Source organism: Arthrobacter sp. LAR12-1-1.1, from assembly GCF_040676555.1.
Lineage (GTDB): Bacteria > Actinomycetota > Actinomycetes > Actinomycetales > Micrococcaceae > Arthrobacter.
In genome coordinates this window covers 171522-631022 of record NZ_JBEGIG010000001.1, presented here as the reverse complement: position 1 = coordinate 631022, position 459501 = coordinate 171522, and the positions used below count along the sequence as shown (strand labels likewise).

The window sequence follows — 459501 nt, the reverse complement described above, 5'->3', positions numbered from 1 at the left end:
GCTGCCTGATGCGGCGCACCGCAGCGTGCTCTGGGACCGGTGCCTCGGACGGACGATCGGCCGGTCAGCGGACATTGACCTCGTCTTCCTGGGGCAGGCCTTCGAACTGGCCGGCGGGGCGATCCGGTCCGCGGCCGTCACCGGCGCGTACCTGGCAGCCGACGACGGCGGGACGGTGACCATGGCGCATCTGGTCACCGCCGTGCAACGCGAATACCGCAAGCTGGGGCGGCTAACGCTGGAGAGCGAGTTCGGCCCGTATTGGGGGCTGCTTTCCACTGCGAAGAGATCCGGCGCCTAAGGTCGCACCGCTGCCCTTTCGGGCAGGAGCGCCTGCCCTTTCCGGCGCCGTGGCGGCGCTTGCGGGCCGTCCTTGCCGGGCGCATCGTCGGTGTAGGTCTGATGAAAGGGGTGCGCCATGCACAGCCACGACCATGACCAGTCCGACGTCGACGTCCCGGGGGCCAAGCCGGCGCGGGCGGAAGCAGCGGAGCCTGCGGTGCTGTATCGGGCGGCGGCCGCCGCCCGGACCGACGTCGTCGGGTCCCGCGGCTTACTGGCGCTTCAGCGCGCCGTCGGCAACAGCGGTGTGCGCGGCCTCGCGGAGGAGGAAGGGTCACCTGTGCTCGACGTCGTCTCGTCCGGAGCCGGTCAGCCGTTGGAGGAGCCCGTGCGCGCTGACATGGAGGGCCGCCTGGGCCACAACTTCTCCGACGTCCGCGTCCATACAGGGGAGGCCGCCCACAATTCCGCGGCATCGGTGAACGCCCACGCCTACACGGTGGGTTCCAATATCGTGTTCCAGCGGGACAATTACGATCCCGGCTCCGACGCCGGCCGTACGATGATCGCCCACGAACTGACACATGTGGTCCAGCAGCGGAGCGGCCCGGTGGACGGGACCGCCACGGGAACCGGGGTGCGCGTGAGTGATCCGTCCGACAGGTTTGAACGTGAGGCGGCCGCTACAGCCGAGCGGGCCATGTCAGCACCCGTCCCGGCCGCTCCGGCGGCACAGCGCTTCGCGGCGGGCGCCGCCGTCGTCCAGCGCGATGCTGACCAGGACACAGCCCAAGGGAGCTTTGCCGAAGGCGCCGCGCTACAGCGAGAGGAATCATTGCAGCGAGAAGAGGAAGAGGAGGAGACCGCCCAAGGGTCCTTCGTTGACGGGCGGGCCGTGCAGCGCGACGAGGCGGAAGAGGAAGAGCCGGGCTGATCCCGGCGGGAGCGGTCCATGACGACGACCTTTCACGGCGGACCCGGCAAGGTTCCGGCGCAACGCGTTGGGCCCACAGTCGCGCGCCAGGCCACCGGTACGGCGAGAACCGAGGCTACTCAGGCGCTCGCCGACGGCCGCGAAAGGGTCGGCAGGCCAGCAAGCGCCGCCGTCGGGCCATACGCCGTGCTGGCGCTCCAGCGACTGGCCGGCAACGCCGCTGTCGGTGCGCTCATGGCGGCAAAGCTGAAATCCCCCGGGGAGCAGGCAGCCACAGAGATCGACGCAGCCCTGAAGGAGATCCGAAGGGACGAGCCCGCGATCGCCACAGTAGAGAAGGGGCTTAAGGCCGCAAAAGCGGCAGGCGTACCTGTTGAACTTGAGGGCCCCAAGCCTTCGGCTTCAGCGCTCGCGGTAACGAAGACGGGCTTCGGCCCCGGGTCTGTTCCCGCCAAGAAACCGGTGCCGCCACCCAAGCCGATCCCTGCGGTCAGCCCGCTCGGGAAAGCTGCAGCCGCTAAGGTGGGCGGACCGGGGAAGGGCTCGGCCGGAGGAAAGGCGCCCCCTTCAGGGGGAGGGGCCGCACCGGCCATCTTGGCGCCCGTTGCACTGCCTGCCGACAAGCTTTTCCAGCCTCCCGTGGCACCGGTCCCTGTCCGCCCTGAGGAAGATCCGGCCTTCACTCAGGTCACGGGCAGCATCAAGGGCTTCGCGGGGGCTAAGAAGGCCCACCCTCCGGCCGCGTCCAAGGCCAAGGAGGCCCAAGGGGCCGCGCTGCCGCCGACCGACGACGTCGCAGGGCAGGCCAAGGCGGCCAAAGTCGATGCCATGGACGCCCAGCAGCCCGGTACCTTCGACAAACAGGCATTCATCGCAGCGGTCAAGGCGGCGATTGAGGCGAAGTCGCCCAAGACCCTTGAGGAAGCTGACGAATACAAGAAGTCCGGCAAAGCCGGTGAGGCGAAGGGGCAAGTCAAGGGCCTGGTCGGCCAGGGCAAAGCCGGGCAGTCCAAGGACATCGAGGCGGCCACTGCGGCCCCTCCGGATCAGTCCAAGGCTGTTCCGAAGCCTGTCACCCCGATGGCCCAGGAGCAGCCGGGCCAGGCCGTGCCCATCCCGGCCGCGGGGGCGGTGCCCAAGCCGGCACCGGCAGAGCAGCTCAACCTCGCCGCCGGCCCGCACCAGGCAAACCAGGAGATGGCCGACGCCGAGGTCAGCGAGCAGCAACTGGCGCAGTCGAACGAGCCTGAATTCCAGCAAGGCCTCGCCGACAAGAAGGCCGCAGCCGAGCATGCCCAGGCCGCGCCAGCAGAGTTCCGCCAGCAGGAACAGCAGGTCCTCCAACAGGGCAAGGCGGAGGCCGGTGCGCAGACCGCGGCGGGCGTTACTGGAATGCAAACTGCCAAGGCGACGGCCCTGGCGAACCTGATGGCCGATAAAGGCAAGACTAAGTCGAAGGACGAGTCGAAGCGCGCAGAGATCACGGCCAAGATCCAGGGCATCTTCGCGGCCACCGAAGCCGACGTGAAGAAGACCCTCGACGGGATCGATCCCAAGGTGGACGCTGCCTTCGAGAAGGGTGAGGCCGGGGCCCGTTCGGCGTTCGAGGCCTACGTCGAGGCGAAGATGTCTGCGTACAAGAAGGACCGGTACGGCGGCTGGCTCGGCGGGTACCGCTGGCTCCGGGACAAGATCGCCGGCATGCCGCCGAAGGTCAACGAGTTTTACGAGGCCGGCCGGGAGTTGTACCTCACGAAGATGAACGCAGTGATCTCCAACGTGGCGGACATCGTCGGCAACGACCTGACTGCGGCCAAGCAGCGGATCGCCAGGGGCAAGTCTGAGATCGCTGCCTACGTCAAGAGCCTCCCTGCCAACCTGCAGAAGCTCGGGTCCGAGGCGACGAAGGAAATCGGCGACAAGTTCGAGGCGCTTGAGAGCGACGTTAATGCCAAGCAGGAGTCGGTGGTTGATGCATTGGCGACCAAGTACGTCGAGGCGCGAAAGGGGCTTGACGAGCGGATCGAGACCCTGCAAGCAGAGAACAAGGGCTTGGTAGACAAGGCGATCGGCGCGATCAAGGCGATCATCAACACCATCCGTGAGCTCGCCGGGATGCTCAAGAACGTGCTCTCACGCGCGGCCGGCGTCGTCGGGGACATCATCAAGAATCCGGTGGCCTTCCTGGGCAACCTGATCGAGGGCGTGAAGGGCGGCATCCTCAAGTTCAAGGACAACATCCTTGGCCACCTCAAGAAGGGCCTGATGGGCTGGCTGTTCGGCGCACTTGCCGAGGGGGGCGTCGAGCTTCCGGACACCTTCGACATCAAAGGCATCATCAAGCTGCTCGCCTCGATCTTTGGGCTGACGTGGACCAACATCCGCAACCGAATCGTCAAGCAGATCGGCGAGCCGGCGATGGCCGCCGTGGAGAAGGGCGTGGAGATCTTCCAGGTCATCGCCAGCCAGGGCGTCGCGGGCCTGTGGCAGATGCTCCTGGAGAAACTCGGCAACATCAAGGACATGATCCTGGATCAGGTGAAGGACTTCGTGATCACGAAGATCATCACCGCCGGCATCACGTGGCTGATCGGTCTGCTGAACCCTGCCGCGGCCTTCATCAAGGCCTGCAAACTGATCTACGACGTCGTGATGTTCTTCGTGAGCAACGCCGAACGGATCATGAAGTTCGTCAACACCATCATCGACTCGGTCGCCGACATCGTGCGCGGCAACGTTAGCAGCGTGGTGAACAAGATCGAAGATGTCCTGGGCCAGATGGTCCCGATCCTCATCGGCTTCCTCGCCAGTGTGATCGGCCTCGGCGGCATCGGCCAGAAGATCCGCCAGATCATCGAGACGCTGCAGAAGCCGGTGAACAAGGCCCTCGACTTCGTGATCAAGGCCGGCCTCAAGCTCGCTGGACCGATCATCCGCGGGATCAAGGGCTTCGCCGGGAAGGTGAAGGCTGGGGCGAAGAAGCTCGGCCAGAAGGCGCTCGCGAAGGTCCGCGGAGGTGACGATACGCCGGAGGGTAAGCAGAAACGGCTGGCCAAAGCCATGGCCGCCGGGGAATCCGCGCTCCGTCGATTCGCTGGCCGGAAGGTCGCCGAACGCCTCTTGATGCCTCTCTTGTCCGCAATCAAGCTCAGGTATGGCCTGACTGAGCTCAAGCCGATCAAACAGGGAACGCGGTGGGCCATATCGGGTGCGATTAACCCAACTTCGGTCCGACTCACAGACGTAATTGCCTACATGGACGAGTCGGTTGCGGCCGCAGAATTTGCCCGAACGGCGGCCGAGGTGGAACGTCAGTTCTTCGCGACGGGCTTGGAGGGATCATCGGCGTTGGCAGTGCGGGGGCCGCACGAACAGGCGTATGCGGGTTCAGTTGCGAGGCGCGGGGCCCCTGCCATGGGAGCGACAACTCACGCCCCAGCGCCAGTCGAAGGCGTTTCAAGTGCGGAACAGATCGCGGCGAGACGAGGTGCCTTGGAGGCCCACCGCCAGTCCGGCTCGAGCAATGTCCCTCGATTCGCCATTGCGACGTCCTCCTCGGAGGGCGGGCAGTTGACGGAGATGCTGAATCCGAATCGAAGCCAACCGCACAACGTAAAGCTCAACGAAGTTGGCGCGTACGGAACGCCGTCGGCGACGGCTGCCACGGGCGATGTCATGGGAGTGGTCAGGACCCTCCGGGAGAACGGGATGTCCGACGCTCAGATCAGCCGTGTTATGCAGTTGATTTCCCGAGAAGGTCGCACGCCAACAGCAGCGATGTTGGCAGCACATGGGTTCCGCGGCGATCCGAACGAACCGGTGCGAACAGGTCGGGCTTCTCTGCCACCCGCCGCAGCTCTTCGGGCAGTGACTCAACTAACGCACGTGATCGAGCCCCTTCGATTCTTGGACCGAGGGTTTGGACTGGTGCAGCAACCTGTCGCAACCACAACGGCAATGTCACATACCTTGGTTCAATCCGGCGCCGCGAATCTAGGGGAGGTGATGGCGAGTGGATCGGCGCTGGGGCCGGCAACCCATCTTCCGCTCGGAGAGTCGGGACGGCTGAAGTCAGAGTCGATCGCACGCAGCCAAGTGAGAGTCACAATGCTCGTCGAACAGGTGAGGCAACGTTGGTCCGCCTGGGTCCTCCAGACTCAGACACACATCGTAGGCGAGTTGCGGGCGAAGGGCATCGTGAATGCACATCTTGTTCCCACCAAGGAATCGATGCTCAAGTTGTTGCGCCACTTCTACGGCCAGGCACGCAGAGGCCCTTAGAGTCTGCCTCGACCGTCCTAGTAGTGGAATCATTCCAGTGCGCGGCCCTCGATCCCGCTGTCAGTTGCGTAGAAGGCGGGCGCCACCCTGTGATCAGTAAACACGAGGACGGCACAACCGTCAGTGTCTGATCGGCACGAATAGCTTCCGCACTAGGCATACAGCCGGACGTATCGGCTCCCTCAACTCCGGATCAGGCTGGGACCCAACGTCGGGGTCTTCGAGAATGCAACATGCCGAGTGCTTCGTCGTCCGGATCGGGGCCGAGGGCAAGAGATGAAATCAGAGCACGGCAAGCCATCGTCCTTGCTACCAACCGAGCGGCCCCGAATCTGCCCCTTCGTGCACTCCACCCTTCCCATGAGCGCATCCAGATAGCCGTACCGCCGCACACGCCTCCGCGGGACCCTTGAACCACGTTTTGGGTTCACTGAGGAGACAAAATGCCGAACTATCTTTCGCCAGGTGTGTATGTAAACGAGGTCGGAGCGGGCACTCGTCCAATCGAGGGAGTAGGCACGGCAGTCGCTGCATTCGTCGGGCTTGCCGCCAAGGGTCCGGACAATGAACCAACCCTAGTGTCCAACTGGACCCAGTTCTCCGACACCTTTGGGGACTTCGTCCCAGGCTCGTACCTTGCCCATGCCGTCTACGGCTACTTCCTCAACGGCGGAGGGAATTGCTACGTGGTGCGCATCGGCGCCGACGGAGCGCGGGAGGACAAACCGAAGCAACAGCCAAAGGCAGTGACGGCGTCCCCGACGGCCGAATTCGCCGGATACCGCGTGACCGCCAAGTCCACGGCAGCCAACCCCAAGCCTGTAACGGTCGAAATTGCCGACCCAGGGGGTGAAAATCCGTCCGAGGACCAGTTCAAGATCGTCATAACGGTGGAGGGCAAGCCGCCCGAGGTCTGGGACAACGTCACCACCAAACGTGGCAACAATAACGTCGCCACCAAGATCAGCGCCGAATCGAAGATCGTCACCATTGAGGAGATTGCCACAGGCGGTGCCCTCGTCAAACCGGACAAGGGGACCATCCAGCTGGTCGCACCGGAGCCTGAGCCTGAACCGCCAACAACTGACAAGCTGAACGTGGACGACTACGTCGGCGATGCCGCCGACCGCACCGGATTCAGCGGCCTCGAGGCCGTCGACGAAGTGACCATGGTGGCCGTGCCGGACCTCCTGGCCGCCTACGAGCAAGGCGCCATCGATCTGGAAACCGTCAAAGCCGTGCAGCTCGCCGCCATTGCCCACTGCGAGCTGATGGGGGACCGCATCGCCATCATCGACCCGCCGCCCAACCTCAACGCCCAGCAGATCAAGAACTGGCGCATGGACGGCGGCGGCTATGACTCCAAGTTCGCGGCACTCTACTGGCCGTGGGTGAAGGCGTTCGACCCCAGCACCGGAACGAACCGGTTCATTCCGCCGTCGGGCCACATGGCCGGCGTCTGGGCCCGCAACGATGACACCCGCGGCGTCCACAAGGCGCCCGCGAACGAGGTGATCCGCGGCGTCACCAGCCTGCAGACCCAGATCACCAAGACGGAACAGGAACTGCTGAACCCCATCGGCGTCAACTGCATCCGCACTTTTCCTGGCCGCGGCATCCGCGTCTGGGGAGCACGCACCATGTCCAGCGACGCCGAATGGCGGTACCTGAACGTCCGCCGCCTCTTCAACTACCTGGAGGAGTCCATCCTGCAGGGCACCCAATGGGCAGTCTTCGAGCCGAACGACCCTGCCCTGTGGGCGCGCATCCGCCGCACCATCAGCGCCTTCCTGACCAACGAATGGCGCAAGGGCGCCCTCTTCGGGCTCACACCCGAACAGGCGTTCTTCGTCAAGTGCGACGAAGAGACCAACCCGGCCGAGGGCATCGACGCTGGACAGGTGGTCTGCCAGATAGGCGTGGCCCCGGTCAAGCCGGCCGAGTTCGTCATTTTCCAGCTGTCCCAGTTCTCCGGCGGCACCAGCCTCGTGAGCGAGTAATCCCAGTTCAAAAGGAGCAAGACCATGGCCCTCGGCGATTTTGACAACTCATCAGCGAACGGATTCACCGTCACGATTGACGGCATCGAAGTGCCGAGGGTGATCGAGGTGAGCGGCCTCAAGACCGAGGTCGACAAGATCGAACTGAAGCAGCAGACGAAGGACGGCAAATACGTCGTCCGCCAGCTCATCGGCCGGCCGAAAGCGGGCGAGCTGACGGTCACCAGGGGACTGACCGAAAGCAAAACCGTGACCGACTGGCTCAAGAAAGTCATGGAGGGCGACGTCGCCGGGGCTCGCAAGACTGCCGCCGTCTCACTCCTGGACTACAAAGGGGAGACGCTGAAAACCTATAACTTCGTCAACTGCTGGGTGAAGAGCGTCGAACTGAATTCCCTGAAGGCTGGCGCCACGGAGCAGGCCACAGAGAAGTTCGTCATCTGCTACGACGAATCCACTATCTCGTGATGCAGCGGACACATGGTGCGGTGGTGATGCCGGACCCGGAGGCCGATGCCCCCGGCGTCCCGGCTGACAGGAGGCCGGACAAGGGACGTCAGCCGCTCCGTACCGAGTTCAGCTTCGAGCTTCCCCGCGGCTACGTGGACCAGGACGGGACCGTCCACAAATCCGGCGTCATGCGGCTGGCGACCGCACGGGACGAACTGCTGCCGCTCTATGACGCCCGCGTCCAGGAGAATGCGGCGTATACGACCGTGGTCCTTCTGGGCAGGGTGATCACCTCCCTGGGCACGCTGGGGGCTGTGACCTCTGCCGTCGTGGAAAACATGTTCGCCTCCGACGTCGCATTCCTTCAGGACTTCTATCGGCGGATCAATGCCGAGGGCCATACCCGGATCGCTGTTACGTGCCCGGAATGCTCCCACCGTTTTACCGCCGACCTCGCCGGTGGCCGCCTGGGGGAATCATGACGTACACGCCGGACCGGATCTACGAGGAGGTGTCGTACGTGGCCTATCACTTCCACTGGCCCCTGGATGACATTCTGGATCTGGAACACGGCCAACGGCTTCGCTATGTCCGGGAGATAGCGGCAATCAACACGCGCCTGACCCAGGAACGGTGAACCATGCGGTGGCCTTGGCAACGGGAGCGGCCCGAGCCCCCGCCCGGCCAGGAACCGCGCGAAGCGGCAGCACCCGCGGCTGCTGAGCCCCGGATTGCGCCCGCCGGCTGGGCTTTCCTGCCGCCGCTGCAGCGCAGTGCCGGCAGCATTCAGCTGACGTCGGACCCGGACCATTTCACCGGCTCCCTCGCCTCATGGGGCGATCCGTCCTTCACCGGACCCATGACCCACCTGGTCAGCACACAGGCGCCGGCAGGCGTTATCGACGTCGACGGCGGCGGTCCCGATCCGGGCTCCGGCGGCTACACTGCGCCCTCAGTGGAGATGACACTGTTGCCGCCTCCGGCGCCACACGTCCGGCCGGTGCCGGGCAGGCTTGGCGGCATGCCGACGATCCAGCGCGCCGGGACCGACGGCGGCACACAGGGCGGCAACCAGCTGGGCGGCGATTGGCAGGATGGCGGTTGGCCGGACGGCGACCCCCAGGCCAGTGGAACCCTGGATGGCCTTTCCCTTACCGCGGCGGCACCGGACGCCTTTCCTGTGCTGCATGTCGATGCGGCGCCACTGCAGTCTCCGGGTTCATCCCCGGGCCCATCGGTGTCCGCACCGGTTTCGCGCGGGGAGCCCTCCGGCCCGTCCCGCACCAGGTCCACCGACGGCAGCACCTCTGACGGAAGTGCGACGTACGTTCCACTGCCGTCGGCACCGGCTGTGCAGCGGGCTTCGACCCCGGCGGACTCTTCGCCGTCATTCCGGCAAGCGCCTCACCCGCCAAGGCTGGGGCTCGGCATGCCACTGTCGTTTTCGGAGCTGGCCGCGACACCGGAGTTTTGCCCCGGGACCGCTCCCGATGTCTTCCCCGATTCTCGTCCCGGTTCCTTCCCCTTGCCGGTCCAGCGGACGTCAACCCCCGAAACCGCTGGTGCGCCCGTGGTTCCACCGGCGGCTGACGCCAGCATTCGGGGCGCCAGTGCTCCTGACGCCGTTGACGCGACCCTTCCGGGTAATGGAGGAGGAACGGCCCCCGGACCCGCGACCACGTCCGCAGTACCTTCAGATCCGCCGAGCCTCGATTCCACCGGGGCGCCGGACCCCGGGATTGGCGAGCCAGCCCCGTGGGCTGACGCCGGGACAACAACAGCGACTGTCTCCCCGCCGGCGGACGATGCCCCGGCTCCGGACGACGGGTCCGCGCCGCCGCTCTCGGCCACTGGGTCTGCCGGAGCAATTGACCGGGCAGGGGACAGTCATCCCGGTGCGAATGATCCGGCACCCCGCACCACTGAAGGAAACCCGGCAAGCATGCCGGTCGTCTCCCGTTCCGGGCACGCCGTCGACCTCCTGTCCAATGTCACTGACGCCGGTCACGGTTCGGATTCCCTGGAGACTTTCGGCGCGGTGTCTTTCCCGGCTCTGTCTTCCCCAGCGGTGTCCTCCTCCGCGGTGCGTGAAGCAGCCCGGCCTGTGAACGGGCCTCCCGAGCCCGCCCTGACAATTCATCCCGACATACCGCGGGTCGATGAGCGGCCCGCAGCCGCCCCGCTTCCACTTGTACTTGGTCCTGCCACGGGCCAACAGGCCATGCCAGCCGGCAGCCCCTCAGTTCAACGCAGTCTCTCGGACGATTCCCCAGCCGAAACGGCCCCGCACGCGGAGGAACTGACCGCGGAGGAACTGGCCGCCCCCGCCGCCACCCTTGCTCCGGTCCAGGGTCAGAGCGCGGAATGGTCCTCCGACGAGCCACGAGCCAGCGGCCAAACCGGAGCCGTGAAACCGACAACTGACCCGTCATCCTCTCCGCATGGCTCCCTCGGGATCCAGCGCACCGCCAAGCCGGCAGCCGAGCTGCAGACCCGGGCAATCCCCACCTCAGTCGGACCGGTTGTCCTACGGATTGTCCCCGCTGCCGGCCCGGGACCGGCCACGGATACCTGGCAACGGCTGACTGCCCTGCCCGTAGCGGCGCCCGCGCCGCGCGCCCAGGCTCGGGCCTTGACGCTGCCAGCGGCAACTAGGCCAGCACACTCACCGGCGAACACTGCCTGGCCCGATGAGGGCCAACAGGGTGTCGCCGCCGCGGCAACGGCATTCGCTCCAACGGCCGACATGCCATCTGAATCCGACAATGGCCTCGGCATCGAGGGGGACTCCGGCCCCCGGACGGAATCTGGCTTTCTGGCCGATGCTGCCCCCGGCGCAGAACCGGACGCCCCACCCGGACTGAGCGCCGCCGTCGGAAGAGTCATTCAGCGGACGATTTCAGTGGAGCGATATTCAGCAGAGGGAACGCGCCCATTGGACGCGGCAGCAACCGGCTTCCCGGCCGGGTCGGCGCCTCCGACGCAAGTGCTCACCGTCCCGCCTACGCCACCACATGGCGGAGAACAGCCGGCCCGCCTGCAACGCTTGAGCGCCTCCGCGGGCCCGGTTCCCGGAACCGTCGGTTCGACGCCGGAACGTACGGCGACATTGGGATATTTTTCGAACACATCGTTCACGGCGATCCCGACGGGCCCGGGAGCCCACGCGGCCTTCGAATCCGGATCGGACAGGCCACAAGATGCAATCCTGAGTCTCGCCTCTCCGTCGCCGCAGCGGGACGAGGGCGGTGAAGCCGTTCAGCGGGAGACCGGGCTCCCGGGGAGTGATTCTGCGGCGGCTGCGCCGGTCGTTCCGGCACGGGCCGCCAGCGGGCCGGGGGAGGCCGATGGCGGCGTAGCGGTCCAGGGCGGCACGGACGCCGGTCCGGCCGGATCGGCGGAGCAAGGACCGGCAGTGAGGGGAGCAACGGCGTCGGGCATCCCGGCCGGGGCGACGCCTGAACAGCTTGAGGATCTCGCCAAGCGGCTTGCCGGACCGCTGATCCGGCGCATCAAGGCCGAAATGCTGCTGGACCGCGAGCGCCGCGGTCTGCGGACAGACACGAACTGAGGAAGATCATGTTGGAGGATGTGGATACGGCGGTCAGCGTCCGCTACACCGTGGCACTGGACAATCTGGATCTCGGAACGTTCACCACGTGCGAAGGACTGGGCTGTGAGGTAGTGATCGAGTCCCGGGAGGAAGGCGGAAACAACTCCTTCATCTGGCAATTGCCCACGCGGCTCAAATATCCCAACATCACATTGAGCCGGCCGCTCGGACGGGACACCGAAAAGATTGCCAAATGGTTCGCGGACATGGCCTCCGGCTACACCCGGTGCACGGGAATCATCGAGGCGATGACCGGCAATGGCCGGAAGATCGCCGGCTGGGAGCTTTACGACGTCGTCCCCGTGCGGTGGAAGGGCCCGTCGCTGAACCCGGACCAGCCGAAGGTCGTCATGGAGACGCTGGAGATCGCCCACCATGGCTTTGTTTCAAAGACGCGCTAGCCGAAGGAGCCAGACATGACCACGAGTGCGGTAGCGGGCAGGGCGCCAAGTACCGCTGCCGCTCCTGCAGCCGTTGCCAGCGCAGGCGGCCCTGCAGGCGCCGGCGGAGAGGCGGCACTAAAGCTCTCCCACGCGTACCTGGAACTGTTCGAACCGTCAAAGGACGGCTCGCTGGACAAGGCCGGACCCCAGCTGGGGAGGATTGAATTTCAGTTCAACCCGAAGGAGCTGACGCTGGGCAAGGCGGCCTCCTGGACCCGGCAGACCGCCAAGGGCAACAAGAAAGCGGGGCCGCCGCAGTACAACGGGCCGATGCCCTCCAAGCTCTCCTTGGAGATGTTTTTTGACGCGTCCGCGAAGCAGGACGACGCCGTGGTCAAGCGGGTGGAAAAGTTGTTTTCCTGCTGCACTCCCACCCCGGCGTCCCTGAAGCAGAACAAGGGGTCACCGCCGTGGGTGCTGTTCCGCTGGGGGCAGCTGACGGGGTCGCTGTCCTATATCGCCAGCGTGCAAGTCAAATACACCCTCTTCACGGCTGCAGGGGTTCCCGTGCGCGCCACTTGCACCGTGGCGCTTGAAGAGATAGCGGGTGATCCGCCAAAGCAGAACCCGACGTCCGGCGGCCTGGTGCCGCGACGAGTGCATGTCCTGATTGAGGGTGAGACTCTCGCCGGCATCGCCTACAACGAATACGGAAACGCATCTCTATGGCGGGCGGTTGCGGCAGCCAACCGCATTGATGATCCGATGCGGCTGCGGTCCGGCACCTCTGTGCTGCTGCCCGCCGTGAATGAGCTGCCGTCCGTGGCACTGCGGGATGGCCCGGCCGAGGGACGGGAGGTGATCCGTGGCGCACGGTGAAGAATTCAGCAACATGCTGCTGGTGGAAGTCGCCGGGCAGCCGCTTCCCCCGGATATTGCCGCACGTCTGGTTTCGGGCTACGTCGACGACAGCAGTAACGTTCCGGACCTGTTCCTGCTCCGCTTCAGTGATGAGTACTCCACAGTGCTGGACAAGGCAGGGATCAGCATCGGGGCGCCCGTCAAGCTGCTCGTCCAACAAAGCGGCCCCGGAGGCCCGGTGCCCCTGCTCTCCGGTGAGGTCACTGCCCTCGAAACGGAAATGGACCACGACGGCCTGTACACAATCGTCCGAGGCCTGGACCATTCCCACCGGCTGTTCCGGGGACGCCGCGTTGAGGCCTACCTGCAGAGCACCGCCGCGGACATCGTCCGCAAGGTGGCCCAGCGCGCCGGAATCAAGGCGGGCACGATCGACGCCAAAGGCCCCGTGCTGCAGCATGTGGCACAGGACGGCATCAGCGACTGGGACTTCCTGCACAGGCTGGCCGTCGAGTCTGGTGTGGTCCTTTCCGTGTCCGGCGGCGCGATGCACTTCACCGCGTCGACGGATGCGGCAACAGCCCCGCCGGATGCCGGCGGGGCGAGGAACGAGCCCCTGGTGCTCCAACGGGGAGTGAACCTTGTGTCCCTGCGGGGCACGGTCACCTCCGCCGACCAGGTCCCCGATGTGGAGGTCAGGGGCTGGGACGTTGCTGCGAAACGGGCCATCGTTTCCGTCGCCCCGGCAACGACCCGCAGCGCCAAGCTCCCCGAGGTGACCCCGGTTGCCCTCGCCAAGAAGTTCGATAGCCCGCGGTACGTGGCTCCGGCTACAGCGTTCGAGCAGGCGGCACAGTGCGACGCCACCGCAGCGGCCCTCGCCTCCCGACTGAGCGGCGCGTTCGCTGAACTGGAAGGTGTGGCCCGCGGAAACCCCCAGCTGCGGGCCGGTGCTGCAGTCACCCTGAATGGGGCCGGGAAGCCCTTCGACGGGAGCTACACGCTGAGCTCCTCCCGGCACGATTTCAGCCCCGACACCGGATACCTCACGACGTTCGCCGTGAGCCATGAGTCCGAGCGTTCCCTCTACGGAGTCGCGGCCGGTGGGAACGGCAGGGCTGCAGTTCCCGGCGTCGTCAACGCCGTGGTGACCGCCGCGAAGGACCCGGAGAACCAAGGCCGGGTCAAGGTGAAGTTTCCGGTCCTCTCCGACACCTACGAGAGTTGGTGGGCGCGCACCGTCCAGGCGGGGGCCGGCGCCTCGCGCGGCGCCGTCGTCCTCCCTGAGGTCGGCGACGAGGTCCTTGTTGCCTTCGGCCACGGGAGCTTCCAGCAGCCGTTTGTCCTGGGTGGCCTGTTCAATGGCAAGGACAAGCCGGACAAACCTTGGGCGGACCATGTGGGTTCCACTGACGGCGCCGTCCAACGGCGCGCATTTGTCTCCCGCACGGGGATGCTGGTGGAGTTCCTGGAATCGCCCGACGGCGAACAGCTCACCGTGAGCACCAACGGCGGCAAGCAAAAGGTCTCGCTCGTGCAGAAACCTGACGCTGGGATCCAAATCCTGTCCGAGGGCCCCGTGACCATCACGGCCAGGAAGGATGTCTCGGTCACTACGTCCACGGGAGATGTGGTCATCAAGGGCAAGAACGTGACCGTGGAAGCGACTTCGGGCCTGGACCTGAAGGGAGCGTCGGTGAAGATCACGGGCAGCGGGTCGGCCGAAGTGAAGGCCCCGAGCGTCAAGGTGGCTGGCGACGCGACGGCCGAGCTGTCCGGCGGTGCCACGACCACGGTCAAGGGCGGCCTGGTCCGCATCAACTGAACCCCAACGCAACAGACAAGTCCGCTGGGGGAATAGGAGGCAGCAAGGTGGGACAGGAATTCATTGGTGCCGGCTGGGCCTTCCCGCTGCGCACCGACCGGACCGGCAGCATCGCGCTCGTTCATGACCAGCGCGAGATCGAGGAGAGCATCCACCTCATCCTGGCGACCTCTCCGGGCGAGCGGCCGATGCGCCCGGAATTCGGCTGCGCGATCCATGATTATGTTTTTGCACCGGCAGACGCGGCAACAGCCGGCGACATCGCCTACGCGATCCGGGTGGCGCTGGACCGCTGGGAACCCAGGATCGACGTCGAGAAGGTGCTGGTCCATTTTGACGGGGCCGACGACGGAGTGCTGCTGATCGATGTGCAGTACACCGTCCGGGGAACCAACGACCCCCGGAACCTTGTCTTTCCCTTCTACGTCATTCCGCGCACCGGTCAGGAGGCTGCTTCCTAATGCTCCCGTCACCCAACCTTGATGACCGCCGGTTCCAGGACCTTGTGGATGACGCCAAACGCATGGTCGCGCAGTATTGTCCGGAGTGGACCGACCACAATGTCTCCGATCCCGGCGTCACCCTGATCGAAACATTCGCGTTTATGGTGGATCAACTCTTCTACCGGCTCAACCGCGTACCTGACCGCCTCTACATCGCATTTCTGGAACTGCTCGGTGTCACGCTGCATCCGCCGACCGCCGCCTCCGTTGAGCTCCTGATGTGGTTGTCAGCACCGCAGCCGGACACTGTCGTCATTCCGCAGGGAACAGAGGTGTCGACCCGGCGCACCGAAGAGGACGAGGCGGTGGTCTTCACGACGACAAGGGACCTGACCGTGCCGCCCAGACGGCTGGGCCACGTCATGACGCAGGGCCGCGGGGGAGTTCCTGTGCCCCATTCCGAGGCTTTGCACGGGGACGGGGACTTCGCCTGCTTCGGTACGCCACCGCTGCCGGGGGACGTGCTGCTACTCGGCTTGAACGATCAGGCGCCTTCCTGTGCGGTGGCCCTGCGGTTCGCGTGCGAGGTCCGGGGTGTGGGCGTAAACCCCCGCAACCCGCCGCTTGTCTGGGAGGCCTGGGATGGCGCCGACTGGGCATCATGCGAGCTGGACAGCGACGGGACCGGCGGGCTCAACCGGCCCGGCGACGTGATCATCCATGTGCCACACACGCACACGGCCTCACTGATGGGGGGAGTCCGAGCGGGCTGGCTGCGATGCCGCGTGGTGGACCCGAAGGACGGCTACCCGCCCTACAGCGCTTCCCCCACTGTGCGTTTCGTGAACGCTTTCACTATCGGCGGGTCTGTTCCGGGCGTCCATGCAGAGACGATTGCCGGTGAGGTTATCGGGATGTCCGAAGGTGTTCCGGGACAGTCGTTTGAATTGGGGCGTCACCCCGTAGTTCCCGGCGGCGAGCCGTTCGTGGTGGAGATCGCCTCCGGTTCCGGCTGGGATACCTGGACCGAGGTGGACTCGTTCGCAGGATGCGGTCCTGAGGACCGGGTCGTTGCCTTCGACCGCACGGCCGGCCTCGTCCATTTCCCCCCTGCTGTGCGCGAGCCCGACGGCTCGCTGCGCCATTACGGTGCCGTCCCGCCTGCCGGTAGCCCCGTAAGGGTTCCGCTGTACCGCACGGGCGGGGGACCCACGGGTAACGTTGCTGCCCGGGCACTGTCAGTGCTTCGGTCCAGCATTCCCTTTGTCAACAGCGTCGAGAACCGCCGTGCCGCCCACGGCGGAGTGGCTCCGGAAACCATCGAACAGGCCAAGCTCCGTGGGGCCCTTGCATTGCGGACCCGCGACCGGGCCATCACAGCCGAAGACTACGAGCAACTGGCGAAGCGCGCCGCCCCGGACATTGCCAGGGTCCGGTGCATCCCGGCCAACGGTCCTGACGAGGCTGGCGGAGTCAGGGTGCTGGTGGTTCCGGCGGCTGTCCCGGACAAAGATCAGAGGCTGACATTCGAGGATTTGGTGCCGGACGAAGAGACGCTCTCTGTGGTCGCATCGTATCTGGACGCACGCCGTCCGGTGGGCACAAGGGTCGTGGTAGAACCGCCCTACTACCGTGGGGTGACCGTCGTCGCCCAACTCACAACGCGGCCCAGAGTGTCGCGCGAGGCGCTGAAGCGCAACGCGCTCCGGGCGCTCTACGAGTATTTTGATCCAATCCGGGGCGGTCCGGACGGAGAAGGATGGCCGTTCGGCCGTCCCGTGCAGGCAGGCGAAGTCCATGCGGTGCTTCAACGGCTGGCCGGAACCGAAATCGTCGACGAAGTGCTGGTGTTCGCGGCCGACCCCATCACGGGCCAGCGTGGTGAGCCACAGCAACGCGTTGAACTGGAACGGAATGCGTTGGTGTTCTCCTTTGACCATCGTGTTCGGGTGACGGAAGGGGTCTGAGATGCGGGGCATGGTAGAGGGTCTGCCCAGCGCGGTGCCGCTGGCCGCCGGGCTGCCGGCCGTGCTGCAGGAAGACGCCTTCCTCCAACGGTTCCTGCTCGCCTTCGACGACGCCCTGGCCCCGGTATTCACGACGCTGGACGGCCTCGACTCCTACCTCAATCCCAGCTTGGCCCCTGAAGACTTCCTGAATTGGCTGGCCGACTGGGTGGGCGTACGCCTGGACGAGTCATGGTCCACGGCACGGCGCCGCGACGTTGTGGCGCACGCCGCAGCGATCCACCGCCGCCGAGGCACCGTCCCGGGGGTCGCCGACGCTGTCAGGCTCGCCGTCGGAGGTGTGGTGGACGTCGAAGTTGAAGACAGCGGTGGCACCACCTGGTCCTCGACGCCGGGCACGGAATTGCCGGGCAGGCCCGCCGCGATGCTGCACATACGGGTCTACGCTGCTGCCCGGGAGGACGTGAATATCCGGCGACTGGAGGGCATTGTCAATGCCGTGAAACCGGCGCATGTTCCCCATACCCTGGAGATAGTGCCCGCAGTTGCCCCCTACGCTGACGATTCCTGAGGAGCCCGCGGTGCTGATCTGTGGAGACTGCAGCGCCCGCAACAATGACGGCGAGCGATTCTGCAGCAATTGCGGAGCCTACCTTGTCTGGCAGCGGACGCCCGCCGAGGCGGAGGAACGACGCCCGATGCCGACAGGCTCGAGCACAAACCTGGATCCAGACGTGACGACGGCACAGCTTCCGATAGTTCCCGGACCGTCGGACACCCGGCACGCTGCATCACCGGTTACTGCGTCCAGGGACCTGCGGAACTCCGTCCCGTCCGGCGGAGCGAAGTCGGGGGCGCACGTGGCGGGCAACGCCCGTGTGGGTGCTCCCGAGAGCATCGGCGGCACGGCGACAGGGGATGCCGCGACACATGGCGCCGGACTGCAAGAGCGCCAACCCGGAAAGGAGGGAGACCACGCTCCATACAAGGCCACACCACAGGCACCGCACGACGAACCTCCGCAGTTTCCGGGCGGCCTCATCTGCCGCCGGTGCGGGGCGGGCAACAAGCCGGACGTGCACTTCTGCCGACAATGCGGGGCCGGTCTCGAGGAAACAGCGCCTGCACCGCCCCTTCCGCCGTGGTGGCAGCAGATCCTGGGCCGCACGAAGCCTCCCGCGCTGCCAGCAGGAACCCGGCCCAGATGGCGGATACAGCGCCGCTTCCCCGTGGGTGCCGTGTCCCTCCTCACGGTGTTGGGACTATTTTGCGGCGTCGCCTACCTTGGCCGGGGCGTGATTGCCGCAGCCATGACGCGCGTGGTGGACGAAATCTCGGAGGAAAAAATTACTGTCCAGGATAAAGATGCGTCGAGCTCCAAACCGGGACGCGGTGCGGACCTGGCCTTCGACGGCTCTGAACGCTCGTGGGCGTCGAGGGGCCCCGCGCAGGCCGGCGTCGACTACCTCAAGGCCGGTTTCGGCCCCCCGTTTCGCTTGACGTACGTAGTCATTTTCTGTGCTGCGTCCGGTGTGGATCAGGACCCCGGCAAGGAACAGAAGCCGGTCAAGGCCGAGATCGTCGCCGTTCGCGGCGATGGAGCTCGAGCGTCCCTCACTGTTGACCTCAGCGGCTGCGAGTCAGGTCCCAAGAACTTTTACTTTGGGGCGGACCAGACCTCGACCGTGATGCTTAGGATCCTGGATTCGGCAGGTCCGACGGACGGACCCGTGTCCGTCGAGGAAGTCCAGTTCTTCGGCCGGCGGTGACTTCTGTGCTGGTACGTGCAGATTCCGCCGGCACGCCCAGAGAATTCAAAATGAGGTCGTATCGCCGTTGCGCGCGTTCCGCCGCAGCCGGATCCCCGAGGCGCCGGAAGGTCTCGACCAGGGTCCGCCATGATTCGTCCCGCCACGGATCGATTTCAACACTCCGGGTGGCGGCCGCGGCGGCATCGGCCGGGTTGCCCAGATGGAGCTCCAAGCCCGCCAGCGACGCCGCAGCCTCGGCGGCCCGCAGGCGGTACCGTTCGCGGGTGGCGCTCACCCACTCCGCGGGGCCATCTTCCGGGAGCACCTCACCGGTGTACAGCTGGACGGCACGGCGGAGCCCTTCAGCGGCGGCAGCGTTGTCTCCCGCTGACCGTGCCAGCGATGCATCATGGATTGTCCGGTCGAAGTCCGCGAGGTCGAACACCGATCCTTTACCGAGCACCAAGGCGTAGGCCTCGCCCTGCCGAATGAGGAGGTGCTGGGCCTCGGCTTGTCCCTCAGGCTGGAGTGCACCCCGCAAACTGGACACACTCACCTGTAACGCATGCTGTGCCGCGGCAGTGTCCAAGTCTGCCCACAGGATGCCCGCAAGCCGTTCGCGGTGAACCGGGCGGCCGGCGTTCAGAGAAAGAATCCGGAGCACCGTCCGTGCCTGGGGCCGCACCCTGGACAAGTTCACGCCAACTCCGTCACTGAGGAGCGCAAATCCGCCGAAACAACCTATCTGCAGGGCCGGCAGGGCTGAGCAGTCCGCTACCTCAACTGCAGGAACGCCGACGTCCCGGTCCGCGAGTTCCGCACGGCCGGCCGCCGGCCCCGGATTGGGCAGGGCGAACCGCGCCGCGAGCGCCGGCGGCGCAGGCAACATCCACGTCCACGGGCGGCACACCAATCCGGCCGACCTGCCGGTCTCGCGTGCCACATTCATCAGTTCGTCGTAGTGCTCCGGCCACTGCGCCGCCACGGCCGCGTAAGCGACCGCCAGCGCGCCGGGAACACCCGCCGCCCGGGCAAATGCCTCCGCGGAACGCGACTCCTCGGCGGCTCCCGGCAGATCCATCGTGGCACTAACGAGGGCCTGCGCCGACTGCGCCCAGGCTTCCAGGGCCCCAGCATCGAGACCTCGGAAACGCCCGGCCAGCGCGTCGAACGCCCGGGTATCCGGGCGTCCCGCCCGCCACTGCATCAGGGCTGCAGAAGCGGCCACCAATGCCGCACCCCACTCGTCACCCCTCTGCTCACAGCTGTCAATGATCGACCGGACGGCGTCCTGAGAACTTGAGGATCCCGGCAGACCGGCTTGGACACCCTGCGCGACGCGGGCAAGCCAGGTGAAACCGCGGCGTTGGGCCTGCCGCTGGACGGCGTCCAGCTCGGCGGCAGGGCCGCTAAGGTCCGCATCAGTGGATTCCGGCCCAAAAACTGCCAGCGCAAGCTGGGCAGCAAGTGCGGCCACCGGTTCGTCGTCGAGCAGTCCGGCACACCGCCGCAGCGGTGGAAGGGCAGAGCATTGATCACCGGCCAGAAGGCAGGCCAGCCCCTTGGCAAGAAATTCCTGGGGCCGGCGGGCGTCGCCCATCGATCGGGCCACGCCGCCAGGATTCCCTCGAGTCGCGTCCCGCAAGCCGCGCGCCGGGCCGGGGCCCGTGGTGGGCGCGCCTCCGGCCCACGATGCGGCCATCAGCTGAAGCTTCCGGGCCAGCGCAAGCCACTCGGGAACGCTGGTCAACGCAGGGACCTGCGCGGCGGTTCTGTAGGCGGCCGCCATGCAGCCGTCGTCGACGAGCCGCCGTGACGTGGCCACCGCAAACGCGGCATCATCTCGCACGGCAGGCCGTGGAACCAGGGCTGCCCATTCGCAAGTGCCAGGCTGTACAGCGGTGCTTCGCGCCCTGTGCAGAAGGCTCCCCACCTTGGCCCAGTCCTGGCCTTCTGCCAGCACCCGCAGTGCCGCGCCGACGTCGCCCTCCTGTTCCAGGATTTTCGCTGTGCGCTCACGCGTACTTTGCGGCAAGCTGTGCTCTGACTCGATCAACGCTGCAACGAAGTATTGACGAAGCACCTCGGGGGCCCGCACCTTTGCACCGCCGTCCTCGCTCGAGATGACACCGAGCTGCTCCAGGCGCCGCAGCAGTTGCCGGCTGTCACGGCGTTCAAGGAGCGCGTCGCAGCGGGACGGAGTGAGTACGTCGAACAGGCAAGTCTGGCGAAGCAGCAGTTCCATGTCCTCCGACACCCCGGCAAGGAAATGGTGTGTCAGGTAGCTCGTGACGTACTGCGGCGCCGGGCCGAGGGACTCGGCCGCTCGCCTTCGTTCGACTTCGGAACGGTTCTTGGTTGCCAGGTGAAAGAGGTGCAACGCAGCGGCCCAGCCATCGGTCCTCTGCACCAGGTTCAGCGTCCCCGCCGAACTCAGGGGCTGTTTGTACATATTCCGGAAAAGTTGGTCCACTTCATTGGCGCGAAAGCGCAAGTCATCACCGGAAACCGTCACGGCAGCGGGGAGCTCGGACCTGGCCAGATTGAACGGTGGCGGGCGGCGGCTGCCCACGAGGAAATGAACCTGTGGTGAGTTCAGTGCGAGTAGCCGCTCAAGTTCCGACTCCGCGGAAGTATGCGCCAGCGCATGCAGGTCATCGACGACGAAGACGAGCGGCTTTTCAAGCCGGCCGGCCAAGAGCTCCAACTCGGCGAAGGACCGGGGGGATTCCTCGTCTGCAGCCATGGCGAGCGCGGCGGCGAATCGGGTGAGCATCCGGCCCGGCTTCGCGTCACGCGGACTCGGCCGGAACCATGCCACCGTGGAGGAGCGATGCGCCGCCCATTGCGCCAGGAGAGTCGTTTTGCCCGTTCCGGGAGGAGCGATCACGAGTCCAAGCCGTGCGCTTGTGGCGCCCTCAATGCACGGGATCAGGCGGGGGCGCAGAAGGCCTTTGACGTCCGGGCCCTTCAGGCAATATCCATGCTGTGTGGCTGCCATACCGTCCTGCTTCCCCCGGAAGGATTGCGTCCCAGCGTGTCTTATAGTCTAGGGCTCATGCGTCCATCGAATCGAGCATCCGGCGGCTTTCCCCGACAAATCGACAGTCCATCCGGGCTGCTGACGAGTCCCGGGGGTCGACGTGCATGAGTGAATCTGCGGGTTCTTCTAATTACGCAGCGAGGGCCGCGGCCACTGGAATCCGGGGGGCGAGCATAGCGTCATAGCCGTCATCATCGCGACGTGGAGGCCAAACCCACCCGGGTGGCCGGTGGCGACTGTCGAATGGCACGGAACGCCGTGTACAGCGTTGCCGCCAGCAGCAGCGCAGCCATCGTTCAGCGCAGGGCGTCGTCCGCAATCATGGCCGGCTGTTCATGGCGGCACGCTCACAACTGCTCGTCGTGATGGATCCGTTCGCCGAGTTCCCGCAAAGGCTCCCCGCTGCCGCTCCACTGCCGGGCGATGAACTCTGCAGCGATGGACACGGCCGTTTCCTCCGGCGTGCGGGCGCCGAGATCAAGGCCCACGGGACTGTGGAGCCTGGACAATTCTGCCTCGCTCAGTCCTGTCTCGCGCAGCCGTGCCATCCTGTCCTCGTGCGTGCGCCTGGATCCCATAGCGCCGATAAACGCGACGGGGCTGCCGCGCAGGGCCACCACCAGGACAGGGATATCGAACTTCGGATCGTGGGTCAGGACGCACAGCACGGCCCGGGAATCCAGCAGTCCTTGGGCGAACTGGTCGCTCAAATACCGGTGTGGCCACGCGTTGACCACCTCGGCGGCGTCGGGGAACCTCGCTGGCGTGGCGAAAACGGACCGCGCATCACAGACGGTTACCCGGTACCCCAGGAAAGCGCCCAGCCGGGCCAGCGCCGCGGCGAAGTCAATGGCGCCGAAGACGATCATGCGTGGCGGCGGCGCGTAGCTGGCGAAGAAGACGCGCATGCCGGTGTCGAGCCGCTCGCCGTCAACCCCGTAGTTCAGGATGCCCGTCCGGCCGGCGGCGAGAAGGCCCTGGGTGTCGTCGCCGACGGCGCGGTTGGTCCGGTCAGAGCCCAAGTCGCCTTCCCATCCTTCTGGCCTGACGATCAGGTGCCGCCCCACGCGGTCGGCATCCGGGTGTTCGATGACCGTGGCGACCCCCACGCGGCGCCCGGCGGTAATGTCCTGCGCGACGGCGTCGAGCTCGGCAAAGCGGCGCTGGGAGACAGGTTCAACAAAAATGTCGATGATGCCACCGCAGGTCAGGCCCACGGCGTAGGCGTCGTCGTCGCTGATCCCGTAGCGCACCAGGGCCGGCTCGCCGTCGTCCTTGACCTGGGTGGCCAGTTCGTACACGGCACCCTCCACGCAGCCGCCGGAGACGGAGCCCACGGCCTGGCCGTCGGCCGTCACCAGCATGGCGGCCCCGGGGAGCCGTGGCGCCGATTTGAAAGTGCTCACGACGGTGGCCAAGCCTGCTGTGGCACCCCTTCGCCAGTCGGGCAACATGGCCGCCAGGACATCGCGCATCGCCGCTCCTCAGAGCCTGCCGCAGAGCCGGAGCAGCCGGAACGCTGAACGCCGGCCGGCCCAGTAGGCGACGCACGCCACGACCGCGACAACGCCGAGGACTTTCACCGGGCTGGACAGCTGCTCCGCCGCCATTCCCCTGGCCAGGCTCAGCGCATCCAGGCTGCCGCCCGGCGCGGCCGACGCCGGGACTGGTACCGGGACAGCGGCCGGGGCAGGCTCGGGTGCGGCCGACGCCGGGACCGGCTCCGCGGGTGCTTCGGGGACCGGCGGTAGGCCCTCTGCGAGCATGGCCTGCAGGTTGTTCGCGAAGAGGGTCATCATCTGCTCCGTGACGCTCCCGATTACGCCTTTGCCCATGGCCGCGGCCTTGCCGGACAGCGCGAGATCTGCGCTGACGGACCCCCGTGTGGCCGAGCCGTCTTCGGCCAGCGTGAGGGTGACGGTGGCCTCGGCGGTGCCCTGTCCGCGGGTCTCCTGGGCTTTGCCGCCAAGGACGGCGCGGCGTGCCGAGGCGTTTCTTTCAATGACGTTCAGCAGGCCCTTGTATTGCATCGTCACCGGGCCGAGCTTTACCGTCATGCCCACCTGATACGCCTCATCCGAGAGCTTGTTCAGGATCTTGGCCCCGGGAAGGCAACCGGCCACCCTTTCAAAGTCCATCAGTGTGTCCCACACCTGGCTTATCGGTGCGACCACCGAGAACGTGCTGTTAATTTGCATGAGCTGGTTCCTTGCCTTTCGCTTGTCCGTGCCGGTGGCCTGGTTGCGGGGCGTTACCCCGAATTGCGGCCGCCAGCTCTGCCAAAGCCCGGTAGCTGTGGCCGCTGACGAATGCGTCGCAGTAGGGCAGAGCTGCTGCCATCCCGCCGACGAGGGGCTGGTACTGGGGCGCCGCCTTGCGCGGATTTACCCAGATGATCCTGTGGGCAAGCCGGCGCAGGCGGGCCATCTGCGCCGCGACCTGTTCCGGATCCTCGTAGGCCCAGCCGTCCGAAAACACCACCACCACGGCGCCGCGCGCCAGTCCGCGGCGGCCGTGCTCGTCGACGAAACGCCGGAGGCACTCGGCGATCCGGGTTCCGCTGGCCCAGTCGGGCGCGGAGACGGCGGCGCGGGCCAGGGCCTGGTCCGGATCGCGCAGGGCCAGTTGCCGCGTAAGCCTGGTCAGCCTCGTGGAGAAGACAAAAGCTTCGGCCCCGGCCCCGGTCACAGCACCCTGCAGCAGGGATACAAAGACGCGGGCGTACGGTTCCATCGATCCGGAAACATCGCACAGCAGCACCAGTTTGCGGCGCTGCTCACGGCGGCGGGCATAGAGCAACAGTGGAGCGTCTGTACCGGAGCGACGGGCAGCACGCACTGTCGCCCGGACGTCCAGGCTCGCTGTGCTGTGTGCCGACGTGCGCGTGCGGCGGCTCAGGCGCGGCGGTGTCGCCAGCTGCAGCGCCGCGGCCAGCCGCCGCACCTCGTGTACTTCATCGGCAGAAAGCTCGGCAAAGGAGGTCTCATGGAGGTGTTCGTCCGCGGAAACCATGGCAAGGACGGCCTCCCTGTCGGCGCGGCGGTCCTCCGCGGAGCTGTCCCGGCCGGGGGAGGCCACGCGCGGATCCTGGTCCTTGCCGGCGGCCGTGCCCGCCTCCCGGGTGCCTGCTGACGCGGGCCTGGTCCGCGGCTCCGCTGCGGGCGGTGCCGGCACTGCCGGGCGGGCCGCCCGGCCCGGTTGTGCGGTGCCGGCATTCGGGCGGAACACGGCTGCGAAGACGGCATCAAACAGGGGCACCTGTTCGCGCGCGGATACGAGCACCACGCGGCAGGTCCAGTAGAGCTGCTCAAGCTGGGTCGGTGGGATCAGGTGGAGCGCCTCGGCCAGCCGTGCCGCCCGGTCCGGCGACGTGGCAAGACCGGCCCTCCGGATTGCCGTAACGAACGCGGCGGACAAGGCTGCTGCCTCGACCCGTGGCGGCGGTGCGGGGGTGGGGTTGTTGTCCTCAGCCATCGGTGCCGTCCACAAGCCAGGCCGCGCCGCGGGAGCCGACGAGTTCAAGGTCATCGCGGTTCTTGACGATTGAGCCCCACGTTTGCTCGGTGATTCCGGGGTCGATCCGTTCCACGCCGAGCACGGCCAGGGCCGAGACCCAGTCGATTGCCTCGGATATCCCCGGGGGTTTGGCGAGGTCCAGCATCCGCAGCCGGGTTATGACGGCCGCTGCCTGGAGCGCCAACGGGCCGCTGCTGGCGGGAACCCGGCGGCGCACGATCTCGGCGATCCGGGCCGGTCCGGGGTAGTCGATCCAGTGGTACAGGCAGCGGCGGGTCAAGGCGTCATGAAGGTCCCGCGTCCGGTTGGAAGTGAGGATCACGATGGGGGGATGGGTGGCGCGGATTGTGCCGAGCTCCGGGATGGTGACGGCGGATTCCGCCAGCAGTTCAAACGTGAAGGCCTCGAATTCGGCGTCGGCGCGGTCGATCTCGTCCAGAAGCAGCACGGCGGGCCGCGGGCCGGGATGTTCCAGCGCCTGCAGCAGCGGCCGCCGCAAAAGGTACTGGGGGGCGAAGAGGTCCGTTTCCGTGACCTCGGTGTCGCGGACTTCGGCCAGCCGGATGCCGAGGAGCTGGCGTTGATGGTTCCATTCGTACAGGGCCTCGCCGGCGTCGATCCCCTCGTAGCATTGCAGCCGGTACAGCGGCGTGTCGAGGAGTTCGGCCAACGCCTTCGCGGCCTCCGTTTTCCCGACTCCCGCCTCGCCTTCGAGCAGGATGGGCTGCGGCAGGCGGACGGCCAGGAACAGGGCCGTTGCGAGTCCGACGTCGGCCAGGTAGTTGGTGCGGTCCAGCGCGGCCATCAGCGACGCCACATCCGGGACCCGGCGCCGCACGTCCTCCTCCGCGCCGGCCCGCGCCGCCGTCGTCATACGGCCCCCTGCAGGCTGTCAAGGACGCGCCTGTAGTCTTCCTCGGTGTCCACGTCCAGCGGGACGGGACCGGGCGTGCGGACCTCGATGACGTCGTCCGTGCGCTGTTCGAGGAGCTTCCAGACTGCCTTGTCCCCGTGCAGGGCAGCCAGGTCCGGCAGCAGGCGCCGGGCAAACGCCAGCGGGTGGCCCACGCCGTCGTCGTAGCGGCACACCGCGATGCCGGGCGAACCGGCACCGGCACCGGCACGGCCAGCACCGGCACGGCCAGCACCGGCAGAGCCAGGACTGGCGGCGGCGGCGGAAGGGGCGGCGGAACCCGTTTGCTCGAGGGCGCCGAGCACGGCCCGGACGCTCGCGGCCCGGACACCGGGCTGATCGCCGAGCAGCAGGACCACGGCGTCAGTGTCCGGATGCAGGGCCGCGAGCGCGGAGGCGATGGAGGACGCGCACCCTTCGCCGAAGTCCGGGTTGAGCACCACATCGCAGCCGCTGGTGTCGACGGTTCGCTCTATCTCGGCCGCCGCGCCGCCCAGGGCCAGCACCGTCTGGCTGAAGGAACAGTCCCGGGCAGTTTCCAGGACGGCATCGAGCAGGACTCCGCTGCCGTAGGGCAGCAGCTGTTTGGGCCGGCCCAGGCGCCGGGAGGCACCCGCGGCCAGGATGATTCCCGCGGACCGGCGTCCGGGGCACCCGGCTGTCAGCAGCGGTTCAGGTCGTGAGGGCATAGCGCTCCGGATCTTTGCGGAAGGCGGCCCGGCAGCCGGGCGAGCAGAAGTAGACGGTCATCCCGTTGTGTACCAGGTGCAGCGACGACTCGAGGGCTGGGACGGACATGCCGCACACCGGGTCGACCGCGCTCGTCGGCCCTGACTCCGTGGGCGCCTCCATGCCTGTGGGCGCGGCCGCAGCGGCCGCCGCGAGGGGCGGGGCAGCGCGCCGCGCCTTGGACCGTTCCCCGACCAGCTGGGCCAGGATTGAAAGCGCGATCTCCCCGGGGGTCCGGGCGCCGAGCTGCAGCCCGGCCGGCGTGAAAACCCGCCGCCGCAGGGCGTCGTCGACGTCGAGGGATTCCAGGACGGCGGCGCCGCGGGTTTCGCTGGCCACGAGGGCCACGTAAGGGACACCCGCGCGCAGGGCCGCCTCCAGCGCACCCTCCTCGGCTCTTCCGTGGGAGGCGACGATCAATGCCGCATCATCGCGGCGGGGATCGGCGGATTCGCCATCCGTGAGTTCGACTTCGAGGCCGACGCCGGAGCCGAGCGTCGCCAGGGCCTGCGCCACCGGCGTCGTGCCCACCACCAGGACCCGGGGCGCCGGAATCCGCGGCTGGAGGAAGATCTCGATCGCCCCGCCGCTGAGGCAGGGGTTGGAGACCTCGACGGCGCCTTCCTCCGCGGTGCGGGACGGTTCCCCGGGCAGCACCCGCAACAGGAGCGGTTCCTGGGAGGCCAGAACCTGCAGGCTGTACTCGCGCACCGATGCCTCCACACAGTTCCCGCCCACAAAGCCCTGGATCTCTCCGGTGGGCAGCACCAGGGCCGTGTCCCCGGCGTGGGCGCTCGTGGGACGCTGGGCGCGGACCACCGTGGCGTGGACGAACGGCTCGCGGCGGCTGGCGAGTTCATCGGCCCTGGCAGCCAGGGATCCTGCGGAGCCGGCCATCAGATCGGCGGCCTGGCCCGGCCCTGCATGGCGGCCCAGACGCGGGCCGGGGTGCAGGGCATGTCCACATGGGTGACGCCGAACGGCGCCAGGGCGTCGACGACGGCGTTGACGATCGCCGGCGGGGAGCCGACTGTGGCGGACTCGCCGATGCCCTTCGCCCCGATCGGGTGGTGCGGGGACGGGGTGACGGTGAACCCGGTTTCCCAGTCCGGCACCTCCATGGCCGTGGGGATCAGGTAGTCCATGAAGGACCCGGCGAGGCAGTTGCCGGCCTCGTCGAACTCGATGATCTCCATCAGGGCCATGCCGACACCGTCCGTCAGTCCGCCGTGCACCTGGCCTTCGATGATCATCGGGTTGATCCTGGTGCCGCAGTCATCCACCGCGATGAACCGCCGCACCTTGACCTGCCCCGTGCCGGGGTCGATGTCCACGACGCAGATGTAGGCGCCGAACGGAAAGGTGAGGTTCGGCGGGTCGTAGGTCACCTCGGCGTCGAGGTTCCCGTCCACTCCCTCGGGCAAGGCAACGGTGCCGTGGGCGCCCATGGCGATCTCGGCGATGGTCTTGCCGACGCTCGGGTCGCCCTTGACGAACCAGCGTCCCTTTTCCCACTCGAGGTCCTCGGGGCGGGTCTCGAGCATGGCCCCGGCGATCAGTTTCGCCTTCTCGCGCACCTTCCGGGCGACGAGGGCCACGGCGCCGCCGCTGACCGGCGTCGAACGGCTGCCGTACGTGCCCAATCCGAACGGGGTCTGGTCCGTGTCCCCGTGCACCACCTCGATGTCCTCCGGCGGGATGCCGAGTTCCTCGGCCACGATCTGGGCGAACGTGGTCTCGTGGCCCTGGCCCTGGCTCTGCACCGAGATGCGCACCACGGCCTTGCCGGTGGGGTGCACGCGCAGCTCGGCGCCGTCGGCCATGCCGAGGCCCACAATGTCGAAGTGCTTCCGGGGGCCGGCTCCCACGACTTCCGTGAAGAAGGACACCCCGACGCCCATGAGTTCGCCGCGCTCGCGCTTTTCGGCCTGTTCGCGGCGGAGGTCCTCGTACCCGGCGAGCTGCATCGAGAGCCGCATGGCAGCCTCGTAGTTGCCCGAGTCGTAGACCCAGCCGGTCTTGTTGGCATAAGGGAACTGCTCCGGCTTGATGAAGTTCTTGAGCCGCAGCTCGGCGGGGTCCATGTTCAGCTTGCGGGCCAGGACGTCCACCATCCGCTCCACCAGATAGACGGCCTCGGTGACGCGGAACGAGCAAGCGTAGGCGACGCCGCCGGGCGCCTTGTTGGTGTAGACGCCAGTGACGGAGCAGTGGGCAGCCATCAGGTCGTAGCTGCCGGTGAAGATGGAGAAGAATCCGGCCGGGTTCTTGGTGGGCTGGGCGGTGGCGTTGAACGCGCCGTGGTCGGCCAGCACGTGGGTGCGCAGGGCCAGGATCTTGCCGTCCTTGGTCGCCGCGATTTCGCCCTGCATGATGTAGTCCCGGGCGAACGAGGTCGACATCAGGTTCTCCGAACGGTCCTCCACCCATTTGACCGGGCGGCCGGAGACGATCGAGCCGACGACGGCGAGGATATAACCGGGGTAGATCCCGACCTTGTTGCCGAAGCCGCCGCCGATATCGGGGGAGACAATCCTGATCTTGTGTTCGGGGATGCCGGCGACGATCGCGAACAAGGTCCGGTGCGCGTGCGGGGCCTGCGTGGTCTCGTAGAGCGTCAGCTTGCCGTTGACGGCGTCGAAGTCGGCGACGGCACCGCACGTCTCCATCGGCGCGGGGTGGACGCGCGGGTACACCACCTCCTGGCTGACCACCACATCGGCGGAGGCGAACACCGCATCGGTTTCGGCTTTGTCGCCCATCTCCCAGTCGAAGATCCGATTGTCCGTCCGGCCCTCGATCTCGTCGCGGATCACCGGCGCGTCCGGGTCGAGCGCCTTGCGGGCGTCCACCAGCGGCGGCAGCACATCGTATTCGACGTCGATCAGCTCCAGGGCGTCCCGGGCGGCGTAGCGGTCCTCTGCCACGACGAACGCGACTTCCTGGCCCTGGAACCGGACTTTGTCGGTCACCAGCACGGCCTGGACATCCGCGGAGAGCGTCGGTGCCCATGCGAGCTTCAGGCCCAGGAGGTCCTTGCCGGTGATGACTGCAACGACTTTCGGGTGTGCCAGGGCATTGGTGGTGTCGATGGACACGAGCCGGGCGTGCGCCACCGGAGCCCGCAGGATGGCCCCGTGCAGCATACCCGGCAGCACGATGTCATCCAGGTAGTGGCCCTTGCCGCGCACGAAGCGCGGGTCTTCCTTCCGCTGGATCCGGCCGTAGCCGATCGGGCGGTCCTCGTCGCCGGCGGCCGGGTTCGACGGCCGGTCATGGATGACGGTCATGCCTTCACCTCCGTGGCTGTGTTCGCTGTCTCTGCGGCGACATCCGGGACGGCAGTGTCCGTGCCATCCAGGACTTCGTCGGCGGCCGCTGCGTCCTCCACTCCAGTGCCGGCAGGATGGGCGGCGGCCCACTGCACCGAGCGGACGATCGTTGCGTAGCCCGTGCACCGGCAGATCTGCCCGGAAATGGCCCGCCGGATCTCGGCGTCGTCCGGGTGCGGATTCTTATCAAGGAGCGCGCGGGCCGTGAGCATCATCCCCGGGGTGCAGAAGCCGCACTGCAGCCCGTGCTCCTCCATGAAGCCCTGCTGGACGGGGTCGAGGGTGCCGCCGGTGGCCAGTCCCTCCACGGTGCGGATGTCGTGCCCCGCGGCCATGGCGGCCAGGACGGTGCAGGACTTCACGGGCTGACCGTCCATCAGGACCACACACGTCCCGCAGTTGCTCGTGTCGCATCCCCAGTGCGTACCGGTGAGGCCCAGGACCTCGCGGATGTAGTGGACCAGGAGCACCCGGGGTTCAATCTCGCTCGTGACGTCGGTGCCGTTAACGGTCATGCTGATCTGCATCGGTTTCAGCCTTCCTGCATCTGGGCGGCGCGGGCACAGGCCCGCCGCAGTACCCGCCGGGTGAGCTCATCGGCGAGATGCCGTTTGTAGTCGACCGGGCCGCGCTGGTCCGCTACCGGATCGCAGGCCGCCGCTGCCAGCCTGCCGGCCTCGGCGAACAGCTCCTCGTCCGGATGCCTGCCGCGGAGCGCCGCGGCGGCCTCGGCCAGCGGGTGGTCAAGGCCCAGCGCAGTGAGTCCGACGGCGGCGTCGTCGACGGTCCCGTCCGCGGCGAGGGTGACTGCGGCGCCGGCGGCACCGACTGCCCAGTCGCCGACCCGGCGTTCGACCTTTTCATAGGCGCTGCCCGAGCGGGGGCGGATGCCGAACCTGAGTTCGCAGAGCAGCTCATCCTGTCCGACCGCGGTTTCATAAGGTCCGCGGTGGAACTCGGACATGGACAGGATGCGCTCGCCGCGTGGCCCGCGGATCACTGCCTCGGCGGCCAGGACGTCACAAACGGTGGAGAGGTCCTCGGCGGGGTCGGCCTGGCAGAGGGAGCCGCCGATCGTGCCGCGGTTGCGCACCACGGGGTCGGCGATCACCAATTCGGCGTCCCGCACAATGGGGAACAGCGCGGCGACCTCGTCCGACTCCAGCAAGGTGGTGTGGCGCGTCATGGCGCCCACCCTTAGCTTGTTGCCGTCACGGAGGATGAAATCCAGCTCGTAGAGGTCATTGATGTCGATCAGCCATTCGGGCCGGGAAAGGCGAAGCTTCATCATCGGCAGGAGGCTGTGGCCGCCGGCCACCACCCGGGAATCGGGGCCGTACCGGGCGAGAAGTTCCAGGGCGTTGTCCACGGTGGTGGCGCGCACGTAGTCAAATGGAGCCGGAATCTGCATAGTCCCTACCTCACTCCGAATGGCCGGCGGCATGGTGCAGCGGCTGCTTAGCGCCGGATTGAGGTCAGTCTTGCCCCGGCCTGAGTGGGCTGTCAATATCGTCATAAGCGAAAGGTTATGAAGCCGTGGCGATGACATTGGGACAGTTGCGGACGTTCGCCCTGGTGGCCAAGCTGGGCTCTCTTCACGCCGCAGCAGTCCACCTCGGAGTCAGCGAACCGGCCGTTTCGACGGCGCTTGCCGCACTCAGGCAGGATCTGGGCGACCCGCTCTTCGTGCGCGCCCACGGCGGGATTGCGCTGACTCCCGGCGGCCGGGCCCTCGCCGAACACGCCCAGGACATCGTGGGACTGGCGGATCAGGCCCGGTGGGAGGTGGCGCATGCCCAGACCGAGACCGGACGCCTGAATATCGTGGCGACGGCGCCCTTTGCCGAACACGCGGCCGGGCGCCTGCTGGACCTTTTCACCCGCCGGGTTCCCGGCGCCTCCGTCGACGTGGTGGTGGAGGAGGCCGAGGACATTGCCTCGCTGATGCGCGAACGCGTCTATGACATCGCCTTGGGAGCCCGGCCCGCCGTCCGCAACGGCGGCCTTCCCAACGGTACTGGCGACGTCGGCATCGACTCCGCCCCGTTCCTGCGGTACCAGCGGATTGTTGTGGCGGCCGCCGGGCATCCGCTCGCCGCCCTCCACGGGCCGGTAGCGCTGGCTGAACTGCTGCGCAGGCCCTGGTTTGCCGGTCCCGCCGGCGTCCAGGCGGCCAGCGAGGAGGGCCGCTGGCTGGCGTCCCAGGCAGTGGCGCCGGAGATCGTCCGGTTGAGCAGCGAGACAGAGGCGCTCGCCGCCGTCAGGGCGGGCGAGGGAACCATGCTGGCGCTGGGCCATATTGTGCGGGCTGAAATTCGCAGCGGCGCCCTGGTCCGCGTGCCGGTGGCCGGAACGCCAGTCTCCGGACTTTGGTGGGCCAGTACCCTGGACCGCCGCCGGGCCACCACCATGGCGCGGACCCTGCAAAGGTTTGCCGGCACCGCCGACGCCACCGCGGCCATGGTCGCTCCCGGCGGTTCGCGGGGGCTGGAGAGGCGGGGGTCCAAGTTCCACGTGGCGCTCTGGAGCTGAGGCGCCTGCCGCTGTGTCGCGTTGCACAACGCCCGGGCGGGTGCTACCCCTTGAGGGGTTAGACGATCCATTCACCCTGCGAGAAGGAGTAGCAATGACGTTGTCCCGAGACGAAGACAGCTCGCTGCGGCATTGGAGCAGCCGGCTGATTCAGGCGCTGCAGATCCTTGACCTGGAAGTCGACCACGAAAAGATCGTCCAGGTCGCGGACGAATCCGTTAAAGCCGTCGGGCCGCATGCGGACGCCATCAGCGCGTTCATTGTGGGCTACGCGGCCGGTACCGCGTCCACCAACGGCCGCAAGGGCACGCAGGAGGCCGTGCACGCCGCGTCGAACAAAGTCATTGAGCTCTGCGAGCACGGCGAGTCCGGCGGCCCGGACGAGGAAGGCTGGGCCAAGAGGGCCCAGTAAGGCAGTAGCGCAGTAGCGCAGTAGCGCAGTAGCTGAGTCGCGCAGTAACTGAGTAAACGGAGTGGCGCCCGCGCCGGCAGCACGGGACATGCTCCACGGTGGGGCTCAGGGACGGGCATGCTGGTGTCATGTCCAGTCGCCGGGGCCGGGGTGGGGCAGGTCCCGTGGCCCCGGCCCCGGCCCCGGCGACTGGCGGGTGCCTTGCGGCGTGTGCCTAGGGTGAGGCCGCCCCGGCAGGGACTGTTGCCGCGCCGTCGGGCGTCTGGTCCAGGCTCGGCTCGAGCCGGATAATGACCGCCTTCGAGACCGGCGTGTTGCTGCCCTCGGCCGTGTGGTTCAGCGGCACCAGCACGTTGGCCTCGGGGTAGTAGGCGGCCGCGCAGCCGCGTGCCGTGGGATACGACACCACGCGGAACTTGCGCACTATGCGTTCCTCGCCGTCGTCGTGCACGCCGCGGATGTCCACGTACTGCCCGTCCGCAAGGCCGAGTTCGGCGATGTCGTCAGGGTTCACGAACACCACATGGCGGCCCTTCTTGATACCCCGGTAGCGGTCGTTGTGCGAGTAGATGGTGGTGTTGAACTGGTCGTGGGAGCGCATACTCTGCAGGATCAGGGTTCCCCCCGGCCGCTGGACCAGCTCGAGATCATTGGCAGTCAGCACGGCCTTGCCGGTGGGCGTGGGGAAGGTGCGGGAGTCACGGGGACCGTGGGCGAGGACAAATCCGCCTTCCTGCCGGATCCGTTCGTTGTAGTCCTTGCAGCCGCCCACCACCCGCGAAATGTGATCGCGGATGAGGTCGTAGTTCTTCTCAAACCCGTCCCAGTCGGCCTTGATCTTCTCGCCCACCAGGAGCTTGCCCAGCCGGCTCACGATGGCCGGCTCCGAGAGCAGATGATGGGACACCGGCTCGACGCTGCCCCAGGACGGGTGCACCGCGCAGACAGTGTCCTCCACCGAAACGAACTGGGGACCGGATTCCTGGATGTCGATCTCGGTCCGCCCCATCGTGGGGAGGATCAGCGCCTCGCGGCCCGTCACAGTGTGCGAGCGGTTCAGCTTGGTCGAGATCTGGACTGTCATCTCCGTGTTTTCCATGGCAGCCACGGCGGCATTCGTGTCCGAGATGGCACCCACAAGGTTGCCGCCCAGGGCGACGAAAACCTTGATCTCGCCCGCGCGCATCTTGTTGATGGTCTCGACGGAGTCCGTGCCGTGTTCGCGGGGCGGCTCGAAGTCGAACTCCTTGCCGAGGGCTTCCATAAAGGACTGCGGCATCTGCTCCCAGATGCCCATGGTGCGGTCGCCCTGCACATTGCTGTGCCCGCGGATGGGGGAGGCGCCGGCGCCCGGCTTGCCGATGTTGCCGCGCAGCAGCAGGAGGTTGATGATCTCCTTGATGGTGGCGACAGCCTTCTTCTGCTGCGTAATGCCCATGGCCCAGGTGATGATGACCTTCTCGGCCTTGAGGTAGCGGGCGGCGAGCTCATCGATGTCCTCGCTGCGCAGGCCCGTGGCTTCGAGCACCGTGCGCTCATCCAGCCGGGCCAAGTGCTCCTTAAGCTCCTCGAGTCCCTCGCAGTGTTCGGCCAGGAAGGCGTGGTCCAGAACCGTGCCGGGGTTCTTGGCCTCGGCCTCGAGCACGCGCTTGGACACGGCCTGCAGCAGTGCCATGTCGCCGCCGATCCGGATCTGAAGGAACTGGTCCGCGATCTGCGTGCCGTGGCCGATCACGCCCTTGACCTCCTGCGGGTTCTTATAGCGGCGCAGGCCGGCCTCGGGAAGGGGATTGACGGCCACGATCTCACCGCCGCGGTTCTTGCACGCCTCGAGTTCGGTCATCATCCGGGGGTGGTTGGTACCCGGGTTCTGGCCCATGACGATGATCAGGTCGGCTTGGGCGTAGTCGTCGAAGCTGACGGTCGCCTTGCCGATCCCGATGGTCTGGCCCATTGCCCAGCCCGAAGATTCATGGCACATATTGGAGCAGTCCGGCAGGTTGTTGGTGCCATAGCCGCGGACCATCAGCTGGTAGAGGAAGGCGGCCTCGTTGGACGTCCTGCCGCTCGTGTAGAACGCCGCCTGGTCGGGGGAGTCCAGCCCCTTGAGCTTGTCGGTCACAAGCCGGAGCGCCTCATCCCAGCTGACCGCCTTGTAGTGGTCCTCGCCGGCGGGCTTGTATACCGGTTCCGTGAGCCGGCCCTGCATGCCAAGCCAGTACTCGGACCGGCCGCGCAGTTCGCTGACGGAATTCTGGGCCCAGAAAGTTTCGGGAACCACCACCGGGGTCGCCTCCCAAGTCACCGCCTTGGCCCCGTTCTCGCAGAACTCGAACGCCTTGCGGTGGTGCGGGTCCGGCCACGCGCAGCTCGGGCAGTCGAAGCCTTCCTTCTGGTTCATGGCCATGACGGTCTTACGGGTCCGGTTCAGCCCCATCTGCTCGATGGCCGGCTTCATGGAGTGGTACACGCCCGGGACACCGGCGGCCCAGCTCTTCGGCCCGTCCCCGACTACGAGATCCTGCTCCGACGGTTCCTCGATGTGAGGAGTCTTGCGAGTCACGTGAACTTCCCTTCCTCAACCACCGTCCGGAGGGGGCGGCGTGCTGATCTGCCACTATGCACCATACCTTCAGGCCTATCAGCTTGATCGGAGCGCCGCAAGCAATTGGCCGGGGCCCTGTCCCGAGTGCCGCCCGGCACCGTGCGCACCCCTTATACCACCGCCGTCTTGGCGCGTGCTGGGGACCTGCTGTGCGCCAGCCTCAGGTAGCAGAGGCCAAATATTCGGGTCCTGCAGGGGTAGCCGTTACCCGGCTGTTATTCGCCGACAGCACGCCCGCGCAGTAGTTCCCGCGTAGGCTACGTTGCCGCCGTCGACCTCGGGGCGAGTAGCCCAAAGCGTCGGTGCGCGTATTTCAAACCCGCGATCCCGGTGGCCGGAGGCCCCGAAAAACGCCGGACCGTGGTCCGGATCCTAAGTTACCCACCCGTCCCAGTTTTCCCCAAGGAATCACCAAGCACTGTTGCACCATCACTCACTCTAAGAGGCAGGTGTGCAATGAATTTGTTCGCATGCAGGAAGGTTGGCGGCCAAAGACGTGTCTTTAGCCGGTCAACCCGGGCAGTAGCGGCAGGGACAGCGATGACCCTGCTCAGTTTTGTCGGACTCACCGCAACGGCGCCTGGCGCCAGCGCCGTGCAGGCGCCGGTCGGCGCAGGCTTCACCATCACCCCGTCCGATCTGGCCTTTATTCTCAAGCAAATCACGATCGCCGAGGCCCACGTCGCCAACACGACGTCGGCAACCGGCCCGTGCGGTGCCCTGATTGGCACCGGCCCCAACCAAATCCCCAGCCCTCTCGTCTCCCAGGGCCTGCGGACAGTGGACGGCTCGTGCAACAACCTCCAGCCAGGCCAGGAAACGTTCGGCGCTGCTGACCAGACGTTCCCGCGCCTGGCCACGCCCGTGTTCAAGGCCGCCGAGGCTGTACCCCCTGGCTTCGGCCCGGCAGGCTCGACGAGCTACGCGCAGAAGAAGGGCAACGTTTTCGACTCCGAGCCCCGCACCATCAGCAATCTGATTGTGGACCAGACCTCCACCAACCCCGCCGCCGTCGCAGCGGCCGGCAACCCGGTCAGGACGCAGGGGAATACGGGCGTCGTGCCGTGCACGACGGATCCCCAGCCTAACGCCACACCTCCGGTCATTGAAGTTCCTGCGGGCTGCGTGCCGTCGCATCAGACCCTGTTCATCCCGAACGTCACCACGGACGTCGGGCTTTCCCCGCCCTACAACTCGCTTTTCACGCTGTTCGGGCAGTTTTTCGACCACGGCGTAGACCAGACGGTCAAGTCCGGCGGCACTGTCTTCGTTCCGCTGAAGGCCGATGATCCGCTCATCGCCGGCCCGGACCACATCCTCGGCAACGCCGACGACCTGGCCCCGCAGCTGCGGTTCATGGTGCTGACCCGGGGCCAGAACCAGCCCGGTCCGGACGGTGTCACAGGCGACAACCCCGCCACCGCTGCCGACGAGAGTGCTGACGATATCCAGAATGCGACCAACACGGACTCGCCCTGGGTTGACCAGTCCCAGACCTACACGTCCCACTCATCCCACCAAGTGTTCCTGCGGGAGTACATCAACAACGCCGCCGGCAGGCCGGTCTCCACTGGCAAGCTGCTCGGTGGCGCAGCCGGCCCGACGGCGAACGGCATGGCCACGTGGGCCACGACCAAGTCCCAGGCGGCGATCTTCCTCGGTCTCAAGCTCGAGGACAAGGACGTCACCAACATCCCGATGATCGCAGCGGACGCGTATGGCAAGTTCATCCCCGGACCCCTGCGCGGGCTGCCGCAGTACGTCACCCAGACCGGCCTCGTAGAGGGAAACACGGTCACGCCCGTGCCGGTGCCGGCAAACGTGCGGTACTTCGACACGCCGTTCCTGACGGACATCGCGCACAACGCCGACCCGTCACCGCGGGACGCTGACAACAACCCGGCCACGCCTCCCGTAGCGCCCACCCCGGACGCTGACAACACGGCCTCGGCAGATTTTGCCAACCAGCCGGCCGGGACCTACGACGACGAGATGCTCAATGCGCACTTCATCGCCGGTGACGGGCGGGTCAACGAGAACATCGGTCTCACCACCATCCACCAGATCTTCCACTCTGAGCACGACCGTCTCGTCGGCAATATCAAGACCGTGCTGACGAACGATACTTCCGCCAGCGGCACGGCGGCTCTGGCCCAATGGCAGTTGGCGGCCGGTGCAGACGGCTGGAACGGTGAGCGCCTCTTCCAGGCGGCACGGTTCATCACCGAAATGGAATACCAGCACCTGGTCTTCGAGGAATTCGCCCGCAAGATCCAGCCTGCGATCAACCCCTTCGAGCCGTTTGCGTTCACTCAGACGGAGCTCAACCCGGCCATCAAGGCCGAGTTTGCCCACGCCGTGTACCGCTTCGGTCACTCCATGCTCACCGAGACGATCTCGCGCAGGAACGAGGACCGCCCCGGTCCGGACAACCAGTTCGGCACCTCCGATGACATCTTGGGGAGTCAGAACGACATCTCCTTGCTCAACGGGTTCCTCAACCCTCCGGAGTACACCAATGGCGGCCCTGCCGGTTCGCTCACCTCCGAGGAGGCTGCGGGCAGCGTCATCATGGGTATGTCGGATCAGGTCGGCAACGAGCTCGATGAGTTCGTGACCGACACGCTTCGCAACAACCTGCTGGGCCTGCCACTGGACCTGCCGACGATCAACATGACGCGGGCCCGGTCCGAGGGTATCCCGCGGCTGAACCAGCTTCGCCGGGAGATCTTCAACTCGACGAACGACGCCCAGTTGAAGCCCTACACCAACTGGATCGACTTCGGGGAGGGCCTCAAGCACCCTGAGTCGCTGACCAACTTCGTGGCTGCCTACGGTCAGCACCCGTCCATCACCGGCGCAACGACGCTGGCGGGCAAGCGCGAGGCTGCACGGTTGATCGTCAACCCCAACCCCATTGCTGGCGATGTCGCCCCTGCTGACGCCGCGGCGTTCATGAACAGCACGGACGCCTGGGCCAACAACGGCACCCAGTCGATCACCGGCCTCGACAACGTCGACCTCTGGGTCGGCGGACTCGCGGAGCAAACGGTTGTGTTCGGTGGCCTGCTGGGCAGCACCTTCAACTACGTGTTCGAGAACCAGCTGACCGAGCTGCAGAACGGCGACCGCCTCTACTACCTGGCCCGCACCCCGGGCATGAACCTGAGGACGCAGCTCGAAGGCAACTCGTTCTCCGAACTGATGATGCGCAACACGAACGTTCGCAGTTTGAAGGCCGATGCATTCGCCACGGCGGACTGCAAGTTCGAGCTGAAGAACCTTGCCGGCACCGCTGCCGGCTTTGCGTCCTTCGGAAACACCGTAGCGGACGACCTGCAGTCGGAGTGCAGCGAGCCGGCTTTGCTGATCCGCATGTCCGACGGCACCATCAAGTACCGTGCGCGGAACACCGTCGATCCCTCCGGGATCAACGGCCAGAGCGTCTACAACGGCACTGCCGGCGTGGACCGCATCTTCGGTGGTAACGACAGCGACACCTTCTGGGGTGGACTCGGCAACGACATCATCGAAGGTGGTGACGGAGCCGACGTCGCGCTCGGTGGTGAAGGCAACGACATCATCACCGACCTTGCCGGCGACGATGTCTTGAAGGGCGGTCCCGGTAACGACGCAATCGACACCGGACCGGGCCTGGACATCATCATGGGCGGTGATGGCAAGGACTTCACGAACGGTGGTGCCAACGCCAACGAGACCTTCGGTGGTGAGGGTGACGACTTCATCATGCTCGGTCAAAGCCTTGACGCCGCCTTCGGCGACAGCGGCAATGACTGGGAAGAGGGTGGTGATCAGCCGGACCTCATGCAAGGGGACAGCGGCAACCTGTTCTTCCTGGACGACTCCCAAAAGCCCGGACACGACATCCTGATCGGACAGGGCGGTGACGACGACTACGACATGGAAGGCGGCGATGACGTCGGTGTCGCAGGTCCGGGCATCGAGAAGGTCGCTGGCGCTTCAGGTTATGACTGGGAAATCGGCGTCGGTGATCCACAGCCGCAGGACCTTGACTTGGCTCTCCCGATCCCGCCGCTGGATATCCTCCAGGTCGGCGTCAGGGACAAGTTCAACGAGGTCGAGGCGTTGTCCGGCGCGGAACTCAACGACACCATCCGTGGTGACAGCGTGGTTCCCAGTGCCGTGGGTGGCGCCGGGTTCATCGGGTGCGACGTGCTGGACCAGGCGGGCCTTGACCGTATTGCCGGTCTTGACGCGCTGGTACCGGCGTTGAACACCCCGTTGGCTACCGTCGTGGCCCAGTCGGCATCGGGCGACTGCCCGCTTCTGAGCGGCGCGAACGTCTGGGGCGATGGCAACATCCTCCTTGGCGGCGGCGGCAGCGACCTGATCGAGGGACGTGGCGGAGACGACATCATCGACGGTGACGCCTACTTCAACGTCCGCCTGAGCGTCAGGACGAACGCAGCTGACCCGTCGACGGAAATCGGCAGTGCAGCGGTGACCGGATCCGGCCAAAGCGCCATGGCCAGCCGGTATCTTCGTGACGGCGCCGGTGCGCTTACCGGACCGACACTTCAGGAAGCCGTCTTTGCCGGCACCGTCGACCCCGGAAACATCGTGGCCGTCCGTGAGATCCTGACCGGCTCCGGCGGATCCGACAGGGCCGTCTTCACCGGCCCGCAGGCCGACTACACCGTCACGACCACCCCTGCCGGCGCCACCCTGGGCTCGGCAGGCTCGACCACGACGGTGGTGGACAACGTCGGCGCCGATGGCACGGACACTGTCCGCAACATCGAACTCCTGCAGTTCTCCGACACCGTTGCGCCCAACGCTCCGGTCATCGGCACGGCAACCGCCGCCGCCGGCCAGGCCACGGTCAACTGGACGGCACCGACCGTCGGCACGGCCAGCGCCTTCTCCGTGAAGGTGCTCGACGTGACGACGAATCCGGCCGGCGTCCAGGTCGGTGCCCTGCGCACCGCCCCGGCAGGCGCCACCAGCCTGGTGGTGACCGGCCTGACCAACGGATCGCAGTACAGGTTCCAGGTTCTGGCCAACAGCGCCCTCGGTGACAGCCCGTTCTCGGCGCTGTCCAACACGGTGAGCCCGACGGCTACCACCGCACCGGGAGCGCCGACCATCGGGACGGCCACGGCCGGGAACGCTTCGGCGTCCGTGACCTGGACCCCGGGGTCCACCGGCGGATCCCCCATCACGGGTTACAGAGTGAGGGCCTTCGCCGGAACTGCCTTGATAAGTACGACGGTCACCGGAAACGTCGGAAACGTCGTCGTCACCGGCCTCACCAATGGGACGGCGTACACGTTCGACGTCGCCGCCGTCAACGTGGCCGGTACGGGCGGATTCTCGGCCCGCACGGCAGCGGTGACACCACGGACGGAATTCGTGGCTCCCACCGTGACAGCGCGGACACCGGCATCCGGTGCCCTCTCCGTCAGCCAGACGGCGAACCTGACGGCAACGTTCAGCGAGGCGGTGACGGGAGTCAGCGGAACCACGTTCCAGCTGCGGCTCGGCACCACGGTGATCCCCACCGTCGTGTCTTACAACACGCTCACCCGGGTTGCGACTCTGAACCCGGTCGGCACGCTGTTGGCGGACCGCGTGTACACGGTGAACCTCGTGGGGATCCGTGACCTCGCGGGCAACACGATGGCGACCAGCACGTGGTCGTTCACCACGGGCCCCAACCCGACCATCACCGCCACGACTCCCGTCGCGGGAGCCACAGGGGTGCTGCGCAACAGCAACGTGACCGCCACGTTCAGTGAGGTCATTACCGGCTTCGCAGTTGCCGGCAAGGTCCGGATTGAACGGGTCTCCACCGGGGCGGCGGTCGCTTCGGCGATCACGTTCAACAGCACCACCAGGGTGCTGACGATCAACCCCGGAACCAGCCTCCTCGCGAACACCCAGTACCGGGTCACCGTCACCGGTGGCACCACTGGCGTCCGCGACCTGGCCGGTAACCCGATGACAACCCGTATCTGGACGTTCACCACGGGCGCAGGGCTGTAACAGCAAGCAGCACTGCAACAGCACGACGAGATCGCCGGCTGGCGGACCCACAGCGGCCCGCCAGCCGGCTTCCTCAATTCTTCGAAATTCACTTTTCGACACTGTATTCAGCTCTATTGCCCACTTGGAGGGGCCATGACTACACGACGAGAGATCTTCAAACTGGGCGCTGTCGGCGCCCTCGGCCTTGCCGGGTTCAAAGGCGGCGACGACGACATTCCCACTACTGGTCCGAGCACACCGCTCCTCACCGCCAGCCAACTTGCGCCTCAGAACAAGCCTGTTCCCTACGCGGGCGTCTTTCGCCGCCCGCCCGAGCTCGTCCCCTTCGCGACGGGCTTCGACGGCGGCGACCCGGCCCGGCCGTTCGCCCGGTACGCCCTCACCCAGAAGCTCGGCCAGGCCCAGCTCGTGCCCGGGCTGAACACCACCGTGGCCGGCTACAACGGCATCTTTCCAGGCCCCACCATCCGGGCCATCCAGGGCACCCGGATCGAGGTGCGGATCCGCAACGCCCTGCCGGCCGCCGGGCTCGTGCAGCCCGCCCGCTTTGATACAGTCACCCACCTGCACGGCTCGGCGTCGCTGCCCCAATATGACGGGTACGCCAACGACATCACCATCCCCGGGAACGTGAAGAACTACCGTTACCCCAACTTTCAGCCGGCCCGGACGCTCTGGTACCACGACCACAAGCACCACATCACGGCCCAGAACGTGTACTCAGGACTCGCCGGCTTCTATCCGCTCTCTGACAAGTTCGAGCGTGCCCAGCTGCCGCAGGGCGAGTTCGACGTGCCCCTGATGATCTCGGACGCCATGTTCAATGCCGACGGTTCCCTCGCCTACAACGACAACGACCAGAAGGGCCTGTGGGGGGACATCATCCTGGTCAACGGCGTGCCCTGGCCCACCATGAAGGTCAAGCCGCGGATCTACCGCTTCCGGGTGCTCGATGCGTCCATCTCGCGCTCCTACCGGCCCACGCTCTCCACCGGTGACCCCGTCTACGTGGTTGGCACCGACGGCGGCATGACGCCGAAAGTGCAGGCCGTCAAATCCTGGCGGCAGGGCACGGCGGAACGCTACGGGTGCTGATCGACTTCCGTAAATACCGGACCGGGCAGCTGATCGAACTGCGCAACCTCAGCAACAAAAACAACATCGACTTCGCCAACACGAACAAAATCATGCGATTCCAGGTGGTGGCGGACTCCGGGTCGGGGGCCGGCTCCATTTCCAGCATCCCGGCCACCCTGGACGACGGCGGGGCCGTCAACGCGTCTCTGGGCGCCATTCCCACCATGAGCCTGACGCCGGCGATGGTCAAAGCCAAACGCGAGCTGAAATTTTTCCGGGATCACGGACAATGGACCGTCAACGGCGTCACCTGGGCCGACGTGGAGAAGTCCGGGTTCACCAAGCTGTTCGGCAATCCCCAGCCGTTCGACGTCGAGCAATGGACCATCATCAATGCGTCCGGCGGCTGGTTCCATCCGGTGCACATCCACCTCATTGACGCCAAAATCATCGGGAGGAACACCAACGGCGGCCAGCCGTTCGCCTGGGAAAAGGGCCCCAAGGACGTCTTCTACGCCGGCGAGAACGAGTCCATCACAGCGCTCATGCAATTCGACCCAGGCGCGAACGGAGGTGGCCGTTACATGATCCACTGCCACAACCTGGTCCACGAGGACCACGACATGATGGTGCAGTTCTCCGTGGGCGATCTGAGGACCAACGACCCCGTCACCACGGATCCGCCAGTCCTGGACACTACTCCTCTGGACGCGTTCCAGCCGGTGTACCGGCCCGGATTCCCGGCGGGGACCTGACGTGCGGCGCCTGGGCCAACTGGGGGCCGCGACCCTGCTCGTGCTGGCGCTGAGCGCCTGTACCGGCGGAACGCCGTCACCGGCACCTTCCTCTCCGACCGCCTTGGCCGTGCAGAGCGCCGCGCCTGTCTCGCTGGAGACCGGGACAGACGTAGGCAACGGCCGCCCGGCCGTGAGCCACGACGGGCTGATGGTGCGGCGGCGCGCCGTCATTGCCGTCCACCCCGCCGCAGGCGCCGAGCCGGGCCCGCCACGCGTACGGCTCGAGCAGACAGCGGCTGCGAGCGGCATCGTCCTATCCGACATCCCCCCGAACGTGCTCGAACCAGCGATCCTGGAGCACCTCGCGCCGGAACTGATCCTGGTGCTTCCGGCCGGAAGCACGGGCGAGGACGCGGAGAAGCTGGCCGAACTCGCCTTCGGCCCGGAGGGCACTTACCCGGGAGTGGAGCATGTCCACGTCACCTCAGTCCTGGTCCACGACCTCCAGTTCAGCGTCGCTGCCACCGATCCGGCAGCCCTGGCGGCTTCCATCGCCGAGGAAGGCATTCTCACGGACGCGCTCGGGAACTACGGCACCACCTTGGACAGCGGAGCCCTGAAGGTCACCTATACGGGACCTCTGCTCAGCGACTTGCTGGTGGAATCCGTGCGGATCGGCATGGCCCGCGGCGCCGGCGTCGAGCCCGCGGACGTGGCGCTGGCTCCCCGTTCGGCCACGGGCGAGGGAGTGGACATGTCCCTCGAGCCGGAACCGGCACCCGAGCCTGAGCCGTCTCCGGGGACGCACTCGCACGACGCCGCCCACGAGGACGCCGGCAGCCACGACACAACAACAACGACGCCGGGCACTGAGGAGACCGGGCACTGACCGCACCAGTGGCCGGCCGGAGCAAGGGGAACGCTACCGGCCGGCCACAAGTGTGTCCCGGATCTCGCGGCGCAGGACCTTACCGATCAGCGAACGCGGCAACTCGTCCACCACTGCAACGCGGCGCGGGACCTTGTACGCGGCAAGGGTCTCCCGCGCGAACGCCAGCAGCGCCTCCGGGTCGATGCCGGCCCCCGCGGATGCCACGACGGCGGCCACCACGTCTTCGCCGCCGCCCGGGCGGGGAAGTCCCACCACGCACACGTCCCTGACACCAGGGTATTCGGACAGGACGTCTTCGACCTCCGTGGGGGAGACGTTGAAGCCGCCCGTGATGATGAGTTCCTTGATCCGGTCCCGAACGGTCACGAAATCATCCTTGTCCACCGAGACAATGTCACCCGTGCGGAACCAGCCGCCTTCCAGCAGTGCTTCCTCTGTCTCCTTTGGCCGGTTCCAGTAGCCGGCAAAAACCTGCGGACCCCGGATCAGGAGCTCGCCCTCCGCGCCTGGGGGACGGTCCAGGAGAACGTTCCGCGGGTCCACTACGCGAATGTCGGTCAGCGGAAACGGTACCCCCACAGTTCCCGGTTTCCGGCTGGGCCCGAACGGGTTGCCCAGGGCGATTGGCGAGGTTTCCGTCAGCCCGTAGCCCTCGATCAGGTAGCCCCCGGTCGCCTTTTCCCACGTCTCCACGGTCGCCGTCGGCAGGTTCATCGCCCCCGAGATTGAAAACCGGATGCTGTCCAGCGCGATACCGCGCTCGGCGGCTGCTGCGGCGATCCGGTCGTAGATCGGCGGCACCGCGGGCAGGAACGTGGCGGGCGATTTCTTGTGCGCCTTCAGCACAAGGTCGACGTCGAACTTGGGGAACAGCACCAGCCTCGCACCGATGCTCAGGGCAAACGTCATGCACAGCGTCAGCCCGTAGGCGTGGAACATGGGCAGCACCGCGTACACGGTTTCCCGGCCGTCCTTGAGCCCGGGCACCCAGGCGCGGCCCTGCGCGGCATTGGCCTGCAGATTGGCATGGGTCAGCATGGCGCCTTTGGGCCGGCCCGTAGTGCCGCTGGTGTATTGGATGACAGCCAGGTCACCGGCGGCCGGGCGCGGATACCTCTTCTTCAGCCCGCCGGCGGCAAGGAGCTCTTTCCACGCCAGCACGGTCCGCGGTGCCGGCTGCGCCTTTGGCCGGGGCGGGTGCTTGCCGGCTGCCAAGGCGGCCCGGGCAGCGCGGGCTGCCGGCACGGGGAGCCGCAGCGCCATCCGCTGCAGCAACGGCATCGCCGGAATCAGTTCAACGGAGACGATGCTTTGCAGCCCGACGTCGGCCGGCAGCTGACGGACCTTGTCAACGGCCTTGTCCCAGACGATGGCGACGGTGGCGCCGTGGTCCTCGAACTGATGGCGAAGCTCGCGGTCTGTATATAAGGGATTGTGTTCGACGACGACGGCGCCCAGGCGCAGCGCCGCGTGGAACGCGATGATGTGCTGCGGGCAGTTCGGCAGGACGAGCGCCACCCGGTCACCGGCCCGGACGCCTAGCGCCTTCAGGCCCGAGGCCGCCCTGCTGATGGAAGCGCCAAGTTCGCGGTAACTGGTGCGCGCGCCGAAGAATTCCAGCGCGGTCTTGTTGCCGTAGCGCCGGACGGACGAGTCCATGAGGTCGACAAGGGACCCTTCGGGGAGCTTGAGATCGGCGGGAACTCCGGGGCTGTAGTGGCGGGTCCACGGGCGTTCGGGACGCAGGGGCCCCGCGGATCTGGTGCTCATGGTTTGTCCTTGCCACTGGGCTGCGCCGGGTTGCCGGCTCCAGGCCCGGCAGGGCCCGTCAAGAAATCCTACCGGGGCGGCCCGCACGGATCCGCCTCACGGGAGCACCGCAGTGGCGGTAGGCGGTGCGTGCCCGGAGGTGACTTTTGGCCCTTGGCACCCGGCAGGCCCGGGCGGAGGCTGGGGCGTACACCGCGAGCCGCAGGTCCGCGCATTTCACTGGGCCGGGCAATGCAAAGATCTACGGGGTAGAGGTCCACGGGAGCGCCATGAAACACCAGCAGCCGAGCCTGAAGTTCCTGGGTGCCACCGACACAGTCACCGGTTCCCGCTACCTGATCGACGCCGGCGGCAGGCGCGTGCTGGTGGACTGCGGGCTCTTCCAGGGCTACAAGCGCAGCCGCGAGCGCAACCGGGCGCCGTTCCCGGTGCCGCCCCGGTCCATTGATGCAGTGGTGCTGACACATGCGCACCTGGACCACACGGGCTACGTCCCGGCCCTGGTCAGGGACGGGTTCGGCGGCCCCGTCTACGCCACCGACGGCACCACAGATCTCTGCAAACTCCTCCTGCCCGACAGCGGCCACCTGCAGGAGGAGGAAGCCCGCTATGCCTCACAGCGGGGATCGTCCGCGCATGAACCTGCGCTGCCGCTCTACACGGCCGCCGACGCCGTCAGGTCCCTCAACAGTTTCAAGGTGTGCGGGTTTGACGATCCCCTTGACCTCGGCGGGGGCGTGGAAGTGACGCTCGTACCTGCCGGGCATATCCTCGGGGCGGCCCAGGTCCACGTCCGGCTCGGCTCGCATTCCGCGCACTTCACCGGGGACCTGGGCCGCGCCGATGACCCGTTCATGTACCCGCCCCGGCCGCTCGGCGAAACGGGCGTCCTGGTGACCGAGTCCACGTACGGCAACCGGAAACACTCCACCGAGGATCCGGAGAAGCAACTGGGGGAGATCATCAACCGTGTCGCGAAACGCGGCGGGGTCATCATGTTCGCCGCGTTCGCCGTCGGCCGGGCGGAAACGCTCATGCTGTACCTGTCCCGGCTCCTCCGAAATGACGCGATTCCGCCCATCCCGGTATACCTGAACAGCCCCATGGCGATCGATGCCTCGGAAATGTACCAGCGTCATCCCGAAGAACACCGGCTCAAGCCGGAGGAATACAGGCAAATGTACAAGCTGGCCAAGCTCACCCGCACGGTGGACGAGTCCAAGCTGCTGAACCTGCGCGGGGGACCCATGATCATCATTTCGGCCAGCGGCATGCTGACCGGCGGACGGATCCTGCACCACGTCGCGGCCTACGGCCCCGATCCGAAAAACGCCATCATCCTCAGCGGCTACCAGGCCGGCGGGACCCGGGGGGCCACCTTGTCCGCCGGCGAACGCGAGCTGCGCATCTACGGGGAAGACATCAAGGTGCGGGCGGAAGTCATCCAGATGGAAAGCCTGTCCGCGCATGCCGACGCCGACGGCATCATCGCGTGGATGAAAGCGGCAGCAAAGGAGCCCCGCATGACCTACATCACGCACGGTGACCCTGACGCGTCCGATGCCCTGCGCAGCCGGATCAAACGCGAACTCGGCTGGCGGGCCCGGGTGCCCGAGCACTTGGAGACGATCGACATCGAGGAACCGCGATGAACTCCAACGGTGTCACCCGGACCACCGTGCTGAAGGAGATCCACGATCTCGCCCGGCCGCTGAAAACCGATCGCGATCTCAACGGCCTCGTACGGCGCGCAGCCGGCTGCCGCTTCGTGGCCATCGGCGAAGCGTCGCACGGCACGCACGAGTTCTATACCTGGCGCGACACCCTCAGCAGGCGGCTCATCACGGAGGAAGGCTACAACTGGATAGGGGTGGAAGGAGACTGGCCCGACTGCTGGCGCATCAACCGCTGGGTCCGCGGCCAGGAGGGGAAGGACCAGGGCGTCCACGCACTGCTGGCCGGCTTCGAACGCTGGCCGACCTGGATGTGGGCCAACGAGGAAGTCGCGGCGTTCCTGGACTGGCTGCGCGGCTGGAACGCAGGCCGGCCCCTGGATAAGCGGGTCGGCTTCTACGGCCTGGATGTCTACTCGCTCTGGGATTCGCTGCGCGAAATCATCGGCTGGCTGCAGGAGAACGTTCCCGACGCCGTGCCCGCGGCCGAGCGCGCCTGGCAGTGCTTCCTGCCCCACCACGAGGACCCGCACCAGTACGCCTGGAGCACGCGGCTGGTGCCGCAGTCCTGCGAGCCCGACGTCGTGGCCCTCCTGACCGAGGTCAGGAACCGGGTCTTCAGCCCTGGCCCCCATGAGGAGGACGCCTTCGACGCCGTCCAGAACGCCGAAGTCGCGGCAAACGCGGAGCACTACTACCGCATCATGGTCCGCGGCGACCGGCAGTCCTGGAACGTCCGCGACCACCACATGGCGGACACCATCGACCGGGTCAGCAGGCACCTCGGGCCGGCGTCGAAGGGCCTGATCTGGGAACACAACACACACATCGGGGATGCCCGCGCCACCGACATGGCGCAGGACGGCCTGGTCAACGTCGGGCAGCTGCTGCGCGAACGCCACGCGGGCGAAGGGGTGCTGCTGGTCGGCTTCGCAGCCCACCGCGGCTCCGTGATCGCCTCCGACGGGTGGGGCCGCCCCGAGCGCATCCTTACAGTGCCGGAAGCCCGTCCGGGCAGCCACGAAGACTTCCTGCATCAGGCCCTCGGGGTGCCGTCAGTGCTGGAGTTCGGCGACGACCGGAGCGGGCCGTGGCTTTCGACACGGCTCGGGCACCGGGCTATCGGCGTCGTCTACCACCCGGAAAGGGAAGCCGGAAACTATGTCCCGACCAGGATGGGGGAGCGCTACGATGCCCTCATCTGGCTTGAACACACCGCCGCACTGCGTCCGGTGCACCATGAGGGACCGCCCCGGGAACCGGAGTTCGAGACCGAGCCCACCGGATTCTAGGCAGGTGTGGATTCCGGCGGCAGTCCGTCGGGCCCAATAGCGTCTGGACGGACGCTGCCCAGGCTGTCCCTTTCAGGAGGCATGCGGTGACGGCGCCGGCCCGTCTCGTACCGGATCATCACGACGGCGGCGGGGATGTACCAGAGCAGCGGCACGAGACGCAGCGCCGTCGTCGCGGGCCCCAGCGGGGACAACGGCCCCTCCACCGGGATCAGGGACAGCGTCGAGACGAACGATGACAGGCCCGCCACGGCCGCTATCCAGCCAAGCCAGCGCGGGAAGGCCTGCAGCCGCAGGGACAACACTGCGATCGCCAGGAACATGACACCCGCCGGCAGGTTAGCGAGGTTCAGGGTGACGAGGCAGAGGTCGGCCACCGCCGAGGCCACTTCGGGAGGAATCCGGGACTGCGAGGGCAGCGTCAGAGTCAGCTGGGCGGCCTGTCCGAGGATGTTCATTCCCGCGGCCAGGACTCCGGCGGCGAAGGCGAGCCCGGACAGCGTGCCCGGCGCCTTCTCGGTGCGCAACAGATGCGCCCGGACATACGCCAGAAACCAGAGCAGCACGGCTGAACTGAAGACGAAAAGCATGCTTTGCGCGAGGATCAGGGTCCGGTTCTCAAGGAGGAAATCAGGGTAGCCCGGGTCCGCGGCATCCGGCCATGGGCCCGAAAGCGCGCCTTCGAGCAAACCTCCGGCCACGCCCAGGGCGGCGGACAGAAGGCCGCTGAGAGCCCCTGCCAGCCGGAGCCCTCCGGCGTCGGCGGCCGTATTCCCGGGCTGTGACGGGCTGTCCATGGCGGTTCCTCAGGATGTTCGGGGCTCCGGTGCGACGCTACGCGCGCCCAAGGATGGCAAGTGAGGGGCTTAAGGCCCTAAGTCGGCTTTTGGCAGGCGGAGCACACTGAAGTGTCAGGGGACTTGTCGGCTTATGCGGTGCCTAACCATCACTTCACTTCAGAAGAGCAGGATTCAGGATGAGCAATGCAATCGTCGTCGGCTTCAACGGCTCTGCGGGCAGCGAAGCCGCACTGACCTGGGCTCTTGAACGGGCCGCCCGGAACAAGCTGCCCGTCATCGTCGTCCACGCGGTGGACGACCGCTGGATGTCGCCGGATTTCCAATACCACGAGATCATCCGGGATGCGGGGATGGACCTGCTTCAACAAGCCCGGGCAAGCGCCAGCGTGCAGGCCCCGGACGTCGAGGTGGACATCCAGCTTCGTCATGGCAGCGGAGGCTCGGTGCTGCGGGAGGTGTCCAAGGAGGCAGCCATCGTGGTGGTCGGAGGACACGACAAGCGTTGGCTGGACGGCGGTCCCATAACTGACCGTGCCCTGCAGGTTGTCTCCGCCTCGGAATGCCCGGTAGCGGTCATACCCGCCAAGCCGGCAGCCGGGGCCAAGGGCGTGGTGGTCGGTGTGGACGGTTCGGAGGAGTCGCTGCAGGCCGTCGCCTTCGCGGCCAAGGAAGCGGACCTGGGCGGAGACGAGCTCACCGTGGTCCTCGCCTTCAAGAAGCCGGCCCGGTGGGTCGAGAAACAGCTACCCTCCAGCGGCCTCGCCGAGAGCATGGTCGAAGAGGACCGGATAGTGCTCGCCGAATCGGTCGCGGGCCTCGGCGACAAGTATCCGGACATGACGGTTCGGCAGCGCCTGGAAACGAACACCGAACCGGCAAAGGCCCTTGTGGATATCGCCGCCGCAGCCAGGCTGCTGGTGATCGGGAGCCGCGGACGCGGCGGGTTCTCCCGGACGGTGCTCGGCTCCACGGCGCATGCCGTCCTGCTGCAGTTGCCGTGCCCCACCATCGTCACGCGGGTGCACCGGGTCAAGCACGGGGAGTGACGCCCCGCAGGGCATCCGCTGTTCAGGACCGGCCCGGGACTGGCAGGAAGCCCGGGTCCGAGGAGGGGGCTTTTCGCCGCCGCCAACGGATGGGAGGATGATCCAGTGGACCCCTTCTTCAATTTTGTCACCCACTTTTGGTGGCTCGTCTTTCCCCTGAGCGGGCTGGCCGGCGGGTGGGCGCGGTCCTGGTCTAAAGCCGCTGAACGCCGGCACCGCCGCCGGGTGGAGCTCTACACGCTCAAGAACCAGGCGGCGCAGGCAGAGCAGGCCAGCCAGGCCGATGTGCTGGGCCTCATGAAGGCGCACGACGCCGTCAACAGGCGCTGGCTGGACTACGAACTCGACGTGGGGAAGCTGATCGATTTTCCGGTCATGACGGATGTCCGCGAGCCCCTCACCGTGGCGTTCCTGCGGGCCAAGCGTGAGGCCGACGGGCTGCGGCCCGCCGCCCCCGGCGACGTCAGAACCGCCGCACGGCTTTCGGAGTACCGGGCGGCCGTGACCAGTTTTGAGCTCGCATTCGACGTGGCCGAACGGGAAGCCAAGCGGATCAGGGACAGCAAGTTCACCGGGCCGGAACGCCAGCGGCTGGAGACTGCCCGGAAGCTCCTGCGGATCGCCTCAGACGCGGCCGCGACTCCCGCCGAGCGCCAGACGGCGTACAGGCGCGCCCGCCACGAACTCGACGGGCTCATCGTGCTGCCGGAGGCCACGCTCGCCGCGCTTGAGGACAGGATAGCTTCGATGCTCGACGCCGGCCCGGCGCCGGACGTCCGCCGGACCGTCTAGCGGGCCGCCGCGGGCCGGGCGTATTCCGCCAAGCCCGCTGTGAGGCGCATCGCACCGCCACCATGAATGCCGCCTATCGGACCGGCGGCCGGAATTTAGGGTCTTCTGGCACGTTTTGCCCGGCCGTATTTCCCACGTACCATCGATAAGGTTTCAAGCTGCTTAAGTGACCACTGCGAGTCCATCGGGATAGACACCGTATGTGAGTGGTGGGCACGCGGCACCGGGGATGTGGAACTGCTGACCATGGACACTGCAGATTGGGCAACAGGTGGAAATCACCGTAATGGTGGCGCTAGTGATATCGCTGGCGCTGTTCTTCGACTTCACCAACGGATTTCATGACACCGCAAACGCCATGGCTACCCCCATCGCGACCGGTGCCATCAAACCGAAAACAGCAGTCGCCCTCGCGGCGGTGCTGAACCTTGTGGGAGCGTTCCTCTCCACGGAAGTCGCCAAGACAGTCTCGGGCGGCATCATCAAGGAAGGCGCGGACGGTGTCCAGATCACCCCGGACATTATCTTCGCCGGGCTGATGGGCGCCATCCTCTGGAACATGATCACCTGGCTCAAAGGCCTGCCGTCCAGTTCCTCGCACGCGCTCTTCGGTGGCCTGATCGGGGCTGCGATCGCGGGCATCGGCATCCATTCGATCAACTTCGAGTCGCTCCTGCAGAAGGTCATTCTTCCCGCGATTTTTGCGCCTATCATCGCAGGCGCTGTGGCGTACCTGTGCACGAGGCTGGCCTACGCGCTCACCTCCCGGCATGACCCGGAAACCGGGGACAAACTGACGCAGAAGCGCGGCGGATTCCGGACCGGTCAAATCTTCACGTCCAGCCTCGTGGCGCTGGCCCACGGTACCAACGATGCCCAGAAGACGATGGGCATCATCACGCTGGTCCTGATCTCGGCCGGGACCCAGCCCGCCGGCTCCGGGCCACAGCTCTGGGTCATCGCCTGCTGTGCCTTCGCCATCGCGATCGGCACCTACTCCGGCGGCTGGCGGATCATCCGCACCATGGGTTCCGGCCTCACCGAGGTGAAGCCTGCCCAGGGCTTCGCCGCGGAGTCCAGCACGGCCAGTGCCATCCTGGCCTCGTCGCACTTGGGCTTCGCCCTGTCCACCACGCAGGTGGCCTCCGGCTCAGTCATCGGCTCCGGGATGGGACGCCGTGGCACCACCGTGCGGTGGGGAACTGCAGGCCGGATTGCGATCGGCTGGCTATTTACGCTCCCCGCAGCCGGAATCGTGGGCGCACTGACTGCCATGCTGGTGCAGACCGGGGTCATTGGAGTGATCATGGCGGCAGTCGCCGGCACCGCCGCCGTGGCTTATATGTTCGTGCATTCGCGGAAATCCCATGTTGGGCACCACAATGCAGTCCAGATCGAGGAAGTCGGCCAGGCCGTGCAATTCCGTAAGAAGAAGTCCGCCGCCAGGGCGATCAAGGACTCCGCCGCCGCGATCAAGAACGGGGGCGCCAAGCGATGAAATGGTTGGAACTGCTCAGCGTGGCCGGTGCCACACTTATAGCTGCCATGACAGTCGTCGTCCTCTACGCCCTGGGTGTCCGGCTCACGGCCATCGCGGGCGACATCCGGAACTCGCCGGCGTCGTGGACCCGACCGCTCGCGTACGCCTGCTTCGCCGTGTGCGGCGCTGCCGTCCTCTTCGGGCTCTACCTGATCGTCCCTTACTTCCACAAGTAAGCCGCCGCCGCACTCGGTACGGCTGCCGCGTGCAGTTCGGTTGGACGTGCGTCAGGGGATGGGAACCGGGCACCGCATTGGCTAGGCTGGGGCCATGGTGAGCTTCCAGTACTTCGTGGCCTCCTCACTCGACGGGTATATCGCCACTGACAAGGACAATCTGGCCTGGCTGCTTCAGTTCGACGGATTTGAAGGCGGACAGGACAGCTATGACGCGTTCATGGCCGACGTCGGCTGCATCGTCATGGGCGGCGAGACCTACGCCTGGCTTCGGGAACACGAACCGGACACCTGGCCCTATCCGGGCACGCCCTGCTGGGTCTTCACCCACCACGAACACACCGCCCCGAAGGGCGCCAATGTGACGTTCGTGCGCGGGGCCGTTGGCGAGTTCGTGGACGACCTGAAGGACGAGGCCGGCGGCCGGAACATCTGGGTTGTGGGCGGAGGCGTCCTGGCAGCGCAGTTCGCGGACGCCGGGCTGCTGGACGAACTGATTCTCTCGGTCATTCCCGTGGTTCTGGGCAGCGGCAAGCCGTTGCTGCCCATGGCAGGTCCGACGCCGCCGCTGGAGTTGACATCTTCCCGCACCTTGGGCCGGGGCATCGTGGAGCTGCGGTACCGCTTCCAGGCCCGGGCGTAGCCGGATCCGGCACCCCAGCGGTGCGGTCTCCTAGCGCGCGATATCGCGGATAAGGTTTGTGATCCGGGCGGTGGAGAGCCGCCGGCCGTGCTCGTCGGTCATCACGATCTCGTGGGTGGCGAGGGTCCTTCCGAGGTGGATGGCCGTGCAGGTGCCGGTGACGGTGCCCTCGGCGATCGCCCGGTGGTGCGTCGCCCCGACCTCGATTCCCAGCGCCTGCCGGTTGGGACCGGCGTGCATGCCCGCGGCGAACGAACCGAGGGTTTCGGCCAGGACCACGTGGGCCCCACCGTGCAGGATGCCGGCCACCTGCGTGTTTCCCTCCACCGGCATGGTGGCCACGGTGCGCTCCGGACTCATTTCAAGGAAGCGGATCCCCATCTTCACCACGAGGGCTCCGACGCCGTACTGGCCCAGCCAATCGTGCATCTCTTCGGGAACCCCGGCCGCCGCGAGCTCGGCCGCGTAGGGGCCGGGCGTGAAATTGTCCATCATGGGAACTAGGCTGGCACCTGTGAGCGAAACTACCAAACCGGCCCTTGCCCCCCATTCGGCAGCCCCCCATTCGGCAGCCCCCCTTTCTGCAGACACCGCAGCAGACCTCCTCCCGGCACCTGAGCCAGAATCAGCGCTTGCGGGCAAGCCCGCCGGAAAATCCACCCGGGCCGCGGGGTCGGTTTCCGCCACCGAGGCCCCCGTGATTCCCATCACGGACCAGCCGCGACTACTTGTGCTCGATGGTCACTCCATGGCGTTCCGGGCGTTCTTCGCCCTGCCCGCGGACAAGTTCTCCACCGCCACGGGCCAGCACACGAACGCCGTCCACGGCTTCACATCCATGCTGATCAACCTGATCAAGGAGCAAAAGCCCACCCACGTGGCCGTGGCCTTCGACGTCTCCGACGACACGACCCACCGCAAGGCCGAGTACAGCGAGTACAAGGGCGGCCGCAATGAGACCCCGCGGGAAATGAGCGGCCAGATCGACCTCATCGACAAGGTCATGGGTGCGTGGGGCATCAAGACCATCAAGATGCCCGGCTGGGAAGCTGACGACATCCTGGCCACTCTCGCCGCCATGGGGGAAAAGGCGGGTTACGAGGTGCTGCTGGTCTCAGGCGACCGCGATGCCTTTCAGCTCATCACAGACAACGTGTTCGTGCTGTACCCCAGGAAAGGCGTCAGCGACATTCCCCGGATGGACGCGGACGCGATCCACGAGAAGTATTTCGTCAGCCCCGCCCAGTATTCGGACCTCGCCGCCCTGGTGGGGGAGACCGCGGACAACCTCCCGGGCGTTCCTGGCGTCGGCCCCAAAACGGCAGCCAAATGGATCAACCTCTACGGCGGCCTTGAGGGCGTCCTGGAGAACCTCGACGCGATCGGCGGGAAGGTGGGCGATGCCCTCCGCGAATATGTCGAGGACGTCAAGCGCAACCGTCGGCTCAACAGGCTTCACACCGATCTCGACCTGCCCGTCACGCTGGACGAGCTCGCGGACCCGCGGCCGGACCAGGCCGCCCTCGAGGAACTCTTCGACGCCCTCGAATTCAAGACCATCCGCACCCGGCTCTTTGCCCTCTACGGCAGTGAAGTTACCGAAGCCGAGAGGGAAAGCCTCGACATCCCGGACTTCGTGATCCCGTCGGACGCGGCCGAGCTCGGCGCCTTCCTCGCGGCCGGTGCCGGCAAGCGCTCCGCAGTGGCCGTCGATGTTGTGCCCGGCCGGATCGGCGAGGACGCCGCCGCGGTGGCAATCGTCCGCGACGGCGCCGCCGTTTACATCGACCTGGCCAGCCAGGACGCTGCTGCCGAAAACGTCCTGGCCGCGTGGCTGCGTGATGCCGAATCGCCGAAGGTGGTGCATGGGTTCAAGGCTGCCCTGAAGGCACTGACCGCCCGCGGTTTGGAACTGGAGGGAGTGGTGGATGACACCTCCATCTCCGGCTACCTCATCCAGCCCGACCGCCGCAGCTATGAGCTCGCGGAGCTGGCGCAGCATCACCTCAACATTGCGGTTTCCACCGAGGCCGCCAAGGAGGGCCAGCTTGAGCTGGCGTTCGACGGCGACGACGCAGCCGCCGCCGGTGCACTGGTCCACGTGGCCGCCGTCGTCCAGGCCCTGAGCCGCTTCTTCGAATCCGAACTGAAAGAACGCAAAGCCCAGGACCTGCTGACCACCCTTGAACTGCCCGTCAGCCGCGTGCTCGCCGACATGGAACTCGCGGGAATCGCCATCGATATGCCGCGCATGGACGAGCAGCTGTCGGACCTGGCCAAGGTGATCGACAACGCCCAGGAGCTGGCCTTCGCCGCGATCGGCCACGAGGTCAACCTTGGGTCGCCGAAGCAGCTCCAGACCGTGCTGTTCGACGAACTCCAGTTGCCGAAAACCAAGAAAATCAAGTCCGGCTACACCACCGACGCCGCGTCGCTCAAGAACCTGCTGGAAAAGACCGGGCACGAATTCCTGGTCCAGCTGATGGCGCACCGCGAGTCCTCGAAGCTGCGCCAGATGCTGGAGTCGCTGAAGAAGTCCGTCACGGAAGACGGCCGGATCCACACCACCTACGCGCAGAACGTCGCAGCCACGGGCCGGATCTCCTCCAATAACCCCAACCTGCAGAACATCCCCATCCGCAGCGAGGAAGGCCGGCGCGTCCGCGGCATCTTTGTGGTCAGCGACGGCTATGAGTGCCTGCTTTCCGCGGATTACTCGCAGATCGAAATGCGCATCATGGCCCACCTCTCGGGGGACGCAGGCCTGATCCAGGCGTACAAGGATGGCGAAGACCTGCACCGGTTCGTGGGCTCCAACATCTTCCATGTGCCCACAGACCAGGTGACCAGTGCCATGCGTTCCAAGGTCAAGGCGATGTCCTATGGCCTCGCGTACGGCCTGACCTCGTTCGGCCTGTCCAAGCAGCTGGAGATCTCCGTTGACGAGGCGCGGACCCTCATGAAGGACTACTTCGACCGGTTCGGTGCCGTCCGCGACTACCTCCGCGGCGTGGTGGACCAGGCCCGGATCGACGGTTACACGGCCACCATCGAGGGGCGCCGGCGTTACCTCCCGGACCTCACCAGCACCGACCGCCAGCTGCGCGAGAACGCGGAGCGCATCGCGCTGAACTCTCCAATTCAGGGATCGGCGGCTGACATCATCAAGCGCGCCATGCTGGGCGTGCATGCCGAACTGGCGGCGCAGGGCCTGAAATCGCGCATGCTGCTGCAGGTCCATGATGAACTGGTCCTCGAAGTCGCCGCGGGCGAGCGCGAAGCCGTCGAGAAGCTCGTGACCGAGCAAATGGGCTCGGCCGCGGACCTCAGCGTTCCGCTGGACGTCCAGATCGGCATCGGTTCCAGCTGGTACGAGGCCGGGCACTAACGGTTTACCGGTTCCGGCAGGTTTTGTTCCGGCGTTGCCGGGGCCCGAGATTCTCAGGGGGAGAAGCACATGGCAGATAAGTACGAGCTCAGGCGGTTCCGCGCGGTCGCGAAAGACTCGGCGGACTACGCGCAGGGCACCGCCTGGCTGCGGGGAGTCGGGATCGGCTTCTATGACGAGCCGCGCAAAGAGGACTTCATGGACAAAATCATGGCCATGTATCTCGTGGACAACCGTGAGATGACCGGCGTCTACCAGGCCGACGGCGTCGCGGCCCACTCGCTGGCGCCCGACGTCCCGGTGGCGACTTTCGCGACCCTGCGCAAGGACCTGAACATCGGCTACGGCCGGCAGCTGGAAGCCCACCTCGTCACGGCCGTCACGGTGCGCGGGACCCACCGCCGGCAGGGACTGCTCCGGCGGATGATGACCGAGGACCTCGCCGCGGCGAAGGCGGACGGCGTCGCACTGGCGGCACTGACTGCCTCGGAGGCCTCGATCTACGGCCGGTTCGGCTACGGTGTGGCCACCTTCGAACGCAGCGTGAAGGTCGACACCGGACCGCGCTTCCGCCTGCACCATGTGCCTGTCGGCTCCGTGGAGATCGCCGACCGCAAGGTCCTGCTGGAACTGGCCCCCGAAGTTTTCGGCCGGGTCCACGGTGCCATGCCCGGATCGATCTCGCGGCAGGAGGCGTACCGGCTGCGGTCCGCGGGCATGCTCGGCCGCGACGGCAGCGAGGACGAGGCCATCCGGTGCGCCCTGCACTACGACGCCGCGGGTACCGTGGACGGGTACGTCGCCTACAAATTCGCCGGGTGGGACACCAAGCCGTACACCATGGAGATCGTGGACCTCGTCGCGGCGACTGACGCCGCGTACCTGGAACTGTGGCAGTTCCTGGGCAGCATCGACCTCGTGGACCGGATCAGCTGGCAGGATGCGCCGGTGGACGACCCCCTGACCTGGGCGCTGGAGGACCCGCGCTGCGTCGAGTCCTCTGACCACCGGGACATGCTGTGGCTGCGTATCCTGGACCCGGCCCGGGTGCTGGGGGCCCGGCGCTACTCGGCCGATGGGACCCTGGTCCTCGCCGTCCGCGACAGTCTCGGCTTCGCGGCCGGCACGTTCGCCCTCACAGTCAGCGGGGGAGAGGCCACAGTGACGTCGGCCCCGGAGGCTGAGCCGGACCTGACGCTGGATGTCGCGGATCTCGGCTCCATTTATCTGGGCGCCGTCTGTCCCGTGACCCTGAAAGCCGCCGGCCGGATCGCCGAGCACGCGGCCGGGGCGGCGCTGACAGCGCGGCTCATGTTCGCCGTCGAACGCTCACCGCACTGCCTCACGCACTTCTAGGCCGCCGGCCCGGTTCCGGCTGCGCCGGCGGCGGCACTGCAGGTGGGACTGACCGCGGCCTGAGAACTGCACTGAGGACTGCACGGACGGCTGCGGCGGTCGGGGCGCGAGCGGTCCCGCGCGCTTTGACCCGCGTTCGCGTAAACGACTAGACTAAACGGGCGTGCACTACGTGCGCGCATCTACAATCCACAAAATCAGGATGACCCGGCGGATCACATGTTGAGAAGCCGTGTTCTTGGCCTGCATTCCATAATGCCGGCGAAGCGGTTTGCCTGACCGACTAACTATCCACAACGGAGCCCCTACTACATGACCATCACCTCCACCGAGAAGCCCGGTACCCCCGTAGTCGCCATTAACGACATCGGTACCGCTGAGGACTTCCTCGCAGCTGTCGACGCCACCATCAAGTACTTCAACGACGGAGACCTCGTCGAAGGTACCGTCGTCAAGGTCGACCGCGACGAAGTCCTGCTCGACATCGGTTACAAGACCGAAGGTGTCATTCCCTCCCGCGAGCTTTCCATCAAGCACGACGTTGACCCCGGAGACGTCGTCTCCGTTGGCGATCAGGTCGAAGCCCTGGTGCTCACCAAGGAAGACAAAGAAGGCCGCCTGATCCTCTCCAAGAAGCGTGCTCAGTACGAGCGTGCCTGGGGCGACATCGAGAAGGTCAAGGAAGAAGACGGTGTTGTCACCGGTACCGTCATCGAGGTTGTCAAGGGTGGTCTTATCCTCGACATCGGTCTGCGCGGCTTCCTGCCCGCATCCCTCGTCGAGATGCGCCGTGTGCGCGACCTCGCTCCGTACATCGGTCAGCAGATCGAAGCCAAGATCATCGAGCTGGACAAGAACCGCAACAACGTTGTTCTTTCCCGCCGTGCATGGCTCGAGCAGACCCAGTCCGAGGTCCGCTCCACGTTCCTCAACAAGCTGGAAAAGGGCCAGGTTCGTCCCGGCGTCGTTTCCTCCATCGTCAACTTCGGTGCCTTCGTGGACCTGGGCGGCGTAGACGGCCTGGTTCACGTTTCCGAGCTGTCCTGGAAGCACATCGACCACCCGTCCGAGGTTGTCGAAGTTGGCCAGGAAGTCACCGTCGAGGTTCTCGAGGTCGACCTGGACCGCGAGCGCGTCTCCCTGTCGCTCAAGGCTACGCAGGAAGATCCGTGGCAGACCTTCGCCCGCACCCACGCCCTCGGCCAGGTTGTTCCGGGTAAGGTCACCAAGCTGGTTCCGTTCGGCGCGTTCGTTCGCGTTGAAGACGGCATCGAAGGCCTGGTCCACATCTCCGAGCTCGCCGTGCGCCACGTTGAGCTGGCCGAGCAGGTTGTCTCCGTTGGTGACGAGCTGTTCGTCAAGGTCATCGACATCGACCTCGAGCGCCGCCGCATCTCGCTCTCCCTCAAGCAGGCCAACGAGGGCGTCGACGCCGACAGCACCGAATTCGATCCGGCACTCTACGGCATGGCCGCCGAGTACGACGAAGAGGGCAACTACAAGTACCCGGAGGGCTTCGACCCGGAGTCCAACGAGTGGCTTGAAGGCTACGAGAACCAGCGCGCAGCCTGGGAGCAGCAGTACGCTGACGCCCAGACCCGCTGGGAAGCACACAAGAAGCAGGTTGCCCAGCACGCTGCCGACGACGCTGCAGCTGCAACGTCCGGCGAGAGCGACTCCGGCACCACCAGCTACTCCTCCGAGCCGGCTGCAACCGAGACCGGTGCAGGCACGCTTGCTTCGGACGAGGCTCTTGCCGCTCTGCGCGAGAAGCTGACCGGCAACTAATTGCCCGTGTTCCTCATGGAGTCCGCTCCCTGAGGCCAGGCAGTTTGTGGCTTGAAGCCGCACCGTCACGGTGCGGTAGCTAAGAAGTACAGGAAAGGTGGCCGTCCCCTCGGGGGCGGCCACCTTTCTTTGTGCCCCGGGTCTTTGTGCCCCGGGTCTTTGTGCCCCGGGGGGACATGCCCATTTTTGGGGCCCGCCCGTGGGCATGTATGGATTATGCCCAGTCCTGGCCCCGAGCGCGGGACACGTTCCGTGTTGGGAGGCCCGCGCCATGCCCCGCGGCCGCCCGCACCACCGGACATGCCCATTTTTGAAACCCGCGCTCGGGGGACATGCCCATTTTTGGGGCCCGCCCGTGGGCATGTATGGATTATGCCCAGTCCTGGCCCCGAGCGCGGGACATGTCCCGTGCTGGGAGGCCCGCGCCATGCCCTGTCACCGGACATGCCCATCCGTGGCCTTGGCCCCTGGACTTCCAGGTAAGAGGCGTATTCTTCGTTTGGGCCCAGACGGACCGTCTAAGGATCGCCCGACGGAGGGCGTGTCCATTGCTGGGTGCGTTGGATGGGCCTAGGGGGATTGGGCGCATTGCTCAAGCCCACCGGAGGGCATGTCCAGTCCTGATGCGAAGTGGGTTGGCTGCGGAAGGGCATGTCCAGTGGCGGGAGCGGAGTCCGGCCCCGGACGCGAGTGGCGTCAGTGCAGCGGGATCTTGCCTCTGACGGGCACCGTCTCTGTCTCCGAGGCAGCGCCGGTCTCGAGTTCGGCGCCCGCGGATTTCAGCAATGCGAGGGCACCCACGTTTCCTGCCGTCGTCTCGGCCACCAGGACGGCTGCGCCGGCCGACGGGGCGCGGGCCTTCACCTGGCGGAGCGCCTCGCGGCCCACCCCCCGGCCGCGGAAGCTCCGGGCGAGCCAGATTCCGGTTTCCAGCGCCCAACCGCCAGCCCCGGCATCAGCATCACCACCGCCAGCCCCGCCATCGCCAGCCCCGGCATCGCCAGCCCCAGCCCCGCCATCAGCAGCCTCAGTAGGCCCCGTGTCGGTCCGCCTGAGCCGGATGGACCCTGCCAGTTGCCCGTCGCAGCTGATGGCCCAGCTCTTCTGCCCCGCGGGACCGTCCAGGCCGGCGGCGGAGGCGCGGTGGAATTCGCGGAACCAGCTGATCCGATCGGTGTTCCAGCCGGCGGCCGTCCCCAGCGGCGGGGTGACCTCGTCGGCGTCGGCGTCCCGGAGCGCAAGTTCCAGGAGCTGTGCGAGCACGGCCTCGCTGACGTCAAGAAGCGCGACCGCGGGCACGGGCTCAGCTGATGGGGACATCGATCCACTCCGTTTCTCCGGGCAACAGCGATGCGCTGCCGGCTGACATGGCGGCCACGCGGTCCGCGGCCCGGGCCAGCTCTTCCGGATCATCCGGGAGCGCCAGCCTCAGAACAGTAGTCTGCGCCTCGTAACGGGTGTCAGCCATGACATACCCCGCGGCGCGCAGATCGTTCTCGAGCCGCCCGGCCACGGCGTGCTGCACTGGCACCGAGCAGATTCGCAGCCGGCGGCGCCGCACGAGGGGCGCGAGCTCCAGCGCCCCGGACACAGATTCCGAATAGGCACGCACCAGGCCGCCGGCGCCCAGGAGAATTCCGCCGAAATAGCGCACCACGATCGCGGCGACGTCGCTGAGATCGGCGACGCCGGGCGCGGTCTCCCGCTTCAGCAGCGCCTCAAGCATGGGGAGGCCCGCCGTGCCGGACGGCTCGCCGTCGTCGTTGGACCTCTGCACGTCCCGGTCGGGGCCGAGCACGAAGGCGAAGCAGTGATGCCGGGCGTCATGGAATTCCCGGCGCAGGCGGCCCAGGGCGGCCCGGGCGGCGTCCTCGTCCGCCGTTCGGGCCAGGACGGTGATGAACCGGGACCGCTTGACCTCGATTTCGTGGCGGAATTCGGTCCCCGCGGCGAGGGTGGTGTAGAGGGCCGTCCTGCTCTCGGGGGTTTCCGCCGCATCTGCCACCGGTTCAGTTTAGTCTGGTGAGGTGTTGAAGATCGGGTTGACCGGCGGGATCGCTTCGGGGAAGTCAATGGTTGCGTCGCGCCTGCGCGAACTGGGAGCAGTGCTTGTCGACGCCGACGCGCTGGCCAGGGAGGTCGTGGAACCAGGAACGCCAGGGCTGGCGAGGGTGGTCGAGGCCTTCGGTGCCGCCATCCTGACGTCGGACGGCCGGCTGGACCGGGCCCGGCTCGGTGCCATGGTCTTCGGCGACCCTGAGCGCCTGGCCGTGCTCAACGGGATCATCCACCCCTTGGTGCGGGAGGGCGCCGCAGCGATTGTTGCCGCCGCCCCGGCCGGCGCCGTCGTGGTCCAGGACATCCCGCTGCTGGTCGAAACCGGACAAGGGAAGAACTTCCACCTGGTGGTCGTGGTGGATGCCCCGGATGGCGTCCGGATCCAACGCATGACCGAACACCGCAACATGAGCGTCGAGAAGGCGCACGCCCGCATGAGCGCCCAGGCGAGCCGCGAGAACAGGCTGGCGGCGGCGGACGTCGTGCTCGAGAACGCGGGCACCCCGGAACAACTCCGGCGCGCCGTGGACGCGCTGTGGGAGGAGCGGCTGACGCCGTTCGCGCTGAACCTCAAGGAACAGCGGATTGCACCGCGGACGGAAGGGCCGGTCCTCTCCACCGCCGATCCGGCCTGGGCGGCCCAGGCCGGCCGGCTGATTGCCCGTTTGCACGCCGCGGTTCCGCAGGACGTCCTGGCCGTGGACCACATCGGGTCCACGGCCGTCCCGGACCTTGACGCCAAAGATGTGATCGACCTCCAGCTGAGCGTCCGCGACCTCGACGCCGCGGACCGGATCGCTCCGCTGCTGGCCGACGCGGGATTCCCGCGCTGGCCCGGCATCATTGCCGACAACCCCAAGCCCACTCACCCGGACCCCGCCGACTGGGGCAAGCGGCTGCACGGCAACGCCGATCCAGGCCGGCCGGTGAATCTTCACCTCCGCGCGGCAGGTTCCCCGGGCTGGCGGTATGCCCTGTGCTTCCGCGACTGGCTCCGCGCCGATCCCGAGGCCCGGGCGGACTATGTCGCGGAAAAGAAGCGGGTGGCCGGGCTGCATGAGACAGACAAGTCCACCGCCGGCTATGCCGCCGATAAAGAGGGCTGGTTCACCGACTACGCTGCGCCCCGGATGGAAGCGTGGGTGCGGCGCACGGGATGGCAGGCGCCGTCGTACTCTGACGCTGAGCGGGCGGACGACGGCGGTGCGGACGACGGCGCTAGCGGCACCGTCAGCGGCGCCGCCGCCCCTGCCTCAGGCTCCGCCAGCGCGGTCGGCCCAGGAACTGCCCAAAGCTGAATCAGGACATCCTGTCGCAGCCCGGCGGTAGATTAGGTACATGAGTCTTGCCCAGGAAATCAACCGCGTCGTGGCGCCCTTCGAGGTCATCAGCGAGTTCCAGCCGGCGGGTGACCAGCCGGCCGCCATCGCCGAACTGACCGAGCGCATCAAGAACGGCGAAAAAGACGTCGTGCTGCTCGGCGCCACCGGCACCGGCAAGAGCGCGACGACGGCCTGGCTGATCGAGCAGGTCCAGCGCCCCACCCTGGTGATGGTGCAGAACAAGACCCTCGCCGCGCAGCTGGCCAACGAATTCCGGGAACTGCTGCCGAACAACGCGGTGGAGTACTTCGTCTCCTACTACGACTACTACCAGCCCGAGGCCTACGTCGCCCAGACGGACACCTTCATCGAGAAGGACTCCTCCGTCAACGAGGAAGTCGAACGGCTCCGGCACTCCGCCACCAACGCGCTGCTGACCCGCCGCGACGTGATTGTGGTGGCCACCGTCTCCTGCATCTACGGCCTGGGCACCCCGGAAGAATACATCGCCGGCATGGTGACCCTCCGCAGGGGAGCGGAGATGAACCGCGACGACCTGCTCCGGAAGTTCGTTTCCATGCAGTACACCCGCAACGACATGGACTTCCACCGCGGCACGTTCCGTGTGCGCGGCGACACCGTGGAAATCATCCCGATGTACGAGGAGCTGGCGATCCGGATCGAGTTCTTCGGGGACGAGATCGAGAACATCCAGACCCTTCACCCGTTGACCGGCGAAGTGCTCCGGGACGAGACCGAAATGTACGTCTTCCCCGCCTCGCACTACGTCGCCGGTCCGGAACGGATGGGCCGGGCGATCAAGAGAATCGAAGACGAACTGGCCGAGCGTCTCGCGGTGCTGGAAAGCCAGAACAAGCTGGTCGAGGCCCAACGGCTCCGGATGCGCACCACCTATGACCTGGAAATGATGCAGCAGATGGGGTTCTGCAACGGCATCGAGAACTATTCCTCGCACATTGACGGCCGTGCCCGCGGGACCGCGCCGCACTGCCTCATCGACTACTTCCCGGACGATTTCCTCCTGGTGATCGATGAATCCCACGTCACCGTCCCGCAGATCGGCGCCATGTACGAGGGCGACATGTCCCGCAAACGGAACCTCGTGGACCACGGCTTCAGGCTGCCCTCGGCGATGGACAACCGCCCGCTCAAGTGGGACGAGTTCCAGGACCGCGTGGGCCAGACCGTCTACCTCTCCGCCACCCCGGGCAAATACGAGCTCGGCAAGTCCGACGGCTCCGTCCAGCAGATCATCCGCCCCACCGGCCTGATCGACCCGGAGGTCGTCGTCAAGCCCACGAAGGGGCAGATCGATGACCTGCTGGGCGAAATCCGGACCCGTACCGCGAAGAACGAGCGGGTCCTGGTCACCACCTTGACCAAGCGGATGGCCGAGGACCTCACGGACTACCTGCTGGGCCATGGTGTAAAGGTCGAATATCTGCACTCCGACGTCGACACCCTGCGCCGCGTCGAACTCCTGCGCGAACTGCGGATGGGTGTCTTCGACGTCCTCGTCGGCATCAACCTGCTCCGCGAAGGCCTCGACCTCCCGGAGGTGTCGCTGGTCAGCATCCTGGACGCGGACAAGGAAGGCTTCCTGCGCTCCTCGACGTCCCTGATCCAGACCATCGGGCGAGCCGCCCGCAACGTGTCCGGCCAGGTGCACATGTACGCGGACCGGATCACCGACTCGATGGCCCACGCCATCGACGAGACGAACCGCCGCCGCGCCATCCAGGTTGCCTACAACACGGAGAAGGGGATCGATCCCCAGCCGCTGCGGAAGAAGATCGCGGACATCACCGACCAGCTGGCCAAGGAAGATGCCGACACCCGCGAGCTGCTGGCCGCGGCCGGCAAGAACCGAGGCAAGGGCAAGGGCGCCGCGCACATCCGCGCGGACGGGCTCGCGGCCGCACCGGCGGAGGACCTCGTTGGCCTGATCGAGCAGCTGACCGAACAGATGCACGCCGCAGCCGGGGAGCTGCAGTTCGAACTCGCCGCCCGGCTCCGCGACGAGGTGGGGGAATTGAAGAAGGAGCTGCGTCAAATGCAATCCGCGGGGCACGCCTAGGGTAAACTCGGACAAACGTAGGGGAGTATCCCAAGCGCTACGATCGTCAACACGCACGGCTACGATGCCGCGCCGGGCGTAGCGGGCAGCCAGGCAGCGTCATGCGCCAGCGGTCGGAGAGACTTACACCGCTGAGCTGTACCCTACGAAAGGTATTTCCCCGTGCCCGAGCTTCCCCTGTGGTTTGAGATCGGCTCGTTTGTCGCCCTCGGCGTCATCCTTGCCATCGACCTGCTGATGGTCCTCAAACGCCCGCATGAGCCGTCCATGAAAGAAGCCGGGTTGTGGGTTGCGTTCTACGTGGCCCTGGCCCTGGTCTTCGCCGGCGCCATGTTCGCCTTCACCGGCCCGGAATTCGGCGGCCAGTTCATCGCCGGCTGGGTGACGGAATACAGCCTGAGCATCGACAACCTGTTCGTCTTCATCATCATCATGGCGCGCTTCTCGGTACCGCGAAAATACCAGCAGGAAGTGCTCATGGTGGGCATCATCATCGCCCTCATCCTCCGCGGCATATTCATCATGCTCGGCGCGATCGTGATCGAGCAGTTCAGCTGGGTCTTCTATATCTTCGGTGCCTTCCTGCTCTGGACCGCCTGGAAGCAGGCGCAGGACGAGGGCGAGGACGAGGAAGACAAGGAAAACCCGCTGATCGCCCGGATCCGCAGGGTCCTGCCGATGTCCGAGAAGTTCGACGGCGGCAAGCTCCGCACCGTTGTCGATGGCAAGAAGGTCTTCACCCCGATGCTGATCGTCTTTGTGACCATCGGCATGACGGACCTGCTCTTCGCCGTCGACTCCATTCCGGCCATCTTCGGCCTCACCCAGAGCGCCTTCATCGTCTTCACCGCGAACATTTTCGCCCTGATGGGGCTGCGCCAGCTGTACTTCCTGCTCGGCGGCCTGATGAACCGGCTCATTTACCTCAAGCACGCGCTCTCCGTGATCCTGGCGTTCATCGGCGTCAAGCTGGTCCTGCACGCCATGCACGTCAACGAGCTGCCCTTCATCAACGGCGGCCAGCACATTGAATGGGCACCGGAGATCCCCACGTACGTCTCGCTCGGAGTGATCATCGGAACCATCGTCATCGCGGTGGTCGCCAGCCTGGTCAGCTCCAAGGCGTCCAAGTCGAAGCTGGACGCCCGGCTGGAAGAGGACTCCCGCAAGAGCCTGAGCGACGTCGACTAGCTCCGCACCGCCGGTTTACCGGCAGCGGGCAGCAGAACGGCGCTGGACCCTCACAGGTCCGGCGCCGTTCTTATTTGGGTTTGCGCCGGCGGGCCATCAGTGGAGCCGGTGCCAGGTCAGCGGCGGGCGGAACGGGCCATTCCCAGCAGGCGCCCGAAGATCGCCTCGCCGTCGTCCGCGATGCCGTCGTGGTGGAACTCGTCGGACTCCCACACCTGCAGGCCCCGGACGGCGGCTGCTGTTTCCAGGGAGAGCTCACGGTCCACGTAGATGTCGTCGGTGTAGACGGCCGCGGCGACGGGCACGGAATTCAGCGCCAGCCTCTCCGGATCATAGAGCGGCGCCCAGTCGTCCTTTTCGGCGAGGAGCCGGGCCACGTCCTGCAGCGGGCGCAGGGCCGGGTCCTGCTCGAAGTACCACGGGTACACCATTTCCCCGGTCAGGAGCGGCTCACCGGCGTCGGGGCGGAACTCCGGGAATTCCTCCAGCACGCGCCAGGCGGCCCAGCTGGTGGCCCCGGCCTGGCCGTATATGGACTCGTGCATCAGCGCGTACAAGGGGTTGGCGGCCCTTGAGACGATTCCCCGGACCTGTTCCAGGAAGGCGTCCGAGAGGCGGTCGCCGTCGGGTGTGGCCACGAAGGCGTCTTCGAGGAGGTGGTGCAGCGCGTCCACCCGGGTATTGCCGCCCAGGAACGAGCCCACCATCTGGAACCGTTCCACGGTGAGCCGGCCGCCGTCGGGCAGGAACTCCTCCGTGTCCCGGAGGTGCCAGGCGATCCGGGTGATCGTGGCCCGGTCCTCGGGGTACCAGTCAAAGTATTCGGCGTTCCGGGCCGCGACCCGCTGAAATGTAGCCCTGTACACCCGGTCCGCGGAACCGCCCAGCGGGGCCAGTCCGCCCGTCACGAGCACCTCGCGCAGACCTTCGGGCGCGAAGGAAAGGTAGCTGAGTGCGCAGAAACCGCCGTAGCTCTGGCCGTAGATGGTCCAGGGGGCGGAGCCGAGGGCCGCCCGGATGGCCTCGGCGTCGGCGACGATCGAGTCGGCGCGGAAGTGCGTCAGGTAGCGGGCCTGGTCCGCGTCGGTGCCGCGCAGCGGAAGTGTGTTGCGGTCCACGGCCGAGGACAGGCCGGTGCCGCGCTGGTCCAGCATGAGGATCCGGAAGTCCCTCGCGGCGGCCTTGCTCCAGCCGCCCAGGGACGGGAACCGGTTGCCGCGCCCGCCGGGACCGCCCTGCAGGAAGAGCAGCCAGGGGAGCTCGGCGGCGTCTTCCTCGCTGTGTTCCGTGGACACGTACTCGCGGGCGAACACCGAGATGGTCTCGCCGCGCCGTCCCGCCTCGCTGAAGTGGTCCAGGGGGACTTGGAAGTAGTGTTCAGTGGTCCGCATTCCACGGAAGGTGTGGCGTGCCCGGACGCTGTGCCGGACGGTAGATGCAGACTCCAGGAGAGAGGCTCCCATGAGCCCCGTCAGCGGAAGATCAGCCACGGGTGGCCGCCCCGCGGGAGTCGGCGGGGGAACCGGCGAGGGCGCCTGCACCAGGATCTGCCCCGGTAAGTGTGCCGGAAACTAGGCGGGGGGCGCCGAAAGCCGCCAGCGCATCTCCGGTGAGGCGGAAGGTGGACCATTCCTCCATCGGTGCGGCGCCAAGCTTCTTGTAGAAGTTGATGGAGGGCTCGTTCCAGTCCAGCACGCTCCATTCGACGCGCGCGTAGCCGCGGTCGACGGCGGTCGCGGCCAGGTGCTGCAGGAGTGCTTTGCCGTGGCCCTCGCCGCGGGCCTCCGGCCTGACGTAGAGGTCCTCCAGGTAGATCCCGTGGACGCCTTCCCACGTGGAGTAGTTCAGGAACCAGAGGGCGAAGCCACGCACCTCGCCGGACGCGTTCTCCGCCATGGTGGCGAAGACCCTCGGATTTTCGCCGAAGAGGACCTCGGTGAGCAGCTCGGGGGTATTCCGGACGGCGTCCGGTTCCTTCTCGTAGAGGGCGAGGTCGTGGATCATCTGCAGGATGGCAGGGACGTCATGCGGTGCGGCAGGGCGGATTACACTCATTATTCGAGTTTACCCGCGGCGCGCACCGTCCCCGGGCCGGCGCCCGCCGGCGCCGTGTGCCGGTCCGCGGTCCCGGGCCGGCGCCGCCGGCTAGAGCCGGTTGACGTCCGTGACGCGGACGACGGCGGTCCCGGACTCATCCGAAGCCGCCAGATCCACCTCGGCGGAGATGCCCCAGTCGTGGTGGCGTGCCGGGTCATCGAAGATCTGCCGGACCTTCCACGCGCCGGGTTCCTCGGTGATGATCAGCAGCCCGGGGCCGCGGGCGTCCGGGCCGGTGCCGATGTCGTTGTGTTCGTCGAAATAGTCATCCAGGGCATCCTCCCAGCGCTCCGCGTCCCAGCCGGAACCGGCGTCGAGCTCGCCCAAGGCGGTGGCGGCCTCATCGGCGAACAGCTCCACGCGGCGGAACATCTCGTTGCGCACCATCACCCGGAAGGCCCGGATGTTGGAGGTCAGCGACGGCGGCGGGGGCGGGGGAGCGTCGTGCGGTGTGGGCGCAGCGCCGGACGTCAGTTCTTCCCATTCGTCGAGCAGGCTGGAGTCCACCTGGCGGACCAGTTCGCCCAGCCAGGCGATGAGGTCCTCGAGGTCCTCCCGGAGCGCATCCTGCGGGACGGTCTGGCGGAGCGCCTTGAAGCCGTCGGCGAGGTAGCGCAGCACGATCCCCTCCGAGCGGGCCAGGCCGTAGAACTGGACGAATTCGCCGAAGTTCATGGCGCGCTCGTACATGTCCCGGACCACGGACTTGGGCGCGAGCTCAAAGTCGCCGACCCAGGGCGCGGCCTTGCGGTAGACATCGAAGGCCTCGCCGAGGATCTCCGCGAGCGGCTGCGGGTAGGTGACCTCCTCGAGCATCGCCATCCTCTGGTCGTACTCGATGCCGTCGGCCTTCATCGCCGCGATGGCTTCGCCACGCGCCTTCTTCTGCTGTGCCGTCAGGATCTGGCGCGGCTTCTCCAGGGTCGCCTCGATCACGGACACAACGTCCAGGGCGTACGACGGCGACTCCGGGTCCAGCAGCTCCAGCGCGGCGAGGGCGAAGGGAGACAGAGGCTGGTTGAGGGCAAAGTTGGCCTGCAGGTGGACCGTGAGCCGGACCGTGCGGCCGTCCGCACCCTGCTCTTCCGGCGGGATCCGCTCCACGACGCCGGCAGCGAGCAGTTCGCGGTAGATTCCCAGTGCCTTCTTCATGAGCCGCAGCTGCGCCGGGCGGGTCTCGTGGTTTTCGGTGAGCAGGCGGCGGGCGGCCTGGAACGGGTCGCCGGGGCGTTCCATGAGGTTCATCAGCATCGCGTGCGTCACGGTGAAACTCGACGTGAGGGGATCCGGAACAGACTCGACCAGCCGCTTGTAGGTCGGTTCACCCCAGGACACGAAACCCTCCGGGGGCTTCTTCTTGACTACCTGGCGCAGCTTCTTCTGGTCGTCGCCGAACTTGGCCGTGGCCTTGGCCATCGCCTTCACGTTCTCGGTCACGTGCTCCGGGGCCTGGACCACCACGGTTCCGGCAGTGTCATAGCCGGCGCGTCCGGCGCGCCCCGCGATCTGGTGGAATTCGCGGGAGTTCAACAGCCGGGTGCGGACGCCGTCGTACTTGCTCAGGGCCGTGAGCAGCACGGTGCGGATGGGCACGTTGATGCCCACCCCGAGGGTATCCGTGCCGCAGATGACCTTCAGCAGCCCGGCCTGGGCAAGCTGTTCGACCAGCCGGCGGTACTTCGGAAGCATGCCGGCGTGGTGGACGCCGATGCCGTGCCGGACCAGCCGGTTGAGGGTCTTGCCGAAGCCCGCGGCGAAGCGGAACCCGGCGATGAGCTCGGCAATCTTGTCTTTTTCCTCGCGGGTGCAGACGTTGATGCTCATCAGGTTCTGGGCCCGGTCAATCGCTTCGACCTGGCTGAAGTGGACCACGTAGACCGGGACCTGCTTGGTGGCGAGCAGCTCCTCAAGGGTCTCGTGGACCGGGGTCTGCTCGAAGTAGTAGTGCAGCGGAATGGGACGTTCCGCGGAACTGACGGTCGTCGTCGCTCGTCCCGTCAGTTCGCGGAGGCCGTCCTCGAAACGGCTGACGTCGCCGAGGGTCGCCGACATCAGCAGGAACTGCGCCTGGGGCAGTTCGAGCAGCGGCACCTGCCACGCCCAGCCGCGCTGCGGGTCCGAGTAGAAGTGGAACTCGTCCATGATGACGGCGCCAAGTTGGGCCGCCGCACCTTCACGCAGGGCGATGTTGGCCAGAATTTCGGCAGTGCAGCAGATGATCGGGGCGTCCTGGTTGACGCCGGAGTCGCCGGTGATCATACCCACGTTGTCGGCCCCGAAGATCTCGCAGAGGGCGAAGAACTTCTCCGAAACAAGGGCCTTGATCGGGGCGGTGTAGTAGCTGCGCTGCCCGCGGGCCATGGCCTGGAAATGCGCGGCGATGGCCACAAGGGATTTCCCGGATCCGGTCGGCGTGGCCAGGATGACGTTGGAGCCGGCGGCCAGCTCCATGACGGCCTCGTCCTGGGCGGTGTAGAGGGCAAGGCCGCGGGTCTCGGTCCACTCGACGAACCGGGTGTAGAGCTCGTCCGGGTCCAGGGCCGTCCTGCCGGGGACTCGGGCGGCCGGGGTGGGGAGCTGATCAACGAGTTTCATTGCTGTCCAGCTTAGTGCCCGCGCAGTGCCCGCGGCACCGGCGCGGGCCCTGCGCCGCACGCAGCGAATAAGTGCCTCCTTGGCTGGCCCAAGGGGCGGGGCTAGGCTTCGGTTAGGACGACTTTGCCGGGAACTGGAGGCGCCATGAAGTGGGATCCCGAGAAATATGTGCAGTTCGGGGATTACCGGGACAGGCCATTTTTTGACCTGACGGGGCGGATTCATGCCGAAGCCCCGCGGCACGTCGTGGACCTCGGCTGCGGTCCCGGCAACCTGACCGCGACGCTCGCGGACCGGTGGCCGGGCGCCCAGGTGGTGGGCCTGGATTCTTCGCCGGAAATGCTGGCCACCTCAAAGGACTACGCAGCCGCGGCAGCCAATCTTTCCTACGAGCTGTCCGACATCGCACACTGGCTGCCGTCCGGAGACACCGATGTGGTGGTCACCAACGCCGCCCTGCAGTGGGTGCCCGGCCACCGGAAAATGCTGCCCGAGTGGCTCGATGCCCTCAAACCTGGCGCCTGGTTCGCGCTTCAGGTGCCGGGGAACTTCAACGCCCCGTCCCACACCCTGATGCGGGAACTCGCCGAGTCCCCGGCCTGGGCGGGGCGGCTCGCCGGGGTTCTGCGCCACGAGGACGTGGTGGGGGAGGCCGCGGAATACCTGGAGATCATGCTCGACGCCGGTTGCGCCGCCGACGCCTGGGAGACCACCTATCTTCAGCTGCTCCCGGGCGCCCACCCTGTTTTGGAGTGGGTCCGCGGCACTGGACTCAGGCCGGTCCTCGCGGCCCTCCCCGAGGACGAGGCCAGGGAGTTCGAGGCCGAATATTCGGCGCGGCTGGACGACGCGTATCCCGCGGGCCGGCACGGGACCGTTTTCCCGTTCCGCCGCACCTTTGCGGTGGCGCAAAAAACCGGGTGAGCGGGCGTGTCTGCCGGATGACACGAAGCACTCCGGAATGGGGCTTACAATGACGTGGCGGTATGGGGGCGGCCGTTAGGCTGATTCCATACCGGGCCCTGGGCTAGTAATGGAGGTTCGGTGCTTATAGGCCTGATGTCGCGGCTGCTGTCCGCGCATAAGGGGAGCGTGCTGGCCATCGTTGTGCTGCAGCTCGTGCAAGCCACTGCCAACCTGCTCCTGCCCACCCTGAACGCCGCGATCATCGACGACGGCATCATCGGCGGGGACAAAGGGGAAATCCTCTATCTCGGCAGCTGGATGGCCGGAATCGCCGCCGTTCAGGTGGTCACGGCCATCGCGGCCGGGTATCTGGGCGCCGTCGTCGCCATGGAGATTGGCCGGCAGCTGCGTCAGGAACTCTTCGCGAAAGTGCAGTCCTTCTCCTCCCAGGAGGTCAGCGCGTTCGGTGCGCCCAGCCTCGTCACCCGGGCCACCAACGACGTCGCCCAGATCCAAAACCTCGCCATCTTGATTTTCATCATGCTGATTGCGGCCCCCGCGATCTTCATCGGCGGCATCGTGCTGGCCGTGCACCAGGACGTTGTGCTGTCCTGGATCGTGGTCGTGGTGATCCCGGTCCTCACGGTGATCATGACCGTGATCGTGCGCCGCTTGATTCCCCTGTACCGCCAGGGCCAGGGGCTCCTGGACCGGATCGGCCGGGTGCTGCGTGAGCAGATCATCGGCGCGAATGTCATCCGCGGCTTCGTCCGGCAGGACCACGAAATCCGCCGCTTCGATGAAGCCAATAAGGACCTCACCCGGAACAACCTGCAGTCCGCCCTCCTGGTCGCCGCGATGATGCCGATGATCATGTTCGTGGTCAACCTGTCTTCCGTGTTCGTGGTGTGGTTTGGCGGCCACCGGATCGACTCCGGCGAAATGCGGCTGGGGGCGCTAACGGCGTTCATCGCCTACATCCTGCAGATCCTGATTGCCATCATGATGGCAATGTACGTGTTCATGACCGCCCCCAGGGCGGCGGCGTGCGCGGAGCGGATCCGCGAAGTCCTGGACACGGAACCGGCCATCGCGGATCCGGCCACTTCCGCCGGCACCGCCCCTCCCGGCAAGACGTCCCCCACCGGGACCGCCATTGCCGGCACCGTCCTTGCCGGCAAGACGGCGCACACCGGCAGCACCGTCGAATTCCGGAACGTGTCCTTCGCCTATCCCGGCGCCGAAGCGCCTGTGCTGGACGGCGTCTCGTTCACCGCCCGGACCGGGACCACGACGGCGATCATCGGCGCGACCGGCAGCGGTAAGACGACGCTCCTGAACCTGCTTCCCCGCTTCCTCGACACGACCGCCGGCGGGATCAGCATTGGCGGGCATAACGTGCGGGCCATGCCGCTGGACGTCCTGCGGGACCTCATCGCAATGGTCCCGCAGCAGTCCTATCTCTTCACGGGCACGGTCGCGGAAAACCTCCGGTTCGGCTCAGCCGCCGCGGACGAGCCCGAATTGTGGCAGGCGCTCGAGGCCGCCCAGGCCGCCGACTTTGTCCGGGCCCTGCCGCTAGGACTCGAAGCGCCCGTGAGCCAGGGCGGCACCAACTTCTCCGGCGGCGAACGGCAGCGCCTGTGCATCGCGCGGGCACTGCTCAAGAATGCCCCCGTCTATTTGTTCGACGACAGCTTCTCGGCCCTGGACTACGGGACCGACGTCAGGCTCCGCGCGGCCATCGAGCCCCTGCTGCGCTCGGCAACCGTGCTGATCGTGGCCGAACGGGTGTCAACAATCGTGGACGCCGGACTGATCCTCGTGCTGGAGGACGGCCGCGTCGTCGCGCAGGGTACGCACAGCGAACTCATGGAGTCCTCGCCCAGCTACCAGGAAATTGCCGATTCCCAGCTGGTGCTGGAGGAAACCCCGTGAGCCGCGGGCGGGCACATCGCGCCGGGACCACTGCGGGGCCCGGCGTCCCGGAGCGCATCAAATGGCAGATCGCCGGCCGGCTGCTTGGCCTGCTCCTGCCGCTGAAATGGCGTATGGCCGGTGTCATCGCCGCCACCTGTGCGTTCGTGACACTCAATGTGGCGGCTCCGAAGGTCCTGGGCGACGCCACCGACGTCGTCGTCGCGGGCTTCATGGGCGGCTCCCTCGACGAGCAAGAGTTGGCCGAGCGGCTGCTGGCGGTTTCCGCCATGTATGTTGGGGCTTCGCTGTTCAGCTGGATCCAGGGCAGTCTGGCCGCCACAGCTGTGCAGCGCCTCAGCTACGGGCTCCGCGGTTCCGTGGAACAAAAACTCCACGTGCTGCCGTCCAGCCATTTCGAGGAGCAGCGCCGCGGCGACGTGCTCAGCCGCGCGACGAACGACGTCGACAATATCTCCCAGGCCCTCAACCAGCTCCTGAACCAGCTGATCATGTCCCTCCTCATGCTCTCCGCCGCACTCGCCATGATGCTGTGGCTCTCGCCGCTGCTGGCACTGATCGCTGTCCTGTCGGTGCCGGTGTCCACGGCCATCACGGTGCTCGTGGCCCGGCACTCCCAGGCGCATTTCAAGGAGCAGTGGAGCAGTACTGGGGCACTGCACGCCCAACTCGAAGAGTTCTTCACCGGCCACGAAGTGGTCAAGGCTTTCGGCCGGCAGGAGGCATCGGCGGTGAGCTTCCGGGAGTACAACGACAAGCTCACACGATCGAGCACCCGCGCCCAGTATTTGTCCGGCATCGTGCAGCCGCTGTTGATGTTTGTCGCCAACCTCAACTACATTGCGGTGGCTGTTGTGGGGGCGCTCCAGGTTACCGCGGGGGCGATGACCATCGGAGGCATCCAGGCTTTCTTCCAGTTCTCCCGCCTCTTCAGCCAGCCCGTGGGCCAGATCGGCGGAATGCTGACTCTCATGCAGTCCTGCCTGGCCTCGGCGGAGCGCGTGTTTGAGCTGCTGGACGCTCCGGAGATCCCGCCGGACAGTGCGGTGCCTGCCGTTTCGGCCAATGGCGCCGGCAAGCTTCATCGCGGCGGCTCCCCGCGAAAACTCCACGTCCCGCGCAAAGCCTCCAACGGACGCAAGTCCCGCGCCCCGGGCACGTCCCAGGCCCCACTGAATTGGGGCGCGGTGGCGGGCCGGGTGACGTTCGAGGACGTCAGCTTCAGTTACAGCCCCGGCACCCCAGTGGTGAAGGACCTCTCTTTCACGGTGGAGCCGGGACAGACCGTGGCAATCGTGGGACACACCGGGGCCGGCAAGACCACCGTGGTAAACCTCCTGATGCGCTTCTATGAACTCGACTCCGGGCGGATCCTGGTGGACTCGACCGACATCGCCACCATCCCGCGCGACGAGCTGCGGAGCGCCTTCGGCACCGTTCTGCAGGATGCGTGGCTGTTCACGGGCAGCATCCGGGAGAACATCGAATACGGCCGGCCCGGTGCCACCGACGCCGAGATCGTGGCCGCTGCCCGCGCCAGCCACGTGGACCAGTTCGTCAGGTCCCTTCCGGCCGGCTACGCCACGATGCTCGGCAACGACGGCGACTCCCTGAGCCGCGGCCAGCGCCAGCTAGTCTCGATCGCGCGGGCGCAGGTCGCGGGGCGCAGCATCCTGGTGCTGGACGAGGCGACGAGTTCGGTTGACAGCCGTACCGAGGTGCAGATCCGGCATGCCATGGAGCGGCTGCGGCAAGGTCACACGAGCTTCGTGATCGCGCACCGTTTGTCCACGGTCCGGGACGCTGATCTAATTCTCGTCATGGACCACGGACGAATCGTTGAACACGGGACGCATCAGCAGCTGATGGCCAGGCGCGGGCTCTACAAGGATTTGTACGAGGCACAGTTCGCCGGTCGCGAACAGGTCCCGGCCGTCCGGGAGGCGGAACAGTGAGCTCCACGGACACCGCGGGGGAGCGTTTCCCCGGTTCGTGGCGGACCAACCCTGCCAGCTCCGTGCCGCTCTTCGAACAGCTCCGGCTGTACGTCATTGAACGCGCAGACAACGGCACGCTCGCACCGGGCACGAGGCTTCCGGCCGTGCGGAGCCTCGCCGGCGAACTGGGTGTGGCACCCCACACTGTGGCGCGGGCGTACAAGGAACTCGAGGCTGCCGGCGTCGTGGTGACGCGGGGCCGGAACGGCACCGTTGTCTGTGCCCGCGATGCCGCCTGGAGCTCGCTGTCCGCCGCCGCCGCCGAGTTCGCCGCGGCCGCCAAGGCCCAGGGCGCGAGTTTCGCCGAGGCCGTGCAGTTGCTCGCCGCCGCTTACGACCGCCAGTAGCACATCCGGCGCTGCCCCTGGTGCGCAGAATAGTTTTTCGAAGAAGTTTTCGATTAGCATTAGATTCGTGCCTAAAGCCGTAGCTGAAGATCCAGCCGTTGAAGTCCAGTCCGCCATCGAACCGCTGGCAGCCCGGGATGCCGCCCCGTCCCGCCCCGTGATGAAACGTCCGGACATGACGCGCCTGGTCGTTAAGGGCGCCCGCGAGCACAACCTGCGCAACGTGGACCTGGACCTGCCCCGCGATGCCATGATCGTGTTCACCGGCCTGTCCGGCTCCGGCAAGTCCTCCCTGGCGTTCGACACCATCTTCGCCGAGGGCCAGCGCCGCTACGTCGAATCGCTCTCCGCCTATGCCCGGCAGTTCCTGGGCCAGGTGGACAAGCCCGACGTCGACTTCATCGAGGGCCTCTCGCCGGCGGTGTCCATCGACCAGAAGTCCACGAGCAAGAACCCGCGCTCCACCGTGGGCACCATCACCGAGATCTACGACTACATGCGCCTGCTCTGGGCCCGTGTGGGCCGGCCGCATTGCCCCGTCTGCGGGGAGCCTGTGACCAAGCAGACCCCGCAGCAGATCGTGGACCAGCTGCTCGAGCTCCCGGACGGCACGCGCTTCCAGGTGCTGGCACCCGTGGTCCGCGGCCGCAAGGGCGAGTTCGTCGACCTCTTCAAGGAACTCACCGCCAAGGGCTACTCGCGGGCCCGTGTGGACGGCGAGCTCGTCCACCTGAGCGATCCGCCGAAGCTGGGCAAGCAGTTCAAGCACACCATTGAAGTGGTGGTTGACCGCCTCGTGGTCAAGGAAGGCATCAGCCAGCGCCTGACCGACTCCGTCGAAACCGCCCTCGGGCTGGCGGAGGGCCGCATCCTGGCCGAATTCGTCGACCTCGAAGCGGACGACCCCGAGCGGATCAGGGCCTTCTCCGAACACCTTGCCTGCCCCAACGAGCACCCCCTGGCGATCGACGAGATCGAGCCCCGCTCCTTCTCGTTCAACAACCCGTTCGGCGCCTGCAGCGCGTGCAGCGGCATCGGCACCAAGCTCGAAGTCGACGAGGAACTCCTCATCCCCAACACGGAGCTCTCGCTCTCCGAGGGGGCCATCGCGCCGTGGTCTCTGGGCACCGCCACCACGGAGTACTGGAACCGGCTGCTGGCCGGCCTCGCGGACGAGCTCGGCTTCTCCATGACGACGGCGTGGGAGAAGCTCGACACCGACGTCCGGCAGACGGTCCTGCACGGCAAGGACCACAAAGTGGTGGTGCAATACCGCAACCGCTTCGGCCGGGAACGCAAGTACAGCACCGGCTTTGAGGGCGTGGTGCAGTACGTCCACCGCAAGCATGGTGAGACCGATTCGGACTCTGCGCGCGACCGCTACGAGGAGTACATGCGCCAGGTCCCGTGCCCGGCCTGCAACGGCGCACGGTTGAATCCTGCGTCCCTCTCGGTGCTGATCAACGGCAAGTCAATCGCCGAGGTCGCCGCACTGCCCATGCGTGAATGTGCAGGCTTCCTTGACAACCTCGTCCTCACCGGCCGCGAAGCCCAGATCGCCCACCAGGTCCTCAAGGAAATCCAGGCACGGCTGACCTTCCTCCTCGACGTCGGACTGGAGTACCTGAACCTGGAACGGCCCTCCGGCACCCTGTCCGGCGGCGAGGCCCAGCGCATCCGGCTGGCCACCCAGATCGGCTCCGGCCTCGTGGGCGTGCTCTACGTCCTTGACGAGCCCTCGATCGGCCTGCACCAGCGGGACAACCGCCGCCTGATCGAAACCCTCACCCGGCTCCGGGATCTCGGCAACACCCTGATCGTGGTGGAGCATGACGAGGACACCATCCAAGAGGCCGACTGGGTGGTGGACATCGGACCGGGCGCCGGCGAGCACGGCGGCATGGTGGTCCACTCCGGCTCCTACCAGGCGCTGCTGGAAAACACGGATTCGCTCACCGGCGACTACCTCTCGGGCCGGAAGAAAATCGAGATCCCCAAAAAGCGGCGCAAATACGACAAGAAGCGCGAGCTCAAGGTGGTCGGGGCCAAGGAGAACAACCTCCTCAACATCGATGCCAGCTTCCCGCTGGGCCTCTTCACCGCCGTCACCGGCGTCAGCGGCTCGGGCAAGTCCACCCTGGTCAACGAGATCCTCTACAAAGTGCTTGCCAACAAGCTCAACGGCGCCAAGCAAGTGGCCGGCCGGCACAAGTCCGTCCAGGGCCTCGAGCACCTGGACAAAGTGGTGCACGTCGACCAGAGCCCCATCGGACGCACCCCGCGCTCGAACCCGGCCACCTACACCGGCGTGTTCGACCACATCCGGAAGCTCTTCGCCGAGACCACCGAGGCCAAGGTCCGCGGCTACCTGCCGGGCCGGTTCTCCTTCAACGTCAAGGGCGGCCGCTGCGAGGCCTGCTCCGGCGACGGCACCCTGAAGATCGAGATGAACTTCCTGCCGGACGTCTACGTCCCCTGCGAGGTCTGCCACGGCGCACGGTACAACCGCGAAACCCTGGAGGTCCACTACAAGGGCAAGACCATCGCGGACGTGCTGAACATGCCCATCGAGGAGGGGGCCGAATTCTTCGCGGCCTTCTCACCGATCGCGCGGCACCTCAACACGCTCGTCGACGTCGGCCTTGGCTACGTCCGGCTGGGCCAGCCTGCCACCACGCTCTCCGGCGGTGAGGCCCAGCGCGTGAAGCTCGCGGCCGAGCTCCAGAAACGCTCAAACGGCCGCAGCGTCTATGTCCTGGACGAACCCACCACAGGCCTGCACTTCGAGGACATCCGCAAGCTCCTCATGGTGCTGCAGGGCCTCGTGGAGAAGGGCAACACCGTGATCACGATCGAGCACAACCTCGATGTCATCAAGAGCGCGGACTGGATCGTGGACCTTGGCCCCGACGGCGGTTCGGGCGGCGGCCGGGTGATCGCCTCCGGCACGCCGGAGCAGGTGGCCAAATCGAGCGAAAGCCACACGGCCGCCTTCCTCGCCGAGCTTCTGGCCTGACCATCTGCCGCCGGGGACACGCGCGGGCGGGCGGGGCGGCAAGGACATACTGTCGCCGCACGTGTCCCCGCCCGCACGGGAATGCATTCACCTGATGCAATCGGCTGATGTATCGCCTGACGTATTCCTGAAGGAGTATGCGAATTTCTGGCATCCGCACACTCGTGAGAAACTAAGCCGGTGACGCATACAACAGTGCCCGTAATCTTCGACCTTGACGGCACTCTTGTCGATCCAGCCGGAGGGATTACGGACGGAATCGCCGCGGCCCTCACCGAGCTTGGCCTGCCGGTTCCGGGCAAGTCCCGGATGGACGCCATGATCGGACCCAAGCTGAGCCATTCCCTCACCGAAATCGCCGGGGTTCCGGCCGCGCTGCTCGAAGACGCAATCCGCATCTATCGCGCGCACTACGTTTCCACCGGAATCGCGCAGAGCCGGCTGTACCCGGGGATCCGGGAACTGCTCGAGGACTTTGTGGCCGCGGGCCGCCCCATCGCCGTCGCCACCCAGAAGCCCGAAGGGCTTGCCCGCACCGTCCTGGCGCACCACGGCATCGCCGGGCTCTTCCACAGCATCCGGGGCTCCGCTGCCGACGAGGCCGCCGCCGGCCCGGGATCGGCCTCTGTCCCCGAAGAGACCGTCCCCGAAGGCAAGGCCGGGATTGTCGCTGCCGCGCTCTCGGACCTGGCGGTGGCCGGCCCTACGGCGGCGGGCCGTGCCGTGATGGTGGGGGACCGGGCGCAGGACGTGGCCGGGGCCGCTGCGAACGGACTGGACTGCATCGGCGTAGGCTGGGGTTTTGCGCCCGACGGCGAACTGCACACGGCTGGTGCCATCGAGATCGTGCACAACACCACGGCGCTTCACGCGACGATCAACAGACTCTCCGAACGCCCGGGGATCACAGCCCTGAACGAGGTGCACACCGATGGCAATGTTTGACGCAATCCGCTGGACCACCCGCGGGCTCATATCCTCCACGTGCCGCCCCACGGTTATTGGTCTGGAAAACGTGCCCAAGGACGGACCGTTCATCGTGGCCCCGAACCATCTCTCCTTCCTGGACAGCGTGATCGTCCAGGCCCTGATGCCTCGGCCCGTGGCGTTCTTCGCGAAGGCGGAATACTTCACCACCGGCGGCGTCAAGGGCAAGGTCATGAAGTCCTTCTTCGAGGCTGTGGGCTCCATTCCGGTGGAACGCGGCGAGCAGGCGGCGAGCGTGCAGGCACTGAAGACGCTGCTGGACATCCTCGACTCCGGCAAGGGCGTGGGCATCTATCCCGAAGGGACGCGCTCCCGCGACGGGATCCTGTACCGCGGCCGCACCGGCGTCGGCTGGCTGGCCCTCACCACGGGCGCGCCGGTGGTCCCGGTGGGCCTGATCGGCACTGAACACCTGCAGCCCGCGGACAGCAAGTCCGTCAAACCGCAGCACTTCACCATGAAGGTGGGCGAGCCGCTGTACTTCGACAAGACCGGCCCGGACCACTCCCTGCCGGCCCGCCGCCAGGTCACGGACCGCATCATGGACGCAATCGCGGACCTGAGCGGCCAGGAACGCTCCACGAGCTACAACCAGAGCAAGTCGGCCGAATAGCGCACGCCATCCTGCTCTCCGCAGGGCAGGTGCCTCGGCACCGCCGGCGGCTCAGTAGACTGGATGTGTGGCAGATCCAGCGAGTTACCGACCCCAGACGGGTGAAATTCCGACCAATCCGGGCGTGTACCGCTTCCGCGATCCGCACGGCCGGGTCATCTACGTCGGAAAGGCCAAGAACCTCCGTTCCCGGCTGAATACGTACTTCGCCAACCCCGCCGGGCTCATGCCTAAGACCTACGCGATGGTGCATACGGCCAGCAGCGTCGAATGGACCGTAGTGGGCAGCGAGCTCGAGTCGCTGCAGCTGGAATACACCTGGATCAAGGAATTCACGCCCCGCTTCAACGTGATGTTCCGGGACGACAAAACCTACCCGTACCTGGCCGTCACGATGGGGGAGAAGTACCCGCGCGTCCAGGTGCTGCGCGGCGACCGTCGCAAGGGGACCCGGTATTTCGGCCCGTACACCGCCGGGGCGATCCGGGACACCATGGACACCCTGCTGCGCGTGTTCCCGGTACGGAGCTGCAGTCCCGGGGTGCTGAAGCGCGCCGAAGCCAGCGGCCGGCCCTGCCTGCTCGGCTACATCGACAAATGTTCCGCGCCCTGCGTCGGCCGGATCTCCGCCGAGGACCACCGCGCTCTTGCCGAGGACTTCTGTACCTTCATGGGCGGCGAAGCCAAGCCGTTCGTCAACCGGCTGGAACGGGAGATGGCCGCGGCAGTTGCCGAGCTCGACTACGAACGCGCGGCCCGGCTCCGGGACGACATCGTGGCGCTGAAGAAGGTCTTCGAACGCAACGCCGTTGTCCTCGCCGAGGGCACGGACGCCGACGTCTTCGCCCTGCACGAAGACGAGCTCGAAGCCGCCGTCCAGGTCTTCCACGTCCGCGGCGGCCGGATCCGCGGCCAGCGCGGCTGGGTCGTGGAAAAAGTCGAGGACTCCACCACCCCGGAACTGGTCGAACACCTGCTCCAGCAGGTCTACGGCGAGGAAGCCGGGCTGCAGGGCAGGTTGCCCCGCGAGGTCCTGGTGCCCACCGAACCCAGCAACGCCACGGAGCTCACGCAATGGCTCAGCGGCCTGCGCGGGGCCCGGGTGGACGTCCGGGTGCCCCAACGCGGAGACAAGGCCGCGCTCATGTCCACGGTCCGTGAAAACGCCGAGCACGCGCTCAAGCTCCACAAGTCCCGGCGCGCCGGCGACCTTACCATGCGCTCCCAGGCCCTTCAGGAGATCCAGGAAGCCCTCGAGCTTCCCGTGGCGCTGCTGCGGATCGAGTGCTTCGACATCTCGCACGTCCAGGGCACCAACGTGGTCGGCTCCATGGTGGTGGTGGAGGACGGCCTGCCGAAGAAGTCCGAGTACCGGAAGTTCGCCGTAACCGGAGCCGCCGCCACCGACGACACGGCGGCCATGCATGACGTGCTCACCCGCCGGTTCCGGCACTATCTGCAGGAGAAATCCGAGCAGGCAGCGGCCGCGGCCAAACCGGCGCACCAGGCCGCGCTGGACGCGGCAACCGCCGCGGCGGTCGCTGACTCCACGACGCCGGCGCCGCGGAGCAAGTTCGCTTACCCGCCCAACCTCGTCGTCGTCGACGGCGGCAAACCGCAGGTCAACGCCGCCGCCCGGGCGCTGGCGGAGCTGGGGATCGAGGACGTGTATGTGGTCGGCCTGGCCAAACGGCTCGAAGAAGTGTGGCTGCCGGAGAGCGACTTCCCGGTGATCCTGCCGCGCGCCTCCGCCGGCCTGTACCTGCTGCAGCGGATCCGCGACGAGGCCCACCGCTTCGCCATCACCTTCCACCGGCAAAAACGCGGCAAGGCCATGACAGTTTCCGCGCTGGACAGCGTGCCCGGGCTGGGTGAGTCCAAACGCAAGGCCCTCCTGGCCGAATTCGGCTCCGTGAAGGGCATCAAGGCTGCGACGCAGGAAGAACTCACCGGCGCCAAGGGGATCGGTCCGTCCCTGGCCGCCGCAATCGTCCGGCACTTCAATGCCGACGGCGGCGAGGAGGCCGCCACGGTTCCTGCCGTCAACATGACCACCGGTGAAATCCTCGACGCTTAGCTAGCGCCGCCAAACTTAGCTAGGGTAAAGACTTGGGTAACGCCATGGCCGCGGCATCACCGCGGCCATGGGCGCGAACCTGATCGGAACAGCAAATCGCACAGGCAGAGATGGGGCTTCACTGATGGCAGAGTCGACGGCAGGATCCGAGACGGATGCGGACGGCATGACGCCCGTTAAACCCGTCGAGGCGGAACTGCTCGTAGTGACCGGAATGTCGGGAGCCGGCCGGAGCACCGCCTCGGACGCCCTTGAGGACCATGGCTGGTACGTCGTGGAAAACCTGCCGCCGCAGATGCTCGGCACGCTCGCCGAGCTCGTGTCGCGGACACCGCATTCGATGTCCAAGCTCGCCGTCGTGATGGACGTCCGGAGCAAGGAACTCTTCGTCGACATGCGCGCGGCCCTCCGCGCCCTGGAAGCCACCGGCGTGAGCTTCCGCGTGCTGTTCCTCGACGCCAGCGACGACGTCCTGGTGCGCCGCTTCGAGCAGGGCCGCAGGCCCCACCCGCTTCAGGGCGGCGGCCGGATCCTCGACGGCATCGCGGCCGAACGCGAGCTTGTCCGTGACCTGAAGGACACCGCCGACATCGTCCTGGACACGTCCTCGCTCAACGTCCACGGTCTCGCCACCGCCATCACGGAACTTTTCAGCGAGACCGGGCCGGTGGCGCTGCGGCTGAACGTCATGAGCTTTGGCTTCAAGTACGGGCTGCCGGTGGATGCCAACTTCGTGGCCGATGCCCGCTTCATCCCCAACCCGCACTGGGTGCCGCAGTTGCGCCCGCACACCGGGCTGGACCAGGACGTCAGCGACTACGTGCTGGAGGCGCAGGGCGTCAGCGAATTCGTGGAACGCTATGTCCTGGCCCTCGAACCGGTCCTGGACGGGTACCGGCGGGAGAACAAGCACTACGCCACCATCGCCGTGGGCTGCACCGGCGGCAAACACCGCTCCGTGGCGGTTGCCGTCGAGCTTTCACGGCGGCTGGCGCAATATCCGCGCGTCACCGTGACCACGACGCACCGGGACCTGGGCCGCGAGTAATGGCGCTGCTGACCGGCCCGCTGCCCCTTGTCCCGCCCGCCAGCGCGGCATTCGCCAGCCAGCAGGACAAAGGCCCCTCCGTCGTCGCGCTCGGCGGCGGCCACGGCCTCTCCGCCTCGCTGTCTGCCCTGCGCCTGCTGACCTCCGAGCTCACCGCGATCGTCACAGTCGCGGACGACGGCGGATCCTCCGGCCGGCTCCGTGAAGAGTACGGCGTCCTGCCGCCGGGCGACCTCCGCATGGCCCTGTCCGCGCTGTGCGACGACACCGACTGGGGCCGGACGTGGCGCGATGTCATGCAGCACCGTTTCGCCCCCGGCAAGGGCCGCGGCGGGTCCCTCGATGAGCACGCCATGGGCAACCTCCTGATCGTCACGCTCTGGGAGCTCCTGGGCGACACCGTTGCCGGCCTCAAGTGGGCCGGTGCCCTGCTCGGCGCCCGCGGCGAGGTCCTGCCGATGTCCAGCATCCCGCTGACCATCGAGGGCCAGGTCAGGGTCACCGCCCCGGACGGCACCACGGCACTGCAGACCCTCACCGGGCAGGCCAAGTGCGCGGTGGCAGGGAACCTGCAGCATGTCAGGCTGCTGCCCGAGAACGCTCCCGCATGCATGGAGGCACTGACGGCGATCGAGCTGGCCGACTGGGTGATCCTCGGGCCGGGCTCCTGGTACACGTCCGTACTGCCGCACCTGCTGCTGCCCGAAATGCGTGAGGCCCTCTGTAACACGGCCGCCCGCCGCTGCCTGACGATGAACCTCGCCACGGACACCAAAGAGACCGCCGGCATGACCGCCGCCGACCACCTCCGGGTGCTGCGCGAGTACGCGCCGGAGTTCACGATCGACGTCATCCTGGCCGACCCGGCATCGGTCCAGGACCTGCCCGACTTCGAGGCGGCGGCAGGAATGCTCGGTGCCGAGGTGGTCTTGGGTAAAGTGGGGGCGTCTGGTCGCCGTCCGGTCCACGATCCGTTGCGGCTGGCGACGGCGTACCACGATATTTTCGGGAACAGTTAGGAAAGGTGCCATGGCACTGACAGCATCAGTCAAGGAAGAACTTTCCCGTCTGGATATAAAGAAGTCCTCGGTCCGCAAGGCCGAGGTATCGGCCATGCTCCGCTTCGCCGGCGGGCTGCACATCATCTCGGGCCGGATTGTGATCGAGGCCGAAGTCGACCTCGCCTCGACCGCCCGGCGGCTGCGCGCGGCAATCGCCGAGGTATACGGCCACCAGAGCGAGATCATCGTCGTCTCGGGCGGCGGCCTGCGCCGCGGCAGCCGCTACGTGGTGCGCGTGGTGCGCGACGGTGAGGCCCTGGCCCGCCAGACCGGACTCCTGGACGCCCGCGGGCGCCCCGTGCGGGGCCTTCCGTCCGTAGTGGTGAACGGCTCCGCCGCGGACGCGGAGGCTGTCTGGCGCGGCGCCTTCCTGGCGCACGGCTCACTGACCGAGCCCGGCCGCTCCTCGGCCATGGAAGTCACGTGCCCCGGCCCCGAATCGGCACTGGCCCTCGTCGGCGCCGCCCGCCGCCTCGGCATCCAGGCCAAGGCCCGCGAGGTCAGGGGAGTGGACCGTGTGGTGATCCGCGACGGCGACACGATCGCCGCGCTGCTGACCCGCATGGGCGCCCACGATGCGCTCATGGTCTGGGAGGAACGCCGCATGCGCAAGGAAGTCCGCGCCACGGCCAACCGGCTCGCCAACTTCGACGACGCCAACCTGCGCCGTTCAGCGCAGGCCGCCGTCGCCGCGGGTGCCCGCGTGGACCGCGCCCTCGAAATCCTGGGTGACGACGTCCCGGACCACCTCAAGTACGCCGGTGAGCTGCGGGTCGCGCACAAGCAGGCCAGCCTGGATGAGCTTGGCCGCCTGGCCGACCCAATCATGACCAAGGACGCCATTGCCGGCCGGATCCGCCGGCTTTTGGCCATGGCGGACAAGCGGGCCCAGGATCTCGGCATCCCGGGCACGGAAGCCAATGTGACGCCGGAAATGCTCGACGACTAGCCCGCCCCTAGAATCAACAGCAGGAAAATACCGGGAATGGAAATACCCGGGAACCGCGGCGGGTTGTTGCCGTTGGATCCCACCGCAAATCTTCCGGATGCCCCGCATCCGGATGCACAATCCGAGAGTTACCAAACCGGACAACCCGTCCACGACATTGGAGGATTTTGTGACCGAGTACGTACTGCCAGAGCTCGACTATGACTACGCAGCGCTGGAACCGCACATCTCCGCGAAGATCATGGAGCTGCACCACAGCAAGCACCACGCCGCCTATGTGACCGGCGCCAACAACGCCCTCGCCCAGCTGGCCGAGGCGCGCGAAAAGGGCGACTTCGCCAACATCAACCGCCTCTCCAAGGACCTCGCGTTCCACACCGGCGGCCACATCAACCACTCCGTCTTCTGGAAGAACCTCTCCCCGGACGGTGGCGACAAGCCCGAGGGTGAGCTCGCTGCGGCCATCGACGACGCCTTCGGCTCGTTCGACGCGTTCCGTGCCCAGTTCAGCGCAGCGGCGCTGGGCCTGCAGGGCTCCGGCTGGGGCTTCCTGGCGTACGAGCCCATCGGCGGCAACCTCGTGATCGAGCAGCTCTACGATCAGCAGGGCAACGTCGCACTCGGCACCACCCCGCTGCTGATGCTGGACATGTGGGAGCACGCCTTCTACCTGGACTACGTCAACGTCAAGGCCGACTACGTCAAGGCCTTCTGGAACATCGTGAACTGGGCCGACGTCGCCAAGCGCTTCGACGCCGCCCGCAAGAACGCGACGGGTCTCATTACCCTGTAAGGGGTGACGGGATCGACTTCCGTTTGTAACAAACCTCACATTACGGGCCGTTCGGCCCGAAATGTGGACGGACTGCCCCTGCACTTGCGGGGGCAGTCCCGGTTAAACGTAAGATGGATCACGGAAGGCGGTTAGCCTTCAGCAATGTGGCTGGTCGCCCTCCGATCTGGTAATTATCTCTGCCCAATGGCGTGCGGGATCTGTTAGTTGGCTTGAACGCCTTCTCAACTAGTCGTGCTCGCAAGAGCACCAAGGAGACTGAAAACGTGACGACCCGTATTGGCATCAACGGCTTTGGCCGTATCGGCCGCAACTACTTCCGCGCCGCCCTCGCACAGGGCGCAGATCTTGAGATCGTTGCGGTCAACGACCTCACCAGCCCGGAAGCCCTCGCTCACCTCTTCAAGTACGACTCCGTGGGCGGCCGGCTGGCCGAAACCATTGAGGTCAAGGACGGCAACATCGTCGTCGACGGCAACATCATCAAGGTCCTTGCCGAACGCGATCCCGCGAAGCTGCCCTGGGGCGAGCTCGGCGTCGACATCGTCATCGAGTCCACCGGTTTCTTCACGAAGGCCGCCGATGCGCAGAAGCACATCGACGCCGGCGCCAAGAAGGTCCTGATCTCCGCCCCCGCGTCGGATGAGGACATCACGATCGTGATGGGCGTCAACGACGGCCTGTACGACAGCGCCACGCACCACATCATCTCCAACGCCTCCTGCACCACCAATTGCCTCGGCCCGCTGGCCAAGGTCATCAACGACGCCTTCGGCATCGAGCGTGGCCTGATGACCACCATCCACGCCTACACTGCCGACCAGAACCTGCAGGACGGCCCGCACAAGGACCTCCGCCGCGCCCGCGCCGCTGCCATCAACATGGTGCCCACCTCCACCGGTGCCGCCAAGGCAATCGGACTGGTCCTGCCGGAGCTCAAGGGCAAGCTCGACGGCTACGCCATCCGCGTGCCCGTCCCCACCGGCTCCGCCACGGACCTGACCGTCACGGTGTCCCGCGAGACCACCGTCGCTGAAGTCAACGCCGCCCTCAAGGCAGCATCCGAGACCGACGAGCTCAGGGGCCTGCTGACCTACACCGACGAGCCGATCGTCTCCTCGGACATCGTTGGTGACCCGGCGTCGTCCATCTTCGATTCGGGCCTGACCAAGGTGATCGGCGACCAGGTCAAGGTTGTGTCCTGGTATGACAATGAATGGGGCTACTCCAACCGCCTCGTGGACCTCACGGAGCTTGTCGCGTCCAAGCTGGGCTAGGGTAAGACTCATGACATTCCACACCCTCAACGAACTGATCGCTGATGGTGTCCGCGGGCGGTACGTTCTGGTCAGAAGTGACCTGAACGTGCCGCTCGACGGCTCTACAGTGACTGACGACGGCCGCATCAAGGCCTCCCTGCCAGTGCTGGCGAAGCTCACGGACGCCGGTGCCCGAGTGCTGGTCACAGCACACCTGGGCCGCCCCAAGGGCGCCCCGGAGGAGAAGTACTCACTCAAGCCCGCAGCCACGCGGCTGGCCGAGCTTGCCGGGTTCAAGGTCGCACTCGCCGGCGACACTGTCGGCGGGTCGGCCAAGGAGCTATCCGCCGCGCTGCAGGACGGCGAAGCGCTGGTCCTGGAGAACGTGCGCTTCGACGCGCGCGAGACCTCCAAGGCTGACGCCGAACGCGGAGCCTTCGCCGACGAGCTGGTCGCCCTCACCGGTGACAACGGCGCCTTCGTCGATGATGCCTTCGGTGCCGTGCACCGCAAGCACGCCAGCGTGTACGACGTCGCCACGCGGCTGCCGTCCTACCAGGGCGACCTCGTCCGCACGGAGGTCGAGGTGCTGCGCAAGCTCACCACCGACACCCAGCGGCCCTACGTCGTGGTCCTCGGCGGCTCCAAGGTCTCCGACAAGCTCGCTGTCATCGACAACCTCCTCGGCAAGGCTGACACGATCCTGGTGGGCGGCGGCATGCTGTTCACCTTCCTCGCCGCCGCGGGCCACAAGGTCGCGGCCAGCCTGCTCGAAGAGGACCAGATCCCGGTCGTGCAGGACTACCTGAAGCGGGCCGCGGACGCCGGTACCGAGTTCGTCGTGCCCACTGATGTTGTGGTGGCGGCCAAGTTCGCCGCCGACGCCGAGCACGAGACCGTCGCAGCCGACGCCATCGAGTCGAGCAGCTTCGGAGCCCAGGGCATCGGGCTGGACATCGGGCCGGTATCGGCAGCGGCTTTCGCGGAACGGATCAAGGGCGCCAAGACGGTGTTCTGGAACGGTCCCATGGGCGTGTTCGAATTCGCGGCCTTCGCCGGCGGCACCCGGGCCATCGCCCAGGCGCTGACCGAGACGGACGCGTTCACGGTAGTTGGCGGCGGCGACTCCGCGGCGGCGGTCCGGACCCTCGGCTTCGCCGATGACCAGTTCGGCCACATTTCCACCGGCGGCGGCGCAAGCCTGGAGTACCTTGAAGGCAAGGAACTCCCCGGACTGAGCGTCCTGGACCGTTAGAAGCGCACTGACCGCTAGAAGCACTGACCGCTAGAAGCAGCGGCGGCCGCCTGGCGACCTGACAGCGCCGGCCGCCAGCCCATCAAGCCGGCAGGGTGCCCTCCGCAAGGAACCGGGCACCCTGCCGGCTGCTCTCATACAACAAGCACTCTTGGAGATCACGTGACCACGTCAACCAACGGTAAATTCGACCGCAAGCCCTTCATCGCCGGCAACTGGAAGATGAACATGGACCACGTCCAGGGCATCACCCTCCTGCAGAAACTTGCGTGGACCCTGTCCGACGCCAAGCACGACTACAGCCGGGTGGAGGTCGCCGTCTTCCCGCCGTTCACGGATCTCCGCGGTGTCCAGACCCTTGTCCAGGGCGACGAGCTCGCCGTCGTCTACGGCGGCCAGGACCTCTCCCAGTTCGACTCCGGCGCTTACACGGGCGATATTTCCGGGCAGTTCCTGGCCAAGCTCGGCTGCAGTTACGCACTGGTCGGCCACAGCGAACGCCGCACCATCCACAACGAGTCCGACACCGTGCTCAACGCCAAGACCAAAGCCGCCTTCCGGCACGGCATCACCCCCGTCCTGTGTGTCGGCGAAGGCCTCGAGATCCGGCAGGCCGGCACCCATGTGGACCACACGCTCGCCCAGCTCCGCGCCGGCGTCGAAGGACTCACTCCGGAACAGGCTGCCGAGCTCGTTGTCGCCTACGAGCCCGTCTGGGCCATCGGCACCGGCGAAGTTGCCGGCCCGGAGGACGCTCAGGAAATGTGCGCAGCCATCCGTGCCGAACTGTCCACCCTCTTCGGAGCCGACGTTGCCGCCAAGACCCGGCTGCTCTACGGCGGCTCGGTCAAGGCCAACAACGCGGCCTCGATCCTGAAGGAACGCGACGTCGACGGCTTGCTGGTCGGCGGTGCCAGCCTGGACGCTGCCGAGTTTGCTAATATTGTCAGGTTCGAGAGTCACCTGTTGACGGATTAGTCCGGACACAGCCTGACCCCCGTAATCCAATTCTTCTGAAAGGCCGTCGTGGACGTTCTTCATGTCATTCTGCAGGTTCTCCTGGGCATCACCAGCCTCCTGCTGACGTTGCTCATCTTGCTCCATAAGGGACGCGGAGGCGGCCTGTCCGACATGTTCGGCGGCGGAATGAGTTCGGGCCTGAGCTCCTCCGGGGTCGCCGAACGCAACCTCAACCGGTTCACGGTCGTCCTGGGCATCACCTGGGGGGTCGTGATCATCGCCCTCGGCCTGCTCATGCGGTTCAGCACGGGCGCCGATTCCTAGGACGCCCGTCCGAAAACTTCATATGGGGTCCTTATGGCCCTCCCGGCATCGGGAACTCTCGATCTACACTGTGGCTGTCTTGCACACTTCCACCAGCTAAGTAGCAAGGAGTTCCCGATGCTGCATTCCGCTTCCGGATTCAAGGGAATCCGTGTAGGCGCCACGGAGGGGGCATCTCCCCGCCATGAGCCACTCAACGGGGCCGGCGTACGCCAGCCCCGTATTCGTGTCTCCTTCCGGTGCGCCAAGGGCCATGAAACCGCGCTTGTGTTCGCGCAACTGCCGGAGGAACAGATCCCCGGAGTCTGGGACTGCCGGCGCTGCGGCGGGACCGCAACCCGCGACGAAACAAAGTTTGCCCTGGAGGAAGCGCCCACCGAGGGCTTCAAGACGCACCTGGAATACGTTAAAGAGCGGCGCTCCAGCCAGGACGCCGAAGACGTGCTGGCCGGAGCGCTGGAACGGCTGCGCTCAGGACGGGCCCTTCCGGACGAGCTGCTCCGGGACCCGTGAGGCCGCGTTTTCGTCAATCAGCCACAGGGTTTCCCGGCGGCCGCGCGGCCCCGCCGCAGGAACCTGCACGGGATTGGCGCCGGCCAGCGCCAGTCCCACGGCGCCGGCCTTGTCGTCGCCGGCCACCACCATCCACACCTCTGATGCCGTATTGATCGCCGGCAACGTCAGCGACACCCGGGCCGGCGGCGGTTTGGGCGAGTTGTGGACGCCCACGACAGTCAGTTCCTTCTCCCGGATGCCGGCCTGCTCAGGGAAAAGCGACGCGACGTGCGCGTCCGGCCCGACGCCGAGGAGGACAATGTCCAGGCGTGGGAGCCGCGCCGGAAGTTCCGGCCTGTCGTCTGACATGTCCGCGGCGTGTTCAGCGGCTGCCGCCTCAGCGAGGCGGCGCGCGTAGTCCGCGGCCGCTTCATCCGGGCTGTCGAAGTCATCGGTGGAACCAGGCACATGGACGCGCGCCGGATCAACGCTGATATGGGACAGGAGGGCCTCCTGCGCCTGCCGGGCGTTGCGCTCGGCGTCGTCGGCCGCGACGAAGCGCTCGTCACCCCACCAGAAGTTCACCTTGGACCAGTCGACGGCCGGCGCCGCCGGTGATTCGGCCACGGCCTTCAGCGAGCCGATGCCCATTGTGCCCCCGGTAAGCACCACCGTGGCTTCGCCGTGCCGGTCCTGGATATCCACGAGCTTGGTGATCAGGCGGGCTGCGATCGCAGCCATCAGGACGGACGAGTCAGGATGGATGCTTACTCTCGGGTCAGCGCTCACTGGGACGGACACTCCTTAGATTGGTACGTGGCAGTCCCATAGTAATCACTTCGCCGAAGACTTCGTCCGGGTCCAGGCGGCGGAGCTCTTCGGCGAGGCAGTCTTTGAGGCTGCGCCGCGGCAGGGAGATCCGCTGCGCGGGCTGGCCGGGCTGGGTCAGTTCCGCGATGGTGAGTCCGGGCCGGAAGAGCTGGATGTCGCCGCCGGGCCGGGTCAGCCGGACGCGGCGGATGCCGGTTCCGGCCGGGTCGGCCACGATCGTGACGGGAACGTCCAGGGCCAGAGTCAGCCAGGCCGCGAGCAGCACGGTGCTGGGGGAGTCCGAGGCGCCCTCGACGGCGACGGCCGTGACCGGCGAGTCGTCCGCCTGGTCCAGAACCGCGGCCAGCTGGATGCGCCAGTTGGTCAGGCGGGTCCAGGCGAGGTCCGTGTCGCCGGCCTTGTAGGTGCGGCGGATGTTCTCCAGCGCCGCGACGGGATCCGCTTCGTTGGCCGAGTCGGTGATCCGGCGGTGCGCGATGCCCCCGATCGAGGTCTGGCAGGCATTCCTGGGCGCGCCGTGCGGCCACCAGGCCACGATCGGGGCGTCCGGGAGCAGCAGGGCCGCGACAAGGGATTCGCTTTCCTCGGCGAGTTCGCCGTAGCCGCGCAGCAGGATGACCTCGGAGGCCCCGGCGTCGCCGCCGACGCGGATCTGAGCGTCGAGCCGGGTCGGGGCCGAGGCACCGGCGTCGGCGAGGACGATGATCCGGCACGGGTGTTCCCGGCTGGCCTCGTTGGCGGCCTCGATGGCCTCTTCCTCGAGCCCGGAGCGGGTGACGACCACAAGGGTCAGCACCCGGCCCAGGGCGATCACGCCGCCCTGCTCGCGCAGGGCCATGATCTTCTTGGAGATCTTGGAGGTGGTGGTATCGGGAAGATCTACGATCATGGCCTTCTCCAGGTTCGTCCGTCGCGGGCAAGGAGCTCATCGGCCGAGGCGGGGCCCCAGCTGCCGGGAGCGTAGGGCTGGGGCTGTTCGTCCAGGCCGGCCCAGTAGTCCTCGAACGGGTCCAGGATCTTCCAGGACAGCTCGACTTCCTGGTGCCGGGGGAACAGCGGCGGTTCGCCCAGCAGCACGTCCAGGATGAGCCGTTCGTAGGCTTCGGGGCTGGACTCGGTGAAGGAGTGCCCGTAGCCGAAGTCCATGGTGACGTCGCGGACCTCCATCTGGGTGCCCGGGACCTTGGACCCGAACCGGATCGTGGCGCCCTCGTCGGGCTGGACCCGGATCACCACGGCGTTCTGGCCGAAGTCGTCCTCGCTGTGGTCGCGGAAGAGCAGGTTCGGTGCGCGCTTGAACACGACGGCGATTTCCGTCACCCGGCGGCCCAGCCGCTTGCCGGCACGCAGGTAGAACGGCACGCCGGACCAGCGCCGGGTATTGATGTCCACCCGGATCGCGGCAAACGTCTCGGTCTTGGAATCGGCCGGGATGCCGTCTTCCTCCAGGTACCCGAGGACTTCCTCGCCGCCCTGCCAGCCGCCGGTGAACTGGCCGCGGGCGGAGTGGGTGGAGAGGTCGTGGGGGAGCCTGACGGCGGCCAGGACCTTTTCCTTCTCGGCCCGCAGGTCATCGGCGTTGAAGGAGATCGGCTCTTCCATGGCCGTCAGGGCCAACAGCTGGAGCAGGTGGTTCTGGATGACGTCGCGGGCCGCGCCCACGCCGTCGTAGTAGCCTGCCCGGCCGCCGGTGCCGATGTCCTCGGCCATGGTGATCTGGACGTGGTCAACATAGTTGCCGTTCCAGAGCGGCTCGAACAGCTGGTTCGCGAAGCGCAGCGCAAGGATGTTCTGCACCGTCTCCTTGCCCAGGTAGTGATCGATCCGGAAGACCGCGTCCGGCGGGAACACCGACTCGACGATGTCGTTGAGCTGGCGGGCCGATGCGAGGTCGTGTCCGAACGGTTTTTCGATCACGACGCGGCGCCAGTTGTCGCCCGCGGCCTGGGCCAGTCCGTGCTTGGAGAGCTGGCGGCAGACCTGCTCGAAGGCCTTCGGCGGGATCGAGAGGTAGAACGCGTGGTTGCCCCGGGTCCCGCGCTGCTCGTCGAGCTCATCGATCGTGTCGGAGAGCCGCTTGAACGCGTCGTCGTCGTCGAACTCGCCCTGCACGAAGCGGATGCCCTCGGAGAGCTGCTTCCAGACCGTCTCATCGAACGGGGTGCGGGCGTAGGCCTTGACGGACTCCTTGACCTCCGCGGCGAAGTCCTCGTTCTCCCACTCCCGGCGGGCAAAGCCCACCAGGGCGAAGCTCGGCGGCAGCAGCCCGCGGTTGGCGAGGTCATACACAGCCGGCATCAGCTTCTTGCGGGCGAGGTCCCCGGTCACCCCGAACAGGACCAGCGATGCCGGCCCGGCAATACGGTTCAGACGGCGGTCACGGGGGTCCCGGAGCGGATTGCGCCCCCGGCCGGCCGTGTTCCTGCCGCCGTTGTAGGTTTCTGGCATGGTTGCGTGAGTGCCTTAGCTTTCAGTGGGGGATGCTGCCCGGCCGGCAAGGGAGGTGACGAGCTCCTGGAGCTGCTTCACACCCGCAGAGCGGTCGGTCAGGTGCAGCCGGAGGACCGGGCGGCCGTGCTCGGAGAGGACCTGGGCATCGCCTGCGGCCTGCGCCGAGATCAGCTCGCCGAACGTAAAGGGCCGGTCCGGGATGGCGAGGTCCGTCGCGGAAGCGGCCGTGACCTGCAGGAAGACGCCGATCGCGGGTCCGCCCTTGTGGAACTGGCCGGTGGAGTGCAGGAACCGCGGGCCCCAGCCGAACGTGACAGGGCGCCCGCTGACAGCAGCCAGTTCGTCCCGGACACCTTCGAGGCTGGCGTAAGCGAGCCGGTCGAAATAAGCCTGGACGCTGAGGTAGCTGTCCGGGCCGAGTTCGGCCAGCAGGGCGCTGACGGCTTCTTCCGCGGTGGCGGCGTCGGCGACCCACTCACCGCCACGGACCTCGATGGCGCCGTCGGTGAAGTTCGCCGGCGTCGGCTCGGGCTGCGCGTCCAGCAGGCCGCGCGCGGCGATCTTGGCTGCCTCGACGTCGGGCTGGTCGAACGGGTTGATGCCCAGCAGGCGGCCGGCCACGGCGGTGGCGAACTCCCACACCATCATCTGGGTGGGCAGGCCACCGGCAATGGCGACCTCGTTCTCGCCAAGCTGCACGTCGGCTTCCGCCGCGACGAGCCGGACGACGAGGACATCGGCAGCGCCGAGGGTGGCTTCCGGGGAGGCAGGACCGGCGACGACCGGCAACACGCCGGTGCCAAGCTTGCCGGTGGATTCGGCGATGAGCTGTTCGGCCCAGTCGGCGAAGCCCACGATCCCGGACCCGTCCTCCGCGATGACGATCTTGTTGCGCAGCGGGTTGGTGCCGCCCAGGGCGGTGCCCAGGGCGAGACCGATGTTGTCCTCCGAGTCCTCATTGAGGATCTCGGCGGCTTCTTCCGCTTCATCCAGGAAAGCCTGGATGTCCACTCCGGCCAGCCCGCAGGGGACCAGCCCGAAGGCCGTCAGGGCCGAGAAACGGCCACCGACGTTGGGATCGGCGTTGAAGACGGCGCGGTAGCCGGCCTCCCTGGAAGCCTTGTCCAGCGGCGAACCCGGGTCGGTGACGATGACGATGCGGCTCTTCGCGTCGACGCCGGCATCCGTGAACGCCTGCTCGAAGATCCGGCGCTGGGAATCAGTTTCCACGGTGGAGCCGGACTTGGACGAGACGACGATGGCCGTTTCGGCCAGACGGTCCGCCAATGCGGCACTGACCTGTTCGGGGTCGGTGCTGTCAAGAACAGTCAGCTCGACGCCAGCGGTGCCCGCGATGACTTCAGGCGCCAGCGAGGAGCCGCCCATGCCGCAGAGGACGATCCGCGTAACGCCCTCGGCCTTCAGCGCATCGCGGAGTTCCAGAATGTCGCTGACCAGTGGCTGGGAGACGGCAGCCGCCTCGACCCAGCCCAACCGGACAGCGGATTCCTGCTCTGCGTCCGGACCCCACAGGGTGTGGTCCTTCGCGAAGATCCGGGTGGCGATGCGGTCCTCCAGCAGTGCCGGAAGGTGCTGCTCATGTGCCTGGCGGGCTGCGCCGGTGGCGTCGTAGCTGAGTGTGCTCATGATGGGTTAGGAAGCCTTCCGTGCAGAGGCCAGGGCGCCTTCGACGTCACCCAGCAGTTCCTTCCAGCTGGCCACGAACTTGTCCAGGCCTTCTGATTCGAGCAGGGCGACGACGTCGTTGTACGAAATCCCGAGCGCGTCGAGGGAGTTCAGTGTGGCGTTGGCGTCGTCGTAGCCGCGGGTGACGGTGTCGCCCGTGACGGTGCCGTGGTCGAACGTGGCGTCGAGGGTCTTCTCCGGCATGGTGTTCACCACGCCGGGGGCGACAAGTTCCGTGACGTACAGGGTGTCCGGGTAAGCCGGGTCCTTCACACCGGTGGAGGCCCAGAGCGGGCGCTGCGGCAGGGCGCCGGCCTCGGCCAGGAGGGCCCAGCGTTCGGTGGAGAAGAGCTCTTCGTAGACCTGGTAGGCCAGGCGGGCGTTGGCCAGGCCGGCCTTGCCCTTGAGTGCCTTGGCTTCGTCGGTGCCGATGGCGTTGAGGCGCTTGTCGATTTCGGCATCGACGCGGGAGACGAAGAAGGACGCGACCGAGTGGATCTTGGACAGGTCGTGGCCGTTGTCCTTGGCCTGCTCGAGGCCGGACTGGAAGGCGTTGATCACGGCGCGGTAGCGTTCCAGCGAGAAGATCAGGGTCACGTTGACGCTGATGCCCTCGGCCAGGGTGGCCGTGATGGCCTCGAGGCCTTCGAGGGTTGCCGGGATCTTGATCAGGACGTTGTCCTTGTTGACCTTCTTGTAGAGGTGCTTCGCTTCGGCGATGGTGCCGGCGGTGTCCCAGGCCAGGCGGGGGTCCACCTCGATGGAGACGCGGCCGTCGACACCCTTGGAAGCCGCGGCGACGGGGGCGAACAGGTCGCAGGCGTCGGCCACGTCGGTGGTGGTGATTTCGAAGACGGTCTCTTCAACGGTGGCGCCGGCGGCGGCCTGTGCGGCGATGACGGCGTCGTAGTCGTGGCCGGTGGTGATGGCGGCGTGGAAGATGGACGGGTTGGTGGTGACGCCAACGACGTTCTTCTCTTCGATGAGCTTGCGCAGCGTGCCGGTCTTCAGGCGGCCGCGGGAGAGGTCATCGAGCCAGATCGAGACGCCGGCGTCGGAGAGCTGCTGTGTGGGGGTAGTCATTTCATAACTCCTGGAAATCATGGGTTCCGGGGACACAGGTCCCCCGGAACCGTGGGGTTGGATCAGTTTGTGAGGCCGGCCAGGGATTCCTTGGCGGCGGCAGCGACTGCTTCTGCCGTAATGCCGAATTCCTGGAAGAGGCGCTTGTAGTCAGCGGACGCGCCGAAGTGCTCGAGGGAGATGGAACGGCCGGCGTCGCCGACGAATTCCTTCCAGCCCAGTGCCAGTCCGGCCTCGACGGAGACGCGCGCCTTCACGGCAGGGGGCAGCACGGCGTCGCGGTAGGCGGCGTCCTGCTTGTTGAACCACTCCACGCAGGGCATCGACACCACACGGGTGGGGATGCCCTCGGCCTGCAGGGTTTCGCGGGCGTTGACGGCCAGCTGGACCTCGGAGCCGGTGCCGATCAGGATGACCTGGGCTTCGACGGTGTTGCCGTCCTTGGATGCCTCGGCCAGGACGTAACCGCCCTTTTCGACACCGGCGGTGGAGCCGAAGGTGTCGCCGTCGGCCTGGCCCGTGCCGCGGGCGTACGTGGGGATGTTCTGCCGGGTCAGGACGATCCCGGCGGGGTTTTCGTGGTTTTCCAGCATGGCCTTCCAGGCCGCGGCGACCTCGTTCGCGTCACCGGGGCGGACGACGTCCAGGCCCGGGATGGCCCGCAGGGAGGCGAGCTGCTCGACGGGCTGGTGCGTAGGGCCGTCCTCGCCCAGGCCGATCGAGTCGTGCGTCCAGACATACAGCGACGGCACGCCCATGAGGGCGCCGAGCCGGATCGCGGGGCGCTGGTAGTCGGAGAAGATCAGGAACGTGCCGGAGAACGCCCGGGTCCGCCCGTGCAGGGAGATGCCGTTCACGATCGACGCGGCGGCGTGCTCGCGGATGCCGAAGTGCAGGACCCGGCCGTAGGGGTTGCCCTTCCAGGCCGCGGTGGACCGGGACGCCGGGATGAACGAGGGCGAGCCTTCGATCGTGGTGTTGTTCGACTCGGCGAGGTCGGCGGAGCCGCCCCAGAGTTCGGGCATGACCGGGCCGATCGCGTTCAGGACCTTACCGGATGCGGCGCGGGTGGAGACGTCCTTGCCTGCTTCGAAGACCGGCAGTGCGGCCTCGAACTCGCCCGGGAGCTTCTTGGCTTCGACGCGTTCCAGCAGGGCCGCGGCCTCGGGATTGCCGGCCTGCCACGCCTCGAACGAGGCCTGCCAGTCGGTGCGGGCGGCGGCACCGCGGTCCTGAACGGCCCGGGCGTGGGCCAGGACGTCCTCGTCGACCTGGAAGGCGCGTTCCGGGTCGAAGCCCAGGACCTTCTTCAGGGCGGCGACTTCCTCCGCACCCAGGGCCGAGCCGTGGATCTTGCCGGTGTTCTGCTTCTTCGGCGCCGGGTATCCGATGATGGTCCGCAGCGAGATGATGGAGGGCTTGCCGGTTTCGGCCTTCGCGGCGAGCAGCGCGGCGTGCAGCTCCTGCACGTCCTCGACGTATTCGCCGGTCCGGGTCCAGTCGACCCGCTGGGTGTGCCAGCCGTAGGCCTCGTAGCGGGCCAGGACGTCCTCGGTGAACGCCACATCGGTGTCGTCCTCGATCGAGATGTGGTTCTCGTCGTAAATCACCACGAGGTTGCCGAGTTCCTGGTGTCCGGCGAGCGAGGACGCCTCGGAGGTCACGCCTTCCTGCAGGTCGCCGTCGGAGGCGATCACCCAGATGGTGTGGTCGAACGGGGACTCGCCGGCGGGAGCGTCGGCGTCGAGCAACCCGCGCATGCGGCGCTGGGAATATGCGAAGCCGACCGCCGAGGCCAGGCCCTGGCCCAGCGGGCCGGTGGTGATCTCCACACCCTTGGTGTGCTTGTATTCCGGGTGGCCGGGGGTCAGCGAGCCCCAGGTCCGCAGCGCCTCCAGGTCCTTCAGTTCCAGCCCGTAGCCCGAGAGGAACAGCTGGATGTAGAGGGTCAGGGACGTGTGCCCGGGGGACAGGACGAACCGGTCACGGCCCAGCCAGTCGGGGTTTGCCGGGTCATGGCGCATCAGCTTCTGGAACAACAAGTACGCGGCCGGTGCCAGACTCATTGCCGTCCCCGGGTGGCCGTTTCCGACTTTCTCCACCGCATCTGCGGCCAGCACCCGGACCGTGTCCACCGCACGCTGGTCCAAGGTAGTCCATGACAGTTCTTGCTCTTCCAAATGTGACACGAAAACCGGGCCCCTCTCTGTGCTGACGGCCGGCGGTACGCACTATTTCCCGCCCCGGGCACAGTTCGGTGCCCGCTGCGGTACGTACCAGCCGTTCACCATCGAAACGTTGATCTATCATTCAGACGCAGATGCAGAGCCGCCTGTACCGGCAATTGCCTGTATGCGTGCCCGTGTGCGCTGATCTAAAGACAGCCTAGTCCCATTCCACTTTGTGGTCAGCGTATATCTCACCAATTGGACGGGATTTCGCTTATATGAATCACCGTCCGCCGTTGCGCCGGTGAGCAAGCGTTAACACGCCGGAATCATGGGCGCTGTTCGACGGCCCGGATGCCCGGAGCTCCACGGTATGATGGGTGGTGGCCTTCGACTGGGGCAAAGATACGGGCGTGCGCCGAGCACGGAGCCCGATCTGCAGCCAAACGAGTTGCGAAATCCACCCGGGGCTGCCCAGCCAGACAGAACTGCACAGCCAGACAGAACAGAGTGACTGCCACCGTGAGCACAACTAATACGCCGCTGAACGCCTCCCCGGCCTCGGGACGAATGGGCTTCGGCCGCAAAGCCAAGGCCTACCTGGCGCTCACGAAACCCCGCGTCATCGAGCTCCTCCTCGTCAGCACGCTGCCCACCATGATCTATGCCGAACGTGGCTTCCCGTCGATCGGCCTGATCCTGGCGACGCTTGTGGGCGGGGCATTTGCGGCGGGCTCCGCAGGTGCCTTCAACTGTTACATCGACCGCGACATTGACAAGCTCATGCACCGCACGGAGAACCGGCCGCTGGTCACCGGTGAGGTCACCCCTCGCGAAGCACTCATCTTCTCCTGGCTGCTGGGCGCGGCGGCGATCGCGATCCTCTGGTTCGGGGCCAACCCGCTCTCCGCGTGGCTGGGACTCGGCGCCATCGTCTTCTACGTCGTGATCTACACCATGATCCTCAAACGTCGCACGGCCCAGAACATTGTCTGGGGCGGCGCCGCCGGGTGCTTTCCGGTCCTGATTGCCTGGGCCGCTGTCACCAACACCGTCGAGTGGCCCGCCGTCGTGCTGTTCATGGTGATCTTCCTCTGGACCCCGCCGCACTACTGGCCGCTGTCGATGCGCTACGGCGAGGACTACCGCAACGCCAACGTGCCCATGCTGGGCGCAATCGCCGGTGCAAAGGTGGTCTCGGTGCAGGTGGTCCTCTACGCGTGGGCCATGGTGGCGTGTTCGCTGCTGATGATCCCGGCCGGCGGCGCCGGCTGGGTCTACACGGTGACCGCCGTCGCGGCCGGTGGCTGGTTCCTGTACGAGTCGCACGCACTGTACAACCGCGCCCAGTCGGGCGACATCTCCAACAAGGGAGCGATGAAGGTCTTCCACGGCTCCATCAGCTACCTGACGCTGCTCTTCATTGCCCTGGCCGTCGACCCGTTTGTCGGCTCGGCCGTCATGGGCGGCTGAGGCCTCCCCGTCCGTCTGGCCGACGCTCCCTCACCAGTGGTGGGGGAGCGTCAGCCGTATCCGGGCATAGTCCCTACGGCCAGGGGATATCCATACGAACCGACCAGTCAACACCTTACGAAGTAACACAGAACAGCCACGACCCGACGAATCAACGCCGGACAGGCAGCGCAACCTCAGGGGGAGCCAGTGATCAACCGCAGCGATGTACTCCAGGCAGAGAGCCGCATCAGCGGCTACGTTCGGCGCACGCCTTTGCTTCGCGGCGGTACCGCCGCCGCTCCTCTCTGGTTCAAATGCGAGTTCCTGCAGCACACCGGCGTTTTCAAGGCCCGGGGCGCCTTCAACCGGCTCCTCGCTGCCCGGGAGCGCGGGGAACTCAACCCCGGCGTCGGGGTGGTGGCGGCGTCGGGCGGTAACGCGGGCCTCGCGAACGCCTATGCCGCGGCGGCACTCGGTGTTCCGGCGACAGTGTTCGTTCCGGAGAACGCCCCGCGCGTGAAGGTGGAGCGCCTTCTCGCGTACAACGCGACGGTCCGGCAGGTCGGCGCCGAGTACGCGGAAGCCTTCGCCGCCGCCACGGAATACGTGGAAGAAAGCGGTGCCCTGTTCTGCCATGCGTACGACCAGCTCGAAATCGCGGCCGGCGCAGGCACGGTCGCCGAAGAGATCCTCCAGGACGAGCCCGGCATCGACACGATCCTCGTCGCCGTCGGCGGCGGCGGACTGTATGCAGGAGTCGCGGCAGCGGCCGAGGGCCGGGCGCGCGTCGTCGCGGTTGAACCCTTCAACATCCCCACGCTGCACGCCGCCCTATCCGCCGGCCACCCGGTCGATGTGTCCGTTTCCGGAGTCGCCGCGGATTCCCTGGGTGCCCGGCGGGTGGGCGAGATCGCCTTCAGCATCGCGTCGCGTGTCCCTCCGACCTCCGTGCTGGTGGACGACGCCGCCATTGTCGCCGCCCGGTCCCAGCTTTGGAGCGACTACCGGATCCCCGCCGAATACGGCGCGGCGGCGGCGCTTGCTGCGCTCACGTCAGGGGCGTACACGCCCGGCGAAGGCGAACGCGTGGCAGTGATCGTCTGCGGCGCGAACACCGATCCTTGCACGCTGGAGAGCTCTCCCGGCGCCGGCGCCGCGGCTGCGCTGCGTACCGGCTGAACCGGCGAGCGAATTAACGCGTGAGCGGCGCCGTGCCGTTGCAGGCCGGCCAGGGCTGCGAACCTGCCTAGTCCGCGGATGTCACTCTGCCCTGTCCGGGTGCTGTCTGGGCGCAGTCTGCCCGGAAACGGCGGCGCTGCCGGCCTTCTGCTGGTCCTGCTGGTTCCGCTGGTCCCGAGCAACGTAATGCCGGTCGAAGCGATCCCGCGCGATCCGTCCCAGCCTTTCGACTGTGTGCCAGCTGATGACCGCGATGAGCAGGGTCAACGCGATGGCCGACACCGCAACGAGCGGCGGCAGATCGGCTGTCGAGCCGCCATTGAGCCACAGAATGACGACGTAGTTCCACAGGTACGCGGCGTAGGACACGGTGCCCAGCATCTGCACCGGGCGCGTCCACTTCGGCATCGCTGCCGTGCGGGAGGCGGCCAGGGCGACCAGGACGGCTGAGGCAGCCATGGCCAGCGGGCCGCCAAGGAAGATGAAAGCCGGTGTTTCGTTTGCCTTGGGGAAGAAGATCAGTCCGGCCAGGACGGCGGCGGAACCGCAGAGAGCCGCACGCCTGAAGCCGTGGCCGGTGAACCAGCTGAACACGTGGACCCTGTACAGCCGCAGGGCCGAACCGACGATCAGCCCCAGGCCCCACGTTGTGGGCAGCGCGTAGACCAGTGAGTGGAGTTGCGGCGCCAGGGTCGCCATGGCCAGCACACTCGCCGCCATGAAGAACAGGGCGACGGCGGCGGAGAAGCCAATCAGCCGGCCCTGGCGGTTGCGTCGCAGGGCGAGCACGAGCAGCGCGGGCCAGATCAGGTAGAACTGTTCTTCCACCGCCAGCGTCCAGAGTGGTCCGATCGCCATGCTCACGTCGAACGGCAGGGGCAGGTCTTTGAGATAGCCAAGCCCGGCGATGACGGTGTACCCCACGATTCCCTTTGACCGGTCCCCAAGGACGTCGGTGGCCAGTTCGACGATCGCGTACACGCCCAGGAAGGAGATCAGTGCCGGCACCAGCCGGAAGGCCCTGTGCGCATAGAAGCGGCCGTAGCGAATTTTTCGGTGCCGTTCGATATCCCGGACCAGCACGTTGGTGATCAAGTACCCGCTCAGCACGAAGAAGGCAATGACACCAACGATGCCGGCGCCTTGAAATATGCCCGGCCAGGAATGTCCCAGCAGGACGGCCCCAACGGCTGCCCCGCGGAGCACGTCCAGGCCGTCAAGCCGTGGGCGAGGTGCGGTTTGCTGGGCTGCCCTTGCGGGTCTTTCGCCGAATAGTGACGTCACATATCCTCCAGTGCCTCTATCTGGCCAGTTCCGATTCCAGTTGCATCAAGGCAAAACCGAGCCGTCCTACTTTCCATGAATGCGAGTGCGGGCGCAGTCCTGCGCCGTATCCAAGTATCCCCGACTTCGCTGGACAAAACCTGACCCCGGCCCTCCCGGCCGCCAACCCGGCCCGGCTGCCACGCAGTCCGCGGACCGGCGATCGGCTGCATTTCCAGGCCAACGGGGCTGGGGGATACATGGCCCAGTATTCCGAAAGTTGCCCCCACCCGACAAGTGACCGGTCATTAACCAGCACTCGAATATTGGCAGAAAGTGGTCTTTCGGGGATCAGAGGTTGTGGGCCAGCAGTTCGAGCCCGATCACCAGAAGGCTCAGCACAACCTCGGCGAACATGATGGCGACCTTGTGGCGCAGCGGGATCTCGAGGCGCCGGATCGCGAGGAATCCGACGATGGCCAGCGAGACAACGAGAACGACCACCGCCCACCCGAGCGCAACAGCCGTCGTCCACAGCCCGAAACCGGCCGCCGCCAGCAGAATCAGCGGAGTCACCAGGACGCCGAGGCCGTCCGCGCTGACGGCGATCATATGGTGCAGTTCTTCGCCGGTGGGGAGCTTCGAATGTACGGTCAGGTGGCTGAGGAGATCGGCGACGAAAATCCCCAGCAGGGAACCGATCACCACGATGCTGAGGGTCGCCGCCGCGGCTGCGGGCGTGGTCTCGTCCGCGTGACCCCGAAGCGCCAACACCACAGCCAGGCTCGTGAAGATGATGTAGACGCGCTCTTTGAGGCTCGCCGCGCGCTGGCGGGCTGAGGGTGAAGGGGGCACGGTCGGTTCTGTCGCTTGCATCTGGGAAGGCCTTCCGGTCAGCGTCACGGGAGCGAACAAAAAAGAGCCCACTGCCGCGACGATCCATGTCCATGCCATCTCATAGTCCACCCGGAAATCCCGTCAGGGCCAGCCCCCGGGAGGTGAATGCTGTTGGGATCTTCGATGCCGCAGCGCCCGGACCGCCGCGCAGACAGCAAACGCGGAGTCACTTACGGCCCATCCATAGGTTCCGGACGGGCGGTAAGTAGCCCCGCGTTGCTTAGTTGCGTCGTGTTCTGCGTCGTGTTAGTCCACCGGGCTGTAGCGGGCGAGGTCCGCGGCGTTGGTGGCCGCGCTCATCAGCAGCGCCGCCGCCAGCATGTGCGCGCCGACGAGGAGCGCCGGGATGCCGTTGTAGTACTGCGTGAAGCCGATGACGGCCTGCAGCACCGTGACGCCCAGGAGCATGAACACCGCGGAGCGGAACGGCCCCTGGATCCGCCCTCGGACCACAAGGAACACCGCGAACAGCGCGCCGGCGGTCACCAGGTAGGCGGGCACTGCGTGGATGTGCGCGAAGAGGTCCCAGTCGAGATTATTTCGCGGGGCGTTCGCGTCGCCGGCGTGCGGGCCCGCTCCGGTCACCACCACACCGAGGCAGACGGCGACGGCGGAGAGAAGCGCGACGGCGGTCATCACCGGGCGCGCCGCGCCCGGCAGGGCGGGAAGCTGCACGGTCCTGGCCTGGCCGGTTCGGCCGTAGGCCCGGTTCACCAACAGGGTCGCGAGGACCACGAGCGCCATGGAAACGAGGAAATGCAGGCCCACGACCCACGGGTTGAGCCCGGTCAGCACCGTGATGCCGCCGATGACGGCCTGGGCCGGGATGCTGGCGAGCAGGCCGAGGGCCAGCAGGAAGAGGTCGCGGCGCTCCTTGCGGAGGTTCCACAGGTAGACGAGCATCATCACCGCGATGGCCGCCAGCGCGAACGTCAGGAGCCGGTTGCCGAATTCAATGATTCCGTGGAACCCCATTTCCGGGGTGGTCGCCAGGGAGGCCTCCGTGCAGCGCGGCCAGGTGGGGCAGCCGAGGCCCGAGGCGGTCAGCCGTACGGCTCCGCCGGTCACCACCAGCACGATCTGGCCGATGAGGGACAACACAGCCAGCCGCCTGACCGTCTTGTCCACGCTGACGGGCAGCCGGGAGGTGATTCCGGAGACGATCCGGGGAGTTCGTGACGCCGTGCTCACAGTTTTCTCAATTCCACTTGAACCAACGGGTTGCTGCGCCGCCGGCGATCGCCGTCCAGAGCAGCAGGACAAGCACGGAAGCACCATTGACGGTGCCGTACAGGAAAGCATCCCTCAGCGCCTGGCCCAGCGCGCCGGAGGGGAGGAAGTGCACCACGGCCTGCGCCAGCGCAGGGAGCCGTTCGGCCGGGATGACGATCCCGCCCAGGGCGCCGAGGAGGATCCAGAGGAGGTTGGTGATGGCCAGGGTTGCCTCCGGCCGGACCGTCCCGGCGACCAGGAGCCCGAGTGCCGTGAAGGCAGCGGCTCCGAGGACCAGGATGGCCAACCCGGGCAGCCAGCCCGCGGGGTTGGGCTGCCAGCCGAGCAGGAGGGCCACCGCCGTCACGACAAGTACCTGCAGGAACAGCACGGCCAGGACGGCCAGGACCTTCCCCGCAATCAGTCCCGTGCGGCCCAGGGGAGTGGTGGAAAGAAAGCGCAGGACGCCGTAGCGGCGGTCGAAGCCAGTGGAGATGCCCTGCCCCGTGAAGGCAGTGGACATGGCGCATAGGGCCAGGATGCCGGGCACGGCAACGTTGATGCGGCTCGAACCGAGTCCGTCCAGCAATGGCGTCACGGTTAGGCCGACCATGGCCAGCAGCGGCAGCACGATCGCGAGGATCAGCTGCTCGCCGTTCCTGAGCATGGTGATGGTTTCGTATTTCCCCTGCAGCAGGATGCGGCGCAGCAAGGAAGCCGGGGCGCTGCCATGGACCGTCTGGGGCGCGCTGCCGCGTCGTGCGCTCTCCAGCGGGGCGCCACCTGTTACGCGGGTCATCGGATCTCCCTTCCGGAGATGTCCAGGAAGACGTCCTCGAGGCTGCGGGCTTCAAGGCTCAGGGAGCTGGGCATGATCCCGCGCACGGCCCACCATGCGGTGATCGCGGCGAGGTCGGCGGGTGTCAGGGCGCCGGTTGCGGCGTAGCTGCCTGCCCGCGCCTCGGTGATGTCGACGCCGTCGGGCAGCACGCCGGTGAAGTCCAGGCCGGGCTCGGTTTCGAACAGCAGGGTGCGGATGTGCTGGGATGCGTCGCCGGCGGGCAGCTGGTGCCGCAGGAGCTCGGCGACCGTTCCTTCGGCGACGTTGCGGCCGGCGTCGATGATGTAAACATAGTCCGCGAGGCGCTGGGCGTCGTCCATCAGGTGCGTCGTGAGGATGATGCCCATGCCGCTGTTGCGCAGTTCGGAGATCAGGTCGAAGACCATTTGTCGGGACTGCGGGTCCAGGCCCGCGCTCGGCTCGTCGAGGAACAGAACCTCCGGATTGCCGACCAGGGCCGCGGCCAGGGCGAGGCGCTGCTTCTGCCCACCGGACAGGCGCCGCACATTGGTGCGGCTGAACGAGTCAATCCCCAGCCGTCCGATCAGCTCATCTACCGGCCACGGGTCCTGGTACATGCCGGCAATGTGCCGCAGCAGGGGGATGGGCCGGGCTGACGGTGGCAGGCCGCCGTCCTGCAGCATGACCCCCACGCGTGCGCGAAGCCCGGCGCCGGCCGAATCCGGGTCCTGGCCCAGTAGGCTGATGGCGCCGGCAGTACGCTTTTGCAGCCCCTGGGCGCATTCAATGGTGGTGGTTTTGCCGGCGCCGTTGGCGCCGAGCAGGGCCGTGACCTGGCCGCGTTCGGCAATGAGGGAAAGGCCGCTGACCACGCGCAGCATCTTGCCGTCGAGGGTGGGCAGTGGACCAACATCCTTGACAAGCCCGTTGATTGTCAGAACGGGGGATTCGGGAGATCGCACCACAGCATTCTACGCGATGTAGTACGTCGTCTCCCCGGAGGGGCAGGGCCCGCAGGCAAGCCATGCCTTACTGGAATGCCGGAGTAAATTACGACATGATTGTGTTGTGTATTCCATGAGTTCCTCTGCGTCCGCAGCCCCGACCGGGCGCGGCACCGCGCGCGTCGGGTCCGCCCGGGCACACGTGGCGGCTGTTCCCGACGTCGTTCCCGCCGCCGGCAGCCACACCCACGACGCTGAAGAGCGCACGCGTGACCGTGTCCTGAACGCGGTGCTGGAGCATGGACCCATCAGCGCAGCCGAACTCGGCGACCTCCTGGGCTTCACCCCGGCTGCCGTGCGCCGCCACCTCGACCACCTCGCGCGCAGCGGAGTGATTGAGGTCAAGCGCGTTGCCCGCGCCGGTGCCGGCGCCGGACGGCCCGCCCGCCGCTACGTCCTGAGCTCCCAGGGCCAGTCGACCCTGGGCAACGACTATCTCGACATCGCCTCCGTCGCGCTGCGCCGCCTGGAAGAGGCGGCCGGTCCCGAGGCGGTGCGGCAGTTCGCCGTCGAGCGGTTCGCCGACATGGAGCGCCGCTACGCACCCGAGATCGAGCAGGCCGGACCGGACATCACGGCCCGCGCCCAGGCTCTCTCCGAGGCGCTGAGCCGCGACGGTTTCGTGGCCTCGGCGCAGTCGCTCGAAGCCAAGGCGCCGCTTCCGGCCGCGCTCTCCAGCGTTCAGCTCTGCCAGGGGCACTGCCCCATCCAGCACCTGGCGGCCCAGTTCCCCGTGTTCTGCGACGTGGAGACCGAAGTGTTCGCCCGGCTGGTCGGCGTCGATGTGCGCCGGCTCTCCACCCTGGCGCGCGGCGGGCACGTTTGCACCACCCACATACCTACGGGCCGTCCGGCCGCCGTCAGGACTTCCAGTCCCGCAGCCCCGGTCAACCCGGACGAAGTATCCAACCATCTCCAAGAAAGGCCGTGATGACGGACCAACTATCAGAGAAGAAGGTTGCTGGCTCTACTGTGATTTCGGAGATTCTGGAAAAGAATCCCGAGCTCCACGGAATCGGCACCTATGAATACGGCTGGGCCGACAAGAACGACGTCGGGGCCAACGCCCGCCGCGGCATCGATGAAGACGTTGTCCGCGACATTTCGGCCAAGAAGAACGAGCCAGAGTGGATGCTGGACCTCCGCCTCAAGGGCCTGAAGTACTTCGACCGCAAGCCCATGCCCACCTGGGGCGCGGACCTGTCCGGCATCGACTTCGACAACATCAAGTACTTCGTGCGCTCCACCGAGAAGCAGGCCGCAACCTGGGAAGACCTCCCCGAGGACATCCGGAACACGTACGAGAAGCTGGGCATCCCGGAAGCCGAGCGCAGCCGCCTCGTCTCCGGCGTCGCCGCCCAGTACGAGTCTGAGGTTGTCTACCACCAGATCCGCGAGGACCTGGAACAGCAGGGCGTCATCTTCCTGGACACAGACACCGCGCTGCGCGAACACCCGGAGATCTTCCAGGAGTACTTCGGCACCATCATCCCGGTGGGCGACAACAAGTTCGCCTCGCTGAACACGGCCGTCTGGTCCGGCGGATCCTTCGTGTACGTGCCCAAGGGCGTCCACGTGGACATCCCGCTGCAGGCCTACTTCCGCATCAACACGGAAAACATGGGCCAGTTCGAGCGCACGCTGATCATCGCGGACGAGGACTCCTACGTCCACTACATCGAAGGCTGCACCGCGCCGATCTACACCTCGGACTCGCTGCACTCCGCCGTCGTGGAAATCATCGTGAAGAAGGGCGCCCGCGTCCGCTACACGACCATCCAGAACTGGTCCACGAACGTGTACAACCTGGTGACCAAGCGCGCCATCTGCGAAGAGGGCGCCACGATGGAGTGGATCGATGGCAACATCGGCTCCAAGGTCACCATGAAGTACCCGGCCGTCTACCTCGTGGGCGAAGGCGCCAAGGGCGAAACCCTGTCCATCGCGTTCGCTGGCGAAGGCCAGCACCAGGACACCGGCTCCAAGATGGTCCACATCGCGCCCAACACCAAGAGCTCGATCATCTCCAAGTCCGTGGCCCGCGGCGGCGGCCGCGCTGCCTACCGCGGCCTGGTCCAGGTCCGCGAAGGCGCCAAGCACTCGGCCAACACGGTCCGCTGTGACGCCCTCCTGGTGGACACCATCAGCCGCTCGGACACCTACCCGTACATCGACATCCGCGAGGACGACGTCACCATGGGCCACGAGGCCACGGTCTCGCGCGTCAGCGAAGAGCAGCTGTTCTACCTGATGTCCCGCGGCATGCGCGAAGACGAGGCCATGGCGATGATCGTCCGCGGCTTCATCGAGCCGATTGCCCGCGAACTGCCGATGGAATACGCCCTCGAGCTAAACCGACTGATTGAACTGCAGATGGAAGGATCGGTCGGTTAATGACTGACATCACTACTGAAAAGGCCCGCATCGGCGCGCCCTCAGCCCAGCCGTTCATCAACGGTTTCACCGAGGAAGGCGAAAGCCTTTCACCCCTGAACGCAGCGGAGTCCAAAGCGCCGCTGGCCGGCGAAGCCGTCAAGCGCCACTCGCACGGCGGCGGTGTCGGCATTCCGGACAGCTCACGCGCCGGCCGCCTGACCTCCTACAAGCTGGCGGATTTCAAGCCGCTGACCGGCATGGAAGAAGACTGGCGGTTCACCCCGCTCAAGCGCCTCCGCGGCCTGCACACCGAGGTCCTGGGCGGTGCCGCGCCGGCCGTGAGCATCACCGCTCCGGACAGCGTCAGGGTTGAGACCGTCGGCCGCGACGACCGCCGGATCGGCTCCGCCGCCATCCCCGAGGACCGCGTCTCCGCGAACGCCTGGGAGAACTTCGCCGAGGCCACCGTCATCACCGTCCCGTCCGAGGTCCAGGTGGACGGCGAGGTCAGCGTCCTGCTGACCGGGCAGGGCACCGAGGCTTCCGCACAGCACATCGTGATCGTCGCGGAAAAGTTCTCCAAGTCGGTCGTCGTCCTGGACCACCAGGGCACCGCCGTCGTCTCGGAAAACGTCGAAATCCTCGTTGAGGACGGCGCGCAGCTGACCGTCATCTCGCTCCAGGAATGGAACGACGACGCCGTGCACGCCTCCTCCCAGCAGGTCAAGCTCGGCCGCGACGCCAAATTCAAGCACATTGTTGTCAGCCTCGGCGGCGACCTCGTGCGCGTCACGCCCTCGGCCCGCTTCACCGCCCCGGGCGCCGAAGTGGAACTGTTTGGCCTGTACTTCGCCGACGCCGGCCAGCACCTCGAGCAGCGCCTGTTCGTGGACCACGCCGTGGCCAACTGCAAGTCCAACGTCCTGTACAAGGGCGCCCTGCAGGGCCGTAACGCGCACACCGTGTGGGTGGGTGACGTTTTGATCCGCAAGGAAGCAGAAGGCACCGACACCTACGAGGCCAACCGCAACCTGGTCCTGACCGACGGTGCCCGCGCCGATTCCGTGCCGAACCTTGAGATCGAAACCGGCCTGATCGCCGGCGCCGGACACGCCAGCGCCACCGGACGGTTTGACGACCAGCACCTGTTCTACCTGATGGCCCGTGGCATCCCTGAAGACGTGGCCCGCCGCCTGGTGGTCCGCGGGTTCCTGAACGAGATCATCCAGAAGATCAACGTTCCGGCCATCGAAGAGCGCCTCACGGAAGCCGTCGAGCGCGAACTCGCGGCAACGAACCACTAGTGCGCAGCACTAGAGAACACGGAACACATCAATGACTGAACAGCCAAAGGGCGAGCTAGTCTGCAACGCCAGCGAGATCCAACTCAAGCAGGCGCTGCGGATCCTGATCGACGACTACCCCGTAGCGATCGTGAAGGACTCGATGGGGGAGATCCACGCGATCGGCGACACCTGCTCGCACGCGGACATCTCTCTCTCCGAAGGAGAGGTTGAAGGCTGCAAGATCGAGTGCTGGGGCCACGGTTCCCAGTTCGACCTGCGCACCGGCGAGCCGCTCCAGCTGCCAGCCTATGATCCTGTTCCCGTGTTTGCCGTGACCGTCCTGGATGACGAGGTCTACGTGGACTTCACCAACGTCCTGAACGGCGCCGAGGCTCCAAACTTCAGCTAGCTGCCTGCAGCCTGCAACTCGCACAAGAAAACTTATCGCCAAGAAAACGCACAGTGCCGGAGGGCACGGTGCAGAGGAGAACAAGACATATGTCGACTCTTGAGATCAAGGACCTGCACGTCAGCATTGACACCGAGCAGGGCACCAAGGAAATCCTGAAGGGCGTCAGCCTGACCATCAGGACCGGCGAGACGCATGCCATCATGGGCCCGAACGGTTCCGGCAAGTCCACGCTGGCGTCCACCATCGCCGGGCACCCGCGTTACAACGTCACCTCCGGCACCATCACGCTCGACGGTGAGGACGTCCTCGCGATGACCGTTGACGAGCGCGCCCGCGCCGGCCTGTTCCTTGCCATGCAGTACCCGGTGGAGGTCCCGGGCGTCAGCATGACCAACTTCCTGCGCACCGCCAAGACCGCGATCGACGGCGAAGCGCCCAAGCTGCGCACCTGGACCAAGGACGTCAAAGAGGCCATGGCGCAGCTGCGCATCGACGCCGACTTCACCCAGCGCAACGTCAACGAAGGCTTCTCCGGCGGCGAGAAGAAGCGCGTCGAGATCCTCCAGCTGGAGCTCTTCAAGCCGAAGTTCGCCATCCTCGACGAGACCGACTCCGGCCTCGACGTCGACGCGCTGAAGGTTGTCTCCGAGGGCGTCAACCGCGCCCACGGCGAAGGCAACATGGGCACCCTGCTCATCACGCACTACACCCGGATCCTGCGCTACATCAAGCCGGACTTCGTGCACGTGTTCGTCGATGGCCAGGTTGTGGAAGAGGGCGGCCCGGAGCTCGCCGACCGCCTCGAAGACGAAGGCTACGACCGCTACGCCACCGGCGCAGGGGCGGCCACCATCGCTGCCGCCTCGGCTGCAGCCCAGGCGTAGTTAGGACTCCGCGATGACCGAACTCAATGTGGCCCGCACGGGCCTCGAGGATGTCGAAGAGGCGCTCAAGGATGTGATCGACCCGGAACTCGGGGTCAACATCGTTGATCTGGGCCTGCTGTACGGTCTGAAGTACTCAGACGACGACGGCGCCCTGCTGATCGACATGACGCTCACCACCGCCGCCTGCCCGCTCACCGATGTCATCGAGGAGCAGGTCGGCAAGGCCCTGGACGGGGTCGTCGATGAATGGCGGCTCAACTGGGTGTGGATGCCGCCATGGGGTCCGGAACGGATCACCGAGGACGGCCGCGACCAGATGCGCGCCCTGGGCTTCAACATCTAGGTCCCCACCGCCTCCCTAGCCTCGCTTCGCTCGGCCAGGGAACCCTCGGCGGCGGAGGCCCCTAATTACGACGACGGCGGCCCCACCTCACCGAGGCGGGGCCGCCGTCGTCGTCCTATCCGGCGTTCCCTGATGGCCGTTCCCTTATCGCCCCGGCGGTGGTCTGATAAAGACAACCAATCCACAGGGCCACAGGCTTTGGACCGGGCACACTGTCGAACAGGAGGCACACCGGAATGGATGCCACCCCACCACCACGGCCGTCCGGTGCGGGCGGGGACTTTGTGGTTGTTGAGGACAGCGGCGAGTTCTCCTACTACCGCTCCCGGGATGCCCTCCTGGCCGACTTCGAATATGTCGGCGAGGCTCCGTGCATCATTGACCGCAGCGCCACCACGTACCGGCTCGAGCTGGACCAGAACCGCCACCTGCGCATGGGGCCGCCCCTGGGATCCGTGGAATTCCATTGGCTTCGCCAGGCCCTGGCCGATGCCCGCGACGTTCATCCGGAGGGGCACCGGCTGCAACGCGCCGATACGGCCGGGCTCGCCGGGCTCGTCGCCGGACTGTTCGAGACTCTGCAGCTGGAACGCGGAACGGATGCTGAGCTGGGGCTTTGGAGCCTGGACATCGACGGGCTAGCGACGCGGCGCAACGCACTGGCCGACGTCGACCGCCTCCTGGCCGGGAACGACCGGCTGGAGGCAGTCCTGGTGACCGATCCGTTCGGGCACGAGTACCGCCCGGTTTGGCACCCGAAGCACCGGCACCTGGGCCACGCCGGATTCCTTAGCTACGTCGAAGTCCCGATCCGGCGCCGGCCGCGGCGCGGATGAGGCCCCGGCGGGTGGGGACGGGGCTTTGGTACTACAGGGGTGGGACTACGGGGTTGCCACCGCAAACGTGTCGCACTTGTTGATGTCCCCGGTGGTGTAGCCCTGGTAGAACCACTTCTGCCGCTGGGCGCTTGACCCGTGGGTCCATGCCTCGGGTGAAACGCGGCCCGTGGCGGCCTTCTGGATGCGGTCGTCGCCCACGGCCGAGGCAGCCGACAGGGCATCCCGGATGTCCTGGTCCGTGAAGGGTTCGAGGTAGGGCTGGCCGGTCTTGGGGTCCGGCTGCGTCGTCGCGTAGTGGGCCCACAGCCCCGCGTAGCAGTCGGCCTGCAGCTCAACCCGGACCCCCCCGGAGCCGGGGCCCTGGGGATCCTGCTGAGCACGGTCGAGGTCTCCGAGCACGTTCTGGATGTGGTGGCCGAATTCGTGGGCCACCACATACTCCTGGGCCAGCGGCCCGCCGGACGAGCCGAACCGGTCCACGAGCTCCTGGAAGAACCCGGGGTCGAAGTACGCCGTCGTGTCGACGGGGCAGTAGAACGGTCCTACGTCAGAAGTGGCGGCGCCACAGCCCGTATTGGTTCCGCCGGTGAAGATTACGGCGTCGGGCCGCGGGTATTTCGTGTTGTACTGGGCCAGATAGGCCGGCCAGAAGGCGTTCAGGCTGTTGACCGTGCCGGTAATCCTGCAGTCGAGGCGGGCGTCGGCGTCGGCGCCGGTCTGGCAGGCGGGGGCAGAGCCTTGGCTCTGTGACTGGGGGTCCTGGACGGTGCCGGCCAGGCCCTCGAGAAGCTGGGGATTGATGCCGAAGAGGGCTGCCAGCAGCAGGATGATGCCGCCGCCGATCCCGCCGCCAATCATAGGGCCGCGGCCCATTCCGCGGCGATCCTGGACCTGTGACGGATCCAGCGGGGCGTTGTCGTTAAAGCTCATGGAGTCACAATATCCCGCACAGGCCGCTGGGGCGTCCGGCAACAGTAAAGTTGGTTCGATGCCTTTTCTCGACAGACTCCAGCGCTGGGCCGACGACCGTCCCGACGAAACAGCCGTCGTCGTGGCCGGAGGGCACCTCAGCTGGTCCGGTCTGCGGGACCAGGCAGCGGCGCTGGTGCAAACGGCGCCTGCCATCACCGTGCTCTCCGAACAAAATTCAACCCGCTTCGCCGTAGCGTTCGCGGCGGCCGTCGCTGGTCAGCGGCAGTGCGCCGTGTTGGACCCCGCCTGGCCGCAGCAACTGCAGGACGGCATCACCGCCCGCATCTCCGGGATGGAAACGGGGCTTCCGGATCCGGGCCGTGGGGATCCCGGCCGTGCGGATCCGGGCTCGGCGCTGCCGGCGTGGCAGGGGACTGGGCTGGGCACTGGGCTTGTTGACGGGCCGGCAGACACCTCGTTCCTGATCGGCCTGACCTCCGGCACCACCTCGGTGCCCAAGGCGTTCACCCGCTCGCGGCGGTCCTGGCAGGAGTCCTTCGAGGCCTCCATTGAATTCTTCGGGTTGACGCAGGACGACAAAACTCTGGCCCCCGGCCCGCTCGCGGCAAGCCTGAACCTCTATGCCCTCGCCGAATGCCTGTACGCCGGCGCGGAGTTCCACAGCCTGGACCATTTCGACGTCGGCGCCGCCCACGCTGCCGTCAGCCACGACGGCATCACCCGCCTGGTCCTGGTGCCCACCATGCTCCGGCTGCTCAGCGAACGCGGCCTGGCCGGCGGGGTCGATGCCTCCGGCGTCCGCAGCATCATCTGCGCCGGTTCCAAGCTGGACGCCCGGACACTGGAAGCGGCCCGTCGCTGGGCACCCAACGCCACCATTTTCGAATACTACGGCGCGTCCGAACTCAGCTTCGTCTCGGGCGCCGGGCTGCGTCCGGGTGACCCCGCTGAGCCGGGCGGGACCGGCATTGGGAAGCCGTTTCCCGGCGTCGACATCCGCATCCTGAACGATCGCGGCACCGAACTCCCCGACGGCAGCGATGGCAACATCTGCGTCCGCAGCGGCATGGTCAGCAACGGCTACCTGTGGGGTGACGACGGCCAGGCGCTGCGCTGTTTCGACGGCTGGTACACCGTGGGCGACCAGGGGTACCTCTCCGGCGGGACCCTGCACATGCTGGGCCGTCGCTCCGACATGATCATCACCGCCGCCACTAACGTCTACCCGCACGAGGTCGAGATGGCGCTGGCCTCCGTCCCCGGCGTCGCGGCGGCCGTGGCAGCAGGCATGACCGATGATCTTCGCGGCCAGCGCGTCGTGGCCGGCGTGGTGCCCTCGCACGGGGCGGTCACCGCCATGCAGCTGAGGTCCGGGATCGACGACGTGCTGGCACGGAACAAGCGCCCCCTGGAGTACTTCGCGCTGACGGAGCTGCCCCTGACGGACCGGGGCAAGATCAGCCGGCAGCTGCTGCTCGACTGGATAGCCCGGAACGATCCCAGGATCCGGCGCCTTGGCTGAGCCGCGCGCGGGCACGGGGCCGGCTCCGCTCGGGCTGCCCTTCCCCGGACCGTCATTGCCCCGGCGGCTGCCGGAGGACCGGCAGCCGGTGATCATCGCCGCGCGCCGTACGCCGCTCTGCCGGGCCAACGGGGCCCTGAAGAAGCTGCGCGCCCACGAACTCCTGGCTCCGGTGCTCCGCAGCCTGCTCGCCGATGCCGGCGCCGGCACCGCCCCGGAGTCCGTGACCGACGTCGTGATCGGCAACGCCGTGGGCGGCGGCGGAAACGTGGCCCGACTCGCCGCGCTGGAGGCCGGCCTGCCCGTCACCGTCCCCGGCGTCACGGTGGACCGGCAATGCGGCTCCGGTCTGGACGCGATCGTCCTGGCCTCCCGGCTGGTCGCGGCGGGCGGCGGCGGCCTGTACCTTGCAGGCGGTGTGGAGAGCATCAGCACGGCTCCGCTCCGGGCCCACCGCAACGACGATGGCAGCCCGGACTATTACAGCCGGGCCCAGTTCGCGCCACTGAGCCTCGGTGATCCCGACATGGGCGTCGCGGCCGAGAACGTCGCCGCCCGCTTCGGCATCAGCCGGGAACGCCAGGACGCCTTCGCGCTCCGCAGCCACCACCGTGCCCTGGCCGCCGCCGCTGCCGGAAAGTTCGGCGGCGAGATCGTGCCCCTCGCTGCGGGCCCCGGGGCGGCCGCTGAAGCCGACGACGGTCCACGGCCCAGTCTTGGCCCGGCCCTGATGGCCCGATTCCCGCCCGTGTTTGCCAGCGCCGGCACGGTGACGGCCGGGAACTCGTGCTTCGACGCCGACGGCGCGGCCGGCGTGGTCATTACGTCCATGGAACGTGCCCGTCAGCTGGGCGCCGCGGACGGGTTGCTGGTGCTGGGAACCGACACCGCCGGGGTGGCGCCGCAGCTCCTGGGCATCGGCGCGGCCGCAGCAGCCGAACGGCTCCTCGCGGCACACGGCCTGACGGCCGCCGACCTGGGCCTCGTGGAGTTCAATGAGGCCTTCGCCGCCCAGACGCTCGCCTGCTTTGACCAATTGGGCATCGACCCGGAACAGGCCAACCTCGACGGCGGGGCGCTGGCTCTCGGTCACGCCTATGGAGCCTCGGGTGCGGTGCTGGTCACCCGGCTGCTGGCACAGGCGCGCAGGTCCGCGGAGCCGGGCCAGCTGGCCCTGGCGATGATCAGCATCGCCGGCGGCATGGGCACGGCCGCGCTGCTGGGGTACTCGCGCCTCACCTGATCCTCCAGGGGACATGCCCATTCTTCGCCGCGCACGGTGGACATATGGGCCACATGTCCACTGGCTGCGGGCAGGGGAGGGCATGCCCATCTGCTGGGTGCGGGCATGCCCTGCCGTGGCACCGGAGTAGGGACATGTCCGTGCCTTGTTCTGGGGACGGGACATGCCCGTTCTTGGGCGCGAGGAGCGGGCATGGCGGCCCTGTGTCCACTGGCTGCGGCCACGGGAGGGCATGTCCATTGGCCAACCCCGCGGGGCAGCCACTCCGCGGGCAACCTGATTGGGAGATGCCCATTCTTGGGTGCATGGAGCGGGCATGGCGGCCCTATGTCCATTGGCTGCGGCCAAGGGAGGGCATGTCCACTGACCAACTGCACAGGGGAGCCGGGCCGCGCGAGGGCACCCGAGGGGCTATTCCTCCGGGTCCTCCGGCTCACCCAGTCCACGGGCAGCGAGGGCTTCCCCGGTCTGCCGGGCGAAGGCCACAGTACTGATAAAGACGGGCAGCACAAGAGCCCTCGGGTTGCGTTCGAGCCCGCGGGCCCGGGCGGAGTCGCGCACGTCCATGTAGGCCCCGGCAACGAACGGGATGCTGCGGAGCATGATGGCAATGGTCAGGGCGAAGCGTTCCGGGTCCGCACCGAAGCGGCGGAACGGCCGGGCCAGGGACGCCACGCCGTCAAGGAGCGCCTGCACCGGGGTGGTGGCGGTCAGGATTGAAGCCGCGACAACGCAGATCAGGACGTTCAGTACGATCCGCGCGGCGGTCGGTGCGCCCAGCTGCCACCACTGGAAGAGACCGATCGCCACGAGTACCGGAAGGACCGGGCGCACCGCGCGAAACAGCCGGGCCGGACCCGCCCCGCTGAGCAGGAACAGCCCGCACAGCAGCGCCAGCACGGCGGCCGACACGGCCCAGTCGGCGATCAGGAACGACGCCATTCCGCACCCAACGACCAGCAGGAACTTCAGCCACAGCGGCGCCCGGTGGATCAGCGACGAACCCGGCGCATACGCGGCCAGGAGGAATCCGTGGCTGCTCACGCCTGCTCCAGCCGGGCCTGCTCCGGCACGGCCCGCTCAAGCCCGCCGCCCGCCAGCCCGCCGGCCGCAGGCCCCCCGGCCATTCCGCGGCCAGCTGCAGGCAGGCCCGCAGCACTCAGGGCACGGTAGTGCGCGACGGCGGCCGCCGGGTCGCCGTCGAACACCACCTTCCCGTCGTCCACCACCAGGACGCGGTCCATGTCCCGGGCGAGCTCGAGGTCGTGGGTGGACAGAATCACCTGCTGGCGGAGTCCGTCCAGCGTGCGTCGCAGGAGTTCGCGGTTGCGGAGATCCAGCAATGTGGACGGCTCGTCGAGGACCAGCACCTCAGGATCGACGGCCAGGACCGCGGCGAGCGCCAGGAGCTGGCGTTCGCCGCCGGAGAGTTCGTAGATGCTCTGGTCCGCCAGCGGCAGCAGGCCGAACCGTTCCAGGACTGACTCCGTGTGGGCCCGGCGCTCTGTGGCGTTGCGGAACGATCGCCGCAGGGACAATTCCACATCCTCGCGGCCGGTGGGCATGACGAGCTGGGACAGCGGATCCGTGAAGACAAAGCCCACACGCCGTCGGACCTCCCGGACCGCGCGGACGGTATCGGCGCCGTCAACCCGCACAGTGCCCTCGCTGGGTGCCACGAGCCCGTTGAGGAGCCGCAGGAGGGTGGACTTGCCCGAGCCGTTGGCCCCGATAACGCCGATCCGCCGTTCCGTAAGGTCCAGCGAAAGTTCCTGGAGCAGCGTCTTGGGTGCGGGGCGGCCGTCAACCGACACCCGCACCGTCACGCGGTCCAGGACAATGATGCTCACGGGCGGGTGTCAGCCGTCCGGACTCGGCGGAGCAGCAGATCCGGGAAGGCCTTGTGCAGGGCCAAGGCGATGCTGACGGCCAGGACGTTCTTGATGATGTCGCCGGGATAGAACGCAAGATCGGCAAGGAAGGCTTTGGAGAAGTCAAGCTTGGCGTTGACCATCATGCCCAGGATGCCCAGGCCGTGGATGAAGACGATGCTGCTCACCATGGCGGCCGCGAACAGGAGGATGCCACGCAGTTTGCCGGTGCGGTTGGCGGTGCGGGCCAGCACGACGACGGCCAGCCAGCCTACCGCTGTGGCGGCCAGCAGGAACCCGATGATGTAGCCGGCGGAGGGGCCGGCGAGGACGCCCAGCCCGCTGCGGCCGCCGCTGAAGATCGGCAGGCCCGCGAAGCCCAGGAGCAGGTAGAGGCCGACGGCGGCGAAGGCGCGGGCCGGGCCGAGGGCCAGCCCCGTGAGCATGACGGCGAGGGTCTGCAGCGTGATGGGCACGCCGAGCCCGCCCACGGGAATGGCGGCGATCAGCGCCGAACCCGCCACAAGGGCGGCGAAGACGGCGATGAGCCCAAGGTCGGTGGCATTCCAGCGGCTCCGGCGGCGCGGGGTCCTGGCTGTGGCGGGATGGTCGGTTTGCGTCATGGCGTTCCTGTCGGATGCTGCTGCGGATATCGGACTTGTGATATCGACTGTACGGTCGCGGCGGGGCGGGTTTTTTGTAGGCGCCCCACTAAGGGGCGGCCCGGAAGCTGGAGGGCGTCGCCAATGAACCCGGCCAGCCGCCTGCATCCGCATCGCGCCGGCGGCTGGCCGCTGCCATGTGGGCCCATGTCAGGGAGAAGGGGCCGTGCCGGTAGACTTGTACAGGCCGTGCTCTCGCACCGCCCTGCCCCGGCCCCGCCCAGACTCCACCCGTTGTGCCGCGGCGTTCCCTGTTGTGAAAGGCCTTAGCTGCATTGATTACCGTCCAGGATCTCGAACTGCGCGCCGGCGCCCGCCTCCTCATGGACCAGGTGAGCTTCCGGATCGACAAGGGAGACAAGATCGGCCTGGTCGGCCGTAACGGTGCAGGCAAGACAACGCTGACCCGGGTCCTCGCGGGCGAGGGCCTGCCCGCCGCGGGCAAGGTAACCCGCACCGGCGAAATCGGCTACCTGCCGCAGGATCCGCGCACGCCGGACATGGAGCAGCTCGCCCGGGACCGTATCCTGTCCGTCCGCGGCCTGGACATTGCCGTGAGCAAGCTCCGTCTGGCCCACGAAGAAATGGCCAGCGAGGACGCCGCGGTCCAGCGCAAGGCGATGAACCGCTATGACCGGCTGGAATCAGAGTTCCTGGCCGCCGGCGGCTATGCGGCCGAAGCCGAGGCGGCAGCAATCTGCTCGAACCTTGCCCTGCCGGACCGGCTGCTGAACCAGCCGCTCAAGACCCTGTCCGGCGGACAGCGGCGCCGTGTGGAGCTTGCGCGCATCCTGTACTCGGATGCCGAAACCATGCTCCTGGATGAGCCCACCAACCACCTCGACGCCGATTCCATCTCCTGGCTCCGTGAGTTCCTCAAGAACCACCAGGGCGGGCTGATTGTGATCAGCCACGACACCGAACTGCTCGAAGCGACTGTCAACAAGGTCTTCCTGCTGGATCCCAACCGCGCCCAGATCGACTTCTACAACATGGACTGGAAGCGCTACCTGACCCAGCGCGAAACGGACGAGCGCGCCCGCAAGCGTGAGCGCGCCAACGCGGAGAAGAAGGCCCAGGTCCTGATCGACCAGGCCAACAAGATGCGCGCCAAGGCCACCAAGGCCGTCGCCGCGCAGAACATGGCCAAGCGTGCCGAGCGTCTGCTGGGCGGCCTCGAGGCCGTGCGCGCGACCGACCGCGTGGCAGCCCTGCGCTTCCCCGATCCGTCACCCTGCGGCAAGACCCCGCTCACCGCGGATGGCCTCAGCAAGTCCTACGGCTCGCTGGAGATCTTCACCGACGTCGACCTCGCGATCGACCGCGGCTCCAAGGTGGTCATCCTGGGCCTCAACGGCGCCGGCAAGACCACCTTGCTGCGCATGCTCGCCGGCGTCGACAAGCCGGACACCGGCGAAGTCGTTGCGGGCCACGGCCTGAAAGTGGGCTACTACGCCCAGGAGCACGAGACGCTCGACGTGGACCGCACGGTCCTGCAGAACATGCGCTCGTCCGCCCCGGACATGAACGACGCGGAAGTACGCAACATTCTGGGCTCGTTCCTGTTCTCCGGTGACGACGTCGACAAGCCCGCCGGTGTGCTTTCCGGCGGCGAGAAGACCCGACTGGCGCTGGCCACCATTGTGGCCTCAAGTGCGAACGTGCTGCTCCTCGACGAACCCACCAACAACCTCGACCCTGCCAGCCGCGCCGAGATCCTCGGGGCCCTGAGTAACTACACCGGCGCCGTGGTCCTCGTGAGCCACGATGAGGGCGCCGTCGAGGCGCTCAACCCGGAGCGCGTGGTCCTGCTGCCCGACGGCATCGAGGACCACTGGAACGAAGACTACCTGGACCTGATCACGCTGGCGTAGGGCGCGGGGCCCGCCGCATCCGGGGGCCGTTTTCAGAGCTCAGGACCGCCCGCAGCTGCGAGTCACCTGGATCAGCGGACGGGCATCTCTTCTGCGCCCGTGATCCGCTGGAGGTCTTCGTAGCCGATCGAGAACATCGAGTTGTGGTCTCCGGCTCCTGCCCACAGCACACGGTGGACTGACAGGGATTCGTCCAACAGGGTCCGGATCTTCTCCGGGTGGCCTACCGGGGCTACGCCGCCCACTTCCTGGCCGGTGTGTTCGAGGACGAACTCGGGGGAGGCGCGGCGGATCTTGCCCGAGCCCAGCTGTTCGGCGACCTTGTGGACGTCCACCTTGGCAGCGCCGCTGGCCAGGATCAGCAGTGGAGCGCCCCCAAGGTCGAACACCAGGCTGTTGGTGATCGCCGCGACGTCGCAGCCGAGCGCCGCGGCCGCTGCGGCCGCCGTCGGGACTTTTGAATCGAACACTGTCACCGTGTCTTTGGCGCCCAGGGCGGTGAGGGCGCGTTTGACGTTAGCCACCGGTCCGGGGAAGGCATCAGGGCTCACCGCTCAGAACCCCTGGGCGTCGAGGATGGCGTCTTCCTCTTCTTCCGCCGTCGCGTTCCTGCGCTTGCGCGGAACGGGACGGCGCCGCACGGCCGGGCCGCTGGAGTGCAGGTACACGCCTTCGGCAGCCTCGGCTTCTGCGTCCTCCGCGTCAATCGCGGCGTTGCGGGCCTGCTGCCGGGCGGCGTAGCCGAACCCGACGAACATCAGCACGCCGAATGCGAACCACTGCAGCGAGTAGGACAGGTGCGTGCCTTCATCGGTGGACGGCTTGGGGAACGGGAACGGCATGTCCTGCACCGACGGCGACTCGGAGGCCAGCTGCCCGTAGGCGCCCGTGAGCAGCGGATAGCCCAGCTGCGCGGAATAGGCGGCGAGGTCGATCGAGGCCAGTTGGCCGTCAGGGGCGCCGCGCTGCAGCTCGGGCTCCGACGGCTTGAGGCGGGCAACCACTGTTACCGGACCCTGCGGCGGCGCAGGCACGGAGTCGGGCCGGCCCGGGGTGTTGTTGCCGATGGGCAGCCAGCCGCGGTCAATCACCACGGTTTCGCCGGACTCGAGCTTGAACGGAACCACCACCTCGTAGCCGGGCTGGCCGTTGAGCGGGCGGTTGCGGACGATGCGCTGGCCGGCGACGTCGTAGCTGCCCCTGAGTTCCACCTGGGTCCACTCGCGCTCCGGGTTCAGCCGGCTGAACTGGTCCCGGACATCGGCGAAGGGCACGGCGTCGGCGGAATAGTTGGAGACCACCCGGTTGATCTCGGCCAGGGTTTCGGCGCGACGGTCCATCTGCCATCGGCCCAGGCCAACGCAGCCGGCGGCGAAGATCGCGGCCAGCAACAAGTACCCCAGCCACTTACTGGAGAAGAGAAAGCGGTACATTCAGCCGATCCTGCCTGACGGGTCGAGGGGGGCTGTCCCTGCGGAAAGGGGGGCTGTTTCTGCGCTGAGGGCCACGGTCTCTTTCCACAGTCCGCGCGTCTGGAGGTAGTCTTCAAGCCAGGCGCGGTGCTCACCGCACGCCAGCCAGATCTTGCGCCGCTCCGGGGTGTGGATCTTAGGGTTGTTCCACAGCAGCTGCCATTCCGCCGCCGCGCGGCAGGCCTTCCGTGAGCAGACGGTGCCGGGGCCCGCGGCGGTGCCGCCACCGTGCCCGGCCAGGTCAAAGAGGTTCATGAAGCTGCCCGTCCGTGGTCGTCATCGTCATCGTTCTCATCATCGATCAGCTCGCCTTCCAGCAGCGTCCCCGAGCCGTCATCGCCGTCGGCCGGGTAAGCCTCGGCCGCGCCCGTGGGGGCCGGGGCATCCAGCTCGGCGAGCGGAACGTAGTCCAGCAGGGAATCACTATGGATTTCCGCTTTGTCGCTGCCGTTGGCGATCACTACCGCAACCCAGGGCAGGAAGACGGCCCCAAGCACCGGGATGAGCTTGAACCAGCCATCCACGACAAAAATCAGGATCAGGCAGACCATGCGGATGCCCATGGCGACGGCGTACTTGATCATCCGTTCGCGCATCTCGTCTGAGTGCGCAGCGGCGGCGTCGGTGATGCTGTGCACCTCGGTACCGCCGGACTCGGCGTCCGGCCTCCCGGGCACATGCGCACCGGGTCGGTTTTTGAGTGTCACGGCTGTCAGATCACGCTCCCAAGGCTTACTTAGATTCTCTCACCATCGGCGGAGCCGCCCAAACGGATGCGAACCGGGCGCTAAGATCGGAGGCAGGAAAAATCCAGCCCCCAGCGCGGCCCTCCCTGCCGCAGAACCCGGAGCCCCATATGTCTGACACACCCACCACCGGCCGCAGCGTTCTGATCACCGGCGGAAACCGGGGGATCGGCTTGGCCATCGCCGAGTCTTTCCTGGCCAACGGCGACAAGGTAGCAGTGACTTTCCGCAGCGCCTCGTCGCTGCCCGAGGGCATCCTCGGCGTCAAGGCGGACGTCACCGACGAAGCTTCGGTCGACGCTGCGTTCGCGGAAGTCGAAGCCGCCCACGGTCCTGTGGAAGTACTCGTAGCCAACGCCGGCATCACCAAGGACACCCTCCTGATGCGCATGAGCGAAGACGACTTCACCTCGGTGATCGACACGAACCTCACGGGCGCCTTCCGGGTCATCAAGCGCGCGTCCAAGGGCATGATCCGGGCGCGCAAGGGCCGCGTGGTGCTCATTTCCTCCGTCTCCGGCCTGTACGGCGCGCCGGGCCAGATCAACTACTCTGCCTCGAAGGCAGGCCTGGTGGGCATCGCCCGGTCGCTCACCCGCGAGCTCGGCGCGCGCGGGATCACCGCGAACGTGGTCGCGCCCGGCTTCATCAACACGGACATGACGGCCGAGCTGCCCGAAACCACGCAGAAGGACTACCTGACCAAGGTTCCCGCCGGCCGCTTCGCCGAGGCCTCCGAGGTCGCCAACGTGGTTCGCTGGATCGCCAGCGACGAGGCGTCCTACATTTCGGGCGCGGTCATTCCGGTCGACGGCGGCCTCGGAATGGGCCACTAGCCCCGGGCAACGCCGGACGCGGCGGACAGCGGACGACGGCGGTATCCGACGTCTCCGCTGTCTGCCGCGCCGGGCCTTTTTGCCCTTGGCACCGGAACGCCGGGAGCGTGTAATGGGCTCACAGCCCCCGACCATGCCACGGCAGGGGCGTGAGCGCAGGAGGAAAATCATGAGTGATCTCAGCAAGTGGACGCCCTCGGACATGCTGGAACCGGTCCGGCGCTTCCTTGACGGTGATCTGTCCATAGCGCCAGGGATCAAGATCGAACAGTTCCAAGAGGGCAGCACCCTCGTGGTCCGGGCGGAGGTGCCGGGGATCGACCCCGACCAGGACGTCGACGTCTCGGTCAGCGAGGGCATGCTCCATATCGCGGTGCAGCGGCAGGAAGCGTCCGAGCACAAGAGCAAGGCCGGCTACCGCTCGGAGTTCCGTTACGGCCGGTCCGCCCGCAGCATTGCGCTGCCCGCAGGGGCGAAGGAAGAAGATATCACCGCCACGTACAAGGACGGTGTCCTGGAAGTCCGCGCACCGGCTCCCGAGGTAGTGACGGGGGAAACTACCAAGAAGATCCGGATCGACCGCAGCTGACCAACCGCCGGCGCGCTCCGGCCATGACACGTCGGAACTACACCGCCGGGGCTTCTTTGTTGATGCTGAACAACTGCAATGGTGCGATCCGCTGGCATGATGGATGGCAGACCCACAGTGTTTGGACGTTTGGAACAAAAGGAGCTCGTATGGGACTGCTGGATAACAAGACTGCGATCGTGACCGGTTCGTCGCGCGGAATCGGCGCCGACGTCGCCAAGATTCTGGCTGGCGAAGGCGCGGCCGTCGTCGTGAACTACCGCCAGAAGGCGCCGCGCGCCAACAAGGTCGTTGCGGAGATCGAAGCCGACGGCGGCCGTGCTGCGGCCGTCGGGGCGGACCTGACCACCCAGGAAGGCGTCCAGGCCCTGGCCAGCGCCGCCATGGAGAACTTCGGCTCCCTTGATCTCCTGGTCCTCAACGCCTCCGGCGGCATGGAGACCGGGATGGAAGAGGGCTACGCGCTGAAGCTGAACCGCGACGCCCAGGTGAACATGCTCAACGCCGCCGTGGCGCTCATGCCCGAAGGCTCGCGCGTGGTCTTCGTGACCAGCCACCAGGCCCACTTCATCGACACGGTGCCCACCATGCCCGACTACGAGCCCGTGGCCCGCAGCAAGCGTGCCGGCGAGGACGCACTCCGCGCGCTGGTTCCGGCATTGGCGGACAAGGGGATCTCGCTCGTGGTGGTCTCCGGCGACATGATCGAGGGCACCGTCACGGCCACCCTGCTCGACCGGTCCAACCCCGGCGCCATCGAGGCCCGCCGTGCCGAAGCGGGCAAGCTGTACTCAGTCAAGGAATTTGCCGCGGAGGTCGCCAAGATGGCCACCGCCGACGTCGAGACGGGCCACACCGAGTACGTCGGCGGCGCGGATTATTTCGATAAGACCGCAGATAAGACCGCCGACAAGAGCTCCAGCTAGGCGCAGACCGCCGAGATGGCGCGTCGCGGCAGTGTTTACCTAAAACATTGCCGCGACGTGCCATCTCGCGGTTAACGCATCAGACCCCCGCGATGTACCGCACGGCGTCGAGATAGGGGAGGTTGACGGCGGCGTCCGCGGCAGCACGTACGGCAGGCTTCGCGTTGAAGGCGATGCCGATCCCGGCGGCGCCCAGCATGTCGAGGTCGTTGGCGCCGTCTCCCACGGCAATGGTGTGTTCCATCGGGATGCCCTCGGCAGCGGCCCACTCGCGCAGGTACTTCTCCTTGGCCGCCCGGTCGATCACGTCGCCGAGCACCTTGCCGGTCAGCGCGCCGTCGACGATTTCGAGTTCATTGGCGATCCAGTGGTGCAGCCCGAGGTCCTCGGCGATCGGCCGCAGGATCTGGTTGAACCCGCCGGACACCACGGCCACGGCATGGCCGGCGGCCTGGAATGCCGCTACGAGCTCGGCGGCGCCCTCGGTCAGCCTGACCTCGGCGCGGACCGACTCGACGACGCTGGCCGGCAGTCCGGCGAGCACAGCCACCCGGGCGTGCAGGCTCTGGGCGAAGTCCAGCTCGCCGCGCATGGCCGCCTCGGTCACTGCCGTCACTTCCTCGCGCTTTCCGGCGTACGCGGCCAGGAGCTCGATCACTTCCTGCTGGATGAGGGTGGAGTCCACGTCCATGATCAGGAACTTCCGCGGCGCGCTGCGCAGTGCCGCGGGAACCAGCGCCGTGTCCACACCGTCGATGCCGGAGTCCGCCAGCGCACGGCGCGGCCCCTCCAGCCGGGCTCCCGAAACCGCGTCGGGGATGGGACTTTCGGCTTCCGGCGCGCCGTCCAGTTCGGCCTCCAGCGCGCAGTCCGCCGCATATACCTCGAAGCGCCCGTCGCCGGCGCGGGTTTCGGCACCGACGCTCAGCCCCGCGGCCGTCAGGAGCGAACGCAGCCGCTCGATCTCGGGAAGGGACAGTTTCAGGCCGTAGCTCACTGCGGTCACGTTCGAACTCATGGCTTCAATCCTAGCGAGCAGGCGTTGGACGGCCCGAATTCGTTGCGCCCGGGCCGGCGCCGCGTGACGCCCCACGGCAGCGCGCGGCGCCGGTTATCAGTCGTCCGCTTTTTTGTCCTAGTGTCTACTCCTATGAGTGATGTTCTTGAAATGGCCGGCGTCAGCGTTGTACGTGGGGCTAAGACGCTCCTGGACAAGGTGGACTGGCAGGTCAAGGAAGGCGAACGCTGGGTGATCCTCGGACCCAACGGCGCCGGCAAGACCACACTCCTCCAGCTGGCCGCGGCCCGGATCCACCCGACATCCGGAATGGCCGGCATCCTCGAGGAAGTCCTCGGCGCAGTCGACGTCTTCGAGCTCCGCCCCAGGATCGGCCTGTCCTCCGCTGCGCTGGCCAGCCAGATCCCCGAGCACGAGAAGGTCCTCAACGTGGTGGTCACCGCCGCCTACGGTGTGACCGGCCGCTGGCGCGAAGGCTATGAGAAGAACGACGAGCGGCGCGCCTTTGGCCTGCTGAACGAGTGGGGGATGGGCCCGCTGCTGAACCGCCCCTTCGCCTCGCTTTCCGAGGGGGAGCGCAAGCGCGTCCAGATCGCCCGTGCCCTCATGACAGATCCTGAGCTCCTGCTCCTGGACGAGCCGGCCGCCGGGCTCGACCTCGGCGGGCGCGAGGACCTGGTCCAGCGCCTGAGCGAACTCGCCCGCGACGACGCCGCCCCCGCGATCGTCCTCGTCACCCACCACCTCGAAGAAGTGCCGCCGGGATTCACGCACGCGATGCTCATGCGCGACGGCGGCGTGGTGGCCTCCGGTTCGCTGCCGGAGGTCCTCACTGCCGAAAACCTGAGCAAAACGTTCGGCCTGCCGCTGGATGTCACCGTCAACGCCGGCCGGTACACCGCGACCGCCAGCCACTGACGGGTCCACTGACCCCGCGTGGAGCTCCTCAATAGCGCCTTCATTTTCTTCGCCGGGCTGTGGGCGGGCACCATCAACAGCGTCGTCGGATCCGGCACCCTCGTCACCTTCCCGGTGCTGATCGCCCTGGGCTATGCCCCCGTCACTGCCTCCATCAGCAACGCCATGGGGCTCGTGGCCGGCAACGCCACCGGCGCCTGGGGCTACCGGAAGGAGCTCGAAGGCCGCGGCCGGCAGTTGCTCCGGCTTCTGCCGGCCTCGCTGCTGGGCGCCGTTACCGGCGCGTACCTGCTGCTCCACCTGCCCGAGAAGGTCTTCTACTACGCCGCCCCTGTCCTGATCGTGCTGGCCCTGCTGATGGTCGTCTTCCAGCCGAGGCTGCAGCGGTGGGTGAAGAACCGCGAGGAAAACCCTGGGCACGCCATCCGGGACCGCCGCCACGGTGTCCTGCTTGTAGCGCTTGTGTACCTGGCCGGCGTCTATGGCGGCTACTTTGTCGCGGCGCAGGGCATCCTGCTGGTTGGCATCCTGGGCGTGTTCATGACGGGGACCATCCAGAACGCCAACGCGATGAAGAACTTCCTGGTCCTGGGCGTGAACGTGATCGCCGCTTGCTCCTACCTTTTGTTCGCCTTCGACCGGATCGACTGGGGCGTGGTCGGACTGATCGCCGTGAGCTCACTGATCGGCGGCGTGATCGGCTCCAAGGTGGGGCGCCGGCTCTCCCCGGCGGTCCTGCGCGGGGTCATCTTCGCCCTGGGCCTGGTGGCACTGGGGTTCATGATCGCCAACCTGTTCAAATAGCCCCCACGAATAGCCTCCGGAAATGACCTGCCCGTGACCATGTACTTTCTCGAATCCGCCGACGACCCGCGGGTTTCCGACTACACGCAGCTCACCGACGTGCACCTGCGCAAAGTCCGGGAACCGGCCGAGGGCCTCTACATCGCCGAGTCCTCCCGCGTCCTGCGCCGGGCGCTGGCCGCGGGGCACCGGCCGCGGTCCTTCTTCCTTGCCGAGAAATGGGCCGAGGACCTGGCGGATGTCTTTGAGCGGTACCCGGATGTCCCGGCGTATGTCGGCTCCGCGGCGCTGCTGGAGGAAATCACCGGTTTCCACCTGCACCGCGGCGCCATGGCCGCCATGCACCGGCCCGCCCCGGTGCCGCTGGCAGAACTGCTCGCCGGAGCCCGCCGGGTTGCCGTGCTGGAGGACATCGTCGACCACACAAACGTCGGCGCCATCTTCCGCTCGGCCGCGGCCCTGGGTGTGGACGCCGTCCTGGTCTCGCCACGGTGCGGTGATCCGCTCTACCGCCGCAGCGTGCGGGTCAGCATGGGCACCGTGTTCCAGGTGCCGTGGGCCCGGCTGGAGGACTGGGCGGAAGGCCTGACCTCGCTGCAGGAGCAAGGCTTCACCGTGGCCGCCATGGAGCTCACGGACGACGCGGTGGATCTCGACGTGCTCGCGGCCCGCCGCCCGGAGCGGCTGGCCCTGGTGCTGGGCACGGAAGGCGCGGGCATGAGCGCAGCGACCCTGGCCGCCGTCGACCTCGCCGTGAAGATCCCCATGCGCCCGGGCGTCGATTCGCTCAACGTCGCCGCTGCGTCGGCGGTAGCGTTCTGGGAGCTCCGTCCGAAGGACTCCCAATGATGCCGTCAACGGATTTTGGCGGTGCCGCTCTCGTTCTCCCGGCCACGCGGCCGGGAGAACTTGGGAGCTTTTAGTCCTTCTTGCCCGGGTAAGGCCCCCAGTCCTGCTCGGGCAGTTCGGCAGCTGCGGCGGGGAGGCTGTCCAGGCCCTCGGACTGGCCCGGGTTCCCGTGGAAGAACACTCCGGCGTTGACCGCTTCGAAGCTGGCGTCCTGTCATCGTCGGGAAGACCCGGAGAAGTGGCCGGTTCGGAATGCCTCGCGGCTTCCGCCTGCTGGGGGAAGTGCGTCAGGTGGGGGTGCGCATGACCCCAGAAGGGTCATGCGCACCCGCGTGTGCCGGGAGCCGGCTCTGTGGTGTCAGTCGCGCCGGTCCTCCCGCCGGTCGCCGCGGTCGTCCTGGCGGTCGTCCCGCCGGTCCTCACGGCGGTCGCCGCGACGGTTTATCCCGTGGGCGACGACAACGGCCCCGCCAACGGCGGCGGCGGTCCTGCGCCTGCGTCGTGCTGCCAGTGGCATGTCAGGCTCCTTCCTTTGCTTCTTCCGATGACTGGGCTTCGGCGTCGGCCTCGAAGGCGGCGATGACGGCCTGGGTCGGGATCCGGCCGCTGGCCACGAGTTGGCCGCCGGCCTTGCGGATGGCCGCGCCGAAAGGGGCCGCCCACTGGTTTTCCCAGACCAGCACCGCGGCGGAGTGGCCGGGCTCGATCGTCTCGGCCAGGTCCATGACGTCCTGCTCAGAGAGCACCATGGCCAGGTCGGCCTCGGCCATGCGCACCTCGCCGAGCTCGCTCGGGTCGAGGTCGGAGATTTCGGCCGTCTCGAGCGTGCCATCGTCGGTTTTTCTCAGGAACACCATGTCGAGCACCCTGATGAGGTCGCGCTTTACCAGGTCCTCCAGGAACGGGGCGAGCTGACCCTTACCGAAGTCGGGACCGGGGAACTCCACGACGAGCCAGTCCACCGGCCCTAGTTCATCCAGTGTCTCAGCCATACTGATGACCTCCGTTTCTCAATCGGGTACAGGCAATCCGACGGATAGCCGCAGTTCCATCCTGTGCCCGGGTGGGTTGCGGCGCCTCACCCGCGCCGGGTGAGCTCACGCATCAGCCCCGGGCATGGCCTGGATGTGGGGTGTGCTGGGATTTCGCGTGACTGAGGCCAAGCACTGCTGCGCCGCGCTGACGTGCACCGATGGTGTTCGTCAGTGGTCCGGCTATCGGCTATGCTTGATAGCTGGCCGTCCGGTGATTTCCGCCAGCCATCCCATTCATACCTGGCAACTGGCAAAATCCAGTTGTGCGAACAAAGGTCCAATTATGAAGTCTAATACCCACCCGAAGTACGAAGCTGTTGTTTTCAACGACCTGGCTTCCGGCGTCAAGTTCCTGACCAAGTCCACCGTGTCTTCTTCGAAGACCATCGAGTGGGAAGACGGCAACACCTACCCGGTCATCGACGTCGAAATCTCCTCTGAGTCGCACCCGTTCTACACGGGCAAGCAGCGCATCATGGACTCCGCAGGCCGCGTCGAGCGCTTCAACGCTCGCTTCAAGGGCTTCGGCGGCAAGAAGTAAGCTTCTTCCCCAAGGTCTGATGGAAAGCCCGCACCGGCAACGGTGCGGGCTTTCTGCGTCTCTGCCGGTGTTCCGGTTTCGCGTTTTCGTGGTTTCGCAGTTTCCCGGATTCCCGGCTGCATGGGGCAGGATGGATGTCATGACATCCCATCCCGTGGGCACCGCTCCCAGCACTGACGAGAACGCCGGCCGTCACCACGGCGAGTACAAGGTCCCGGGTGGCAAACTCGTGGTGGCCGATTTCGACGTCGTGGACGGCGCACTGGCCCACGTCTCGGTGAGCGGGGACTTCTTCCTGGAACCCGACGAGGCGCTGCCGGAGATCAACCGGGCGATCACCGGGCTGCCCGTCGACACCAGCGCCGCCGACATCGCGGACGCCGTGACGGCGGCCCTGCCCGAAGGCACCGTGCTGTTCGGCTTCTCCGCCGACGCCGTCGCGGTCACCGTCCGCCGCGCCCTGGCGAAGGCGACGGGCTGGGCGGACCACCATTGGAACATCATCGCCCCGTCCGTCCTGCCCACCCACGTCAACGTCGCCCTGGACGAGGTCCTGACCGAGGAAGTCGGCGCCGGGCGGCGCAACCCCACCCTGCGGTTCTGGGACTGGGAGGAGCCGTCAGTGGTGATCGGCAGCTTCCAGTCCGTCCGTAATGAACTCCACCCCGAGGGGGTGGCCCGGCACGGCATCAGCGTGGTCCGGCGGATCAGCGGCGGGGGAGCGATGTTCATGGAGGCCGGGAACTGCATCACGTACTCGCTCTACCTGCCGCAGACCCTCGTGGACGGCATCAGCTTCGCGGACTCTTACCGTTTCCTGGACGCCTGGGTGATGGCGGCCCTGGAAAAAGTCGGCATCAGCGCCTTCTACGTGCCGCTCAACGACATCGCCACGGAGCACGGCAAGATCGGCGGGGCCGCGCAGAAGCGGCTCGCCAACGGAGGGATGCTCCACCACGTCACCATGAGCTACGACATCGACGCCGAGAAGATGGTGGAGGTGCTGCGGATCGGCAAGGAGAAACTGTCCGACAAGGGCACCAGGAGCGCCAAGAAACGCGTGGATCCGCTCCGCCGCCAGACCGGCATGGCCCGGGCCGAGATCGTCGCAGCCATGATGGACGTCTTCGCCGAACGCTACGACGCGACACCGTCGGTACTCACCGACGCCGAGCTTGAGGCCGCCCGCCGCCGCGTGGGGGCCAAGTTCGGCACCGCGGAGTGGCTGCACCGGGTTCCCTAAAGAACCCGCTCCTTAAACACCATCGATTGCTCCCCACCGGCCCCCTCGCCTCGCAAGCTCGGCCAGGGCACCCTGCCGGCGTGGGCCCAGCCGCGTTTTCAGCCGTCAAAAGGGCGGTTACGGAGCAGTCGATTGTGCTATGGCCGGTGCCGTCAGCGCCTGCGCCTTGAGGGAACGGTGCAGGTGGCTGCGCTGTTCGATGATGATCCGGCGCAGGGCGCGCGGCGCGTCGGGGTGGGCGGCCAGCCAGTGGTCGGTGCGGACAATCACGGCGTGGGTCTCGGGCGTCCCGCCGCGCCCGTCGAGATCCTGACCTGCGGGATAGAGGCCGCGGACAATCCGGCTGGCGATCTCAATGCTCCGGTCCGCCCAGACCTGCTCGAGGGACTCGAAGTACGGGTCAATGAACCCGGCCAGCAGCGAGGCCGCGCCGGTATTGAACCCGGAAATGGTGGCGCTCAGGAGCTGGTTGGACAGCCCCGTGCCGTGGACGGCGGCCTCCCAGGCTGCCGCCTTGACGGACGCCTCGGGGCGGGCGGCCAGGGCCGTGGCGTGCCCGGACTTCCCTGCCGCCGTGTTGTCCCGGGCGAGCTCCTGGTCCAGCTCCTCCTGTGAGGCCTGGCCGTTGGCGGCCAAGCCATGCCAGAGATTCCAGCGCAGTTCGGCGTCAACAGCGAGACCGTCGATCACGGTGCTGGCGTCCAGGATGCCCCGGAGCAGGTCGAGCCGGCCGGCGTCGTAGCGGCTGGTCGCGGCGAGGGTTCTGGCCCAGGCCAGTTGCTGGTCGGAGCCCGGTGCCGCCGCCTGCAGCTGTTCCGCGGCAGTGGTCAGGAAGCCGCGGCGCGCGGCGTCCCGCTGGCCCCGGGGTACGTAGCGTTCGATCGCCGTCGAGGCGTTGCCCAGCACGTTGAGCAGGACCCCGATTCCCGGTTCGGCGGGGCCGAAGCGCTGGACGGCGTCGACGTAGAGGGCGGCCGGTGTAACGGCATCACGGGCCGAATCCCACAGCGCCGTCCAGCACAGCGCCCGCGTCATGGGGTCCGTCAGCTTGTCCAGGGAGCCGCGCACAGTGGCCTCGGAGTGCCGGTCAAGCCGGACCTTGGCGTAGCTGAGGTCCTCGTCGTTGACCAGCAGCAGGGCGGGCCGTGCTTTGCCGGCCAGTTCGGTCACGTCGGTCCGGGCGCCGCTGACATCGGTCTCGACGCTGTCCGTGCGGACCAGTGCGCCGGCGTCGTCAAAGTCATAGAGCCCGATCCGGAGCCGGTGCGGCCGGGGCTCCTGCCTGCCGGTGGCGGGATCAACGGCGTCCTGCAGGACGGCGACGGAACTGAGCGCGTCCCCGTGCTCGGTGATCTCACTGGAGAGGGTTGAGATGCCGGAGGTCTGGAGCCATTGGCGGGCCCATTCGCCGAGGTCGCGTCCGGACGCCGCGCTCAGTGCCGCCAGCAGCTCAGCGAGGGTGGTGTTGCCGTAGGCGTGGTCCCGGAAGTACTGGCGGGACCCGGCAATGAAGGCCTCGAACCCGACGTAGGCCACGAGCTGCTTGAGCACCGACGCGCCCTTGGCGTACGTGATGCCGTCGAAGTTCTGTTTCGCGGCCTCCAGGTCCGGGATGTCGGCAACGATGGGGTGCGTGGTGGGCAGCTGGTCCTGGACGTAGGCCCACGACTTGCGGTTGTTGGCAAAGTTCACCCAGGCCGTGTCCCAGTCCGTACTCCGGTCCACGCCGAGGGTGCCCATGTAGTCGGCGAAGGATTCCTTGAGCCACAAATCATCCCACCACTTCATGGTCACGAGATCGCCGAACCACATATGCGCCATCTCGTGCAGGAGCGTGTTGGCACGGGCCTGGTACTGTGAATCGGCGGCCCGGGAGGTGAAGACGTAGCTTTCGGTGAACGTCACCAGACCGGGGTTTTCCATGGCGCCGAGGTTGTACTCGGGCACGAAGGCCTGTTCGTATTTGCCCCACGGGTAGGGGAAATCAAAGAGCTCGTTGAAGAAAGTCAGCCCGTTCTTGGTGAGGCGGAACAGGGCATCGGCGTCGAAGGACGCGGCCATGGAGGCGCGGCAGTAGAGCGCCAGCGGCACATCCAGGACCGTGCAGTCGCCGAGTGTGCCGCTCCAGGCGTCCTCGGCCCTGAAGTACGGTCCGGCCAGGACAGTGGTGATGTAGGTGGACATCGACTTGGTGGGGGCGAAGTCCCAGCGGCTCGTGGCGGGATCGGAAGTTAGTTGGGTGCGCAGCACGTCGGCGCCGTTGGAGGACACCTGCCACTCGGAGGGGGCCATGACGTGGAAGGTGAACTCGGCCTTCAGGTCGGGTTGCTCGAAGTTGGCGAACACCCGGCGGGCGTCGGCGGGTTCGTATTGCGTGTAGAGATAGCACTGGCCGTCGGCGGGGTCGACGAAGCGGTGCATGCCCTCACCGGAAGTGCTGTAGAGCGCTGTCCCGGTGATGGTGACCTGGTTCTCCGGCTGCAGGTTCTCGAGCCGGATCCGGGAACCGTCCACGACGTCGGCGACGGCGAGGCCTTTGCCGTTGAGGAAGACGCTGTGCACGCTGTCCGCGATGAAGTCCACGAAGGTCGATGCCCCGGGTTCGCTGGCCGAGAAGGAGATGACGCTGCGGCTTGTGTAGCCGGCGACGTTCGGGTCGGCTGCCTGCCGGACGTCGAGGGAGACGTCGTAGCTGTGCGTGGTAATGAGAGCGGCACGGACCGCGGCCTCGTCGCGGCTCAAGTTCTGGTTTGACACCCAGCTATCTAATCACGGGAGCGTGTGCGCCGGATCACGCCGGTGGGAACATCAGGTACGCGGCCGCCAGGCCCAGCAGGGCGATCAGCAGCCAGGACGCCAGCGCGGCCAGCAGCGCGCGTGCGCCGGTGTGCACCAGCTGCCCCACGCGGACGGCGGAGCCCAGCCCGAACAACGCCATGCCCAGCAGCGCGTCCTGGAGGGCGGCGGCCCCGTCCAGCACTGCGGGGGAGAGCCACCCGGTGGTGCGCAGGCCCGCCAGGGCCACGAATCCGATGACGAACAGCGGGATCACCGGCGGACGCGTGGCGCCGTCGTCGGCGGTGCCCAGCCGGTGGTGGAACCCCGCGGCGGCGACCATCGGGGCCAGCAGGATCACCCGGGTGAGTTTGACGACGACGGCGACCGCCAGGGCCGTGGCGCCCGCGGTCTGGGCGGTGGCGACCACCTGCCCGACGTCGTGCACCGAGGCGCCGGTCCACGCCCCGAAGAGCTCCGGGCCGAGTCCCAGCGGCCGCGCGAGCAACGGCAGCACCCCGATTGCCAGCGTTCCACACAGGGTCACGAGCGCCACGGGCAGCACGGTGTCCTCCTGCCGGATTCTGCGTACGGCGGCCATCGCCCCGATCGCGGACGCTCCGCAGATGGCGAAACCGGTGGCCACCAGCAGCGATACCCGGGGAGGAAGCCGGAAGAGCCTGCTGATCCCGTATGTGCCAGCGAAGGCAGCCAGCACCACGGCCGTCACGAGCAGCAGCGCAGCCCAGCCCAGGCCCAGCACATCACCGAGGCTGACTTTCAGGCCCAGCACCACGATCCCGGCCCGCATCAGGTGTTTGCCGGCGAAGTCGAGCCCGGGACGCGCCGGCCCGGCGGTCCACCCCGCCACGCCGGGCAGGTTCGCGGCCAGGAGCCCGAGGAGCACGGCCAGGGTCATCGCCGGCAGCGCCGGAAGCAGCAGATGGACGGCGACGGCGACGGCAACGGCGGCCGCGGCGCCGATCAGGCCTGGCGCGGCCGCGGCAGCGGATCTCTTGGGGGGCACGCCCCTACATTGCCGTACCCGGCCGGAAAAGCCGTAACCGCGGCCATCCCGGCAAGCGGGCCCGCGCCTGAGGACCGCGCTCCGCGGGCCGCCGCGCGGGCCGCCGAAATGATTTCGTAACGAAAAAGTGGTTGGCTAGTGACCATGTCTGACCTATTCCAGGATTACTCCGAGGCCGCCGGCCGAACCGGCGCCTACGACGAGATGTTTGCCCCCGGCCAGCAGGCCCGGAAGTCCTACGGGCAGGTGGCCGTGGCCCTGCGTGAACTTTCGTTGGCTGACGTCAGCGCCCGTGCCGATTCCATGGCGCGGACCTTCCTGGACCGCGGCGTGACGTTCGACTTCGCAGGTGAAGAGCGGCCGTTCCCGCTGGACATCGTCCCCCGGGTGATCCCCGCCGATGAGTGGAGCGTCCTGGAACGCGGTGTGGCCCAGCGGGTCCGCGCCCTGGAAGCCTTCCTTAACGACGTCTACGACAAAATGACGGTGGTGTCCGACGGCGTCATCCCGCGCCAGCTCGTCACCACCAGCGCGCACTTCCACCGCCAGGTGCACGGCTTCGAACCGGCCGGCGGCGTCCGCGTCCACATTTCCGGTATCGACGTCGTCCGCGACGCCGCGGGCACCTTCCGCGTCCTGGAGGACAACGTGCGTGTGCCCTCGGGCGTCAGCTACGTCCTCGAGAACCGCAGGGCCATGGCCAAGGGCCTGCCCGAGGCCTTCGGCCAGCAGCTCATCCGCCCGGTCGAGGAGTACCCCCGCCGGCTCCTGTCCGCCCTGCGGAAGACGGCGCCCTCCGGCGTCGACGATCCCACCGTGGTGGTCCTGACCCCCGGCGTGTTCAACAGCGCCTACTTTGAGCACACCCTGCTCGCCGGCCTGATGGGTGTCGAACTCGTCGAGGGCCGCGACCTCATCTGCCGCGGCAACCGGGTCTACATGCGCACCACGGCCGGCGAGCAGCGGGTGGACGTGATCTACAAACGGATCGACGACGAATTCCTGGACCCGCTGCAGTTCCGCGCCGACTCCATGCTCGGCTGCCCCGGCCTGGTCAACGCCGCCCGCGCCGGCGGCGTCACGATCGCCAACGCCGTGGGCAACGGCGTCGCCGATGACAAGCTGGTCTACAGCTACGTGCCCGACCTCATCCGCTACTACCTGAGCGAAGAGCCCCTGATCGCCAACGTGGACACGTTCCGGCTGGAAGAGAAAGAGGCCCGGGAGCACGTCCTGGACCGCCTCGACGAGCTCGTGGTCAAGCCCGTGGACGGCTCGGGCGGCAAGGGCCTGGTGATCGGCCCGGACGCCTCCAGGGACGAACTCGATGCCCTGCGCAAGCGGATCATCGCCGACCCCCGCGGCTGGATAGCCCAGCCGGTGCTGCAGCTGTCCACCGTGCCCACGCTCAGCGGCGACAAGTTCGGCCCCCGGCACGTGGACCTGCGCCCCTTCGCCGTCAACGACGGCGAGGACGTCTGGGTTCTCCCCGGCGGACTGACCCGCGTGGCGCTCAAGGAGGGCTCGCTGATCGTCAATTCCAGCCAGGGCGGCGGCTCCAAGGACACCTGGGTCCTGGCGGATTCCCCGCAGGTCCCCGTCGAAGTGATCCCGCGGCCCAGCATCGCAATCCGCGAGCGGGTTTCGGTCTGGCCGGTGGAGAGCAACTGGCGCGACAGCCAGAAAGAACAGCAGCAGCAGCAGATTTCTGACGCGCAGGAGGTACCCGCGAATGCTTAGCCGTATTGCCGAGTCACTTTTTTGGATCGGCCGCTACGTGGAACGGGCCGACGGCACGGCCCGGATCCTCGACGTCCACCTCGAGCGGCTCAACCATCTGCCCATGGAGGAACAGCGCAGCGTCGCGCAGGAACTCCTCGCCGTCATGGGGGCCCGTGCGCAGAATGAGGATTTCGGCCTGCCGGAACTGCTCAATGCCCTCGCCTACGACAAGCAGAGTGCCACGTCCATTGCCGGCTCCCTCGGCGCGGCCCGGGAAAACGCCCGGCGCGCCCGCGAGACCGTCTCCTCCGGGCTCTGGGAAAGCCTGAACACGACCTACTACGGGCTGAACCAGCACCGCAAGGACGTGGTGGGCACCTACCGCTTCTGCAACTGGGTCCTGGAACGCACCGCCATGGTCAGCGGCCTGGCCGACACCACCGTCAGCCACGATGAGAGCTGGCAGTTCCTGGTCCTGGGCCGGTCCCTGGAGCGGGCCGACATGACCGCGCGCATGCTCTCCACGCGCGATGTCCTCTCGGCCGGCATGTCGTGGGTGAACATGCTCCGCTGCGCCGGCGCGTACGAATCCTTCCTGCGGACCCGCCGGGCGGCGTTCGGGGACCAGCACGCGGCCGAATTCCTGCTCCTGGACAGGCTGTTCCCGCGGTCCATCGTCTACGCCCTGCGCGACGCCGACGAGTGCCTGGCGAAACTGGACCCCTCGGCCCAGCGCGTCGGCTTCATTAACGACGCCCGCCGGATTGTCGGCCAGGCCCGCACTTTCCTGGAGTTCCACCGCACCGATGACCTCATGTCGGAGCTGCCGGAGCACATGGAGCGTGTGCAAAAAGCGGTTTCGCAGGCCTCGGACGCCATTTCCCGTAAGTACTTCAATCAGGCAGACGAACTGGCCTGGGTGGGAGAAGTTTCATGACCCGGCTGAACATCGTCCACAAGACGGCATACAAGTACAACAAACGCGTCACGCTTTCCTACAACGAGGCCCGGATGACCCCGCTGACGGACCCGCAGCAGGTGGTCCTGGAGTCCTCCATGAAGGTGTCGCCCTCGCAGGCGGCCATGAGCAGCTACCGCGACTACTGGGGCACGCGCGTGACGGCTTTCGACATGCAGATGCCACACGAGCACCTCGAAGTCCTGTCCACCACCACCGTTGAGGTGCACCGGGTCGAGAAGATCGCAGCCGAGGCCGACATTGTGGGATGGGACGTCCTGGCCGCACCGGAGACGCTCAACCAGTTCAGTGACTGGGTTCCCCAGTCCCAGCTGACGAATCCCGGCTCTGAAGTGCTCGCCATCATCCCCGGAGTTGTGGAGGGAAAAACGCCGCACGAGGCGGCCATGGCAGTCTTTGCCTGGATGCGCGGCGAAATGACCTATATGAAGGGCTCCACCGGCGTGACCACCAACGCCGAGCAGGCCTGGAACCAGCGGCAGGGCGTCTGCCAGGACCTGGCACACCTCGCCATCGGCTCCCTGCGCAGTTGCGGTATCCCGGCCCGCTATGTGTCCGGCTACCTTCACCCCCGCTCGACGGCGGACCTCGGCGAGACAGTTGCCGGCCAATCCCATGCGTGGCTCGAGTGGTGGGACGGCGAATGGCGGAGCTGGGACCCGACCAACCACAAGCCGGCGGGGGACTTCCACGTCACTGTCGCCCGGGGCCGCGACTACCGCGACGTGCCGCCGCTTAAGGGCATCCTGTCCGGCGGCGGGGGATCGGCCCTCACCGTCAGCGTGGAGATCACCCGCCTGGCCTAAACCGTTGCGCCGCTCCACGTTGCGCTATCAGATCGGGCTGCCCTGAGGCCCTCAAAGCAGCCCGATCTGATAGAGCATGCGGTGCTTTGGGGGAGTTATTCGAGGCCGGAGCGGGTGGAGTCGTCCAACGGCGTCCACCACGTCTGCGGCGGTACCACCTTGAAGCGCCGGCCTGTGACGGTGTCCGCCGTGATCCGGACGAAGTGTTCCTTTTGTCCGGCCTGCCACGGGAACAGCAGCAGGCCCACCGTGTCCATGACTTCCTGGGGGTTCTGCACCGGCGCGGCCTGGCCTTTGACGACAACGCTCCAGGCGACGCCGGTGTCCGCGTTCACGCCGTCCGCTTCCAACGCCACCGGAGTGTCTCCGGTGGCCGCCTGCAGCTTGGTGCCCTCGGCGGTCCGGAAGACCAGGGTACCGTGGTCCACTTTGTAGTTGATGGGGAAGATGTCGGGGTGATCGTCCACCCAGACCGCAAGCCTGCCGACCGAGACGCTGCGCAATAATTGCCAGCATTCGTGAGTGGCCAGGTTTTCGACGGTGTGGGCCTTGTCCTTTGACTCGTGACTGCCCGGGCTCGACTCAGTACTCATGCCGGCGAGCGTACGCTGCCGGGGCTGGGGACGGCTAGGGCATATGGTCCCAGACGTCGGTTAAAACTGTGAATTCTGAGGCATTCCTGAGTTCTTCGCGGTATTCTGGCATAGGGCCGTCAGCGTCGACACGGGCCGGAGCGAGTGGGGGCAAAGATATGCAATCAACGGGTGAGGGTTCTGGCCATGCCGTATCCGAGCCAAATCCCGTGGTTGAGGAACTGCTGAAGGGGTTCGGCGCCCGGGCAGAAGAGCTGCTCCAATCCAAGGAACGCATGGCGGGGCTGCTGGAAGCGGTTGTCGCCCTGGCCGAGGACCTGAGCCTGGATGCCGTGCTGGAACGCGTGGTCGAATCGGCCTGCCGGTTGTTGCATGCACGCTTTGGTGCCCTGGGAGTCATCGGTGATGACCACGCGCTGAGCCACTTCATCACCGTGGGCATCGATGGCGAATTGTCGCGGCGGATCGGTCCGCTGCCCACCGGTCACGGCGTCCTTGGCCTCCTGATTACAGACCCCCGGCCGCTTCGGCTGCATGATCTGAGCAAGCACCTTGAAGCCTACGGGTTCCCAGCCCACCACCCTCCCATGCAGTCTTTCTTGGGGGTCCCGGTCCGTGTCCGGGAGGTCGTATTCGGAAACCTCTACCTCACGGAAAAGGAAGGCGGGGGCGACTTCACCGCCGAAGACGAAGCCTTGGCCGTCGCATTGGCGGCAGCCGCCGGCGTCGCCATTGAGAATGCCAGGCTCTATGACGACTCCCGCCGCCGGGCCCGCTGGCTGGAAGCCTGCATGGACGTCTCCGGGCTGATGCTGAGCACGGACCGCGACTACACCTCAGGCGGCCTGGACCCGATTGCCGGCCGCGCGCTCCAGGAGTCCGCGTCCGATCTCGCCCTGTTGGTGGCTCCCGCAGCCAACGGCGTTGACCACGTGGTGATCGGCGTTGCCGGTGGGCGCGGCGCGGCGTTTTCGGGAAAGTCATTGCATCTGGAATCAGGGCTCCTGGATAGTGTCCTTGAAGGCGGCGAGCCGGTGCTGTTCGACGACGCGTCGGAAGTGGTCGGGGAGGTCGACGCCGGAGTCACCGGTCCGCTGCTGGCGGTGGCACTGAGCACCCAAGGCGCCCACCATGGTCTCCTGCTGCTGGCACGGAACAAGGATTCGGTCCGCTACGCCCGGACGGACATCGAGATGGGGGCCGTCTTCGGCTCCCACGTTGCCCTCGCCTTGGAACTGTCCCGGGTGCACCGGCTGCGCGAAGAGCTCCTGGTCTTCACGGACCGCGACAGGATTGCCCGGGACCTGCACGACCTCGTCATCCAGCGGCTGTTCGCCGCCGGGCTGAGCGTGCAGAGCCTGACCCGGTTCACCAAGGACGAACTGGCGTGGGAGCGCATCCGCACCATCACAGGTGAACTCGACGAGGCGATCCGCAGCCTGCGCGACACCATCTACTCACTGAAGAGCAATATCGGCGATGCCGAATTGCTGAGCGGACGGATCCGTCGGGTCACGCGAAGTTCGGCGAAATCCATGCCCTTTGCACCGCGCCTGACCATCACAGGACCCGTGGATGCCGTGACTCCGGACAAGGCCGACAACGTCGTGGCTGTGGTTTCCGAAGGGCTCAGCAACGCCATCCGGCACTCCGGGGCTGATACCATCTCGGTCTCGGTGGCGGTCGTCAAGGGCCGCGTGACGGTGGTAATCAGCGACAACGGCGCCGGATTCGCCCAACCCGGAAAACGCAACGGGCTGAGCAATCTCGAGGACCGGGCACGCATGCTGGACGGCGAATGCACCATTACGAGCGCGCCCGACGCCGGCACCAGCCTGGAGTGGTCCGTGCCCCTCTAGCCCGGTGTCCCTCTAGCCGGCGCGCAGGGAGGCTCGCGCAGGGAGGTTACCGGACGCTGTGAGGCCGGGTGCCATCGCCGGTGCCTGCACCGGAGGCCACCGGAAATGCCGGGCTGGCGATGAAGACAGCGGCCTGGGTGCGTCGTTCGAAACCGAGCTTGGCCAGCAGCGACGACACATAGTTCTTGACGGTCTTTTCTGCCAGGAACATTTCGGCGGCAATTTGCCGATTGGTCAGCCCGCCGCCCACCAGCTCCAACACCTTGCGTTCCTGGGGCGTGAGGGATGAGGTGCGCGGGTCAACTTCCTCGGCCTCCACCAGGCTGTCCACGATGCCGGCGGCGACGTCTTCCTCGAAGAGGGTCTCGCCCGCTGCTGCCCGCCGCAGCGCTCCGATCAGGTCCGTGCCGCCGATCTCCTTCAGCACATATCCGCGCGCGCCGGCCAGCACGGCCCCGCGCAGGGCTTGTTCGTCGTCGAAGCTCGTCAGGATGATGCAGTTCAAGGACGGGTCCACCGACCGCACGTCCCGGCAGACTTCAATACCGGTTCCGTCCGGCAAGCGGGCGTCCAGCACGCAGACATCGGGGTGCAGTGCGGGAATGCGGCGGGTCGCCTCCACCGCGGATCCGGAACTGCCGACCACCACGAAACCCTCGCCTTCGAGAAGTTCCTGCAGTCCGCGTCTGACGAGTTCGTGGTCATCGAGGATGAAGACGCGGATCACCGCCTGCACGCCATCAGGTGCAGCGAGACCTGCGTCTGCCCAGGCAATCATGGTTCTCCCGTCCGGCCGCTTGCGGGACCGCTCGATTCTGTAGTCATTGACTTCTGTGGTGCATGAACATCTGTGGTGCATTGACTACCCCAGCCTCTGCCATTCTTCTGCACTGCGGCGCCACGGACAAGGGTCATAGTGCCCAACGGGCCGCCTGCGACCGCTGCACTGATCGCTTTCGGACGCGAGCTGGCTGGTGTGCTTGCATGACTTTTGGCCCTAGGCTCCCTGGCCGGGCGGAGGAAATCATTGGAGCGTCGCCATCTGGCGCAGCAGGCTCGGCCGGCACGAGGACAAGGGTTAACCGATGAACGAAGCCAGGGACGTCCGCACGATCGTGGTAGGCGTTGACGGCTCGGACGCTTCGGTGTCGGCGTTACGGCATGCGCAGGCCCTCGCGGTGCCGCTGTCCGCCAAGATCGTGGCGCTGGCGTGCTGGGACTACCCTCCGGTGTACGACGGCTACGTCGCCGTCGGCATCGAGGACTTCGACGTCCGGGCAGGGGAAATCCTGGCCGAGGCGGTGGTGAAGGCTTTCGGCCCGGACACCCCGGACAACGTCGAGGCCCGCCTCGTCCAGGGACATCCCCGCCGCATGCTTATCGAGGAAAGCAAGTCCGCGGACATGCTCGTGGTGGGCCGCCGCGGCCACGGCGGGTTCGGCGGCCTGCTCCTGGGATCAGTCAGTTCGGCCTGCGTGGCGCATGCGCATTGCCCGGTACTGGTCGTTCACTCGCCAGAAAGCGACTGACGCCGGAATCCCTGCACGGAGCTATTCGAACCCACGTGATTCGAACCGTGTCCTATTCGAACCGTGTCCTATTCGAACCGTGTCCTATTCGACCCGCGAGCTATTCGAACGAGGCACGGCGCTGGTCCGAGAGACGGGTGACCCACACATCGGGCCTGTTGACCTTGAAGCGTCGCCCGGTCAGCGCCTTGGGAGCCACACGCAAGTAGTACGGCTTGCCGCCGGGCTGCCACGGTTCCAGGAGCAGGGCATCCGCCTCGTCCTTGTCCGCCTGGTTCTCCATCAGTTCGGCTTCGCCGCGTGCCATCACGCTCCAGGCCGTCTCGTCGCGGGCGTCGTACCCGTCGATCTCGAATGCGACCGGCTTGCCCGTGATGGCGCCCCACAGCTTCGTGCCCCCCGAGGTGCGGAAGACAATCGTGCGCCGCTCCAGCACGAAGTTCACCGGAAAGATCTCTGGATGGCTGTCCACGATCAGCGCTACGCGCCCCACGACTTCGGCATCGAGCAGCGCCCAGCACTGGTCCATGGTCAGCGAGTAATCCGGCAGTGGCGTGGTTGTGTCCATGTGGAGCCACGTTACGTACCGGCCCGGACCCCGATTAGGGCCATAAGGCCTGCACTGCGCTCCTCACTGCACTGCACACCTCAGCGTGAGGCGCCACCCGGGTGCCTGTCACCAGGGGCTGGGCTTGTAGTCCTTCAGGAAGACGCCGTACTGGTCCTCGCCGGATTCGCCCATCACGATGGGGTCGTAAACGCGGGCGGCGCCGTCAACCAGGTCAAGGGGCGCGTGGAAGCCCTCTTCCATGAGGCGGACTTTGGTGTAGTGCGGCCGCTCGTCCGTAATCCAGCCGGTGTCCACGGCCGTCATCAGGATGCCGTCGGCGTCGAGCATTTCCTGGGCACTGGTACGGGTCATCATGTTCAGCGCAGCCTTGGCCATGTTCGTGTGCGGGTGCCCGGGGCCCTTGTAGGCGCGGGAGAACTGGCCTTCCATGGCGCTGACATTGACGATGTACTTCCGCCGCGCGGTGGAGCGCTTCATGGCGCCGCGCAGCCGGCTGACCAGCAGGAAGGGAGCCGTTACGTTGCACAGCTGCACTTCGAGCATCTCCAGAGGGTCCACTTCGTCCAGCACCTGGGTCCAGCTGTTGATCGTGGCGAGGTCCGGGACCAGCCCGCCGGCGTCGATGGCGGTGCCGGAGGCAATGCGCTCCAGCGACGCGGAGCCCGTGGAGAGGGCGAGGGAAGTGATTGCGTCCCCGGCCAGGACGGGATGGTCGAACACGCTGCTGGCAAGGGCAAGCGGGTGCTTGTCGTGGGCGTGGCCGAACGTGACGAGTTCCGGGCCCCCGTTGGCAGCCTGGAGAGCGGCTGGCAGCGGCTCGTCCTCTGCGTCGACGAGGGGCTTGTAGGCGTTGCCGGAGCGCCGCACCGTCTGGGCCGCATTGTTGATGATGATGTCCAGCGGCCCTGCGGCATCGAGGGAATCCGTCAGGGCCATTACCTGGGACGGGTCGCGGAGGTCGATGCCCACGATCCGGATCCGGTGCAGCCAGTCGGTACTGTCCTCCATCGCGGCGAAGCGGCGGGCGGCGTCCTTGGGGAACCGGGTGGTGATGGTGGTGTGGGCGCCGTCCCGGAGGAGCCGGAGCGCGATGTACATGCCGATCTTTGCCCGGCCGCCGGTCAGCAGGGCTCTGCGGCCGGTCAGATCGGTGCGGGCGTCGCGCTTGCTGTGGCTGAACATGGCGCACTCGGGACACAGCTGGTGGTAGAAGGCGTCCACTTGGGTGTAGTGCTGCTTACAGATGTAACACGGCCGGGACCTGATGAGATGGCCGGCGATCTCCCCGGTCGCGGACGTGGCGAGCTTGTTGCCGCGCGTCTCGTCGTCGATCCTGTCGGGGGCCGCCGTCGCCGTCTGGGCGATCACGGCGCGGTCCGCCTCGGCGATCTCATCGCGCTTGCTGACCCGCCGGTGGCGCTTGACGGCCTTGAACATCTTCCCGGTGGCGCGGCGCACGGAAAGGTAGTCCGGGTGTTCCTCGTCATAGGCGTGGATCGTGTTCAGGACCTTCAGGCAGGCCTGGATTTCCTCCGGGGTCAGCTCGGCCAAGCCGGGCCCGGCAAGACCAGACTCGGCAGAGGGAAGATCGGAGGACAGATCGGGGGAGCTCATTGCCCTAATTTTACAGGGTGCGGGGACCCGGCCTGACCGCAGCGCCGGGCCCCCGCCTGACTATGCCGTGGGCGATTGCTTGGCCGGTGCGTCCGCGCCGACCGCGGCGGCCTGCACGTGGACAACCTTGTCCACGGACTCCCGCAATTCGGGCCAGCTCTCCGTCGCGGTGCGGACGGCATCCGGCACCAGGCGGAGGTTGGCCGCAGAGAGCGCCCGTTCCGAATCGCTCGGGTCCGGGACCACCTGCCCCTTGGACAGGACCGTAATTCCGGAGTCGGTGACCTTGAACCCGCGGGCGCGGTCCAGTTCGGGGTCGAGCCCGATAGCGGCCCCGGCCGGAACCTTGACGTTCTTGTCGATGATGGCGCGTTTGATGACAGCGCCTTCGCCGACATTGACCTTGTCCATCAGTACCGAGTCCAGGACCCGGCTTGCGGTGCCGACGTAGACGTCATTGGAGAGCACGGACCCCTCCACAATGCCGCCAGAGACGACGACACCGCTGGCCACGATGGAATCCAGTGCCGTACCCACAGTGTTGGACTTGCCGCGGACAAACTTGGCCGGCGGCGAAATGCTCTGGCGGGTGTAGATCGGCCACTCAGAGTTGTAGAGGTTGAAGACCGGAACGGGGGAGATCAGGTCCATGTGGGCGTCGTAGAACGAATCGATGGTGCCGACGTCGCGCCAGTAGGTGCGGTCCCGTTCGGTGGACCCGGGAATGTCGTTGAGGGTGAAGTCGTAGACGCCGGCCTCACCCTGGTTCACGAAGTAGGGAATGATGTCCCCGCCCATGTCGTGCTTGGTGTCGAGGCGCTCGGCGTCCACGTGGAGGGCTTCGACCAGGGCATCGGCGTCGAACACGTAGTTGCCCATGGAGGCCAGGAACTGGCTGGGGTCGGCCGCGAGGCCGGGCGTCGAGGACGGCTTCTCGACGAACGCGGCAATTTTCTCCGGGTTGTCCGCATCCGTTTCGATCACGCCGAACTGGTCCGCCATGTGCAGAGGCTGGCGGACGGCGGCGACTGTGGCTTTGGCCCCGCTGGCGACGTGCTGCGCCACCATCTGGGAGAAGTCCATCCGGTAGACGTGGTCTGCGCCGACCACCACCACGATGTCGGGATTGGCGTCATGAATGAGGTTTAGGGACTGATAGATGGCGTTTGCGCTGCCGAGGAACCAGCTCTTGCCGACGCGCTGCTGGGCCGGAACCGAGGCCACATAGTTGCCCAACTGGGTGGACATGCGCCACGTTTCGGAAATGTGCCGGTCAAGGCTGTGGGACTTGTATTGCGTCAACACCACAATTTGTAGATAGCGGGAATTCACAAGATTTGAAAGGGCAAAGTCAATTAGCCGGTAGCTTCCGGCAAACGGGACACCAGGCTTGGCCCGGTCCGCCGTCAACGGCATGAGCCGGTTTCCCTCGCCACCTGCGAGGACAATTGCCAAAACTCTCTTTTGATGCGGCATGGTGATAGCTCCTGAACGCCTTCGTTACTCCCCAATACAGTCCGGCATGCCCGAACGTCTTCACACTAGATCAGTTCCACCGTAACGACTACCTTGGTGCATGTGCGAATAGATATTGTGACCAAAGAATTCCCGCCGGAAATATACGGCGGCGCCGGGGTCCATGTGGCCGAGCTCAGCAGGGTGCTGGCCCAACGCGTGGATCTTCAGGTGCGTGCCTTCGGCGCGCCCCGCGAGCCCGGGTATCACGGAGCGACCGTCACGTCGTATTCCGTGCCCGACGACCTGGGCTCAGCAAACGCCGCCATCCAGACCCTCGGGGTGGACCTGAGGATCGTTCCGGACATAGCCGGCGCGGACCTGGTCCACTCCCACACCTGGTATGCCAACATGGCCGGACACATCGCGTCCCTGCTCCACGGCATCCCGCATGTCCTCAGCGCCCACAGCCTGGAACCGCTGCGCCCGTGGAAGGCCGAGCAACTCGGTGGCGGATACGCGGTGTCCTCATGGGTGGAAAAGACCGCCTACGAGGCCGCTGCCGCCATTATCGCGGTCTCTGAAGGGATGCGGCAGGACATCCTGCGCAGCTATCCCGACGTGGATCCGGCCAAGGTCAAGGTGGTCCATAACGGCATCGATGTCAGCCAGTGGAACCGGGACGAATCTGATGACATCATCCGTCCGCTCGGGATCGATCCGGAGCGCCCCAGCGTTGTTTTTGTGGGCCGGAACACCCGGCAGAAGGGCGTACCCTACCTGCTGCGGGCCGCCGCCAAGCTCCCGGCCGACGTCCAGCTGGTGCTGTGCCTCGGTGCCGCGGACACTCCGGAACTGGCGGCCGAGACGGCACGCCTGATCGAGGAGCTCCAGAGCCAGCGCAGCGGCGTGATCCTGATCGAGCGGATGCTGCCCCGCAACGAGGTCATCCAGGTGCTCAGCCACGCGACCGCGTTCGCGTGCCCGTCCATTTACGAACCGCTGGGCATCGTCAACCTGGAGGCGATGGCGTGCGGTGCCGCCGTGGTGGCCAGCGCCACCGGCGGTATTCCGGAGGTCGTCGAGCACGGCAAGACCGGGCTGCTTGTTCCGATCGAGCAGGTCACGGACGGCACCGGCATCCCGCTGGACCCGGAGAAGTTCGTCACCGACTTTGCCGAGGCCCTCATCGAAGTGGTGTCCGATCCTGCCCGGGCGCGCGCCATGGGCGAAGCCGGCCGGCGCCGGGCCGAGGAGCACTTCTCCTGGGAATCGATCACGGAGACCACGCTTGAGGTTTACCGCTCGGTGCTCAACGAGGGCTCCTGACCCGCATCTGAACGGCAATCGACGACGGCGCCGCCCCTGCTGAGGCGGCGGCGCCGTCGTCGTAATTCGGCTGGGTCAGGCGCCGTGGGCCTTTGTGCCGTGGGTTTTCGTGTCGTGGGCCTTTGTCACCCGGGCCGCGCGGGCGAGCAGGATCTTTTCGTCCAGGGGTGCCTGGCCGCTGGCCCGCTGCTTCCGGAAGTAGTCCCGGGCCTCGTCCTGGCGGACTTTCTCCGCGCCGGTGGAGATCTCCGCGCGGAGGTGCTCCGGTCCGTAGCCGAAGGCGTCCACCAGGTCCACGGCGTGCGGGCGGATCTTCACGAGCAGGCGGTTGATGTATTCGCCCACGGTGCGTCCGCGCTGCATCGACAGCCTGCCGTTCATGAGGTACCAGGACAGGTTCTTCTCGATCAGGGACAGGCCGAACAGATCACGCAGCCACGTCAGGACCTTGTGCGTGCCCGGGTCGCTGACTTTCCCGAGGGCCTCGGTAAAGGCCTCCCACTGCAGCAGCTCCGCATGGGCCTGGGCGGCCTCGATGAGTTCGTGCTGGTGCGCGTTGAACAAGGCGGCGCCCTGCTGCTGCGGGAGCCGGTTGGCACCCTTGAGGGCCGTGGCCACCTCCGCGACCATGGTCTGGACGCGGTCCGTCAGCAGGGTCCGCTGGCTTGCTTCGTCCTTGATCGCCAGGGCCGCTTTCTGCACTGATCCGGTGTCCGCCACGAACTGGGCGACGCCGCGCAGTCCGGTGCGGTGGATCGCGACACCGGTGGCCTGGCCCACGACGTAGCGGGCCAGCACGCCGAAGTTCACGGTGCGGAATTCCTTGGCGTAGTCGGCCAGCAGCCGCTTGGCGACCAGCTGCAGCAGGACCGTGTTGTCGCCCTCGAAAGTGGCGTACACGTCCAGGTCGGCGCGGAGCGAGGCGAAACGGTTCTCGATCAGGAACCCGGCGCCGCCGCAGGCCTCGCGGCATTCCTGCAGGGTATCGAGTGCGTGCCAGGTGCTGAGCGGTTTGAGTGCCGCGGCCAGGGTCTCGAGGTCCTGGCGGTCCTGGTCGGTGCTGTGACGGCCGGAGAAGACGTCGTCGAATTTCTGCAGCAGCTGGTCACTGGCGAAGCTCGCGGCGTACGTGGTGGCCAGCCGGGTGAAGAGCCGGCGCTGGTGCCGCTGGTAGTCCAGCAGGACTTCTTCGTCGGTCTGCGAGGAGGCGTTGAACTGCCGGCGTTCGGTGGCGTACTGGATGGCGGTTTTCAGGGCCAGTTTCGACGCCGTCACGGCGGCGCCGTCGAGGGAGACCCGGCCCTGGACCAGCGTGCCGAGCATGGTGAAGAAACGGCGGCCCGGACTGCCGATGGGGGACGTGTAGGTGCCCTCAGGGTCGACGTCGCCGTAGCGGTTCAGGAGGTTGGTGCGGGGGATCCGGACCTGGGTGAAGTGCAGCCGGCCGTTGTCGATGCCGTTCAGGCCGCCCTTAACGCCGTCGTCGTCGCCGCCGATGCCCGGCAGAAATTCCTTGGTTTCGGGGTCCCGCAGGTCCATGTAGAACGCGTGCACGCCGTGGTTGACGCCCTTGGTGACCAGTTGGGCGAACACGACGGCGGCCAGGCCGTCGGTGGCGGCGTTGCCGATGTAGTCTTTCCACGCGGCCCGGAACGGCGTGTGGACCACGAACTCCTGGGCCGCGGCGTCGTAGGTGGCGGTGGTGGCAATGCTGGCCACGTCCGAACCGTGCCCGGTCTCCGTCATGGCGAAGCAGCCCGGAATGTCCAGGCTCATGATGCCGGGCAGCCACTTTTCGTGGTGTTCGGCGGTGCCGAGGTGGTTCACCGCGGAGCCGAACAGTCCCCACTGGACACCGGCCTTGATCTGCAGCGACGGGTCGGCGATGACCAGCTCCTGGAAACCGGCCACGTTCCCGCCGTGATCATCCGAGCCGCCCACGGACGTGGGGAATGCGCGGTGAACGGCGCCGTTGTCCACCAGGATCCTGAGCTGTCCGAACGCGCGCTGGCGATGCTCGGTGTGGGTCAGGCCCTCGATCTTGTGCAGTTCCGGGCGGCCGGCGAGGCCCCTGGACTTCAGCCGGATATCGGCCCACTTGCCGAGGAGCTGTTCGCCAAGGGCCGCGACGTCGACGGCGGGCGCCTCAGGGGAGCTGGGTTCGGCGCCGGAACGGCCGGCCGTTGTGGCTGCCGGCGTCGCTGCCGGCGTCGTGGTGTGGCGAGATGCGTTGCCGGTGGTGCGGTCGGCTAGTTCAGTCATGTCGTTTCCTTCTGTGGTTCTGACAATCTTTAGTGCTGACAATTCAGTTCGTCGGCGCGGGCCGGCGTGCCGCGTTACAGCGTGCCCTGGCCTGCCGGGTCCGCCGGTGCTGGCGAGGGCGTCTGCAGCTCGGGCGCGATCCCGAAGCAGAGCCAGTCCGTGATCTGCCGAGCCATGGCTTCCTGGTCCGGTTTACCGGGTCCGGGCGGGCTGGCGAGCCATTGCTCTCCGGCGTTCCGCACCAGGCCGATCGCGGCATTGGGCCAGTAGCCGATCACGGCTTCCTTGTCCGGGCCGCCGCCCAGATGGCTGCGCATGGGCCGGGCAATCATGTCGCTGATGGCGGCGAAGAAGTGGCTCAATGCACCGGCTGTGGAAATGGGCGGGCTGGCGGTATCCGCTTCGCCGGGGGCGTAGCGCGTGACGAAGGTGTAGACATTCGGGCTGGTCTCGGCCATCTGCAGGTAGGCGGACACCATGGCGAACAGTCCTTCACGGGGCGTCTGGGCGCTCTGGGCCGCCTCCTGGATGCGCCGCTGCATCTGGCTCAGGACCACTTCGCCCACGGCCTGCTGGAGTCCGGCCTTGTCGCCGAAATAGCGGTAGAACACAGACTTTGAGGTTCCCGCGGCTGCGGCAATGTCCTCCATCGACGCTTCACTGCCAAGGGCGTGCACAGCCCTCCGGGCCGACTTGATGAGCTCCCGCCGCCGTTCCTCGCGGTGGGATTGCCAGCGGGAAGCGCGGCCGTCGACGGCGGCCTGCCCGGCGGGCGGGGTGTCGTTGGGGATGTTCACGATACCCAGCGTATCAGGTACGCTGGGTATCGGTAATCGCTTTGATCGAAGGAGACAGCCCATGTCCGTCAACGGACCGTCAGTGCCCCGCCCCCAACCAGCCGCCAAACCAGCCGCCGGAACATCCGCCGCGGGGCCCGCCGCGGGGCCCGCCGCCGGGGCGGCCGCAGTGACGACACAGCACGTCGGCGCGGCATCGGCGCAGCTCCGCAGGGCTGTGGTGGTGGGCGGTAACCGCATCCCCTTTGCCCGGACCGGCGGCGCGTATACCAAGTCCTCCAACCAGGACATGCTCACCGCCGCCCTGGACGGGCTGATTGCCCGCTTCGGCCTTCAGGACGAACGGATCGGGGAAGTCGCGGCCGGAGCCGTCCTCAAGCACTCCCGCGACTTCAACCTCACGCGGGAGGCCGTGCTGGGCTCGGCCCTCTCTGCCGAGACCCCGGCGTACGACCTCCAGCAGGCCTGCGCCACCGGCCTGGAAACGGTGCTCGGCCTGGCGAACAAAATCAAGCTGGGCCAGATCGATTCCGCGATAGCCGGCGGCGTCGACTCCGCCTCTGACGCCCCCATCGCGGTCAGCGAGGGACTGCGCGAGGTGCTCCTGGACCTCAACCGTGCCAAGACCGTGTCCCGGAAGCTGCAGGTCCTCAGCCGGCTCCGGCCCAAGGATCTGGCTCCCGATGCCCCGAACACGGGGGAGCCGCGTACCGGACTGTCGATGGGAGAGCACCAGGCGCTGACCACCGCGCAGTGGAAGATCACCCGCGAGGCCCAGGATGAGCTCGCCTTCAACAGCCACCGGAATCTTGCCGCGGCCTTCGACGCCGGCTTCTTCGACGACCTCCTGACCCCTTACCGGGGACTGAGCCGGGACTCTAACCTGCGCGCCGATACGAGCCTGGAGAAACTGGCCACACTCAAGCCCGTTTTCGGCAAGAACCTGGGTGCCGAAGCGACCATGACGGCCGGCAACTCCACCCCGCTGACCGATGGTGCATCCACCGTGCTGCTCGCGTCCGAGGAGTGGGCCGACGCCCACGACCTCCCCAAGCTCGCCGCGGTCGTCGACGGCGAGGCGGCCGCCGTCGACTTTGTCCACGGCAAGGACGGGCTGCTCATGGCGCCGGCATTCGCGGTGCCCCGGCTGCTCGCACGCCACAATCTCACCCTCGCCGACATCGACTTCTTCGAGATCCATGAGGCCTTCGCCGGCACGGTGCTGAGCACCCTGGCCGCGTGGGAGGACGAGGAATTCGGCCGCACCCGCCTGGGCCTGGACGGCGCCTTCGGCAGCATCGACCGGACCAAACTGAACGTCAACGGCTCCTCGCTGGCCACCGGACACCCGTTTGCTGCCACGGGCGGCCGGATCGTGGCGTCGCTGGCCAAAATGCTGCACGCCCAAGGCCAGGTCAACGGGCGCCCGGCCCGCGGGCTGGTGTCCATTTGCGCCGCCGGCGGCCAGGGCGTCGTCGCAATCCTCGAAGCACTCTAGGGAGAATCGGATGAGCGACAAATACACCCAGTTCGTCAGCCACGGACTCGGCAAGGACATCGCCAAGCGGCTCGGCCTCCCGCAGCCGGTGGCCCTCCGACGGTACCAGCCCGGCCGCCCCCTCATCGAAGGGCCCGTACTGGTCCAGGGATCAACCGGCGGCGCGGACGAGCTCGCCGCCACACTCCTGGCCTGGAACCTCGATGTCCGCCGTCACGCGATACCCAAGGAAAAGCTCGGCGCCATCATCCTGGTACTGGACGAACTGGCCCACCCCGGCGACCTCGAAAAACCCGTCCTCACCGCGGCCGCCTCGCTGCGCGATCTCGCCCCGAACGCCCGCCTCATCACCGTGTCCCGCACGGCAGACTCCGCGCCGGGGCCGGCAACGGCAGCGGCCCGGCAGGGCGTGGACGGTCTCCTGCGGTCTTTGGCGAAGGAACTCCGGGCCGGCGCCACCGGCAACGGCATCCTGCTCGGGGACGGCGCACGGCCTACGAGCCCCGCGACGCTGGGGGCGTTGAGGTTCTTCCTGTCGGGCCGCTCGGCGTTTGTGGACGGGCAGTTCCTGACCGTCAGCTCCGACGCCGGGCAGCTGCCCGGGGACGTCGGGAAGCCGCTGGCCGGCAAGGTGGCCGTGGTGACCGGCGCCGCCCGGGGAATCGGGGCCGCGATCGCCCGCACCCTGTACCGCGACGGCGCCACGGTCATCCTCGTCGACATCCCGGCGGCCGGGGACCATCTTGCTGAGGTGGCCAACGAGGTCCACGGGACGGCCCTGCAGCTGGACATCAGCCGCGACGACGCCGGCCAACGGATCATCGACCACGCCGCGGCACGGCACGGCCGGCTGGACATCGTCATCCACAACGCCGGGATCACCCGTGACAAGCTCCTGGCCAACATGGACGCGGGCCGCTGGAACTCCGTGATCGCCGTCAACATCGCCGCTCAACTGCGGATCAATGAGGCGCTCCTGGCCTCGGAGCATTTCCGCGGCTCGCCCAGGATTGTGTCCGTGGCCTCCACCAGCGGCATCGCCGGAAACCGCGGCCAGACCAACTATGCCGCGTCCAAGGCCGGCGTGATCGGCATGGTCCGTGCCACGGCGCCGCTGATCGGCGGGCGCGGCGGGTCCATCAACGCCGTCGCTCCGGGGTTCATCGAAACCGAGATGACCGCCCGGATCCCCTTCGCGACCCGCGAAGTGGCACGGCGGCTCAACTCCCTGCAGCAGGGCGGCCAGCCCGGCGACGTCGCCGAGGCCATCGCGTTCCTGGCCAGCGACGCTGCCGGCGGGATTTCCGGCGAGGTGCTGCGCGTCTGCGGGCAGAACCTGGTGGGCGCATGAGCGGTTCCCAGACCGTCATCCTCGGCGAGATGCCGGCCCTGTCCAAGCTCTACGTCAACGCGGCGGCCGCGGCGGCGCGGCGACGGGTTCTGGGCACCCACGGCGGCACCGAGCTGCCGGCCTACACCCACGAGGTGCGCGGCGTGAAGGCCGACGTCGCCAACCTGACGGCCTACCAGCACCTGATCGGCGAGAGCGCGAGCGATGTCCTGCCGGCCGGCTTTATCCATGCCCTGGCGTTTCCGCTGGCCATGAGCGTGCTGAACCGGGACGATTTTCCGCTGCCCCTGCTGGGCATGATCCACCTCAGCAACACGGTGGTGCAGTCCGCGCCGGTCCTGTTCACCCAGGCCCTGGATATCCGGGCCCGGGTGCAGGACCTGCGCGGACACCGGGCAGGCACGCAGCTCGATGTCGTGGCAGAGGTCCGTGCCGCCGGCCAGGACGCCGTCCGCTGGCGCGGGGTCTCGACCTACCTGGCCAAAGGGGTGTTCCTGCCCGGGATCGACAAGACCTCGGTGCCGTTGACGCTGCCGCCGTTCTCGGTGCCGGACCCCACGGCCCTGTGGCAGCTGGGCGTTGACACCGGGCGGGCCTACGCGGCTGTGTCCGGCGACTTCAACCCCATCCACCTGAGCGTCCTGACTGCCAAGGCTCTCGGTCAGCGGCGGTCCCTTGCCCACGGCATGTACCTGGCGTCCCGGGCGCTGGCCGACGTCGGCGCCGTCAGGGGGGACTCGTTCCGCTGGGACGTCGCCTTCGAAGCGCCCGTGTTCCTGCCGGCCCGCGTGGCGCTGGACATCAGCACGGTGCAGGCCGACGGGGGCCCATGGCAGCGCTCCGACTATGTGGCGTGGAACCCGCTGTCCGGGCGCCGGCACTTCAGCGGTTCTGTCGCGGCGCTGCCGTAGCCGGGCCCGGGACGAATCTCCCGGGCCGGGACAACCCAGCCCCCGCCGCCGCCGTCCGTTCCGTCGGGCCTGCCCAGCGGGCGGACGCCGCGCGTTTGCCTAGCTTGCAGGCGTGTTGGCCGGTTCTGCCTCCGGCCGGCCCGGCGTGGCGACGCGCAGCATGCGGTGGAGGCTCACGAGGATGGATTCCACCGCGCTCGGGGCGTCCCTGCTGTGCTGTTCGGCGGCAAGCCGGGCCGTCAGCTCGTTGATGGCCGCGTCGGCGGAGCGGGCCAGTTCGGCCTGGCGTTCCGGCTGTTCTTCCTCCAAGGCACGCAGCACGTCCCCGACGGAGGCCATGGCGTCCCCGAGGGGCGCCGCGTAGGCGTCGGGGACCACGAACGGGGTGTCATGGTCCCAGATGACGTCCGAGAGCACCTGGGTCACGTCCTGGACGTGGAAGGTCAGCCGCTCGAGGTCCCGCAGGTTCCGGTAGTCGAGCTCCATATCGCGCGGATGCAGGTGGCGGCGGGGATTGGCCTGGCGGCTCGCATCGGCCTTCTCGACGGCGAGGCGCACGGAGCGGGCGTGGGCTGCGAGCGCCTCCGAGCGGCGGGACCAGTCCTGATGTTCCGGCGGCCAGCTTTCCTTGAGGGCCTTGCCCATGTCCCAGAGCTGCTGGGCGAGCGCCTGGCGCAGTTCCGCGATACTCAGGGCCGCGGCCCGGAAGTGCAGCGGCGGGAAGACCAGCAGGTTCACGATGATGCCCACCGTGACGCCGACGCCCATCTGGAAGAGGTACCCGAACGAGAACGAGTCCGGATTATGGCCGCCGACCAACAGCACCAGAAGCGCCGCCGTCGGGATCCAGTCCCGGCCCGAACCGATCTTGGGCAGGCCGGCAAGAATAACGCCCAGGCCCATGACCACCGCGACCGTCCACGGAGATGGCGCGCCGAGGCTGAACAGCATGAACGCAAGACCGACGCCGATCGCCAGTCCGACGAGCGTCTGTACGCCCTGGCGCATGGAACCGGCAACGTTCTCGTACATGGCCACCAAGGCGCCGAGCGGGGCGTAGTACGGATACTCGGCGGCGGAGCCCGGCATGAAGGGGGCGATCGCGAAGGCGATGCCCGCGGCCAGCCCTGCCTTCAGGGCCAGCTGGAGCCGGGGCCACAGCACGGCCGCGGCGACTGCGCTGCCCGCGGTTCGGGTCCATCGGCGCAGCGGGGAGGGCGGGCTGCCGACAGTCTTTTCTGGAAGGGCCATTCGGCTCACCCTAGGGCCGGGAGGCTCCTGCGACAACTGGACGAACCCCGGGAGGCGCCGAAGGAACCGATGCGGACCCGCTCAGGACGCGGCGTGGGCGGCCCGCCGCACCGCCGCGGACAGCCGCTGGGCCCGGCCCCCGGTCCTGCCCTCTTCGCTGCGGCGGGGCACATACCCGAACCCGAGGCCGTAGCCGGGATCCGCGAAGCCGAGGGCAGCGTTGGCGCCCTCGTGTCCGAACGCCAGATGGCTGCCGAAGTTCCGTCCCGGCTGGGGTTTCATGAACACCACGGCGAAGGCGTTGTCCGAGCCGGAGCAACGGTCCAGTCCCCAGACCTGCTCCGCGGCCATGAGATCGATGGTGGCCGGGTTCAGGAACGCGGGGCTGCCGTCCACCCCCGTTGTGGCGGCGGCATAGAGCCTGGCCAGCCCGTCGGCTGACCCCACACCTCCGGCGCTGCTCATCCCCGAGGCGCGCACTGACCGATGGTTGGGCAGCTCCATGATGGTGCTGACCGGCGCGTTGCTGACCAGGCCATCGAGGCTGAGCGGGTCCAGCCACGGCTGGGCCGGGTCGGGATCGTAGAGTACCTCGCGGTATCGCGGTTCCTGGTCCTCAGGCAGGCCCAGGAAGAAGTCAATGCCCCACGGGTGGCGGATGCGTGCGTCGTAGAGCCCCTGGAGCGGCATCCCGGAGATACGGCGGCAAAGCTCCTCCATCAGGATCCCCATGGTCAGTGCGTGGTAGCCGAAGGCCGTGCCCGGGCGCCACAGCGGCGCCGAGGCCGCGAGACGCCGTGCCGCGGCGGGCGTGGTGAACTCCGCCAGCGGAAAACCGCCGACGACGCCGGGCAGCCCCGCCTGATGGGACAGGGCCTGCCGCACGGTGAGCCGGTCCTTGCCCTGGACGCCGAACTCCGGCCAGTAGGACGCGACGGTCCGGTCAAGGTCGAGCCGGCCGTCCTGGACGAGGAGGGCGATCACGAATGCGGCGACTCCCTTGGAACAGGATTAGGTGCCAGTGATGTCCCCTGGCGCGAAGCCCGGGCCGCCGTAAAGGTCCACCACCTTGGTGCCGCGGCGGTAGACGGACAGTTGCGCGCTGTAGCCCGCGTCATCGGACAGGAAGGAGTCGAAGAGCTCACGAACTTCCGCGAATTCGGGGGTGGCAAGGCCGGTCGAGACGGTCCGCGCTGATGTGTCCACAGCTCCCGTCTCCACAGCTCCGCTTGCCGTGCCCCACCCCGGCTCCGCGCCGGCCGCTGCCGGCATCAGGCTGCGCCGTGTCCCGGGGCGACCTCTTCACCGGCGCGGACCGGTCCGGGAGCCGTGCCGTCGCCGAACGGCCGGCCGCCCAGCGCTTCGCGGCCGTGTTCTGAGAGCCAGTTGCCCAGTTCAGGTCCGCGCGGGACCACTCCGGTGGGATTGATGTCCTCATGGACGATGTAGTAGTGCTCCTTGATCTGCACAAAGTCGGTGGTGTCACCGAACCCGGGCGTCTGGAATAGGTCGCGGGCGTAGGCCCACAGGACCGGCATCTCGCTGAGCTTTTGCCGGTTGCACTTGAAGTGGCCGTGATACACGGCGTCGAAGCGGGCCAGCGTCGTGAACAGGCGGACATCTGCCTCCGTGATGGTGTCGCCCACCAGGTAGCGTTGCCCGGCCAGGCGGTCTTCGAGCCAGTCGAGAGCCGTCCAGAGCCGATCGTAGGCGGCGTTATAGGCCTCCTGGGAACCGGCGAAGCCGCACCGGTAGACCCCGTTGTTCACTTCGGTGAAGACGCGCTTGTTGACGGCGTCGATTTCTTCCCTCAGGTGCTCCGGGTACAGCTCCGGCGCACCGGCCCGGTGATACTGCGCCCACTGCGTGGAAAAGTCGAGCGTGATCTGGGCGAAGTCGTTGGTGACGACCTGCCCGCTGGGCACGTCCACGATCGCCGGGACGGTAATCCCTCGGGGGTAGCCGGGGAAGCGGCGGAAGTACGCGTCCTGGATGCGCTCAATCCCGAGGACGGGGTCCCTGCCATCCGGGTCGAGGTCGAACGTCCAGGACCGGGCGTCGTGGGTGGGACCGGGCTGGCCGAGGGAGATGACCTCTTCCAGCCCGAGCAGCCGGCGCACGATCACCGTGCGGTTGGCCCACGGGCAGGCACGCGCCGCGATGAGGCGGTAGCGGCCAGGCTCCACCGGCCAGCCGGGCTCGCCGTTGCGGCCCGCGCCGCCGTCCCGGGTGATCCGGTCCTCAATGTAGTTGGTGTCCCGGGTGAATTCCTCGCCGCCGGTCACGTAGGCGCCCTTGGTGCTGAATCCCGGATCGTCGGTGTGGGTTCTCTGGCTCATGGTCCCAGCCTAAGGCCGGGCACTGAACGGTCCGAACACTGTTGCGCACTACATGGCGGTGAACACCGGCGCCATGGGCTGCCAGGCAAACCACCAGGCGCCGGCCACCACGGCGGCGAAGAGCGCAATCCATACCGCGGCGGGGACGGAGGTGGCCCGGGCCAGCAGGTAGGCGTCCGACGTCGGGAGCCTGTCGCGGTGCCGCAGATGGACGTTCGCCAGTTTGCCGAGATCCCTGACGGCCGCGACCAGGAGCGCCAGGCCCAGCACGATCATCACGTGAGCGTTGAACGCCGGCGGCACAAACAGCACCAGGAGCGCCGAGCCCAGCACGGCGGCGGCAGTGATGAGGAGGCCGACGCCGTTGCGCAGGAACAGGAATGACGCCAGGAGGATCAGCGTGCCCACCGACATCGCGGCGGGTCCCCAGCCGTTGAATCCGCACCAGACCATCACTGCACCAACGACGGCGGGCACGGGGTAACCCCAGAAGGTCGACCAGGCGGCGGAGAGCCGGCTCCGGCTGTAAGTCGTGGTGGTGCCGGAGTGGTCCAGGCCCAGCCGGATGCCCCCGAGCCGCTGGCCGGAGGTGAGGGCGGCGAACGCGTGTCCGAGTTCGTGGGTCACGGTGGCGAGCAGACCAAAGTAGCGCCAGGTCTGGCGCGGCAGGGACACGGCGACGGCCAGCAGGATCACCGCCACGAGCTCGGTACTGGTCACGTGCGGGCTGGGGGTGTGGGTGAACCCGGCAACGATCCGCTCCCACCACGTCAGGGCCAGGTTCGGTTCCACCGGGAGGCCGTGGCGGGTCATGTCCTGCCCGAGGCATGCTCGATGCAGTACGCCGTCCAGGGCCTGGCCTCCAGCCGGCCCTCGGGGATCGGGGCGCCGCACACTGCGCAGATCCCGTAGGTGCCCTCTTCCATCCGGGAAAGGGCGGCATCGATCTGCGCCAAGGAGGCCCGGCTCTGTTCCAGGAGCGCGGATGCCTGGGACAGCTCGAAGGCGATGGTGGTGCCCTCGGGATCGTGCTCGTCGTCGACATTGGAGTCCCGGCGGGCGGCATTGACCGAGGTGATGTCTTCGCGGAGAGCGGGCAGGAGGGCAAGCTTCCGGTGACGTTCCTCGTGCAGCAGGATCCGGAACCGTTCGACGTCAACCATAGAGTGCAAGGCTAGCGCGGGCGCTGTGGCGGCGCCTAAACGGTCGGAAGGGCCTTTCCGCGCCGCGGGCAGTGTCCGTGGTGGTACCCGTCCATCGGTCCTGCGTTTGCGGCCGCCGTGGAGGGACTCGAAGAACTGGTAGGTGAATCGCACATCCACGGAGGGGGCGCGGGGCGCGGAGGCAGCGTCTAGAGTGGGCGCATGGCGGACCAGACGCATCCCGAGACCACCGAAAACCCCGCAAACCCGGAATACGCAGGTTCACCTGGAAGTCCCGGGAACCCCGGGGTCACTGACATGGCTGACGCACTGCTGCGCGAACTCGCCGCGGCCCATGGCGTGGACACGAGCTACTGGGGCTGGGACGGAGTAGAGCACTCCGTGGCCGCCGGAACGCTGCGGGACGTGCTGGCGGCCCTCGGTGTCCCCGCCGACGGGCTCCAGGAGCAGCAGCGCTCCCTGGCCGAGTCCCGGCTGGCACCGTGGCGGCGCACCCTCCCGCCGGTTCTTGTGGTGAGGGAGGGACGGGAGACCCCCTTGGATGTCCATGTCCCGCACGGCAGCGGTGTCCGCGTCTGGATCGATGCCGAGGACGGCAGCAGGCATGACGCCGTCCAGCGGGAGAACTGGGACCAGCCGGTTGACGTCGACGGCGTCCTGACAGGACGTGCCACGTTCGCCATTCCCGGCGGCCTCGGCCTGGGCTGGCACACCCTGACAGCCGACGCCGAAGGCACCCTGGCGCAGTGCCCGCTGGTTGTGACGCCCGACCAGCTCCGGGCCCCTGCCGTGCTCGCGAAACGCCGCACCTGGGGGCTGACGGCCCAGCTGTACTCCGTGCGGTCCTCCCGGTCCTGGGGGATTGGCGACTTCGCGGACCTCAGCGACCTCGCCGCGGTTGCCGGTGAGCAGGGGGCCGGCTTTGTGCTGGTCAACCCGCTGCATGCCGCCGAACCCGTGCCGCCGGTCGAGGACTCCCCGTACCTGCCCGCCACCCGGCGCTTTTTCAGCCCGCTCTACCTGCGGGTGGAGGAAATCCCGGAATACGGTTACCTGGACGCTGCAGGCCGGGCCGAGGTGGCACGCCTGGCCGAAGGTTTGCAGGCGGCCAACCGGTCACGGGACCTCCTGGACCGCAACGCCAGCTACACGGCGAAGCTCACGGCCCTGGAGCTCGTGTTTGCGGTTCGCCGCGGTCCGGCCCGCACGCGGCAGTTCGCGGACTTCTGTGCCGAGCAGGGGCAGGGGCTCGAGGACTTTGCGCTGTGGTGTGCGCTCGCCGAACAGCTGCCGCAGTCGGCGCCGGAATGGGCCGGGGCGGCGGCATCCCCGGCCTCGCCATACTGTGTGGAGCAGCGGCAGAGGCTCGCCGCCCGGATCGAGTTCCACTGCTGGCTCCAGTGGCTCTGCGACCAGCAGCTCGAGGCGGCCCAGCGTTCTGCACGCCAGGCGGGGATGGGGATCGGTGTGGTCCATGACCTCGCCGTTGGCGTGAAGCCTGGCGGTGCCGACGCCTGGACGCTGGCCGGCGTTCTCGCCCGGGGCGTTACGGTGGGCGCACCTCCGGACATGTTCAACCAGCTGGGCCAGAACTGGTCCCAGCCGCCGTGGCACCCGGGCCGGCTCGCCGAATCCGGCTATGCCGCCTACCGGGACATGCTCCGGACCGTGCTGCGGCACGCCGGCGGCATCCGCGTGGACCATATCCTCGGCTTGTTCCGGTTGTGGTGGATCCCCGAGGGCGCCGGCCCGGAGCACGGCACGTACGTGCATTACGACTACGAGGCGCTCATCGGCATCCTGGCCCTCGAGGCGCAACGGGCCGGGGCGATCGTGATCGGCGAAGACCTGGGCGTGTTCGAGCCGTGGGTCCGCGGCTACCTGGCCGAACGGGGGATCTTCGGCACATCAATTCTCTGGTTCGAACACGACGCCGACGGCCCGATCCCGCCGGAGCACTACCGCCGGCAATGCCTGACCAGCGTCAACACCCACGATCTGCCCCCGACGGCGGGTTACCTTGCCGGGGAACATGTCACTTTGCGGGAATCGCTCGGGCTGTTGCGGCGCCCCATTGATGAAGAACGCGCCGAGGCCGCGGCCGAGCAAGAGGCAGTGCTGGGCCAGGTCCGGGCACGCGGCCTGCTGACGGACACCGGCGGCACCGATGTCCGGGCCACGGTGGAGGCGCTGTACGCCTACACGGCGTTGGCCCCGTCCTCGCTGCTGGGCGTGGCGCTCGTGGACGCCGTGGGGGAGACCCGGACCCAGAACCAGCCGGGCACCAGCACCGAGTACCCGAACTGGCGCATCCCGCTGGCCGCTCCCGAGGGCGTGGTCCTGATCGATGACCTGCCGGGCAATGAGCGGTTCCTGTCCCTGCTGGGCACCGTCCGGAGTGCCCTCGATTCCGGGACCTGAGCCGGACCTGAGACCCTGCCCGCAGACGGCATTGGCCGCGCCGATGCCGGCCGCTAGCATGGTCCGATGACGCGGATCGGCCGAGGGGGTCTGGCGGGCGTTTGGGCGCTGGCGATGCTGTTGGCGGGGTGCACCCCGGTGCAACCCTTCCAAGCGAGCCCGCCTGCGCCCTTCCAATCCACACCGCCCCAATCCACGCCTGCTGAGTCGGCTCCTGCCGAATCCCCGTCCCGGCCCCCGGGCCAGGACACGCCTCCCGCCGCGACCCCTCCACCGTCCCCGTACTTCGCACAGCCGGCGCCGCACCCGGAGCCGGGGCGGCAGGGCAACGGCGGAATCGAACACATTGTGATCATCGTCCAGGAAAACAAGGCGGCCTCGCAGATCATGGGAGCCAGCGAGGCAGGCTACTTCAACAAGCTGGCGGCGGAATTCTCCACGGCCGCCAACTATCGGGCCATTACGCATCCGAGCCTGCCCAACTACCTCGCCCTGACGAGCGGGACCAACGCGGGGATCACCAGCGACTGCAAACCGAAGTCCTGCACCGCCGATGTGCGCTCCATCGCCGATGAGATCACCCAATCCGGACGGACGTGGAAAATGTACGCCGAGGGCATGCCCGCGCCCTGCGTTGCGCACGACTCCCGGCGGTATGCGGTGAAGCACAATCCGTTCATGTACTACCCCGCCGTGACGGACGATTTGGCCTCGTGCTCGGACCATGTTGTGCCGTATGGCCGGCTGGAACAGGACCTGCAGTCGGCGTCGGCCCTGCCGGACTACTCCTTCATCAGCCCAGACATGTGCAACGACACCCACGACTGTCCCATCAGTACCGGAGACGACTGGCTCTCCCGCGAGGTGCCGCGGATTCTTGGGTCACCGGCCTTCACGACGCAGAACTCCCTGCTGGTGCTTACGTGGGACGAGGGCAGCAAAGACGACAACCGGGTGGCCACGGTATTTGCCGGCCCGGCGGCGCGGAAGGGCTTCACCTCCCATTCCGCCTACTCGCACTATTCGTTGCTGCACACCATCGAGGACGTGTGGGGGCTGACGCCCCTGACCGACAACGTCCGCAATGCGCCCCTCATGAGCGAATTTCTCAACCCCTAGCGGCGGCGGCCTTTCCCGGCCAATACACAGGAATCACTGCCCATAATGGTCCCGAAGCTCCGGTCAACCGCTATTTGACCGGAGCTTCGCCACGTGCCCCTGGCAGGCGCAGCCGCGATGCCGGGTTCCCCTGAAAGAGGGCTTAGGGCACGGGCGGGCGGGCATGCCGGTTCCTAGAATGGAGTATGGCCGGTTCCGAAGTCATTGAGGTGGAACACAAGTACAGCCCTTCGGAATCCGACGCCCTCCCGCAACTGGGAGCAATCCAAGGGGTGGCTCGCGTCGGGCAACCCGTTACAGAGCAGCTGGATGCCGTCTACTTTGATACTGAGGCACTGGCGCTGGCCGCACGGCGGATCACCCTGCGCCGCCGGTCCGGCGGTCCGGATGCCGGCTGGCACCTCAAACTCCCAGTCACCGCGGGGGAGCGGCGGGAGATAGGGGAGCCGCTTGGAGGCGACCAGGATGCCGTGCCGGAGCTTTTGCGCCAGTTAGTGCTCGTTCACACCCGCAGCCAGATACTGGTGCCCGTGGCACGCGTCAAGACGAACCGGAGTTCGACCCCCTTGTACGCCGCCGACGGCGCCGTCCTGGCCCAGTTCAGCGACGACCACGTCGAGGCGCAATCCCTGTTAGCCCCGGCAGCACCGTCTCGGTGGCGGGAGTGGGAGATTGAACTCGCCGACGGTCCCCGGCAGCTGCTCCAGGACGCCGACGCACTGCTCGCAGCTGAGGGAGTCCCCGTCTCCTCCCTGCCGTCCAAGCTGGCCAGGGCTCTCGGATCCACCTATCCGGGGGATCCCGAAGCCGCCCCAAAGCCGAGCCGGCACGGGCCGGCCTCGGACGTCGCGCTGTCCTACATGTTCCAACAGGCAGGCGCCCTGAAGTTCCATGACCCGGGAGTCAGAGTCGATGCGCCCGATGCCGTGCATCAACTTCGGGTGTCCGCGCGCCGGTTACGGTCAGCATTGGCGACCTTCCGGAAGCTCACAGATGGGACGACCGCCAAGTTCCTGCGGGCCGAACTCCAGTGGCTCGCCGGCACCGTGGGCCAGGCCCGGGACACCGAGGTCATCCGCGCCAGGCTGAAGGACATGCTCGACGCCGAACCACAGGAGCTGTTGATCGGTCCTGTTGCGCAGCAAGTCGAAGAGCATCTCGGCACCATCCAGCAGCAGGGCCGTGCCGCAGGCTTGGCGGCGCTGGACAGCGACCGCTACTTCCGTCTCCTCGATTCCCTCGATGCCTTCCTTGCAGCACCTCCACTCAGCGCCTCAGCACAAAACGAAGCGCTGCGGACGGTTGGACGGCTCGTCTCAGGGGAACGAAAACGCCTGAACGCAGCGGTCCGCGCCGTAGACAGCGCCACCGGACGGGGGCCGCAGGATGTTGCACTGCACGAAGTTCGAAAGAGCGCCAAGCGGCTCCGCTATGCCGCTGAAGCCGCCTCCCCGATTTTCGGCAAACAAGCAACTGCCCTTGCCCGGGCCGCGGAGGGCATCCAGGAAATACTCGGAGACTTCCAGGACAGCGTGGTCACCCGACAAACCCTGCTCACACTCGCGGCAGAGTCCGCGGCCAACGGAGGCAACGGATTCAGCTACGGGCGCCTACATGCCTTGGAACAGCTACGCGGGGATCAGGCCCGCGCTCGGTTTTACGATATGTGGCAACAGTCCAGGCCGAAACCCCTGAACTGGAAGTAGCCGCGATAGTTCAGCGCTGCGAAAGAGAGAGCCCGATGACCGAACCCCACACCGGTATTGCGGCCATATGGTCGGACGGACTCGGCCGGGCCAGCATCCGATCCGTCCAGGCCCTCACGGTGGCCGCCCTCGCATGGGCGATCATCTGGACCGCGACCCGTGTTCCACTCGTCATCATCCCGGTCCTGATTGCCGTCATCCTGGCCGCCGCCATCTCGCCGCTGGTCCGCTGGCTCACGGAGCGCTCGTGGCCGCGGGCCCTCGCCGTCGTAGCCTCATTCGTGGCCATCCTCGCTGTCGTCGGCGGCATCATCACCGGCATCGTGATCCTGGTCTCCCGCCAGTGGGCAGAGCTCTCAGCCCACGCCGCCGCCGGGGTTGCCCAGCTGCACTCCTTCCTCACCACCGGACCTGTCCCAATCAGCGACAAACAGATCACCGCCGCCATCGACTCGGTGCGGGAGTTCTTCACCTCCAGCACCTTCGGTGCAGAAGCCCTCATCGGGGCACGCGCCGTGGGGGAAATCTTCGCCGGCGCCATCTTGATGGTCGTGACGCTGTTCTTCTTCCTCAAGGACGGGCCTGAGATCCGGACCTTTCTCATCGGCTTCCTTCCCGCTGACCACCGCGCCAAGGCACGCCTGGCCGCAGACCGCAGCACCGTCGTCCTGGGCGGTTACGTCCGCGGCACCGCAATCGTCGCCGCAATCGACGGTCTTGTCGTCGGGATCACCCTCGTCATCCTGGGAGTTCCCCTGGCCCTTCCGCTGGGCGTATTCATCTTCATGGGCGGATTCATCCCGATCATCGGGGCCACCGTTGCAGGTACCCTCGCCATCGCCGTCGCCCTGATCTCCAAAGGCCCCGTTCAGGCGCTCATCGTCCTCGCCGTCGTCATCGGCGTGAACCAGCTTGAACACCACTTCCTGCAGCCGGTCCTGATGGGCAAAGTGCTCAGAATCCACGGGCTGGCCATTCTGCTCGCCCTGGCTGCCGGCACCCTGCTCGCAGGCATCGTTGGAGCGCTGCTGGCCGTGCCGACCACCGCCGTGGCCTGGACCGTCCTCAAGACGTGGTCCGGCCGCGATCCGCTGCCCGAGCCTGAGCAGCCGGGTGAGGCAGAGCCGCAATAACAAAGCAGACACAAAAAAACACCCTGGAATCCTTGGATTCCAGGGTGTTTCCTGTTGTGCGCGGAGGGGGACTTGAACCCCCACCCCCTTTCGAGGACTAGCACCTCAAGCTAGCGCGTCTGCCATTCCGCCACCCGCGCAGGTGGTAATTCCGGGAACGTTTTCGCCTTTCAGCGTTTTGCTTTTCTCGGAAGCAGCGAGAAAGACTCTAGCACGACTTTTCCGGAAACAAATAATCGGGGCTTTGCGGGGGCGTGTGGGTAGGCTGAAGCCAGCAATTGAGCCACCCGCCACGAGGAGCCGCAATGACTGACAACCGGACCGAACCCAGGCCCGAGGACGAGGTCGTCAGGATCTGCCAAGAGCTGATCCGCATCGACACATCCAACTACGGTGACGGCTCCGGCCCCGGTGAACGCGCGGCCGCCGAATACACCGCCGGGCTCATGGCGGAAGTCGGGCTGGAGGCCGAAATTTTCGAGGCCGCCCCCGGCCGCGCCAGCGTGGTGACCCGGCTGGCAGGGGAGGACTCCTCGGCCAGCGCCCTGGTGGTCCACGGCCACTTGGACGTCGTCCCGGCCCTCCGCGAGCAGTGGTCCGTTGACCCCTTCGGCGCCGAACTGAAAGACGGCCTGATCTGGGGGCGCGGCGCCGTGGACATGAAGGACATGGACGCCATGATCCTGTCTGTGCTGCGCAACTTCGCCCGCACGGGCCGCAAACCCAAGCGGGACCTCATCTTCGCGTTCTTCGCCGACGAGGAAGCCGGCGGCACCTACGGCGCCCGCTACGCCGTCGACAAGCGGCCCGAACTCTTTGAGGGCGCCACGGAAGCGATCTCCGAGGTCGGCGGCTTTTCCGCCACCATCGGCGGGCAGCGCACCTATCTGCTCCAGACGGCGGAAAAGGGCCTCTCCTGGCTGCGCCTTGTTGCCCATGGCCGCGCAGGCCACGGCTCGCAGATCAACACCGACAACGCCGTGACCCGGCTTGCCGGTGCGGTCTCCCGGATTGGTGCGTACAACTGGCCGATCGAGCTCACACCGACCACCCGGCAGTTCCTCGACGGAGTCACCGAACTCACCGGCGTCGAATTCGATCCGGACGATCCGGACAAGATCCTCAAGGAACTCGGCACGGTGGCCCGCTTTGTCGGCGCCACACTGCAGAACACCACCAATCCCACCCTGCTCAAGGGCGGCTACAAGCACAACGTCATTCCGGAGTCGGCCGAGGCCCTCATCGACTGCCGGACCCTGCCCGGGCAGGAGCAGCAGGTCCTGGAGATCGTGCGGGAGCTTGCCGGCACCGGCGTGGACATCAGCTACGTGCACAACGACGTCTCGCTGGAGGTGCCGTTCGCCGGCAACCTCGTCGATTCGATGATCGATGCCCTGCATTCCGAGGATCCGGGCGCCAAGGTGTTGCCGTACACGCTGTCCGGCGGGACCGACAACAAGTCCCTGAGCCGGCTGGGCATCACCGGCTATGGCTTCGCCCCGTTGATGCTCCCGGACGAACTCGACTTCACTGGCATGTTCCACGGCGTCGACGAACGCGTCCCGGCGGATTCCTTGAAATTTGGGGCGCGGGTGCTCGACACCCTGCTCACCAACTACTGAGCGGACACCCGGCCATGACGCCCGAGGACATCCTTAGCGGGCCGCTGCTGGAACGGATCCGGGGACGCGCCGCCGGCTACGACCGCGACAACGCCTTCTTCCACGAGGACCTTGCCGAGCTGAAGGCGGCCGGCTATCTGAAGATTTTTGTCCCCGCGGCCGACGGCGGCCTCGGACTCAGGCTGGCGGAAGCGGCGCAGCTGCAGCGGCTTCTGGCGACGGCGGCGCCGGCCACCGCACTTGCCGTCAACATGCACCTGGTGTGGACCGGCGTCGCCCAGGTGCTGGCCGCCCGGGGTGACCCCTCGCTGGATTTCATCCTGCAGGAGGCTGCGCAGGGGGAGGTCTTTGCCTTCGGCAATTCGGAGGCCGGTAACGACTCCGTGCTGTTCGATTCCCGCACCGAGGCCGTCCCCCTGCCCGACGGCGGCTACAGCTTCAGCGGCCGCAAGATCTTCACGAGCCTGTCACCGGCGTGGACCCGGCTGGGGATTTTCGGGAAGGACTCCTCCGCCCAGGACGGCGCCGGGGAACTGGTCCACGGATTCATGACCCGGGAAACGCCCGGCTACGAGATTCTGCCGGACTGGGACACGCTCGGCATGCGGGCCAGCCAGTCCAACACGACCCTCCTGGACGGCGCCGTCGTGCCGGCGGAAAGGATCTTCCGGAAACTGCCGGTGGGCCCGAACGCCGACCCCCTGATCTTCGCGATCTTTGCCTGCTTCGAAACCCTGCTCGCCGCGGTCTATACGGGAATCGGCGAACGGGCCCTCACGCTCGGGGTTGAAGCGGTCAAGCGCCGGACGTCATTCAAGAACGGCGGCCGCAGCTACGCCCAGGACCCGGACATCCGCTGGAAGGTGGCAGAGGCGGCGATGGCCATGGATGCGCTCTACCCGCAGCTGTCCCGCGTGGCGGCCGACGTCGACGGACTCGTAGACCACGGCGGCCAGTGGTTCCCCCGGCTCGTGGGCCTCAAGGTCAGGGCCACGGAAACGGCGCGCGCCGTGGTGGATCTCGCCATCCGGGTATCCGGAGGGTCCAGCTACTTCCGCGGCTCCGAGCTGGAGCGGTTGTACCGGGATGTGCTGGCCGGCATGTTCCACCCGTCAGACGACGAGTCGGCGCACAACACTGTGGCGAACGCCTGGCTGGGCCCGCTGGACCCACCCTAAGGCGGCCCCGGGGTCCGCGGCGTTGGTCGCCCCGCTCCCGGCCGATGCCCGTGGTTTCAGCGCCGGGGGAGTCCTAGACGGTGCGCTGGACCTGGATGACTTTCCGGCGCAACCAGAAACGCCGCCCGCCGCCCACGTAGAGGCGGCTGCGTTCCAGTTCCCATTTGCCGTACTCGGAATGCTCCACGAGCCGCCGGCGTGCCTCAGGCAGGGAATCCTCAGGACCGACCGTCAGGACGAGGTACTCGTACTGCTTCACATAGTCCCGTTCCCGCCGGACCGAGCTGCTCAGAAAATGTTCTTTCATTGCTCTCCATTTTCGTCTTTTTCCGACTAACGTGAAGTCATGAGCATCGATCCGCGTGTCGCGCTTCAGTCACTGACCTCTGCATTGGAAGAACACCTGGCGGCGGCTTCCGCCCGCAGAAGTGATGGGGATCCCGCGGTCGAGGCGGCGTTCTTCGCCGTTGCTGACGCCTTTGAAGTCTACGACGACGCCCTGTATGAGGCGTATGGGGAAGTGACGCCCCTGGAAGTGATCGACGGCGACGAAGACGACGATGACGAAGACGACATCGACGACGAAGAGGACCTCGAGATCCTGCAGAACTCAGAGAACTGACAGGCTCAGGGAACGGACAAACCCAGAGAATCAGGTCCTGCGGAACCCCCGGACCGGCCTCAGGCCGGGTCGGACACATCCTCGAGGGCCTGGGCGATCTCCGGCGGAAGCGGCGCGAGGGCCGAATCCAGGATCTCCTTGAGCTGAACCTGCGTCCGGGGGCCGACCACCGCGGTGGCCACCCCTTGCTGGGACAGGAGCCAGCTCAGCGACACATCCAGGGGCGTCCGGCCGAGCCCCTTCGCCGCCATGGCGACGGCTTCCACCACGCTTGACGCCGGCGCCTCGAGATAAGGCTCCACGTACGTGGCGAGCCGCTGGTTGGCGGCACGGGAATCCCCGGGAATGTGCCCGCGGTATTTACCGCTCAGGACGCCGCGTCCGATCGGACCCCAGGCCATCAGGCCGAGCCCGGCGTCCTCGATGGCCGGAATCAGTTCAATCTCCGCGCTGCGCTGCAGGAGCGAGTATTCGGACTGGTTGGCCACGAGGGGAAAGCCCGCAATGGCGGCGGCCTTGGCTGTCTGCCAGCCGTTGAAATTGGAGACGCCGGCGTAACGTGCCCGGCCGGACCGCACGGCGTGGTCCAGCGCGGACAGGGTCTCCTCCAGCGGCACATTTGAATCCCAGGCGTGCGCGAACCAGAGATCCACATAGTCGGTGCCCAGCCGGGCAAGGCTCGCGTCAAGCCCGGAGAGCATGCCGTTGCGGGACGTGTCGACGCTGCGGCGCCCGTCCGCCGTCGTCAGTCCGGCCTTCGTGGAGATCACCACTTCGGAACGGGCGACGACGTCGCCCAGCATTCCGCCGAGCATCGCCTCGGCCTGCCCGTCGGCGTAGGATGCCGCGGTGTCGATCAGGGTTCCGCCGGCATCGACGAAGGACCGCACCAGGGCGGCCGCATCCTGTTCCTCGGTTTCCCGGGCCCAGGACATGGTGCCAAGGGATAGGGCGGACACGCGCAACCCACTGTTGCCGACATAACGCTGCTGCATGCCAGCAAGCTTACGGGGATTCGCCCTGCTTCATAACGTAGGGTCTATAAACGTGAACTGGATACAAGCGGCTCTGCTGGGCCTGGTACAGGGGCTGACCGAGTTCCTCCCGATTTCCTCGAGCGCCCATCTGCGGATTGTCGGCGCCTTCCTGCCGGAGGCGTCAGACCCCGGCGCGGCCTTTACGGCCATCACCCAGCTGGGCACCGAGACGGCTGTAATTGTCTATTTCTGGCGCGACATCCTGCGGATCATCCGCGCGTGGTCCGCTTCGCTGACCGGCAAAGCGTCCCGGCATGACCCGGATGCGCGCATGGGCTGGCTGGTGATCCTGGGTAGCGTCCCGATCATCGTCCTCGGCCTGTTGTTCCAGGACCAGATCGAGTCGGTGCTCCGCAGCCTATGGGGCGTCGCGACCATGCTGATTGTGTTCGGCATGGTCCTCGCGGTGGCCGACACCATCGGCCGGCAGAACCGCGAACTGACGCAGCTGACCTACAAACATGGCCTATATTACGGACTCGCGCAGGCCCTGGCCCTGTTCCCTGGCGTGTCCCGCTCCGGCGGCACCATCAGCGCCGGGCTCCTGATGGGCTACACCCGTGAGGCGGCGGCCCGGTATTCGTTCCTGCTGGCCATCCCCGCCGTGTTCGGCAGCGGCCTGTACCAGCTGTACAAGGTGGTTTCCAAGGAAGGCATCACCGGCCCGTACGGGCTCGCGGAAACGGCCCTGGCCACCGTGATCGCCTTCATTGTGGGCTACGTCATCATTGGCTGGTTCCTGAAGTACGTCTCCACCCGCGGCTACCGGCTCTTTGTCTGGTACCGGATCCTCCTGGGTATGTCCCTGTTCCTGCTGCTCGGTTTCAATGTCATCAGCGCCTAGCACTAGGCTTGGGCTGTGAAATCCTGGATCTCCCGCCCTGTTGCCCAGCTCCCCGGCAGCATGCCCGCCGTGCGCCTCTTCGACACCGCCAAGGGCGGAATCGTCACCCTGGAGGCCACCGGTGAGCAGTCCATGTATGTCTGCGGCATCACCCCCTATGACGCCACGCACATGGGCCACGCGGCCAGCTATGTCGCCTTCGACCTCCTGAACCGCGCGTGGCGGGACGGCCGCCAGCACGTCGCCTACGTCCAGAACGTGACCGACGTCGACGATCCCCTCCTGGAGCGCGCGACGGCCACCGGCGTCGACTGGCGCGAACTCGCCGCGAGCCAGATCGAGCTTTTCCAGACCGACATGGAGGCCCTGAACGTCCTCGCCCCGGATCACTACATCGGTGCCGTCGAGGCCGTTCCCCTGATCGTTCCCGCCATCGAGCGCCTCCTGCACAGCGGGCTCGCGTACCGCGTCCCCGGCACCGGCGGCGAGCCCGACGGCGACGTGTACTACGACGTCGAAGCCGCCGGGAAACACTCGGCCGACGCCGTCGACGCCTGGACCCTGGGATCGATTTCCGGCCTCTCCGACGCCGAAATGCTGGAACTCTTCGCCGAACGCGGCGGAGACCCGGGCCGGGCCGGGAAGCGCCAGGCGCTGGACCCGCTGCTTTGGCGGGTTGCCCGCGAGGGCGAGCCCCGCTGGCCCGGCGGCGAGCTGGGGGAGGGCCGGCCCGGCTGGCACGTCGAATGCACCGTAATCGCCCAGGAGTACCTACCCAAGCCGTTTACCGTCCAAGGCGGCGGCTCGGACCTCGTCTTCCCGCACCACGAAATGGGTGCCGGCCACGCGTACTCGCTGGCCGGCGTGCCGCTGGCCCGCCACTTCGCGCACGCAGGCATGGTGGGCCTCGACGGGGAAAAGATGAGCAAGTCCAAGGGCAACCTGGTCCTGGTCTCCAGGCTCCGCGCCGACGGGGAAGAGCCGGCCGCAATCCGCCTGGCGATCCTGGCCCACCACTACCGCACGGACTGGTCCTGGACCGTCGACGGGTTCGCCGAAGCCAAAGACCGGCTCCGCACCTGGCGCGAGGCCCTCGCCGTGGCTCCCCACGGCTCCGCCGCGGCCCTGATCGGCCGGATGCGGACCGAACTCGCCAACGACCTCAACGCGCCCGGCGCCCTCGCCGCCGTCGACGTCTGGGCCAAGTCCGCCCTGGAATCCCCGGGGACCGCCGCGGCCACGGACGCCGCGCTGGTGAACGACGCCGTCAACGCCCTGCTCGGCGTCGAGCTCTAACCCGCCGCCTCGGCCGATCAGGACGAAGCGGCGTCGATGATCTTCTGGTCACCCTCGTTGATGGCCTTGACCACGGCGTCGTAGTCACCACTTTCGACAGCCTTGCTGACCCTCTTGGTGGCCTTGTCGATCGCCTTGTCGACTCGGTCGAGGTAGAGGTCGTCGACGAGGGCCACGATCGCCGAGGAGCCCGGCGGCAGCCACTCGTCCGCGTTGACGCCGATGGCCTTCTCCTCGTGCCGCTTCCTGATGGCGCCAACACCTGCGCCGATTCCGGCACCGATCACGCCGGACAGCAGGAGCGGCGGAGCGAACAGACCGACCACCAGCCCGCCGATGGCGCCGGCCGTAGTGCCGCCGGCGACCAGTCCGCCCCCGTGCTCCTTGACCTCGGTCTTGCCCGAAGCGTCACGCGACAGGACCACCGCAGCAGCCACGGCCGCGTCGTCCATGCTTTTGATCGCCTTGAAATCCTCTGCCGCCGAGTCCTCGTCGGCGTACGAGGACACGAACAAGGTGTAGTTGTGCTCTGACATGGTGTGACCTCCACTGGGTTCTGGCCGGCGTAACGGCCACTCCGCTTCTTCCTCGACGCTGCCGGTCCCGAGGGTGTCGGACAGAACCGAATCCCGAGCGGGGGGGAGGCCTGCCCGGCCCAGGCCGGGACGGTACCCCAACCGGTAGCGCAGGTCCCACTCTTGCCCCGACAGGCGCCCACCGGCAGGGTCATAAGACTCTGGCCCGGGGAAGAACCCTTGGAAGGGTCCGTGGATTCCGCAGATAAGAAGGCAGGTACGGCCTAGGGCTTGTCCTTGCCCCGGCGCTTAAGGTAGCGCTCGAACTCGCGGGCGATCGATTCGCCGCTGGCCTCCGGGAGGTCGGCGGTGTCCTTGGCCTCCTCCAGCTGGCGGACATACGCCGCAATTTCGGGATCCTCGGTGGCGAGTTCGTCCACGCCGCGCTCCCACGCGTCGGCCTCCTCCACCAGTTCCGTGGTGTCCAGGGGGACCTGGACCAGCTCCTCGATCCGGTGCAGCAGGGCCAGCTGAGCTTTCGGTGACGGCGCCTGGGCCACATAATGCGGCACGGCCGCCCAGAGCGAGACCGTCGGGAGCCCGGCCAGCAACGCCACCTCGCCGAGCACGCCGACAATCCCCACCGGCCCCTCGTACTGCGAGGCCTCCAAGTCCATCCGCTCACGCAGTGCGGCGTCGTCCGTCGAAGTGCTGACCGGAATCGGGCGGCTGTGCGGCACGTCAGCCAGCAGCGCACCGACCAGGATGACGTAGTCCACATGCAGGGCCTCGGCATGCACCAGCAGCTCCGCCGTGTAGGCACGCCACTTGTAGGAGGGCTCGGTGCCCTGGACGAAGATGACGTCCACGTTCGAGTCGGGGACGCTGGCCTTGAAGATGCGAGTGGAGGGCCACTTGATCTTCCGCTCACCGGCCGCCGTCCGGCGGATCGTGGGCCGGGTGAACTGGAAGTCGTAGTACTCGTCCGCGTCGATCGCAGCGACCTTCTTGCCGCCCCAGAGCTTGTTCAGATAGCGCAGGGCATCGCTGGCGGCTTCCCCGGCGTCGTTCCAGCCTTCAAAGGCCGCCAGCATGACGGTGATCCGCCGGCCCTCGGGGACGGGCTGCAGCAGCCGCTCCGGCTCGGAGACGGCGCCTGGTTCGGTGGGGTCTGCCTCGAAGCTGTTCATGCCATCACCCTACGTCCAAGACCCCGCCCCGCGCAGGCAATACGGCACTGAGCGTGCCCCATTTCCGCCCAATTTCCGCCCGGAATCCCGCGGCCGGGAAGTCGGAATTCGCCGTAGGCGTAGCGCGGGCACCCGGCCGCGGGCTTCCCCGTAGACTGGAAGGCATGCAATCCTCAGCGTCCCGGCCCCTCCTTAAAGCAGCGCTCTGGGACATGGATGGCACCATTGTCGACACCGAGCCCTACTGGATCGAAGCCGAACGCGCGCTCGTTGAAGCCCACGGCGGACAATGGTCCCAGGACCAGGCCATGCAGCTCGTGGGACAGTCCCTGACGTTTTCCGCGGGCATCCTGCAGGAAGCCGGCGTGGCGATGGAACGGCGCGACATCATCGACACCCTCACCGGCCATGTGGTCAGCCAGGTCCGGAACTGCGTTCCTTGGCGCCCCGGCGCCCGCGAACTGCTCGACGAACTGTACAACGCCGGCGTCCGCTGCGCCCTCGTCACCATGTCCGAAGCCCCGCTGGCCCGGGAGATCGTTGCGAGCCTGCCGGAGCCCTACTTCGAGTTCCTCGTCACGGGGGACACGGTCACGCAGGGGAAGCCGCACCCGGAAGCGTACCTGACGGCCGTTGAGCTCCTGCAGCAGCAGGACCCCGAGCTCGGCCTGCACCACTGCGTGGCCCTGGAAGATTCCGTGCCGGGTGTCGCCGCCGCCGTGGCCTCCGGGGTCGTCACGGTCGCCATCCCGCACATCCTGCCCCTCCCGGACGATCCCCGCCGCGCCACCTGGGACACCCTTGAAGGCCGCACGGTTGCGGACCTGGAAGAGCTCGTGGCCCTGCGGCACGAATTCCCGGACGCCACCTTCGGGGGCGCGGCGGACTCAGCCGCTCTCTCGCCGCCCCACTCGACCGCCGCCCTGGCCGGCACCTCGACCGGGAGCCGTCCCCGTGGCTGACACCGGTGGCCACGGACAGCCCGGCAAGAACCCGGCAAGCCGCCGTGAGGGGATCCCGCTGGGCCGCATCGCCGGCATTCCGGTTTTTCTGGCGTATTCCTGGTTCATCATCGCGGCCTTCACGGTGATCGCGTACGGGCCGGTCCTGCAGAGCAACAATCCGCGCCTCGGCGTCACCGCCTTCTTCGTCGCCTTCGCCTACGCGCTGCTGCTCCTGATCTCCGTGCTGGCCCACGAACTCGCGCACGCGCTGACCGCCAAGATTTTCCACTGGCCCACGGAGAAAATTGTCCTCAACCTCTGGGGCGGCCACACCCAGTTCCAGAGCTTCACTGCCTCACCCGGCCGCTCCGTCCTGGTGGCGATGGCAGGCCCGGCGGCGAACTTCGCCCTTGCCGGCGCCGGCTGGCTCCCGCTCGCGTACGGGAACCTGAGCGGCGTGGCCGACATCCTGGCCAACATCTTCGTCTGGGCCAACCTGCTGATCGGCATCTTCAACGTGCTTCCCGGCCTTCCGCTGGACGGGGGCCGGCTGGTCGAATCCGCCGTCTGGAAAGCCACCGGCAGCCAGGAAAAGGGCACCATTGCCGCCGGTTGGGCCGGCCGGATCATCGTGATCGGCCTGGCCCTGTGGTTCATTGTCCTGCCCCTGCTCAGCGGCGCACGGCCGGATATTTCCTTCACCCTCATCACCGCCCTGGTGGGCAGCTTCCTGTGGATGGGGGCGTCGGCGTCGATCCAGCAGGCCCGCCTGCGGAGCCGGCTGTACCTTGTCGATGCCGCGGCCCTCGCCGAACCCGCCGTCGGCCTCCCTGAAACCGCCACGGTCGCAGACCTCCAGGACCGGGCGCCGGCAGGAAAGCCCGCCGTGGTGCTGTGCGACCGGGACGGCCGCCCCGTGGGCATCGTGGACGCCGCAGCGGCCGCCACCGTGCCTGCCGACCTGGCCGCAGCGACCGCCCTGACCGCGGTCTCCTACCCCCTTGGCGCCGGCGCCTATGTCCCCGAATGGTCCAAAGGCCAGGAACTGGTCCAGTACCTGGCCCAGATCGAAGGCCAGGACTACGCGGTGGTGGACCGAGAGGGCGCCGTCACCGGGCTGCTGCGCCAGTCCGCCGTCCTGCGTGCCATCACAGGCAAGTACCGGAACGAACGCCAGAACCAGGGACAGAACCGGTAGAGTTACTGGGCGGTCGTGATTTTCCGGCCCCCACGCGCAAGGACCGGTGGCCGCCGGCATGTCTGCGGCCACACAGCTTTACAGGAGCGAGGAACATCTTCATGAGCAGCGACACTGCCGCCAACGCCGCCGCCGGCATCAACACTGCCGCAGGCACTAAGACCGCCGCAGGTGAAACCACCGCCGCCACCACCGCGAACGGTGCGACCGGCGCGGCGCGCCGCCGCGGACCGTTCCGCGAAGGCGAGCGGGTCCAGCTCACGGACGAACGCGGCCGCATGAACACGATCACGCTCGAGGTCGGCGGGGCATTCCACACCCACCGGGGATTCCTGAACCATGATGAGATCATCGGCAAGCCTGACGGCTCGGTGGTCGTCAACAACGTCGGACAGCAGTACCAGACCCTGCGCCCGCTGCTCTCGGACTTCGTGCTCTCGATGCCGCGCGGCGCAGCCGTGGTCTACCCCAAGGACGCCGGCCAGATCGTGACCATGGCGGACATCTTCCCCGGCGCGCGCGTTGTTGAAGCCGGCGTCGGCTCGGGCGCCCTGTCCATCTCCCTGCTGCGCGCGGTGGGGGACAACGGCTACCTGCATTCCTTTGAACGCCGCCAGGAGTTCGCGGACATCGCCCGCGGCAACGTCGAGACCATCTTCGGCGGCCCGCACCCGGCCTGGAAGATCTCACTCGGCGACTTCCAGGAGGAAGTGGTGCGCACCGAGGAACCCGGCTCCGTGGACCGCGTGGTCCTGGACATGCTCGCCCCGTGGGAATGCCTCGACGCCGTCGCCACGGTCCTGGCACCCGGGGGAGTGTGGATCAATTATGTCGCGACTGTGACGCAGCTTTCGCGGACAGCCGAAGCCATCCGCGCGGACGGAAGGTTCACCGAACCCGACGCGTGGGAATCCATGGTCCGCGGCTGGCATCTCGAGGGCCTGGCCGTGCGCCCGGACCACCGCATGGTCGCCCACACGGGCTTCCTGCTGGTAACCCGCCGCCTCGCCGACGGTGTCACGGGAATTTCGGTGAAACGCCGCCCCTCCAAGACCGACTTTAACGAAGAAGACGTCAACGCCTGGACCCCGGGCGCCGTCGGCGAGCGGGCGGTCTCGGACAAGAAGCTGCGCCGCGCCGCCCGTGACGCAATCGCCGGAACAAATGTCGTCGACGCCCCGGAGATAACGAACTAGGCAGCATATTTCGGATGTCTCCAGCGGCACCCGCCTTCTTAGGGCTATGGTCTTAACAGAAGAGCAGGAAGGGGCTGATGCACGATGGAGACTCCGAATACTGACCCGGGCCGCACACCGGCCGAGGGCGCAGCGGATGCTGCCGCACGCACGGACGCGGCCCGGCCCGCAGCCGGCGAGGGTGAACGGTACGCCGCCAGTGAACTGTCAGTCGCAGAGCGGCAGGTCAACATCCTCCGGGACAAGCTCCGCCACATTGACCGTCAGCTTGCTGCCGCCACGCAGAACAACTCCAAGCTGGTCAGCATGCTGGAAACGGCCAAGGCCGAGATCCTGCGGCTGAAGAACGCCCTCGACCAGGAGGGACAGCCGCCGTACAGCTTCGGCACAATCCTCCAACTCAACCCGAAGCGACAGCCGACGGCCGGGAACAGCGGCCAGGCGGCCACGGAAGAATCCGTGGATATCTTCAACGCCGGCCGCAAGATGCGGGTGGGGATCAGCCCGCTGGTCAACATCAGCCAACTGGCCGTCGGGCAGGAAGTCCTGCTTAACGAAGCCCTCATGGTGGTCGCCGGGCTAGGCTACGAACGGGCCGGTGACCTTGTCACGCTGAAGGAAATGCTGGGGCCGGACCGCGCCCTGGTAGTGGGCCGCGCCGACGAGGAGCGGGTCATCCGGCTCTCCGGTGCCCTGCTCGCCCAGCGGCTCCGGGTCGGCGACGCACTGTCGATCGATTCACGCACCGGTTACGCGCTGGAAAAAATCCCGCGCTCTGAGGTGGAGAACCTCGTGCTCGAGGAAGTCCCGGACATCACCTACCAGGACATCGGCGGCCTGGGTCCGCAGATCGAACAGATCCGCGACGCCGTCGAACTGCCGTTCCTGCATCCGGACCTGTACCGGGAGCACGGGCTGAAGGCGCCCAAAGGCATCCTGCTGTACGGCCCGCCCGGCTGCGGCAAGACCCTGATCGCCAAAGCCGTGGCCAACTCGTTGGCCGCGCGCGCCGCCGAGCGCGCCGGCAAGACGGACATGAAGAGCTATTTCCTGAACATCAAGGGACCCGAGCTGCTCGACAAGTACGTCGGCGAGACCGAACGGCACATCCGCCTGATCTTCGCGCGCGCCCGGGAGAAGGCCTCCGAAGGCAGCCCGGTGGTGGTGTTCTTCGATGAAATGGATTCCCTGTTCCGCACCCGCGGCACGGGCATTTCCTCCGACGTCGAAACGACCATCGTCCCGCAGCTCCTCAGCGAGATCGACGGCGTCGAACGGCTGGACAACGTGATCGTGATCGGCGCCTCCAACCGGGAAGACATGATCGATCCGGCGATCCTGCGCCCGGGCCGCCTGGACGTCAAGGTCAAGATCCAGCGACCCGACGCCGAGGCCGCGGCCGACATCTTCAACAAGTACATCACCACGGACCTGCCTTTCCACGAGACCGACCTCGCCGAGCACAACGGCGACGTGCAGGCGACAGTGGACGCCATGGTGCAGCGGACCGTCGAGGCCATGTACTCCACCGAGAAGTCCAACGAATATCTCGAGGTCACGTACGCCAATGGCGACACCGAAATGCTCTACTTCAAGGACTTCAATTCCGGCGCCGTGGTGCAGAACGTCGTGGACCGGGCCAAGAAGTACGCCATCAAGGACCTGTTGACCATCGGGCAGAAGGGCCTGCGGATCGACCACCTGCTCCGGGCGGTCGTGGACGAGTTCCGTGAACACGAGGACATGCCCAACACCACCAACCCGGACGACTGGGCACGGATCTCCGGCAAGAAGGGCGAGCGCATCACGTATATCCGCACCATCGTCCAGGGCAAGGCCGGCCAGGAGCCCGGGAAGTCCATCGAGACGATGCCCAGCACAGGGCAGTACCTGTGACGGCTGTTGTCCCCGGCAAGCCTGCCGACACTGCGGGCGGGCTGCCGGTCGGCGGGGCGATGAGAGTGATGGGCTCGGAGACCGAATACGGCATCCACGCGCCCTCGGCCCCCGGAGCCAACGCCACGATGATGTCAGCCCGGGTCATCCAGGCATACGCCCAGGTAACGCGGCAACGCGCCGCCGGCGGCGCCGAAACGCGGTGGGACTACACCGATGAGGAGCCGCTGCACGACGCCCGCGGCTGGACCCTCGAGCGCGGCAGCGCGGATCCGGAACAGCTGACCGACCAGCCTCCTGTCCTCGACGCCGAGGCGATCGCCCTCGCATACGGCCGGCAGGAACTCGAGGCAGACGGCGAGGACGAGTCCGGCACGCTGCTCATGAACATGGTCCTGGGCAACGGCGCACGGCTGTACGTGGACCACGCCCATCCGGAGTATTCCAGCCCCGAGGTGACCAACCCCCGCGCCGCCGTCACGTGGGACGCCGCCGGCGACCTCGTGGCGTTGGCCGCCGTCCGGCGCCTCGCCGCCGATCCCGACCTGCCGCCGGTCAATCTGTACAAGAACAACACAGACAACAAGTCCGTCTCCTACGGCTCGCACGAGAACTACCTGATGCCCCGCTCGGTGCCGTTCGGCGAGATCGTGCGCGGCCTCACGCCGTTTTTCGTCACCCGGCAGATCATTTGCGGTGCCGGACGGGTGGGCCTCGGGCAGGACAGCGCCCGGTCCGGCTACCAGATCAGCCAGCGCGCTGACTTCTTCGAAACCGAAGTGGGCCTGGAAACCACCATCCGCCGCCCCATCATCAACACCCGGGACGAGCCCCACGCCACGGCGGACAAATACCGCAGGCTGCATGTCATCATTGGCGACGCCAACCTCAGCCAGGCGTCCAACTTCCTCAAGTTCGGCACCACCGCCATGGTCCTGAGCCTGATCGAAGCCGGGCTGGCGCCGCGGATTGAAATCCACGAGCCCGTCGCCGCGCTGCAGGCCGTCAGCCACGACACCTCGCTCACCGCGCTGCTGCGCCTGGGCGACGGCCGACGGATCACCGCCCTGGACCTGCAGTGGATCTACTTGGAGGCCGCTTCGAAGCATGCGCAGGACACCGGCGTCGCGGACGCGGTGGACGGTGACGGCCACACCCACGAGGTCCTGGAACGGTGGTCCGCCACGTTGAGCGAACTCGGCGGCGACCGGGCGGCGGCCGCGTCCTCGGTGGAGTGGCTCGCCAAGCTGTCCCTGCTGGAGGGCTACCGGCAGCGGGACGGCCTGGGCTGGGACAGCGCGCGGCTGGGCCTCGTGGACCTGCAGTGGGCCGACATCCGCCCCGAAAAAGGGCTGTACTACCGGCTCCTGGCCCGCGACCGGATGCAGCGGATCGTGGACGACGCCGCGATCGCCCGCGCGGTAACCGAACCGCCGTCGGACACGCGGGCCTACTTCCGCGGACGCTGCGTCAGCCGGTTCGGCGCAGACCTCGCGGGGGCCAGCTGGGACTCGGTGATCTTCGATGTCCCCGGCCGCGGCAGGCTCCAGCGGGTCCCTACCCGCGAGCCGCTGCGCGGAACCGAAGCTCTCACAGGCGGCCTGTTTGCCCGGCACCGGGAGGCCGCAACGTTCCTGGCGGAACTGCTGGGACTCAGCCCCGGTTCCTAGGAACAAAGCCCCCCGCGGGCGCCCCGGGCGTGGCACTATTGCTACAGGATGTCCCTTAGGAGAAAAGGGACGGACATGAAGGAGAGAACAATGGCAGGCCAGGAGCAGCAGCAGCCGCAGTCGCGGGACACCGAGGTTGACGAGGACGTCCCCGCCGCGCCGCCGGCCCCAGGGGACGCCCAGGCGTCGGCAGCCACCCAGGGCGTCGACGATCTCCTCGACGAGATCGACGGCGTGCTGGAGTCCAACGCCGAGGAATTCGTCCGCGCCTTCGTCCAAAAGGGCGGCCAGTAGGAGCGCCGCCGGCCGCCGGATGAGGGCGGCGGGAGGGGCTAAGGGCCGGAAGAGTCGTTGATCCACCACGTTGAGGGAGAGCGTTAGTGCAGGAAACAACAGCCAACCGAGTAGCAGCCAACGCGACGTCCTCATTCACCGAGCATCTGCAGCGCGAACGGCCCGACTTAATGCCCTTCGGCCAAGTGCCTTTCAACCAGCTGCCCGCGGCCCATTCGGCGGCACCGCTGCAGGCCCCGCACGGGACCACGATCGTGGCGATGACCTACGCCGGGGGAGTGTTGATGGCCGGGGACCGCCGCGCCACCATGGGCAACGTGATCGCGAGCCGGCACATTGAGAAGGTCTTCCCCGCCGACCAGTACTCCGTGCTGGGCATCGCCGGAACCGCCGGAATCGCATTGGACATCACCCGGCTGTTCCAGGTTGAACTCGAACACTACGAGAAAATCGAGGGCACGCTCCTCAGCCTGGACGGCAAGGCGAACCGGCTCGGCGCCATGGTGCGCGGCAACCTGCCCATGGCCATGCAGGGCCTCGCCGTCGTCCCCTTGTTCGCGGGATTCGACCGGCCCGCAGGCTTCGGCCGGCTCTTCTCCTACGACGTCACGGGCGGCCGCTACGAGGAGCAGGAGCACCATGCGGTGGGATCCGGTTCGATGTTCGCCCGCGGCGCGCTGAAAAAACTGTGGCGGCCCGGCCTCTCGGAGCAGGATGCTGTGGCGGTCGCCGTCGAGGCTCTGTACGACGCCGCCGACGACGACTCCGCCACGGGCGGCCCGGACCCGGTCCGGCAATTGTGGCCAGTGGTGTACATCGTGAACCGAACCGGCGCCGTCCGGGTCCCGGACCGCGATCTGGCCGCCGTGGCGGTTCGCGTCATCGAGTCCCGGACCGTCGCCCAGCGGGAGGCCTGAGATGACCCAGCAGTTCTACGTATCCCCCGAACAGCTCATGAAGGACCGTGCGGATTTCGCACGGAAGGGCATCGCCCGCGGACGCTCGGTGGTCGTCATCAGTTGCCGGGACGGGATTGCCCTCGTGGCGGAGAACCCGTCCCCGTCACTGCACAAGATCGGCGAGATCTACGACAAAATCGCGTTTGCGGCGGTCGGGAAGTACAACGAATTCGAGAGCCTGCGCCAAGCCGGGGTGCGGTACGCCGATGTCCGCGGCTACTCCTACGACCGCGAGGACGTCACGGCCCGCGGCCTCGCGAGCGTGTACGCGCAGAGCCTCGGCGCGGTGTTTACCGCAGAACAGAAACCTTTCGAGGTGGAACTGGCCGTGGCCGAAGTCGCTCAAACCCAAGAGGCGGACCATCTGTACCGGCTGACCTTTGACGGGTCCATTGCCGATGAGCACGGCTTCATCGTGATGGGCGGGCAGGCGGACAAGGTTTCCGAAGCTGTCGCGGCGGGCTGGCAGGGCGAACTCGACTTCGCGGGAGCCATCCGGCTGGCCCTCGCAGGACTCGTGGCAGACAAGGAAACCACCACCCTGCCGGTATCCGCACTGGAAGTTGCGGTACTGGACCGGGGGTCGGAAAGCGGCCGCGGCACCCGCCGGGCGTTCCGCCGGCTCGAGGACCCGGACATCGTGGCATTGCTGGCTGAGGAGAAGTGAGATGGACAAGCGCATATTCGGCATCGAAACCGAATTCGGAATTTCCTATTCAAGCCCGGAGTCCCGGCCGCTGGCGCCCGAGGAAGTGGCCCGCTACCTCTTCCGCAAGGTGGTCAGCTGGGGACGGTCTTCCAACGTCTTCCTGACCAACGGCTCACGCCTCTACCTGGACGTCGGGTCCCATCCGGAGTACGCCACGGCCGAGTGCGACGACCTCGCCCAGCTGATCGCCCATGACCGCGCCGGGGAGCTGATTCTATGCGACCTCGTGGACGAAGCCCAGGAACGGCTGGCAGCGGAGGGATTCAACGGGACCGTGTACCTGTTCAAGAACAACACGGACTCGGCCGGGAACTCCTACGGCAGCCACGAAAACTACCTGATCCCGCGCCGCGGGGAATTTTCCCGGCTCGCGGAGATCCTCATCCCGTTCCTCGTGACGCGCCAGCTGATCGCCGGGGCCGGCAAGATCCTCAAGACCCCGCACGGGGCCACCTTCGCGTTCTCCCAGCGGGCCGACCACATCTGGGAGGGCGTCTCCTCCGCCACCACCCGCTCCAGGCCCATCATCAACACCCGGGACGAGCCGCACGCGGACGCCGAGTTCTACCGGCGCCTGCACGTGATCGTGGGCGACTCCAACATGTCTGAAACGACGGCGCTGCTCAAGATCGGCACGGTGGACCTGATCCTGCGGATGATCGAGGCCGGGGTGATCATGCGCGACATGCGGATGGAGAACCCCATCCGCAGCATCCGGGAAATTTCCCACGACCTGAGCGGCCGGGCACTGGTGCGGCTCGCCAACGGCCGGCAGCTCACGGCCCTGGAAATCCAGCGCGAGTACCTGGGCAAGGTGACCGCGTTCGTGGCCGAGCACGGTGCGCACAACGCACACGTGCCGATGATCCTGGACCTCTGGGAGCGCACCCTGGACGCCATCGAAAGCGGCGACACGAGCACGATCGATACCGAAGTGGACTGGGCCATCAAGAAAAAGCTCATGGACAACTACCGGGAACGGCACGGGCTGGGGCTTGACGCGCCCCGGATTGCGCAGCTGGACCTGACCTACCATGACATTTCCCGCGGCCGCGGCCTCTTCTACCTGCTCCAGGCACGCGGGGCCGTGCGCCGGGTGGTGGACGACACCGCGGTCAAGGATGCTGTGGATGCCCCGCCGCAGACCACGCGTGCCAAACTCCGCGGCGACTTCGTCCGGCGCGCCCAGGAGCTCGGACGCGACTACACGGTGGACTGGGTCCATCTGAAGCTGAACGACCGCGCCCACCAGACCATACTGTGCAAGGATCCGTTCCGGAGCGTGGACGACCGGGTGGATGCGCTGCTGGACTCGATGGGCTGATACCCAGCTTGGCACGTTATTCTGGGGGTAGGGCCGCCTTGCGGCCGCTGCTTTCTTTGCCGCGGGAAACCGAACGGCACTGAGTCCACCTTGCCTCGACGAAAGTTTCCAAGTGCGCCGACTACTAGCAATTCTTCTTCCCGGACTGCTGCTGCTGACCGCCTGCGGCGGCAGCGAAGCGCCTCCGGCTCCGGAACCCACCAGCCAGACCGCGGGTGAGACCGCCAAGCTGGACTCAGTCAAACTGACCGAGAACGGTGACAAGAAGGCCCCCGGTGTCGAGTTCACCAAGCCGCTCGACGTCAAGGAACCCACTGTCAAGGTGGTCACCGAGGGCGGTGGCGACCGGGTCAAGGCCAACCAGATCGCGGACATTTCGATCGTTGCCTTCAACGGCACGGACGGTGCCACCCTCGAAGACACGTTCCCCAACGATCCCGAGCCGCTGGAGCTGAACGACGAACTCAAGACCAGCAGCCCCGTGATCTACAACGCGTTCGTGGGCGCCAAGGTTGGCTCCCACATCGCCCTGGCCGTTCCCGGCCAGGCCGCCGCCGAGGGTACCGAGGCCAAGCCGACGCAGCTCCTGATCGTCAAGGTCCTCTCCGCCAAGGATGCTCCGCCGGTCTTGGACAAGCCTGAGGGCGACGCCGTCACCCCGCCGGCCGGCCTGCCGACCGTCAAGGAAAACGACAAGGGCATCCCGGAGATCTCGGTCACCGGCGTCAAGGCTCCGACCGAGCTGGTCTCCCAGGACCTCATCACCGGCAAGGGCCAGGCCCTCAAGGAGACCGACACCATCACCGTCAACTACGTCGGCGTGGCCCTCGCCACCGGCAAGGTCTTCGACTCCAGCTTTGAAAGCGGCAAGAAGGCCACCTTCCCGCTGACCGGTGTCATCAAGGGCTGGACCCAGGGCCTGACCGGCAAGACGGTCGGCTCCCGCGTCCTTTTGGTGGTCCCGAAGGACCTCGCCTACGGTGATCAGGGCCAAGGCGACGCGAAGGGCGACCTCGTCTTCGTCGTCGACATCCTCGGCGTCAAGTAATCCACCGCATCCACCACACGTCAATACACGTCACGTCAAAGGAGTAACCATGTCATTTGGACAGCGCAACCTCGACCGCGAGAAGCCGGAAATTGACTTCCCCGAAGGGGACGTCCCCACCGAACTGGTCATCACCGACCTGATCGAAGGGGACGGCGCCGAGGCCAAGCCCGGCGACACCGTTTCCACCCACTACGTGGGCGTCGCCTGGTCCACCGGTGAAGAATTTGACGCCTCCTGGGGCCGCGGCGCGCCGCTGGACTTCCGGGTCGGCGTCGGCCAGGTCATCCAGGGCTGGGACCAGGGCCTGCTGGGCATGAAGGTCGGCGGCCGCCGCCGCCTCGAGATCCCGTCCGAGCTTGCCTACGGCTCCCGTGGCGCCGGCGGGGCGATCGGCCCCAACGAGGCCCTGATCTTCGTCGTGGACCTCGTCGCCGTCCGCTAATCCCCACCGGCCCCCTATCCTCGCAAGCTCGGACAGGGAACCCTGCGGGCGTGGGCCCACCCACCCGCCCCCTATCCTCGCAAGTCCGCACCGGCTCCACGGACAGGGAACCCTGCGGGCGTGGGCCCACCCACCCGCCCCCTATCCTCGCAAGCTCGGACAGGGAACCCTGCGGGCGTGGGCCCACCCGCCCCTATCCTCGCAAGTCCGCACCGGCTCCACGGACAGGGAACCCTGCGGGCGTGGGCCCACCGGCCGGTGGTACCAGCAGGAAATATGCTGCTGACATGCACAAAGCGCGGTAACAATCGGAAAAGTTCTTCCGGCTGTTGCCGCGCTTTCGTTATTTTCGGGGACCGGCTTTAGTACCCTTGCGTGGTGTCCGCCTCACGTACAGAACGTCTCCTGAACCTGCTCATTGCCCTGCTCAACACCAAGTACGGCCTGCGCCGCGGTGAGCTGCGCGAAAAGGTGTACCACGACACCACGAGCAGTGACGTCGCCTTCGGCCGCATGTTCGAACGCGACAAAGGCGAGTTGCGCCAGTTTGGCTTTGACGTCGAAACCGTGACGGACACGGGGTGGGGCTCCGACGACCCGGCAACCACCCGCTACCGGATCGGCAAGGAATCGAACCGGCTGCCCGACGTCAGCCTCAGCCCCGAGGAATGCACTGTCCTGATCCTCGCAGCGCAGCTCTGGGAGCATGCCGCCCTCGGCTCCGCCGCCGTGGACGCGGTCCGCAAGCTGCAGGCCGCCGGCGGCCTCGTCGACGCCGAACTTCCCACCGGCGTCCAGCCGCGCATCCGGCCCGCCGGCCAGGCCTTTGAAGACCTGGTCGCCGCGATGCATGCCCAGCACCCGGTCAGGTTCAGCTACCTCGCCGGCAGCACGGGCCAGGAGCAGGAACGCTTGGTGGAGCCCTGGGGCCTGGGCAGCCGCTTTGGCCAGTGGTACCTCGTGGGCCAGGACCGCGGCCGGGGGGACAAACGGTTCTTCCGGTTGTCCCGCCTGACGTCCGCCGTGACCCTGCTGGAGAAAGAGGGCTTCACGCCTCCCGCCGCGTTCAATGTCCGCGCCGAACTGGCCGCCCTGGCCGAGCTGCCGGTACAGAGCGCCGTCGTCGATGTCGAGAAGGGACGGCTCCTGGGGCTCCGCAAACGCGCCCAGCCGGCTTCGGAGCCAGCTCCGGAGCCCGGGGCCCTGGATCTGGAACCCGGGGCCCGGCTGCCCGCGGCCGGGAGGGACCGGCTCACGGTGCCCTTCCGCGATGCAGAGACGCTGGGCGAGGAGCTGGCCTCCTATGGTCCCCGGGTCACCGTGATTTCACCTCCCGAACTCGCCGGCGCCGTCCGCCGCCGCCTCACCGGCGCCGCCGCCTTCGCCGCCAGACCCGTTCCGGACGTGGCCTTCCCTGAAGCCGGACGCGCCGGGCGAACCCGCAAGCGCACCTCGGAGGACCAGCTCAAGCGGATGCTGCAGCTCGTCCCCTTCCTTGTCCACAACCAGGGACTGCATATCAGCGAGGTCGCGGCCAGATTTGGGATCACCCGCAAGGCGCTCGAGGACGACCTGCGGATCCTGATCTGTTCAGGCCTGCCGGAAGGCTACCCCGACGATCTGCTGGACATCCAGTGGGACGATGACCACGTTTTCATCACCCAGGACCTGGACCTGACCCGCCCCGTACGTTTCACCGTGGACGAGGCCTGCGCCCTCCTGACCGGCCTGGAAACCCTCAACGGCCTGCCCGAGCTCGCCGAAGGCGGCGCACTGGAATCCGTGACGCTCAAACTCATGGCCGCTGCGGGGGAGGAGGGGGTGAAGGCGGCTGCGCTGTCCGGCCCCGAGGTGGCCCCCGGCAACTCTGCCACCCTCGAAACCGCCCGTGCGGCCATCAGGTCCGGGGCGCAGCTGCACTTGAGGTACTTCTCGCCGCAGCGCGACGCCGTGTCCGACCGCGACGTGGACCCCTTGCGGCTCTATTCACTGGACAACACGTGGTACCTCGAGGCGTACTGCCACTCTGCCCAGGGCCTGCGCAACTTCCGGCTGGACAGGATCGAAGCCCTTGAGCCCAACGGCCGGCCGGCGGCCGCGACGGCGAAACCGGCGGACAGCTTTCCGGTGAAACTGTTCACCCCGAACGACGACGACACGGTGGTGGTGGTGGAACTTGCGCCCCGTGGCACGGGTCTCGCAGACGACTACTACGCCGAGAGGACCGCGGCGCTGCCCGGCGGCGGCATGCTCGCCGAAATCCGGTTCGGCAGTACGGACTGGCTGCCAATGTTCGTAGCCCAGCACGGCGGAATGGTGCGGATCCTGCAGCCAGACGCCCTCGCGAACGCGTCCAGGGAATGGCTCGCCGCTGCCCTGGCGCAATACGAAGCCTCGTCGGATCGCCCGATAGACTGATCAGCATGCCTTGGTGGTCCTGGATCCTGATTTGGATAGCGCTCGTCGCGCTGTCGCTGCTCTTCTTCGGCGTGCTCGGCGTGCGGCTGTACCGGCAAGCCATGACCACGCTTGAGGAATTGGGTGAAGCCGCCGAACGTTTTTCCCGCCTGCCCTCACCTTCGGCCCCCGAGGCCGGGTCCGCAACGGCCGACGCCGGTGCCCCGGACGGCACGGACGCAGGCCCCCGGCCGGTTCCCGGCGACGCCGTTTTTGCCTCGCCTGCCCGGATGCGACATGATTACCACGCATCCAAGTCCGCCCGGCAGAACGTCCGCCGGCTGCGCCGCATCCAGCGCAAGAAGGACCGCGGGCAACCACAGGCGCTGAGCGACATCGAAACGCGTTAGTCATAGGATGTATTCAAACGAAAGGACCTCCCCCCATGAGGCTTGAAGGCTGGCATCTCATCATCATCATCGTTCTGGCATTGGTGCTTTTCGCTGCGCCGAAGCTGCCGGGCATGGCCCGCAGCCTGGGCCAGTCGATGCGCATTTTCAAGTCGGAAGTCCGGGAAATGAAGAAGGACGGCGCCTCCGACGCCAAGGATGGCTCAGAGCCGGTCGAAGGCAGGGTTATCAACCACCCGCAGGCCGGCGCACCGGAAAGCCGCACGGGCGACGGAACCGACGTTCCGCCGTCGACCCGCGCCTAAGTCCGTATGGCATTGACCATGAGCCGTCGATCGAACCCCGAGGGGAGGATGGCGCTCCTCGACCACCTGAAAGAGCTGCGCAACCGGCTCTTTAAGGCGGCAATCGCCGTCGTCCTTGGGACGGTAGTGGGTTTCCTTGTCTACCAGCCAATGCTGACGGCGCTGATCAAGCCGATCCGCGACCTGAACGAGCACGAGGGCCGTCAGGCCACCCTGAACTTTGACGGCGTCGCGAGCTCGTTCGACCTCATGATCCAGGTGTCCGTGTTCCTGGGCCTGATCATCGCCAGCCCCGTCTGGCTCTACCAGCTGTGGGCCTTCATTGTGCCCGGGCTGCACAAGAAGGAACGCCGCTTGGCCCTGTCCTTCGTGGCCGCGGCCGTGCCGCTGTTCGTCGGCGGAGTCCTGCTGGCCTGGCTTGTGCTGCCCAACGCCGTGCGCGTCCTGACCGATTTCACGCCGACGGGCGGCTCCAACTTCATCAGCGCCCAGGTGTACCTGTCCTTTGTGCTGCGGCTGCTGCTCGCCTTCGGCATCGCCTTCCTCCTGCCGGTGGTCCTGTTCGGGCTGAACCTGGCCGGCCTCATCAAGGGCCAGCAGCTGGTCAAGAGCTGGCGGATCACGGTGTTCCTGGTCTGCCTGTTCGCCGCGATGGCCGCCCCCGGCGCCGACGCCATGAGCATGTTCTACCTGGCCGGACCCATGCTGGCGCTGTTCTTCGCCGCGATCGGGCTCTGCCTGCTCAACGACCGCCGGCGCGAGCGACGCGCCGTCAAGCATGCGGCCGAGACCGAAGCCACGGCCGACCAGGCCACCCCCAGCTCCGAGCTGGAGAACCTCTAGCCTTTCGCGCACTAGGCTGGAAGCATGTCGTCACACCCCGGGCCGGAATCGCCGTCCGAACGTTACCGCGCCAGCGTCGAGCGGGCCGCCGAAGCCAAAACCTATCTGGGCGGCTTCATCCGCTCGCTCGAATTCGAACTCGATGACTTCCAGCGCGAAGCATGCCTGTCCCTGCAGGCGGGCCGGGGCGTGCTGGTGGCCGCCCCCACCGGCGCCGGGAAAACCATCGTGGGGGAGTTCGCCATCTATCTGGCCCTCCAGCGCGGTCTCAAAGCGTTCTACACCACGCCCATCAAGGCCCTGAGCAACCAGAAGTACGCCGAGCTGGCCGCCAAGTACGGCGCCGCCCAAGTGGGCCTGCTCACCGGCGATACCAGCATCAACGGCGACGCCCCCGTGGTGGTGATGACCACCGAAGTGCTTCGCAATATGCTCTACGCGGACTCCGACACCCTCGATGACCTCGGCTTCGTGGTCATGGACGAAGTCCACTACCTCGCTGACCGCTTCCGCGGGGCGGTGTGGGAGGAAGTGATCATCCACCTGCCCAGCGAGGTCCAGGTGGCATCGCTGAGCGCCACGGTCTCCAACGCCGAGGAGTTCGGCGCATGGCTCGACACCGTCCGCGGGCAGACCGACGTGATCGTCTCCGAACACCGCCCTGTGCCCCTGTGGCAGCACGTTATGGTGGGCCGGAAGATCGTGGACCTGTTTGCCGGCGACACAACCTTTGACGAGATCGCCCCAGCCGGTGAGGCAGGGGGAAGCGAGGCAGCTGACGGTCAGGCAGTTGCCGGCCGGGCCGCTGCAGGCAGTGTCCCTGCGGCCGTTGGCTCCGCGGCCATCACCGCAGAGCTGCCCGGGCGGGCCGGTTTCGAGGTCAACCCGGAACTGCTGTCCATGGCACGGGCCGAGAGCCAGATGAATTTCCGTGGCCGCTTCGGCCATGGCGGCCGCAACCAGCGGCGGAACCAGCGCCAGCGGGACGAACCGCAGAGCGCCCAGCGCAGCCCGGTGCGGAAGGCCAGCCGGCCGCAGGTTATCGCCAGCCTGGACCGGCAGGACCTCCTGCCGGCCATCACGTTCATTTTCTCGCGGGCCGGCTGCGATGCCGCCGTGGCCCAGTGCGTCGCGGCGGGACTCTGGCTGACCACCGAGCGCGAACAACAGATCATCGCCCAGCGCGTCGACGAGGCCGCCCAGGACATCCCCTCGGACGACCTCGATGTGCTTGGCTTCTGGAGCTGGCGGGACGGCCTGCTGCGCGGACTCGCCGCGCACCACGCCGGCATGCTGCCGACGTTCAAGGAGGTTGTGGAGAAGCTGTTCGTCGACGGGCTGGTCAAGGCCGTCTTCGCCACCGAAACGCTTGCCCTCGGCGTCAATATGCCGGCCCGCTGCGTGGTGCTGGAAAAGCTGGACAAGTTCAACGGCGAGGCGCATGTCAACATCACTGCGGGGGAGTACACCCAGCTGACCGGCCGCGCCGGACGCCGCGGCATCGACGTCGAGGGCCACGCCGTCGTCCTGTGGCAACCCGGCACGGATCCCGCGGCTGTCGCCGGCCTCGCCTCACGGCGGACCTACCCGCTGAACTCCAGTTTCCGGCCCACGTACAACATGTCCATTAACCTCCTGGCGCAGTTCGGCCGGCCCCGCGCCCGGGAGATCCTCGAATCGTCCTTTGCCCAGTTTCAGGCGGACCGTTCCGTCGTTGGGCTGGCCCGGCAGGTCCGGAGCCGGGAAGAGTCCATCGCCGGGTTCAGCAAGGCCATGACCTGCCATCTGGGGGATTTCACCGAATACGCGCGGTTGCGGCGGGCCCTGGGCGATGCCGAGACCACCGCCTCCAGGGGCAGCTCCCGGGCTAAAAAGTCCCTCACCGAGGACTCCCTGAGCCGGCTGCTTCCGGGCGACGTGGTGGATGTCCCCGGCGGCAAGTCGCCCGGACTGGCCGTGGTGCTCAGCTCCGACCACGAATCCCGGGAGCCCCGTCCCGCCGTCATGACGCTGGACAACCAGCTCCGCCGGATCGGCCTGCACGACGTCGAAGGTCCGTTGTCACCGATCACGCGGATCAGGATTCCCAAATCCTTCAACGCCAAGGTCCCCAAATCCCGCCGCGATTTGGCGTCCTCGGTGCGCAACGCCATCCGCGAGCACCGGCCGCCTGCGCCCCCGCGCCGCGACGACGACTTCGGCCGGGCCTCCGCAGCGCCCAGCCAGGAGAAGCGGATCGCCGAGTTGCGCCGGGAGCTCCGCGCCCACCCGTGCCACGGCTGCAGCGAACGCGAGGACCATGCCCGCTGGTCCGAACGCTGGTGGAAGCTCCGCCAGGAAACGGACGGGCTCATCCGACAGATCCAGGGCCGGACCAACACCATCGCGAAGACCTTTGACCGCGTATGCGGCGTCCTGACGGGCTACGGCTACCTTGAGACCTCGGACACCGGCGTGCTGTCCATCAGCCCGGACGGGCAACGCCTGCGGCGGATCTACGGCGAAAAGGACCTGCTGATTTCGCAGTCACTGCGGATGGGCGCGTTCAACGACCTCGACGCCGCCGAGATCGCCGCCCTGGCCAGTGTGCTCGTCTACCAGGCCAAGCGCGAGGACCGCGGCCTGCGGCCCAAGATGCCGAGCGTGTCCCTGGAATCCGCGGTAGACACCGTGGTCCGGGAATGGTCCGCGCTGGAGGATGTGGAGGAGGCCAACAAGCTCCCTCTCACCGGCGAGCCCGAACTCGGCCTCGTCTGGCCGATCTTCAAATGGGCCAAGGGCCGGCACCTCCAGGACGTGCTGAGCGGCACCGACCTGGCTGCAGGCGACTTTGTCCGCTGGGTCAAACAGGTGATTGACCTCCTGGACCAGCTGGCCGACATCCCGAACCTCGACCCCCGGGTTGCGCGGCTGTGCGCGCAGGCCATCAAACTCATCAAACGCGGCGTCGTCGCCTATTCCTCCGTGGCGTAGGTAGCGGGCCGTGCCGGCCCGCTACCTGGCCCCCTGCCGGGCCTCCCACGACTTTCGAACCCGCCGGCGCTGGACCGGCCACCAGTTACAAGGAGTTCCCGCCCCATGACCGATTCGCCGGCAGCCCCCGCCCCCCGCAAAGTCACGCTGTACCGCAACGGCTCCGTCTACACTGCGGCCGATCCCTTTGCGACCGCGATGCTGGTCGACGGCGACACTGTCGCCTGGGTCGGTTCCGAGCAGGCCGCCACGTCCATCGCGGACTCCTCCATGGAGGTGATCGATCTGCAGGGCGCGCTGCTGGCCCCCGGCTTCGTCGACTCCCACGTCCACGTGACGGAAACCGGAATCGCCCTGGCTGGGCTCCAGCTGGCCGGCGTGCGCTCGGCAACTGAACTGCTCGACGCCTTGGCCGCCTTCTCCCTCTCTGCTTCCAGCGCGGATGGCCCCGTCCTGGGCCACGGCTGGGACGAGAGCACATGGTCCGATCCCACTCTGCCCACCCGGGACGATATCGAACGCGCGGCCGGCGGCCGCCAGGTTTACCTGTCCCGCGTGGATGTCCACTCGGCCTTGGTTTCAAGCTCCCTGGCGGCGTCGGCCGGCCTGGACGGGCTCGACGGCGCCGCCGGCAGCCAGGTCAAACGCGGGGCGCACACCGCCGCCCGCCTGGCAGCCCGCCAGCTGCCGGCAGACACCCTGCGCACCTACCAGCGGCGTGCCCTCGCCGAGGCCGCCGCCAACGGTTATGTGGCCCTCGCGGAGATGGCGGCACCCCACATCGGGAGCATCGAGGACCTGCAGCTGGCGACGGCCTGGAATGAAGGCCCGGACGCCGTCCCCGAGATTCTGCCGTACTGGGGCGAACTGGCCACATCGCAGGAACATGCCCAGTCCATCCTTGCCGACCTGGGCGTATCCGTTCTGGGTCTGGCCGGCGACCTCAACATCGACGGCTCGATCGGCTCACGGACCGCCTCCCTCCGTGCGGACTACGCCGACGCACCAGGAGAGCGCGGCAACCTGTACCTCTCCGTGGCCGAGGCCGCCGCCCACCTTGCGGCGTGCTCGCTGCTGGGAATCCAGGCAGGTTTCCACGTGATCGGCGACGCGGGCCTGGACGCTGCCTTGGACGCCCTCGACCTTGCCGCGGCCGAGGTGGGGGAGCAGCGCGTCCGCGCCGCGGGGCACCGATTCGAGCACGTCGAGCTCGCGGATCCCGCGGCCATCAGCCGGCTGGCACGCTATTCGGTCACCGTCAGCGCGCAGCCGGTCTTCGACGCCCTGTGGGGTGGCGGGAACGGCCTGTACCAGCAGCGGCTCGGTTCCCGCCAGCTGGGAATGAACGCCTTTGGAAGCCTCTACGCGGCCGGTGTGCCGATCTGCTTCGGCAGCGACAGCCCGGTGACGCCGCTGCGGCCGTGGTCCAGCGTGCGAGCGTGCCTGCAGCACACCAACCCTGCGGAACAGATCTCCGCCCGCGCCGCGTTCCTGGGCCACACACGGGCCGGCTGGCGGGCCGCCCGCTACCCCAACCCCATGGCCGGGCAGCTGGTGCCGGGGGCACCGGCCAGCTTCGCGGTATGGGAGGTCGAGGAACTCATGGTCCAGGTTGCCGACGGCCGGGTGCAGTCCTGGAGCACCGACCCGCGCGCCCGCACACCGCTCCTGCCGGCGCTGGACACCGGCAGCGATCCTGCCTGCCTGCTGACGGTACGGGACGGCCGGGAACTCTACGCCAGCGGCGCCGTCGGAGCCTGAGCCCTGGGCGACCAATCCACGGCCCGTCATCCGGCCGGCGGAGCCGAAACATTCACGGCCGTAACCCTGCCCTGAACTGGGACGATGGACATAACGGCAGGTCACGGCTCGGTTGACAGATCGGTCCGCCCCCGTAGCATTGAGGGGCAACGGAGGGTTGCGTACGGCGCAGGCTCCGTCAGTCCCGGTCCATCCCAGGTTGCCGCACCCGCGGGAGCTCTACTGGTCATGACCCCGGGCACCCCACGGGGCGGGTCTACTTCGCAGCAGAAAACGGTTCCGGCGCCGCAATTCGAGGCCTGCCGGAACTGGCCCGAAGCGGGTGGACCTGCCCGGGGGGTCACGCGGGCCCATGACGGGCGCGCAACTCCCTATAATGGGAAGTTGCGCCTGAATATCCGGAACGAATGACGTTCGGCGCACCGACCGCTCCCTTCAAGGAAAGGCCTCGCTGTGCGTGTCCTCACCATCATCCCGACCTATAACGAGCTGGAATCGTTGCCCAAGACCCTCGGTCGCCTGCGCACAGCCGTGCCCGCTTCCGACGTGCTGGTTGTCGACGACAACAGCCCCGACGGCACGGGGCAGCTGGCGGACCGTCTGGCGGCCGACGACGGCCAGGTCCACGTCTTGCACCGCGCCGGAAAGGCGGGGCTGGGAGCCGCGTACATCGCGGGCTTCAAGTGGGGCCTGGAGGCCGGCTACGACATCCTCGTGGAGATGGACGCCGACGGTTCGCACCAGCCCGAGCAGCTGCCCCAGCTGATCGAAGCTGTGGAGCAGGGCGCGGACCTCGCCATGGGCTCACGCTGGGTTCCCGGGGGCAGTGTGGTCAACTGGCCGCTCTACCGCCAGGCCATCAGCCGAGTCGGCAGCACCTACGCCCGGATCATGCTGGGCGTGAAGATCAAGGACGTCACCGGCGGCTTCCGCGCCTTCCGCCGGACCACGCTCGAGAAGCTGAACCTGGATGCAGTGGACTCGGTCGGCTACGGCTTCCAGGTGGATCTGGCCTGGCGCGTGGCCAAGCTCGGCCTGACCATCGTGGAACGGCCCATCACCTTCGTTGAGCGTGAGCTCGGCGCTTCGAAGATGAGCGGCAATATCGTCGTCGAAGCCATGATCAACGTCACCAAGTGGGGACTCACTGCCCGCTGGAACAAGCTCCGGGGCAAGCAGGACAGCCGGCAGAACGCCTAGCAGCACGGACGGCTCCCGTTCCCGGATGGCAATCCGGACCAAAAAGGGCCGGGCCCGCATCAACAGAGTGATGCGGGCCCGGCCCTTGCCGTAGCCGGTGCGCTGGGGGTCTAGGCCGAGCGGCGTTCGCCCCGGCGTTCGCGCAGGATCGTGAGGCGGTCTTCGAGGATCTGCTCGAGCTCGGGCAGCGAGCGGCGCTCCAGCAACATGTCCCAGTGCGTGCGCACTGCCTTTTCGTTGCTGTTGACGGGGCGTTCGCCGTCGACCAGCAAGGCCTCCTTGCCCGTCTTCGAAACCCAGACCGGGGGGATTTCGGCTTCCGAGGAGAACGTCACGAACACCTGCTCGCCGTCCTCGCAACGGTATTCAACCCGCTGGCGCGGAGCCGGTTCGACGCCGGATTCGGTCTCCATGCTCTGTGCGCCAAGGCGCATACCCCGCAGGCTGCGATCGCTCATCTTTTCTCCCTCTATTCGGTTCGCAGGGTCCAGCCCTGCGTTGTCCGGGGACCGTCAGGCGCCGGACTTCTGGTTGCACCGCGCTGTACCGTACCTGGCCCGTTTGGCCCGGCCAGATGACAGTTGCCAGTGGACAAAAACTGCTTGGAACGTCATTGGAATCAACGCTGTGCGGAGCGTTTTTGTTCCGGACGGCTGAACCGACCGGACAAATATTCAAGTATACGGGAGTGGTGCGGGCGAGGTAAAGCGAGTAGCCCCGCGGGGTGAACTGCGTAGGCTGCACCCGACCGGCCCGTCGTTGAATTGGCCGGCCCCCGCAGCTGGGCCTAAACGGCCGGGCTGCGGGGGCCAGCAGGGACCGCGCAGGCTGCGCAGTTACGCAGGCGGCGTCCGAGTGATCCAATGCGGACTGGGGCTCAGGGCCGGCTCCCTTGGCCGTCTGCACCGGCCGGCGCTGACGGCGGAACAACGTCCGGCGTCGGGGACGCCTGCTCTTGCACGGCGTTTGCCCCCAGCACGTTCCCGATCCCCTTGAGTGCCTCGCCTACCTCGCTGGGAATGATCCACAGCTTGTTCGAGCTCCCCTCGGCTATCTTCGGGAGGGTCTGGAGGTACTGGTAGGCGAGCAGCTTCTGGTCCGGGTTGCCCTTGTGGATCGCGTCAAAGACCTTCTGAATGGCCTGCGCCTCGCCGTCAGCGCGCAGGATCGCGGCCTTGGCGTCGCCTTCGGCCTTCAGGATGGACGACTGGCGCTGGCCCTCGGCGGTGAGGATTGCGGACTGTTTGGTGCCTTCTGCCGTCAGAATGGCCGCGCGGCGGTCACGTTCGGCCCGCATCTGCTTTTCCATCGAATCCTGGATCGAGTGGGGCGGATCGATCGCCTTGAGCTCCACACGGGAGACCCGGATGCCCCAGCGTCCGGTCGCCTCGTCCAGGACGCCACGGAGCTGGCCGTTGATCTGGTCGCGCGACGTCAGCGCTTCCTCAAGGTTGAGGCCGCCAACCACGTTGCGCAGGGTGGTGGTGGTGAGCTGCTCCACGGCCTGGATGTAGTTGGCGATCTCGTAAGTGGCGGCCCGTGCGTCAGTGACCTGGAAGTAGACCACAGTGTCGATCGAAACGACCAGGTTGTCCTCGGTGATGACGGGCTGCGGCGGGAAGGAAACCACCTGCTCACGCAGGTCGAGCAACGGCAGCAAGCGATCCACAAACGGGATCAGCAGGGTAAGCCCGGGATTCAGGGTGCGTTGGTATTTGCCCAGCCGTTCAACGACGCCGGCCCGGGCCTGTGGAATGATCCGAACCGACCGGACCAGCACAATAATTACAAACACAATTAGTACCAGCAGCACAATTGCGACTGCGATATCCATACTTCACCTATTCCCCAGTTGTTTGGTTTGGTCTCGCTGCGGCAGTTCCGAGGCCCTCCGGACAGCACTGCCCGCAGAACTGCTGTCCCTTATTGGATTGCCGATTCCGGCTGCGGGGCCACGATCGCGGTGGCACCGTCGATGGCGCTGACCACAGCCTGCTGTCCGGGCACCAGCACTCCCGATTCGGACCGTGCACTCCAGACGTCGCCGCCAATCTTGACGAGCCCGCCGCTTTCGTTCACGGCCTCCATGACGACGGCGGATTCGCCGATAAGTCGTTCGATGTTGGTGCGCTGATCCGCCGGGCCCCGGTGCAGATGCTTGAGGGCCACCGGCCGAACGAAGCCAATCATGAGCAGGGACACCACGCAGAAGGCGATGATCTGAAGCCACGGATCCGCACCGGCGAAGTCCGCCACGAGCCCGGCGAGAGCGCCGCCGCCGAGCATGATGAAGAACAGGTCCAGAGTGATCATCTCGACCACGGCAAACAGGAGAAAGAGCGTGAGCCACAGGGCCCACCAATTCTCGATCAGCCATTCAGACATCAATTCCCCCTTTAGTTCCGGGAGCTGCAGGCACAGTTCCCCAGTAACTGTCTTTCCATCCTAAGCGGCAGGACAATAGCTGGGACAGGGAGTTGGGAATTCATGGACAAAGTGGCCAAGTCGTTATTTCGCGGGTCGATTCCCTGCCCGATTTCCCCATCCCGATTCCCCCGGGAGTGGTTCAGGGCGGCTTGAAGGCAGGCCGCGGCGGGAGCGGTCAGCGGATGGGTGCAAAAACGCTGATCCGGAAGCGGGCCGAGACAGCGGTCCACGCCGGAAGCCCGGCCTCGAGGGCCGCGAGTGCGGCACGGTCCAGGTGGTGGCCTGCCGGACCCATGTAGGCAAGGTTGGCGACGTCGCGCGGAGCCAGGGTCAACGCCAGGTCCAGATCCCTGGCGCTGACGGCCGCGAAATCCTTGCCCAGGGAAGCAGTGAGCCGTTCGTCCTTGGCCGGTTCGATCCCCAGCATCCCGGTCAGGCCGGCAACCTCCTCCAGGTGTCCAGGCCGTGGTGTGACCACGATCAGGCGGCCGCCGGGGCGGAGCACCCGGGCGAACTCAGGCGCGTTGCGCGGCGCAAAGACCACGGTGACGACGTCGACGGCGCTGTCCGCGAGCGGTAACGGCTGCCAGACGTCCCCGACCACGTTCAAGGCTTCCGGGTTCATCCTGGCGGCCCGGCGCAGTGCAAACTTGGAAATGTCCAGGCCGATGGCCGCGGCCAGGACACCATCGGCCGAAGCACCGTCCGCCGAAGCACCGTCCGCCGAAGCACCGTCCGCCGCCGGATCGGGCGTTAATGCAAGATCCCGTGCCGCGCGATCCCGGGCGAGACGATCCAGCACGGCCCTGAGGTAGTGGCCGGTTCCCGTTCCGGCGTCCAGCACCGCCGGCTGCCCGGCCGGGGCCCCCATGAGCGCCGGCGCGGCAAGATCGGCAATGGCATCGGCCAGCCGCCGGTAGTGCCCTGCCGAGAGGAAATCGAAGCGGGCCGCCACCATCTCTGCAGTGTCGGCTTCAAAAACAGTCCCCTTGCCGACCAGGAAGTTGAAGTATCCCTGCCTGGCGGCATCAAAGCTGTGGCCGGCGCCGCACACCAGGGTGCGGGCACCGCCGCCACCGAAGCGGAGAGCGTCCCGGCACACCGGGCACAAGAGGGGGAAATCAGGGGCGGGAGGCATAGCTTCATCCTAAGCGCGGAACCCCGGCCCGCCTCGCGCGCAGGGCGCAGGGGCAGGTCACGCTGGAGCCTTCCCGCCGACGGCGCCCTGCCGGGGAATGGGACGGCCGTGGCGTCCGCGGCGCACCGGCAGGGCGTGAGGTAGTTCACAGCACGCCCGCCGCGGGTTAGGCTCGCAAGCGTGAAATCTGAACATCTACCGCTGCTCAATTCCGTCTCCGCTCCCGCCGTGCACCCTGATGGCTCCCGCGCCGTGGTGTCCGTGATCCGGCCGGACTTCGATGCCGATGCCTACGTGGGCCAATTGTGGACCGTCCCGTTGGATCCGGACCTGAACAACCCAAACCTCAACCCCGGCCAACGGCCGCGCCGCCTGACCCGCGGCTTCCGGGACACCGCGCCGGACTTTTCACCGGACGGCCAGGCCCTTGCGTTCCTGCGTGCGGCCGCCGGCGGAAAACCGCAGCTCCACGTGGTGGAAGCAGCCGGCGGCGAACCCCAGCTGTTAACGGCAGCGCCGCTGGGGGTCAGCTCCTTTGCCTGGTCACCCGATTCCCGCAGCATTGTCTTCGGTGCCAGGACCCCTGATGAGGGCCGGTACGGCAACATCGACGGCGTGGGTGCCGGCAGCGAGGACGCCCGGCTGATCACCGATTACCAGTACCGCATGAACGGCCTTGGCTACACGGCCGACAAGCCCCTGCAGCTGTTCCTTGTCGAGGTGCCGCAGCTTGACGCCGAACCGAAGGTGGCCCCGGCCGGGCGCGCCCTCAAGGCCCTCGGTGCCGCGGCCGATCCCGCGGAGACCGGTGCCAGCCTGCTGCCGGCCGCCAAGCAGCTCACCACTGGGGCGGCGGACCACAACGACGCCAGCTTCAGCGCCGACGGCGGCACCATCTACTTCACCGCGGCCCTGCATGAGGGCCGGGACACCGACCTCGTCAGCGGAATCTACTCGATTCCCGCCGCCGGAGGGCTGACGAAAGCCCTCACACAGGCCAATACCGGACGGCAGACCGTCAGCGCCGTGCGCCAGTCCGCGGACGGGAAGTGGCTTTTCTTCCTCGCCCAGGACCTGGGCGCCTCCGGCCGGGACTTCGTGGCCAGGAACACCGCCCTGTATGCCATGCCGGCCGCCGGCGGAGACGCCACAGCGCTTAGCGACGCCGAGACCCTGGACCTGTCCGGCGGCAGCCGGATCGAGCTGCGCGGGGCCGCGGGCGCCCTGGTGCTGAACAATGCGCGGGGAACCGTAGAGCTGCACGAATTCGTCGCGACGGGAGGCCACGCCGTCCTGCTGGAGGGGAACCGGGTGGTGACCGGGGCCGCGGACGGCGGGGGGCGGCTCGTCGTGAGTTTCAGCGATGCAACCACGGCCGGGGACCTCGCTGTGCTCGACAGCGGGCACGTGCACCGCCTGACGGATTTCTCCGCGCCGCTGCGCAGCGTGGCGGGCATCAGCGAGCCGCAGGAACTGACTCTGCCCTCGACCGACGGGTACCCGGTCCATGGTTGGCTCGTGAAGCCGGCAGGCCCCGGGCCGCACCCGGTGCTGCTGAACATCCACGGCGGCCCTTTTGCCCAGTTCGGCGTGGCCTTGTTCGACGAAGCCCAGGTCTATGCCGGGGCCGGTTACGCCGTACTCATGTGCAATCCGCGGGGCTCGGCCGGCTATGGCCAGGAGCACGGACGCTCCATCAAGGAGCGGATGGGAACCGTGGACATGCAGGACGTCCTCGCCTTCCTGGACGGGGCCGTGGAGAAGTTTGAGGACCTGGACGCCGCCAATGTCGGCATCATGGGCGGTTCCTACGGCGGCTACCTGACGGCGTGGACCATCAGCCACGACCACCGCTTCCGGGCGGCCATCGTCGAGCGCGGTTTCCTGGATCCTGTGAGCTTTACGGGTTCTTCTGACATCGGCTGGTTCTTCGGCGGCGAATACACCGGCCCTTCGGCGGAGCAAATGGCGGCCCAGAGTCCCATGGCCCGGGTGGAGAACGTACGGACGCCGTCGCTGGTGATCCACAGTGAGGAGGACCTCCGGTGCCCCGTGGAGCAGGGCCAGCGGTACTTCACCGCCCTCAAGCAGCAGGGCGTCGAGACCGGATTCCTGGTTTTCCCGGGCGAGAACCATGAGCTGTCCCGCTCGGGCACTCCGCACCACCGCAAGCAGAGGTTCGATGAAATCCTGAAGTGGTGGGCCCGCTACCTGCCATCTGCCGGGAACCCGGCACCTCTGCCTTAGTCCTCCGCCGGGTCCGGCAGGAACCCGAGTTCCTGCCGGGCACGGCTGATGTCTGGCTGGGCCCAGCGGGCCGAGTATTCGGCGTTGTTGCTGATGGAGCGCAGCTCGGCCCGGTCAAGGAACAGCACTCCGTGCAGATGGTCGGTCTCATGCTGGACAATCCGGGCTTGCCAGCCGGTGAAAGTCCGCTCCAGTTGCGTGCCGTCCGGCGCCGCGAAATCGAGCTGGACCGATTCCGGCCGCAACACCGCCGCCTGCAGGCCTCCGATGGAGAGGCAACCTTCGTAGAACGCCACGGACTTGTCGCCAAGGGCCCGATAGCTCGGGTTCAGCATGGCAAAGAACGGCAGCGGTTCCCGCCCGCGGATGGCTGCGACGTCGGGGTCGACGGTGAACTGGTCCTCCAGGACGGCGAGCTGCAGCGGAATGCCCAGCTGCGGTGCCGCCAGGCCGACGCCCGGGGCCTTGTGCATCACGCTGCGCATGAGGTCGATGAGGTGGCCAAGTTCGGCGTCACTCAACTGGCCGTCAAACGGTGCCGCCACGTGCCGGAGCACCGGGTGCCCTGCCTGGACAATCGGCGGAAGGATACCCGCGCCCAGGATCTCCTGGACGGCCTCGCTGATCCGGGCGGCGCTGAAGTCGGTGGGCCTGGCGTCAAAGGACATGCCCCCAGACTACTGGCGGCCGCACGCCTTTGTAACAAAGTCATAAATCCGGCCACGAAGTTGGCTGCCGGCGTCGATCTTCACAACACCCTCCCGGCCCGCCACTCTAACCCGAAGCGGCAGGAGCGTGCCCACCTTGTCTTCGGCCACGGCGTGGGGATCGCAGCGGGAGGGCCGGATGCCCAGGCGCATTTCCGCCGGGGGCCCGCCTGCGCTGAGCGTCACCGAACGGGGCCAGGGGGCTTGCGGGGCTTCCGCCAGCAAGGTGGTCTCCTCGACCCGGTCAATCACCAGCTCACCCGCGCCAGCCCCTCCACCGCTGGCAGCGCGCGGTTGGACAAGCAGACGTACGACGGCGGTCCGCCCGTCCGCGGCGACCTCGAGGTCAGGAACCAGCGCGATCGCGGCCACGGCCGAGGCTGCCCGGGCCAGGCACATCTCCGAATTGTTCCGCGCCAGGACGCCGAACGGGTCTGCTGCCGGGGCGACGGCTTGGGGCGGCGCAGTTCCCTGTGGCACAGAGCCTTGCGGCACCGCCAGCCGGAGCGCGACAACCGCGTTGCCGGAGTCGGCGCCGGAGGCGGTTGCCGGCCCTGTTGAGGCCGGGGACGGGGAGCCGCATTCCGGTGCGGGCAGCGGTGCCGGCAGGCTCTTCGCCTGTCCGGGCGGAAGCTCAATCCCGCCCGTGCGCGCTGGCCAGGTGATCGGCGCCGGGAACAGCGGGCTGGTCAGTTCCGCGGCAAGGACCGTCAGGGCGCGGCCGGTGGTGTTCGTGAGCTGGATTTCGATGATCTGTTTGCTGTAGTTGTCACGGAACTGGCTGATTTCCGCGGTCACGGCATCCGTGGCCGTGGAGGTCGTACCGGCCGGACCGCCTTCCGGACCGCCTTCCGGGCTGCAGGCCGCAGCAGCGCCCAGCACGGCCGCGGCGATCGCGGCTGCCGCTGCCTGGAATACGATGTGCCGCAGGCGCGTCACCACGGGGCCGTCCATGCGCACAGTCTATTCCGCGGTCAGCCGACTGGCTTTGCGGCACCATCCACGGTCACGGCCGAGAGGGAGTCGGCCATCGTCGCCGAACCGTCAGCACCTGCCCGGGCGCCTTACGGAGTGCTACCCCGCGGCACCTGTTCAACGGACTCCACGGCATAGGGTTTGGTCGCCGACCGCTGCAGGGGACGGCGGAGGCGCAGCTGGTACGGCCCGTTCTGGAACGTGGCGCGGGGGTCCAACTGGACAACCAGGCGTGGTTCGTCGCGGGCGGCGTCCACCCGCATCACGATGCCGGCCCGCCGTCCGCCCACGAACAGCGGGGTCGCCGGCTCGACAGCGGTCTTCTTAAGGAGTTCCTGATGCTCCGGCCCCGCCGCCAGGAACAGGATTCCATGGGCCACCCCGACGACCTTCAACGGGATCACCCCGTCCGGCGGCGGGGTCGCCGGGGCGGGCCGGGGTTGTTTTTGGTACTCCTGCGCAGATGACGCTCCGGCCGCGTTCAGGGGTCGGTCGCATTCCTCGCAGCGGGTCCGCGCTCCGATGTCGGCCAACAACGTCACTAGGAGCCCTCTGGGGGCGTTGCGCCATGTGTCGGCCACAACGTGGCACCACGCCGTATGGTACTCGCTCCCGTACTTCATCACGTAGACCTGATCATCGCCGAGGAGGGGCGCGCCCTCCTGCCGGGCGGCGGGCTCGACCGGCTTGATTTCGCCGAGACCTCTGGCATCTGCATGGGCGGGGCGGCCGGTCTTGAGGTATTTGCGGATGAAGGGATTGAGTTGCCGATTTGGTCGTGGAATTCCGGAACCTTCCTGTGCGGCGGGAGTGCGTTCGCAACACACCCTTTACCCCCGACCCACCCTGCTGGGCGGCCCCAGGGGTTCGAACTGGCGCTGAGCGATGTCGCGCCGTTGTCAGGCTGGACTATCAAAAGAACTCTGCAAAAAACTCCGAGTTACGGCACCTGGATCGAGTTCGGGGCCACAACTGACCGACTGCGGTTCCGATGCACGGTTTGGGCTCGGCAACTCAGGATGCCCTGGCGCGTCGAACGTGAGCAGCCCACCAAATTCTCCCGCATGTGCGGGTGAATTTCAAAAGGTGTCGGCGGGTGTCTTCGATGAGCAGCGACGGGCGGGAGACCGCGGGGCAGCAACCGGGATGCTCACTGCATCGTGAAGCGGCGGGCGATCAGTGCGTTCACCGCCGGAACTGCGGCGACGCCTCCGATGGCCCGGTTCCGCAACCCCAAGAGGCCGTCCGTGAGGGGCCGGCCCAGGGCCATATTGATTTCGGCCTGGCGTGCGGCCCTCGCCGCCGCCCGCAGCCGGGTGCGTTCGAAGTTCTTCAAGGCGCCGTCTACCTGCTGGCGGCGCATGGCGGCCGTTGCGATCGGTACCAGCGCCGCAGCGTCGAGCCAGCCCAGGTTCATGCCTTGCCCGCCGATGGGACTGACCTCATGGGCCGCATCCCCGATCATCACCACCCGGCCGGTCACCATCCGGCGGGCCAGGCGCGTGCGGACGCCGAAGCTGCTGAGCATGCTGTTGGTTCCGGCGTCGATGTCGAGTCCTGTCCGCTCGCGTACGCAGCGCATGAGCCACAGGGCGTCGCCGCCCTGACTGTCGTCGCGCTGGCCGCCCGCGGTGGCGCCGCCGGCAGCAGGGGGGTCGCCGGCAGCAGGGGGGTCGCCGGCGCCCAGCCGGACCACCCAGCGGCGGAGATGACCGGGCAAGGGGAACGACTCCACGATGCCGGCACCGGCCAGGAAGAGCGCGGCGTCCGGACCGAACCCGGTGTTGTCCGCGAAGTCACCCATGAGGTAGCTGTCCGGGTACTCTTTGGCTCGCAAGGCGACGCCCTGCAGCGCCCGCACTGTGGAGCGCACGCCGTCGGCGGCAATGACCAGCGGCGCCGCATAGCTCAAGGTGCCGCGCCCGGATACGGCTTCCACGGTGACGCGGGCGCCGTCGTCGGTCAACCGGATGAGGCGGACGCCGCGGTGCAGGGCGCCGTCGTTGAGCTCATTGACCCGCCGTTCCAGCAGCGCCTCCGTGCGGCCCTGGGGCAGGGACAGGACGAACGGAAAACGGTCCGAGACACCGGCAAAGGACATCTGGGCGAGGCATTTCCCGCCAGCGAGGGCGACTCCGCGACGGATCGGGACGCCTTCGGCAACCAGGGCCTCGGAAACTCCGGTTCCCGCGAGCGCAGCCAACGCCGGCGGATGGATACCGATGGCACGCGAGTGCGGTTCCGGTGCGCTCCGCTGTTCCAGGATCTGCACATCCACGCCTTCCTGCAGCAGCAGCGCGGCCATGAAAAGTCCCACCGGACCAGCACCGATGATCAGCACTTCAGCCACGGGCAGCGGGCCTCCCCGGATAGTCGCCGTCGGGAGTGTCCAGCAGCAGCAGGTTCCGGAATGGCGCGTGGCGGGCCACTGTCCAGCCGGGGGGAGCGGCGGCGGCCAGCTCCGCGGCAGTGTAACTTCGACGGATTGAGGTCAACCCGTCCCGCCGGATGTAGGAGCCTGTGAGCACCCAGGAGCCGGCAAAGAAGAGCGCGTAGGCGGCGGGGCTGCGGCGGATGTCGTTGTGGATGACGGTGCCATTGGACAACATGGCACACTCGCTAAGGAACGTTCCCAGCCCGCTGAGGTGGTGCAGCACATGGTTGGACACCACGACCTCGTACCGCTGGCCCCCTGCGAGCAGCTCGGCAGAGCTCGCCTGGCGAAACGTCACGTCCGCCGTAGCGTGGCGGGCGCGGGCGAACAGGATGGCCCGCGGATCCGGGTCAATGGCAGTGACTTCCAGGCGCAGCCCGTCCCGGGCGGCCCATTGGGCAAGCAGCACCGAAACGTCGCCCCCGCCGCAACCGATGTCCAGCAGGGACGTGGGGGAGTCCGCGGACAGCCGCGGCCGGATCCGGGTCCGATAGATGCCGCGCCAACCGGCCACTGCGCGGTTGACGAGCGCAAACTGGGCATAAGTGCGCTCCAGCCGGCCGGGATCGCAGCCGGGCAGGTCCATTTCCTCGACGGCGTCTGACGCGCGGTCCCGCAAGAGGGCCGCCCGGAGGTGTTCTGGGATCTGCTTCGCGCTGAACGGTTTCAGTGTGGCCGCTTTCAGACCCGTACCGCTACTGGTTCCGCCGGTTCCGCCGCGGACTCCTGCCGCGGGTTGTCAGCAGGTCGCGGGGCAGCCAGCCTGGTGAAGAGTGCCGTTTCGACCGTCAGCCCCGGGCCGAAGGCCATGGAGCAGATCCGTTCCACGCCCGGGCCGCCGGGGCTGGCCGGGCTGGTCCCGGCGTCGTCCGCCGCCGGCAGGTCCAGGATGTGCTTGATGACGAACAGGACGGTGGCGCTGCTCATGTTGCCGAAGTTCCGCAGGGTTTCGCGGGCGGGGACGAGTTGTTCGTCGCTGAGGTCCAGCCTGGACTGGACCTTGTCCAGGATGCTCCGGCCGCCCGGGTGGATGCCCCAGTGCTGGATGTCCCGGTAGGGGAGTCCCTGCAGCGAACTGTCGCGGGACAGGAGAGGTTCGAGGGCGCCGATGATGTGGTCATCGATGATGTGCGGGACATAGTTTCCCAGCACCATCTCGAAGCCTTCGTCGCCGATGTTCCAGGCCATCGAGTCCTCCCCGACGGGCGTCAGAACGGTTTCGAAGTGGTCCAGCCGCAGCAGGGCTGGTTCGCCAGGGATGTCCCGCGCCGTGATGATGGCCGCAGCGGCGCCGTCGGCAAACAAGGCCGATCCCATGATGGTGTCCGGGTCATTGGAGGTCCGGACGTGGAGGGAACAGAGTTCGGCGCAGACCACCAGCACCGCCGCATCCGGGTCCGCTTCACAAAATGACTTCGCGGCCCGCAGCGCCGGGAATGCGGCGTAGCAGCCCATGAAACCGAGGTGGTACCGCTGGACGGCCGGGTTCAGGCCGAGGGCCCGGACAATCTTGTAGTCCGGGCCCGGATTGAAGAATCCGGTGCAGGAGACGGTGATCAGGTGGGTGATGTCCTGCGCATCGACTCCCGGACAGGCATCCAGGGCTTTTTGGGCGGCCTCAATGAAGAGCTTGGTCGCTTCCGTGGCGAAAATGCCGTTGCGGGTCTTGGTGCTGGGGCTGAGCACCAAGCCGGTGGCCGGGTCGAAGAACTGGGGATCTTCCGCCCGGCTGTCCTTGGTGAGTTCCTCGACTGCCGTATGCCGGGTGTCGATGGCGGCGGAGTCAAAGCAGGTGTTGACCAGCCGGGATCCGAGCCGAGTGAGGCCCGGCTGGGCGGCGAACACCGCCCTGGCCTCGGACTGGACCAGGATGGTTGGCGGGACTGCAGTTTCTAAGGACCTCAGGTAGACCGTCATGGTTCATTCTCAGTGAGGCCGCCGCCAAAGACAATGGAACGACTTGAGATTTGGGACCACGGCCGGGGTGGACAACTTCGGCGCGAAGTAGCACCATCTCACATGTGACCAGCAAACCCGACCCGGCGCAGCACTTGCGCGACCTCGCGCTGCTACGCCGCGTCCGTGACCGGATGGACCGGGAGTACGCGCAACCGCTCGACGTCGAGGCCCTCGCCCGCGGTGTGCACATGTCCGCCGGGCACCTCAGCCGCGAGTTCCGCCTCGCGTACGGCGAGTCACCGTACAGCTATCTGATGACGCGGCGCATCGAGCGCGCCATGGCGTTGCTGCGCCGCGGCGACCTGAGCGTCACCGACGTCTGCTTCACGGTCGGCTGCTCGTCGCTGGGCACCTTCAGTACCCGTTTCACCGAACTGGTCGGCGTACCGCCCAGCGTCTACCGGCGCGAGGCGGCGCGCGCGACCGCGGGGATGCCGTCCTGCGTGGCGAAACAGGTCACCAGACCGGTCAGGAATCGAGAAGTGCCGGCCCCCGAAGCGCAGCTAGCATGAATTTCATGGACATCAACATTCACGCGAGTTTCCTCCCACACAACGATCCCGACGCCGCCGTCGCCTTCTATCGCGACACACTCGGTTTCGAGGTCCGCAACGACGTCGGATACGGCGGGATGCGCTGGATCACGGTCGGCCCGGCCGACCAGCCGGGCACGGCCATCGTCCTGGAGCCGCCGGCCGCCGACCCCGGTATCACCGACGACGAGCGCCGCATCATCGACGAGATGATGGCCAAGGGCACCTACGCCCGCATCCTCCTGGCCACCAAGGACGTCGACGCTACCTTCGAACGGCTCCAGGCCAGCGGCGCCGAGGTGGTCCAGGAGCCGACAGAGCAGCCCTACGGGGTCCGCGACTGTGCCTTCCGCGATCCCGCGGGCAACCTGATCCGCATCCAGCAGCCGCTCTGAGCCGTCCGCGGACGCGGCAAGGCGGACGCGGGCAAGGCGGACGCGGGACAAGAAGGCACAGAGCCGGAAGCTGGTTAGATAGAGCAAAGCGACGCTGAGGGAGTCCGCGCAGGCGGCCCCGCAAACAGATGGAGACACCATGAGCATGGCCACCGGGGCGGACACGCAGTCGCCTGCGCAGCATGTTGCTGACACCCACGATTTGATCAGCGTACAGGGCGCGCGCGAGAACAACCTCAAGGACGTCAGCATCGAGATCCCGAAGCGCCGGCTGACGGTGTTCACCGGCGTCTCCGGCTCGGGCAAGAGCTCCCTGGTGTTCGCCACGATCGCCGCAGAGTCGCAGCGGATGATCAACGAGACCTACAGCGCCTTCGTGCAGGGCTTCATGCCGACGTTGTCGCGGCCGGAGGTGGACCACCTCGAGGGATTGACGACGGCGATCATCGTCGACCAGGAGCGGATGGGCGCCAACCCCCGGTCCACCGTCGGCACCGTCACCGATGCCAACGCCATGCTGCGCATCCTCTTCAGCCGGCTGGGATCACCACACGTGGGACCCCCCACGGCGTTTTCCTTCAACGTCCCGACGCGGAAGGCAAGCGGCGTGATGAGCACCGAGAAAAGCGGCCGGGTCGAGAAGAATGTGGTGCACGACGCGGTTTACCTGGGCGGCATGTGTCCGCGCTGCGAGGGCATGGGCTCGGTCTCCGACTTCGACCTCACTGCGCTCTACGACGACTCCAAGTCGCTCGCTGGCGGTGCCCTGACAATCCCCGGCTACAGCATGGACGGCTGGTACGGCCGCATCTTCAGCGGCGCCGGCTTCGACATGGACAAGCCGATCGCGAAGTTCACCAAAAGGGAAATGCACGACCTGCTCTACAAGGAACCGACCAAGATCAAGGTTGAGGGCATCAACCTGACGTATGAGGGGCTGATCCCGAAGATCCAGAAGTCCATGCTGTCCAAGGACGTCGAGGCGATGCAGCCCCACGTCCGGGCCTTCGTGGAGCGCGCCATCACGTTTCAGGCCTGCCCGGAGTGCGACGGCACGCGGCTCAGCCGGGAGGCCCGGTCCTCGAAGATCCAGGGCAAGAACATCGCCGACCTCTGCGTGATGCAGATCAGCGACCTGGCCGCGTGGGTCCGCGAGCTCGATGCGCCTTCGGTCGCGCCGCTCCTGAACGGCTTGCGGCACCTGCTCGACTCGTTCGCCGAAATCGGGCTGGGTTACCTCTCCCTGGACCGGCCGGCGGGCACGCTGTCCGGGGGAGAGGCCCAGCGCACAAAGATGATCCGGCACCTGGGCTCGTCCCTCACAGATATCACCTACGTCTTTGACGAGCCGACGATCGGCCTGCACCCGCACGACATCGAGCGGATGAACCAGCTGCTGCTGCAGCTGCGCGACAAGGGCAACACCGTGCTTGTCGTCGAGCACAAGCCGGAGACCATCGCGATAGCCGACCACGTCGTTGACCTCGGTCCCGGCGCAGGCACCGAGGGCGGCAGTGTCTGCTTCGAGGGAAGCGTGGAGGGGCTGCGGGGGAGTGACACCATCACCGGCCGCCATCTCGACGACCGGGCCGCGGTAAAGGAATCGGTACGCCCGTCCTCGGGCGCACTGGAGGTCCGTGGTGCCTCCACCAACAATCTCCAGGGTGTGGATGTCGACATCCCGCTCGGCGTGCTCTGCGTGGTCACCGGCGTCGCCGGCTCAGGGAAGAGCTCGCTGATCCACGGCTCGGTGGACGGACGCGACGGTGTGGTGGTAATCGACCAGGGTGCCATCAAGGGGTCGCGCCGCAGCAACCCCGCGACGTACACGGGCCTCCTCGAGCCGATCCGCAAGGCATTCGCGAAGGCCAACGGCGTGAAGCCGGCGCTGTTCAGCTCCAACTCGGAAGGCGCCTGCCCCACCTGCAACGGCGCGGGTGTCATCTTCACCGAACTCGGTGTCATGGCCACCGTCGAGTCCATCTGCGAGGACTGCGAGGGCAAGCGATTCCAGGCCTCGGTGCTGGAGTACAGGCTGGGCGGCTACAACATCGCCGAAGTGCTGGCAATGTCGATGACCGAGGCCGAGGTGTTCTTTGGCGAAGGGGAAGCCCGCACGCCGGCGGCCCACAAGATCCTCGACCGGCTCGTGGACGTCGGGCTCGGCTACCTCACCCTCGGCCAGCCGCTCACCACGCTATCCGGCGGTGAGCGGCAGCGCGTCAAGCTCGCCACCCAGATGGCAGAGAAGGGTGACATCTACGTCCTCGACGAGCCCACCACCGGCCTGCACCTCGCCGACGTCCAGAACCTGCTGGGCCTCCTGGACCGGCTCGTCGACTCCGGCAAGTCGGTTATCGTCATCGAGCACCACCAGGCGGTCATGGCGCACGCCGACTGGATCATCGACCTCGGCCCCGGTGCCGGCCACGACGGCGGCAGGCTTGTTTTCGAGGGCACCCCCGCCGACCTCGTCGCTGCCCGCGCCACGCTCACCGGCCAGCACCTGGCGGCCTACGTCCGTTCGTGACCCGCCCGGTCATTGCCGCGGCCGCGGTTGCGGCTCCGGGTGCCACCGGATCGCTCCGATGGCACCCGGAACTGCGGGCAGCCCGCCGCTGCTGCTCAACCGATTCGGTATCGGCGGATTCCAGCGTGGTCTGAGAATGTGGACTAATCTGGGGCCGTGGCAAGCATTCGAGAAGCTCAAAAGCAGATGACCCGCCGACTTTTTCTCGAGAAGGGGCTGGAGCTTTTCGAGGAAAAGGGGTTCGCCGCCACCACGGTGGATGACATTGCCGCTGCCGTAGGCACCACCAGGGCAACCTTCTATTCGCATTTTCCGTCCAAGGCCCAGCTCATGCGCTCGCTCGTCGAGCGGTCCAACGAGATACTGACCGATGCCGATGTGCCGCCGCTGCATTCGGTGGTGGAATCCGGGGACCGCAAGCTGATCAGGGTCTGGCTTGCACGGAAATTTGACCAATGGGCCGACATCCGTCCCTATGTGGTGGCGGCGCACCAGGCCGCGGCCAGCGAACCGGACATCCAGGCCGCTTTGGATCAGTGGTTCGACCTGGCAATCGATGACATGCAGGCCGGCCTGGACCGGGCCGGGCGTTTTGACCCACCCAGCCGCCGTGTCCGGTGCACGCTGGCCTTCGGAGAACTGGAGTTCTTTTCCCGGCGCTGGATGCGGCTCGGTTGGACCGTAGACCGCGACACTTCTCTGGATCTGATGGTCGAGAACTGGTGCTTCCTGCTGGCTGAGTGAGCAGGAAGCACCGGGGCGCAGTCTATTGACTGCGCCCCGGCGTTTTCAGGTGCCCCACGACATCAGTGCCCCTGGTCTTCCGCCGCCTTGCGTGTGGTGAACGGCAGGACCAGCCTGGACTGGTGGGCGGCGTCGCGGTAGATCTTATGGGTGACGGGCCGGCCCACGGGCAGGTGGAAGGCATCCGGCGGCAGCAGCGCATTGTGCTCGTCGGCCAGCGGCTCGCCGTTGGACAGTTCCACCGTCAGCTTGTGCCCCGGCTTGAACGTGTTCGCGAACGGATAGAGGCGCAGCACGTACTCCTCGATCGTCCCCGGCTCCACCGGCACGGAACGGGTGTGCGCGTGGTACGGGTTGCCCTCGGTGGTTCGCTCGTCGAGTTCGCGGTGCGAGGCCTTCAGGTAGCCGCTGGTGATCAGCTGGCGCGGGCCGTTGGGAGCGTAGTCCCACAGGCGCAGGATGAAGTTGGTGTCCGGCTGGTCGATCTCGGCGAAGATGTGCGCGGCACCGGCGCCGATCATCTCCGTGTCCTCCTCGAAGACAGGGGTGGACCAGCTGATGATCTCCACCTTGTCCGTCACCGTCAGCGGCGCCTGGTAGAAGCCGTCCGGGGCGGCGTACTCCGCCCCCATCGGCTCGGGCTGTTCGGACAGCGTGTGGCGCGGGCGCAGATAGAGGGACTTGTACTCGATGTCCTTCGGCGGCCACGCCTCGGCGGTCACCACCTCCCGGGAACCCTCCACAAAGACGCTCACGGCCGGTTCGTCCATGACGCCGTTGTCGATGCCCTTGATCCAGTAGTCGTACCACCGGAACATCTTGTCGTGCTCCTCGATAAAGGGACGCGACTGCATCGGCGGGTAGGGACCGATGTCCAGCTTCTTGGGGCCCTTCAGCTTATTGAACAGCTCGATCGTGCCATCCAAGGTCCAGCCGCGGCCCTGGTCGAGCTGCAGCCAGACCGGGATGTCGATGTTCGGGGCCAGCGAGACGGGGTTGCGCTCCTCGTACCAGTCCCCGTCCAGCTCGTTCATCACGATGTCGAACCAGACCTCATGATTCTTCGGGTAGTTCAGGACATGGACCAGGTTCGGCCAGGCGGCCACGTCCGGATCCTGCAGCCGCTCCTGGACCAGCTTCTTCAGTTCATCGGGGGAGTACTTCTCGATCATGCGGGACTTCACGCCGTCGGTGAACGCCCAGCCGGAGTCGCCGCCGCGGCCCTCGCGGGCGGCGCGCGGCATGAACCACATGACGCCGCCGTGGTAGGTGGTCTCGTAAAAGTCGTAGTGGCCGCCGGAGACGAAGATCGCCTTCAGGTGCGGCGGGCGCTCGGCCGCGGCCAGCACCTGCATGGAGCCGAAGTAGGAGATGCCGACCATGCCGACGTTGCCGTCGCACCACGGCTGCTCGGCGACCCATTCGATGAAGTCGTACGCGTCCTGGCCCAGGGAGACGCCGCCGGCGTTGTAATTGCCGATGTGCTCGCCGCCGGAGTGGCCGGAGCCGCGCAGGTCGCCGATGACGTGGACGTAGTCCTCCTTGACGATGCGGGCGATGTCCCCGGCCTCGATGCAGCCGTCCCACATGGGGCTGGGGCGCCGCTGCGGCGGGGTGGTGAGGGCCAGCGCCTGCAGCTCCTTGCCGTAGGGGCTCAGTGCCACCAGGGCGGGCCGCGGCTTGTCCTCAGTACCGTGATAGGCGTCCGCGGCGAGCTCGACGCCGTCCCGCATCGGGACCCGGAGATCCTTGCGGACAGCAATCTTTTCCCCGCCGGCATCCAGCATCTTTAGGTCATCCATGGGTGCGTAGCTCCTCATGCTTGGTCATTTGGTCAAAGGTTGTGCGGTAGCCGTGGAGCGTCGTGAAGAACGGGGACGGCTCCAGGCTGGGGTCCCCCGCGTAGCCGAGTTCTTCAGCAACGCGGGCGAAGGGCGAGTATGGCGAGTCCGTGTCCTGCAGCCCGGCGTCCAGGCAGCGGCAGGCCGCGTCACCGACACGGGCCTCGATCTCTTGGCTCGCCTGGAGCGCTTCCCTGGCCTGTTCCGCGTCGAGCTCGACGCCGTACGGCGTGCCGTCCGCGCGGCGGTACGGGTGCCCGAGGTAGAGATGCTGCGGACGGATCTCCTCACGCAGGTACTGAAGGCCTGCGCGATAGCCGGCCGGGTCCACGAAACCGGGGAACCCGTTGGCCGCGCCGTGGACCTGGACGGCGTCGCCGACGAACACGTCGTCCTGCCCGTCGATGACGTAGGCGACCGACCCGGGGGTATGTCCCGGGATTGAGTGAACGGAAACGGTGACGTCACCACCGAGGGAGATTCTCTCGCCGCCCCGCACCAACAACGTCGGTTCCATCTCGCCGGAGATAACCGCGTCCGCGGCGGCCGACAGCCTCGATTCACCGTCAGGGTCGTGCAGGTACTGCGCCCGGCCGGCGACGTATTCGTCCACGTGCGCCCTTCGCGAGCGCAGCAGCGGCGCGTCGGCCTCGTGGATAACGACCTGCGCGCGCCGTCCGGTGAGTTCCCACAGGGCGTGGGCACCGCCGACGTGGTCGATATGCCCGTGAGTCAGCAGGATCCAGCGGACGTCCTCGACCCGGCGGCCGATCGCCGCCAGCGCGGGCGCCAGTCCTTCCGCGGGCGAGGATGCGATCCCAGTGTCCACGATGGCGGGCTCCGGGGCGTCGATGAAGAAGCTGTAGAGACCGAACCGGCCCCACGGCGAGACGATGGGATGAACAGCGACTGCCGGCGTCATTGCCCGGCGTTCCCGTCCAGGAAGGCGGCCGTCTCACCGAACGCCCGGTAGAACTCCGGGAGCCAGGAGAAGTTTGCGACGAAGCCGTGGTTTGCCCCCGCGTAACGGCTGACCGTCGCGTCCACGCCGGCCTCCGTCAGTCGCTGGCCGTAGAGTTCGCCCTCATCGCGCAGGGGATCGTACTCCGCGGTGATGACCAGGGCCGGTGGCAGGCCGGCGAGATCCTCGCGCTTGATGGGGGAGACGAGGGGATCCGACGGATCCGCCCCGTTCCCGAGGTAGAAGGAGTTGAACGGCAAAAGGCCCGCCGTCTCCAGCCCGTACCCCTCAGCGTTCTCCCGCAGTGAGGCGTAGCGGTCGACGTCGAAGTCCAGGTCCAGGGACGGGTAGAAGAGGACCTGGTGCGTGATGAGATCAAACCCGTCGTCGTGTGCTTGCGCGGCGACGGCCGCGACGAAGTTGCCACCCGAGCTGTCACCGGCGATGGCCAGGTTCTTCCCGTCCCAGCCCAGGCTCGCACCCTGCTCGGCGGCCCACCGGACCACCCCGTAGCAGTCGTCGAGGCCGGCCGGGAACGCGGCCTCCGGGGCGAGGCGATAGCCGACCGAGATGACCTTGTGGCCGGTCTCCCTCGCCAGCGACCGTGCCACGTGGTCGTGGGTGTCCAGGCTGCCCAGGAAGAATGCGCCGCCGTGGAAGTACACCAGCAGGCCGTAGGCGTCCGCCTCGGCAGGCGTGTAGATCCGCACGGGCACCTCGCCCGACGCCGTCACTGCCGTGGCGTCCTCGACAAGGAACAGCGGCAGCCGGTCCTCGAGAGGGAGCACCTGCGAAGCCTCCCCGGCGCGCATGGCCGCCGGGTTGAGCGGCGACCCGTCCGGTGCCGGCAGGGTGCCGAGGATTTTGGCGATTTCGGGATGGATGGTCATGGCGTTCACGCTTTCGATGCGGCGGCGGGCTTCTGGGACGTGGGTTTTTGCCCCGGGAAGACGTCATTGACCTCGTCCTCGGACCAGCCCTGGCGGGAGATACGCTGCAGCTCGTCCGTTACCGGCTTGCGGGTTGCCTGGAACAGGGCCAGTGCCTCCTTGACGGAGCCAGCCCCCGCAAGGGCATCGGCGAGCGCGCCGGCGTCCTCGATGGCCGAGTTCGCGCCCTGGCCCTGGTGGTGCAGCATCGAGTGGGCCGCATCGCCCATGACCACGACGGAGTCCGTGTGCCACGAGCTAACCGGGTCTATGTCGTAGACGGCGCGGATGTTCACGGTGTCCATGTCGAGGCCGCGGGCAATGTTGACAATCCGCTCGTCGAAGCCCTCCACTGTCGCCACGAGGTCGTCCTTCGTGATCGTGGGGGCCCAGGTGCTGTCCGGGCACAGTGCGGTGATATCGAACGACATCTGGTTGCGGTGACGCAGCGGCAGCAGGTAGACCTTCGTGCCCCTGCCCATGTACATCCGCAGGTTGTCGTCCACCACCATGCCGTGGGCGTCGTCGGCGGAGATCACAGCGCGGTAGGCGTGTTCGCCCGAGAACACCGGACCCTTGTCGCTGAAGAGCTGCTCACGCACCACGGACTTGATGCCGTCGGCGCCCACCACCAGGTCGGCCTCGACGCTCTTGCCGTTGGTGAACGTCAGGACGGGGCGGCCGCCCTTGTCCTCGATGGTTTCCAGCTTGTGGCCAAGGTGCACCATGCCCTCGGGCAGCACGCCCAGCAGGGCCTCGATGAAGTCGCCGCGGTGGATGAGGTGGGTCTGTGTCTGCTCGCCGAACTCCGGCCAGGTGTCCTTCATGATCGGCTCACCCGTGGCGGTGAGGATTTCGAAGTAGTCGCTCGGCGAGCTTACTTTCGCGATCGCGTCAAAGATGCCCCATTGGCTGAACCGGTGCATGGTGGCGGGACGCAGCCCGATGCCGGCGCCGACCTCCCGCATCTGGGAAGCCTGTTCGTACACGTTGACGTCGGCACCGAGCAGGCTCAGGGCTTTGGCCGCCGCGGCGCCGCCGTACCCCGCGCCGACGATGGCGATGTTGAGGTTCTTGATGTCTTCAGCCTTCATGGTTCATCTCTTTCTTGACGCTTGGCCCGGGCCAAGTGTTGGGGAACGGTGAGTGTGGTGGATTGTCCGGGGTCAGGCGTGAAGCGACAGGAAGTCGGCCGGGTTGTCCTCGAGCAGGAGTTTGAGGGTGGCGTCGTCGATTCCGGCTGCGCGCATGTCGGGGATCATGTCCTCGAAGATGTAGTTGATGGTGTGGCCCTTCACTCCCGGCCAGCCCAGTGGGCTGCAATTTGCGTCGGCCGAGACCAGGAGCTTGTCCGCATAGCCCTTGTTCACGAGGTGGACGAAGTGCTCCATGCGTTCGGCGCGCTTGCGGCCCCAGAACGGCGGATCGGGCAGTTCGAGGTCGTAGCCGAAGGTGTCGAAGCCGATGCGGCCGCCCTGCTCGTAGATCCAATCGTGGGGAGTGATCGGAGCGTTCAGGCCGTCGTCGGCGTGGCCAAAGAGCACGCGGTCCAGCGGGAGGCCCTCTTCGTTGAAAATGTTCACCGCCGGTTCGGGGTCGATGGCCAGGTGGGTCAGGACCGGTGCGCCGGTGACGACGGCGGCGCGGGCCGCGGCCCGGTAGATCCGCTGGTCCAGGTCCGTCATGCGTCCGCCGCGGCTCACACCGACCTTGATGACGCCGGCCTTGGCGCCTGTAGTGCCGATGCCGACGGTGATCTCGTGGATGAACACCTTCGTGAGGTACTCCACGGTGGCACGGGAGAAGTGCGGCAGGGCGGTGTCGCCGCCGACGAAGCCGGTGCAGGCCACGATGTGCACGCCCGTCTTCCGGGACAGTGACTTGTAGTAGTCGACGTCGCGGCCGTTGCAAATGCCCGTGGCGTCCACGAAGGTGCCGCCGCCGTATTCGCGGAATTTCCGCAGTTTCGGCACGGTTTCCTCGTAGGCCTGCTCCGGAGACTTCCACCACTTGGTGTCCAGTTCGGACCCGGGCATGCCGTAGCCGATGTGTTCGTGGACCGCCACGATTTCCAGTTCTTCGGCCGGGATGGTTCCCAGCACGGTGTTGACTTTGGTCATTTCGTTCACCTCGGGGTTCGAAAGCTTGTTGTGTGTGGGCCGCCGCGTGCTTAGCGCACGGTCAGCAGGTTGCGCGGGTTGTCCACGAGGATGCGCCGGGCGTCTTCCTCGCCCAGGCCGTGGGCCTTGAGGAAAGGCATGAAGGTGGTCAGGACGTGGCTGTAGGGCAGGTTGTACTCCGGCAGACCCTTGGCCACGCCGATCGAGTTGCCCGAAAGGATGATCCTTTCGGCATGGCCTGCCTTGACGAGCTCGAGCACCAGTTCGGCGCGATCGTGGTCGGTGAGGTAGTCCGCATGGTCGTTCAGGCCCACGTGGTCGATGCCGACGAAGGCTCCCCGGCCGGCCACTTCCATGGCGGAGCCGGCGCCGTCCTTGCGGTCGAGGCCGCCGACGAGCACCCGGTCGGCCCCGATCTGCTCGTCCAGGACGATGTCCAGATCGTGCAGGGCGTCGGCGCCGAAGCGGATGGAGACCGGGACGCCGGTGTCCCTGGCAGCGCGGGCGGAGCCGCGAAACAGGCTTTCCTCGGTCGGCGTCATACCGGCGCGGTCGGCGGTGGTGGCGATGATGCCAGCGGCGGCGCGGCGCTCGACCCGGGGAACCACCATCCCCTCCTTGACCTCCTTGCCGAAGAGATCACTGAACTTTTCGGCCGGCCACGGGGTGGGCGGGTTGGTCTGGGGCGTCAGGAAGTATCCGCCGAGTTCTTCCTCCGGGCCCAGGCCCGTGGAGGCGACGATGTGGACGCCGGTGGAGCGGGACAGTGCCTCGTAGAGCTTGAGGTCGCGGCCGTGGAACATGCCGGTGCTGTCCACGATCGTCTTCCCGCCGTGCCCGCGGAAGTCCTCGAGTTTCGCGGCCAGGGCCTGGAAGATCTCCGCCCGGTCCATGGAGATCTCCGGTGCGTACTGGGCGCCCGGGACCACCGACAACAAAGCCTCATGGAGCGCCACAACGCCCAGTTCCGAGGCAGGGACGGGACCCAAGACCGTGTTGACGGTTTGCCCGGCGGGGGCGTGGAACGCGTCACCGGTATCGGCGGGTGTGGTGTGGCTCACTTGGCTTCTCCCTTGAGGATCGAGTGCTGCAATGCAGGGGTGCCGCGGAGTTCGACCGTGCCGTCGCTCCCTTGCGGTGCAGTCAGCCTCACATATTTCTTTACATGATGTCAAGGAAATTTGCAGGCCGTACGGCAGCTGAGCATCGGCGTGCTTATGAAACCAACGTTGCGTAAGTGCTCTTGACATCATGTAAACCTTGGCACCACACTGTGGGGAGCGCCACATCTACCTCCGGCCTACCGGCACTTACCCGGTAGGGCACCAGCAACGGCGCACCACCGGAGAATCGACCGGAAACAAAGGAGTTTCATCGATGAGTCAGACCACCACGGTGTCGAGCCGAGGCTCAGTACGAGCGACGTTCGTGGCCGCCTACAGCGCGGTCACACTCGCGCAGATCACCAACGCCCTGCCGGGTGCCCTCAGCGGCACCTTCGCCGCGGAATTCCATACCTCGGGCGCGGGCCTGACCTGGATCGCGGGCATGTTCTTGATGGGTATCGTCGTGTTCGAGCTCAGCTGGGGGCTCCTGGGTGACCTGTTCGGACGCAAGAAGCTTCTGTACATCGGCGCCGGGGTCAGCATCGTCGGCTCCGTCCTTGCTGCGCTGGCGCCGACAACCGAGATGATGATCACCGCGCAGGCCGTCGGCGGCATCGGGGCGGGCATCCTCTTCCCCATTTCGCTGTCCATGATCGCGGCGATCACCCCGGACCACCGGGCGCGGGCCCGGGTCATTGCCACCTGGGCCGGGTTCCTGTCGCTCGGCGCGGTGATCTCCCCCCTGCTCGCCGGCCTCACGGCCCAGTTCTTCACCGTGCCAGGCGCTGCGGCTGGCACGCCGAACGTGTTCAGCGGCTGGCGTGTCGCCTACTTCGTTGCGGCCGCCGTCGCCGTGGGCGTTCTCATCGTCGCGCTCCGGGCGAAGGACTCCGCGGCCGCGGAGGGACGCAAACTCGACCTGCCCGGCCAGTTCACCCTCGCGCTCGGCCTCATCGCCGTGCTTTTTGCGACGGTTCAGGCGGTCGATGCGGGCTTCGGCGCTTCGGATGTCATCGTTAGCTACGTCATCGGCGGCATCCTTTTGGTTCTCTTCCTCGTCATCGAGACGCGGACCAAACAGCCGCTCATCCACCTTTCCCTGTTCAAGAACAGCGCCTACTCGATCACAGGCGTCGTCGCGGTCACCGGCATGTTTGCCTTCCTCGCGATCTGCTTCAGCACCAGCGTCGCCGTCGGCGGCCTTGCCCTGGCCGAGACCTGGAAGGTCGGGGTGCTGTTCGTCTTCATCCAGGGCCCCGCGTTCGCCTTCATCCCGGTGGTGGGGTGGCTCATCCGCCACATAGCGCCGCGCTGGGTGCTCACCTCGGGCTTCGCCTTCATGGCCATCTCCGGCTTTTGGCTCTCGACGTTCTCCCTGGGCGCGCCGGAGGCCTTCGGCGGTACCCCGTGGACGGCCTTCATTCCGCCACTTCTGCTGCTGGGCATCGGATTCGCGCTCACAGTTGGCTCCATCACTTCCGTGGCGATCAACACCGTCCCGCTGCAGCACATCGGCATGGCGTCGGCGACGACGAACCTGCTGCGGGACCTTGGCTTCGCCCTTGGCCCGGTCATCGGCTCGGCCATCGCGTTCAGCATCGGCGCCTCAGTCTTCGCGGGCCCCCTCGGCGGGATCCTCGGCGGGGCGGGGCTGCCCGCCAACGCAGTCGCCGGGCTCTCCCACGTGCCGCCCCTGGGCTATCTCTCGGGCTGGGACGGCGTCATCGCCCAGTTCTCCGGCCAGGCACTGGCCGGGGGCGCACCCGCCCCTGCTGTCGACGGCATGGTCCAGGCCCTCACCGCCGCGCAGCAGCAGATACAGGGCGTGGCCGGAGCCTCGCTCGGCCAGGGCTTCCAAACGGTCTACCTCGTCGCTGCCATCGCGGCAACAGCCTCCGCCCTCCTCACCCTCTTCATCTCCGCTCGTTCTTCGGCGCCCACCCCCGACGCCATCGCAGAGACGACAGAGGCCACCGCTGAAGTGGCCGTCTGAGACTGACGGCTTCACGTCACTACCCACTACCCACAACCCACAATCCGCAATCCGCAAGGAGAACACCGTGACTGCACCCACCGAATCCGGCATCGACATCTGGGCCGACGACGTCCTGGTCGACCCCTACCCCACATATGCCTCGCTCCGCGAGCAGGCCGCAGTGGTGCACCTTCCCAAGAACGAGCTGTACGTCCTAACGCGCTACGACGTTATCCGTGACGCACTCGGTGATCCGGAGACCTTCTCGTCGACCAGCATCGGCTTCAACCCGATGGTGAACGAGGCGCTGCAGGGCACGTCGCTTGCCTCCGACCCGCCCATTCACACGCAGCTCCGGGCCACGCTGTCACAGAACCTCACCCCCCGCGCACTCCGCGGCCTGAAGGTCGTCATCGACGAAAAGGCGGACCAGCTCGTCGCCGAGCTCGCCGACAGCGGCAGCTTTGAGGCCATCGACTCCCTGGCCCGGGCCTTCCCGATCGAAATCGTTGCCGACCTCATTGGCTTCAGCGGACACGTCAAGGACAACATGCTGCGCTGGGGCCAGGCCGCGATGCAGGTCATCGGCCCGCTGAACCAGCGCACGCAGGAGAGCTTCCCGATCGCCGGCGAGCTCTACGGCTGGTGCTCGTCGGTCCCCGCCGACGACCTCACACCCGGCTCAATCGGCCGCGGAATCTTCGACGCCGAGACACGCGGCGACATTCCCCAAGGCTCTGCGGGGCACATCATCCACCAGTACCTGGGAGCGGGCGTCGACACGACAATCGCGTCAATAGGAAACATCATTGCGCTGTTCGGCCACCACCCCGGGCAGTTCGGGCTGGTCCGGGAGAACCCGGAACTCGTCCCCGCGGCGTTCGCCGAAGTGCTGCGCTACTGGGCACCGGTCCACATCTGGGGCCGCAGGGCAACCCGCGACGTGGAAATCGACGGAGCCACGATTCCTGCCGGGGCGCAGGTGGGCATCCTCTTCGGCGCCGGCAACCGGGACCCGCGGCACTACGAGAATCCCGACACCTTCGACGTGATGCGCAACCCGGTGGACCACCTGTCCTTCGGCTACGGACCGCACGGCTGCGCCGGCCAAGGCCTGGCGAAACTTGAAGCCCATGCGATCATTGAGGCCCTTGCCCGCAGGGTGAAAACGCTGACGATTTCCGATGAAGTCCGGGAGCCGAGCAACATCACGCGGAGCCTCGAGTTGCTCCAGATCACCAAGGTGGTGGCAGCATGAGGATCCAACTCGACCGGCCGCGCTGCGAGGGACACGGCCTCTGCGAAGAAGCCGCGCCCCGGCTGATGCACCTCGACGAAGACGGCGAGCTGGTAATCGACGTTCCGGACGCGGAAGGGGCTGACCTGGACGCCGCGAAGGCGGCGGTAAGGGTCTGCCCGGTTGCCGCGCTGCGATTGGCCGCGGCATGACGATGCGCAGGATAGTGGTGGTTGGCAACGGCATCGCCGGGCTCACGGCCTGCGACTCGCTGCGCTCGGCCGGCTTCGATGGTGAGCTCACTGTTGTGGGCGCCGAGCGCCACCATCCCTACAGCCGGCCAGCCCTCTCCAAGGCGCTGCTGCACAGTGTTGATGGGGACAGTGTCGACAGCGACGATGTACTCCAGGCCCACGTGCTCCCCGAGCCGACCCACGAAGCAACCGAGCTGCTCGGAGTCAGCGCCACGGGCCTGGACGTTGACGCCCGGCTGGTACGCCTGGACGGGGGCGATGAGCTGCCGTATGACGGCCTCGTCATCGCTTCCGGTTCCCGGGCGAAGCGCCTCGCCCCGGAGCAAGGAGCAGCTGGACCGCGACAGGACGGCTCCCTCCGGGAGCTCACCCTGCGCACCATCGAGGATGCGATCCTCCTCAAGGAACTGGCCGCATCGCGCCCGTCAGTTATTGTGGTCGGCGGCGGACCGCTCGGCGTTGAGGTCGCGTCCGGTTGCCTGCACGTGGGCTGCGAGGTCACCCTCGTCTCCGACGCCAAGCCGCTCTCGCGTCAGCTTGGCGACCATCTGGCCGACATCTTCACCTCCGCCGCCGTCCGGCGCGGACTGCGGCTGGTTGGCGGTGGGAAGGCCCGTCTTCTCGATCACGGTACCGGGGCAAAAGTCGTCCTTGCCGACGGCACCGAACTGGAGGCGGACCTTGTGGTCACCGCTATCGGCGACGAGCCAAACATCGGCTGGCTGGCTGGCTCGAACCTCCTCGTCGACGGGCAGCTGCGTGTCGACTCGCGCGGCAGGCTCCGGCCGGACATCGTCGCCGCCGGCGACGTGGCGTTCTTCCCGACCCGTCGAGGGGTGGAACGGGTGCCCCTTTGGACCAGCGCCATCGACCAGGCCAAGATCGCCGCCGTCGGCCTGCTCAAGGGTGACGCGGCGCCCGAGTTCGACTTCCAGCCGTACTTCTGGACAGAGGGCTTCGGCCTGTCGCTCAAGTCGGTGGGCTTCGCGCCGGTTGTCGGGGCTCCCGATTTCTGCGAGCCCGGCGAGAGTGCGGATTCGATGCTGCTGCGCTGGGACAACATGGACGGTTCAGGCACCGCCGTCGCGATCAACTACCGGATCCCCATCCCCAAACTGCGCCGGCTGGCCGACGTCGGTCCGGCCGCGGTGCGTCCGGCCGCGCCAGCTCGCGTCTGACGCCGCACAACACCGTTAGGATTGATCCATGTCGTCGTTGCGAGAGGCCCAGAAGCAGCTGACCCGCGACGTGATCGTCGAACGGGCGCTTGAACTCTTCACCGAGAAGGGCTACGCCGCGACGACGATCGATGAGATTGCCGCTGCGGCAGGAACCACCCGGGTGACTTTTTACGCCTACTACCCCTCGCGCAGCGACCTGATGCGGGACTTCATGGCACGCGTCAACGCTGTGCTGGACCGCGCGGACGGCCCCGAACGGGGATCGACCGCGGCCGAGCTCGTCGACGTCGTGCGCGCAGGCGAGCTGCCGGGCATCCTGGCCTGGCTGGAGTCGCGGGCGATGCTCTGGCCAGTCTTCCGCCCGTACCTCGACGTGCTCGAGGAGGCAGCCGCCGTTGATCGCGAAGTGCGCGCCTTGGTCGAGGGATGGCATGAGGAGGTCATCTCCGACCTCGTGCGCGGAATGGAGCTGGCAAGTCGCTTCTCGGAGGAGACGCGCCACATTCGCGGCACCCTCGCGTTCACCTCGCTCGACTACGTCGCCACGCTCTGGACACGACGGAAGTTTGAACCAAACCGCGAACACGCACTCGAGGTGCTCGCCGACAACTGGTACCACCTGCTCTGCGACGAAGGCTGAACCGGATGGAAAGTATGGGCGCAGCCGAAGTACCGGCGAAGGCTGTGGACCACCGGTCCCTGGCCGTCTCGGTGATCGACATTTCCTCCGATATCCGCCGGAAATCGCACAATGACACTGGCGTCCGGCCGCTGTCCAATGGCGTGCTGGAAATCCTCCGGGTCATCGAGAACCACCCTGGCATCACCGTTGCGGACGTTGCCTCGCGTCTCGGGCGGCAGTTCAGCAACGTCAGCGTCCAGCTCCGGGAGCTGGTCGCCGCGGGCCTTGTCACCCGCACCCGCGACGCCGCAGACAAGCGGTACGTCGCCCTCCACCCCACGGCGGAGTCCCAGCGGATCAAGGCCCTCCTTGAGGGCGCCTGGGCGGAAGCGCTGGAGTCGGCGAGTTCCCGGCTGCTGCCCGAAGAGCGCGAGCAAATCGCCGCCAGCCTGCCGGCCCTGCAGCGCCTCGCCTCGATCATCGCCGAGCCCGAGTAGCGCACATCACCCCCACGTCCCTGCCTAAGAACTCATTTCAAGTAGTTATACTTTTGTAAGTATTAATACGTCGAAGGGTGGATTTTGACATGGCAACACAGCTAGCAGATGCAGGGACAAAGCAGGGGAGCGGGCCCAGCAGCAGCTGGTGGGCGCTGGTGTTCCTGGCCCTCGCGCAGTTCATGGTGGTCCTGGACGGCACGATCGTGAACCTGGCACTGCCGCGTCTCCAGATCGAGATGGCGATCAGTGACTCGACGCGTTCCTGGGTGGTCACGGCCTACGCACTGGCCTTCGGCGCCTTCCTGCTGCTCGGAGGCCGGATCGCGGACTTCTGGGGCCGGAAACGGACATTCATCGTGGCCGCCGCAGGTTTCGCGGTCGCGTCCCTGCTCGGCGGCATCGCGCAACAGCCCTGGGAACTGATCGGCGCGCGCGCCCTGCAGGGCGTGTTCGCTGCGCTGCTGGCCCCCGCCGCCCTGGCGCTGCTGACCGTCGCCTTTCCGGGCGGTAAGGACCGCGGCACGGCGTTCGCGATCTTCGGCTCCATCACCGGCGTCGGTGCCGCCGTCGGCGTCCTGCTGGGCGGTTTCCTGACCGAACACGCGAGCTGGCGCTGGTGCTTCTTCGTGAACGTGCCGATCGCCGCCATCGCCCTCGCCGGCGTGTGGTCTCTGGTCAGCGAAAGCAAGGCCCAGGGGTCCACCAAATATGACTGGCCCGGCGTCGTCCTGGCCGCCCTGGGTTTGGGGTCCCTCGTCTACGGCTTCACCAATGCGGAGCACGGCTGGGATGCCCCCGAAGCCTGGGGATTCATTGCAGCCGGCGTCGTACTCATGGCACTCTTCGTCCTGGTCGAGGCCACCGTCAAGCACCCGCTCCTGCCGCTGCGCGTGGCCACCGAGCGCAACCGCGGAGCGGCGTTCCTGGCCTCGTTCCTGTCCGGCGCGGTCCTGATCGGCGGCATTCTGTTCATCAACTTCTACATCCAGATTGTGCTTGGCTTCGCCCCGTTCCTCGCCGGGCTTGCTTCCCTGCCCATGACGGTGGCACTGATCATCACGGCGGGGGTTGTCGCGAAGAACCTGCCGAAGCTGGGTGCAAAGATCCCGACGGCCGCGGGTCCGGTCTTCATGGCGGCGGCGATGCTCTGGCTCACGCAGGTCAGCGCCGAGGGCCTCTACCTCGTCAACATGCTGCCCGCGCTCCTTCTCCTGGGTGTCGGGCTTGGCATGGTGTTCGTGCCGATGCAGAACCTGGCGCTGTTCGGCGTGGACAAGGATGATTCCGGTGTGGCCAGCGCCTTGGTCAACGCCTCGCAGCAGATCGGCGGCTCCCTCGGCATCGCTCTCTTCAGCACCATCGCGGCCGCGGCCGGCGGTGTCTCACTGGCGGCCCTCTCAGACGGCTACGCCAAGGTGTTCGTCTGGGCCGCAGGTGTTGCGATCCTGATCGCTCCGATTGCCCTGCTGCTCATCAACATCGACCGCAAGAAGTTCACCGGCACCGACGGCGACGCCCCGATCGTCCACCTGGGCTGAGCCCCGTCTTGCGCAGATGACTCAGTTCGCAAGGGTCAGGAAATCTGCAGTCCTCCGTTAATGTCATACGTCGCGGCCGTGATGAAGCCGGCATCCTCGCCCAGCAGGAACACCATCAGCGCGGCGATGTCCCGTACGGTTCCCACCCGGCCCACCAGGATGTCGGCAGCCATGGCGGCTTTTCGCTCATCCGTGAGTGTTCCACCCATGATGTCCGTGTCCACGGGGCCGGGAGCCACGCAGTTGACGGTGATTCCGTGCTGGCCCATTTCCCGGGCCAGAGCCCGTGTGAAACCGATGATGGCAGCTTTCGAGGCACTGTAAGCCACCTTGGAGTAGGTGCCGCCTCCGCGCTGGGCGGAGATGGACGAGACGCTCACGATCCTTCCTAGCTTCCGCTCGATCATGCCCTTGAGCACCCGCTGGGATACCAGGAACGTGCCGGTCATGTTGATTTTGAACACCCGCTCCCACGCCCCGAGCGTCTCGTCCATGAACTCCGTGGGTGAGCTGATACCTGCCAGGTTGGCCAGGCCAACGATCGGCGGCAGGGTGGATTCAACCTCGTCAATGGCGGCGTTGACGGCCTCCGGGTCGGAGACGTCCGCGCCCACGCCAATCGCCTGGACACCGTAAACGGCGGTGATTTCCTCCGCTGCGTTCCGGGCTGCGTCGCCGTCGACATCCAGGATCGCAACCGCCCAGCCTCCGCTGGCGAGCATTTCCGCCGTCGCCCGTCCGATGCCGCGGGGAGAGGCCGCGCCGGTCAGCACGGCGGTCCGCTTCACCGGAAACGCTTTTTGCTGAGTCATGTCCCTTAGCCCTTCGTCGCCTGATTGTCAGTTCTGGATGTCGAAGTCGTCGGAAGCTACAGCTTCTTCCCCGACCGTGGAGGGCGTACCGGGCTTCACATGTCCCTCCGGGCGCTTGCGTGCGTAGAGATAGGTCGCGACGGCCGTGATGCCGAGGCAGGCCGACAGGAACACGAGGCCGGAACGGTTATCGCCCGAGGCGTCATTTAGCAGCCCCACGGCGTAGGGAGCCACGAACCCGCCCAGATTACCGAGCGAATTCACCATGGCCAGACCGGCTGCTGCCGCAGCACCGACCAGGGCAGTCGCGGGCATGGCCAGGAACGGGGCAATAGCGGAGTAAATGCCCATGGCCGCCAGCGTCAGGGCCATCAGTGCCAGGATCGCGTTGACCTCGACCAGGTAGCCGGCAGCCAAGAGACCGATGGCCGCCATGATCATGCTCAGGGTCGCGTGCAAGACCCGGTTACCGGTACGGTCCGAGCGCTTGCCCCAGAAGTACACAAAGATCGCCGCAATCGTGTAGGGGATGGCAACGATAAAACCGACCTGCGTGGTGCTGAAGTCCCCGAGTGCGGCAACGATCGTCGGCATCCACAGCCCGAGGCCGTAGATACCGCAGACCAGCCCGAAGTACAGCGCTGCGTAGGCAATGGTCCGGGGGTCCTTGAGGCCGGCCAGGAAATGATGGGGCTGCCCCTTCTGCTTGTGGGCCAGCTCATCGTCCATGGTCCTGGTCAGCCATTCGCGCTCATCGTCGGCCAGCCAATGCGCCTGGCTGGGGCGGTCGGTCATCAGGACCGGGGTCAGAATCCCGAGGATGATGGCGGGGATGCCCTCAACGATGTAAAGCCACTGCCACCCCTGCAGGCCAAGAATGCCGTCCATCTGCAGCAGCAGGCCCGAAACCGGAGCGCCAAGGGCATTGGACACCGGCTGCGCCAGGATGAAGATCCCCAGCACCGTGACGCGCTGGGCGGCCGGGAACCACAGCGTCAGGTAGAAGAGGATGGCGGGGAAGAACCCTGCCTCGGCGGCACCGAGCAGGAACCGGACGATGTAGAAGCTGGTTTCGCCGTTCACCAGGCACATGGCGGTCGCAAAGATGCCCCATGAGATGAGGATCCGGGCGATCCATTTGCGGGCGCCGAACCGGTACATTCCGGCGTTGCTCGGGATTTCCAGCAGCGCGTAGCCGAGGAAGAAGATGCCCGCGCCGAGGCCGTATGCCGATGCGCTCAGGCCAATGTCCTCGCTCATGGTCAGCTTCGCGAAGCCGACATTGTTCCGGTCCAGGTACGCAATGAAGTAGAGCAGGACGATCAGTGGCATGATGCGGCGGCGCGCCCTGCGCAGCGTGCGCTGGCCGAGTTCGTCGAGATGATTGGCAGGATTGATGGAAGTCATGGTTCACCTCGCTGTGAGAAACGAGCCCCGCCGGGGTTCCTCAGCGGAACAGCTCATGTTTACCACTCTGCTCCGCAATAGTCACCACACTGAGTAATCGCACATGCAGATGGTTACCGGGATGGAAAGTAGCCGGCGGTCCCTGCGGTATTTAAACCGGAAAAGCCCCCTCGGGTGAGGGGGCTTTTCCGGTCTGCTGCTGGAATCCGTGGGGCTCAGATCCACTTCGGTGCGGCCGGAACCTTGCCGTTGCCGGCTTCAGCGCCGGACCCGCTGGCGGTGACGCCGCCGTTGCCGCGGCCGGCGGCCCATTCGACGACGGTCGCGAGCGGTCCGGAGACCACGGTAGGGGACGCCGACGTCGTGTCCCCGAATGTGAGGCCGCGGTCCGTTACCTTGACCACGAGGTCCGCATCGGTGCCGCGGGCCTTCCAGGCGCCGGTGATGTCCTTCAGGAGCCGCTCCAGCACGGGAACCGGGATGTCGGTGAAGCTGGCGCCGTTGGCCAGGTCCACGGCGTGCATCCAGACTTCCCGGCTGCGCATCCAGACCGTTTCGGTGGCAGGCACTTCCCGGCCCTGGATGGTGCGGACTAAGTGGCGCCAGGCGTCCCCGGGCAGGTCCCGCCATTCGACGTTCAGGTGCACGGCGGAGTGGTCGAACAGGTGCCGCAGCGCGATCGGGCTCAGGGTTGCCCCGAAGTCGATCTCGTGGTCGCGGACCGCGGTGGAGGCGTACATCGGGGTCTCCACGCCGGTGGCCGCCCACTCGATGAGCCGCGCGATCGCACGGGCGTTGTAGCCGATGTGCGCGGTGATGTGGCGTCGGGTCCAGCCCGGCAGCAGCGAATCGCCGTCGAGCTCCGCGTCGGAGAGTTCGTTGAGCTTGCGGGCGAAGAACGCCGTGCCCCGGCGTGCCTGCAGCAGGGCCGCAAGCAGCTCCGGGTCCGTCGTCTGGTCGTGGCGGGCAACCATCAGGCTTCCTTGACCACGCGGTTCTTCAGCTGGCCCAGGCCCTCGATGGTGGTGACGAGGATCTGGCCTTCCTGCAGGTAGCGCTTCGGGTCCTGGGCGTGGCCCACGCCTCCCGGAGTGCCGGTGGCGATGACGTCGCCCGGGTTCAGCGTGATGATGGTGGAGATGTAGGAGACCAGGAACTCGGGGGTGAAGACGACGTCGTTGGTCGGGGTCTGCTGCTGCACTTCGCCGTCGACCGCGGTGGTCATGAGGCCGCCGCTGAACTCGTCCTTGGTGACCAGCGCGGGGCCGAAGGGGGTGGACTTTTCCCAGGTCTTGCCCTGCAGCCACTGGATGGTGCGGAACTGGTAGTCGCGCATGGACACGTCGTTGAGCACGGCGTAGCCGGCGATGTGCTCCGCGGCGTCGGCTTCGCTGATCCGGCGGCCCTTCTTGCCGATGACGACGGCGAGTTCGGATTCCCAGTCGACGGTACCGGATTCCTGCGGCAGGGCCAGATCATCGTTCGGGCCGATCAGGGATTCCTGGTACTTGGCGAACAGGGTGGGGAACTCGGGGACTTCCCGGCCCATTTCCTTGATGTGGTTGCGGTAGTTGTGGCCCACGCAGATGATCTTGCCGGGGGAGGGCACGACGGCGTCAAGGTTGGCGCCCTCGAGCGGGTGCGTGGCGCCTTTGGCTGCCTTCGCGGTCGCTTCCCAGTCCGCTGAGCGGAGCAGCTCTCCGACGTCGGCGAAGCCGTCGATCTCGGTCAGGGTGTCGCCGTCCTGGCGCACGGCCTTGGTGCCGGTTTCGGTGCGGAGGGTGAGGAGTCTCATGCGTTCTTGCGTCCTTCGAGGTAGGTGCGGTTGAAGTTCAGTCGTTCGAAAATGGGGGCGTCACTGAAGCGGAAGAGGTCAAACCCGGTCTCGGCCTGCAGGGACCAGGCGGCCCAGGACGGGACGACGAAGAGGTCGCCCTTCGCCAGGGTCCTGGTTTCGCCGTTCAGGACCACGGAGCCGGAGCCCTCGAAGACCTGCCAGACGCTGGAGCCGACCTCGCGGAGGGTCTCGGTGGCGGCGCCGGCGCGCAGGCGGTGGAATTCGGCCCGGATGGTCGGCATCACATCCCCGCCCGTGGTGGGGTTGGTGTAGCGGACGGCGGCGTGGCCCTGGGACACGGTGGCCGGGTGGCCCTCGTCTTCCAGCAGCAGCTGCTCGGCCAGTGCGCGGTCCGTGTATTCCCAGCGGTACGCCGCGATGGGGGAGCTCGTGGTGTCGTCCAGGCCGGAGAGCGGGCGCAGGCCCGGGTGGGCCCAGAGCCGCTCGGAGCGGGAGATGTCCGGGGTGGCCTCATCGGTGACGCGCTCGGTGCCGAACTCGAAGAAGCCGGCGTCGGCGTAGTGCACGAACGGGATATCCAGGCCGTCGATCCAGGCCATCGGCTCATCGGTGTCGTTGTGGTGGCCGTGGAAGTTCCAGCCCGGGGTCAGCAGGAAGTCGCCGCGCGACATCCGCACCGGGTCCCCGTTCACCACGGTCCACACGCCCTCGCCCTCGACGACGAAGCGGAACGCGTTCTGCGAGTGCCGGTGTTCCGGCGCGGTTTCACGGGCACCGAGGTACTGGATGGCTGCCCACAGCGTGGGCGTGGCGTACGGGGTGCCGGCCAGGCCCGGGTTGGCCAGGGCAATGGCCCGGCGCTCCCCGCCCCGGCCCACCGGGACCAGATCCCCGGCACGGGCCGCCAGCGGGTACAGGTCGCTCCACCGCCAGACATGGGGGACCGCCTTGGGGGTCGGGACCATCGGCATCAAATCCGCGATCTCGGTCCAGAGCGGGATCAGGTTCTCCCGGTCAAAATCCCGGTACAGCTCTTTGAGCTGGGCAGCCTCTTCGGGCGTCGGCTCCGGAGCAGTGTGCCCCGCGGCCACTGATTCGTGAGTCGTGTTCTCGGCGCTGATGGACACGTGGGCCTCCTCGGTAGGTCAGAACAGTTCTTTGACGTGCTTCGACTCTACGGATGCCGATGTGTGATCCCCAACATATTCTGCTGGTCAGAATTCCCTGAACCGGTGCTGTTAGTTTGAAATGCAGGGTGCTCAGTCCGGGTCGGCCGGGTTGGCCACGATATCAATCTCCAGCTGCCGGCAGGTTTCCCGCAGCGCTGGGACGAGTCCGGCGTCGAACACCCGCCGGAAGCGGGTCGCGGGAGTGGCGACGCTGAGCGCGCCGACCACGTGCCCGTGCCGGTTGTGCACGGCCATGCCGAGCGCGCTCACGCCCTCCTCCGTGCCTTCGAAATTCGCCGCGAAGCCGTTGCCGCGAATGGACTCAAGCTCGCGCAGGAACGTCGGATATTCATTGTCCGCAATCGTGTCGCCGCCGATTTCCGCGTTGTGGCTGCGGAACAGCTGCTCGATCATCGGCGGGTCCAGCTCGGCGAGCATGGCCTTTCCGCCGGAGGTTTTGTTGGCTGGCATGACCGTGCCCTGCCGGTCACCCACCCGCAACACATTGCCGCCCTCCACGGTGGCCAGGAACCGGACCTTCGTCCCCACCCGGACCATGAGATTCACGGTTTCGTTGAGCCGTGCAGAGAGAAGCTCCATGTGCGGCTGGGCTAGTGATCGGAGGAGCCGGGTCCAGCTCAGCCCGGCCGGCCCGACCCCCATTGCCGGGCCCGGGACATAGCGGCGGGTTTCATCCTGCACGGCGAATCCCCGGTAGACCAGCATCGCCAGAAGGCGGTGGGCGGTGGACGGCGCCACGCCCAGCTCCTCGGCGGCGTCCTTGAGCCGCAGTGCACCGTTGTCGCGGAGCAGCTGCAGGAGCTGCAGCGCGTTGTCGACCGCCTCGATGGAGTAGGTGGGCCGCTTCTGGACAGGTTTGCGGGCTGCTCTGGCCAACGGTTTGTTCTGCACATCAGAATTGTATTGTGGTTCACCTGCGGCGGCTAGGACAGTAAGTGGCATGAATCACACACCTTCCGCTGCACCGCCGCAACGGTCCTCGCCGGGGGCCCCTGCCCCCTCTACCGCTGATGGGCCCGCATCACGGTTCTCCAAAAGCTCGGCAGCCGCCGTCCTGGTCTGCTGGCTGCTGGTGGTCTTCGATGGCTACGACCTGATCGTCTACGGCACCGTCCAGTCCTCCCTGATCTCCGAGACCGGCTGGGGGCTGACCAAGGCCACCGCCGGAACCATTGGCTCCATGGCCTTCGTCGGCATGATGCTCGGGGCGATCTTCGCCGGCCGGATGGCCGACTCCTGGGGGCGCCGCCGCACCATCCTCGGCTGTGCCGTCGTCTTCTCGGTTTTCACCATCCTCTGCGCCTTCGCCCCCAGCGCGGCCGTCTTCGGCGGACTGCGGCTTCTGGCCGGCATTGGACTCGGGGGCCTGGTGCCCTCGGCCAACGCCCTCGTCGCCGAACTGGTCCCCACCAAGTGGCGGTCCACGATCGCCACCCTGATGATGTCCGGCGTCCCGATCGGCGGATCCATCGCCGCCCTGGTCGGCATCCAGCTGATCCCCGCCTTCGGTTGGGAGTCCATGTTCCTCGTGGCCGTGCTGGCCCTGCTGATCGTGGTGCCGCTCGGACTGAAATACCTGCCGGAGACGCTGGCCCCGGTCAATGCCGAGGACAGGGGAACGCGCAACCTCAAGGAGCCGATCGGCTTCAAGTCCCTGCTCCGCGCCCCGTACCTGGGGGTCAGCCTGCTGTTCGCCCTGGCGACAATCGCCACCCTCTTCGCCTGGTACGGGCTCGGTACCTGGCTGCCCAACCTCATGCAGCTGGCCGGCTACAACCTGGGCTCCGCCCTGACCTTCGCCCTGGCCCTGAACCTGGGCGCGGTGGCCGGCTCGGTGATCACCGCCTGGGCCGGGACCCGGTTCGGTCCGATCCCGACGGCGATCGCCGCGGCGGCCGTCGCCGCCGGCGCGCTCGTGGTCCTGGTTACGGGACCGCCGGTCACGGTCGTGTACCTCATGCTGGTCCTCGCCGGCGTCGGCACCCACGGCACGCAGTGCCTCATCATCGCCGCCGTCGCGAGCCACTATCCCGGGCACCTGCGCGGGACCGCGCTGGGCTGGGCGCTGGGGACGGGCCGGATCGGCGCCGTCGCCGCACCCCAGATAGGCGGCCTCCTGCTGGCCGCCGGCCTCGGCGTCAACTCCAATTTCCTCGCCTTCGCCGGTGCCGCCGCCATCGCCGCGGTCCTGCTGGCCGCCGTCGGCCTCAAACTCAAGTCAAAATCCTCAATCTCACCCGCACTCTCAACAACAGGAGCAAGCAATGTCTGAGCACGCCACGTCCACCGATGTCCTCGTCATCGGAGGGGGAATGGCCGGACTGGCCGGAGCCCTCGCGCTCCGGGAAAACGGCGCCAACGTCACCCTCGTGGAACGTGCCCCCGAATTCGGCGAAGTCGGCGCCGGCCTGCAGATGGCCCCCAACGCCTCCCGCGTCCTGAAGCGCTGGGGCCTGCTGGAAAAGGCACTGGAAATCGGCGTCCAGCCCAAGCACCTGGTCTTCCGCGACGCCGTCACCGGCGAGGAGCTCACCCGCCAGAGCCTCGGCGGGGAATTCGAGGAACGCTACGGCGCGCCGTACGTCGTGATCCACCGCAGCGACCTGCACCGGGTCCTGCTCGAAGGCTGTGAAGCGGCGGGCGTGAAGCTCGTCAACGACGTCATGGTCGAAAGTGTTGAGACCGTGAACGGCCGGGGTGTAGCCCACACCGCCGCCGGTGTGGACTACTCTGCCGACGTCGTGATCGGCGCCGACGGGCTCAAGTCCACTCTCCGCCCGCTGGTCGCCAGCGACGAGCCGGTTCCCTCGGCGTACGTGGCCTACCGCGGAACCGTGCCGATCACCGAAAACACGCCCAAGGCGGACCTCGAGGACGTCATCGTCTACCTCGGACCGGACTGCCACCTGGTGCAGTACCCGCTGCGCAAGGGCGAACTGCTGAACACCGTGGCTGTGTTCAAGTCCGCTTCCTTTGAGCGCGGTGAAGAGCAGTACGGGGGATTGGACGAGCTTGAGGCTGCGTACAAGGATTGTGTTCCGGCCGTCCAGGATGCGCTGAAGAACCTGGGCACCAGCATGCGCTGGCCCATGTACGACCGCGACCCGATCGAGAACTGGGTCGCCGGCCGGATGGTGCTGATGGGCGACGCCGCGCACCCGATGCTGCAGTACCTCGCCCAGGGTGCCTGCCAGGCGCTTGAGGACGCGGCCGTGCTGCAGGACGTCAGCAACGGCACCGTCTTCACCGCAGCCGGCGTCAACCCGGAAGCCTGGGACGGGGCGATCAAGGAATTCAACAACGTCCGCGCCGGCCGCACCGCCCGGGTCCAGCGCACCGCCCGCGTCTGGGGCGAATCCTGGCACGTCTCCGGGCTGGCCCGTACGCTGCGCAACCTGCTGTTCAAGAGCCGGAAGGACGACGACTTCCAGTACAATGACTGGCTGTACGGCCAGGACGCCGACGGCGCGCCCGCAGCCCGCGCTGCCCGCTCCACTCTGGCGGACCGGATTCCTGCCTGACCTGGAACGGGTCCCCGGCCGGCTCATCGGCTAACCCATCACGTGCTGCGGACCGGCTCCACTTAGGAGCCGGTCCGCAGTGCGTTCCTATACCAGCGGCCACGGGTAACGCATGCCGGTGCGGTCAACCGGCAGCACCCCGTCGTGCAGCAAGCGCCGCACCCGGCGCTGCAGGGCCTTTACCTCTGCATCGTCGAGAAGCTCCGCCACGTCTCGCGGCACTTTCTCGGCGAGCGGGGCAATGCCTTCGAGAAAGGTCCCGGGGATGGGAACACCGGCGAAGTCCCAGATCACGGTGCGCAGTTTGAAACCTGCAGAGAAGCACAGTCCATGATCGATGCCCCACACCCTTCCGTCATGGCCGCGGAGCACGTGCCCGCTCTTGCGGTCGGTGTTGTTGGCGACGCAGTCGAACAGTGCGATCTGCAACAACCGGCGATGGGTCTCGGGCGCGTCAGCGTACAGAGTGAAGTAATGCTCACGGAAGTCGCACTCGATGAACCACTGAAGCGAACCCACACCTGCCGGGGCTTCCTCACGAATCACCGTTGGCGGCACGAGTCCCCACTCCAGGGACTCGCTAAGCAGATAGGCCGCGCGTTCGCGCCGGTAGAGCCCCGCCTCAAAATCGGACAGCGGCCGTTCCCCCGCCTCCGGCTTGTAGACTGCGCAGGCAGAGTCGTCCCCGCAGGAGACCCGGGCGAGGTATGTCTCGTTGCTGCTGCGCAGGATGCGTCCGAGCAGCTCGACGCGGCCTTCGGTGAGCAGCGTCAGCTCCCGTCCGGCCACCGTCTGCCCCCTTTTACTCTGTCCGCTCTCACGGCGCCCTCAGCCCACTGAGGGGTTCCGAGGTCGAATTCACCATGAGAACGGCAGGTTCCTGACCGTCCACGTATGAGATGGCCGAAACCGACGCCGGGCTGATGACGATCCTCTGGAAAAGGTCCAGGGGCGTGCCCAGGGCGTGAGCGACGGCGGCCTTGATGGGGTCGGCGTGGGAGAAGCACACGACGACGCCCCCGGCGTGGGCTGTGCGCAGTGCCTCGAGCGCTCCGACGATCCGCGCCTGCATTTCCGTGAAGCTCTCGCCATTCGGGAAACGGAAGGTCGAGGGGCTGCGCTGTACGGTCTGCCACTGCGGCATACCCGCCAGTTCAGCCAACGCGGCGCCGGTCCACTCGCCGAAGTCGCATTCGATCAGGCCGGCGTCCTCATTCACCTCAAGTCCGGCGCGGGCTGCCGTGGGCTCCGCCGTCTCGCACGTGCGCTCCAGGGGGGAGGAGTAGATACCGTCGACCCGAAGTCCCGCGAGGCGCTCCGCGACCCGGTACGCCTGGTCCCTGCCACGGGCGGACAGGTGCAGCCCCGGTGCCCGCCCCGGCAGCACCCTGCCCGTAGTGGGCGTCTCCCCATGGCGCACCAGAAGCAGGAGCGTGCCCTGCCGCTCGGGTGGGGTAGCGGGTGCCGGCGATGCCGGCGGCGGTGCTGCAGTCATTAGAATCCAGCGTAAGCCGCACTGCAGCCCGTGAGCAGGGAATCTGAACAAATCCCTCGATTCCCCGCCCGGTCGAGGACTACCTTAGAGGGGTGAGTGATCGTCCCGATATCTTCACTGTTGGCGAATTGCGTGCAGCCGGCCACGTTCACAAGGACCTGCGCCGCGAAATCCGCGACAACCTGCTCGCCGCCCTTGCCGCGGGCCGCGATCCGTGGCCCGGGTTGTACGGTTTCGGCCGGACCGTCCTGCCCCAGCTCGAGCGTGCACTGATCGCCGGCCACGACGTCGTCCTGCTCGGCGAACGGGGACAGGGCAAGACACGGCTCCTGCGCACCCTGTCCGGGCTGCTGGACGAGTGGTCGCCGGTGATCGAGGATTCGGAACTGAACGAACACCCGTACGAACCCATTACGGAGCACTCCCGCGCCCGTGCCCTCACCGAAGGGGACCGGCTGCGGGTTGCGTGGCGTCACCGCTCGGAACGCTATGTGGAGAAGCTCGCGACGCCGGACACCTCCGTCGCCGACCTCATCGGCGACGTCGACCCGATGCGGGTGGCCGAGGGCCGCCGGCTCGGCGACCCGGAAACCATCCACTACGGTCTTGTCCCGCGCTCCAACCGCGGGATCATCGCCATCAACGAACTGCCCGACCTCGCCGAGCGCATCCAGGTCTCCATGCTCAACGTGATGGAAGAGCGTGATATCCAGATCCGTGGCTACGTGCTGCGGCTGCCGCTCGACGTGCTCGTCGTCGCGTCCGCCAACCCGGAGGACTACACCAACCGCGGCCGGATCATCACGCCCCTGAAGGACCGCTTCGGCGCCGAGATCCGTACCCACTACCCGATAGAGCTGGACGACGAGGTCGCCGTCATCCGGCAGGAAGGGCAGCTGGTGGCGGACGTCCCGCCCGTCATCCTCGAGATCCTGGCCCGTTACACCCGGGCGCTGCGCCAGTCCCCAGCCATCAACCAGACCTCCGGCGTTTCAGCACGGTTCGCCATTGCGGGCGCCGAGACCGTCGCTGCGGCGGCGCTGCGCCGGGCGAGCGTGCGAGGGGAGGGCGAGGCCGTCGCACGGATCGTCGACCTGGCAGCCGCAGCAGAAGTCCTCACCGGGAAAGTTGAGTTCGAGTCCGGTGAGGAAGGGCGTGAGGAAGCCGTCCTCGACCACCTCTTGCGCACGGCCACGGCCGAAGCTGCGCGGGCGCATTTTCAGGGCATCGACATGGGTCCCCTCGTGGCTGCGCTCGACGGCCACACCACAGTGACCACCGGGGAACAGGTCACGGCGCGGGAGTTCCTCCACAACCTTCCGGCGCTCAACGGCTCCCGCCTCTACGACGACATCAGTGAGCGCCTGGGCGCGAAAAACGACGGGCAGCGCGCCGCCGCCGTCGAACTCGCCTTGGAAGGTCTCTACCTCGCCCGGCGGATCGCCAAGGAGTTCGACGACGAGGCGACGATCTACGGCTGACTACAGGAGGCCTCATGACCGCACACAACAGGTCAAAATATGGCCGGTACACGGGTGGACCCGATCCGCTCGCCCCGCCGGTTGACCTGGCGGAGGCGCTTGACGCGATCGCCGAGGACGTCATGGCGGGCTACTCGCCCCGGCACGCCCTGCAGGAGTTCCTGCGCCGCGGTGGCCGGAACCGGGAAGGGCTCGACGATCTTGCCCGGCGCGTGCAACAGCGCCGCAGTGAACTGCTGGGCCGCCACCGGCTGGACGGCACCCTCACCGAAGTCCAGAAGCTGCTCGATACCGCGGTGCTGGAGGAGCGCAAGCAGCTCGCCCGTGACGCCATGATGGACAACACCGACCGCGCCTTCCGGGAGATGCAGCTGCAGAATCTGCCCCGGTCCACCGCAGCGGCTGTCAACGAACTCGCCTCCTATGACTGGCAGTCCAGCGCCGCGCGTGTTGCCTATGAGCGGATCAAGGATCTGCTGGGCCGCGAGATCCTGGACCAGCGTTTCGCCGGCATGAAACAAGCGCTGGAGGACGCCACTGACGAGGACCGCGCAGCGGTGAACGAGATGCTGCGAGACCTCAACGAGCTCCTCGGAAAACACCGGCGCGGCGAAGACACCGACGCGGACTTCCAGGAGTTCATGGCCCGGCACGGCCACTTCTTCCCGGAGAACCCGCAATCAGTCGAGGAGCTGGTGGACGCCCTCGCCCAGCGCGCGGCCGCCGCCCAGCGGCTCCTGCAATCCATGTCTCCGGAGCAGCGAGATGAGCTGATGCGGCTGTCCGCGCAGGCGTTTGGCTCGCCTGAACTCATGGCCGAGCTCGACCAACTCGACGCCAGCCTGCGCGCCCTCCGGCCAGGCGAGGACTGGGCCGGCTCCGAACGCTTCGAGGGCCAGGAGGGGCTCGGGCTGGGCGATGGCACCGGCGTGCTGCAAGATGTGGCCGAACTCGATGAGCTGGCCGAACAGCTCTCCCAGTCCTATAACGGCTCACGCCTCGACGACCTGGACCTGGATGCCCTCGCCCGCCAGCTCGGGCAGAATGCTGCCGTGACCGCACGTACGCTCGCGGAGATCGAGCGGGCGATGCAGGAAGGCGGTTACCTGCGGCGCGGGGCCGACGGAGACCTCCGGTTGTCGCCGGCCGCCATGCGGCGGCTCGGCAGGTCACTTTTGCGGGATACCGCCAAGCAGCTCTCCGGGCGTCAGGGGCGCCGGGACACACGCGTCGCCGGGGCGGGCGGCGAGCAGACCGGCTCCAGCCGGCAGTGGGAGTTCGGCGATGCCGAGCCGTGGGACGTCACCCGCACCATGACCAACGCGATCCGCCGCACCATGGCCGACGGCGGCGATCCGGGCCGCGGCTTGCGCCTCGCCGTGGGCGACATCGAGGTGACGGAGACGGAGGCGCGCACGCAGGCCGCCGTCGTCCTGCTGGTCGATGTGTCGTTCTCGATGGCCGCCGAGGGACGGTGGGTGCCGATGAAGCGCACCGCGCTCGCTTTGCACCACCTGGTCTCCACCCGGTTCCGCGGGAACCGGCTGCAGCTGATCACGTTCGGCCGCTACGCGCAGTCCATGGACATCGGCGAGCTCACGGCCCTGCCGGCCCTGCGGGAGCAGGGAACCAACCTGCATCACGGTCTGCTGCTGGCCGGCCGTTTCTTCCGCCAGCATCCGTCGATGCAACCCGTCCTCCTCGTGGTGACCGACGGCGAACCCACCGCGCACCTGCTGGCCGACGGCGAGTCGTGGTTCTGCTGGCCGCCGGACCGGGAAACCATCCGCGTCACGGTCGCCGAACTTGACCGGCTGGGGCGTGCGGGCGCCCAGGCAACGTTCTTCCGGCTTGGCGACGACCCTGGGCTCGAGCGGTTCGTCCAGCGTATGGTCCGCCGGGTTGGCGGCCGGGTGGTCGCGCCCGAAGCCGGGGACTTGGGGGCTGCCGTTGTGGGGGAGTACCTCCGCGCTCACTTCCGCGGCCGCCCCTACGACGACGCCGATTGGGTTCCATAGGCGGCGAGGCCCCTCGCAGCCGGTTCTTATCGGGCGCCGCGTCCTGGGGGAGTAGCAGTGCGCGAACCGTGCTACTTGTCTTGCTGTCGGCGAACCATCTCGGTGATCCAGATAGGCGCGAACGGAGACGTGCAGTTCGGGGGAGTCGGGTAGTCCTTGAGCACCCCCAGGCGCTCACCGATGTCGAGTGCACGGGCCCGGTGCTCGGCGTGCTCGATCCCGATCTGAGCCAGGCAGTGATTCATCGCCCACTGCAGGCGATCCGGGGCGTTTTTCATCTCCATCTCGATGACGTCGAGCAGTCCTGCGAGGTCGAGGCCCTCGGGATTCTTCGCCACCCGCTCCGTGGTCAGCGCCCAGCCGGCACTCGCGACCACTGGGTCCGGATCCGCGGACCAGGCCAGGCGCAGTTCTTCGGCGTGCGGGTTCTTCTTCACCACGTAGTTCACGAGCCAGTCGTGCACCTTGGGGGTGCGCGCCTCGCGCAACATGACGTCCAACTCGTCACGCTCGAACGCCTTCGGGCGGCAGATCAGGATCGCCAGCAGTCTCGCCGCGGTGTCACCCGTCTCCCAAAGCTGGCGGGCGAGTTCCTGCTGCGTCCTCAGCCGCTTCGCGAGCGCGCGCAGTTTGCTGAGGTTCACACCGTGATCGTCGCCGTGTTTCTCGTTCACCTCCCGTGCCCTCGGGTCCTCGAGCCCGGCCAGCTCGGCCATCACCTCGGCCATCGTCGTCTCTGCCATCGTCGTCTCTGCCACATCAGCCTCCTGTCCACACTTGTGGGATTCAGCCTACTGGGGAAGCGCGCTCAACCGGGGGAGCAGCAAGCGCACAGTCAAGAAGCAGCAGGGAACGGTAGAGGCCCGGCGACCATGGGGGTCGACGGGCCTCCGTAAATGGTGAGCGTTAACGCCGTCCGGGATCTCCCGGCGATGGCGGGTACGGCGGGTACGGCTGCTGCATTGGCTGCGCCTGGGGCGGGTACTGACCCTGCTGCGGATACTGACCCGGCTGGGGCTGGTAGGGCTGGGGCTGGTAGGTCTGGCCCTGCTGCTGACCCGGCTGGGCTTGCGTCGGCTGGTAGGGCTGGCCCTGGGCGTACGGGGACGGAGCCGGCCCCTGGGGCTGATGTACCGGGACGTACGGCGGCTGCATGGGCATCCGGGCGTAGGCGGCCTGCGCATTCTCCGCCCGCGCCTTTGCCCGGGCCTCAACGGCCCGGGCGGAGAAGAACCGCTGGTGTCCGAGATATACGACCACGAAGAGGCCGACGGCGACGGAGAAGAACGCAACTGCCGTCACTCCGGACGTCAGGCCACGCATGAGGCCGTAGACGAGCGTCAGCAGGCCGCCGATAAGGAACCCGCCGGCGAACAGTGGCTTCCTCGATTCGGTCCAGATACTGGCTCCCAGGATCACGAGAGCCGAGACGAGCGCCGCAATGGTGACGTTGCGGTTGTAGTCGCGCATCGCGGACTGGTGGGCGTCGATGGCTGACTGCCTGGCCGCCGCGTCGAGACTAGCCAGCGATAGCAGTTCAGGGGCCGGATAGAAGGTGGCGATGCCGAGGCCAACGAAGAGCACAAGGATGATGCCCAGGCCGATCGAGTAAAGCACGCGCAGGGATTTTTCGGTCATACCCATATCATGCGCAGGCAGTCAGGTGGAGACGAGCAGGCGCGCCTCTTAGTGTCGGACTTATTCGTCCCGATGCACGAGCGGAAACTTGGCGAATTCTGCAGTGTCGGAGCAGCCCAGCCAGAAGCAGGCGGCCATGCGCGCCCAGATCTCTGTCAGCGGCTCCGATCTAAGCTCGCGTTGGTAACCAGGTCAGCGTCGCTGCTGCATGGTGATTGCCACCAACTAGTTTGGGCAGAAGATCAGCCCCTCTCGACTGATTATGCAACGCCGATAATCAACATTATGTAAAGTAGAAATGATCCGACTGCAGAATCTGCAGATTAGGACCCGTGCCAGTACTGAGAAGGACCAACGGCTAGCCATGCTCAAGGCCTGCCTCGCCAATGACGACACCCTGAGCTTCCGGGTCACCGCGATGTCGGGTTGGCGCAGCTAGAACACGTGTTCGGGGTCCACAGTGGACGTTGCGTACTCCGGACGCCCGAGAGGCCGATAGGTCTGGATGGTTATGCCGCGGGAAGTGGTCCGCGTGTTGACCAGTTCGAGCGCGATGTCGGGGCCGGAATCGGGGAACAGCCGTGTGCCCTGGCCGACGATGACGGGGTAGGTGAGCAGGTCGAGCTGGTCGACCAGGTCGTTGGCGAGCAGCCATCGGACGAGGGCACCGCTGCCGGGCACCAGCAGTTCGCCGTCTTGCTGCGCCTTCAGACCACGGACGGCCGCGGCGACGTCGCCGCTCAGGACATTCGTGCCCGCCCACTGAGGGTCGGTGAGGCTGGTCGATGCCACGTACTTGGGCCGGCTGTTCAGTGCGGCGGCGATCGGGTTCGTGGTCGGATCGATCATCGTTCCCCAGTAGCCGGCGAAGATCTCGTACGTCCGGCGGCCGAAGAGGAACGCCGCCGCACCGCCGTAGACCTGGTTGAGATAGTCCCCGGTTTCGGTATCGAGAAGAGGTATGGCCCATCCCCCGCGGTTGAAGCCCCCGCTGCGGTCTTCGTCAGGTCCGCCCAACCCCTGCATCACGCCGTCCACCGAGACGTTGGTCGTCGTCGTCAATCTCATGTCGAGTGACACCCCTTCTGGATCTGCGCTACTTGCTAAACAAGCACACTTGCAGTTGCTTATCAACGGCCTAGCGTCGCGTGGTGCGCAGCAGGGACTATGCGCTTCTCAGGGACCTTGGGCGTAGAAGTCGCGGAGCAGAACCTGCGATGCAGAACAGTGCCACGAGTACGGGACCGGCGAATCCCTTGATGTAGATACGAACATGTACGACGGCGGGGAACCACAGCACAGACCAAACCAGACCACTGAACAAGAGATGGAGCGCCTGCATTGACAAGTACACCGCCCGGCCCGCCCGCGGCCGCTGTCTATGATCCCCAGCCATGCCCCGGCACCCCGCTGCCTCAACGCAGCATGAGGTCATCCACAAAAAAGCCGCCGACGCCGGCCCCCTTCCGTCCGCGCCGGCAGACCGCGCTCCCCCGCTGAAGCAGGCGCTTGAGGTGATCCGGCCCAACCGGCACCGTTGGCGGGCGATGTGCGCAGGGGCCTAGGAGATCTCCTCCAGAGCGCATATGCTGTCCCGATTCACGGTTCTTTGCCGGGCGTCAACTACAAACTGTCCGGCACGACTTCACCTTGGGGGACAACATGTTCGGTAAGTCCAACCGCAAGAACGGCCTGCCCCGCGATGCGGCAGCGCCATCCCCGGGATTCGATCCCCTTCCGGGAGCGCAACTGGCGGGCCGGATTGTCCTGGAACGGCTGCTCGGAGCAATGCGCGATGAGCGTGGCGTCCATGTCGAGTCTTTGGCGACCGCCCTGGGTGCGCTGGCCGGCCGGGCGTGCCAGATCGCAGCACTGGAAGGGCTCAACTCGGGCGCGGCACAGTACCGGGGGTTGTCACTGCTGACAGTCGGTGGCGCCAACGGCGATGAATACTTCGTTGGCGATGCCATCAACCGTCCGCTGGCGGAGTCCACGCACTCGGTCTGGAGTCTGGTGGCTGGGGCAGCCCAGCAGCACGGCGCCCAGGTGCCGGACCTCAACGAGCTCTTCCACCACAGCGCGAGCACCCTTGGCGGAGCGGAGTTCGGCCTGCCGCGCTTCGCTCCGGGAACCAATGCCGGTGGCACGCCTCGGAGCTATCTGGCCATGTGGGAACCCCTGCAGGCACCCGTCCGGCAGGCTGCGCCCCGGCCGGAGCAGTGGCCGGTGGCCTATGGCCTTGCCGTCCAGAACCTGTTCGCGATGGCAAAGGGCCAATTTGACCTTGGTGTCCTGACCCGCGTCGTCATGGACAGCGCCATCGCGACCTCGAAACTCAAGCTGCCGCTGCCAACCCCGGCACACGCCGGCCTCCCGGTCCAGTCGGAGGGCTAGCTCCCGGGCGGAAGACGGCCGTGCAATGCCGTGTAGCGCCAAGGAATGCCGCGACACAGCGGTGACTTCGATGGATTTGCCTGTGAATCGTTTGCCGGCCCTTGCGTGACTCTGGTTGCCTGGGGCAAGCTGTTGGTCGGGTGGTGAATTAAGCAACTGAGAAGTGTCCGACGGCGGGGGTGCCGTTGGACCCCTGCCGCAGCGAGTCCGCCGTCGGGCAGGAGCCCGCAGAACGGGAGGGCACGCAGCATGCAACGTGCGGTATCCAGGCCGGCCAAATTTCGCGCACTTATCATTTCTTCACTGATTGCAGTGGTGGTAATTTTTGGAATTGCGTTTGTTTCTATTTCCCGGTCGACAGTTGCGCCGTTTTCCGGCCCTGCGCCGGTTCCGGGACAATCCGGCCGACCAGTGAGTAATCCTGCCGCGACTGGGCGCGCAACGTTCCAAAAAGTCCCGAACCAGGTGTTGTTCGCGCTTGATAGTGCCGGCCAACCTGACATCTCCGGAGACCTGGACAATATCAAGCAGGGTGATGCCGGCGATTGCTATTTCCTGGCAGCCTTGATGACAGTGGCAGCGCGCTCGCCGGAGACCGTTTTGAACATGGTTCACGATAATGCTGACGGCACCTACACCATTTCATTCCACAGCAAGTATGACGGCGCGCCCAATCCGGTGACAGTGACGCTTAATGGTGACCTTCCGTATCGCCACGGCAAACCCTTTGAAAATGGCATCGAAAATATCGACGGCAAGAACGTTTCATGGGCCGCCATTATCGAGAAAGGGTGGGCGGCCGCGAACGGCAACCGCTATGCCGGCATCGATGGCACCGATCTCAGCAACGCCGAGGATCACGATGTGCATAATGCCCTTTATGCGATCACCGGCATGGAGGGCGTCGACCGCAATCCCGGCGGCCCCATGACGGGAGTAAGCTTCGCGCAAATCGAGCAGGATTTCACGAACGGCCTCATAACGCTTGGGACCTCCAACGACGACGGCAAGTTGGTATCCGATCATTCCTGCGCATTGCTGGGCGTGGATTCCTCCAACCAAACCGTCGTGGTCGGAGATCCGCAAGGCGGCCAAGATAGGCTGACATTTGAGACTTTCCAGTCCACGAACATCAACCAGTACATCGCGCTACCGACCTATCCTTGAGATCCGAGCTCGTGAACGAAGGACGCGCCCTGGCGCACGCCTCCCCCATCGCTCATGCTGCGGTTCAAGGCTGCTTAGCCTCCGATGGCAAGCAGGGCCAGCGCGCTATCGCGTGGTTTTTGAAGGTCCAGGCCGGTGTAGCCCTCGAACGCCGCCAGCCGATTAACAACGGTGTTCCGGTGGCAGGCGAGCCGGTCGGCCGTTGCCACGAGGCTGCCGAGTTCCAGGAACGTCCGTGCTGCTTCCAAGAGGCGTTCCCGCTCCGCCTCGCTGCACCGACCAAGCGCCGAAAGTATGAGGCTTTCAGGGTTGCAGCCCACTTGCGAGAGCCGGTGTGCCGTGATGGACAACCAGCGGTCCCGCAACGTGAACACTCCCCTGCTGCCCATGGGCAGGTCCTTCATGATTTCCCTGGCAGCGCTGACGGCTGTGCGCACTCCTGCGATCCCGTCGGCGTGCGGTGCCACTGCAACGGCCACGCCGTCGAACAATGCGGCCTCCTGGAAACTCAGCTTTTCGTCGGAGGATGCCGTCCGGGGCCGGATGACCAAGGTGTGGTGGCCCTGGTCATAGGTCAGCACGGGAACGTCCCGGGGTGGGCGCGCCCGGATCCGCCTCCGGACCAGCAGACCGTCGTTCCGGTCGATGGCCGCCACCAGGAACACGGCGTGCGGGCTAATCCGCAGGGCGCCGGCTATCCGTGACAGATCCGTTGGGGACGGCTCGGCGGGCGCCAACAGCTGCGTCAGGTACTGCTGTTGAAGATCGGCATCGGCGCCCTCAATTTCCTGCAGCTCCCTCAGGTACCGTTCCTGGACGCTGGCTGCGAACCGGTCCACCGTCGCCCAGACGACTTCTGCCTTCTCTACCAGCAGCGCCGGGTCTGCGCCGAGCGCAGGGGCGGCCAGGGCATCCCACAGCACCGAGAAATCCAGCCTGATAGCCCGCACCAGGCTGTCCAAAGGCACTCCCTGCCGGGCTCTGCGGGCACCAAGTTCGGAGGCAATGTCGGCTAGCGCGTCAATTTCCGAGGCCTTCCCGCCGAGGGCCGCGAGCATGGCAGCGAAGGAACGGAAGCTGCTGCGGCGCAGATCTTCAAGGGTGAGACCCGAGTCTGCGTAGGCCGGGTCGGGAAGGATCCGGGTCAGGAACTTTTCCACGAGTTCGGGCAGCTGCGTGCCGACGGCGGCAATCAGACCACGCCATCGTTCGTCCTCGGTCATATCAGTCCTCCCAGACTCGCCGCTCCTATCATCCCCGAAGCGGACCACCACAGGGATGTACGTTCGTACATTTTTTGCCCGCTCGTCTGTCTTCCGCCGTCATGGGCAATGGCCCCGCGCCTTGGGACGATCGAAGTCAGCCGCATCGTGGCGGCAAGCAGACTTTCACCGGCCAGGAGATTCCATGACCATCATTGACACAGTCGAGGAGCGGACAACGGCCGTCCGCCCCGACGAACAGTCCGGCTACAAGAAGGGCCTTTCCAACCGCCAGGTCCAGATGATCGGCATCGGCGGCGCAATCGGTACCGGCTTGTTCCTGGGTGCCGGCGGACGCCTGGCCTCAGCCGGGCCCGTACTCCCTGTTGTGTACGCGATCTGCGGAGTGTTCGCGTTCTTCATTCTTCGCGCCCTCGGCGAACTGGTCTTGCACCGCCCGTCGTCGGGCTCGTTCGTCTCCTACGCTCGGGAGTTCTACGGCGAAAAGGCCGCCTACATTTCCGGGTGGGTCTACTCGCTGTCCTGGGCGCTCACGGCGATCGTGGACATCACCGCCGTCGCGGTCTACCTGAACTACTGGACGGCGTTCAGCAGCGTGCCGCAATGGATCCTCGCGCTGGCAGCCCTGATCGTGGTCACCGGCGTCAACCTCATCTCCGTGAAGCTGTTCGGCGAGCTGGAATTCTGGTTCGCCGTCATCAAGGTGGGCGCCCTCGTGGCGTTCCTCCTGGTGGGCGGCATCTTCCTCGCCGGTAACTTCCCGGTCGCGGGGCACCAGCCCGGGCTATCCCTGATCACTGATCACGGTGGCCTGCTGCCCAACGGGCTCCTTCCTGCCATCGTCATTGTGCAGGGCATCGTGTTCGCCTACGCAGGCATCGACATGATCGGCGTCGCCGCGGGCGAAACCAAGGACCCCCGGAAGATCATGCCGAAGGCGGTCAATGCCGTCATCTTCCGGATCGCCATCTTCTATGTCGGTTCCACGGCGCTGCTGGCGATGCTGCTTCCGTACAGCTCCTATAAGGCCGGCGAGTCACCCTTTGTGACCTTTTTCGCCAGCATCGGGGTGCCGGGCGCCGGTGACGTGATGAACTTCGTGGTCCTGACCGCCGCCCTGTCCAGCCTCAATGCCGGGCTCTACTCCACCGGGCGGATCTACCGTTCAATGGCCCAGACCGGGACAGCGCCGAAGTTCATGGAACGCATGAGCCGCGGCGGCGTACCCTACGGCGGAATCCTCTTCACCGCCGCGTTCACCCTGCTCGGCGTGGGCCTGAACGCCGTTGTTCCCAAGATGGCCTTCGAAATCACCATCAACGCCACCGCCCTCGCCATCCTCTGTACCTGGGCCACCATCATTTTGTGCCAGCTCAAACTGTACAAACTGTCCAAGGCGGGGCTCATGCCCCGGCCCGCCTTCCGGCTCTTCGGTGCGCCCTGGACCTCCTACCTCACGCTGGCCTTCCTGGCCGCGGTGCTGGTCCTGATGCTGTTTGATTTCCCGATCGGAACCTACACGGTCGCTTCCCTGGCGATCATCATCCCGGCCCTGATTGCCGGCTGGTATTCGGTGCGGAGACGCGTCAACGAGCTCGCCACGACCCATCCGCTCACCGGCGCCATCCCGGTACAAGTACCAGCAACCCAGCATTCATCCACCGAGCATTCATCCACGCGGTTCAACAACGAGGAGCACACACCATGACTGCCGCAGCTACACGCCCCACCCATACGCTGGCCGGACCCTCCGCCGGCACCCGCCAGGAAACATCTGACGAGGCCGCGGCGTTCCTCCGCGACTTCCGCAGCCTCTCGGCCATCGGGGAAACACCCGGCCACGGCGTGGACCGCCAGGCCGCCACTGCGGCGGACGCGCAGGCACGTGCCTGGTTCACCTCGCTCGCCTCGCAGTACGGATTCCGCACCGAGACGGACAGGATCGGCAATCTCTTCGCACTCATCGAATGGAACCCCGGCGCGCCTTTCGTGCTGGTGGGATCGCACCTGGACAGCCAGCCGACGGCCGGAAAGTACGACGGCGCCTACGGCGTCGCCGCAGCCCTACACGCCGGCCGCCGGCTGGCGGACCGGTCAGCCTCCGCACCCTCCGACGGCGGCAGCGCGGCCGGTGCGCCCAGATACAACCTCGCCGTCGTTGACTGGTTCAACGAGGAAGGCTGCCGCTTCGCCCCGTCCATGATGGGCAGCTCCGTCTACACCGGAAAGCTCCCGGCCGACGTCGCGCTCGCCGTCACTGACACCGCCGGCACCAGCGTGAGCGAGGCCCTCTCCGAAATCGGGCACCTCGGCAGCGGCGAGGGCCCCACGGCCGCCGCCTACGCAGAGATCCACATCGAACAGGGCCGCTCGATGGAGGATTCCGGCACCACCATCGGTCTGGTCCACGCCTGCTGGGCCGCGGCGAAATACAGCGTGACCGTCCACGGCGAACAGGCGCACACGGGTTCAACGGTCATTGCCGACCGCAGGGACGCGCTGTTGGGTGCATCCCGACTGGTGGTGCTCCTGCGCGAAATCGCGGACCACTTCAGCGGCGCCGTGCTGCACACCTCCGTGGGCCAGCTGACCGTCTACCCGAACTCGCCCGTGGTGGTACCGTCCCGGGTGGAACTGGTCATGGACCTGCGGACAGCCGACGAGGAGATCCTGGCCTCAGCCAAGGCCCTGCTCCGCGCCGGCATCGCCAGTATCGAGGCGGAGGCCAACGTCAGCATTGACGTCGCGGAGTCCCATGCCTGGGGCATCAATCCCTACCAGCCCGCCGGTGTGGCCCTGGCCGCCGAATGCGCAGCCGAACTGGGCCTCAGCCACCGCCAGGTGTTCACGCTGGCCGGACACGACTCCATCAACATGAAGGACGTCGTCCCGACGGTCATGCTGTTCGTCCCCAGCGTGGACGGCATCTCCCACAACGAACGTGAGTACACGAACGACGGCGACGCCTGCGCCGGCGTGGACATGCTCACCCGCGTGGTGGAACGGCTGTGCAACGGGGACCTCGACGGCGCCGCGGCCCCCGGGTCCGGCACCGCGGCTCCCGGGTCCGGCACCTGGCCTGAGGGCGTCCAGTGACCGGCCGAATCAGGGTGGCCGTCGTGCAGGGCACCGGGCTGGTCAACTCCCCGCAACAGAACCTGGACCGGCTTGCCTCCCGCGCGCAGGAAGCCCGGGCGCAGGGCGCGGATCTGCTGGTGACGCCCGAACTGTACGTCAGCGGCTATGCGCCCAGCCTGGTCCACACCACCGACGGCGCAGCCCAGCGGAGGCAGCTCGCGGACATTGCTGTATCCGCGGGCCTGGCGATCGTGGGCTCCACTGTCGAACACGACCGGGACCGGCACTACATTTCGGCGTCCTTCTTCGACCGCGATGGCGGTGAACTGACCCGCTACCGCAAGCAGCACCTCTTCGGGGCCGCGGAGAAGGGCGCCTTCGACGCCGGGGAGGCGGCACCCGCCGTCGTCCCCTTCAACGGAGTCAACGTTGCCCTCGGGATCTGCTTCGACATCGAGTTTCCCGAATTTGTCCGCGCCGCGGCCCTCGCGGGCGCGGAACTGCTCTGCGTTCCGACGGCGGTCCCGCTGCGCGCGGGCGGCCAGACCGACGCGCACCCCTTCGACACCCGGCTGGTCCCGGCGATGGTGGTGCCCACCCGCGCGTTGGAAAGCCAACTGTTCATCGCGTACGCCAACCACGCCGGCCCGCACTTCGCCGGCCTGAGTACGGTCGCTGATCCGTACGGCCGCCGCCTCGCGGCGGCCGGCGACGACGCGGCACTCATCGTCGCGGACATTGCGGTTGCCACCGTGCGCCAGGCCCGGCGGGACACCGGCTACCTTTCCACCTTCGTTCACAGCGCAGCCAGCGCCCACCCCCAGTAAAGGACCTCCGTGACCATCGCAGCCACCAGCACGCCGACTGCAAACCTGAGCATGCTCATCCCCGACTTCCCGTTCCCCTACGACGACTACATCACCCACACCGCGGGAATCGGCAGCGTCCCCGCCGACATGCACGGCACGGAAGTGGCCGTGGTGGGCGCCGGGATGTCCGGGCTCGTCGCAGCCTACGAACTCATGAAAATGGGGCTCAAGCCCGTTGTGTACGAGTCCTCCCGGATCGGCGGACGGCTTCGCGGAGGAACCCAGCCGGGCCAGTCCGGCCCCGTCGCTGACCTCGGCGGGATGCGTTTCCCGAAGTCCGGTGCCTCGTTCTTCCACTACGCGGACCTCGTGGGCATCGAAACCCAGCCGTTCCCCAACCCGCTGACCCCCGCAGCGGGCAGCACGGTGATCGAGCTCGGAGGCCAGGCCCACTACGCCGAGACACCCGACGATCTTCCCGGCTTCTTCGGGGAAGTCTCCAATGCCTGGAACGACTGCCTGGAGGAACGCGCCCACTTCAGCGCCATGCAGGAAGCCATCCGCACCCGCGACCTGGCCACCATCAAGAAGCTCTGGAACGACCTGGTTCCGCGCTTCGATGACACCTCCTTCTCGGGCTACCTGGCCACGTCGAAGGCGTTCTCCTCCTTGCCGTTCGACTACCGGGAAGCCTTCGGCCAGGTGGGGTTCGGCACGGGCGGCTGGGACACCAATTTCCCGGACAGCATCCTGGAGATCCTCCGGGTCGTCTACGTGGACGCCGACGCCGACCAGCACCGGATCATCGGCGGCGCCCAGCTCCTGCCCGAACGGCTCTGGAACCATGCCCCGTCGGGCCTGGCGTACTGGCCTGAGGGTACCAGCCTTGCGTCCTTGCACGGCGGGCACCCGCGGCCCGGCGTCGCCGCCATCCGGCGGGTTCCCGGCAGTGAGGACGGAACGGCAGCCAGCCAGGGACCCATCGCCGTCACCGACAAATGGGGACAGACGCGCCAGTACGCGGCCGTCATTGCGACGTGCCAGAGCTGGCTGCTCTCGGCACGGATCGACGTCGGCGAATCGCTCTTCAGCCACAAGCTCTGGACCGCGATCGAGCGCAGCCACTACATGCAGTCCTCCAAGACGTTCGTCGTCGTCGACCGGCCGTTCTGGAAGGACATCGACCCGCAGACCGGCCGTCAGGTCATGAGCACCACGCTCACCGACCGGCTCACCCGCGGAACCTACCTGCTGGACAACGGCCCGGACCAGCCTGCCCTGATCTGCCTGTCCTACACCTGGAACGATGATGCCCTGAAGTGGCTGCCGCTGGACGCCGACGAACGCGTCCGGCTCATGCTGCACTCCCTGAAGCAGATCTACCCCACTGTGGACATCGCCTCGCACATCGTCGGCGACCCCATCACGGTCTCCTGGGAGGATGACCCCAACTTCATGGGAGCGTTCAGCGACAACCTGCCCGGCCACTACCGCTACCAGGAACGGCTGTACACGCACTTCATGCAGGACGGAATGGATGCGGCCCACCGCGGGATCTACCTGGCCGGGGACGGCGTCTCCTGGACCGGCGGCTGGGCCGACGGCGCAGTGACCACAGGCCTGAACGCAGTGTGGGGCGTCATGACGCAGCTCGGCGGCAAGACCCATCCGGAGAACCCGGGACCCGGCGACCGTTTCGACGAACTCAAACCGATGCGGCTCCCCTAGTCACCGGGCGTGGGCGGCCGGCAGGGGACACTACTGCCGGCCCCCTGCTCCGCTGTCGTCACTCAGTCGAGTGGGCTGCAGCCCTAAACGGCAGCCATGACGCGCTCGCCGTTGAAGTATTCGAGCTGCCAGCCGTCGACGGCATGGTGGTGGGCCAGGTTCAGCACGGCATTGTCGATGCTTTCCAGGGTGCGGCCGATCGCGCGGCTGAGGCTCACGCGCAGGAGCGTCCCGTGGGCGACGGCCAGGACGCGGCGGCCGCGGAACTCCTCGGCCAGCGCTTCCAGCGCGGCCAACCCGCGGCGGGCCGCCTCGTCCTCGCTTTCCGCGCCGCGGAAACCATCGGGGATGCGCAGTGCGTCCAGTTCCGGGCCGGCCTGCAGGCCCTCCGCGGGTCCGAAGCTGCGCTCGGCGAGCTCCGGCACGCGCCGGGCCACGCTGAGCCCCAGCCCGGCGGCAATGAGGTCGGCTGTTTCCGCGGCACGGCTCAGCGGCGAGGACACGATCGCGTCCCACTCATAGCCGGACAGGGCGGCGACGGCGTTGCGCGCCTGGCCGCGGCCGACGGCGTTCAGCGGAATGTCAGTGGATCCCTGCAGCCGGCGCTCCGCGTTCCAGTCCGTCTGGCCGTGGCGGACGAGGGCAAACGTCGTAAAGGTCATGGCTCCCATTCTGCCCTGCGAGCGGACAGGCGCCTTAATCAGCGCGTCATCGCCCCGGACTTATCCGGCAGTGCCCGCCCGCGCGGCGTAGGCAGTGGCCCGGTCGCGTACGTTGGCCACGTACGTATCCGACTGGTTGTAGGAGTAGATGGCATCCGCCCAGCCCCCGGCGGTCGTGAGGTCACCGCCTCGGGCGCACAGGTACGAGGCGGCACTTAGGGCGGCGTCGTCGATGTTGAACGGGTCGGCTTTTCCGTCACCGTTCCCGTCCCGCCCTGCGAGTTGCCAGGTGGAGGGAATGAACTGCATGGGTCCGACTGCGTGGTCCCACTGGGCGTCGCCGTCCAGGGCGCCGGCGTCCGTATCAGGGATCGCGGCAAAACCGTCGCCATTGAGGCTCGGACCGACAATTGGCCCGCTCGCCTGGCCGGCGCTGGTCAGGCTCCCGCCGCCGTAGGTTCCGTGGCCGGATTCGACGAAGCCGACCCCTGCCACCGTATTCCAGCCTATGCCGCACGCCGGAGCCGACTCGTTGGCCGCGCCGGCAGCGGCCACGTAGGCCTGGAGCGCACGGGCCGGGATGTCCGTCTGCGCGGCGGCATCAATGAGCCATTGGGCGTCCGTGCTCCGGGTGATGTTCACGGCGGAGGTGATGCCGGTGGACAGCGTTTCGAGTTTCGCCTCCGCCCGGGGCGGTGGCGGCAGGGCGGCGCGGGTCTCCGCGCCGGAGTAGCGCAGTGCCCAAAAGAAGAACGCAGTGATGACGCAAAACGCGAACAGGCCGAGCACTGCCAGGCGTTTCAGGCGGAGCATGGACTAGTTGGACCTGCCGTGGACGATGCTGGTCCGCTGACCCGGAGCGGTGCGGAAAACCGCCCCCGCGCCGCACACACGCGGGGCCATTGTCCTAGCCTTCACAGTCGATGCAGTAAGTGTGGCCGTTCTTTTCGCGTGCCACTTGGGACCGGTGCCGGACCAGGAAACAGGAGTAGCAGGTGAATTCGTCCTGCGCCTGCGGGATGACCTGTACGACGAGTTCCTCGGCGACGAATTCCCCGCCGGGGCTGATCGCATCGTCAAATGCGTCAGTCTCATCCATCTCGCGGACAACACTGCGGGCATCCGGGGCGTTGGCGGATTGCAGCGCCTGCAGGGAGCTATCCTGCGATTCCTTGACGTCGGATCGGACTTCGTCGTAATCGGTTGCCACGGGGGTGACTCTCATTCCTATGTTTAGTTCTGACGGGAAGCCAACGTACACCATTACACGCTTCCCTGCCTCATGTGAACCAGGGACAAGCCACAAGCTCGTCGTTCCCGCTGTGCCGAAATCCGCGATTTTGCCTAATCGTTCCCGCCGGACCCGGTCCCACGGTTTTCCGTAAACACCTGTCGGACCAGGCTCGCGAAGGCGGCAAGGAGAACTGACGGGTCATCCTTCCAAGATGCAAGGAAGACCGGTATGGGAGGGGCGTCACGGACCGGTTTGTACGCAACCCCGGGACGTTGGTACTGCGTGGCGGTCGCTTCCGAGGACATGCCCATGGCCTTACCCGTCGAAATCAGCGTCAGCCAATCGTCTACTCCCTGGATGGGGCGCAGGGATGAAGGCCGGGCCTCCGGTTCCCAAAGATCCTCGACTGTGGTTCCGGTCCGGCTATCGACGGCGACTGTCCGCCCGGCAAAGTCCGCCATGCGGAGGAACCGTTTGCGGGCCAGCGGATCAGTCGTGGCCACCGCGGCATAGCGTAACTCTGTTCCGATCAGCGTCTCAGTGAAGCGCGGGTCATTGAGCCCGCGGCGGACAACGGCCAGATCCACGGATCCGCCGGCCAGGCCGGCCGTCGCCGAGTTCGACTGGACCCAGATAAGTTGCACTCCCGGGTTCGCCTCTTCCCAGCGGCGCTGCACGGTTATGGTCCGGCTGCCCAGCGCGGACCAGGCGTAGCCGACCCTGAGCTCGCCCGCGTGATCCCTCGCGGCCTCTTCCAGCAGCCGGGCTTCGTCCAGGACCCGCCGTGCGTGTTCTATGATCCGCTGCCCGGCGGCGGTCGGGGTCACGCTGCGCGTCGTTCGCTGGAAAACACGGACTCCAAGGGTGCGTTCCAGGGTCGCGACCGACCGGGAGACGCTTGCCTGGGACGTTCCCAAACTGATGGCCGCGTCGGTGAAGGTCCGGGCGTCGTCGACAGCCACGAGTGCCCTAAGATGGCGCAGCTCAAGATTCATACGGTCATCGTATAGAACGGTCACCGCAAGCATTTATTGGTTTGAAGATTTCGCCCCACACTTTGGGTTATGGAGGCATACACAGAGGACGGCTCGGGCCAAGACCGCCGTCCGTCAGCTCAAACCCAGCCCCGGATATTCGGTGGCCTGTTGACCATGACGGGCAGCGGGGTCAGCAATCAAATCGGGGCGGGCATTGGAGCCCACGCGTTTCCGGTGCTCGGACCCGCCGGTGTGGTCGCCGTCCGGCAACTCGTGGCCGCGACCGTCCTCCTGTCGGCCGCCCGGCCGCCCCTCCATCGGTTCACGTGGAAACAGTGGTGGCCGGCGCTCCTGCTGGGCGGAACGATCGCCCTCATGAACATTTGCCTCTATGTCGCCATCCAGCGCATCGGGCTGGGGTTGGCCGTCACTTTGGAATTTCTTGGCCCGCTTGCAATCGCCCTCATGCGGTCCAGGTCCAAACTCGACCTGCTGTGTGCGCTGTGCGCCGGTGCCGGCGTCTACGTCCTGGTGATGCCGGGACCTTCGAGCGACTTCCTTGGCATTGGAATCGCTGCGGCCGGGGCCGCCTGCTGGGCGGCCTACATCATTCTGAATGGGGTCGTGGGTCAGCGGCTGCCCGGGCTGCAGGGCCCGGCAGCCGCAACCCTGGTCTCCATGGTGTTCTACCTGCCGGTGGTCGGTTATCTGATCTCGGCGGGGTCCCTGACGGGTCCGGCGCTGTTGTATTCGGTGATCGCCGGAGTGCTTTGCTCTGTCATCCCGTACGCCGCGGACCTGGTGGCGCTCCGGAAGGTGCGGCCGGCATTCTTCGGTGTATATATGAGCATCAATCCCCTTCTTGCGGCCCTCTCGGGGATGATCGTGCTGGGGCAGATCCTCGCCGTTCATGAATGGCTGGGTATCGGCATCATTGTCGCCACCAACGCGGCAGCCATCCTGCTGGCCAGCATCAAGCCGGGCGCATCACGCCCCTGAGGTTATGAAAACCGCAGAGCTGGCAGTGAATTAGCAGCGCTTAGTTCCTCTAGCTGCGTCAACGGTTTCGGGCGTGAGAGTGTCCAAGTGGGAAGCATGTCCCTTTTCTCCAGAACCGGCACAAAAGCATTCGGCGGGGAAGATGCCGGTCGAGGTCAGCCCTGCGAAGCCTCGCCGGGGGGACGCTCATCTTTGCCTGCGGGCTTCTGCATCCCGAGGATGAGGAACGTGATACCCATAGTGAAGAACGCAATCCAGGCCGTGGTTCCTAGAAATATCATTGCGATCGCAACGGCCAGGAAAACGATCCCGATCGGCAGGAATGCCGCGCCCCGGCTTCTCTTCGCTCGGCCGTTCGACTCCGACATGGGCTTTTAACCGTTCATCTGGTCGACGCTACGTGGGTCTTCTTCAGCTCCTCGGCGAACATCACGATGATGCCGCTTGGTCCGCGGACATAGGTGAGCTTGTAGACGTCCCCGTAGGTCGCCACGCCGCGCAGCGGGTGGCAGCCGTGCCTCGCGGCGATCTCGAGGGCCTCGTCGATGTTGTCGACAGAGAAGGCGACACGGTGCATGCCGATCTCGTTGGGACGGGTTGGCTTCGTCTCGATTGCGTCGGGGTGTATGTACTCGAAGAGCTCAAGGCGACCGTGGCCGTCTGGCGTCTGGAGCATGGCGATGTTGGCGTGGTTGCCGTCGAGGCCGACGGCGGTGTCGGTCCACTCGCCACTGACCGTGTCACGGCCGACGACGGTCAGACCGAGGTCGGTGAAGAAGTCGATCGTTGCTTCGAGGTCACGGACGGCTATGCCTACGTTCTCGAGTTTGATGGGCATGAGTCACATGCTAGCGCGTCGGGGCGATCCGTTCAGGTCCCTGGGCTGCCGGTTCTCGCTCAACCGGTCCCAGAACCATGGAATCAGGGATACCCTGCTCTTCAACGTCCTGGCGATGGTCGCAGAGTTCGAAGGGGGCCTCTTCCGAGCCCGCACCCGGGAAGGGATGAAGGTTGCCAGGCCAAGGGGCGGGGCCGTTGCAGGGACTGCGGCGGAAGCCGAATTCGGCACGGCCGAGGAGTACGCGAAGCAGTTCCCCAAGAGGAAGAGGCGGACGTGACCGATTATTTTCAGCCCGCGAAGAGCTACCGTACTGCCGTTTGGGGTTCCTCAACGGGACGTGGCAACGCCAAACAGAGCAGTGATTTGCGCACCACTTTCCGCTGACAGGCACGTCCCTGAAGTGAGGAGGCCCCGGACAGCTGTTGCTGCCCGGGGCTTCCAACGGGTCGTGAGCCGAACCCTGGACCCGCTCAGGTCATCGTTCCGAGACCAGCAGTCCACCTCTCGGCGCACCGACGTTGTCCGCATGGCTGGACCGTCCGGCCGTGGCGAAGGTGTTGGCCGGCCGGGGCAGCCCGTAGTGCTCGCGGAGGGTCCGTCCGGTGTATTCACGCCGGAAGAGTCCGCGGTCCCGCAGGATCGGGATGACGTGGTCAACAAAAGCGTCAAGGCCGGACGGAAGCACGGGCGGCATGATGTTGAAGCCGTCCGCTGCCCCGGCCACGAACCATTCCTCGATGGCGTCGGCCACCTGCTCGGGGGTCCCGGAGAAGGTCCGGTGTCCGCGGCCGCCCCCGAGCCTGCCGATGAGCTGGCGCACGGTCAGGCGTTCCCGCCGGGCGAGGTCCACGATCAGTGTGTATCTGCTCTTGGCGCCCTCGATCTCGTCCTCGGAAGGCAGGTCTTCCGGTAGCTCGGCGTCCAGGGCCAGCGAGTCCGGGGAGACCCTGAGCACGCCGGCTAGCTGCTTCCTGGCGTGCCCGGGGTGGATGAGTCCGTCGAGTTCCTTCTCCAACCGCCGGGCTTCGGCCTCGGTCGTCCCGATGACCGGAACAATGCCCGGAAGAACCTTGATCGTCTCCGGGTCCCGGCCGGCTGCGGCCGTTCGCTGCTTCAGGTCCGCATAGAAGCGCTGTGCCTCTGGCAGCGTCTGCTGGGCGGTGAAAACCGCTTCGGCGTAGCGGGCGGCGAAGTCCTTGCCGTTTTCCGAGGAACCCGCCTGGACAATCACCGGGTGGCCCTGGACGGAGCGCGGCACATCCAGGGGGCCCTGGACGCTGAAATACGTGCCGGCGTGGTTGACCGGATGGACGCGGGTGTTGTCCCCCCAAATCCCGGCGTCCTTGTCCCCGACGGCGGCGCCGTCCTCCCAGCTGTCCCAGAGCTTGCGCGCGACGTCAAGGAATTCCGCAGCCCGCTCATACCGCAGCGCGTGGGCCGGCTGGTCCTGCAGCGAGAAGTTCCTGGCCGCAGCGTCACCGGCGGTGGTGACGACGTTCCACCCGGTCCGGCCGCCGCTGATGTGATCCACGGAGGCGAACCGCCGAGCCAGGTTGTAGGGGTCGTTGTAGGTGGTGGAGGCCGTCGCGATGAGCCCGATGCGTTCGGTGACGGCGGCGATGGCCGCCAGCAGTACGGTCGGCTCGAGGCTGCCGTACGGGCGCTGTCCGACGTCGCCGTGCAGTACTGGCGAGTCCGCGAAGAAGATCGAGTCGAACGTTCCGCGTTCCGCGGTCCGGGCAAGCCGCTGGAAGTGGGCGACGTCGGTCCCGGCGAAGCTGTCGCTTTCCGGCAGCCGCCACGAGGCTTCGTGGTGCCCGGTGCTCATGAGGAACGCGTTCAGGTGCAGCTGCCGTGCGCCGCTCACAGCCCGTCTCCGGGCAAGTCTGCGGGCAGAACAACCGTCTCGGAATAGACGGAGGAATCGCCTTGGATGGACGAGCTGCTGCGTCCGTCGATGCCTACGGGAACATCGCCGGCCACCGTGACCCGGTTCAGCTGGCGGGGCTGGCCGTCGTAGTTGTCCGGGGCGTAATGCTGGGTGATGCGGTTGTCGAAGAGCACCAGCTGGTCCGGTTCCCAGTTGACGCGGACCACGTTCTCCGGGCGGGTGACGTAGGCCTGGAGCAGCCGCAGGATGTCCTTGGATTCGGTGTTGGACAGTCCCACGATCCGCAACCTTTGGGCGAAGCCGCCGATGAAGAGGCCGCGCTCCCCTGTCAGTGGGTGGACCCGGACCACGGGGTGGGCGGTCTCGAAGTGGATCCGGGTGAATTCCGCGCGCCGCTCGGCGGCGTTGGCGTGCTCAAGGTTCTTTGGCACGGAGTAGTCGTAGTCGTTGGTATGGACGGCCCACAATGTGTCGGCGAAGTTCCGCAGTTCCTCCGGCAGGTCCTGGTAGGCACCCGCCGAGGAGGCGATCAGGGTCTCCCCGCCGTAGGCCGGCAGGGTGATGCTGCGCAGGGTGGAGGCCTGCGGCGGGTTCACGACAAAGGTGACGTCGGTGTGCCAGTTGTTCGCGCTGCCGTTTTCGCTGTCTACCGGCAGGACCGCCGGTTTGCCCTCTACGGAGGCCACCGTGGGGTGTGCCTGGGTGAGCGGGCCGAAGCGGCTGGCGAAGCGCACCTGGGCTTCGTCGTCGCGAATGTTGGCGTCCCGGAAGACCAAGGCCTTGTGCGTGTTCAGGGCTTCACGGATCTGGGCGATCGTGGCGTCGCTGAGCTCGCTGTTGAGGTCCAGGCCGCGGATCTCGGCGCCGATGCGCGCGCTGAGTTTGCGGAATTTGAGGCGGGTTTCGGTCGTTGTCGACATGGTGTGCGTCCTTGATCTGTCGGTGTGAAGTTGGTTCGATTGGGTTAGTGCGATTGGGCTAGTTCGACTGGGATCCGACGGCGGTCCGCCACCGGGAGAAGTGCCGTTCGACGGCGACCAGCAGGTAGTTGACCAGCAGGCCGAGCAGCGAGACGGTCAGGATCCCGGCGTACATGTCCGGGATGAGGAAACTGGACTGTGCGTTGACGATCAGGTACCCGAGCCCCGCCTTGGCGCCGACCATTTCCGCGGCGATGAGCACCAGGATCGAGGACGTGCCCGCCATCCGGATTCCCGTGAAAATGGTCGGCACCGCCGAGGGAAGGATCACCTTCTGGAAGAGCCGGAAGTTTGAGAGCCCCAGGGAGCGGGCGGCACGGATGAGCAGCGGATCAACGGTCCTGACGCCGGCGATGGTGTTCAGCAGCACAGGGAAGAACGCGGCATAGGCCACGATGCTGATCTTGGACGTCTCCCCGATCCCCAGCAGGAGGGTGAAGACCGGGAGCAGGGCAAGCGCCGCCGTGTTCCGGAAGACCTCCAGCAGAGGGTTGAGGAACCGGTCCAGGGACCGGTACCAGGCGACCAGCAGGCCAAGGGCGACGGCGGCCACGACGGCGATGCCGAAGCCGCTGGCGGAGCGGGTCAGGCTGGCCGCCAGATGGTTTTGCAGTTGGCCCTTGGCGAGGAGGGAGCCCAGGGCCCGCAGGACCTCGTGCAGTGGCGGCAGGAACACCCTGGTCGAGGCCGAGGCGAAGTATGTGGGCCCCAGTTCCCAGAGCAGGAGGAAAAGCACGATGGCGCCCGAGGCCCAGATCCCGCGCCCGGCCCTGCGGGCTCCGGACCGGACCAGGGAGGGGAGGTGTCGGGCTCCCGCAGGCTGCGCGGTCCGCCCGGCGTCGGCCGCGGGTGCGGCAGGGGCGGCAGGTGCGGCAGGCGCGGCGGCGTCTTTGGTCAGTGTTGGTGCGGTCATCAGGCTGCCCTTCCCTTGCTGAGCTGTCCCTTGCTGAGTTGGGGTGCCTCGTCGGGTGCTGACCCGTCGGGCCGGATTTTGGCGTGCCCGGCTTCCTGGGCCTTCCGGACTTCGTCGTGCAGCAGGGACCAGACTTGGTGGCGGTGTTCGACGAAGACGGCGTCGGAACGGACGTCGCCGTCACCGCTCCGCTCCCCCAGGTCAATGTCGACAATCTGCTTGAGCCGGCCGGGGCGGGAACTGAGCACGGCCACCCGCTGGCCCAGGTATACGGCTTCGTCGATGCCGTGCGTGATGAAGATGATGGTCTTGCCCGTGGACCGCCAGATGCGCAGGAGTTCCTCCTGGAGCTGTTCCCGGGTCTGGGCATCCAGCGCCGCGAACGGTTCATCCATGAGCAGGACGTCGGGTTCGTACGCGAGGCTCCGGGCGATGGCAACGCGCTGCTTCATGCCCCCGGAGAGCTCATGGGGATACCGGTCCTCGAAGCCGGACAGGCCAACGAGCTCCAGATAGTGGCGGGCCTTGTCGGTACGTTCCTTGCGGCTGAGCCGGCGCCCGTCGCTGCCGGGCCCTTCGAGGCCGAAGGCGACGTTGGCGGCCGCGGTGCGCCACGGAAAGAGTGCGTACTGCTGGAACACGACGGCACGGTCGCGGCCGGGTCCGGTCACCTCCTTGCCGTCCACCAGCACTTGGCCGGTGTCCGGCCGGGTGAGCCCGGCAAGGAGGTCCAGGAGGGTGGTCTTGCCGGATCCGCTCGGACCGACCAGAGTTATGAATTCGCCCGCGGCGACGTTGAGGGTGATGCCCTCCAGCGCCGTCAGGGTGGTGCCCTCCGGCTGGTCCTTGCTGGGCCGGACTGTGAACTGTTTCCCGACGTCCCGGAGGCTGATTTTCGGCGCCTGGCCGGTAGCACGGGTCACGATGCCGCCCCCTTCAGCAGGTCGTTGAAGTCGTTGGTGTAGTACTTGGAGGGGGTGATGTCACCGGTCACGATTCCGGTGTCGTTCAGCCACGCTGACCAGCGGGTGAAGTCCTGATCGCTGATGGCGCCCTTGGACGGGACACCGACGCTCTTCCAGTACTTCAGGGCCGCGGTACTTTCAGAACGCTGGCGCTTGTTGATGATGCTCGTAAACCGTGCGATCACCTCGTCGCGGGGCGTACTGCGTTCCCATTCGATGGCCTTGGCCACACCGGTGGTAAAGATCCTCGCGGTTTCCGGGTTCTTTTCGACGAAGTCCTTGCGCAGAACGTATTGGCCTCCAGCGAAGGTTCCAAAGAGCTCGAAGTCGTTGAACAGGGACCGCAGGCCGCCATTGGCGACAGCGTTATCCTGCAGCACTCCGCCGAGCGACCCGACGTCGACCTGTCCGCGGCGGATGGCCTCCTCGGTGTCATTGGGCGGAACGACGACGAGTTGAACCTGCTTGATCTCCTCCTGCGTCAGACCGTTCTTCTTCAGGTAGCTATTGATCACGGCGTCCGCATGGGCGCCCAAGGTGTTGACCGCAACCTTCTTGCCGATCAGATCCCGTGGCGACCGGATGGGGCTCTCCTGGGTGACATAGAAGCCGTTGAACGTCTTCTCGTCCTCGCCGTAGTAATTGATCACCGCAGTGACCGGTGCGCCGGCTTCGATGAGCTTCACCACGGCACCCGAGAAGGCGCCGCCAAAGTCGGTGGCTCCTGTCGCGGCTGATTGGATGCTCGCCGGCCCGCTGATGGTGTTGCCTACCCAGTTCAGCTTCACATCGCCTAGGTAACCGAGGTCCTCGGCCAGCTCCGGCAACGTGACGCTGTTGGCCCAGCCCTCGTAGCGGAGTTCGGTCACCTCGGGCGTCCCAGGGGCATTTCCGGCCGGGGACTGGGCGCTCGCAGGGCCGCCGCAACCGGAGACCACCAGCGAGACCGCCAGGGCGGCAGCAACGCCCAAGGTGGGGAAAAGTCCTGCGGGTAAGAGTCGGTTTTTCATAGCGGATTCTTTCTGGATTCGATGGTGCGGACCGGGGTTACCGGACCGTGTCCACCATCAGAACAGAGTTGAATCCGAGCCGGCAGGTGCCCCGACACCCGACGAAACCGCGCGTAATCCGGCGACGAAAACAGCCACGGACGCCACTCGCTACCCAATCGGACGCAGTCCGTAACAGGGCAGACTCACGCGGTCATCAGAGGCCATTCCGGGACGCCTCCGCGCCCCGCCGGACCCCGCGCTGTGAAGTCTCGGTGACGCCCGGCGACCGCGCGTGACGGAGCCGGCATCGCGCCGCCGTCGTACATGGGACGAAAGATTTCCTGGGGATGTGGCCGAATGTTGCGCTCCCGGCGGCATCTATGAGGCGAGGGTGCAGGACACATTCTTCGCCGCCGAGCAGCCGCTGGACGACGGCCACGGCAATCCCCCTGCAGGCTGGGGCAACCCCTACCAGTCAGGCACCATCACCGTGGCGGGCCAAATCGCGGTCTTCCGTGACCTTCCATGAACGGCCTGGTGCCACGAGCTTCCTAAGAAATTGCTCCTGAACGCCGACCGGCTGTGGCTTTGGTGCTGCAACTTCGCCCCGATCATGGCGGTCTCGCTCGTCCGGCGTGCCGCGAGGACCGGGGACGTCACCCTCATGCGCACCCTCGCCAACCCGCTGAGCGAGCGGCAAACACCCATCAGCTCATCAGCGGCTATTGCGACTGTGGCCCTGCAACTGCCGGTGCCCTACGTCACGCTAGGCTCTATGCCTACGAGATGATGGGGGGAACGTGGGAATCTCGGCCAACGGCTCTTCTGCAATGGAGCCGAAGCTTCGTCGCCACCGGGCGTTCGTCAGATTCTGGTTGGCCTCGACGGTGTCCGATTTCGGCTCCTATATAACTACCTTGGCCTTTTCTGTTCTGATCTTGGTGACGATGAACGGCACACCATTGGACCAGGGCCTGGTCCATGCTGCCCGGTGGACCCCCTATCTACTGTTCGGGCTGGTTGCCGGAGTCTGGATTGACCGGTTCCCCCGCCGAACGGTACTCATCGGCGGAGACCTCGGCCGTGGCCTGATCCTTGCAGGCGTATGCGTGACGGCGATGACGGGGACTATCTCGGTTACGGCTTTGATGATCCTGATGTTTGCCTTTGGAACCCTCGCCCTGACCAGTGACGCCGCGTATCAGAGCTTCCTTCCCCAGCTGGTCCCCAGATCCTTATTGACTAAGGCGAACGCCCGACTCCAGCAAAGCGATACTGTGGCCCAAACTACGGGAAGCGCCGTAGCCGGTGGTCTCGTCGCATTGGTGACTGCCCCTGTGGCTCTTCTTGTGGATGCCGTCTCGTATTTATTCTCGGCAGCCGTTCTCCTTACCCTGGATCGGCCATCCGACCAGGCGCCGGTTCGAAGCAAACAAAGACTTCATCGAAAGGTCGCGGAGGGTCTGCGGTGGGTCTATGGCCATTCCCATCTGGCGCCCTTGGCGTGGAGTACCCACATATGGTTCATCGGTTCCGCCATCCTCGGGGCTGTCTTGCCGACTGTGATTCTGAATGACCTTCGTTTGGGTGCCTTGGGGTTGGGTTTGGTGATGGGGTGCTCCGGAATCGGGGCCGTCGTCGGCACCACACTGTCCACCCGGCTGGGGCACCGATGGGGTACGGGCAACGCCATGGTTGCGGCGCGTCTGGCCCAACCCTTTGCTATCGCTTTGGTGGCGCTGGCGCCCCTCGCCGCCGGTGGGCAACGCACTGGAGAGATTTACGACTCTCCGCTGCACTGGCCGGGAGAGTTGTGGGCTGCGTTTGCTCTGGCCGGCTTCGGGCAACTGCTCTTCGGCATGGCCATGGGAGTCGAAGGGCCACTGGAAATGGGCTACCAGCAGGCTGTGACGCCGGACAGGCTCATGGCCCGCATGAGTGCCACGAGGCGTTCGGTGAACCGCGGAATGATCGTCATCGGAGCACCCTTGGGCGGCGTCATAGCCACCGTCGCGGGTACCGATACTGCGCTCTGGTCCGCCGCCGCCTTCCTCCTCCTGGCCTCCCTCGTGCTTCTGTTCTCGAGGTTCAGAGACGCGCGGATCGAAGTCCAACAACTTTCCGACGACGAAGCGCTCATTCCCTAGGCGGTGGTTATCATGGCGGCAATTTCTTCGACTGCTTCTGACAATGCCGCCATGGATGCAGGGCCGCCGTGTCCCTCGTCTTCGATAATGACAAGCTGGCTTGATTGCCATCTCCGTTGCAGCTGCCATGCGGTTACAGTAGGGCCACTAATGTCGCGCCGGCCGTGGATGAGGTATCCGGGGATGCCGTTGAGCTCGTGAATCCGGGGGATGATTTCCTGCCCGTCCGTCAGGAATCCGTCGTTGGCCCAGTAGTGCGAAACCAGAAGGGCGAACGTCATCCGCTCTCGCTCATTCTCGAACAACGCGCCGGGCACCCAGTTGGGGTCCAGGGATACATGCGTGGATTCCCAGCGCTCCCAGGATAAGGCGGCTCGTCTGGCGTCGTCGCGGTCTTCCCCAGCCAGCCGCCGGGCGTAAGCCTCGACCACTCGCTCGCCCGGGTTTGCGCTGGATGCCTCGGAGAACTCGTTCCATGCCTCAGGGAACACGCGTCCGACGTCTTCAGTGATCCATCGGACCTCGTCCCGGCTAGTTGATGTCACGGCTACGAGAGCGATGCCGAGGACCCGACCGGGGTAACTGAGGGAATAAGCGAGGGCGAGCGTGCTGCCCCAGGAAACACCGGTGACGATCCACCTTTCGATACCGAGGAACTCGCGCACCGCCTCAATGTCTTCGATCAAGGCCTGCGTGGTGTTCTCGGATAGGTGGTCGAGATCCTCTTGGACCGTCGGAGTGCTCTTGCCGCACCCTCGTTGATCCAGCCCGATGATCCTAAATCGGGTGTGGTCGTGTCGTTTGCGGTACCCGCCCTTACCAAGGGAACCGCCGGGGCCGCCATGAAGGTAGAGGACCGGAACGCCGGAGGGCTCACCGGTCGATTCCCAGTAGATTCTGGCATGGGGAACGTTCACCCAGCCGCTATTTGTTGGCTCGTCCGTCACTCGCTACACAGTATTGCAAGTGCGATGATTTGTACCCGCCAGCGGCGCCTGTCTGATGAGCCGTTCTGGCGAACCGCCTCATGCGACATCACGGCCGAGTTCCCTAGAAACCCCAGCGCGTGCCTTCGCTTCAGGCCTGGACGCAGCGCCTTCGGACGTTCGGCCGCCTAGCCGCCCCCCGGCGCCGGGGGGCGATTGGATCGAAGGTACCCCCACAAGCGCATCGGCTTACGGGCGCCGGGGCTGCCATGTAGCGCTGCAACAACACCGCCACTGACCACTGCGATTCACACCGCCGAACTCAGCCTGCTTGGGCCCGGCAGGGCTTCTGCAGTTGGATTTTGTTCCTCGCCAGGAAGCGAAAGCTAAAAGGCTCTGCGAGCCGGGCTGAACGGGCTGGGCCCAGGTCCTGCGGTTGCTCTTCTGGGGTCAGTGCAGTGGGGCGGCGCGCGTTGCGAATAGGCGATGATCCCGGTGATCATCATTCGCCGCCCCACTGCGGTCTGGTGCCGGCGGACTCAATATGTCCGGGCCGTCTATTCAATTCAGCGAGGTGGTCCTTGAGGTGGCTGCCTCGCTGTTGGCCATGCGGAATCGCCGTGGCGGGACCGGTTACATGACGCCGGTGGGTACAAGCAGGACCCAGGCGAGGGCGGGAGCCACCAGAACCACGCCGCCTGCATAGGCCATCAGCTGCCGGTAGACACGCTGCCGGTCGTTCCCGCGGGCGTTGGCGACCACCAGCGCACCGTCGGTGGAGAAGGGCGAGACATCCACCACTGTGGCAGCGATCGCCAGCGCCGCGACCGTGCCGGAGGCGCTCAGCGAACTGGTAGCCAGGAGCGGACCGGCCAAGGGAATGAACGCGGTCAGCAACGCCGTGGAGGAGGCGAAGGCTGAGCCGACGCCAATGACGTAGCAGAGGACCAGTGCCACCAGCAGTGGTGCGCCCAGTGCCAGCGCCTGCTCGGCGAGGGTGTCGATGACGCCAACGTGCTGGAGCAGGGAGACATACGTGATCATGCCCGCCACCAGCAGGACCGTGGACCAAGAGACGCCGCCGATGAACGTTTGGTGTTCCTTGATGTTGACAAGGGCCAGCAGAAGTCCGGCGGAGAGTGCGACAAATCCGATCGGCATGTGGAAGCCCAGGGTGCACACGAGCATCACCGCGATCAGTGCCAGCGTGAGGATCTGCTGCCCGCGGGGGCGGCTGGTGCGGGCGGTGTCGACGTCGGCATGCTGGCCGCCTTCGCCGTCGCGCAGCCTGCCCAGGAGGGCGAACAGGACGATGGTGAGCACCGAAAGAATGAGATTCAGGGCGAAGCTTGCAATGAAGAGTGCGCCCTGGGAAATGGGAAATCCGTTCTTGAGGGCGATGTCGTGCACCAGCACGCCGGCCACGGACAGCGGGGAAAAGCCGCCGGCGTGGGCTCCGTTGATGATGAACGCGCCCATCAGTACAGGATGAATCCGGGACTCGTAGGCGAATCCGATGGCAGCAGGCGCCAGCAGCGCGACGGCGGCCGGCGAGAACGTGCCCAGTGACGTGAGCGCAGCAGCGATCAGGAAGAACACCCAGGGCAGCAGCATCGTCTTGCCCCTGACGAGGCGCACGCAGGTCTGGACAATGATGTCGATGGTGCCGTTCCTCTGGGCCATGCTGAAGAAGTAGGTGACTCCGATGATCGTCAAGACGATGCTGGCCGGGAACTCTTCGAGGATCTGCTTGTCCGTCATTCCGAGCATGAAATAGCCGACGCCGAAGGAGGCGACCAGCCCCATCACGCCGATGTTCAGCGGCCATTTCGTGGCGACGATGAACATTATGACGAGGATGACGAGCGGGATGATTTGGACAGCGGTCATGGAGTGCTCCGGTTGCGGGGTGGCCGAGGGGTTGAAGATATCACCCCCCAGCACGAGGGCAATCAAAGCCAGGATCGCGAAACCGGCGCCCACCGCCACCAGTAGGATACGGCGGCGACGGGTTGGACTCGGGGCCCCTTTGCCCCGGGTCTCGTCCGCAGCGACAGCGGTGCGGTGCTCAGTCTTGGTCATGATGGCCTCCTCAGCGGGTGGCTCCCGCGAGGGAGGCAGCGACGGCGCTGCCGGGAACCTCGGGGAGATGGATGATGGTTGTGGCGATGGTGCGGGCGGTGCGGTCGACGCCTACGAGGAGCGTCGCGTCGTGCTCCTCGCTCCACGTCTCGATCACCCCGGCGGGGGTGCGGAGCCGGAGCGTACTCCCCAAGGTGTCGCCCGTGATGGTGTGCAGCACGGTGCCGGCGGTGCGGGCGGCCAAGGTCAGGGCAATGCTGCCTGTGATGGCCAGCGCCGGGTGGAGCTTGCCCATGGAGAGCATCATGACGCTGGCGTCGGCACCGGGGCCGGCCAACGCTGGCGCGGCTACGATGGCGAGCTTCGGGATGGCCCGGGCCGCTTCGGCTGCCGTGGGGACCAGCCCCATCCGCACCGCTGCCTGCCTCCGGATCTGCTCCAGCGTATCCAGCTGCAGCTCCACCCCGGCGCGCCAGCTGTCGTACCTGGCCGGGTCCAGGCCCAGCTCCTCGGCGCGGACCATCACCACGGGGGCTCCGGCGTCGACCATCGACACGGTCCAACGGGCTCCGCCTGCCGTGATGGTGTCGGTGGCCGCGCCCGTGGGCAACAGCGCACCGGTGGTCTTGCCGGCAGGGTCTTGGAAGCCGAGCCCCACCGCGTAGCCAGGGAAGGGCACGCCGGGCATCTGGGCCTCCGGAACCGATGCCAAGGCGCCGGCCGGGGTGGCCACCCGCTGGACGATGATTTGATTGGTGTTGGTGTTGCGGGTGACGATCCGGGTGACGTCTCCGGTGGGGATCACCCATCCCCTCTCGATGGCGTACAGTCCCACCACTGCCGAACCGTTCCCGCAATTGCTGCCCCAGTCCACCGAGGCCTCTTCGATACCCACCTGGGCAAAGGTGTACTCAACGTCAACCTCGTCGCTGACGGGCCGGTGCAGGATCACGGCCTTGCTGGTCGTCGATGTCGCCCCGCCGACGCCGTCGATCTGGCGGGGGTCCGGGCTGCCGAACAGCCGCGGCAGCAGCACATCCAGGCTGGTGCCGCCCTCCTGAAGATGCTCCGCATCGAACACCCAGCATTTACTGGTGCCTCCGCGCATCCATCGGGCTTCGATCTCCATGATTTTTCCCGTTTCTCCTCGTGCCTCAGATGTAGATGAGGATCTGTAAAAAGATTGAGCCAGATCACATCTTTAGACAATGTTGGATTTTTGTGGGGGGATGTAGAATAGCTACATTCATTGAGCCCGGGAAGATCAATTCCCGTCCTTCCAGCCTCCCTTGGCTGGATTAGTCCCCGATGGGCTGAGCGGAGGCCACATCCTGATAGGGAATGAACGAAATCCGGAGAAGGGTGAAGCGTTGCTTAACGACGAGGGTCAGGGCTTGTTCGACATAAGGCGGCTGGCGCTACTGCTGGAGGTGGTGGAGCAGGGCTCGATCACCGCCGCGGCCGAGCTCATGATGTACACGCCCTCGGCCGTCTCCCAGCAGTTGCGAAAGCTCGAACAAGAAGTGGGGCAGCCGCTCCTTACCCGCCGCTCCCGCGGGGTGGTGCCCACCGAGGCCGGCCAGGTGCTGGCCGGCCACGCCCGCAAGATCGTCTGGCAGATGCAGGCAGCACGGTCCGACCTGGGCCAGATTGCCGGCCTCAAACGCGGTTCCCTGACCGTGGGCACCTTTCCGACACTGGCAGGGTCCTTCCTGCCCGTCGTTATCCGGACCTTCAAGAAGCGGTACCCGGCCATCAATCTCTCCTTGCGCAGCGCCCGCTTCGATGAACTCGTGGCAGATCTGCAGTCCGGGGTCACGGGGCTGTGCCTGCTCTGGGACTACCCATGGAATCCGTTCCGGGACGACTCCATCCGCGTAACCGAAGTCTTCCAGGAGAGCACCGTGATCCTGGTGGCCCGCAGCCACCCACTCGCCGACCGTGAGCAGGTAAGCATGGAAGACCTGCGCAACGAGTCCTGGATCGTTCGCGCCGAGGCCCACCCCGTAGTGGAGGTTCTGCAGCGTTCCGCCCACGACACCGGATTCGAACCGCAGATTGCCTTCCTGGCCAACGACTACCAGGAGGCCCAGGCCATGGTCAGTGTGGGAATGGGCGTGGCCATGGTGCCCAAGACAGCCGTGGCACTTCAGCATCCCGACGTGAAGGTGCTGAGCCTGGGTTCCGCCGCCCCGCTGCGGCGGATACTGCTGGCGCAGCGCGAGGACAAGGTCTACGCCCCGGCCGAGGTGGCCTTCCACTCCACCCTGCTGGAAATCGCCCGCGAACGAGCTAGCGACTATCTCTAGACCACGGGGCCAGAGTGGAAAGCGGCGGCAGGCCGCCTTGCTCCGGCGCTCCGGCCACAGCCACAGCCACAGCCACAGCCACGGAGGATGGTCCGGTGCCGGTTAAAGCGTGTTCGCCGCTGCCGTTGGGCAGCGGCGAACAGGCCACGAGCATCGGGTCGAGCCGCTGCTACATTCCGGGGATCTGCTGGGCCTCGTGAACCTCGATTTCACAGCCGCCCGGCATGTTCAAGTGCGGGTGTTGCTTGGCGAGTTCGACGGCCGCCTCAAGGTTTTCGGCCTCGATGATGCTGTATCCGGCGACCTCGCGCTGGCTCGGTGCCGTGGCTCCGCCGGCGGAAACGCGGACGCCGTTGGCCAGAGGCGTTCCGAAGTCGATCAGTCCGTTGCCGACTTTAGCGGCCCATGCGTTCCACTGTTCCATGGCGGCTGCCATGTCCTCCGGTGCGGGCGGCGCGGCCTCGGCGGGGGTCATCGGGGCGTGGTAGAGGAAGACGAACTTGGACATATTGTTCCTGCTTTCCTGGGTGTCTTTGACGGGTATCGGGTAGGAAACTTCAGACGGCGATGGTTCGGCCGGTGAACGCGATCAGGCGCTCCAGGCTGCCTGCGGTCTCCGCGACCGGCTGGGCGGCGGCGAAGCTGCCGCTGGCGCGGACCTGGTCGGAGATGGTCAGCAGGGCCAGCGCCTCAACGTGATCGGTGACGACGTCGGAGACGACGAGTTCCTGGCCAGTGGCCTTCGCGAAGTCCCACGCGTGCACGAGCAGCTCGAGGTTGATGATTCCGGCGACGACGGTGGCGGGAAGTTCAGCGAAGCCCATGTCGATGGTGCCTTCGACACCACGGCGGCTGAACGCCTCCAGGGTGGCCTGCGCGAGTCCGGCGATGCGCACTTCCGGGCCTGCCCCGGCGTCGTCGCTCACGTCCGCGCCCAGTGCTCCGCCGATCTGCTTCAGCGAACCGGCCAGGTGCTCCAGCAACTCGTGGGCCGTGAAGTCTTCGCAGGGAGTGGCTTTCTCCCGGTCTTCCGGAGTGAGCTTTCGCAGCACGCCCAGGAGCACGGCGAGGGATGCCTCAGCAGAGCTGATGTGATCGATCGAATCCGGGGCCGCTGACCACTCGTCCGGACCGGCGCCGGCCGGGGTGGAGGTTTCGGCGATCAGGCGGTCCAGGTAGTGGTTCCAGCCCTCGGCATGTGCTGCGGCCTGTTCGGCGTTGAGGCCATCGTGGACCAGACGGAGCGTGGTGCCGTCGGCGTCGGGCTCCAGCGTGATCGACACGGTGGAAGCGCCCGGCGCCAGGTCCATTCCGGCTTCCCAGCCCCAGGTGAAGACGACGCGCTTGCCCGGCTCGATCTCCGTGAAAGTGCCGGCTGCGTGGTGGCCAGGAGTGACGGTCCATCGGTATTCGCCGCCAATCCGAAGATCAACCCGGGCCGCCACCGTCTGCCAGCGGCGCAGACGTTCCGGCTCGGTGATGAGTGCAAAGGCCTCGTCGACGCCGACGGGCAGGTGAATGGTCTTATCGAACATCATGAGAGTGGTCCTTTGTCTTGAGGCGAAGTATCTGAATTGGTCGTGTGATGTTGCGGAGGGCCGTGACGCTGTGCGGCAAGTGCGGCCGCATCCGATGCCAGCAGATCCAGTTCGTAGGTCCAGAACTGTTCGACAAGTTCACGGAGCCGGCCCATTCCCACCGGGTCGAGCCTGTAATACCTGTTCCGTCCTTCTTTGCGGGCAGATACCAGGCCGGCCTGCTCCAGTAACAGCAGGTGCTGGGACACCGCGGAGCGGCTCACCGTGAAATGGGCGGCCAGCTCCCCGACCGCCTGTTCGTGGCTGGCGAGAAGATGCAGCAGGCGTCGCCGATTCGGCTCCGCAGCAATCTCCAAGGCATCCAACACAGATAATACGTTAGTGGTGACTAACGTATTTCGCAAGGGCAAAGTTGTTCGAGGGTCAGGTGATGGGAGTGCGGCGCGCCTGTCGGTCGGCAGGGAGCCGGCGTCAGCATTGAAATCAGGAGCCGGCGTCGGTGTCGGCGTCGGAATTGGGAGCGGCGTCGACGTCGGGGCATGGCGCTATGTCGACGGCGGCGCGCCAGCGCTGTTAGGTGTGTCTGTTTGCGTGGAGGAAGCTGCGGCTTTGCGCAGGGTCATGGAGGAGCCGGCATCGAATGCGGGCACTCCCCCGGCACACCTGCTACAGGTTTCGGTGGTGCTCGATGAGCCAGCGCGCCATCTGCTGGGCGCGCTTGGAGGCCAGCGCGTCGCCTTCGGTGGCCGAAATGATGGAGCCCTTCATCAGGATGTGCCAGGACCGCGCAAATTCTTCGGGGCGGTCCAGCCCGGCTTCCTCAGCCAGGGCCTGGATGTGGCCCCTGATGCGGCTGAGGTAATCGATGCTCGCCTTCCCCAGAGGGTGCCCGGCCCCCATCTCCAGCAGGACGTTAATGAACGAGCACGCCTCGAAATCCTCGCGCTGGAACCAGTCGCCGAACACGTCAAATACGGCGAGCAGCCGTTCTTCGGCGGTGTCGCCGCGCCGGCTGGCCTCTGCCACGATGAGGTCCACGGTCCACACCTGGTCGCGGAGTTCCAGGAAGGCCAGTACCAGGGCGTCCTTGGACGGAAAGTGCCGGTAGAAGGTTGCTTTGGAAACCCCGGAACTGCTGATCAGCTCATTGACCCCCACTCCGCGGATGCCGCGGCGGGAGAACAACTCGTAGGCGGTGGCGAGAATACGGTCCACCGGCTCATCGCGTCCGGCCATGGCTGTGGCAGGCAACAGTGTGGGGCCCGCGGCGTCGTCGACAGTCATGATAAAACAATTTTACACTGGGCTGAGGCGTACAGACCGGTCTGCCTCGGAGTGTGCTATGAGTGTCCGCTGGGTTATGCCCGGAGCATTCGGTCAGGGCAGCGCGCAGGGCGTGCCGGCCAAAGGCCCGCCCGGCGCCTTTCGTCCCCTAGGGATGAAAAACGCGGCCCCCATCGCGGCGTGCCGAGAAACGGCTGTCCAGTGCGTGGACGAAGCTGCGGAGGGTGGCGGATTCCTGCGTGTTGCTGGCCAGCCGGACGATGGCCGAGGCCGTGTGGGCAAGCTTGATGTTGTGGTGCTGGCTGTAGGCGGAGAGCCGTTCGAAGGCGGCGTCGGAACCGATGTGAAGAATTCCCATCAGGATGCCCTTGGCCTGTTCAATGAGGCCTCGCGTGCCAATGGCTCCGGCAATGGCCTCGCGGGCGGACCGGTCCGTTTCCAGCTGAACTGTCCTGGTGAGGTCGAGCATGAATCCGTCGATGAACAGCAGTTTCCCGTCACGATCCGGCACGCCCTCCCCCGCTGTCAGGACGCGGCGTTCCCGCCTGCGTGCGTCGAAGAGACGGTGGTAGTTGGCAAAAAACCCTCCCCCACGGCCCACATCCTCAAAAATTTCCCTGCACCGTTTCCGGTCGTCAGGATGCAGGTGCGACATCAGGACGCCCACCGTCGGCACCACCTCGCCCCGGTGATAGCCATGGATTTGATAAATCTGCTCGGACCACTGCAGCTCCCCCGAGACCACATCGTAGCGAAAGGTCCCAGCGAGGCAGTCCTCGGCGACCAGCGCGCTGGAGTAGGCCCGCAACGCCTTCAACTCGGTCATGGCCATCCCTGCCTGTCCGGCCCAACGGCAGACGCCCCGCACCCGGCCCGAGGAAAGCGCCCCGGGGTGCCAACACGGGACACGGCGTCAGTCAGCACGAGCTGAGCCCAACGTGGGCGCTCCGCGCCTCCAGGGCCTGCCGCCACCGTACGATTAGCTGCTGATTCCGGATGACGGCCCGGCCGCCCAAGAAGCGCGCGGCGGACGGGATGCCGGTGCGCGGCGGCCGTCCCGGGGATCTGGGCGCTCGGTCACGGGCCGACCCCGCACGTGCGCGGGGCTCGCTGGCGTGCGTGTCATGGGCTCGACGGTTATGCGCGCTTGGCTCCACCGGAATGGCATCGGCCACGGGCTGGGGCAGGGCGTCATTTTGCGGTGCCTCTATTTCGGTCACCAGCCCCATGCCGGCGTACTCCCTTACTGCGGCGATCCCGCCCACCGCCGATGGCAGGTCAGGAAAGGACCTGGAGAGGGCCATGACAGTCCCGTCCGGGGCGGTAAGTCGAAATCGGTAGGAAGTGTCGGAATCGGTGAACAGTTCGAACATGCCTGTCATAGAACCCTCCTGGAAGCCGGGACTCGATTGTTCCCGGTGACGCCGTTGTCACCGGGAACAGTCCGAATCCACCCGAACAATGCCGGCCACTCATAGAAGGCCGAATCGAATTGATGAATTCATGAAAGTCTGAACTACGGTTCTCATCTGCGCAAGAGGTACCACTTTGTCTTCCGGCGGCGGCGACACGGCAGCGGTCCGGCGCTACGATAAATGTGCGGGCGGACCGATCGTGGGCGATGCAAGACAGACTTTTCTGTCTCGCACGTGTTAGTTTTCCTGTCGGCGGGTTCTGCACAGATGCGCGGCCCAGAATATTTGAATGTGAAGGAGGGAGGTCCCGATGCCGGATGATCTTCCCACAAGTATGGTCCTGACCGATGTTAAGGCCGAACTTTTCAAGTCCATGGGCCACCCTGCTCGAATCCAGCTCCTGGAAATGCTCGCGGACGGGCCCGTTGCCGTGAGCAGACTGCGCGACAACACGGGTCTGGAGCCGTCGAACCTCTCCCAGCATTTGAGCCTGCTCCGCCGCCAGCGCCTCATTGTCCCCTCGCGACGCGACGGGCGGCTGTTTTATGAACTGGCCAGCCCTGAGGTCAACGTCCTGCTCGCGGCCGCACGATCCCTGCTCGGCACCCTCATCCACACCAGCGGCTTGACGCTGAGTCCCATGGCTGAAGAGCGGGAAGAGGCAATCCGCTAGGTGCCGGCGCCCGGTGGACCGCTAGACGGCTCCCTCTCACAGCGGTCGACGTCGGCCGCGACGGCACGATCCGGAGGACACCTGGACCGGGCGCGGGCCGGCCAGGGCCGCACGACGTACAGTATGGACAACATCGATCGGCTGGCCGGGAATCGGCCGGGACCAAGAACCAGTACGGGTATGCATGGCTCACGCCGAGAACGAGACCACCATTAACCGTTCGCCGGAGGATGTCTATGCGTTCCTCGCCGATGGGCTGAACAACCCGGCATGGCGTTCGGGGGTGCAGGACATCACACTGAAAAGTGGAACACCCGGGGACCTCGGTGCCGTGTACAGCCAGACTCTCACGGGTCCGGGCGGCCGGCCTATCGTCGGTGACTACGAAATCACGGCTGCGGACCCCGGAAAGCATCTGGGCTTCCAGGTCGTGGCCGGCCCTGCCCGCCCGGCCGGCGCTTACCGGCTCAGTGCAGCGTCCGGCGGAACGACTGTCCTGTTCACGTTGGATCTGCAGCCCAAGGGACTCATGAAACTCGTGGGTCCGGTGATTGTCCGCACCATGAATGCCGAAGTCGCGCAACTGACCAACCTCAAAAGCGTTCTCGAATCCGCATAGCGAGGCCTCACAGGGTGGCAACTATGGAAAACCGGAATCCCGATGTGGATCTGTGGCTGGAGAAATACGACAACCCGCAGCGAGAACTGGTCGCAGGACGGCTGCGGCGATCCGGTGCGCGTCCAACGGATCGGACTTGCCATGCCCGTGCTGGGCACGGGCATCCATGCGCGCCGCTTCGGCGACCGGGTAGCCGGCAGTGCCCACGGCGGCGGCCAGCAGGGCGCCGTATGAGGCGACGCCCTCGATCACCCACAAGGTGGCCAGGTCGGCGCCGGTGCGGCGCGCCACCCAGGCGATGGCCCGGTTGATGCCGGCGCTGGTGGTGGGGAAATCCCGGGTCTGAAGCAGTTCGCCGGTTGAGGTGGCGATGATGGCGTAGACATGGTTCCTGGCGTGAGTGTCGACGCCGACGACAAACGGGCGGGAATGCGCAACGATAGGCATAGCGGTTCAGGCACCTTCCTCAATTTCGCGGATATGATCAGGGCCGCGCACGGCCGGTACCAATCCGGGTAGAGGTCACTTCGGAACAGCACTGTGACGAGCCACGCCCCGTCAAACAGGGCGGGCAACCTTCTGATCAAGTCACCGATGTGGGCCGGGCAGGTACCGGCCGCCCACCCCATGGACGGACGAGTCGACGGAAGGGCACCCGACGGGGGCCAGTTCTTGTTTGAGTCGCGACCACAGGGCGGAACGGCCAGCACCTACTCTGCCAGCCAGTCCCAGACCAGCCACACCAATCCTCACAGTTCTTGTTTGTGGGCAAGCTTCCGCGACCAGGAACCGCAGGCTATTGACCGGCCATCATGCATCCGGGACGCTCGAAGCAAGACCCCCTGCAAATCGACAGCGCGGCCGACCCCGGCCAGCTCCGTCCACAGTCGCCCACACCGACCCCCGTAAGGAGATCCCGATGGAATCCACTAAATTTACTGAACTGCTCACCCGCCAGGTCGGCAACGAATTCGCCGCCTCCCACCAATACGTCGCCGTGGCCGCATGGTTTGACGGGCAGGACCTTCCGCAGCTGGCCAAACACTTCTACCGCCAGTCGCTGGAAGAGCGCAACCACGCCATGATGATGGTCCGCTACATCCTGGACCGCGGACTCAAAGTCGCCATCCCGGGCATTGATCCGGTCCGCAACGACTTCGCTGACGTCGAGGAGCCCCTCGCCCTGGCCCTCGCGCAGGAACAGGAAGTCACCGAGAACATCAAGGCCATCTTCGCCGCAGCCAGGGCTGAGAATGACGCCCTGGGCGAGCAATTCATGCTCTGGTTCCTCAAGGAGCAGGTCGAAGAGATCGCCTCGATGACCACCCTGCTGAACATTGCCCGGCGCGCGGACAACCTCTTCGACGTCGAAAACTTCCTGGCCCGTGAACGCGTCGGCGACCAAGGAGGTGGCGGCGGCTACCGGGGATCCGGCGGGCATCACGCCGGCCAGACCGGAGGGAGCCACGACTCCGGAACGCCGGAAGCGGCCGGAGGATCACTTTGAAGCCCATCCCTATCGTGAGCTCCACCTGTCGGCTTAGGCTGGTCGCATTCTATGAACTCAGTTGAGCATCGAACGCTGCCGGCACCCTAGAAAGCCGGCGACGGTTCAGCGGGGCCGGAAGGAGGCTGGGGATGGCGCATGCGGACAGGACGTGGACACCCGAGGATCAAGGTTGGCTCCGGGAAAACCTGAGGGAGGCCATCGACCATCTGGTGGAGATGGGGTACACCGTGCGCGGGGGGCAAGGCGAGGATCCGGAGCTGATCCACCCGGGCGGTTCGGCCGTGCAGACGTGGCGGGAAGACTACCCCTACGACGAGCGGATGTCCCGTGAGGAGTACGAGCTGGAGAAATACCGGCTCCAGGTTGAACTGCTGAAGTTCCAGTACTGGGGCCAGGACCAGGAGCTCCGGCACGTGATCGTATTCGAGGGCCGGGATGCGGCCGGCAAGGGCGGAACGATCAAGCGCTTCACCGAGCACCTGAATCCCCGCTCGGCCCGGGCCGTGGCATTGAGCAAACCGTCGGACCGCGAACTTGGCCAGTGGTACTTCCAGCGCTACATCCAGCATCTGCCCACGGCCGGGGAGATCGTGATGTTCGACCGTTCCTGGTACAACCGGGCAAATGTGGAGCGGGTCATGGGCTTCTGCACGGAGCAGGAATTCGACACTTTCATGATTCAGGCGCCGCTCTTCGAGAGGATGCTGGTGGACTCCGGAATCCACCTGACCAAGTTCTGGTTCTCCGTGACCCGCCACGAGCAGCGCACCCGCTTTGCGATCCGGCAGATAGACCCGGTGCGGCGCTGGAAGCTCTCCCCGATAGACCTGGCCTCCCTGGACCGGTGGGAGGAGTACACGGCAGCCAAGGAGGAGACGTTCCTGCGGACCGACACGGACCATGCGCCGTGGATCACCATCAAGTTCAACGACAAGAAGCGGGGCCGGATCAACGCCATGCGCTTCTTCCTCAACCAGTTCGACTACGAGGACAAGGACACAACTGTGGTCCACGGCCCCGACCGGCTGATCGTGCGCCGCGGCCGCGACGCCGCCGGCGACTAGCGGGCCGGTCAAGCCCGGCGAAGGCCGCGCAACGGGCACGGCGCAGCCGCCCTCGCTGCGCAGATCCCTGCTCTGAACGGATTCTTCTCCAGAAAGACCGTCGATCACCCTTGAAATAGACCCAAAACAGAGGGGTAATCGTTTAAGGCGGTCAATGCCAGAGGGCCCCAACAATACTCGCGGCCGTGGAAGGCTCGTGCCGAGCCGACGGCGCGCGCGGAACCGCCGGGCTGGGGCCGGTGCTGCCCTTGATGTCACCAGCCTGAAGACGCCCCCCGGCCTCCTCGCGGCTAACGACATATCGAGCCGGTGTCCATACCGAAGCGACCTCGTGGATGGCCGCCGCCCCTTCAGGTACCACCAGGCAGGAAGGAGGAACCAATCATGAAGCTCAAGGCACATTCCGCCGCTTTCACTCTCCAGAACCGGTTTATGCGCCGCGGGCTGGATGATGAACACGCCCAGATTCCGCGGCGGCAACCCGCAACCAACGACGTGACCCCCGTCAGGATCGTCGAACCCGGCAACGCCCGAGAAATGCCCGAAGATGGGCCGGATGACCGCGATTTTCAGCGGACCGACCCAGACGAGGAGCCGAAGGACACCCTATGGTTTTACCTTCTTGGCATTGCCACCATCCTGTACCTGATCGCGCTGATGGTCATCCTCCTCTGATGACCCAGGACGCGCTTGCCGTGGGACTTCTCGGTTCCGTGGTACCAGCGCACATTCCTGCTCCTGGGACGCAGCGCAGCTCGCTGCCCTCGAGAAGAACGTCGGGTCGCGTTTGACTGCCTCCCCGGCCGTGCCTCGCTGCAATTGCAACCAGGCAAGCTGCACCCGGACAATGGTGCGCATGACCGCTGTAACCCTGCTGGCTTTTGCCGGCCTGTGCCTGCTGCTCTCCGTCACCCCCGGCCCAGATACGTTCCTGGTGCTGCGGATCTCCCTGCAGAGTGCCGTGGCCGGCCTTGCCGCGGCGCTCGGCTCGGCACTGGCATCCCTGGTCTGGGCCGGGCTGGTGGGGGTGGGTCTCGCCGCAGTGCTGGAGGACTCCGCCGAAGTATTCCGCTGGCTAAAGATCGCGGGCGGGTTGTACCTGCTGTACCTGGGCATCTCGTCGCTGATCCGGGCCCGCCGCACAACACCCTCAGCAACGGCCGGACACGCTCCCCGCCGGAGCTACAGCCGAATGACAGGGTTCGGCGCCGGCGCGCTCTCCACACTGCTCAACCCCAAAGTCGGCCTGTTCTACCTCGCCGTCGTGCCGCAATTCATTCCGCACGGCGGCAACACTCTGGACACCGCGATGGTGCTTGGTGCCATCGAGAGCATTATCGGTTTCCTCTATCTGGCCGCCGTATCCATCGCGGCAGCGAAGGCAATGGCGTGGCTGCAGCGTCCGCGAGTGAGCAGCTGGCTCGAACGCGGCAGCAGCGGCATCATCGCCGCACTCGGGCTGGGCGTGCTGGCATCGAGCACCAGCTCGTAGCCAGCGCCGGTCATCCAACCCGAAGGTAACCGAGGCCGAGCCGGATGTTCGGCCGCATGCGGGACGGATCGATCAGGATCGGAGAAGCGATCAGGGGGGCCACAGCATAAAGTCATCAACACGACCTGCCCACCCTTCCGAAGGACCTGCCATGACCTCCATCGAATCAGTGACCCTCGAAGTACCTGACCCCGCGGCCGCCACCGCCTTCTACACTGCTGCCTTCGGATTGGGAACGCAGGTGCGCGTGCGAGCTTCGGATGCCCCGACGGCCGGGTTCCGCGGGTTCACGATGTCGCTCATAGTGTCGCAGCCGTCCACCGTCAGCAGCCTGATCGACACTGCTCTGGCGGCTGGTGCCACGACGCTGAAGCCGGCCCAAAAGTCACTGTGGGGCTATGGCGGCGTCGTTCAGGCTCCCGATGGAGCGATCTGGAAGGTCGCGACGTCGGCGAGGAAGGACACCGGTCCGGCCACCAGACAGATTGACCAGATCGTGCTGCTGGTAGCGGCCACCGACGTTGCTGCGAGCAAACGGTTCTACGTCGACCACGGACTCGCCGTCGGGAAAAGCTTCGGCAAGTACGTCGAGTTCGCCATGCCGGCGAGTCCCATCAAGCTGGGGCTCTACGGGCGCCGCGCTCTCGCCAAGGATGCCGGCGTCCCTCCGGAGGGCACCGGTTCGCACCGTCTCACGATAGGCAGCGACGCAGGCCCGTTCACCGACCCGGACGGGTTCGCGTGGGAGCCCGCATGAGTATGAGCCGGGAGGCCGTCGGTCATTTGGCCGCTTGTGTTCCACCAGGTGATGCGGCTGTTCGGGTGAAAAGACACCGCACCTGTCGTCGAAAATTTTCCACGGAGGCGACCCACATCCGCTACCGCGTCCTTCGCTGAGCCGGCCCCTTCCGTACAAGGGTGGGGCATGCCATCGTTGCAGGATGCAGACGGTGTACGAAGCTGCTGGCGGAGCCCCCTTTTTCCTGGCGCTGGCCGGCGCATGGCATACCAGGGCAACGGCCGACGAGGTGGTCGGCCACGCGTTCAGCCATGGCTTCCATCCCGAGCATAGGCGGCGGCTGGCCGCCTACTGGGCGGAGGCTTTAGGTGGCCCGACAACCTATTCAGACTCCTACGGCGACGAGACCTCTGTGGTGCGGATGCACAGCGGCAACGGGCCGCACGAGGATATGGACCGTAGAGCGATCGCCTGCTTCGATCAGGCAATGACCGACGTCGGACTCACCGAGGAGAAGCCTCTCCGCAAGGTGCTGCACGACTACTTCGCGTGGTCGACCACCACCACGATGTCCCGGTACCACCGCTCCGCAGAGGACGTTCCGGACGGCCTGCCCATCCAACACTGGTCGTGGGACGGTCCCGTCGAAGGGGCGGGTTCAGAAGACTCCTGATCGCATGCGAGCCGTTCGTCTGTCCCCTACCCGGAGCCCCTGTCTCCGCTGCCGCGGTCAATGGCGACGAAGCAAAGCGCCGCCGAGTAGGTGAACGTACGGCCTGGGGTGCGGATTTCCCAAGGGCCCGAATCCGGGACGCGCCATCTCCTTATCGCCATTTCCACGATGGGCGTCAGTGCCGCCCAAAGCTGCTTGTCCACCCGGTTCCCGCGGCCGTGAAGAAGAACCTCGAGTCCGTTAAAGGTGAGCCGGGCTGCAGGCAGGTGGCCCCAAACTTCTTGGTGCGGGACAACCACTAGTGATGATGGGTGGGACCATCACCCAGATCTGTGCTTTTCGATGTCACAGGCAAGAGTTGTTTTCAGGTTTCAAGCAGTCAGGGCGCACGAAAGCGGCGGCCGGTCCCGTGTGGGACCGGCCGCCGCCGTTGAGCGATCAGGTTGAGCGTCAGGCTTTGGCCTTGCGCTTCACCCAGCCCCAAACAGCCGTGGCCACCAGCAGCACCAGAGCAATGATCGCCAACCAAAGTAGGCCCTTCACGGCGAAGCCAAGGATCGAAAGTACAAGCCAAATGATAAGTAGTGTGATTATTAGTCCCATACCGGAAGCTTATGCCACGCCAGTAGCCGACGGCGCCATCGGGACCGCGCTCCACGTCCGCTTTGGCGCTGGCCAGGGCCTCGGACGGTGACCCTGCGGTGGCCGCGGCTCTGCTGTCGCTCGTTATCTAAGGGGTGAAGCGAGGACGAAGCCTGTCATGTGTTCGAGTCCAGGACGACGGTCTCTGAGACAATTCGATCGTCCGGTTACCGACGGGAAACGTAAACTGCTTCCACCTGACTGGAACGAACTGCCCGAGATGCGAATGGTCCGTTAGCGGCTGCCGGGGTTGCCGGCGTCCATAAGGGCGGGGAGAAGATGGGGAGATGAGATCCGTGTTGAAGCGAAAGCAGCCCAACGGGCGCCACCTGCTGGTCCGGAACCGGGGTCCCGTCGTCGGCGTTTGGCTGGTACTGCCGTGAATACGTTCGTGCTGATCCCGGGAGCGGGCGGCGCAGCCTGGTACTGGAGCCACGTCGTTCCTTTGCTTCAGGGGACCGGGCACGACGCCGTGGCGGTCGATCTGCCCGGCGACGATGAAGGCGCCGGGCTGCCGGAGTACGCGCGGCTGGTTCTCGACGCCATCGGTGGGCGCAACGACGTCGTGCTTGTTGCGCAGTCGCTGGGTGGCTTCACCACCCCGCTCGTGTGTGAGCGCGCTTCCGTCCGAAAGCTCATCCTGGTGAATGCGATGATCCCTATACCGGGCGAGACCCCCGGCGCATGGTGGGACAACACCGGCTGGGCTGCAGCGCAGCAAAGCGCGGCCAGGGCCCACGGGTACAGTGCCGAGTTCGACATTGACACCTACTTCCTGCACGACGTTCCGCCGGAAATCGCGGCGGAAGGGGAACCGCATCAGCGCCCGGAAGCAAACGCGGTTTTCGGTTCGGTATGCAACTTCACGCAATGGCCCAAGATCCCAACCCGTGTGCTTACCGGCGAGGCAGACCGGTTCTTTCCTCTGGATTTCCAACGACGGGTCGCCCGCGAACGCCTCGGTGTGGAGCCCGACGTCGTGCCCGGCGGCCACCTCCTCGCCCTAGCAAACCCCGACGGCGTGGCCAGCTACCTGCTGCGCAGTTGAATATGGGGAACCGGAATGGGTGCCGGTTCGATGATCGTTCCGTTGACAGGTCAAGCGGTGGACGATCTCGGCCCCGGGGTCCTTCAACACGCGTCCGAGTAACACCTGACCCGCCGGGTTGAGCCGAACTGGACAGGGTTGTCTTCCTGGCATAAATTCAACGTTGGCAGTCGGGCGCTGACCCAACTGCCCAGTGTCGGTGACGGAGCGTCCCAGCGATGCACACGAGATAAGGGAACGGATATGAGCGCGCATTTTGATCGGTTCCTCGCAGAGGCCGTGACCAGTGACCGGGAAACCGACGGCGGGTTGGACGAGGAAGAGCTGTACGGGTTGTACACCAGCTGGTGCCTGATAAACCACACCGAGCCGGAGCCCGCCGAGGCTCTTTGGGCGGCCCTCGAAGGCCGCCGGATCAAGCCTGACGACAACACTCTGGCCATGTCCGGTCCCGCCGCGTTGGATTACATCGTGTACAGCTCCCCCGACCTGGCGTAAACGCACCTCAAACGGACGGTGGGACCGCTGGACCGGCGAGCTGGAGAACGATGCGGCTCAGACGTTGAATACGGCATCGGGCCGCAGTCCGATGGCGGAAGGCCGCACCAGGGCTTGGAACCTTGGGATCACCCCCGCACGGCGGCGGGGACCTGCTTGACGGGTTTTGTGGCAGGCATCCCGATAACGGCGACGACGGTGAGCAGCGCGACGATCATGACCGCCAGGAACACGGCGGAAGAGGCCGCCACGATGGTACCGGGATCCGTGTCACCGTGCGGAGTGCCGGCGTAGACGGCGTTTGCTATCGCCCCGAACACTGCGACACCGATGGAGCTGCCGATTGATCGGGCGAAAAGGTTGGTGCCGGTCACCACCCCGCGCTCGTTCCATTCGACGCTCGTCTGGGCGGCGATGAGGGTCGGCGTGGCGACCAGCCCGAGTCCGAGTCCGACGATGAAGCAACTGCCTGCGACCAGCGCAACGTTCGGGACGGAAGCGGTGACGGCCAGGACCGCCGTGCCGATGACGGTGACCGTGATACCGATCATCGCAGTGTTCCGGAACCCGATCCGCAGATACAGGCGGCCCGATTGGGACGCACTGATCGGCCAGCCGATGGTCAGCGCCGCCAGGGCGAGCCCGGCCAGGATCGGGGAGGTCGAGAGGGCTCCTACGAGGAAGGTGGGAACGTAAGAGGTGATGCCAAGCATGACTGCTCCCACGCCGAAGGCGACCATCGCCGTCGTCGCCAGCAGCCGCCGGGACACCACCCACGGGGGCAGGACAGGCTCCGCTGCCCTCCGTTCGGCGAGGACGAACGCGGCGAACAAAAGCGCACCGCCGGCGAACACTGCGCTGCTGATGGCGGAGTTCCAGGCCCAGGCCTGGCCGCCCTCGAGGGCACCGAGAATGAGCAGGGTGAGCGAAACCGTGAGCAGCCCCGCGCCCAGATAGTCGACCCGGTGCTTCACGCGCTCGATGTTCTCGTGGAACGACCGGACCAGCATCCATCCTGCCACCAGGCACAGCGGGATGTTCACGAGGAAAATGCCACGCCAGATGCCGAGCGTGGCAAACACTCCCCCGAGCGTCGGGCCCACCACTGAGGAGACGGCCCACACACTCGCAAGGTAGCCCTGTACTTTTGCCCGCTCTGCCAGGGCGTAGATATCGCCGGCGATAGTGATGGCCATCGGCTGGACCGCTCCGGCGCCCAGGCCCTGGACCACGCGGAAGGCGATGAGCACCGGCATGCTCCACGCGACTCCGCACAGGACCGAGCCGAGCAGGAACAGTCCAATTCCGATCAGCATGATCGGCTTGCGGCCGATGGTGTCGGAGAGCTTCGCGTAGACAGGGACTGACACAGCCTGCGCCAGCAGGTAGGCGGAGAACAGCCACGGGAACGACGTGAACCCGCCAATGTCATGCACGATCGCAGGCACGGCTGTCGCCACAACGGTCGCGTCAATCGCCACCAGACCCGTAGAGAGCATCAGGGCAATAAGGACAGGTCCGCGTTCGGAGCGGAAGCCGACTCCCTCGGCAGGCGTAGTCGTCACGTGACCTCATTCCCATCGGTGCTCAAAGGCGGCGTTGTGCGCAGAACCGGTTCCACCCCCGACTGCATAACGGCACCCGTCACCGAATTAGTCCCGGACCTGCCTCATAATCGCGGCGATGGTCCGGACTATTGCACGCTTGCTTATTATCGTCTAATTTGAGGCTGGGATGCGGCCCGCCTAGCGAACACGGGCCTTCGGCACACGCCTCTTGCCGACTTCCTGACAGGCCGGCTCCGCGTCCAAGTCCGGAGCCGGCCTCGGGGGCGCCGCCCATCACCTCATTGAGCGTGTCGGCCGAGGATTTCTGAGCGTTTCCTGACGGCGTTGACGTAATCGATGAGAGGCTGCCGCGCGTCCGGCATGGCCTTCCCGACTAGCCCGCGCAGTGGGCCGGTGATCTCCTCCTTCACGCGCAGGTGCGTCTTGCCATCGTCGTGGGGTTCAAGCGTGAACGTGCATACGCCGGTGATCAGACCCAGGGGCAGGCCCCCGGTCCAGGTCATCACCTCGCCGGGCCTCTGCCGGACACGCAGCCGGAAGATGCGGCTCCCACAGGTGCTGGTCCGGATTTTGATGGTGCCACCGTTGCGCAGTTCGCCCGTGACGTGCGTGATACCGGAATCCCAAACTGTGTAGTTCCCTGCATCGGTGATGATGTCCCAGACGGTGGAGTCTCGGGCTTTGATAAGTGCCTCAGCCTCGACGGAATGCATGAACCTACCGTATCCGCCGCGTCCCGGGAAGGCGCCAGAGGATTTGGGCACCTGTCTGGTGAACATCAGCCCACGTCCACGGCATAGGCCAAAGGCCTGGGAGACGTACTCCGAGTGGCTTTGGGGCAACCTAGGTGACTGATGACCCGGCTCATGTCGACACCGCATGCTGCGCGGAAGGCTGCGGCGCTGGCTGCCGCAGAACGCAAGTTCTGGCCCCCGGCAATGGGTCAGAGGGTGAGCTTCATGCCCTCGTGGCTGCAGACAAAGCCCAGGCGCTCGTAAAAGCGGTGGGCCGCGAGGCGGGATTTGTCGGTGGTCAGCTGGACGAGGGAGCAGCCGCGCTCACGTGCATGCTTAATGGCCCATCGCATCATGACCGCACCAGTTCCCTGGCCTCGCAACTGCTTGGCTACTCGCACCCCTTCAATCTGTGCACGCCAGGATCCCCTGCGGGAGAGGCCGGGGATGAAGCTGAGCTGGAACGTGGCCACCACCTCACCGCCGAGTTCTCCCACTACCAAAAGGTGGGCGGGGTCGGAGTCGATTGCGTCAAAAGCCAGCTCGTACGGGTCCGGATCGTCGGCCCTTTCTCGGGTTGATCCGAGCTGATCGTCGGCGAGTAGCTGCAGAATTTGTGGCAGGTCAGCTTTGGTCGCGTGCCGGAGGCTGAAGGTTTCAGAGCCGACGGCGGCAGCCATTAAAGCGGGGACAGCGGAGGAACGGGAGGTCATGACCCCAGCATTCCATGAAGGCCCAGGGGCTTGCGACTAATGCTCTCTGTGGTGCCAGCCCCGCCGCAGGGATTCAGACAGTTCCTCCCAGGCACACCGATGGAGCGGCCAACTGTTGGGTCTAGTGCTGCCTGTCGCAGGGCTCCGATCACCCTGGCGGGTTACTGACCTCCCCGACGGCTGCGGCGCCGGGCGTGAATGAGCGTGTGCGGAGGCACACCCAACCGCTTCTATCGCGAGGCGAGCCGGTCCGCGTTGTTGCTCATGCGTTCGAGGACGCTGACAGCCATGGCATACTCATCCGCTCCGATGCCTGCCGTGAGCTCACGGCGGGCAGCTTCCGCCAGCCCGGTTGCCTCCGAATGCAGAGCGGAGCCGGCCTCGGTCAGGGCGAGGCGACCATCCAGCAGGAGCACCAGCCCCCGCCGAACCAACGCGGCCAGGTCCCGCTCCTGCCCTCCGCCGCCGTCCGCTGCGTTGAAAGGCCGCAGGATATCCCGCATTTCCGCCGGCGTGACGGGGGCGGAGCCCAACGTGTTGAGGACCTGCCACTGCCTTCTGGACAGATGGACACCGGCCAGCGTGGAATCGAGTTGTGCCTGCAGCGACGCATCCAGGCGCCGGACCCAGTAGCCAATGGGCATGTTCACCTTGCCATCGTCGCAGGAGCCTCATGCCCGGGCAAGGTCGCGGGCGGAGCCCGACTCCGGATTTCCGGGGATCATCCCGGCTAGGGTCGCCTCGTGGTTGAAGTGGTCAGCCGCTGTTGCGCGCCCGGCTGGGCTGGACCCGCGGCGGTTCCCCGGGCATCTTGGGAAAGTCCGGCGGGAACGGCAGCTCCCCCAACCCGGCCTCGACATCCCTGTCCCACCATTCCAGGAGGAGATCGACGGTGCCCGCGCTGCCCGAATGCATGCCCTCCCACGGATCGCCGGAGGCTTTGAGCCGCTCCGGCACGGTGACGATCGTGAAGGCACCGGGATCGACGGCTTTGAGCTCCTCCCAGCGGATCGGGCAGGACACCGTGGCATTGGCGAGTGCGCGCGGGCTGTAGGCCCCCGCTATCGTGCGGTCGCGGTTCGCCTGGTTGAAGTCGGCGAAGATGCGGGCGCCGCGTTCTTCCTTCCACCAGGCGGTGGTTACCTCCTCGGGCAGGCGCCGCTCGAGTTCGCGCGCCGCCGCGATGACCGCGTGCCGCACATCCAGGAACTCCCGGGTCGGCTCGATCGGGGCAAAGACATGGAGCCCCCGGTTGCCTGAAGTCTTGATGAAGGCGTCCAGCCCGGCCTCCGCGAGGACGCGCCGCAACTCCAGCGCCACCGGAACGGCCTCTGCGAACCCCGTTCCAGGCTGCGGGTCGAGGTCGATCCGCAACTCGTCCGGATTATCCGGGTTGCCGGCCCGGGAGGGCCAAGGGTGGAAGACCACGGTATTCATCTGCACCGCCCACACCGCTGCGGCGATTTCGTCGATCACCAGCTGGGGGTGCGAGCGTCCGCTGGGATAGACGACGTCGACCGAACGGATGAAATCCGGGGCGCCTTTAGGCGGGTTCTTGGAGAAGAACTGCTCGCCGTCCACCGAGTCCTTGAACCGCTGGAGGGTCACCGGCCGGTCCCCGTTCGCCGCCAGGAAGGCATCGCCGACGTCCACCATGTACCGCGCCAGGTCCAGCTTGGTCAGTCCCAGCTTGGGCCAGACGACCCTCGCCGGACTCGACACCCGCAACTCCCGGTCGCCGTGCGGACCGCTGACAGTGAGGTGGACTTCTTCCTTGGCCATGGGGACAACCTACCCCGGCGGCGGGGACAGTTGAAGGGCGCAGCCGCCACAGCGAGCGGAGAGCGCGAACCGGCGGGCGGCGTCGTGGTCACGGAAGTGGAGGGCCCTAGTGGAGAACGGTGTGGCAGGGGCCGTGAAGCGGAACTGCCCTGGAAGCGGCATGATGGACGCATGACAACGCCCGAGTTCCCGATCACCTTTGAGGTCGGCGACGCCACAGTGTCGGGCGTCTTTGCCGAGCCCGACGGCTCCTACGCGTCCTTGGTTGTTGCCCACGGCGCCGGGGCGGGAATGGACCATCCGTTTCTCGTGGGCTTCACCCGCGCCCTGAACGCTCTGGGTGTCGCCACCCTGCGTTTCAACTTCCCCTACCGGGAGGCGGGACGGAAATTCCCTGACAGGCCGCCGGCGGCAATCGCGGCTTGGCGGGCGGCCATGGAGGCCGCTGTGTCCCGGTCCGCCGGCCGGCCGCTGTGGGCCGCCGGGAAGTCGTTCGGTGGGCGCATGGCCTCAATGGCGGTGGCGGAAGGCATGCCGGCTGCCGGGTTGGTCTACCTGGGCTATCCGCTGCACCCGCCGGGCAAACCGGAAAAACTCCGCGACGAGCACCTCTACGGGCTGACTCTGCCGATGCTTTTCCTGCAGGGCACGCGCGATACGTTCGCCACCCCGGAACTGCTGGAGGCCGTGGTCGCCAGAATCGGACCTCACGCGACCTTGGAGTGGCGCGAAGGCGGAGACCACTCCTTTGCCGTTGCCGGCGCGAAGCGTAGTGCCGACGAGGCGGGGGCGTCCCTGGCGGCCACGGTAGCTGAGTTCTTGAAGACACACGGCGAATATCCCGCGAGCGTGCTCCCCTAACCGACGTTGCCGAACCGCCCCGCCCCGTGGCGCACATGCGCTTCGATGGCGTCGGCCGCAGCGACGGCCCCTCCCGCGCTGCGGACAATATCGCTCATTGCGGTCACGTTCCGCCGGACCCGGGCGTCGGTGTGGAGCGCGGCGGCCGCGGCCCGGAGCGCGTCGGGCCCGACGTCCTCCGCCGCAAGGTGCCGGCCGAGACCCAGTTCTTCAAGCCTGCGGGCGGTGGCCACCTGCTCCGGTTGCTGTGGCACGGCCACTAGCGGGACGGCGAAATAAAGTGCCTCCATGGTCGAATTCATGCCGGCGTGGGTAATGAAGACAGCGGTTTGACGCAGTATCAGCAGTTGAGGGAAGAAGGGCCGGACCTGGACGTTTGGTGCAATCGTCCCCAGATCGGCGAGGACCGTCTGGTCCCCGACGGCCATGGCGACGTCCCACTCGCTGCCACCGAAGGCCTCAAGGCACATCCGGAAGAAGTCCGGCCGGCGGTTCAGTGGAGTGGTCCCCAGCGATATGAAGAGCAACGGACCCGTTCCCTCACGGACCCATGCACCGTCGCTGTCCCGGCCGCCCACGCTGGGCCCCACAAACCGGAACCGGTCATCGAAGGTGGCCCCCATGGGCTGGAACTCGCGGGGAAGGAACACGATGTTGAACGGCGCCGGCGGGCCGTCGAACAGCCGGGGCGTCCGCACACCTTGCTCGGCCGCGAACTCCGCCAGCAACTTGCCCATGGCCAGCGCAACCTTGGCCATCTCGTCGGCGCCTTCCGGTGGCGGGGCGGGCATCAGCGATCTCAGCGAGAAATGTTCGTTGCTGGCATAGGTGGGCATGAGGGCAATGGCCGGGGCCCCGATTTTTTCTGCGGCCATGCTGCCGCTGAGCGTCATCGCGTCAAAGCAGACGGCGTCCGGCGGGTCCTGCCGCAGGCGATCCACCAGCGCCGGAAAGCTGGATCTGAGGTCCTCGAAAACCCGGTTCATGATCGGCAGCATCAGCTGCGCCTGCGCCCGTTGCCCGGTCCCCAGCGCCGGCATCGACGCCATCCAGTTCCCGCCGGAGGCGTGAAAGGCCGCGCCCGCGTTGCGGATCCGCGGCCCGAAGTCGGCCGACGTGAAGTACGTGACCCTGTTCCCCCGGCCTACAAGCTCCGCCACCAGCGGCAGGGTCGGGTTCACGTGTCCGTGGGCGGGAATGGAGACGAACGCAAGATGCATGGCCATCACTCTTCATCGCTGGGCTGAATGCCCGTTTGGCCGGTCCGTTTGACCGGCCTGTTTGCCGGCGTCCCGCGGGCCTGGCGGTCCGCCGGCGTCGTGCAACTTCATCATGCCCCTGTTGCCCGGGCGGCGCGAGTGGTCAGCCGGCAGCGCCGGGCTGCTGGTCCCGGCGGTCAGTTCCGGGGCTTGGTCCGGGCTGTCGCGGGCGCGGTCCACGGGTCTTCGGGCCAGGGATGCCGGGGATAGCGGCCGCGCATTTCCGCCCGGACCTGGGCGTAGGGCCCGGACCAGAACGATGCGAGGTCGTCCGTCACGGCCAGCGGCCGGCGGGCCGGCGAGAGCAGGTGGAACAGCACCGGCACGCGCCCCTCAGCCAGCCGCGGCGTCTCGGCCCAGCCGAAGCACTCCTGCAACTTGACGGCCACTACCGGCCGGCCGGTGGTGTCGCCCGCGTCCGGGTAATCGATCCGGATCCGTGACCCGCTGGGGACCACCAACGACTCCGGTACCAGTTCACCGAGCCGGGCCGCCTCAGGCCACGGCAGCAGCCGGCTCAGCGGGCCGGCGAGGTCGATCCCGCCCGTGGATGCCCCGCCGGCCAGCGCCGCGAGTTCCGGGGCCAGCCATTCGTCCAGCCGGGCCAGCAGCGCCGGCTCGGAAACGTCGGGCCAGGACCCGCCCAGCTCCCGGTGCAGGAGGGCAAGACGGCGGCGCAAGCCATCCGCCGCCGCCGACCATCCGATGGTCGCCAGCCCCTCGCTCGCCAGGGCGCGGGCCACAGCTGCGCGGCCTTCGTCCGCGGGAGGCCGTACCGGGGTGGACGAAAGCACGATCGCGCCCAGGCGGCGCTCCCGCCGGGCCGAGACGCGGCCCTGGCTAAACCGCGCCTGCAGGGTTTCGCTGAGGAGGTTGCGGGCGGCGGCCTCCGCGGTGCCCGCCGTCAGCGGCGCCGCGGAGCGGATGACGGCGCCGGTCCCCGCGGCGTCGCGCCCTTGCGCGCGCGATACTTCGGCCACGCCCAGCCACTCGTGCCCGGACAGGGGGCTGCCGGCCGGCAATCCGGCGCGCGTTCCGGACGTGAGCAGGTATTGTGCCGGCCCCTCCCCCGGTACACGGCGCGCCACGCGGTCCGGAAAGGCCAGCGCGACGACGAACCCGACCGCCTCCGCAGCGCCCACCGCCCCAGCCGGCGCGACGCCGGCTGACTTCTGGGGCCCGACGCCAGGGGACTCCTGGCGCGCGATCGACTCCATCCGCCGGACGTCTTCCGCCCACCGCCGGGATCCGGGATCCCTGCCCGTCCGCAGCGCGGCGACCAGGCGGGTCAGGTCTGCGCCCGGGGCACGCTGGTCCCCCGAGACCAGGGCCACTGCCTCGGCCGCCGCGCGGTGGCCCACCGTCGCGGCGCCGTCCAGCAGGGCGCGGGCAAGCCGGGGGTCCGTCGGGACCCGGGCCAGGATCTTGCCCAGTTCGGTTGCGTGACCGTCCGGAGCGATGGCGCCGAGTTCCCGCAGCACTTCAACGGCCTCGTCCATGGCGGCTTGGGGCGGCGCGTCCGGCAGGGCCAGTCCCCGGCCGCCGGGGGCTCCCCAGCACGCCAGAACCAGGGCGGCGCCGGTCAGGTCAGCTGCCGCAATCTCCGGCGTCGGGTGGGCCGGCGCGGCGCCAAAGGCCCTCTGGTCATAGCAGCGGATCACCGTGCCCGGGCCCTGGCGTGCGGCACGGCCGGCGCGTTGTTCCGCGGACGCCCGGGAGCAGGACACAGTCACGAGGCCGGACATCCCGCGGCCGGCGTCGCGCCGCGGCTCGCGGGACAGCCCGGAGTCGATGACCAGCCGGACGCCGGGGACGGTGAGGGAGGACTCGGCGAGTGCGGTGGAAACGATGATCCGGGCAGCCCCGCCGGGTTCACGCCCGGAGACGGCGCGGTCCTGCTCCGACGGACCGGCCTGGCCGTGGAGTTCCAGGACCTCAGCGCGGCTCCGGCCGCGCAGCCGCGCGGCAATGTAGGAGACCTCCCACGCGCCAGGAACGAACACCAGCGCGTCAATGTCCCGTCCGCCGGCCAGCGCGGCGGCGTGCCCCGCCGCTGCCGTGTCGGCCACGTGGTCCAGGAAGGCCCGGGCCACGCCGCGTTCGTCCAGCCGAGGCACCGGCGCGGGGGCCCATTCCACATCCAGCGGGAACAGCGCGGACGGACAGTCGACAACCGGTGCCGGGCCGCCGCCGTCGTTTCCGGCCGCCCCTTCACCGATCAGGGCGTCTCCGATCAGGGCGGCGAAACGGGGCGCGTCGAGCGTCGCCGACATGGCGACGAGCGTGAGGTCACCGCGCAACTGGCGGACTTCGATGAGCATGCCGAAGAGGAGGTCGGTCTCCAGCCCGCGTTCGTGGACCTCGTCGAGGATCACGGCGTCGGTGCCCTCGAGCCCCGGTTCCGCGAGGAGGCGGCGGAGCAGGATGCCGGGGGTAACGAACTCGATTACGGTTCCGGGACCCGTCTGGCGTTCCCCGCGGACCGTGTAGCCCACCCGGTCACCGAGCCGGGTGCCGTCCAGGGTGGCCAGGCGCCGGGCGGCCGCACGGGCAGCGACGCGGCGCGGCTGGGTGACCACGATCCGCGGACGGCGCCCGCGCCCATCTCTCCCGCGGGTCGCGGTGTTGCTGTTCGCGATGTTAGCCAGCAGCGGCGGCACAAGCGTCGTCTTGCCCGTGCCAGGAGGAGCCTGCACCACCGCGGACGCCCCGGCGCCTCCGCCTTGCAGGGCCGCCGCGAGAGCCCCCAGCGATTCCGCAAAAGTCAGGCCAGCCCCGATGACGTCGAGGTCGAAGAGGCCATTGGAGCAGGCTGGGTCGAGGGGTGCGGTCGCGGAGGTCACGCCTCCATTGTCTCCGCAATTCACCCCCGGGCGCGCCGGCTGATCCGCACGCCGCGTCCCTGGGCAAACATGCGGGAGTCCGGTCCGCCGGCCTGCCCGACGTCCCCGGAGCTACACGCTCGCGGTCAGGATCGTGCTTCCGCTGGCGATGGCTCGGATTTCGACACGGCGGATGTCGGCAAGCCGGACGACGGTGGTCGCCGTCGGCGTGGCCACCGTCCCGGGTGTTGCCGCCCAGGTGGCCACCTGTGTGGTGACGCCGTGCGAGTCGACAACCACCAAGCCGTACTCCTCCGGGGAGCGCGGACCGCCGGGTCCCTCCGGCCCTGGCGCGTCAGCCGGTGCAGCCGTGTATGTGCACTCCCAGTCGATCCGTGTTCCCCACGGCTGCAGGGTAAGGGAGCCCTTCGCAACCAGCGAACTGTCGACCACAGGGGTGAAGTTCAGCGCCGTCGGGGATACGGCCTGCGCCTGCACGGCCTGCGGGGCAGGGGCCGTGACCGCAACGGTGACAGCGCCCGACGCGGCGGCCGCGCCGACTACCAGTCCTGCGACGGCCAGGCGCACGCGCCGGCGTCCGCGCTGGACCGTTTTCGCCAACCCGGGAAGCACTCCCGGCGTCCGGCTGGCGCGCTCGCTGTGCCCGAGGGCGGTTGCCTCCTCGGGTGAAAGAGTGGCCAGCAGTGACGGTATTCCGGCCAGTTCTGCCACGGCGGCCCTGCACCCGGCGCAACCGGACAGGTGTTCCTCGAACTCGTGGCGCTCGGAGGACACCAAAGTTCCCAGCACATAGGCAGCATCCCAGCTCCGGTACTCATCCCTTGCGTCTTGGATCATGGCGTCAAGCCTCCTTCCTGCAGAGCCAGTCGCAGCGCCCGCAGCGCGTAATGCAACCGCGACTTTACGGTTCCTTCCGCCAGCTGAAGGCTTTGCGCGATTTCGGCCGTTGTCTCCCGGCGGTAATACGCGTGGATGACGACGGCCCTGTGCTCAGCGGACAGTCCGGCCAGTGCATCCGACACGAGCCACCCGTCCAGGATCCTGTCGACCCGGTCCGCTTCGGGAATCTCCGGGAGCTGTTCGGTCCGAGTCTCGTGCCGTCGCCGGGCGCTGCGCCGGTCATCGATGACCAGATTGCGGGCAACCGTATAGAGCCAGGCGCGCACCGCCGTCTCCGGGCGCTGCAGAACCGCCGGGTGTTGCCAGGCGCGGATCAGCGTTTCCTGCACGACGTCGTCGGCCAGGGTACTGTCACCGGTCATTCCCATGACGAATCGCCACAGCGCCGGGCCGTAGGCCTCCTGCAAGGAACGCAGCAGCTCGGCCTCCTGATCGGACATTTCCGCCTCCTTGCATGTACTACGACGCCGGCCCGCTTTCCGTTCACCGGCCCCGCCGGCGTCGTCCCGCTCTCGGCTTCGTCCCGTCCTCGGCCGGAAGTTGGGGCCGCATTGAACCCGGGGGCAGCCGGGACCGTTCTAGGGACAGCCCGGCTGAACGCGGCCGGCCGTCCCCGAGGAGCGAAACCATGAAAATTTCCCGCCCGGCGTATGCTGCGGCTGCGCTGGGCACGACGCTGTTGCTCGGAGCCTGCTTCGCCGGGCACACAGCAATGCCGGCACCTGCCCCTGGCACGGTCACACCGGCGCCCGCGACGCGGAGCCCCTCACTGTCGCCCAACGTCCACGCAAGCCCCAGCCCGGCTCGACCACCCGCCCTTGCACCGCCAGCCGTTGAACCGCCAGCCCCCGCTCAGGTTCCGGTAGTCCCGGCACCGCCCGCCACGCCTCCCGTGGTGACGCCCCCGATGATTCCGCCACCGCGGCCGGCCCCGATGGTCCGGCCGCCCGTCCCCGCACCGCGACGCGTCGTTCCGCCGCGGCCCATGGTTCCGCGGCCCATGGTTACGCCCGCCCCTGCACTTGGCGGGAACGACCATGATGCCGACAACAACGGAGGACCGGACGACGGTGACGGCAACAAATAGGTCCATCGGGGCGCTTCGAGCACGCTGTCGAAGGTCACTGCTGATCGTTGGGGTGCTGGGGACGACGGCGGTGCTGGCCGCCAGCGGCTGCGGTTCCCGCCCCGGGAACCAGACACCGGGTGCCGCCCCGTCCGGCGCAACACCGTTCTCCTGGTTCCACGCCGGCCCTGCCCCGGCGGGGTGGCAATCGATGGAACTGCCGGACGCAACAGCGGTGTTGTCCATCCCGCCCGATGCAACTCCCACCCCGGGCGACCCCGGCACCGTATCTGCTACCGTCACGGCGCCGAACGGAGTTCTCAAGATCTATCTCAACGCAACGCCGCAACAAGGCGAGGAGTCGCAGTCCAATTGGCCCGAGTTTCGGCTCGCCCACCTCACGGGCGAACACGCCGCGTCTGCGAACCGGCTGGCGGACCGTGCCGGAATGCCGTTCCGCGGTGGCCTCGGCTCATGTGTGGAGGACACATATGTAACCCGCATCGGCGGGCACAAATACCGGGAGATCGCCTGCCTCGTTGCAGGAACGCGGGGCGGCAGTGTCCTGGTTGCCGCAGCTCCCGCCGACTCCTGGGACCGTTACAGCCCGGTACTGCAGCAAGCGGTGGAAGCATATGCCTCCGGGTAGTGCAGGCCACCCAATCGACGACGGCCGCCAGCCGGTTCGGTCCGGCAGGTTGGATTGGACCGGTTGGATTAGATACAGCGAAGGCGGGAGACTGGATCAACTCGATCACGAAAGTGGGAACCACATGATCAATCTCAAGCAGGACGCCGAGGGTTTCATCCGTATGAACAGGCACTTCCCGGAAAAGTCACTTATCAGCATCACTTTCACGGATGGCTCAGAGCAGGTCTACTCCGGGCGCAGGCTCAACGGCATCTACGACGAGGCCCTGGCCGAGTACCGGGCCCAGAACCACCTGGACGCCAAAGGGTTCTCGCGGGCCCCCAAGAAGACGGTCCACCCGGCGAACAAGATCGAGTTCGTTCCGGTGCACGCTGGAATGGACCCCTAACGGCGCCCCGGCATCAACATCCGCCGGGGACGGTCGGCCTCGGTCGGCCGGGGCCGGGCTGCCGCGTCACCTGCCGGATCAGCCGACGCCGATCGCGCCCGGCCCGTGCGCCGGGCGGCGGAGGGCCCTGGCGCGGATGCGGAGATCATTGTCGTGCACCCGCCGGTCGACGCCAGGCACAGGTGTGGGAGCGGGCTTTGTCCGCGGTGCCGGTGGAGTTGCGGGCAACTCTTCCGGGCACAGGTCACTGATCAGGCCCATGCCGGCGTACTCGCGCATGGCGGTGATGCCGGCAACCGCAGCGGGCTTGTTTGCAAAGCCCTTTGAGACGGCCAGTATTGCCCCGTCCGGGGCCCTGAGCCGGAACCTAATGCAGGCATCGGCATCTACGAAGAGTTCAAATGTGCCGGCCATGACGATCCTCCCGATTCGCGGGCTCCCCGTCCGGACATCATTGCCACGGAGAGACGGGGAAGGCTTCGCTGCTGCCCACTGGTTTGGTTTGTCCTTGCGGCTGAACAGATGACGTCAGCCCGTCCTATTAGTCTCGCTGGGGCCTTGAAACGCCCACAAGGCCGGGCACGTAAATCCTAGGTAAATAGCAGCCAACGGTCCCGCGCGAGGTCGCTGCGGGCAGCAACAATGCCGCCTCCGCGGTGTCCCTACAGGGGCGGCCAATGGTCGCGGCAGTAGGCAGCGCGGCTGGCGCCCGGGGACGGCGGCGGGAGGACCCGGTCCCAACAGGGGGCGACGGCGACGGCGTCGACCCGCTCAGAAGGCTCCGCCGCCGCTGCGCGGCCCGCATCGCCAGGAAGCCAGGTCATGACTGAATCGTTGGACAACGTACCCCCCCATTGTTCTTGGCTGAAGGCGCACCGGCTCGCATCACGGACCGCCATGCGCCTCACGCCAGAGTAGCCGGGAGCACTGACGCGAAAACAGGGACTTTGGACCGTATCGGGCGAACCCCGCGGGTGCCTAGGCCTGCCGCCCGCATGCCGCCCCGGAGCAGCCGTCTTGCGGCCAGAGGCGCGGAGCGAAGCGGCAGAAGTGTTTCATCCATTGGAAATAGAGGTCGTGGCGGCGGAGAATCCGAGGCAGTCTTGGGGACAACCCGCAGTCCCCTGACAGGAAAGAAGGATGCGATGTCCCTCAGCGTTGAGGAAATGAACAAGCAGCTCCCGGTGGCCAATGCGCTGCCGGGCGACGCCGTCCCGTACTACATGGCGTCGGGCGAGGGCGCCCGTTATGAGATCAACGGCCAGCTGGTCACGGTCATCGCCCGCGCGGCGGACACCGGTGGGATGTTCAGCGCCGCCTACATCTCCGGCGGCATGGGGGCCGAATCGCCGTTTGTGAGCCACGCGGTGGAACACAAAACGCTGTATGTCTTCGACGGCATTCTGCACGTCTGGCTGCCTGGCGAAAGCCGGATCCTGGCTCCCGGGGATTCCGTGGTGATCCCGCCAGGAACCCCGCACGCGTACCGGATGGCGAGCCACTACACCCGGTTCCTAAACTGGATGACACCCGGAGGCGCCGAAGCGTACTACGAACGCGTCGGCACGCCCATCGATTCGCACGTCCCGCCGGTCAGGGCGGGCCGGAAGCTCACTTTGCGGGAGTGCGCCGAGGTGGGCGCGGAGTTCGGCATGACGTTCCCCGACGTCGAACGCGTGGCGCCGACCTTCCGGCAGGACGCCGGACTGCCGGCGGCCCAGAGCCCGTACTTCCTCAGTGCAGGCGAGGGCGAGCGGCTGGTCAGTTACCAGACCATGTTCACCTACCTGTCCCGGCCGGCGAACACGGGATCGAACTACTTTGCCGTCCACACCAAGGGCGCCAAGTCGCCCTACATTCCGCTGCATTTCCATGAACAGCACACGGAAAACTTCCTGTGCACCGAGGGCCGGATGTGGATCTACGCCAACGGCCGCGAGGTGCTGCTCACCAAGGGCGACTTCCTCCACGCACCGGCCGGAACCATCCACTCGTTCGCCTTCGACTCCCACAACACCCAGATGGTCGGTTTCCTGACGCCGTCGGTCTTCAACGGCTTCTTCGAGTACTTCAACAAGCCCACCGAGGACTACATGTACACCGAGGGCGGCACGCCCTACATGGACATGGAGGGCTTCGGCCGGGCCCAGGCCGAGATGGACCTGACGGTGGTGGGTCCCCCGCCGCAGCGCCGCGCCGCGCTGGACATCTAGTCCGGCCAAGGAACTCAGCCCAGCAAACAGCCAGGGTCCGGAACTCCTCGGAGTTCCGGACCCTGGCTGTTTAGTCGGTGGCTGCATATTCGGTGACTGCGGATTCAGCTTCCAGCCCGGCCCGTTCCCCGAAACCGGCCGGCCTCCTGATGCTGGCGGACGAGTTCGCGGCCATAGTCGTTGCCGTTGGGCGTCCGCATCACCGTGTGCATGTGAAACGGCGCGGGGGTGTCGTTGCTGAGGAAGACGCCGGTATGGTGATCCAGCTCCATGACCAGCACGGGGCTTTGCAGGCGGAAGTAGAAGGAGTCCGATGCCTCCCACCCGCCGATCCAGCAGAACCAGGTCTCGTCCCAGTGGGCCGCGATCTCCCGCCGGCGGGCGGACCGCGGCCCGTCGGGGAGGAACGCGATGAAGTCTGCCACGAGCTCGTCCAGGACCACCCGGGCCGCGGCGGGCATCGCACTGACCGGGATGCCCTCGTAGGGAATCACGCGGTTGTCCTGGAAGCAGCCGGCCAGGTGCCGTTCGTCCCCGGGGTGCAGCCGGCCTTCGGGCATCCCCGGATCCTGCATGTCCGCGAAGAGTGTGGCCTGCTCCCGCAGCGGCCCGGGCATGGACTCCATGAGGCGCCGGGCATGGGCGATCCGCTCCTTGAAAACCGCCACGCCCTGGTGCGGGCCAGCGTCAATCACGTCCGGTTCAGCGCCCAGGAACACCGGGGCAACCACCAGCTGGGTCCCGGCCACCACGACGTTGAGCGCCACGTGGTGCCCGAAGAGCTGCCAGCCCCAGGGGGCCGTCTCCGACGGTTCCCCGTAGAGGGCGAAGTTGTAGCTGTACTCGTTCATGAGCTCGGGCAGCTCCACGAGGTCACCAAGGAATCCGTTGATCCGCATCAGGTTCCGGACCAGCCCGTATCCGGCCGGGCTCAGGCTCGCTTCCAGGACGGCCAGGATCCGATCCCGGACGGCGGGGGCCAGCTCGTCCAGGCGGAGGCCTGTGTCGTGCTGCATGAATTCCGGGTTGGCCCAGCTCTGCCATTCGTGCGCGTCCACGCCGTAGCGGAGCCGCCGGGCCTCTGCCGGGGTGAGGCCGGCCAGCAGGTCCCGGGCGGCGGCTGTCATGGCGGCAGCGGGTGCTTCCTCCCCCGCCGGTGCCGGCGCGAGGGGATACAGCCCGGCCCGGCGGACGCCGTCGCTGGTCACGCCGGTGAAGGGCTCGGGATACTGGGCGGCCCAGCCTTTGATCATGGGACCTGCGAAGGGGTCGGTCTTCGCCGCCTCGGCATAGCCCCGGGCATCCAGGCCACGGATCTGCGCCACCCGCGGGTGGTCGGGCGGGTAGAGATAGTCACGGAAGGATGGCTCGGACACGTGAACTCCTGTCGGGGTCTTCGGATGGTGTTGCCAGCGGCCAGCCGGCGGCCACGCCAATGGCCGCGGCGGCCTTCACCGGGTCGGTCCCCCGCCAGGCGACGTGCTGGTCCGGGCGGACCAGCACCGCGGCGGCCTGCCAGTGCGTGGCCATGGCGGTTCCGTGATGGTCGGGGCCGACGCCGACGACGGCCAGCGGGATGCCGCGCACCGCGGCGGCGGCCTGGGCCGCCGCGTACGCCTGCCCGGCAGTGCCGCCGCCCATGCTGTCGCGGTCCACCAGGAGGGTGAAACCGGTGCCCAGCAGGTCATACAGCGACGTTGTCTCGTCGAGCCAGGTGTGGGGCAGCAGCGATCCCGGGCTGGCGGAGGGGACGTAGCTCACGGGGTCCTCGGCGGGTACGGGCCGGCCGTCCGGAACCACCAGCGGCGAGGAGCCATACCCGTAGCCCAGCACCAGCCCGAGCGAGTCGAACTCACTTTGTTTGACCGCCAGCGCGTCTTTGGCAACCTGCCGGGCCGCCTCGCCGTCCGCATCCCCCCGGCCCAGGGCCGGATCCGCGAAGTGGTAGGCGAGCGACTGCCCGTTGGCGGCGGCATCCCGGATGGTCCGGGCCGCAACCGGCCGCCGCTCCAACTCGTAGCTGCCCGGCAGGGCGGGGCCGCCCCAGCCCTCCAGGGCGGCGGCGATCTTCCAGGCCAGGTTGGCGGCGTCGCCGATGCACGTGTTGAAGCCGTGGCCGCCCCAGGGCGGGTTCAGATGCGCCGCGTCACCGACAAGGAACACGCCATCGTGCCCGTACCCCGGGGCGAGCAGCATGCGGGCGGTCCAGGGGTCGGTGGCGATGACTTCGACGTCGACGTCGGCCCCCACCAGTGAGCGAACCAGATGTCCGGCGTCGGGTGATCCGCTGCCGTCCACGCCCTGGATGATGGCCCACCAGGTGTTCCCAAGATCCAGCCGCCCCACCATGCCCGAAACATCCGGTCCCAGGACCCAGTACTGGACGGCCGGATCCAGGGCGATCGCGGCGGCGAGGCTGTCGGAACGGAAAAGGACACTGATGTTGGAGAGCTCGGCGGAGCCGCCGGCCAGGCGGATGTTCAGGCGGCGGCGCACGGTGGAGGAGCCGCCGTCGGCCGCGGCGACGAAGCTGCAGTCGACCGCTTTGCGCCGCCCCGTTGCGTCGGACACTGCCACGCGCGAGCCGAAGCGCCGCGGGCCGAAATTCGAGGCTCCGCTGCCCTGGTTGATGTCGAGGTCTTCAACGCTCAGGCCGGTCAGCAGCGTAATGAGCGGGGAATCGGCGACGGCTCCCCGGAGGACGGCCTCCACGACGGGCTGCGGGACCTGCTGGCCGCATTCGGGCTGGGGGCCGTACCGGCCCAGGACCAGCTGGAAGGCTTGGCGGAACCGGGTGACTTCGTGGCCGGTCAGGGCGGAACAGAAGATGACGTCCTGGGCGTACGCGACCGGCAGCGGGGCGGCGTTGCGGAGTTTGTCGGCCAGCCCAAGGCGGCGCAGGTGGGTCATGGTCCGCGCGTTCGTGGTCTTGGCGCGCGGCCGGTCCGGGTCAATGGTGGTCCGCGGCTCGATGACGAGGCTGCGGATCCCGCGGTGTGCCAGGTCCAGGGCGAGGAACAGTCCGCTGGGTCCTCCGCCGGCGATCAGCGCGGGCACCCGGTCCGGCAAGGCATCGAGGGCCGCGTTGCTGACGGCGGTCATCAGGCCCTGGCCCGCAGTGCTGGCCCGCCCACGGGCGTGGTGAGCGTTCCCAGGGTGTCGATTTCCACCTCGACCGTGTCGCCGGGCTGCAGGAGCCACGGCGGGGTGCGTACGTAACCCACCCCTTCCGGAGTTCCCGTGGCGATGATGTCACCAGGATGCAGGGTCAGTGTCTGGCTGATGAGCGCGATGATGGCGGGCACGGAGAAGATCATGTCCCGGGTGTTGCCGTTCTGGACCTCGGTGCCGTTGACCCGGGTCCGGACCTGCAATCCCTCGCGAAGGTCCCCGGCCTCGTCACGGCTGACCAGCGGCCCGAGGGGTCCGCTGAAGTCGCCGTTCTTGCCCAGTGTCCACTGCGAAGTGAGTTTCTGGGCCCGGCGGGCGGTGAGGTCATTGAACGTGGAGTAGCCGAAGACCGAGTCGGCGGCCGCAGCCTCGTCGGCGGATTCTAGGCGCTGGCCAATGTAGGCGGCCACCTCACCTTCCCAGTCCAGGCCGTCTTCGCCCGCGGGTACAGGGACCGGCACGTTTCCCACCGAAAGGGAGGCCGTCCAGCGCCCGAACAGTGTGGGGTAGGGAGGCAGTTCCTGGTCCTTGTAGCTGCCTTCCGCGGCGTGGGCCTTGTAGTTCAGGCCAACGCAGATCACCCGGGCCGAGGCCGGGACCAGCGGCACTTCGGTGACGTCGGCGCGCTCCAGCGCGCCGGCGGAGTCATTCGTCAGCGCGTCGGCTGGCAGGGAAAGCGCTTTCTCCTGCCAACCGGCGGCATCGGCCCAGAAGTCAGGAACAGGGGCCAGCGGAACCACCCGTTGGCCGAGGAGGGCAGCCGCCCATGAGCCGCCGTCGTGATTAATGCCGATGTACTGCATGTGTTGGGGCCTTTCTGGTGCCGCCCGGAAGGCGGGGGTTGGTAGGTGGGCACGGCAAAGTGAGGCCCCGCAACTGGTGAACCTGTGCAGATGTGCCTTTGCAGGCGGGCCGATCATTGGAGTGCTGTTGTGCAGTGGCCGGTCAGGTGGCCTGAGTGTCCGGGGGCCGGGATTGCCGGAGAAAGAACGAGACCGTTGCCCCCATCGCCTTCTCGGCCGCGGCCTGGCTGTGGTCCGGGAGGATCCACATGTGGTCTGCGTCCTCAATCAGGAGAAGTTCGACGGCGGCGCCGGCACCTTCCAGCGCGGCAGCCAGCGATGCTGACTGGGTGGGCGGAACGAAGCGGTCAGCGGTTCCGTGGGCCAGGAAGAACGGCGGCGCCGAACGGCTGGCGTAGCTGATGGGGCTGGCCGCTGCCGCCTTCGCCGGCTCGTCTGTCAGCACGGCGCCGACGAGGAGTTCCTCGCGGGATCCGGGGTCGTCGGCCCGGGCGACGGCGGCGGGGAGGCTCTGTTCGGCCATCCTGCCCAGGTCCGTGGGCGGGTACCAGGCTGCCACCGCGGCGACGGCAGCGTCAGCATCGGCGCCGCCGGCATTGGCGGTCAGACCCACCAGGCTGGCGAGATGGCCGCCCGCGGAGTCGCCCCACGCGTAGATCCGGTCCGGGTCCACGTTGTAGTCGGCGGCATGGTTCCGCAGCCAGCGGACGGCGGCCTTCGCGTCGTGCAGCTGGGCCGGGAAGTGCGCCTCGTGGCTAAGCCGGTAGTCGGCCGATGCCACCACGAATCCGGCGTCAGTGAGCTTTTCGAAGGCGCTGATGCCGAATCCGTCCAGGACCGGGCCCAGGGAGGAGCGCTCCCCCACGCGCCAGCCGCCGCCGTGGAAATGGACCACCGCGGGGCGGGGAGCCGCCCCGCCCTCAGGACCGGGAAGGTAGAGGTCCAGTAGCAGCGGGTGGGATCCTTCGTCGCCCGCGCGGGCGAATTCGATGCCGCTCAGCACCCGAGCTTCCGTCATCGTCGACTCCCTCCGTTTTCCTGCGCCGGTTCACTTGTGCGCCGGTTCCATGATGCCCGGCGTCTCCCCATAAGACTGTCGGATCACCGGGCCGCCGCAAACCACGGATTTCAATCATTGAAAGGGCTTTGCCGAGGCCAGTTCCGCCGCAAGGAATGCCAGCCCCTGCTGCACGATCGCCAGCGCCGCCGAGTGGTTGAGGTACCCGTGCGTCGCCCCCGTTTCCAGCCTGAATGCCACCTGAGCGCCGGCCGCGCGGAGCGATTCCCCGAACAGCTCAGCCGAAGAACGCAGGTCATCGTATTCGCAGGCTATGACCGCCACCGGGGGCAGCCCCGAAGGATCGCCATGGCCGGGCAGGGCATACGAGGACGCCATCCCGGCGGGGCCGCCGATGTAGTTCTCCACCAGTGCCCGGCAGTCGTCCCCGGTGAAGCGCAGTATCCGCGGCAGCCCGGAAAGCACCCTGCCGTCGGGCACAGCGGCCGGCTCCAGAGGGGGAAGCTCGGCGTGCAGGAACGGGTACGCCAGAAGCAGCTTGGCGGGCAAGGCCAGGCCGGCGTCCTTGAGATACATGGCGGCGCCGACGGCGAGGTTCCCGCCGGCGCTGGCGCCGCCAAGGCACAGGCCTTCCGGCGCCACCCCCAGCTCCTCGGCGTGGGCGGCGGCCCAGCTCCACGCCGCAAGCGCGTCTTCGTGCGGGACCGGGAAGTGGACGCCGTCGCGGGCCAGACGGTAGTCGACGGAGAACACCACGCCGCCGGTCCGGTGGGCCAGTTCACGCCCAACCTGGTCGGCCTCCCGCATGTCCAGGGTCCCGCCGGCGAACCCGCCGCCATGCAGCCACACCAGGCCCGGCAGCACGGCACCGGACGTGAGCCCTGCCCCGGCGCCTCGGCCTCCGTCCAACACCTGCCTGCCGGGGCCGTAGATCCGGATGGGCACGGGCCCGTTGGGCCCCGGCGCCTCCACCGAGCGGATGGAAATGTCAGGGGCCGTGTAGGGCAGACCCGCACCGCTGAACGCCTCCAGCCGCTGCATCCCGGCAGGGTCGGCGAGGAGCTCGGTGAAGGAGGTGGCTTCAGCCACGTGGTGCATGAGACCGGCCAGCTCCACATCCAGGCTCATGGCTGAAACACCGGCTCGCGGGCGCCTGCGGCAGCTGAAGGAACCGCGCAGCTGAACGAATGCGTCCCGGACCCGATCTCGATGCCGCTGTTCCCGCCGTCGGGCAGGTACACCGCGGCGGTGCAGCCGGCCGGGACCGTCACGGACAGCGAGAATTCCTGGCCCGCCAGCTCCCAGCGCACCGCAGCCTCCCCATAAGGGGTCTCGTGCCGGGCAGCGGCCCACGACAGCCCCCCACCGGGCCTCGGCCGGATGGCGAGTTTCCGGTAACCGGGTTCGGCCGGCGCCAAGCCGGCCACATTACGGTGCATCCAGTCAGCCACGGCACCGAGGGCGTAATGGTTGAAGGACGTCATTTCTCCCTCATTGATGCTCCCGTCCGGGAGCATGGAGTCCCAGCGTTCCCAGATGGTGGTGGCGCCCATTGTCACGGGGTACAGCCAGGACGGGCACTCGGTCTGGAGGAGCAGGCGGTAGGCCGCCATCGCCTGGCCTCCATCGCTGAGCGCGTCGCAGACCAGCGGGGTTCCCACGAACCCGGTGGCGATGCGGTAGCCGTCGGCTTCCACGGTTTCCGCCAACCGGGCGGCCGCGGCGGCGTGTTCCGCCGGTTCGAGGAGTCCGAAGCGCAGGGCCACCGCGTAGGCCGTCTGCGTGGATGGCCGGAGCCGGCCGGCGTCGTCAAGGTAGCGCTCCCGGAACACCGCCCGGGACCGGGCGGACAGCTCGCGAAGCCGCTCCGAGTCCGTGTCGTGCCCCAGCAGTCCGGCAGCCTCGCCTGCCACCGACGCCGAGTACGCCAGGTAGGCCTGCGCCACGAGCTGCCAGGGGGTGCGCGCATCGCCGGGTGAGTCCGGTGGTGCGGCCGGGTCCAGCCAGTCGCCGAACTGGAAGCCGTGCTCAAAGCGCAGCTCCGGGCCGGCGGCATGGGCCGCGGCTTCCAGCCAGGCCATCATCCCCGGCAGCTGCCGGCGGAGGAACCCGAGGTCCCCCGTGCGCTGGTACAGCACCCAGGGAACAAGCACGGCGGCGTCACCCCAGGCGGCCATCACCGGGCGGTCCGGGAACGGCGGCTTTTCGGCCACCACTTCCGGGACCACCAGGGGCGGCGGCCCGTCTGTCCCCTGCTCCGCGGCGAGGTCCTTGAGCCAGGACGTGGTGAAGCCGGGGATCCGGTACAGGAAGGACGCGGTGGCGGCGAAGATCTGGAAGTCGCCGGTCCAGCCGAGGCGCTCGTTGCGCTGCGGGCAGTCCGTGGGCACGTCGACAAAGTTCCCGCGCATCCCCCACACCACGTTGGAGTGGAGCTGGTTCAGCATCGGATCGGAGCATTCAAACGTGCCGGTGCGCTGCAGGTCAGAATGGATCACGACGGCGGTGAACGCTTCGGGGTCCAGCTCGCCGGGCCAGCCGCTCACCTCCACATAGCGGAACCCGTGGATGGTGAACTCGGGCGCCCAGGTCTCGCCGCCCGAATCTCCGCGCAGGATGTAGCGGTCGGTCTGCTTGGCTACGCGCAGCGGCCTGACGCCGAGTTCGCCATGCTCCAGGACCTCGGCGTGCCGCAGCACCACTTCGGTTCCGGCCGCACCGGTCACCTTGAAACGCACCCGGCCCACCAGGTTCTGGCCGAAGTCCAGAATGGTCTTTCCGGACGGCGTTCCCAGTAGTGCCTTGACCGGCAGCTCGTCGGTGGCCCGGACGGGCGGGCCGTCGGGCGCGACCAGGACTGCGGGATCGAATCCGCCAACCACGACGGCGGGCTGCAGCGTGACGGTGCCCGCTCCGGTCTCAGGTCCGGTCCCGGCCCAGCCACGGTTCCCGAGCCGCGCATCGAAGGTTTCGCCGTCGTACAGGTCTGCCGACAGCACCGGCCCGTGCCCGGCCAGCCACGACGCATCCGAGCCAATCACGCTGACTGCCCCGCCGGCGTCGGTCATTTCCAGCTGGGCGATCACGGCGGTGCGGTTCCCGTACGTGTTGCGCTTCTCCTGGAAGCCCAGGTTTCCGCGCCACCAGCCGTCCGCGAACTCAAGGCCGATCACGTTAGTGCCTGGCCGGAGATACTCAGTGACGTCGTAGCTCTGGTAGCGCAGGCGGTGGTGGTAGCTGGTCCAGCCCGGGGTCAGGATGTCCCGGCCCACGCGGTGCCCATTGATGTGCGCCACGTAGACGCCGTGGGCGCTGGCGTAGAGCCGGGCGGAAGCCACCGGCCCGGCCATTTCGAACGTCCGGCTCAGGCGCGCTGCCGGCTCGTTGGCGTCGCTGGCCTCGTCCCAGGCCGGCCGGATCATGGCTGCCTGCCAATCTGACGCGTTCAGCAATCCCGCCTCTACGTAGGCAACGGGGCTCCATTCGGAGGGCGCGTCGCCGCCGTTGCCCCAGACACGGACGCGGACGGCGACGCGCTGGCGGCTCTCCAGCGGCGGTGCGGGCCAGGGCTGCAGGAGCTGCTCGCTGGTCTCGGTGCGGCCGTAGCTTGTCCAGCTGGCCTCATCGGGGCCCAGCTGGAGTTCGTAGGCGGTCTGAACCCAGTCAGGTATGCCGGCGGCGACCTGCCAGGAAAGCCGGGGCCGGTCCTCGCCGATGCCGAAGGGCTCCTCGTGGTGTTCGAAGCGGGGGGTGGAGGGAACGGTGGCCATCGGGAGGGCGGCGTCCTGGAACGGGAAGCGAAGGGTGTTTGGAGTCAACGTCGGCTCGTTTCGTCACGAAGGGGAAGACTTGGGCTCCCCCCAGCGTCCCGGGAACGGCAATGCGCCCGCTAGCGACGTTTCATTGACTGGAAACCGGATGGGAGAGCGGGCTTGTGCCGCTGCCGAATCTGACCGGGCATGACGAATTTGCCTGTTCAATGCAGAAACAGTCAGGGCAGAATCCTCAGTCCACGCAGAGGCAGAAGGGGTGGCTGGCCGGGTCGAGGAAAACCCGGAAGGTGGTGCCCGGCTGCGTGTCGGCCTTGGTGGCCCCCAGCCCGACGGCGACCTTCTCGCCTTCGTCCAGGTCCTGCACCATAAGGTCCAGGTGCATTTGCTGCGGCATCACCTGGCCCGGCCATTCCGGCGCCCGGTAGCCGTCCACCTGCTGGAACGAAATGCAGTCGCTGCCGTCGTCCGGGCGGATCTCGGCCCAGGCACCGTCAACCTTCACGTTCCAGCCGAGCAGGGCACCGTAAAAGGCTGCGAGGGCCCGGGCGTCGGGGCAGTCAATGACGAGACCTGGGAAGCGTGCGATAGCCATACCGGAATGCTACCGCCGGAAATTGGGCCCGCCCCTAAAGCCCCCGGACGAAATAATCCACCGCCGTGCCGAGGATGCCGTCCAGTTGGCCTTCGGCACCGAAGAAGCAGTGGTCACCGCCCCGGATGGGGATGAGTTCGTGGCGGACGTTCGCATCAGCGAGCGCCGCGGCCAGCAATTCGCTCTGGGACAGCGGGACCAGGCCGTCGCTGTCGCCGTGAACCAGCAGGAACGGCGGCGCGTCGGCACTGACATAGCCCAGCGGGCTCGCGGCGGCCAGCAGGGCGGCGTCAGCGGTGCCGCCCACCAGCATGGGGCCCGGCTCGAGGGTCATGCCGTCCGGCACCGCCGCGCTCAACGGCCCGTTCATCATGGCCGGGGGAATGTTCATGGCCGGCATGTCCGGCAGCGAGGACACGCCGTAGAAGTCGACGACGGCGCTCACGGCGCTGGAGTGGCCCTGGACTCCTAGGCCGCCTTCCAGGTCGTCGCGGCGGCCGGTCAGTCCCAGCAGGGCGGCAAGATGCCCGCCGGCCGACTCGCCCCAGGCGCCGATCCGTCCGGCGTCGATACCCAGCATGTCTGCGTGTTCGCGGAGGTACCGGACGGCGGCCTTGAGGTCGTGCAGCTGAGCCGGGAACGGTGCTTCCAAGGCATGGCGGTAGTCCACGGTGGCGCACGCGATCCCGGCCTCGTTGAGGAGCCGGAAGACGGAATCCTTGGCGAAGGTGGGCGGCAGTTCGCGGCGGTCACCGAGCTGGAACGCACCGCCGTGGATCCACACGACCAGCGGAACCGCGCCGCCGGTGTTCCGCGGCAGCCAGATGTCCATGGCGAGGCGGCGGAATCCGACGGTGATCGCGTAGCTGACTTCGCGGTGCACTGCGGAGTCCTCTGATACAACTTCGGCGTGGCCCGGGGGCAGGAACGCCGGGAAGGCCGGGGCCGGCAACCCGGCGGGTCCCACCTGCTCTCTTTCGCCGGGGACGGTTTCCATGGCTGTGGCGGGGTCCGGGGTCACGATGCGCTCCTTGCAAGTTGGCTCTGGTGGTCGTTGCCGCCGGCAGGGGCGGTGAGGGTATGGGTTCCGGGCCCGACGGCGGTGTTCGGCTGGCCGGCGAGGCGGACTTCCGCTGTGGTGCCGGACGGGACGGTCGCAACGAGGGTGATCCCGCCGTCGCCAATTGCCCAGCTGACGGCGATGAGGCCCTGTGGGCCCCGGTGCGACGTGGCCGCAGATGTGATCCCGGCGCCGGGACGCGGCTCGATAATGATCCGTTCGTAGGCCGCACTCCCGGGTGCCTGACGCAGGCCCGCCATGTAGCGGTGCAGGAACGAGACAACGGCGCCCTTGCTGTAGTGGTTCAGCGACTGGCGCGCTGTTCCGTCCGCGCCTATTCCGTCCCATGCTTCCCACATGGTGGTGGCACCGCGGTCCACCATCACCAGCCACGAGGGCTCGGAGTCCTGCATGAGCAGCTCATAGGCGAGGTCCAGCTGTCCGTTATCGGCGAGTACGGGCAACAGGTAGGGGGTGGCCAGGAAGCCGGTGCCAAGGTGCGTTCCGGCGCCGCGGACGAGGGTGACCAGCTGTGTGACCACCGCGGACCGGCCGCTGTCCGGAACCAGGTCAAAGGCCAGCGCGCGCACGCAATTGGCCTGGCTGGAGCCGCTGGCGGCTCCGGCTCCCACCGTTCCGTCTGCCACTGTTCCGTCTGCCACTGTTCCGTCTGCCCGTAGGTATTCCTGCTGCCACGCGCGGCGGACGTTATCGGAGAGCTCCCCGAGTTCCCGGGCTTTGTCCTCCTTGCCCAGGACGGCGGCGATCCTGGCCATGATGGCGGAGGAGTGCCGGTAGTAGGCGGTGGCCACGATGCCGTTGTCGGCGGAGCGGGAGGCGAAGAGGTCCGGCGCAGGGCCATCTGGTTCCATCCATTCCCCGAAATGGAAGCCGGTGTCCCAGAGGTACTGCTCATGCGGGGCCGGCGTGGCGTGCGCCGCCGCCCTGGCCGGGTGCCGGTTGCCCTCCGCGGTGCTGCGGATGAAGCCGAGCCAGCGTTCCATTGCCTCCCAGTTCTGTTCCAGGATGCCGGTGTCACCGGTGGCGAGATGGATCTCCCAGGGCACCATGACCACCGCGTCTCCCCACCCTGAGGACCCGTTTGTGAAGGCCATGAAGTCGGCGCTGGTTACCTCCGGGCCCGGCGAGGGAGAGATGTTGGCGACTACCCCGTTGTCCCATTGATCGGTCCGGACGTCCCTGAGCCACTTCGCCGTAAAACCTGCCACGTCGAAGAGGTAGGCGGCGGTGGGCACAAACAGCTGCCAGTCTCCGGTCCAGCCGGCCTTTTCCCGTTGCGGGCAGTCGGTGGGAACTTCACAGGCGTTGCCGCGGAAGCTCCACTCCACAATGTCGTGGAGCTTGTTGAGCCTGCCGTCGCTGCAGTTGAAAGTGCCCAGGCGCTCCAGGTCGGTCTGGACCATGCATCCTACGATGTCCGCCGGTTCCAGGTCTGCGTCCAGGCCCTGCACGGCAATGTACTGGAAGCCATGGGTGGTGTGGCGCGGTTCGAACACCTCGCCCGGGGCTCCCGAGGCCACCACGGAATCCACCTGTCCGGCGCCGAGGAACTGCCCCGGACTGCGGAAATCATGCGGACGGAGGTGCTCCTGGGTGACGTCGCCGTCAGAGCCCAGGGCTTCGCCGTACACCAGCGTGACAGTCTCGCCGGGGGTGCCAAGCCGGCTCAGGCGGATCCAGCCGTTGATGTTCTGGCCCAGGTCCACGATTTGGTTGCCGTTGGCTAGCCGCCTGATGGCCACCGGGCTGAGCTCTTCCACGATGCGTGTGGGCGGTGCCACCGGGCCGGTGAGGGTGGCACCGCCACCATTGCGAAGAACCGCGCGCCCTGCCCCCTGATGGCGGCGGCGAAGATCCACCCGCTGGCCGGCCATAAGGTCAGCGCTGACGATCTCCGTCGCGGAAACGTGCCAGGAGTCGTCGGTGCCGATGACCGTCCGTTCTCCGCCGGACTCCAGCTCCAGCTGGGCCAGGAAGGCCGTCTGCGTTCCGTACATGTCGGCGTCGCGTGTGTACCCGAAGGTGCCGCGGTACCAGCCGTCGGTGAGGACGGCCCGTACGGTATTGGCGCCGGGCCGGAGCAGGGCTGCGATATTGCAGGTCTGCACCTGGAGCGTGCTGTGGTAACTCGTCGAACCCGGTGTGAGCTGCTGGTCCCCCACCCGCACGCCGTTGATGAAGAGCTCATAGATGCCGTGGGCCGTGGCATAGGCGCGCGCCGTTTCGGGGGCTTTGTCCAGCGTGAAGGTCTTGGACAGCGCATGTCCGGGGCGCTCCCCTGGATCCTGAACCGCCGGTTCGTCGGGGCCGATCCACTGCGCGGTCCAGTCTCCGGGATGCAGCAGGCCCAGTTCCACGGCCATCGGCTCGGACCAGGCGGACAGGACTTCGGTGCCGTCAGAGGCCACGTTCCAGGTCCGGACCTTCCAGTCGAAACGGTCCCGGGAGCCAAGGTCCGGCCCTGCGTAGGGCACAAAGCCATGGGTGCCGCCGTCCACGCGCCCGGTGTCCCAGCCGTTGCTGGTGGTGAGCTGGTAGGCGGTCTGCCGGAGCGTGCCGTTCGGCGGGGTCCAGCTGAATCTAGGCAGCGTATTGGTGATCCCGAAGGCTTCGCTGAGGTGATCGGTCCGAAGGCGCGTGGGGTGGTTCATGCGGGGGAAGCTCCCTGACGTTGTGCTGATCTGGCTTAGGCGGATCTCAAGTGGGGCTGGACGCGGGCATCAGGCGTAGTGGCAGGCGACGTCGGACGCGCCCACCCGGCGGAGGGCCGGACGCTCGGCGGTGCAAAGCTCCGTGGCGAGCGGGCACCGCTGGCTGAAGGGACAGCCCCCCGGCGACGCCGCCACCGCAGTGGCCGTGCGGACGCCAAGGGATTCGCGCAGTATCCTCCGCTCGGCCTGTTCCGCGGGCCTCGGCACGGGCGAGGCCGCCACGAGAGCCTGGGTGAACGGGTGCTTGGGCGACTCCGTGACCGCTTCCGAGGGCCCGCTTTCCATCACTTGGCCCCGGTAGAGCACCACAACGCGCTGCGCCAGGAACTGGACCACCGAGATGTCGTGGGCGATGAACAGGTAGCTCAGGCCGAGCTCGTCGCGGAGGTCGGCCAGGAGGTTGAGCACCTGGGCCTGGGTGGAGAGATCCAGGGCGCTGACGGCCTCATCGCAGACCATGAGCCTCGGTTCGCAGATCAGGGCACGGGCAACTGCGATCCGCTGCCGCTGGCCGCCGGAGAACTGGCTGGGATAGCGGTCCACGGCCTCGCGGGGCAGCCCCACGCGTTCGAGCATGGCTTCTGCTTTCCCGCGCGCCACTGCGGCGGTGACTCCGCGGATCCGCAGCGGCTCGGCCAGCGAAGCACCGATGCTCTGGCGTGGGTTCAGCGAGGAGTTGGGGTCCTGGAAGACCGCCCGCAGTTCACCGCCGAGGGCGCGGCGCTCTGCAGCATCGGCGTGGGTGATGTCCTTGCCCTGATAGCTGATCGTGCCGCCGGCGCTCGCCTGGAGGCCAAGGATTGCCTTGCCGATGGTGGATTTTCCGGAGCCGGATTCCCCCACCAGGCCTACGGTCTCGCCGGGACGGATGGAGAAGCTGACGCCGTCCACCGCTGCCGGGGACGCTGCAGCGTTCCGGCCGCGGCCGTACCGGACCAGCAGGTCTTTGACCTCCAGTATGGGCTGCTCCGGCGCAACTGGCGCCGTGTCCTGCCGTTCTGCCGTCTCGATGCTCATGCCAGGTCCTTTTCGACGATTTTCAGTACTCGGTGAGTGGGCACTTCGGTGGCAACCCATGCCAGGCCCTCCACCGCCAGTTCGTCCGCCTTGACGCAGCGGACCAGTCCGTCCTCGGAGCCGGAGGACAGCAGCGGCACCGGGGCGGCGCACGCGGAGCCGGCGAACTGGCAGCGCGCCATGAAGCGGCAGCCGGTGGGCCAGTCCTTTGGCTGCGGAACCTGGCCGCTGATGGTGGCGAGCCGTTCAGGCATGTCCGCCGCGGTGTTGGCGTGCGGGTCGGCGGCCAGTAGCGCCAGGGTGTAAGGGTGGCGGGGGTTGTCGAGAATATTGGCGGTCCGTCCGCTTTCCACCACCTGGCCGGCGTACATCACGGCGACGTTGTCGCAGATGTCCGCCACGACGCCCAGGTCGTGCGTCACCATCACCACGGACATCCCGGTGTCCTTCACCAGGGAGCGCAGCAGCGAAAGGATTTCGGCCTGCACGGTGACGTCCAGCGCTGTGGTGGGTTCATCGGCCACCAGCAGCCGGGGCCGGCCGGACAGTGCGAGGGCGATGGCAACGCGCTGGGCCATGCCGCCGCTGATCTGGTGCGGGTAGGTCTTGAGAATGCGGTTGGCGTCCACGATGCCCACTTTTTCGAGCAGGCCGAGGGCTTGGGCCCGTGCCTCGGCTCTGCCCACCTTCCGCAGCCGGCGGATGGCCGCGGTGAGCTGGTAGCCCACGGTGAACATGGGGTCTAGGGCCCGCATGGGTTCCTGTGAGATCAGGGCGATGTCCCGGCCGCGGATATTTTCCAGGTCGTGCTCCGTGGCGGCGGCGAGGTTCTTGCCGTTCCACAGGATCTGTCCGCCGGTGGCGGCCACCCCGGCCGGCAGCAGTCCCAGCAGGGACAGCGCCGTCATGGTCTTGCCGCAGCCGGACTCCCCCACCAGGCCCAGCACGGTTCCCTGCCCGACATCGAACGAGACGTCCGTGACCAGCGGAGTTCCGCCGTCGACCCCTACAGAGAGTCCGCGGACGCTCAGTTGGCCTTTCGCCGGGATGGCTCCCGTGTCGGCTGCCGCACCAGCGGCGCCCGCAGCGGCACCCGCCTCGGCTACCGTACGCGCACGCCGGCGGCGCGCCGCTGCCGACGGCAGGTGCGAGACGTAAGCGTTCGGCGCCTTCCCCAGGGCGTTGCCAATGGCGTTCGCGGCAAGGACGGTCAGGGCAAGCACTGCACCGGTGGGAACCATCAGCCACGGGGCGTCGTAGACGTGCTGCGAGGCGCCCTGGATCATGCCGCCCCAGCTGGGTTGTGGGATGGGCGGGCCGAAGCCGATGAACGCCAGGCCGGCCTGAATGAGCATGCCGACGGCGAAGATGAGGGCGGACTGGACCACGACGGTGTTGGTCAGTCCGGGCAGGACGTGGCGGAGGCTGATCCCCAGGGCGCTGACGCCGTCCACCTTGGCGGCGTCCACGTACAGCTGTGACTGGAGCGACTTGGCCTGGCCCAGCATGACGCGGTAGATGCCGGCGGAGATGAGGACGCCCAGGATGGCCATGATCAGCGGGATGTTGGTTCCCACGGCCCCGATGACCGCCAGGATGATGACGGTGCCGGGCAGGGACATCATGACCTCGGTGACACGGCTGATCGCTCCTTCCGTCCGGTCTCCGCCGGCTGCCACCATCGCCAGGGCGGTTCCAAGCCCGACGCCGACAATCACCGTGATCAGTGAGGTTCCCAGGGTGCCGGCGGCGGCAGCGAAGATCCGGCTGAGGAGGTCCCGGCCGAGTTCGTCGGTGCCGAGCCAGTGCGCGGCGGTGGGACCGGACAGGACAGCGGTGAAGTCCTGGTCCTCCGTTTTGTAGGGTAGCCACCATTGGGCTGTCAGCGAGGCAACCACTATGGCGGCCAGCCATACGACGCCGGCCGCACCTCCGGGAGAGGCGAACAGCCGGTTCGCGGAAAGTTTGCCAAAGGCGGCCCGCGGACCAAACTTGGGCCGGCCGACTTTGGGCGCTCCGGACGTGGGCTGGACGGCCGGGGCTGCGGCGCTGTCGGCAGGGGCTGGGGCGCTGTCGGCAGGGGCTGGGGCGCTGTCGGCAGGGGCTGGGGCGACGTTCGGGATCATGAGGCACGCAACTTCGGGTCGAGGAACTTGGTGGCGAGTTCCAGCACCAGGTTCACTGCCACCACCACGACGGTGGCGATGACCACCACGCCTTGGACGGCGGGGGCGTCGTGGGTGCTGACGGAGGTCTGGACGGCCTGGCCCAGGCCCGGCATGGCGAACAGCTGCTCCGCGATGACGGAACCGCCGAACAGTCCGATGAACTGCAGTGCGATGCCGGCAACGATGGGGAGGCTGGCGTAGCGCAGGGCGTGGATGTAGAGGATCTTCCAGGTGGGGGTGGCTGTGGCGCGGAGCGTGCGGATGTGTTCCTGCTGCAGCGCCTCGAGCATGGAGGCCCGGGTCTGGCGGGCAATGAACGCCGCGCCGCCTACGGCCAGCGTGATCACGGGCAAGGCCAGGGACAGGCCCCAGTCCTGCGGCGAGACCTCGAAGGGGACGTAACCAGTGGCGGGAAAGACCGAGGACTGGACGGCGAACAGGTACACGAAGATGATGCCGATCCAGAAGGCAGGCAGCGCCACGGCCAGGCCGCAGATCCCGCCGACGATGCGGTCTGTGATGCCGCCCCGGACCGCCGCCGTCACGCCCAGGCCAATGCCGAGGACAGCGCTCAGCACTGTGGCGCCGGCGGCCAGCGACGCGGTCACGGGCAGCCTGTTGGCCAGATCCGCCGAGACGGATCGGCCGTCGATGAGGGACGTGCCCAGATTGCCTTGGACTGCGTCTGCGAACCAGCGGAAGAACTGGGCGAGGAGCGGGTCGTTCCAGCCGAGCCGCCGATTGACCTCGTCAATGGCCTCCTGGGAGGCGCCGGCACCCAGGGACACAGCGCCGGGGCTGCCGGGCATCGCGTGCACCAGCATGAATGCCAGTACCGCGACCACCAGCACGGTGGCCAGCGCCATCAGCAGACGCTTGGTGATGAATAGTGCCATGGTGACCTCCATCGGTCAGGACCTGCCGGACGGCTGCCCCCCTTGCAAAGGCGGGGTGGCCATCCGGCAGGGTTCAGTGATCAGCTAGCGGGTGCGTAGGACGAGAGCAGCGGGTACGCGTTCGAACCCGCGAACTTCACCTGCTGGACCTTCTTGGTGTTGTAGCCCTGGTTGGTGAGTGACTCGTAGAGCGGGATCATCCAGCCGGATTCCACCAAGCGGGTGTTGAGCTTGGTGAGGGCGGTCTTCTTGGCGGCGTCGTCCTTCGCGGCTGCGGCCTCGCCCGTGGCGGCCGTCAACTGCTCATCGGAAGCCTTCTGCACATTGGTGAACCCGTTCAGGACCACGCCGTACATCAGGCCCACCGGGTTGTCCCAGCCGAGCGCGGCGTAGCCGAGGGGTGTGGTTGCGACGGCCGCGAAGGCTTCATCGGTGGAGGAAGCCATCTTGATGTTCATTTTGATTCCGACGGCGGCCAGATCCTTCTGGACGGCCTGCAGGTCCGTCTGGGTTTCGGCGCTGCCAACAATGGTGAACTCGAAGCCGTTACCGTAGCCGGCCTCGGCCAGCAGGCTCTTGGACTTCTCCGGGTCGTAGGCAAATGTGGATTCCAGTTCCGCCGTGAACCCGGCGGAGTCTTTGGGTAGGGCGTTCCAGGCGGGAATGTCACCCTTGTGCAGTGCCTCTACCAGGGCCTTGCGGTTGATGGCGTACTGGAACGCCTGGCGGACCTTCTCGCTGGCAAAGGCGGGGGCGGTCTTCCCGGTCTTGTCGAAGGAAACCATGGTGTGCAGGGTTCCACCGATCTGGGACACGCCGAGGCCCTTGGACTTTGCGAAGTCCACCGTGGGTGAGGTGAGCATGGCGACGTCGGCCTGGCCGGAGACGAGAGCGTTGGCGCGCGCCTGGGGATCCTGGATGACGCTGAAGGTGATCTTGTTGTAGGCGTAGTCTGCGGCGTCGGCGTTCTTGGCGTTCTTCACCATGACGTACTTGTTGCCCTTAACCGTGGAGGGGTCGAGCGTGTAGGGGCCGGAGCCGTCCGGGGTTGCGGCGAGGCTGGCCGTGTCGGCAACACCGGTCTTGCCGACAACCATGCCCATGGTGGAGGCGAGGTTCTTTTCGAACCCTGGCTGCGGCTTGGCGAACTTGATGGCCACCTGCGTGGGACTGACAACACTCACCGACGTGATTTCCTGGGCTCCGCCCTGGGCGATTGCGGAGTAGGCGCTGAGTGCAGGGTCGCTGCGGCGGTCCAGGTTAGCCTTCACCAGTGCCGCATCCAGGGTAGCGCCGTCCGTGAAGGTGACGCCTTCCTTGAGGGTCAGCGTAAGGACCGTATTGTCCGCGCTGTAGCTGAACTCCTTGGCCAAGCCCGGTCCAACAGAACCGTCCGGCTGCAGGGTCATGAGGTTTTCGTAGAGGCCTTCAAAAAACTGCCGCTGCGCGTCGGCGACACGCAGCGGATCGAAGCCGAAGGAAGCGCTGTCGCTGTCGACGGCGATGGTCAGTGTGTCTTTGTTGGCGGCGGTTGCCGCCTGGGACCCGCCGCCACAGGCGGTGAGCGAGCTCATGAGAAGCGCCCCGGCCAGAACGGCCGCGCTCCGTCGTGCGGTGGAGTTCAGAAGTTTCATGTAGTGCGCCTTCGCATTCTTTCTCAGCAAACGGGGGTCAACATCCGGGGAGCCTGGCGGCCTGTATGCCGATCGTCCATGACCAGCTTCCGGGCCGTTGCGCCGGAGCCCCTCTCGTCAGATGGGTCTCGGTGACCGGCTCACTCAAGGATCACGGCGACGCCTCAAACGGAAACACGAGAATGTCATTGATTGAAAAAGTATTGTGGTGGGGGTCACTCCGGACGGGTCCCGGGTGGACGCGCAATGTCCGCGTCAACAGCGGTGAGCCTTTCAACCAATGAAAACGGCCACCCCGCCCCTGACATTGACCACGGAGGATGGACAGTCAGCCCACGCACAGTCGCTTGGCGCTCAGATCGAAAGGAACCAGATGACCGACTCTTTTGCCTTCCCGCACGATTTCCTGTGGGGCGTCGCCACGGCAGCCCACCAGGTCGAGGGAAACAACGTCAACAGTGACTGCTGGTTCCTTGAGAGGCTCCCCGGAACGATCTTCGCCGAACCGTCCGGAGACGCCGTCGACCACTACCACCGATACCGCGAGGACATCGCCCTGATCGCCGGCCTGGGGTTCACCAGCTACCGCTTCTCGCTGGAGTGGGCACGCATCGAGCCCGAAGAGGGCTGTTTCTCAGTGGCGGAACTCAATCATTACCGCCGCGTGCTCGAGACCTGCCATGAACACGGGCTCACCCCGGTAGTCACTTTCCATCACTTCACTTCACCCAGATGGCTCCTGGCGGCCGGCGGCTGGGAGGACCCGCAGACCCCCGAACGGTTCGCCCGCTACTGCGACCGGGCCATGCGGCACCTCGGCGACCTCATCGGCGTCGCCTGCACACTCAACGAGCCGAACCTCCCCTGGCTGCTCAAGGAGCTCGGTCTCGGCGGCGAGGCCCCCGAACGCAGGGCAGAGGTGCCGCTGTGGGCGGCCGCAGCAGACCGGCTCGGGATCGACGCGAGCCGCGTGGCGCCCTTCCAGTTCACGGTCTCCGAGGCCGGCTTCGACATCAAGCTCGCTGCACACCGCGAGGGCCGGGCCGCCATCAAAGCGATCCGGCCGGAGCTCCCGGTCGGGTGGACCCTGGCCAACACCGACATCCAGGCAGCCGAAGGCGGCCAGGACCGGGCGGACAGGATCCGTCGCGAGGTCAACGAACGCTTCCTCGTGGCGTCCCGCGACGACGACTTCGTGGGGATCCAGACGTACGGCCGGACGGTGTTCGGCCCGGACGGAGTGGCACCGGTCCCCGAAGGTGCCGAGACGAACCAGATGGGCGAGGAAATTTACCCTGAGGCCCTCGAAGCGACCATCCGGGAGGCAGCCAGGATCGCCGGCATCCCTGTCATCATCACGGAGAACGGCCTGGCCACCGACGACGACGCCCAGCGGCTGGCGTACCTCCGCACGGCGGTAGCCGGCGTGGCGTCCTGCCTGGCCGACGGCATCGACGTCCGCGGCTACATCGCCTGGACAGCCTTCGACAACTTCGAGTGGATCTTTGGCTACGGTCCGAAGTTCGGCCTCATCGCGGTGGACCGGGCCACGCAGGAACGGACCCCAAAGGCGAGTGCCAAGTTCCTCGGCAGCCTTGCCGGGACGAGGGTGACTGAGTCCGTTTGAACCGGCGCCGGCCAGTTGACGCCCCACCCAAGAGCGCCGCAGCCATGGGGCATTAGCTAGGAGTTTCATTGGGCGAAACACTATTGTGGTGGGGGTCACTGGCGACGAACTAGGAACGGTTGAAATGACAGCAGTCCCGCAAAGGGATCCGGACAGCGCCGGGCCCACACCCCCCGCACCTGCACGCGGCAAGCGGCCAAAGCAGGGCGAACCCGTCATCGACCGTGCCTTGAGCCTTCTGGCTGTGTTCACGGACCGGCGTCGCGCCCTGACGCTCTCCGAAATGGCCAGGTACGCGGACATGCCAGCGCCGACGGCGCTCCGGCTGATCGCCCGGCTGGTGGCCTGGGGTGCGTTGGAAAGGCTCGACGACGGTCGATACGTCGTCGGAGTACGGCTGTGGGAAGTCGCGTCACTGTCGCCTCGGGGCCATGGCGTGAGGGAAATCGCGCTGCCCTATCTTGAGGACCTTTTCGAAGTAACACGCCATCACGTCCTCCTGGCTGTGCTCGACAAGGACGAGGCCGTGCTGATTGAACGGCTGTCGTCCAAGCAGGCTACCGAGGTGGCGTACCGGGTGGGCGGCCGGGCACCGCTCCGGTCCACCGCCGTCGGCCTGGTGTTGCTGGCCGGTGCGGACACTGCATTCCAGGAAGCCGTCATCAAGCAACCCGCTGATGAGGAGGCCGGCGTGGACGCCATGCCGGAGGGGCAGCTCAGACGCACGCTGTCCGACGTGCGCCGCACTGGCGTCGCCATGATCAGAAGGTCAGCGCCCTCCCGGACCGTCTCCGTGGCCTCCCCCATTTTCGATGCCCAGGGCGCCGTCGCCGCAGCACTTTCCATCGTGGTTCCCGACGGCGCGACTCCCCCGAACGTGCTGGCGCCGGCAGTCCAGGCCACAGCCAGGGCGGTCTCCCGAAATCTCGGGTTCAACGCCGAGGCCAGCGCCGGAGTGCGGCACCAGGCGCAGGCGTAAGGCAAAAGCACTTGACGTGAACGGTGGCGGAGTCTAGGACTGGCTTTGTCCAGTCCCAACCACCAGCCTAGGAGTTGTTATGGAGACCACGCCCTACGGAATCGTGCACTTTTTCCGGGGAGGCACCAAGGAGCAGTACGAGGCGTCGCTTGCGGCGGTCCATCCAGGCGAGGGGCGCCTGCCGGAGGGTCAGATCTTCCATGCCGCCGGGGCTTCCGAGGGCGGTTGGACCATCATGGCCGTCCATGACTCGAAGGAGAGCTGGGAGAAATTCCGGGACACGATCCTCATGCCCCGGATGCAAGATGGAATTGAGGGCGGCTTCACCGCTCAGCCCGAAGAGACGGTCATCGACCTCTACAAGGTACTGCCCTGAAGCCGGGTAAGTCGCACCGACTTATTCCAATTTCTCGCCGATAAGCCGCTGGACGTCCGCGGCCTGTCGGCGGGAGACTCAGGAAGGTATCGGACGGACCACCAGGACAGGGCACGGCGAGTGGCCGGTCACCTGGGCGGAAACCGATCCGATGTGCAGGCCCGCGAAGCCGCCGTGGCCGCGCGAGCCGACCACCACCAGATTGGCTTCCCGTGCGGCGTCAAGAATTGCCGACGCCGCCGAGTCGCTGTGGACGGTCCGCGTCACCACCTTTAAACCCTCCGCAGCCCTCGCCGCCTCCGCGCCGAGGGCTGCGGCTTGCTGCTCCGGAGACGCTTCCGCCACGACTTCCCCCGCGGCGGTTTCCAGCAGCGTGGGGTACCACGACATCGGTGCCTTGCTCCAAACAGTCACTATTCGCAGCTCGGCATCGCGATACCGGGCCTCGTCGACGGCCCATTCGAGGGCGCCACGCGACTGCTTGGAGCCGTCAAACCCGACCACAATCACAAAAGGATCCGAACTTGTCATGATTCCAGACTTTCATCGCCGCCAATGGGGTGCCTAGAGGCCTCTGGCCCCAGAGGACAACCTTGCTGTTGATCTGGTCAAACTCAACAGCGCTGATGGTGCCGGCGTCCAGGATAGCCTTGGCTACCTGCCATCTCAGTAGCCTCCGCCAATGGCGGCACTTCCTGGACCCTACCGGGTCGCTAGCACTTGAGCTGGCTCCTGAGGTCGCTGGCCGCGGCCTGAAGCTTCACCGTCTCGTCCCGCAACGAGTTCGCGGCCTGCGTCAGGGTCGCGTCATCGGGAACAGCCTTCACAGCCGACTCAAGATTCTGCTGGCCCGTCTTCACCGCATCCGCCCGGTCCTTCGCCACGTCCTGGGACTGTTTGACCATTTCCTCGTAGGTCTTCGCCACCTGGTCCCGGGCCGTCTTGACCTGCTCCACCGTGGCAGTGGGCTTCAAGGTGTCCTTGAAATTCGTCAGGGCAGCAGCATAGGCGCTGGCGGCGGCGCAGGCCTGCGACACATTTTCCTGCGGGGTGGGCGCGCAACCGGTCAGCAGCGCAACTGCCGCCCCAAGCGCAACCGGCCCCACAAAAACGCGATGTGCTTTCAACATTGGAGAATCCTTCCGAAAGGGACCGTCCCCCGGGAATCCGGAGCCCGGCAGCCCGGCAACCACTGACGGTTACAACCAGTGTCGATCCCTCACCCAACCCTGACCTCACCCGGTCCGGGTGAACTTCCCGGCTCCGGCCCCTCCCGGCCGCAGGTTCAAACGATGCCGCGCTTGGCGGCCGTCTTTAGAGCATCGCGCCGGCTACCGGCCCCGAGTTTTCGGTAGATGGACCGTTCGTGAGTCTTGACCGTGTTGACCGAAATGTACAGCGCGTCGGCAATTTCGGCCGCGGTCATGATGGAGCGCATATAGGCCAGGACTTCGCGTTCGCGCTCGGTCAGGCTCCAGTAGGACTGTGTCCGAAGCCGTGCGTCACCCTGGCTATCACGTGCCATGAGGGCTGCGATGAAGGATTCGTGGGCGGTGCCCCAGACAGCGTGCTGCACGAGCAATTCTGCGAGCTCTTCTCTCCGCTCCGCAAAGGGGCGGAGGACGGATCCTGGCTCCGCCCGGTGGACCGCATGTTCAATCCGTTCATGCGCCGTGGCAGTATCTCCGGTTCCGTGCGCCACAAGCGCCTCGGTCAGACTCGCGCAGGTGTCGACATACGAGTTGCCGCGACGATGCATCAGCGACTCCGTGCAGCGCTGGGCGGCCTTGATCTCCCCTCCCCGACGCAGCAGCTCCGCCAGCAGCGTATCCACCAGTGCCCCATGCCCGCCAGCGCCCAGCGGTTGCGCGATCGCCAGCGCGCCGTCCAGGTCACCCTGGGCTTCAGCGACCTTCGCCACGGCAATCGTGTGCAGGGCGTTCCATGACACCCTGTACAGCCCGCGTGCGTGGAAGGACTCCAGGACCGAGCTGGATTCGGCAAGCCGGGCCGGATCGCCAGTGGCACAATCAGTCAGAACCCGATATACGACACTCAGCGGCCCGGACGGGAACAGGTCACTGCCCAATCTCTGGGCCTTCGCAAGGTACGTTTGCGCAGCTGTCAGGTTGTCATTCCAGTAGCACGCAATTCCGCGTGCCAGCCAGGCCGGAGCCAGCCGCTCCTGCGAATTCCAGCCCAGCGCATCGCCCCGCTCCACCGCCCGCGTGGCATGCTCTGAAGCGTGCACCAGATCACCGGCTCCGGCAAACGCCAACGCTAGATCCGCTTGGGCGCAGATCTCAATCCCTTCCAGCTGCTCCCCGGTTCCGGTCCCGGCCGCCGCCTGGAGCAGGGCAGCCGCGAGTTCGCCAGTACGGTGCAGCCGAAATTCCGCTTGGGCAAGCAAGAACAGTCCTGTCGAACAGGCGGCGGAGTGGCCGTCTTCAGAAATGTCCCTGCTCGGCCGGCCGGCTTCAGCCGCTGCGGCGTGGAGGTCCGTGCGGCCCATGCCAGTCGTCGGTTCGAAGTGGGCCCGGCAACCCTCAAGCCGCCGGCGGCGAAGCGCATCCAGGACGAAGGTCCGCGATAGCGCCCGCTCGGTGAGCTCGGACGCCGCGGTGCTGTCGCCGGCAAGTTCACGGCAGACGGATCTGATCATCAATATCTCGGGGTCCTCGCTCCACGGCGTGGGCAGGTCCCGGCACAGCCGTTCGAGGGTCTGGGCGTCGTTGCCGACCACGAAGTCGAGCCAGTGCGCTCCCAGCGACATCACGGCTTGGCGTGGAGCGCGCCCTGGCAGCGCCTGGGCTGCGCATTCGACGACGTCGGTGTCCTGGTAGTACCGCGCTGCCACGCGGTGAAGACGCTCGGCAAGGAGCGGATCGCGCCGCTCAAGGATTCGCCGGCACTGCGCCGCGAAGAGGGAATGCCAGCGGTACATCGATTCGCCGCCGCGGTAATCGTGCTCCTCGATGAAGAGGCCGTTGCGCAGGCATTCCTCAAGCAGCACGCCGCCGTGGGGCCGGCCATAGAGTTCGACGGCGAGCCGGCGGCCAAGCCAGTCGCAAGTAGTTGCCCGCAAGATGAACTCCGCCAGCGACGGCTCGAGCTGATCAAGGATCTCTTCCGCGACGTAGTCGGCGAGCGGTACATGCTTGGCCGCGGTGCCCGGCGTCGTGACCGGCACGTTACCGGACTGCGCCAGCGAGACGATGCCCGCATGCACCGCGACCGGCCAGCCGGCAGTCATTCTCCAGAGGGATCCGGCGTCAAAGGCTGCGCCTTGTCCCAGCGAAAACGCAAACTTGGCGACTTCCTCCTGCGTGAAGGCAAGCTCGGGGGCCCGCAGCTCACCAAGGCCCTCGCCATACCGGAACCTTTCCAGCTGGATGGGAGTATGGCCCCGTCCCGAGAGGACCAGCCGCAACGACGGGGGCGCCGACGCGGCAAGCACCCCCACTATCCCGTTCGCCAGCCCCGGCCCGGCCAAATGGACGTCGTCGATCACCAGGACAATCGGCTCCGTGAGCTCCTCGAGGGCACGGAGCAAAAGGTCGTAGGAGGCAGCCCGGTCGTGGGCGAGGCCTTGGTCAAGGGACAGCAGGGCATCGCTGCCCGGAAGGGGCAACGTGCTGGCCGCACGCTGGATTGCCCCGACAACCCCGTGAAAAAGACGTGCCGGTTCAGTATCGAACCGATCGAGCGACAGCCAGGCGCACGGCAGATCGCAGTTGCGGACCCAATCGCCCAGGAACGTGGACTTGCCGTAGCCGGCCGGCGCTGCGACGAGCGTCAGTCGGTGCGAATCGGCGGACGCGGACAATGCGTTTTCCAGGCGCGGACGTTCCAACGCTCCAAGGCCGCGCAAAGGTGGCCGGATCTTGAACTGAGGACCAGGCAGCCATCCGACATTCGACATTTCTCCCACGTAGCACATGCTAGGCGGGCGAAAATGGGCACCAACAGGGCGCAAAGACCCCTTGTGCATCATTGTGTGGCGCGACCAAAACGGCCGGCCCTGGCCCCGAAAGCGGCACGGCACGAATTTCCTGAGCGGCGGTATCATCAGTCATGCCTATGAAGCACGGCAGCCAGACGGACCCGATTTTCCTTCACGAGCTCGACAAGGCCAGCCGAAGGCGGGTCATTATTTTCGCGGTAGTACGTCTGGCTGCATTTTCGGCAGTTGTCTTCTTCGTCTACTTCGCTGTCCCCGTAGGGGGATTCAACGGGGACAATCCTGCGGCCGCCTGGATCCGCCTGGCGGCCGTCGTCTTGGTCTTTTTCGCCGCCTTGTCCGTTCAATTGCGGTTTATACTCGTGGCGCATATCCCCAAGGTCCGGGCGGCCGAGGCTGTCTTCGAATGCCTGTTGATGTTTCTGTGTCTGTTCGCGCTGCTGTACACGTCTATGTCAATCACCTACCCTTCGTCATTTACTGAACAGCTGAGTAAAACAGACGCCCTGTACTTCACGACTTCCACGTTTGCCACCGTGGGGTTTGGCGACATTGCTCCGGTAAGCCAACTGGCAAGGGCAGTCGTATCAGTCCAAATGATTGCTGACCTGGGCGCTCTCCTGCTCATCGCAAAAGTCGCCTTTTTCGCGGCAGGGCGGCGTCTGGGGCAGCAACCCTGAACCGGCCGTCCTCATCACCCGAAAGGGATGACATCGCGAGGACCGGCTGAAAATTGGCGCATATGAACGCGGATGTGAAGCAGCGGACTTAACCACACCTTGGACATGCCGGGTTCCGGTGTGCCCATCAAGACTTCTTCGTGTGCGCCGCCCACGCGGTGACGGACCTCGCAGGTCATTCCATGGGGTGACAGATCACCCTGTGCGGGTGGGGCTGGACCGGCCCGCCGAGTGAACAATGAAACTAGGCGTGACTGCCCAGCCGCAGGACATCGGGCCGGGTCGACGAGTTGCTACCTAGGCGGAATCCATGTCTCTTCAAGATCAGCCCACGAGCCCCGGCGGCCCGGAACAGGAAGAAATACTGCGGCTTCGGGCGGAGGTTGCCCGTCTCCAGCAGGAACGGGACGCTGCCCGGAAGGCCCACCCGAGGCCAGCCGGTGGACACCCGGGGCTGGCTCGCCGGATAGTAGCCATCGTGCTGGTGGTACTGACGGCCGTGCTGGCCTTCGCCGCTGTGCCTGCCATGTATTTGCGCAGTGAAGTCCTCGACACCGATCGCTATGTGGCAACTGTGGCGCCCTTGGCGTCGGACCCTGCGATCCAGGCCGAGATCGCGGACAAGGTCACACAACAGATCACCGACTCCGTGGACCTCGAGACCATCACCCGGGATGCGCTCAACGAACTCAGCAAAACGGCGCCGCGCGTGGCCGCGGTGATCACCGGGCTGGCGCCGGTGATTGCGGAGCAGACCAAGAACCTCATTCATTCCACCGTATCCAAATTCGTAGCCACACCGCAGTTCCAGGATCTTTGGATCCAGGTGAACCGGGTGGCGCACCAGGGCCTGGTGAACCTCGCCACCGGGAACACGGGCGGCGCCGTCAGTATCGACCAAAGCGGCACGGTGACAATCTCTACCAAGGAGATCATTGCCCGGGTCAAGACCGCCCTCGTCCAGCAGGGGGTCGGCATCGCAGCCAGGATCCCGGACGTTGACGCGCAGATCCCCCTGTTCCAGTCGCCAGAACTGGTCCGGGCCACCAACGCCATCAGAGCGCTGGACCAGACCGCCCCAATATTGGCGTGGCTGACGGTGATCAGTGCCGTGGGCGCCGTAGCGGTGGCCCCGCGCGGCCGGAAACGGAGCACCACCAGCGGCGTCGGATTGGCCGTCGCCATATCCATGGCGTTGCTGGCGCTGGGACTTGTGATCGGGCGCAGCATTCTCCTGAACTCAATTCCGCCGGACGCCGTCTCGCCGGCGGCGGCTCAAAGCCTAGTTGAGACACTCGTGGTACCTCTGCGCACGAGCCTGCGCCTGGTCTTCGCGGTAGGACTCATCATTGCTCTGGCCGCATTCCTGAGCGGCCACTCGCGTCCTGCGGAGTATGTCCGGCATGGTTTGGCGACTGCGGGCGACTACATCACCGGCAAGGTCGGCGGCGGCCAGGCCAAACCATGGCAACTCTGGTTGGCCCGCTATCGGCGGATACTCGAGGCCACGGTCATCGGAATCGCTGCGCTGGTACTGATCTTTTGGCAAGACCCGACGGCGGCCGTCGCCATCTGGACAGCGATCCTTGCCGTACTGGCCATTCTCCTGGTCGAACTGCTGTGCCGCCCGGCTGTAGTAGCAGAACCGGCTCCAGGCACCGAACCGGCTCCCGGCGCCGAGCCGACTCCCGGCACCGGAGCAGGCGGCGAGCCCGGAGCCGAGCCAGAAGAGGGCGAGTCCGTCACAGCGCCCCCCACAGCGCCCGTTCTTCCTCCAGCGTCCACCATGGCGGGTGCTCCAGACGACACGAATCCCACGATCCCTATCCCGCGAGAGCCCGGGGCCTGAGGAGGCGCGCCAGCCAGGCAGAAGGGCAGCGCGAGTGCCCGGGCAGACTTCCGGTGCCCGGGCAGCGGCGCTTATAGCCGGCAGGCGGGGCTAAGGGGCGGCAGGCTTGGCTAAGGCGCGGTGGGCGAGAACGGGAACAGGTCCTCCCCGCCGCCGTGCACCACCACGCAGGTAGCCTCCGGCACTTCCCGCCACGCCCCGCGGAGATCCCCTAGGGGTTCGGAGACGACCAGGCGCGCGTCGTCCGAGAGCTCATGAAGCAACGGGTTGTCCGGGTACTGCGCGCGAAGGGTTGCGACGTCGGTGCTGTGGAACAGCGACCGGGACTGCCTTTCACTCGAGTAGCGGAACGCCCAGGTGGTGTCGCCGTCGGTAGTGGCCACGGTCATCTGGATCGGCTGCTCGATGCCGTGGCGCCGGCCGACGTCTTCAATCAGTCCAACCGCGGCCGCCACAGCCGTTCGCGGGTCCTGCTCCAGTCCGAAGGTCAGCGCGAGGAAGAAGAAGAGCTCTGAGTCCGTGGCTCCCTCGATCAGCGGAAAGAGCGTTGGATCAACGGCCATGACCAAGTCACGCTTGACGGTCGCGAAATCCCTGATGAGTCCGTTGTGCATCCACAGCCACCGGCCGTGGCGGAATGGGTGGCAGTTGGTCTGTTGGACGGCCGAGCCGGTCGAGGCACGGATGTGCGCGAAGACGCGGCCGGCCGACGCCTGGGCGGACAGCTCGCGGAGGTTGCGGTCATGCCAGGCCGGCTCCGTGCTGTGGAACAGCCCGGGGTACGGCGCGATTCCATACCAGCCCACACCGAAGCCGTCCCCGTTAGTGGTTTCGACGCCCATTCGAGCATGTTTGCTCTGCATCACGAGCGAGTTAGTGGGTTTGTACAACAACTCCTCCAGTAGCACTGGCGAACCCGAATACGCTAGCCAACGGCACATGGCATCCTCCCTCTGTTCTGGACAGCAGTCCATCACAGGGGCGGAGCCCGCACATCATCACCCCGGGGTGATTCGGCCGGCGTGATGGCAGCAATGCGGTCTCAGACAACGCAAAGTCGGCTCCCGCGTCGTGTCTGCGCTGGTCAGCGGCACACCGGACAAGGAGCGCAGCGTCCAAGGATCACCCCCGGCGGGTGAGGCGCCTGCGTGGCCCCAAGCCAACACTGGTTGTACCTGCCAGTGATTGGCTGCCAGGCGAAAGCCTATGGAGAGGGGCCTCCAATGTCGAGACCACAACCAGTCCTCGCGCGAATGATGGCGCTTGGGGCAGCAATTGGGTTACTCGCCGGCTGCAGCACCACAAGCCCGAGCACCAGCCCCGCCACCAGCCAGACGCCAAGCGTTTCACCGGTTTGCGCTGCCGCCGATGCGTTCTCCGCATCGCTGACGAATTTCAAGGACACCCTCAGGCCTGGCGCCACGGTGGAGCAGATCCAGTCGGCACGTGACCAGGTCCGGAAAACCTATGACGATCTGGTCCAGTCAGCCGGTGACGCGGCCAAGGACCGGGTGGATGCCGTCAAGACTGCACAACAGAAGTTCACTGCCGCAGTCAACGCCGTTCCCGACACCGCGACACTGTCCCAGGCAGTCAACTCCCTGCGGGACGAAGCCGCAAACGTGCAGGCCGCCGTCAGCGACCTCTCAAATGATGTCAAGTGCTAGGTCGCCCGCCCGGAACCTGGACATGTGAACTCATCCCGCCCAGAGCCCCGTCCACAAACAAGGTTCGCCAAATGAAAGTAGGGAAGCCAAATGGATTTCTTCGAGAACTTTTGGGAAATTTTCTGGTGGCTGTTCATCTTCTATGCGTTCTTCGCCTTCCTATGGGCGTTGTTCATGGTCATCGGCGACCTCTTTCGTGACCACGAACTCAGCGGCTGGTGGAAGGCCGTCTGGATCCTCTTCCTGGTTTTTGTACCCCTCCTGTCCGTTCTGGTGTACATGATTGCGCGCGGCAAGGGGATGGCGGAGCGGTCAATGGCCCAGGCCCGCAAGAGCCAGGCTGAAACCGATGCGTATATTCGCCAGGTCGCCGCAGCGAGCCCGACTGAGGAGATCGCCAAAGCCAAGGCGCTCTTGGACGCAGGAACCATCACTGCCGAGGAATTCGAGCGGATCAAGAGCAAAGTAGTCGTCTGACTCAGATTGGGGTCCCTAATCGTCGGGGAGCAAGCCACAATGGACTCACTACTCAGCTCGTCTCCCCGCCTATAAGGTGGAGCCAAGCTGAACCAAGGAGGGCTCAATGGAGCCGGCATCAACGGAATCTGATCCACGTCCGGCCCTCCCCCGCACTCTGGTAATCCTGCTCGCCCTTGCTGGCGCGACGATTGCAGCCTTCGGCCTCGGAGCGATCCAGGGAATATTCACCCCGGTCTTTCTGGCCTTCGTACTCACGCTCTGTGTTCATCCTCTGCGCCGCTGGATGCAAGGACGTGGTATTTCCCGGGGCATAGCAACCGGGACCACGATCGCGGCTGTCTTCGGGCTGTTGACCGCCTTCGCCGCCGTCCTGATTGCCTCACTCGCGCAGTTCTCCGCGCTGCTGCCGCAATACGCTCCCGAGTTGGCCCAACTCGGCGCCAGGATCTCCGCACTGCTGGAGTCTGTTGGTTTCGGCCCGGAGCAAGCCCAGGAAGTTCTGAACGGGTTTACGCCCGGCCGCATCATCGGGTTCCTCGGCGGTCTTCTCGGGAACATGGCGAGCCTGTTGACCACCCTCGTGATCATTCTGACGATGCTCATTCTTATGGCGATTGATGGTTCGCGTACACCGGCGCTCCTGATCCATCTGAACTACCACCGGCCGGCTCTAGTCACAGCGCTCAATGGCTTCGGAACCGCCGTGCGCCGCTATATGGTCGCCACCACAGTTCTCGGAATAGCCCAGGGCCTGTTCAACTGGCTGCTTCTGGTCATCTTGCAAGTCCCCGGCGCCCTGCTTTGGGGGTTGCTGTCCTTCATCTGCAGCTTTATCCCCAACATTGGGTATTTCATTGCGATCATCCCGCCGCTGTTCTTTGGATTCCTCACCGGGGGCTGGCCGACCGTCATCACCATCATCATCATCTATGGCGGGATCAACAGCATCATCCAGTCGATAATCCAACCCAGATACGTGGGCAACGCGGTGTCCCTCAGCGAGACACTGACATTCGCCTCCGTCCTCTTCTGGGCCGTGGTCCTGGGCCCTGTCGGCGCCATCCTCGCCGTCCCCCTGACACTTTTGTTTCGGACCATCTTGATCGATTCGGACCCCTCGCTCTCATGGTGGCGGCCGTTGACCGGCGACCAGACGGACCTCAAGCAGCTCATCAAGGACGAGGACGACGCAATCCGCGCTCGCCGCGGACGGCCGAGGCCGGGCGGGCCGGTTTCGGCCGTCCGCGCCCGCCGTGTCCGCCGCGGACGGCCGAAACCAGCTCGTCCGGACACCGGCAGTGCGCCGAAGGCATAACGTGCCGTCAGGGTGCTGCCCGGGGCAGGTGAGAGCAGCATGCTGAGCACCATCATTAGCCTTTTGCTCTTCGCCCTCGCCGGGGCGATGAGCACCGTGCCTGTCAGTGTGACGCTCGTGATTCTGCTTTCCCCAAATCCACGCCGCGGCGCCCTTCCCTTCCTGATCGGCAGCCTTGCGGGTTCGATTGTGGTCGTAGGCCTGTCGGCCGTCGGGCTGCAATTCTTGCCCGTCAGGCCGCGCCTGCGTAATGACGAATTAGTGGCGCAGTTTGCCCTTGTGATCGGTGCAATTCTGATCGTGTACGGTGCGTACCTCCTAGTGCGCAAGGGCCGGCCGGAGAGCGCCGTGCCCAGCAAAATGACATCGAAGTTCCGCTCCGCCCGGCCCTGGGAGTTCGTGATCCTCGGCCTGGGTCTGAACCTGCGCCCCAAAGCTATCCTGCTGGCCGTCACGGCCGGGGCCGTGATTGGAGTCCAGGAGCCGCCGCCGCTGCAAGGAAGCCTGCTAGTCCTCGCTTACGCCGCCGTGGCACAGTCAGCCGTCATCATTCCCGTGGCTGTATGGCTGCACTCGCCCGCGCGCGCCCAAATTCCTTTGACCGCCCTCTATAACTGGCTTCAACGCAACGGCCGCAGGATCGCAGCGATCGCTGCACTCGCGATCGGGCTTTGCCTCGCCGTCTACAGCGTGCTCCAGCTCTGACCGGAGATGCCAGCCAGATGGGACCCTGGCCGCGGCAGTCACCAGGGTTCAATCGTGGGCTCAACCCAGGACCGTCCCCCCTTCGGTACCGGCGGGCTTGGGATCGGGAAGCCGCATCATACGGAAGGAGACCAGGAGGCCGGCGGCACTGGCGAGGATCGGGATGAGCAACCCGATCTGGAGGGAAATAGGCCGGGCTTCCGTGTTGATGCGAATGATTTCGGCCTGGATCTCTGGCGGCTGACCGGCGAGGAGTTCAGCAAGCTGGGTGTTGCTCATCACCTGCGCGTCGTCTTCGAGTACCTGGGCGACCTGCTGCTGTTCGGCCGGTGGGAGTACCGTGCTCGAGGTCGCCAGGGAAGTGAAGATGATCGAGAGCGATGCCAGCATGATGGCCCCGGCGAAGGCGAGCCCGAACGAGAGTCCGAACGAGCCTGCGGCTGAATTCACGCCGGCGGCCTCACTGACGCGTTCGTCCGAGATTGGGGACAAAGTGTAGTTGTTCAGCTGAGACACCAGCAGCCCGAGGCCGCAACCGGCAATCACCAGCGGGATCAGGAGCCACCAGCCGGAGTCCGCGCGGGGCACGACCGGCAGTACCGCGATCAGTCCCGCCATCAGGAGGATGAAGCCCCACCTGATGATGCTTGCCGGACGGCGCGCCCCCGCCCTCTTGCCGGCCAGCAGGGCGATGCCGAACATACTCAGGGACAGCGGCGCAATGGACAGTCCTGCCTGCATCGCGTTGTATTCGAGCACCATCTGGAGGTAAATCGGCAACACGATCATGGTGCCGCCGAGGGCAATCTGCTGGAGCATTTGCTGCGTGGCGCCCAACCGGAAGGCATGTAACCGGAACAGTCCCGGGTCCAGCAGCGTCGGCTTATGAAGGCGCTCACGCCGCACGAGCCAGTAGAACAGACTGACCAGGCCGGCCGCGCCGATAATGATGAGGGCGCCCACCGCCTCGCCGCCTTCCTGCCAGACCAGGATGCCGAGGACGACGCCGCCCATGCCCACGACGGACAGGACCGATCCGACGACGTCGAACTCCCGGGGCCCCGTGTACGGCACGTCCTTGACGAGCTTAATTCCGGACAGGATGACCGCGATGACGACGGCCTCCAGCAGGAAGGCGACGCGCCAGGACAAGAACGTGGTGATGAAGCCGCCCAGCAGGGGCCCGACGGCGGCGGCGATCGCCGCCGACGCCCCGACGAGGGCATAGACCCGCTTCCGGGCCTCACCGTCGAAATTTCCGTGGATGAGGGACTGCATGGCCGGAAGCAGGAGCGATGCGCCCAGGCCACCGATCAAGGCCCAGAAAATAAGGATTGGCACAATGCTCTGGGCCAGGGTCATCGCAATGGCGCCGACGGCATAGCCGCAGAGGCCCAGGACATAGGCGCGTTTGCGTCCGATCAGGTCGCCCACTTTGCCGCCGATCAGGATAAACGCGGCGGACACCAGCGCTTCGATGGCGATGGTCGCCTGAAGGTCACTGACGGTGCTGTTGATGTCATTGACCACAGCGGAGATCGAGACGTTCATGATCGACGTGTCGACAACCAGCACGAACATGGCCATCGCCAGCAGCAGCGCGAGTTTCTGGTTGAACTGCACTGGCTCGTTCCCGGCGTGATTAGTCCCGGCGTCGTTGGGAGAGTTCATGGTTGGCCATCCCCGCGGTTCGCCGCGTCCCGGGTCTTTTCACAGCCGGACATGCCGCCTCCTCTGGCGTAGGACCGGTCAAGCGCACGCAGGAGCATGGCTCTCCCGGAACACATCCCGCCAGAGCCCACCGTAGTGCGATGTTGATGCCACGCTAGCTGCCACGAACTACGTCCGAATCATTCCCGGCGGGTGAGGTTTCGGCCCCCACGGTCCGAATTAGCCAGTGAGGATAGCGGGCCACACGCCAGGATGGCCTAACGTAGGAGGCTGCCCGGGCTTTGCGGGGCAGTTTTTTCACGTCCCGCTGAAGAGCCCGACTCCCCGGAGGCAATCCAAGATGGTCGAACAGCTAACGGCCTTTGTGCTGACCTGCCTGGTGGTGGTCCTGGTGCCCGGCCCCGACTTTGCGCTCGTCCTCAGGAATGCGGCCCGGAGCCCGCGGGCAGCAGCAACTGCCGCCGCCGGAATTATGATGGGCAACACGATTCTTGCAGCGCTGGCGGTGCTCGGCGTCACGGCGCTGCTGGGGGCATCGGAGGCTATTGGGACCGGAATCCGGATCGCCGGGGCCGCATACCTGCTCTATCTTGGTGCCCGGGCGCTCGCGGAGGCGTTCGCCAGAAATCCCATGAAAAACAGCCTGCCCGCGGCACCGGCGACCGGGCGCCAGCACGGTGGGAATTCGCCGTTCGTGCAGGGAATGGTGAGCAACCTGCTCAACCCGAAAGTCGCCGTCTTCTACTTATCGCTGTTCCCGCAATTCAATCTGGGCCCGTTGCCGCCCCTCGCCCAGCACGCCTTAATGGCGGGCATTTTCCTACTGATCGCGTTGGCCTGGTATGTGCTGCTGCTCAGCGCGCTCAAGAAAGTGACCGGCCTCCTTGCCAAGCCCCGAACCGGCCGGATCGTCGTCGGGAGTTCGGGAGCCGTCCTTGCCGGCGTTGGCGGCACGATCCTGACACAGACTCTGGTCTCCGCTTAGCCGCGCAGTACGGCTGCGCCGCTTGGCCGCTCCCTGTAGCCGTGCCGCGCAACAGCGCCTTCCCGCGGTGGTCTCCGGGTCACCCGAAAGGGGTGATGGCCGGCACTGGGACCGTGTGCCACGATGAACGCCACATGGTCTCCCGCACATCGGAGGGCATTAGCGTAAGAGGCAGCGCCGCCGTCCTGCCCGCCCTGCTCGGCGCGCTGGCCCCCGGCAATCCGGCGTTCAATATCCCTAGTTCCCCGCCAGTTCAGCTCCGTCAGGAGACACCCGAATGAGCACCCAACAGCTGATCATTATCGGATCCGGCCCTGCCGGCTACACTGCGGCAATCTACGCCGCACGCGCCGGCCTCGATCCGCTGGTCATCGCCGGGGCGGTCACCGCCGGCGGAGCCCTCATGAACACCACCGAGGTGGAGAACTTCCCCGGCTTCCCGGGCGGCATCCAGGGCCCGGAACTGATGGACGGCCTCCAGCAGCAGGCAGAGAAGTTCGGCGCGCAGGTGGTGTTCGACGACGTCACCGAAGTCCGGCTCGCCGGCCATCTCAAGCGTGTGGTCACCGGAGCCGGCGAGACGCACGAAGCGCCCGCCGTCATCCTTGCTACCGGCTCCGCCTACAAGGAACTCGGCCTGCCCGAGGAGAGGAAGTTCAGCGGCCACGGACTCTCCTGGTGCGCCACCTGCGACGGCTTCTTCTTCCGCGACCAGGACATCATCGTGGTGGGCGGCGGAGACTCGGCCATGGAGGAAGCGACGTTCCTGACCCGCTTCGGCAAGTCAGTGACAGTGGTGGTCCGCAAGGGCGAGCTACGTGCGTCCCGGATCATGGCCCAGCGCGCCAAAGACAACCCCAAGATCAGCTTCGCGTGGAACTCCGCCGTCACCGCCATCCACGGGGATTCCAAGGTCACCGGCGTCACCCTGACCGACACCCGCACCGGTGAAACCCGCGATCAGGGCGCCACCGGAATCTTCGTCGCGATCGGCCACCTCCCGCGGACCGAACTGCTCGGCGGCCAGGTGGACCTCGACGCCGAAGGCTACATCAAGGTGGACTCCCCCACCACGGTCACGAACCTTTCCGGCGTCTTCGCCTGCGGGGACGCCGTGGACCACCGCTACCGGCAGGCCATTACCGCCGCCGGGACCGGTTGCGCCGCGGCCCTCGACGCCGAACGCTACCTTGCCGCGCTCGACGACGCCGACAGCATCGCCACCGCGCTGGTCGAAGAACCTACGCACTCGTAGACCACCCCCATGTCCGGCGGCGCTCAGGGTTCTGTCGCTGCGCTGTCTGTTGCGGAAACTGGCCGGTCTGCAGGGTCGGCCGGCGATGACAGCGGCCGGGCCGGCAGGTTCGCCTCGAGCTGGTCGGCGTCGACGGCTGCGAGGTTGCGGATCAGGATGATGAGCCAGGCGAAGATCAGCGACGCGGCGATGAGTTCCACCGCGGTCAGGTTGTAATAGCCCACCGGGAACCACAGCACCGCGGCGACGATGATGACCGCCAGGAAGAGCCACCCGAGCGCAGCGAAGGTCGCCGAGATGGAGGGCACGAGCGTGCGGATGCGGACAATGAGGGACGCAAAGACCACCACCATGCCGGAAGCGACCAGGGTGTGGAGCCCGAAGCGCTCATCGACCGGGAACAATCCCACGCATGCGAGGAAAACGCCGATGAGGGCGATCCCGCCCTCGAGCAGCCTCACCCGGTGCAGCGCGGACGGGGTCTTCGCGGTCGCCGCGAGAGTCGCCGTCGCGTAGCCCGCCAGGGTGGAGATCACGACGCCGGCGACGATCAGGGTGAAGTTGAACGCCACCCCGGAGACGCCGGAGCTCATGCCGAGGGCACTGAGGTTCTCCTGCCACCACAGCGGGTTCTCTGCAGTGAGCATGCTCGTGAGCAGGCCGGTGACCAGGAAGCCGGCGAGGAGGGCGGCGAGCCGGTAGGCGGTCATGCTGAGCGCGGACAGGTAGGCGATGTAGGCGCTGATGGCTCCTGTGGTCCCTACGAGGACGGCGGCCGCAAAGGGGTAGACGACTGCACCGATGAACGCCTGCTGGAAAAGCGAAAAGAGCGCCAGCCAGCCGAGCAGGAAGATGCATGCGTGCGCCAGCGCAAGGGCGGCGATGTCGATGGCCGTGCGGATCCGGCCTCCCCCGCGGGCCTCCGGTGTCACAGCCGGACGACGCTGCAGGCAACCGGCCACTACTGCCCCGGCACCCAGAACTGCCGTGCCGATCGCCGCAATGTCACCGGCCGAACCTCGTCCGGACAACGACACCGGTTCCCGCCCGATGAGCAGAAGCGCGATGCCGCCCAGGACGATAAAGGCGGCGCTGCCAATGAAGAGCGCCCGCGCTTCTGCCGTGACGGCTGCTGGTTTGTGCGGGTCCGACATCACTCACTTCGATTCGCTGGCGTTGCAACCGGTGCAGTTCCGCCGTAAGGGACAGCCTGGGCGGCCTCCACCGGCGATAACCCAACGCTAGGACGGCCGGGGTCTGGTGCCGTCACCCAGAGCGGATGAATCCCGCCGTGCCGTGCACGACGGCGTGAGCGCCGCACCTGTGTTTGCGGGCGGCATGGCCTGGCGCGGATTACGGCCCCAAGTGCGGAATGATCAGCACGGGCCTGGCCTGCAGACGTGTCAGGGACACGCTGACCGAGCCCTCCAGCAGCCGGCCCATCCGGGCCATCCGCCCGGGCCGTTGTCCGCCGATTATCAGCGCGGCTGCATCCGTGCTCTCCGCCAGCCGGCCCAGGGCCTGGGCGACGTCCCCGTTGAGCACCCTGAAGGACCATGCCCCGCCCGGCGGTCCGAGAATGCCCTCGAGGCCGCTGAGCAGCTGCGAGGCGGGGAATTCGGCTTCCAGATTGTGGACAGGATCCAGGGAAGTGCCGTCAAGGAATCCGGCAGGCTCCCACTCCGTGAGATAGCTGGCCGGGTCCACGAACGCGCAGATCAGGTGCGCCCCCATGATCGCGGCGATCCCCGCGGCGGCCCGTACCAGCCGCTCTTCGAATTCCCACGGCACGCCGAGGACCAGCGGGCCGTCCGTCCACGCCCCGCCACCGGCCTGCCCGAAATCAGCTGGCGGTTCCACGGAACCCATCAGTCGAGGCCCGCGCCAACTGGCCGTCTATGCCCCGGCCGTGCAGAGGATCCACGCCTTCATTATGCCCATTGCCGGCAATTCGGCGAAGGCGTTAGCTCGCGGTGGCGGCCTCCAAGGCCTGCAGCAGCGGCGTCGTCGGCCGTCCGATCAGCCCGGACAACTCGCCCGTGACGGTAGCCAGCAGACCGGCCTTCGTGTCCGTGTCTAGGGCGGCGAGGAAACCTGCAGTGCCCTCGTCGAGGCCGGCAGTGGTCAGGACCTCAACCAGCTCGGGTGCCGAGACTGGCTGGTAGACAACTTCCCGGCCCGCGATCTTGGTGATCGCCGACGCCAGTTCCTTGAAGTCCCAGGCGTAGTCGCCGGAGAGCTCGTACGTGCGGCCCTCGTGTCCGGTGGAGCTGAGCACCGCCGCGGCGGCAGCGGCATAGTCGGCCCTCGTGGCGCTGGCCACCCGGCCGTCCCCGGCCGCGGCCACGACGACGCCAGTCTGCCTGGCCGTGGCCACGGTCTGGGCATAGTTTTCGGTGTACCAGCCGTTGCGCAGGATCGTGTTGTCGAGACCCGACGCGCGGATCAGCTCCTCTGTTGCCTTGTGCTCGGGCGCCAGGATCAGCTCGGTGGTGTCCGCGGCGAGGACTGACGTGTAGGCGATAAACCCGACGCCTGCGGCTTTGGCCGCGCTGACCACGTTGCCGTGCTGCGCCACGCGGGCGCCAACTTCGCTGCCGGAGACCAGCAGGAGTCTGTCGACGCCCTTAAGGGCTTCCGTGAGCGCCACCGCATCGGAATAGTCCGCCACACGCACCTGGACGCCACGGGCACGGAGCTGCTCGGCCTTCGCGGCGTCGCGCACCACGGCCACGAGCGAGCCCGGTTCCTGGCTGCTGAGGAGTTCTTCGAGGACCAGCCGGCCCAGCTGTCCCGTGGCACCTGTTACTGCAATCGTCATTTTGCGCTCCTGGAATTCGTGGGTGTTGTTCATGTCAGGTCTCTGGCGTGCGGGCGAACCGGCACTGGGGTTCACAACCGGCCCCCGGTGCGGGTCATTCCCTGTGTTACGTTGTGCGACTGTTGCGTTGGTCGACTGCTGGGCTGTGCGACGCGGGTGATCGCGCGTCGGCCCCACGGTTAGGTCAGGGTCCACGAGCGTTTGGACAGCCCGAACCAGAACCCGTCGATCGCCGTCTTGGCCTGGATGTCTCCCGAGCCGTAGGCGGCCCCGAGGGCAACATAGAGCGGAGCCCAGTGCTCGCTGCGGGGATGCGCTTCGCGGGCTGCCGGCGCCTTGTTGAGGAAGTCCAGGATGGAGTCGACGTCGCCCCGGGCCATGGCTTCCTCTGCCCAGTGGTCGAACTCGCTCGAGACTGCGGGCGGGGCACTGTCCGGCCCGCCGGCGGGATTGAACCAGCGTAGGTTGTGCGTGGTGAATCCGGATCCGACGATCAGTGTGCCCCGATCACGCAGGGGCCCCAGTGAGACCCCGAGGTCGAACAATCCCTGCGGATCGAGCGTCGGCATGGACATCTGCACCACCGGCACGTCTGCTGCCGGGTACATCTCTTTCAGCGGAACGTAGGCTCCGTGGTCCAGTCCGCGGCTTTCGTCGCGCGCCACGTGATGGCCGTGAGCGGCCACGAGCTTTTCCACTTCAGCGGCCAGCTCGGGCGCCTGCGGCGCGTCATAGGCCACCTCGTAGTACTTCTGGGCGAAGCCGCCGAAGTCGTAGACCAGCCCGGGATCACGCCCGGTGGCACTGAGCGTCACGGGGGCATTCTCCCAGTGGGCGGAGACCATCAGGATGTCCCTGGGCTTGCCGAACGTGCCGGACCACTCATTGAGTTCGCGGGTCCAGGTGGAGTCGTCCGCCAGCGGGGGCGCTCCATGGCTGAGAAAGAGTACGGGAGGCCGGTCGGCTGTCTGAGTCATGAAAATATCGTAGCCCGATTTGATTGAAGCTTCAAGTTTCCATACGTCCGCCGCCTTTTGTGCGGGGGCCCAGTCAGAACGAGGGCACCGTGAACCCCAGGCCCAGGAGTCCCCGGCCCGCCTGCTCGAGGACGGGATCCCTGGTGAGCGCCGCATGGTTCATCAAGACATTGACGTCGCGCTGAATCCTTTGGAGCGGATTCGACAGCCGGTGGACGCTCCCGCCGGATCCCGTCACGATGAGGCGGACCGCCTCGGCCGACGCCTCGCCGCTCAGCGCAAGGGAAAGCCGGTATTCCCCGCGCTCCCTCTCCGTCAGCATTGAGGGCGTGCGGGCATGGGAAACCGCGACCACCCGGACCGCTTCCTGCCAATGCAGGCGCGCCGTGGCAACCAGCCCGGAGGCCTGGGCATAGCGGACCTGCGCGAGCGGTGAATCCGCCTGGCGGTCCTCCACAGTGTGCTTGACCTTGCGCACCATGATTAGCTCGCGGAACAGTTCCAGGGCGTACTCGGCGGACCCCAAGGCGGCGGCCGGGGCCACCATGTTCAGCAGCGGGCCCATGGGCGTGTGGATCAGCGGGTCCTGGTGCAGCGCGCTGCCCGGGTTGGCTTCCGCGCCCAGGAGTTCCCAGTCCAGCGTTCGATGTTCAGGGACGAACAGGTTCTCGGCCCGGATGTCGTTGCTCCCGGTCCCCCGCAGCCCCGCCGTCTGCCACACGTCGAGCAGTTCGACGTCGGCCAGCGGCACGAGGCACTGCAAGCGCACGCTGCCGTGCTGTGCGGCGAGCAGCGCCCACTGTGAATGCATGACCCCGGAGGCAAAGGTCCACCGGCCCGTGATGGCAAAGCCTCCCGGGACCTTCTTGGCCACACCTGCCGGCGCACCGGTAGCGGCTGCCAAGGGAGCCGGTCCGTTGGCGAAGACCTCATCCTGCGCCTCCCGGGGCCACCGCGCGAGCATCCAGACGTGCTCTATCAGGTGGCCGACACTCCATGCCGTGGAGGCGCATCCCCGGGCGAGCCGGCGCACCACCTCCACGTAGGTCTCCAGACCCATGCCGAATCCCCCAACGGCCTTCGGCGAGAGTGTGTGAAACATTTCGGCTGCATGCAACTCAACCACCGTGGCGTCCGGAATGCGGCGAAGGCGCTCCGTCTCTTCGGCCCGCTCGCGCAGGCCTGCTACGAGCCCCTGGGCGCGGGCGATCATTTCGTCATGGGACGGGACGGCCGCCGCTGCCGGAGCCCCGACCCGGGCGGCAGCCGCGGCGTCGCTGTTGGCGTCCCGCGCACTGTGGACGGGTCCGGCGTCGGACGGGAGCACGAGCGTGTGGCCGGTGTGGTCGCGTTTTGCGGCCAGATACCGGAGGTTGGCCGCAGACGCGTGGACGCCGGTGGCTACCTGCCCGGATACCTCGATGCCGAGGCCGGTCAGCTGGGCAGCCTTGTCCGGATTGTTGCTGAGCAGCCGCAGCGGGCCGGCGCCCATTGCGCCCAGCATCTGGGCCGCCGCCGTGTAGTCCCGCTCGTCTTCACCGCGACCCAGGGCCAGATTGGCCTCGTAGGTGTCCAGGCCTCCGTCCTGCAGGGCGTAGGCGTCAAGCTTCGAATACAGGCCGATGCCGCGGCCTTCCTGGCGGAGGTAGAGCAGGAAGCCTCCCTCGGCGGCAATCCGCTCCACGGCCTCCCGCAGCTGCGGGCCGCAGTCGCATCGCAGGCTCCCGAACACGTCGCCGGTGAGGCACTCGCTGTGCAGCCGCACCAGGGGTCCGGCACCGCCCCGCATCGCGTCCTGCAGTGCCTGCTCCCACTCGCCGAAGGCGAGCAGCAGGTGCTCCTTCCCATCGGCGAGCCCGCTGAAGGTCAGCACCTCGGCTTCGGCGGCAAATCCGTCCGGGAAGCGCAGCGGCACGGAAACGCGGCTGCGCACGGATGCCGATGGTGCGGCAGCCTTCGGCTTTGCAATGGTTTCTGGCGCAAGGGTCATCTGGGGTCCTCAGATATTGGGCAACAGGTATCAGGCAGGAGGTATTCGGCAAGACGTGCAGACGGCGGCCAGGTCGGAGTCGTCCGGCAAGACGGCATCGAGTTACACGGCCTTCCCGGCCAAGTTTACTTGAACCTTAAAGTTATAGGCCCGAGCGGCTGGTGATGCAAGCGATGACCCCGCATGACGGTTCGGCGGACGCGTCGGCGCGCACCCGCATGGATAAGCCACGGGCCAGTGCCATCATGAAGACGTGACCATAGCGAAAACGATCATGCTCTTCATACTGGCCGCCGCAGCTGAAATTGGCGGGGCGTGGCTCATCTGGCAGTCCGTCCGCGAGGGACGGGACTGGTGGTGGGCCGGGTTGGGCGTCGCGGCGCTGGGCATCTACGGCTTTGCCGCCACACTCCAGCCGGACGCCCACTTCGGACGCATTCTCGCCGCGTACGGCGGCGTGTTCGTGGCCGGCTCCCTGGCGTGGGGCATGATCTTCGACGGCTTCCGGCCCGACCGGTGGGACGTCCTGGGTTCGGTGATCTGCCTGTTCGGGGTCGCCGTCATCATGTTCGTTCCCCGCAACGCCGGCTGAAGGTGACGATGACCCGCTTCGTGATTGGCCCGGATGTGGCCCTCTTTCTCGCCCGCGGCGGGGCGGCGATCGCAGACGATCACCAACTGGTGGCGCCGACGCTCCTTCGCTCGCAGGTGCTCTCGCTCCTGTACCAGTCGGTCCGGCGGGGCGAGCTGACGCAGGCAGACGCCGATCGTCAGCTCGACTACCTGCGGGGCCTTCGCATCCGGCTCCTCGGCGACCGTGTCCTGCAGCGTGCTGCGTGGAGGCTCGCCGAGCAGCTTGGATGGGAGGACACCGTCGACGCCGAATACGTAGCCCTGACCCGGCTTCAGGCAGACGCGTTTGTGACGCTCGATGCCGGGCTGGCCGCGGCCGTGCAGGAATTGGTGACCATCGCGGAGCCCCAGGAACTGCTGGCCCCAGGGTAGCCACTGCGAGTCAACCGGGGGTCCGCCCTACCTGCCGGCGGTATGGTCGAGGACCTGGCCGAGGATCCGGGCGCCTTCCCGGAAGGCACCCGGGTTGGGTCCGGCGTAGTTGAGCCGGATGTACGGTCCCGCCGGCTCGGCCGGGAACCACTCGGTGCCGGCGGCGATGATGACCCCGGCAGCCTCGCAGTCACGGACAAGCTGGTCGACGTCGGTCCCGTCGGGCAGGCGTGCCCAGAGGTTCAGCCCGCCCGTGGGCACATGCTCAACGTGTGCCTGGGGGGCATGCTCCCGCAGGCTGCTGACCAGCAGGTCCCGGCGGACCAGGAGCTGGTGCCGCAGCCCGCGCAGGTGCGTCTGCCACGCCGGCTGCGTCACGACGTCGAGGGCGGCCGCCTGCAGGACCCCGCTGACGTACATCGACTCGGCGCCGCGGTCCGCCAGAATACGGTCGCGCGCCGGGCCGCGGGCGATCACCGCGGCAACGCGGATGCCCGGGGACACGCTCTTGGTCAGCGAGCGAAGGTAGACAACGTGGCCGGAATCGTCATGGGCGGCAACGGGCGCGGCAACGGTGGTGATGCCGAAATCATGCGCCCAGTCGTCCTCAACCAGGAACGCCCCATAAGCGCGCACCACCTCAAGGACCTGCTCGCCCACCGGGGCCGGCCACTTCGCGCCGGTGGGATTGGCGTAGTTCGGCTGCGCGTAGAACACCCGCGCCCCGGTCTCGTCAAAGGCGCGGGCCAGATCCTGGGGGTCCGGGCCTTCGGGGCCGCTGGGCACCGGAACAACCCGGACACCGGCCTGCGCCGCAGCCAGGATAGCCCCCCAGTATGTCGGGGATTCCACCAGCAGCGGCTGCCCGCTGCCAACCAGTGCCCGGAACACGGAACTGAGCCCGCTCTGGCTGCCGGGGAGCACGATCACGTCGCTCGGCGTTGGCGGCGTGACGCCGGCCGGCGTGGCGGCCCGGAGTTCGTGCGCGAACCACGACTGCAGTTCGGGCAGGCCCGCTGCGGGCGGACGCGCCAGGGCCGCCTCACCCCGGGCTGCGCGCGTCAAGGCCGCCCGCACCAGGCGCTCGGGCAGGAGTTCCCGCTCCGGATAGCCCGAGTGGAAGGCGATGACATCATTCGGCGCGCTGCGCATTGCGGTGGAGACGGGGCGCAGCGGCGCCTGTGGCGAGCCCAGCGCGGACGTTTGCCAGCCGTAGTCCGCAGGGCGGGCTGTCCGGACGGCCCGCACAAAGGTCCCGACGCCGGGACGGCTCTCGATCAGGCCCTGCGCGGCGAGCATGCGGAGCACCTTCTGCACGGTCACGGGGCTGGCCTGGTATTCGGCAACCAAGGACCGCGTCGAGGGCAGCCGGGCGCCGGGCGCCGCATCTGCAATCCACTCCCGCAGCCGTGCCGCAATGCGCGAGGTGCTATCGTTGTCCATGAGAGCCAATAGTAGCGCTACCCTTGTAATTGATCAACCGCTATCCGCCCGGCCGGCGATAGGGCTGTGGTGGGGACTGCTCGGCGTCGCGGCCTTCTCTTTCACGGTTCCGTTCACCCGCGTGGCTGTTGCCGGGCTGGCTCCGTTGTTCATCGGATCGGGCCGGGCCGTTGTCGCTGCTGTCCTCGCCGCATGCGCGCTCGCCCTGACCCGGCAGCGTCCGCCCCGCGGCGCCCAGTGGGCGCGCGTCGCCGTCGTCGCCGGCGGAGTGGTGGTCGGCTTCCCGCTGCTGACCTCGTTCGCCCTGGTCTCCGTTCCCGCCAGCCACGGCGCGGTCGTCATCGCGCTACTCCCGGCGGCGACGGCGACGATGGCAGTCCTTCGCGGCCACGAACGCCCGTCCATCACTTTTTGGGCCATCACCGGCGTCGGTGCGGTGGCAGCAATCGGCTTCGCATCCGCGCAGTCCGGCGGCATCGGACAACTGCAGCTGGCGGACGTGTTGCTTTTCGGCGCCGTCGTGTCAGCGGCGATCGGCTACGCCGAAGGTGGCAAGCTGGCCCGCGAACTCGGCGCGTGGCAGACCGTCTCCTGGGCACTTGTTCTCGCATCTCCCCTGATGGTGGGTATGGCGGCCTTCTCGATGGCCGGGCAGCCGCCATCCGCCACTCCTGTGCAGTGGGCGGCCTTCGCGTATCTTGGGGTCGTGAGCATGTTCTTCGGCTTCTTCGCCTGGTACCGCGGCCTGGCCATCGGCCCCATGGCGCAGGTCAGCCAGATCCAGCTCTTCCAGCCTGTGCTGAGCATCTGCTGGGCCGGGCTCATACTGGGCGAGGACCTGACCTGGACCACCATCATCGGCGGCGCCGCGGTGGTTTTCTGTGCCGGCCTGGCTGTCCGCTCCCGCTCCGGCCCGCCGAGGGCCAAGGAGATGGCGGAGGTGGTGGAGGTGGCGGCACAACGGTCCCGCTGACCCCCCGGTTTCCCCGGCCCCTTTGCCGGCGCCCGAACCTCGCACACCGCGCCCACGCCCCGAACTCCGCAACCCTTGTCCGATCCGCGATCCGAACGGAAGATCCCCGTGTACATCCCCGCACACTTCGCTGCCAGCCCCGATTCAGTCCGGCAACTGCTCAGCCGCCCGGCCGCAGCCAACCTGATCACGTCAACGGCGAACGGCATCCTCGCCACGCTGATGCCTTTTGTCTTCGACCCGACGTCCGGTGAACATGGTGCCTTGCACGGGCACCTCGCCCGCAACAATCCCCAGTGGTCCGAACCTGCCGCCGGCGAATCGCTCGCCATCATCCAGGGTGCCGACGCCTACATTTCGCCGTCGTGGTACGCGTCCAAGGCAGTGCACGGACGAGTGGTGCCGACTTGGAACTATTCCACCGCGCACGTGTACGGCAACCTCGTCATCCACGACGACCCGGCCTGGCTCGCCAGCCATGTGCGGCGGCTCAGCGATCACAATGAAGCCGGTTCCGAGCGGCCGTGGACTGTCGACGATGCCCCCGAGCGCTACATTGCCGGGCAGCTGCGCGCGATCGTCGGCGTCGAACTCCTCATCACCCGGATCGAGGCCAAGCACAAGCTCAGCCAGAACCGGCCCGACGCCGACGTTGACGGTGTCGTGGCCGGACTGCGGGCCCGCGGGCAACTTCAAAGCGCCGCCGACGTCGAGCACGCGCGTGCACGGGCAGGATGCCCGCACTCCGACGCTCCGGCCGGGCCCGCTTCCTGAGCCGGGCGCGGGCTGGCCGCCGCACGGAACACACTCTCATTGCCCTGGGTTCCGCTGTTTTCGCTACGTTTTCGGACCGGCGACACGCAATAGATCCGGCGCTACGGGGATTACCGCAGCGCCGGACCTATTCCGCGTCACGCGTCCGTTTCCATAGCGGACTCCGCTGACGACGGCGCCCAGGCCCTTCCGCCGTCGGCGTCCTCGTGAGCGAATCGGCCACGGCGCCGCGGCTGCCGCCGGAACCCTGCCGCATGCATTAGACGGGTTCGAAGCGGCCTTTCGCTTCTCCGCGCGTTTCCTGCCTGTAGGCCCAGAGCTGCGCGGGGACGCCAATTCCAGCCTTGTGCATCCAGGCTGACGGGTCCTTACTGGTGGGAGGAGACCAGGCCGCCGGCCACCAGGGCGCGATATCCCAAGGATCCAGCTCCCCGGTTCATCGGCTCGGGCGGCAGGGACTCCAACCGTCGGACCTGGATCTAGGAGGACAGTCATGTTCGCTCGTGTCAGCACGTATCAGCCCGGCCCGGACAGCTCCGGGGCCCCCACCGATGACACCGTCAACCGGGTGCTCCAGCTGCCGGGATGCCTGGGCATCTATTACTTGCTTGGGAAAGACAACAAGTCACTGTCCATCACGCTGTGGGAGGACGCGGACGCCCTTGCCGGCAGCGAGCAGGCTGCCGGCAAAATCCGCGCCGAGACCAGCGCGGAACAGCACATGCAGATCCTGGGCGTCGAGGAATTCGAAGTGCTGACCCGGCAGCTCAAGGCTTAAGGGCCTGAAGGAGTGACGGGCCAGAATCAGTCGGCGCCAGGGACTGTCGCCAGGGACGATCGGCGGAAGTCTGTGTGCCACACCTCAAGGTCGTGACCGTCACGGTCGGTGAGGACGTATTCGGGCCAGCGGTCGAACGCAGAGCAGGGATGGGATAGGCCGAAATCCACGGTATCGGTGACATCGAGTCCGGTGACTCCGGTAAGGACTGCGTGATGGTCGTAGAGATTCCGCACCCCTGCGGCTGCGCCTTTCTTTTCGATACCGTCGGCCGTCCGGGCCGAGAGGAAGGTTGGCAGTCCGGCGTCGTAGGGAAGATCCCGTTTGCCGGCACCGACAACAGCCATCCCCTCTTCGGGGGTGGACAGGACGACGGCGCGAACGGAAATCGCCGGGATGAGCCCCGGAACGGGGCTGACCGCGGCATAGGTGCCGTGATCGTGGGTGACGTAGCAACCTGAGCGCAGAATAATCCGTGTTCCGGGCACCTGGCCGCCGGCGGGAAGGAACTCAACGACGCGGTCCGGGAACGCGGACCCACCCATTGAATAGATGGGAGTGGCGGCCTCAAAGAACTTCGCCGCTTCCAGATACACGTCCCGCACCAGTCGGCAGTGTCGGTCAACGGCTGTGACCTTATCCTCCGCCCTGCTGTTGGGCACGACTCCTTCGTAACCGGCAACACCCACCAGCCTCAGCCCCGGCGTGGCCCGGACCAGCTCAGCCAGTACCAGACCCTCGTCCAGGCTGCGCACTCCCGTGCGCCCGCCGGGTGTGCCGACATCGATCAGCACCTCAAGGTCGACCGCGCCGCCGTCGAAGACTTCCGCCGCCGCCTCGACCCCGGCTGCCGAATCGACAAAACACCGGATTTCCCGGCCGGCGTCTTCCTCCAGCCACGTGCGGACACGCACCATTCCGAACCTGTCGACGATCTCATTGGCGACGAGAATGTGGTCATGTCCCCAAGCCAGGGCTGAGGCGACTTGATCCACGGTGGCGACGGTAACGCCGACCGCGCCAGCGGCCAGCTGCCGCTCGATGATCGGCGCCGACATCGTGGTCTTTACATGCGGGGCAAGTTCCACGCCCCGTTCCCGGCACCACTGCGCCATGACCCGGATATTGTTCTCGAGGGCATGGCTGTCGAGCCGCAGTTGCGGATACGCCGTCGCCAAATACTGTTCTTTCACTCTGACAATCTACTCGGCTGCGAATTGCGTTGTCGCCAACCTAGGCCTTGCCGGAGGTCCTAGCAGGCGCTACGGCTTCTCTTCCTCGGCGGCTGCGGTGAATAGAGCGCCCTGCGCAGCTCCTGAGCCTGAGCGCCCGCCGCCCGGGCCGCGCAGGATGAAGGCGATTCCGACGGCAGCCGCTGCGCCGACCAGTGGCCCGGCGACATACACCCAATAGTCGTTGAAGTTGCCACTCGCGAGATCAGGCCCGAACGTTCGCGCCGGATTCATCGACGTGCCGGAGATGGGACTGCCCCACAGGCCGGCCAACGCAATGTACCCGCCGACGCCAAACGCCCCGAGAATCCCGATATTCTGTGCTCCGGAGGCAGTCCCCAGGATGACGCTGACCAGCACCATCGTGAGCAGCGCCTCCATCCAAAACGCGGCGGTCGCCGGATAGCCTTGCGCCGGGTAGTTCGAACCGTAGGTCGCGGATACTCCGATCACGGCCTGCAGGAGCAGACAGGCCAGCGTCGCGCCGATGAGCTGAACGACGATGTAGCCAGGGACCCGGCGCCACGGGAAGTCGCCGCGGAGCGCGAACGCGATGCTGACAGCGGGGTTCAGATGCGCACCCGAGACCTTGCCCATGAACAGGATGATCGCCATCACCATCAGGCCGGGGGCCACCACGGCAGCGGTGCGGCTGATGACTCCGGGGAAGGCCTGGCTCATCATTCCGCCGCCGGCCGCGACAATCACGAGCAGGAATGTGCCGTACAGCTCCGAAAACAGGCGCCGCCATTCCTGGCGCGGATCATTGAAGTCCTCAATTCGCTGCAGGGCGTTCTGCTCCGCTGTGCCCAGCCTGCTGGGGATGAAGTGGCGATGCGCCTGGTCCTGGTGAGTATTGCCGCGTCCGGTCGCGCGCTTGCCCTGATCTTCCGCCATGGCTCTCAGCCTCCGCAGGTTCTGCCAAATTGGCCTGCCGTGGTCTGCCGTCCCAGCGCGGTCCGCCACCTCAGAACCCCAATGTACCGCTGCCCCACTCACTTGTCATCGCTGTTGTCCTTGCTGCGCGGGCTCTGGCTGGCGGCAGGCCTTGTTCCGTCGGCCGCCCGGGGCACCCTTGAAGAGGGTGAGTGGGCCGCAGAGGGCACAGGACTGGCGGCAATTACCTGAGGACATCCGGGGAACAAAGTCCTACGATTCAGCCATGACGCAACAGACATGGCAAAAGCATTCCGAATGGCCCCTGGTCGGCGCGGCCTTTGCTTTCCTGGCGGCCTACTCCATCCTGGTCATAGTGGACCCGCCCTCCCCCTACGCCGAAGTTCTGATGCTTGTCATCTGGTCGACGTGGGCCGCTTTTGGCGTCGACTATCTCATCAAATTGCTCCTGGCGCCCCAGCGGGGCCGGTGGTTCGTCCGCCATCCCATGGACCTGCTCATGGTGGTACTTCCGGTTGCGAGGCCGCTGCGGCTCCTGCGCCCATTCACGCTGCGCCAGGTCATGGAACGGGCCCCGGGCACTGCCATCAGAACGCGCGTCATGGCCTATGTCATTGCGTCCGCCCTCCTGCTCGTCTATACGGTGGCGCTGAGCGTTCTCAGTTTCGAAAAGGACGCCCCGAACGCAAATATCACCACGATGGGTGAATCCTTGTGGTGGGCCATTGTCACCATCACGACGGTCGGCTACGGGGACTATTTCCCCGTCACCGTTCTTGGCAGGTGGGCGGCGGCGGCTCTGATGGTCGGCGGGTTTGCAGTCCTGAGCATGGTCACTGCGTCAGTGTCGTCCTGGCTGATAGAGAGTGTGACCGCCGCAACCGCTGCGCGAAAGAAGGCGGCCGAACCCTCCAGGAGCGAGGAGTTTGCCCTCCTCACGGCCCAGATCAACAGGCTTCACGACCAACTGGCCCTGAGCCTTAACGAGACAGACAGAAACGAATCCGACAGTGGCCCTGCCGAAGGACAAGGACGCAAGGAACCACGTTAGGGGCAATCCAGCCGTCTAATCCCTGACGCCATGGCCGCATCCGGCCGGAGCGGGTACAACTGATTCATGACAACCTCCCCGTTGGTGCTCGGCCCTATGGTGCGGTACGTGGATGAGACGTCGGCGAGTGTCTGGGTGGAGACCCATTCTGCTGCCAGGGTTTCCATCCGTGCCGGCGGCAGGGACTGGGCCGCGCGTACGTTCGCAGTTCACGGTCACCACTACGCCCTGGTGGAATTAGACGGTCTGGAACCCGGTACGGTCACGCCTTACGCCCTCGATGTCAACGGAACACAGGTCTGGCCCGATCCCTCGTCCGGGTTCCCGCCGTCCATGATCGCCACGCTGACCACCGGCAAGCCGCTGCGGTTGGCCTACGGCTCCTGCAGGACCAGCGTGCCGCACGATGCCTCCGGCAACCGGACCCACGGCGTGGACTCACTGCGCGCCTACGCACTGAGGATGGCCTCCGGGGGTGACTTGCCGTGGCCGGATCTGGTGGCCTTCCTCGGAGACCAGGTGTACGCCGATTTGACCAGCGAGCAGATGCAGGAGTTCATCCGCGCCCGACGGGACATTAAGGCACCCCCCGGCGAAGAGCTCAAGGACTACGAGGAGTACGCCCACCTTTACTTTCTAGCCTGGTCCGACCCCGCGAACAGGTGGCTGCTGTCCACCCTGCCCAGCGCCATGATCTTCGATGACCACGACATCCGCGACGACTGGAATACCTCGCTGAGCTGGAAGAAGAAAATGGAAGCGACCTCATGGTGGCATGAGCGCATAGTCGCGGGGCTGGCCTCGTACTGGGTTTATCAGCATCTGGGGAACCTGTCGCCGCAGGAACGGGCGGACGATGCTGTCTGGCAGAGGATTGTCCGGCACGCAAGCGAGGATGAGATCGACGTTGGCGCAGAGCTTGACAGCTTCGCGGAGCGGGCTGATCGGGACCCGAAATCCTACCGGTGGAGTTACTGCCGCGATTTCGGGGACACCCGGCTGATCGTGGTTGACTCCCGCGCAGCCCGGGACCTGACGCCGGACGACCGGGCGCTGGTTGACTCGCCGGAAATGGCCTGGGTCGATGCCCGGATGCGTGGCGGTTTCCGCCACGTGCTCGTGGCGACGTCCCTGCCTTTCCTGTTGCCGATGGGCCTGCACTACGTCGAGTCGTGGAATGAGGCCGTCTCTGAAGGTGCGTGGGGAAAACGTGCTGCCCGGGCCGGCGAGAAGGTGCGCCAGGTGCTGGACCTTGAACACTGGGGCGCATTCCAAAACAGCTTCCGGGAAATGGCGGCCATGGCGAGCGAGGTGGCCGATGGCAAACGCGGCCCGGCACCGGAAACCATCACGTTCCTTTCCGGGGACGTCCACTACTCCTACGTTGCGGAAGTGGACCGTGCCTCGGGCAGCCGGATCCTGCAGGCGGTCTGCTCCCCCATCCGCAACCCGCTGCCCCGACTGATGAGGTCCTTCGCGGCCATCATGTCCTACGGTCTGGCCACGCCGGTGGGCGCCTTGGTTGCGCGCTCGGCAAAGGTACCGGACCCGCCGTTTCACTGGTCCGGCGTCAGGGGTCCGTGGTTCCAAAACAACCTGGCCCACTTGGAGGTGGTACCGGAAGGGCTGAAACTATGGTGGGAGACCGGCGTCGTGGACGGCGGCGATCACCAGCATCCCGGGCTGGAGCGTGTTGCTACCCTCACGGTGTCTGCGCGGAGCGCCCAGGACCCCGTTCAGGGGCAGCAGGGACAGCAGCGAAACGCATGACTGCAGCGGAAGCGGATCACGCGCGGCAGCGGGCGTCACCGCCGCAGTCCGGGACGCGTCGACTTTTGGCCGGCCAGCTACTTTTGCCCGGTCAGCAAGGTGCCTTGGATCGCCGCTATCGGCACTGCTCCGAAGTCCCTGGAATCTATTGACACGCCGCGGTTGTCCCCCAGGACGAAGACACTTCCGGCAGGTACCGTCTCGGGCCCGAAGTATGTGCCGTCTATTCGGCTGTGATCGATGAATGGCTCGACGACGGGAACTTCATCGACGAACAGTTCCGAATCCCGGATGGCTACCCTTTGCCCCTCTCCCGCAATCACGCGCTTGATCACCGTCCGGCCATCGACGGGGCTGGCAAAGGCGACGACGACGCCATTGCGGATCAGGCCCGCAGCTGCCGCCGGCTTGTACACGAACACGACGGCGCCCGGGGGAATCGTGGGGGCCATGCTGTCCGAGGAGACTGCCACGGGTTCCACCAGCCAGGTGCGGACAGCAAGGACAGCCAGGACGGGGATCAAAGCAGCTACCAGGAGCCTGCGCCGCGAGCGGCTGCCAAGGCCGGCCTGTTCCACCGCGTTCAATCCCGCTCATCGTCCCAGGCAGCCTTCGCCGCCGTCATGGGATCGTCCGCGTCCCAGTCGCTTTCCGTCAGGCCCACCCGGAACTGGACCATCATGTCGTGGTCCTCATGCGGCAGGTTGTGGCAGTGCATCATATAAAGGCCCCGGTGCGGCGTGAACTTCATCAGGAGCCGGACAGTCTCGTCCTCCCCGACGTACACCACGTCCTTTGGGCCGCGCTCGTGGGCCAGGGGCGGCGCCCCGTTGCGGCTGAGGATCTGGAAGTCCACGAGGTGGATGTGGAGGGGATGGAACCAGCCGCCGGACCTATTCTCGATCTCCCAGATTTCCACGGAGTTGAGGTCGGGATCGGCGATGACCTTCTTGTAGCCGCTGGCGATGACGTCCTGCCAGCTGTCGTCATTGATGGTCCACATGTTGGTGGAGTCGTTCCGTTTGACCCGGAACTTGCGTGTCTTCACGGATTGCCCTGGCTGTAGCGACATGGCCTCGCTGGTGGCGAGGGTGGTCGGGATCCGGTTCCACGTGGGGTCCGAGGTGTCCACCGGCTCGTCCGTGACGTCGAAGGCCATGATCTTGTTGGTGAAGTCGTAGTCCACGTTGTTCTTATTGGACAGGTTGCGGAGTTCAATCCGTTGCCCCGCCTTGTATTTCCGGAAGTCGACGAGGATCTCGTACCGTTCCGCTCCACCATGGCGCCAGTTGCCCACGGTCTTGGCCACAGGGACCAGGCCGCCGTCGGTAGCCACCACCACGACCGGATCACCGGTGCTGAGCGTGGGCCGCAAGGAGCGCGAGATGGAAGCGTTGAGGATCCGGAATCGGTAGACACGTTTCTGCACCTTCATGACCGGCCAGGGCCTGCCGTTGACGAGGATCACGTCCCCCCACAGCCCAGAGTGGCTGTTGTCGTCATAGCCCAGGGAACCGTCCGCGGCGAACATGGCATCGCTGACCGTCAGCGCGATGTCGAAGTTGCCCTGCGGGAGGAGCTGCCGTTCCACGGGATCGTGTAAGTGGTACTGCGCGGCGAGCCCCGAATAGGCATTCAGGGCCGTGAAGTGGACGCCGTGGTCGTGGTACCAGAGGGTGCGTGCCGGCTGGAAGTTGGGGTAGTGGTAGTCCTTGTAGAATCCCGGGTGCGTGATGTCGCTGGCGTAACCGTCGAATTGCGGCTTCGAAGCAGAACCATGCAAATGGGTGGACGTGGACAGGGCGTGTCCGTCCAGCGCATGCTCGGCCGGCAGCTGGTTCCGAATCCTCAGTACGGCTTTGGTGCCCTGATCCAGGCTGATCGTCGGTCCAGGGAACGAGCCGTTGTAACCCAGGATGGGAGTGCTCAGCCGGGGCAGAATGTTGGCCTTAGCGGCTTTCTGGGTCAGTTTGTAATAGTTGACGGGCAGGCCGTCCGCGGAGTCTGTACCCGAGGCGTAGGGCTGAAGTACCGGTGCCTGGACAAATGCCGTCTGGAATGGTTTCGGCATGTCGCTGGAACTTATGCGGCTGGCCGACTTGGCTTCGACCGAACCGGTTGGCAACATGGCGCCACCGGCTCCGAGAATACCCAGGCCCCCGATCAACAAAACCTGACGACGTGAAATGGACATGGCCGGTCTCCTTCGTGTTCGTCTACCAGACTTTGCAGGAACCTGCTTGGAGATAGCCTGAGACCGATTCCGCGACCTTGGGAGAAGCCTGTGAACGTGCGTGCGAGTCAGCGGGCCGCCGCAAGACGCGGTTGCAGCCGCGCTGTCACGGTGGTTCCTGCGCCTGGGACGCTGAGAATTTCCAATGCTCCGCCCGCTTCACGGATGGTGTCCTGGAGTATCCGCAGGCCAAGATGGCCCTCGGCGGACCCATGTGAGGTGTCGAAGCCCTTGCCGTTGTCCGAAATGCTTATTTCGGCGCCGTGTTGGTCTGTCCGCAGCGAGAGCACCACAGTGGTTGCACCGGAGTGTTTTGCGCTGTTGGAGAGTGCTTCCCGGGCCACGCGGTATAACAGCGCGGACGAACCACGGCCAAGCGGGACGTCGTCCGGGATCAGCAGATGCACCGTGAGGCCGCGTTCCTGATGCGGCTCCACGAGCCGTTCCAGAGATGTCCGCAGCCCCAGTTGTTCAAGATCGGGCGGATACAGCTCCTGCGTCATGGCCCGCAGGGCGCGGACGCTCTGTTGCAGTATTGTCCGGGCTCCGCCAAGGACCGGCCGCTGCTCGAGTGGGCCGTGGAGCTCTTCTGATTCAAGGGCATAGCCCAGCCCGGAGAGGTCCTGGATCACTTCATCGTGCAGGTCCCGGGCGATTCTGCGCCGCTCGAGGTCGGAGGCCTCAACAGCGCGCTTAAGCAACCGGTTCCGGGATACCTGATGGTCCTGGATGCCGCGGGCCAGCCGGATGGCGGGGGGCAGTTGGGCGAGCTGCAGTGCCGCCAGGGCGAGCAGCAGGGGCGGGATCATGCTGTACAGGACTGCTTGTTGCTCGTCACGCACCGGGTCGTCGTCGTAGTAGGCCTCAAAGATCAGTGGTGTACCGTCGGTGGCCGAGGAACTGACGTAGACCTCCACGAGTTCTCCCGAGGCCAGCTCGTACTCATTCTCCAGTTCCTGCTGGCTTTCCAGGGAAGCCGTCCCCGGCCCCCCGGCCAAGAGGTCCCGGCCCCAGTCGGGCAAGTCGAAGCGTTGTCCCACGAGCGAACGAATGTCCGAATACACGACTCGGCCACTGCTGTCCCACACCTTGATTCGCAGCACCGAGGCGTCGTTTCGCCATGGCTGCAAGGCCTTGTCCAGTGCGTCCAGCGCGGATCTGTCCCTGGCGAGCAGGTCCTGGTTCACGAGCGGTCTAATGGCAAGGTCCGCCACGCGTTGGGTGAGGAGAAGGGCATTGTCCAGGGCGTGCCGCTCCGCCTCGGCCCGGATCCAAAATGCAACCGGAGTCGCCACAATCAGCAACGCAAGAAAGCCCATCAGCAGGAATTTCGCCACGGCGGCCCGGACCAGGAAGCGTTCAGCTGTTCCCCGAAGGTGATCCGGCTTAGTGCCATCCTCAGGTTCAGAAGGCCTGGACATCGGACTTCACGCGCAGGATGCCCCGGACTTCAGCCTCAGCCATGGCTTCACTTTGGGTGTGCGAGCCCAGTTTGGAAAAGATGGTTTTGACGTGGCCGCGGCAGGCGCGGATCGAGATGCCCAGGCTGTTGGCGACCATCCGCACCTCATGCCCCTCGGACATCAAACGCAGAACGTCCAGCTCGCGGGGGCTGAGGGGTGGTCCAGGAGGGAACCCGGCGCTCACAGCGGGCGGGGCTCCGATCTGCGCCACCAACGAGGGATGCACCACCATGTTTCCTGCCCGGGCGTGCCGGAGAGTGTCGAGCATCGTGGCCAACGAGCCGTCCTTGGGCAGGAACCCGCATATTCCGATGCCCGCCGCCTGCCGCAGGACATCCTGGGACGGATCGCCTGTCAGCATGATGATGCGGGTATCCGGGCGGTGTTCCAGGATGTCGGCCGCGGCCGACAGCCCATCGCCGTCCGGCAAGTGATAGTCCATGACAACGACGTCGGGCTCCAGTTCGCGGCACATCTGTACGCCGCTGGCCACGGAAGCCGCGGAGCCAACGCTGCGAAGGTCCGGTTCCCGGTCCAGCGCGCCCGTCAGCAGTTCGGTGAAAGTCTTGTGGTCATCGATGGTCAGGATCCGCAGGGTGGCCTCGCCGGCTCCTGCTTCGCCGGCGGGGGTGCCCGCGGCGGATGCCTGGCCCGCGGGAGCTGCGGCAGCCGGTATTACGGCTCCGCCGGTCAGCCGCAGGAGGCGCGTGTGCGCGGCACGCAGGGTATCGCCCGGGGTGCACCCCATTTCCTGGTGCAGTGTGCGCCTGCATTGTTCAAAGGCCTTCAGCGCTTCGAGCGGCTGCCCTGATTCCTCCAGCCCCAGGACCAGGGAGGACCAGGCGCTCTCGCTGAGAAGATCACTTTCCAGGGTCTCCCTTGCCCAGTGGACCGCGCGCTCGGGCTGATGCAGCGACAGCGCCAATTCGGCGGCCTGCGCCCGGGCCCTGCAGACCCGGTGCTCATGGTTGTCCCGTTCTTCCTCGGCCCAGGGTGCCGTCAGCTCATCCCCCAGCAACGGCGCGGATGCCATGCCCAGTGCTTCCTGCAGGAGCTCCAGGGCATCGCCGGGCTCGCACCTCGAGGCCCGGCGAAGTAAGTCATTAAAGCGGCCGACGTCCAGGTCTACGAGGGCGGGATCCATGACATAGCCGCCCGTGACGGTCCGCAGCGGACCGGACTTGCCCTGGCCGGGCTGCACACGTCGCCGAAGGACGCTGACGTAGCTTTCCAGCGTCGGCAGCGCCTCTGCCGGTGGCCGCCCGGACCACAGCACGTCGATGAGGCGGTCCTTTGATATGGGCGTGCCGAGATTGAGCAAGAGTATTTCAAGGACTTGCCGGGGCTTGGGGCCGCCAAGCTCGCCGGCATCGATGACTTCGGCGCCGCGCCGGATTCGCAGTGGACCGAGAAGTCGGACTTCGAGGACGCACTGTGGCAACACGTCCCCCGTGGTTGATGGACCGGCACTCTCTTGGGTCGGGGTGGGGAGCATGGCAGACCTGCATTTCGGACGGAATTAATGTTCCCCAGTTTTTTCCATCGAGCCAACCTCGGCACGAGTATCCGCTACTCATCTTTCCGGGCATTACGGCCAATCTGCGACAGGTAGTCAGCCGCGTCCCCGGTGGTGCGCCGCCCCCAAAGACAGCCCCGGCCCGCCCGGCAGCTCCAGCATCAGATCGATGGCCCGGTCCGGAAGCTCGAACACAAGCGTGGCGGTGAGGCTTTGCCCTTGGGGGACGTTCGCGGGGCCGGGAGAAAACCAGATCGCTTTCCTCGTCCCGGTTCCGAGGCCTGACACGGAGTAGTCAGCGGGATCATAGGAGAGGCCGCCTGCTTCCAGCGCCGTCAGCTCCACGAGCAGGCAAACCCGGTGAAGCCCCTCGGAGGGTGGATCGGCGAGCGCGGCGGAGGCGGCCGTAGGCAGCCCTCCGCCGCTCTCGACCGGCACGACGCCGTTGATCCGCGCCAGTCCCCCAGTGATGCCTGCTGAGGCGCCCAACGGGGAGGGCGGTTTTCGCGGAGCAGCGGTGACGACGCTGGCAACAAGGGCCCCTACAAGGACGAGCAGGACTACCGGAACGAAGATTTTCGCGCGCTGAAGCGTGGCTACCTTTGACATGTGGACTAGCTTCCCCGGAGTGCCCTAGGGAAACCCTTGGAACCCGCGGCGTCCGGGCACCGGCCCGCGGCAGCAGGTTCGCCTCATCACAGGATTGTTACAAGTCCCGATCCATACCGTGACGCTCACAAGTGCGCCGGCCGGCGCACCCTGTTCCTCCCGCCAGGGCGGAGGGGCGAAAAAGCACAGGATGGATGTCGTGATGAAACGAATACTTGCGTTCCTTATGGCGATTTTCGCGGTCGTCTCTTTGGCTGGCCTGGCCTCGGCCGCCGTCGGCCCTCCCGGAGTCAACGGGCCCGGACTCGCGGAGGCCGGCCCCGTGGATGCGACGGACGGCTACCCGGTCTGGTATCGCGACCATACCGGTCTCAGACTGGAGAAGTGCATCGCGCAGGCCGATCCGCTGTGCCCGGCCCGCGGTGCGCTGCCCGATGAAACCGCGCCGGTGTCCTTCCCGGACAACTACCCGGATGAGGGTTTCTACTCGCTGACCACCGGCACGATGGACACAGCAGGCGGTGGAAAAGCGCTCGCCGTGATTGCGCTCGAGCAGGCATTCGGCAGTGGGCCGGTTGCCGACGGCGACCAGGTCACCTTTGCCCGGCTTCGGCTGAAAATCACGAATGTCAGGGACGGGGTTGACTACAAGTTCACCACGCCGGCGGGGACCAAGACCGTCCGGACGTCGAAGCCGGGCATCGTCTTCGACACTGAGGACATCGGCATCGGCGGAAAGGGAGACTTCTCGGGCGCCCTGGGTGGAAGGATCGGACCGTTCCTGACCTGGGATACCTACCCGACCGATCCCGCCCTCAAGCCCGATGCCAACGGCAAGGCCACGTACGTCGGCGATGGCACCACCCCCCACAAGATCACGGGCAGCCCGTACGGGTCCAATATCTTCCGCATCGAGGGTCCTGGCATCAATCCGGGAACCACGGATGCATGCCCTTCGGTTCCGGGACCGGTGGCGGACTGCGTAGAAACCGACCTTTTCACGGTGCAGGGAAAGCTCGCGACCAACAGCGGTGTGGCCCCGGAGCGGGCGACGTATTCCCGGTCATCGCTCAACTCAGGGACGGTGGATGTCTTCGCATCCAGCGAATCCGGACCCCAATCAATTCAGCTCTCTGACTCGTCCGCTTCCGGCGCGGTCTTCAGCCCGACGGCGCTGGAGGGATCCGGCGGCAAGTACTTCGCCAGGATCGCTTTTGACGGACCCCAGCCACCGGCCACGGTCACTGTCACGAACTCGAGCGACGTTCCGGCGTCGGCGAAGAAGATCGACGTGGTTGACAGGGTCAGCGGCAAGGCCACCTTCAACACCGACAGCGCTGTTCTGTCGATCGAAGCCGTGTCCAGCGATACAGCGGGCGGGCGGACCTTGACCGCCCTCGGGTTCGGCGAGCTCGCATCGGGTTCCCTGGCCTCGGGCCCCCTCGCGGCTCCCCCAGTTTCTGTGACCGTTCGGTCCGACGGCAAGGGCGAAGTGGTGTTGCCCGTCGAGGTGACGGGCAGCGCCCGCACTCCGATTCCAGTGGCGGCCCAGGCCGGCGCCGACCAAACGGTCCACGAAGGTCAGAAGGTCGACCTGGACGGGTCCGCCTCCAGCGGTCCGGTGTCCACATACTCGTGGACCAGCCCGACCGGAATTGTCCTGAGCGATCCCAACGCGGCCCGGCCCAGCTTCACGGCACCCGCGCCGGGAGACTACGTCTTTTCCCTCACGGTCAACGGGCCGGGCGGGCCCAGCACGGCAACTGTCACCGTGACGGTCACGGCCTCCGTCCCGGCGGCGGCGAACGCCGGACCAAACCAACAAGGCGTGCAACGCGGAACCAAGGTCACCTTGGACGGCAGCGGTTCTACCGGTGCGGCTACCTATTCCTGGACACAGGTTGTGGGCCCGGGCGATCCCAGGGCCACCCTCGCCGGTGACACTTCCGCCCGTCCCTCGTTTACGTTCCCGCTCTACAAGTTCCCTGCGAGTTCAGGCGCGCTGACCTTCAAGCTGACGGTAGGAAGCCCTGACGGATCCTCAAGCGACGCCCAGGTGACGGTCACCCCGCGGGCGGACACGGTGGCGGTTACCTCCGCCCGCTACACGGCCAGCAAGCGCGAATGGCGGGTGGACGGCACAAGCTCCATCCCGGCCGGCCAGGCGGTAACGGTACACCTCGGCGGATTGGACGGAACCGTCCTGGGTACGGCCGTCGTGGACGCCACGGGATCGTTCGCCCTACGAGTTACTTCGACTGTTGTCGGCCGGGCCGGTCAGAGCGTGAGCGTTGAGTCCCCACTGGGCGGCACCGCAACCGGCTTTGCCGTCCGTGTCCAGTAACCATCCTGCCGCCGGACCCCGGGAGGCGGCCGCCAGGCCGGCCGCTTCCCGGGACCTCGGTGCCAGGCATGCTGACTCTGAAGGACACGGTGTGGCGCCACCGGCGTCGTCCTCCGGAACCGCGTCCGATGCGTACGCAGGCACGTCCCTGCGGCTGCAGGTGCTCGAAATCATCGACAGCCTCCTCAACAGCGCCGGGCCGGAACTGGAGGAACACCGGGTCCTTCTGCGAAGTCACCTCAAAGAGCATCCCTGGGACCCGGAAACCGCCCTGTTGCGGTACCTCTGGGACCGCGAACAGCACCTTGCCACTCCACCCGGGCTGCCAGGCGCCCACAGGTAATGGCCTCGCCGGAGCAGACCATTCAACGAAGGACGCGCTTAGGGGGCGCCCACGTTCTCGATGGCGACCGTTTCGATGATTCTGGTCGATGGCTCACCAACCAGCGCCGGAGCTGTCACACCAGTTTTCCACGTGTCGTTCTGCAGCCGGCCCAGGAAGTCCACTGCAGCCGCCTGCGTATCGAAATCCATCTCGAGCATCACATAGTCTTGCTGGTCAATCGGGCGCGAGATCCGGTATGACCGCACGCCCGACGCGGCGCGGTCCAGCGGATCACTGTCAAAAGCCCGCCGCCACATGGCAAAATCCCGGACCTGGTGTTCGATCTGCAGGGTAATCACTGAGGCGCTCCTGTCGACGGTTCTACACGCCCAACTGTAGGCCCGGAAGGCCTCACCAAGTAAGGCGCCCAGCCGAAGTGTTATACCGGAAAGCGTCCTACGCTGGCTGGGATCCGGTGTTCGTCGAACTGGTCGGGGCGTTGGCCTGATCGGCCTGGTTGCGCTGCCGGCGGCTCGCCAGCAGGAAGGGCACTGCGATCAACTCGATCGCGCCGCCGATCGCCAGCGAGGCCGGGTAGCCGTACACATCTGCCGCACGACCGAGCAGCGGCTGCACCACCACGCCACCGCTTGAGCCCATGAGCGAATCGAAGCTGAGCACTGTTGCCCGCTGCTTTGAGGCGATCATGTCGTTCAAGTACGCCTGCCGCACCGGGATGCCCGCCGACGCTACCAGCGCCCAGAGCGCCAACAGCACCAGGGCCACCCAGAACACCTGGGTGAACCCGAGCACCGCCAGGATCACAGCACCCAGGATGCTGCTCAGGATCAGCACGGTGGTGCGTCTGCGGACGAGGCGCCGGACGCGGGGCGCCATCCAGCCGCCAACCACCTGCGCTCCGGCCACGATGGCCGCCGCCAGGCCTGCGACGGAATACGCGTGAGGATCCCCGAACAGATTGAGCAAGTATGGCTGCAGGGCGTAAAACACATAGATCCCGACGCCGGCGCTGAACGGCGCGGCCAGCATCACGTACCGTACGGGCGGATTCTTCAGGCCGTTCTCGATCGAGGCGGCGAGCACAGCTCGGGTTGCCTGAAGAGGATGGGTCGAGCGTTCGGGGGTGAATCCGACGTCGTGCATGAGCGCAAAGGCCACCGCGAACATGGCCAGCAGCACGCCCACGCGCAGCAGAAACGGCACGCCCAGATTGGTGGCCTGCGCGATCACGCCGCCGGCCACAGAGCCGGCGAGCATCGCGACGCCGGACACCATCTGGCCCCGCCCGAGCACGGCCTCCATCCCGCCTTCATACCCCGAGAAGCGCAACGCATCGACGAGCCAGGCCTCGACCGCTCCAGAGAAGAAGGTGAAGCCCAGGCCGAGCAGGACCGAGACCACCGCCCACCACCAGAACGGGGCGGAAAACTGCCACAGCAGGTAGTAGAAGTAGGTCGAGACGGCCAGGGTCACGGTTCCGAGCAGGAACGATACGCGGCGCCCCCAACCGTCGGCAACCACCCCGGTGGGCACCTCGAACAGCACCATGCCGGCCGTGAAGAAGGCGTTCGCGGCAAAGGCCTCGAGGTTGCTGAGTCCGGCATCCAGCAGGAAGAGGGTGTTGATCCCCCAGATGAACGAGGCCGCAAGGGTATTGCCCAGCGTCAACGTCAGATAGATGCGCTGAATCTTTCGGGCGGCGGCGTTCATCACATCGCCGTCCCCGCCGGGGCGAGGAGGGAGCACGAGCCCATTCTCGTCTCCCCTGCCGGCACGCGCCAGAGCAAATCAGGCTGGGGGCATAACGCGAACGATCGAGCCGAAGCGGCCCGGCCTGCTCAGCTGCCCTGGTTCGTGTAGAACGACCGACGGCGGGCGTACTCATGGACCCGGTCCAGGGTCGCGATCTGTTCGCGTGCCTTCGTGGCCAGTCCGTCGAACCTGGCCCCGTCCAGTCCCAGATCGCCGGAGAGGTCGTGCAGCGTCTGCCACAGCCCCAGTTTTCCCATGACCGCCGACCGCATGAGCTCGGACTCCAGCACCAGCGTCGTCGGCGAGCGGCTCACTACGCGCCCGTTGAGCTTGAGTCGGCCGGCACGCTCGGCGACCCACGCCGCCGCCCGCCGCGGAGTTCGCCGCGGCAAGCCAAAATCCCCCACCAGTCCGCGTACATACTCCCGCTCTTCCCGGATCTGGGTGGCGAGCGCCGCAAGTTCGGTGTGGAAGGGAGTGTCCGTGAAGTCGCGCGCCATGCGCTCTATGCGGCCCTGCCCCGCTGTGGCCCCCGCGAGGTGGTCCGAAAGGTAGAGTCCGAACAATTTCTTATCGACTGCGCCGGAAATCTGGGGTGCCATGGAAGCTCCACTCTGATGGAAGAGTTGCTTGGGGATCACCACCCTACAGGAGCCTCCAACACGCCCAGAAGGTTATCGGGGCTCGGACTCGTCGCGGGCCGGTGACCGCAGTGACCCGGCGTCCGGGTCCATGGCCACGAGACCGGTATCGTCCACCACTTCCGTCAGCTCCTGCGCGACGTCCGGCTTCAGCCAGGACGCCACCACGCTGACCCCGCCGCCGTCGTCGCGGTCAATCACGACGTCGATCTCGGAGGCGGCAGCCCCCATGCGCAACAGCTGTTCGCGATAGGACGCCTCCAGGGCAATCAGGCTTTCCTCGGTCCACTCCCCCGGCCGCATCCTCGTTGAGATTTCGACCGGTTCAGGCTGATACAGCGTCATGAAAGTCCTTCCCTTGGGGTTCGATCAGGGGCGAGCACGACCCCATTCTCGCGTCCTGAGCCGGTGGGCGCCAGAGCAGGCGCGTCGGACCGCCAGGCTCCAGGGCGTTCCGGACTGCACGCCGCGGTGGCAGACTTTGTCCACCGGTGCAGTACCAATGAGGAGGATCCCTGTGGCCCACATGGCTGAGGCCCTTTTGCACGACGGCACGGCAATACCCATCCTGGTGAGCGGCGACGGCCGTGCGCTGCTCATCCCTGCGGATTTGAGGCCGCGTTCCGCGTCGGAAGCCCAGACAATGCTCGAGTGGGGCGCGGACCCTGAACTCGGGCCGAACCTTGTGTCGGCTCTCTCGCAGTCTTATCGGGTAATCGCGGCCGACTACGAGGGGCACCGGATGGCGCACCCTGCGCCGGATACCCTCACCCCGGAGAACGTCGCCGCCGATTTCCTGGCTATCGCTGATGCGGCACACGCCGAAACCTTCGGATACTACGGTTACTCCTGGCTGGCCCTGTGCGGTTTGCAGTTGGCGATCCGCACAAATCGACTCTGGGCGCTCATCATGGGCGGATTCCCACCGCTCGAAGGCCCTTACAAAAGCATGCTGGCGGTGACGCAGGCGGCCCACGCGGCGGCTGCCAGATCCTCGGAACATCCCCCGGCGGTGAACCTCCCAGTGGAACCCGGCGACTGGGATGCCGCCACAATACAGACCAACGAAGCACAAACCCGCCAGTTCCTCACGCTCTACGAAGCGCTCCAAGACTTCGACGATTCAACTGTTGGCGTGGCGCCGGATCTGCCGCGGCTTGCGTTCGCCGGCTCCGCCGATCAAATCGTTTACGGACCGCGCTGGGGAGACGTGACGGTGCGAATCGGCGAACCTCTTGCTGCCCACGAGCGCGAGCTCATCGAGGCCGGGTGGGACGTGCAAGTACTCCCCGCACTCGATCACCTGAGCGCGATGCACAGCGACGTCGTCGTTCCTCTCCTGCAGGCCTGGCTCGGAACAGTGGGCCGGGAGTAGAAGTGGGCAGCGGGCAATAGGAAGGCCCTCAACCCCGCGGCACCGTGGCGGCGCTGGTCCCTACTTGCTGAGCCGGAAGATATCGGCCTTGATCCCATGGCGTCCTGTCTTGCGCTTTCCGGCCGGCGACCCATACAACACCAACGCCGACCTGCCGTCGTCGAGAACGGCGATCCCCTCGGCATGGTCCTCGCCCTCACCGAACGGCACGTCAAATTCGCACTGCAAGTCGTCCTTCGGCAGGACAGCCTCGGCCTGCGACGTCAGCGCGTCCCGCCAGCGAAACACGGCCGCGCGCCCGTCGAGCTCCATGGTGGGTCCCGCCAACACGAGCAGGTCCTCCCCGTGACGGCACAGATCCCGCACGCCCAAGCCATGCAGGCGAAGGAAGTGCTTGCGGTAGCGACGATTCCCGGGACCGATCGGCTGCGGCTCCAGGCCGGCCCCGTCACCAACCTGGAGCTCTATGAGCATCGCCCACCCGCGCAGCACCGGCCCGCGCAGACCGATGAACACCCGGTCGCCCGCTACGGCGAGGCCCTCGCAGTCAATGCCGTTGTCCTTGCCCGGGATCGGGCGACCGGTCTTCGAGGACTGGATGAAGCTTCCAAGGTGTGGGTCATCGGCCAGGAGATCCACCAAGTCCGCGCCCCGGCCGAGGCCCAGCACGGCGGGGCGCTGCTGCTGACCCATCGGGCTGCCACCCGGATCGAGGAGAACCTCATCGGGATCTAGCAGGGTCTTAGTCGAAAGCCGGGCCAACACCCGACGGCGCTGGCTGACCTCCACCGTCGCCAGGGATCTCTGCGCCTCCGCGGGGGTGGAGTTGTTCTTGACCTGTTTGCGGGCCGAACTGTGCGATCCGACCAGCCACAGCGTGTCACGCTCGACATCGAGTCCTTCGATGTCCAACTCGCCCTTGTCTCCAGGCAGCTCAAGGACCTGGGTGAGATCGAAGCTGCGATGGGCGCGAGCCTGGTCACCGTCCTCCAGCGTGAGCCGCTCGAGACTGGTCGTCTCATCATTGGCGACCCAAAGGTGGGGCCCCTGGCGGGCGACGGCAGACAACCCATCGCGGAGGTCAGCCTTCGGATCGAGGGTGCTGCGCTGATCGAGTACGAGGGTGATGTCGCCGGAAGGCTCGTCCGGCCGCGGCCATCCGCTCACCGCGGATCACCCATCCTCGTCAGCAGCAGTCGGTCCCACAATTGAGCTCCCATGCTTCATCACGTCACCATCATCATCCACCCGGCGGGCGGGCGAGGCCACAGCACCCCGCCACCCGGAATACCGGACACCCCTGGTACGGGCTGGTACCGTCTGGCCCGATGTCGGGCCCAAGATTTCTCCAAGTCTCCGCCCGTAGCGTCCTGTGCAACTCGACGGGCTGAACGTCTGCGTCAGGGGCATGCCTGTGCGCACACGGGGAATCAATCCCCTTCAGCCCGCACCTGCGGACGGATCGAAGCTCGCCCGAACTGCGAATATCACGGCAACCTTCAGCGAAGCCGTCGCCGGCACCAGTACCGGTAACCACTTCGACTTGCGCAACGCCACCACGAACGCCATGATCCCGGTTGAGGCGTTCTCCTACAACGCCGTTACGCGGGTAGCCACGCTGAACCCGAACGATACGCTGGCCGCCAACACCAAGTACACCGCCACGCTGACCAACGGTTTGTATGGCGGCATCCTCGACGCTGGCGGCAATCCCCTCCAGACCACTCGTTGGAGCTTCACCACCGGCCCGTAACGCGCGGCCGCAGGATGAAGTCACGGCCAGCGAGCACAGTGCTCCCTAGCCAGCGGGGTTCTTAAAAGGCAACTCCCCTGAGGAGCTTCAACCGGCCCGGATACCCCGGAGGGCAGCTCCTGCCGCCGTTCGCAGCGATGGCAGCCGGGCACTCACGCGCTAGGCCGGGCCGCGGCGTCCCGCGCTCTCCGTTCACGCAGCCAGGGGATGAGGCCACCGGCCAGGAGCATGTCCACCTGACGATTGGAGAGGCTGTGCCGCACAGGGTAGACCTCGCCGCGGGTCTCGTTCTGGACCAGGATCTCCGTGCCTGTGACGAGGGCGTCATGTATGCCTGTCAGCAGGAGCACATCGCCTTGTTCGATACGGTCGTGATCGGCGGGATTCGTGAACTCGAGTGCGAGGACGCCGAAATTGGCCAAGTTCTGCCAGTGGATCCGCGCGAACGAGACGGCCACCACTGCACGCAGCCCGAGGAAGCGCGGAGTGATCGCTGCATGTTCCCGTGAGGATCCCTGGCCGTAGTTGGTGCCGCCGACCAGGATGTGGCCTGTCGAGTCGCGGGTTCGTGCGGCGCGGGCGGCGTAGGTGGGGTCGACCTGGTCGAAGGTGAATTCGGCGAGTTTGGGGATGTTGCTGCGGTAGGGCAGAACGCGCGCTCCGGCCGGCAGAATCTCATCCGTCGAGACATCGTTGCCCACAACCAAGGCGACTGGCGCCTCGATACGGTCGGCGAGGGGACCGAAGACCGGAAGCGAGGAGATGTTGTCGCCCTTGACCAGTTCCACTTTGCCGGCTTCCTCCGGCGCCAACGGACTCTCCAGCATTGACAGGTTCACGCTCGACACCCCGGGAAGTTCGATCTCGGGATACTCGAGGTCGAAGAGCTCTGTCAGGTCCCGCGGATCGGTGACAACTCCGGTGAGCGCGGCCGCGGCGGCCGTCTCCGGTGAGCACAGGTAGACCGAATCCTCCTTCGTGCCCGAACGGCCGGGAAAGTTGCGGGGCATCGTGCGCAGGCTGTTGCTTCCGTTCGCGGGGGCCTGGCCCATACCGATACAGCCCATGCATCCGGTCTGATGCAGCCGGGCTCCGGCGCTGATCAGATCAAACGTGGCCCCCATCTTGGTGAGGTCCTGCAGGACCTGTCGGGAACTCGGATTGACGTCGAAAGACAATCCGGGGTGGCACTGCCGCCCCTTCGTGATTGCGGCGACCATTGCGAAGTCGCGCAGGCCCGGGTTCGCTGAGGACCCAATCACCACCTGCGCCACTGCCCTGCCTGCGACCTCCCGCACCGGAACGACGTTGCCGGGCGAGCTGGGCAGGGCGATGAGCGGCTCGATCGTCGCGAGGTCGACCTCTTCGGTCACGTCGTAGGTGGCATCGGAATCGGCGAGGAGTTCGGTGAAGTCGCCCTCGCGCTGTTCGGAGCGCAGGAAGGCCCGGACCTGGTCGTCGGCCGGGAAGACCGTGCTCGTCGCACCGAGTTCGGCGCCCATATTGGCAATCACGTGCCGGTCCATCGCACTCAGGGTGGCGAGGCCGGGACCGTAGTACTCGATGATCCGGTCCCTGCCGCCCTTCACGCCGTGCCGGCGCAGCATTTCGAGAATGACGTCTTTGGCGCTGGTCCACGGTGGCAGCTTGCCGGTAAGCCTCACGCCCCAGATCTCCGGCATCTTCAGGTAGAGCGGCTCCCCCGCGATTGCCAGGGCTACCTCGGTCCCGCCGACCCCGATTGCCAGCATCCCCAGTGCACCTGCGGCCGGGGTATGGCTGTCGGAGCCGACCATGGTTTTGCCCGGGACGCCGAACCGCTGCATATGAGTCGGGTGGGAGACTCCGTTTCCGGCCTTCGAGAACCACAGGCCAAACCGGCGGCAGGCCGAGCGGAGAAAATCATGGTCCTCCGCATTCCTGCTGTCGGCCTGCAACAGGTTGTGGTCCACGTACTGCACGGACACTTCTGTTTGTGCCTGGTCGAGACCGAGGGCCTCCAGTTCAAGCATGACCAGCGTCCCGGTCGCGTCCTGGGTGAGGGTCTGATCGATATGCAAACCAATCTCAGCCCCGGGCGTCATCTCTCCGGCGACCAGGTGGGATGCGATGAGCTTTTGGGCCACGTTGTAGGCCACGGCGGGCTTCCTTACTCGATGGCGAGGCCGGACGCATCCGTCGGCAACAAACCGGCCACCGGGCACTCTCCCTTATCCCCAAAATAGCCCACTCCGGGCGCCGGGAACAGTAGAGATCAGGCGCCCCTGGCAGGGAAGCCCGGGCGGTACAGGCACGCTAGGGAAACGTTAAGACTTTCTCGGTCCGGCCCACGCGCCGGTATCCCGAGGTAGCGTGAAGGGTGCGTCGTCCCTGCAGAGTCCCCCAACGATGCAGGGGCGGCGCCTCGCACCCCCGGCCGGTTCGGCATTCGTGCTCAACTGCGCTACGCCTGTCGCCGGCCGCTGCCGCGTATGTCAGTCATCGCAGCGCTGCCGGCCCCGGGGCCGCTGCCGCGTATGTCAGTCATCGCAGCGCTGCCGGCCCCGGGACGCTTCTGGTGTTCCAAGAGCTGAGGAAGGCCAGGGCCGCAGCCAATCCCGCACTGAGCACAACGGCTCCCAGCCACATCGACACGGGCCATTGAATCGATGACGCCAGGGCGATGCCGGCCAGTTGGCCCGTCCAGATAAGTGCCGCCAGTATTGCGGTGACCGCAGGCAACCGGCGTCTCAGCCACGGCCCCGCCCGTAGGGCCAGCAGCAGGTCCGCCACGACCGCGATTATCGTGGCCCCGGCCGCACCGGCGACCGCTGCCGGGCGCAGCCCCGACATGGCCAGGGGCAGCCACGCCACCACGGCGACCAGGATGGTGGCTATGCCGTAAGGCGGCCGTCGGGCCCCGGAGAGGGTGTAGAGGAAGGGGGCGATGATCAGCGCTGTGGTCACCAGATAGCTGGCCAGTCCGAGGGCCGGGGGCAGCTCAGCCTGGGTGTGCCCGGGGCTCCCGATCGGCGTCTGTAGATATGGGACGGCCGGCGGGGTCCGGACGAAGGCCGAGAGGTAGATCAGGAAGAAGGAGCCCAGTCCGGTCAGCAGGGCGAGCGACAGTACCGCAGGCGGCGACCATTTGAAGGCCTCTGAGCCGCTGGCGGCCCGCGCACTACGGATACCTGTGCCGAGGATGAGGAAGAGGCTGAACCCCAGCAGCAAGTGTGTGGGGCTCACCAGAGCATCGAGGGAGACTTCGATGCCCAGGATCTCGTGCCAGGCCAGATCCAGAACGCCGGCGACTGCGAAGAGGGCGAGTCCGATCACCGTGCCCTGGTAGCCCGCCGGAACCGCCCGGGTCAACGGCCTCCCAGGCTGACGGTTCCTCCAGATCACGCTTGCCGTCCACGCGGCGGTGGCCACGAGGCCCGAATAGAGCGCCGCGTGCCAGGGAGTGAAAAAGGTTTCCAGCCCGGGAACGTGCATGTGGGCCCAGCCGTCCAGGAAGACGGCCAGGAGGAGCCAGATGCCCAGCAGTTCCGTCACAAGATCGTTCCGCGCCCCTGCCCGGAGAGTCCGTGCTGCCGTGTCAACCATGGTCTCTCTCCTCGCACTCAACGTGCCTCCCCAGACTGCCGGGGCGGCCCGTATCTTGCTCCGGCCGAATGGTTAAAGCTTGGACCTCCCGGTGTCCAACCGCCAGTGCCGGAACGGCTCAGCCCTTCACGCCAGAAGTTACGTTTTCGAGCACGACGGCGAGGCCCTGGCCGACGCCGATGCAGATCGCGGCGACGCCCCAGCGCTGCCCGGAGGCCTGCAGGGACCGGGCCAGGGTGCCCAGGATCCGGCCGCCGGAGGCACCGAGCGGGTGGCCCATCGCGATCGCGCCGCCGTGCCGGTTCACGATCCCGGGGTCGATCCCCCAGGCGTTGATGCAGGCCAGGGACTGCGCGGCGAACGCCTCGTTCAGTTCGACGGCGCCGACCTGGTCCCAGCCGATGCCGGCCTTCGCGAGGGCCTTGTTCGCGGCCTCCACGGGGGCGTAGCCGAAGTACTGGGGATCGTTGGCGTGCGCGCCGCGCCCGGCGATCCGGGCCAACGGCTCCAGGCCCAGGATCCCGGCGGCCTTTTCACTGCCCAGCCAGGCCGCGGACGCGCCGTCGGAGAGCGGGGACGCGTTCCCGGCGGTGACGGTGCCGTTTTCGGTGCGGAACACGGTCTTGAGCCCGGCGAGCTTCTGGGCCGAGGACCCGGCCCGGATGCCTTCGTCGCGGACCAGGTCCGTGCCCGGGACCGGGACGACGAGGTTGTCGTAGAAGCCCTCGTCCCAGGCCGCGGCGGCGAGGTTGTGGGAGGCGGCGGAGAACTCGTCCTGCGCCTGCCGGGTCACGCCGTACTTCTCCGCCAGCCGTTCGGTGGCCTCGCCCAGGGAGATGGTCCAGTCCTTCGGCATGGCCTGGTTCACCAGCCGCCAGCCTAGCGTGGTGGAGGCCAGGGTGAGGTCCCCGGCCGGGTACGGTTTCTCGGTCTTGGGCAGCACCCAGGGGGCGCGGGACATGGATTCGGCGCCGCCGATCAGCATGAGCTCGGCGTCGCCGGTGGTGATCTGCCGGGAGGCGATGATCGCCGCGTCCAGCGAGGACCCGCAGAGCCGGTTGACCGTGGTGCCCGGGACCGAGACCGGCAGCCCGGCCAGCAGGGTGCCCATCCGGGCGATGTTGCGGTTTTCCTCGCCCGCGCCGTTGGCGTTGCCGAACACCACCTCGTCGATCCGCTCCACGTCCAGCCCCGGGGCGCGCTTCACCGCTTCCCGGATCACGTGCGCGGCAAGATCATCCGGCCGGACCCCGGCCAGGCCCGAACCGAACTTCCCGAACGGGGTCCGGACGGCGTCGTACACAAAAGCCTGATTCATATTTCCTCGTATTCCTTCTCGCCGTCGTCGGCCTAAGCAGCCGGGATCCGGATGAGCTTTTTGTTGGCGAATTCGTTGATGCCGTATTGCGCCAGTTCACGGCCGACGCCGGAACGCTTCACCCCGCCAAAGGGAAGGTCAGCGGCACTGCGGCTGATGCTGTTGATCCAGACCATTCCGGTCTCCAGTTGTTCGGCAAGCCGCTGGGCGGCCTCAACATCGGTGGTGAAGATGGAGCTGGAGAGGCCGAAGGGCGAGTCGTTGGCCAGGTCAACGGCAGCTTCGGGAGAGTCCACCCGGTAGACCACGGCGGCGGGGCCGAAGATCTCTTCCGAATAGGCCCGCATTTCCGGCGTCACACCAGTGAGAACTGTTGCGGGGTAGTAAGCGCCTGATCCGTTGGGGGCGCCCCCACCCGTGACGGCAGTCGCGCCCTTGGAAACTGCATCCTGGACCAGCTCGGCGATTTCGTCGACGGAGGCCCGGGATGACAGCGGCCCGAAGGTCGTCTGCGCATCGGTCGGATCGCCCGGCGCGATCTTGGACATGGCGTCGGTGTAGCGGCGCAGGAACTCGTCGTAAATGTCACCGACAATGATGAAGCGCTTGGACGCTGTGCAGGCCTGGCCGCCGTTGTACATCCGACCGGCCACTGCTCCGGCCACGGCCTTGTCCAAATCAGCATCCGGCAGCACGATGAACGGGTCAGAGCCGCCAAGCTCCAGCACATACTTCTTCAGATGGCGGCCGGCAATTTCCGCGACGGCGGATCCGGCCTTCTCGGACCCTGTCAGGGAGACGCCCTGCACCCGCGGGTCGGCGATCATGGTGGCAATCTGGCCGCTTGTGGCAAACGCGTTGATATAGACATCGCTCGGAAGCCCGGCGTCGCGGAAGACAGCCTCGATGGCCAGTGCCGACTGCGGGCAGTTGCGTGAGTGCTTGAGGACCACGGTGTTCCCCAGCACGATGTTGGGTGCGGCGAAACGGGCGACCTGGTAGTAGGGGAAGTTCCACGGCATGATCCCGACCAGCGGTCCGATCGGTTCGGTGCGGACGACGGCCGAGCCGGGTCCGCTGATCTCCAACGGTTCATCGCGGAGGAAGCGCTCGGCGTTGTCTGCGTAGTAGGCGTAGATCGAGGCCACGAGGGCAACCTCGCCGCGCGCTTCGGCGATCGGCTTGCCCATCTCCAGGGTCAGCAGGGCGGCGAGTTCTTCGGATCGTTCACGGTGCAGTTCCGCGACGCGGCTCAACACTGCGGCCCGTTCGGCCAGCGGCGTTGAGCGCCAGTTACGGTATTCAGTGAAGGAGCGCTTGAGTACGTCCTGCACTTCCTCGTCGGTGAGTGTCGGGAACTCGGCAACGCGTTCTCCGGTTGCCGGGTTGATGGTCGCGTAGTTGCTCATGATCCGGAACTCTTTCTGCAGGTACGTCCTTGTCTTAGCAATCACGATCCCAGCTTCCGGCTATGCAGTCCAATACTTATTAACCGCATGATCAATGTGATTTATGGATCAATGGCAGTCGGCCTCGGGCGCTCACGCCTCAACTCCACATCTATTAGTTTTCCGCAATAATTGAGCACTCATTAGGTATTGGACGCTGAGTAATCAGCGGTGCCATGGTGGGCTAGTGAAGACGATCAAGATCCACGACGCCGGCGCGACCGTCCATGTCGAACTCAACAGGCCAGAAGTCCGCAACGCCATGGACCAGCTCATGGTGAACGAGTTGCACACCTTATGCGCGGATTTGGAGCGGAATCCCAAAATCCTCATCCTCTCCGGGGCGCAACTCCCCTCCGGCGGCATCTTTGCTTCCGGTGCGGACATCGCCCAACTCCGGGAACGGCGCCGTAATGATGCCCTGGCCGGCATCAATTCCGGTCTCTTCCAGCGAATCTCCAGGCTGCCAATGCCTGTGATCGCTGCGATTGACGGCTTTGCGCTCGGCGGCGGCGCTGAACTTGCTTACGCGGCAGACTTCCGGATCGCCACACCGCGGGCAAAGATCGGCAATCCCGAAACCGGGCTCGGCATCCTCGCTGCCGCAGGCGCCGGCTGGCGCCTCGTGGAACTCGTGGGCGAGCCCCTGGCCAAGGAAATACTGCTCACCGGGAAAGTGCTCGACGGCGCAGAGGCGATGGCTGTCCGGCTCGTCACCGAGCTGCATGAACCAGACCAGCTGATCCCCGCAGCCTTCGCCCTCGCGGCCCGGATCGCGTCCCAGGATCCGCTCGCGGTCCGCCTCACCAAGAGTGTCCTCCATGCACCAAGATCCGCACACCCGGCCATTGACGAACTCGCCCAAGGCATCCTCTTTGAATCAGAGGCAAAGTTTGAGCGGATGCAGGCATTTCTGGACCGAAAAAAACACAAAGGAACCAGCACATGACCATTTCCACTTCCACGTCACAACCAGAATCCCCGGGCGTTCCTAAGAACGTAGGCGTCCTCGGCGGAGGCCGGATGGGTGCCGGCATCGCGCACGCCTTCCTTGTCGCCGGAGCGGCGGTGACCGTCGTCGAACGTGATGCTTCAGCCGCCGCAGCTGCCCGCGACCGCGTCACCGGCACACTGGCCAAAGCCATTGAGAGGGCTGCCGTCACCGAAGATCTTGACTCGCTCCTCAGCAGGTTTGCGGTCTCGACGGACGCCGTCGACTTCGGCAGCGCGGGCCTTGTTGTCGAAGCCGTTCCCGAGGACTTCAAGCTCAAGCAGGACGCGTTGCTCAATGCTGAGAGCAACCTTGGCGCGGATGCCTGGATTGCCACCAACACGTCCTCGCTGTCCGTCGCGCGGCTGGCCGCCTCACTGCGCGGGCCGGAGCGGCTCTGCGGGCTGCACTTCTTCAATCCGGTCCCGGCGTCAACGCTGGTGGAAGTCGTCCTTGGCCCACAGTCCGCCCCTGAACTCGCGGACGCCGCTACCAACTGGGTGCGCGGGCTGGGTAAGACCCCAATAGTGGTCAACGACGCACCCGGCTTCGCGAGCTCGCGTCTGGGCGTTGCACTGGCACTGGAAGCCATGCGAATGCTGGAAGACGGGGTGGCAAGTGCCCAGGATATCGACGCCGCCATGGAACTCGGCTACCGGCACGCATCCGGACCACTGCGCACCACGGACATCGTGGGCCTGGACGTCCGCCTCGGAATCTCCGAATACTTGCACGAAACGCTCGGCGAACGGTTCGCCCCACCACGGATCCTCCGCGAGATGGTGGCGCGAGGCGAGCTCGGACGCAAGTCCGGCAAGGGGTTCTACGACTACTCCTGAACTGCCTGGGTCAGGTACTGGATGGCGGCCAGCGATTCTCGCTGGCCGCCATCCTGCTCAACAGAGCAGTCGCGGCTGCGGCGTCCTTCGCGCGACGAATCGCTGACTCTCAGCACCAGGCACCACACAACTCGTCACTCAGACGCATTGAAGTAGGCCGGATTCCGGGGAGGGGCTGCCCCGGGGTACTGACCAGCCCGGATTGTCCGTGTCCACCGACGGTAGTGGGTGCGCGGCGGTGAATTGGTGCCATTCCGGGAAGGGGTCCGGGGGCAGGTCCGGTTCGGGATCCCGGTCGGGTTCCCGGCCGGGATCCTGGCCGGTTTCCTGGCCAGGGTCCCCGGTGAATGCCGGGTCCGGACGAAGTCCTGGGCCCGTGGGCAGGCTGCGGTCCGGGAGCGTGTCTGCGGCCGGGATATTGCGTGGCCAGTGGGGTGGTTCCCAGTCCTGGTGCTCGCTGGGGTAGTGCCGGCCGGACGGTGAAATCCAGCCCGGCGGGTGGTCCTTGCCGGCCCGGGTGGGTTGCCAGGCGGAGCCGTGTTTGAGCCGGTGATGCCTGGGGCAGGGTTGGCCCAGGTTGGAGATGCCGGTGGTGCCGCCGTCGGCCCAGGCCAGGAGGTGGTCTGCCTCGTTGTCCAGGGAGTGGTTGCCGCAGCCGGGGAACGGGCATTTGCCGTCGCGGAGCCGGAGCCAGTGGCGCTGGGCCTTCGTCAGACGGTAGCTGCTCCGGCCGATTTCCAGCGGGGCGCCGTCACGGGGGTCGGTCAGGACCCGGTAGAAGGAGTCCGCGCCGCCGGTGATCAGGCGGCGGGCCATGGACGGCGGGATCGGCCCGTACCCGTCCAGGGTGGCCGGTTCCTCGCCGGCGCCCAGGAGCGACAGGACCGGGACGGTGATCAGCACCTGCGCCCGCGGCGACGGCACACCACCCCCGGCCCCACCCCCGCCCAGGCCGGCCGCGCCGTCGGCCATTCCGCCGGTTCCGCCCAGGCCGGTGCCGCCGTCGGCCATTTCGTTGGTGAGGAGCCAGGTGGCGGCGACGTCGGCGCGGAGCTGGGAGAGGTTCCGGGCCTCGTCCGGGCCCTGGAGGGCGCGGGCGGCGGCGGTGGTCCGTTCCCAGATCCCCGCGGCGGTGTCGGCCGGGAGATAGGCCGAAAGCCAGGCCATGCCGTCCCGGTCCGGGGCGAAATCGACCCGCCGGTCCGCGGCGCTCTTGGCGTGGCGCTGTTCGATGCTGACCGGGTGGTGGCGTTCACGCCAGGTGCGTGCCTTGGCCCGGAACCGGGACGGGATGAGGTCCCCGGCCGGGCAGCCGCGGGCCGGGCTGGGCGCGCCGGGGTCCAGGAAGTGCGCCTCCAGCCCGGCCGCTGCGGCCGGTTCCAGGCCGGAGGTTTCCTCGACGATGATCCGGGCGTGCTGCCAGGAGATCGTCCCGGCCTGCAGCGCGGCCAGGGCCAGCGGCAGCGCCGTGGTCAGCGCCAGGGAATCGGACAGGAGGGCGCCGGCGGTCCGTTCGCTGACGGTCAGGACACAGGCGACCTCGGCGACCATGGCCATGGCATGGGCCGTGCGTTCGGGCGGGGACGCCGCCGGCGGCGCCAGCGCCCCGGTGGCCCGCGCGTAGTCCGCGGCCAGCCGCACCTTCAGCGCCGCGGTCCGGGCCTCCAGCCGGGCCGCCTCGGCGAGCCCGTCCAGGCAACCGTCCGCCACGCTCCGCAGCGGATCGGCGTCGCGCAGCGGGTCGGCGCCGGGCGGATCGGAGCGGTCCGCGCCGGCCCCGATCAGGCCAGCAAGCGCGGCAGCGGACGCGGCGACGGCCTCCACGGCCGCCCTGCTCTCCGCACTCCACGCTGTCCTGCTGTAAGCTGTCCTGCTGTCCATACCCACAGCATCTCAGGACGCACCGACAATAAAGATGACACTGTCTGCAATGCAGCGCGACGCCGGCCCCGGCCAAGGCACCGAGACTGGTTTACGGTCTAGAGGCTGAGGCCGGGTCGCTGAGCTCCCCGTCATGATCCGGCAGATCCGGGAAATGCCTATCGGAGGTAGCGCCCAACGCAGAACGGCGGCCACCACTCCCCCAAGGTGTGGCAGCCGCCGTCGCTAGCGTTTGATTGTGGTTACTCCGACGGAACGAGCACCTTCAGATCGAAGCCTTCGTAGCCCGCGTCGCGGACTTCGGCAAGCTTGTTCCGGTAGTTGCCAAGGCCGCCGAGGTAGAACATGACGGTCTTCTTCTTGCCCGGGATGTTGGCACCGAAGATCCAGGAGTCGGCCTTCGGGAAGAGCGTCATGTCGGCAATCTGCTGGCAGGTGACGGTCCAGGCTTCTTCGGCCTCGGCCGTCGGCTCCACGGACGCCACCTGGCCGGTTTCGGCGTCGTTGATCAGCTGGGAGATCCACTCAACCTGGGCCTCGATGCTCGGCGGCAGGTTGGTGAAGGGGCCGTTGGGGCCCAGGATCATAAACATGTTCGGGAATCCTGCGGTGGTGACACCGAGGTAGCTGGTGGGACCGTCCTTCCAGTGCTCCTGGATGGTCTCACCATTGCGGCCACGGATGTCCATCCGCGTGTAGTTTCCGTCGACGGCGTCGAAGCCGGTGGCAAAGATCAGCACATCGAGCTCGTGCTCCACCCCGTCCGAGGTCCTGATGCCCTTGGGCGTCAGCTCGACGATCGGCGTCTCCTTCACCGATACCAACTCGACGTTGTCCCGGTTGAACGTGGCGTAGTAGCCGCTGTCGCAGAGGGGGCGCTTGGCGTAAAGATCGGTGGGAGTAAGCTTGCGGGCCGTCTCCGGGTCCTTGACGATCTCGGCGATCTTGCCGCGGACAAATGATGCGGCGGCTTCGTTGGCTTCCCGGTCCGTGGCGATGTCGCCGAACGTGTTGAACATGAAGCGGAACCCGCCGCCTTCTTCCCAGGCTTTCTGGAAGACGGCCCGGCGGTCTGTTTCGGAGACGCTCATGGCCGGCACGGAGCTTTCCTCGAATCCGAAGGCGACGCCGGAACCTCGGACCTGCTCCCAGATTTTTCCGTAGTCCTTCTTGACGGAATCGACGTACTCCTGCGTGACAAGGGTATTGCCGACCGGCACACTGTACTGCGGGGAGCGCTGGAAGACAGTGAGGTGTCCCACCTTGGGCGCGATTGCGGTGATGATTTGCAGGCCGGTGGATCCGGTGCCCATGACTCCGACCCGCTTGCCTGTAAGGTCCACTCCTTCGGGCCACGCACCTGAGTGGTAGATCTTGCCCTCAAACGAGTCGATGCCCGGGATCTTGGGAACATTGGTGGCCGAGAGCAGGCCGAGGCCGTTGACAATGTACTTCGCGGTGATGGTTTCGCCGGTGTCGGTGCCGATCACCCATCGGTTAGTCGATTCGTCGTACCGGGCCGAAGTGATTCCGGTATTGAGCTGGATGTCCTTGCGCAGTTCGTACCGGTCCACGACGTGTTCCAGATACTTGAGGATTTCCGGCTGGGTCACATACTTGTGGCTCCAGTTCCATTCGTTCAGCAGTTCGTCGTCGAACGAGTAGCGGTACACGAAGCTCTCGGTGTCCGACAGGGCACCCGGGTACCGGTTCCAGTACCAGGTGCCGCCCACGCCACCGGCGCGGTCGAAGGCGCGGACGCTGAGGCCCAGTTCGTTGCGCAACTTGTGCAGCATATAGATGCCGCCAAAGCCTGCGCCAACGACGACGGCGTCGAGTTCAGTGCTGGGGGCAGTGCGCCCCTGCTCTTCAGCCATGATGAAATACTCCTTTGTGTTTCAAGTCTTGTGTTGTGAAGTGGCCGGGCTCAGTACGGTTCAGTACTTGTGCCAGCCGGCGATGCGGGCGAGTTCGGCGTCGGCGACTCCGGAGTTACCGGCCAGGAACGGGTAGACGTGCTGCTGGCCTTCGCCGATGGAGAGGGTCACGTCGACGCCGGCCGCTTCGGCCAGTGCGTTCAGCCGGGTGGCGTTGTCGAGGAGGGATTCGGCCGAGCCTGCGGTCAGGTACAGGCGGGGGAACCCGGTGAAGTCGGCATAGAGAGGGTTGGCCAGAGGGTTCTGCGGGCTCACGGAAGCTCCCAGGACACCGGCAATCATGCCCTCGAGCAGCGGAGCACTAATCAGTGCGTCCGTGGCGTCGTTGGTGACCAACGTTTCGCCCTTGTTCTCCATGTCCAGCCATGGTGAGAAAGCGATGACCTGGCCGGGAAGCGGTTCGCCCTGCTCCTTGAGCGCCAACGCAATGGCGATCGCCAGGTTGCCTCCGGCAGAGTCGCCGACTGTGGTGATGTCGTGCGGGTGGATTCCGCTCTCGACGAGGGCCTTGAACACGGCCACGCCGTCTTCAACCTGGGCCGGGTGCGGGTGCTCGGGTGCACGGCGGTAGTCAAGGACAAACGTGACGACGCCGACTGCCTTGGCAACGTGGCCGGCCAGCTTGCGGTGGCTTGCGGCGGACCCGACCGCGAAGCCGCCGCCATGGGTGTAAAGCAGCACCTTCGTTCGGTCCGCGCCTTCCGGGAATGCCCAGATGCCCGGAACGCCGCCGACGACGTCTTCCTTGTACGTGACCGCTTCGGGTTCCCGGGTGGGCTGGTGCCACTCGTCGAACATGCTGCGGAAAAGCCGCATGGTCAGATCCGGGGTGGTGGCCATGATTTCGGACCAGTCGGCGTACAGGTCACGGAGGGGGTCGGTCGCCTGAACTGTTTCAGTGACGTCTGCGTCGGTTGAGATTGACATCTCATACTCCTTCGTATGGAAAACATCCCGGGAGTGGCCCGGAGGTGAAGTGGATCGGAATCCTGGTGCGATTTGCCGCTAGATATAGCGTGGATCACATCTGTGCCGGCTCAGTGTTCCACTTTGAAACACCGGGCCGGGTCAACGGTTGCAGCCCGTGGAGAGCAGGCGCACTGCGCCCTTGGAAGCCTGGGAAGCCGCTGTACCGGGTGCCCCAATGAGCCCGTAGATGGCTGCTGCCAGTCGGCTGACCGGGTGACGTCATGCGTGATGAAGTGAGCGGAACCTCCGGCGTCCGCTGATCTCCTCGGCCACTGCCTTCCCGGCGGCTTCCCTGACGTCGGTGACAACGACTTTGGCCTCTTCGGCGGCGACTAGCAGCCTCTTCGGTACCGACGAGAAGTGCGTGCGACCTGCCCATGGACTATTGCCGCCTGCGCATAAAAGGGGCCGCGATTTAGTATTGGATACTTATCAGAACCGGTGTCATTCTTGAATCAATACAGTCTGCGCAACGATGCGAGGTCACCATGCACGCTTTTGCCGTTTTCCAAGACAGCCCCGAGATCCAGGACATCGAACTGCCGGACCCCGTGCCGACAGGAACCGAAGTCCTCTTGAGGGTCATCCGTTCCGGCGTGTGCCACACGGACACCCACCTTCGCGAGGGCTCCTACGATCTAGGCAGCCGGGGGGCCCTGAAGCTGGTTGACCGCGGCGTCACCTACCCGCTGGTCATGGGGCACGAAGTCGTCGGCGTCGTCGAGCAGGTCGGGGACAGCGTGCACGGGTCCAAAGCCGGGGACATCAGGCTGGTCTATCCGTGGATCGGCTGCGGCCATTGCCGGGATTGCCTTGCCGGCCGCGACAACGTCTGCGCCAACGGTCGCAACCTCGGAGTCGCGGAGCACGGAGGCTACGCCGAGAAGATCCTGGTCCGCGACGAAAAGTACCTGGTGGATATCGAGGGCCTGGACCTCAGCTGGGCGGCCACGCTGGCCTGCTCCGGGCTGACGGCCTTCAGCGCCGTGAACAAGGTCCTTCCGCTTGGACCCGACGAACCCGTCGTGGTGATCGGCGCCGGCGGAGTGGGGCTCACTGCCATCGCGACCCTCAGCGCGCTGGGGCACAAGGCCATTTGCGCCGTCGACCTTTCCGAACGGAATCTCGAGCTGGCGCGGCAGGTTGGCGCCACGATCACGGTCCAAACCACAGATCAAGGCCTCAGCGCGAAGATCGTCGCGGCCACCGACGGCCCCGTGGCAGCGGTGATTGACTTCGTGAACAACAGCCAGACGGCACCGGTAGCCTTCGACTCCCTGCGCAAGGGCGGCCGGCTGATCCAGGTCGGGCTCTTCGGCGGAGAACTGACGGTACCCACCGCGCTCATGGCCCTCAAGATGCTCACGATCCAGGGCAGCTTCGTGGGGACCCCGGAGGAGCTGAACCAGCTCATCGCCCTGGCCAAGCAGGACGCCATTCCCCACATCCCGATCATCGATGCCGAGCTCTCCGCCGAATCTGTTGGCGAGAGCCTGGACAAGCTGACGCACGGTGGCGTCCCCGGACGCGTTGTGCTGCGTGCGGCAGTCGGAGCCCGGGGCTGACCAGCCATGCAAAATCCCCGGAAGGTGCCCGATGATGCCCTGCGCGTTGCCCGGGAACATCTCATCCGCCGTGGCCTCCGGGATGGGATCCAGCTGACGGAAATCGTCTCCCCTGATATTGAAAACAGCTGGCGCCGCTCTATCGGTGTGGAGGCTTCGGCAAGGCCTGAGGCATTCCTGTTCGTCAACGATTTCGATCCGGACGGAATCCTTATCCGGGCGGCCAAGAGCGTGATGGACCACTGGCTGGAAAGCCTCAACGGTATGGGCATTTCCCTATTCCTCAGTGACCAGTCCGGTCAGATAATTGCCCGCAGGCTCGGTGACAGGGCGCACGGCAACCGGTTCGACGAGGCATTTGCCGCCGAAGGATTCAGTTTCTCGGAACGCTCTGTCGGCACGAATGGGCTGGGTACCCCCATCGAAGGGCGCCAAGCCGTGTTTGTCCGCGGAGCCGAGCATTTCAACGAGGCACTGGCACCCCTGTCGTGTTCCGGGGCACCGATCCTGCACCCCGTCACACGCCGGGTGATCGGGTCCATTTCCTTCGCCTGCGATACCGGTTTGGACAACCCGCTCATGCTGGCCATGGCCCGGGAGGCCGGCAGCCAGATCGAACGTCGATTGCTCGATCTCGGCAGCGCAACGGGACTCGCCCTGGGGATGTCGCAACTGCGTCTGAGCTCCTCCACGGCCCCGGTCATCATGCTCGACGCCCAGGCAGTCATGACCAACGTCTCCGGCCTGGCCGTTATGAGCAGCGAACTGCACACCACCTTGTGGGAACAATTGCGTGGCCTTGAGTGGACCGGCGCCAAACAAACCATCGAAATTCCGTCCCTGAACGTGGATGCCACGGTCCAGCGAATTGACGATTCCGGCGGGAGTTCGGCCTTCGCCCTGGAGCTCTCCCGCATTCCGGACGCCGCCAGTAATCCGCGGAAGGCCGAGCCAGAAGGGTCCGGCGGCAATTTCTCGGGCGTGGGAGCAGCGTTTCCACACGTCATGCGCAATGCCTTTGACCGGGCAGGTCAGGGGCCCGGGGCGATTGCCGTCTGCGGGCAGGGCGGCTCCGGCAAGCTCCACCACACACTCGCCTGGCTCAATGGGCAGGACTCCGGTCCGAACCCGCTCATCCTCGATGCCTGCCTGCTTCCCGGGGAAAAGGACGCCACCTGGTTCTCTGACTGCCGCGAGGCCATCGCAGTAGGCCGAAGCGTTGTCCTGCGGCACCTTGAGGATCTTCCCCGGAGCGAGCTGAACAGGCTCAAGGCCCTGGATGCGGCGGTGCGCCAGCGGCCGGATGGGCCGCCGACAGCCACTGCCGCTCCTTCTCCGGCCCGCCTGGTTCTTACTATGAATCCCGAGGCGTGCCCGGACTTCGTCTCGGACGTGGTGTCCCAAATCGCTGCGCGTGTGGATGTGCCGTCCCTATCCGCGACCAAGGAACGCATCCCCGTGCTGGCAGCACATTTCCTGGACGCGGCCGCACCTGCAGACAGGTCCACACTCTCCGCAGTGGCACTGCAGGGACTCATGCGCTGGCGGTGGCCTGGGAATGTTGCCGAACTGCGAGCCACCCTCGAGTCGCTGTCGCGAGCACATCCCGGACGCGTACTGCAAGCCAATGACCTCCCTGAACATCTCAGGAACACGGGCAGGCGCAAGCTCTCCAAACTCGAATCCCTTGAGCGCGACGCGATCGTAGCCGCACTCGAACACAGCGGGGGGAACCGCTCGGTCGCCGCGGAATCCTTAGGCATGGGCCGAACCACGCTTTACCGGAAACTCCGCGTTCTGGGGATCGAGACACCCGAGTCCATGGCGACCTGACGTGTCATCCGGCGCGGGGCAGGATCCTCTCAGCCAACTCCAGGACCGCCCGCAAGGCAGGGCTGGAGTTATCCCGGCGCCAGGCCATACGCAGCTCCACCGGAATCGTCTTGTCCACAAGCTTCACGAAACGCACATGGGAATCCGTCACCGATTCAGCCACGGAGGACAGCGTGAGCGTGCAGCCCACCTCCGCCGCTACCAGTGAGAGTGCCGTCCAGGAATCCGGGACTATCTGAACGATGTCGAGCTCGAACCCGGCGGCGTGCGTAAGCCGGCGGAGCCGGTCGTTCAACACGGCCCCTGCATGCGGCGGCAGCGAAACAAAGGTGTCGCCTTGGAAGTCAGCCATCCGGGCCTCGGCGGCATCGGCCAGGCGGTGGCTTGCCGGTACGGCGACGACGAGGTCCTCCGCCGCAAGCAGCCGCGTTTCGATACCGGCAGCAATGTAGTCCCAGCGTCCGAGGGCGATGTCCATGTCGCCACTGAGGACACGGTCCATGGCGGGCTGCGCAAAATTCTGGCTGAAGAGCTCGATCTGGATACCCGGGTGGTCGCGCCGGACCTCCCGGGCGAGCCGGCCCACGAGGGTGTGGGTAGAGGCGCCGGCATAGGCAACCCGGACGCGCCCGACTTCTCCCTTGTCCGCGGCACGGACCGCGATGCTCGCCCGGCGCGTGGCATCGATGATCTCCGTTGCCGGTCCGATGAACGCTTCTCCGGCGCCCGTGAGCTTGACGCTGCGGGTGCTTCGGTCGAACAGGCGGGTTCCCAGCTCACGTTCCAGCTGCTGGATACTGCGGCTGACCGGAGGTTGCGCCATGTGCAGTTTTTCTGCGGCACGGCCGAAGTGCAGCTCTTCTGCCACCGCCAGGAAGGCGCGGATCTGTTGGATTTCCATGCAAGTGATTATTGCACCTGACGCAACAAAAGGGCCATTAATAAGTATTGGACGGATAGCAATGCCGTCCGTCATGGTGGATGGAGAGAACACTATGCGAGGAGCCCATTGATGGACAGCCAACACTCCGCCACCTCTGAGACGTCGGCATTCGGCCGCAGTTCAGATGGTCCGCTCAGCGGCATCCTGATCGCAGATTTCGGCAGGGTGCTGGCCGGGCCGTACTGCACCATGCTGCTGGCCGATCTCGGCGCCACCGTCATCAAGATTGAGAGCCCGGCCGGTGACGAGACCCGGGCATGGCGCCCGCCCACCCGCGGAAATGACTCGACGTACTTCCTCTCGATCAACCGCAACAAGACCTCGATCAAGCTCGACCTTCGCGATCCGGACGACCGCAGGACGGCCCAGCGCATCGCGGAACGGGCCGACGTCGTGGTCGAAAACTTCAAGCCAGGTGACCTGGTGCGCTACGGGCTGGACTACGACACCGTCGCCGCGACCAATAAGGACGTTGTCTACGCCTCGATCACGGGCTTCGGGACCGCCGGCGGCGCACAGCTCCCCGGCTACGACCTGCTGATCCAGGCGCTGTCCGGACTGATGGACCTCACCGGGGCGCCGGACACCGAGCCCTTCCGATCCGGAGTTGCGGTGTTCGACGTCATCACCGGCCTTCATGCCTGCATCGGCATCCTCGCTGCCCTGCGGCACCGGGACCGCATCGGGGAAGGCCAGCTGGTGGAAATGAACCTGATGTCCTCCGCGCTCTCCGGCATGGTGAACCAGACAGCGGCAGTGGTGCTGGGTGGAACCGCTCCGGCCAGGCTGGGCAACGAACACCCAAGCATCTACCCGTACGAACCTTTCGACACCGGCGACGGGAAGCTTGTCATTGCGATCGGCAACGACTCCCAGTACCGCACCTTCTGTGCCACCATCGGCCGGCCGGAGCTGGCCGTGGATCCGCGTTTCGAGAAGGCGCCGCTGCGCAGCGCCAACCGAACGGAACTGCGGCCGCTCCTGGTGGAGTGCCTCTCCACCCGGACCGCCTCCGAGTGGTTCGACATCCTCACCGAAGCGAAACTGCCCTGCGCACCGATCCAGGATCTGAAGGCCGGGATCGAGTTCGCCGAGCGGATCGGCCTTGAGCCCGTTGTGACGGTGGGCCACGGAGAGAATGCGCAGCCCGGCGTGCGCAACCCCATCCGGCTGTCCAAGACCCCGGTGAGCTACGACCTCACACCGCCCGACCTGGACAGCGGCGCGGAGCTGGTGCGGACCTGGCTCGGCGCGGACGAACACGTTTTGGCCGGCGCCATTGCCGGCACTCCCACACGATCCCCACAGGAGCACTGATGACCACCGCAACGGACCTGTCCGTCAATTCCGATTTCTATGTCTTGGACGACTACCTCAACGACACAGACCGTGCCCTGATCGCCCGGGTCCGTTCCTTTGTCGAGCAGGACGTCACCCCCATCATCAACGAATACTGGGAGAAAGCGGACTTCCCGTATCAGCTGGTACCAAAGTTCGCGGAGCTGGGCATCATCGGCACCGCCATCCAGGGCTACGGCTGCCCGGGCCTCACCCGGCTGCAGACCGGCCTCGTCGCGATGGAACTCTCCCGCGGGGACGGGAGCATCAACACCTTCAACGCGGTCCATTCAGGCCTGGCGATGGGCAGCATCAACCTGCTCGGCAGCGACGAGCAGAAACAGCGCTGGCTGCCGCCCATGGCCAAACTGGAAAAGCTGGGCGCATTCGCGCTGACGGAACCGGCGCACGGCTCGGACTCTGTGGCGCTGGAAACCTCAGCGCGGCTGGACGGCGACCATTACGTCATCAACGGATCCAAACGCTGGATCGGGCTGGGCCATGTTGCGGACCTCGTCATCATCTGGGCCCGGGACACCGCGGACCAGAAGGTGAAGGCGTTCGTCCTGGAAAAGAACGACGACGGCACCTACCCCGCCGGCTACCACGCCGAGGCCATCACGGGAAAGATGGCGAAGCGGGCCATCCAGCAGGCACAGATCGAGATCGAGGGCCTGCGGATCCCTGCGGAAAACCTGCTGGCCAGGTCGAAGTCCTTCCGCGACGTCGGAGCGGTGCTCAACACCACCCGCAGCACCGTGGCCTGGGAATCGCTCGGCCATGCCACTGCCGCCTACGAGATGGCGGTCAAATACGCCCGGGAACGCGTCCAGTTCGGTCACCCGATTGCCAGCTACCAGCTGGTGCAGAACAAACTCGCCAACATGCTCGCGGACCTCACAGCCATGCAGCTGATCTGCTTCCGCACGGCGGCGCTTCAGGACGAGGGCCGGCTCAGCAACGAGCAGGCTTCCCTGGCCAAGATGTTCACCGGGGACAAGGCACGAACGCTCTGCCGGGATGCCCGGGACATGTTCGGCGGGAATGGAATCCTGCTGGAAAACCATGTGGCCCGCCACCTGACCGACATGGAAGTGGTCCATACCTACGAAGGTACCGACTCCATCCAGTCACTGATCCTGGGGCGGGAAATCACAGGCGTCTCGGCCTTCTCCTGATCTGTTTCGTTTTCTCTAGAACAAAGCACGGCCATCCGCACTGGATGGCCGTGCTTTGTCGTTAAGGGCTCACGGGTTGTAAGCAGGCCTGGATGCCGCCGGTGTTTCAAAGTGGAACACCTGTGAGCTACACCACACTTCTATGGTGGAAGAAGGCACAGCGCGGCGGTTACACCAGAGCCCGCTGCCGCACGAAACACCGCGCAAACGACGCCTGCGTCGTGCGCTCCCCCAAAGGCACGAGGCCACACTGGCCGGCAATTCCCCCCAACGGTTCTGTTTCAAAGGAGAAACAAATGACAAGCACAACAGCATCGCGGCCCGCGATGACTCCCCGCCGAGCAGCGATAGCCGCGCTCCTCGGCAGCGCCCTCGAGTACTACGACTTTTTCGTGTACGGCGCCGCGGCCGCCCTCGTCTTCAACGTGCTGTTCTTTCCATCCGGCGACCCCACCGTTGCGCTGATCGCATCGTTCGCCACCTTCGCGGTGGGCTACGTGGCACGGCCTGTCGGTGCGGTGGTGATGGGACACTTCGGCGATCGAATCGGCCGCAAACGCGTCATGCTTGCCACAGTCGTCATGATGGGCATCGCATCCTTCGCCATCGGCTGTCTCCCGACGTACGACCAGGTAGGCCTGTTGGCTCCGGCACTGCTGGTGGTCCTGCGCGTGGTTCAAGGCTTCTCCGCGGGGGCCGAGTCGGCGGGAGCCTCAACATTGACCGTTGAACATTCCCCGGTCGGGCGCCGTGGGTTCTTCACCAGTTTCGTTATGGTTGGCTACGCAGTCGGCTGCTCGCTGGCGACCATCGTATTCCTGCCGGTGGCGCTCCTGCCCGCCGAACAGCTCTACAGCTGGGGCTGGAGGATTCCGTTCTGGCTCAGCGCCGTCGTCGTCGTTATTACCTACTACGTGCGGAGCCACCTGGACGAAACGCCGGTGTTCGCCGAGGCGAAGGAAGAAAGCGCTGTTCGCAAGCTGCCGCTGAACGACGTGTTCAAGCATCACTGGCGCGACGTGATCCGTGTCGCCGGAGCATCACTGATGGCAGCGATGCAGACTTTGTTCGCTGTGTTTAGCCTTTCGTACGCAACTTCAGTCGGGGTGGACCGGAGCGCGATGCTCGCCATCATCTCCGGAGCAATTGCCCTGTCGATTGTCACCATCCCGGCGGCCGGCTACCTCTCCGACGTCATCGGCCGGAAGCGAACCATGCTGATCGCCTCTGCGGGCTGTTCGCTCACGATCTTCGGGTATCTTTGGGCGATCTCGACGACGGATATCTTGCTGATCGCGATTTTCGCGTTCCTCAACATGTCACTGTTCTTCAGCTGCTACAACGGCGTGTGGACGTCGTTCTTCGCCGAGCAATTCCCGGCACCCGTCCGGTTCACTGGCATGGCCGTCAGCAACCAGCTCGGCAACCTCCTGGCCGGCTTCGCTCCGATGGTCGCTGCAATTCTCCTTAAGCCTGGCCCGTCGGGCTGGCTTCCGGTGGCAATTTTTGGCGCCGTAGCCGCCGGAATCGCCGCGATCGCGGTGATCGGACTGCGCGAGACGTCCAAGACCCCGACGGAACTGCTCGGTGGCCCACGAGCGGCGGACCACGTGCGTCAATTGGACTCCGCCACAGCCTCCTGATCCCCCTCCCCCGCGGACGTGTCCCCGCTGGCCATCATCCGGCTCACCCGTCTGCGGAATCGGTTCCCAGCAGTGAACGCGCCTGGAGGATTGCCTGTTCGACGTCGTCGTTGAGGTCTCCGGTGGGCAGTGAGCCGAGTTCACCGCGGAGCAGCCCGACATCCTTGAGCAGCAGGTCGTACTGGACGTCGACGAGGTTATCGCTCATCCAGCTCTGTCCGGTCGACACTCCTACCACCTCGAAGAGGTCCGAGGCGGGTACTCCGTGCTCGGCTGCGAGGTTGAGCATCCGTGCGGTGGCGGCCAGGTTGTAGGTGGCCAGGGCGTTGTTGAGGAGTTTCACCAGTGCGGGCTGGCCGTAGGACTGCATCCGGAAGACACGGCCGGAGATGTCGGCCAGCAGTTTGTCCTCGGCCTCAGTGGGGGCGGGTCCGGCGAGGAAGATGGTCATCGTGCCGTGGCGTGCCCCCTGGGGGCCGCCTGAGACCGGGGCCTCGAACGCGCGCCAGGAGCCGGGGGCCGAGGAGAAGATCCTCCGGGCGTCCGCCGGCGCGAGCGTTGTGTGGACGAAGACGGTCAGTGGCCGTTCGGTGTGGGCCTGGAGGGCCTCGAACACGGACGAGACCTGGTCCGCCAACCGCACCGCAATGTGGACACTGTCCACGGAGGGCCAGTCCACAGCCGCCAGGTCACTGCCGGCCGGCGATTTGTTCTCCTCCGACCACTCGCGGATGCGGTCCTGGTTGAAGTCGTAGCCGTAGACCTTCTGTCCCAGTTCGGCGAGGTGTGCGCCGATGTTTCCACCGATGGGTCCGAGTCCAATTACCAGATGCATGAGCGTTCCTTATGTGTGGGAGTTGAGGTTGTGCGGGGGGATGCCGGGCCGGACTGACGGGTTATCCAGGTTGCCAGCTGGATCGGCGGGTGTCATGAGGACGTCAGAGCGGGAGAATCGCCTCAGTCCGTGGGGGTCTCCGGGGTCAGGCCGCGCTCTGCCATGACTTCCTTGACGAGGGTCAGGGCGTTGAGCACGCGCGGGAACCCGATGTAGGGGATGCAGTGGATCAGGGCACCAACGATCTTCTCTTTTGTCAGGCCCACGTTGAAGCCGGTGTTGATGTGCAGCTTCAACTGGGGCTCGGTGCCCAGGGCGACCAGCGTGGAGATGGTCACCATGGTCTGCTCCTGCTGGGTCAGGCCGATCCGGGAGTAGATGTCTCCGAAGGCGAAGGAGACGATGTAGTCAGACAGGTCCTCGTCCAAGCTCTTGTAAGACTCCACGAGCTTGACGTGGTCGAAGGTGTTGGTGTGCTCGGAGGAGACGAGCTCCATCATGCGGTCGAGTCCGCGCTGGTATCGATCTGTGGCCATGTCGGCGCTCCTAAATTGCGTAGGGTGGTTGTGGGCGTGTCGGGTGCCGGCCTGCTTCAACCAATTTTGAAACGCTACGTTGCGTAGCGTTAGTACTGACTTTAGCGCTTCAGGCGCACAACTGGAAGGGGCGTGGATGTGGCTAATCCCACAGGGGCGGGCGAAGGCGGAATCGTCGAGGCCGCCCGACCCGCAGACACGGGTCGGCGCGCACGGACGGAGAAGTTGATTCTTGACGCCACGCGGGAGATGCTCGCGGAGGTCGGAGTCAACGGCCTGACTGTCGAGGGCGTGGCGAACCGTTCCGGCGTGGCCAAGACGACCATCTACCGCCGGTATCGGTCAAAAACCGACCTCGCCCTGGCCGTCCTGCTTGACTCGGTCGAATACCTGGGGACCACGCCGGATGTTGGGGATACCTACGCCGAACTGGCGGAGGTCGTTGACCGCACCATCGAGCTTCTTAGCTCCACCCTGATAGGCCGCATCATGCAGGGCCTCGTATCGGAGATCGCTGCGGACCCTGAGCTCGCCCTTGCTTACCGGGAGCGGGTGGTGAACCGCCGGGTTGCGGATGTGCGCCGTCTGGTGGAGCGGGGCATCTCCCGGGGAGACCTGGGGCCGGACGTCGACGCCGAGATGCTCACCGATCTCCTGCTGGGGCCGATCTACTATCGATTCTTCCTGAGTGGTTCGCCGCTGGATGAAGGCTTTGGGGTCCGGCTCGTCAGCACGCTGTTTTCGCGCGGCCCCGCCCAGGGTGCATAGCTGAGATTCGCTGATGGTGCGGGGGCGAGGCCGACGTCGACGGTGTCCTCCCTTCGAAAGGGGCCCACCACTCAGATCACCTGACGCGCTCCCCCACCGCCTCCCTCTCACATAGGCGCAGTCATGTGGAGCCCGGGCAGCAGCTCAGGGTGCGCCGGGACGAAGAGCGCGAAGACGATCAGCGAGACTCCAGTGATCCGGCTGAAGGCGGGTCCGTATTTCCACGTCTTCTCCAGGAAGATAACTACCGTGATCGCCGCCATCCATGCCAGGTTCATCACGCCGACAGCGATCAGCACGACCATCAGCCCCCAACAACATCCGACGCAGTACACGCCGTGGTACACGCCCACGCGGACATCCCGCAGGCGGCCCTTGTATCCGGATACGTGCAACAGGAATGCTATGGGCGACCGGCAGTGCCGGAGACAGAAATCCTTCAGCGGGGTCAGCTGGTACACGCCCGCCGCCACCAGCACTCCAGCCCCCACCCAAGGTGCTAGATCCGGCGCATCCTCAGCCAGCAGCGCAGACAACGCCGCGGCCGCGTAGGCAACGACTCCGAATCCGATCCATGTCAGAAGGTAACCGCCGACCAAGGCAGTTGTCCGGATGGCCCTGACCCTGCTGCTGCGTACGGCACGGATGGACCTGAGATACGCCGAAGTGAGAGGCGCCAGCGCCGGCAACATCATGGCTGCCGTCATCAGCGTCCACACGCCCAGGAAACCCCAGAGCCTCAGTCCCATGGTTCCCGGGCCTGTGGACATGTCGGCGAGGCCTAAGAAAGTGAGGTACCACGCCAGTGCAGCGCACCCGATCAACGCCAACTCACCGGCATGGTGGCTAACTGTCAGGCCACTTCTGCCCGCCACCTAAGCGGACCAGGCGAAGGGAGCCGAGAAAGAGTTCTTCCCGGCATTATCCCAAGTCATCCCGAACACGTCGACGCGGGCGGTGCTGGATGTGCCGGCTGCCAGAGTGTCGGCCGGGAATCCGATCCCGCTGACTTTCACTCCTCGTCCTGTGGGATCCAGGGGAGACACGAAGTCCTCGACCGCCATGTCGACGGCGCTGCCAATACGGACCTGGTGGATACGCCCGTCGTCGGCGTAGGCCATTTCCAGGGACTCCATTCCCGCCATTTCACCGATCAAAGGGGCGAGGCCCTCCATGGGTCCGCCGAGTTGACCACCGAAGACTCCACCGAGCGCCTCGGCCTGCTCAGCTGAGGCAGCGGCATCCATCAGAACTCCGACTTTCCAGCCCCCGTCACTCATCACGGCCGGAGTATCGGCTACGACGCAGACTGTCAGACCGCCGACGTCGACACCGTTTACTTCGCCCGTTTCCACGTGGAAGGCCAAAGCCACGTTGCAGCGTTCGTTATCCGCCGGTGCGGTCAGCCCTGAAGTCGAACACGGGCAGACCATGTCGCAATTGCAATTCTCAAAATATGTACCCTCGACATGCCACGGCATTTGGGGCTCCTTTCGAAGTGGCACCCCCAAAAGAAAGTCTCCTCGCGGCCCTGAGCAGTGTCAACGCTGGGCGTTGACTCATGGGAAAGGTCCGCGGGGCCGGATACGTTGCCTCATTGGAAAAGGTCCGGGAAGGGGCAGGCGCGGACATCCTTGAGGGATGGGACTGACGATGGGCCAGCGCAAGGCTGTCACGGTGATCAAGGCCCGGGCGTATGCCCGCGGGAGCCGGCCGGAAAAGGTGCGGATCCTGGATGAGCTGGTGGAGCTGACGGGCTGGAACCGGGACTATGCCCGGCGGGCTTTGCGGCAGGCGCTTCAGCTGCGGCCGGTGCGGGCCCGTCCGCTGCGTTCTCCGCTGTATGGTCCGCGTGTCATCGAGGCGCTGGTGGTCTGCTGGGCGGTGCTGCGGGCTCCGGCGGGCAAGCGCCTGGCCCCAATGCTGCCGGTGCTGGTGCCGTTGCTGCGCCGTGACGGGGAGCTGGACCTCAGTGAGGAGGAAGCGGCTCTGCTGATGCGGATGAGTGCCGCGACGATCGACCGCCGGCTGGCTCCGGAGCGGGCGAGGCTGGTGCTGCGGGGCCGGTCCCGTACCAAGCCGGGATCGCTGTTGAAGTCCCAGATCCCGGTCCGGACCTGGGCGGACTGGGACGATGCGGTGCCCGGGTTCGTCGAGATCGACCTGGTCGGCCATGAAGGCGGGGTGGCCTCCGGGCAGTTCTGCTTCACCCTGACGGTCACGGACATCGCCACCGGATGGACGGTGAACCGGTCGGTGCCGAACAAGGCCCAGAAATGGGTGTTCGCAGCCCTGCAATACGCACTGGGCCGGTTCCCGTTCCCGATCTCCGGGATCGATTCGGACAACGGCTCCGAGTTCATCAACGACTACCTGCTCGCGTACTGCCATGCCCGGCAGATCACGTTCACGCGGTCCCGTCCGGGGAACAAGAACGACGGGGCCCACGTGGAACAGAAGAACTGGGCGAGGGTCCGGGAGCTGGTGGGCTACTACCGCTACGACACCGCCGCGGAACTGGAGAAGCTCAACGAGATCTGGGAGCTGGACGCGCTCTTCACGAACTACCTGCTGCCCCAACAGAAACTGGTCTCCAAGGAACGCCACGGCGCGAAGGTCATCAAGAAACACGACGCCGCGCTCACCCCGCACCAGCGCGCCGCCCGCCACCCCGACGTCCGGAAACGGCCCGTTATCGCCATGAACGCCCAGTTCAAACGCCTAAAACCCGCGGCGTTGTCCCGGCAGATCCTCGCGCTCACGGCCGAACTCGAAACCCTCGCCCAGGCCAAAGCCGCCCCCCGCAACTACAAGGTCAACACCTCGTTCAACCCGCCTCTGAACCGGACCTTTTCACATGAGGCAACGAATCGCCCTTCCCGGACCTATTGACGTGAGGCAACAGGCGCTGGGCGGCGGCCTATGCAAAAGGCCATTCTGGGCCGCCCTGCGCTTCGAACGGAGGGGTGCGACGAGCCACAAGATACCGGGGCATCGCTCCCCCGGAAACCGGCACCGACTGACCCGGGTTTCGACCCTCTCGGTCAGTTCCAACGATGCGCCACCGCGGCTAACTGGCCGGCGTCACGACGTCCTCCAGCACTGACCTGTCGAAGAAACGGAGCTCGCCCGTCGCCTGGAAAAACACTGGAACTACTGAAGTGTTCGCGTCCTTCGAGGTCTCGTAGATCTCGGGCGCGCTCCCGTGCTTTCGCGCAATGGTTCCAATCAAGTCGGTGCCGCGAACCCGGACGGTTCGATATTTATAGCTCATTTGGACCCCCTCGTCTGCCAAGGCAAACCCTACTCCTGAGAATGCATAAACTGGGCAGGTGGTAATCCTTACCGACGCATCCACCGCCACCGCCTTCCAACGCCTGCGCGAGGACCTGTTGCAGGGGATGCATGGCGCCACCTCCCGCACCGAAGCCATCGCGATGGCCCACAGCGACGGCCTGCGTTAGGCCCGGGACCGGGAGGCATCCACGATGTTGGCAATCGAGATTCGTCCGGCGACGCAGTTCGAGGACGTACGAACAGTGGTTGGACCCAAGCGGCCCGATGCGACCGTGTGCTGGTGCCTGAGCTACCGCATCCCTTCCAAGCAGAACGTGCAGTTGCATGGCACGGAGCGCGGCGCGCTCATGAAGCAACTCGTGGGACAGGATCCGCCGCCCGGGGTACTCGCGTACGACGGCGACGACGTGGTGGGCTGGGCCGGCGTCCATCCACGCTCCGACACCAACTTTGCCCGCAACCGCAAAATTCCCCACGTGGACGACCTCGACGTGTGGTCGGTGTGGTGCATCCGGGTGCGGCCCGGGCACCGCGGCGAGGGAATCGCCCATCAGCTGCTACACGGTGCGGTCGACTTTGCCCGCAGCCACGGTGCGCCTGCCATCGAGGGCTACCCCGTCGACAACCAGGGCAGCCACGTCGACCTGACCATGGCCTACGTTGGCACCCGGAAGCTCTTCGAACGGGCCGGGTTCACGAAGGCTGCCGACACCGACTCCGTGATTAATGGGTTTCCCCGCGTGCTCATGCGCCTGGAACTGCCTTGATTGCAGGACGCGTCAATCCACTTAACGCAATGTCGGCCCCGTCACACCTCACGGCATAGGATCGAAACTGTGGAACTAACCGAGAGGACGCTACAGGCGGCCTTGTGGCGGGTAAGCAAGCCGCAGAAACTACTTGAGAGTATGGATCATGGCTTCGAAAAATGACCCCGAATCCGACATCGATGGGGAGTCAGGCCAGCACGGCGGCGTCCAGTCGGTGGACCGGGCCCTTATGGTCCTGGAAATCCTGGCGCGGGACGGCCATGCGGGCGTGAGCGAAATCGCCGACGAGATGGGCATCCACAAGTCCACAGTCTCCCGGCTGCTGGGTTCGCTGGTGAGCAGGGAAATGGTCCACCAGAACACTGAGCGCGGAAAGTACCAGCTGGGCTTCGGCATCCTGAGGCTGGCAAGCTCGATTCCCGGGCGGCTCAGCCTGGTCCGCGAGGCGCGTCCCATACTGGAAAGCCTGGCTGAGGAATTCAAGGAGACCGTGAACCTCGCCGTCTTGCGCTCCAACTACGCCGTCAACGTGGACCAGGCCATGGGCCCGTCAACACTAGCCACCTACGACTGGGTGGGCAGCCTGACGCCGCTCCACGCGACCTCCAGCGGAAAGGTCCTGCTGGCAGCACTGTCCGCGGACGAGCGGGACCGCGTCCTGAAGGAGACCGGGCTTCCGGCCCGGACGCCGCGGACCATCACCAACAGGAACAAGCTCGAAACCCAGCTCCTGGACGTGGCCCGAGACGGCTACGGAGTGGTCCGGGAGGAGTTCGAAATCGGGCTCAACTCGATGTCTGTGCCGGTGTACAACCATGTGGGGGCCGTGATCGGCGCAGTCAGCATTTCCGGGCCGGCCTTCCGTTTTGATCCGGAGACGGCGCCGGGACTCCTCGAAGCGCTGAAACAGGCGGGGCTGCAGATCAGCGCGAAGATGGGCTACACCGGGCATCGGTGATCGAGCCCCTAGCCGGGTTGCGGTCCTTCGCGTAGGAGCGCATCGCGGTCGAACGCGCCACGAAGGTCGCCCAGCGACCTTCGTGACGCCTTTCGGCCGAAGCGGCGTCCCGAGGGCCCCGACGCGAGCTTGCCAGTGTCGGGGAGGGACTTCCGCGCTAAGCGACGGCGAAGCGCCGCAACCCGGTGAAGCTTCAGGAACGGGGCACGATGTCCCCCACCTTCTCCTGCACCCAGTCATGGAAGGCGCCGATGTGGTGCTCGCTCGGGACCAGCACCCCGCCCTTGGCGTAGACCTTCGAGCCCATGGCCGGCTGGCACCGCTCGCAGGCGTCGAAATCCTGCTGGTTGACGCGGTGGAACAGCTCCACAGAAGCGCTGACGTCCTTGCCGCTCTCCACAACGCTGGGCACGTACAGCCAGTCGCACTCCACGATCGTGTGGTCCGCGGCCATGGGGAACATGCGGTGGATGATCACGTGGTCGGGGACCAGGTTCACGAACACTGTGGGCTTGATGGTGATGGCGTAGTACCGGCGGTCCTGGTCCTCGCTCACCCCGGGAATCAGGTCCAGCCCTTCCGAACCGTCCACCGTGAAGCCCTTGACATCCTCGCCGAACTCGGCCCCGTGACCCACGAAGTACTGCGCAGCCAGGCCGTCAGCGAATTCCGGCAGGACCTCCGTCAGCTCCGGGTGGATAGTGGCGCAGTGGTAGCACTCCATGAAGTTCTCGATGATGAGCTTCCAGTTCGCCTTCACGTCATAGCGGATGCGGCGGCCCAGGCTGAGGTTGGCCACGTCGTAGCCTTCGATCGCCTTGAGGTCACCGAGCCGTTCCTCGATGGCACCCATAACCTCTTCTTCGAATGACGGCGGCTCATCGGCCAGGCACACCCATACGTAACCCAGGTATTCACGGATATGGACCTTCACCAGGCCGTACTCGTCCCGGTCGATGTCCGGCATCTTGGTCAGGTTGGGGGCCGCGATGAGCTTGCCCTCGAAGTCATAGGTCCAGGCGTGGTATGGGCACTGGAACGAGCGTGCGGCTTCGCCGTGCTCTTCCATGCAGAGCTTGACGCCCCGGTGCCGGCAGATGTTGTAGAAGGCACGGATTCCGCCCTTGCGGGTGCGGCTGATCAGCACGCTCTCCCGCCCGATCTGGACTGTCCGCCAGGCGCCTGCCTTGTCCAGGTCGGCGGACCGCACGGCGCAGAACCACATCTGCTCAAAGATCCGCTCCTGCTCGGCCCGGAACACGGCCTCATCCACGTAGGTGTAACCGGGCAGCGTGGGAATCAGACTCGGGGCACTTACCTCAACAGACAATTTGTCCTCCTAACGAACAAAAGATCAACGAACAACGCAGCGGAAATTGTAGGGACGGTGTTTCAGGGACAGGTCTCAGGAACACGGTATTCAGGACACGACGGCGGCCCCCATCAGCGCGGAGGCGTCCGCACAGGCAGCTTGCCCGCTGGGCGGGCCGAGCGGCCGGTCAGGTGCAGCGAGCAGGCGCCGCCACTTGGTGAACAGCCGCGGCTGGTTCATCCCGAGGACCGCCACCGGGACATCACCGCGGTAATACACGGCAAGACAGCTGTGCGTCAGGACGTCGCCGACTTCGACCTCCAGCCGGTCGTAGCCGGCGCAGTGGCCTGCGAACTGCAACTTGACGCCATACTGGTCGGACCAGAAATAGTGTGGCTTGGCCGGCTTCGGAGCGGCATCAGCGTCCAGCAGCGCCTCAACGGCCAGGGCCGCACGCTCCAGGGCGCCAGTCCAGTGCTCCACCCGGCGGTGCGTGCCCGCTATTTGGTCGAACCAGGCGGCGCAGTCCCCTACGGCCACGATTCCCGGAATATTGGTGCGGCCCATGGCGTCACACAGAACGCCGCCGTCGAGCGCAATTCCCGAACCGTCCAGCCAGCTGGTGTTCGGTTCGGCGCCGATGCCCACCACGACGACGTCGGCGGCCACATAGCGTCCGCCGGCCAGCCGGAGTCCGGTGACGTTGCTTTCGCCGCTATAGAAGTCCTCTATAACGGCGGAGGAAATGAGTTCCACGCCGTTGGCGGCGTGCAGCCCGGCCACGGCGCCGCCCATCTCTGTGCCGAGTTGGGCCGCGAACGGAACCGGCTTGGTGTCGATCATGGTGACTTCCATGCCACGCGATGCGGCGGCCGATGCAACTTCCGCGCCGATGAAGCCGGCGCCGATCACGGCCATCCTGCTGCCGGGCACGAGCTCGGGGGCGAGGCTCTGCGCGTCCGCGAGCGTGCGTAGCGTGAACACATTGCTCAGTCCGGCCAGGGTGGGCAGCTGCCTGGCCCTCGCGCCGGTGGCAATGACGATGCCGTCGGCCTCAACGGTGCGGCCGTCCTTAAGGACGATGGTCCGAGAGCAGGAATCCAGGGACACGGCCTCGGCACCGAGCAGCCATTCAGCCTGAAGCTCGTCGGCGTCGGATTCCAGGAAGAGGTCCGCGGCAGTGATGGCACCGAGCAGGAAGTCCTTGGACAGCGGCGGCCGGTCATACGGACGGTGCGGCTCATCGCCGATGATGACCAGCCGTCCGGTGAAGCCTTGGGCGCGGGCTGCCCGTGCGGCCGAAAGGCCTGCCAGGGAGGCTCCCACAATCGCAAGCGTCTGCACTTCGACGCCCCCTTTCAATTGCTTCTTACGCAACAACAATCGCTATATGCAACAGAGTGATCTATGCCACGGGCACTGTCAAGGGTCCTCCTGCCGAGAAGACAAGGGTCCGCAATAGAGAGGAAAAGTCTTGACAACCCCTGTGACCTACCGCACTCTGTTGCTTATTGCGATCGCTGTTGATCCCTGCGGAACAACGCTCCGGCGGTTGCCCAGGATCCCCCTACCGGAAAAGAGGTCCATCCATGCACAAGGCATGCCCGCTCAGCGAACTGGCACCCGGGGAAGCGCTCCGCCTAAACACGTCGCCGCCCATCGCGGTGTTCCACACGGAAGACGGCGAACTTTTTGCCCTTGATGACACGTGCACCCACCAGGACGCCTCCCTGGCCGACGGCTGGGTGGAGGACTGCTGGGTCGAATGCCCGCTGCACGCCTCCAGGTTCAATTTGCGCACAGGCGGGGTGGACGCCCCGCCCGCCAAACTGCCCGTCCGCCGGCACGAAGTCAGCGTGATCGACGGCGACATCATGATCACCGAATCCGACGAGGTTCCCAACCTCCCTCCTGGCCTGACCGTGGACGGCCACGTCTAGCACCAGCCCATGAATCCGAACAAAGGACTTCCTCATGGCATTGAACAGTGACATCGGCTTGAACAGTGACATCGGCATAGACAGCGACATCGACGCGGACACCGGCACCAACGCCCCCGCCCTCCTCCCTCCCGCAACCCTGGACACGGAGGACTGTGAGCAGCTCCTGCAGGAGCTGCGTCATACCAAGACCGAGCGGGCGGTGACGGAACGCCGGAACCGCAAGCTCACCCTCGACAAGGTCACTTTCGGAATCACGGGAGCGTGCGCCGTCGCCTTCGTGCTGTGGGGCTTCCTCGGAAGGGACAGCATCTCTGCCACATCGCAAGGCGTTCTTGACTGGGTCATGGAGTACACAGGCTGGCTCTTCATGGTCCTGGCCTCGCTCTTCGTGGTCTTTGTCCTGTGGCTGGCCCTCGGCAAGTTCGGCAACATTCCGCTGGGCAAAGACGGCGAAAAACCCGAATTCCGCACCATCTCCTGGGTAGCCATGATGTTTGCCGCCGGCATGGGCATCGGGCTCATGTTCTACGGCGTGGCCGAACCCCTCTACCACTACGTTTCGCCGCCGCCCGGAACCGTGGATGGACGGACCCCCGCAGCCATCCAGACCGCCATGGCCACCTCCATCTTCCACTGGACCCTGCACCCGTGGGCCATGTACGCCGTGGTGGGCATCGCCATGGCCTACGGCACCTACCGCCTGGGCCGCAAGCAGCTCATCTCCGCGGCCTTCACCTCGCTCTTTGGTATCAGGATGGTTGAAGGCCCTGTCGGCAAGTTCATCAACATCCTGGCCATCTTCGCCACGCTGTTCGGCACCGCTGCCTCGTTGGGCCTTGGCGCTCTCCAGATCGGCAGCGGCCTGACGTCCAACGGCTGGGTCGGGGAAATCGGTACCCCTGTGCTCGTGGTGATCGTCGCCATCCTGACGTCCTGCTTCGTGGCCTCTGCGGTATCCGGCATCAGCCGCGGCATCCAGTGGCTGTCCAACATCAACATGGTCCTGGCCGTCGTCCTGGCCCTCATCGTCTTTGTTGCCGGCCCCACCCTCTTCATCCTGAACCTGATCCCCGCCGCGGTGGGAGACTACGCCAGGGACCTGGCGGAAATGTCCTCCCGGACCGAGGCTGTGGGAGACGAGGCACTGCGGAGCTGGATGTCCAGCTGGACCATCTTCTACTGGGCCTGGTGGCTGTCATGGACACCGTTCGTTGGCATGTTCATCGCCCGCATCAGCCGGGGCCGCACCATCCGGCAATTTGTCACCGGAGTACTGCTGGTTCCCAGCATTGTCAGCGTGATCTGGTTCGGCATCTTCGGCGGCACTGCCTTTGGCATCCAGCAGCAAGCCGACAAGACGGAGAACCCCGCCGACGGCCTCGTCAAAATGGTCGACGGCGCACCCTCCATATCCTTCGACGGCGCCCTCTTTGACTTGATCAAGAACCTGAACATGCCCGACTGGGCCACCGCTGCAGTCATCGTCCTGGCCATGGTCCTGGTGGCGATCTTCTTCATCACCGGAGCGGACTCAGCCTCCATCATCATGGCTTCCCTGAGCTCCAACGGATCCAGCGAACCCCGCCGCGGGCTGGTGATCTTCTGGGGCCTGCTGACCGGTGGGGTGGCCGCCGTGATGCTCCTTGCCGGCGGAGATGAACCGTCCGAAGCGTTGTCCGGCCTGCAGCGCATCACGATCGTAGCCGCCCTGCCCTTCGTGGTGGTGATGCTGCTGCTATGCATCGCCCTGGCCCGTGACCTGCGCCGCGATCCGCTGGCCTTGCGACAGCGGCTCGCCACAACCGTCGTCGAACGCGCCATCCGTACCGGCGTGGAACAGCACGGAGGCGTGCAGTTCGATCTGGTGACCAAGCATGAATGCGACGGACGGTGTGCCGAGGACACGCGCTGCCCCGGCGAGGCCAAAGTCAACGAGGCCCAAGTCAACGAGGCCCAGCGCAGCGAATCCGCCGGCGCCACCAACTAGTCGACACCAACTAGGAGTCAATCGTGACCACAATTCTTGAAAGCCGCCAAGCCGGCGCCATTCCCCCCGTGACGGCCGAGGCCGCTGCCGCCCGCTCAGCACGCGGGACCCGCACGGCCGATTTCGTCCTCACCCTGGCCTGCCCGGAGAGACCCGGCATCGTCCGGGCAGTCACCGGTTTCCTGGCCGACCGCGGCTTCGACATCGTGGAGCATCAGCAGTTCGATGACCACGTCAGCGGGAACCTCTTCCTGCGCACGGCCTTCACTGGAGGGGGTTCCGGCAACGGTGATCGGGTCCGTCGTGAGCCCGGTTTCGACGGTCTCGACTACAAGCCCGACAACAAGGACGTGGAACTCCTCACGGCCGATTTCGGGGCGACGGCCGACGAGTTTGGCATGGATTTCAGTTTCCACGACGGCCGGCCCAAGCGGCTGCTGGTCATGGTCTCCAAGTTCGGCCACTGCCTGAACGACCTGATCTTCCGCTGGCGGGCGGGCAGCCTGGGTGCGGAGATCGCCGTCGTGGTTTCCAACCACGAGGACCTGCGGTCAATGGCCGAAAACGCGGGGCTGCCCTTCATCCACGTTCCGGTGACGCCCGGAACCAAACCGGAAGCCGAGGCGCGGCTGCTGGAACTCGTCGCCGAGTACGGCGCCGACCTGGTGGTCCTGGCACGTTACATGCAGGTGCTGTCGAACGATCTGTGCACTAGCCTGCGCGGCCGGGCCATCAACATCCACCATTCTTTCCTGCCCGGATTCAAGGGCGCCAAGCCGTACCACCAGGCCTATGACCGCGGTGTGAAGCTGGTCGGGGCCACCGCGCACTACGTGACGCCGGACCTCGATGAAGGCCCGATCATCGAGCAGGAGGTCTTCCGCGTGGACCACAGCCTGGACCCCGATGCCTTGGTGACGGTGGGCCGGGACGCTGAATCACAGGCTCTGTCCCGGGCGGTCAAGTGGCATTGCCAGCACCGTGTCCTGCTCAACAACACCCGCACCGTCGTATTCCGCTAACGCGAACCAGGAGAAACACTATGAGCGCATCACCACGCGTCGTCATCATCGGCGCCGGCATCGTCGGCACCAACCTTGCGGATGAACTCGCCAGCCGAGGCTGGAACAACATCACGGTGGTCGAACAGGGGCCGCTGGAACTGGCCGGCGGTTCCACCTCGCACGCCCCGGGCCTGGTCTTCCAGACCAACCCCTCCAAGACCATGACGGAGTTCGCCAGCTACACGGTGGACAAGCTGCTCTCCCTCAGCGCCGGCGGAGAGTCCTGCTTCAACCAGCTGGGCGGGCTCGAGCTGGCCACCACCGAGGCGCGGCTGCAGGACCTCAAGCGCAAGTTGGGGTACGCCACTTCCTGGGGCATCGAAGGCCGGATCATCGACCCCGACGAGTGCGAGAAGCACTACCCGCTGTTGAACACCGGCAGCTTTTCCGGCGGCAACAAGGTCCTCGGCGGCCTCTACGTCCCCACGGACGGCCTGGCCTCCGCGGCCCGCGCCGTCCAGCTGCTGATCAGCCGCACCCGCGAAGCCGGCGTGACGTACCTCGGCTCCACCACCGTGACGGGCATCGAACAGACCGCAGGCAAGGTCACGGGCGTCGAAACGGCCGACGGCGTCATCCCGGCGGACATCGTCGTGTCCTGCGCCGGATTCTGGGGCCGCGAACTCGGCAAGATGGTGGGCCTGAAGGTGCCGCTGCTGCCGCTGGCGCACCAGTATGTGAAGACCACGTCACTTCCGGAGCTGGAGGGCCGGAACGAACTGCCCAACGGCGCCCGCCTGCCCATCCTGCGCTACCAGGACAAGGACCTGTACTACCGCGAGCACGGCGACCGGATCGGCATCGGCAGCTACGCGCACCGCCCCATGCCCGTGGACATGGAACAGCTGCCCCGCGTCGGCGCGGAGGAGATGTCCGATCACCGCATGCCCTCCCGCCTGGACTTCACCATGGAGGACTTCCTGCCGGCGTGGGAGGACAGCAAGGACCTCCTTCCCGCCCTCCGCGGGGCGCAGATCGACGACGGCTTCAACGGCATCTTCTCCTTCACTCCCGACGGCGGGCCACTCATGGGCGAGTCCCCCGACGTCGAGGGCTTCTTCGTGGCAGAGGCCGTCTGGGTCACGCATTCGGCCGGTGTCGCCAGGGCAATGGCCGAGTTGCTCATCGAGGGACAGTCCCGCACCGACCTGCACGGCTGCGAGCTCACGCGCTTCGAAAAGGTCCAGACCAGCGACCAGTACGTCAGCGAAACGTCCCAGCAAAACTTCGTGGAGATCTACGACATCCTGCACCCGCTGCAGCCCAAGGAATCCCCCCGTGACCTGCGCGTCAGCCCTTTCAACGTCCGGCAGAAGGAGCTGGGAGCGTTCTTCCTGGAGTCCGCCGGTTGGGAACGCCCGCACTGGTTCGAGGCCAACCGCGGCCTGCTCGATGAGCTGCCGCCGCAATGGCAGGCACCGGAGCGGGACGAGTGGTCCGCCATGTTCCACTCCCCCATCTCGGCGGCCGAAGCGTGGAAGACACGCACCGCCGTCGGGCTCTATGACATGACGCCGCTGAAGCGGCTCGAGGTCACCGGCCCCGGGGCCATGGGCCTGCTGCAGCGGCTCAGCACGGGCAACATCGCCAAAAAGCCGGGTGCCGTGACGTACTGCCTCCTGCTGGCGGACGACGGCGGCATCCGCAGCGACGTGACCGTTGCCCGCCTCGCGGAGGAAAAATTCCAGCTGGGCGCGAACAGCAATGTGGACTTCGACTACCTGCGCGTCGAAGCCAGGAAGCAATCGTCAGCGGATCCGGCCCGGTGGGTGCACGTATCCGACATCACGGGCAGCACGTGCTGCATCGGGCTGTGGGGTCCGCTGGCCCGTGAGGTGATCGGCAAGGTCAGCGGGGACGACCTCAGCAACGACGGCCTGAAATACTTCCGGACCAAGGAGATTTCGGTGGGCGGCCTCCCGGTCACGGCCATGCGGCTCTCCTATGTCGGCGAGCTCGGCTGGGAGCTCTACACCACGGCGGACTACGGGCTGAAGCTCTGGGATCTCCTCTTCGAGGCCGGAAAGGAGCACGGCATCATCGCGGCCGGGCGCGGCGCGTTCAACAGCATGCGGCTCGAGAAAGGCTACCGGCTGTGGGGCACGGACATGACCTCCCAGCACCACCCTCACGAGGCCGGCCTGGGCTTCTCTATCGCCAAGGACAAGGAAGGCTTCGTGGGATGCGAGGCGTTGGCCGCCCGCAAGGAACAGCCGGCCACCAGGGCGCTTCGGTGCCTGACCGTGGACGACGGCACGTCGGTGGTGCTGGGCAAGGAACCGGTGTACGTCAACGGTGAAGCCGCCGGATACGTCACGAGCGCGGCGTACGGCTACTCGGTGCGCAAGCCGATCGCCTACGCCTGGCTGCCTGCCGCCGTGGGGATCGGTGATTCCGTGGAAGTTGAGTACTTCGGCAAGCGCATCGCGGCGACCGTAACGGCCGAGCCGCTCTTCGATCCCGGCATGGAGCGGCTCCGCGGCTGACGCGAACTGGGGGTTGCCGGCTAGAAGACCGGCAACCCCCAGGCCGGCGGGCCGTTCGCGCGAACAGGCAATGGCCCCGCTTCCCGCCGCCAGATGGCACTTGACGGCAGTCCCGGCGTCGGACACTGCCGTCATCTGCCACCTGGAGCAAAAGAAGCGCAACAGAATGGCCCCGCCTCCCGGACTGGATTCCAACCGGGAAGCGGGGCCGCTCTGGTAGTGCCTAGCCCACCGTGGCCGCCCCGAGCACGCCGGCGGCCTCAGCTTCCGCAGGATGCGGCACGAACCGGACGAACATCGCCTTGAAGCCGGGGGTGTTGGATTCCCTGGCCACGTTCTCCTTGTGGACCAGGGCGTTGGCTTCCGGGAAATAGGCCGCGGCGCAGCCCTTGGCCGTCGGGTAGGCCACCAGCCGGAACTTGTCCGCCTGCCGGTCGTGTCCGCGGAACGTGCTCACCACGTCCACCAGGTCCCGGTCGCGGAACCCGAGTTCGGCCAGGTCCTCCGGATGCACCAGGATCACCCGGCGTCCGTCCGAGATCCCGCGGTAGCGGTCATCCACGCCGTAGAACGTGGTGTTGTACTGGTCGTGGCTGCGGATGGTCTGGAGGACCAGGTGGCCGTCCGGCGGGGTCAGGTACTCCAGCGGGCTGACCGTGAACCGGCCGCGGCCGATGTCCGTCTTGAAGGACCGGGTGTCCCGCGGCGGGTTGGGCAGCACGAAGCCGTTCCTGGTCCGGATCCGGGCGTTGAAGTCCTGGAAGCCCGGGATGACGCGGGAGATGTGGTCCCGGACCACGTCGTAGTCCCCGGCCATGGCCTTCCAGTTGACCGGATGGTCCTCGCCGAAGGTGGCGTCGGCCATTCGGGCGATGATCACCGGCTCGGCGAGCAGGTGCTCGGATACCGGCTGGAGCCGGCCCTGCGTGGAGTGGACCACGGACATGGAGTCCTCCACGGACAGGAACTGGGCGCCGTTGGCGTGCTTGTCGTCCTTGTCCGTCCGGCCCAGGGTGGGCAGGATGAGCGATGTGCGCCCGTGCACCACGTGCGAACGGTTCGGCTTGGTGGACACGTGCACCGTCAACCCGATCCGCTGCATCCCGGCTTCCAAGGTCTCCGTGTCCGAACACGCGAGGGAGAAGTTGCCGCCCATGGACACAAAGACATCCACGTCGTTGCGTTCGAAGGCCTCCATGGCCTCCACGGCGTCGAATCCGTGGCCGCGCGGTGAGGTGATCCCGAATTCCTTGTCCAGGGCTTCGAGCAGCCATTCCTTGGGCTTCTCCCAGATGCCCATGGTCCTGTCGCCCTGGACGTTGGAGTGCCCGCGGACCGGGCAGGCGCCGGCCCCGGGTTTGCCGAAGTTGCCCTGCAGGAGCAGGACGTTGACCATTTCCTTGATGGTGTCCACCGAGTGCGGCTGCTGCGTAACGCCCAGGGCCCAGCAGAAGATTGTGGCCTTGGACCGGATGAGCATTCCGGCGACGTCCTCGATCTGGGCCCGGGCCAGGCCGGTGGCCTGCTCGGTCTCCGCCCAGTCCAGCTCCCGGCGGGCGGTTCGGTAGGCGTCGAAGCCGTCCGTCTGCGCCTCGATAAACGCGGCGTCCACCACGGTGCCGGGGTTCCGCTCTTCCTCCGCCAGCAGCAGGTGGCCCAGGGCCTGGAACAAGGCCAGGTCCCCGCCGACCTTGATCTGCAGGTACTCGTCGGCCAGAGGTGTGCCGTTTCCGAGCACCCCGGAGAAGGTCTGCGGATCCTTGAAGTTGAACAGTCCGGCCTCGGGCAGCGGGTTCACCGCCACCACCTTCCCGCCGTTGTCCTTGCATTCCTTCAGCGCCGACAGCATCCGGGGATGGTTGGTGCCGGGGTTCTGCCCGACGACGAAGATGAGCTCCGAGTCGTGGATATCGTCCAGGGACACGGTGCCCTTGCCGATGCCGATGGTGGGGTTCAGCGCGGAGCCGGAAGATTCGTGGCACATGTTGGAGCAGTCCGGCAGGTTGTTGGTGCCCAGGGCCCGCGCGAACAGCTGGTACATGAACGCGGTCTCATTGGCCGTGCGGCCCGAGGTGTAGAAGACGCAGCGGTCCGGCGTGCTGGCCCGGATGTGCTCGCCGATGAGGTCGAACGCGTCGGCCCAGGAGATCGGCGAGTAGTGCGTCTCCCCTTCGCGGATCACCACGGGCTCGCTGAGCCGGCCCTGGTTACCCAGCCAGTATTCGGTCTTCCCCGCCAGCTCGGCGATGGAATGCCGGGCCCAGAACTCCGCCCCGACGGTACGCAGGGTGTTTTCCTCGGCCACCGCCTTGGCGCCGTTCTCGCAGAACTCGGCTGTCTTGCGCTTCCTGTCCGATTCCGGCCACGCGCAGCCCGGGCAGTCGAACCCGCCGCGCTGGTTCAGCCGCAGCAGCGACTGGGCCGTCCGGGATACCCCGGCCTGGGCCACGGCGCGCTCCAGCGCCACCATCACCGCCTTGACGCCAGCGGCTTGCTTCTTCGGTGCGTGGACTTCGAGCTCGTCCTCGTTGATGTCCGCGACGGGAGCGGGCTGCCGGCCGAGCTTGGGAACGCCCTTCATTGGCTGACCTTGGCCAGCGTGTCCCGCTCCGCCCCGATGGTGGTGCTGTCCCCGTGGCCGGTGCGCACCACGGTCGTTGCAGGCAGCGTCAGCAGCCGTTCGCGGATGGAAGTGAGGATGGTCGGGTAGTCGCTGTAGGACCTGCCGGTGGCGCCCGGGCCGCCGTTGAACAGGGTGTCGCCGGTGAAGACCGTCCCTTCGTCCTCGAGGTGGAAGCACGTGGATCCCGGCGAGTGGCCGGGGGTGTGGATGGCGCGCAGGGTAGCCCCGCCCACCTGGAACACGTCGCCGTCGGCGAGGTACCGGTCCGGGTTGACGCCGGGATAGACCTGTTCCCAGAGCACCAGGTCGTCGGGGTGCAGGTAGATCGGTGCCTTCACGGCCTCCGCCACAGCCCGGGCCGCGCCGATGTGGTCGTTGTGCGCGTGCGTGAGCAGGATGGCCAGGACCTTCCGGCCGCGGACCTGGCGGATGATCGGTTCCGCGTCGTGCGGGGAGTCGATGATCACGCATTCGTCGTCGTTTCCCACGATCCAGACGTTGTTGTCCACGTCCCAGGTGCCGCCGTCGAGCGAAAACGTGCCCGAGGTGACCAGGTTCTCGATGACGACGCTCATGCGGACGCCGCCCCGTCCGCGCCGGCAACGGCCGGGCCTATTTCAACCACGGAACGCAGCACCTTGCCCTCGTGCATTTTGCCAAAGGCCTCTTCTACCTGGTCGATGGTGATGCGCTCGGTGACGAAGGCGTCCAGGTCCAGATTGCCCAGTTTGTATTGCGCCACGAGCATTGGGAAGTCGCGGGACGGCAGGCAGTCGCCGTACCAGGAGGACTTCAGGGACCCGCCGCGGCCAAAGACATCCAGCAGCGGCAGCTCAAGCTTCATCTCCGGCGTCGGCACGCCCACCAGCACCACGCGACCGGCGAGGTCCCTGGCGTAGAACGCCTGCTTGTACGTTTCGGGGCGTCCCACCGCCTCGATCACGACGTCGGCACCGTTGCCGCCGGTCAGCGCCCGGATGGCTTCGATCGGGTCTTCCTTGCTGGAGTCCACGCCGTGAGTGGCACCGAGGGACTTGGCCATGTCCACCTTGTTGGCGTCGATATCCACCGCGATGATCGTCGTGGCGCCGGCCAGCTTCGCGCCGGCGATCGCGGCGATGCCCACGCCGCCGCAGCCGATGACGGCGACGGATTCGCCGCGCTTGACCTCACCGGTGTTGATGGCGGCGCCGATGCCTGCCATCACACCGCAGCCGAGCAGCCCGACGGCGGCGGGATCGGCGTCCTCGTCAACCTTTGTGCACTGCCCGGCGGCGACGAGCGTCTTCTCGGCGAAGGCCCCGATGCCGAGCGCGGGCGAGAGTTCCGTGCCGTCCTCAAGGGTCATTTTCTGCGTTGCATTGTGGGTGTTGAAGCAGTATTGCGGCTGCCCCTTGGCGCAGGCGCGGCATTCGCCGCACACGGCGCGCCAGTTCAGGATCACGCGGTCCCCGGGGGCGACTTCGGTGACGTCTGGGCCGACGGCGCTGACCACGCCGGTGGCCTCATGGCCCAGCAGGATGGGGAAATCATCGGTGATTCCGCCCTGCTTATAGTGGAGGTCAGTGTGGCAGACGCCGCAGGTCAGAATGTCCACGAGCGCCTCACCGGGTCCGGGATCCGGCACGAGAATGTTCTCGACCGAAACAGGGGCATTCTTTTCCTTGGCGATGACCGCTCTTACTTTGTGAACCATAGTTCCTGTGTTCCTTTCCTGAGTCCCCGGGGGACTCTTTGGCGACGGACACGCGTTGCCAGTCTGGCCGACTCGTTGCGGTTCGGAATCCTCTGCCCGTCGCTCGAAGCTTTAGGCTTCGAGGGTGACGGCACGTCCCGCATACGCCTTCGTGAATTGCGTATTACACAACACGATTCACATAGCGCGTACTTGAAATATGGCAGTCACGACATCGGGGTGTCAATAGATGCCCACATCGGGACTACGGGCGGGCAAGCTCGTCGATCTTTCGTTCCAGCGCAGCGCGTTCGGCCGCGTTCGTGCACAGTGCGACCGCCTGCTGCAGGGCGGACTCCGCCTCCCCAAGCCGGCCGAGCCGTGTCAGCAACTCGCCCCTGACCCCAGGCAGCAGGTGCGAGCCGTTGAGTTCGCCCCGGGATGCGATCGCGTCGACCAGTTCCAGCCCGGCCGCCGGGCCCGATGCCATGGCCACGGCCACGGCGCGGTTCAGTTCGACGACCGGCGACGGCGCCAGCCTTCCCAGGGCCTCGTACAGGATGACGATCCGCTGCCAGTCCGTTTCCGCAACGGACGGGGCCACCGCGTGGCATTCGGCGATCGAAGCCTGCAGCCCGTATGCGCCGAGCCCGCGGCCGGCAGCCACAGCCTTCGCCAGCGCGGCGCGGCCGCGCCGGATCGCCGACTGGTCCCACAACCGTCGGTCCTGGTCCTCCAGGAGGACCGGCCGGCCGGACGTATCGAGCCTCGCGGGGAAGCGCGCGGCTGTCAGTTCCATCAGGGCCAGCAGGCCGAACACTTCGGGTTCCGGCGTGAGCCGCGTGAGCACGCGGGCCAGGCGGCGCGCTTCGCCGGCCAGGTCCGTGCGCATCCAGGAGTCACCGCCGGACGCGAAGGAACCCTCCGTGAAGATCAGGTACACGACTTGGAGTACCGAGCCCAGCCGTTCTGGCACGTCGCGCGTTTCTGGCACGGCGAACGGAATGTGGGCGGCCGCCAGGGTCTTCTTGGCCCGGGTGATCCGTGCCTGGATGGTCGGCACCGGAACCAGAAACGCCTTCGCGATCTCGTCGGTGCCCATGCCGCCCACCACGCGCAGCGTCAAGGCGATCCGCGCTTCCTTGGACAACACCGGATGGCAGGAGATAAACATCAGCGCCAGCACGTCGTCGTCGATCGCGTCGGGGTCGAACAGGGAATCGGCTCCCGGAAGCTCCTCGGAGAGGTCGCGGGCCAGCAGGGCGTACTTTTCGTCCCGGGCGGCACGGCGCCGGAAGGTGTCCACCGCTCGGCGCCGGCCGGTGGTCAGCAGCCAGCCCACCGGCTCCGCGGGGATCCCGTTCACCGACCAGGACACGAGGGCCTCGGCCAGCGCCTCCTGTGCCAGGTCCTCGGCCAACGGGAAATCGCCCGTATAGCGGGCAAGGGCGCCGACGACGCGGGCGGACTCCATGCGCCACACCGCTTCGACGGCGGCCCTTGCCTCGTTGCTGCTCACTGCTGGTTCAGAGCTGGCCGGTCTGCTCACGCCACGCGCGTTCCTTCTGGATCCATTCGTTGTCCTGCGGGAACTCGTCGATGGCGGGCACACGGCGGATCTCGGTCTTGGTTCCCGCCGTGAGGGGAGCCCGTTTGGCCCACTCGATGGCTTCCTGCTTGGATGCGACATCGAGGATGTAGTAGCCGCCGAACAGTTCCTTGGTTTCGCCGTAGGGTCCGTCAGTGACCACCGGGGTTTCGCCGGTAAAGTCCACCACGACGCCCTCTTTCGGATCATCCAGGCCCTCGGCTGCCAGCAGGACTCCGGCGCGGATCAATTCGTCGTTGAATTTGCCCATGGTCTCGAGGATTTCGTTGAAGTCGGCTTTCTCAAGATTGGCGTACGACTCGTCGGTTCCGCGCATGATCAACATGTACTTTGCCATTTCAATCTCCTAGGTTTTGGAAGGTCGCCCTCCGACCTTCCCACCCACAGGTCGAACAACGGGAGGGTTAATCGACACAGGCCGTGAAAATTCATTGACTGTGGCCAATGGAGCCAGGCGGCCTAATGCCACGTGTGCGCTCCCCCGCCCAGCGGCCGATGCGGCCCCAGCAGCACGGTCTGGAATTCGAGACCGTGCTGCCCGTCGGGTGTCCTGCCTGTCGTTTCCTAGGCGCCGTGCTGTCAGTTCGCCTCGGCGCCGACCCCTGCCCCGACGGCCGCACCGGCGAGCCGGAGCCAGGTATCCACCACGGTGTCGGGGTTCAAGGAGACGGAATCGATGCCTTCCTCGACCAGCCACTCGGCGAAGTCCTCGTGGTCGCTGGGACCTTGGCCGCAGATGCCCACATATTTGCCTCGCGCCCTGCAGGCCTTGATGGCCATGCTCAGGAGCTTCTTGACGGCGGGGTCGCGTTCGTCGAAGCCGCCGGAGACAATCGCGGAATCCCGGTCCAGGCCGAGGGCCAGCTGGGTCATGTCATTGGAGCCGATGGAGAATCCGTCGAAGTAGTCCAGGAACTCATCGGCGAGCAGCGCGTTGGACGGAATCTCACACATCATGATCACCTCGAGCCCGTTCTCGCCGCGGTTGAGGCCGTTTTCCGCCAGCAGTTCGATGACGCCGCGGGCCTCGTCCAGGGTCCGCACGAACGGGATCATCAGCTTGACGTTGGTCAGCCCCATTTCGTTGCGGACGAAGGACAGGGCTTCGCACTCAAGGTCGAAGCAGTCCCGGAAGGACGGCTCCAGGTACCGTGAGGCCCCGCGGAAGCCGAGCATCGGGTTCTCTTCGTGCGGCTCGTAGGCGGGTCCGCCAATCAGGTTGGCGTACTCGTTGGACTTGAAGTCGGACATGCGCACAATCACGGGTTCCGGCGCGAAGGCCGCCGCGATGGTGGCCACGCCTTCGGCCAGTCGCTTGATGTAGTAATCGCGCGGGCTGTCGTACGCGGCAATCCGCTCACGGATGTCCGCGGCGACGTCTGCCGGCTGCTCGTCCAGGTTCAGCAGTGCCTTGGGGTGGATGCCGATCTGGCGGTTGATGATGAATTCCAGCCGGGCCAGGCCCACTCCGTGGTTGGGCAGCTGCGCGAAGGTGAACGCCTGCTCCGGTGTCCCGACATTCATCATGACCTTGACGGGGGCCTCGGGCAACTGGGTGATCTCGGTTTCCTCGACGCTGAAGTCCAGGAGCCCTTCGTAGATGGTGCCGGTCTCGCCGTCGGCGCAGGAGACGGTCACGTCGAGGCCGTCGGAGAGGGCGTCCGTGGCGTCCCCGGTGCCGACGACGGCGGGAATCCCCAGTTCCCGGGCAATGATGGCCGCGTGGCAGGTGCGTCCGCCGCGGTTGGTCACGATGGCGGAGGCACGCTTCATGATCGGTTCCCAGTCCGGGTCGGTCATGTCGGCGACGAGGACATCGCCGGTCTTGAAGGCGGCCATCTGGTCGATGGCCGTGAGGATGCGGACGCTGCCGGCGCCGATGCGCTGGCCGATGGCGCGTCCCTCGACCAGCACCCGGCCGGTTCCGTTGAGGCGGAAGCGGCTCAGGCTGCCGGGGGCCCGGCGCGACTGCACGGTCTCAGGGCGCGCCTGCAGAATGTACAGGCCGCCGTCGATCCCGTCCTTGCCCCATTCGATGTCCATCGGGCGGCCATAGTGGTTCTCGATGGCGACGGCGTGCCGGGCGAGCTGCTCGACGTCGTCGTCGCTGAGGCTGAAGCGGTTCCGCAACGAGGCCTCAACCGGCACAAAGTCAATGGTGCGGCCGATCTCGCGGCTGCTCGTGTAGGTCATCTGGAGGGCCTTCTCGCCCAGACCGCGCTTGAGAATGGCGGGCCGGCCGGCCTGCAGCGCGGGCTTGTAGACGTAAAACTCGTCCGGGTTCACGGCGCCCTGGACGACCGCCTCGCCCAGGCCGTAGGAGGACGTGACGAACACGGCATCCTGGAACCCGGACTCCGTGTCCATGGTGAACATGACGCCGGAGGCCCCGACGTCCGATCGCACCATGCGCTGGATGCCGGCCGACAGCGCCACCTCGGCGTGCTCGAACTTGTGGTGCACGCGGTAAGCGATGGCCCGGTCGTTGTAGAGGGACGCGAACACGTCCTTGATGGCGAGCAGGATGTTCTCGATGCCGCGGACGTTCAGGAAGGTTTCCTGCTGCCCGGCAAAGGAGGCATCGGGAAGGTCTTCCGCGGTAGCGCTGGAACGGACGGCCCAGGAGAGGTCCTCAGAACCGCCGTGCTTGTCCACCAGCTTCCGGTAGGAGTCCCGGATCTGCGCTTCAAAGTCCGGCAGGAAGGGCGTCTCGCGCATGAGGGCCCGAATTTCCTGCCCTGCCGCGGCCAGGGCGGTGACATCATCGGTGTCCAGGCCGACCAGCCGGTCGGCGATCTTCTGGTCCAGGCCGGAATCTGCCAGGAAGTTGCGGTAGGCATCCGCGGTGGTGGCGAAGCCGTCGGGAACCTGGACGCCGGCAGAGGTCAGATTTTGCACCATCTCACCAAGGGAGGCGTTCTTTCCGCCCACCCGGTCCAGGTCCTTGAGTCCGAGTTCTGAGAACCACAGGATGTCTGTCGTCATAGTTACTGCTCCTTTGCAGATGATGGCACGCAAGTGCGCCGCCCCGCTCGCGGCGATGGCCGGTTGCTGGGCGCAAGTCCTGTCCACACTGACAGGTATCCAGCGCTCTTTCCATATGACGTGCGCCACACTGGGTTTGTGAAACTTTTCCCTAATGCTTGAGATTCATCCGCTGCAAGATGGTCGCGGCCATTTCCTCCACGGACACCGTGGCTGAATTCAGGTACGGAATCCTATGGGAGACGTACAGCTGCTCGGCGCTGCGAAGCTCAAAGCCGCACTGCCGCAGCGACGCGTAGGGTGAGCCGCGGCGCCGTTCGGTGCGGATTTGGCTCAGGCGCAGGGGGTTGGAGGAGAGACCGAAACATTTCTCAACGAAAGGCCTCAGCGGCTTGGGGAGCCCCTCCCGCTCAAAGTCCTCGTCCACGAGCGGGAAGTTCGCGGCGAAGATTCCGTGTTGCAGCGCCAGGTACATGGTGGTGGGTGTTTTGCCGCAGCGGGAGGGTGCCACCAGGATGACTTGGGCCTTTTCAAGCGCGCGCAGGCTCTGGCCGTCGTCGTGCTCCATGGCGTACTCGACGGCGGCCATCCGGGATTGATACCGCTCGGCATTGCCGAGGCCGTGGGCCCTGCCGGGTTCCCCGCTGGCCAGTGAGCCGAGGGCCTGCTCCAGCTGTCCGACATGGGTCCCGATGAGATCCACGATAATCCCCTGGCACGTCGCCAGGACATGGCGGATGTCGCTGCTGACAGCCGTGGAAAAGACGATCGGCCGCGGGCCGGTTGCGGCCAGCGTGTCGATGGTACCTACCACGGTCTTGGCCTGTTCGACCGTCGTGATGAAGGGGACCGTAATGCGGTCAAAGTTATTAGCGGGGAACTGCGTCAACAAGGTGTTGCCGAGCGTTTCCGCGGTGATGCCGGTACTGTCCGAAAGGAAGTAGACGGGCCGAAGATCGTCATTGGTCATGAACGCATTCTCCACCAGGAACGGTCCCCGCCCGGCATCGGGCAGCCGGCGGGTCCCTACCCGGCTTCCGGACACAGACGTAGACTGCTCGCGTACAACGCCACCAACTGTCGCAGGAGATGGACATGAGCTATGCGGGCACCGGTAACGAGAAGGCCGTCGCAGCAAGCGACCTTAACCGGACACATATCGGACTGACCGTGAGCTTCCAGCCGGACGAATTCACCGTGGTCTTCGGCCGGATCGGCGCCATTGCGCGCAAGGAGGGCGGCGTGACCATCGCGCTTGCAGGAGTGGACGGCACGGGTGGCCTGCCTTCCCACTTCAGTCTGCCTCCCGCCCAACAGGTCTACGTCCAGCCGGACATGCTCACCAATACGGAGTCGACCATCAAGGACTTGTTTGGTAAGGTGCAGGAGAATCTGCGCAGCCACAAGGGAGACCAGCGGCCCGACGCCGTCTAGGGATACTTCCGTGTGGCCTTTCTCTGGTCCGCGCGGTCCCTTCGAACCGGCGCCTTGCCGGAATGCTGCTGCGGTGAACATGTCTCGGCGGGCCTAGGAGCTTTGATCGGCCCTGCTGACCGGACGGCGCCTATGCTGGCAGCCACTACAAGGGCAACCGCTATGACGTCGATATATCCGAACTGCTGCCCGAGAACCACAAAGCCTGCCAGTGCCGCCACGGCCGGTGCCGTGCAGGTCAGCACCGAGAACGTGGCGGCCGGGATTCGGCGCAGGGCCATGAGCTCGAAGGAGTATGGGACAGCCGTCGAGAGCAGCGCGACGCCGAGGCCAAGGCCAAGGATCGCCGGCTCCAACAGGGCAGTCCCCGCCGTTAGCATCGCGCCAGGCAGCGAGACGATCGCCCCGACGGCCATTCCGAGGGCCAGGCCGCCGAGCCGTGGGAACGTTGCTCCGGTTCTGGCGTTGCACAGGATGAATAAGGCCCAGCACGCCGCCGCACCGAGGGCGAAGCAGACACCGGCAACGTCGAGATCGGCCAGCCCTTCCTGTCCCAGCAGGGCGACCCCGATGAAGGCCAGCGCCGCCCACAGCATGGATTTGGCGCGTCGGCTGGCCACGACGGATAGGACCAGCGGGCCCAGCACTTCGATGGTGACTGCCGTGCCCAGGGGCAGCCGTGCGATGGCTTCGTAGAACAGTGAGTTCATCGCTGCCATGGTCACTCCGAGCCCGATTGCAGCCCGCCAGGCCCTTCCACTGTGCCCGTGCAGCCTAGGCCGGGCAACAGCAAGAAGGATGATGGCCGAGAACGCCAGGCGCAGCGTCACGATGCCTAACGGCCCGGCTGCGGGAAAGACGAGCACAGCCACCGCTGCACCGAGCTGCTGGCATAGCACCGCGGCCATCACCAGCACGGTCGCCGGGACGTAACCGGGGGCCGGCGTGCCGGGCAAGGCCCGGGAAGTCGTCATTTGCATAGTTCCAACGTTAGGAAAGTCAGCACGCGGCGGGAAATGCCATTTGAGTTGCTGTTATAACCTAGACGCATGAGCGTTGAGGCGCGGCATTTGAGGGCATTCCTGGCAATCGCCGAAGAGGGCGGATTCAGTTCCGCTGCGGCCGTGTTGCGGGTCAGCCAGCCAGCGCTGTCCCGGACGCTGCGGCAACTGGAAGCACACCTTGGCGCCACTCTGTTTGACCGCTCGACCCAACACGTTGCCATCACCCCTGCCGGCGAGGCCCTGCGTCCGCGCGCCGCCGCCGCGATCGCCGCCCTCGACGCGGCACTGGACCCCGCAGGGACACCTGTCCGGCCGATGCTGCTGGGGTATCCGTGGTCCGCGCTCGGCCGCCGGACTGGACCCCTGCTGCGCCGCTGGCGCGAACTGCACCCTGGAACGCCGGTGGAATTGCACCGCGTGGATGACCGGTTCGGCGGTCTGGCCTCCGGGCGTGCCGACGTCGCCCTGATACGGGGGGATACACCCGTGGCCGGGGGCCCGGCCGGCATGCGGCAATGCGAACTGGCCGAGGAGCCCCGCTTCGCTGTCCTGCCTGCCGACCACGAACTGGCCGGCCGCGACGAGGTGCGCCTGGCTGACCTGTCCCACGAGGTTGTGGTCGTCAATACGCTCACCGGGCTCACAAGGCTGGACCTGTGGCCGGTGGGGCTACGTCCGAAGCACACGGTGGCCACGGACAATACTGACGACTGGCTGCTCGCGATTTCCTCCGGCCGTGGCATTGGCATCAGCGGCATCTCGACTGCGGAAACCTACCAGCACCCTGGGGTGGTGTACCGGCCGCTTGTCGACGCGCCACCGGTCACCGTGTCACTGGCATGGCTGGAACCGGTGTCCCACACGGCGGTGCCGGAGTTCGTGAAGTTCATGGTGAACGAAGTGCCGCCGGACCTCGCAGTACAACTAGGACCGTCAGCCGGGCAAGGCCCGAACATGCAAAAATTCGACGCGCGGGTAGCCAGTCCCTGGGCATTCGACGCCGACGCTTCTGTATCGGTACCCGCCATTTTCTCGAACCCCTCTGGTTAGCGGGCCGGCGCGATCTACACTATCTGGATGGAAGCTACGGTCGGCGGAGTGCCTGTGCATTATGCCGAGTACGGCAGGGGCACGCCGGTTCTCGCCCTGCACGGCGCGGGGGTGGATCATCGCGAGATCGCCGGCGCTCTTGAACCGATATTCTGCAACGTTCCCGGCTTTCGGCGGCTGTATCCGGACCTGCCGGGGATGGGCCGAACGCCGGCGCCCGAGACGATCACGAGCAACGATGACGTCCTGGACATTCTGCTCGGCCTGATCGATAGCACCATTGGTGATGAACCGTTGCTTGTGATGGGCCAGTCGTACGGTGGGTACTTAGCCCGTGCGATTGCCGATCGGCGACCCGAGCAGGTTGTGGGACTGGCGTTAATCTGCCCGGTGGGCGCGCATACGGGCAACGTGCCTGAGCACGAGGTTCTTGTTTCGGCGGCCGACCCGACCGGCGAACTGGGCCCGGAGCTCGAGGCCTCTTACCGTAACTACTTCGTGGTGCAGACGTCTGAAACGCTGAGCCGGTTCCAGGAGTTAGTGGCTCCCGCAGCGTCACTCGTTGACGAATCGGGCCTGATGCGAATCTTTTCGAACTGGGAGCTACAGGATCGCCCGGACGCGGCGACTACTTATCCTCATCCTGTCTTAATACTTGCAGGGCGACAGGATGCAACTGCCGGGCACACGGGTCCGTGGGAGCTGACCGAGCACTACCCCCGCGCCACCTTTGCTGTACTCGATCGCGCCGGCCACGCTCTGTTCCACGAGCAGCCCGCCCTCACGCAGGCCCTAGTGGTCGAATGGCTCGCGCGCGTGCGGGAGCACTCCACGACGTGAAGTAGTCGGCCGGCCGTCAAGGATCGCTCATCCCGACGGGGGCGTGAACTGGCTGGCGGTAAACTCCGCTCCCTGGGGGTCCCGGATCAGTGCCGTGCGCGTCCACTCGGTGTCGTTTTGGCTAAGGACTTGGGCGCCGAGTCGCTCCGCATCAACCACCGTCTGGTCCCGGTCGGCAACGGTGAAGGAGACGTGCCAGCGCGACGGTTCCGCGGGCGCGGTGGTCGCGATCCAGGCGATCGCATCCTCGAAGCCAGGCGGGGCGGCCAGCCCTGACTGTCTGGCCCTGATGCCCGGATCGACTGTCGCCTCAAGGTGATCACCATAACCGGGCCTGCGGATCATCATCGCAAAGCCGAGGTCGTCGACCTGCCAGCCGAACGCGTCCTCGTAAAACTTTATGGCCGCGCCGGGGGTTGGCGTGTGGAGATCGCTGAAATTCCAGGCCCCTGGCTGATTGACCACTTGTGCCCCGAAGCGTCGCCTGGCCTGCCAGATGCGGAACTCGGCGCCCTCCGGATCGGTCAGCGCCGCACTGCGGCCGCCCTCTCCCGCATCAGCAGGCGCCGTTCGCACCGCAGCGCCGGCAGCGACCAGTCGCTGCACTGCGACATCCGCGTCCTCGACGGATACGTAGGTACTCCACGCCGCGGCACCTTGAGTGCTGGCCACCCCAGCGACGTCCTGGCCGTCGAGCTTTGCTATCAAGTAACGGCCCGGCGCTCCCGCCGGCATGGCGTCCTCGAACGTCCAGCCAAAAATTCCGGCGTAGAACACGGCGGCCGCCTCGACGTCAGGCTGCCCGGTGTCGATCCAACACGGAACGCCCTGCGGGTAGGTCCGTTGGGTCATGTCTCGCTCCCGTCCATGGACAAAGCCTAGCGAGCCACGATCCGGCCGGGTACCCACCCGCCATCTGGTGAGCGGATCAGCCGAAGGCCTCCTGCACATGGGCCCGGATGGCGCCGATCACCGGCGCCGATCCCTGCGTGCGGTAAACATCGATTGGTCTGGAGCCAAGCTGCACGTTGGGGCTGCACATCCAGAGCATGGCCTGGGCCGGCGTGAAAGCACAGTGGAGGTGCCCTATGAGGGCGTCCAGGTCCGCAAGCTGGAGCCGGCCAACCGCATTCGGCGCATCCTGGCCCGATGTCCAGCGATCCAGAAGTTCCACATCGACGCCCAGCAGGGGTGCCGCAGCATCCATGCCCAGCGAGTTTACTAGCCGTTCGGCTATTGCTGCCGGGCTATAGCCAGGGGCGTCCCTCAACTCCGCGAGACTGGCGAAAACGGTGGTGGCAGACAACGGCGGTTCTTCAGCACCCGTGTCCTGCAGCTGTTCCATGACGCCATGCTATTTATTGGCGTCCCCTTGGAGTAGGGCCACAGGGCCTCCTGAGCTCTGGTCATCCATGGGGTCTGCCGGAAGGGAGGACTGGAGTAATTTGCCTGCCTCAGCATTCAGGTTCCGCAGAAGGTCCGGTAAGGGCCAAAGCTTTCCGGGGCGGCAGCGGCGTAATGCTCGAGACCGGGCCGCTCGTCGAAGGGTAAGGCTACCGCGTCCATCAACCGTTCCAGCGGACCCGTGTTCCCGCCGGTAGCGGCGGTCAGGGCTTCCTCCACCAGATGGTTCCGCGGGATGTAGACGGGGTTGACTCCGTCCATGGCGTCAGCATCTGGCGCCAAGGCGCGCCAGCGCCTTACCCAGGCATCGAACCCTGCCGGGTCCAGAACCTGGCCCCGCGCAGGTTCAGCCTGGCCGCGGGCGGCTTTGCCGAGGTGCCGGAAGAACGATGTGTAGTCCGCCCGTGACTCCTGAATCAGGGCCACAAGTTCGTCCACAAGAGGCGACGTCACTTCGTCGTCGGGCCCTTCACGGAACCCAAGCTTGGCCTTCATGCCTGCCGACCAGGCCGCACTGTACTGCAGGCGGAACTCACTGAGCGCTTCCACCGCGAGGTCCACCGCCTGCTCCTGGTCATCGTGAAGCAGAGGCAGGAGGGACTCCGCGAGCCGGGCAAGGTTCCACTCCGCCACCACCGGCTGATTGCGGTAGGCGTAGCGTCCGGTCTCGTCGATCGAACTGTAGACGGCGGCAGGGTCAAAGCCTTCCATGAAGGCACACGGCCCGTAGTCGAGGGTTTCACCCGAAATCGTCATGTTGTCGGTATTCATGACCCCGTGAACGAACCCTACGAGCATCCACCGGGCCACCAGTGAAGCCTGGGCTGATATGACCGCCTGGAATAGTGCGAGATAACGGTTCTCGGCCTCCGCGGCGGCCCGGTGGTGACGGGAAATTGCGTATTCCGCGAGGCGGCGAAGAAGGCCGATGTCGCCCGTGGACCGGGCGTACTGGAAGCTGCCCACGCGCAGGTGGCTGCTGGCAACCCGGGTAAGAACGGCGCCTGGCAGGAGCGTCTCGCGCTGCACCGGACGCCCCGTCGCGACGACGGCGAGGGATCGTGTGGTGGGGATATTCAGCGCGTGCATCGACTCACTCACGATATATTCGCGCAGCATAGGGCCGACCACTGCCTGGCCGTCGCCGTTTCGCGCAAACGGCGTGCGCCCTGATCCCTTGAGGTGGATGTCGCGGAGCTGCCCGTCCGCGTGGCCGATTTCGCCGAGCAGGAGTGCGCGCCCGTCGCCCAGACGGGGTGCGTACCAGCCAAACTGGTGGCCGGCGTAGGCCTGCGCCACCGGGCGGGCCTCCGCAGGGATGGCGTTGCCGATCAGCAGAAGCAGACCCTCAGGGCTCCGGAGAAAAGCCGGATCGAGACCTAGCTCGGTGGCGAGGCGCTCGTTGAGCACCAGAAGGTGCGGGTCGGGAGCTTCCTCCGCGCGCCAAGGAATGGCCATCTCCTTGAACTCCCGGGCGAAGCGGCCATCAAATGTGGCGGTTGAATGCGCGATGTCACTCATCTATCAAGGATACGGGCGACGCCGTCAGCAATGTCGCTTGGCCACCTCCACTCGCCCGGGATCCTGACAGGAGAGAACCGCCAACGAGGCCGACGCGATTGTGCCGCCGCGCCGGTTCACGATCGCGGGGTCGATGTCCCAGTCGTCAGCAGGATCGCCGGGTGCGTCGCCGAGTTCATCACGGGGATTCCAGCTGGCCAGCAGGACCAGCGCTCAGCAAAGCAGGGCTAAGCGCGGAGATGCGGAGGTTCTTTGGTAATTTTCTCGATATCGGCCGCGGTGACTTCGATCAGCTGATGCGCCAAGTCGGCCAGGGCGCGTGCGGTCGCCAACTCGTCCCCGATCTCCGGGACATCGGAGTCTATCGGATTCAGCCTGGCCAACCCGACACCTTCCAGTTCGGCCCGGTTCTCGGCCCTCAATCGTGCCGTGGCCCGCGTTTGGTTTTCATGTTCGTCGATAACGATGTTCACCGACCAACTCTTCTCTTGCATGGTGCTCGCCTCCCCGATCCGACTTCCACGATGCCAAGCTCGAGGCCGGCCGTCAAGGTACACAAACTTCCCCTGTGGAGGGGGTTCCCCCGCACCGGTCCCCGGCATACGTGGGACAGGGTCACAGGACTACGTGTTGAGGTCCCAGTGGACACGGATCGCCTCTGCAATCGGTCCAGCAGTGATATCGACTCGGAAAGCAACGGGCGCGGTCCCTGTCTCTTCGATGACCACGTCATGGTAAACGCGGCCGCATGAGGGACACAGGGTGTAGAGATCCTCGTCGTCAGGCCACGTAGCCAGTCCTGCGGGCGCTGGCGCGTTTCCGCCGATGTGAACGGGGATGCCTTGTGAGTTGGCCTGAATCAATCCCTCGTTGCTGACGGTATTGCCGCATACGCAGGTGATGGTGGTGACGTCATGATCTATGACATCAGCGAATTCGGTGTCCATGCTGAGCTCCCCGGCGTTGGAAGAAAGCGTTCTGTCGTGGATTATGCCTGCGGACCAGCTTATGGGGCTCGTCCTAAAGTCAGCTGTGCCGCAGGCTTTGAATCAACCAGTGCAATGGTCTGCTGAAAATGACAAAGCCCTGGCATGCCCATCCTGTCACCCCCGTGACTTCGCTGTCCCTAATCAATATATTCATGACCGCCAACCTCATGCGGCCAACGCTTTTGGCGCATTGGTTCCAACCAGTCAGCAATGACAGCCGCGTTCCGCGCACGCTTGCTGCTCCGCTCTTCTCCGTTTCGAATACTGCGGTAGGGCGGATCAAGTCACGCTGTTGAGGCCGCTGTTGCGTCCCGTCATCTGGAGCGAGGGCGTCCTAGCTTTCGCACTCGAGGCAGTACGAGTGGCCGTCTTTTTCGCGCGCCAGCTGGGACCGGTGCCGGACCAGGAAACAGGAGTAGCAGGTGAACTCGTCCTCGGCCTGGGGAATGACCTGAACGGTCAGTTCCTCGGCGACAAACTCCCCGCCAGGGGTCATGGCCTCATCCAGCGCGTCGGACTCGTCCAGCTCACGGACGACGCTGCGGGCATCCGGTGCGTTAGCGGACTGCAACGCCTCCAGGGACCGGTCCTGTGATTCCTTGACGTCGGACCGGACTTCGTCGTAATCGGTTGCCACTTGAGTCTTCTCTTTTCGGGTGTTCTTCTCTGACCAGACTTTAACGCACACCACGGCTCCCCTATTCCCGGGTCGCGGGACCGACATGCCGCGTCCTGCAGCCCGGCGACTCGCTGGCCCGACCCGCCCCAGATGCGACCCTGCAGATGTGGGAGAGCGATCGATATGCGGACTCGCGCACCAAGGCGGTGTTGCCCGTGCCGCGGCCGCAGTCGCCGCAGTGCCAGCGTATCGCCATCGCTCCCCCCGTGTGCCGCGCACGGCCACGTGCCCGGTTGCGTGTCTTCGGGCTCGATCACGGAGGTTCCGCCCGCGGCTCGGGCCTTCTGATGAAATCCATCGACGTCCTCGACCAGAAGATATAGTCCCTGGCCGGTTGATCGACCGATAAAGGGCGGCCGCTGGTCGCATGGAAAAGCCCGGACCAGCATGGTCCGGGGCTTGCCTGGGCGTCTGTTAGCGCCCGATGCTGACAGTGAGATCCAGATAGATGTCGTTATCGGCGACAAAGCGGTCCTGGAGGTAGCGGGCAAGGCTCGCGTCGGTGGCGGTGTGCACGCTTTGCGCGATCGCTCCGCACAGCACCGCCTGGGTGTCGGTGGACTTGACGACGTCCAGCGGCGCCCACCCGCGGTGGCCGCCTGTAAGACGTTCTATATCCGTGCGGAAGGAACGCCTGTGGTCTTCGCGGACGGTAGCGCGCATGGTGAACGGGATAAAGGGAGTGGGCAAGGAGGTCCTTTCACGAGGCAGCCGTTCATCGACGCCCCAATCTAGACAAGACCTCTGCAGCGCCGGCTATTCCTCGTCAGCAGCCAACGAGTCCAGAATCACGGCGCAGGAATAGTCGCCCCGCTACCTTGAGCGCGAAACCGGGCTGCCCGGGCACCTGACGATCTGCCGACTGGTCAACGATCGCCTTGACGTCGGAACGTTCGCGACCGGATTCAGCCGCAGACCCTGCCCCGCCCTGTCCGGTCGCAGGCCTCTTCCGCCGCGTGCCCACGGGGCCTACACTCTTGAAATCGAATCGAGTGCAGGCTCCGTTCCGCTGCCCAGCTTTGGGGAGCGGAAGTTTTGACAGGCCCGGGGCCGCCCGGTTGGATCGGAAGAGGCGCCGACTGGTTGGCGGACGGCCGACGCAAGCGCGCTAAAAGGGAGAAGTGCGGCATGAGGATCCTCGTCGATCTCACTAAATGCCAGGGCTACGCCCAGTGCGCCTTCCTCGCCCCGGACGTCTTCACGATTCAGGGGGACGAGGCACTGACCTACAACCCGCACCCTGACGGGGCGCATCTCACGAGGCTTCGGCGGGCCGCCGCTGCGTGTCCGGTTCAGGCCATCCGGCTTGAACAGCCGGACGGGCAGGACACGTCGCTGCACCCGGCCCCACGACCGGCGACGGCTACTCCGGTCGAAGACAGCGGGAGAACTTTTAAGAGGACTGGACGGATCGTCATCGTGGGGGCATCGATGGCGGGGCTGCGCGCGGCGGAGCGGTTGCGCGAGGAAGGGTTCACCGGATCGCTGACTCTGGTCGGCGAAGAGCCGCACGAGCCCTACGACCGGCCCCCGCTGTCCAAACAGGTCTTGGCCGGGTCGGCACCCTTGGAAGACACTTCCCTGCCACGCCGCCGGGACATCCGCGCCACTTGGCGGCTGGGCATGGCGGCGACCGGGCTGGATCTGGCTGCGAAGCAGCTCCACCTTGCCGACGGCGATCGAATCGGATTCGACAAGCTGTTGATCGCCACCGGCCTGCGGGCACGCCCATGGCCTAACCCTGTCGAGGCGGCCCTCGCAGGAGTGATGACATTGCGCACCCGGGAGGACGCCGCAACCCTGCGACAGCACCTCGCGGGGCGTCCGCGTCGGGTGCTGGTCATCGGCGCCGGGTTCATCGGTTGCGAGGTCGCGTCCGTGTGCCGGGAACTCGGCCTGACGGTCACGGTGGCAGAAGCTGGCCCGGCTCCGCTCGTCGCTGCCCTTGGCGCGGTGATCGGCGCAGTCGCCGGGGAACTGCAGCTCGAGAATGGCGTGGACCTGCGGTGCGGCGTCCGCGTCCTGGCCCTTGAGGGTGATGCCAGCGGACAGCTGCGCCGGGCCATTCTGTCCGACGGCACAACGCTTGAGGTGGATGTGGCGGTCGCCGCGCTGGGCTCCGTCCGCAATGTCGAATGGCTCGCAGATTCCGGCCTGGCGTGCGGCGTATGGGGCGTCGCCTGCGACGCCGGCTGCCGAGCGTTCGACGCAAACGGGTTGGTCACCGATGACGTGTTTGTCGCCGGCGACATAGCGCGCGCCCCGCAGCCGATGTACGGCTATCAATACCTTGCCGTCGAGCACTGGGGGAACGCCATCTCCCAGGCCGAGGTCGCGGCACACAACATGGTCAGCGGCGAGACCGAACGGTGGCCCCACTTGGAGGTGCCGAAATTCTGGTCAGTCCAGTTCGGCACCGAAATAAAGAGCGTCGGGGTACCCTCGGTCGCCGATGAGGTAGCCATCGTCCAAGGATCGGTGGACACGCGGCGATTCCTGGCCGTCTATGGCTACAAGGGCCGCATCGTGGCGGCGGTCGCCTTCAACCAGAACAAGTGGCTCGACTTCTACGAGCCGCTGATCGAGCAGGCCGCACCCTTCCCGCCGGCGTTCCACCACATCGATGAGTCAGACCAAGCCCGGCCCTTGCCGGCCGGGTTCAAGCCCGCGGTCAGCCCCACCCAGGACGCGACGGTCGTTGTGACCGGCCACGATCCCAATGAACGCCGCGCCAGACTGACCAACACCGCGGCCGGTGAAACGCCTTCACGGAGACCCACAGGCACCGCCCCCCGATCGAAGGAGCCTTCACCATGACCCAGGCCAGCATCTGGGAGCGAATCCTCGACTTCTCCAACCGGGCTAACCCCTACCCGTTTTACGACGAGCTCCGCAGGACCCCCGTGACGCGGCTTCCGGACGGAAGCTACCTCGTAAGCACCTACGCGGAGATCGCCGCCCTGCTGCACGACCCGAGGGTCAGTTCCGACATCAACCGCAACCCGGCTGCCGCTGCTGCGGGCGCCACTGCCGGGGACGACGGGGAAGGTCCGGGCATGTCTCCGACTTTCCTCAGCATGGATCCTCCTGATCACGACAAGTTTCGACGGATCACCATGCGCCACTTCGGACCGCCTACGACGCCGGGCAGGGTCGCCGGGATGGAGGCGAGGATGGCGGAAATTGTCACCGCCTTGGTCGACAACATGACGGCCCACTCCCGGATCGACGTCGTCGATGATCTGGCGTATCCGCTGCCCGTCACGGTGATCTGCGAATTGCTTGGGGTGCCACCGGGCGACGAACAGCGCTTCCGGGTCTGGGTGGACGTAGCCCTGCAATCCACGGATCCCGGACTCGATCCCGAAACACAGCAAGAAAAGAGGGCCGAGGCTGGCAAAGAACTGCGCGCATTCATGGAGGAACTGGTCGAAGCCCACCGGCGGACACCGGGCCCGGACCTGCTCTCGGCGATGGCCGCCGATGACGGCCCGGAAGGCCGCATGCCGGACGAACAACTGGTGAGCACCGGGCTTCTTCTGCTCATCGCCGGACATGAAACCACCGTGAACCTCATCGCCAACGGCACACTGACGTTGCTCCGCCACCCGGCCGAACTCCAACGGCTACGCAACGATCCTGACCTTGCCATCCCGATGGTCGAGGAATTGCTCCGCTACGAGCCGCCCGTCCATTTCGTCCCCTTCCGCACAGCCCTTGACGACATCGACATCGCCGGCACCACCATCCCCGCCGGCGCCAGCCTCACATTGGTCCTGGCCTCAGGGAACCGTGACCCCGCCCATGTCACCGACCCCGACCTCTTCATCCCGGACCGGCGCAACAACCAACACCTCGGCTTCGGCGGCGGCATCCACCTCTGCTTCGGCGCACCCCTGGCCCGGCTCGAAGCCCAGATCGCCCTCACCGCTTTCGCCACCCGGCTCGAGAACCCGCGGCTGGTCTCCTATCCTCCCCCATACCGGCCGAGCCCGTTCCTCCGCGGTCCCTCGCATCTCCTGATCGACATCGACGGCATCGCCGCTCGTCAATAGTCAACAGCGAACAGCGAACAGCGAAGCATGCCGTCGACGAGGGAGGCGGCGGCGCGGAAGTGAAGCTTGCCGGGGTATCGGAGTTGGGCCGGTCCGGCTTGAGTTGCCTGGCCAGGGAATCTTAAGACTGCTGCAGAAGCCTCCACGGGAGCCCCTCGCCGTCTGCGTTAGCCTCGAAACAGCCTCTTGCACGCGGGTTCATGGATCCCGTGGCCGTTCGCCGGGGAAAACGATTCCGAGCTGGTTCCTGATGGCATCGGCGACTGCCATGGTTCGGATGGATTCGGCCAGCGGCCGCTGCGGGACTTCCAGCTGCCCTGCCACAATGGCACGGGCGACGGCGGCGGCCTCGTAGTGCAGGCCCTCAAAGTGCGCTCCGGCCGGCTCCTCATAAGCCAGCCGGGTTCCGTCCGGAAAGCGGACGCTGAAGTTGCCTGGCATGTTGAAGGGACCGTCAATGGTCAGTGAAGCCTCCGTGCCCACGATGGTGGCCGACGTCGGCGTGAAATTGTGCAGCTGCGTGTTCATCACGGCCTGGCGTCCGCCGGCAAAGGACATCACCGCTGAAAGCTGGGCATTGACTCCGGATTCGTGCGGTTCACCGAGCGCCAGGAGACGGTCCGGTTCGCCGAGGATGGACGTGATGAGCGAAAGCGGATAGGTTCCCAGATCCAGCAGAGGCCCGCCGGCCAGGGCCGGGTCGAAAATCCGGTGGCTGCGGTCGAAATACTCACCGTATTCAGCGAAGACCGTCGTGAGGTCCCCGAGAATTCCGGTGTCGAGCACTTGCCGGATGACGTCGAACTTGGGCAGGAAGAATGTCCACATGGCTTCGGCGGCGAAGAGGCCGGCCGCGGCTGCCCGGCTGGCGATGCCTGCCGCCTGTTCGCGGTTGATGCCGATCGGCTTCTCGATCAGGACATGCTTGCCGGCGTCGAGCGCGACGAGGGCAGCCTGGTAGTGGAAATTGTGCGGCGTGGCCACATAGATGATGTCGACGTCGGCGGCCGCCAGCTCCTCATAGCTGCCAAAGGCTGCAGGGATGCTGTGCCGTCCGGCAAATATTTCGGAGCGGTCCAGCGAGCGGGATCCGATCGCGGCAATCACCTGCGAGGTGTGCGCCTGGACGGATTCCGTGAAGCGTTCCGCAATCCAGCCCGGCCCCATGATCCCCCAGCGCAGCGGAGGCGCGTCGCGGGGGTCCGGAACCCGGGACGCTGGCAGCGAGCGGTTACCGGTCATGTTAGATCCGCCTTAGTGTCGATATCGATTTTCACGAAAGGCGTAGTCTCCTTCGCCTACTTTGTCCTGACATAATAACAAGTCCGATTCACGTCAGACAAGCCCCGCGGCGCCCGAAGTTCCAGGAAACTGCTGCATCGCAGGCATCGCTTCCCCACGCGGCGCCGTGCCACTTCGCCCTGCACGTGCACCAGGGACGTCCATCGCGGCGCGCCTATTCCTACTTTGATCGAATGTCAGCACAAACTATTGACGGTTGCGTTAGAGCGCTCTAACGTTGAGTTCACGTGATCCAGCACACTCCGGGAACGCTCTCCAAATTCAAAGTCCGCCATTCAGGTCGGCCGAATCGAGGAAGTCAACAATGTCGTTGCACACAGCAAGCTCGCCCGCATCGGGCTCAAAACATCGCGGATATCTCGCGCGTCTCACTGTCATCTCCACACTTGGCGGACTCCTGTTCGGCTACGACACCGGTGTCATATCCGGTGCGCTGCTCTACATGCAGGACTCCCTGAGCATGAGCCCCGTAGAAGAGGCCACTGTCGTCAGCGCACTGCTGTTTCCCGGTGCCGCGGTCGGAGCGCTAAGCGGTGGCCGGCTCGCCGATAAGCTCGGACGGCGCGGCACGCTGCTTGTCTGCGCGCTGCTTTTCCTTCTCGGAGCGATAGGCTGCGCCATCGCGCCGACTGTGGGATTCATGGTGGTGGCCCGCGTCGTCCTCGGCCTAGGAGTCGGTGCCGCCGCCGTAACGTGCCCCCTCTACCTTGCAGAAATGGCGCCGGCGCATCTGCGCGGACGCATGGTCACGATCAATGAATTGATGATCGTGACCGGCCAGATGCTCGCTTTTGCCATCAACGCCCTCCTCGACGCCGTCATCCACGACACGGAGGTCTGGCGCATCATGCTTGGCGTTGCCTCCATCCCCGCCATTGCACTCCTGATCGGAATGCTCGTCCTGCCCGAATCGCCGCGCTGGTTCGCTATCCGTGACAGGTTCGACGACAGCCGGCGCATCCTCGACCTCAGCCGCAGCCCGGAGGAAGCCGATTTCGAGTACAAGGAAATCGTCGAGTCCGCGAATATGGCCCGCAATGAGCGCTCCAGTGCCTGGCGCGATCTGAAGAACAATCCCTGGATGCGTCGGCTCCTCTGGGTTGGCATCGGGCTCGCCGTGGCCCAGCAGGCAACGGGCATCAATACCGTGAACTACTACGCACCCACCATCCTCGAGCGCAGCGGTCTCGGCGTGAGCGCATCGCTCGTAGCTACCATCGCGGTCGGTGTGACGTCGGTGCTGATGACCGTCCTGGGCATCTGGCTGCTGGGCTTCATCGGGCGTCGCCGCATGCTGGTTATTGGCTTCTCCGGCGTCGTGGCTTCGCAGGCACTGCTCGCCGTCGTTTTCACGCTCCCCCAGTCGGACCTTGTCAGTTACACCATCCTGGCGGCGATGATGCTGTTCGTGGCCTTCGTGCAGTGCTTCATCGGAACCTGCGTGTGGCTATTGCTTTCCGAAATTTTCCCGCTGGCAATCCGCGGCTTCGCCATGGGCATTGCGGTGTTCGCACTCTGGACCGTGAACGCGGCGATCTCTTTCCTGTTCCCGATCCTGGTCGTCGCCCTGGGCTCAACCGGCACGTTCACCGTGTTCGTGCTGGTGAACATCCTGTCCCTGATCTTTGTGGCGAAATTTGTCCCGGAGACAAAGGGACAATCGCTGGAAGAGTTGGAGGTGCACTTCCGCACCGGAGGCATACCGATCATCGCGCCCCCCGCGGCGCCCGGCGAGAAGGCCGTAGCGCTGTAAGCCCACCGGTCCGGCTGGCACATGGCCGCCGCGGTCCTCGGCCGCGGCGGCCCAGCAGCAGCGGTGCCGGTTCCCGCACCCATGGGGGCGGCGGCCGGGAGCCGTTGCCCTTCCCGCGATACGCTAGCTGGCAGGAGGCCACTTGTCGGGGAATGCATTAAATCAACATGGAGCGGCCAGGCGCGCCACCATTGAGGATGTGGCGCGGGAAGCCGGCGTATCGCGGGCACTGGTGTCCCTGGTGCTCCAGGGTTCGCCAAAGGTAAGTCAACAAAAAAGAGAAGCCGTCGCCATCGCCATGGCTGCACTCGACTACCGGCCAAGCAACGCGGCCCGCTCACTTGCCAGCGGACGCACGCGAACAGTCGGAGTGCTGCTGGATGACCTTGCCAATCCGTGGTTCGTGGAGCTGCTCGACGGCATGCAGAGCATCTTCCGGGAGCAAAAGCTGAGGATGGTCCTCGGCGACTCCCAATATCTGGCCCGCCCTGGGGAAAGCCCGGTGTCCGCGTTCATGGAAATGCGCGTCGACGGACTCGTCATCGCCGGGGATCTCAACGCCGATGAAGATCTCACCCGTGCCACACTGCATACCCCAGCCGTCGTCGCCGGCACCCGCGCCTTCGACCTGCCGGCAGCGGACCGTGTCACCAACGACGACGCCGCCGGCGCCCGCATGGCCGTCGAACACCTCATTGGCCTCGGCCACAAAGACATTGCCTTCCTCACCGCCCCCACCGGATCCGCTAGGGTGCGGGCCGACTCCTACCGGGACACGATGACCCGCCACGGCCTGCAGGACAACATCCGGGTGGAGCCCACGGACATGAGCGAACACTCCGGCTTTGTGGCAATGCGCCGCCTTATCGACGGCGGCCGGACGCCCACGGCGGTCTTCGCCGCCAACGACATCCTTGCCGTCGGTGCGCTCTCGGCCGCCGACGATCACGGCATCAGCGTTCCTTTACAACTTTCACTCGTTGGATACGACAACACCTATCTCGCCGGGATACGGCACCTCTCCCTCACCACAGTCGACCCCGTCAGCCGGGACGTAGGCATCCGCGCCGCGGAGTTTCTCCTCGCCCGCATCGCCGACCGCTCCCTCCCGCCACGTACCGACGTGCTGACCCCGCGCCTCGTCGTTCGCAACAGCACCGCACACGCCTCCCGCGCCTAACGCCCGCGGCCACCACCCCAAGGCAGCGTGCAGCTCACCCCGTAGGAGCTGACTGCTCCCTGCCTCCCTGGCATTCCCGGGTTACGCGCCCCCCGGACGCCCGAGTGCCCTGGAACTGTTCAGGATCTGTTCAGAGGGCCATTGCTCCAGGATCTGGCTGGGACATCTGATCATTGCTAGCGTGGCGGAATGAACTCGTCGAAGACCCCCGCCGAGATCCTCAACATTGCCGGTAACGAGGTTCGCATCTCGAGTCCGGACAAGATGGTGTTCCCCGAGCCCGGGCTGACCAAGCTCGACTTGGTTCGCTACTACCTCGCCGTCGCGGATGGTGCGCTGCGGGGCGCCGGAGGACGACCCATGGTGCTCAAACGCTTCCCGAAGGGGATCGGCGCTGAGCCGTTCTTCCAGAAGCGCGTGCCTGAAAACCACCCCGACTTCATCTACACGACGACGCTGCACTACGCGTCCGGGACGTCAGCCGAAGAGGCCGTCATCCGGGATGCTGCGGGCTTGGCGTGGGTGGTGAATCTTGGATGCCTGGACCTCAACCCGCACCCCGTGCGTGCCGAGGACCTCGAGCACCCCGACGAACTCCGGGTCGACCTCGACCCGATGCCGGGGGTCGACTGGCAGCAGATCGTTGATGTCGCGTATGTCGCACGGGAGGTTCTCGACGACGTCGGACTGGTGGGGTGGCCGAAGACGAGCGGTTCGCGGGGACTCCACATCCTCGTGCGCATCGCGCCCCAGTGGTCGTACCGCGACGTGCGGCTCGCCGCCGAGACCCTCGCCCGCGAGGTCGAGAACCGAGCTCCGGGCCTCGCCACCGCGCGGTGGTGGAAGGAGGAGCGCGGCGAGAGTGTGTTCGTCGACTTCAATCAGAACGCCAAGGACCGCACCGTGGCATCGGCGTACTCGATCCGGCCCCTGCCCGACGCCCGAGTCTCGACTCCGCTCACGTGGGACGAGGTGACCTCCACCCGGCCGGAACAATTCACGGTGCCCACGGTGCTTGAGCGCTTCGCAGTGATGGGCGACCCCCACTCCGGCATCGACGACGCGGCCGGGACACTCGACAAACTCATCACTTTGGCTGCCGAGCTCGGCCCCGCAGAAAAACCGCCGCGCGCCGGCGACGGCGTGGGCCGCAGGCAGTCGCTGATGCCGCTTATCGAGGTGGCACGCACCAAGACCAAGCCCGAGGCGCTCGCGGCGCTCGACGAATGGAAAACCCGGCATGCGGACCTCGTCCCGGCCCTGCATCCCGCCGACATACTCGTCGACGGAATGCGCGGATCGAGTTCCCTCTGGTACCGGGTGCGGGTGAACCTGCAGCATGTCCCCGAAAATGAGCGGCCGCCACAGCAGGAGCTCATCGCTGACTACAACCCATGGGCAGGCAAAGAGTGGCCGGGGCGCCCTGGGGCCTGACACCACAGGATGCTGGCCATGCCACGCCAGGAGCCAACCTGTGCCCGGATGGTCATGTGCAGTCTCGCGAGTCGCGTTCCGGTGACCCGATCATTGGCGAAGTGAGGTCATAGCCCACGGCCCCCACGCGCCGGGTCGCGGTCAGGGGCCCGACGCGACCTATGCGAGCGAGAGGAAGAGCTTTTCCAGGTCCTTCGTGTCCATGCTTCCGTCTTTCCTGACGATGCACTGCTCCAGGCCGCTGGCGATGATTGCGAAGCCCGCCCGGTCGAGTGCCTTCGAGACGGCCGCGAGCTGGGTGACGATGTCCTTGCAGTCGCGGCCCTCCTCCAGCATGCGGGTCACGGCCGCGAGCTGGCCCTGGGCGCGCTTGAGCCGGTTCACTACGGGGGTCAGTTCGGTTGAATCGAGTTGCACGGGAGTCTCCAAGCCACAGGGTGATGCACCCAATCCTATACCCCCGGGGGTGTTTTGCATACCCCTGGGGGTATCTGCAATACTCGGTGGGGTATTCACCTTGCTTTCCCGCTTGTCTCGAAAGGACACCCATGACACCCCCTTCGCCCGCAGCAACACCGGCGGTAACGGCGCTGGCTCCGGAAATCCTGAGCAGCTGGATCGCCGAGCACCACGACCTCCTCGTCATCGATGTACGCTCCGCGGCAGAGTTCGAGTCCGTTCACATCCGCGGCTCCTACAACGTCCCCCTGCCCCTGCTGTCCGAGCACACCCAGGAACTCGCCGCCCGGCTGGGCAGCAGGGTGGTCCTGGTTTGCCAGTCCGGCGCGCGCGCCGAGCAGGCGCGCCAGCGCCTCGGCGGAGCCGGAATCGACACGGCGTACGTCCTCAGCGGAGGGGTGCCGGCATTCGCCGCGGCCGGCGGCGACGTCGTCCGCGGGAAGAACCGCTGGGATCTGGAACGCCAGGTCCGCCTCGCCGCGGGCTCGCTCGTGGTCCTGGGACTGGCCGGAGGAAAATTCATCTCGCCCAAGATCCGCATTCTCGCCGGCACAATCGGCGCGGGCCTGACCTTCTCGGCCGCCACCAATACCTGCGCCATGGGCCAGGCTCTGTCGGCAATGCCGTGGAACAAGGCCGCCAAGGAGCCCACCCGCGAAACCGCGATCCTGCAGCTGCCCCTGGCCGCGGCGCGGCTGACCCCCGCGGCATGATCCCGGCCCTGGCACTGGGGCTGCTCGTCGGGATCGTGCTCGGCGTCGTGGGCGGCGGTGGGTCCATCATCGCTGTCCCAGCCCTGGTGTACGGAGTGGGACTGAGCCCCGCGCAGGCCATTCCCACGTCCCTGCTGGTGGTCGGTGTCTCGTCACTGGCGGCCCTGCTCCCGCGGCTTCGCGAGGGCATTAACTGGCCCGTGGTACTGCTCGTCGGCGCCGCAGGCGTGCCCGCGGCCTGGGGCGGAACGGCGGTGGGCCGCCTTTTGGACCCGAACATCCTGATGCTCGCCTTTGCAGCGATCATGGTGATCGCCGGAATCCGCATGCTGACCAGCACCACCGAATCCGAGGGCTCGTGCAGCACCGGGCCCACCAGGGCCTTCCGCACCTGCGCCCCCAAAGCCGTGGGAGTCGGGCTCCTGGTGGGCTTCCTGACCGGGCTGCTGGGCGTGGGCGGCGGATTCCTGATCACCCCGGCCCTCACCCTGTTCCTCGGACTGCGCACGAAACAAGCCGTCGGCTCGTCCCTGGCCATTATCGTGATCAATTCCGCCGCAGGCTTCGGCGCCCATGCCGCCGGCTTCACCATCGAATGGCCAACCATTCTGGCCTTCGCAGTCCCGGCGGTCCTCGGCTCACTCTTCGCAGCCCGCTTCGCCCGCCGGCTGAAAGACAAACACGTCCGCCTGTCGTTTGCCGTTCTCATCTTCGCCGTCGCGGCCTGGGTCACGGCAAGCACCGCCACCGCCTGACAGACAAGGAGAAACCATGGCTGTGGGCCGCGGGCGCACACGCGGTAGTGGATACCCCGGTGGTATCCAGCCTTGAGGCAAGAGCACTGCCACCATTTCCCCTCCACCCCCTTTACGAAGGAGAGCACCAATGCTTATCGAACGCATTTACGATGAAGACCTCGCCCAGGCGAGCTACCTGATCGGCTGCCAGGCCAAGGGTGAGGCCGTTGTTGTGGACGGCCGCCGCGACATCGCGGTGTACCAGGAGCTGGCCCGGAAGAACGGCATGAAGATCGTGGCCGTCACAGAGACCCACATCCACGCCGACTACCTCTCCGGCACCCGCGAACTGGCCGCCGCCACCGGCGCCAAGATTTACGTCTCAGGTGAAGGCGGCCCGGACTGGCAGTACGAATTCGACGGCGGACGGCTCTACGACGGCGACAAGATCACGCTGGGCAACATCACCATCCAGGCCCTCCACACTCCGGGCCACACCCCCGAACATCTGTCCTTCCTGGTCACCGACGGTGCGTTCAGCGACCAGCCCGGCTACCTGCTCTCCGGCGACTTCGTCTTCTCGGGTGACCTTGGACGTCCGGACCTGCTCGACGAGGCAGCCGGCGGCGTGGACACCCGCTTCGAAGGCGCCAGGCAGCTCTTCGCCAGCCTGCGGGACAAGTTCCTGATCCTGCCGGACTACGTCCAGATCCACCCTGCCCATGGTGCGGGCAGCGCCTGCGGCAAGGCCCTCGGCGCCATTCCCTCCTCCACCGTCGGTTATGAGCGCCTTTACGCGTGGTGGGGACCTTATCTGGCCGCCAATGACGAGCAGGGCTTCGTCGACGAGCTCCTCGACGGTCAGCCTGACGCCCACGCCTACTTCGGCCGGATGAAGCGCGAAAACCGCGAAGGACCGGCCGTCATGGGCGAACGCGCTCCCCTGCCGGAACTGGACACCGCCGCCGTCGCCAAGGACCTCGCCGGGGACAGGGTGACCTTCATCGACACCCGCTCCAACACCGAAGTCCACGAAGGCACCGTCAGCGGCTCCCTGAACGTTCCCGCCGGCAAGTCTGTGGCCAGCTATGGCGCCTGGGTGGTGAACCCCGAAACCGACAAGAACCCCTTGGTACTCCTGGCCCCGGACCAGGACGCCGCGCAGGAGGTGTGGGACCACCTGATCCGCGTCGGCATCGACAACATCGCCGGCTACGTCACCAGCCTCGACGGTCTGCCGACGACCACTCCGAAGCTGATCCAGCCCGCGGACCTCGCTGATTTCGATGCGGCCCTGGTGCTTGATGTCCGCAACCGCACCGAGCACGCCGCCGGGCACATCCCGGGATCCCACCAGCTCAGCGGCGGCCGCCTCATGTGGCACCTGGACGAGCTCCCCACCGAGGGCACCATCGTGACCTACTGCCAGAGCGGGGTCCGGAACTCCGTCGCGGCCAGCGCCCTGCGCCGCGCCGGCTACGACATCGTCGAGCTCGACGGCAGCTACGCAGGCTGGACGGCCTGGCAGCTGTCACGGCAGTCCGTCTCCAGCAACTGACTTCAGGCAGCATCCGAAAATATTGATGGACAGCATGGGCGGCGGCACGGGACACCCGGCCGCCGCCCACGCTGCCACCCCGGCAACTGGAGCGCGTTCATGACGTCCCGCATCACCGCTTCACCACAGCATCCAGGACGGCAGGATGGCATCACGCTGGGCCTGCGGCAGAACCTGGCCCAGTTCATCCTCCTCGTTGCGGTCAACGCCCTCGTCGGCGGCGCCTTGGGCCAGGAACGGACCGTCCTGCCGCTGCTCGCGGAAAAGGTCTTCCACCTGGACCTGCACACCTCCGCGCTGACCTACATTCTGGCGTTCGGGCTGGCCAAAGCCGCCACCAACTACTTCGCCGGCACCCTCTCGGACCGCTATGGACGCAGGCCGGTCCTGGTGGCGGGGTGGCTCATCGCCCTCCCCGTCCCCCTCCTGTTGATCTTCGGGCCTTCCTGGGGCTGGATCGTGGCGGCCAATGTCGTCCTGGGCATCAGCCAAGGCCTGACTTGGTCCACCACGGTCATGATGAAGATGGATCTCGTCGGCCCCGAACGCCGGGGCCTGGCGATGGGCCTGAACGAAGCAGCCGGTTACCTCGGCGTCGCCGGCACTGCCCTGGCCACCGGCTATATCGCCTCCGCCTACGGGCTGCGTCCAGGGCCGTTCCTGCTCGGCGCCGCCTTCATCGCCGTCGGCCTCGGGCTGTCCGTCCTGACCATCCGCGAGACACACCACCATGCCAACGCCGAAGCCGCCGTCCACGTCCCGGTCCACGCCGGAAGCCATGCCGGGCTGAGCAACCGTGACGTCTTTACGCTGACAAGCTTCCGTGACAAGTCACTGTCCTCCGTCAGTCAGGCCGGCATGGTGAACAACCTCAACGACGGCCTGGCCTGGGGATTGTTCCCCGTCCTCTTCGCCGCCGGCGGGCTCAGCATAGAACGCATCGGCATCCTCGCGGCCGTGTATCCCGCCGTCTGGGGCGCGGGCCAACTGATCACCGGCGCCCTCTCGGACCGGATCGGGCGAAAGCCCCTGATCGCCGGTGGCATGCTCGTCCAGGCAGCAGCGCTGGCCATGGTCGCATTCGGAAACGACTTCGGAATCTGGCTGGCCGCTGTCGTCCTGCTCGGTGCCGGCACTGCCATGGTCTACCCCACGCTGCTAGCCGCGATCGGCGACGTCGCCCACCCTGCATGGCGGGCCAGGTCCGTCGGCATATACCGGCTGTGGCGCGACGGCGGGTTCGCCGTCGGCGCCGTGCTCTCCGGCTGCGTCGCCGACGCCTACGGCATCCCTGCAGCCGTCGCCGTCGTCGCCGCCCTGACGGCGGCCTCGGGAATCGTCGTGGCGGTACGGATGCGAACCACCGACCACGCGGTTTTCCGGGGTGAACGGGGGGAACGCGTTCCGCCCGACGGCATCTGAGCGCGAGACGCACGCTCCGAGGATGCGGTTCCTGCGCGGTTCCCCGCCGTCGTCAACCCCTGGAGGTGCCATGACGCGGCTCGGAGCAGGTGGGAGGATGGGCGCATGGAACTGCACATCACTGGCGACCCCGCCGCCGACCAACTGCTCAGCAATGACGCGTTCGCACTCCTCATCGGCATGCTGCTTGACCAGCAGGTGACCATGGAGTCTGCGTTCGCCGGACCGGAAAAGATCCAGACGCGCATCGGGTCCATGGCCCCTGCCGCAATCGCCGAATATGACCCGGCAGGCTTCGTTGAGGTCTTCAAGGAGCGTCCGTCCATCCACCGCTTCCCTAGCTCCATGGCCAGCCGCGTCCAGGACCTCGCCGCAACCGTAGAGCGCGATTGGAATGGCGACGCAACTGCCATCTGGAAGCAGGACGATCCTGACGGCCAGGAAGTGCTGCGCAGGTTGAAGGGATTGCCCGGCTTCGGCGAGCAAAAGGCAAAGATCTTCCTCGCACTGCTCGGCAAGCAGTGCGCACTCCAGGCACCAGGCTGGCGTGAGGCTGCCCACCCCTATGGCCAGGAGAGCGCATTTCTTTCTGTCGCCGACATCGTGGACCCGGAGTCGCTGAGAAAAGTGCGCGCCAGCAAGCAGGCAGCCAAGGCCGCCATCAAAGCCGCGAAGACATCCGAGCGCTGATAACCCGGCCCGCCGGCTTCACGCACGCCCGTCCGCCCGGCCAGCGAGAACGGCGGCCCGCCAACTCAATTGATACCGCAAGGATCTCTCTTCCTAGAACACTTTCGCGTGCCATAGTCTGGGCACGCCAGCCTGCGTCCGAAGGTGAAGAAGGCCGGGAAAGCAGGACACAAGGGGCTTAGAAGGGACCGACCATGCTGATCTGCGCAACTTGCGCCGTCGAACGCGACGAACCTACGCCCGGAGTCTGCCCGATCTGCGCCGATGAGCGGCAGTATGTGCCCGAGGACGGACAAAAGTGGCTCACACTGGACGGGCTGGCGCAGGAGGGCCAGCAGACAGTGTCGAAGGAGAACGAGCCGGGACTGATCGGGATCACGACGGAGCCAAAAGTCGGGATCGGCCAGACCGCTCAGCTTGTGGTGACACACGAGGGTTCGCTGCTGTGGGATCCGGTCGGATATGTCGATGACGGCGCTGTGCAGGCAGTCCTCGAGCGGGGCCCGGTCCTGGCCATCGCCGCTAGCCATCCACACATGTTTGGTGTGCAGGTCGAATGGTCGCAGCGGCTCGGTGGTGTCCCCGTACTTGTGGCGGACGCAGACCGGCGATGGCTGGGTCGCACCGATCCGATCATCGAATATTGGTCCGGCTGTCAAGCTATCGCGGAAGGGTTGACACTGCACCAGACCGGGGGGCACTTCCCGGGCAGCGCGGTGGTGCACTGGTCCGCAGGATCGGGCGGCAGAGGAGTTCTGCTGACCGGCGACAGCGTGTTTCCGAATCCAGACCGTCGCTCAATAGCCTTTATGCGCAGCTACCCGAATCGCTTGCCGCTATCCGGCGCGGTGGCGTTGCGAATCGCGGCGCAGCTGGGAGAGCTCAAGTTCGACCGGATCTACGGCAACTTCAACAATGTCATCGCATCCGGAGCCAAGGCCGTTCTGCGCGATTCCGCCCAACGGCACGCTGCTTGGGCGCGAGGAGACTTCGACCATTTAACCTGAGTTGTCCCCCTCCAGCGACTGTTTGGCTCCCCCTGAGCGATCCCGGCGCGCACGGCGCCTACTCGCGGCGGAGTCTGTGGTCGACGAGGACGATGTGGAAGATGAGTTTTCCTGGACTCCAGGAGTCCAACGGCGATGCGATTCGCCGTGGTATCCAGTCGGTATCTACACACCCGGTCAACCGCACCCGAGGAGAGCATCATGACCGCTACCTACACCTTCGACGTCTTTTCCAGCCTCGACGGCTTCGGCGCCGCCAGCGGCAACTGGACCGGCTACTGGGGCAAACAGGGCCCCGAGCTGCTCGAGCGCCGCCTCGCCTAGTACGCCGCGGAGCAGCGGATGGTCTTCGGCGCCAACACGTACCGGGCGTTCGCGCGGATGCTGGCCTCGAGCACCGAGGAGTCCGAGGTGCGTGACCCATGGGTCACCCGGATGAGAAGCCTGCCGGCAACAGTGGTGTCGACCACACTCGAAGGACCGCTCAACTGGCCGAACGCAACCGTCGTGAGCGGTGACGCCGTCGACGTCGTCGCCCGGCTCAAGGAGGAGTCCTCGGTGCCGCTGCGCTCGCACGGCAGCCTGTCGATGAACCGGGCGCTGATGGCCGCCGGTCTGGTCGACCGCGTCCAGGTGACGCTCTTCCCTGTGATCACCGGCCAGACCGGACTGGAACCGATCTTCCAGGGTGCGGCCGACTTCGACCTCGAGCTGATCGAGAGCCGGACGCTCGACGGCAACATCCAAGAGCTCATCTACCGGCCCACCCTGCATGCCTGACCTATATCAAGGAACTTGAACAGGACCTCGCAGAAGAACGGGACCGCGCCGCGTTGGCACGGTCATGAGCGACAGACACGGCGGCCACGGCCGAGGATCTCAACGACCATTTGCGGCTGCAACAGCCGAGTCCGGGTTGCTTCGGTTCCGTAGACGGATCAGCGGCCTGCTGATTGTTCATCTCCGCGTCACCGCGGGGACGCCAAGGAGTCCGGGGCCGGGAAGGTCGCGTCCATAGTCTGCGAAGCAGGCGTCCGCTCGGCGCCGGCGGCCAAGTGCTCTTCGTTGACATCCAATCCGGATTCACCTTGGCGGTCACCGGCCCCGGGACGCCCACGTCGTGCAGCCTGAAAATAGTCCCGCCCCCCAGAACGCAGGAGTCCGTCCATGTCATTACGTATCCTTGCCGCCGCAGGCCTTGCCGTGCTGACGGCCACCACTACACTCGCCCCGGCCAACGCGGCCCCTGTCCCGGCCGAGCAGGCCGCGCAGGAATCCTTCAGCTTCGGCGTGATCGGAGACATCCCCTACGGCCAGCAGGAAGCCGAGCTGTTCCCGTCCCGGATCGGCGATCTCAACGCCGACCTGGACCTCGACTTCGTGGCCCACGTCGGCGACATCAAGAACGGCTCCTCGGCCTGCACCGATGAGTACTTCGCCCGGATCCGTGCCGCCTTCGACACCTTCGAACTTCCCCTCGTCTACACCCCGGGCGACAACGAGTGGGTGGACTGCCACCGGGAAAACAACGGCAGTTACAACCCCCTGGAGCGCCTGGACAAGGTGCGTGAAGTCTTTTTCCCGTCGCCCGGAAAGACGCTCGGCGCGACCATGCCGGTCAAGTCCCAGAACGCCCTCGGCCTGCCCGAGAACGTCCGCTTCACCCACAACCGCGTGGCCTTCTCCGTCCTGAACATCCAGGGCAGCAACAACTCGCTGCAGCCCTGGACCGGACTGGGCCGGACCGAAACCACGCCGGAACAGCGGGCCGAAGTCAGACACCGCATCGACGCCACCATCGACCAACTGCACGCAACCTTCACCGACGCCACCCTGCGCAACGACCGGGCCGTGGTGATCATGACCCAGGCCGACATGTTCGACCCCTCACTGCTGGCCGCCGCCACGGCCGACCCGAAAATCCTGTCCGGCTTCCGCGAAATCATCGACGTTTTGGTCAAAGAAACCAACAATTTCGACGCCCCGGTCTACCTGGTCAACGGCGACAGCCACATCTTCGCCGAGGACCAGCCCCTGGGCGACGGCTCACCCTGGCTGCGGGTCTACGGCCAGGACACCGCCGCCGATGACCTGCAGCGCATCACCGTCGACGGATCCGCCAACGCCACCAACTATGTGAAGTTCACCGTGGCAGCGAACAGTGACGCCACCGGCAACGTGCTCGACTGGAAGAAGGTCCCCTACACCAGCTGATTTTCAGCCCCGGACGGACGTCCCGAAGGGACACAGAGGGTATCCAGTTGGGTGAGCTGGCCCCTGAGGTGAAACCATACGGACCATGGCCCAGAAGATTGCGTACCAGGGTGAACCCGGCGCCAACTCCAATATCGCGTGTCAACAGATGTTCCCCGAGCTCGAAAGCGTTCCCTGCGCCAGCTTCGAGGACGCTTTCGAGCTGGTTTCCAGCGGGGAGGCCGAGCTGGCCATGATCCCGATCGAGAATTCGATTGCCGGCCGCGTGGCGGACATCCATATTCTGCTTCCGCAGTCGCACCTGCAGATCGTGGGCGAGTTCTTCCTGCCCATACACTTCGACCTCTTGGGTATCCCGGGCAGCACCATCGAAGGTGCCACCGAGGTCCACAGTCACATCCACGCCCTTGGACAGTGCCGCCGGCTGATCCGCGACGCCGGGCTCCGGCCCGTCATCGCCGGCGACACCGCCGGCTCCGCCCGGGAGGTCCGGGAATGGAACGACCCCGCCAAACTGTCCCTCGCTCCCCCGTTGGCGGCCCAGATCTACGGTCTGGAGGTGCTGGCATCGCGCGTTGAGGACGACCCCTCCAACACCACCCGCTTTGTGGTCCTGGCCCGGGAAAAGAACCTGCCCACCCGGGATGAGTTGGCCGGGCCGGCAGTGACCAGCTTTGTGTTCCGCGTCCGGAACGTCCCATCGGCGCTCTACAAGGCGCTGGGCGGGTTCGCCACGAACGGTGTGAACATGACGCGGCTGGAGAGCTACATGGTGGGTGACGAGTTCGCCGCCACCATGTTCATGGTGGACGTTGAGGGGCACCCCGAGGACCTGCCGCTGCGGCTGGCCCTCGAGGAGCTGGATTTCTTCACCACCGAGGTGCGTATCCTGGGCGTCTACCCCGCTGCCGGCCATCGGACCGCACGGGCACTCAGCAGCTGAGCCCAACTGGCTGAAGGGCCATCGGCCACATCACTCCTTGGCTGCCGCGCCCTCGCTGCCGCCCTCAGCTGCAGGCTTCACGAGGGATGGCGCCCGTGGCCCGCGGCATCCCTCACCGCCGTCCACGCAGGGACGCCGCACTCCCCCGCTGAACCAGGACAGAACACCCAGTCCCGACGTCAGGCCCGGAACCAGAACAGGACTTCGGGCTGACAGGTTCTCTGCTGCGACATAGGCACCATCTCCCCCCATACGGCAAAGCCCGCGGCCAGGAAAGGCACCGGTCGCAGTCCGGAGTACCTGCCCGCCCTGAACAGCGGAACCCGATGGCCACCGCCTGATCGGGTGGTTGGAGAGCATCTGCTACGGACGGGTTTCACTGGCGGCGACAAGGGGGCGGGCTTAAAATGGCGTTGGCTGGGTAGGGATCGCGGTTTGCGTGGATCGTGCCTCAGATCGGAGAGCGTCATGCTCAGGACCTTGTTGTGTAAGTTGAACATGCGCCATGATTGGCACCTGGAGTCCACCGAGGATGGCGGCCGCTACAAGCGCTGCAGGCGTTGCGGTAAGGACGACGACCGTGGCGGTGGCGGAACCGGCGCGAGTGGCGCTTGGGCTGGCATTGCTGGGATGGGATAAGCCCGCGTGCCAGGCGGTCCCCGGCCACGGTCGCCCGTTCACAACGGTAGGGGCTCCACTCGGGCCCGGCTCCCCATTCTGTTTACTGGCAGAGGCGGTCGAGGGTTTCCTGGGCAGCCTGTTGCATCTGCGTCTGGAGCAGGTCGATGCGGCGCGCGGATGCGGGGTCCTGCCAGGCCAGCGGCCGTAGTGCCATGGTCATCGTGATCTGGCTGCCGCCGTCGGCGCTCGTGATGGAAATACTCGTGTAGCCGAATATGTGCCCTGTATGGCCGTAGCGAAAGTCGCCGGAACATGCGTCAGGATACCGCTCTAGACCGAGTCCGTAGTCCCAGAATTCGGTCTTCTTCTTCATTTCCTCAAGCATGGCGGGGGAAAGGAGCTGGCCGCGCAGGAGGGCCCGGTAGAAGGTGTTTAGGTCCTGCGTGGTGGAGATGACGCCGCCTGCGGGGGAGCCGACAAGAGCCTCGGGCTGGGTGACATCGACCCGTTCGCCGCCCTCAATGAGGTAGGCGTGGATGTTGTCCGGAGCCTGGCGGTCCGGTTCGGCCAGCGACGTGTGCTGAAGTCCCAGGGGCGCGAAGATGTCTTCTTTGAGCACGTCGGCGACGGGCCGTCCGCGCAGTTTTTCGATCAGCTGGCCGAGAGCCAGGTAGTTGGAGTTTGAGTAAGAAAAGCGGTCCACGTTCTTGGACTCCCAGGGGAGAGTGGCGGCCAGTTCGAGTCCTCGTTGCATGCTGAGCCGCGTGTTCGCAACCTGCTTCAGTGGTCCCGCCGCGTATTCCGAGTCGCCGAAATCGGGCATGCCGGAGTTATGGTTCAGCAACTGGCGGACGGTGATGGGTCCGGGCGGCCGCAGCGTGGTTCGGAAGCTCTCCAGGACACCGTTCACCGGGTCATCGAGCCCGATAAGTCCCTCGTCGACGAGTTTCAGGACGGAGACGGCGACCATCGATTTTGTAATGCTGGCAACGGATACCCTGTCCTGGGGCCGGGCCGGGTCCTTGCTGTCCAGGTTTCGCACGCCGTAGGCCTTGGACCATTCGCCGCCCGGCCATCTCATCTGCACTACCAAGGACGTCGCCCCGCCCTCCATGAAGTGCTGGATCCTGCGTTCCAGAGAATTCGTCGCTGCCTGGGTCGCGGCGACGCTCGACGGGGCCGGCCCGGGAGGGGCCCCCACGCAACCGCTCACAGCGAGGACCAAAGCCGCGGAGAAAGTTACGGCACCGAGCGGCCAAGAACGCGAACGCCACCAAGCAGCCAAGGCACCCATGACATCGTTGTACGCTCAAACGTGTCCAGTGGATAGGTCGGGCTCGTAACAGCCTCTACAAGTCCCAGGTAGCCAAGATGTCTGTTCATAAGCATGCAGCCCTGAACGCGCTCAGACCCATATATAAATGGTATATGAGACTGTTATGACTTAGTTGTTTTGTATGCATCCTCCCTCTTACGATCACAGTGACCTGCTGCACATTGAGCAGCCGGGGTTCATCCCTCAGACCACTGTCATCACGGAGGAAGCAATGTCGCTCCCGACTCAGAAAACCCCGGCGCCGCGGAATGCCCTGCGCCGGGTCGCCGCCGCCAGCCTCGCCGGCAACGCGATCGAATACTACGACTTTTCGATCTACGGCCTTGCGGCAGCGCTGGTGTTCCCGCAACTGTTCTTTCCCCAGAGCGACCCCTTCGTAGCCACCCTGGCCACCTTTGGCACCCTCGCCGTCGGCTATATCTCACGCCCGCTGGGCGCAATCGTGTTCGGGCACTTCGGTGACAAGGTGGGCCGTAAGCCGATGCTCGTCATCACCTTGCTCCTCATGGGATTCGCCACCCTGGCCATCGGTGTACTTCCCACGTTCGACCAAGTGGGCATGTGGGCGGCAGTGATGCTCACGTGCCTGCGCTTCCTCCAGGGCATCGCCTTCGGCGGCGAGTGGGGCGGCGCCATCCTTATGGCCTTCGAATACGCACCGGAGAACCGCCGCGGGCTCTTTGCAGCGATCCCCCAAGTGGGCCCGGCCACAGGTGCTCTGCTCGGCAACGCCGCCTTCCTGCTGGTCACGCTGCTGCCTAAGGAGGACCTGCTCGCATGGGGCTGGCGCCTTCCGTTCCTCTTCAGCTTCGTCCTGGTCATCGTGGGCATGTTTATCCGGCTCAAGATCGCTGAATCCCCCGAGTTCCAGGCCACCAAGGCCGAGGGCCGGCAGGTCAAGGTGCCCATCGCGGCAGTCCTGAAGAACAACCTGAGGGCCGTGCTCCTGGTGGCCGGCGGCTTCCTGGGCTTCGGCGCCTTCTCCGTGATCGTCATGACCTACCTGGTGGGTTACAGCCAAAGCGTGATGGGCATCCCCGCCTCGACCATGCTCTCCTTCACCATGGTCGCCTTTGCCATCCAGATCCCCATGATCCTGCTCTCCGGCCACCTGTCCGACCGGCATGGCCGGCGCACCCTGATCACCGTTGGCTCCCTGGCTGCCGTGGCCTCCATCTTCCTGATGTTCGCTGCCGTGGCCAGTGCCCAGCCCTGGCTGGTGGGCCTGGCGTACGCCCTCGGTTTCGGTTGGCTCTACACCATCTGCTACGGCCTCCAGCCCGCCCTCTTCGCGGACGCGTTCCCGGCCGAGGTCCGCTTCACCGGTATGTCGCTGGGCTACCAACTGGCCAACGTCGTCGGCTCCGGGTTCACGCCCATGATCGCCGTCTGGCTGGTGCACACTACCGGAAACTTCCACTCCGTTCCCATGTTCGTCGCGGCAACCCTGGCCGTATCGCTGGTCTGCCTGCTCCGTCTCGCGGCCCTGGCCCAGGCACGGAAAGCCGCCGAGTCCCCCGCCCAGCAGGAGAGCCTACCCCTGGCTGCCACGCACTAAACGGACCCTTCGCCCACGCACTACAGAAAAAGGACATTATGAAGTTCGAACACATCACCCTGGGCCAGCGCGTGCTCTTCGGAGCAGGCCGGGCTGCCGAGCACGTCGCCCAGGAGGCCGCACGCCTCGGTGCGCGCAACATCATGTGCATCACCTCCGAATTCGAGCGGCCCTTCGCCGAGACTGCCCTGAGCCTCGCCGGCGTGGGCCTCTGGCACACGGATGTTGTCCAGCATGTCCCGGCGGAAACCGCGGACAAGGCCCGGAAGGCAGCGTCCGACGCCGGGATCGACCTGATCGTCTGCGTTGGCGGCGGTTCCACCACTGGCCTGGCGAAGGCAGTGGCGCTGACCACCGGCATCCCCATCGTCGCCGTGCCCACCACCTACGCCGGGTCCGAAGCGACCAACGTGTGGGGCCTGACGGAAAACGCGACCAAAACAACAGGCGTTGATGACCGCGTGCTGCCCGCCGCGGTGGTGTACGACGCCGAGCTGACGCTCAGTCTCCCGGTTTCCCTTTCGGTCGCTTCTGGCCTGAACGCCTTGGCGCACTGCGTTGACTCCCTGTGGGCACCGCGCGCCGATCCCATCAACCAGGCACTGGCTGCCGAAGGGATCCGCGCCCTCGCCGACGGGCTTCCGCGCGTCGCGGCGGACCCGTCGGACCTTGCCGGCCGCGAGACCGCCCTGTACGGGGCCTACCTTGCCGCCGTGTCCTTCGCCTCGGCGGGTTCCGGACTGCACCATAAGATCTGCCACGTCCTGGGCGGAACCTTCAACCTGCCCCATGCGGAGACGCACGCAACCGTACTCCCCTACGTGGTGGCCTTCAATGGGCCCGCAGCTCCGGACGCGGCAGCACGGCTCGCCGGGGCACTCCGCGCGGGACTGGCCAGTGCCGGACTAGCCAATGCCCCCGCCCAGGAGCCCGGCGCTGAACCCGCCGAGGATGCCCTGGCGCTCCTGAACAGCCTCCGGGGCACCCTGGGGGCACCCACCGCACTGCGCGACTACGGCTTCACCGAAGCAGATATCCCCGAAGCCGTGGAGCGGATCCTCAAGGTGGCGCCGGCGTCGAACCCTGCCGCAGCCACAGGGGAAAACATCGGAGGCCTTCTTCGCGCAGCCCTGGCCGGAACAGTACCCACCACCCGGTCCGCCGCACTGGCAGCGGCCGGCGCCGTCCAGAACGGAGGAACAAAGTGACTCTCAGCGAAGTAGCAACCGACTCCGGGGCCGGCTCCCAATTCGCCCGGGAGGAAAGCCTCGTGCACGAGGTGGTCCGTTCCTTTACCGGCGGCAGCAAACGCGACCGTGAAGTGATGGGTTCGCTGGTCCGCCACCTGCATTCCTTCGTCAGGGACGTCCGCCTCACCGAGGCGGAATGGACCAAAGGAATCGACTTCCTCACCCGCGTCGGCCAAATCACCACCGAAACCCGTCAGGAGTTTGTGCTGCTCTCCGATGTTCTCGGCGTCTCGATGCAGACCATTGCCGTGAACAACGAGGCCTACGGCGACGCCACCGAGGCCACCGTGTTCGGACCGTTCTTTGTGGCGGATGCCCCGCAGATCCAGATCGGCGGGGACATCGCCGGCGGCGCCGCCGGCGAGCCCTGCTGGGTGGAAGGAACGGTGACGGACACCGAGGGGAATCCCCTGCCCGGCGCCAGGATCGAGGTGTGGGAGGCGGACGAAGACGGCTTCTACGACGTGCAGTACAACGACGGCCGCACCGCCGCCCGCGCCCACCTCTTCACCGATGAAAACGGGCGGTACGCTTTCTGGGCACTGACGCCCACCCCCTACCCCATCCCGCACGACGGCCCCGTGGGCGGGATGCTGGAGCACTTCGGCCGCTCCCCCGTCCGCGCCTCGCACCTGCACTTTATGGTGTCCGCCCCGGAGAAGCACACCCTGGTGACCCACATCTTCGTGAGGGGATGCGCCCACCTGGACAACGATTCGGTCTTCGGCGTGAAGGAATCCCTCATCAAGGACTTCGCCGCCCAGCAGCCCGGCACCCCCGCTCCCGACCGCCGTGACCTAGGCGGGCTGTCGTGGAGCAGGGCGAGGTTCGACGTCGTCCTGCCGCCCGCGGGCCCCCGCACCACCGAAACCTTCACGAAAGGAAGCCACCATGGAACTGCAGCACACGCATAAAGAAACGTTCGAGGACGGCCTGGCCATCCGCAAGGAAGTCCTCGGCGCCGCCCACGTGGAACGGTCCCTCGCCAACGCCAGCGACTTCGCCACGCCGATGCAGGAACTCGTCACCGAGTACTGCTGGGGCGCCGTCTGGAGCCGGGACGGCCTCGAACGCAAGACCCGGTCCATGCTCAACCTGGCCATGCTCACCGCCCTGAACCGCGGCCACGAGCTCTCTGTCCACGTGAAGGGGGCCATCAACAACGGTGTCACGCCGGAGGAGATCCAGGAAGTACTGATGCAGACGGCCATCTACGTCGGCGTCCCGGCAGCACTCGAATCATTCCGCATCGCCGAAGCAACCCTGAAGGAAATGAATGTCACCGTATAAGCCCCGCATCGGCTTCATCGGCCTGGGCAACATGGGCACGCCCATGTCCCGCCGTCTGCTGGAAGCCGGCTACGCAGTGACCGGCACCGACCTCGCGGCCGCCAACAGGCAGCGCCTGGCAGAGGCCGGCGGCACCGCCGTCGAGACCGCCACCGAGGTGGCGGCCGGCTCCGATGTCCTCATCCTGATGCTTCCCAACTCTGACGTTGTGGAAACGGTCCTGCACGACGGCGGCGTGGCCGCGGCGCTGCCGCCGGCTGCGGTCATCGTGGACATGAGTTCCTCGGAGCCGCTGCGCACGCGGGCCCTCGCCGCGAAGCTCGCGGCTGACGGGCTGGCCCGCCTGGTGGACGCCCCTGTGTCCGGCGGCGTGGGCGGCGCCGAAAAAGGGACACTGACCATCATGACCGGCGGCGACCTGGACACTGTCGCGGAACTCGCCGACGTGCTGGCCGTCCTGGGCCGCGTCCGCCACACCGGCGCGGTGGGGTCAGGACACGCCCTCAAGGCCCTGAACAACCTGCTGTCCGCCACGCACCTGCTGGCCACCTCGGAGGCGATGGTGGCCGGCCAGGAGTTCGGGCTGGATCCGTCCACCATGCTGGAGGTCTTCAACGCCTCCAGTGGACGCAGCGGGTCCACAGAAAACAAGTGGCCCAACTTCGTCCTGCCCGGCGGCTACGACTCCGGCTTCGGCCTGGGCCTGATGCTCAAGGACATGAGGATTGCCACGGACCTGGCGGACGGAATGGGTCGGCCCAGCCGGCTGGGCAGCCGCGCCGTGGATCTGTGGAGCGAAGCGTACGGCGAACTGAACCCCGGTGCCGACCACACGGAAATTGCGCGCTGGGCGGGACACACGTCCTGACCCTGAAATCGCCGTCGTCGGAAGTGTCCGGCAAGCAAAGTGCCGCCCGGAGGGCGTTACGCTCACCGGGCGGCACTTTGCTTATGTCTGATCAGTGGCTCAGGCCAGGTCAGTGGCCGTGGCTGATCACCTGGTCCAGCGGGGCCGGGCCCTTGGCCTCGAATTCGCGTGTCTGGCGTTTCGTTTCGGCCTCGTAGGTGTCAGTGTCCCCCCGGTGCCGGGCAATGAGCCGGCGCCGGGCCGACGGAGCAACATGGCACAGCCCGGGAACGTCCGGGTTGTCGCGGCAATCGATCCCGCCGGCCGCCGGGGCCACGGCCCGCAGGCCCTGGCCGGTCAGCGCCAGGCCCCGGCTCGTATAACGGCGCCGGGCCTCCCCCTCGCAGGCGGGACAGGCCGTGGTTGCCGGGGCGGGAGTGTCCATGAAAAGTTCGACGTCGGCGCGGCAGCCGGTGCAGCGGTAGTCGAAGAGGAGGCGCGCCATCAGACGAGCTCTTTCAGGGGGCCGCCGAAGTCTTCCCAGTCCCTGGGATCGTGGGCGATCCAGACGGAGGCCGATTCCTCGTCGCGGATCCGTTTGAGGGACGCGATGGAGCGCCGGGCCTCGTCATGGTCCCAGTCGGAACCGTCCACGGCGCCCCATTCCATGGCTTCGCGCAGGTGCACCGTATCGCCGGTCAGCAGGATGTTCTGGCTGGGCAGCCGGACCAGCGCGCTGAGCTCACCAGGAGTGTGGCCCGGAGTGTGGTGGATGATGATGGCGCCGTCCCCGAACAGGTCCTGGCTGGGTGACTGGACGGTGGTCCAATCGAACTCCTTGACCTCGGCCGTGAGATCGGTGGGGTTAAAGAGGTGCGCCGATTCCGGGCCCGGGTTCGCGGCCCACTGGAATTCGCCGGGACCGGCGAAGAACTTGGCCTGGGGGAACAGGTACAGGCCGCCGGCATGGTCCGAGTGGGTATGGGACAGGACCACGTGCGTGATGTCCTCGGGACGGTAACCCAGCTTGGCGAGCTGGCGGTCGATCCGCTGTTCCGGGTTGGACACGATCATCGAGGTCTCCGGCCGGTCCCCGAAGACCAGGGCGGGGTCGTCGCACACCAGCGGGTTCATGCTGGTATCAAACAGGACCAGGCCCTGCTCGTGCTCAATCAGGTAGGCGGGCAGGGGAATGCGGACAGCCCCTTCGGCTCCGACCACCAGGTGTGCTGCGTCGATGTCCATCTTCGGGGCGTCCAGCCCCCACATGCGGATGTTGGCTGCCGGGTTCTTCCCGGTTGGTGCCGCCAGATGAGTAGCCTGCGTCATTGCGTGCTCCTAGGTGATGTTGTTCCCCGCCAGCCATTTCAGGACCGGTTCGAGGATCTCTTTGTTGTTGTTTTCGAAAATCAGGCCATGGCCGTTGCCAGCGATGCCCAGGCCTTCCAGCCGCAGGTGCGTTGCCGTGGCACCGGAGCGGTTAAGGAACTCGACGGTTTCGGCGTCGCCACCGGCACGCCCCGAGGCCGCCCCGGAGACCACCAACACCGGCAGGCCCTCAAGTGATCGGCCGCCGGCCAGCGGCACAGCTGTCAGCCCGTGTTCGAGGCTGCCCCGCGGTCCCAAATCCCTGAAGGGTGGGCCGAGGGGTTCGAAGGTGACGATTCCCCGGACCCGTTGAGGGGAGCGGGACGCGGCAAGCCAACCGCCGGCGGCACCGGCGGAATGCGTGGCCAGCACGGCCGGACCTGCTTGTTCGAGCAAGTCCACGATGCGGCGCGCATCGAGTTCCTGGCCGAGCGCAGTGTCCGTCAGCATGCCCGACGAGGAGGCCACCAACCTGTCTAGTTCCGGCGAACCGGGCCGGCGGCCCCACGGCCAGGCGGAGTGTTCGGAGCCGGCACCCGGTATGGCATCGGAACCGGGCTCCGGCGCAAAAACTGCTCCGGCACCGGCGTAGTCCGGAAACCCGGTACGCCCGCCCAGCCGTGCAGGATCGTACGGTGACCGCCCGTGGCCGGGTCGGTCCAGGAGGTAGGCCGGGAACCCGGCATCCACCAGCCGCGGCGCCCAGCCCGGCGCGCTGTCGTCGATCCCCAGCCAGTCTGTGGACTGTCCGCCGCCGCCGTGCACCAAAACCCAAGGCGTCCTGGCGGTGCCGTCAGCCGGCGCCTCCCACTGGACCCAGGCGGGTCCCAACTGACAGGGACCGGCGTCGGACTGCTGGAGGTCTCCCGGGAGGAAGAAGCCGCCGGTCCGCACGGTCCGCGCTGTTTTGTTCAGGTGCGGGGCGCCCGGCTCAGTGGACCACAGCTGAGCGGCGCCCGGACACGGACCCGTCGTCGTCGTGGGCATACGGGACCTACGCCGACACGGCGGGCGTCAGCCGCACGGGAACATGATCATGTCCGAAGGCCTGGTAGTTGACGGTCTTGCGCGGTTCCCCGGTGAGCTCGATCTTCTCGATCCGCTCCACCATGGCGCGCAGCAGCGTGCGGGCTTCGAGCCGGGCCACCTGGTTGCCGGCGCACGTGTGGATCCCGAACCCGAAGGACAGGTGCGCGTTTTTGAGGTCGCGGTCTACGTGGAACTCGTCCGGGGCGTCGTACTGGCGCGGATCCCGCCCCGCGCCCAGCCACATGGTGAGGATCTTGGCGCCTTCCGGAATGCGGACGCCTCCCAGCACCGTCTCTTTGGTGGCCCAGCGTCCGCCGTAGCGTGAGGCGGGATAGAGACGGATGGCTTCCTCCCAGGCGTTGTCCACCAGGCCCGGGTTCTCACGCAGCTTCTGCCATTCCCCGGGGTTGTCCGCGAAGGCGCGGATCATCGAGGCGATCGACGCGGTGGTGGTGTCGAAACCCGCGGCGAAGATGGATTTGAGGATCTGCTGGGCGGTGTGCTCGGAGATCTTGCCCTCGTCCGCCATGGAGTAGAGCTGCCAGCCGATGCCGCCGTCGGCCTGCACGTCGCGCGCGGTGTTGGATTCAACCCATTCCATGGCCTCGGTGCCGCTGGCGAGCTTGGCGGCCTGCAGGTCGCTGGGCGGACCGAAGACGTTGAAGACGGCGTCGCCGAACTTCAGCAGCAGCTCGCGTCCCTCCTCCGGGAGGCCCAGGACGTCCGGGAAGACCTTGAGGACGTACTTCACGGACAGGTCGGTGTACGCGTTGATCTCCGCCGGTCCGTCCGCCAGGAGATTATCGATGAGCCGTTCGGCCTCGGCCTTGAAGTAGGTGGACATCTTGGCGAGGTTCTCGGCGTCGAACACCTTGAACACGGCCGCTTTCGATGCCGTGTGCTCCGGCGGATCCTCCAGGATCAGGGTGCGCGGCCGGAATGCCGACGGCGCGTAGAACGGCCGGTCCGTGGACGAAAAGGTACGCCAGTCGCGCAGCGCCTTCTGGATCTCGGCGTAGCGGGTGATGGCGTAGTAGCCATACTTCTCCATGTAGACCACGGGAGCGATCTCGCGCTGTTCCCCGTCGAACGTGTGCACGTCCTGCAGCGTTTCGAGCGAGAATGCATCGTAGCCGGAGACCGGTGCCTCGATGACCTCGGGGAGGATGTTCGTTTCAGTCATGTCTGTTCCTCGTTGAACGGTAGTGGGGGATTATTTTCCGGCCTGGCGTGCCGGCGGCGGGGTGCCTGTGGCCATCCAGTCCAGCCGCCGCTGCACGCCGGCCTGGGCCATCTCCGGGTGCGTCAGGACGAAGAAGGTGTTGGTGCGGATGGCGTCAAGTACCTGCCCGGCCACCTCTGCCGGGTCCATCCCCACCTCGGCGGTGGTGGCCGCCAGCCGCTCCATGACCGCCAGCCTCCCGGGCTCGGCAGCCAAGGGCACATCGGCAGGGCGGTTCCGCTCGGCGTCGACCATCCGCGTCCTGACCGGGCCCGGCGCCAGCAGCGAAACACCCACGGGGCTGCCGGCAGTGCGCAGTTCCACCTCGAGCGATTCGCTCATGCCCAGCACGGCGAACTTGGAGGCGCAGTACGGCGTCATGGTCGCCGTGCCGGAACTGAACGCAGCCACGGAGGCGGTGTTGACGATGTGTCCTCCGCCGCCGGCCTCCAGGAGGGGCAGGAACACCCGGCAGCCGTTGAGGACGCCGAAGAAGTTCACATCCATCACCCAGCGCCACGCCTCTTCCGGAATACTCAGGAAGCTGCCACCCGTTTCCACGCCCGCGTTGTTGCAGACGACGTCGATCCGGCCGTAAGTGCCCAGCACCGCCTCGGCGAGCGCCTCAAGGTCCCCGACGCTGCGGACGTCTGTCCGCTGGCCCATCACGTCACCGAAGGCGGAGAGTTCCCGCACGGCGGTGTCCAGTGCTGCCTGTTCGACGTCGGCAATGGCAACGCGCATGCCTTCTTCCAGGAAGCGCCGTGCCATGGCGAAGCCGATGCCGCTTGCGCCGCCGGTGACCACGGCAGTCTTACCGCTGAACTCGGTGATGCCCGCCATCGCTACCACGTTCCAATCAGGGAACGGGTTTCCAGGCTCTTGGGGAACATCAGGCGCTTGACCACGGCATCCTCATCCAGTGGGAGCTGCCGGAGCACGGCCAGGTCTTCTTCCAGCCGGGCCTCATCAGAAGAGTGGTACACAAGCCGCTTGTTGTTGCTCGCGGCGGGATTCACGATGTCGACGAAGACGCGGCGCCGCTCTGCGGCGTATTCGTCCAATACCGATTCCGGAGCCGTGCCCTTGACGACGGCGGCCAGCGCCTCGGACAGCACGTAGGTGTCGAAGAGCCCGCTGGTCAGTCCAAGCCCGCCGGTGGGGTTGGTGGCATGCGCCGCGTCGCCGGCCAGCAGCACCCGCCCGGCACGGAACGTTGCCGCCGCCCGCTGGTGCATGCTGTACGGCGAGTAGGCGTCCACCACCACGTTTTGGGGATCGCGCACAATGGAGGCGAAGAAGTCCGGCATGCGCTCTTCGATTCCGCCTTCCGGCAGTGCTGCGTCCTCGCAGTACGTGTAGCGCCACAGCCCGGTGTCGCCGCTGTTGTCGATTTTGGTGATGATGGCGCCGAAGCGGTCATCGATCAGCATGGTGGTCTGGCTGTAGCCGGCGGCTTCGAAGGGGTAGCGGATGTTCGTGGCAACAAAGCGTTCAGGCCAGGTGATGCCTTCAAAGGCGATCTCCTGGCTTTCGCGGACCTTGCTGCGGGCGCCGTCGGCGCCGATCAGCCAGGAACCGTCAACCGTGGTGGTGCCCTGCGGGGTGGCGAAGTGTGCCGTGACGGAGTCCGGCCCCTGGTCCATGCCGGTGAACTTGTGGTCCCAGAGCACTTCGGCGTGGGGGAAACGGGCCAGGTGTTCAAGGGCGATTTCCACCAGGGCGTTCTGGCCGAGGTGCAGGTTGTAGGGGTGTTTGACGCGTCCTTCGAGCGATCTGAGCCCGTAGTTGATCTCTTCACCTGTCTTGTGCACCTTGTAGGTGTAGTCCTGCTTCAGGAAGCCGCGGGCCACGGCGTCCTCGAATAGCCCGAGGCGCTCCAGCCCGTCCAGGACGGACCAGTGGTAGACCATGGCGCGGGGCGCGTTGGCCACGGTACTGGCCCGTTCGAAGACGCGGACGGGAACCCCGGCCCTTGCCAGGCCCAGGGCGTTGAGGATGCCCACGGGTCCGGCACCGACAATAAGGACGGGTTTCTGCTGTTCAGGTTTCTGCTGTTCGGGTTTCTGCTGTTCAGTGCGCACTATGTGTCTCCGGGCTTTCTAGAGTTCGAGTTCGAGGACGTCGGACTTGGACCGCGAGACGCAGATCATCATCATCTCGTTGGCCGCTTTTTCCTCGTCACTGAGGACGGAGTCGCGGTGGTCGGCCTCGCCGCTGAGGATGCGGGTCTCGCAGGTGCCGCAGGTGCCTTCCATGCAGGAAAAGATGACCGGCGCGCCGGCTTCCTCGGCCACCTCCACGATGCTGCGGCCTGGAGGCACTTCGAGTTCCATGCCGCTGAGGGCGAGTTTGACCCGGAATGAAATGGCCGGGGCCATGGCCGCCGCAGGGTCCTTGGGGGCGAAGCGTTCGAGGTGCAGGGTTCCGGCGGGCCACCCGGCGCAGATTCCTTCGAGGGCGCGCAGCAGGCCTTCGGGGCCGCAGGCGTAGACCTTGACGCCGTCCCGCGGCTTTCCCAGCAAGGCGCCGAGGTCCGGGAAACCGAACTCGTCGTCGGGGTGGATGTCGATCTTGCCGGGGTACTTGGCTGCGAGTTCCTGCCAGAAGGCCATGGAGGATCGCGAGCGCCCCATGTAGGTCAGCTTCCAGCGGGCTCCGCGCCGTTCGGCCTCGTCCAGCATGGGCATCATGGGCGTGACGCCGATACCGGCGGCGAGGAAGTGGTATTCCGGCGATTCCACCAGTTCGAAGTTGTTCCGGGGTCCGGAGACCTCCAGGTTGTCGTCCTCGGCCAGGCCGGTGTGCACGTAGCTGGATCCGCCGCGGCTGGTGGGGTCGTTCAGGATCCCGAGGCGGTAGCTGGAGTTGTCGTCCGGGTTCCCGCAGAGGGAGTACTGGCGGGACAGCCCGGACGGCAGGTGCAGCTCGATGTGGGCGCCTGGCTGCCACCCAGGGAGGGCGGCCCCGTCCGGATGGACCAGCTCAAGTTCCACAACGCAGTCGGACGCGGACCGCTTGCTCCGGACCTGGAGTGGCTGGCGGGTGAGCGTGGCAGGCGTCCTCAGCATGGTTTCCGATGTCATGGTGGTTGTCCTTTACTTCTCGAAGCGGATGGGCACGGAGGTCCAGCCGGTGCGCAGCGGCCTGCCGTTGGATACCGGCTGGCCGGAAAGTTCAAAGTTGCTGGTCTTGGCCAGGATCTGCCGGAGCATCCCCTGGAGCTCGGCGCGGGCAATCGGCGAGCCCATGCACTGGTGCGGGCCGTGCCCGAACGTCAGGTGCGGGTTGGGCGAGCGGTCCGCGATGTACTCGTTGCCCCGGACGAACTTGTCTTCGTCACGGTTGGCCGAAAACACGTTGAGGCCCACCTTGGCGCCTTCGGGAATGACCGCACCGAAGGCTTGGACGTCCTTGGTGGCCTTCCGGCCGGTGTGGTGCAGGGGCGGCGCGAGGCGCAGGATTTCCTCGATGGCGGAGTCCACGAGCTCGGGCCGGCGGCGCAGGTCGGCCTGGTCTTCCGGGTGGCTGCCGAGGTAGGACAGGATGGACCCGATCGCCGCGGTGGTGGTGTCCGCGCCTGCCGAGAAGATCTGCACACCGATGGCGACGGCTTCCTCCTGCGTCACGGGCCTGCCTTCGGGCATCAGTTCCAGCACACCGGACATGATGTCGATGGCAGGATCCTGCGGGTTGGCCCGACGGTCCTCGATGAGGGCCTCCACCGTCGGGTTCCAGAGACTCTTGTTGATTTCCCGCATTGCTGCGATGTCGTGGCGGACGGCGTCGGCTTTGGCCAGGCTCACGGCCATGGTCTCCCACGCATCGTCCGGGAGCAGCAGGAACCTGGCGAGGACCTGCTGGGGAACGATGATGCCGAACTGTTCGATCATGTCCGCTTCACCGGCCTCGATCAGCGGGTCCAGGTTCTTGGCCACTAGGTCTTCGATATCCGGCACCAGCAGCGCCACCCGTTCGGGGGTGAAGTACTGTGCCAGGAACTTCCGGAAGAACGTGTGGGTGGGCGGATTTTCCTGGATGGGGATGGACCGCATGAACTCGGGGAACTCCAGGAACGGCTGGCCGCTGGTGTAAGTGCGCCAGTCCCGCGAGCCCTTCTGGACGTCGGCGTAGCGCATGTATCCATAGAAACCGTCGTAGTCGCTGGTGAAGGCCAGCGGCCGCTCGGCGCGCAGCCTGGTGTACTCTGCCGGGTAGTCGGTCACCGTTATGGGGTTCCAGTCATCGTTGGGGATCCGGGTATCGGCATCAACGCTCACGATGCAGCCTCCTTGCTTTCCTCGTGTGATAGGTATCACTGCTTGTTCCCCACCGTAAGGCGGCCAAGGCGCCTCAGTCATATGTTTCATGGAACTCACACGGCGCAGGTATACACTTTGAATATGGACATTCGGCACATTCGATACTTTCTGGAGATCACCCGGCAAGGGTCCATCTCCAAGGCGGCCAAGGTGCTGCAGATGACCCAGCCGCCGCTGAGCGCCGCCCTGAAGAACCTCGAAGAGGAACTCGGAGTCAAGCTCCTGGAACGGACCGCGCGCGGGATTGTGCCCACCAACGCCGGTGAACTCCTGGTGCAAAAAGGCAGCCGGCTCGTGGACGAAACCGACCAGCTCGCCCGTGAGCTCAGCCGCCAGGGAAAGGGGCTCAGCGGCACTCTTCACCTCGCGGTCATTCTGCCGTTCGCCTGGGCCTACCTGCCCCGGGTCCTGGCACGCTTCCGCGAACTGTCGCCCCACGCGGACGTCACCCTGAGCGACGTCGAACCTGGCACGGTGATTGAGGGCGTCCGCTCCGGCGCCCTGGACGTGGCCATTGTTGCCACGGGAGCGCCGGACCGGCTGCGCACCATGTACCAGGACGACGTGGTGATTGAACCGATCTCCAAGATGTCCCTGTCCTCGGTGCTGCCCACCCGCTTTCGGGATGCACCCAAGCCGGTGGCCCTGACAGACCTGATGGATGAGACCTGGCTCCTGCCCGCGCCGAACATCCGCGTGCCAGGCATCACCGAACTACTGGTTGACTACTGGCTGGAGAACGGCCTGTCCATGCCGCGGCTCAAGACGGTCACCAGCCTGCAGACCACGCTCCCGCTCGTTGCGGCCGACATGGGCATCAGCATCATGCCCCCGGAGATCCAGCAGATCGCCAAGACCACCGTGGTGACCCGCCAGCTGGAGCCGCCCCTGCCGCCGCTGCATGCCGTGGCGGTATGGAGTGCCCAGCGCGAGCTGACCGAGGTTGCCGCAACCTTCGCCGAGGTACTCCTGGGTCCCCGTGCAAAGAGTGTGCGGATGAGGACCGGCCCCGAGGCGCACTGACGCCACTCCCCCGCAGGTCCCATCAGGACGGCCGCATCAGGACGGCCGCATCAGGCAGGTCCCAGGAACACCGGGTCCATTTCCTCACCGGCCGCATACTGGCCGTTGAAAAGGTCGACGGCGGCCGGCGCCAATTGTGCCGGCAGTTCCGTCCAGCCCGTCCCGGCAGCCTCCGGTCCTGCAACCTGCGTTCCGGCAACTTTTGGGACGGCCAGCTGGAGGACCTCCAGCCGGGCACCGCTGCCGGGTGCTTGCCCCGGGTCCGCAACGCTCAGGACGGCGCCCTCGGCATCGAATTCGAGCCACGGGTCCGCCACAAACAGGCTCATCATGCCGTGGTGGCCGCTGAGCCGCACCTGGCCGCGGAACCTGCGGATGCCCGCTGTTCCAATGCCCGCCGGCGTCGGATCCTCTGCTGTTCGCGGATCCGCCGGTGACCGTGCCTCACCGGCCAGCCCGCCGCCGTCGGGCGCAAACTGGAAGTAGCTCCCGCTGACGATGGATGCCCCGGCATCTGCTGAGACGCTCCCGTCGGGAAGGCGTGACAGGTAACTGATGAAGCTCCGTTTGATACCCCAGCGAAGCACCGGGGCATCACACGGGAGCTGCTCCATTCCCATGGCTCAGAGTCCGAGCTTTAGCGGGCAGCCGCCCTGGGACCGGGAGACGCAGATGAACATGCTCTCGCAGCTGGCCTTCTCGTCGTCCGTCAGGATGGAGTCCCGATGGTCGGGAGTACCCGAGATGACCGGGGTTTCACAGGTGCCGCAGGTCCCCTCGCTGCACGATGACAGGGCCGGGAGCCCGGCCGCCTGGGCGACTTCGAGGATGGATTTGTCTGCCGGGATGGTGAGCGTCACGCCGCTGTCCGCGAATTCGACCTCGAAGGCAACGTCGCCGCTGGCATCGATCTTCTTCGGCACGAAGCGCTCCACGTGCAGGCTGCCCGCGGGCCAGTGCGCCGAGGCGCCTTCGACGACGTTCAGCAGCGGCTCCGGGCCGCAGCAGTAGATCAGGGTGTCAGGCCGGACGTCCAACAAGCAGGCAGCGAAGTCAACCCGGCCGTCGGTGTCTTCCGGGACGAGCCGCACCCGGTCACCGAATTCTGCGAGCTCGTCCAGGAAGGCCATGGTGGCCCGTGACCGGCCGCCGTACACGAGGCTCCAGTCGGCGCCTTCCTGTTCGGCCTGGGCCACCATGGCCAGGATCGGGGTGATTCCGATTCCGCCGGCGATAAAGACATAGTTCGGGGACGGCTGGAGCACAAAGTTGTTGCGCGGCTGGCTGACGGTCAGCGTCGATCCGGCCTCCACGGTGGTGTGGATGGCCAGCGATCCGCCGCGCCCGTTGGCTTCCTTGAGCACACCGATGCGCCAGCTGGACTGGTCCCCGCCGGGCGAGCAGAGCGAGTACTGCCTGACATGCCCGTCAACGTGGACATCGATATGTGCACCGGGGTGCCAGGTGGGCAGCGGGCGGCCGGCCGGGTCCACGAGTGTCAGGGATGCGACGCCGTCGGATTCCTCCCGGCGTTCCCGCACCGTCAGTTCCAGGGTGGCCGTCGGGTCCGCGGGAAGCTCGACGGCGTGCTGCGCCGCCTTGGGTGCCACGTCCCACTGCACCTCAAGGCTCCGGCGGACCGGCAGCAGCGCGAACCGGATGAAGTCCAGGCCCCAGTCCTTGGCGGGACGCAGGCTGGGCAGGCGTTCGAAGAGCACCTTCAGGCCGGTGGATCCCTGGGCGCGGGCCAGTGGCTGGCCCAGGCAGGTGTGCCGTCCCTTGGTGAACGCCAGGTGGTCCCGGGCGTCCTCGCGGTGGATATCGAACTCGAAGGGCCGGTCGTAGTATTCCGGGTCCGTATTAACACTGGCCAGGGCGATCCAGATCATATCGCCGGCCTTGATGTGGGCGTCCCCGATGGTGACATCCACGTTGGCCCGGCGGGACGCGAACGTCGACGACGGGCGGCGCCGCACGGTCTCGTCAAAGACCCGCTGCCAGAGCGCGGGGTCGTCCAGGGCGTCGGTGAGCGCGGCCGGTGTTTCGTTGAGGAAGATGACCGCGTTGGCCATGGCCTGGGCGGTGGTATCGGTGCCGGCGGCGGCGAATTCACTCAGGTGCAGGGCGATTTGCTCCTCGGATAGGGACCAGTTGCCTTCCCTGTCCTTGTCCCGGGCCATGACGGAGATGAGGTCGTCAGCATGGCTGTCCCGCCGTTCGCGGACAATGCCGCGCAGGGTCAGCTGGGCCGTGACATAGCTGTCCCATACTTCCGAGCGGCGCGGTTCTTCAAGCTTTTCCTGGGCGCTGGCGAGCACCTGGAAGAAGTCGTCTCGGAGGCCGCGCATCATGGAATCGAATTCCGGGCCGAGACCCATCAGGGCGAGGAGCGTCTGCGTGGTGAGCTCCAGGCAGTAGGCGTCCATCAGGTTGGCGTGACCCTCCGCCTCGAACCGGTCAATGATGCGGTGGGCGCGGGTTTCGATCTCGGGCCGAAGGGCTTCCATCCGTTCCTGCAGGAAGGCCTTCTGGGCTACGCGCCGGGCCACGGTGTGCCCTGAAGGGTCAGAACCTACCAGGATCCGGGAGATCAGCTCGGCTGGCATGATTTCCTGATAGGCCTCGGGGACCGGGATCAGCCCGCCGTTGCTGGCGCTGGAGAACTTCTGCCAGTCGGGCAGGATGGTTTCCGCGTCGGCGCGGCGGGTGATGATCCACGCGTTCAGGTACGGGTAGAAGAAGGCAGGCTTGCCCTCGCGGACGTCAGCGAAATGCCGGGCCGGGTCGCGGTAGTAGTCGTCGCCCATGGCGTCGAAGCCGGGGGCCAGCGGGCCGGGGTGGGCAGGGGCGATCGTGTTGATGGACATGGTGTGCTCCAGGAGGAAGGGGTGTCAGAGGACCGCGGACGCGGCGATGGTGGAGAGTTTCTGGAAGCGCAGGACGTTGTCGCCCTCGTCCATGACGCCGGCGG

Annotated in this window: 406 protein-coding genes, 1 tRNA gene and 5 pseudogenes (2 of these 412 running past the window's edge); 212 read left to right on the top strand and 200 right to left on the bottom strand. The window is 66.6% G+C overall.

The genetic code is table 11. The features are described from left to right. From MRBLAR12_RS02865 to MRBLAR12_RS02790, 16 genes and pseudogenes are all read left to right on the top strand, one after another. A protein-coding gene (locus tag MRBLAR12_RS02865; protein ID WP_364743394.1) for an ATP-binding protein crosses the window boundary here: on the top strand, positions 1–301 show its 3' end. Its footprint begins 1787 nt before the window's first position; the window shows 301 of its 2088 coding nt (coding positions 1788–2088); its start codon lies off the left edge, out of view; the stop codon is at positions 299–301. Between the two features lie 117 nt (positions 302–418). Continuing rightward, a complete protein-coding gene (locus tag MRBLAR12_RS02860) occupies positions 419–1216 on the top strand; it encodes a DUF4157 domain-containing protein (protein ID WP_364743391.1) in 798 nt (265 codons plus the stop codon). A gap of 18 nt (positions 1217–1234) precedes the next feature. After that, a complete protein-coding gene (locus tag MRBLAR12_RS02855; RefSeq protein WP_229992147.1) occupies positions 1235–5497 on the top strand; it encodes a hypothetical protein in 4263 nt (1420 codons plus the stop codon). Positions 5498–6075: 578 nt separating this feature from the next. Then, entirely contained in the window at positions 6076–7497 is a 1422-nt protein-coding gene (locus tag MRBLAR12_RS02850; protein ID WP_229992146.1) for a phage tail sheath family protein, read from the top strand. 24 nt (positions 7498–7521) lie between these two features. Further along, complete coding sequence (locus MRBLAR12_RS02845) at positions 7522–7965, top strand: phage tail protein (RefSeq protein WP_223986860.1); 444 nt, start codon at positions 7522–7524, stop codon at positions 7963–7965. After that, positions 7965–8429, top strand: coding sequence for a hypothetical protein (locus MRBLAR12_RS02840; protein ID WP_229992145.1), 465 nt, complete (start codon positions 7965–7967; stop codon positions 8427–8429). Before MRBLAR12_RS02845 ends, MRBLAR12_RS02840 begins: the two co-directional genes overlap by 1 nt. Next, on the top strand, positions 8426–8584 hold the full coding sequence (locus MRBLAR12_RS02835; RefSeq protein ID WP_229992144.1) for a DUF6760 family protein: 159 nt from the start codon (positions 8426–8428) through the stop codon (positions 8582–8584). Before MRBLAR12_RS02840 ends, MRBLAR12_RS02835 begins: the two co-directional genes overlap by 4 nt. 2778 nt (positions 8585–11362) lie before the next feature. After that, positions 11363–11518 carry a hypothetical protein gene (locus MRBLAR12_RS02830; RefSeq protein WP_229992143.1) on the top strand — a complete coding sequence of 52 codons (156 nt, stop codon included), beginning with the start codon at positions 11363–11365 and terminating at the stop codon, positions 11516–11518. An 8-nt stretch (positions 11519–11526) separates the two neighbouring features. Further along, positions 11527–11961 (top strand): phage tail protein, encoded by a 435-nt coding sequence (locus MRBLAR12_RS02825; RefSeq protein WP_223986869.1) that lies wholly within the window; start codon positions 11527–11529, stop codon positions 11959–11961. A 15-nt stretch (positions 11962–11976) separates the two neighbouring features. Continuing rightward, positions 11977–12822 (top strand): peptidase M23, encoded by an 846-nt coding sequence (locus tag MRBLAR12_RS02820; RefSeq protein ID WP_229992142.1) that lies wholly within the window; start codon positions 11977–11979, stop codon positions 12820–12822. Continuing rightward, on the top strand, positions 12809–14629 hold the full coding sequence (locus tag MRBLAR12_RS02815; RefSeq protein WP_229992141.1) for a VgrG-related protein: 1821 nt from the start codon (positions 12809–12811) through the stop codon (positions 14627–14629). The genes MRBLAR12_RS02820 and MRBLAR12_RS02815 overlap by 14 nt, the downstream gene beginning before the upstream one ends. Before the next feature lie 47 nt (positions 14630–14676). Next, the gene (locus MRBLAR12_RS02810) at positions 14677–15090 is read left to right on the top strand and encodes a GPW/gp25 family protein (RefSeq protein WP_229992140.1); all 414 of its coding nucleotides are present in this window, start codon (positions 14677–14679) and stop codon (positions 15088–15090) included. Next, positions 15090–17039, top strand: coding sequence for a putative baseplate assembly protein (locus MRBLAR12_RS02805; RefSeq protein WP_229992139.1), 1950 nt, complete (start codon positions 15090–15092; stop codon positions 17037–17039). Before MRBLAR12_RS02810 ends, MRBLAR12_RS02805 begins: the two co-directional genes overlap by 1 nt. 1 nt (position 17040) lies before the next feature. Further along, positions 17041–17610 carry a phage tail protein I gene (locus MRBLAR12_RS02800; RefSeq protein WP_229992138.1) on the top strand — a complete coding sequence of 190 codons (570 nt, stop codon included), beginning with the start codon at positions 17041–17043 and terminating at the stop codon, positions 17608–17610. Between the two features lie 127 nt (positions 17611–17737). Continuing rightward, positions 17738–18142 (top strand): annotated as a pseudogene (locus MRBLAR12_RS02795) (hypothetical protein); the annotation flags it as partial. 135 nt (positions 18143–18277) lie between these two features. Further along, positions 18278–18808 (top strand): hypothetical protein, encoded by a 531-nt coding sequence (locus tag MRBLAR12_RS02790; protein WP_364743780.1) that lies wholly within the window; start codon positions 18278–18280, stop codon positions 18806–18808. Here the strand turns inward: MRBLAR12_RS02790 and MRBLAR12_RS02785 are convergent. The 10 genes from MRBLAR12_RS02785 to MRBLAR12_RS02740 all read right to left on the bottom strand — a co-directional run bounded on the left by MRBLAR12_RS02785 (position 18732) and on the right by MRBLAR12_RS02740 (position 31734). Then, positions 18732–21791: a BTAD domain-containing putative transcriptional regulator gene (locus MRBLAR12_RS02785; protein WP_229992136.1), complete on the bottom strand. Its 3060-nt coding sequence runs from the start codon at positions 21789–21791 to the stop codon at positions 18732–18734. The genes MRBLAR12_RS02790 and MRBLAR12_RS02785 overlap by 77 nt on opposite strands. A gap of 389 nt (positions 21792–22180) precedes the next feature. Next, positions 22181–23308, bottom strand: a complete 1128-nt coding sequence (locus MRBLAR12_RS02780; RefSeq protein WP_364743381.1) for an XdhC/CoxI family protein — start codon at positions 23306–23308, stop codon at positions 22181–22183. A 9-nt stretch (positions 23309–23317) separates the two neighbouring features. Then, positions 23318–24031, bottom strand: coding sequence for an SRPBCC family protein (locus tag MRBLAR12_RS02775; protein WP_364743378.1), 714 nt, complete (start codon positions 24029–24031; stop codon positions 23318–23320). Then, positions 24021–25307, bottom strand: coding sequence for a vWA domain-containing protein (locus MRBLAR12_RS02770; RefSeq protein ID WP_364743375.1), 1287 nt, complete (start codon positions 25305–25307; stop codon positions 24021–24023). The genes MRBLAR12_RS02775 and MRBLAR12_RS02770 overlap by 11 nt, the downstream gene beginning before the upstream one ends. Beyond that, positions 25300–26223, bottom strand: a complete 924-nt coding sequence (locus tag MRBLAR12_RS02765; RefSeq protein WP_229992132.1) for an AAA family ATPase — start codon at positions 26221–26223, stop codon at positions 25300–25302. Before MRBLAR12_RS02765 ends, MRBLAR12_RS02770 begins: the two co-directional genes overlap by 8 nt. Continuing rightward, entirely contained in the window at positions 26220–26951 is a 732-nt protein-coding gene (locus MRBLAR12_RS02760; RefSeq protein WP_364743372.1) for a nucleotidyltransferase family protein, read from the bottom strand. The genes MRBLAR12_RS02765 and MRBLAR12_RS02760 overlap by 4 nt, the downstream gene beginning before the upstream one ends. Continuing rightward, on the bottom strand, positions 26935–27888 hold the full coding sequence (locus MRBLAR12_RS02755; protein WP_364743369.1) for an XdhC family protein: 954 nt from the start codon (positions 27886–27888) through the stop codon (positions 26935–26937). The genes MRBLAR12_RS02760 and MRBLAR12_RS02755 overlap by 17 nt, the downstream gene beginning before the upstream one ends. After that, positions 27888–30281 (bottom strand): aerobic carbon-monoxide dehydrogenase large subunit, encoded by a 2394-nt coding sequence (locus MRBLAR12_RS02750; protein WP_364743366.1) that lies wholly within the window; start codon positions 30279–30281, stop codon positions 27888–27890. The genes MRBLAR12_RS02755 and MRBLAR12_RS02750 overlap by 1 nt, the downstream gene beginning before the upstream one ends. Continuing rightward, positions 30278–30850: a (2Fe-2S)-binding protein gene (locus tag MRBLAR12_RS02745; protein ID WP_229992128.1), complete on the bottom strand. Its 573-nt coding sequence runs from the start codon at positions 30848–30850 to the stop codon at positions 30278–30280. The genes MRBLAR12_RS02750 and MRBLAR12_RS02745 overlap by 4 nt, the downstream gene beginning before the upstream one ends. Positions 30851–30855: 5 nt before the next feature. Beyond that, positions 30856–31734, bottom strand: a complete 879-nt coding sequence (locus MRBLAR12_RS02740; protein ID WP_364743363.1) for an FAD binding domain-containing protein — start codon at positions 31732–31734, stop codon at positions 30856–30858. 131 nt (positions 31735–31865) lie between these two features. Here MRBLAR12_RS02740 and MRBLAR12_RS02735 point away from each other — a divergent pair, with 131 nt between their 5' ends. Then, positions 31866–32855: a LysR family transcriptional regulator gene (locus tag MRBLAR12_RS02735; RefSeq protein ID WP_364743754.1), complete on the top strand. Its 990-nt coding sequence runs from the start codon at positions 31866–31868 to the stop codon at positions 32853–32855. A 94-nt stretch (positions 32856–32949) separates the two neighbouring features. Beyond that, on the top strand, positions 32950–33267 hold the full coding sequence (locus tag MRBLAR12_RS02730; protein ID WP_229992126.1) for a DUF6457 domain-containing protein: 318 nt from the start codon (positions 32950–32952) through the stop codon (positions 33265–33267). A gap of 214 nt (positions 33268–33481) precedes the next feature. On the opposite strand, the gene MRBLAR12_RS02725 is transcribed toward MRBLAR12_RS02730, so the two are convergent. Further along, positions 33482–35830, bottom strand: coding sequence for an FdhF/YdeP family oxidoreductase (locus tag MRBLAR12_RS02725; RefSeq protein WP_364743360.1), 2349 nt, complete (start codon positions 35828–35830; stop codon positions 33482–33484). 582 nt (positions 35831–36412) lie between these two features. Between MRBLAR12_RS02725 and MRBLAR12_RS02720 the strand changes: the two genes are divergently transcribed. The 4 genes from MRBLAR12_RS02720 (at position 36413) to MRBLAR12_RS02705 (ending at position 44605) form a co-directional block, all read left to right on the top strand. Next, on the top strand, positions 36413–41899 hold the full coding sequence (locus tag MRBLAR12_RS02720) for a peroxidase family protein (RefSeq protein WP_364743358.1): 5487 nt from the start codon (positions 36413–36415) through the stop codon (positions 41897–41899). Positions 41900–42034: 135 nt separating this feature from the next. Next, complete coding sequence (locus MRBLAR12_RS02715) at positions 42035–42997, top strand: multicopper oxidase family protein (RefSeq protein ID WP_364743355.1); 963 nt, start codon at positions 42035–42037, stop codon at positions 42995–42997. Beyond that, positions 42991–43734 carry a multicopper oxidase domain-containing protein gene (locus tag MRBLAR12_RS02710; protein WP_364743352.1) on the top strand — a complete coding sequence of 248 codons (744 nt, stop codon included), beginning with the start codon at positions 42991–42993 and terminating at the stop codon, positions 43732–43734. Before MRBLAR12_RS02715 ends, MRBLAR12_RS02710 begins: the two co-directional genes overlap by 7 nt. A 1-nt stretch (position 43735) precedes the next feature. Further along, entirely contained in the window at positions 43736–44605 is an 870-nt protein-coding gene (locus tag MRBLAR12_RS02705) for a hypothetical protein (RefSeq protein ID WP_364743349.1), read from the top strand. A gap of 33 nt (positions 44606–44638) precedes the next feature. On the opposite strand, the gene MRBLAR12_RS02700 is transcribed toward MRBLAR12_RS02705, so the two are convergent. Continuing rightward, positions 44639–46378, bottom strand: coding sequence for a long-chain-fatty-acid--CoA ligase (locus MRBLAR12_RS02700; protein WP_364743346.1), 1740 nt, complete (start codon positions 46376–46378; stop codon positions 44639–44641). Positions 46379–46647: 269 nt separating this feature from the next. On the opposite strand from MRBLAR12_RS02700, the gene MRBLAR12_RS02695 reads away from it, so the two are divergent. Continuing rightward, on the top strand, positions 46648–48030 hold the full coding sequence (locus tag MRBLAR12_RS02695; RefSeq protein WP_364743343.1) for an MBL fold metallo-hydrolase: 1383 nt from the start codon (positions 46648–46650) through the stop codon (positions 48028–48030). Continuing rightward, positions 48027–49343, top strand: a complete 1317-nt coding sequence (locus tag MRBLAR12_RS02690; RefSeq protein WP_229992119.1) for an erythromycin esterase family protein — start codon at positions 48027–48029, stop codon at positions 49341–49343. The genes MRBLAR12_RS02695 and MRBLAR12_RS02690 overlap by 4 nt, the downstream gene beginning before the upstream one ends. Here the strand turns inward: MRBLAR12_RS02690 and MRBLAR12_RS02685 are convergent. Further along, entirely contained in the window at positions 49340–50140 is an 801-nt protein-coding gene (locus MRBLAR12_RS02685; RefSeq protein WP_364743340.1) for a hypothetical protein, read from the bottom strand. The genes MRBLAR12_RS02690 and MRBLAR12_RS02685 overlap by 4 nt on opposite strands. A 179-nt stretch (positions 50141–50319) precedes the next feature. On the opposite strand from MRBLAR12_RS02685, the gene MRBLAR12_RS02680 reads away from it, so the two are divergent. From MRBLAR12_RS02680 to MRBLAR12_RS02660, 5 genes are all read left to right on the top strand, one after another. Then, positions 50320–51189 carry a universal stress protein gene (locus MRBLAR12_RS02680; RefSeq protein ID WP_364743337.1) on the top strand — a complete coding sequence of 290 codons (870 nt, stop codon included), beginning with the start codon at positions 50320–50322 and terminating at the stop codon, positions 51187–51189. Between the two features lie 105 nt (positions 51190–51294). After that, the gene (locus tag MRBLAR12_RS02675; protein ID WP_364743334.1) at positions 51295–51981 is read left to right on the top strand and encodes a hypothetical protein; all 687 of its coding nucleotides are present in this window, start codon (positions 51295–51297) and stop codon (positions 51979–51981) included. A gap of 271 nt (positions 51982–52252) precedes the next feature. Next, the gene (locus tag MRBLAR12_RS02670; RefSeq protein WP_290369305.1) at positions 52253–53479 is read left to right on the top strand and encodes an inorganic phosphate transporter; all 1227 of its coding nucleotides are present in this window, start codon (positions 52253–52255) and stop codon (positions 53477–53479) included. Beyond that, positions 53476–53697 carry a hypothetical protein gene (locus tag MRBLAR12_RS02665; protein WP_229992115.1) on the top strand — a complete coding sequence of 74 codons (222 nt, stop codon included), beginning with the start codon at positions 53476–53478 and terminating at the stop codon, positions 53695–53697. The genes MRBLAR12_RS02670 and MRBLAR12_RS02665 overlap by 4 nt, the downstream gene beginning before the upstream one ends. A gap of 94 nt (positions 53698–53791) precedes the next feature. Beyond that, positions 53792–54340, top strand: coding sequence for a dihydrofolate reductase family protein (locus MRBLAR12_RS02660; protein ID WP_229992114.1), 549 nt, complete (start codon positions 53792–53794; stop codon positions 54338–54340). 30 nt (positions 54341–54370) lie between these two features. Here the strand turns inward: MRBLAR12_RS02660 and MRBLAR12_RS02655 are convergent, their stop codons facing one another. Continuing rightward, positions 54371–54835, bottom strand: a complete 465-nt coding sequence (locus tag MRBLAR12_RS02655; RefSeq protein ID WP_229992202.1) for a hotdog fold thioesterase — start codon at positions 54833–54835, stop codon at positions 54371–54373. Between MRBLAR12_RS02655 and polA the strand changes: the two genes are divergently transcribed. The 3 genes from polA to rpsA all read left to right on the top strand — a co-directional run bounded on the left by polA (position 54834) and on the right by rpsA (position 60872). Next, complete coding sequence (polA, locus tag MRBLAR12_RS02650; RefSeq protein ID WP_364743329.1) at positions 54834–57728, top strand: DNA polymerase I; 2895 nt, start codon at positions 54834–54836, stop codon at positions 57726–57728. The genes MRBLAR12_RS02655 and polA overlap by 2 nt on opposite strands. A 69-nt stretch (positions 57729–57797) precedes the next feature. Then, complete coding sequence (locus MRBLAR12_RS02645) at positions 57798–59084, top strand: GNAT family N-acetyltransferase (RefSeq protein ID WP_229996036.1); 1287 nt, start codon at positions 57798–57800, stop codon at positions 59082–59084. Positions 59085–59396: 312 nt separating this feature from the next. Further along, entirely contained in the window at positions 59397–60872 is a 1476-nt protein-coding gene (rpsA, locus tag MRBLAR12_RS02640) for a 30S ribosomal protein S1 (protein ID WP_026537355.1), read from the top strand. Between the two features lie 696 nt (positions 60873–61568). On the opposite strand, the gene MRBLAR12_RS02635 is transcribed toward rpsA, so the two are convergent. Together MRBLAR12_RS02635 and MRBLAR12_RS02630 are read right to left on the bottom strand one after the other, a co-directional pair. After that, entirely contained in the window at positions 61569–62192 is a 624-nt protein-coding gene (locus tag MRBLAR12_RS02635) for a GNAT family N-acetyltransferase (protein ID WP_364743326.1), read from the bottom strand. Then, complete coding sequence (locus MRBLAR12_RS02630; RefSeq protein ID WP_364743323.1) at positions 62176–62877, bottom strand: IMPACT family protein; 702 nt, start codon at positions 62875–62877, stop codon at positions 62176–62178. Before MRBLAR12_RS02630 ends, MRBLAR12_RS02635 begins: the two co-directional genes overlap by 17 nt. A 22-nt stretch (positions 62878–62899) precedes the next feature. On the opposite strand from MRBLAR12_RS02630, the gene coaE reads away from it, so the two are divergent. The 3 genes from coaE (at position 62900) to MRBLAR12_RS02615 (ending at position 67541) form a co-directional block, all read left to right on the top strand. Beyond that, positions 62900–64228, top strand: coding sequence for a dephospho-CoA kinase (gene coaE, locus MRBLAR12_RS02625; protein WP_364743321.1), 1329 nt, complete (start codon positions 62900–62902; stop codon positions 64226–64228). A 40-nt stretch (positions 64229–64268) separates the two neighbouring features. Next, positions 64269–66350, top strand: a complete 2082-nt coding sequence (gene uvrB, locus MRBLAR12_RS02620) for an excinuclease ABC subunit UvrB (protein WP_364743318.1) — start codon at positions 64269–64271, stop codon at positions 66348–66350. A gap of 162 nt (positions 66351–66512) precedes the next feature. Next, entirely contained in the window at positions 66513–67541 is a 1029-nt protein-coding gene (locus tag MRBLAR12_RS02615) for a TerC family protein (RefSeq protein WP_229995867.1), read from the top strand. Positions 67542–67657: 116 nt separating this feature from the next. Here the strand turns inward: MRBLAR12_RS02615 and MRBLAR12_RS02610 are convergent, their stop codons facing one another. The 3 genes from MRBLAR12_RS02610 to MRBLAR12_RS02600 all read right to left on the bottom strand — a co-directional run bounded on the left by MRBLAR12_RS02610 (position 67658) and on the right by MRBLAR12_RS02600 (position 72233). Continuing rightward, positions 67658–69004, bottom strand: coding sequence for an alpha/beta fold hydrolase (locus tag MRBLAR12_RS02610; protein ID WP_364743751.1), 1347 nt, complete (start codon positions 69002–69004; stop codon positions 67658–67660). 19 nt (positions 69005–69023) lie between these two features. After that, the gene (locus MRBLAR12_RS02605; protein ID WP_364743315.1) at positions 69024–69596 is read right to left on the bottom strand and encodes a GNAT family N-acetyltransferase; all 573 of its coding nucleotides are present in this window, start codon (positions 69594–69596) and stop codon (positions 69024–69026) included. A 90-nt stretch (positions 69597–69686) separates the two neighbouring features. Next, positions 69687–72233, bottom strand: coding sequence for a DEAD/DEAH box helicase (locus tag MRBLAR12_RS02600; RefSeq protein ID WP_364743312.1), 2547 nt, complete (start codon positions 72231–72233; stop codon positions 69687–69689). A gap of 144 nt (positions 72234–72377) precedes the next feature. Between MRBLAR12_RS02600 and MRBLAR12_RS02595 the strand changes: the two genes are divergently transcribed. The 17 genes from MRBLAR12_RS02595 to MRBLAR12_RS02515 all read left to right on the top strand — a co-directional run bounded on the left by MRBLAR12_RS02595 (position 72378) and on the right by MRBLAR12_RS02515 (position 92276). Continuing rightward, a complete protein-coding gene (locus tag MRBLAR12_RS02595; protein ID WP_364743309.1) occupies positions 72378–73157 on the top strand; it encodes a trans-aconitate 2-methyltransferase in 780 nt (259 codons plus the stop codon). A 135-nt stretch (positions 73158–73292) separates the two neighbouring features. Further along, entirely contained in the window at positions 73293–75077 is a 1785-nt protein-coding gene (locus MRBLAR12_RS02590; RefSeq protein WP_229996137.1) for an ABC transporter ATP-binding protein, read from the top strand. A 113-nt stretch (positions 75078–75190) separates the two neighbouring features. Beyond that, a complete protein-coding gene (locus tag MRBLAR12_RS02585) occupies positions 75191–77032 on the top strand; it encodes an ABC transporter ATP-binding protein (protein WP_364743748.1) in 1842 nt (613 codons plus the stop codon). Further along, a complete protein-coding gene (locus MRBLAR12_RS02580) occupies positions 77029–77421 on the top strand; it encodes a GntR family transcriptional regulator (RefSeq protein WP_229996135.1) in 393 nt (130 codons plus the stop codon). The genes MRBLAR12_RS02585 and MRBLAR12_RS02580 overlap by 4 nt, the downstream gene beginning before the upstream one ends. A gap of 67 nt (positions 77422–77488) precedes the next feature. After that, entirely contained in the window at positions 77489–80437 is a 2949-nt protein-coding gene (uvrA, locus tag MRBLAR12_RS02575) for an excinuclease ABC subunit UvrA (RefSeq protein WP_364743306.1), read from the top strand. Between the two features lie 180 nt (positions 80438–80617). After that, positions 80618–81382: an HAD hydrolase-like protein gene (locus MRBLAR12_RS02570; RefSeq protein WP_364743303.1), complete on the top strand. Its 765-nt coding sequence runs from the start codon at positions 80618–80620 to the stop codon at positions 81380–81382. Beyond that, positions 81369–82037 (top strand): lysophospholipid acyltransferase family protein, encoded by a 669-nt coding sequence (locus MRBLAR12_RS02565; protein ID WP_229992644.1) that lies wholly within the window; start codon positions 81369–81371, stop codon positions 82035–82037. Before MRBLAR12_RS02570 ends, MRBLAR12_RS02565 begins: the two co-directional genes overlap by 14 nt. 67 nt (positions 82038–82104) lie before the next feature. After that, positions 82105–84114, top strand: a complete 2010-nt coding sequence (gene uvrC, locus MRBLAR12_RS02560; RefSeq protein WP_229992643.1) for an excinuclease ABC subunit UvrC — start codon at positions 82105–82107, stop codon at positions 84112–84114. A gap of 124 nt (positions 84115–84238) precedes the next feature. Next, positions 84239–85162, top strand: a complete 924-nt coding sequence (gene rapZ / locus MRBLAR12_RS02555; RefSeq protein ID WP_229992642.1) for an RNase adapter RapZ — start codon at positions 84239–84241, stop codon at positions 85160–85162. Continuing rightward, positions 85162–86181 (top strand): gluconeogenesis factor YvcK family protein, encoded by a 1020-nt coding sequence (locus tag MRBLAR12_RS02550; RefSeq protein WP_229992641.1) that lies wholly within the window; start codon positions 85162–85164, stop codon positions 86179–86181. The genes rapZ and MRBLAR12_RS02550 overlap by 1 nt, the downstream gene beginning before the upstream one ends. Before the next feature lie 10 nt (positions 86182–86191). Beyond that, complete coding sequence (gene whiA, locus MRBLAR12_RS02545; RefSeq protein ID WP_229992640.1) at positions 86192–87172, top strand: DNA-binding protein WhiA; 981 nt, start codon at positions 86192–86194, stop codon at positions 87170–87172. A gap of 169 nt (positions 87173–87341) precedes the next feature. Further along, entirely contained in the window at positions 87342–87965 is a 624-nt protein-coding gene (locus MRBLAR12_RS02540) for a superoxide dismutase (protein ID WP_090956088.1), read from the top strand. A gap of 266 nt (positions 87966–88231) precedes the next feature. Next, the gene (gap, locus tag MRBLAR12_RS02535; RefSeq protein WP_091561639.1) at positions 88232–89242 is read left to right on the top strand and encodes a type I glyceraldehyde-3-phosphate dehydrogenase; all 1011 of its coding nucleotides are present in this window, start codon (positions 88232–88234) and stop codon (positions 89240–89242) included. A 10-nt stretch (positions 89243–89252) separates the two neighbouring features. Further along, the gene (locus MRBLAR12_RS02530) at positions 89253–90479 is read left to right on the top strand and encodes a phosphoglycerate kinase (RefSeq protein ID WP_364743297.1); all 1227 of its coding nucleotides are present in this window, start codon (positions 89253–89255) and stop codon (positions 90477–90479) included. Positions 90480–90641: 162 nt separating this feature from the next. Next, on the top strand, positions 90642–91457 hold the full coding sequence (gene tpiA, locus MRBLAR12_RS02525; RefSeq protein ID WP_090577747.1) for a triose-phosphate isomerase: 816 nt from the start codon (positions 90642–90644) through the stop codon (positions 91455–91457). Positions 91458–91505: 48 nt separating this feature from the next. Continuing rightward, positions 91506–91763: a preprotein translocase subunit SecG gene (gene secG, locus MRBLAR12_RS02520; RefSeq protein ID WP_229992637.1), complete on the top strand. Its 258-nt coding sequence runs from the start codon at positions 91506–91508 to the stop codon at positions 91761–91763. 117 nt (positions 91764–91880) lie between these two features. Next, a complete protein-coding gene (locus MRBLAR12_RS02515; protein ID WP_090577749.1) occupies positions 91881–92276 on the top strand; it encodes an RNA polymerase-binding protein RbpA in 396 nt (131 codons plus the stop codon). Here the strand turns inward: MRBLAR12_RS02515 and pgl are convergent. From pgl to tkt, 6 genes are all read right to left on the bottom strand, one after another. Next, positions 92235–93047: a 6-phosphogluconolactonase gene (pgl, locus tag MRBLAR12_RS02510; RefSeq protein WP_290369322.1), complete on the bottom strand. Its 813-nt coding sequence runs from the start codon at positions 93045–93047 to the stop codon at positions 92235–92237. The two genes, MRBLAR12_RS02515 and pgl, sit on opposite strands and share 42 nt — an antisense overlap. Continuing rightward, positions 93037–93978, bottom strand: coding sequence for a glucose-6-phosphate dehydrogenase assembly protein OpcA (locus MRBLAR12_RS02505; protein WP_364743292.1), 942 nt, complete (start codon positions 93976–93978; stop codon positions 93037–93039). Before MRBLAR12_RS02505 ends, pgl begins: the two co-directional genes overlap by 11 nt. Beyond that, on the bottom strand, positions 93975–95537 hold the full coding sequence (gene zwf / locus MRBLAR12_RS02500; RefSeq protein WP_229992635.1) for a glucose-6-phosphate dehydrogenase: 1563 nt from the start codon (positions 95535–95537) through the stop codon (positions 93975–93977). Before zwf ends, MRBLAR12_RS02505 begins: the two co-directional genes overlap by 4 nt. Positions 95538–95552: 15 nt before the next feature. Beyond that, positions 95553–97187, bottom strand: coding sequence for a glucose-6-phosphate isomerase (locus MRBLAR12_RS02495; protein ID WP_364743289.1), 1635 nt, complete (start codon positions 97185–97187; stop codon positions 95553–95555). Between the two features lie 6 nt (positions 97188–97193). Continuing rightward, on the bottom strand, positions 97194–98309 hold the full coding sequence (gene tal / locus MRBLAR12_RS02490) for a transaldolase (protein WP_364743286.1): 1116 nt from the start codon (positions 98307–98309) through the stop codon (positions 97194–97196). Between the two features lie 62 nt (positions 98310–98371). Further along, positions 98372–100489 (bottom strand): transketolase, encoded by a 2118-nt coding sequence (gene tkt, locus MRBLAR12_RS02485; protein WP_364743745.1) that lies wholly within the window; start codon positions 100487–100489, stop codon positions 98372–98374. Positions 100490–100987: 498 nt separating this feature from the next. Between tkt and MRBLAR12_RS02480 the strand changes: the two genes are divergently transcribed. Beyond that, a complete protein-coding gene (locus MRBLAR12_RS02480; RefSeq protein ID WP_364743284.1) occupies positions 100988–101950 on the top strand; it encodes a heme o synthase in 963 nt (320 codons plus the stop codon). Between the two features lie 189 nt (positions 101951–102139). After that, positions 102140–103111, top strand: a complete 972-nt coding sequence (locus MRBLAR12_RS02475) for a threonine/serine dehydratase (RefSeq protein WP_364743281.1) — start codon at positions 102140–102142, stop codon at positions 103109–103111. Between the two features lie 81 nt (positions 103112–103192). Here MRBLAR12_RS02475 and MRBLAR12_RS02470 read toward each other — a convergent pair whose 3' ends face one another. The 5 genes from MRBLAR12_RS02470 to MRBLAR12_RS02450 all read right to left on the bottom strand — a co-directional run bounded on the left by MRBLAR12_RS02470 (position 103193) and on the right by MRBLAR12_RS02450 (position 108247). Beyond that, a complete protein-coding gene (locus tag MRBLAR12_RS02470) occupies positions 103193–104395 on the bottom strand; it encodes an acyltransferase family protein (protein WP_364743278.1) in 1203 nt (400 codons plus the stop codon). Between the two features lie 330 nt (positions 104396–104725). Further along, positions 104726–105250 (bottom strand): hypothetical protein, encoded by a 525-nt coding sequence (locus MRBLAR12_RS02465; RefSeq protein ID WP_229992628.1) that lies wholly within the window; start codon positions 105248–105250, stop codon positions 104726–104728. 267 nt (positions 105251–105517) lie between these two features. Further along, positions 105518–106462 carry a COX15/CtaA family protein gene (locus MRBLAR12_RS02460; protein ID WP_364743275.1) on the bottom strand — a complete coding sequence of 315 codons (945 nt, stop codon included), beginning with the start codon at positions 106460–106462 and terminating at the stop codon, positions 105518–105520. Between the two features lie 7 nt (positions 106463–106469). After that, positions 106470–107282: an ABC transporter permease gene (locus tag MRBLAR12_RS02455; RefSeq protein WP_364743272.1), complete on the bottom strand. Its 813-nt coding sequence runs from the start codon at positions 107280–107282 to the stop codon at positions 106470–106472. Continuing rightward, entirely contained in the window at positions 107279–108247 is a 969-nt protein-coding gene (locus tag MRBLAR12_RS02450) for an ABC transporter ATP-binding protein (protein WP_229992625.1), read from the bottom strand. The genes MRBLAR12_RS02455 and MRBLAR12_RS02450 overlap by 4 nt, the downstream gene beginning before the upstream one ends. Positions 108248–108353: 106 nt before the next feature. On the opposite strand from MRBLAR12_RS02450, the gene MRBLAR12_RS02445 reads away from it, so the two are divergent. From MRBLAR12_RS02445 to MRBLAR12_RS02415, 7 genes are all read left to right on the top strand, one after another. Next, positions 108354–109220, top strand: a complete 867-nt coding sequence (locus tag MRBLAR12_RS02445; RefSeq protein WP_414645445.1) for a helix-turn-helix transcriptional regulator — start codon at positions 108354–108356, stop codon at positions 109218–109220. After that, positions 109220–110683, top strand: a complete 1464-nt coding sequence (sufB, locus tag MRBLAR12_RS02440) for a Fe-S cluster assembly protein SufB (RefSeq protein WP_229992623.1) — start codon at positions 109220–109222, stop codon at positions 110681–110683. Before MRBLAR12_RS02445 ends, sufB begins: the two co-directional genes overlap by 1 nt. Beyond that, positions 110683–111969: a Fe-S cluster assembly protein SufD gene (gene sufD / locus MRBLAR12_RS02435; RefSeq protein WP_229992622.1), complete on the top strand. Its 1287-nt coding sequence runs from the start codon at positions 110683–110685 to the stop codon at positions 111967–111969. The genes sufB and sufD overlap by 1 nt, the downstream gene beginning before the upstream one ends. A 31-nt stretch (positions 111970–112000) precedes the next feature. Beyond that, on the top strand, positions 112001–112360 hold the full coding sequence (locus MRBLAR12_RS02430; protein WP_090577778.1) for a non-heme iron oxygenase ferredoxin subunit: 360 nt from the start codon (positions 112001–112003) through the stop codon (positions 112358–112360). 89 nt (positions 112361–112449) lie between these two features. Beyond that, positions 112450–113247, top strand: a complete 798-nt coding sequence (sufC, locus tag MRBLAR12_RS02425) for a Fe-S cluster assembly ATPase SufC (protein ID WP_229992621.1) — start codon at positions 112450–112452, stop codon at positions 113245–113247. A gap of 13 nt (positions 113248–113260) precedes the next feature. Further along, positions 113261–113593: a metal-sulfur cluster assembly factor gene (locus MRBLAR12_RS02420; RefSeq protein ID WP_056434018.1), complete on the top strand. Its 333-nt coding sequence runs from the start codon at positions 113261–113263 to the stop codon at positions 113591–113593. A gap of 236 nt (positions 113594–113829) precedes the next feature. Further along, a complete protein-coding gene (locus tag MRBLAR12_RS02415; protein WP_364743264.1) occupies positions 113830–114429 on the top strand; it encodes a hypothetical protein in 600 nt (199 codons plus the stop codon). A gap of 45 nt (positions 114430–114474) precedes the next feature. Here MRBLAR12_RS02415 and ypfJ read toward each other — a convergent pair whose 3' ends face one another. After that, complete coding sequence (gene ypfJ / locus MRBLAR12_RS02410; RefSeq protein ID WP_229992619.1) at positions 114475–115362, bottom strand: KPN_02809 family neutral zinc metallopeptidase; 888 nt, start codon at positions 115360–115362, stop codon at positions 114475–114477. 58 nt (positions 115363–115420) lie between these two features. Here ypfJ and MRBLAR12_RS02405 point away from each other — a divergent pair, with 58 nt between their 5' ends. Both MRBLAR12_RS02405 and MRBLAR12_RS02400 read left to right on the top strand, forming a co-directional pair. After that, positions 115421–116887: a class I adenylate-forming enzyme family protein gene (locus MRBLAR12_RS02405; RefSeq protein ID WP_364743261.1), complete on the top strand. Its 1467-nt coding sequence runs from the start codon at positions 115421–115423 to the stop codon at positions 116885–116887. Between the two features lie 34 nt (positions 116888–116921). Further along, complete coding sequence (locus tag MRBLAR12_RS02400) at positions 116922–118130, top strand: thiolase family protein (RefSeq protein WP_364743742.1); 1209 nt, start codon at positions 116922–116924, stop codon at positions 118128–118130. 411 nt (positions 118131–118541) lie between these two features. Here MRBLAR12_RS02400 and MRBLAR12_RS02395 read toward each other — a convergent pair whose 3' ends face one another. From MRBLAR12_RS02395 to MRBLAR12_RS02385, 3 genes are read right to left on the bottom strand one after another with little or no spacing between them, the layout of a single operon-like run. Further along, positions 118542–119174 carry an energy-coupling factor transporter transmembrane component T family protein gene (locus MRBLAR12_RS02395; RefSeq protein ID WP_364743258.1) on the bottom strand — a complete coding sequence of 211 codons (633 nt, stop codon included), beginning with the start codon at positions 119172–119174 and terminating at the stop codon, positions 118542–118544. Continuing rightward, a complete protein-coding gene (locus MRBLAR12_RS02390; RefSeq protein ID WP_364743256.1) occupies positions 119171–119980 on the bottom strand; it encodes an energy-coupling factor ABC transporter ATP-binding protein in 810 nt (269 codons plus the stop codon). The genes MRBLAR12_RS02395 and MRBLAR12_RS02390 overlap by 4 nt, the downstream gene beginning before the upstream one ends. Beyond that, complete coding sequence (locus MRBLAR12_RS02385) at positions 119977–120624, bottom strand: biotin transporter BioY (protein ID WP_364743253.1); 648 nt, start codon at positions 120622–120624, stop codon at positions 119977–119979. The genes MRBLAR12_RS02390 and MRBLAR12_RS02385 overlap by 4 nt, the downstream gene beginning before the upstream one ends. Positions 120625–120938: 314 nt before the next feature. Between MRBLAR12_RS02385 and MRBLAR12_RS02380 the strand changes: the two genes are divergently transcribed. After that, on the top strand, positions 120939–122537 hold the full coding sequence (locus MRBLAR12_RS02380) for an ABC-F family ATP-binding cassette domain-containing protein (protein WP_229992614.1): 1599 nt from the start codon (positions 120939–120941) through the stop codon (positions 122535–122537). A 71-nt stretch (positions 122538–122608) separates the two neighbouring features. On the opposite strand, the gene MRBLAR12_RS02375 is transcribed toward MRBLAR12_RS02380, so the two are convergent. Genes MRBLAR12_RS02375 through MRBLAR12_RS02360 form a run of 4 tightly spaced genes read right to left on the bottom strand, consistent with a single transcriptional unit; the run spans position 122609 to position 124716 of the window. Continuing rightward, a complete protein-coding gene (locus MRBLAR12_RS02375; protein ID WP_364743250.1) occupies positions 122609–123088 on the bottom strand; it encodes a YbaK/EbsC family protein in 480 nt (159 codons plus the stop codon). 3 nt (positions 123089–123091) lie between these two features. Then, positions 123092–123970 carry an SURF1 family protein gene (locus MRBLAR12_RS02370; RefSeq protein ID WP_229992612.1) on the bottom strand — a complete coding sequence of 293 codons (879 nt, stop codon included), beginning with the start codon at positions 123968–123970 and terminating at the stop codon, positions 123092–123094. Then, positions 123971–124264, bottom strand: a complete 294-nt coding sequence (locus MRBLAR12_RS02365; RefSeq protein ID WP_364743247.1) for a hypothetical protein — start codon at positions 124262–124264, stop codon at positions 123971–123973. Further along, on the bottom strand, positions 124261–124716 hold the full coding sequence (locus tag MRBLAR12_RS02360; protein ID WP_229992610.1) for a DUF3099 domain-containing protein: 456 nt from the start codon (positions 124714–124716) through the stop codon (positions 124261–124263). The genes MRBLAR12_RS02365 and MRBLAR12_RS02360 overlap by 4 nt, the downstream gene beginning before the upstream one ends. 149 nt (positions 124717–124865) lie before the next feature. Between MRBLAR12_RS02360 and fabG the strand changes: the two genes are divergently transcribed. The 3 genes from fabG (at position 124866) to MRBLAR12_RS02345 (ending at position 127106) form a co-directional block, all read left to right on the top strand. After that, positions 124866–125591 (top strand): 3-oxoacyl-ACP reductase FabG, encoded by a 726-nt coding sequence (gene fabG, locus MRBLAR12_RS02355; protein ID WP_364743245.1) that lies wholly within the window; start codon positions 124866–124868, stop codon positions 125589–125591. A 169-nt stretch (positions 125592–125760) separates the two neighbouring features. After that, on the top strand, positions 125761–126180 hold the full coding sequence (locus MRBLAR12_RS02350) for an Hsp20/alpha crystallin family protein (protein WP_229992608.1): 420 nt from the start codon (positions 125761–125763) through the stop codon (positions 126178–126180). Positions 126181–126329: 149 nt separating this feature from the next. Next, positions 126330–127106, top strand: coding sequence for an SDR family oxidoreductase (locus MRBLAR12_RS02345; RefSeq protein ID WP_364743242.1), 777 nt, complete (start codon positions 126330–126332; stop codon positions 127104–127106). A gap of 79 nt (positions 127107–127185) precedes the next feature. Here MRBLAR12_RS02345 and serB read toward each other — a convergent pair whose 3' ends face one another. Next, the gene (serB, locus tag MRBLAR12_RS02340) at positions 127186–128124 is read right to left on the bottom strand and encodes a phosphoserine phosphatase SerB (RefSeq protein WP_364743239.1); all 939 of its coding nucleotides are present in this window, start codon (positions 128122–128124) and stop codon (positions 127186–127188) included. A 132-nt stretch (positions 128125–128256) separates the two neighbouring features. Between serB and MRBLAR12_RS02335 the strand changes: the two genes are divergently transcribed. The 3 genes from MRBLAR12_RS02335 to MRBLAR12_RS02325 are packed head-to-tail and all read left to right on the top strand — an operon-like array spanning position 128257 to position 130695. After that, on the top strand, positions 128257–129042 hold the full coding sequence (locus MRBLAR12_RS02335) for an ABC transporter ATP-binding protein (RefSeq protein WP_364743236.1): 786 nt from the start codon (positions 128257–128259) through the stop codon (positions 129040–129042). An 18-nt stretch (positions 129043–129060) separates the two neighbouring features. Continuing rightward, positions 129061–129846, top strand: coding sequence for a sulfite exporter TauE/SafE family protein (locus MRBLAR12_RS02330; RefSeq protein WP_364743234.1), 786 nt, complete (start codon positions 129061–129063; stop codon positions 129844–129846). 33 nt (positions 129847–129879) lie between these two features. Then, the gene (locus MRBLAR12_RS02325) at positions 129880–130695 is read left to right on the top strand and encodes a TrmH family RNA methyltransferase (RefSeq protein WP_229992603.1); all 816 of its coding nucleotides are present in this window, start codon (positions 129880–129882) and stop codon (positions 130693–130695) included. A gap of 358 nt (positions 130696–131053) precedes the next feature. Here the strand turns inward: MRBLAR12_RS02325 and MRBLAR12_RS02320 are convergent, their stop codons facing one another. Together MRBLAR12_RS02320 and MRBLAR12_RS02315 are read right to left on the bottom strand one after the other, a co-directional pair. Beyond that, positions 131054–131212: a hypothetical protein gene (locus tag MRBLAR12_RS02320; protein WP_229992602.1), complete on the bottom strand. Its 159-nt coding sequence runs from the start codon at positions 131210–131212 to the stop codon at positions 131054–131056. A 1-nt stretch (position 131213) separates the two neighbouring features. Then, a complete protein-coding gene (locus MRBLAR12_RS02315; RefSeq protein WP_229992601.1) occupies positions 131214–131687 on the bottom strand; it encodes a DUF6325 family protein in 474 nt (157 codons plus the stop codon). A gap of 325 nt (positions 131688–132012) precedes the next feature. On the opposite strand from MRBLAR12_RS02315, the gene MRBLAR12_RS02310 reads away from it, so the two are divergent. Together MRBLAR12_RS02310 and MRBLAR12_RS02305 are read left to right on the top strand one after the other, a co-directional pair. Further along, positions 132013–132270, top strand: coding sequence for a type B 50S ribosomal protein L31 (locus tag MRBLAR12_RS02310; RefSeq protein WP_018772953.1), 258 nt, complete (start codon positions 132013–132015; stop codon positions 132268–132270). A gap of 139 nt (positions 132271–132409) precedes the next feature. Next, the gene (locus tag MRBLAR12_RS02305; RefSeq protein ID WP_364743230.1) at positions 132410–133513 is read left to right on the top strand and encodes a lipoate--protein ligase family protein; all 1104 of its coding nucleotides are present in this window, start codon (positions 132410–132412) and stop codon (positions 133511–133513) included. A gap of 117 nt (positions 133514–133630) precedes the next feature. Here the strand turns inward: MRBLAR12_RS02305 and pepN are convergent, their stop codons facing one another. Then, the gene (pepN, locus tag MRBLAR12_RS02300; RefSeq protein ID WP_364743227.1) at positions 133631–136270 is read right to left on the bottom strand and encodes an aminopeptidase N; all 2640 of its coding nucleotides are present in this window, start codon (positions 136268–136270) and stop codon (positions 133631–133633) included. Between the two features lie 34 nt (positions 136271–136304). Further along, positions 136305–137315 carry a YeiH family protein gene (locus tag MRBLAR12_RS02295; protein ID WP_364743224.1) on the bottom strand — a complete coding sequence of 337 codons (1011 nt, stop codon included), beginning with the start codon at positions 137313–137315 and terminating at the stop codon, positions 136305–136307. A gap of 144 nt (positions 137316–137459) precedes the next feature. Between MRBLAR12_RS02295 and MRBLAR12_RS02290 the strand changes: the two genes are divergently transcribed. Genes MRBLAR12_RS02290 through MRBLAR12_RS02280 form a run of 3 tightly spaced genes read left to right on the top strand, consistent with a single transcriptional unit; the run spans position 137460 to position 140822 of the window. Continuing rightward, positions 137460–139055 carry a circularly permuted type 2 ATP-grasp protein gene (locus tag MRBLAR12_RS02290; RefSeq protein ID WP_364743222.1) on the top strand — a complete coding sequence of 532 codons (1596 nt, stop codon included), beginning with the start codon at positions 137460–137462 and terminating at the stop codon, positions 139053–139055. Then, positions 139048–139974 (top strand): alpha-E domain-containing protein, encoded by a 927-nt coding sequence (locus MRBLAR12_RS02285; protein WP_090577845.1) that lies wholly within the window; start codon positions 139048–139050, stop codon positions 139972–139974. The genes MRBLAR12_RS02290 and MRBLAR12_RS02285 overlap by 8 nt, the downstream gene beginning before the upstream one ends. After that, positions 139971–140822: a transglutaminase family protein gene (locus MRBLAR12_RS02280; protein WP_229992596.1), complete on the top strand. Its 852-nt coding sequence runs from the start codon at positions 139971–139973 to the stop codon at positions 140820–140822. The genes MRBLAR12_RS02285 and MRBLAR12_RS02280 overlap by 4 nt, the downstream gene beginning before the upstream one ends. A 95-nt stretch (positions 140823–140917) precedes the next feature. Here the strand turns inward: MRBLAR12_RS02280 and MRBLAR12_RS02275 are convergent, their stop codons facing one another. After that, the gene (locus MRBLAR12_RS02275) at positions 140918–141415 is read right to left on the bottom strand and encodes a pyridoxamine 5'-phosphate oxidase family protein (RefSeq protein WP_229992595.1); all 498 of its coding nucleotides are present in this window, start codon (positions 141413–141415) and stop codon (positions 140918–140920) included. A 158-nt stretch (positions 141416–141573) separates the two neighbouring features. Between MRBLAR12_RS02275 and MRBLAR12_RS02270 the strand changes: the two genes are divergently transcribed. Then, positions 141574–143274 (top strand): GAF domain-containing sensor histidine kinase, encoded by a 1701-nt coding sequence (locus MRBLAR12_RS02270; protein WP_229992594.1) that lies wholly within the window; start codon positions 141574–141576, stop codon positions 143272–143274. A 46-nt stretch (positions 143275–143320) separates the two neighbouring features. Here the strand turns inward: MRBLAR12_RS02270 and MRBLAR12_RS02265 are convergent, their stop codons facing one another. Beyond that, a complete protein-coding gene (locus tag MRBLAR12_RS02265; protein ID WP_290369320.1) occupies positions 143321–144052 on the bottom strand; it encodes a response regulator in 732 nt (243 codons plus the stop codon). Positions 144053–144359: 307 nt separating this feature from the next. Between MRBLAR12_RS02265 and MRBLAR12_RS02260 the strand changes: the two genes are divergently transcribed. Continuing rightward, positions 144360–144803 (top strand): universal stress protein, encoded by a 444-nt coding sequence (locus MRBLAR12_RS02260; RefSeq protein ID WP_229992593.1) that lies wholly within the window; start codon positions 144360–144362, stop codon positions 144801–144803. A gap of 100 nt (positions 144804–144903) precedes the next feature. On the opposite strand, the gene MRBLAR12_RS02255 is transcribed toward MRBLAR12_RS02260, so the two are convergent. The 3 genes from MRBLAR12_RS02255 to glgC all read right to left on the bottom strand — a co-directional run bounded on the left by MRBLAR12_RS02255 (position 144904) and on the right by glgC (position 148464). Further along, entirely contained in the window at positions 144904–145371 is a 468-nt protein-coding gene (locus tag MRBLAR12_RS02255) for a pyridoxamine 5'-phosphate oxidase family protein (protein ID WP_364743217.1), read from the bottom strand. A gap of 108 nt (positions 145372–145479) precedes the next feature. Continuing rightward, the gene (locus MRBLAR12_RS02250) at positions 145480–146988 is read right to left on the bottom strand and encodes an SDR family oxidoreductase (RefSeq protein ID WP_229992591.1); all 1509 of its coding nucleotides are present in this window, start codon (positions 146986–146988) and stop codon (positions 145480–145482) included. 60 nt (positions 146989–147048) lie between these two features. Next, entirely contained in the window at positions 147049–148464 is a 1416-nt protein-coding gene (gene glgC, locus MRBLAR12_RS02245) for a glucose-1-phosphate adenylyltransferase (protein WP_414645444.1), read from the bottom strand. Between the two features lie 102 nt (positions 148465–148566). Between glgC and glgA the strand changes: the two genes are divergently transcribed. Then, the gene (gene glgA, locus MRBLAR12_RS02240; RefSeq protein WP_229992590.1) at positions 148567–149772 is read left to right on the top strand and encodes a glycogen synthase; all 1206 of its coding nucleotides are present in this window, start codon (positions 148567–148569) and stop codon (positions 149770–149772) included. A gap of 75 nt (positions 149773–149847) precedes the next feature. Here glgA and MRBLAR12_RS02235 read toward each other — a convergent pair whose 3' ends face one another. After that, positions 149848–152034, bottom strand: a complete 2187-nt coding sequence (locus MRBLAR12_RS02235; protein WP_364743213.1) for an acyl-CoA dehydrogenase — start codon at positions 152032–152034, stop codon at positions 149848–149850. A 74-nt stretch (positions 152035–152108) separates the two neighbouring features. After that, positions 152109–152831 (bottom strand): TetR/AcrR family transcriptional regulator, encoded by a 723-nt coding sequence (locus MRBLAR12_RS02230; protein ID WP_229992588.1) that lies wholly within the window; start codon positions 152829–152831, stop codon positions 152109–152111. 61 nt (positions 152832–152892) lie between these two features. Here MRBLAR12_RS02230 and MRBLAR12_RS02225 point away from each other — a divergent pair, with 61 nt between their 5' ends. The 3 genes from MRBLAR12_RS02225 to MRBLAR12_RS02215 are packed head-to-tail and all read left to right on the top strand — an operon-like array spanning position 152893 to position 156591. After that, entirely contained in the window at positions 152893–154329 is a 1437-nt protein-coding gene (locus MRBLAR12_RS02225) for an acetyl-CoA C-acetyltransferase (RefSeq protein WP_364743210.1), read from the top strand. A 10-nt stretch (positions 154330–154339) separates the two neighbouring features. Next, positions 154340–155680, top strand: a complete 1341-nt coding sequence (locus MRBLAR12_RS02220) for a 3-oxoacyl-ACP reductase (RefSeq protein ID WP_364743207.1) — start codon at positions 154340–154342, stop codon at positions 155678–155680. Continuing rightward, positions 155677–156591 (top strand): MaoC family dehydratase, encoded by a 915-nt coding sequence (locus tag MRBLAR12_RS02215; protein ID WP_229992585.1) that lies wholly within the window; start codon positions 155677–155679, stop codon positions 156589–156591. Before MRBLAR12_RS02220 ends, MRBLAR12_RS02215 begins: the two co-directional genes overlap by 4 nt. 99 nt (positions 156592–156690) lie before the next feature. On the opposite strand, the gene MRBLAR12_RS02210 is transcribed toward MRBLAR12_RS02215, so the two are convergent. From MRBLAR12_RS02210 to MRBLAR12_RS02190, 5 genes and pseudogenes are all read right to left on the bottom strand, one after another. Next, positions 156691–157752, bottom strand: a complete 1062-nt coding sequence (locus MRBLAR12_RS02210) for an FUSC family protein (RefSeq protein WP_229992647.1) — start codon at positions 157750–157752, stop codon at positions 156691–156693. A 171-nt stretch (positions 157753–157923) separates the two neighbouring features. Next, a pseudogene (locus MRBLAR12_RS02205) lies at positions 157924–159048 on the bottom strand (serine hydrolase domain-containing protein). A 65-nt stretch (positions 159049–159113) separates the two neighbouring features. After that, positions 159114–160181, bottom strand: a complete 1068-nt coding sequence (locus MRBLAR12_RS02200) for a glutathione S-transferase family protein (RefSeq protein ID WP_229992584.1) — start codon at positions 160179–160181, stop codon at positions 159114–159116. A 48-nt stretch (positions 160182–160229) separates the two neighbouring features. Further along, on the bottom strand, positions 160230–160994 hold the full coding sequence (locus tag MRBLAR12_RS02195; protein WP_229992583.1) for a M50 family metallopeptidase: 765 nt from the start codon (positions 160992–160994) through the stop codon (positions 160230–160232). After that, a complete protein-coding gene (locus MRBLAR12_RS02190) occupies positions 160991–161344 on the bottom strand; it encodes a TraR/DksA family transcriptional regulator (protein WP_229992582.1) in 354 nt (117 codons plus the stop codon). The genes MRBLAR12_RS02195 and MRBLAR12_RS02190 overlap by 4 nt, the downstream gene beginning before the upstream one ends. 201 nt (positions 161345–161545) lie before the next feature. Between MRBLAR12_RS02190 and malQ the strand changes: the two genes are divergently transcribed. From malQ to MRBLAR12_RS02170, 4 genes are all read left to right on the top strand, one after another. Next, entirely contained in the window at positions 161546–163765 is a 2220-nt protein-coding gene (gene malQ / locus MRBLAR12_RS02185; RefSeq protein WP_364743202.1) for a 4-alpha-glucanotransferase, read from the top strand. Between the two features lie 348 nt (positions 163766–164113). Beyond that, positions 164114–164884, top strand: coding sequence for an alkaline phosphatase family protein (locus MRBLAR12_RS02180; protein WP_364743200.1), 771 nt, complete (start codon positions 164114–164116; stop codon positions 164882–164884). Between the two features lie 185 nt (positions 164885–165069). Then, positions 165070–166590 carry a CYTH and CHAD domain-containing protein gene (locus MRBLAR12_RS02175; protein WP_364743197.1) on the top strand — a complete coding sequence of 507 codons (1521 nt, stop codon included), beginning with the start codon at positions 165070–165072 and terminating at the stop codon, positions 166588–166590. A gap of 35 nt (positions 166591–166625) precedes the next feature. Then, a complete protein-coding gene (locus MRBLAR12_RS02170) occupies positions 166626–167723 on the top strand; it encodes an AI-2E family transporter (protein WP_364743194.1) in 1098 nt (365 codons plus the stop codon). Between the two features lie 57 nt (positions 167724–167780). On the opposite strand, the gene MRBLAR12_RS02165 is transcribed toward MRBLAR12_RS02170, so the two are convergent. Further along, positions 167781–167863, bottom strand: a tRNA-Leu gene (locus MRBLAR12_RS02165). A 165-nt stretch (positions 167864–168028) separates the two neighbouring features. Here MRBLAR12_RS02165 and MRBLAR12_RS02160 point away from each other — a divergent pair. Both MRBLAR12_RS02160 and MRBLAR12_RS02155 read left to right on the top strand, forming a co-directional pair. Beyond that, the gene (locus MRBLAR12_RS02160) at positions 168029–169345 is read left to right on the top strand and encodes a M20/M25/M40 family metallo-hydrolase (RefSeq protein WP_229994988.1); all 1317 of its coding nucleotides are present in this window, start codon (positions 168029–168031) and stop codon (positions 169343–169345) included. 14 nt (positions 169346–169359) lie between these two features. Beyond that, positions 169360–170523: an acyl-CoA dehydrogenase family protein gene (locus tag MRBLAR12_RS02155; RefSeq protein ID WP_364743191.1), complete on the top strand. Its 1164-nt coding sequence runs from the start codon at positions 169360–169362 to the stop codon at positions 170521–170523. Positions 170524–170596: 73 nt separating this feature from the next. Here MRBLAR12_RS02155 and MRBLAR12_RS02150 read toward each other — a convergent pair whose 3' ends face one another. Then, the gene (locus MRBLAR12_RS02150; protein ID WP_018772920.1) at positions 170597–170830 is read right to left on the bottom strand and encodes a DUF5703 family protein; all 234 of its coding nucleotides are present in this window, start codon (positions 170828–170830) and stop codon (positions 170597–170599) included. A gap of 39 nt (positions 170831–170869) precedes the next feature. On the opposite strand from MRBLAR12_RS02150, the gene MRBLAR12_RS02145 reads away from it, so the two are divergent. Further along, positions 170870–171145, top strand: coding sequence for a hypothetical protein (locus tag MRBLAR12_RS02145; RefSeq protein WP_229994986.1), 276 nt, complete (start codon positions 170870–170872; stop codon positions 171143–171145). A 59-nt stretch (positions 171146–171204) separates the two neighbouring features. Here the strand turns inward: MRBLAR12_RS02145 and MRBLAR12_RS02140 are convergent, their stop codons facing one another. After that, positions 171205–172140, bottom strand: coding sequence for an aldo/keto reductase (locus MRBLAR12_RS02140; protein ID WP_229994985.1), 936 nt, complete (start codon positions 172138–172140; stop codon positions 171205–171207). Between the two features lie 52 nt (positions 172141–172192). Here MRBLAR12_RS02140 and MRBLAR12_RS02135 point away from each other — a divergent pair, with 52 nt between their 5' ends. Next, positions 172193–173026, top strand: a complete 834-nt coding sequence (locus tag MRBLAR12_RS02135) for an undecaprenyl-diphosphate phosphatase (RefSeq protein ID WP_229994984.1) — start codon at positions 172193–172195, stop codon at positions 173024–173026. Positions 173027–173041: 15 nt separating this feature from the next. Then, positions 173042–174322 carry a cysteine--1-D-myo-inosityl 2-amino-2-deoxy-alpha-D-glucopyranoside ligase gene (gene mshC, locus MRBLAR12_RS02130; protein WP_229994983.1) on the top strand — a complete coding sequence of 427 codons (1281 nt, stop codon included), beginning with the start codon at positions 173042–173044 and terminating at the stop codon, positions 174320–174322. Positions 174323–174339: 17 nt separating this feature from the next. Here the strand turns inward: mshC and MRBLAR12_RS02125 are convergent, their stop codons facing one another. Continuing rightward, positions 174340–174858 (bottom strand): DUF1269 domain-containing protein, encoded by a 519-nt coding sequence (locus tag MRBLAR12_RS02125; RefSeq protein WP_229994982.1) that lies wholly within the window; start codon positions 174856–174858, stop codon positions 174340–174342. A gap of 263 nt (positions 174859–175121) precedes the next feature. Then, positions 175122–176027 carry a PAC2 family protein gene (locus tag MRBLAR12_RS02120; RefSeq protein ID WP_229994981.1) on the bottom strand — a complete coding sequence of 302 codons (906 nt, stop codon included), beginning with the start codon at positions 176025–176027 and terminating at the stop codon, positions 175122–175124. Positions 176028–176191: 164 nt separating this feature from the next. Between MRBLAR12_RS02120 and MRBLAR12_RS02115 the strand changes: the two genes are divergently transcribed. The 18 genes from MRBLAR12_RS02115 (at position 176192) to MRBLAR12_RS02030 (ending at position 197599) form a co-directional block, all read left to right on the top strand. Beyond that, on the top strand, positions 176192–176989 hold the full coding sequence (locus MRBLAR12_RS02115) for an HAD family hydrolase (RefSeq protein WP_229994980.1): 798 nt from the start codon (positions 176192–176194) through the stop codon (positions 176987–176989). Continuing rightward, positions 176982–178169, top strand: coding sequence for a site-2 protease family protein (locus MRBLAR12_RS02110; protein WP_229994979.1), 1188 nt, complete (start codon positions 176982–176984; stop codon positions 178167–178169). Before MRBLAR12_RS02115 ends, MRBLAR12_RS02110 begins: the two co-directional genes overlap by 8 nt. Positions 178170–178270: 101 nt before the next feature. After that, entirely contained in the window at positions 178271–179365 is a 1095-nt protein-coding gene (locus tag MRBLAR12_RS02105; protein WP_229994978.1) for a tRNA (adenine-N1)-methyltransferase, read from the top strand. Between the two features lie 84 nt (positions 179366–179449). Next, complete coding sequence (arc, locus tag MRBLAR12_RS02100) at positions 179450–181261, top strand: proteasome ATPase (protein WP_229994977.1); 1812 nt, start codon at positions 179450–179452, stop codon at positions 181259–181261. After that, the gene (dop, locus tag MRBLAR12_RS02095; RefSeq protein ID WP_414645443.1) at positions 181258–182931 is read left to right on the top strand and encodes a depupylase/deamidase Dop; all 1674 of its coding nucleotides are present in this window, start codon (positions 181258–181260) and stop codon (positions 182929–182931) included. The genes arc and dop overlap by 4 nt, the downstream gene beginning before the upstream one ends. Positions 182932–183021: 90 nt before the next feature. Continuing rightward, positions 183022–183225, top strand: coding sequence for a ubiquitin-like protein Pup (locus tag MRBLAR12_RS02090; RefSeq protein ID WP_090581157.1), 204 nt, complete (start codon positions 183022–183024; stop codon positions 183223–183225). Between the two features lie 86 nt (positions 183226–183311). Further along, positions 183312–184142 carry a proteasome subunit beta gene (gene prcB, locus MRBLAR12_RS02085; protein ID WP_229994976.1) on the top strand — a complete coding sequence of 277 codons (831 nt, stop codon included), beginning with the start codon at positions 183312–183314 and terminating at the stop codon, positions 184140–184142. A gap of 1 nt (position 184143) precedes the next feature. Further along, positions 184144–184851, top strand: coding sequence for a proteasome subunit alpha (gene prcA, locus MRBLAR12_RS02080; protein ID WP_364743181.1), 708 nt, complete (start codon positions 184144–184146; stop codon positions 184849–184851). 1 nt (position 184852) lies between these two features. Beyond that, positions 184853–186217 (top strand): Pup--protein ligase, encoded by a 1365-nt coding sequence (gene pafA / locus MRBLAR12_RS02075; RefSeq protein ID WP_229994974.1) that lies wholly within the window; start codon positions 184853–184855, stop codon positions 186215–186217. Between the two features lie 112 nt (positions 186218–186329). Next, positions 186330–187265, top strand: a complete 936-nt coding sequence (locus MRBLAR12_RS02070; RefSeq protein WP_364743177.1) for an FKBP-type peptidyl-prolyl cis-trans isomerase — start codon at positions 186330–186332, stop codon at positions 187263–187265. 49 nt (positions 187266–187314) lie between these two features. Then, positions 187315–187710, top strand: a complete 396-nt coding sequence (locus tag MRBLAR12_RS02065) for an FKBP-type peptidyl-prolyl cis-trans isomerase (protein WP_018772903.1) — start codon at positions 187315–187317, stop codon at positions 187708–187710. Between the two features lie 378 nt (positions 187711–188088). Then, positions 188089–190128, top strand: coding sequence for a helix-turn-helix transcriptional regulator (locus tag MRBLAR12_RS02060; RefSeq protein ID WP_364743173.1), 2040 nt, complete (start codon positions 188089–188091; stop codon positions 190126–190128). A gap of 5 nt (positions 190129–190133) precedes the next feature. Then, positions 190134–190517: a hypothetical protein gene (locus MRBLAR12_RS02055; RefSeq protein ID WP_364743170.1), complete on the top strand. Its 384-nt coding sequence runs from the start codon at positions 190134–190136 to the stop codon at positions 190515–190517. Positions 190518–190552: 35 nt separating this feature from the next. Then, a complete protein-coding gene (gene tatA / locus MRBLAR12_RS02050) occupies positions 190553–190822 on the top strand; it encodes a Sec-independent protein translocase subunit TatA (protein ID WP_229994969.1) in 270 nt (89 codons plus the stop codon). A 48-nt stretch (positions 190823–190870) separates the two neighbouring features. Continuing rightward, positions 190871–191665: a twin-arginine translocase subunit TatC gene (gene tatC / locus MRBLAR12_RS02045; RefSeq protein ID WP_364743737.1), complete on the top strand. Its 795-nt coding sequence runs from the start codon at positions 190871–190873 to the stop codon at positions 191663–191665. 24 nt (positions 191666–191689) lie between these two features. Then, the gene (locus MRBLAR12_RS02040) at positions 191690–194638 is read left to right on the top strand and encodes a DEAD/DEAH box helicase (protein WP_229994968.1); all 2949 of its coding nucleotides are present in this window, start codon (positions 191690–191692) and stop codon (positions 194636–194638) included. 105 nt (positions 194639–194743) lie between these two features. After that, a complete protein-coding gene (locus tag MRBLAR12_RS02035) occupies positions 194744–196399 on the top strand; it encodes an amidohydrolase (RefSeq protein ID WP_364743165.1) in 1656 nt (551 codons plus the stop codon). 453 nt (positions 196400–196852) lie between these two features. Beyond that, positions 196853–197599 carry a polyprenol monophosphomannose synthase gene (locus MRBLAR12_RS02030; protein WP_229996184.1) on the top strand — a complete coding sequence of 249 codons (747 nt, stop codon included), beginning with the start codon at positions 196853–196855 and terminating at the stop codon, positions 197597–197599. Positions 197600–197709: 110 nt separating this feature from the next. On the opposite strand, the gene MRBLAR12_RS02025 is transcribed toward MRBLAR12_RS02030, so the two are convergent. The 4 genes from MRBLAR12_RS02025 to MRBLAR12_RS02010 form a co-directional block, all read right to left on the bottom strand. After that, on the bottom strand, positions 197710–198057 hold the full coding sequence (locus MRBLAR12_RS02025) for an RNA polymerase-binding protein RbpA (RefSeq protein ID WP_026266329.1): 348 nt from the start codon (positions 198055–198057) through the stop codon (positions 197710–197712). A 419-nt stretch (positions 198058–198476) separates the two neighbouring features. After that, complete coding sequence (locus MRBLAR12_RS02020; protein ID WP_229996015.1) at positions 198477–199433, bottom strand: SPFH domain-containing protein; 957 nt, start codon at positions 199431–199433, stop codon at positions 198477–198479. Between the two features lie 89 nt (positions 199434–199522). Next, positions 199523–199984 carry an NfeD family protein gene (locus tag MRBLAR12_RS02015; protein WP_090580549.1) on the bottom strand — a complete coding sequence of 154 codons (462 nt, stop codon included), beginning with the start codon at positions 199982–199984 and terminating at the stop codon, positions 199523–199525. Positions 199985–200201: 217 nt separating this feature from the next. Next, positions 200202–201164, bottom strand: coding sequence for a putative RNA methyltransferase (locus MRBLAR12_RS02010; protein ID WP_364743159.1), 963 nt, complete (start codon positions 201162–201164; stop codon positions 200202–200204). 180 nt (positions 201165–201344) lie between these two features. On the opposite strand from MRBLAR12_RS02010, the gene MRBLAR12_RS02005 reads away from it, so the two are divergent. Then, positions 201345–203411 carry a S9 family peptidase gene (locus MRBLAR12_RS02005; protein WP_364743157.1) on the top strand — a complete coding sequence of 689 codons (2067 nt, stop codon included), beginning with the start codon at positions 201345–201347 and terminating at the stop codon, positions 203409–203411. Here the strand turns inward: MRBLAR12_RS02005 and MRBLAR12_RS02000 are convergent. From MRBLAR12_RS02000 to MRBLAR12_RS01975, 6 genes are all read right to left on the bottom strand, one after another. Beyond that, the gene (locus MRBLAR12_RS02000) at positions 203408–204079 is read right to left on the bottom strand and encodes a peptide deformylase (protein WP_229996018.1); all 672 of its coding nucleotides are present in this window, start codon (positions 204077–204079) and stop codon (positions 203408–203410) included. The two genes, MRBLAR12_RS02005 and MRBLAR12_RS02000, sit on opposite strands and share 4 nt — an antisense overlap. A 9-nt stretch (positions 204080–204088) precedes the next feature. After that, entirely contained in the window at positions 204089–205072 is a 984-nt protein-coding gene (locus MRBLAR12_RS01995; protein WP_364743154.1) for a hypothetical protein, read from the bottom strand. Between the two features lie 110 nt (positions 205073–205182). Next, complete coding sequence (locus tag MRBLAR12_RS01990; RefSeq protein WP_364743151.1) at positions 205183–205635, bottom strand: hypothetical protein; 453 nt, start codon at positions 205633–205635, stop codon at positions 205183–205185. Between the two features lie 608 nt (positions 205636–206243). Next, complete coding sequence (locus MRBLAR12_RS01985; RefSeq protein ID WP_364743149.1) at positions 206244–207443, bottom strand: FAD-dependent oxidoreductase; 1200 nt, start codon at positions 207441–207443, stop codon at positions 206244–206246. Next, a complete protein-coding gene (locus tag MRBLAR12_RS01980; protein ID WP_290369316.1) occupies positions 207436–208146 on the bottom strand; it encodes a class I SAM-dependent methyltransferase in 711 nt (236 codons plus the stop codon). Before MRBLAR12_RS01980 ends, MRBLAR12_RS01985 begins: the two co-directional genes overlap by 8 nt. Positions 208147–208208: 62 nt before the next feature. Continuing rightward, entirely contained in the window at positions 208209–209444 is a 1236-nt protein-coding gene (locus tag MRBLAR12_RS01975) for a type III polyketide synthase (protein WP_229992412.1), read from the bottom strand. 104 nt (positions 209445–209548) lie between these two features. Here MRBLAR12_RS01975 and MRBLAR12_RS01970 point away from each other — a divergent pair, with 104 nt between their 5' ends. From MRBLAR12_RS01970 to MRBLAR12_RS01955, 4 genes are all read left to right on the top strand, one after another. After that, the gene (locus MRBLAR12_RS01970; RefSeq protein ID WP_364743145.1) at positions 209549–209998 is read left to right on the top strand and encodes a helix-turn-helix transcriptional regulator; all 450 of its coding nucleotides are present in this window, start codon (positions 209549–209551) and stop codon (positions 209996–209998) included. Next, positions 209995–210414 carry a VOC family protein gene (locus tag MRBLAR12_RS01965; protein WP_229992410.1) on the top strand — a complete coding sequence of 140 codons (420 nt, stop codon included), beginning with the start codon at positions 209995–209997 and terminating at the stop codon, positions 210412–210414. Before MRBLAR12_RS01970 ends, MRBLAR12_RS01965 begins: the two co-directional genes overlap by 4 nt. A 139-nt stretch (positions 210415–210553) precedes the next feature. Continuing rightward, positions 210554–212944 (top strand): ATP-binding cassette domain-containing protein, encoded by a 2391-nt coding sequence (locus MRBLAR12_RS01960; protein WP_229992409.1) that lies wholly within the window; start codon positions 210554–210556, stop codon positions 212942–212944. A gap of 156 nt (positions 212945–213100) precedes the next feature. After that, positions 213101–213688, top strand: a complete 588-nt coding sequence (locus MRBLAR12_RS01955; RefSeq protein WP_229992408.1) for a TetR/AcrR family transcriptional regulator — start codon at positions 213101–213103, stop codon at positions 213686–213688. 62 nt (positions 213689–213750) lie between these two features. Here MRBLAR12_RS01955 and MRBLAR12_RS01950 read toward each other — a convergent pair whose 3' ends face one another. The 6 genes from MRBLAR12_RS01950 to MRBLAR12_RS01925 form a co-directional block, all read right to left on the bottom strand. Further along, positions 213751–215490 (bottom strand): CocE/NonD family hydrolase, encoded by a 1740-nt coding sequence (locus tag MRBLAR12_RS01950; RefSeq protein ID WP_229992407.1) that lies wholly within the window; start codon positions 215488–215490, stop codon positions 213751–213753. Next, a complete protein-coding gene (locus MRBLAR12_RS01945; protein WP_364743140.1) occupies positions 215483–216451 on the bottom strand; it encodes an MBL fold metallo-hydrolase in 969 nt (322 codons plus the stop codon). The genes MRBLAR12_RS01950 and MRBLAR12_RS01945 overlap by 8 nt, the downstream gene beginning before the upstream one ends. After that, positions 216448–217380 (bottom strand): alpha/beta hydrolase, encoded by a 933-nt coding sequence (locus tag MRBLAR12_RS01940; protein WP_364743138.1) that lies wholly within the window; start codon positions 217378–217380, stop codon positions 216448–216450. Before MRBLAR12_RS01940 ends, MRBLAR12_RS01945 begins: the two co-directional genes overlap by 4 nt. Positions 217381–217385: 5 nt before the next feature. After that, positions 217386–218513 (bottom strand): FAD-dependent monooxygenase, encoded by a 1128-nt coding sequence (locus MRBLAR12_RS01935; protein WP_229992404.1) that lies wholly within the window; start codon positions 218511–218513, stop codon positions 217386–217388. Positions 218514–218585: 72 nt separating this feature from the next. Further along, the gene (locus tag MRBLAR12_RS01930) at positions 218586–219539 is read right to left on the bottom strand and encodes a phosphotriesterase (protein WP_229992403.1); all 954 of its coding nucleotides are present in this window, start codon (positions 219537–219539) and stop codon (positions 218586–218588) included. A gap of 50 nt (positions 219540–219589) precedes the next feature. Beyond that, positions 219590–220600 (bottom strand): phosphotriesterase, encoded by a 1011-nt coding sequence (locus MRBLAR12_RS01925; protein WP_229992402.1) that lies wholly within the window; start codon positions 220598–220600, stop codon positions 219590–219592. A 316-nt stretch (positions 220601–220916) separates the two neighbouring features. On the opposite strand from MRBLAR12_RS01925, the gene MRBLAR12_RS01920 reads away from it, so the two are divergent. From MRBLAR12_RS01920 to MRBLAR12_RS01890, 7 genes are all read left to right on the top strand, one after another. After that, entirely contained in the window at positions 220917–222638 is a 1722-nt protein-coding gene (locus MRBLAR12_RS01920) for an MFS transporter (protein WP_364743134.1), read from the top strand. 67 nt (positions 222639–222705) lie between these two features. Next, positions 222706–223878, top strand: a complete 1173-nt coding sequence (locus MRBLAR12_RS01915; protein WP_364743131.1) for a cytochrome P450 — start codon at positions 222706–222708, stop codon at positions 223876–223878. Continuing rightward, a complete protein-coding gene (locus MRBLAR12_RS01910) occupies positions 223875–224069 on the top strand; it encodes a ferredoxin (RefSeq protein WP_364743128.1) in 195 nt (64 codons plus the stop codon). The genes MRBLAR12_RS01915 and MRBLAR12_RS01910 overlap by 4 nt, the downstream gene beginning before the upstream one ends. Next, a complete protein-coding gene (locus MRBLAR12_RS01905) occupies positions 224066–225289 on the top strand; it encodes an NAD(P)/FAD-dependent oxidoreductase (protein ID WP_364743125.1) in 1224 nt (407 codons plus the stop codon). The genes MRBLAR12_RS01910 and MRBLAR12_RS01905 overlap by 4 nt, the downstream gene beginning before the upstream one ends. A 28-nt stretch (positions 225290–225317) precedes the next feature. Further along, a complete protein-coding gene (locus MRBLAR12_RS01900; protein WP_364743122.1) occupies positions 225318–225932 on the top strand; it encodes a TetR/AcrR family transcriptional regulator in 615 nt (204 codons plus the stop codon). Positions 225933–225937: 5 nt separating this feature from the next. Then, positions 225938–226411, top strand: a complete 474-nt coding sequence (locus tag MRBLAR12_RS01895) for a MarR family winged helix-turn-helix transcriptional regulator (protein ID WP_364743119.1) — start codon at positions 225938–225940, stop codon at positions 226409–226411. 89 nt (positions 226412–226500) lie between these two features. Beyond that, positions 226501–227952, top strand: coding sequence for an MFS transporter (locus MRBLAR12_RS01890; protein ID WP_364743117.1), 1452 nt, complete (start codon positions 226501–226503; stop codon positions 227950–227952). A 35-nt stretch (positions 227953–227987) separates the two neighbouring features. On the opposite strand, the gene MRBLAR12_RS01885 is transcribed toward MRBLAR12_RS01890, so the two are convergent. The 6 genes from MRBLAR12_RS01885 to MRBLAR12_RS01860 all read right to left on the bottom strand — a co-directional run bounded on the left by MRBLAR12_RS01885 (position 227988) and on the right by MRBLAR12_RS01860 (position 234050). Then, positions 227988–228764 carry an SDR family NAD(P)-dependent oxidoreductase gene (locus tag MRBLAR12_RS01885; protein ID WP_229992394.1) on the bottom strand — a complete coding sequence of 259 codons (777 nt, stop codon included), beginning with the start codon at positions 228762–228764 and terminating at the stop codon, positions 227988–227990. A 27-nt stretch (positions 228765–228791) separates the two neighbouring features. Next, on the bottom strand, positions 228792–230171 hold the full coding sequence (locus MRBLAR12_RS01880) for an MFS transporter (protein ID WP_229992393.1): 1380 nt from the start codon (positions 230169–230171) through the stop codon (positions 228792–228794). 215 nt (positions 230172–230386) lie between these two features. Next, positions 230387–231145 carry a maleylpyruvate isomerase family mycothiol-dependent enzyme gene (locus tag MRBLAR12_RS01875; RefSeq protein WP_364743114.1) on the bottom strand — a complete coding sequence of 253 codons (759 nt, stop codon included), beginning with the start codon at positions 231143–231145 and terminating at the stop codon, positions 230387–230389. After that, positions 231145–231966, bottom strand: coding sequence for a fumarylacetoacetate hydrolase family protein (locus tag MRBLAR12_RS01870; RefSeq protein ID WP_364743111.1), 822 nt, complete (start codon positions 231964–231966; stop codon positions 231145–231147). The genes MRBLAR12_RS01875 and MRBLAR12_RS01870 overlap by 1 nt, the downstream gene beginning before the upstream one ends. Further along, positions 231963–233096 (bottom strand): cupin domain-containing protein, encoded by a 1134-nt coding sequence (locus tag MRBLAR12_RS01865; protein ID WP_364743108.1) that lies wholly within the window; start codon positions 233094–233096, stop codon positions 231963–231965. The genes MRBLAR12_RS01870 and MRBLAR12_RS01865 overlap by 4 nt, the downstream gene beginning before the upstream one ends. 132 nt (positions 233097–233228) lie before the next feature. Continuing rightward, positions 233229–234050 carry an IclR family transcriptional regulator gene (locus MRBLAR12_RS01860; protein WP_229992389.1) on the bottom strand — a complete coding sequence of 274 codons (822 nt, stop codon included), beginning with the start codon at positions 234048–234050 and terminating at the stop codon, positions 233229–233231. Positions 234051–234099: 49 nt separating this feature from the next. Between MRBLAR12_RS01860 and MRBLAR12_RS01855 the strand changes: the two genes are divergently transcribed. Next, a complete protein-coding gene (locus MRBLAR12_RS01855; RefSeq protein ID WP_229992388.1) occupies positions 234100–235431 on the top strand; it encodes an MFS transporter in 1332 nt (443 codons plus the stop codon). Next, positions 235424–236680 carry an FAD-dependent oxidoreductase gene (locus MRBLAR12_RS01850; protein WP_364743104.1) on the top strand — a complete coding sequence of 419 codons (1257 nt, stop codon included), beginning with the start codon at positions 235424–235426 and terminating at the stop codon, positions 236678–236680. Before MRBLAR12_RS01855 ends, MRBLAR12_RS01850 begins: the two co-directional genes overlap by 8 nt. Positions 236681–236767: 87 nt before the next feature. On the opposite strand, the gene MRBLAR12_RS01845 is transcribed toward MRBLAR12_RS01850, so the two are convergent. Together MRBLAR12_RS01845 and MRBLAR12_RS01840 are read right to left on the bottom strand one after the other, a co-directional pair. Beyond that, entirely contained in the window at positions 236768–237469 is a 702-nt protein-coding gene (locus MRBLAR12_RS01845; protein ID WP_364743101.1) for an SCO1664 family protein, read from the bottom strand. Positions 237470–237497: 28 nt separating this feature from the next. After that, positions 237498–238175 carry an MSMEG_4193 family putative phosphomutase gene (locus MRBLAR12_RS01840; protein ID WP_364743098.1) on the bottom strand — a complete coding sequence of 226 codons (678 nt, stop codon included), beginning with the start codon at positions 238173–238175 and terminating at the stop codon, positions 237498–237500. A gap of 92 nt (positions 238176–238267) precedes the next feature. Here MRBLAR12_RS01840 and MRBLAR12_RS01835 point away from each other — a divergent pair, with 92 nt between their 5' ends. Next, positions 238268–239656, top strand: coding sequence for a sigma 54-interacting transcriptional regulator (locus MRBLAR12_RS01835; protein ID WP_364743095.1), 1389 nt, complete (start codon positions 238268–238270; stop codon positions 239654–239656). Positions 239657–239670: 14 nt separating this feature from the next. Beyond that, on the top strand, positions 239671–241674 hold the full coding sequence (locus tag MRBLAR12_RS01830) for a vWA domain-containing protein (protein WP_364743092.1): 2004 nt from the start codon (positions 239671–239673) through the stop codon (positions 241672–241674). A 71-nt stretch (positions 241675–241745) separates the two neighbouring features. Here the strand turns inward: MRBLAR12_RS01830 and MRBLAR12_RS01825 are convergent, their stop codons facing one another. Further along, positions 241746–242417: a DNA alkylation repair protein gene (locus MRBLAR12_RS01825; protein ID WP_364743734.1), complete on the bottom strand. Its 672-nt coding sequence runs from the start codon at positions 242415–242417 to the stop codon at positions 241746–241748. 163 nt (positions 242418–242580) lie between these two features. Then, a complete protein-coding gene (locus MRBLAR12_RS01820; RefSeq protein ID WP_364743090.1) occupies positions 242581–243312 on the bottom strand; it encodes a hypothetical protein in 732 nt (243 codons plus the stop codon). 298 nt (positions 243313–243610) lie between these two features. On the opposite strand from MRBLAR12_RS01820, the gene MRBLAR12_RS01815 reads away from it, so the two are divergent. Beyond that, on the top strand, positions 243611–243751 hold the full coding sequence (locus MRBLAR12_RS01815) for a hypothetical protein (RefSeq protein WP_364743087.1): 141 nt from the start codon (positions 243611–243613) through the stop codon (positions 243749–243751). On the opposite strand, the gene MRBLAR12_RS01810 is transcribed toward MRBLAR12_RS01815, so the two are convergent. Then, entirely contained in the window at positions 243748–244380 is a 633-nt protein-coding gene (locus tag MRBLAR12_RS01810; protein ID WP_364743084.1) for a dihydrofolate reductase family protein, read from the bottom strand. The genes MRBLAR12_RS01815 and MRBLAR12_RS01810 overlap by 4 nt on opposite strands. A 594-nt stretch (positions 244381–244974) precedes the next feature. On the opposite strand from MRBLAR12_RS01810, the gene MRBLAR12_RS01805 reads away from it, so the two are divergent. Both MRBLAR12_RS01805 and MRBLAR12_RS01800 read left to right on the top strand, forming a co-directional pair. Beyond that, positions 244975–245706, top strand: coding sequence for a hypothetical protein (locus MRBLAR12_RS01805; RefSeq protein WP_364743081.1), 732 nt, complete (start codon positions 244975–244977; stop codon positions 245704–245706). A gap of 249 nt (positions 245707–245955) precedes the next feature. Then, positions 245956–246873 carry a C2 family cysteine protease gene (locus MRBLAR12_RS01800; RefSeq protein WP_364743078.1) on the top strand — a complete coding sequence of 306 codons (918 nt, stop codon included), beginning with the start codon at positions 245956–245958 and terminating at the stop codon, positions 246871–246873. 74 nt (positions 246874–246947) lie between these two features. Here the strand turns inward: MRBLAR12_RS01800 and MRBLAR12_RS01795 are convergent, their stop codons facing one another. After that, on the bottom strand, positions 246948–248096 hold the full coding sequence (locus MRBLAR12_RS01795; RefSeq protein WP_364743076.1) for a helix-turn-helix domain-containing protein: 1149 nt from the start codon (positions 248094–248096) through the stop codon (positions 246948–246950). Between the two features lie 184 nt (positions 248097–248280). Here MRBLAR12_RS01795 and MRBLAR12_RS01790 point away from each other — a divergent pair, with 184 nt between their 5' ends. The 4 genes from MRBLAR12_RS01790 to MRBLAR12_RS01775 are packed head-to-tail and all read left to right on the top strand — an operon-like array spanning position 248281 to position 253711. Next, the gene (locus MRBLAR12_RS01790; RefSeq protein ID WP_364743073.1) at positions 248281–249804 is read left to right on the top strand and encodes an amino acid permease; all 1524 of its coding nucleotides are present in this window, start codon (positions 248281–248283) and stop codon (positions 249802–249804) included. Beyond that, positions 249801–251192, top strand: coding sequence for a M20 family metallo-hydrolase (locus MRBLAR12_RS01785; RefSeq protein WP_364743071.1), 1392 nt, complete (start codon positions 249801–249803; stop codon positions 251190–251192). Before MRBLAR12_RS01790 ends, MRBLAR12_RS01785 begins: the two co-directional genes overlap by 4 nt. Further along, positions 251189–252001: a nitrilase-related carbon-nitrogen hydrolase gene (locus MRBLAR12_RS01780; protein WP_364743068.1), complete on the top strand. Its 813-nt coding sequence runs from the start codon at positions 251189–251191 to the stop codon at positions 251999–252001. Before MRBLAR12_RS01785 ends, MRBLAR12_RS01780 begins: the two co-directional genes overlap by 4 nt. 51 nt (positions 252002–252052) lie before the next feature. Then, the gene (locus MRBLAR12_RS01775; RefSeq protein ID WP_364743731.1) at positions 252053–253711 is read left to right on the top strand and encodes a flavin monoamine oxidase family protein; all 1659 of its coding nucleotides are present in this window, start codon (positions 252053–252055) and stop codon (positions 253709–253711) included. Positions 253712–253794: 83 nt separating this feature from the next. On the opposite strand, the gene MRBLAR12_RS01770 is transcribed toward MRBLAR12_RS01775, so the two are convergent. From MRBLAR12_RS01770 to MRBLAR12_RS01755, 4 genes are all read right to left on the bottom strand, one after another. Next, entirely contained in the window at positions 253795–254373 is a 579-nt protein-coding gene (locus MRBLAR12_RS01770; protein WP_364743065.1) for a histidine phosphatase family protein, read from the bottom strand. 60 nt (positions 254374–254433) lie between these two features. Continuing rightward, on the bottom strand, positions 254434–255186 hold the full coding sequence (locus MRBLAR12_RS01765; RefSeq protein ID WP_364743062.1) for a lytic transglycosylase domain-containing protein: 753 nt from the start codon (positions 255184–255186) through the stop codon (positions 254434–254436). 94 nt (positions 255187–255280) lie between these two features. Beyond that, positions 255281–255583, bottom strand: coding sequence for a DUF4193 domain-containing protein (locus MRBLAR12_RS01760; RefSeq protein WP_229992372.1), 303 nt, complete (start codon positions 255581–255583; stop codon positions 255281–255283). Between the two features lie 134 nt (positions 255584–255717). Then, the gene (locus MRBLAR12_RS01755; RefSeq protein ID WP_364743059.1) at positions 255718–256602 is read right to left on the bottom strand and encodes a LysR family transcriptional regulator; all 885 of its coding nucleotides are present in this window, start codon (positions 256600–256602) and stop codon (positions 255718–255720) included. 69 nt (positions 256603–256671) lie between these two features. Between MRBLAR12_RS01755 and MRBLAR12_RS01750 the strand changes: the two genes are divergently transcribed. Further along, positions 256672–257583 (top strand): EamA family transporter, encoded by a 912-nt coding sequence (locus MRBLAR12_RS01750; RefSeq protein ID WP_364743056.1) that lies wholly within the window; start codon positions 256672–256674, stop codon positions 257581–257583. 382 nt (positions 257584–257965) lie between these two features. Here MRBLAR12_RS01750 and MRBLAR12_RS01745 read toward each other — a convergent pair whose 3' ends face one another. Further along, on the bottom strand, positions 257966–258421 hold the full coding sequence (locus tag MRBLAR12_RS01745; protein WP_229992369.1) for a VOC family protein: 456 nt from the start codon (positions 258419–258421) through the stop codon (positions 257966–257968). On the opposite strand from MRBLAR12_RS01745, the pseudogene MRBLAR12_RS01740 reads away from it, so the two are divergent. After that, a pseudogene (locus MRBLAR12_RS01740) lies at positions 258393–258611 on the top strand (recombinase family protein); the annotation flags it as partial. The gene MRBLAR12_RS01745 and the pseudogene MRBLAR12_RS01740 sit on opposite strands and share 29 nt — an antisense overlap. 288 nt (positions 258612–258899) lie before the next feature. Here MRBLAR12_RS01740 and MRBLAR12_RS01735 read toward each other — a convergent pair. Genes MRBLAR12_RS01735 through MRBLAR12_RS01715 form a run of 5 tightly spaced genes read right to left on the bottom strand, consistent with a single transcriptional unit; the run spans position 258900 to position 264183 of the window. Beyond that, positions 258900–260291, bottom strand: coding sequence for an LLM class flavin-dependent oxidoreductase (locus tag MRBLAR12_RS01735; RefSeq protein WP_364743053.1), 1392 nt, complete (start codon positions 260289–260291; stop codon positions 258900–258902). Then, on the bottom strand, positions 260288–261235 hold the full coding sequence (locus MRBLAR12_RS01730) for a TauD/TfdA dioxygenase family protein (RefSeq protein WP_364743050.1): 948 nt from the start codon (positions 261233–261235) through the stop codon (positions 260288–260290). Before MRBLAR12_RS01730 ends, MRBLAR12_RS01735 begins: the two co-directional genes overlap by 4 nt. 58 nt (positions 261236–261293) lie before the next feature. After that, the gene (locus tag MRBLAR12_RS01725; RefSeq protein WP_364743047.1) at positions 261294–262208 is read right to left on the bottom strand and encodes an ABC transporter permease; all 915 of its coding nucleotides are present in this window, start codon (positions 262206–262208) and stop codon (positions 261294–261296) included. Next, a complete protein-coding gene (locus MRBLAR12_RS01720; protein WP_364743044.1) occupies positions 262208–263131 on the bottom strand; it encodes an ABC transporter ATP-binding protein in 924 nt (307 codons plus the stop codon). Before MRBLAR12_RS01720 ends, MRBLAR12_RS01725 begins: the two co-directional genes overlap by 1 nt. Next, positions 263128–264183, bottom strand: coding sequence for an ABC transporter substrate-binding protein (locus tag MRBLAR12_RS01715; protein ID WP_364743042.1), 1056 nt, complete (start codon positions 264181–264183; stop codon positions 263128–263130). The genes MRBLAR12_RS01720 and MRBLAR12_RS01715 overlap by 4 nt, the downstream gene beginning before the upstream one ends. 373 nt (positions 264184–264556) lie before the next feature. On the opposite strand from MRBLAR12_RS01715, the gene MRBLAR12_RS01710 reads away from it, so the two are divergent. The 3 genes from MRBLAR12_RS01710 to MRBLAR12_RS01700 are packed head-to-tail and all read left to right on the top strand — an operon-like array spanning position 264557 to position 266312. Next, positions 264557–264694 carry a hypothetical protein gene (locus tag MRBLAR12_RS01710; RefSeq protein ID WP_364743039.1) on the top strand — a complete coding sequence of 46 codons (138 nt, stop codon included), beginning with the start codon at positions 264557–264559 and terminating at the stop codon, positions 264692–264694. A gap of 30 nt (positions 264695–264724) precedes the next feature. Beyond that, positions 264725–264955, top strand: coding sequence for a hypothetical protein (locus tag MRBLAR12_RS01705; RefSeq protein WP_364743036.1), 231 nt, complete (start codon positions 264725–264727; stop codon positions 264953–264955). 10 nt (positions 264956–264965) lie between these two features. After that, entirely contained in the window at positions 264966–266312 is a 1347-nt protein-coding gene (locus tag MRBLAR12_RS01700) for an MFS transporter (protein ID WP_364743034.1), read from the top strand. On the opposite strand, the gene MRBLAR12_RS01695 is transcribed toward MRBLAR12_RS01700, so the two are convergent. The 3 genes from MRBLAR12_RS01695 to MRBLAR12_RS01685 all read right to left on the bottom strand — a co-directional run bounded on the left by MRBLAR12_RS01695 (position 266309) and on the right by MRBLAR12_RS01685 (position 270449). After that, the gene (locus MRBLAR12_RS01695; RefSeq protein WP_364743031.1) at positions 266309–267259 is read right to left on the bottom strand and encodes an alpha/beta fold hydrolase; all 951 of its coding nucleotides are present in this window, start codon (positions 267257–267259) and stop codon (positions 266309–266311) included. The two genes, MRBLAR12_RS01700 and MRBLAR12_RS01695, sit on opposite strands and share 4 nt — an antisense overlap. Positions 267260–267871: 612 nt before the next feature. Continuing rightward, positions 267872–269320 (bottom strand): SLC13 family permease, encoded by a 1449-nt coding sequence (locus MRBLAR12_RS01690; protein WP_364743028.1) that lies wholly within the window; start codon positions 269318–269320, stop codon positions 267872–267874. Between the two features lie 10 nt (positions 269321–269330). Next, on the bottom strand, positions 269331–270449 hold the full coding sequence (locus MRBLAR12_RS01685) for a PrpF domain-containing protein (RefSeq protein ID WP_364743025.1): 1119 nt from the start codon (positions 270447–270449) through the stop codon (positions 269331–269333). Between the two features lie 241 nt (positions 270450–270690). Here MRBLAR12_RS01685 and MRBLAR12_RS01680 point away from each other — a divergent pair, with 241 nt between their 5' ends. Then, entirely contained in the window at positions 270691–271629 is a 939-nt protein-coding gene (locus MRBLAR12_RS01680; protein ID WP_364743022.1) for a LysR family transcriptional regulator, read from the top strand. Between the two features lie 169 nt (positions 271630–271798). Here the strand turns inward: MRBLAR12_RS01680 and MRBLAR12_RS01675 are convergent, their stop codons facing one another. The 6 genes from MRBLAR12_RS01675 to MRBLAR12_RS01650 form a co-directional block, all read right to left on the bottom strand. Next, positions 271799–272137, bottom strand: a complete 339-nt coding sequence (locus MRBLAR12_RS01675) for a YciI family protein (protein WP_364743019.1) — start codon at positions 272135–272137, stop codon at positions 271799–271801. A 49-nt stretch (positions 272138–272186) separates the two neighbouring features. Then, complete coding sequence (locus MRBLAR12_RS01670) at positions 272187–273167, bottom strand: TIGR03086 family metal-binding protein (protein ID WP_364743016.1); 981 nt, start codon at positions 273165–273167, stop codon at positions 272187–272189. Beyond that, positions 273164–273535, bottom strand: coding sequence for an ArsR/SmtB family transcription factor (locus tag MRBLAR12_RS01665; RefSeq protein ID WP_229992355.1), 372 nt, complete (start codon positions 273533–273535; stop codon positions 273164–273166). The genes MRBLAR12_RS01670 and MRBLAR12_RS01665 overlap by 4 nt, the downstream gene beginning before the upstream one ends. Positions 273536–273833: 298 nt before the next feature. Beyond that, a complete protein-coding gene (locus tag MRBLAR12_RS01660) occupies positions 273834–274451 on the bottom strand; it encodes a TetR/AcrR family transcriptional regulator (RefSeq protein WP_364743012.1) in 618 nt (205 codons plus the stop codon). A 148-nt stretch (positions 274452–274599) separates the two neighbouring features. Further along, entirely contained in the window at positions 274600–275277 is a 678-nt protein-coding gene (locus tag MRBLAR12_RS01655) for a PAS and ANTAR domain-containing protein (protein ID WP_364743010.1), read from the bottom strand. A gap of 91 nt (positions 275278–275368) precedes the next feature. Continuing rightward, complete coding sequence (locus tag MRBLAR12_RS01650; protein ID WP_414645454.1) at positions 275369–275755, bottom strand: hypothetical protein; 387 nt, start codon at positions 275753–275755, stop codon at positions 275369–275371. Positions 275756–276176: 421 nt separating this feature from the next. Between MRBLAR12_RS01650 and MRBLAR12_RS01645 the strand changes: the two genes are divergently transcribed. Both MRBLAR12_RS01645 and MRBLAR12_RS01640 read left to right on the top strand, forming a co-directional pair. After that, positions 276177–276539 (top strand): ArsR/SmtB family transcription factor, encoded by a 363-nt coding sequence (locus MRBLAR12_RS01645; protein WP_229992351.1) that lies wholly within the window; start codon positions 276177–276179, stop codon positions 276537–276539. Between the two features lie 184 nt (positions 276540–276723). Then, entirely contained in the window at positions 276724–277158 is a 435-nt protein-coding gene (locus tag MRBLAR12_RS01640; RefSeq protein WP_229992350.1) for an SRPBCC family protein, read from the top strand. Between the two features lie 66 nt (positions 277159–277224). Here the strand turns inward: MRBLAR12_RS01640 and MRBLAR12_RS01635 are convergent. Further along, positions 277225–277605, bottom strand: a pseudogene (locus MRBLAR12_RS01635) (IS110 family transposase); the annotation flags it as partial. Between the two features lie 472 nt (positions 277606–278077). On the opposite strand from MRBLAR12_RS01635, the gene MRBLAR12_RS01630 reads away from it, so the two are divergent. The 6 genes from MRBLAR12_RS01630 to MRBLAR12_RS01605 all read left to right on the top strand — a co-directional run bounded on the left by MRBLAR12_RS01630 (position 278078) and on the right by MRBLAR12_RS01605 (position 282636). Then, complete coding sequence (locus MRBLAR12_RS01630; RefSeq protein WP_364743005.1) at positions 278078–278665, top strand: ferritin; 588 nt, start codon at positions 278078–278080, stop codon at positions 278663–278665. Between the two features lie 131 nt (positions 278666–278796). Then, on the top strand, positions 278797–279732 hold the full coding sequence (ppk2, locus tag MRBLAR12_RS01625; RefSeq protein WP_229992348.1) for a polyphosphate kinase 2: 936 nt from the start codon (positions 278797–278799) through the stop codon (positions 279730–279732). 384 nt (positions 279733–280116) lie between these two features. Beyond that, positions 280117–280407, top strand: a complete 291-nt coding sequence (locus MRBLAR12_RS01620; RefSeq protein WP_364743003.1) for a hypothetical protein — start codon at positions 280117–280119, stop codon at positions 280405–280407. Between the two features lie 181 nt (positions 280408–280588). Next, positions 280589–281224, top strand: coding sequence for a LysE family translocator (locus MRBLAR12_RS01615; protein WP_364743000.1), 636 nt, complete (start codon positions 280589–280591; stop codon positions 281222–281224). A gap of 151 nt (positions 281225–281375) precedes the next feature. Next, entirely contained in the window at positions 281376–281981 is a 606-nt protein-coding gene (locus MRBLAR12_RS01610) for a glyoxalase (protein ID WP_364742997.1), read from the top strand. A 184-nt stretch (positions 281982–282165) separates the two neighbouring features. Then, the gene (locus MRBLAR12_RS01605) at positions 282166–282636 is read left to right on the top strand and encodes a group II truncated hemoglobin (RefSeq protein WP_364742994.1); all 471 of its coding nucleotides are present in this window, start codon (positions 282166–282168) and stop codon (positions 282634–282636) included. Positions 282637–283086: 450 nt separating this feature from the next. On the opposite strand, the gene MRBLAR12_RS01600 is transcribed toward MRBLAR12_RS01605, so the two are convergent. Continuing rightward, positions 283087–283239, bottom strand: a complete 153-nt coding sequence (locus MRBLAR12_RS01600) for a hypothetical protein (RefSeq protein WP_229992342.1) — start codon at positions 283237–283239, stop codon at positions 283087–283089. A gap of 418 nt (positions 283240–283657) precedes the next feature. Between MRBLAR12_RS01600 and MRBLAR12_RS01595 the strand changes: the two genes are divergently transcribed. Together MRBLAR12_RS01595 and MRBLAR12_RS01590 are read left to right on the top strand one after the other, a co-directional pair. Then, entirely contained in the window at positions 283658–284326 is a 669-nt protein-coding gene (locus MRBLAR12_RS01595) for an alpha/beta fold hydrolase (RefSeq protein WP_364742991.1), read from the top strand. Positions 284327–284569: 243 nt separating this feature from the next. Further along, positions 284570–284824 (top strand): hypothetical protein, encoded by a 255-nt coding sequence (locus MRBLAR12_RS01590; protein ID WP_229992340.1) that lies wholly within the window; start codon positions 284570–284572, stop codon positions 284822–284824. A gap of 128 nt (positions 284825–284952) precedes the next feature. On the opposite strand, the gene MRBLAR12_RS01585 is transcribed toward MRBLAR12_RS01590, so the two are convergent. The 5 genes from MRBLAR12_RS01585 to ligD (MRBLAR12_RS01565) all read right to left on the bottom strand — a co-directional run bounded on the left by MRBLAR12_RS01585 (position 284953) and on the right by ligD (MRBLAR12_RS01565) (position 289621). Continuing rightward, on the bottom strand, positions 284953–286389 hold the full coding sequence (locus tag MRBLAR12_RS01585; protein WP_364742988.1) for an MFS transporter: 1437 nt from the start codon (positions 286387–286389) through the stop codon (positions 284953–284955). Positions 286390–286670: 281 nt separating this feature from the next. Continuing rightward, positions 286671–287105: an SRPBCC family protein gene (locus MRBLAR12_RS01580; protein ID WP_364742985.1), complete on the bottom strand. Its 435-nt coding sequence runs from the start codon at positions 287103–287105 to the stop codon at positions 286671–286673. A 230-nt stretch (positions 287106–287335) separates the two neighbouring features. Continuing rightward, positions 287336–287839, bottom strand: a complete 504-nt coding sequence (locus MRBLAR12_RS01575) for a GNAT family N-acetyltransferase (RefSeq protein ID WP_364742982.1) — start codon at positions 287837–287839, stop codon at positions 287336–287338. 230 nt (positions 287840–288069) lie between these two features. Next, positions 288070–288483 carry a MarR family transcriptional regulator gene (locus MRBLAR12_RS01570; protein WP_364743725.1) on the bottom strand — a complete coding sequence of 138 codons (414 nt, stop codon included), beginning with the start codon at positions 288481–288483 and terminating at the stop codon, positions 288070–288072. Positions 288484–288595: 112 nt separating this feature from the next. Continuing rightward, a complete protein-coding gene (gene ligD, locus MRBLAR12_RS01565) occupies positions 288596–289621 on the bottom strand; it encodes a non-homologous end-joining DNA ligase (RefSeq protein ID WP_364742979.1) in 1026 nt (341 codons plus the stop codon). Positions 289622–289792: 171 nt separating this feature from the next. Here ligD (MRBLAR12_RS01565) and MRBLAR12_RS01560 point away from each other — a divergent pair, with 171 nt between their 5' ends. Continuing rightward, positions 289793–290482: an alpha/beta family hydrolase gene (locus tag MRBLAR12_RS01560; RefSeq protein WP_364742976.1), complete on the top strand. Its 690-nt coding sequence runs from the start codon at positions 289793–289795 to the stop codon at positions 290480–290482. Here MRBLAR12_RS01560 and MRBLAR12_RS01555 read toward each other — a convergent pair. The 4 genes from MRBLAR12_RS01555 to MRBLAR12_RS01540 all read right to left on the bottom strand — a co-directional run bounded on the left by MRBLAR12_RS01555 (position 290479) and on the right by MRBLAR12_RS01540 (position 295924). Next, positions 290479–291702: a macrolide family glycosyltransferase gene (locus tag MRBLAR12_RS01555; protein ID WP_364742974.1), complete on the bottom strand. Its 1224-nt coding sequence runs from the start codon at positions 291700–291702 to the stop codon at positions 290479–290481. The two genes, MRBLAR12_RS01560 and MRBLAR12_RS01555, sit on opposite strands and share 4 nt — an antisense overlap. A gap of 176 nt (positions 291703–291878) precedes the next feature. Next, positions 291879–294584, bottom strand: coding sequence for an ATP-dependent helicase HrpB (gene hrpB / locus MRBLAR12_RS01550; RefSeq protein ID WP_364742970.1), 2706 nt, complete (start codon positions 294582–294584; stop codon positions 291879–291881). A 111-nt stretch (positions 294585–294695) separates the two neighbouring features. Further along, positions 294696–295421 carry an anti-sigma factor family protein gene (locus MRBLAR12_RS01545; RefSeq protein WP_364742968.1) on the bottom strand — a complete coding sequence of 242 codons (726 nt, stop codon included), beginning with the start codon at positions 295419–295421 and terminating at the stop codon, positions 294696–294698. Then, on the bottom strand, positions 295418–295924 hold the full coding sequence (locus MRBLAR12_RS01540) for a sigma-70 family RNA polymerase sigma factor (protein WP_364742965.1): 507 nt from the start codon (positions 295922–295924) through the stop codon (positions 295418–295420). Before MRBLAR12_RS01540 ends, MRBLAR12_RS01545 begins: the two co-directional genes overlap by 4 nt. A gap of 597 nt (positions 295925–296521) precedes the next feature. Between MRBLAR12_RS01540 and MRBLAR12_RS01535 the strand changes: the two genes are divergently transcribed. Further along, positions 296522–297199: a hypothetical protein gene (locus tag MRBLAR12_RS01535; RefSeq protein ID WP_364742962.1), complete on the top strand. Its 678-nt coding sequence runs from the start codon at positions 296522–296524 to the stop codon at positions 297197–297199. 124 nt (positions 297200–297323) lie between these two features. Next, positions 297324–297590 carry a hypothetical protein gene (locus tag MRBLAR12_RS01530; RefSeq protein ID WP_229995797.1) on the top strand — a complete coding sequence of 89 codons (267 nt, stop codon included), beginning with the start codon at positions 297324–297326 and terminating at the stop codon, positions 297588–297590. A gap of 78 nt (positions 297591–297668) precedes the next feature. Here MRBLAR12_RS01530 and MRBLAR12_RS01525 read toward each other — a convergent pair whose 3' ends face one another. Then, the gene (locus tag MRBLAR12_RS01525; RefSeq protein WP_364742959.1) at positions 297669–298004 is read right to left on the bottom strand and encodes a YegP family protein; all 336 of its coding nucleotides are present in this window, start codon (positions 298002–298004) and stop codon (positions 297669–297671) included. Between the two features lie 248 nt (positions 298005–298252). Further along, a complete protein-coding gene (locus MRBLAR12_RS01520; RefSeq protein WP_229995795.1) occupies positions 298253–298414 on the bottom strand; it encodes a hypothetical protein in 162 nt (53 codons plus the stop codon). A gap of 321 nt (positions 298415–298735) precedes the next feature. On the opposite strand from MRBLAR12_RS01520, the gene MRBLAR12_RS01515 reads away from it, so the two are divergent. Beyond that, positions 298736–299803 carry a quercetin 2,3-dioxygenase gene (locus tag MRBLAR12_RS01515; RefSeq protein ID WP_229995794.1) on the top strand — a complete coding sequence of 356 codons (1068 nt, stop codon included), beginning with the start codon at positions 298736–298738 and terminating at the stop codon, positions 299801–299803. Positions 299804–299907: 104 nt separating this feature from the next. On the opposite strand, the gene MRBLAR12_RS01510 is transcribed toward MRBLAR12_RS01515, so the two are convergent. The 13 genes from MRBLAR12_RS01510 to MRBLAR12_RS01450 form a co-directional block, all read right to left on the bottom strand. Next, positions 299908–301179 carry a DUF3500 domain-containing protein gene (locus MRBLAR12_RS01510; RefSeq protein WP_364742955.1) on the bottom strand — a complete coding sequence of 424 codons (1272 nt, stop codon included), beginning with the start codon at positions 301177–301179 and terminating at the stop codon, positions 299908–299910. Continuing rightward, positions 301157–302905 carry an FAD-dependent monooxygenase gene (locus tag MRBLAR12_RS01505; protein WP_364742952.1) on the bottom strand — a complete coding sequence of 583 codons (1749 nt, stop codon included), beginning with the start codon at positions 302903–302905 and terminating at the stop codon, positions 301157–301159. The genes MRBLAR12_RS01510 and MRBLAR12_RS01505 overlap by 23 nt, the downstream gene beginning before the upstream one ends. Next, positions 302905–303777: a fumarylacetoacetate hydrolase family protein gene (locus MRBLAR12_RS01500; RefSeq protein ID WP_364742949.1), complete on the bottom strand. Its 873-nt coding sequence runs from the start codon at positions 303775–303777 to the stop codon at positions 302905–302907. Before MRBLAR12_RS01500 ends, MRBLAR12_RS01505 begins: the two co-directional genes overlap by 1 nt. 142 nt (positions 303778–303919) lie before the next feature. Further along, positions 303920–304795 carry an alpha/beta hydrolase gene (locus MRBLAR12_RS01495; RefSeq protein ID WP_364742946.1) on the bottom strand — a complete coding sequence of 292 codons (876 nt, stop codon included), beginning with the start codon at positions 304793–304795 and terminating at the stop codon, positions 303920–303922. A 114-nt stretch (positions 304796–304909) separates the two neighbouring features. Then, positions 304910–305923, bottom strand: coding sequence for an alpha/beta hydrolase (locus MRBLAR12_RS01490; RefSeq protein ID WP_364742943.1), 1014 nt, complete (start codon positions 305921–305923; stop codon positions 304910–304912). Next, the gene (locus MRBLAR12_RS01485; RefSeq protein ID WP_364742940.1) at positions 305920–308613 is read right to left on the bottom strand and encodes a family 78 glycoside hydrolase catalytic domain; all 2694 of its coding nucleotides are present in this window, start codon (positions 308611–308613) and stop codon (positions 305920–305922) included. Before MRBLAR12_RS01485 ends, MRBLAR12_RS01490 begins: the two co-directional genes overlap by 4 nt. 187 nt (positions 308614–308800) lie before the next feature. Further along, the gene (locus tag MRBLAR12_RS01480) at positions 308801–309160 is read right to left on the bottom strand and encodes a VOC family protein (protein WP_364742937.1); all 360 of its coding nucleotides are present in this window, start codon (positions 309158–309160) and stop codon (positions 308801–308803) included. A 34-nt stretch (positions 309161–309194) separates the two neighbouring features. Then, positions 309195–310181 carry an alpha/beta hydrolase gene (locus MRBLAR12_RS01475; RefSeq protein ID WP_356815868.1) on the bottom strand — a complete coding sequence of 329 codons (987 nt, stop codon included), beginning with the start codon at positions 310179–310181 and terminating at the stop codon, positions 309195–309197. After that, a complete protein-coding gene (locus MRBLAR12_RS01470; RefSeq protein WP_364742934.1) occupies positions 310178–312892 on the bottom strand; it encodes an alpha-L-rhamnosidase in 2715 nt (904 codons plus the stop codon). Before MRBLAR12_RS01470 ends, MRBLAR12_RS01475 begins: the two co-directional genes overlap by 4 nt. 69 nt (positions 312893–312961) lie before the next feature. Next, the gene (locus MRBLAR12_RS01465; protein ID WP_364742931.1) at positions 312962–313969 is read right to left on the bottom strand and encodes an ABC transporter ATP-binding protein; all 1008 of its coding nucleotides are present in this window, start codon (positions 313967–313969) and stop codon (positions 312962–312964) included. Continuing rightward, positions 313966–316095, bottom strand: coding sequence for a dipeptide/oligopeptide/nickel ABC transporter permease/ATP-binding protein (locus MRBLAR12_RS01460; protein WP_364742928.1), 2130 nt, complete (start codon positions 316093–316095; stop codon positions 313966–313968). The genes MRBLAR12_RS01465 and MRBLAR12_RS01460 overlap by 4 nt, the downstream gene beginning before the upstream one ends. After that, on the bottom strand, positions 316092–317045 hold the full coding sequence (locus MRBLAR12_RS01455; RefSeq protein WP_364742925.1) for an ABC transporter permease: 954 nt from the start codon (positions 317043–317045) through the stop codon (positions 316092–316094). The genes MRBLAR12_RS01460 and MRBLAR12_RS01455 overlap by 4 nt, the downstream gene beginning before the upstream one ends. 68 nt (positions 317046–317113) lie before the next feature. Then, entirely contained in the window at positions 317114–318667 is a 1554-nt protein-coding gene (locus MRBLAR12_RS01450; RefSeq protein WP_229995819.1) for an ABC transporter substrate-binding protein, read from the bottom strand. Positions 318668–319040: 373 nt separating this feature from the next. On the opposite strand from MRBLAR12_RS01450, the gene MRBLAR12_RS01445 reads away from it, so the two are divergent. From MRBLAR12_RS01445 to MRBLAR12_RS01435, 3 genes are all read left to right on the top strand, one after another. Next, entirely contained in the window at positions 319041–320294 is a 1254-nt protein-coding gene (locus MRBLAR12_RS01445; RefSeq protein ID WP_364742922.1) for a glycoside hydrolase family 1 protein, read from the top strand. 124 nt (positions 320295–320418) lie between these two features. Continuing rightward, the gene (locus MRBLAR12_RS01440) at positions 320419–321273 is read left to right on the top strand and encodes an IclR family transcriptional regulator (protein WP_364742919.1); all 855 of its coding nucleotides are present in this window, start codon (positions 320419–320421) and stop codon (positions 321271–321273) included. 79 nt (positions 321274–321352) lie between these two features. Further along, positions 321353–321649 (top strand): hypothetical protein, encoded by a 297-nt coding sequence (locus MRBLAR12_RS01435; RefSeq protein WP_364742916.1) that lies wholly within the window; start codon positions 321353–321355, stop codon positions 321647–321649. Between the two features lie 78 nt (positions 321650–321727). Here MRBLAR12_RS01435 and MRBLAR12_RS01430 read toward each other — a convergent pair whose 3' ends face one another. From MRBLAR12_RS01430 to MRBLAR12_RS01420, 3 genes are all read right to left on the bottom strand, one after another. After that, positions 321728–322180 carry a universal stress protein gene (locus MRBLAR12_RS01430; RefSeq protein WP_364742913.1) on the bottom strand — a complete coding sequence of 151 codons (453 nt, stop codon included), beginning with the start codon at positions 322178–322180 and terminating at the stop codon, positions 321728–321730. Between the two features lie 182 nt (positions 322181–322362). After that, the gene (locus tag MRBLAR12_RS01425) at positions 322363–322779 is read right to left on the bottom strand and encodes a hypothetical protein (RefSeq protein ID WP_229995814.1); all 417 of its coding nucleotides are present in this window, start codon (positions 322777–322779) and stop codon (positions 322363–322365) included. A 155-nt stretch (positions 322780–322934) separates the two neighbouring features. Further along, positions 322935–325475 (bottom strand): helix-turn-helix transcriptional regulator, encoded by a 2541-nt coding sequence (locus MRBLAR12_RS01420; RefSeq protein WP_229995813.1) that lies wholly within the window; start codon positions 325473–325475, stop codon positions 322935–322937. A gap of 248 nt (positions 325476–325723) precedes the next feature. Between MRBLAR12_RS01420 and MRBLAR12_RS01415 the strand changes: the two genes are divergently transcribed. Together MRBLAR12_RS01415 and MRBLAR12_RS01410 are read left to right on the top strand one after the other, a co-directional pair. Next, a complete protein-coding gene (locus MRBLAR12_RS01415; protein WP_364742909.1) occupies positions 325724–326290 on the top strand; it encodes a potassium channel family protein in 567 nt (188 codons plus the stop codon). A 310-nt stretch (positions 326291–326600) separates the two neighbouring features. Then, positions 326601–328139 (top strand): hypothetical protein, encoded by a 1539-nt coding sequence (locus MRBLAR12_RS01410; RefSeq protein WP_364742906.1) that lies wholly within the window; start codon positions 326601–326603, stop codon positions 328137–328139. Between the two features lie 110 nt (positions 328140–328249). On the opposite strand, the gene MRBLAR12_RS01405 is transcribed toward MRBLAR12_RS01410, so the two are convergent. Next, positions 328250–329080 carry a class II glutamine amidotransferase gene (locus tag MRBLAR12_RS01405; protein ID WP_364742903.1) on the bottom strand — a complete coding sequence of 277 codons (831 nt, stop codon included), beginning with the start codon at positions 329078–329080 and terminating at the stop codon, positions 328250–328252. 282 nt (positions 329081–329362) lie between these two features. On the opposite strand from MRBLAR12_RS01405, the gene MRBLAR12_RS01400 reads away from it, so the two are divergent. From MRBLAR12_RS01400 to MRBLAR12_RS01385, 4 genes are all read left to right on the top strand, one after another. Continuing rightward, on the top strand, positions 329363–329806 hold the full coding sequence (locus MRBLAR12_RS01400; protein WP_229995556.1) for a hypothetical protein: 444 nt from the start codon (positions 329363–329365) through the stop codon (positions 329804–329806). Between the two features lie 90 nt (positions 329807–329896). Then, positions 329897–330283 carry an SHOCT domain-containing protein gene (locus MRBLAR12_RS01395; RefSeq protein ID WP_229995557.1) on the top strand — a complete coding sequence of 129 codons (387 nt, stop codon included), beginning with the start codon at positions 329897–329899 and terminating at the stop codon, positions 330281–330283. Between the two features lie 106 nt (positions 330284–330389). Continuing rightward, the gene (locus MRBLAR12_RS01390; RefSeq protein WP_229995558.1) at positions 330390–331601 is read left to right on the top strand and encodes an AI-2E family transporter; all 1212 of its coding nucleotides are present in this window, start codon (positions 330390–330392) and stop codon (positions 331599–331601) included. A gap of 39 nt (positions 331602–331640) precedes the next feature. Next, complete coding sequence (locus MRBLAR12_RS01385) at positions 331641–332306, top strand: GAP family protein (protein WP_229995559.1); 666 nt, start codon at positions 331641–331643, stop codon at positions 332304–332306. Positions 332307–332366: 60 nt separating this feature from the next. Here MRBLAR12_RS01385 and MRBLAR12_RS01380 read toward each other — a convergent pair whose 3' ends face one another. Beyond that, a complete protein-coding gene (locus MRBLAR12_RS01380) occupies positions 332367–333977 on the bottom strand; it encodes an MFS transporter (protein WP_229995560.1) in 1611 nt (536 codons plus the stop codon). Between the two features lie 340 nt (positions 333978–334317). On the opposite strand from MRBLAR12_RS01380, the gene MRBLAR12_RS01375 reads away from it, so the two are divergent. After that, complete coding sequence (locus tag MRBLAR12_RS01375) at positions 334318–334962, top strand: LysE family translocator (RefSeq protein ID WP_229995561.1); 645 nt, start codon at positions 334318–334320, stop codon at positions 334960–334962. A gap of 277 nt (positions 334963–335239) precedes the next feature. Further along, on the top strand, positions 335240–336217 hold the full coding sequence (trxB, locus tag MRBLAR12_RS01370; RefSeq protein ID WP_229995562.1) for a thioredoxin-disulfide reductase: 978 nt from the start codon (positions 335240–335242) through the stop codon (positions 336215–336217). A 23-nt stretch (positions 336218–336240) separates the two neighbouring features. Here the strand turns inward: trxB and MRBLAR12_RS01365 are convergent, their stop codons facing one another. From MRBLAR12_RS01365 to ribA, 5 genes are all read right to left on the bottom strand, one after another. Continuing rightward, positions 336241–337371, bottom strand: a complete 1131-nt coding sequence (locus MRBLAR12_RS01365) for a hypothetical protein (RefSeq protein ID WP_364742896.1) — start codon at positions 337369–337371, stop codon at positions 336241–336243. Positions 337372–337570: 199 nt separating this feature from the next. Beyond that, entirely contained in the window at positions 337571–338077 is a 507-nt protein-coding gene (locus MRBLAR12_RS01360) for a universal stress protein (RefSeq protein WP_229995564.1), read from the bottom strand. 103 nt (positions 338078–338180) lie between these two features. Then, positions 338181–339038, bottom strand: coding sequence for an SDR family oxidoreductase (locus MRBLAR12_RS01355; protein ID WP_364742893.1), 858 nt, complete (start codon positions 339036–339038; stop codon positions 338181–338183). 179 nt (positions 339039–339217) lie between these two features. Next, positions 339218–340015: a dioxygenase gene (locus tag MRBLAR12_RS01350; protein ID WP_229995566.1), complete on the bottom strand. Its 798-nt coding sequence runs from the start codon at positions 340013–340015 to the stop codon at positions 339218–339220. A gap of 73 nt (positions 340016–340088) precedes the next feature. Continuing rightward, positions 340089–342005 carry a GTP cyclohydrolase II RibA gene (ribA, locus tag MRBLAR12_RS01345; RefSeq protein WP_364742890.1) on the bottom strand — a complete coding sequence of 639 codons (1917 nt, stop codon included), beginning with the start codon at positions 342003–342005 and terminating at the stop codon, positions 340089–340091. 253 nt (positions 342006–342258) lie between these two features. On the opposite strand from ribA, the gene MRBLAR12_RS01340 reads away from it, so the two are divergent. Both MRBLAR12_RS01340 and MRBLAR12_RS01335 read left to right on the top strand, forming a co-directional pair. Continuing rightward, positions 342259–342597 carry a YnfA family protein gene (locus MRBLAR12_RS01340; protein ID WP_229995567.1) on the top strand — a complete coding sequence of 113 codons (339 nt, stop codon included), beginning with the start codon at positions 342259–342261 and terminating at the stop codon, positions 342595–342597. An 8-nt stretch (positions 342598–342605) separates the two neighbouring features. Then, positions 342606–343010: a type II toxin-antitoxin system VapC family toxin gene (locus MRBLAR12_RS01335; RefSeq protein ID WP_229995568.1), complete on the top strand. Its 405-nt coding sequence runs from the start codon at positions 342606–342608 to the stop codon at positions 343008–343010. A gap of 27 nt (positions 343011–343037) precedes the next feature. Here MRBLAR12_RS01335 and MRBLAR12_RS01330 read toward each other — a convergent pair whose 3' ends face one another. Then, positions 343038–344453, bottom strand: a complete 1416-nt coding sequence (locus tag MRBLAR12_RS01330; protein ID WP_364742885.1) for a PLP-dependent aminotransferase family protein — start codon at positions 344451–344453, stop codon at positions 343038–343040. Between MRBLAR12_RS01330 and MRBLAR12_RS01325 the strand changes: the two genes are divergently transcribed. The 3 genes from MRBLAR12_RS01325 to MRBLAR12_RS01315 all read left to right on the top strand — a co-directional run bounded on the left by MRBLAR12_RS01325 (position 344452) and on the right by MRBLAR12_RS01315 (position 346978). Then, complete coding sequence (locus MRBLAR12_RS01325) at positions 344452–345426, top strand: DMT family transporter (protein WP_364742883.1); 975 nt, start codon at positions 344452–344454, stop codon at positions 345424–345426. The genes MRBLAR12_RS01330 and MRBLAR12_RS01325 overlap by 2 nt on opposite strands. A gap of 108 nt (positions 345427–345534) precedes the next feature. Beyond that, entirely contained in the window at positions 345535–346200 is a 666-nt protein-coding gene (locus MRBLAR12_RS01320) for an FMN-binding negative transcriptional regulator (RefSeq protein ID WP_229995307.1), read from the top strand. 493 nt (positions 346201–346693) lie between these two features. After that, positions 346694–346978 (top strand): hypothetical protein, encoded by a 285-nt coding sequence (locus tag MRBLAR12_RS01315; RefSeq protein ID WP_229995291.1) that lies wholly within the window; start codon positions 346694–346696, stop codon positions 346976–346978. Between the two features lie 26 nt (positions 346979–347004). Here the strand turns inward: MRBLAR12_RS01315 and MRBLAR12_RS01310 are convergent, their stop codons facing one another. Then, on the bottom strand, positions 347005–348171 hold the full coding sequence (locus tag MRBLAR12_RS01310; protein WP_364742879.1) for an alanine racemase: 1167 nt from the start codon (positions 348169–348171) through the stop codon (positions 347005–347007). 69 nt (positions 348172–348240) lie between these two features. After that, positions 348241–349107 carry an MIP/aquaporin family protein gene (locus MRBLAR12_RS01305; protein ID WP_229995293.1) on the bottom strand — a complete coding sequence of 289 codons (867 nt, stop codon included), beginning with the start codon at positions 349105–349107 and terminating at the stop codon, positions 348241–348243. A gap of 265 nt (positions 349108–349372) precedes the next feature. Here MRBLAR12_RS01305 and MRBLAR12_RS01300 point away from each other — a divergent pair, with 265 nt between their 5' ends. Beyond that, a complete protein-coding gene (locus MRBLAR12_RS01300) occupies positions 349373–350158 on the top strand; it encodes a potassium channel family protein (protein WP_229995294.1) in 786 nt (261 codons plus the stop codon). 66 nt (positions 350159–350224) lie between these two features. Continuing rightward, positions 350225–351928: an alkaline phosphatase D family protein gene (locus MRBLAR12_RS01295; protein WP_364742875.1), complete on the top strand. Its 1704-nt coding sequence runs from the start codon at positions 350225–350227 to the stop codon at positions 351926–351928. A gap of 77 nt (positions 351929–352005) precedes the next feature. On the opposite strand, the gene lepB is transcribed toward MRBLAR12_RS01295, so the two are convergent. The 5 genes from lepB to MRBLAR12_RS01270 form a co-directional block, all read right to left on the bottom strand. Further along, positions 352006–352506: a signal peptidase I gene (gene lepB, locus MRBLAR12_RS01290; protein ID WP_229995308.1), complete on the bottom strand. Its 501-nt coding sequence runs from the start codon at positions 352504–352506 to the stop codon at positions 352006–352008. A 5-nt stretch (positions 352507–352511) separates the two neighbouring features. Then, positions 352512–353999: a multicopper oxidase family protein gene (locus tag MRBLAR12_RS01285; protein WP_364742872.1), complete on the bottom strand. Its 1488-nt coding sequence runs from the start codon at positions 353997–353999 to the stop codon at positions 352512–352514. A 230-nt stretch (positions 354000–354229) separates the two neighbouring features. Further along, a complete protein-coding gene (locus MRBLAR12_RS01280) occupies positions 354230–355480 on the bottom strand; it encodes a sensor histidine kinase (RefSeq protein WP_364742869.1) in 1251 nt (416 codons plus the stop codon). An 85-nt stretch (positions 355481–355565) separates the two neighbouring features. Then, positions 355566–357119 carry a response regulator gene (locus MRBLAR12_RS01275; protein WP_364742866.1) on the bottom strand — a complete coding sequence of 518 codons (1554 nt, stop codon included), beginning with the start codon at positions 357117–357119 and terminating at the stop codon, positions 355566–355568. A 117-nt stretch (positions 357120–357236) separates the two neighbouring features. Beyond that, on the bottom strand, positions 357237–357749 hold the full coding sequence (locus tag MRBLAR12_RS01270) for a hypothetical protein (RefSeq protein ID WP_364742863.1): 513 nt from the start codon (positions 357747–357749) through the stop codon (positions 357237–357239). Between the two features lie 202 nt (positions 357750–357951). On the opposite strand from MRBLAR12_RS01270, the gene MRBLAR12_RS01265 reads away from it, so the two are divergent. Both MRBLAR12_RS01265 and MRBLAR12_RS01260 read left to right on the top strand, forming a co-directional pair. Next, the gene (locus MRBLAR12_RS01265) at positions 357952–360093 is read left to right on the top strand and encodes a PKD domain-containing protein (protein WP_364742860.1); all 2142 of its coding nucleotides are present in this window, start codon (positions 357952–357954) and stop codon (positions 360091–360093) included. 91 nt (positions 360094–360184) lie between these two features. Then, positions 360185–360436, top strand: coding sequence for a hypothetical protein (locus MRBLAR12_RS01260; RefSeq protein ID WP_364742858.1), 252 nt, complete (start codon positions 360185–360187; stop codon positions 360434–360436). A 38-nt stretch (positions 360437–360474) separates the two neighbouring features. On the opposite strand, the gene MRBLAR12_RS01255 is transcribed toward MRBLAR12_RS01260, so the two are convergent. From MRBLAR12_RS01255 to MRBLAR12_RS01240, 4 genes are all read right to left on the bottom strand, one after another. Continuing rightward, entirely contained in the window at positions 360475–360777 is a 303-nt protein-coding gene (locus MRBLAR12_RS01255) for a hypothetical protein (RefSeq protein WP_229995296.1), read from the bottom strand. Between the two features lie 97 nt (positions 360778–360874). Next, entirely contained in the window at positions 360875–362149 is a 1275-nt protein-coding gene (locus tag MRBLAR12_RS01250; RefSeq protein ID WP_229995309.1) for an MFS transporter, read from the bottom strand. Between the two features lie 128 nt (positions 362150–362277). Continuing rightward, positions 362278–362793, bottom strand: coding sequence for a hypothetical protein (locus MRBLAR12_RS01245; RefSeq protein WP_364742855.1), 516 nt, complete (start codon positions 362791–362793; stop codon positions 362278–362280). 72 nt (positions 362794–362865) lie between these two features. Further along, positions 362866–363177, bottom strand: coding sequence for a hypothetical protein (locus tag MRBLAR12_RS01240; RefSeq protein ID WP_229995298.1), 312 nt, complete (start codon positions 363175–363177; stop codon positions 362866–362868). 181 nt (positions 363178–363358) lie between these two features. Here MRBLAR12_RS01240 and MRBLAR12_RS01235 point away from each other — a divergent pair, with 181 nt between their 5' ends. Beyond that, positions 363359–364207: an alpha/beta fold hydrolase gene (locus tag MRBLAR12_RS01235; protein WP_229995299.1), complete on the top strand. Its 849-nt coding sequence runs from the start codon at positions 363359–363361 to the stop codon at positions 364205–364207. Between the two features lie 60 nt (positions 364208–364267). Here MRBLAR12_RS01235 and MRBLAR12_RS01230 read toward each other — a convergent pair whose 3' ends face one another. Next, positions 364268–365374, bottom strand: coding sequence for a DUF3616 domain-containing protein (locus MRBLAR12_RS01230; RefSeq protein ID WP_364742852.1), 1107 nt, complete (start codon positions 365372–365374; stop codon positions 364268–364270). A 241-nt stretch (positions 365375–365615) separates the two neighbouring features. On the opposite strand from MRBLAR12_RS01230, the gene MRBLAR12_RS01225 reads away from it, so the two are divergent. Further along, a complete protein-coding gene (locus MRBLAR12_RS01225) occupies positions 365616–365960 on the top strand; it encodes an Ig-like domain-containing protein (protein ID WP_364742849.1) in 345 nt (114 codons plus the stop codon). A gap of 152 nt (positions 365961–366112) precedes the next feature. Here MRBLAR12_RS01225 and MRBLAR12_RS01220 read toward each other — a convergent pair whose 3' ends face one another. The 4 genes from MRBLAR12_RS01220 to MRBLAR12_RS01205 all read right to left on the bottom strand — a co-directional run bounded on the left by MRBLAR12_RS01220 (position 366113) and on the right by MRBLAR12_RS01205 (position 372317). Further along, positions 366113–368098 carry an aconitate hydratase gene (locus MRBLAR12_RS01220; RefSeq protein ID WP_364742846.1) on the bottom strand — a complete coding sequence of 662 codons (1986 nt, stop codon included), beginning with the start codon at positions 368096–368098 and terminating at the stop codon, positions 366113–366115. Between the two features lie 385 nt (positions 368099–368483). Then, positions 368484–369545 (bottom strand): hypothetical protein, encoded by a 1062-nt coding sequence (locus tag MRBLAR12_RS01215; protein ID WP_364742843.1) that lies wholly within the window; start codon positions 369543–369545, stop codon positions 368484–368486. 118 nt (positions 369546–369663) lie between these two features. Next, positions 369664–370863, bottom strand: a complete 1200-nt coding sequence (locus MRBLAR12_RS01210; RefSeq protein ID WP_364742840.1) for a thiolase family protein — start codon at positions 370861–370863, stop codon at positions 369664–369666. A gap of 32 nt (positions 370864–370895) precedes the next feature. After that, positions 370896–372317, bottom strand: a complete 1422-nt coding sequence (locus MRBLAR12_RS01205; RefSeq protein WP_356815817.1) for an NAD-dependent succinate-semialdehyde dehydrogenase — start codon at positions 372315–372317, stop codon at positions 370896–370898. A 181-nt stretch (positions 372318–372498) separates the two neighbouring features. On the opposite strand from MRBLAR12_RS01205, the gene MRBLAR12_RS01200 reads away from it, so the two are divergent. Both MRBLAR12_RS01200 and MRBLAR12_RS01195 read left to right on the top strand, forming a co-directional pair. After that, positions 372499–373260, top strand: coding sequence for an enoyl-CoA hydratase/isomerase family protein (locus MRBLAR12_RS01200; protein WP_364742837.1), 762 nt, complete (start codon positions 372499–372501; stop codon positions 373258–373260). Next, complete coding sequence (locus MRBLAR12_RS01195) at positions 373257–374141, top strand: 3-hydroxyacyl-CoA dehydrogenase family protein (RefSeq protein WP_364742835.1); 885 nt, start codon at positions 373257–373259, stop codon at positions 374139–374141. The genes MRBLAR12_RS01200 and MRBLAR12_RS01195 overlap by 4 nt, the downstream gene beginning before the upstream one ends. Positions 374142–374279: 138 nt before the next feature. On the opposite strand, the gene MRBLAR12_RS01190 is transcribed toward MRBLAR12_RS01195, so the two are convergent. The 3 genes from MRBLAR12_RS01190 to MRBLAR12_RS01180 all read right to left on the bottom strand — a co-directional run bounded on the left by MRBLAR12_RS01190 (position 374280) and on the right by MRBLAR12_RS01180 (position 378886). After that, positions 374280–376022, bottom strand: coding sequence for an HNH endonuclease signature motif containing protein (locus MRBLAR12_RS01190; protein WP_364742832.1), 1743 nt, complete (start codon positions 376020–376022; stop codon positions 374280–374282). Positions 376023–376264: 242 nt separating this feature from the next. Further along, on the bottom strand, positions 376265–377899 hold the full coding sequence (locus MRBLAR12_RS01185; protein WP_364742829.1) for a flavin-containing monooxygenase: 1635 nt from the start codon (positions 377897–377899) through the stop codon (positions 376265–376267). Positions 377900–377959: 60 nt separating this feature from the next. Next, on the bottom strand, positions 377960–378886 hold the full coding sequence (locus MRBLAR12_RS01180; protein WP_364742826.1) for an alpha/beta hydrolase: 927 nt from the start codon (positions 378884–378886) through the stop codon (positions 377960–377962). A 530-nt stretch (positions 378887–379416) separates the two neighbouring features. On the opposite strand from MRBLAR12_RS01180, the gene MRBLAR12_RS01175 reads away from it, so the two are divergent. Both MRBLAR12_RS01175 and MRBLAR12_RS01170 read left to right on the top strand, forming a co-directional pair. Then, complete coding sequence (locus MRBLAR12_RS01175; RefSeq protein WP_364742823.1) at positions 379417–380493, top strand: alcohol dehydrogenase; 1077 nt, start codon at positions 379417–379419, stop codon at positions 380491–380493. 6 nt (positions 380494–380499) lie between these two features. Further along, positions 380500–382326 carry a sigma-54-dependent Fis family transcriptional regulator gene (locus MRBLAR12_RS01170; RefSeq protein ID WP_364742821.1) on the top strand — a complete coding sequence of 609 codons (1827 nt, stop codon included), beginning with the start codon at positions 380500–380502 and terminating at the stop codon, positions 382324–382326. 4 nt (positions 382327–382330) lie between these two features. Here the strand turns inward: MRBLAR12_RS01170 and MRBLAR12_RS01165 are convergent, their stop codons facing one another. After that, positions 382331–383227 carry a LysR family transcriptional regulator gene (locus tag MRBLAR12_RS01165; protein WP_229993031.1) on the bottom strand — a complete coding sequence of 299 codons (897 nt, stop codon included), beginning with the start codon at positions 383225–383227 and terminating at the stop codon, positions 382331–382333. Positions 383228–383338: 111 nt separating this feature from the next. On the opposite strand from MRBLAR12_RS01165, the gene MRBLAR12_RS01160 reads away from it, so the two are divergent. The 3 genes from MRBLAR12_RS01160 (at position 383339) to MRBLAR12_RS01150 (ending at position 387428) form a co-directional block, all read left to right on the top strand. Further along, positions 383339–384586 carry a CaiB/BaiF CoA transferase family protein gene (locus MRBLAR12_RS01160; RefSeq protein ID WP_229993032.1) on the top strand — a complete coding sequence of 416 codons (1248 nt, stop codon included), beginning with the start codon at positions 383339–383341 and terminating at the stop codon, positions 384584–384586. Further along, positions 384586–385785 carry an acyl-CoA dehydrogenase family protein gene (locus MRBLAR12_RS01155; RefSeq protein ID WP_364742817.1) on the top strand — a complete coding sequence of 400 codons (1200 nt, stop codon included), beginning with the start codon at positions 384586–384588 and terminating at the stop codon, positions 385783–385785. Before MRBLAR12_RS01160 ends, MRBLAR12_RS01155 begins: the two co-directional genes overlap by 1 nt. Before the next feature lie 296 nt (positions 385786–386081). Then, positions 386082–387428 carry an MFS transporter gene (locus MRBLAR12_RS01150; protein WP_364742814.1) on the top strand — a complete coding sequence of 449 codons (1347 nt, stop codon included), beginning with the start codon at positions 386082–386084 and terminating at the stop codon, positions 387426–387428. A 43-nt stretch (positions 387429–387471) separates the two neighbouring features. On the opposite strand, the gene MRBLAR12_RS01145 is transcribed toward MRBLAR12_RS01150, so the two are convergent. Both MRBLAR12_RS01145 and MRBLAR12_RS01140 read right to left on the bottom strand, forming a co-directional pair. Then, entirely contained in the window at positions 387472–388263 is a 792-nt protein-coding gene (locus tag MRBLAR12_RS01145) for an NAD(P)-dependent oxidoreductase (RefSeq protein WP_364742812.1), read from the bottom strand. A gap of 122 nt (positions 388264–388385) precedes the next feature. After that, positions 388386–388799, bottom strand: coding sequence for a carboxymuconolactone decarboxylase family protein (locus MRBLAR12_RS01140; RefSeq protein ID WP_364742810.1), 414 nt, complete (start codon positions 388797–388799; stop codon positions 388386–388388). Between the two features lie 138 nt (positions 388800–388937). Here MRBLAR12_RS01140 and MRBLAR12_RS01135 point away from each other — a divergent pair, with 138 nt between their 5' ends. Then, positions 388938–389567: a TetR/AcrR family transcriptional regulator gene (locus tag MRBLAR12_RS01135; protein WP_364742807.1), complete on the top strand. Its 630-nt coding sequence runs from the start codon at positions 388938–388940 to the stop codon at positions 389565–389567. Between the two features lie 107 nt (positions 389568–389674). Here MRBLAR12_RS01135 and MRBLAR12_RS01130 read toward each other — a convergent pair whose 3' ends face one another. Beyond that, positions 389675–390337 carry a DUF2182 domain-containing protein gene (locus MRBLAR12_RS01130; protein ID WP_364742804.1) on the bottom strand — a complete coding sequence of 221 codons (663 nt, stop codon included), beginning with the start codon at positions 390335–390337 and terminating at the stop codon, positions 389675–389677. Between the two features lie 105 nt (positions 390338–390442). Beyond that, positions 390443–391048 carry a DUF1326 domain-containing protein gene (locus tag MRBLAR12_RS01125; protein WP_229993039.1) on the bottom strand — a complete coding sequence of 202 codons (606 nt, stop codon included), beginning with the start codon at positions 391046–391048 and terminating at the stop codon, positions 390443–390445. Positions 391049–391208: 160 nt separating this feature from the next. On the opposite strand from MRBLAR12_RS01125, the gene MRBLAR12_RS01120 reads away from it, so the two are divergent. Next, positions 391209–392459 carry a DDE-type integrase/transposase/recombinase gene (locus MRBLAR12_RS01120; RefSeq protein WP_364742801.1) on the top strand — a complete coding sequence of 417 codons (1251 nt, stop codon included), beginning with the start codon at positions 391209–391211 and terminating at the stop codon, positions 392457–392459. 178 nt (positions 392460–392637) lie between these two features. Here the strand turns inward: MRBLAR12_RS01120 and MRBLAR12_RS01115 are convergent, their stop codons facing one another. After that, positions 392638–392841, bottom strand: a complete 204-nt coding sequence (locus tag MRBLAR12_RS01115; protein WP_229993040.1) for a hypothetical protein — start codon at positions 392839–392841, stop codon at positions 392638–392640. Between the two features lie 58 nt (positions 392842–392899). Here MRBLAR12_RS01115 and MRBLAR12_RS01110 point away from each other — a divergent pair, with 58 nt between their 5' ends. From MRBLAR12_RS01110 to MRBLAR12_RS01100, 3 genes are all read left to right on the top strand, one after another. Further along, positions 392900–393031 (top strand): hypothetical protein, encoded by a 132-nt coding sequence (locus MRBLAR12_RS01110; RefSeq protein ID WP_290369340.1) that lies wholly within the window; start codon positions 392900–392902, stop codon positions 393029–393031. Between the two features lie 27 nt (positions 393032–393058). After that, positions 393059–393631 carry a GNAT family N-acetyltransferase gene (locus MRBLAR12_RS01105; RefSeq protein WP_364743720.1) on the top strand — a complete coding sequence of 191 codons (573 nt, stop codon included), beginning with the start codon at positions 393059–393061 and terminating at the stop codon, positions 393629–393631. Between the two features lie 148 nt (positions 393632–393779). Further along, positions 393780–394592 (top strand): IclR family transcriptional regulator, encoded by an 813-nt coding sequence (locus MRBLAR12_RS01100; protein ID WP_229993042.1) that lies wholly within the window; start codon positions 393780–393782, stop codon positions 394590–394592. A 193-nt stretch (positions 394593–394785) separates the two neighbouring features. Here the strand turns inward: MRBLAR12_RS01100 and MRBLAR12_RS01095 are convergent, their stop codons facing one another. Both MRBLAR12_RS01095 and MRBLAR12_RS01090 read right to left on the bottom strand, forming a co-directional pair. Further along, positions 394786–395922 (bottom strand): aromatic ring-hydroxylating oxygenase subunit alpha, encoded by a 1137-nt coding sequence (locus tag MRBLAR12_RS01095; protein ID WP_364742797.1) that lies wholly within the window; start codon positions 395920–395922, stop codon positions 394786–394788. A gap of 90 nt (positions 395923–396012) precedes the next feature. After that, a complete protein-coding gene (locus tag MRBLAR12_RS01090; RefSeq protein ID WP_364742794.1) occupies positions 396013–397248 on the bottom strand; it encodes an NAD(P)/FAD-dependent oxidoreductase in 1236 nt (411 codons plus the stop codon). Between the two features lie 245 nt (positions 397249–397493). On the opposite strand from MRBLAR12_RS01090, the gene MRBLAR12_RS01085 reads away from it, so the two are divergent. The 4 genes from MRBLAR12_RS01085 to MRBLAR12_RS01070 are packed head-to-tail and all read left to right on the top strand — an operon-like array spanning position 397494 to position 403384. Further along, positions 397494–397844, top strand: coding sequence for a bifunctional 3-phenylpropionate/cinnamic acid dioxygenase ferredoxin subunit (locus MRBLAR12_RS01085; protein WP_229993045.1), 351 nt, complete (start codon positions 397494–397496; stop codon positions 397842–397844). Between the two features lie 34 nt (positions 397845–397878). Continuing rightward, positions 397879–399834 carry a BCCT family transporter gene (locus tag MRBLAR12_RS01080; RefSeq protein ID WP_364742790.1) on the top strand — a complete coding sequence of 652 codons (1956 nt, stop codon included), beginning with the start codon at positions 397879–397881 and terminating at the stop codon, positions 399832–399834. Between the two features lie 23 nt (positions 399835–399857). Then, a complete protein-coding gene (purU, locus tag MRBLAR12_RS01075; protein WP_414645441.1) occupies positions 399858–400856 on the top strand; it encodes a formyltetrahydrofolate deformylase in 999 nt (332 codons plus the stop codon). Between the two features lie 20 nt (positions 400857–400876). After that, positions 400877–403384 carry a GcvT family protein gene (locus MRBLAR12_RS01070; protein ID WP_364742787.1) on the top strand — a complete coding sequence of 836 codons (2508 nt, stop codon included), beginning with the start codon at positions 400877–400879 and terminating at the stop codon, positions 403382–403384. 223 nt (positions 403385–403607) lie between these two features. On the opposite strand, the gene MRBLAR12_RS01065 is transcribed toward MRBLAR12_RS01070, so the two are convergent. From MRBLAR12_RS01065 to MRBLAR12_RS01035, 7 genes are all read right to left on the bottom strand, one after another. Further along, the gene (locus MRBLAR12_RS01065) at positions 403608–405965 is read right to left on the bottom strand and encodes an FdhF/YdeP family oxidoreductase (RefSeq protein WP_364742784.1); all 2358 of its coding nucleotides are present in this window, start codon (positions 405963–405965) and stop codon (positions 403608–403610) included. Beyond that, positions 405962–406582: an MBL fold metallo-hydrolase gene (locus tag MRBLAR12_RS01060; protein WP_229993049.1), complete on the bottom strand. Its 621-nt coding sequence runs from the start codon at positions 406580–406582 to the stop codon at positions 405962–405964. Before MRBLAR12_RS01060 ends, MRBLAR12_RS01065 begins: the two co-directional genes overlap by 4 nt. Then, a complete protein-coding gene (locus MRBLAR12_RS01055) occupies positions 406579–407703 on the bottom strand; it encodes an S-(hydroxymethyl)mycothiol dehydrogenase (RefSeq protein WP_364742781.1) in 1125 nt (374 codons plus the stop codon). The genes MRBLAR12_RS01060 and MRBLAR12_RS01055 overlap by 4 nt, the downstream gene beginning before the upstream one ends. 244 nt (positions 407704–407947) lie before the next feature. After that, positions 407948–409201: an RNA polymerase sigma factor gene (locus MRBLAR12_RS01050; RefSeq protein WP_364742778.1), complete on the bottom strand. Its 1254-nt coding sequence runs from the start codon at positions 409199–409201 to the stop codon at positions 407948–407950. Between the two features lie 7 nt (positions 409202–409208). Then, complete coding sequence (locus MRBLAR12_RS01045; RefSeq protein WP_229993051.1) at positions 409209–409628, bottom strand: YciI family protein; 420 nt, start codon at positions 409626–409628, stop codon at positions 409209–409211. 242 nt (positions 409629–409870) lie between these two features. After that, positions 409871–412276 carry a phosphoenolpyruvate synthase gene (gene ppsA, locus MRBLAR12_RS01040; protein ID WP_229993052.1) on the bottom strand — a complete coding sequence of 802 codons (2406 nt, stop codon included), beginning with the start codon at positions 412274–412276 and terminating at the stop codon, positions 409871–409873. 151 nt (positions 412277–412427) lie between these two features. After that, positions 412428–413246, bottom strand: coding sequence for a pyruvate, water dikinase regulatory protein (locus MRBLAR12_RS01035; RefSeq protein WP_229993053.1), 819 nt, complete (start codon positions 413244–413246; stop codon positions 412428–412430). Positions 413247–413371: 125 nt separating this feature from the next. On the opposite strand from MRBLAR12_RS01035, the gene MRBLAR12_RS01030 reads away from it, so the two are divergent. Beyond that, positions 413372–413710: a hypothetical protein gene (locus MRBLAR12_RS01030; RefSeq protein ID WP_229993054.1), complete on the top strand. Its 339-nt coding sequence runs from the start codon at positions 413372–413374 to the stop codon at positions 413708–413710. Here MRBLAR12_RS01030 and MRBLAR12_RS01025 read toward each other — a convergent pair. Then, positions 413707–414690 carry an EamA family transporter gene (locus tag MRBLAR12_RS01025; protein WP_364742773.1) on the bottom strand — a complete coding sequence of 328 codons (984 nt, stop codon included), beginning with the start codon at positions 414688–414690 and terminating at the stop codon, positions 413707–413709. The genes MRBLAR12_RS01030 and MRBLAR12_RS01025 overlap by 4 nt on opposite strands. Before the next feature lie 69 nt (positions 414691–414759). On the opposite strand from MRBLAR12_RS01025, the gene MRBLAR12_RS01020 reads away from it, so the two are divergent. Then, positions 414760–415764, top strand: coding sequence for a LysR family transcriptional regulator (locus tag MRBLAR12_RS01020; RefSeq protein WP_364742770.1), 1005 nt, complete (start codon positions 414760–414762; stop codon positions 415762–415764). A gap of 27 nt (positions 415765–415791) precedes the next feature. Continuing rightward, entirely contained in the window at positions 415792–416604 is an 813-nt protein-coding gene (locus tag MRBLAR12_RS01015; protein WP_364742767.1) for an alpha/beta fold hydrolase, read from the top strand. 27 nt (positions 416605–416631) lie between these two features. On the opposite strand, the gene MRBLAR12_RS01010 is transcribed toward MRBLAR12_RS01015, so the two are convergent. The 7 genes from MRBLAR12_RS01010 to MRBLAR12_RS00980 all read right to left on the bottom strand — a co-directional run bounded on the left by MRBLAR12_RS01010 (position 416632) and on the right by MRBLAR12_RS00980 (position 421887). Then, entirely contained in the window at positions 416632–417456 is an 825-nt protein-coding gene (locus MRBLAR12_RS01010; protein ID WP_229993057.1) for a VOC family protein, read from the bottom strand. A gap of 76 nt (positions 417457–417532) precedes the next feature. Further along, positions 417533–417949 carry a hypothetical protein gene (locus MRBLAR12_RS01005; protein ID WP_229993058.1) on the bottom strand — a complete coding sequence of 139 codons (417 nt, stop codon included), beginning with the start codon at positions 417947–417949 and terminating at the stop codon, positions 417533–417535. A 116-nt stretch (positions 417950–418065) separates the two neighbouring features. Beyond that, positions 418066–419529: a protein adenylyltransferase SelO gene (locus MRBLAR12_RS01000; RefSeq protein WP_229993059.1), complete on the bottom strand. Its 1464-nt coding sequence runs from the start codon at positions 419527–419529 to the stop codon at positions 418066–418068. Between the two features lie 227 nt (positions 419530–419756). Beyond that, complete coding sequence (locus MRBLAR12_RS00995; RefSeq protein ID WP_229993060.1) at positions 419757–420002, bottom strand: DUF1876 domain-containing protein; 246 nt, start codon at positions 420000–420002, stop codon at positions 419757–419759. A 150-nt stretch (positions 420003–420152) separates the two neighbouring features. Further along, positions 420153–420476 carry a hypothetical protein gene (locus MRBLAR12_RS00990; RefSeq protein WP_229993061.1) on the bottom strand — a complete coding sequence of 108 codons (324 nt, stop codon included), beginning with the start codon at positions 420474–420476 and terminating at the stop codon, positions 420153–420155. 376 nt (positions 420477–420852) lie between these two features. After that, positions 420853–421155 carry a DUF4193 domain-containing protein gene (locus MRBLAR12_RS00985; RefSeq protein WP_229993062.1) on the bottom strand — a complete coding sequence of 101 codons (303 nt, stop codon included), beginning with the start codon at positions 421153–421155 and terminating at the stop codon, positions 420853–420855. A 456-nt stretch (positions 421156–421611) separates the two neighbouring features. Further along, positions 421612–421887, bottom strand: a complete 276-nt coding sequence (locus tag MRBLAR12_RS00980) for a hypothetical protein (protein ID WP_229993063.1) — start codon at positions 421885–421887, stop codon at positions 421612–421614. Positions 421888–422325: 438 nt separating this feature from the next. On the opposite strand from MRBLAR12_RS00980, the gene MRBLAR12_RS00975 reads away from it, so the two are divergent. Together MRBLAR12_RS00975 and MRBLAR12_RS00970 are read left to right on the top strand one after the other, a co-directional pair. Beyond that, complete coding sequence (locus tag MRBLAR12_RS00975) at positions 422326–424014, top strand: FAD-dependent oxidoreductase (RefSeq protein ID WP_229993064.1); 1689 nt, start codon at positions 422326–422328, stop codon at positions 424012–424014. After that, positions 424011–425252, top strand: a complete 1242-nt coding sequence (locus tag MRBLAR12_RS00970; protein WP_364742759.1) for a cytochrome P450 — start codon at positions 424011–424013, stop codon at positions 425250–425252. Before MRBLAR12_RS00975 ends, MRBLAR12_RS00970 begins: the two co-directional genes overlap by 4 nt. 198 nt (positions 425253–425450) lie before the next feature. Here MRBLAR12_RS00970 and MRBLAR12_RS00965 read toward each other — a convergent pair whose 3' ends face one another. Beyond that, on the bottom strand, positions 425451–426494 hold the full coding sequence (locus tag MRBLAR12_RS00965; RefSeq protein ID WP_229993066.1) for a Gfo/Idh/MocA family protein: 1044 nt from the start codon (positions 426492–426494) through the stop codon (positions 425451–425453). Between the two features lie 364 nt (positions 426495–426858). On the opposite strand from MRBLAR12_RS00965, the gene MRBLAR12_RS00960 reads away from it, so the two are divergent. From MRBLAR12_RS00960 to ligD (MRBLAR12_RS00950), 3 genes are all read left to right on the top strand, one after another. After that, the gene (locus MRBLAR12_RS00960; RefSeq protein WP_364742757.1) at positions 426859–428307 is read left to right on the top strand and encodes a sugar porter family MFS transporter; all 1449 of its coding nucleotides are present in this window, start codon (positions 426859–426861) and stop codon (positions 428305–428307) included. Between the two features lie 199 nt (positions 428308–428506). After that, entirely contained in the window at positions 428507–429487 is a 981-nt protein-coding gene (locus MRBLAR12_RS00955; protein ID WP_364742754.1) for a LacI family DNA-binding transcriptional regulator, read from the top strand. A 189-nt stretch (positions 429488–429676) separates the two neighbouring features. Beyond that, positions 429677–430921, top strand: a complete 1245-nt coding sequence (gene ligD, locus MRBLAR12_RS00950) for a non-homologous end-joining DNA ligase (RefSeq protein ID WP_364742751.1) — start codon at positions 429677–429679, stop codon at positions 430919–430921. A 159-nt stretch (positions 430922–431080) separates the two neighbouring features. Here the strand turns inward: ligD (MRBLAR12_RS00950) and MRBLAR12_RS00945 are convergent, their stop codons facing one another. Then, entirely contained in the window at positions 431081–431338 is a 258-nt protein-coding gene (locus tag MRBLAR12_RS00945; protein ID WP_229993070.1) for a metal-sensitive transcriptional regulator, read from the bottom strand. Between the two features lie 131 nt (positions 431339–431469). Here MRBLAR12_RS00945 and MRBLAR12_RS00940 point away from each other — a divergent pair, with 131 nt between their 5' ends. From MRBLAR12_RS00940 to MRBLAR12_RS00900, 9 genes and pseudogenes are all read left to right on the top strand, one after another. Further along, positions 431470–432093, top strand: a complete 624-nt coding sequence (locus tag MRBLAR12_RS00940; protein ID WP_364742748.1) for a rhodanese-like domain-containing protein — start codon at positions 431470–431472, stop codon at positions 432091–432093. Next, positions 432090–432848, top strand: coding sequence for a sulfite exporter TauE/SafE family protein (locus tag MRBLAR12_RS00935; protein WP_364742745.1), 759 nt, complete (start codon positions 432090–432092; stop codon positions 432846–432848). Before MRBLAR12_RS00940 ends, MRBLAR12_RS00935 begins: the two co-directional genes overlap by 4 nt. A gap of 130 nt (positions 432849–432978) precedes the next feature. Next, entirely contained in the window at positions 432979–434388 is a 1410-nt protein-coding gene (locus MRBLAR12_RS00930) for an MBL fold metallo-hydrolase (RefSeq protein ID WP_364742742.1), read from the top strand. A 99-nt stretch (positions 434389–434487) separates the two neighbouring features. Then, the gene (locus MRBLAR12_RS00925; RefSeq protein WP_364742739.1) at positions 434488–435810 is read left to right on the top strand and encodes an MFS transporter; all 1323 of its coding nucleotides are present in this window, start codon (positions 434488–434490) and stop codon (positions 435808–435810) included. A gap of 105 nt (positions 435811–435915) precedes the next feature. Further along, complete coding sequence (locus MRBLAR12_RS00920; RefSeq protein ID WP_364742736.1) at positions 435916–436500, top strand: HhH-GPD-type base excision DNA repair protein; 585 nt, start codon at positions 435916–435918, stop codon at positions 436498–436500. Between the two features lie 194 nt (positions 436501–436694). Further along, the gene (locus MRBLAR12_RS00915; RefSeq protein WP_364742734.1) at positions 436695–437507 is read left to right on the top strand and encodes an MBL fold metallo-hydrolase; all 813 of its coding nucleotides are present in this window, start codon (positions 436695–436697) and stop codon (positions 437505–437507) included. A gap of 201 nt (positions 437508–437708) precedes the next feature. Next, positions 437709–438287 (top strand): annotated as a pseudogene (locus MRBLAR12_RS00910) (dihydrofolate reductase family protein). Positions 438288–438674: 387 nt separating this feature from the next. Continuing rightward, complete coding sequence (locus tag MRBLAR12_RS00905; RefSeq protein WP_364742731.1) at positions 438675–439721, top strand: hypothetical protein; 1047 nt, start codon at positions 438675–438677, stop codon at positions 439719–439721. A gap of 85 nt (positions 439722–439806) precedes the next feature. Then, the gene (locus MRBLAR12_RS00900) at positions 439807–440664 is read left to right on the top strand and encodes a prephenate dehydratase (RefSeq protein WP_364742728.1); all 858 of its coding nucleotides are present in this window, start codon (positions 439807–439809) and stop codon (positions 440662–440664) included. Positions 440665–441385: 721 nt separating this feature from the next. On the opposite strand, the gene MRBLAR12_RS00895 is transcribed toward MRBLAR12_RS00900, so the two are convergent. Beyond that, positions 441386–442498, bottom strand: coding sequence for a serine hydrolase domain-containing protein (locus tag MRBLAR12_RS00895; protein ID WP_364742727.1), 1113 nt, complete (start codon positions 442496–442498; stop codon positions 441386–441388). A gap of 334 nt (positions 442499–442832) precedes the next feature. Here MRBLAR12_RS00895 and MRBLAR12_RS00890 point away from each other — a divergent pair, with 334 nt between their 5' ends. From MRBLAR12_RS00890 to MRBLAR12_RS00870, 5 genes are read left to right on the top strand one after another with little or no spacing between them, the layout of a single operon-like run. Continuing rightward, entirely contained in the window at positions 442833–444179 is a 1347-nt protein-coding gene (locus tag MRBLAR12_RS00890; RefSeq protein WP_364742724.1) for an MFS transporter, read from the top strand. A gap of 38 nt (positions 444180–444217) precedes the next feature. Next, positions 444218–445387: a maleylacetate reductase gene (locus tag MRBLAR12_RS00885; RefSeq protein WP_364742721.1), complete on the top strand. Its 1170-nt coding sequence runs from the start codon at positions 444218–444220 to the stop codon at positions 445385–445387. Beyond that, positions 445384–446343: a dioxygenase gene (locus MRBLAR12_RS00880; protein ID WP_364742719.1), complete on the top strand. Its 960-nt coding sequence runs from the start codon at positions 445384–445386 to the stop codon at positions 446341–446343. Before MRBLAR12_RS00885 ends, MRBLAR12_RS00880 begins: the two co-directional genes overlap by 4 nt. After that, a complete protein-coding gene (gene pcaC, locus MRBLAR12_RS00875) occupies positions 446321–446719 on the top strand; it encodes a 4-carboxymuconolactone decarboxylase (protein ID WP_364742716.1) in 399 nt (132 codons plus the stop codon). The genes MRBLAR12_RS00880 and pcaC overlap by 23 nt, the downstream gene beginning before the upstream one ends. Then, positions 446706–447587: an NAD(P)-dependent oxidoreductase gene (locus tag MRBLAR12_RS00870; protein ID WP_364742713.1), complete on the top strand. Its 882-nt coding sequence runs from the start codon at positions 446706–446708 to the stop codon at positions 447585–447587. Before pcaC ends, MRBLAR12_RS00870 begins: the two co-directional genes overlap by 14 nt. A gap of 109 nt (positions 447588–447696) precedes the next feature. On the opposite strand, the gene MRBLAR12_RS00865 is transcribed toward MRBLAR12_RS00870, so the two are convergent. The 8 genes from MRBLAR12_RS00865 to MRBLAR12_RS00830 are packed head-to-tail and all read right to left on the bottom strand — an operon-like array spanning position 447697 to position 455465. After that, entirely contained in the window at positions 447697–448071 is a 375-nt protein-coding gene (locus tag MRBLAR12_RS00865; protein WP_229995733.1) for an FmdB family zinc ribbon protein, read from the bottom strand. After that, a complete protein-coding gene (locus MRBLAR12_RS00860; protein ID WP_229995732.1) occupies positions 448071–448895 on the bottom strand; it encodes an N-acyl homoserine lactonase family protein in 825 nt (274 codons plus the stop codon). Before MRBLAR12_RS00860 ends, MRBLAR12_RS00865 begins: the two co-directional genes overlap by 1 nt. A 9-nt stretch (positions 448896–448904) precedes the next feature. Then, positions 448905–449921, bottom strand: coding sequence for an alpha/beta fold hydrolase (locus tag MRBLAR12_RS00855; protein ID WP_364742709.1), 1017 nt, complete (start codon positions 449919–449921; stop codon positions 448905–448907). 7 nt (positions 449922–449928) lie between these two features. After that, complete coding sequence (locus tag MRBLAR12_RS00850) at positions 449929–451146, bottom strand: cytochrome P450 (RefSeq protein ID WP_229995730.1); 1218 nt, start codon at positions 451144–451146, stop codon at positions 449929–449931. A 30-nt stretch (positions 451147–451176) separates the two neighbouring features. Then, on the bottom strand, positions 451177–452028 hold the full coding sequence (locus tag MRBLAR12_RS00845; RefSeq protein ID WP_229995729.1) for an SDR family NAD(P)-dependent oxidoreductase: 852 nt from the start codon (positions 452026–452028) through the stop codon (positions 451177–451179). 2 nt (positions 452029–452030) lie between these two features. Further along, positions 452031–453269, bottom strand: coding sequence for an FAD-dependent oxidoreductase (locus MRBLAR12_RS00840; RefSeq protein WP_229995728.1), 1239 nt, complete (start codon positions 453267–453269; stop codon positions 452031–452033). Positions 453270–453287: 18 nt separating this feature from the next. Further along, positions 453288–454271 carry a PDR/VanB family oxidoreductase gene (locus MRBLAR12_RS00835; RefSeq protein ID WP_229995727.1) on the bottom strand — a complete coding sequence of 328 codons (984 nt, stop codon included), beginning with the start codon at positions 454269–454271 and terminating at the stop codon, positions 453288–453290. Between the two features lie 12 nt (positions 454272–454283). Then, positions 454284–455465, bottom strand: a complete 1182-nt coding sequence (locus tag MRBLAR12_RS00830) for a cytochrome P450 (RefSeq protein WP_229995726.1) — start codon at positions 455463–455465, stop codon at positions 454284–454286. Positions 455466–455588: 123 nt separating this feature from the next. Between MRBLAR12_RS00830 and MRBLAR12_RS00825 the strand changes: the two genes are divergently transcribed. Next, positions 455589–456530 (top strand): LysR family transcriptional regulator, encoded by a 942-nt coding sequence (locus MRBLAR12_RS00825; RefSeq protein WP_229995725.1) that lies wholly within the window; start codon positions 455589–455591, stop codon positions 456528–456530. A gap of 50 nt (positions 456531–456580) precedes the next feature. Here MRBLAR12_RS00825 and MRBLAR12_RS00820 read toward each other — a convergent pair whose 3' ends face one another. The 3 genes in view from MRBLAR12_RS00820 to MRBLAR12_RS00810 are tightly spaced (at most 24 nt apart) and all read right to left on the bottom strand, a layout consistent with a single transcriptional unit that may run on beyond the window. Further along, positions 456581–457150, bottom strand: a complete 570-nt coding sequence (locus MRBLAR12_RS00820) for an HtaA domain-containing protein (protein ID WP_364742704.1) — start codon at positions 457148–457150, stop codon at positions 456581–456583. A 3-nt stretch (positions 457151–457153) separates the two neighbouring features. After that, positions 457154–459397, bottom strand: a complete 2244-nt coding sequence (locus tag MRBLAR12_RS00815) for a cytochrome P450 (protein ID WP_364742701.1) — start codon at positions 459395–459397, stop codon at positions 457154–457156. 24 nt (positions 459398–459421) lie between these two features. Continuing rightward, a protein-coding gene (locus MRBLAR12_RS00810; protein WP_364742698.1) for a serine hydrolase domain-containing protein crosses the window boundary here: on the bottom strand, positions 459422–459501 show its 3' portion. It continues 1078 nt past the right edge of the window; only the last 80 of its 1158 coding nucleotides appear in the window; its start codon lies beyond the right edge, outside the window; it ends in the stop codon at positions 459422–459424.

Bases quoted from the DNA above. Each gene is read 5' to 3' on its own strand.
- MRBLAR12_RS02860 (WP_364743391.1), top strand. From the start codon at position 419: ATGCACAGCCACGACCATGACCAGTCCGACGTCGACGTCCCGGGGGCC.
- MRBLAR12_RS02855 (WP_229992147.1), top strand. From the start codon at position 1,235: ATGACGACGACCTTTCACGGCGGACCCGGCAAGGTTCCGGCGCAACGC.
- MRBLAR12_RS02845 (WP_223986860.1), top strand. From the start codon at position 7,522: ATGGCCCTCGGCGATTTTGACAACTCATCAGCGAACGGATTCACCGTC.
- MRBLAR12_RS02840 (WP_229992145.1), top strand. From the start codon at position 7,965: ATGCAGCGGACACATGGTGCGGTGGTGATGCCGGACCCGGAGGCCGAT.
- MRBLAR12_RS02835 (WP_229992144.1), top strand. From the start codon at position 8,426: ATGACGTACACGCCGGACCGGATCTACGAGGAGGTGTCGTACGTGGCC.
- MRBLAR12_RS02825 (WP_223986869.1), top strand. From the start codon at position 11,527: ATGTTGGAGGATGTGGATACGGCGGTCAGCGTCCGCTACACCGTGGCA.
- MRBLAR12_RS02820 (WP_229992142.1), top strand. From the start codon at position 11,977: ATGACCACGAGTGCGGTAGCGGGCAGGGCGCCAAGTACCGCTGCCGCT.
- MRBLAR12_RS02805 (WP_229992139.1), top strand. From the start codon at position 15,090: ATGCTCCCGTCACCCAACCTTGATGACCGCCGGTTCCAGGACCTTGTG.
- MRBLAR12_RS02800 (WP_229992138.1), top strand. From the start codon at position 17,041: ATGCGGGGCATGGTAGAGGGTCTGCCCAGCGCGGTGCCGCTGGCCGCC.
- MRBLAR12_RS02785 (WP_229992136.1), bottom strand. From the start codon at position 21,791: ATGGCAGCCACACAGCATGGATATTGCCTGAAGGGCCCGGACGTCAAA.
- MRBLAR12_RS02780 (WP_364743381.1), bottom strand. From the start codon at position 23,308: ATGCGCGATGTCCTGGCGGCCATGTTGCCCGACTGGCGAAGGGGTGCC.
- MRBLAR12_RS02775 (WP_364743378.1), bottom strand. From the start codon at position 24,031: ATGCAAATTAACAGCACGTTCTCGGTGGTCGCACCGATAAGCCAGGTG.
- MRBLAR12_RS02770 (WP_364743375.1), bottom strand. From the start codon at position 25,307: ATGGCTGAGGACAACAACCCCACCCCCGCACCGCCGCCACGGGTCGAG.
- MRBLAR12_RS02765 (WP_229992132.1), bottom strand. From the start codon at position 26,223: ATGACGACGGCGGCGCGGGCCGGCGCGGAGGAGGACGTGCGGCGCCGG.
- MRBLAR12_RS02760 (WP_364743372.1), bottom strand. From the start codon at position 26,951: ATGCCCTCACGACCTGAACCGCTGCTGACAGCCGGGTGCCCCGGACGC.
- MRBLAR12_RS02755 (WP_364743369.1), bottom strand. From the start codon at position 27,888: ATGGCCGGCTCCGCAGGATCCCTGGCTGCCAGGGCCGATGAACTCGCC.
- MRBLAR12_RS02750 (WP_364743366.1), bottom strand. From the start codon at position 30,281: ATGACCGTCATCCATGACCGGCCGTCGAACCCGGCCGCCGGCGACGAG.
- MRBLAR12_RS02745 (WP_229992128.1), bottom strand. From the start codon at position 30,850: ATGCAGATCAGCATGACCGTTAACGGCACCGACGTCACGAGCGAGATT.
- MRBLAR12_RS02740 (WP_364743363.1), bottom strand. From the start codon at position 31,734: ATGCAGATTCCGGCTCCATTTGACTACGTGCGCGCCACCACCGTGGAC.
- MRBLAR12_RS02735 (WP_364743754.1), top strand. From the start codon at position 31,866: ATGACATTGGGACAGTTGCGGACGTTCGCCCTGGTGGCCAAGCTGGGC.
- MRBLAR12_RS02730 (WP_229992126.1), top strand. From the start codon at position 32,950: ATGACGTTGTCCCGAGACGAAGACAGCTCGCTGCGGCATTGGAGCAGC.
- MRBLAR12_RS02720 (WP_364743358.1), top strand. From the start codon at position 36,413: ATGACCCTGCTCAGTTTTGTCGGACTCACCGCAACGGCGCCTGGCGCC.
- MRBLAR12_RS02715 (WP_364743355.1), top strand. From the start codon at position 42,035: ATGACTACACGACGAGAGATCTTCAAACTGGGCGCTGTCGGCGCCCTC.
- MRBLAR12_RS02700 (WP_364743346.1), bottom strand. From the start codon at position 46,378: ATGAGCACCAGATCCGCGGGGCCCCTGCGTCCCGAACGCCCGTGGACC.
- MRBLAR12_RS02695 (WP_364743343.1), top strand. From the start codon at position 46,648: ATGAAACACCAGCAGCCGAGCCTGAAGTTCCTGGGTGCCACCGACACA.
- MRBLAR12_RS02690 (WP_229992119.1), top strand. From the start codon at position 48,027: ATGAACTCCAACGGTGTCACCCGGACCACCGTGCTGAAGGAGATCCAC.
- MRBLAR12_RS02685 (WP_364743340.1), bottom strand. From the start codon at position 50,140: ATGGACAGCCCGTCACAGCCCGGGAATACGGCCGCCGACGCCGGAGGG.
- MRBLAR12_RS02680 (WP_364743337.1), top strand. From the start codon at position 50,320: ATGAGCAATGCAATCGTCGTCGGCTTCAACGGCTCTGCGGGCAGCGAA.
- MRBLAR12_RS02665 (WP_229992115.1), top strand. From the start codon at position 53,476: ATGAAATGGTTGGAACTGCTCAGCGTGGCCGGTGCCACACTTATAGCT.
- MRBLAR12_RS02660 (WP_229992114.1), top strand. From the start codon at position 53,792: ATGGTGAGCTTCCAGTACTTCGTGGCCTCCTCACTCGACGGGTATATC.
- polA (WP_364743329.1), top strand. From the start codon at position 54,834: ATGGGAACTAGGCTGGCACCTGTGAGCGAAACTACCAAACCGGCCCTT.
- MRBLAR12_RS02655 (WP_229992202.1), bottom strand. From the start codon at position 54,835: ATGATGGACAATTTCACGCCCGGCCCCTACGCGGCCGAGCTCGCGGCG.
- MRBLAR12_RS02645 (WP_229996036.1), top strand. From the start codon at position 57,798: ATGGCAGATAAGTACGAGCTCAGGCGGTTCCGCGCGGTCGCGAAAGAC.
- rpsA (WP_026537355.1), top strand. From the start codon at position 59,397: ATGACCATCACCTCCACCGAGAAGCCCGGTACCCCCGTAGTCGCCATT.
- MRBLAR12_RS02635 (WP_364743326.1), bottom strand. From the start codon at position 62,192: ATGTCCCCATCAGCTGAGCCCGTGCCCGCGGTCGCGCTTCTTGACGTC.
- uvrB (WP_364743318.1), top strand. From the start codon at position 64,269: ATGAGTCTTGCCCAGGAAATCAACCGCGTCGTGGCGCCCTTCGAGGTC.
- MRBLAR12_RS02610 (WP_364743751.1), bottom strand. From the start codon at position 69,004: ATGGGAGCCTCTCTCCTGGAGTCTGCATCTACCGTCCGGCACAGCGTC.
- MRBLAR12_RS02605 (WP_364743315.1), bottom strand. From the start codon at position 69,596: ATGAGTGTAATCCGCCCTGCCGCACCGCATGACGTCCCTGCCATCCTG.
- MRBLAR12_RS02600 (WP_364743312.1), bottom strand. From the start codon at position 72,233: ATGAAACTCGTTGATCAGCTCCCCACCCCGGCCGCCCGAGTCCCCGGC.
- MRBLAR12_RS02595 (WP_364743309.1), top strand. From the start codon at position 72,378: ATGAAGTGGGATCCCGAGAAATATGTGCAGTTCGGGGATTACCGGGAC.
- MRBLAR12_RS02590 (WP_229996137.1), top strand. From the start codon at position 73,293: ATGTCGCGGCTGCTGTCCGCGCATAAGGGGAGCGTGCTGGCCATCGTT.
- MRBLAR12_RS02585 (WP_364743748.1), top strand. From the start codon at position 75,191: ATGGCCGGTGTCATCGCCGCCACCTGTGCGTTCGTGACACTCAATGTG.
- MRBLAR12_RS02565 (WP_229992644.1), top strand. From the start codon at position 81,369: ATGGCAATGTTTGACGCAATCCGCTGGACCACCCGCGGGCTCATATCC.
- rapZ (WP_229992642.1), top strand. From the start codon at position 84,239: ATGGCAGAGTCGACGGCAGGATCCGAGACGGATGCGGACGGCATGACG.
- MRBLAR12_RS02550 (WP_229992641.1), top strand. From the start codon at position 85,162: ATGGCGCTGCTGACCGGCCCGCTGCCCCTTGTCCCGCCCGCCAGCGCG.
- whiA (WP_229992640.1), top strand. From the start codon at position 86,192: ATGGCACTGACAGCATCAGTCAAGGAAGAACTTTCCCGTCTGGATATA.
- MRBLAR12_RS02530 (WP_364743297.1), top strand. From the start codon at position 89,253: ATGACATTCCACACCCTCAACGAACTGATCGCTGATGGTGTCCGCGGG.
- MRBLAR12_RS02515 (WP_090577749.1), top strand. From the start codon at position 91,881: ATGCTGCATTCCGCTTCCGGATTCAAGGGAATCCGTGTAGGCGCCACG.
- MRBLAR12_RS02505 (WP_364743292.1), bottom strand. From the start codon at position 93,978: ATGATCGTAGATCTTCCCGATACCACCACCTCCAAGATCTCCAAGAAG.
- zwf (WP_229992635.1), bottom strand. From the start codon at position 95,537: ATGCCAGAAACCTACAACGGCGGCAGGAACACGGCCGGCCGGGGGCGC.
- MRBLAR12_RS02495 (WP_364743289.1), bottom strand. From the start codon at position 97,187: ATGAGCACACTCAGCTACGACGCCACCGGCGCAGCCCGCCAGGCACAT.
- tal (WP_364743286.1), bottom strand. From the start codon at position 98,309: ATGACTACCCCCACACAGCAGCTCTCCGACGCCGGCGTCTCGATCTGG.
- MRBLAR12_RS02465 (WP_229992628.1), bottom strand. From the start codon at position 105,250: ATGCAAGCGACAGAACCGACCGTGCCCCCTTCACCCTCAGCCCGCCAG.
- MRBLAR12_RS02455 (WP_364743272.1), bottom strand. From the start codon at position 107,282: ATGACCCGCGTAACAGGTGGCGCCCCGCTGGAGAGCGCACGACGCGGC.
- sufB (WP_229992623.1), top strand. From the start codon at position 109,220: ATGACGGACCAACTATCAGAGAAGAAGGTTGCTGGCTCTACTGTGATT.
- sufD (WP_229992622.1), top strand. From the start codon at position 110,683: ATGACTGACATCACTACTGAAAAGGCCCGCATCGGCGCGCCCTCAGCC.
- MRBLAR12_RS02430 (WP_090577778.1), top strand. From the start codon at position 112,001: ATGACTGAACAGCCAAAGGGCGAGCTAGTCTGCAACGCCAGCGAGATC.
- sufC (WP_229992621.1), top strand. From the start codon at position 112,450: ATGTCGACTCTTGAGATCAAGGACCTGCACGTCAGCATTGACACCGAG.
- MRBLAR12_RS02420 (WP_056434018.1), top strand. From the start codon at position 113,261: ATGACCGAACTCAATGTGGCCCGCACGGGCCTCGAGGATGTCGAAGAG.
- MRBLAR12_RS02415 (WP_364743264.1), top strand. From the start codon at position 113,830: ATGGATGCCACCCCACCACCACGGCCGTCCGGTGCGGGCGGGGACTTT.
- ypfJ (WP_229992619.1), bottom strand. From the start codon at position 115,362: ATGAGCTTTAACGACAACGCCCCGCTGGATCCGTCACAGGTCCAGGAT.
- MRBLAR12_RS02405 (WP_364743261.1), top strand. From the start codon at position 115,421: ATGCCTTTTCTCGACAGACTCCAGCGCTGGGCCGACGACCGTCCCGAC.
- MRBLAR12_RS02385 (WP_364743253.1), bottom strand. From the start codon at position 120,624: ATGACGCAAACCGACCATCCCGCCACAGCCAGGACCCCGCGCCGCCGG.
- MRBLAR12_RS02370 (WP_229992612.1), bottom strand. From the start codon at position 123,970: ATGTACCGCTTTCTCTTCTCCAGTAAGTGGCTGGGGTACTTGTTGCTG.
- MRBLAR12_RS02365 (WP_364743247.1), bottom strand. From the start codon at position 124,264: ATGAACCTCTTTGACCTGGCCGGGCACGGTGGCGGCACCGCCGCGGGC.
- fabG (WP_364743245.1), top strand. From the start codon at position 124,866: ATGTCTGACACACCCACCACCGGCCGCAGCGTTCTGATCACCGGCGGA.
- MRBLAR12_RS02350 (WP_229992608.1), top strand. From the start codon at position 125,761: ATGAGTGATCTCAGCAAGTGGACGCCCTCGGACATGCTGGAACCGGTC.
- MRBLAR12_RS02345 (WP_364743242.1), top strand. From the start codon at position 126,330: ATGGGACTGCTGGATAACAAGACTGCGATCGTGACCGGTTCGTCGCGC.
- serB (WP_364743239.1), bottom strand. From the start codon at position 128,124: ATGAGTTCGAACGTGACCGCAGTGAGCTACGGCCTGAAACTGTCCCTT.
- MRBLAR12_RS02335 (WP_364743236.1), top strand. From the start codon at position 128,257: ATGAGTGATGTTCTTGAAATGGCCGGCGTCAGCGTTGTACGTGGGGCT.
- MRBLAR12_RS02320 (WP_229992602.1), bottom strand. From the start codon at position 131,212: ATGCCACTGGCAGCACGACGCAGGCGCAGGACCGCCGCCGCCGTTGGC.
- MRBLAR12_RS02315 (WP_229992601.1), bottom strand. From the start codon at position 131,687: ATGGCTGAGACACTGGATGAACTAGGGCCGGTGGACTGGCTCGTCGTG.
- MRBLAR12_RS02310 (WP_018772953.1), top strand. From the start codon at position 132,013: ATGAAGTCTAATACCCACCCGAAGTACGAAGCTGTTGTTTTCAACGAC.
- MRBLAR12_RS02305 (WP_364743230.1), top strand. From the start codon at position 132,410: ATGACATCCCATCCCGTGGGCACCGCTCCCAGCACTGACGAGAACGCC.
- MRBLAR12_RS02290 (WP_364743222.1), top strand. From the start codon at position 137,460: ATGTCTGACCTATTCCAGGATTACTCCGAGGCCGCCGGCCGAACCGGC.
- MRBLAR12_RS02285 (WP_090577845.1), top strand. From the start codon at position 139,048: ATGCTTAGCCGTATTGCCGAGTCACTTTTTTGGATCGGCCGCTACGTG.
- MRBLAR12_RS02280 (WP_229992596.1), top strand. From the start codon at position 139,971: ATGACCCGGCTGAACATCGTCCACAAGACGGCATACAAGTACAACAAA.
- MRBLAR12_RS02275 (WP_229992595.1), bottom strand. From the start codon at position 141,415: ATGAGTACTGAGTCGAGCCCGGGCAGTCACGAGTCAAAGGACAAGGCC.
- MRBLAR12_RS02270 (WP_229992594.1), top strand. From the start codon at position 141,574: ATGCAATCAACGGGTGAGGGTTCTGGCCATGCCGTATCCGAGCCAAAT.
- MRBLAR12_RS02265 (WP_290369320.1), bottom strand. From the start codon at position 144,052: ATGATTGCCTGGGCAGACGCAGGTCTCGCTGCACCTGATGGCGTGCAG.
- MRBLAR12_RS02260 (WP_229992593.1), top strand. From the start codon at position 144,360: ATGAACGAAGCCAGGGACGTCCGCACGATCGTGGTAGGCGTTGACGGC.
- MRBLAR12_RS02255 (WP_364743217.1), bottom strand. From the start codon at position 145,371: ATGGACACAACCACGCCACTGCCGGATTACTCGCTGACCATGGACCAG.
- MRBLAR12_RS02250 (WP_229992591.1), bottom strand. From the start codon at position 146,988: ATGAGCTCCCCCGATCTGTCCTCCGATCTTCCCTCTGCCGAGTCTGGT.
- glgC (WP_414645444.1), bottom strand. From the start codon at position 148,464: ATGCCGCATCAAAAGAGAGTTTTGGCAATTGTCCTCGCAGGTGGCGAG.
- MRBLAR12_RS02235 (WP_364743213.1), bottom strand. From the start codon at position 152,034: ATGACTGAACTAGCCGACCGCACCACCGGCAACGCATCTCGCCACACC.
- MRBLAR12_RS02225 (WP_364743210.1), top strand. From the start codon at position 152,893: ATGTCCGTCAACGGACCGTCAGTGCCCCGCCCCCAACCAGCCGCCAAA.
- MRBLAR12_RS02220 (WP_364743207.1), top strand. From the start codon at position 154,340: ATGAGCGACAAATACACCCAGTTCGTCAGCCACGGACTCGGCAAGGAC.
- MRBLAR12_RS02215 (WP_229992585.1), top strand. From the start codon at position 155,677: ATGAGCGGTTCCCAGACCGTCATCCTCGGCGAGATGCCGGCCCTGTCC.
- MRBLAR12_RS02200 (WP_229992584.1), bottom strand. From the start codon at position 160,181: ATGAGCCAGAGAACCCACACCGACGATCCGGGATTCAGCACCAAGGGC.
- MRBLAR12_RS02195 (WP_229992583.1), bottom strand. From the start codon at position 160,994: ATGACCCGCCACGGCCTCCCGGTGGAACCGAACCTGGCCCTGACGTGG.
- MRBLAR12_RS02190 (WP_229992582.1), bottom strand. From the start codon at position 161,344: ATGGTTGACGTCGAACGGTTCCGGATCCTGCTGCACGAGGAACGTCAC.
- malQ (WP_364743202.1), top strand. From the start codon at position 161,546: ATGGCGGACCAGACGCATCCCGAGACCACCGAAAACCCCGCAAACCCG.
- MRBLAR12_RS02175 (WP_364743197.1), top strand. From the start codon at position 165,070: ATGGCCGGTTCCGAAGTCATTGAGGTGGAACACAAGTACAGCCCTTCG.
- MRBLAR12_RS02170 (WP_364743194.1), top strand. From the start codon at position 166,626: ATGACCGAACCCCACACCGGTATTGCGGCCATATGGTCGGACGGACTC.
- MRBLAR12_RS02160 (WP_229994988.1), top strand. From the start codon at position 168,029: ATGACTGACAACCGGACCGAACCCAGGCCCGAGGACGAGGTCGTCAGG.
- MRBLAR12_RS02155 (WP_364743191.1), top strand. From the start codon at position 169,360: ATGACGCCCGAGGACATCCTTAGCGGGCCGCTGCTGGAACGGATCCGG.
- MRBLAR12_RS02150 (WP_018772920.1), bottom strand. From the start codon at position 170,830: ATGAAAGAACATTTTCTGAGCAGCTCGGTCCGGCGGGAACGGGACTAT.
- MRBLAR12_RS02145 (WP_229994986.1), top strand. From the start codon at position 170,870: ATGAGCATCGATCCGCGTGTCGCGCTTCAGTCACTGACCTCTGCATTG.
- MRBLAR12_RS02140 (WP_229994985.1), bottom strand. From the start codon at position 172,140: ATGCAGCAGCGTTATGTCGGCAACAGTGGGTTGCGCGTGTCCGCCCTA.
- MRBLAR12_RS02125 (WP_229994982.1), bottom strand. From the start codon at position 174,858: ATGTCAGAGCACAACTACACCTTGTTCGTGTCCTCGTACGCCGACGAG.
- MRBLAR12_RS02120 (WP_229994981.1), bottom strand. From the start codon at position 176,027: ATGAACAGCTTCGAGGCAGACCCCACCGAACCAGGCGCCGTCTCCGAG.
- MRBLAR12_RS02115 (WP_229994980.1), top strand. From the start codon at position 176,192: ATGCAATCCTCAGCGTCCCGGCCCCTCCTTAAAGCAGCGCTCTGGGAC.
- MRBLAR12_RS02105 (WP_229994978.1), top strand. From the start codon at position 178,271: ATGAGCAGCGACACTGCCGCCAACGCCGCCGCCGGCATCAACACTGCC.
- arc (WP_229994977.1), top strand. From the start codon at position 179,450: ATGGAGACTCCGAATACTGACCCGGGCCGCACACCGGCCGAGGGCGCA.
- MRBLAR12_RS02090 (WP_090581157.1), top strand. From the start codon at position 183,022: ATGGCAGGCCAGGAGCAGCAGCAGCCGCAGTCGCGGGACACCGAGGTT.
- prcA (WP_364743181.1), top strand. From the start codon at position 184,144: ATGACCCAGCAGTTCTACGTATCCCCCGAACAGCTCATGAAGGACCGT.
- pafA (WP_229994974.1), top strand. From the start codon at position 184,853: ATGGACAAGCGCATATTCGGCATCGAAACCGAATTCGGAATTTCCTAT.
- MRBLAR12_RS02065 (WP_018772903.1), top strand. From the start codon at position 187,315: ATGTCATTTGGACAGCGCAACCTCGACCGCGAGAAGCCGGAAATTGAC.
- MRBLAR12_RS02055 (WP_364743170.1), top strand. From the start codon at position 190,134: ATGCCTTGGTGGTCCTGGATCCTGATTTGGATAGCGCTCGTCGCGCTG.
- tatA (WP_229994969.1), top strand. From the start codon at position 190,553: ATGAGGCTTGAAGGCTGGCATCTCATCATCATCATCGTTCTGGCATTG.
- tatC (WP_364743737.1), top strand. From the start codon at position 190,871: ATGGCGCTCCTCGACCACCTGAAAGAGCTGCGCAACCGGCTCTTTAAG.
- MRBLAR12_RS02040 (WP_229994968.1), top strand. From the start codon at position 191,690: ATGTCGTCACACCCCGGGCCGGAATCGCCGTCCGAACGTTACCGCGCC.
- MRBLAR12_RS02035 (WP_364743165.1), top strand. From the start codon at position 194,744: ATGACCGATTCGCCGGCAGCCCCCGCCCCCCGCAAAGTCACGCTGTAC.
- MRBLAR12_RS02025 (WP_026266329.1), bottom strand. From the start codon at position 198,057: ATGAGCGATCGCAGCCTGCGGGGTATGCGCCTTGGCGCACAGAGCATG.
- MRBLAR12_RS02020 (WP_229996015.1), bottom strand. From the start codon at position 199,433: ATGGATATCGCAGTCGCAATTGTGCTGCTGGTACTAATTGTGTTTGTA.
- MRBLAR12_RS02015 (WP_090580549.1), bottom strand. From the start codon at position 199,984: ATGTCTGAATGGCTGATCGAGAATTGGTGGGCCCTGTGGCTCACGCTC.
- MRBLAR12_RS02010 (WP_364743159.1), bottom strand. From the start codon at position 201,164: ATGCCTCCCGCCCCTGATTTCCCCCTCTTGTGCCCGGTGTGCCGGGAC.
- MRBLAR12_RS02000 (WP_229996018.1), bottom strand. From the start codon at position 204,079: ATGTCCTTTGACGCCAGGCCCACCGACTTCAGCGCCGCCCGGATCAGC.
- MRBLAR12_RS01995 (WP_364743154.1), bottom strand. From the start codon at position 205,072: ATGGACGGCCCCGTGGTGACGCGCCTGCGGCACATCGTATTCCAGGCA.
- MRBLAR12_RS01975 (WP_229992412.1), bottom strand. From the start codon at position 209,444: ATGACGGTCTACCTGAGGTCCTTAGAAACTGCAGTCCCGCCAACCATC.
- MRBLAR12_RS01965 (WP_229992410.1), top strand. From the start codon at position 209,995: ATGAATTTCATGGACATCAACATTCACGCGAGTTTCCTCCCACACAAC.
- MRBLAR12_RS01960 (WP_229992409.1), top strand. From the start codon at position 210,554: ATGAGCATGGCCACCGGGGCGGACACGCAGTCGCCTGCGCAGCATGTT.
- MRBLAR12_RS01950 (WP_229992407.1), bottom strand. From the start codon at position 215,490: ATGGATGACCTAAAGATGCTGGATGCCGGCGGGGAAAAGATTGCTGTC.
- MRBLAR12_RS01945 (WP_364743140.1), bottom strand. From the start codon at position 216,451: ATGACGCCGGCAGTCGCTGTTCATCCCATCGTCTCGCCGTGGGGCCGG.
- MRBLAR12_RS01940 (WP_364743138.1), bottom strand. From the start codon at position 217,380: ATGACCATCCATCCCGAAATCGCCAAAATCCTCGGCACCCTGCCGGCA.
- MRBLAR12_RS01935 (WP_229992404.1), bottom strand. From the start codon at position 218,513: ATGAAGGCTGAAGACATCAAGAACCTCAACATCGCCATCGTCGGCGCG.
- MRBLAR12_RS01930 (WP_229992403.1), bottom strand. From the start codon at position 219,539: ATGACCAAAGTCAACACCGTGCTGGGAACCATCCCGGCCGAAGAACTG.
- MRBLAR12_RS01920 (WP_364743134.1), top strand. From the start codon at position 220,917: ATGAGTCAGACCACCACGGTGTCGAGCCGAGGCTCAGTACGAGCGACG.
- MRBLAR12_RS01910 (WP_364743128.1), top strand. From the start codon at position 223,875: ATGAGGATCCAACTCGACCGGCCGCGCTGCGAGGGACACGGCCTCTGC.
- MRBLAR12_RS01905 (WP_364743125.1), top strand. From the start codon at position 224,066: ATGACGATGCGCAGGATAGTGGTGGTTGGCAACGGCATCGCCGGGCTC.
- MRBLAR12_RS01900 (WP_364743122.1), top strand. From the start codon at position 225,318: ATGTCGTCGTTGCGAGAGGCCCAGAAGCAGCTGACCCGCGACGTGATC.
- MRBLAR12_RS01895 (WP_364743119.1), top strand. From the start codon at position 225,938: ATGGAAAGTATGGGCGCAGCCGAAGTACCGGCGAAGGCTGTGGACCAC.
- MRBLAR12_RS01890 (WP_364743117.1), top strand. From the start codon at position 226,501: ATGGCAACACAGCTAGCAGATGCAGGGACAAAGCAGGGGAGCGGGCCC.
- MRBLAR12_RS01885 (WP_229992394.1), bottom strand. From the start codon at position 228,764: ATGACTCAGCAAAAAGCGTTTCCGGTGAAGCGGACCGCCGTGCTGACC.
- MRBLAR12_RS01880 (WP_229992393.1), bottom strand. From the start codon at position 230,171: ATGACTTCCATCAATCCTGCCAATCATCTCGACGAACTCGGCCAGCGC.
- MRBLAR12_RS01875 (WP_364743114.1), bottom strand. From the start codon at position 231,145: ATGGTTGCCCGCCACGACCAGACGACGGACCCGGAGCTGCTTGCGGCC.
- MRBLAR12_RS01870 (WP_364743111.1), bottom strand. From the start codon at position 231,966: ATGAGACTCCTCACCCTCCGCACCGAAACCGGCACCAAGGCCGTGCGC.
- MRBLAR12_RS01855 (WP_229992388.1), top strand. From the start codon at position 234,100: ATGAATCACACACCTTCCGCTGCACCGCCGCAACGGTCCTCGCCGGGG.
- MRBLAR12_RS01850 (WP_364743104.1), top strand. From the start codon at position 235,424: ATGTCTGAGCACGCCACGTCCACCGATGTCCTCGTCATCGGAGGGGGA.
- MRBLAR12_RS01840 (WP_364743098.1), bottom strand. From the start codon at position 238,175: ATGACTGCAGCACCGCCGCCGGCATCGCCGGCACCCGCTACCCCACCC.
- MRBLAR12_RS01830 (WP_364743092.1), top strand. From the start codon at position 239,671: ATGACCGCACACAACAGGTCAAAATATGGCCGGTACACGGGTGGACCC.
- MRBLAR12_RS01825 (WP_364743734.1), bottom strand. From the start codon at position 242,417: ATGGCAGAGACGACGATGGCCGAGGTGATGGCCGAGCTGGCCGGGCTC.
- MRBLAR12_RS01820 (WP_364743090.1), bottom strand. From the start codon at position 243,312: ATGACCGAAAAATCCCTGCGCGTGCTTTACTCGATCGGCCTGGGCATC.
- MRBLAR12_RS01815 (WP_364743087.1), top strand. From the start codon at position 243,611: ATGATCCGACTGCAGAATCTGCAGATTAGGACCCGTGCCAGTACTGAG.
- MRBLAR12_RS01810 (WP_364743084.1), bottom strand. From the start codon at position 244,380: ATGAGATTGACGACGACGACCAACGTCTCGGTGGACGGCGTGATGCAG.
- MRBLAR12_RS01805 (WP_364743081.1), top strand. From the start codon at position 244,975: ATGTTCGGTAAGTCCAACCGCAAGAACGGCCTGCCCCGCGATGCGGCA.
- MRBLAR12_RS01800 (WP_364743078.1), top strand. From the start codon at position 245,956: ATGCAACGTGCGGTATCCAGGCCGGCCAAATTTCGCGCACTTATCATT.
- MRBLAR12_RS01795 (WP_364743076.1), bottom strand. From the start codon at position 248,096: ATGACCGAGGACGAACGATGGCGTGGTCTGATTGCCGCCGTCGGCACG.
- MRBLAR12_RS01790 (WP_364743073.1), top strand. From the start codon at position 248,281: ATGACCATCATTGACACAGTCGAGGAGCGGACAACGGCCGTCCGCCCC.
- MRBLAR12_RS01785 (WP_364743071.1), top strand. From the start codon at position 249,801: ATGACTGCCGCAGCTACACGCCCCACCCATACGCTGGCCGGACCCTCC.
- MRBLAR12_RS01775 (WP_364743731.1), top strand. From the start codon at position 252,053: ATGCTCATCCCCGACTTCCCGTTCCCCTACGACGACTACATCACCCAC.
- MRBLAR12_RS01770 (WP_364743065.1), bottom strand. From the start codon at position 254,373: ATGACCTTTACGACGTTTGCCCTCGTCCGCCACGGCCAGACGGACTGG.
- MRBLAR12_RS01765 (WP_364743062.1), bottom strand. From the start codon at position 255,186: ATGCTCCGCCTGAAACGCCTGGCAGTGCTCGGCCTGTTCGCGTTTTGC.
- MRBLAR12_RS01755 (WP_364743059.1), bottom strand. From the start codon at position 256,602: ATGAATCTTGAGCTGCGCCATCTTAGGGCACTCGTGGCTGTCGACGAC.
- MRBLAR12_RS01750 (WP_364743056.1), top strand. From the start codon at position 256,672: ATGGAGGCATACACAGAGGACGGCTCGGGCCAAGACCGCCGTCCGTCA.
- MRBLAR12_RS01745 (WP_229992369.1), bottom strand. From the start codon at position 258,421: ATGCCCATCAAACTCGAGAACGTAGGCATAGCCGTCCGTGACCTCGAA.
- MRBLAR12_RS01730 (WP_364743050.1), bottom strand. From the start codon at position 261,235: ATGTCGACAACGACCGAAACCCGCCTCAAATTCCGCAAACTCAGCGCG.
- MRBLAR12_RS01725 (WP_364743047.1), bottom strand. From the start codon at position 262,208: ATGACCGCACCAACACTGACCAAAGACGCCGCCGCGCCTGCCGCACCT.
- MRBLAR12_RS01715 (WP_364743042.1), bottom strand. From the start codon at position 264,183: ATGAAAAACCGACTCTTACCCGCAGGACTTTTCCCCACCTTGGGCGTT.
- MRBLAR12_RS01690 (WP_364743028.1), bottom strand. From the start codon at position 269,320: ATGACCAAGACTGAGCACCGCACCGCTGTCGCTGCGGACGAGACCCGG.
- MRBLAR12_RS01685 (WP_364743025.1), bottom strand. From the start codon at position 270,449: ATGGAGATCGAAGCCCGATGGATGCGCGGAGGCACCAGTAAATGCTGG.
- MRBLAR12_RS01675 (WP_364743019.1), bottom strand. From the start codon at position 272,137: ATGTCCAAGTTCGTCTTCCTCTACCACGCCCCGATGACCCCCGCCGAG.
- MRBLAR12_RS01670 (WP_364743016.1), bottom strand. From the start codon at position 273,167: ATGATGTTCGATAAGACCATTCACCTGCCCGTCGGCGTCGACGAGGCC.
- MRBLAR12_RS01660 (WP_364743012.1), bottom strand. From the start codon at position 274,451: ATGACTGTCGACGACGCCGCGGGCCCCACACTGTTGCCTGCCACAGCC.
- MRBLAR12_RS01655 (WP_364743010.1), bottom strand. From the start codon at position 275,277: ATGACCGAGTTGAAGGCGTTGCGGGCCTACTCCAGCGCGCTGGTCGCC.
- MRBLAR12_RS01650 (WP_414645454.1), bottom strand. From the start codon at position 275,755: ATGGCCCTCTCCAGGTCCTTTCCTGACCTGCCATCGGCGGTGGGCGGG.
- MRBLAR12_RS01645 (WP_229992351.1), top strand. From the start codon at position 276,177: ATGCCGGATGATCTTCCCACAAGTATGGTCCTGACCGATGTTAAGGCC.
- MRBLAR12_RS01640 (WP_229992350.1), top strand. From the start codon at position 276,724: ATGGCTCACGCCGAGAACGAGACCACCATTAACCGTTCGCCGGAGGAT.
- MRBLAR12_RS01630 (WP_364743005.1), top strand. From the start codon at position 278,078: ATGGAATCCACTAAATTTACTGAACTGCTCACCCGCCAGGTCGGCAAC.
- ppk2 (WP_229992348.1), top strand. From the start codon at position 278,797: ATGGCGCATGCGGACAGGACGTGGACACCCGAGGATCAAGGTTGGCTC.
- MRBLAR12_RS01620 (WP_364743003.1), top strand. From the start codon at position 280,117: ATGAAGCTCAAGGCACATTCCGCCGCTTTCACTCTCCAGAACCGGTTT.
- MRBLAR12_RS01615 (WP_364743000.1), top strand. From the start codon at position 280,589: ATGACCGCTGTAACCCTGCTGGCTTTTGCCGGCCTGTGCCTGCTGCTC.
- MRBLAR12_RS01610 (WP_364742997.1), top strand. From the start codon at position 281,376: ATGACCTCCATCGAATCAGTGACCCTCGAAGTACCTGACCCCGCGGCC.
- MRBLAR12_RS01605 (WP_364742994.1), top strand. From the start codon at position 282,166: ATGCAGACGGTGTACGAAGCTGCTGGCGGAGCCCCCTTTTTCCTGGCG.
- MRBLAR12_RS01600 (WP_229992342.1), bottom strand. From the start codon at position 283,239: ATGGGACTAATAATCACACTACTTATCATTTGGCTTGTACTTTCGATC.
- MRBLAR12_RS01590 (WP_229992340.1), top strand. From the start codon at position 284,570: ATGAGCGCGCATTTTGATCGGTTCCTCGCAGAGGCCGTGACCAGTGAC.
- MRBLAR12_RS01580 (WP_364742985.1), bottom strand. From the start codon at position 287,105: ATGCATTCCGTCGAGGCTGAGGCACTTATCAAAGCCCGAGACTCCACC.
- MRBLAR12_RS01575 (WP_364742982.1), bottom strand. From the start codon at position 287,839: ATGACCTCCCGTTCCTCCGCTGTCCCCGCTTTAATGGCTGCCGCCGTC.
- MRBLAR12_RS01570 (WP_364743725.1), bottom strand. From the start codon at position 288,483: ATGCCCATTGGCTACTGGGTCCGGCGCCTGGATGCGTCGCTGCAGGCA.
- ligD (WP_364742979.1), bottom strand. From the start codon at position 289,621: ATGGCCAAGGAAGAAGTCCACCTCACTGTCAGCGGTCCGCACGGCGAC.
- MRBLAR12_RS01560 (WP_364742976.1), top strand. From the start codon at position 289,793: ATGACAACGCCCGAGTTCCCGATCACCTTTGAGGTCGGCGACGCCACA.
- MRBLAR12_RS01555 (WP_364742974.1), bottom strand. From the start codon at position 291,702: ATGCATCTTGCGTTCGTCTCCATTCCCGCCCACGGACACGTGAACCCG.
- MRBLAR12_RS01545 (WP_364742968.1), bottom strand. From the start codon at position 295,421: ATGATCCAAGACGCAAGGGATGAGTACCGGAGCTGGGATGCTGCCTAT.
- MRBLAR12_RS01540 (WP_364742965.1), bottom strand. From the start codon at position 295,924: ATGTCCGATCAGGAGGCCGAGCTGCTGCGTTCCTTGCAGGAGGCCTAC.
- MRBLAR12_RS01535 (WP_364742962.1), top strand. From the start codon at position 296,522: ATGATGCCGACAACAACGGAGGACCGGACGACGGTGACGGCAACAAAT.
- MRBLAR12_RS01530 (WP_229995797.1), top strand. From the start codon at position 297,324: ATGATCAATCTCAAGCAGGACGCCGAGGGTTTCATCCGTATGAACAGG.
- MRBLAR12_RS01525 (WP_364742959.1), bottom strand. From the start codon at position 298,004: ATGGCCGGCACATTTGAACTCTTCGTAGATGCCGATGCCTGCATTAGG.
- MRBLAR12_RS01520 (WP_229995795.1), bottom strand. From the start codon at position 298,414: ATGACCTGGCTTCCTGGCGATGCGGGCCGCGCAGCGGCGGCGGAGCCT.
- MRBLAR12_RS01515 (WP_229995794.1), top strand. From the start codon at position 298,736: ATGTCCCTCAGCGTTGAGGAAATGAACAAGCAGCTCCCGGTGGCCAAT.
- MRBLAR12_RS01505 (WP_364742952.1), bottom strand. From the start codon at position 302,905: ATGACCGCCGTCAGCAACGCGGCCCTCGATGCCTTGCCGGACCGGGTG.
- MRBLAR12_RS01500 (WP_364742949.1), bottom strand. From the start codon at position 303,777: ATGCAGTACATCGGCATTAATCACGACGGCGGCTCATGGGCGGCTGCC.
- MRBLAR12_RS01495 (WP_364742946.1), bottom strand. From the start codon at position 304,795: ATGACGGAAGCTCGGGTGCTGAGCGGCATCGAATTCGCCCGCGCGGGC.
- MRBLAR12_RS01490 (WP_364742943.1), bottom strand. From the start codon at position 305,923: ATGAGCCTGGATGTGGAGCTGGCCGGTCTCATGCACCACGTGGCTGAA.
- MRBLAR12_RS01480 (WP_364742937.1), bottom strand. From the start codon at position 309,160: ATGGCTATCGCACGCTTCCCAGGTCTCGTCATTGACTGCCCCGACGCC.
- MRBLAR12_RS01470 (WP_364742934.1), bottom strand. From the start codon at position 312,892: ATGAACCACCCCACGCGCCTTCGGACCGATCACCTCAGCGAAGCCTTC.
- MRBLAR12_RS01465 (WP_364742931.1), bottom strand. From the start codon at position 313,969: ATGAGCATCGAGACGGCAGAACGGCAGGACACGGCGCCAGTTGCGCCG.
- MRBLAR12_RS01460 (WP_364742928.1), bottom strand. From the start codon at position 316,095: ATGATCCCGAACGTCGCCCCAGCCCCTGCCGACAGCGCCCCAGCCCCT.
- MRBLAR12_RS01455 (WP_364742925.1), bottom strand. From the start codon at position 317,045: ATGGAGGTCACCATGGCACTATTCATCACCAAGCGTCTGCTGATGGCG.
- MRBLAR12_RS01450 (WP_229995819.1), bottom strand. From the start codon at position 318,667: ATGAAACTTCTGAACTCCACCGCACGACGGAGCGCGGCCGTTCTGGCC.
- MRBLAR12_RS01445 (WP_364742922.1), top strand. From the start codon at position 319,041: ATGACCGACTCTTTTGCCTTCCCGCACGATTTCCTGTGGGGCGTCGCC.
- MRBLAR12_RS01440 (WP_364742919.1), top strand. From the start codon at position 320,419: ATGACAGCAGTCCCGCAAAGGGATCCGGACAGCGCCGGGCCCACACCC.
- MRBLAR12_RS01435 (WP_364742916.1), top strand. From the start codon at position 321,353: ATGGAGACCACGCCCTACGGAATCGTGCACTTTTTCCGGGGAGGCACC.
- MRBLAR12_RS01430 (WP_364742913.1), bottom strand. From the start codon at position 322,180: ATGACAAGTTCGGATCCTTTTGTGATTGTGGTCGGGTTTGACGGCTCC.
- MRBLAR12_RS01425 (WP_229995814.1), bottom strand. From the start codon at position 322,779: ATGTTGAAAGCACATCGCGTTTTTGTGGGGCCGGTTGCGCTTGGGGCG.
- MRBLAR12_RS01415 (WP_364742909.1), top strand. From the start codon at position 325,724: ATGCCTATGAAGCACGGCAGCCAGACGGACCCGATTTTCCTTCACGAG.
- MRBLAR12_RS01410 (WP_364742906.1), top strand. From the start codon at position 326,601: ATGTCTCTTCAAGATCAGCCCACGAGCCCCGGCGGCCCGGAACAGGAA.
- MRBLAR12_RS01405 (WP_364742903.1), bottom strand. From the start codon at position 329,080: ATGTGCCGTTGGCTAGCGTATTCGGGTTCGCCAGTGCTACTGGAGGAG.
- MRBLAR12_RS01400 (WP_229995556.1), top strand. From the start codon at position 329,363: ATGTCGAGACCACAACCAGTCCTCGCGCGAATGATGGCGCTTGGGGCA.
- MRBLAR12_RS01395 (WP_229995557.1), top strand. From the start codon at position 329,897: ATGGATTTCTTCGAGAACTTTTGGGAAATTTTCTGGTGGCTGTTCATC.
- MRBLAR12_RS01390 (WP_229995558.1), top strand. From the start codon at position 330,390: ATGGAGCCGGCATCAACGGAATCTGATCCACGTCCGGCCCTCCCCCGC.
- MRBLAR12_RS01385 (WP_229995559.1), top strand. From the start codon at position 331,641: ATGCTGAGCACCATCATTAGCCTTTTGCTCTTCGCCCTCGCCGGGGCG.
- MRBLAR12_RS01380 (WP_229995560.1), bottom strand. From the start codon at position 333,977: ATGAACTCTCCCAACGACGCCGGGACTAATCACGCCGGGAACGAGCCA.
- MRBLAR12_RS01375 (WP_229995561.1), top strand. From the start codon at position 334,318: ATGGTCGAACAGCTAACGGCCTTTGTGCTGACCTGCCTGGTGGTGGTC.
- trxB (WP_229995562.1), top strand. From the start codon at position 335,240: ATGAGCACCCAACAGCTGATCATTATCGGATCCGGCCCTGCCGGCTAC.
- MRBLAR12_RS01365 (WP_364742896.1), bottom strand. From the start codon at position 337,371: ATGTCGGACCCGCACAAACCAGCAGCCGTCACGGCAGAAGCGCGGGCG.
- MRBLAR12_RS01355 (WP_364742893.1), bottom strand. From the start codon at position 339,038: ATGACGATTGCAGTAACAGGTGCCACGGGACAGCTGGGCCGGCTGGTC.
- MRBLAR12_RS01350 (WP_229995566.1), bottom strand. From the start codon at position 340,015: ATGACTCAGACAGCCGACCGGCCTCCCGTACTCTTTCTCAGCCATGGA.
- ribA (WP_364742890.1), bottom strand. From the start codon at position 342,005: ATGACCCTTGCGCCAGAAACCATTGCAAAGCCGAAGGCTGCCGCACCA.
- MRBLAR12_RS01335 (WP_229995568.1), top strand. From the start codon at position 342,606: ATGACCCGCTTCGTGATTGGCCCGGATGTGGCCCTCTTTCTCGCCCGC.
- MRBLAR12_RS01325 (WP_364742883.1), top strand. From the start codon at position 344,452: ATGAGAGCCAATAGTAGCGCTACCCTTGTAATTGATCAACCGCTATCC.
- MRBLAR12_RS01330 (WP_364742885.1), bottom strand. From the start codon at position 344,453: ATGGACAACGATAGCACCTCGCGCATTGCGGCACGGCTGCGGGAGTGG.
- MRBLAR12_RS01315 (WP_229995291.1), top strand. From the start codon at position 346,694: ATGTTCGCTCGTGTCAGCACGTATCAGCCCGGCCCGGACAGCTCCGGG.
- MRBLAR12_RS01305 (WP_229995293.1), bottom strand. From the start codon at position 349,107: ATGGCGGAAGATCAGGGCAAGCGCGCGACCGGACGCGGCAATACTCAC.
- MRBLAR12_RS01300 (WP_229995294.1), top strand. From the start codon at position 349,373: ATGACGCAACAGACATGGCAAAAGCATTCCGAATGGCCCCTGGTCGGC.
- MRBLAR12_RS01295 (WP_364742875.1), top strand. From the start codon at position 350,225: ATGACAACCTCCCCGTTGGTGCTCGGCCCTATGGTGCGGTACGTGGAT.
- MRBLAR12_RS01285 (WP_364742872.1), bottom strand. From the start codon at position 353,999: ATGCCGAAACCATTCCAGACGGCATTTGTCCAGGCACCGGTACTTCAG.
- MRBLAR12_RS01280 (WP_364742869.1), bottom strand. From the start codon at position 355,480: ATGGGCTTTCTTGCGTTGCTGATTGTGGCGACTCCGGTTGCATTTTGG.
- MRBLAR12_RS01275 (WP_364742866.1), bottom strand. From the start codon at position 357,119: ATGCTCCCCACCCCGACCCAAGAGAGTGCCGGTCCATCAACCACGGGG.
- MRBLAR12_RS01270 (WP_364742863.1), bottom strand. From the start codon at position 357,749: ATGTCAAAGGTAGCCACGCTTCAGCGCGCGAAAATCTTCGTTCCGGTA.
- MRBLAR12_RS01265 (WP_364742860.1), top strand. From the start codon at position 357,952: ATGAAACGAATACTTGCGTTCCTTATGGCGATTTTCGCGGTCGTCTCT.
- MRBLAR12_RS01250 (WP_229995309.1), bottom strand. From the start codon at position 362,149: ATGAACGCCGCCGCCCGAAAGATTCAGCGCATCTATCTGACGTTGACG.
- MRBLAR12_RS01245 (WP_364742855.1), bottom strand. From the start codon at position 362,793: ATGGCACCCCAGATTTCCGGCGCAGTCGATAAGAAATTGTTCGGACTC.
- MRBLAR12_RS01240 (WP_229995298.1), bottom strand. From the start codon at position 363,177: ATGACGCTGTATCAGCCTGAACCGGTCGAAATCTCAACGAGGATGCGG.
- MRBLAR12_RS01235 (WP_229995299.1), top strand. From the start codon at position 363,359: ATGGCTGAGGCCCTTTTGCACGACGGCACGGCAATACCCATCCTGGTG.
- MRBLAR12_RS01225 (WP_364742849.1), top strand. From the start codon at position 365,616: ATGCCTGTGCGCACACGGGGAATCAATCCCCTTCAGCCCGCACCTGCG.
- MRBLAR12_RS01215 (WP_364742843.1), bottom strand. From the start codon at position 369,545: ATGGTTGACACGGCAGCACGGACTCTCCGGGCAGGGGCGCGGAACGAT.
- MRBLAR12_RS01210 (WP_364742840.1), bottom strand. From the start codon at position 370,863: ATGAATCAGGCTTTTGTGTACGACGCCGTCCGGACCCCGTTCGGGAAG.
- MRBLAR12_RS01195 (WP_364742835.1), top strand. From the start codon at position 373,257: ATGACCATTTCCACTTCCACGTCACAACCAGAATCCCCGGGCGTTCCT.
- MRBLAR12_RS01190 (WP_364742832.1), bottom strand. From the start codon at position 376,022: ATGGACAGCAGGACAGCTTACAGCAGGACAGCGTGGAGTGCGGAGAGC.
- MRBLAR12_RS01185 (WP_364742829.1), bottom strand. From the start codon at position 377,899: ATGGCTGAAGAGCAGGGGCGCACTGCCCCCAGCACTGAACTCGACGCC.
- MRBLAR12_RS01180 (WP_364742826.1), bottom strand. From the start codon at position 378,886: ATGTCAATCTCAACCGACGCAGACGTCACTGAAACAGTTCAGGCGACC.
- MRBLAR12_RS01175 (WP_364742823.1), top strand. From the start codon at position 379,417: ATGCACGCTTTTGCCGTTTTCCAAGACAGCCCCGAGATCCAGGACATC.
- MRBLAR12_RS01170 (WP_364742821.1), top strand. From the start codon at position 380,500: ATGCAAAATCCCCGGAAGGTGCCCGATGATGCCCTGCGCGTTGCCCGG.
- MRBLAR12_RS01165 (WP_229993031.1), bottom strand. From the start codon at position 383,227: ATGGAAATCCAACAGATCCGCGCCTTCCTGGCGGTGGCAGAAGAGCTG.
- MRBLAR12_RS01160 (WP_229993032.1), top strand. From the start codon at position 383,339: ATGGACAGCCAACACTCCGCCACCTCTGAGACGTCGGCATTCGGCCGC.
- MRBLAR12_RS01155 (WP_364742817.1), top strand. From the start codon at position 384,586: ATGACCACCGCAACGGACCTGTCCGTCAATTCCGATTTCTATGTCTTG.
- MRBLAR12_RS01150 (WP_364742814.1), top strand. From the start codon at position 386,082: ATGACAAGCACAACAGCATCGCGGCCCGCGATGACTCCCCGCCGAGCA.
- MRBLAR12_RS01145 (WP_364742812.1), bottom strand. From the start codon at position 388,263: ATGCATCTGGTAATTGGACTCGGACCCATCGGTGGAAACATCGGCGCA.
- MRBLAR12_RS01140 (WP_364742810.1), bottom strand. From the start codon at position 388,799: ATGGCCACAGATCGATACCAGCGCGGACTCGACCGCATGATGGAGCTC.
- MRBLAR12_RS01130 (WP_364742804.1), bottom strand. From the start codon at position 390,337: ATGTCCACAGGCCCGGGAACCATGGGACTGAGGCTCTGGGGTTTCCTG.
- MRBLAR12_RS01125 (WP_229993039.1), bottom strand. From the start codon at position 391,048: ATGCCGTGGCATGTCGAGGGTACATATTTTGAGAATTGCAATTGCGAC.
- MRBLAR12_RS01120 (WP_364742801.1), top strand. From the start codon at position 391,209: ATGGGACTGACGATGGGCCAGCGCAAGGCTGTCACGGTGATCAAGGCC.
- MRBLAR12_RS01115 (WP_229993040.1), bottom strand. From the start codon at position 392,841: ATGAGCTATAAATATCGAACCGTCCGGGTTCGCGGCACCGACTTGATT.
- MRBLAR12_RS01100 (WP_229993042.1), top strand. From the start codon at position 393,780: ATGGCTTCGAAAAATGACCCCGAATCCGACATCGATGGGGAGTCAGGC.
- MRBLAR12_RS01085 (WP_229993045.1), top strand. From the start codon at position 397,494: ATGCACAAGGCATGCCCGCTCAGCGAACTGGCACCCGGGGAAGCGCTC.
- MRBLAR12_RS01080 (WP_364742790.1), top strand. From the start codon at position 397,879: ATGGCATTGAACAGTGACATCGGCTTGAACAGTGACATCGGCATAGAC.
- MRBLAR12_RS01070 (WP_364742787.1), top strand. From the start codon at position 400,877: ATGAGCGCATCACCACGCGTCGTCATCATCGGCGCCGGCATCGTCGGC.
- MRBLAR12_RS01065 (WP_364742784.1), bottom strand. From the start codon at position 405,965: ATGAAGGGCGTTCCCAAGCTCGGCCGGCAGCCCGCTCCCGTCGCGGAC.
- MRBLAR12_RS01060 (WP_229993049.1), bottom strand. From the start codon at position 406,582: ATGAGCGTCGTCATCGAGAACCTGGTCACCTCGGGCACGTTTTCGCTC.
- MRBLAR12_RS01055 (WP_364742781.1), bottom strand. From the start codon at position 407,703: ATGGTTCACAAAGTAAGAGCGGTCATCGCCAAGGAAAAGAATGCCCCT.
- MRBLAR12_RS01045 (WP_229993051.1), bottom strand. From the start codon at position 409,628: ATGGCAAAGTACATGTTGATCATGCGCGGAACCGACGAGTCGTACGCC.
- ppsA (WP_229993052.1), bottom strand. From the start codon at position 412,276: ATGACGACAGACATCCTGTGGTTCTCAGAACTCGGACTCAAGGACCTG.
- MRBLAR12_RS01035 (WP_229993053.1), bottom strand. From the start codon at position 413,246: ATGACCAATGACGATCTTCGGCCCGTCTACTTCCTTTCGGACAGTACC.
- MRBLAR12_RS01030 (WP_229993054.1), top strand. From the start codon at position 413,372: ATGAGCTATGCGGGCACCGGTAACGAGAAGGCCGTCGCAGCAAGCGAC.
- MRBLAR12_RS01025 (WP_364742773.1), bottom strand. From the start codon at position 414,690: ATGCAAATGACGACTTCCCGGGCCTTGCCCGGCACGCCGGCCCCCGGT.
- MRBLAR12_RS01020 (WP_364742770.1), top strand. From the start codon at position 414,760: ATGAGCGTTGAGGCGCGGCATTTGAGGGCATTCCTGGCAATCGCCGAA.
- MRBLAR12_RS01015 (WP_364742767.1), top strand. From the start codon at position 415,792: ATGGAAGCTACGGTCGGCGGAGTGCCTGTGCATTATGCCGAGTACGGC.
- MRBLAR12_RS01010 (WP_229993057.1), bottom strand. From the start codon at position 417,456: ATGACCCAACGGACCTACCCGCAGGGCGTTCCGTGTTGGATCGACACC.
- MRBLAR12_RS01005 (WP_229993058.1), bottom strand. From the start codon at position 417,949: ATGGAACAGCTGCAGGACACGGGTGCTGAAGAACCGCCGTTGTCTGCC.
- MRBLAR12_RS01000 (WP_229993059.1), bottom strand. From the start codon at position 419,529: ATGAGTGACATCGCGCATTCAACCGCCACATTTGATGGCCGCTTCGCC.
- MRBLAR12_RS00990 (WP_229993061.1), bottom strand. From the start codon at position 420,476: ATGGACACCGAATTCGCTGATGTCATAGATCATGACGTCACCACCATC.
- MRBLAR12_RS00975 (WP_229993064.1), top strand. From the start codon at position 422,326: ATGAGGATCCTCGTCGATCTCACTAAATGCCAGGGCTACGCCCAGTGC.
- MRBLAR12_RS00970 (WP_364742759.1), top strand. From the start codon at position 424,011: ATGACCCAGGCCAGCATCTGGGAGCGAATCCTCGACTTCTCCAACCGG.
- MRBLAR12_RS00965 (WP_229993066.1), bottom strand. From the start codon at position 426,494: ATGACCGGTAACCGCTCGCTGCCAGCGTCCCGGGTTCCGGACCCCCGC.
- MRBLAR12_RS00960 (WP_364742757.1), top strand. From the start codon at position 426,859: ATGTCGTTGCACACAGCAAGCTCGCCCGCATCGGGCTCAAAACATCGC.
- ligD (WP_364742751.1), top strand. From the start codon at position 429,677: ATGAACTCGTCGAAGACCCCCGCCGAGATCCTCAACATTGCCGGTAAC.
- MRBLAR12_RS00940 (WP_364742748.1), top strand. From the start codon at position 431,470: ATGACACCCCCTTCGCCCGCAGCAACACCGGCGGTAACGGCGCTGGCT.
- MRBLAR12_RS00935 (WP_364742745.1), top strand. From the start codon at position 432,090: ATGATCCCGGCCCTGGCACTGGGGCTGCTCGTCGGGATCGTGCTCGGC.
- MRBLAR12_RS00930 (WP_364742742.1), top strand. From the start codon at position 432,979: ATGCTTATCGAACGCATTTACGATGAAGACCTCGCCCAGGCGAGCTAC.
- MRBLAR12_RS00925 (WP_364742739.1), top strand. From the start codon at position 434,488: ATGACGTCCCGCATCACCGCTTCACCACAGCATCCAGGACGGCAGGAT.
- MRBLAR12_RS00920 (WP_364742736.1), top strand. From the start codon at position 435,916: ATGGAACTGCACATCACTGGCGACCCCGCCGCCGACCAACTGCTCAGC.
- MRBLAR12_RS00915 (WP_364742734.1), top strand. From the start codon at position 436,695: ATGCTGATCTGCGCAACTTGCGCCGTCGAACGCGACGAACCTACGCCC.
- MRBLAR12_RS00905 (WP_364742731.1), top strand. From the start codon at position 438,675: ATGTCATTACGTATCCTTGCCGCCGCAGGCCTTGCCGTGCTGACGGCC.
- MRBLAR12_RS00900 (WP_364742728.1), top strand. From the start codon at position 439,807: ATGGCCCAGAAGATTGCGTACCAGGGTGAACCCGGCGCCAACTCCAAT.
- MRBLAR12_RS00890 (WP_364742724.1), top strand. From the start codon at position 442,833: ATGTCGCTCCCGACTCAGAAAACCCCGGCGCCGCGGAATGCCCTGCGC.
- MRBLAR12_RS00885 (WP_364742721.1), top strand. From the start codon at position 444,218: ATGAAGTTCGAACACATCACCCTGGGCCAGCGCGTGCTCTTCGGAGCA.
- pcaC (WP_364742716.1), top strand. From the start codon at position 446,321: ATGGAACTGCAGCACACGCATAAAGAAACGTTCGAGGACGGCCTGGCC.
- MRBLAR12_RS00870 (WP_364742713.1), top strand. From the start codon at position 446,706: ATGTCACCGTATAAGCCCCGCATCGGCTTCATCGGCCTGGGCAACATG.
- MRBLAR12_RS00865 (WP_229995733.1), bottom strand. From the start codon at position 448,071: ATGGCGCGCCTCCTCTTCGACTACCGCTGCACCGGCTGCCGCGCCGAC.
- MRBLAR12_RS00860 (WP_229995732.1), bottom strand. From the start codon at position 448,895: ATGACGCAGGCTACTCATCTGGCGGCACCAACCGGGAAGAACCCGGCA.
- MRBLAR12_RS00855 (WP_364742709.1), bottom strand. From the start codon at position 449,921: ATGCCCACGACGACGACGGGTCCGTGTCCGGGCGCCGCTCAGCTGTGG.
- MRBLAR12_RS00850 (WP_229995730.1), bottom strand. From the start codon at position 451,146: ATGACTGAAACGAACATCCTCCCCGAGGTCATCGAGGCACCGGTCTCC.
- MRBLAR12_RS00845 (WP_229995729.1), bottom strand. From the start codon at position 452,028: ATGGCGGGCATCACCGAGTTCAGCGGTAAGACTGCCGTGGTCACCGGC.
- MRBLAR12_RS00835 (WP_229995727.1), bottom strand. From the start codon at position 454,271: ATGACATCGGAAACCATGCTGAGGACGCCTGCCACGCTCACCCGCCAG.
- MRBLAR12_RS00825 (WP_229995725.1), top strand. From the start codon at position 455,589: ATGGACATTCGGCACATTCGATACTTTCTGGAGATCACCCGGCAAGGG.
- MRBLAR12_RS00820 (WP_364742704.1), bottom strand. From the start codon at position 457,150: ATGGGAATGGAGCAGCTCCCGTGTGATGCCCCGGTGCTTCGCTGGGGT.
- MRBLAR12_RS00815 (WP_364742701.1), bottom strand. From the start codon at position 459,397: ATGTCCATCAACACGATCGCCCCTGCCCACCCCGGCCCGCTGGCCCCC.